At 41.9% G+C, this 442,904-nt stretch carries 397 protein-coding genes, 7 tRNA genes, 6 rRNA genes, 2 pseudogenes and 1 riboswitch (1 of these 413 cut by a window edge); of the genes and pseudogenes, 280 read left to right on the top strand and 132 right to left on the bottom strand.

Translation table 11 applies throughout. The features are described from left to right. The first annotated feature begins 276 nt into the window (after window positions 1–276). The 4 genes from rpmH to yidC all read left to right on the top strand — a co-directional run bounded on the left by rpmH (window position 277) and on the right by yidC (window position 2,873). Window positions 277–411: a 50S ribosomal protein L34 gene (rpmH, locus tag PP2015_RS17335; RefSeq protein ID WP_008488847.1), complete on the top strand. Its 135-nt coding sequence runs from the start codon at window positions 277–279 to the stop codon at window positions 409–411. A 6-nt stretch (window positions 412–417) separates the two neighbouring features. Continuing rightward, entirely contained in the window at window positions 418–846 is a 429-nt protein-coding gene (rnpA, locus tag PP2015_RS17330) for a ribonuclease P protein component (RefSeq protein ID WP_058031496.1), read from the top strand. Between the two features lie 81 nt (window positions 847–927). Then, the gene (yidD, locus tag PP2015_RS17325) at window positions 928–1,221 is read left to right on the top strand and encodes a membrane protein insertion efficiency factor YidD (protein WP_058031495.1); all 294 of its coding nucleotides are present in this window, start codon (window positions 928–930) and stop codon (window positions 1,219–1,221) included. Window positions 1,222–1,229: 8 nt separating this feature from the next. Beyond that, window positions 1,230–2,873, top strand: a complete 1,644-nt coding sequence (yidC, locus tag PP2015_RS17320) for a membrane protein insertase YidC (RefSeq protein WP_058031494.1) — start codon at window positions 1,230–1,232, stop codon at window positions 2,871–2,873. A gap of 175 nt (window positions 2,874–3,048) precedes the next feature. Here yidC and PP2015_RS17315 read toward each other — a convergent pair whose 3' ends face one another. After that, a complete protein-coding gene (locus PP2015_RS17315; RefSeq protein WP_058031493.1) occupies window positions 3,049–3,279 on the bottom strand; it encodes a DUF1496 domain-containing protein in 231 nt (76 codons plus the stop codon). Window positions 3,280–3,552: 273 nt separating this feature from the next. On the opposite strand from PP2015_RS17315, the gene mnmE reads away from it, so the two are divergent. Then, on the top strand, window positions 3,553–4,917 hold the full coding sequence (mnmE, locus tag PP2015_RS17310; protein WP_058031492.1) for a tRNA uridine-5-carboxymethylaminomethyl(34) synthesis GTPase MnmE: 1,365 nt from the start codon (window positions 3,553–3,555) through the stop codon (window positions 4,915–4,917). Window positions 4,918–4,960: 43 nt separating this feature from the next. Here the strand turns inward: mnmE and PP2015_RS17305 are convergent, their stop codons facing one another. Then, window positions 4,961–6,064: a hypothetical protein gene (locus tag PP2015_RS17305; RefSeq protein ID WP_058031491.1), complete on the bottom strand. Its 1,104-nt coding sequence runs from the start codon at window positions 6,062–6,064 to the stop codon at window positions 4,961–4,963. A 439-nt stretch (window positions 6,065–6,503) separates the two neighbouring features. Here PP2015_RS17305 and PP2015_RS17300 point away from each other — a divergent pair, with 439 nt between their 5' ends. From PP2015_RS17300 to PP2015_RS17140, 33 genes are all read left to right on the top strand, one after another. Next, entirely contained in the window at window positions 6,504–6,947 is a 444-nt protein-coding gene (locus tag PP2015_RS17300; RefSeq protein WP_058031490.1) for a flavodoxin domain-containing protein, read from the top strand. 425 nt (window positions 6,948–7,372) lie between these two features. Then, entirely contained in the window at window positions 7,373–9,262 is a 1,890-nt protein-coding gene (gene mnmG / locus PP2015_RS17295) for a tRNA uridine-5-carboxymethylaminomethyl(34) synthesis enzyme MnmG (RefSeq protein WP_058031489.1), read from the top strand. Window positions 9,263–9,278: 16 nt separating this feature from the next. Beyond that, the gene (gene rsmG / locus PP2015_RS17290; protein WP_058031488.1) at window positions 9,279–9,899 is read left to right on the top strand and encodes a 16S rRNA (guanine(527)-N(7))-methyltransferase RsmG; all 621 of its coding nucleotides are present in this window, start codon (window positions 9,279–9,281) and stop codon (window positions 9,897–9,899) included. Window positions 9,900–9,911: 12 nt separating this feature from the next. Then, window positions 9,912–10,697, top strand: coding sequence for a ParA family protein (locus PP2015_RS17285; protein WP_058031487.1), 786 nt, complete (start codon window positions 9,912–9,914; stop codon window positions 10,695–10,697). 14 nt (window positions 10,698–10,711) lie between these two features. Further along, window positions 10,712–11,668 carry a ParB/RepB/Spo0J family partition protein gene (locus PP2015_RS17280; RefSeq protein ID WP_058031486.1) on the top strand — a complete coding sequence of 319 codons (957 nt, stop codon included), beginning with the start codon at window positions 10,712–10,714 and terminating at the stop codon, window positions 11,666–11,668. Between the two features lie 138 nt (window positions 11,669–11,806). Beyond that, the gene (locus PP2015_RS17275; protein WP_058031485.1) at window positions 11,807–12,187 is read left to right on the top strand and encodes an ATP synthase subunit I; all 381 of its coding nucleotides are present in this window, start codon (window positions 11,807–11,809) and stop codon (window positions 12,185–12,187) included. Window positions 12,188–12,202: 15 nt separating this feature from the next. Next, window positions 12,203–13,063, top strand: a complete 861-nt coding sequence (gene atpB, locus PP2015_RS17270) for a F0F1 ATP synthase subunit A (RefSeq protein WP_058031484.1) — start codon at window positions 12,203–12,205, stop codon at window positions 13,061–13,063. A 56-nt stretch (window positions 13,064–13,119) separates the two neighbouring features. Continuing rightward, a complete protein-coding gene (atpE, locus tag PP2015_RS17265; protein ID WP_058031483.1) occupies window positions 13,120–13,353 on the top strand; it encodes a F0F1 ATP synthase subunit C in 234 nt (77 codons plus the stop codon). Between the two features lie 54 nt (window positions 13,354–13,407). Beyond that, window positions 13,408–13,878, top strand: a complete 471-nt coding sequence (gene atpF / locus PP2015_RS17260) for a F0F1 ATP synthase subunit B (RefSeq protein WP_058031482.1) — start codon at window positions 13,408–13,410, stop codon at window positions 13,876–13,878. 15 nt (window positions 13,879–13,893) lie between these two features. Further along, window positions 13,894–14,427 (top strand): F0F1 ATP synthase subunit delta, encoded by a 534-nt coding sequence (atpH, locus tag PP2015_RS17255; RefSeq protein ID WP_058031481.1) that lies wholly within the window; start codon window positions 13,894–13,896, stop codon window positions 14,425–14,427. A 14-nt stretch (window positions 14,428–14,441) separates the two neighbouring features. Then, entirely contained in the window at window positions 14,442–15,983 is a 1,542-nt protein-coding gene (gene atpA / locus PP2015_RS17250; protein WP_058031480.1) for a F0F1 ATP synthase subunit alpha, read from the top strand. Window positions 15,984–16,040: 57 nt separating this feature from the next. Continuing rightward, window positions 16,041–16,901 carry a F0F1 ATP synthase subunit gamma gene (gene atpG / locus PP2015_RS17245; RefSeq protein WP_058031479.1) on the top strand — a complete coding sequence of 287 codons (861 nt, stop codon included), beginning with the start codon at window positions 16,041–16,043 and terminating at the stop codon, window positions 16,899–16,901. Between the two features lie 32 nt (window positions 16,902–16,933). After that, window positions 16,934–18,319, top strand: a complete 1,386-nt coding sequence (atpD, locus tag PP2015_RS17240) for a F0F1 ATP synthase subunit beta (protein WP_058031478.1) — start codon at window positions 16,934–16,936, stop codon at window positions 18,317–18,319. 14 nt (window positions 18,320–18,333) lie between these two features. Then, window positions 18,334–18,750: a F0F1 ATP synthase subunit epsilon gene (locus PP2015_RS17235; RefSeq protein WP_058031477.1), complete on the top strand. Its 417-nt coding sequence runs from the start codon at window positions 18,334–18,336 to the stop codon at window positions 18,748–18,750. A 168-nt stretch (window positions 18,751–18,918) separates the two neighbouring features. Beyond that, complete coding sequence (locus PP2015_RS17230) at window positions 18,919–21,033, top strand: winged helix-turn-helix domain-containing protein (protein ID WP_058031476.1); 2,115 nt, start codon at window positions 18,919–18,921, stop codon at window positions 21,031–21,033. A 365-nt stretch (window positions 21,034–21,398) separates the two neighbouring features. Beyond that, a complete protein-coding gene (locus PP2015_RS17225; protein ID WP_058031475.1) occupies window positions 21,399–24,260 on the top strand; it encodes an insulinase family protein in 2,862 nt (953 codons plus the stop codon). A gap of 194 nt (window positions 24,261–24,454) precedes the next feature. Further along, window positions 24,455–24,832 carry a hypothetical protein gene (locus PP2015_RS17220; RefSeq protein ID WP_058031474.1) on the top strand — a complete coding sequence of 126 codons (378 nt, stop codon included), beginning with the start codon at window positions 24,455–24,457 and terminating at the stop codon, window positions 24,830–24,832. A gap of 84 nt (window positions 24,833–24,916) precedes the next feature. Then, entirely contained in the window at window positions 24,917–26,296 is a 1,380-nt protein-coding gene (locus tag PP2015_RS17215) for a S41 family peptidase (protein WP_058031473.1), read from the top strand. Window positions 26,297–26,944: 648 nt separating this feature from the next. Further along, on the top strand, window positions 26,945–27,172 hold the full coding sequence (locus PP2015_RS17205; protein WP_058031471.1) for a hypothetical protein: 228 nt from the start codon (window positions 26,945–26,947) through the stop codon (window positions 27,170–27,172). Window positions 27,173–27,383: 211 nt separating this feature from the next. Then, the gene (glmU, locus tag PP2015_RS17200; RefSeq protein ID WP_058031691.1) at window positions 27,384–28,745 is read left to right on the top strand and encodes a bifunctional UDP-N-acetylglucosamine diphosphorylase/glucosamine-1-phosphate N-acetyltransferase GlmU; all 1,362 of its coding nucleotides are present in this window, start codon (window positions 27,384–27,386) and stop codon (window positions 28,743–28,745) included. 343 nt (window positions 28,746–29,088) lie between these two features. Further along, entirely contained in the window at window positions 29,089–30,333 is a 1,245-nt protein-coding gene (locus PP2015_RS17195; RefSeq protein ID WP_058031470.1) for a beta-barrel domain-containing protein, read from the top strand. Window positions 30,334–30,379: 46 nt separating this feature from the next. After that, window positions 30,380–32,509 carry a peptidase domain-containing ABC transporter gene (locus tag PP2015_RS17190; RefSeq protein WP_058031469.1) on the top strand — a complete coding sequence of 710 codons (2,130 nt, stop codon included), beginning with the start codon at window positions 30,380–30,382 and terminating at the stop codon, window positions 32,507–32,509. 168 nt (window positions 32,510–32,677) lie between these two features. Next, window positions 32,678–33,862 carry a hypothetical protein gene (locus tag PP2015_RS17185; RefSeq protein WP_227009216.1) on the top strand — a complete coding sequence of 395 codons (1,185 nt, stop codon included), beginning with the start codon at window positions 32,678–32,680 and terminating at the stop codon, window positions 33,860–33,862. Between the two features lie 4 nt (window positions 33,863–33,866). Further along, the gene (locus tag PP2015_RS17180) at window positions 33,867–34,916 is read left to right on the top strand and encodes a sensor histidine kinase (protein ID WP_058031468.1); all 1,050 of its coding nucleotides are present in this window, start codon (window positions 33,867–33,869) and stop codon (window positions 34,914–34,916) included. After that, window positions 34,900–35,688, top strand: coding sequence for a LytR/AlgR family response regulator transcription factor (locus PP2015_RS17175; protein WP_058031467.1), 789 nt, complete (start codon window positions 34,900–34,902; stop codon window positions 35,686–35,688). The genes PP2015_RS17180 and PP2015_RS17175 overlap by 17 nt, the downstream gene beginning before the upstream one ends. Before the next feature lie 237 nt (window positions 35,689–35,925). Continuing rightward, window positions 35,926–36,516: a hypothetical protein gene (locus tag PP2015_RS17170; protein WP_058031466.1), complete on the top strand. Its 591-nt coding sequence runs from the start codon at window positions 35,926–35,928 to the stop codon at window positions 36,514–36,516. 5 nt (window positions 36,517–36,521) lie between these two features. After that, window positions 36,522–37,217, top strand: coding sequence for an ABC transporter ATP-binding protein (locus PP2015_RS17165; RefSeq protein ID WP_058031465.1), 696 nt, complete (start codon window positions 36,522–36,524; stop codon window positions 37,215–37,217). Then, entirely contained in the window at window positions 37,217–38,431 is a 1,215-nt protein-coding gene (locus tag PP2015_RS17160) for an ABC transporter permease (protein ID WP_058031464.1), read from the top strand. The genes PP2015_RS17165 and PP2015_RS17160 overlap by 1 nt, the downstream gene beginning before the upstream one ends. After that, window positions 38,424–39,194: an outer membrane lipoprotein-sorting protein gene (locus PP2015_RS17155; RefSeq protein ID WP_058031463.1), complete on the top strand. Its 771-nt coding sequence runs from the start codon at window positions 38,424–38,426 to the stop codon at window positions 39,192–39,194. The genes PP2015_RS17160 and PP2015_RS17155 overlap by 8 nt, the downstream gene beginning before the upstream one ends. 12 nt (window positions 39,195–39,206) lie before the next feature. After that, a complete protein-coding gene (locus tag PP2015_RS17150) occupies window positions 39,207–39,962 on the top strand; it encodes a 4'-phosphopantetheinyl transferase family protein (protein WP_058031462.1) in 756 nt (251 codons plus the stop codon). A 25-nt stretch (window positions 39,963–39,987) separates the two neighbouring features. Continuing rightward, window positions 39,988–40,143, top strand: coding sequence for a hypothetical protein (locus PP2015_RS21930; RefSeq protein WP_157599100.1), 156 nt, complete (start codon window positions 39,988–39,990; stop codon window positions 40,141–40,143). 39 nt (window positions 40,144–40,182) lie between these two features. After that, on the top strand, window positions 40,183–40,965 hold the full coding sequence (locus tag PP2015_RS17145; RefSeq protein WP_211266319.1) for a class II aldolase/adducin family protein: 783 nt from the start codon (window positions 40,183–40,185) through the stop codon (window positions 40,963–40,965). A 73-nt stretch (window positions 40,966–41,038) separates the two neighbouring features. Continuing rightward, the gene (locus PP2015_RS17140) at window positions 41,039–41,614 is read left to right on the top strand and encodes a DinB family protein (RefSeq protein WP_058031461.1); all 576 of its coding nucleotides are present in this window, start codon (window positions 41,039–41,041) and stop codon (window positions 41,612–41,614) included. A 221-nt stretch (window positions 41,615–41,835) separates the two neighbouring features. Here PP2015_RS17140 and PP2015_RS17135 read toward each other — a convergent pair whose 3' ends face one another. After that, window positions 41,836–42,240, bottom strand: a complete 405-nt coding sequence (locus tag PP2015_RS17135; RefSeq protein ID WP_058031460.1) for a DUF2306 domain-containing protein — start codon at window positions 42,238–42,240, stop codon at window positions 41,836–41,838. Window positions 42,241–43,041: 801 nt separating this feature from the next. Between PP2015_RS17135 and PP2015_RS17130 the strand changes: the two genes are divergently transcribed. From PP2015_RS17130 to PP2015_RS17065, 14 genes are read left to right on the top strand one after another with little or no spacing between them, the layout of a single operon-like run. Next, window positions 43,042–43,317: a hypothetical protein gene (locus PP2015_RS17130; protein ID WP_058031459.1), complete on the top strand. Its 276-nt coding sequence runs from the start codon at window positions 43,042–43,044 to the stop codon at window positions 43,315–43,317. Window positions 43,318–43,339: 22 nt separating this feature from the next. Beyond that, on the top strand, window positions 43,340–44,056 hold the full coding sequence (locus PP2015_RS17125) for an SDR family NAD(P)-dependent oxidoreductase (RefSeq protein WP_058031458.1): 717 nt from the start codon (window positions 43,340–43,342) through the stop codon (window positions 44,054–44,056). A gap of 56 nt (window positions 44,057–44,112) precedes the next feature. Beyond that, the gene (locus PP2015_RS17120) at window positions 44,113–44,478 is read left to right on the top strand and encodes an acyl carrier protein (RefSeq protein WP_058031457.1); all 366 of its coding nucleotides are present in this window, start codon (window positions 44,113–44,115) and stop codon (window positions 44,476–44,478) included. 12 nt (window positions 44,479–44,490) lie between these two features. Further along, window positions 44,491–45,588 (top strand): hypothetical protein, encoded by a 1,098-nt coding sequence (locus PP2015_RS17115; RefSeq protein WP_058031456.1) that lies wholly within the window; start codon window positions 44,491–44,493, stop codon window positions 45,586–45,588. 15 nt (window positions 45,589–45,603) lie between these two features. Then, the gene (locus PP2015_RS17110) at window positions 45,604–46,890 is read left to right on the top strand and encodes a beta-ketoacyl-[acyl-carrier-protein] synthase family protein (RefSeq protein ID WP_058031455.1); all 1,287 of its coding nucleotides are present in this window, start codon (window positions 45,604–45,606) and stop codon (window positions 46,888–46,890) included. Between the two features lie 16 nt (window positions 46,891–46,906). Further along, window positions 46,907–48,322: an AMP-binding protein gene (locus tag PP2015_RS17105; protein ID WP_058031454.1), complete on the top strand. Its 1,416-nt coding sequence runs from the start codon at window positions 46,907–46,909 to the stop codon at window positions 48,320–48,322. Window positions 48,323–48,357: 35 nt separating this feature from the next. Then, a complete protein-coding gene (locus PP2015_RS17100) occupies window positions 48,358–49,596 on the top strand; it encodes an AMP-binding protein (RefSeq protein WP_058031453.1) in 1,239 nt (412 codons plus the stop codon). Between the two features lie 2 nt (window positions 49,597–49,598). Continuing rightward, the gene (locus PP2015_RS17095; protein WP_058031452.1) at window positions 49,599–49,970 is read left to right on the top strand and encodes a hypothetical protein; all 372 of its coding nucleotides are present in this window, start codon (window positions 49,599–49,601) and stop codon (window positions 49,968–49,970) included. Between the two features lie 9 nt (window positions 49,971–49,979). Beyond that, complete coding sequence (locus tag PP2015_RS17090; RefSeq protein ID WP_058031451.1) at window positions 49,980–50,357, top strand: ApeI family dehydratase; 378 nt, start codon at window positions 49,980–49,982, stop codon at window positions 50,355–50,357. After that, window positions 50,347–50,937 (top strand): hypothetical protein, encoded by a 591-nt coding sequence (locus PP2015_RS17085; protein WP_058031450.1) that lies wholly within the window; start codon window positions 50,347–50,349, stop codon window positions 50,935–50,937. Before PP2015_RS17090 ends, PP2015_RS17085 begins: the two co-directional genes overlap by 11 nt. A gap of 14 nt (window positions 50,938–50,951) precedes the next feature. Continuing rightward, window positions 50,952–52,184, top strand: a complete 1,233-nt coding sequence (locus PP2015_RS17080) for an ATP-grasp domain-containing protein (protein ID WP_058031449.1) — start codon at window positions 50,952–50,954, stop codon at window positions 52,182–52,184. Window positions 52,185–52,219: 35 nt separating this feature from the next. Beyond that, a complete protein-coding gene (locus tag PP2015_RS17075) occupies window positions 52,220–52,564 on the top strand; it encodes a pentapeptide repeat-containing protein (protein WP_058031448.1) in 345 nt (114 codons plus the stop codon). 12 nt (window positions 52,565–52,576) lie between these two features. Further along, entirely contained in the window at window positions 52,577–53,494 is a 918-nt protein-coding gene (locus tag PP2015_RS17070) for a ketopantoate reductase family protein (protein ID WP_058031447.1), read from the top strand. A 6-nt stretch (window positions 53,495–53,500) separates the two neighbouring features. After that, entirely contained in the window at window positions 53,501–53,779 is a 279-nt protein-coding gene (locus tag PP2015_RS17065; RefSeq protein WP_058031446.1) for a 2TM domain-containing protein, read from the top strand. A gap of 6 nt (window positions 53,780–53,785) precedes the next feature. Here PP2015_RS17065 and PP2015_RS17060 read toward each other — a convergent pair whose 3' ends face one another. The 4 genes from PP2015_RS17060 to PP2015_RS21925 all read right to left on the bottom strand — a co-directional run bounded on the left by PP2015_RS17060 (window position 53,786) and on the right by PP2015_RS21925 (window position 57,618). Further along, window positions 53,786–55,861 carry a winged helix-turn-helix domain-containing protein gene (locus PP2015_RS17060; protein ID WP_058031445.1) on the bottom strand — a complete coding sequence of 692 codons (2,076 nt, stop codon included), beginning with the start codon at window positions 55,859–55,861 and terminating at the stop codon, window positions 53,786–53,788. A 620-nt stretch (window positions 55,862–56,481) separates the two neighbouring features. Then, a complete protein-coding gene (locus tag PP2015_RS17055) occupies window positions 56,482–56,706 on the bottom strand; it encodes a hypothetical protein (protein ID WP_058031444.1) in 225 nt (74 codons plus the stop codon). 28 nt (window positions 56,707–56,734) lie between these two features. After that, window positions 56,735–56,941, bottom strand: coding sequence for a hypothetical protein (locus PP2015_RS17050; protein WP_058031443.1), 207 nt, complete (start codon window positions 56,939–56,941; stop codon window positions 56,735–56,737). Window positions 56,942–57,441: 500 nt separating this feature from the next. After that, on the bottom strand, window positions 57,442–57,618 hold the full coding sequence (locus tag PP2015_RS21925; protein WP_157599099.1) for a hypothetical protein: 177 nt from the start codon (window positions 57,616–57,618) through the stop codon (window positions 57,442–57,444). Window positions 57,619–57,814: 196 nt separating this feature from the next. Here PP2015_RS21925 and PP2015_RS17045 point away from each other — a divergent pair, with 196 nt between their 5' ends. The 3 genes from PP2015_RS17045 to PP2015_RS17035 all read left to right on the top strand — a co-directional run bounded on the left by PP2015_RS17045 (window position 57,815) and on the right by PP2015_RS17035 (window position 63,040). Next, window positions 57,815–59,023 carry a lanthionine synthetase C family protein gene (locus tag PP2015_RS17045; protein WP_058031442.1) on the top strand — a complete coding sequence of 403 codons (1,209 nt, stop codon included), beginning with the start codon at window positions 57,815–57,817 and terminating at the stop codon, window positions 59,021–59,023. A gap of 9 nt (window positions 59,024–59,032) precedes the next feature. Then, a complete protein-coding gene (locus PP2015_RS17040) occupies window positions 59,033–62,212 on the top strand; it encodes a lantibiotic dehydratase (RefSeq protein WP_319593340.1) in 3,180 nt (1,059 codons plus the stop codon). Window positions 62,213–62,524: 312 nt separating this feature from the next. Next, window positions 62,525–63,040 (top strand): hypothetical protein, encoded by a 516-nt coding sequence (locus PP2015_RS17035; protein WP_058031440.1) that lies wholly within the window; start codon window positions 62,525–62,527, stop codon window positions 63,038–63,040. Window positions 63,041–63,067: 27 nt separating this feature from the next. On the opposite strand, the gene PP2015_RS17030 is transcribed toward PP2015_RS17035, so the two are convergent. Then, window positions 63,068–64,309, bottom strand: coding sequence for a serine hydrolase domain-containing protein (locus tag PP2015_RS17030; protein WP_058031439.1), 1,242 nt, complete (start codon window positions 64,307–64,309; stop codon window positions 63,068–63,070). Window positions 64,310–64,443: 134 nt separating this feature from the next. Between PP2015_RS17030 and thpR the strand changes: the two genes are divergently transcribed. Then, window positions 64,444–64,971, top strand: coding sequence for an RNA 2',3'-cyclic phosphodiesterase (gene thpR, locus PP2015_RS17025; protein WP_058031438.1), 528 nt, complete (start codon window positions 64,444–64,446; stop codon window positions 64,969–64,971). On the opposite strand, the gene PP2015_RS17020 is transcribed toward thpR, so the two are convergent. The 6 genes from PP2015_RS17020 to PP2015_RS16995 form a co-directional block, all read right to left on the bottom strand. Beyond that, window positions 64,963–65,982, bottom strand: a complete 1,020-nt coding sequence (locus tag PP2015_RS17020) for a helix-turn-helix domain-containing protein (protein ID WP_058031437.1) — start codon at window positions 65,980–65,982, stop codon at window positions 64,963–64,965. The two genes, thpR and PP2015_RS17020, sit on opposite strands and share 9 nt — an antisense overlap. Continuing rightward, entirely contained in the window at window positions 65,979–66,629 is a 651-nt protein-coding gene (locus PP2015_RS17015) for a glycoside hydrolase family protein (RefSeq protein WP_058031436.1), read from the bottom strand. The genes PP2015_RS17020 and PP2015_RS17015 overlap by 4 nt, the downstream gene beginning before the upstream one ends. A 28-nt stretch (window positions 66,630–66,657) precedes the next feature. Further along, window positions 66,658–67,449 (bottom strand): hypothetical protein, encoded by a 792-nt coding sequence (locus PP2015_RS17010; RefSeq protein ID WP_193330496.1) that lies wholly within the window; start codon window positions 67,447–67,449, stop codon window positions 66,658–66,660. Window positions 67,450–67,495: 46 nt separating this feature from the next. Beyond that, entirely contained in the window at window positions 67,496–68,776 is a 1,281-nt protein-coding gene (locus tag PP2015_RS17005) for a LysM peptidoglycan-binding domain-containing protein (RefSeq protein ID WP_058031435.1), read from the bottom strand. 146 nt (window positions 68,777–68,922) lie between these two features. Further along, window positions 68,923–69,765, bottom strand: coding sequence for an S-formylglutathione hydrolase (gene fghA / locus PP2015_RS17000; RefSeq protein ID WP_058031434.1), 843 nt, complete (start codon window positions 69,763–69,765; stop codon window positions 68,923–68,925). Window positions 69,766–69,827: 62 nt separating this feature from the next. Continuing rightward, window positions 69,828–70,958, bottom strand: a complete 1,131-nt coding sequence (locus PP2015_RS16995) for an S-(hydroxymethyl)glutathione dehydrogenase/class III alcohol dehydrogenase (protein ID WP_058031687.1) — start codon at window positions 70,956–70,958, stop codon at window positions 69,828–69,830. Between the two features lie 199 nt (window positions 70,959–71,157). Between PP2015_RS16995 and PP2015_RS16990 the strand changes: the two genes are divergently transcribed. The 3 genes from PP2015_RS16990 to PP2015_RS21705 all read left to right on the top strand — a co-directional run bounded on the left by PP2015_RS16990 (window position 71,158) and on the right by PP2015_RS21705 (window position 74,892). After that, window positions 71,158–72,045, top strand: coding sequence for a LysR substrate-binding domain-containing protein (locus PP2015_RS16990; RefSeq protein ID WP_058031433.1), 888 nt, complete (start codon window positions 71,158–71,160; stop codon window positions 72,043–72,045). A gap of 103 nt (window positions 72,046–72,148) precedes the next feature. Beyond that, entirely contained in the window at window positions 72,149–73,999 is a 1,851-nt protein-coding gene (locus tag PP2015_RS16985) for a choice-of-anchor I family protein (protein ID WP_058031432.1), read from the top strand. 446 nt (window positions 74,000–74,445) lie between these two features. After that, on the top strand, window positions 74,446–74,892 hold the full coding sequence (locus PP2015_RS21705) for an REP-associated tyrosine transposase (RefSeq protein ID WP_083496616.1): 447 nt from the start codon (window positions 74,446–74,448) through the stop codon (window positions 74,890–74,892). 264 nt (window positions 74,893–75,156) lie between these two features. Here PP2015_RS21705 and PP2015_RS16970 read toward each other — a convergent pair whose 3' ends face one another. The 6 genes from PP2015_RS16970 to PP2015_RS16945 all read right to left on the bottom strand — a co-directional run bounded on the left by PP2015_RS16970 (window position 75,157) and on the right by PP2015_RS16945 (window position 81,566). Beyond that, window positions 75,157–76,719 carry a PepSY-associated TM helix domain-containing protein gene (locus tag PP2015_RS16970; RefSeq protein ID WP_058031430.1) on the bottom strand — a complete coding sequence of 521 codons (1,563 nt, stop codon included), beginning with the start codon at window positions 76,717–76,719 and terminating at the stop codon, window positions 75,157–75,159. Then, window positions 76,716–76,985 (bottom strand): hypothetical protein, encoded by a 270-nt coding sequence (locus PP2015_RS16965; protein WP_058031429.1) that lies wholly within the window; start codon window positions 76,983–76,985, stop codon window positions 76,716–76,718. Before PP2015_RS16965 ends, PP2015_RS16970 begins: the two co-directional genes overlap by 4 nt. Beyond that, on the bottom strand, window positions 76,985–77,320 hold the full coding sequence (locus PP2015_RS16960; RefSeq protein ID WP_058031428.1) for a hypothetical protein: 336 nt from the start codon (window positions 77,318–77,320) through the stop codon (window positions 76,985–76,987). The genes PP2015_RS16965 and PP2015_RS16960 overlap by 1 nt, the downstream gene beginning before the upstream one ends. 95 nt (window positions 77,321–77,415) lie before the next feature. Continuing rightward, window positions 77,416–79,758 (bottom strand): TonB-dependent receptor, encoded by a 2,343-nt coding sequence (locus PP2015_RS16955; protein WP_058031427.1) that lies wholly within the window; start codon window positions 79,756–79,758, stop codon window positions 77,416–77,418. Between the two features lie 313 nt (window positions 79,759–80,071). Then, window positions 80,072–80,620 (bottom strand): hypothetical protein, encoded by a 549-nt coding sequence (locus PP2015_RS16950; protein ID WP_058031426.1) that lies wholly within the window; start codon window positions 80,618–80,620, stop codon window positions 80,072–80,074. A gap of 88 nt (window positions 80,621–80,708) precedes the next feature. Then, a complete protein-coding gene (locus PP2015_RS16945) occupies window positions 80,709–81,566 on the bottom strand; it encodes a LytR/AlgR family response regulator transcription factor (RefSeq protein ID WP_058031425.1) in 858 nt (285 codons plus the stop codon). A 447-nt stretch (window positions 81,567–82,013) separates the two neighbouring features. Here PP2015_RS16945 and PP2015_RS16940 point away from each other — a divergent pair, with 447 nt between their 5' ends. Continuing rightward, window positions 82,014–83,285: an acyltransferase family protein gene (locus PP2015_RS16940; RefSeq protein WP_058031424.1), complete on the top strand. Its 1,272-nt coding sequence runs from the start codon at window positions 82,014–82,016 to the stop codon at window positions 83,283–83,285. A gap of 306 nt (window positions 83,286–83,591) precedes the next feature. Here PP2015_RS16940 and PP2015_RS16935 read toward each other — a convergent pair whose 3' ends face one another. Next, entirely contained in the window at window positions 83,592–84,719 is a 1,128-nt protein-coding gene (locus tag PP2015_RS16935; RefSeq protein WP_227009217.1) for a sensor histidine kinase, read from the bottom strand. Between the two features lie 204 nt (window positions 84,720–84,923). Then, window positions 84,924–86,354, bottom strand: a complete 1,431-nt coding sequence (locus tag PP2015_RS16930) for a sigma-54-dependent transcriptional regulator (RefSeq protein WP_058031422.1) — start codon at window positions 86,352–86,354, stop codon at window positions 84,924–84,926. A 279-nt stretch (window positions 86,355–86,633) separates the two neighbouring features. On the opposite strand from PP2015_RS16930, the gene PP2015_RS16925 reads away from it, so the two are divergent. The 8 genes from PP2015_RS16925 (at window position 86,634) to PP2015_RS16890 (ending at window position 98,206) form a co-directional block, all read left to right on the top strand. After that, a complete protein-coding gene (locus tag PP2015_RS16925) occupies window positions 86,634–87,884 on the top strand; it encodes an efflux RND transporter periplasmic adaptor subunit (RefSeq protein WP_058031421.1) in 1,251 nt (416 codons plus the stop codon). Window positions 87,885–87,895: 11 nt separating this feature from the next. After that, window positions 87,896–88,603, top strand: a complete 708-nt coding sequence (locus PP2015_RS16920; RefSeq protein ID WP_058031420.1) for an ABC transporter ATP-binding protein — start codon at window positions 87,896–87,898, stop codon at window positions 88,601–88,603. A gap of 2 nt (window positions 88,604–88,605) precedes the next feature. After that, a complete protein-coding gene (locus PP2015_RS16915; protein WP_058031419.1) occupies window positions 88,606–91,002 on the top strand; it encodes an ABC transporter permease in 2,397 nt (798 codons plus the stop codon). Window positions 91,003–91,085: 83 nt separating this feature from the next. Next, window positions 91,086–93,500 carry an ABC transporter permease gene (locus PP2015_RS16910; protein WP_058031418.1) on the top strand — a complete coding sequence of 805 codons (2,415 nt, stop codon included), beginning with the start codon at window positions 91,086–91,088 and terminating at the stop codon, window positions 93,498–93,500. Between the two features lie 86 nt (window positions 93,501–93,586). Next, the gene (locus tag PP2015_RS16905) at window positions 93,587–93,883 is read left to right on the top strand and encodes a DUF6482 family protein (protein WP_058031417.1); all 297 of its coding nucleotides are present in this window, start codon (window positions 93,587–93,589) and stop codon (window positions 93,881–93,883) included. 291 nt (window positions 93,884–94,174) lie between these two features. After that, the gene (locus tag PP2015_RS16900) at window positions 94,175–94,942 is read left to right on the top strand and encodes a DeoR/GlpR family DNA-binding transcription regulator (RefSeq protein ID WP_058031416.1); all 768 of its coding nucleotides are present in this window, start codon (window positions 94,175–94,177) and stop codon (window positions 94,940–94,942) included. A 209-nt stretch (window positions 94,943–95,151) separates the two neighbouring features. Continuing rightward, window positions 95,152–96,972 carry a glutamine--fructose-6-phosphate transaminase (isomerizing) gene (glmS, locus tag PP2015_RS16895; RefSeq protein ID WP_058031415.1) on the top strand — a complete coding sequence of 607 codons (1,821 nt, stop codon included), beginning with the start codon at window positions 95,152–95,154 and terminating at the stop codon, window positions 96,970–96,972. Window positions 96,973–97,309: 337 nt separating this feature from the next. Beyond that, entirely contained in the window at window positions 97,310–98,206 is an 897-nt protein-coding gene (locus PP2015_RS16890; protein ID WP_058031414.1) for a PD40 domain-containing protein, read from the top strand. Between the two features lie 93 nt (window positions 98,207–98,299). Here the strand turns inward: PP2015_RS16890 and PP2015_RS21920 are convergent, their stop codons facing one another. The 3 genes from PP2015_RS21920 to PP2015_RS16880 all read right to left on the bottom strand — a co-directional run bounded on the left by PP2015_RS21920 (window position 98,300) and on the right by PP2015_RS16880 (window position 99,318). Further along, on the bottom strand, window positions 98,300–98,467 hold the full coding sequence (locus PP2015_RS21920) for a hypothetical protein (protein WP_157599098.1): 168 nt from the start codon (window positions 98,465–98,467) through the stop codon (window positions 98,300–98,302). Between the two features lie 216 nt (window positions 98,468–98,683). Continuing rightward, entirely contained in the window at window positions 98,684–98,887 is a 204-nt protein-coding gene (locus PP2015_RS16885; RefSeq protein WP_058031413.1) for a hypothetical protein, read from the bottom strand. A gap of 218 nt (window positions 98,888–99,105) precedes the next feature. Beyond that, window positions 99,106–99,318: a cold-shock protein gene (locus PP2015_RS16880; protein WP_058031412.1), complete on the bottom strand. Its 213-nt coding sequence runs from the start codon at window positions 99,316–99,318 to the stop codon at window positions 99,106–99,108. Between the two features lie 479 nt (window positions 99,319–99,797). Between PP2015_RS16880 and argA the strand changes: the two genes are divergently transcribed. Next, the gene (argA, locus tag PP2015_RS16875; protein WP_058031411.1) at window positions 99,798–101,138 is read left to right on the top strand and encodes an amino-acid N-acetyltransferase; all 1,341 of its coding nucleotides are present in this window, start codon (window positions 99,798–99,800) and stop codon (window positions 101,136–101,138) included. Window positions 101,139–101,675: 537 nt separating this feature from the next. Here argA and PP2015_RS16870 read toward each other — a convergent pair. Both PP2015_RS16870 and PP2015_RS16865 read right to left on the bottom strand, forming a co-directional pair. Next, window positions 101,676–102,200: a hypothetical protein gene (locus PP2015_RS16870; protein ID WP_058031410.1), complete on the bottom strand. Its 525-nt coding sequence runs from the start codon at window positions 102,198–102,200 to the stop codon at window positions 101,676–101,678. After that, window positions 102,201–104,387 carry a YHYH protein gene (locus tag PP2015_RS16865; protein ID WP_058031409.1) on the bottom strand — a complete coding sequence of 729 codons (2,187 nt, stop codon included), beginning with the start codon at window positions 104,385–104,387 and terminating at the stop codon, window positions 102,201–102,203. 452 nt (window positions 104,388–104,839) lie between these two features. Between PP2015_RS16865 and PP2015_RS16860 the strand changes: the two genes are divergently transcribed. Then, the gene (locus PP2015_RS16860) at window positions 104,840–106,165 is read left to right on the top strand and encodes a jacalin-like lectin (RefSeq protein WP_058031408.1); all 1,326 of its coding nucleotides are present in this window, start codon (window positions 104,840–104,842) and stop codon (window positions 106,163–106,165) included. A gap of 219 nt (window positions 106,166–106,384) precedes the next feature. Here PP2015_RS16860 and PP2015_RS16855 read toward each other — a convergent pair whose 3' ends face one another. From PP2015_RS16855 to PP2015_RS16840, 4 genes are all read right to left on the bottom strand, one after another. After that, window positions 106,385–107,461 (bottom strand): L-dopachrome tautomerase-related protein, encoded by a 1,077-nt coding sequence (locus PP2015_RS16855; RefSeq protein WP_058031407.1) that lies wholly within the window; start codon window positions 107,459–107,461, stop codon window positions 106,385–106,387. Between the two features lie 170 nt (window positions 107,462–107,631). Continuing rightward, window positions 107,632–108,024, bottom strand: a complete 393-nt coding sequence (locus tag PP2015_RS16850; protein ID WP_058031406.1) for a ribbon-helix-helix domain-containing protein — start codon at window positions 108,022–108,024, stop codon at window positions 107,632–107,634. A gap of 19 nt (window positions 108,025–108,043) precedes the next feature. Continuing rightward, window positions 108,044–108,607: a DJ-1/PfpI family protein gene (locus tag PP2015_RS16845; RefSeq protein WP_058031405.1), complete on the bottom strand. Its 564-nt coding sequence runs from the start codon at window positions 108,605–108,607 to the stop codon at window positions 108,044–108,046. Window positions 108,608–108,801: 194 nt separating this feature from the next. Further along, a complete protein-coding gene (locus tag PP2015_RS16840) occupies window positions 108,802–109,290 on the bottom strand; it encodes a DUF2938 domain-containing protein (RefSeq protein WP_058031404.1) in 489 nt (162 codons plus the stop codon). Between the two features lie 76 nt (window positions 109,291–109,366). On the opposite strand from PP2015_RS16840, the gene PP2015_RS16835 reads away from it, so the two are divergent. Further along, a complete protein-coding gene (locus PP2015_RS16835; RefSeq protein WP_058031403.1) occupies window positions 109,367–109,768 on the top strand; it encodes a helix-turn-helix domain-containing protein in 402 nt (133 codons plus the stop codon). 105 nt (window positions 109,769–109,873) lie between these two features. Here PP2015_RS16835 and PP2015_RS16830 read toward each other — a convergent pair whose 3' ends face one another. After that, complete coding sequence (locus PP2015_RS16830) at window positions 109,874–110,872, bottom strand: sphingomyelin phosphodiesterase (RefSeq protein WP_058031402.1); 999 nt, start codon at window positions 110,870–110,872, stop codon at window positions 109,874–109,876. A 270-nt stretch (window positions 110,873–111,142) separates the two neighbouring features. Here PP2015_RS16830 and PP2015_RS16825 point away from each other — a divergent pair, with 270 nt between their 5' ends. Together PP2015_RS16825 and PP2015_RS16820 are read left to right on the top strand one after the other, a co-directional pair. Next, entirely contained in the window at window positions 111,143–111,589 is a 447-nt protein-coding gene (locus tag PP2015_RS16825) for a hypothetical protein (protein WP_058031401.1), read from the top strand. Between the two features lie 264 nt (window positions 111,590–111,853). Beyond that, window positions 111,854–112,285 carry a TraR/DksA C4-type zinc finger protein gene (locus PP2015_RS16820; protein WP_083496615.1) on the top strand — a complete coding sequence of 144 codons (432 nt, stop codon included), beginning with the start codon at window positions 111,854–111,856 and terminating at the stop codon, window positions 112,283–112,285. 84 nt (window positions 112,286–112,369) lie between these two features. Here PP2015_RS16820 and PP2015_RS16815 read toward each other — a convergent pair whose 3' ends face one another. Beyond that, window positions 112,370–113,245, bottom strand: a complete 876-nt coding sequence (locus tag PP2015_RS16815) for a TetR/AcrR family transcriptional regulator (protein WP_058031400.1) — start codon at window positions 113,243–113,245, stop codon at window positions 112,370–112,372. 123 nt (window positions 113,246–113,368) lie between these two features. Here PP2015_RS16815 and PP2015_RS16810 point away from each other — a divergent pair, with 123 nt between their 5' ends. The 10 genes from PP2015_RS16810 to PP2015_RS16765 all read left to right on the top strand — a co-directional run bounded on the left by PP2015_RS16810 (window position 113,369) and on the right by PP2015_RS16765 (window position 122,456). Beyond that, window positions 113,369–115,030: an ABC transporter ATP-binding protein gene (locus tag PP2015_RS16810; RefSeq protein WP_058031399.1), complete on the top strand. Its 1,662-nt coding sequence runs from the start codon at window positions 113,369–113,371 to the stop codon at window positions 115,028–115,030. 185 nt (window positions 115,031–115,215) lie between these two features. Further along, the gene (locus PP2015_RS16805) at window positions 115,216–116,412 is read left to right on the top strand and encodes an alpha/beta hydrolase-fold protein (RefSeq protein ID WP_405127333.1); all 1,197 of its coding nucleotides are present in this window, start codon (window positions 115,216–115,218) and stop codon (window positions 116,410–116,412) included. 62 nt (window positions 116,413–116,474) lie between these two features. Continuing rightward, window positions 116,475–117,257 carry a substrate-binding periplasmic protein gene (locus PP2015_RS16800; RefSeq protein WP_169792730.1) on the top strand — a complete coding sequence of 261 codons (783 nt, stop codon included), beginning with the start codon at window positions 116,475–116,477 and terminating at the stop codon, window positions 117,255–117,257. Between the two features lie 80 nt (window positions 117,258–117,337). After that, window positions 117,338–117,556 (top strand): TIGR02450 family Trp-rich protein, encoded by a 219-nt coding sequence (locus PP2015_RS16795; protein WP_058031397.1) that lies wholly within the window; start codon window positions 117,338–117,340, stop codon window positions 117,554–117,556. Window positions 117,557–118,051: 495 nt separating this feature from the next. Next, window positions 118,052–119,218, top strand: a complete 1,167-nt coding sequence (locus tag PP2015_RS16790) for an RNA ligase RtcB family protein (RefSeq protein WP_058031396.1) — start codon at window positions 118,052–118,054, stop codon at window positions 119,216–119,218. Next, window positions 119,215–119,835, top strand: a complete 621-nt coding sequence (gene prfH, locus PP2015_RS16785; RefSeq protein WP_058031395.1) for a peptide chain release factor H — start codon at window positions 119,215–119,217, stop codon at window positions 119,833–119,835. The genes PP2015_RS16790 and prfH overlap by 4 nt, the downstream gene beginning before the upstream one ends. A 69-nt stretch (window positions 119,836–119,904) precedes the next feature. Next, on the top strand, window positions 119,905–120,126 hold the full coding sequence (locus PP2015_RS16780) for a hypothetical protein (RefSeq protein WP_058031394.1): 222 nt from the start codon (window positions 119,905–119,907) through the stop codon (window positions 120,124–120,126). Further along, entirely contained in the window at window positions 120,114–120,449 is a 336-nt protein-coding gene (locus PP2015_RS16775) for a low molecular weight protein tyrosine phosphatase family protein (protein WP_058031393.1), read from the top strand. Before PP2015_RS16780 ends, PP2015_RS16775 begins: the two co-directional genes overlap by 13 nt. Window positions 120,450–120,589: 140 nt before the next feature. Further along, window positions 120,590–121,240 carry an RNA ligase family protein gene (locus PP2015_RS16770; protein WP_058031392.1) on the top strand — a complete coding sequence of 217 codons (651 nt, stop codon included), beginning with the start codon at window positions 120,590–120,592 and terminating at the stop codon, window positions 121,238–121,240. Beyond that, window positions 121,233–122,456 (top strand): AAA family ATPase, encoded by a 1,224-nt coding sequence (locus PP2015_RS16765; RefSeq protein ID WP_058031391.1) that lies wholly within the window; start codon window positions 121,233–121,235, stop codon window positions 122,454–122,456. The genes PP2015_RS16770 and PP2015_RS16765 overlap by 8 nt, the downstream gene beginning before the upstream one ends. A 65-nt stretch (window positions 122,457–122,521) precedes the next feature. Here the strand turns inward: PP2015_RS16765 and PP2015_RS16760 are convergent, their stop codons facing one another. The 7 genes from PP2015_RS16760 to PP2015_RS16730 all read right to left on the bottom strand — a co-directional run bounded on the left by PP2015_RS16760 (window position 122,522) and on the right by PP2015_RS16730 (window position 128,411). Then, a complete protein-coding gene (locus PP2015_RS16760) occupies window positions 122,522–123,349 on the bottom strand; it encodes a nucleotidyltransferase domain-containing protein (protein ID WP_058031390.1) in 828 nt (275 codons plus the stop codon). Further along, window positions 123,346–124,599, bottom strand: coding sequence for a multifunctional CCA addition/repair protein (locus PP2015_RS16755; protein ID WP_058031389.1), 1,254 nt, complete (start codon window positions 124,597–124,599; stop codon window positions 123,346–123,348). The genes PP2015_RS16760 and PP2015_RS16755 overlap by 4 nt, the downstream gene beginning before the upstream one ends. Before the next feature lie 39 nt (window positions 124,600–124,638). Then, a complete protein-coding gene (rtcA, locus tag PP2015_RS16750) occupies window positions 124,639–125,679 on the bottom strand; it encodes an RNA 3'-terminal phosphate cyclase (protein ID WP_058031388.1) in 1,041 nt (346 codons plus the stop codon). A 5-nt stretch (window positions 125,680–125,684) separates the two neighbouring features. Next, the gene (locus PP2015_RS16745) at window positions 125,685–126,911 is read right to left on the bottom strand and encodes an RtcB family protein (RefSeq protein WP_058031683.1); all 1,227 of its coding nucleotides are present in this window, start codon (window positions 126,909–126,911) and stop codon (window positions 125,685–125,687) included. A 26-nt stretch (window positions 126,912–126,937) separates the two neighbouring features. Beyond that, window positions 126,938–128,092, bottom strand: a complete 1,155-nt coding sequence (locus tag PP2015_RS16740; protein WP_058031387.1) for a slipin family protein — start codon at window positions 128,090–128,092, stop codon at window positions 126,938–126,940. 174 nt (window positions 128,093–128,266) lie between these two features. Next, window positions 128,267–128,335, bottom strand: a tRNA-Lys gene (locus tag PP2015_RS16735). A 2-nt stretch (window positions 128,336–128,337) separates the two neighbouring features. Beyond that, window positions 128,338–128,411, bottom strand: a tRNA-Ser gene (locus PP2015_RS16730). 263 nt (window positions 128,412–128,674) lie between these two features. Between PP2015_RS16730 and rtcR the strand changes: the two genes are divergently transcribed. Then, entirely contained in the window at window positions 128,675–130,285 is a 1,611-nt protein-coding gene (rtcR, locus tag PP2015_RS16725) for an RNA repair transcriptional activator RtcR (RefSeq protein ID WP_083496612.1), read from the top strand. Window positions 130,286–130,327: 42 nt separating this feature from the next. On the opposite strand, the gene PP2015_RS16720 is transcribed toward rtcR, so the two are convergent. Further along, window positions 130,328–130,558, bottom strand: coding sequence for a helix-turn-helix domain-containing protein (locus PP2015_RS16720; RefSeq protein WP_058031385.1), 231 nt, complete (start codon window positions 130,556–130,558; stop codon window positions 130,328–130,330). Window positions 130,559–130,991: 433 nt separating this feature from the next. Between PP2015_RS16720 and PP2015_RS16715 the strand changes: the two genes are divergently transcribed. Continuing rightward, window positions 130,992–131,732, top strand: a complete 741-nt coding sequence (locus PP2015_RS16715) for a substrate-binding periplasmic protein (RefSeq protein WP_058031384.1) — start codon at window positions 130,992–130,994, stop codon at window positions 131,730–131,732. A 145-nt stretch (window positions 131,733–131,877) separates the two neighbouring features. Here PP2015_RS16715 and PP2015_RS16710 read toward each other — a convergent pair whose 3' ends face one another. Continuing rightward, window positions 131,878–132,492: a PKD domain-containing protein gene (locus PP2015_RS16710; protein WP_058031383.1), complete on the bottom strand. Its 615-nt coding sequence runs from the start codon at window positions 132,490–132,492 to the stop codon at window positions 131,878–131,880. Between the two features lie 242 nt (window positions 132,493–132,734). On the opposite strand from PP2015_RS16710, the gene PP2015_RS16705 reads away from it, so the two are divergent. The 8 genes from PP2015_RS16705 (at window position 132,735) to PP2015_RS16670 (ending at window position 148,826) form a co-directional block, all read left to right on the top strand. Next, window positions 132,735–133,376, top strand: coding sequence for a hypothetical protein (locus tag PP2015_RS16705; RefSeq protein ID WP_058031382.1), 642 nt, complete (start codon window positions 132,735–132,737; stop codon window positions 133,374–133,376). Window positions 133,377–133,398: 22 nt separating this feature from the next. Next, window positions 133,399–135,117, top strand: coding sequence for a BAR domain-containing protein (locus PP2015_RS16700; RefSeq protein WP_058031381.1), 1,719 nt, complete (start codon window positions 133,399–133,401; stop codon window positions 135,115–135,117). A gap of 51 nt (window positions 135,118–135,168) precedes the next feature. Beyond that, window positions 135,169–137,220, top strand: coding sequence for a hypothetical protein (locus tag PP2015_RS16695; protein ID WP_058031380.1), 2,052 nt, complete (start codon window positions 135,169–135,171; stop codon window positions 137,218–137,220). A gap of 2 nt (window positions 137,221–137,222) precedes the next feature. Further along, window positions 137,223–137,741, top strand: a complete 519-nt coding sequence (locus PP2015_RS16690; protein ID WP_058031379.1) for an Lcl C-terminal domain-containing protein — start codon at window positions 137,223–137,225, stop codon at window positions 137,739–137,741. A 3-nt stretch (window positions 137,742–137,744) separates the two neighbouring features. Next, entirely contained in the window at window positions 137,745–139,634 is a 1,890-nt protein-coding gene (locus tag PP2015_RS16685) for a calcium-binding protein (protein ID WP_058031378.1), read from the top strand. Between the two features lie 50 nt (window positions 139,635–139,684). Further along, on the top strand, window positions 139,685–142,798 hold the full coding sequence (locus PP2015_RS16680) for a M4 family metallopeptidase (RefSeq protein WP_058031377.1): 3,114 nt from the start codon (window positions 139,685–139,687) through the stop codon (window positions 142,796–142,798). 28 nt (window positions 142,799–142,826) lie between these two features. Next, complete coding sequence (locus PP2015_RS16675; RefSeq protein WP_058031376.1) at window positions 142,827–144,932, top strand: Hint domain-containing protein; 2,106 nt, start codon at window positions 142,827–142,829, stop codon at window positions 144,930–144,932. 189 nt (window positions 144,933–145,121) lie between these two features. Continuing rightward, window positions 145,122–148,826, top strand: coding sequence for a M4 family metallopeptidase (locus PP2015_RS16670; RefSeq protein ID WP_058031375.1), 3,705 nt, complete (start codon window positions 145,122–145,124; stop codon window positions 148,824–148,826). 56 nt (window positions 148,827–148,882) lie between these two features. Here the strand turns inward: PP2015_RS16670 and PP2015_RS16665 are convergent, their stop codons facing one another. Both PP2015_RS16665 and PP2015_RS16660 read right to left on the bottom strand, forming a co-directional pair. Next, on the bottom strand, window positions 148,883–151,003 hold the full coding sequence (locus tag PP2015_RS16665) for a methyl-accepting chemotaxis protein (protein ID WP_058031374.1): 2,121 nt from the start codon (window positions 151,001–151,003) through the stop codon (window positions 148,883–148,885). 140 nt (window positions 151,004–151,143) lie between these two features. Beyond that, a complete protein-coding gene (locus PP2015_RS16660; RefSeq protein ID WP_058031373.1) occupies window positions 151,144–152,850 on the bottom strand; it encodes an alkaline phosphatase D family protein in 1,707 nt (568 codons plus the stop codon). Window positions 152,851–153,271: 421 nt separating this feature from the next. On the opposite strand from PP2015_RS16660, the gene PP2015_RS16655 reads away from it, so the two are divergent. After that, window positions 153,272–154,186: a diguanylate cyclase gene (locus PP2015_RS16655; RefSeq protein ID WP_058031372.1), complete on the top strand. Its 915-nt coding sequence runs from the start codon at window positions 153,272–153,274 to the stop codon at window positions 154,184–154,186. Window positions 154,187–154,191: 5 nt separating this feature from the next. Here PP2015_RS16655 and PP2015_RS16650 read toward each other — a convergent pair whose 3' ends face one another. After that, window positions 154,192–154,590, bottom strand: a complete 399-nt coding sequence (locus tag PP2015_RS16650) for a YbaN family protein (RefSeq protein WP_058031371.1) — start codon at window positions 154,588–154,590, stop codon at window positions 154,192–154,194. Window positions 154,591–154,775: 185 nt separating this feature from the next. Here PP2015_RS16650 and PP2015_RS16645 point away from each other — a divergent pair, with 185 nt between their 5' ends. The 3 genes from PP2015_RS16645 (at window position 154,776) to PP2015_RS16635 (ending at window position 159,101) form a co-directional block, all read left to right on the top strand. Next, window positions 154,776–155,627 carry a D-hexose-6-phosphate mutarotase gene (locus PP2015_RS16645; protein ID WP_058031370.1) on the top strand — a complete coding sequence of 284 codons (852 nt, stop codon included), beginning with the start codon at window positions 154,776–154,778 and terminating at the stop codon, window positions 155,625–155,627. A 154-nt stretch (window positions 155,628–155,781) separates the two neighbouring features. Next, entirely contained in the window at window positions 155,782–156,036 is a 255-nt protein-coding gene (locus PP2015_RS16640) for a hypothetical protein (RefSeq protein WP_058031369.1), read from the top strand. A 191-nt stretch (window positions 156,037–156,227) separates the two neighbouring features. Beyond that, a complete protein-coding gene (locus tag PP2015_RS16635) occupies window positions 156,228–159,101 on the top strand; it encodes a TolB family protein (RefSeq protein WP_058031368.1) in 2,874 nt (957 codons plus the stop codon). Between the two features lie 167 nt (window positions 159,102–159,268). On the opposite strand, the gene PP2015_RS16630 is transcribed toward PP2015_RS16635, so the two are convergent. Further along, window positions 159,269–160,432, bottom strand: a complete 1,164-nt coding sequence (locus tag PP2015_RS16630) for a tetratricopeptide repeat protein (protein ID WP_058031367.1) — start codon at window positions 160,430–160,432, stop codon at window positions 159,269–159,271. 199 nt (window positions 160,433–160,631) lie between these two features. Here PP2015_RS16630 and PP2015_RS16625 point away from each other — a divergent pair, with 199 nt between their 5' ends. Further along, a complete protein-coding gene (locus PP2015_RS16625; protein ID WP_058031366.1) occupies window positions 160,632–161,243 on the top strand; it encodes a PQ-loop domain-containing transporter in 612 nt (203 codons plus the stop codon). A gap of 18 nt (window positions 161,244–161,261) precedes the next feature. On the opposite strand, the gene PP2015_RS16620 is transcribed toward PP2015_RS16625, so the two are convergent. The 5 genes from PP2015_RS16620 to PP2015_RS16600 form a co-directional block, all read right to left on the bottom strand. After that, window positions 161,262–162,485 (bottom strand): sensor histidine kinase, encoded by a 1,224-nt coding sequence (locus tag PP2015_RS16620; protein ID WP_058031365.1) that lies wholly within the window; start codon window positions 162,483–162,485, stop codon window positions 161,262–161,264. 3 nt (window positions 162,486–162,488) lie between these two features. Next, the gene (locus PP2015_RS16615; RefSeq protein WP_058031364.1) at window positions 162,489–163,817 is read right to left on the bottom strand and encodes a sigma-54-dependent transcriptional regulator; all 1,329 of its coding nucleotides are present in this window, start codon (window positions 163,815–163,817) and stop codon (window positions 162,489–162,491) included. Between the two features lie 67 nt (window positions 163,818–163,884). Then, a complete protein-coding gene (locus tag PP2015_RS16610) occupies window positions 163,885–166,347 on the bottom strand; it encodes an ABC transporter permease (protein WP_058031363.1) in 2,463 nt (820 codons plus the stop codon). Further along, complete coding sequence (locus PP2015_RS16605; RefSeq protein WP_058031362.1) at window positions 166,344–167,036, bottom strand: ABC transporter ATP-binding protein; 693 nt, start codon at window positions 167,034–167,036, stop codon at window positions 166,344–166,346. The genes PP2015_RS16610 and PP2015_RS16605 overlap by 4 nt, the downstream gene beginning before the upstream one ends. A 9-nt stretch (window positions 167,037–167,045) precedes the next feature. Then, window positions 167,046–168,302: an HlyD family secretion protein gene (locus tag PP2015_RS16600; RefSeq protein ID WP_058031361.1), complete on the bottom strand. Its 1,257-nt coding sequence runs from the start codon at window positions 168,300–168,302 to the stop codon at window positions 167,046–167,048. A 278-nt stretch (window positions 168,303–168,580) separates the two neighbouring features. Between PP2015_RS16600 and PP2015_RS16595 the strand changes: the two genes are divergently transcribed. Continuing rightward, complete coding sequence (locus tag PP2015_RS16595) at window positions 168,581–168,868, top strand: hypothetical protein (protein ID WP_128724142.1); 288 nt, start codon at window positions 168,581–168,583, stop codon at window positions 168,866–168,868. A gap of 91 nt (window positions 168,869–168,959) precedes the next feature. Here the strand turns inward: PP2015_RS16595 and PP2015_RS16590 are convergent, their stop codons facing one another. Next, on the bottom strand, window positions 168,960–171,476 hold the full coding sequence (locus PP2015_RS16590) for a zinc-dependent metalloprotease (RefSeq protein ID WP_058031359.1): 2,517 nt from the start codon (window positions 171,474–171,476) through the stop codon (window positions 168,960–168,962). A gap of 281 nt (window positions 171,477–171,757) precedes the next feature. Here PP2015_RS16590 and PP2015_RS16585 point away from each other — a divergent pair, with 281 nt between their 5' ends. The 5 genes from PP2015_RS16585 (at window position 171,758) to PP2015_RS16565 (ending at window position 179,428) form a co-directional block, all read left to right on the top strand. Beyond that, window positions 171,758–172,918: an efflux RND transporter periplasmic adaptor subunit gene (locus PP2015_RS16585; RefSeq protein WP_058031358.1), complete on the top strand. Its 1,161-nt coding sequence runs from the start codon at window positions 171,758–171,760 to the stop codon at window positions 172,916–172,918. Between the two features lie 10 nt (window positions 172,919–172,928). Then, window positions 172,929–176,078: an efflux RND transporter permease subunit gene (locus tag PP2015_RS16580; RefSeq protein WP_058031357.1), complete on the top strand. Its 3,150-nt coding sequence runs from the start codon at window positions 172,929–172,931 to the stop codon at window positions 176,076–176,078. Between the two features lie 178 nt (window positions 176,079–176,256). Next, window positions 176,257–176,793: a hypothetical protein gene (locus PP2015_RS16575; protein WP_058031356.1), complete on the top strand. Its 537-nt coding sequence runs from the start codon at window positions 176,257–176,259 to the stop codon at window positions 176,791–176,793. A 75-nt stretch (window positions 176,794–176,868) separates the two neighbouring features. After that, a complete protein-coding gene (locus tag PP2015_RS16570) occupies window positions 176,869–178,932 on the top strand; it encodes a S9 family peptidase (RefSeq protein ID WP_058031355.1) in 2,064 nt (687 codons plus the stop codon). Window positions 178,933–178,951: 19 nt separating this feature from the next. Beyond that, complete coding sequence (locus PP2015_RS16565; RefSeq protein ID WP_058031354.1) at window positions 178,952–179,428, top strand: hypothetical protein; 477 nt, start codon at window positions 178,952–178,954, stop codon at window positions 179,426–179,428. Here the strand turns inward: PP2015_RS16565 and PP2015_RS16560 are convergent. Beyond that, window positions 179,396–179,869 carry a Dps family protein gene (locus PP2015_RS16560; RefSeq protein WP_058031353.1) on the bottom strand — a complete coding sequence of 158 codons (474 nt, stop codon included), beginning with the start codon at window positions 179,867–179,869 and terminating at the stop codon, window positions 179,396–179,398. The two genes, PP2015_RS16565 and PP2015_RS16560, sit on opposite strands and share 33 nt — an antisense overlap. A 296-nt stretch (window positions 179,870–180,165) precedes the next feature. Here PP2015_RS16560 and PP2015_RS16555 point away from each other — a divergent pair, with 296 nt between their 5' ends. Continuing rightward, the gene (locus PP2015_RS16555; RefSeq protein ID WP_058031352.1) at window positions 180,166–180,375 is read left to right on the top strand and encodes a hypothetical protein; all 210 of its coding nucleotides are present in this window, start codon (window positions 180,166–180,168) and stop codon (window positions 180,373–180,375) included. A 13-nt stretch (window positions 180,376–180,388) separates the two neighbouring features. On the opposite strand, the gene PP2015_RS16550 is transcribed toward PP2015_RS16555, so the two are convergent. Together PP2015_RS16550 and PP2015_RS16545 are read right to left on the bottom strand one after the other, a co-directional pair. Beyond that, window positions 180,389–180,994, bottom strand: coding sequence for a PGAP1-like alpha/beta domain-containing protein (locus tag PP2015_RS16550; protein WP_058031351.1), 606 nt, complete (start codon window positions 180,992–180,994; stop codon window positions 180,389–180,391). Window positions 180,995–181,114: 120 nt separating this feature from the next. Continuing rightward, window positions 181,115–181,651, bottom strand: coding sequence for a YaeQ family protein (locus PP2015_RS16545; RefSeq protein ID WP_058031350.1), 537 nt, complete (start codon window positions 181,649–181,651; stop codon window positions 181,115–181,117). 151 nt (window positions 181,652–181,802) lie between these two features. Here PP2015_RS16545 and ylqF point away from each other — a divergent pair, with 151 nt between their 5' ends. The 9 genes from ylqF to PP2015_RS16500 all read left to right on the top strand — a co-directional run bounded on the left by ylqF (window position 181,803) and on the right by PP2015_RS16500 (window position 192,487). After that, window positions 181,803–182,747 (top strand): ribosome biogenesis GTPase YlqF, encoded by a 945-nt coding sequence (ylqF, locus tag PP2015_RS16540; RefSeq protein ID WP_058031349.1) that lies wholly within the window; start codon window positions 181,803–181,805, stop codon window positions 182,745–182,747. A 1,233-nt stretch (window positions 182,748–183,980) separates the two neighbouring features. Further along, window positions 183,981–184,616 (top strand): hypothetical protein, encoded by a 636-nt coding sequence (locus PP2015_RS16535; RefSeq protein ID WP_058031348.1) that lies wholly within the window; start codon window positions 183,981–183,983, stop codon window positions 184,614–184,616. A gap of 47 nt (window positions 184,617–184,663) precedes the next feature. After that, window positions 184,664–185,572 (top strand): serine hydrolase domain-containing protein, encoded by a 909-nt coding sequence (locus PP2015_RS16530; protein ID WP_058031347.1) that lies wholly within the window; start codon window positions 184,664–184,666, stop codon window positions 185,570–185,572. Window positions 185,573–185,574: 2 nt separating this feature from the next. Next, window positions 185,575–186,636 carry a sensor histidine kinase gene (locus tag PP2015_RS16525; protein WP_058031346.1) on the top strand — a complete coding sequence of 354 codons (1,062 nt, stop codon included), beginning with the start codon at window positions 185,575–185,577 and terminating at the stop codon, window positions 186,634–186,636. Beyond that, window positions 186,633–187,325: a LytR/AlgR family response regulator transcription factor gene (locus tag PP2015_RS16520; protein WP_058031345.1), complete on the top strand. Its 693-nt coding sequence runs from the start codon at window positions 186,633–186,635 to the stop codon at window positions 187,323–187,325. Before PP2015_RS16525 ends, PP2015_RS16520 begins: the two co-directional genes overlap by 4 nt. A gap of 120 nt (window positions 187,326–187,445) precedes the next feature. After that, window positions 187,446–188,747 carry a GntP family permease gene (locus tag PP2015_RS16515; protein ID WP_058031344.1) on the top strand — a complete coding sequence of 434 codons (1,302 nt, stop codon included), beginning with the start codon at window positions 187,446–187,448 and terminating at the stop codon, window positions 188,745–188,747. 88 nt (window positions 188,748–188,835) lie between these two features. Further along, window positions 188,836–189,624, top strand: coding sequence for a TIGR00266 family protein (locus PP2015_RS16510; protein WP_058031343.1), 789 nt, complete (start codon window positions 188,836–188,838; stop codon window positions 189,622–189,624). A gap of 193 nt (window positions 189,625–189,817) precedes the next feature. After that, complete coding sequence (gene fusA / locus PP2015_RS16505) at window positions 189,818–191,905, top strand: elongation factor G (protein WP_058031342.1); 2,088 nt, start codon at window positions 189,818–189,820, stop codon at window positions 191,903–191,905. A 189-nt stretch (window positions 191,906–192,094) separates the two neighbouring features. Further along, window positions 192,095–192,487: a hypothetical protein gene (locus PP2015_RS16500; RefSeq protein WP_058031341.1), complete on the top strand. Its 393-nt coding sequence runs from the start codon at window positions 192,095–192,097 to the stop codon at window positions 192,485–192,487. A 49-nt stretch (window positions 192,488–192,536) separates the two neighbouring features. Here the strand turns inward: PP2015_RS16500 and PP2015_RS16495 are convergent, their stop codons facing one another. The 12 genes from PP2015_RS16495 to PP2015_RS16440 all read right to left on the bottom strand — a co-directional run bounded on the left by PP2015_RS16495 (window position 192,537) and on the right by PP2015_RS16440 (window position 205,264). Further along, the gene (locus PP2015_RS16495; protein ID WP_058031340.1) at window positions 192,537–195,524 is read right to left on the bottom strand and encodes an ExeM/NucH family extracellular endonuclease; all 2,988 of its coding nucleotides are present in this window, start codon (window positions 195,522–195,524) and stop codon (window positions 192,537–192,539) included. Window positions 195,525–195,670: 146 nt separating this feature from the next. Next, complete coding sequence (gene hemB / locus PP2015_RS16490; protein ID WP_058031339.1) at window positions 195,671–196,681, bottom strand: porphobilinogen synthase; 1,011 nt, start codon at window positions 196,679–196,681, stop codon at window positions 195,671–195,673. A gap of 9 nt (window positions 196,682–196,690) precedes the next feature. Further along, window positions 196,691–198,526 (bottom strand): sensor domain-containing diguanylate cyclase, encoded by a 1,836-nt coding sequence (locus PP2015_RS16485; RefSeq protein ID WP_058031338.1) that lies wholly within the window; start codon window positions 198,524–198,526, stop codon window positions 196,691–196,693. Window position 198,527: 1 nt separating this feature from the next. Further along, window positions 198,528–199,316 (bottom strand): TatD family hydrolase, encoded by a 789-nt coding sequence (locus PP2015_RS16480; RefSeq protein WP_058031337.1) that lies wholly within the window; start codon window positions 199,314–199,316, stop codon window positions 198,528–198,530. Continuing rightward, on the bottom strand, window positions 199,316–199,810 hold the full coding sequence (locus PP2015_RS16475) for a hypothetical protein (RefSeq protein WP_058031336.1): 495 nt from the start codon (window positions 199,808–199,810) through the stop codon (window positions 199,316–199,318). Before PP2015_RS16475 ends, PP2015_RS16480 begins: the two co-directional genes overlap by 1 nt. After that, window positions 199,807–200,553: a twin-arginine translocase subunit TatC gene (tatC, locus tag PP2015_RS16470; RefSeq protein WP_058031335.1), complete on the bottom strand. Its 747-nt coding sequence runs from the start codon at window positions 200,551–200,553 to the stop codon at window positions 199,807–199,809. Before tatC ends, PP2015_RS16475 begins: the two co-directional genes overlap by 4 nt. A gap of 12 nt (window positions 200,554–200,565) precedes the next feature. Further along, window positions 200,566–200,898 carry a Sec-independent protein translocase protein TatB gene (gene tatB / locus PP2015_RS16465; protein WP_058031334.1) on the bottom strand — a complete coding sequence of 111 codons (333 nt, stop codon included), beginning with the start codon at window positions 200,896–200,898 and terminating at the stop codon, window positions 200,566–200,568. A gap of 5 nt (window positions 200,899–200,903) precedes the next feature. After that, entirely contained in the window at window positions 200,904–201,134 is a 231-nt protein-coding gene (gene tatA / locus PP2015_RS16460) for a Sec-independent protein translocase subunit TatA (RefSeq protein ID WP_058031333.1), read from the bottom strand. A gap of 57 nt (window positions 201,135–201,191) precedes the next feature. Continuing rightward, entirely contained in the window at window positions 201,192–202,793 is a 1,602-nt protein-coding gene (gene ubiB / locus PP2015_RS16455) for a ubiquinone biosynthesis regulatory protein kinase UbiB (RefSeq protein WP_058031332.1), read from the bottom strand. Between the two features lie 10 nt (window positions 202,794–202,803). After that, complete coding sequence (locus PP2015_RS16450; RefSeq protein ID WP_058031331.1) at window positions 202,804–203,406, bottom strand: ubiquinone biosynthesis accessory factor UbiJ; 603 nt, start codon at window positions 203,404–203,406, stop codon at window positions 202,804–202,806. An 8-nt stretch (window positions 203,407–203,414) separates the two neighbouring features. Beyond that, the gene (gene ubiE / locus PP2015_RS16445; RefSeq protein ID WP_058031330.1) at window positions 203,415–204,170 is read right to left on the bottom strand and encodes a bifunctional demethylmenaquinone methyltransferase/2-methoxy-6-polyprenyl-1,4-benzoquinol methylase UbiE; all 756 of its coding nucleotides are present in this window, start codon (window positions 204,168–204,170) and stop codon (window positions 203,415–203,417) included. A gap of 110 nt (window positions 204,171–204,280) precedes the next feature. Further along, entirely contained in the window at window positions 204,281–205,264 is a 984-nt protein-coding gene (locus tag PP2015_RS16440; RefSeq protein WP_083496656.1) for a GGDEF domain-containing protein, read from the bottom strand. 320 nt (window positions 205,265–205,584) lie between these two features. On the opposite strand from PP2015_RS16440, the gene PP2015_RS16430 reads away from it, so the two are divergent. The 3 genes from PP2015_RS16430 (at window position 205,585) to PP2015_RS16420 (ending at window position 211,758) form a co-directional block, all read left to right on the top strand. After that, on the top strand, window positions 205,585–207,354 hold the full coding sequence (locus PP2015_RS16430; RefSeq protein WP_058031328.1) for a DUF885 domain-containing protein: 1,770 nt from the start codon (window positions 205,585–205,587) through the stop codon (window positions 207,352–207,354). A 359-nt stretch (window positions 207,355–207,713) separates the two neighbouring features. After that, window positions 207,714–209,663 (top strand): alpha/beta hydrolase family protein, encoded by a 1,950-nt coding sequence (locus PP2015_RS16425; protein ID WP_058031327.1) that lies wholly within the window; start codon window positions 207,714–207,716, stop codon window positions 209,661–209,663. A gap of 145 nt (window positions 209,664–209,808) precedes the next feature. Continuing rightward, a complete protein-coding gene (locus PP2015_RS16420; protein WP_058031326.1) occupies window positions 209,809–211,758 on the top strand; it encodes an alpha/beta hydrolase family protein in 1,950 nt (649 codons plus the stop codon). Between the two features lie 70 nt (window positions 211,759–211,828). Here PP2015_RS16420 and speE read toward each other — a convergent pair whose 3' ends face one another. Beyond that, entirely contained in the window at window positions 211,829–212,689 is an 861-nt protein-coding gene (speE, locus tag PP2015_RS16415; protein ID WP_058031325.1) for a polyamine aminopropyltransferase, read from the bottom strand. Window positions 212,690–213,000: 311 nt separating this feature from the next. On the opposite strand from speE, the gene speA reads away from it, so the two are divergent. The 5 genes from speA to PP2015_RS16390 all read left to right on the top strand — a co-directional run bounded on the left by speA (window position 213,001) and on the right by PP2015_RS16390 (window position 218,944). Then, the gene (gene speA / locus PP2015_RS16410) at window positions 213,001–214,881 is read left to right on the top strand and encodes a biosynthetic arginine decarboxylase (RefSeq protein WP_058031324.1); all 1,881 of its coding nucleotides are present in this window, start codon (window positions 213,001–213,003) and stop codon (window positions 214,879–214,881) included. Window positions 214,882–214,993: 112 nt separating this feature from the next. Continuing rightward, complete coding sequence (locus PP2015_RS16405; protein ID WP_058031323.1) at window positions 214,994–215,860, top strand: acyltransferase; 867 nt, start codon at window positions 214,994–214,996, stop codon at window positions 215,858–215,860. Window positions 215,861–215,890: 30 nt separating this feature from the next. Further along, window positions 215,891–216,790: an acyltransferase gene (locus PP2015_RS16400; RefSeq protein ID WP_058031322.1), complete on the top strand. Its 900-nt coding sequence runs from the start codon at window positions 215,891–215,893 to the stop codon at window positions 216,788–216,790. Beyond that, a complete protein-coding gene (locus PP2015_RS16395; protein ID WP_058031321.1) occupies window positions 216,787–217,962 on the top strand; it encodes a mechanosensitive ion channel family protein in 1,176 nt (391 codons plus the stop codon). Before PP2015_RS16400 ends, PP2015_RS16395 begins: the two co-directional genes overlap by 4 nt. Before the next feature lie 199 nt (window positions 217,963–218,161). Continuing rightward, on the top strand, window positions 218,162–218,944 hold the full coding sequence (locus PP2015_RS16390; RefSeq protein ID WP_227009219.1) for a substrate-binding periplasmic protein: 783 nt from the start codon (window positions 218,162–218,164) through the stop codon (window positions 218,942–218,944). Between the two features lie 22 nt (window positions 218,945–218,966). Here the strand turns inward: PP2015_RS16390 and PP2015_RS16385 are convergent, their stop codons facing one another. The 6 genes from PP2015_RS16385 to PP2015_RS16365 form a co-directional block, all read right to left on the bottom strand. Beyond that, the gene (locus tag PP2015_RS16385; RefSeq protein ID WP_058031320.1) at window positions 218,967–219,332 is read right to left on the bottom strand and encodes a nuclear transport factor 2 family protein; all 366 of its coding nucleotides are present in this window, start codon (window positions 219,330–219,332) and stop codon (window positions 218,967–218,969) included. 30 nt (window positions 219,333–219,362) lie between these two features. Then, window positions 219,363–219,521, bottom strand: a complete 159-nt coding sequence (locus tag PP2015_RS21915) for a hypothetical protein (RefSeq protein WP_157599096.1) — start codon at window positions 219,519–219,521, stop codon at window positions 219,363–219,365. A 49-nt stretch (window positions 219,522–219,570) separates the two neighbouring features. Beyond that, complete coding sequence (locus PP2015_RS16380) at window positions 219,571–219,888, bottom strand: helix-turn-helix domain-containing protein (RefSeq protein WP_058031319.1); 318 nt, start codon at window positions 219,886–219,888, stop codon at window positions 219,571–219,573. 9 nt (window positions 219,889–219,897) lie between these two features. After that, the gene (locus PP2015_RS16375) at window positions 219,898–220,311 is read right to left on the bottom strand and encodes a hypothetical protein (protein ID WP_058031318.1); all 414 of its coding nucleotides are present in this window, start codon (window positions 220,309–220,311) and stop codon (window positions 219,898–219,900) included. A 226-nt stretch (window positions 220,312–220,537) separates the two neighbouring features. Next, a complete protein-coding gene (locus PP2015_RS16370) occupies window positions 220,538–220,882 on the bottom strand; it encodes a rhodanese-like domain-containing protein (RefSeq protein ID WP_058031317.1) in 345 nt (114 codons plus the stop codon). A gap of 4 nt (window positions 220,883–220,886) precedes the next feature. Continuing rightward, complete coding sequence (locus tag PP2015_RS16365; protein ID WP_058031316.1) at window positions 220,887–221,075, bottom strand: YgaP family membrane protein; 189 nt, start codon at window positions 221,073–221,075, stop codon at window positions 220,887–220,889. A gap of 289 nt (window positions 221,076–221,364) precedes the next feature. Here PP2015_RS16365 and PP2015_RS16360 point away from each other — a divergent pair, with 289 nt between their 5' ends. The 3 genes from PP2015_RS16360 to PP2015_RS16350 are packed head-to-tail and all read left to right on the top strand — an operon-like array spanning window position 221,365 to window position 225,999. After that, a complete protein-coding gene (locus PP2015_RS16360; RefSeq protein ID WP_058031315.1) occupies window positions 221,365–221,667 on the top strand; it encodes an ArsR/SmtB family transcription factor in 303 nt (100 codons plus the stop codon). Further along, window positions 221,667–224,957, top strand: coding sequence for an efflux RND transporter permease subunit (locus tag PP2015_RS16355; RefSeq protein WP_058031314.1), 3,291 nt, complete (start codon window positions 221,667–221,669; stop codon window positions 224,955–224,957). Before PP2015_RS16360 ends, PP2015_RS16355 begins: the two co-directional genes overlap by 1 nt. Continuing rightward, window positions 224,941–225,999, top strand: coding sequence for an efflux RND transporter periplasmic adaptor subunit (locus tag PP2015_RS16350; RefSeq protein WP_058031313.1), 1,059 nt, complete (start codon window positions 224,941–224,943; stop codon window positions 225,997–225,999). Before PP2015_RS16355 ends, PP2015_RS16350 begins: the two co-directional genes overlap by 17 nt. Window positions 226,000–226,067: 68 nt before the next feature. Here the strand turns inward: PP2015_RS16350 and PP2015_RS16345 are convergent, their stop codons facing one another. Beyond that, complete coding sequence (locus PP2015_RS16345) at window positions 226,068–226,745, bottom strand: nitroreductase family protein (RefSeq protein ID WP_058031312.1); 678 nt, start codon at window positions 226,743–226,745, stop codon at window positions 226,068–226,070. Window positions 226,746–226,909: 164 nt separating this feature from the next. Between PP2015_RS16345 and PP2015_RS16340 the strand changes: the two genes are divergently transcribed. From PP2015_RS16340 to PP2015_RS16325, 4 genes are all read left to right on the top strand, one after another. Beyond that, window positions 226,910–227,791, top strand: a complete 882-nt coding sequence (locus PP2015_RS16340; protein ID WP_058031311.1) for an ABC transporter ATP-binding protein — start codon at window positions 226,910–226,912, stop codon at window positions 227,789–227,791. Window positions 227,792–227,802: 11 nt separating this feature from the next. Continuing rightward, complete coding sequence (locus PP2015_RS16335) at window positions 227,803–231,372, top strand: ABC transporter permease/M1 family aminopeptidase (RefSeq protein ID WP_058031310.1); 3,570 nt, start codon at window positions 227,803–227,805, stop codon at window positions 231,370–231,372. Window positions 231,373–231,548: 176 nt separating this feature from the next. Beyond that, window positions 231,549–232,211 carry a fumarylacetoacetate hydrolase family protein gene (locus PP2015_RS16330; protein ID WP_058031309.1) on the top strand — a complete coding sequence of 221 codons (663 nt, stop codon included), beginning with the start codon at window positions 231,549–231,551 and terminating at the stop codon, window positions 232,209–232,211. 150 nt (window positions 232,212–232,361) lie between these two features. Then, entirely contained in the window at window positions 232,362–233,435 is a 1,074-nt protein-coding gene (locus tag PP2015_RS16325; protein WP_058031308.1) for a hypothetical protein, read from the top strand. A gap of 29 nt (window positions 233,436–233,464) precedes the next feature. Here PP2015_RS16325 and PP2015_RS16320 read toward each other — a convergent pair whose 3' ends face one another. Both PP2015_RS16320 and PP2015_RS16315 read right to left on the bottom strand, forming a co-directional pair. Further along, window positions 233,465–234,130 carry a TorF family putative porin gene (locus PP2015_RS16320; RefSeq protein ID WP_128724804.1) on the bottom strand — a complete coding sequence of 222 codons (666 nt, stop codon included), beginning with the start codon at window positions 234,128–234,130 and terminating at the stop codon, window positions 233,465–233,467. A 238-nt stretch (window positions 234,131–234,368) separates the two neighbouring features. After that, complete coding sequence (locus tag PP2015_RS16315; protein WP_058031306.1) at window positions 234,369–235,535, bottom strand: hypothetical protein; 1,167 nt, start codon at window positions 235,533–235,535, stop codon at window positions 234,369–234,371. A gap of 242 nt (window positions 235,536–235,777) precedes the next feature. Between PP2015_RS16315 and PP2015_RS16310 the strand changes: the two genes are divergently transcribed. Beyond that, complete coding sequence (locus PP2015_RS16310) at window positions 235,778–237,736, top strand: AsmA family protein (RefSeq protein ID WP_058031305.1); 1,959 nt, start codon at window positions 235,778–235,780, stop codon at window positions 237,734–237,736. A 13-nt stretch (window positions 237,737–237,749) separates the two neighbouring features. Here PP2015_RS16310 and PP2015_RS16305 read toward each other — a convergent pair whose 3' ends face one another. After that, entirely contained in the window at window positions 237,750–237,965 is a 216-nt protein-coding gene (locus PP2015_RS16305; RefSeq protein WP_058031304.1) for a hypothetical protein, read from the bottom strand. Window positions 237,966–238,100: 135 nt separating this feature from the next. Here PP2015_RS16305 and PP2015_RS21910 point away from each other — a divergent pair, with 135 nt between their 5' ends. Together PP2015_RS21910 and PP2015_RS16300 are read left to right on the top strand one after the other, a co-directional pair. Beyond that, complete coding sequence (locus tag PP2015_RS21910) at window positions 238,101–238,256, top strand: hypothetical protein (RefSeq protein ID WP_157599095.1); 156 nt, start codon at window positions 238,101–238,103, stop codon at window positions 238,254–238,256. Window positions 238,257–238,652: 396 nt separating this feature from the next. After that, window positions 238,653–239,147, top strand: coding sequence for a hypothetical protein (locus PP2015_RS16300; protein WP_058031303.1), 495 nt, complete (start codon window positions 238,653–238,655; stop codon window positions 239,145–239,147). Window position 239,148: 1 nt separating this feature from the next. Here the strand turns inward: PP2015_RS16300 and PP2015_RS16295 are convergent, their stop codons facing one another. Beyond that, on the bottom strand, window positions 239,149–241,722 hold the full coding sequence (locus tag PP2015_RS16295; RefSeq protein WP_058031302.1) for a serine/threonine-protein kinase: 2,574 nt from the start codon (window positions 241,720–241,722) through the stop codon (window positions 239,149–239,151). Window positions 241,723–242,116: 394 nt separating this feature from the next. Here PP2015_RS16295 and rplN point away from each other — a divergent pair, with 394 nt between their 5' ends. The 17 genes from rplN to rplQ all read left to right on the top strand — a co-directional run bounded on the left by rplN (window position 242,117) and on the right by rplQ (window position 250,590). Further along, window positions 242,117–242,485, top strand: coding sequence for a 50S ribosomal protein L14 (rplN, locus tag PP2015_RS16290; protein ID WP_058031680.1), 369 nt, complete (start codon window positions 242,117–242,119; stop codon window positions 242,483–242,485). A gap of 10 nt (window positions 242,486–242,495) precedes the next feature. Continuing rightward, entirely contained in the window at window positions 242,496–242,810 is a 315-nt protein-coding gene (gene rplX / locus PP2015_RS16285) for a 50S ribosomal protein L24 (RefSeq protein WP_058031301.1), read from the top strand. Window positions 242,811–242,826: 16 nt separating this feature from the next. Beyond that, window positions 242,827–243,366 (top strand): 50S ribosomal protein L5, encoded by a 540-nt coding sequence (gene rplE, locus PP2015_RS16280; protein WP_058031300.1) that lies wholly within the window; start codon window positions 242,827–242,829, stop codon window positions 243,364–243,366. Window positions 243,367–243,376: 10 nt separating this feature from the next. Further along, a complete protein-coding gene (gene rpsN, locus PP2015_RS16275) occupies window positions 243,377–243,682 on the top strand; it encodes a 30S ribosomal protein S14 (protein WP_058031299.1) in 306 nt (101 codons plus the stop codon). A 20-nt stretch (window positions 243,683–243,702) separates the two neighbouring features. Next, on the top strand, window positions 243,703–244,095 hold the full coding sequence (gene rpsH / locus PP2015_RS16270) for a 30S ribosomal protein S8 (protein ID WP_058031298.1): 393 nt from the start codon (window positions 243,703–243,705) through the stop codon (window positions 244,093–244,095). 13 nt (window positions 244,096–244,108) lie between these two features. Further along, the gene (gene rplF / locus PP2015_RS16265; protein WP_058031297.1) at window positions 244,109–244,639 is read left to right on the top strand and encodes a 50S ribosomal protein L6; all 531 of its coding nucleotides are present in this window, start codon (window positions 244,109–244,111) and stop codon (window positions 244,637–244,639) included. 9 nt (window positions 244,640–244,648) lie between these two features. Next, the gene (gene rplR, locus PP2015_RS16260) at window positions 244,649–244,999 is read left to right on the top strand and encodes a 50S ribosomal protein L18 (RefSeq protein ID WP_058031296.1); all 351 of its coding nucleotides are present in this window, start codon (window positions 244,649–244,651) and stop codon (window positions 244,997–244,999) included. 9 nt (window positions 245,000–245,008) lie between these two features. Continuing rightward, window positions 245,009–245,515, top strand: a complete 507-nt coding sequence (gene rpsE / locus PP2015_RS16255; RefSeq protein WP_058031295.1) for a 30S ribosomal protein S5 — start codon at window positions 245,009–245,011, stop codon at window positions 245,513–245,515. Between the two features lie 6 nt (window positions 245,516–245,521). Next, window positions 245,522–245,701 carry a 50S ribosomal protein L30 gene (gene rpmD, locus PP2015_RS16250; RefSeq protein WP_058031294.1) on the top strand — a complete coding sequence of 60 codons (180 nt, stop codon included), beginning with the start codon at window positions 245,522–245,524 and terminating at the stop codon, window positions 245,699–245,701. A gap of 4 nt (window positions 245,702–245,705) precedes the next feature. Then, window positions 245,706–246,140: a 50S ribosomal protein L15 gene (gene rplO, locus PP2015_RS16245; RefSeq protein ID WP_058031293.1), complete on the top strand. Its 435-nt coding sequence runs from the start codon at window positions 245,706–245,708 to the stop codon at window positions 246,138–246,140. Between the two features lie 11 nt (window positions 246,141–246,151). Further along, on the top strand, window positions 246,152–247,480 hold the full coding sequence (gene secY / locus PP2015_RS16240; RefSeq protein WP_058031292.1) for a preprotein translocase subunit SecY: 1,329 nt from the start codon (window positions 246,152–246,154) through the stop codon (window positions 247,478–247,480). A gap of 22 nt (window positions 247,481–247,502) precedes the next feature. Further along, complete coding sequence (gene rpmJ, locus PP2015_RS16235) at window positions 247,503–247,616, top strand: 50S ribosomal protein L36 (RefSeq protein ID WP_002959476.1); 114 nt, start codon at window positions 247,503–247,505, stop codon at window positions 247,614–247,616. Window positions 247,617–247,743: 127 nt separating this feature from the next. Continuing rightward, the gene (gene rpsM / locus PP2015_RS16230) at window positions 247,744–248,100 is read left to right on the top strand and encodes a 30S ribosomal protein S13 (RefSeq protein ID WP_058031679.1); all 357 of its coding nucleotides are present in this window, start codon (window positions 247,744–247,746) and stop codon (window positions 248,098–248,100) included. 13 nt (window positions 248,101–248,113) lie between these two features. Beyond that, window positions 248,114–248,500, top strand: coding sequence for a 30S ribosomal protein S11 (rpsK, locus tag PP2015_RS16225; RefSeq protein ID WP_010562279.1), 387 nt, complete (start codon window positions 248,114–248,116; stop codon window positions 248,498–248,500). A gap of 21 nt (window positions 248,501–248,521) precedes the next feature. Continuing rightward, window positions 248,522–249,142, top strand: coding sequence for a 30S ribosomal protein S4 (gene rpsD, locus PP2015_RS16220; RefSeq protein ID WP_058031291.1), 621 nt, complete (start codon window positions 248,522–248,524; stop codon window positions 249,140–249,142). Between the two features lie 24 nt (window positions 249,143–249,166). After that, window positions 249,167–250,153 (top strand): DNA-directed RNA polymerase subunit alpha, encoded by a 987-nt coding sequence (locus PP2015_RS16215; protein WP_058031290.1) that lies wholly within the window; start codon window positions 249,167–249,169, stop codon window positions 250,151–250,153. Between the two features lie 38 nt (window positions 250,154–250,191). Beyond that, the gene (rplQ, locus tag PP2015_RS16210; protein ID WP_058031289.1) at window positions 250,192–250,590 is read left to right on the top strand and encodes a 50S ribosomal protein L17; all 399 of its coding nucleotides are present in this window, start codon (window positions 250,192–250,194) and stop codon (window positions 250,588–250,590) included. A 373-nt stretch (window positions 250,591–250,963) separates the two neighbouring features. Here the strand turns inward: rplQ and plsB are convergent, their stop codons facing one another. Continuing rightward, complete coding sequence (gene plsB, locus PP2015_RS16205; protein ID WP_058031678.1) at window positions 250,964–253,390, bottom strand: glycerol-3-phosphate 1-O-acyltransferase PlsB; 2,427 nt, start codon at window positions 253,388–253,390, stop codon at window positions 250,964–250,966. 380 nt (window positions 253,391–253,770) lie between these two features. On the opposite strand from plsB, the gene rpsJ reads away from it, so the two are divergent. From rpsJ to PP2015_RS16140, 14 genes and pseudogenes are all read left to right on the top strand, one after another. Continuing rightward, window positions 253,771–254,082 carry a 30S ribosomal protein S10 gene (rpsJ, locus tag PP2015_RS16200; RefSeq protein ID WP_058031288.1) on the top strand — a complete coding sequence of 104 codons (312 nt, stop codon included), beginning with the start codon at window positions 253,771–253,773 and terminating at the stop codon, window positions 254,080–254,082. 27 nt (window positions 254,083–254,109) lie between these two features. Further along, window positions 254,110–254,745: a 50S ribosomal protein L3 gene (rplC, locus tag PP2015_RS16195; protein WP_058031287.1), complete on the top strand. Its 636-nt coding sequence runs from the start codon at window positions 254,110–254,112 to the stop codon at window positions 254,743–254,745. Window positions 254,746–254,762: 17 nt separating this feature from the next. Then, complete coding sequence (gene rplD, locus PP2015_RS16190; protein ID WP_058031286.1) at window positions 254,763–255,365, top strand: 50S ribosomal protein L4; 603 nt, start codon at window positions 254,763–254,765, stop codon at window positions 255,363–255,365. Beyond that, window positions 255,362–255,664 (top strand): 50S ribosomal protein L23, encoded by a 303-nt coding sequence (rplW, locus tag PP2015_RS16185; protein WP_058031285.1) that lies wholly within the window; start codon window positions 255,362–255,364, stop codon window positions 255,662–255,664. The genes rplD and rplW overlap by 4 nt, the downstream gene beginning before the upstream one ends. A 17-nt stretch (window positions 255,665–255,681) precedes the next feature. After that, a complete protein-coding gene (rplB, locus tag PP2015_RS16180; RefSeq protein WP_058031284.1) occupies window positions 255,682–256,506 on the top strand; it encodes a 50S ribosomal protein L2 in 825 nt (274 codons plus the stop codon). A 16-nt stretch (window positions 256,507–256,522) separates the two neighbouring features. Beyond that, window positions 256,523–256,801, top strand: coding sequence for a 30S ribosomal protein S19 (rpsS, locus tag PP2015_RS16175; protein WP_010367084.1), 279 nt, complete (start codon window positions 256,523–256,525; stop codon window positions 256,799–256,801). A 12-nt stretch (window positions 256,802–256,813) separates the two neighbouring features. After that, a complete protein-coding gene (rplV, locus tag PP2015_RS16170; RefSeq protein ID WP_058031283.1) occupies window positions 256,814–257,146 on the top strand; it encodes a 50S ribosomal protein L22 in 333 nt (110 codons plus the stop codon). Between the two features lie 12 nt (window positions 257,147–257,158). Beyond that, on the top strand, window positions 257,159–257,860 hold the full coding sequence (gene rpsC / locus PP2015_RS16165; protein ID WP_058031282.1) for a 30S ribosomal protein S3: 702 nt from the start codon (window positions 257,159–257,161) through the stop codon (window positions 257,858–257,860). A 13-nt stretch (window positions 257,861–257,873) separates the two neighbouring features. Next, window positions 257,874–258,287, top strand: coding sequence for a 50S ribosomal protein L16 (gene rplP / locus PP2015_RS16160; RefSeq protein ID WP_058031281.1), 414 nt, complete (start codon window positions 257,874–257,876; stop codon window positions 258,285–258,287). Beyond that, entirely contained in the window at window positions 258,287–258,478 is a 192-nt protein-coding gene (rpmC, locus tag PP2015_RS16155; RefSeq protein ID WP_058031280.1) for a 50S ribosomal protein L29, read from the top strand. The genes rplP and rpmC overlap by 1 nt, the downstream gene beginning before the upstream one ends. Then, entirely contained in the window at window positions 258,478–258,735 is a 258-nt protein-coding gene (rpsQ, locus tag PP2015_RS16150; protein ID WP_058031279.1) for a 30S ribosomal protein S17, read from the top strand. Before rpmC ends, rpsQ (PP2015_RS16150) begins: the two co-directional genes overlap by 1 nt. Before the next feature lie 168 nt (window positions 258,736–258,903). After that, window positions 258,904–259,035 (top strand): annotated as a pseudogene (gene rpsQ / locus PP2015_RS21700) (30S ribosomal protein S17); the annotation flags it as partial. Between the two features lie 168 nt (window positions 259,036–259,203). Continuing rightward, window positions 259,204–259,335: pseudogene (gene rpsQ / locus PP2015_RS16145) on the top strand (30S ribosomal protein S17); the annotation flags it as partial. 319 nt (window positions 259,336–259,654) lie between these two features. Next, window positions 259,655–261,679, top strand: coding sequence for a S9 family peptidase (locus PP2015_RS16140; protein ID WP_058031278.1), 2,025 nt, complete (start codon window positions 259,655–259,657; stop codon window positions 261,677–261,679). A gap of 48 nt (window positions 261,680–261,727) precedes the next feature. Here the strand turns inward: PP2015_RS16140 and PP2015_RS16135 are convergent, their stop codons facing one another. Next, on the bottom strand, window positions 261,728–262,375 hold the full coding sequence (locus PP2015_RS16135; protein WP_058031277.1) for a DUF2959 domain-containing protein: 648 nt from the start codon (window positions 262,373–262,375) through the stop codon (window positions 261,728–261,730). An 87-nt stretch (window positions 262,376–262,462) separates the two neighbouring features. Here PP2015_RS16135 and PP2015_RS16130 point away from each other — a divergent pair, with 87 nt between their 5' ends. The 3 genes from PP2015_RS16130 (at window position 262,463) to dtd (ending at window position 264,868) form a co-directional block, all read left to right on the top strand. Beyond that, window positions 262,463–263,362 carry a virulence factor BrkB family protein gene (locus tag PP2015_RS16130; protein ID WP_128724803.1) on the top strand — a complete coding sequence of 300 codons (900 nt, stop codon included), beginning with the start codon at window positions 262,463–262,465 and terminating at the stop codon, window positions 263,360–263,362. A gap of 25 nt (window positions 263,363–263,387) precedes the next feature. After that, window positions 263,388–264,326: an alpha/beta fold hydrolase gene (locus PP2015_RS16125; RefSeq protein WP_058031276.1), complete on the top strand. Its 939-nt coding sequence runs from the start codon at window positions 263,388–263,390 to the stop codon at window positions 264,324–264,326. 104 nt (window positions 264,327–264,430) lie between these two features. Continuing rightward, complete coding sequence (gene dtd / locus PP2015_RS16120) at window positions 264,431–264,868, top strand: D-aminoacyl-tRNA deacylase (RefSeq protein WP_058031275.1); 438 nt, start codon at window positions 264,431–264,433, stop codon at window positions 264,866–264,868. Here the strand turns inward: dtd and PP2015_RS16115 are convergent. After that, window positions 264,865–265,554 carry a spermidine synthase gene (locus tag PP2015_RS16115; RefSeq protein ID WP_058031676.1) on the bottom strand — a complete coding sequence of 230 codons (690 nt, stop codon included), beginning with the start codon at window positions 265,552–265,554 and terminating at the stop codon, window positions 264,865–264,867. The genes dtd and PP2015_RS16115 overlap by 4 nt on opposite strands. 196 nt (window positions 265,555–265,750) lie before the next feature. Between PP2015_RS16115 and PP2015_RS16110 the strand changes: the two genes are divergently transcribed. Next, window positions 265,751–266,644 (top strand): bifunctional GNAT family N-acetyltransferase/hotdog fold thioesterase, encoded by an 894-nt coding sequence (locus PP2015_RS16110; protein WP_058031274.1) that lies wholly within the window; start codon window positions 265,751–265,753, stop codon window positions 266,642–266,644. A 272-nt stretch (window positions 266,645–266,916) separates the two neighbouring features. On the opposite strand, the gene PP2015_RS16105 is transcribed toward PP2015_RS16110, so the two are convergent. The 7 genes from PP2015_RS16105 to PP2015_RS16075 form a co-directional block, all read right to left on the bottom strand. Continuing rightward, complete coding sequence (locus tag PP2015_RS16105) at window positions 266,917–267,942, bottom strand: phospholipase A (RefSeq protein WP_058031273.1); 1,026 nt, start codon at window positions 267,940–267,942, stop codon at window positions 266,917–266,919. A 188-nt stretch (window positions 267,943–268,130) separates the two neighbouring features. Next, a complete protein-coding gene (locus tag PP2015_RS16100) occupies window positions 268,131–269,243 on the bottom strand; it encodes a succinylglutamate desuccinylase/aspartoacylase family protein (protein ID WP_058031272.1) in 1,113 nt (370 codons plus the stop codon). 8 nt (window positions 269,244–269,251) lie between these two features. Further along, window positions 269,252–270,457 carry a PLP-dependent decarboxylase gene (locus tag PP2015_RS16095; protein ID WP_058031271.1) on the bottom strand — a complete coding sequence of 402 codons (1,206 nt, stop codon included), beginning with the start codon at window positions 270,455–270,457 and terminating at the stop codon, window positions 269,252–269,254. After that, window positions 270,457–271,197, bottom strand: a complete 741-nt coding sequence (locus tag PP2015_RS16090) for a 2,3,4,5-tetrahydropyridine-2,6-dicarboxylate N-succinyltransferase (protein ID WP_058031270.1) — start codon at window positions 271,195–271,197, stop codon at window positions 270,457–270,459. Before PP2015_RS16090 ends, PP2015_RS16095 begins: the two co-directional genes overlap by 1 nt. Window positions 271,198–271,208: 11 nt before the next feature. Then, the gene (gene dapA, locus PP2015_RS16085) at window positions 271,209–272,093 is read right to left on the bottom strand and encodes a 4-hydroxy-tetrahydrodipicolinate synthase (RefSeq protein ID WP_058031269.1); all 885 of its coding nucleotides are present in this window, start codon (window positions 272,091–272,093) and stop codon (window positions 271,209–271,211) included. 114 nt (window positions 272,094–272,207) lie between these two features. Next, window positions 272,208–272,400: riboswitch (Lysine riboswitch) on the bottom strand. Window positions 272,401–272,596: 196 nt separating this feature from the next. After that, window positions 272,597–273,217, bottom strand: coding sequence for a hypothetical protein (locus tag PP2015_RS16080; RefSeq protein WP_058031268.1), 621 nt, complete (start codon window positions 273,215–273,217; stop codon window positions 272,597–272,599). Between the two features lie 139 nt (window positions 273,218–273,356). Beyond that, entirely contained in the window at window positions 273,357–274,241 is an 885-nt protein-coding gene (locus tag PP2015_RS16075) for a TraB/GumN family protein (protein ID WP_058031267.1), read from the bottom strand. A gap of 504 nt (window positions 274,242–274,745) precedes the next feature. Between PP2015_RS16075 and ilvG the strand changes: the two genes are divergently transcribed. From ilvG to can, 8 genes are all read left to right on the top strand, one after another. After that, window positions 274,746–276,392: an acetolactate synthase 2 catalytic subunit gene (ilvG, locus tag PP2015_RS16070; protein WP_058031266.1), complete on the top strand. Its 1,647-nt coding sequence runs from the start codon at window positions 274,746–274,748 to the stop codon at window positions 276,390–276,392. Continuing rightward, window positions 276,392–276,637 (top strand): acetolactate synthase 2 small subunit, encoded by a 246-nt coding sequence (gene ilvM / locus PP2015_RS16065; protein ID WP_058031265.1) that lies wholly within the window; start codon window positions 276,392–276,394, stop codon window positions 276,635–276,637. Before ilvG ends, ilvM begins: the two co-directional genes overlap by 1 nt. Window positions 276,638–276,689: 52 nt before the next feature. Beyond that, window positions 276,690–277,610: a branched-chain amino acid transaminase gene (locus tag PP2015_RS16060; RefSeq protein ID WP_058031264.1), complete on the top strand. Its 921-nt coding sequence runs from the start codon at window positions 276,690–276,692 to the stop codon at window positions 277,608–277,610. A gap of 120 nt (window positions 277,611–277,730) precedes the next feature. Next, the gene (ilvD, locus tag PP2015_RS16055) at window positions 277,731–279,587 is read left to right on the top strand and encodes a dihydroxy-acid dehydratase (RefSeq protein ID WP_058031263.1); all 1,857 of its coding nucleotides are present in this window, start codon (window positions 277,731–277,733) and stop codon (window positions 279,585–279,587) included. Between the two features lie 2 nt (window positions 279,588–279,589). After that, window positions 279,590–281,131, top strand: coding sequence for a threonine ammonia-lyase, biosynthetic (gene ilvA / locus PP2015_RS16050; RefSeq protein ID WP_058031262.1), 1,542 nt, complete (start codon window positions 279,590–279,592; stop codon window positions 281,129–281,131). Window positions 281,132–281,209: 78 nt separating this feature from the next. Continuing rightward, window positions 281,210–282,292, top strand: coding sequence for an ABC transporter substrate-binding protein (locus PP2015_RS16045; RefSeq protein WP_058031261.1), 1,083 nt, complete (start codon window positions 281,210–281,212; stop codon window positions 282,290–282,292). A gap of 25 nt (window positions 282,293–282,317) precedes the next feature. Then, window positions 282,318–283,505 (top strand): methyltransferase, encoded by a 1,188-nt coding sequence (locus tag PP2015_RS16040; RefSeq protein ID WP_058031260.1) that lies wholly within the window; start codon window positions 282,318–282,320, stop codon window positions 283,503–283,505. Window positions 283,506–283,514: 9 nt separating this feature from the next. After that, window positions 283,515–284,171, top strand: coding sequence for a carbonate dehydratase (gene can / locus PP2015_RS16035; RefSeq protein ID WP_058031259.1), 657 nt, complete (start codon window positions 283,515–283,517; stop codon window positions 284,169–284,171). A gap of 53 nt (window positions 284,172–284,224) precedes the next feature. On the opposite strand, the gene ubiK is transcribed toward can, so the two are convergent. After that, a complete protein-coding gene (ubiK, locus tag PP2015_RS16030) occupies window positions 284,225–284,497 on the bottom strand; it encodes a ubiquinone biosynthesis accessory factor UbiK (RefSeq protein ID WP_058031258.1) in 273 nt (90 codons plus the stop codon). A 151-nt stretch (window positions 284,498–284,648) separates the two neighbouring features. On the opposite strand from ubiK, the gene rep reads away from it, so the two are divergent. Next, window positions 284,649–286,664 (top strand): DNA helicase Rep, encoded by a 2,016-nt coding sequence (gene rep, locus PP2015_RS16025; protein ID WP_058031257.1) that lies wholly within the window; start codon window positions 284,649–284,651, stop codon window positions 286,662–286,664. On the opposite strand, the gene PP2015_RS16020 is transcribed toward rep, so the two are convergent. The 3 genes from PP2015_RS16020 to elbB all read right to left on the bottom strand — a co-directional run bounded on the left by PP2015_RS16020 (window position 286,653) and on the right by elbB (window position 290,583). After that, window positions 286,653–289,220, bottom strand: coding sequence for a sensor domain-containing diguanylate cyclase (locus PP2015_RS16020; RefSeq protein ID WP_058031256.1), 2,568 nt, complete (start codon window positions 289,218–289,220; stop codon window positions 286,653–286,655). The two genes, rep and PP2015_RS16020, sit on opposite strands and share 12 nt — an antisense overlap. A gap of 153 nt (window positions 289,221–289,373) precedes the next feature. Next, window positions 289,374–289,766, bottom strand: a complete 393-nt coding sequence (locus PP2015_RS16015) for a c-type cytochrome (protein WP_058031255.1) — start codon at window positions 289,764–289,766, stop codon at window positions 289,374–289,376. Window positions 289,767–289,932: 166 nt separating this feature from the next. Continuing rightward, window positions 289,933–290,583, bottom strand: a complete 651-nt coding sequence (elbB, locus tag PP2015_RS16010; protein WP_058031254.1) for an isoprenoid biosynthesis glyoxalase ElbB — start codon at window positions 290,581–290,583, stop codon at window positions 289,933–289,935. Window positions 290,584–291,000: 417 nt separating this feature from the next. Between elbB and polA the strand changes: the two genes are divergently transcribed. The 3 genes from polA to PP2015_RS15995 all read left to right on the top strand — a co-directional run bounded on the left by polA (window position 291,001) and on the right by PP2015_RS15995 (window position 295,391). Then, entirely contained in the window at window positions 291,001–293,748 is a 2,748-nt protein-coding gene (polA, locus tag PP2015_RS16005) for a DNA polymerase I (protein ID WP_058031253.1), read from the top strand. Between the two features lie 548 nt (window positions 293,749–294,296). After that, entirely contained in the window at window positions 294,297–294,866 is a 570-nt protein-coding gene (locus PP2015_RS16000; protein WP_058031252.1) for a YceI family protein, read from the top strand. A 6-nt stretch (window positions 294,867–294,872) separates the two neighbouring features. Beyond that, on the top strand, window positions 294,873–295,391 hold the full coding sequence (locus PP2015_RS15995) for a DUF1285 domain-containing protein (protein ID WP_058031251.1): 519 nt from the start codon (window positions 294,873–294,875) through the stop codon (window positions 295,389–295,391). A gap of 5 nt (window positions 295,392–295,396) precedes the next feature. Here PP2015_RS15995 and yihA read toward each other — a convergent pair whose 3' ends face one another. Beyond that, window positions 295,397–296,059 carry a ribosome biogenesis GTP-binding protein YihA/YsxC gene (gene yihA, locus PP2015_RS15990; RefSeq protein ID WP_058031250.1) on the bottom strand — a complete coding sequence of 221 codons (663 nt, stop codon included), beginning with the start codon at window positions 296,057–296,059 and terminating at the stop codon, window positions 295,397–295,399. A gap of 307 nt (window positions 296,060–296,366) precedes the next feature. On the opposite strand from yihA, the gene PP2015_RS15985 reads away from it, so the two are divergent. From PP2015_RS15985 to PP2015_RS15960, 6 genes are all read left to right on the top strand, one after another. After that, window positions 296,367–296,999: a c-type cytochrome gene (locus PP2015_RS15985; protein WP_058031249.1), complete on the top strand. Its 633-nt coding sequence runs from the start codon at window positions 296,367–296,369 to the stop codon at window positions 296,997–296,999. Window positions 297,000–297,653: 654 nt separating this feature from the next. Further along, window positions 297,654–298,295, top strand: coding sequence for a class I SAM-dependent methyltransferase (locus PP2015_RS15980; RefSeq protein WP_058031248.1), 642 nt, complete (start codon window positions 297,654–297,656; stop codon window positions 298,293–298,295). A 15-nt stretch (window positions 298,296–298,310) separates the two neighbouring features. Further along, window positions 298,311–298,904 (top strand): Der GTPase-activating protein YihI, encoded by a 594-nt coding sequence (gene yihI, locus PP2015_RS15975; protein WP_058031247.1) that lies wholly within the window; start codon window positions 298,311–298,313, stop codon window positions 298,902–298,904. After that, window positions 298,904–299,419, top strand: a complete 516-nt coding sequence (locus tag PP2015_RS15970; RefSeq protein ID WP_058031246.1) for a DUF2489 domain-containing protein — start codon at window positions 298,904–298,906, stop codon at window positions 299,417–299,419. Before yihI ends, PP2015_RS15970 begins: the two co-directional genes overlap by 1 nt. 113 nt (window positions 299,420–299,532) lie before the next feature. Next, complete coding sequence (locus tag PP2015_RS15965; protein WP_058031245.1) at window positions 299,533–300,180, top strand: hypothetical protein; 648 nt, start codon at window positions 299,533–299,535, stop codon at window positions 300,178–300,180. Next, entirely contained in the window at window positions 300,177–300,851 is a 675-nt protein-coding gene (locus PP2015_RS15960) for a hypothetical protein (protein WP_058031244.1), read from the top strand. The genes PP2015_RS15965 and PP2015_RS15960 overlap by 4 nt, the downstream gene beginning before the upstream one ends. Window positions 300,852–301,301: 450 nt before the next feature. On the opposite strand, the gene PP2015_RS15955 is transcribed toward PP2015_RS15960, so the two are convergent. The 3 genes from PP2015_RS15955 to hslR form a co-directional block, all read right to left on the bottom strand. Next, window positions 301,302–302,840 carry a phosphoenolpyruvate carboxykinase gene (locus PP2015_RS15955; RefSeq protein WP_058031243.1) on the bottom strand — a complete coding sequence of 513 codons (1,539 nt, stop codon included), beginning with the start codon at window positions 302,838–302,840 and terminating at the stop codon, window positions 301,302–301,304. A 261-nt stretch (window positions 302,841–303,101) separates the two neighbouring features. Continuing rightward, window positions 303,102–303,947, bottom strand: coding sequence for an Hsp33 family molecular chaperone HslO (gene hslO, locus PP2015_RS15950; RefSeq protein ID WP_058031242.1), 846 nt, complete (start codon window positions 303,945–303,947; stop codon window positions 303,102–303,104). Window positions 303,948–303,957: 10 nt separating this feature from the next. After that, window positions 303,958–304,368, bottom strand: coding sequence for a ribosome-associated heat shock protein Hsp15 (gene hslR / locus PP2015_RS15945; RefSeq protein ID WP_058031241.1), 411 nt, complete (start codon window positions 304,366–304,368; stop codon window positions 303,958–303,960). Between the two features lie 212 nt (window positions 304,369–304,580). On the opposite strand from hslR, the gene gspC reads away from it, so the two are divergent. The 13 genes from gspC to PP2015_RS15880 are packed head-to-tail and all read left to right on the top strand — an operon-like array spanning window position 304,581 to window position 316,499. Further along, window positions 304,581–305,474, top strand: coding sequence for a type II secretion system protein GspC (gspC, locus tag PP2015_RS15940; RefSeq protein WP_058031240.1), 894 nt, complete (start codon window positions 304,581–304,583; stop codon window positions 305,472–305,474). 24 nt (window positions 305,475–305,498) lie between these two features. Beyond that, the gene (gspD, locus tag PP2015_RS15935) at window positions 305,499–307,562 is read left to right on the top strand and encodes a type II secretion system secretin GspD (RefSeq protein ID WP_058031239.1); all 2,064 of its coding nucleotides are present in this window, start codon (window positions 305,499–305,501) and stop codon (window positions 307,560–307,562) included. Beyond that, window positions 307,555–309,105: a type II secretion system ATPase GspE gene (gene gspE, locus PP2015_RS15930; RefSeq protein ID WP_083496608.1), complete on the top strand. Its 1,551-nt coding sequence runs from the start codon at window positions 307,555–307,557 to the stop codon at window positions 309,103–309,105. The genes gspD and gspE overlap by 8 nt, the downstream gene beginning before the upstream one ends. Window positions 309,106–309,107: 2 nt before the next feature. Continuing rightward, entirely contained in the window at window positions 309,108–310,334 is a 1,227-nt protein-coding gene (gspF, locus tag PP2015_RS15925) for a type II secretion system inner membrane protein GspF (protein ID WP_058031238.1), read from the top strand. A 54-nt stretch (window positions 310,335–310,388) separates the two neighbouring features. Further along, window positions 310,389–310,817, top strand: a complete 429-nt coding sequence (gene gspG / locus PP2015_RS15920) for a type II secretion system major pseudopilin GspG (protein WP_058031237.1) — start codon at window positions 310,389–310,391, stop codon at window positions 310,815–310,817. A 5-nt stretch (window positions 310,818–310,822) separates the two neighbouring features. After that, complete coding sequence (locus PP2015_RS15915) at window positions 310,823–311,419, top strand: prepilin-type N-terminal cleavage/methylation domain-containing protein (RefSeq protein ID WP_058031236.1); 597 nt, start codon at window positions 310,823–310,825, stop codon at window positions 311,417–311,419. Then, window positions 311,416–311,790, top strand: a complete 375-nt coding sequence (gene gspI / locus PP2015_RS15910) for a type II secretion system minor pseudopilin GspI (protein WP_058031235.1) — start codon at window positions 311,416–311,418, stop codon at window positions 311,788–311,790. The genes PP2015_RS15915 and gspI overlap by 4 nt, the downstream gene beginning before the upstream one ends. Before the next feature lie 2 nt (window positions 311,791–311,792). After that, window positions 311,793–312,482, top strand: a complete 690-nt coding sequence (gspJ, locus tag PP2015_RS15905) for a type II secretion system minor pseudopilin GspJ (RefSeq protein WP_058031234.1) — start codon at window positions 311,793–311,795, stop codon at window positions 312,480–312,482. Then, entirely contained in the window at window positions 312,479–313,480 is a 1,002-nt protein-coding gene (gene gspK / locus PP2015_RS15900) for a type II secretion system minor pseudopilin GspK (protein WP_058031233.1), read from the top strand. Before gspJ ends, gspK begins: the two co-directional genes overlap by 4 nt. Next, window positions 313,477–314,682, top strand: coding sequence for a type II secretion system protein GspL (gene gspL, locus PP2015_RS15895; RefSeq protein WP_058031232.1), 1,206 nt, complete (start codon window positions 313,477–313,479; stop codon window positions 314,680–314,682). Before gspK ends, gspL begins: the two co-directional genes overlap by 4 nt. Further along, complete coding sequence (gene gspM, locus PP2015_RS15890; protein ID WP_058031231.1) at window positions 314,679–315,152, top strand: type II secretion system protein GspM; 474 nt, start codon at window positions 314,679–314,681, stop codon at window positions 315,150–315,152. The genes gspL and gspM overlap by 4 nt, the downstream gene beginning before the upstream one ends. 1 nt (window position 315,153) lies before the next feature. Further along, entirely contained in the window at window positions 315,154–315,912 is a 759-nt protein-coding gene (locus PP2015_RS15885) for a type II secretion system protein N (protein WP_058031230.1), read from the top strand. Window positions 315,913–315,920: 8 nt separating this feature from the next. Next, window positions 315,921–316,499 carry a UPF0149 family protein gene (locus PP2015_RS15880; protein WP_058031229.1) on the top strand — a complete coding sequence of 193 codons (579 nt, stop codon included), beginning with the start codon at window positions 315,921–315,923 and terminating at the stop codon, window positions 316,497–316,499. Between the two features lie 242 nt (window positions 316,500–316,741). Here PP2015_RS15880 and PP2015_RS15870 read toward each other — a convergent pair whose 3' ends face one another. Next, window positions 316,742–317,101: a hypothetical protein gene (locus PP2015_RS15870; protein WP_058031227.1), complete on the bottom strand. Its 360-nt coding sequence runs from the start codon at window positions 317,099–317,101 to the stop codon at window positions 316,742–316,744. 236 nt (window positions 317,102–317,337) lie between these two features. Here PP2015_RS15870 and ccoG point away from each other — a divergent pair, with 236 nt between their 5' ends. The 5 genes from ccoG to PP2015_RS15845 all read left to right on the top strand — a co-directional run bounded on the left by ccoG (window position 317,338) and on the right by PP2015_RS15845 (window position 321,617). Next, on the top strand, window positions 317,338–318,762 hold the full coding sequence (ccoG, locus tag PP2015_RS15865) for a cytochrome c oxidase accessory protein CcoG (protein ID WP_058031226.1): 1,425 nt from the start codon (window positions 317,338–317,340) through the stop codon (window positions 318,760–318,762). A 68-nt stretch (window positions 318,763–318,830) separates the two neighbouring features. After that, window positions 318,831–319,805: a serine/threonine protein kinase gene (locus PP2015_RS15860; protein ID WP_058031225.1), complete on the top strand. Its 975-nt coding sequence runs from the start codon at window positions 318,831–318,833 to the stop codon at window positions 319,803–319,805. Between the two features lie 17 nt (window positions 319,806–319,822). Further along, on the top strand, window positions 319,823–320,452 hold the full coding sequence (locus PP2015_RS15855; RefSeq protein ID WP_058031224.1) for a thiol:disulfide interchange protein DsbA/DsbL: 630 nt from the start codon (window positions 319,823–319,825) through the stop codon (window positions 320,450–320,452). Between the two features lie 13 nt (window positions 320,453–320,465). Beyond that, the gene (locus PP2015_RS15850; RefSeq protein ID WP_058031223.1) at window positions 320,466–321,095 is read left to right on the top strand and encodes a thiol:disulfide interchange protein DsbA/DsbL; all 630 of its coding nucleotides are present in this window, start codon (window positions 320,466–320,468) and stop codon (window positions 321,093–321,095) included. 57 nt (window positions 321,096–321,152) lie between these two features. Then, window positions 321,153–321,617, top strand: coding sequence for a 2-thiouracil desulfurase family protein (locus PP2015_RS15845; protein ID WP_058031222.1), 465 nt, complete (start codon window positions 321,153–321,155; stop codon window positions 321,615–321,617). A gap of 5 nt (window positions 321,618–321,622) precedes the next feature. Here PP2015_RS15845 and trmA read toward each other — a convergent pair whose 3' ends face one another. Beyond that, window positions 321,623–322,720, bottom strand: a complete 1,098-nt coding sequence (gene trmA / locus PP2015_RS15840) for a tRNA (uridine(54)-C5)-methyltransferase TrmA (RefSeq protein WP_058031221.1) — start codon at window positions 322,718–322,720, stop codon at window positions 321,623–321,625. Between the two features lie 180 nt (window positions 322,721–322,900). Between trmA and PP2015_RS15835 the strand changes: the two genes are divergently transcribed. Together PP2015_RS15835 and murI are read left to right on the top strand one after the other, a co-directional pair. Next, window positions 322,901–324,001, top strand: coding sequence for a DUF5610 domain-containing protein (locus PP2015_RS15835; RefSeq protein ID WP_058031220.1), 1,101 nt, complete (start codon window positions 322,901–322,903; stop codon window positions 323,999–324,001). Window positions 324,002–324,062: 61 nt separating this feature from the next. Then, window positions 324,063–324,833, top strand: a complete 771-nt coding sequence (murI, locus tag PP2015_RS15830) for a glutamate racemase (protein ID WP_058031219.1) — start codon at window positions 324,063–324,065, stop codon at window positions 324,831–324,833. Here murI and PP2015_RS15825 read toward each other — a convergent pair. Then, window positions 324,830–325,303 carry an RNA recognition motif domain-containing protein gene (locus PP2015_RS15825; RefSeq protein ID WP_058031218.1) on the bottom strand — a complete coding sequence of 158 codons (474 nt, stop codon included), beginning with the start codon at window positions 325,301–325,303 and terminating at the stop codon, window positions 324,830–324,832. The two genes, murI and PP2015_RS15825, sit on opposite strands and share 4 nt — an antisense overlap. A gap of 573 nt (window positions 325,304–325,876) precedes the next feature. Here PP2015_RS15825 and PP2015_RS15820 point away from each other — a divergent pair. From PP2015_RS15820 to PP2015_RS15765, 12 genes are all read left to right on the top strand, one after another. Beyond that, window positions 325,877–327,409: ribosomal RNA gene (locus PP2015_RS15820) — 16S ribosomal RNA — on the top strand. Between the two features lie 271 nt (window positions 327,410–327,680). Then, window positions 327,681–330,562: ribosomal RNA gene (locus PP2015_RS15815) — 23S ribosomal RNA — on the top strand. 94 nt (window positions 330,563–330,656) lie between these two features. Beyond that, window positions 330,657–330,770, top strand: a 5S ribosomal RNA gene (gene rrf / locus PP2015_RS15810). Together the 16S, 23S and 5S rRNA genes form the textbook arrangement of a ribosomal RNA operon. A gap of 530 nt (window positions 330,771–331,300) precedes the next feature. After that, a complete protein-coding gene (locus PP2015_RS15805) occupies window positions 331,301–331,999 on the top strand; it encodes a DNA-3-methyladenine glycosylase I (RefSeq protein ID WP_058031674.1) in 699 nt (232 codons plus the stop codon). Continuing rightward, the gene (locus PP2015_RS15800; RefSeq protein WP_058031217.1) at window positions 331,999–333,420 is read left to right on the top strand and encodes a protein adenylyltransferase SelO; all 1,422 of its coding nucleotides are present in this window, start codon (window positions 331,999–332,001) and stop codon (window positions 333,418–333,420) included. The genes PP2015_RS15805 and PP2015_RS15800 overlap by 1 nt, the downstream gene beginning before the upstream one ends. Further along, window positions 333,420–335,210 (top strand): ABC transporter ATP-binding protein, encoded by a 1,791-nt coding sequence (locus PP2015_RS15795; RefSeq protein WP_058031216.1) that lies wholly within the window; start codon window positions 333,420–333,422, stop codon window positions 335,208–335,210. The genes PP2015_RS15800 and PP2015_RS15795 overlap by 1 nt, the downstream gene beginning before the upstream one ends. 125 nt (window positions 335,211–335,335) lie before the next feature. After that, window positions 335,336–336,397, top strand: coding sequence for an OmpA family protein (locus tag PP2015_RS15790; RefSeq protein ID WP_058031215.1), 1,062 nt, complete (start codon window positions 335,336–335,338; stop codon window positions 336,395–336,397). Between the two features lie 303 nt (window positions 336,398–336,700). Then, window positions 336,701–337,504, top strand: coding sequence for a VOC family protein (locus PP2015_RS15785; protein ID WP_058031214.1), 804 nt, complete (start codon window positions 336,701–336,703; stop codon window positions 337,502–337,504). A 56-nt stretch (window positions 337,505–337,560) separates the two neighbouring features. Further along, window positions 337,561–338,226, top strand: coding sequence for an SDR family oxidoreductase (locus PP2015_RS15780; protein ID WP_058031213.1), 666 nt, complete (start codon window positions 337,561–337,563; stop codon window positions 338,224–338,226). A 111-nt stretch (window positions 338,227–338,337) separates the two neighbouring features. Next, window positions 338,338–338,703, top strand: a complete 366-nt coding sequence (locus PP2015_RS15775; protein WP_058031212.1) for a hypothetical protein — start codon at window positions 338,338–338,340, stop codon at window positions 338,701–338,703. Further along, complete coding sequence (locus PP2015_RS15770) at window positions 338,703–341,045, top strand: fatty acid cis/trans isomerase (RefSeq protein ID WP_058031211.1); 2,343 nt, start codon at window positions 338,703–338,705, stop codon at window positions 341,043–341,045. The genes PP2015_RS15775 and PP2015_RS15770 overlap by 1 nt, the downstream gene beginning before the upstream one ends. Before the next feature lie 52 nt (window positions 341,046–341,097). Then, window positions 341,098–341,718, top strand: a complete 621-nt coding sequence (locus tag PP2015_RS15765; protein WP_058031210.1) for a dUTP diphosphatase — start codon at window positions 341,098–341,100, stop codon at window positions 341,716–341,718. A gap of 8 nt (window positions 341,719–341,726) precedes the next feature. Here PP2015_RS15765 and yrfG read toward each other — a convergent pair whose 3' ends face one another. Further along, complete coding sequence (gene yrfG / locus PP2015_RS15760) at window positions 341,727–342,383, bottom strand: GMP/IMP nucleotidase (RefSeq protein WP_058031673.1); 657 nt, start codon at window positions 342,381–342,383, stop codon at window positions 341,727–341,729. A 61-nt stretch (window positions 342,384–342,444) separates the two neighbouring features. Here yrfG and nudE point away from each other — a divergent pair, with 61 nt between their 5' ends. The 7 genes from nudE to PP2015_RS15725 all read left to right on the top strand — a co-directional run bounded on the left by nudE (window position 342,445) and on the right by PP2015_RS15725 (window position 346,909). Beyond that, on the top strand, window positions 342,445–343,008 hold the full coding sequence (gene nudE, locus PP2015_RS15755) for an ADP compounds hydrolase NudE (protein WP_058031209.1): 564 nt from the start codon (window positions 342,445–342,447) through the stop codon (window positions 343,006–343,008). A gap of 3 nt (window positions 343,009–343,011) precedes the next feature. Then, entirely contained in the window at window positions 343,012–343,812 is an 801-nt protein-coding gene (gene cysQ, locus PP2015_RS15750) for a 3'(2'),5'-bisphosphate nucleotidase CysQ (protein ID WP_058031208.1), read from the top strand. 193 nt (window positions 343,813–344,005) lie between these two features. Then, a tRNA-Met gene (locus PP2015_RS15745) sits at window positions 344,006–344,082 on the top strand. A 58-nt stretch (window positions 344,083–344,140) separates the two neighbouring features. Beyond that, window positions 344,141–344,217 (top strand) — tRNA-Met (locus PP2015_RS15740). 57 nt (window positions 344,218–344,274) lie between these two features. Continuing rightward, a tRNA-Met gene (locus PP2015_RS15735) sits at window positions 344,275–344,351 on the top strand. Between the two features lie 677 nt (window positions 344,352–345,028). Continuing rightward, a complete protein-coding gene (locus PP2015_RS15730; RefSeq protein ID WP_058031207.1) occupies window positions 345,029–345,661 on the top strand; it encodes a 2OG-Fe dioxygenase family protein in 633 nt (210 codons plus the stop codon). Between the two features lie 9 nt (window positions 345,662–345,670). Further along, window positions 345,671–346,909, top strand: a complete 1,239-nt coding sequence (locus PP2015_RS15725; RefSeq protein WP_058031206.1) for a cysteine desulfurase-like protein — start codon at window positions 345,671–345,673, stop codon at window positions 346,907–346,909. Between the two features lie 25 nt (window positions 346,910–346,934). Here PP2015_RS15725 and PP2015_RS15720 read toward each other — a convergent pair whose 3' ends face one another. The 5 genes from PP2015_RS15720 to glnA form a co-directional block, all read right to left on the bottom strand. After that, window positions 346,935–347,393, bottom strand: a complete 459-nt coding sequence (locus PP2015_RS15720) for a cyclic nucleotide-binding domain-containing protein (RefSeq protein WP_058031205.1) — start codon at window positions 347,391–347,393, stop codon at window positions 346,935–346,937. A gap of 20 nt (window positions 347,394–347,413) precedes the next feature. Then, complete coding sequence (gene ntrC, locus PP2015_RS15715) at window positions 347,414–348,814, bottom strand: nitrogen regulation protein NR(I) (RefSeq protein ID WP_058031204.1); 1,401 nt, start codon at window positions 348,812–348,814, stop codon at window positions 347,414–347,416. Continuing rightward, complete coding sequence (gene glnL / locus PP2015_RS15710) at window positions 348,811–349,893, bottom strand: nitrogen regulation protein NR(II) (RefSeq protein WP_058031203.1); 1,083 nt, start codon at window positions 349,891–349,893, stop codon at window positions 348,811–348,813. The genes ntrC and glnL overlap by 4 nt, the downstream gene beginning before the upstream one ends. A gap of 68 nt (window positions 349,894–349,961) precedes the next feature. Continuing rightward, entirely contained in the window at window positions 349,962–350,471 is a 510-nt protein-coding gene (locus tag PP2015_RS15705) for a DUF4124 domain-containing protein (protein WP_058031202.1), read from the bottom strand. Between the two features lie 204 nt (window positions 350,472–350,675). Further along, complete coding sequence (gene glnA / locus PP2015_RS15700) at window positions 350,676–352,082, bottom strand: glutamate--ammonia ligase (protein ID WP_058031201.1); 1,407 nt, start codon at window positions 352,080–352,082, stop codon at window positions 350,676–350,678. A gap of 567 nt (window positions 352,083–352,649) precedes the next feature. Between glnA and typA the strand changes: the two genes are divergently transcribed. Further along, window positions 352,650–354,473 (top strand): translational GTPase TypA, encoded by a 1,824-nt coding sequence (typA, locus tag PP2015_RS15695; protein ID WP_058031200.1) that lies wholly within the window; start codon window positions 352,650–352,652, stop codon window positions 354,471–354,473. Window positions 354,474–354,577: 104 nt separating this feature from the next. On the opposite strand, the gene PP2015_RS15690 is transcribed toward typA, so the two are convergent. From PP2015_RS15690 to PP2015_RS15670, 5 genes are all read right to left on the bottom strand, one after another. After that, window positions 354,578–355,426 carry a CZB domain-containing protein gene (locus PP2015_RS15690; protein WP_058031199.1) on the bottom strand — a complete coding sequence of 283 codons (849 nt, stop codon included), beginning with the start codon at window positions 355,424–355,426 and terminating at the stop codon, window positions 354,578–354,580. A gap of 43 nt (window positions 355,427–355,469) precedes the next feature. Continuing rightward, the gene (locus tag PP2015_RS15685; RefSeq protein ID WP_058031198.1) at window positions 355,470–356,570 is read right to left on the bottom strand and encodes an ABC transporter substrate-binding protein; all 1,101 of its coding nucleotides are present in this window, start codon (window positions 356,568–356,570) and stop codon (window positions 355,470–355,472) included. Next, a complete protein-coding gene (locus PP2015_RS15680) occupies window positions 356,557–358,620 on the bottom strand; it encodes a tRNA(Met) cytidine acetyltransferase TmcA domain-containing protein (RefSeq protein WP_169792729.1) in 2,064 nt (687 codons plus the stop codon). Before PP2015_RS15680 ends, PP2015_RS15685 begins: the two co-directional genes overlap by 14 nt. Next, the gene (gene uvrD, locus PP2015_RS15675; RefSeq protein WP_058031196.1) at window positions 358,598–360,763 is read right to left on the bottom strand and encodes a DNA helicase II; all 2,166 of its coding nucleotides are present in this window, start codon (window positions 360,761–360,763) and stop codon (window positions 358,598–358,600) included. The genes PP2015_RS15680 and uvrD overlap by 23 nt, the downstream gene beginning before the upstream one ends. A 149-nt stretch (window positions 360,764–360,912) precedes the next feature. Continuing rightward, window positions 360,913–361,857, bottom strand: coding sequence for a chemotaxis protein CheV (locus tag PP2015_RS15670; protein ID WP_058031195.1), 945 nt, complete (start codon window positions 361,855–361,857; stop codon window positions 360,913–360,915). Window positions 361,858–362,028: 171 nt separating this feature from the next. On the opposite strand from PP2015_RS15670, the gene PP2015_RS15665 reads away from it, so the two are divergent. After that, window positions 362,029–363,093 carry a potassium channel family protein gene (locus PP2015_RS15665; protein WP_058031672.1) on the top strand — a complete coding sequence of 355 codons (1,065 nt, stop codon included), beginning with the start codon at window positions 362,029–362,031 and terminating at the stop codon, window positions 363,091–363,093. A 27-nt stretch (window positions 363,094–363,120) separates the two neighbouring features. Here the strand turns inward: PP2015_RS15665 and PP2015_RS15660 are convergent, their stop codons facing one another. Next, window positions 363,121–363,588 (bottom strand): EVE domain-containing protein, encoded by a 468-nt coding sequence (locus PP2015_RS15660; protein ID WP_058031194.1) that lies wholly within the window; start codon window positions 363,586–363,588, stop codon window positions 363,121–363,123. A 125-nt stretch (window positions 363,589–363,713) separates the two neighbouring features. On the opposite strand from PP2015_RS15660, the gene tesB reads away from it, so the two are divergent. The 24 genes from tesB (at window position 363,714) to PP2015_RS15535 (ending at window position 388,016) form a co-directional block, all read left to right on the top strand. Next, complete coding sequence (gene tesB / locus PP2015_RS15655) at window positions 363,714–364,577, top strand: acyl-CoA thioesterase II (protein WP_058031193.1); 864 nt, start codon at window positions 363,714–363,716, stop codon at window positions 364,575–364,577. A 489-nt stretch (window positions 364,578–365,066) separates the two neighbouring features. Then, window positions 365,067–366,599 (top strand): 16S ribosomal RNA (locus PP2015_RS15650). A 76-nt stretch (window positions 366,600–366,675) separates the two neighbouring features. Next, window positions 366,676–366,752: transfer RNA gene (locus PP2015_RS15645), tRNA-Ile, on the top strand. A gap of 111 nt (window positions 366,753–366,863) precedes the next feature. After that, window positions 366,864–366,939 (top strand) — tRNA-Ala (locus tag PP2015_RS15640). 254 nt (window positions 366,940–367,193) lie between these two features. Further along, a 23S ribosomal RNA gene (locus tag PP2015_RS15635) occupies window positions 367,194–370,075 on the top strand. 94 nt (window positions 370,076–370,169) lie between these two features. Continuing rightward, window positions 370,170–370,283, top strand: a 5S ribosomal RNA gene (gene rrf, locus PP2015_RS15630). 284 nt (window positions 370,284–370,567) lie between these two features. After that, a complete protein-coding gene (gene lexA, locus PP2015_RS15620) occupies window positions 370,568–371,185 on the top strand; it encodes a transcriptional repressor LexA (RefSeq protein WP_058031191.1) in 618 nt (205 codons plus the stop codon). A gap of 251 nt (window positions 371,186–371,436) precedes the next feature. Beyond that, a complete protein-coding gene (coxB, locus tag PP2015_RS15615; protein ID WP_058031190.1) occupies window positions 371,437–372,576 on the top strand; it encodes a cytochrome c oxidase subunit II in 1,140 nt (379 codons plus the stop codon). A 2-nt stretch (window positions 372,577–372,578) separates the two neighbouring features. Further along, window positions 372,579–374,159 carry a cytochrome c oxidase subunit I gene (ctaD, locus tag PP2015_RS15610; protein WP_058031189.1) on the top strand — a complete coding sequence of 527 codons (1,581 nt, stop codon included), beginning with the start codon at window positions 372,579–372,581 and terminating at the stop codon, window positions 374,157–374,159. Between the two features lies 1 nt (window position 374,160). Then, window positions 374,161–374,712: a cytochrome c oxidase assembly protein gene (locus PP2015_RS15605; protein WP_058031188.1), complete on the top strand. Its 552-nt coding sequence runs from the start codon at window positions 374,161–374,163 to the stop codon at window positions 374,710–374,712. 8 nt (window positions 374,713–374,720) lie between these two features. After that, window positions 374,721–375,590, top strand: coding sequence for a cytochrome c oxidase subunit 3 (locus tag PP2015_RS15600; protein ID WP_058031187.1), 870 nt, complete (start codon window positions 374,721–374,723; stop codon window positions 375,588–375,590). 20 nt (window positions 375,591–375,610) lie between these two features. After that, window positions 375,611–376,333, top strand: a complete 723-nt coding sequence (locus PP2015_RS15595; RefSeq protein ID WP_058031186.1) for an SURF1 family protein — start codon at window positions 375,611–375,613, stop codon at window positions 376,331–376,333. Beyond that, window positions 376,323–376,811, top strand: a complete 489-nt coding sequence (locus tag PP2015_RS15590) for a hypothetical protein (protein WP_058031185.1) — start codon at window positions 376,323–376,325, stop codon at window positions 376,809–376,811. The genes PP2015_RS15595 and PP2015_RS15590 overlap by 11 nt, the downstream gene beginning before the upstream one ends. Window positions 376,812–376,819: 8 nt before the next feature. Then, entirely contained in the window at window positions 376,820–377,821 is a 1,002-nt protein-coding gene (locus PP2015_RS15585) for a COX15/CtaA family protein (protein WP_058031184.1), read from the top strand. Beyond that, window positions 377,818–378,717, top strand: a complete 900-nt coding sequence (gene cyoE, locus PP2015_RS15580; protein WP_058031183.1) for a heme o synthase — start codon at window positions 377,818–377,820, stop codon at window positions 378,715–378,717. Before PP2015_RS15585 ends, cyoE begins: the two co-directional genes overlap by 4 nt. Continuing rightward, window positions 378,717–379,307 (top strand): SCO family protein, encoded by a 591-nt coding sequence (locus tag PP2015_RS15575; RefSeq protein ID WP_171041666.1) that lies wholly within the window; start codon window positions 378,717–378,719, stop codon window positions 379,305–379,307. Before cyoE ends, PP2015_RS15575 begins: the two co-directional genes overlap by 1 nt. A 155-nt stretch (window positions 379,308–379,462) precedes the next feature. After that, window positions 379,463–379,729, top strand: coding sequence for an STAS domain-containing protein (locus PP2015_RS15570; RefSeq protein WP_058031181.1), 267 nt, complete (start codon window positions 379,463–379,465; stop codon window positions 379,727–379,729). Window positions 379,730–379,743: 14 nt separating this feature from the next. Beyond that, window positions 379,744–380,106, top strand: a complete 363-nt coding sequence (locus PP2015_RS15565; protein WP_058031180.1) for a response regulator — start codon at window positions 379,744–379,746, stop codon at window positions 380,104–380,106. Window positions 380,107–380,120: 14 nt separating this feature from the next. Then, window positions 380,121–382,223, top strand: coding sequence for a chemotaxis protein CheA (locus PP2015_RS15560; RefSeq protein ID WP_058031179.1), 2,103 nt, complete (start codon window positions 380,121–380,123; stop codon window positions 382,221–382,223). Continuing rightward, entirely contained in the window at window positions 382,224–382,709 is a 486-nt protein-coding gene (locus PP2015_RS15555) for a chemotaxis protein CheW (RefSeq protein WP_058031178.1), read from the top strand. Window positions 382,710–382,733: 24 nt separating this feature from the next. After that, complete coding sequence (locus PP2015_RS15550; RefSeq protein WP_058031177.1) at window positions 382,734–385,445, top strand: methyl-accepting chemotaxis protein; 2,712 nt, start codon at window positions 382,734–382,736, stop codon at window positions 385,443–385,445. A 99-nt stretch (window positions 385,446–385,544) separates the two neighbouring features. Beyond that, on the top strand, window positions 385,545–386,357 hold the full coding sequence (locus tag PP2015_RS15545; protein WP_058031176.1) for a CheR family methyltransferase: 813 nt from the start codon (window positions 385,545–385,547) through the stop codon (window positions 386,355–386,357). Window position 386,358: 1 nt separating this feature from the next. Continuing rightward, window positions 386,359–386,976 (top strand): chemoreceptor glutamine deamidase CheD, encoded by a 618-nt coding sequence (gene cheD / locus PP2015_RS15540; RefSeq protein ID WP_058031175.1) that lies wholly within the window; start codon window positions 386,359–386,361, stop codon window positions 386,974–386,976. 8 nt (window positions 386,977–386,984) lie between these two features. Next, the gene (locus tag PP2015_RS15535; RefSeq protein ID WP_058031174.1) at window positions 386,985–388,016 is read left to right on the top strand and encodes a protein-glutamate methylesterase/protein-glutamine glutaminase; all 1,032 of its coding nucleotides are present in this window, start codon (window positions 386,985–386,987) and stop codon (window positions 388,014–388,016) included. Here the strand turns inward: PP2015_RS15535 and PP2015_RS15530 are convergent. After that, window positions 388,006–389,043 carry a polysaccharide deacetylase family protein gene (locus tag PP2015_RS15530; RefSeq protein ID WP_227009224.1) on the bottom strand — a complete coding sequence of 346 codons (1,038 nt, stop codon included), beginning with the start codon at window positions 389,041–389,043 and terminating at the stop codon, window positions 388,006–388,008. The two genes, PP2015_RS15535 and PP2015_RS15530, sit on opposite strands and share 11 nt — an antisense overlap. On the opposite strand from PP2015_RS15530, the gene PP2015_RS15525 reads away from it, so the two are divergent. After that, window positions 389,020–390,351: an MATE family efflux transporter gene (locus PP2015_RS15525; RefSeq protein WP_171041667.1), complete on the top strand. Its 1,332-nt coding sequence runs from the start codon at window positions 389,020–389,022 to the stop codon at window positions 390,349–390,351. The genes PP2015_RS15530 and PP2015_RS15525 overlap by 24 nt on opposite strands. Here PP2015_RS15525 and PP2015_RS15520 read toward each other — a convergent pair. Further along, window positions 390,296–390,571: a hypothetical protein gene (locus PP2015_RS15520; protein WP_058031171.1), complete on the bottom strand. Its 276-nt coding sequence runs from the start codon at window positions 390,569–390,571 to the stop codon at window positions 390,296–390,298. The genes PP2015_RS15525 and PP2015_RS15520 overlap by 56 nt on opposite strands. Before the next feature lie 2 nt (window positions 390,572–390,573). Beyond that, window positions 390,574–391,149, bottom strand: coding sequence for a Fe-S biogenesis protein NfuA (gene nfuA / locus PP2015_RS15515; protein WP_058031170.1), 576 nt, complete (start codon window positions 391,147–391,149; stop codon window positions 390,574–390,576). Between the two features lie 146 nt (window positions 391,150–391,295). Here nfuA and PP2015_RS15510 point away from each other — a divergent pair, with 146 nt between their 5' ends. Beyond that, window positions 391,296–393,851 (top strand): M14 metallopeptidase family protein, encoded by a 2,556-nt coding sequence (locus PP2015_RS15510; RefSeq protein WP_058031169.1) that lies wholly within the window; start codon window positions 391,296–391,298, stop codon window positions 393,849–393,851. On the opposite strand, the gene PP2015_RS15505 is transcribed toward PP2015_RS15510, so the two are convergent. Then, window positions 393,813–394,517 (bottom strand): ComF family protein, encoded by a 705-nt coding sequence (locus PP2015_RS15505; RefSeq protein WP_169792728.1) that lies wholly within the window; start codon window positions 394,515–394,517, stop codon window positions 393,813–393,815. The genes PP2015_RS15510 and PP2015_RS15505 overlap by 39 nt on opposite strands. A 56-nt stretch (window positions 394,518–394,573) precedes the next feature. On the opposite strand from PP2015_RS15505, the gene bioH reads away from it, so the two are divergent. From bioH to PP2015_RS15485, 3 genes are all read left to right on the top strand, one after another. Then, complete coding sequence (bioH, locus tag PP2015_RS15495) at window positions 394,574–395,311, top strand: pimeloyl-ACP methyl ester esterase BioH (protein ID WP_058031166.1); 738 nt, start codon at window positions 394,574–394,576, stop codon at window positions 395,309–395,311. Window positions 395,312–395,416: 105 nt separating this feature from the next. Beyond that, complete coding sequence (locus PP2015_RS15490; RefSeq protein ID WP_058031165.1) at window positions 395,417–395,725, top strand: hypothetical protein; 309 nt, start codon at window positions 395,417–395,419, stop codon at window positions 395,723–395,725. A gap of 6 nt (window positions 395,726–395,731) precedes the next feature. Next, window positions 395,732–396,637 (top strand): putative metalloprotease CJM1_0395 family protein, encoded by a 906-nt coding sequence (locus PP2015_RS15485; protein ID WP_058031164.1) that lies wholly within the window; start codon window positions 395,732–395,734, stop codon window positions 396,635–396,637. A gap of 88 nt (window positions 396,638–396,725) precedes the next feature. Here the strand turns inward: PP2015_RS15485 and PP2015_RS15480 are convergent, their stop codons facing one another. After that, window positions 396,726–399,050 carry a Tex family protein gene (locus tag PP2015_RS15480; RefSeq protein WP_058031163.1) on the bottom strand — a complete coding sequence of 775 codons (2,325 nt, stop codon included), beginning with the start codon at window positions 399,048–399,050 and terminating at the stop codon, window positions 396,726–396,728. A gap of 88 nt (window positions 399,051–399,138) precedes the next feature. Next, complete coding sequence (gene greB / locus PP2015_RS15475; RefSeq protein WP_058031162.1) at window positions 399,139–399,612, bottom strand: transcription elongation factor GreB; 474 nt, start codon at window positions 399,610–399,612, stop codon at window positions 399,139–399,141. 182 nt (window positions 399,613–399,794) lie between these two features. Between greB and ompR the strand changes: the two genes are divergently transcribed. Both ompR and envZ read left to right on the top strand, forming a co-directional pair. After that, the gene (gene ompR, locus PP2015_RS15470; protein ID WP_058031161.1) at window positions 399,795–400,514 is read left to right on the top strand and encodes an osmolarity response regulator transcription factor OmpR; all 720 of its coding nucleotides are present in this window, start codon (window positions 399,795–399,797) and stop codon (window positions 400,512–400,514) included. Between the two features lie 8 nt (window positions 400,515–400,522). Beyond that, complete coding sequence (gene envZ / locus PP2015_RS15465) at window positions 400,523–401,824, top strand: two-component system sensor histidine kinase EnvZ (protein ID WP_058031160.1); 1,302 nt, start codon at window positions 400,523–400,525, stop codon at window positions 401,822–401,824. 73 nt (window positions 401,825–401,897) lie between these two features. On the opposite strand, the gene hemN is transcribed toward envZ, so the two are convergent. Both hemN and PP2015_RS15455 read right to left on the bottom strand, forming a co-directional pair. Next, window positions 401,898–403,268, bottom strand: a complete 1,371-nt coding sequence (hemN, locus tag PP2015_RS15460; RefSeq protein ID WP_058031159.1) for an oxygen-independent coproporphyrinogen III oxidase — start codon at window positions 403,266–403,268, stop codon at window positions 401,898–401,900. Between the two features lie 107 nt (window positions 403,269–403,375). Next, window positions 403,376–405,406 (bottom strand): methyl-accepting chemotaxis protein, encoded by a 2,031-nt coding sequence (locus PP2015_RS15455; RefSeq protein ID WP_058031158.1) that lies wholly within the window; start codon window positions 405,404–405,406, stop codon window positions 403,376–403,378. 123 nt (window positions 405,407–405,529) lie between these two features. Between PP2015_RS15455 and PP2015_RS15450 the strand changes: the two genes are divergently transcribed. Beyond that, window positions 405,530–406,300, top strand: a complete 771-nt coding sequence (locus PP2015_RS15450; RefSeq protein ID WP_058031157.1) for a Rossmann-fold NAD(P)-binding domain-containing protein — start codon at window positions 405,530–405,532, stop codon at window positions 406,298–406,300. A 7-nt stretch (window positions 406,301–406,307) separates the two neighbouring features. Here the strand turns inward: PP2015_RS15450 and hutC are convergent, their stop codons facing one another. Further along, window positions 406,308–407,027, bottom strand: a complete 720-nt coding sequence (hutC, locus tag PP2015_RS15445; RefSeq protein WP_058031156.1) for a histidine utilization repressor — start codon at window positions 407,025–407,027, stop codon at window positions 406,308–406,310. Window positions 407,028–407,139: 112 nt separating this feature from the next. On the opposite strand from hutC, the gene hutI reads away from it, so the two are divergent. Both hutI and PP2015_RS15435 read left to right on the top strand, forming a co-directional pair. After that, window positions 407,140–408,363: an imidazolonepropionase gene (gene hutI, locus PP2015_RS15440; RefSeq protein ID WP_058031155.1), complete on the top strand. Its 1,224-nt coding sequence runs from the start codon at window positions 407,140–407,142 to the stop codon at window positions 408,361–408,363. Window positions 408,364–408,394: 31 nt separating this feature from the next. Beyond that, the gene (locus tag PP2015_RS15435) at window positions 408,395–410,182 is read left to right on the top strand and encodes a GGDEF domain-containing phosphodiesterase (protein WP_227009242.1); all 1,788 of its coding nucleotides are present in this window, start codon (window positions 408,395–408,397) and stop codon (window positions 410,180–410,182) included. A 7-nt stretch (window positions 410,183–410,189) separates the two neighbouring features. On the opposite strand, the gene PP2015_RS15430 is transcribed toward PP2015_RS15435, so the two are convergent. Continuing rightward, window positions 410,190–411,242, bottom strand: coding sequence for a formimidoylglutamase (locus tag PP2015_RS15430; RefSeq protein WP_058031154.1), 1,053 nt, complete (start codon window positions 411,240–411,242; stop codon window positions 410,190–410,192). After that, entirely contained in the window at window positions 411,242–411,751 is a 510-nt protein-coding gene (gene rraA, locus PP2015_RS15425) for a ribonuclease E activity regulator RraA (protein ID WP_058031153.1), read from the bottom strand. Before rraA ends, PP2015_RS15430 begins: the two co-directional genes overlap by 1 nt. A 255-nt stretch (window positions 411,752–412,006) precedes the next feature. Here rraA and PP2015_RS15420 point away from each other — a divergent pair, with 255 nt between their 5' ends. Both PP2015_RS15420 and PP2015_RS15415 read left to right on the top strand, forming a co-directional pair. Beyond that, the gene (locus PP2015_RS15420; RefSeq protein ID WP_058031152.1) at window positions 412,007–413,032 is read left to right on the top strand and encodes a glycosyltransferase family protein; all 1,026 of its coding nucleotides are present in this window, start codon (window positions 412,007–412,009) and stop codon (window positions 413,030–413,032) included. 128 nt (window positions 413,033–413,160) lie between these two features. After that, window positions 413,161–415,017: a methyl-accepting chemotaxis protein gene (locus tag PP2015_RS15415; protein ID WP_058031151.1), complete on the top strand. Its 1,857-nt coding sequence runs from the start codon at window positions 413,161–413,163 to the stop codon at window positions 415,015–415,017. 122 nt (window positions 415,018–415,139) lie between these two features. Here the strand turns inward: PP2015_RS15415 and PP2015_RS15410 are convergent, their stop codons facing one another. From PP2015_RS15410 to priA, 5 genes are all read right to left on the bottom strand, one after another. Continuing rightward, window positions 415,140–415,523: a gamma-butyrobetaine hydroxylase family protein gene (locus PP2015_RS15410; protein ID WP_058031150.1), complete on the bottom strand. Its 384-nt coding sequence runs from the start codon at window positions 415,521–415,523 to the stop codon at window positions 415,140–415,142. 86 nt (window positions 415,524–415,609) lie between these two features. Beyond that, the gene (hslU, locus tag PP2015_RS15405) at window positions 415,610–416,938 is read right to left on the bottom strand and encodes an HslU--HslV peptidase ATPase subunit (protein ID WP_058031149.1); all 1,329 of its coding nucleotides are present in this window, start codon (window positions 416,936–416,938) and stop codon (window positions 415,610–415,612) included. Between the two features lie 9 nt (window positions 416,939–416,947). Next, on the bottom strand, window positions 416,948–417,466 hold the full coding sequence (gene hslV / locus PP2015_RS15400; protein WP_058031148.1) for an ATP-dependent protease subunit HslV: 519 nt from the start codon (window positions 417,464–417,466) through the stop codon (window positions 416,948–416,950). Window positions 417,467–417,550: 84 nt separating this feature from the next. Then, window positions 417,551–418,084, bottom strand: a complete 534-nt coding sequence (locus PP2015_RS15395; RefSeq protein WP_058031147.1) for an SPOR domain-containing protein — start codon at window positions 418,082–418,084, stop codon at window positions 417,551–417,553. Window positions 418,085–418,091: 7 nt separating this feature from the next. Further along, entirely contained in the window at window positions 418,092–420,263 is a 2,172-nt protein-coding gene (gene priA, locus PP2015_RS15390) for a primosomal protein N' (protein ID WP_058031146.1), read from the bottom strand. A gap of 254 nt (window positions 420,264–420,517) precedes the next feature. On the opposite strand from priA, the gene rpmE reads away from it, so the two are divergent. Both rpmE and PP2015_RS15380 read left to right on the top strand, forming a co-directional pair. Next, on the top strand, window positions 420,518–420,733 hold the full coding sequence (gene rpmE / locus PP2015_RS15385; protein ID WP_058031145.1) for a 50S ribosomal protein L31: 216 nt from the start codon (window positions 420,518–420,520) through the stop codon (window positions 420,731–420,733). 808 nt (window positions 420,734–421,541) lie between these two features. Continuing rightward, window positions 421,542–422,795: a malic enzyme-like NAD(P)-binding protein gene (locus PP2015_RS15380; RefSeq protein WP_058031144.1), complete on the top strand. Its 1,254-nt coding sequence runs from the start codon at window positions 421,542–421,544 to the stop codon at window positions 422,793–422,795. Window positions 422,796–422,880: 85 nt separating this feature from the next. On the opposite strand, the gene metJ is transcribed toward PP2015_RS15380, so the two are convergent. Further along, complete coding sequence (gene metJ, locus PP2015_RS15375; RefSeq protein ID WP_058031143.1) at window positions 422,881–423,204, bottom strand: met regulon transcriptional regulator MetJ; 324 nt, start codon at window positions 423,202–423,204, stop codon at window positions 422,881–422,883. 298 nt (window positions 423,205–423,502) lie between these two features. On the opposite strand from metJ, the gene metB reads away from it, so the two are divergent. Both metB and metL read left to right on the top strand, forming a co-directional pair. Then, window positions 423,503–424,726: a cystathionine gamma-synthase gene (gene metB, locus PP2015_RS15370; RefSeq protein WP_058031142.1), complete on the top strand. Its 1,224-nt coding sequence runs from the start codon at window positions 423,503–423,505 to the stop codon at window positions 424,724–424,726. Window positions 424,727–424,732: 6 nt separating this feature from the next. Then, complete coding sequence (gene metL, locus PP2015_RS15365) at window positions 424,733–427,081, top strand: bifunctional aspartate kinase/homoserine dehydrogenase II (protein WP_058031141.1); 2,349 nt, start codon at window positions 424,733–424,735, stop codon at window positions 427,079–427,081. An 80-nt stretch (window positions 427,082–427,161) separates the two neighbouring features. On the opposite strand, the gene PP2015_RS15360 is transcribed toward metL, so the two are convergent. Further along, on the bottom strand, window positions 427,162–429,612 hold the full coding sequence (locus PP2015_RS15360; RefSeq protein WP_058031140.1) for a penicillin-binding protein 1A: 2,451 nt from the start codon (window positions 429,610–429,612) through the stop codon (window positions 427,162–427,164). A gap of 131 nt (window positions 429,613–429,743) precedes the next feature. Here PP2015_RS15360 and PP2015_RS15355 point away from each other — a divergent pair, with 131 nt between their 5' ends. The 9 genes from PP2015_RS15355 to PP2015_RS15315 all read left to right on the top strand — a co-directional run bounded on the left by PP2015_RS15355 (window position 429,744) and on the right by PP2015_RS15315 (window position 438,879). Continuing rightward, window positions 429,744–430,823, top strand: a complete 1,080-nt coding sequence (locus PP2015_RS15355; protein WP_058031139.1) for a pilus assembly protein PilM — start codon at window positions 429,744–429,746, stop codon at window positions 430,821–430,823. Then, window positions 430,811–431,383: a PilN domain-containing protein gene (locus tag PP2015_RS15350; protein WP_058031138.1), complete on the top strand. Its 573-nt coding sequence runs from the start codon at window positions 430,811–430,813 to the stop codon at window positions 431,381–431,383. Before PP2015_RS15355 ends, PP2015_RS15350 begins: the two co-directional genes overlap by 13 nt. An 11-nt stretch (window positions 431,384–431,394) precedes the next feature. Continuing rightward, window positions 431,395–431,997, top strand: coding sequence for a type IV pilus inner membrane component PilO (locus PP2015_RS15345; protein ID WP_058031137.1), 603 nt, complete (start codon window positions 431,395–431,397; stop codon window positions 431,995–431,997). Next, window positions 431,997–432,539 (top strand): pilus assembly protein PilP, encoded by a 543-nt coding sequence (locus PP2015_RS15340; protein ID WP_058031136.1) that lies wholly within the window; start codon window positions 431,997–431,999, stop codon window positions 432,537–432,539. Before PP2015_RS15345 ends, PP2015_RS15340 begins: the two co-directional genes overlap by 1 nt. Window positions 432,540–432,557: 18 nt before the next feature. Beyond that, window positions 432,558–434,606, top strand: a complete 2,049-nt coding sequence (gene pilQ, locus PP2015_RS15335) for a type IV pilus secretin PilQ (RefSeq protein WP_058031135.1) — start codon at window positions 432,558–432,560, stop codon at window positions 434,604–434,606. A gap of 162 nt (window positions 434,607–434,768) precedes the next feature. Further along, window positions 434,769–435,287 carry a shikimate kinase AroK gene (aroK, locus tag PP2015_RS15330; protein WP_058031134.1) on the top strand — a complete coding sequence of 173 codons (519 nt, stop codon included), beginning with the start codon at window positions 434,769–434,771 and terminating at the stop codon, window positions 435,285–435,287. 19 nt (window positions 435,288–435,306) lie between these two features. Next, a complete protein-coding gene (gene aroB, locus PP2015_RS15325; RefSeq protein ID WP_058031133.1) occupies window positions 435,307–436,377 on the top strand; it encodes a 3-dehydroquinate synthase in 1,071 nt (356 codons plus the stop codon). After that, window positions 436,377–437,849: an AAA family ATPase gene (locus PP2015_RS15320; RefSeq protein WP_058031132.1), complete on the top strand. Its 1,473-nt coding sequence runs from the start codon at window positions 436,377–436,379 to the stop codon at window positions 437,847–437,849. Before aroB ends, PP2015_RS15320 begins: the two co-directional genes overlap by 1 nt. Before the next feature lie 190 nt (window positions 437,850–438,039). Next, the gene (locus PP2015_RS15315) at window positions 438,040–438,879 is read left to right on the top strand and encodes a Dam family site-specific DNA-(adenine-N6)-methyltransferase (protein WP_083496605.1); all 840 of its coding nucleotides are present in this window, start codon (window positions 438,040–438,042) and stop codon (window positions 438,877–438,879) included. A gap of 227 nt (window positions 438,880–439,106) precedes the next feature. Here the strand turns inward: PP2015_RS15315 and PP2015_RS15310 are convergent, their stop codons facing one another. Then, on the bottom strand, window positions 439,107–439,274 hold the full coding sequence (locus PP2015_RS15310) for a DUF2970 domain-containing protein (RefSeq protein WP_237113195.1): 168 nt from the start codon (window positions 439,272–439,274) through the stop codon (window positions 439,107–439,109). Between the two features lie 20 nt (window positions 439,275–439,294). Continuing rightward, entirely contained in the window at window positions 439,295–439,597 is a 303-nt protein-coding gene (locus tag PP2015_RS15305) for a hypothetical protein (RefSeq protein ID WP_058031130.1), read from the bottom strand. A 227-nt stretch (window positions 439,598–439,824) separates the two neighbouring features. Here PP2015_RS15305 and rpe point away from each other — a divergent pair, with 227 nt between their 5' ends. The 5 genes in view from rpe to PP2015_RS15280 are tightly spaced (at most 56 nt apart) and all read left to right on the top strand, a layout consistent with a single transcriptional unit that may run on beyond the window. Then, the gene (gene rpe, locus PP2015_RS15300) at window positions 439,825–440,502 is read left to right on the top strand and encodes a ribulose-phosphate 3-epimerase (RefSeq protein WP_058031129.1); all 678 of its coding nucleotides are present in this window, start codon (window positions 439,825–439,827) and stop codon (window positions 440,500–440,502) included. 2 nt (window positions 440,503–440,504) lie between these two features. Further along, entirely contained in the window at window positions 440,505–441,170 is a 666-nt protein-coding gene (locus PP2015_RS15295; RefSeq protein WP_058031128.1) for an HAD family hydrolase, read from the top strand. A gap of 26 nt (window positions 441,171–441,196) precedes the next feature. Beyond that, entirely contained in the window at window positions 441,197–442,201 is a 1,005-nt protein-coding gene (gene trpS, locus PP2015_RS15290; RefSeq protein ID WP_058031127.1) for a tryptophan--tRNA ligase, read from the top strand. A 56-nt stretch (window positions 442,202–442,257) separates the two neighbouring features. After that, window positions 442,258–442,845 (top strand): anthranilate synthase component II, encoded by a 588-nt coding sequence (locus PP2015_RS15285; protein WP_058031126.1) that lies wholly within the window; start codon window positions 442,258–442,260, stop codon window positions 442,843–442,845. Window positions 442,846–442,879: 34 nt separating this feature from the next. Further along, window positions 442,880–442,904, top strand: partial view of an HDOD domain-containing protein gene (locus PP2015_RS15280; RefSeq protein WP_058031125.1) — the start only. It continues 1,151 nt past the right edge of the window; the window shows 25 of its 1,176 coding nt (coding positions 1–25); it begins with the start codon at window positions 442,880–442,882; its stop codon lies beyond the right edge, outside the window.

Here is a 442,904-nt window from a genome sequence, read left to right as displayed (position 1 = left end):
TTTGTGCAGATTGACCCCAAGACCTGTGGAAAACCCAAATAAGATCAGATCCTTTAAGATCTGCTATCCTTTTTATCTCGATCACGGGTATAATGCAGCCGCTTTTATATAGGGCGAATCAAGTTGATTATTTTTACAACTATTTTGCCCTGTAAATGAGATTATCATTGACTTTCGTCGTCCTCGGCATTAATATCTCGCGCTCGCAATGGCACCTGTGCCAGGATCGCGACCTGCATAGGATGTTTTAACCTTAACCGATCGGATGGAATTGTTATGAAAAGAACTTTTCAACCTAGCGTATTAAAGCGTAAGCGTACTCACGGTTTCCGTGCACGTATGGCTACTGCTAACGGCCGTAAAGTTTTAGCACGTCGTCGTGCTAAAGGTCGTAAAGTACTTTCTGCTTAATCATTAGTGGAAAGCTTTAGCTTTGGCAGGGAGTTACGTCTGTTAACTCCCTCGCACTACTCCCGCATATTCAATGAACCTGCTCGTGCAGCAACACCCTTCTTTACTTTATTAGCTAAACCAAATGAAGCTGGTCAACCAAGACTGGGTCTCACTGTTGCTAAAAAACGTTGTAAACTGGCTGTTCAAAGAAACCGCATTAAACGTCTTGCCCGTGAGAGCTTTCGTTTAAATCAACATAAACTTGATAACATCGATATTGTCTTGATGGTTAAATCAGGTGTTGATGAACAATCAAATGAAGAGCTAACTAAACAGCTTAATAAACTTTGGTTAAAAATAAATGAACGTTGTAAGCCAGGTGCTCCAAAACCGAAACCTTACAAAAAGCGTCCTTATAAAGGTAAGAAACCAGCTAAAACTCAGCAAAAGTAGTGTATTAAACTTCTGCTGAATAGCTTTACCCCCCTATTTAAGGTATCTTTAGCTCACCTTTTAAACATTCAATGCGTGACCATGGCACAAGCTAAAAAAAAGTTGACCCTTGCATGGCTATTAAGCCTGCCGAAACTTGCTTTAATTGTGCTGATTAAAGGCTATCAAAATTTTATTAGTCCGTTACTTGGTCCTCACTGTCGCTTTAATCCAACTTGCTCCAGTTATGCAATTCAGGCAATTAATTGTCATGGATCGATAAAAGGGAGTTGGTTAGCGCTCAAACGCATATTAAAATGTCACCCTTTAAGCGCAGGTGGGGATGACCCCGTACCTGAGAAGTCCAACAAAGTTAAACACCAACACGAGAAATAAGAGCTGTTATGGAATCACAACGCACGTTTTTATTTATCGGTTTATTGCTTGTGTCGTTTTTATTGTTCCAAGAGTGGAATAATGAAAAACTTCAAGCGAATGCCGATACCAGTGCCACTACACAACAAGTCACTGCACCTTCTTCATCAATCGCGCAAGATGATGATGTGCCAGCATCAACTCAAAACGATGTACCAGCCGCAGTTACTAAAGCAGTTCGTTCAGTTATCACAGTTAAAACTGACGTACTAGATGTAAAAATTGACACCAAAGGCGGTGATGTTGTTGAAGCGAAGTTATTACAACACGCAGAAACACATGGCAGCGATACTCCTTTCCTATTATTAGGTGAATTTGAAGGCCGCCAATATATTTCACAAAGCGGTTTAATTGGTTTACATGGTCCGGATGCAAATCCTGAAGGTCGTCCTGTTTATACAGCGCCACAAAAAGCGTATGAACTATCAGGCGATGAATTACGTGTACCACTGACTTTTGTTGACAACAAAGGGGTTCAATACACAAAAACCTATGTATTCAAAGCTGGGAAATATGATGTTGAGCTAGAGTACACTGTTAACAACACCACTTCTGACCCAATTCAAGTTCAGCTTTACACGCAAGTTAAGCGCACTGTGCAACCAAAAGGCAGTATGGTTGACCAAACTTACTTAGGGGCAACGTATGGTACCTCTGAAGAAAAGTATGAAAAGTACAGCTTTGAAGACATGGCTGAAGCGAATTTAAACAAAAACACGCAAGGTGGTTATATCGCTTTCATTCAACACTACTTCGTAAGTGCGTGGGTGCCAGATCAATCAGTAAATAATACTATTTATACATTACTGCGAAATAATCAAGGTATCATTGGTGTTAAAGGTGAAGCGGTTAATGTACAAGCAAACAATGCTTTAAGTTTAACTTCTACTTTCTATATGGGTCCAAAAGATGGTGATGCGTTAGAAGCTATCCATCCTGATTTAGATCTTACTGTAGACTTTGGTTGGTTATTCTTTATCTCTCAACCATTGTTGGTGCTTTTAAAATTAATTTATAGCTTCATTGGTAACTGGGGCTTGGCCATCATCGCTATCACTATTTTAGTTAAAATGGCGCTTTATCCACTGACTAAAGCTCAGTACACGTCTATGGCTAAGATGCGTGCGCTTCAACCTAAGATGATGCAATTAAAAGAGCGCTATGGTGATGACCGTCAAAAGATGGGTCAAGCCACTATGGAGCTTTACCGCAAAGAGAAAGTAAACCCTATGGGTGGTTGTTTGCCGCTATTACTGCAAATGCCTATCTTCTTAGCGCTATTCTATGTATTCCTAGAATCACCTGAATTACGTCATGCTGAATTCATGTTCTGGCTAACAGACCTATCAGCTAAAGACCCATACTACGTATTACCGATTCTATTTGGTGCAAGTATGTTCTTAACGCAGAAACTGCAGCCTATGACAGTAACTGATCCTATGCAACAAAAGATGATGACGTACATGCCAATCGTATTTACGTTCTTCTTCATCTTATTCCCATTCCCATCAGGTCTAGTACTTTACTGGTTAGTATCTAACTTGATCACCATTGCACAGATGCTTTACATCTATCGTGGTATGGAAAAACAAGGGATCAAAGTTCGCGACTAATCGCGAGTACTCATAAAATAAAAAAACGCCAGCTATGAAGCTGGCGTTTTTATTTGGGTGTAATATTGTAGGCATTCAAGCTGTTAATGGAGTCAAGTAGATATAACTAAGCTTCTATCAATACCATCAAACATTAGCTAGATATAGTAAAATCTATTTCTCACTCGCAACTAGATTAAAGTGTTTTCCAGTAAAGGGTGTTGTCTTCTCGCTTAGTACAAAGCTGAACAACATCACCAATATAGTGCCTTGCGCCTTCAGAAAACTCTTTATCTGCGTAATAACAAAACTGCGTAGAATCATAAACCTTCTGTGCTTTGTCACTGCTAGATTCAGAGATATCTTGGTCTGAAGCAAAAGACATTACAGGTATTAAAAATACCATAGCAAAAACGCACTTATTCATTTGATACTCCTTTAATTTATATTAAACCCTAGCTCAATCATAGTATGCATAAGTAGAACTTATTAGGGTAATGAATTACCTAAATTAGGTCAATAAACATACTCAAAGACAATCTTTCCATCAAGTACAACGCGACTCAATATAAGTATTTAAATTTGGGTATGACTTTTAAATTAACCTGAATTGAAAACAGTTATCAATAGCAGCCAATCTAGCTGATACTGATGCTTTAGAGTACAATTGCAGTATTGTTATTGCTCAGCAAAAGAATCCATGATTAATCAAGACACCATAGTCGCACAAGCCACCGCGCCCGGTCGTGGTGGTGTAGGCATCATCCGAGTTTCGGGTAGCTTATCTACTCACGTAGCCGAAAAGATTTTAGGCAAATGTCCTAAGCCTAGATATGCTGAATACCTCTCTTTCAATAGCCTTGCTGGTACGCAACTTGACCAAGGTATTGCCCTGTTCTTCAATAACCCACACTCTTTCACTGGCGAAGACGTATTAGAGCTTCAAGGCCACGGTGGGCCTGTTGTAATAGATATGCTGTTAAAAGAGATCTGTCAAATTGAAGGCGTGCGTTTAGCGCAACCTGGTGAGTTCTCAGAGCGTGCTTTCTTAAACGATAAAATGGATTTAACCCAAGCTGAAGCTATTGCAGACTTGATCAATGCAACCAGCGAGCAAGCAGCAAAAAGTGCCCTACACTCGCTGCAAGGTGATTTCTCAAAACACATTCACACGCTGGTGGAGAAAGTCATTCACCTACGTATGTATGTTGAAGCTGCTATCGACTTCCCAGATGAAGAAATCGATTTTCTATCTGATGGTAAAGTAGCTGGTGACTTAGCAGCCATCATCACGCAACTCGATGAAGTGCGCCAGCAAGCGAAGCAAGGCAGCATTATGCGTGAAGGTATGCGAGTAGTCATTGCTGGTCGCCCTAATGCGGGTAAATCATCACTACTGAATGCCCTCGCAGGACGAGAAGCAGCCATCGTGACAGACATAGCTGGCACCACGCGAGACGTACTGAGAGAGCACATTCACATTGATGGTATGCCACTACATATTATTGATACGGCAGGCCTACGAGAAAGCCCAGACAAAGTTGAGCAAATCGGTATTGAACGTGCATGGGATGAAATTCGCCAAGCCGATCATGTGCTATTTATGGTTGATGGCACTGATACCACAGAGACCGACCCAATGCAGATCTGGCCTGAGTTTATGCAGCAGTTGCCTGATGGCATGAAAGTGACTGTGATACGCAACAAAATCGATCTCTCAAATGAAGCGGTAAATCTTGATAAAGCGGGTCAGTATCCCCTACTTCGTTTAAGTGCTAAAAGCACCGAAGGTGTCGATTTGCTGCGTGAACATCTTAAAGAATGTATTGGTTTTACCGGTGCAACTGAAGGCGGATTTATGGCAAGACGTCGTCATTTAGACGCCTTAGAGCGTGCCGCCGAGCATTTAGATATCGGACAAACGCAGCTAGAAATGCATGTTGCTGGTGAGATCTTGGCTGAAGAATTGCGCCTAACTCAGCAACATTTAAATGAGATCACAGGTGAATTTAGCTCAGATGATCTACTTGGTAAGATCTTCAGCTCATTTTGTATCGGTAAGTAAATAAGTCCCAGTGATATACTCTACTGGGACACTTATTAGTCTATTAACAACTAACTGGAACTGCAAAAACTTGTTTTGAACAAGTAGTCTTACCGTCCCCTGTAGTAGAACAAGTATAAGCTCTTATCGTTTCAGTACAGTAACCACCTCCAGGACCGCCCCCGCCAGGACCACTACTACCTCCTGGTCTACCGCTTCCCCCTGGCGTTCCATTACCAGATACGGGTGTACCTGTATCTTTAATAAAATCTAGCAAACAATTAGAAACAGGGGTTTTAGTTAAGTCAACGACAACATCTGAATCATTTGTAAATAAACGAGAAATTTCGATACCGTCAATAGCTGACGCACCTCTTTGTAAGTCAAATGATAAATTAAGTCTACGCTCACCGCCGTATCGCATATCACCGTGATAATGAACTTTAAAAACTAGAAGGTTACTGGCTGGGTCGCCATAATTTACATGGGTAAATATATCGTTATTACTATGACTAAGAGAAACATTCAGACCCAAATTTCCCTTACCCAATTGAATACCTCCACCAGTATAGTCTGTATGTCTTATGAACTCTCCCCAACTCCTATTCCCCACCTGATCACGTATTCCTTTAGCAAGATCTTCGTGAGTATTTCTCTGACCTCTGGGAGTAAAATAACTAGTTGGATGAGATGAGCATTCAGAACCGCTGGAAGAAGAGTAACTAGCAAAGCTACGTGCGTTATAAGTACCTATAGAACTTAAACTTATTCGTGAAGCTGCAGCCTTGATATTATCATTTATTTCGTAAAAGTCATTCAACGCCCTACGCTCTACAGTAGTGAAGCTAATTTGTTCTATATTTACAACACTAACACCATTCCCTTTAGAAACTCTTTGCACACTAAACTTGAATGCTTGTTTTGTAGCAGTATTAATAAAGGCTATTTTCTTTACAGCACTGTCATAACATTGCTCATCCCATGGCATAGGAAAAGTGCCAGGTTCGTTAGTAAAGATACAATTCATCTCAGGAGCTTGATAGCGAGCAACCCTATAAGCTTCATTAATATCATAATTGGTGCCTGCATAAGTCTTTAAAAGCTCGGCAGATGCCGTGTTAGCACCAAATAAGAGGGCAGAAGATAATAAATATTTCGAGAAGTTCAACTTTTATCCTTAACATTTCAATTAAACTCAAAAGCAAATGTACCCACAATAGAAAAAAAACACAATATTTTAGAACATTTAATTATATAAACCGATTTTTTAGATCTAAAAGTAAGTTAAGAAAAATAAACAAGATCTAGTTATACACAAACAGCCTATCCACATCGTTAAAATATCACGATAAAACCCTTAAAGATGCTCTTTTCTGATCTGTAAACGTATCTAGAAAAAGAAAGTAGATGCAACTTTCTCTCAGCTTATCCACAAATTAAGAACGAAGTAGTAACGAGGAATAATTTATTAACTTATTAATAATCAGTAGATTAAGTTAAAATTGATGGTTTCATAAACATAAAAAGTTATCCCAAGTTTAAATCCCCTCTTTACTTCTTCCACAGGCACATTATGATAGCCGCTCAAAGTAGATAGGATGAGTTAAATGCCGCAAGTCGACATCATTGTAGGTAGCCAGATGGGATCAGCGGAGTATGTCGCTGAGCAACTTCAAGACGCCCTTGAAGATCAAGGTTTCGAAACCGTGTTACATGAACAGCCAAATTTTGATGAATGTCAAAAGGCAAACTGGCTGGTGGTAACCTCGACTTACGGTGCTGGAGATTATCCAGACAATTTACTGTCATTTATTGAGCAAATTACAGCAAAATCTTCTTTGCCAGAACTAAAACATGCCGTGGTTGGCATTGGCGACAGTAGTTACGACACATATAACTATGCTGCAAAGAACTGTGATGCACTATTAAAAAGTAAAGGATCACAGTCTTTATTAGCACCATTAGAGATCAATGTGCTTGATGAAGCCTTGCCAGAAGATACAGCTTTAGCTTGGCTGCCAAACTTGATCGAAAAATTGGCAGATAAATAGAAAGATCTTTTACACAGAAGTTATTCACAAAATCCTCATATATTAGATCGGATTGTGGATAACCTTTGATCTAACTGCTGATCTACGCATACTTATCCCTTGGATAAATATTTTCCGATCTGAGGCTGTGAATAAAACACCGATTTGATCAACGCTTATACCGAGTAAGATCCGATCTAATTCACATCTATTGATCTGATCTAAGTTTATGCTTTTAAAGATGTAGTTAGAGTTACACACAGATCTCACGATCACTAATAGTAAGATCTAATAAAAGATCTTTAAAAAGATCCTTATATATATTAGTGATCACATTTTCGTATTTTCTAGGTTGTTTAATATTTAAGCGTTTCACTTCTGAGTTTTTCTAGGTAGAATACGCATCCTTTCAAAATTCACCGGTTGTTTTAAGTAGGATCCCGTAGATGATTTATCATGAACATTTTGATGTAATAGTTGTTGGTGGCGGTCATGCAGGTACTGAAGCTGCATTAGCGGCTGCACGCATGGGCATGAATACCCTATTGTTAACCCATAATATGGATACATTAGGCCAAATGTCATGTAACCCAGCAATTGGCGGGATCGGAAAAGGACATCTGGTAAAAGAGATCGATGCACTTGGTGGTGCAATGGCCAAAGCGATCGATAAAGGCGGGATCCAATTTAGAACTTTAAATTCGTCTAAAGGTCCAGCTGTTAGAGCAACACGTGCTCAAGCAGATCGCGCACTTTATAAAGCGGCGATCCAAGACATTTTGCAAAACCAAGAAAACTTGAAAATCTTCCAACAGTCTTGTGATGATCTTATTGTTGAACAAGATCAAGTTAAAGGCGTAGTAACTCAAATGGGTTTACGTTTTAGTGCCCAAACGGTTGTATTAACTGTTGGTACATTCTTAGGTGGTCAAATTCACATTGGTTTAGAAAACTTCTCTGGCGGTAGAGCAGGCGATCCACCTTCTATTGCATTAGCAAAACGTTTAAGAGAACTACCATTCAGAGTTGATAGACTTAAGACGGGTACTCCACCACGTATTGATGCCCGTACAGTTGATTTCTCAGTGATGCAAGAACAACCTGGTGACATGCCAACACCGGTATTCTCTTTCATGGGTAAGCAAAGCGATCACCCACAACAGATCCCTTGTTACATTACTTATACCAATGAAAAAACTCATGATGTGATCCGTGATAATTTACATCGCTCACCAATGTATGCGGGTGTCATTGAAGGCATTGGCCCACGTTATTGCCCATCTATTGAAGATAAAGTTGTTCGCTTTGCTGATAAAGAAAAGCATCAAATTTTTGTTGAGCCAGAAGGCCTAACGTCTTATGAACTTTATCCGAATGGTATTTCGACGAGTCTACCGTTTGATATTCAGCTCGATATTGTTCGTTCAATTAAAGGGTTCGAAAACGCGCACATCTGTCGTCCTGGATATGCAATTGAATATGACTTCTTTGATCCGCGTGATTTAAAACAGTCTTTAGAGACTAAATTTATTAATGGCTTATTCTTCGCAGGTCAGATCAATGGCACAACTGGTTATGAAGAAGCCGGTGCACAAGGTTTGATTGCTGGTATGAATGCGGCATTACAAGTACAGGGCAAAGATGCTTGGACACCACGTCGTGACCAAGCTTACACTGGTGTACTGATTGACGACCTTGCAACATTAGGTACAAAAGAACCGTACCGTATGTTTACTAGCCGCGCTGAATACCGTCTTCTTCTTCGTGAAGACAATGCTGATCTTCGCCTAACAGAGAAAGGTCGTGAACTAGGCTTAGTCGATGATGAGCGCTGGGCGGCTTTCAATGAAAAACTCGAAGTGATGGAACAAGAAACACAGCGCATTCGTAGTACTTGGATCCACAAAGATCACCCAGCACTTGATCAAGTTAATGCGCTGATTAAAAAACCATTAACGCGCGAAGCAAGTTTAGAAGATCTGATCCGTCGCCCTGAAGTAGCTCAAGCTGATCTATATAACATCGAAGGACTTGGTTCTGAATCTGACAACTGGCAAGCATTAGAGCAAGTTGAGATCCAAACGAAATACGCAGGTTATATTGCACGTCAACAAGATGAAATCGAAAAATTGATGCGTCATGAAGAAACGCAAATTCCTGCTGATTACGACTATAGCCAAGTAAGTGGCTTATCGAATGAAGTCGTTGCCAAGCTTTCTGACGCCAGACCGCAAACTATTGGTCAAGCATCTCGTATTTCTGGTATCACCCCAGCAGCGATTTCGCTATTATTAGTCTATTTGAAAAAGCAGGGCTTACTTCGTAAGTCAGCATAAGCCGCAAGGGTAGACTGTGTTACAACCATTACTGACTTCTTTATTAGCACAAACGGATATTGTGCTAAGCGACAAACAACAGCAACAACTGGTTGCTTATGTCGAATTGCTTGATAAATGGAATAAAGCCTACAACTTAACTTCTGTGCGTGATCCTAAAGAAATGATGGTGAAACATATCATGGATAGTTTAGTGGTAGCGCCTCACTTAACAGGCAAGCATTATATTGATGTAGGTACAGGCCCTGGCTTACCGGGCATTGTACTTGCTATTGCTTTACCTGATACCCAATTTGTATTACTGGATAGTTTAGGCAAACGTGTGCGCTTCTTAATGCAGGTGAAACATGCATTAGGGTTAGATAATGTCACGCCAGTACAGTCTCGAGTTGAAGAATATCAACCAAGTGTTAAATTAGACGGGGTACTAAGCCGTGCATTTGCATCATTACAAGATATGGTGCAGTGGTGTTCGCATTTAATTGATGACTCAGGTCGATTTGTCGCTTTAAAAGGACAGTTCCCTGATGAGGAACTTGAAAATCTGCCTGCAGGTACCAAGTTCGAACAAGATATTAGTTTAGATGTGCCTAAATTAGATGCTGAGCGACATTTAATTATTCTGTCAAAAGACTAAGTTGAGGGTAAAGTGGCAAAAGTTATTGCAATCGCAAACCAAAAAGGGGGCGTGGGTAAAACAACCACCGCCGTAAACCTTGCCGCATCAATGGCCGCAACCAAACGCAAAGTACTACTTATCGATTTAGACCCACAAGGTAATGCCACTATGGGTAGCGGGGTTGATAAGTATGGCGAGGTTGCCACCATCTACGATTTGTTAATCGAAGAAACACCAATCAATGACGTGGTTTGCAAAGAAACGTCTGGCGAATATCATTTAATTGCTGCAAACGGTGATGTTACCGCAGCAGAAGTTAAATTAATGGAATTATTCGCTCGAGAAGTACGATTAAGAAATGCCTTAGAGGCAGTTCAAGATCAGTATGAATTTATTTTTATTGATTGTCCGCCTTCATTGAATATGCTGACAGTCAATGCCATGGCGGCAGCGGATTCTGTTTTAGTGCCTATGCAATGTGAATATTATGCATTGGAAGGTTTGACGGCATTAATGGATACCATCACTCAGCTAGCGAAGTTGGTAAACCCTAACTTACAGATTGAGGGTATTCTTCGCACTATGTACGATCCACGTAATCGACTTGCCAATGATGTGTCTGAACAATTAAAACAGCATTTTGGTGAGAAAGTATACCGTACCGTGATCCCAAGAAATGTACGTTTAGCCGAAGCGCCAAGTTTCGGTGCGCCAGCCATGTATTACGATAGAGCATCAAGCGGTGCAAAAGCATATTTAGCATTAGCCGGTGAAATGTTAAGACGTAAAGAGCAGCAAACGGCTGCTGTTGCGTGAGAGGATAATAATCAATGTCAGTAAAAAAACGTGGTTTAGGTCGAGGCTTGGATGCCTTATTGAGTTCAGCAAAACCAGCTCCGGCTGTGCCTGTTGAAGTAGCAGCACCAGAACCTGAATTACCGGCCACTGCACCTGAGCAAGAAGTTGCATCGACAATCAGTACTTCACAAACCGATAATGAACTTCGTCGTTTACCAATCGAGTGGCTTCAGCGTGGCAAATACCAACCACGTAAAGACATGTCTGAAGAAGCGCTAGAAGAACTTGCCAGTTCAATTCGTGCACAGGGCGTACTGCAACCGGTTGTCGTGCGTGAAATTGCCCATGAAAAGTTCGAAATTATTGCTGGTGAACGCCGTTGGCGTGCTGCACAGTTAGCGCAACTCGATGTTATTCCATGTTTAGTTAAAGATGTTGCCGATGAAGCAGCGGTTGCCATTGCATTGATAGAGAACATTCAGCGTGAAGATCTAAATGCCATGGAAGAAGCGGTTGCACTCGAACGTTTACTGAATGAATTTGAATTAACGCATCAACAAGTTGCAGAAGCGGTTGGCAAATCTCGCACTACGGTCACCAATTTACTGCGTTTAAATAATCTCAACGATGATGTAAAAAAATTGTTAGAGCATGGTGACATCGAAATGGGTCATGCCCGTTGCTTACTTGCACTCACTGGTGAAGTGCAATCAGAAGCAGCACGAACAGCAGTTGCAAAAGCGCTTACAGTTCGTGAAACAGAAAAATTAGTACGCTCAATCCTTGAACCTGTGGATAAAAAACAGACAAAAGAAAAAGACCCAGATGTCAAATTGTTAGAACAACAGTTGGCAGAAAATTTAGGGGCGAAAGTTGAGATTAATTACAACCAAAAAGGCAAAGGAAAGCTGGTTATCTCCTATGCAAATCTCGATGAATTAGACGGCATTCTTGGTCGTATCCAGCCAGATCTACAACAACCTTCCTAATGTTTGATTATTAGACGAAAGTGGCGCCGAAAAAGCGTCACATTTCGTCGCTGCAAGTTGCAAAATCACCAAAAATAAGTATAATTTCGCCAGTTTTCATACCCTGATAAATTTTTGCGTCATTAAGGTAAATTTAAAGTGACAAATTCGTTAGCAGGCCCTTACAGGCGTGCCGCATTAAAAGGTGTTTTACTTCAGGGTATCGTAGCAACAATCGCTGCAGTAATAGTTTTAGTTGGTTGGGGAGTACAAGCGGGCGTTTCAGCATTGGCTGGCGGCCTTGTTTTGGTACTTCCTAATTTTGTGTTTGCTTTATATGCGTTCAGATATATGGGCGCCAGTAGAGCAGAACAAGCGTTTGACTCGCTTAAGCGAGGCAACGGATTAAAATTTTTGATTACCTTGTGTTTGTTTGCACTAATATTTAAGCATTTTACTGTCATGGCTTTGCCATTTTTCTGCTGTTATATATTAGTGATGTTTGCACAGTGGTTTTCACCGATTTTTTTTAATCATTAACTTTTGGGATAAAACATGGCTGCAGAAGAACTGACTCTATCGAGCCATATTCAGCACCACTTGACCAATGCTAAGATGTGTTCAACCGATGCCGGTTTAGCCTTCAATAAAGCATGTGCGGATAGTGGGTTCTGGACATGGCACGTAGATACCCTCGCATGGTCAATCGGTTTAGGTCTTATTTTCTTATGGATCTTCCGTAGCGCCGCTAAAAAATCAACCACAGGTGTACCTGGTAAATTTCAGTGTTTCATCGAGATGATCGTTGAGTTCGTTGGCGACAACGTACGCGACACTTATCACGGAAACAGCAAACTGATTGCACCATTAGCCCTTACAATCTTTGTTTGGGTGTTCTTAATGAACCTGATGGACCTTATTCCTGTTGACTTCTTACCTGCATTTGCTGGTTTCGTTGGTGAAACTGCATTCGGTATGGATTCACACGATGTGTACATGAAAATTGTACCGACAACTGACATCAACATGACTGCTGCACTGGCTATCGGTGTACTTATTCTGATGATCGGTTACTCAATTCGAATCAAAGGTATCGGTGGTTTCATTGCTGAGTTAACACTTCACCCGTTTAGCTCAAACAATAAAGTTGCAATGATTTTCTTGATCCCTTGTAACTTATTACTTGAAACAATTGCATTAGTTGCTAAGCCATTCTCGTTAGCACTGCGTTTGTTCGGTAACTTATACGCAGGTGAGATGATCTTCATCCTAATCGGCGCAATTGGTTTAATGCAGTTACCACTGCACTTTATTTGGGCTGTATTCCATATCTTAGTAATCGTACTTCAAGCATTCGTATTCATGATGCTGACGATCGTTTACCTAAGCATGGCAAGTGCAAAAGATAGCCACTAATAATTTATAGATTTTTTTAACTTTAACTTTAACTTTAAGAAACTTTGGAGAAAAAAATGGAACTAGTAGAAGGTTTAAAACTTATCGCTGTAGCTTTACTAATCGGTTTTGGTGCTATCGGTACTGCAATCGGCTTCGGTAACATGGGTGGTAAATTCCTAGAAGCATGTGCTCGTCAACCAGAACTTGCACCTTCACTACAAGTTAAAATGTTCATCCTAGCTGGTCTAATCGATGCGGTAGCAATGATCGGTGTAGGTATCGCTATGTTCATGTTGTTCGCACTTTAATTTTTGATAATCACTTACGTAAGTCGAACAAATGTCATGTAAGGAGGAGCGGTTGTGAACTTAAACGCCACTCTAATAGGTGAATTAATTGCATTTACGGTTTTCGTACTTTTCTGTATGAAATACGTATGGCCACCGTTAAATGGTGCAATTGAAGCTCGCCAGAAAAAGATTGAAGATGGCTTAGCTGCCACTGATAAAGCTGAACAAGAACTTGAAGTTGCGCGTAAACAAGCTGCTGAGCAGCTTAAAGAAGCGAAAGCTCAAGCAGCTGATATCGTTGAACAAGCTAAGAAGCGTGCTGCGCTTATCGTTGACGAAGAGACAACGCGTGGTCAGCAAGAACGTGAAAAAATCATCGCTCAAGGTCACTCTGAAATTGAATCAGAGCGCAGCCGAGTTTCAGAAGAGCTACGCAAGCAAGTTGCTACGCTTTCTGTAGTTGGTGCTGAGCGTATTTTAGAGCGTGAGATTAACCAAGCTGCACACAGTGACATCGTTGAAAAACTTGTCGCTGAGCTTTAAGTAGGGGGTCTGAGCATGTCTGAATTGACTACTATCGCTCGCCCATACGCTAAAGCAGCTTTTGAACTTGCCGTTGAAAAAGGCAATGTTGAAGCATGGAATGAAATGCTGTTCTTCGCTGGTCAAGTGGCCAGCGATGAGCAAGCAAGTTCATTACTAGCTAGCATTCCAACAGCTGCAGAGCAAGCTGATGTTTTCATCAAAGTTTGTGCTGAACAGCTCAACGAACAAGGTCAAAATCTTATCAAGCTGATGGCCGAAAATGAACGTTTAGCCGCCATCCCAGCAGTTGCTGAAATCTTTGCTGAATTTAAAGCAGAGTTTGATAAAGAAATCGACGTTGACGTGGTTTCTGCAACTGAACTTGCTGCTGAGCAGCAAGACAAACTGGTCGCGGCGCTTGAAAAACGTTTCGCACGCAAAGTTAAGCTGAATTGTAGCATCGACGAAACCGTTGTTGGCGGTTTAGTTATCAAAGCTGGTGACACCGTGATTGACGGGTCTGTCCGAGGCAAGTTGGACCGCCTAGCGGTATCGCTACAATCGTAATTGGGAAAAAGAGCATGCAACTTAATTCCACTGAAATTTCTGCACTGATCAAACAACGTATTGAACAGTTTGAAGTTGTTAGTGAAGCACGTAACGAAGGTACTATCGTATCTGTTACTGACGGTATCATCCGCATCCACGGTCTAGCTGACTGTATGCAAGGTGAGATGATCGAGCTTCCTGGCAACCGTTATGCTATCGCACTAAACCTTGAGCGTGACTCAGTAGGTGCAGTAGTAATGGGTCCTTACGCTGACCTTAAAGAAGGCGTAAAAGTACAATCTACAGGTCGTATCTTAGAAGTACCAGTTGGTCGTGGTCTACTTGGTCGTGTTGTTAACACACTAGGTCAGCCTATCGATGGTAAAGGTGCACTAGACAACGACGGTTTCGAGCCAGTTGAAAAAATCGCACCAGGCGTAATCGAGCGTCAATCAGTAGATGAGCCAGTACAAACTGGTTATAAGTCTATCGATGCGATGATCCCAGTTGGTCGTGGTCAGCGTGAGCTAGTAATCGGTGACCGTCAGACTGGTAAAACTGCTCTAGCAATCGATGCTATCATCAACCAAAAAGACACAGGCGTTAAGTGTGTGTACGTAGCGGTTGGTCAGAAAGCGTCTACTATTGCTAACGTAGTACGTAAATTAGAAGAGCACGGTGCACTTGAAAACACGATCGTTGTTGTTGCATCAGCTTCTGAATCAGCAGCGCTACAATTCCTAGCGCCATTTGCTGGTTGTACTATGGGTGAATACTTCCGTGACCGCGGTGAAGACGCACTAATCGTATATGATGATCTTTCTAAGCAAGCTGTTGCTTACCGTCAGATCTCACTACTACTTAAGCGTCCACCAGGCCGTGAAGCATACCCAGGTGACGTATTCTACCTTCACTCACGTCTTCTAGAGCGTGCATCACGTGTAAACGCTGATTACGTTGAGAAGTTCACTAACGGTGAAGTGAAAGGTAAAACAGGTTCATTGACGGCATTGCCAATCATTGAAACTCAAGGTGGTGACGTTTCTGCATTCGTACCTACCAACGTTATCTCAATCACCGATGGTCAGATCTTCCTAGAAACTGACTTATTCAACGCAGGTATCCGTCCAGCTGTTAACGCTGGTATCTCGGTATCTCGTGTAGGTGGTGCGGCGCAAACTAAAATCGTTAAGAAACTAGGTGGTGGTATCCGTCTAGCGCTAGCTCAGTACCGTGAACTAGCGGCGTTCTCTCAGTTCGCTTCTGACCTTGACGATGCAACGCGTGCACAGCTTGAGCACGGTGAGCGTGTAACAGAGCTAATGAAGCAGAAACAATACGCACCAATGTCTGTTGCTGAAATGTCTCTGTCTCTATTTGCTGCTGAGAAAGGTTTCCTACAAGACATCGAAATCAACAAGATTGGTGATTTCGAAGAAGGCCTAATCGGTTTCGCAAACAGCACTTACGCAGAGCTAATGGCTCAAATCAATGAAACAGGTAACTACAACGCTGAGATCGAAGCGCAGCTTAAAGAACTTCTAGAGAAGTTCAAAGCAACGCAAACTTGGTAATTTAGTTATGGATGGTGAGTGTTCTTAGAATGCTCACCTTGATTCGGAGAGAGAGTCATGGCCAGCGGAAAAGAGATTAAAAGCAAGATCGGGAGTATCAAGAATACTCAGAAGATCACCAGCGCAATGGAAATGGTTGCTGCTTCTAAAATGAAGAAAGCACAAGACCGTGTGGCTTCAAGCCGTCCATACGCTGAGAACTTACGCAAAGTGATCGGTCGTGTTGCTCAAGCAAATCTTGACTTCCATCACCCGTTCTTAGAAGAGCGCGATGTGAAGCGAGTTGGTTATATTGTTATCTCTACAGACCGTGGTCTATGTGGTGGCTTAAACTCAAACGAGTTTAAGAAAATCACACAAGACGTACAGGCGTGGAAAGAAAAAGGCGTTGAAGCTGAATTCGCTACTTTAGGTAGCAAAGCTGCTGGTTTCTTCCAACGTTTCGGCGGTGATTTACTCGCTAAGAAAGCGGGTCTTGGAGATGCACCTTCAATTCAGGACGTAATTGGTCCTGTAAAAGTAATGCTAGACGCATTCGCTGAAGGCAAAATTGACCGTTTATTCGTGGTATACAACAAATTCGTAAATACCATGAAGCAAGAGCCAACGATCGAACAGTTATTACCTTTGCCAAAAGCTGAAGAAGAAGTATCAGCTCACGCTTGGGATTACCTATATGAGCCGGGCCCAGAAGCGATCCTAGAGACGCTATTGGTTCGTTTCATTGAATCACAGGTTTACCAAGGTGTAGTTGAGAATGCTGCCTCTGAACAGGCTGCCCGTATGGTTGCGATGAAAGCCGCAACTGATAACGCAGGCGACCTAATGGATGAGCTGCAACTTGTTTATAACAAAGCCCGTCAGGCTGCAATCACACAAGAAATCAGTGAGATTGTAGGCGGTTCGGCAGCTGTATAACGCTTCGGCAAAGTTTAACGAGAGGAATAGACATGAGTTTAGGTAAGGTCGTCCAAATTATCGGCGCCGTTGTGGACATCGAGTTTCCACAAGACAACGTGCCAGCCGTATATGACGCACTAAAAGTTACAGATGGCGACTTAGCTGGTTTGACTTTAGAAGTTCAACAGCAGCTAGGTGGCGGTGTGGTACGTGGTATCGCACTTGGTACTACTGACGGTTTACGTCGTGGTACTTCAGTAGAAGGCACAGGCGAGCCAATCAAGGTTCCAGTTGGTACTAAGACCCTAGGTCGTATCATGGACGTACTTGGTCAGCCAATCGATGAAGCAGGTCCAATTGGTGAAGACGAGCGTATGTCAATTCACCGTGCTGCGCCTTCATACGAAGATCAATCAAGTTCAGTAGAACTTTTAGAGACTGGTATCAAGGTAATCGACCTTGTATGTCCATTCGCTAAAGGTGGTAAAGTTGGTCTATTCGGTGGTGCCGGTGTAGGTAAAACCGTAAACATGATGGAACTTATCCGTAACATCGCAATCGAGCACAGCGGTTACTCAGTATTCGCAGGTGTTGGTGAGCGTACTCGTGAGGGTAACGATTTCTACCATGAGATGAACGATTCAAACGTACTAGACAAAGTATCTCTAGTATACGGTCAGATGAACGAGCCACCGGGTAACCGTCTACGTGTTGCACTAACGGGTCTAACTATGGCTGAGAAGTTCCGTGACGAAGGTCGTGACGTACTTTTCTTCGTAGATAACATCTACCGTTACACACTAGCGGGTACTGAGGTATCAGCACTTCTAGGTCGTATGCCTTCAGCGGTAGGTTACCAGCCTACACTAGCTGAAGAAATGGGTGTACTTCAGGAGCGTATCGCGTCTACTAAGACTGGTTCAATCACGTCTATCCAAGCGGTATACGTACCTGCGGATGACTTAACTGACCCATCACCAGCTACGACGTTCGCGCACTTAGATGCAACAGTTGTACTTTCTCGTGACATCGCATCACTTGGTATCTACCCTGCGGTAGACCCACTTGATTCAACTTCACGTCAGCTTGACCCTCAAGTAATCGGTAACGAGCACTACGACACAGCACGTGGCGTTCAGACTGTACTTCAGCGTTATAAAGAACTGAAAGACATCATCGCGATCCTAGGTATGGACGAGCTATCTGACGAAGATAAGCAAGTTGTATCTCGTGCACGTAAAATCCAGCGTTTCCTATCTCAGCCGTTCTTCGTTGCAGAGGTATTCACAGGTGCACCTGGTAAATACGTTTCACTGAAAGACACTATCTCTGGCTTCAAAGGCATCTTAAACGGTGAATACGATGACATGCCAGAGCAAGCTTTCTACATGGTTGGCTCAATCGACGAAGCGATCGAAAAAGCCAAAAACATGTAATTTAGGAGGGTGTTATGGCAATGACAGTACATCTTGACGTAGTAAGTGCAGAGCAGAGTGTATTCTCTGGTGATGTAACCACTATTCAAGTGACAGGTAGTGAAGGTGAGCTAGGTATTCATCCTGGTCACGCGCCACTATTGACTGGCCTAAAACCTGGTATGGTACGTTTAGTTAAACAAGATGGTTCTGAAGACATCATCTATGTTGCTGGCGGTACGCTTGAAGTTCAACCTAAGACAGTAACCGTTCTTGCGGACGTTGCTATCCGTGGTGAAGAGCTTGACGAGCAGGCTGCTGAAGAAGCTAAGCGTGAAGCGCAAGCACAAATGGCTTCAGGCACGACGTCTGAGCTTGATACGCATGCTGCAGCTGTACAGTTAGCAGAAGCAATCGCTCAGCTACGTGTTATTCGCCAGCTACGCAAATAATACATCCTATCTGGTTTAAAAAGCCCGCACTGCAAAGTGCGGGCTTTTTTATTGCAATGAAAAAATCTATATATTGATGTTATTAATACATTTTTTTAAAATCAGCAACAAAGCATAAAATGGTACAAAGAGTTAAGTAGGACATTAGCTTGGCTGTAAACGAGATGTATGATGAAGGAATTCAATTTTAGCAGTGCCATTGTGCAGGTTAAGTTCGCACAGTGGGAACTTGATCCGAAACGACAAGTCATTAGCGATGGCGACATAAGTCGAGAGCTCGAGCCCCTACTTTATAAATTATTATGTTATTTTCTCCTTAATAATGAAGAAATCATCACTCGAGAAGACTTAATTGAGCATGTATGGCGACAACATTATGTTGACGATAATGCCATAAATCGCGCGGTGTCAGAGCTGAGAAAACTGCTCAAATCAGATAAGTTTAAAGGGACAATCATCAAAACGCACTATCGCAAAGGCTATAGCCTTGCTGTCGATAGAGAGCTCGTCGGTTTCGATGGAAAGCAGAGCAATGCTGGTGTAATTAATACCCTAGCGGCTAGCACACCGAGTCAACCAAAGCACCCACCCTATAATTTCTCATTGCGCATTTTACTGGCATCCTGTGTGGTGTTCGTTTTGACTATATTTGGTTATTGGTTTACCCACCAGCAAGGTTTAGCCCAGCCAAATGAGGTCACCCCTCGTAAGTTCAGTGACGCATCAACACAAATATTAAGCTGGCAAAACGCGAGTTTTAGCCAACTTAAAGTGCACCCCAATAACAACGTTTACGCTTATGTAACTGAATCAGACAGTGAACAAGGTATCACAGTACAAGCACTAACAGGTGAGGTCTCAAAACAAATTTCTTTTGCTGGTAGTAAACTGACTTTGTTGGGCTTTTCAGCCATATATGCTGATGTTTTTTACAGAAAGGAGAACACTGAGAACGAATGTGGTATTTGGCGTGTTAATTATTTAAAAGACACGCTGGCTGAAAGAGTTATGGAATGCGGCGGCGATATTCGCTCATTGATAGAATATGATGATCGTTATCTGGTATTCGACCGTTTGGGCTATCGTGACCAGCAAAATATTCGCGCCATTTATACCTATGATAAAGTTCGCAAGCAAACCTCAAGAATTTCAGCGCCAGGAGAGGGGTCTTATGGAGATTATTTACAAACCATAGATGTAGCCAGTAATAGAGTCTATTTTTTCAGAGTTTTACCCGAGAATTTAGATGTTTTTTACACTGACATTGAAGGTAGCTATGTATCAAAATTGTTTAGCAGTAAATTTCTGAGTGACAACTTAAATCTTGTTAATAATGATATATATTTCTTTGGTCGATCTTCTCAGTCACTCTATAAGTACGATGAGATAAATAAGCAAACTATTGAAATATATAAAAATGATTCTAAGCAGGTATTCCAAAACGTATTTAAAATATCAGAATCTCAAAGTATTGCTCAAACTTTGCCTTTTGAAGTGGTAATTGACTTACATTCTTTTAGCGAAACAAAAAAATTTAACCTGGATTATAAGGGTAATATAAACAGCGCAATTCGCTTAAAACAATCACAACAGCTTGTAGTTTTGGCTTTATTCTCCGCAAGCAACTCGAGCATATTGAGCTTTTATGACGATGCAGGCACAAAGCAGCAAGAGATCTCTTTTGATGAACTTAGCTTAAAGATTAAGCCCTCTCTTGATGAAAGGTATCTTTTTGTAAGACATAATAAAGCTGTATCTGTGTTAGACCTAGATGGAAAGCTAATAAAAAGGCTGGAATTTGAAGGGAAAGTGTTAACGATAGAAGTCATGTCTGGTGGGCGTTTGGCGGCCGTAGAGCAAGTTGCGGGCGAAAATAATGCCATCGTTATTGATGTGCTATCAGGTACGCGTAAACGCTTACCGATAAAAGATATCATGTGGTTTAGCTGTTTTGAGGAATATCGTTGCCTAACGCAAAACTTCTATGGTGAATTACGCGTGTATGACCTAAGAAAATTGGGATTTGAATCTCAGATAGCAAAAACGGATACTTTATTTCCTACCTTTACTCGTTTAAAAACGGGGTTTTATTTTACAGATAGGGAAGGTATGAAACAGTTTGATCTAAAAACATTTGCTATAAAAGAACACCTATTGCTACCTAAAGAAGTACGTGAAAATGATCGTTTTGCTACGATTTTGCTAGATGAAACGAGTCAACTTCATATCAGAGTTGAACCTCGCAGCAATGAGGTTGTTTTACACAGCTTTAGCCAGCAATAAGTTAATGCGATTAACTTTTTATTGAGGGCGCCAAATTTTTAATTAAAACCATGGCGCTTTCCTTCCTTTTATTCACGTCGTTTGTTCTTAGACGCATGTGAGTGTTAAAAATGTAGTTTCTTCTTATGCTTGTATCAATTCATTAGTCATTTTAAATATGATGGATTTACCGTTATTAGCCATTTTTTATTCTCACCACAGGTTTGTTAGCTAATATACTTATAAACAGTTTCTTATGACTTCCTAACAATTAAGCTTAACTTTATGAAATTATGAGTTAAGTTCATTTCTTTCCTAATTTGAGCAAGCGTATTTTTCAACGCAATATGTGTCCACTCTTTGATTATGAATACGGACATACAGATATGATGTTAAGAAACAAACTTGCTTTAATCACGCTAGCACTGATGTCGTATTATGCTGCTGCACAAAGCACTCACGACCGCGCATATACAACATTGGCTACGCCTACACAGCTTTCACAAGCCGGTTTTGTAAAAAGCCAGCATGACGATCGTAGCTACAGTGAAATGCGTTTAGATAATGGGTTGCGCGTCGCTGTTGTGTCAGACCCTTCAGTTGCTGAGTCAGCGCTGAGTTTAAGTGTTGGAGTGGGGCAATTTCATGACCCTGAAAACTACCAAGGCTTAGCGCATTTTCTTGAGCATATGATTTTCCAAGGTTCTCGGTCTTTCCCGACCCCTTATACTTTGAAAGACTTCATTGCCAAGCACAATGGCCACTACAATGCGATGACAGAAGCACAACTGACTACGTATTTCTTTACTATTTCAAGTGCACAATTTGACACGGCTTTGACAATGTTGTCAGACGCCATTGCTGCGCCTTTATTTAAAAAAGAAAACATAGATAAAGAACTCACGGCAATAGAGCAAGAGTGGCAACGTCTGAGACAGCAAGATATGTTTGTGGTCAATCGTACATTAGCGAATACGGTGAACCCAGAACACCCAATTAAGCAATTAGGGGTGGGTAATAAAGAAACCTTACAAAATAAAACTGGGCACGGGCAGCTTAGTCTTTACAAAGCGATGCAAGACTTTTATCAAAAGTACTATTCATCGAATATCATGACTTTAACTTTGGTTGGTGATCAATCGGTTGACGAGTTAAAAAAGCTGGCAAAAAAGCACTTTGCTCAGTTACCAAACCGAGAGGTTGCTGATCCGCGAATTACCTTACCAGTATTCACACAAGACACGCTAAATAAAGAAATTAAGCTAAAAACAAAAGTGGCAGCTGATTTATTAATGTTGCAATTCCCACTGCAGAATAATTTTGCGACTTGGCAATACAAGCCCAATGCATATCTAAATATGTTGTTGTCTTCACACGAGCCAGGTTCTTTGGCAGCTAAACTGATTGAGCAAGAGTTAGTCCATATGGTGTTGCCTATGTTATCTCCTAATGCTTATGGCAGCGAAGGAACTGCACTAATACAATTTCAACTAACTGAAAAGGGCAAAAAGAACAAAGATAAAATTATCACTGCCTTTTTTGATTATGTTGCTTTATTGAAGCAAGAAGGCATAAACGAGGGCTACAGTGCAGAGCTAAAACAGCAATTACAAGGTTTGTTCAATGACTATCAAAAACCCTCAGCATTGCATTTAGCAAGACAGTTTAGCCGTATGATGCATAGCGTGCCGGCAAAAGATATTCTGCATTTTGATACGTATTTCTCAGGCTTTAATGCAAAAGCAATTGAGCAGGTGCTCAATAACCTTACCCTTGATAAGGCGCGCATTTGGCATGTTAGCGGCAATGAAAAAGTTGATACTCCATTAAGTTATGCCGATGGCGGGTATCAGGTCGCACCATTATCGAAAAAAGACAAAACCATTTACGCCGCAGGCTCTGGTTTGAAGTTTAATCTTCATGAACCTGAGTTAGATGCTGCACAACATGATGCGCAAATCATCACGCAATCAGATAAGCCGAAGCAGTTACTCGATGGCAAAGGGGTAAGGGCATGGTTAAAAACAAGTAAGCACTTTACTCAGAAACAAGGCGTCATTGCGATTTCACTTGAAAGCCCAAGACTGAACCAAGACCTTAAAAGTCACACGCTGACTAACTTATTAAGTCTCATGATGCTGAAAGACTTACAGCGACTTGGCGTACGTGCTCAGCAGCGTCATCAAACAAATTTGATGTTATTGCAAACATCAAACGGTAATTTAGCCATAAACATTGCCGGGAAAACGGCAAAACATGGCTATTATGCTCAAAAACTGTTTCAAGCAATGGCTGATATGGAGTTTAAAGAATCTCGCTTTAACAGTGCTAAAAAACTCTATAGTAAAAATTTAAGCAATCTTGATAAGTTGCCTTTGATCCAACAATCAGAGCTTTATTTTGGGCAATTAGTCAAAACTGAGGCCATGCATTGGTCACCGCAAGAAATAATTGCTCAACTTGAGACCGTGACATTGTCAGATGTTAAAGCAATGCATAAACAGTTATTAACCGCAACGTATATCGACTTATTCGCGTTTGGCCAATACGGTGAAGATGAAATTAAAACCATTACGCACTCAGTACGTTCAGTGTTAGGAGACACAAGCCAAGTCAATAAGCCGGTATATCTTGATGAATATAAACCTGTTACAGGCTCAGCACTCAACAAGAAAGTTACCACGCCGTTTGATAATACTTACCTTAGAGAGAGCTATATCTATCCGCAAGAATCTTTACCGGTACTATCAGCTCTGAAAGTGATTAATCAGTTGTTTAATAACGCCATATTTAAGACTTTAAGAACTGAAAAGCAAATGGCTTATGCTGTTGGCAGTCGGGCGTTCAGAGTTCACGAGTTTCCGGCATTTAGTATATTTATGGAAAGCGCTGATGCTTCACTTAACGAGATTAAAACCGAGTTTGACAACTTTATAGTCGGTTTTTACAGCGGTTTAGAACAAGTGTCAGAACAAGACATTACAACAGTAAAGCAAGGCTTGATAAAAGAGCTTAAGAAAAAGCCTGAGAATATTTTTGTTGAATCTCAGCCGTATTTCTCTGATTGGCAGAAAGGTAACTACCAGTTTGATTCAAGAGCGCGTTACGAGCAAGCACTTGAAAAGTTAAATAAACAGCAAGTACTCGATGTCTATAAACAAGTTTTACTCGAGTACCAAGCAGAAACTGTCTTACTACAACTAAAAGGGGATGACTCTAAGGGCGGGTATTTCGAGTTTAGTAAGTAACCTGCAATCTGGATAGACAATCTATCTTCAGCTGTTACTTATTCAATATCAATACGCTAGTAAATCTCTTAATCAAAGTTCAGGTTAAGTAGAGCTTGCTGATTAAATTGTACAAGTAGGTTAAGGGGGGTCTTCAGTCTACTTATTTTTCAGTATGGATTTTTCAGTGGTTGTTTGGGAGTTCAGGTTAGAAAATGAAGCAATTAGTTTTTCTTATTTCTCTATTCTGTTTCTTTGGCAGAAGTAGTGAAGTAGTAAACGATGAGGTTGAGTTTGACCGTGTCAGTTGGTTTGTATATTCAGACCATTTGAGCTTAAAGCATCATACTTATCGAAAGAGAGCTGCTTACTCTTTTCATTCTGCAGGTTCTCTAATAGGTATGACGCTCAGTGAGTTGAACAATATGCTTGGAGAGGGAAAACGCTGTGAGGAGACCAGGCAACTCGCGTGCAGCTTATACTATAAAGTCGCTATTTCTGAACAAGAACAGACGGTATTAAATGTCTACTTAGATGATAAATCTCGAGTGTATAGAACAGAAATAGAGCACTTAGGCGAGCCAGCAAATTAGAGTGGGCTTGTGTCATCATCAGCTGAAAGTCCATGCGTTTAATCAAGGTTACTACTGTAACTATTTCAAGGAAGGTTTTGTTTAATGCTTAGAAAGAAACTGACTATTTTCTGTTACCTAATATTAATTGGTTTAATTTATTTAATCGCGACAGGGAGAAGCATCAGCATTAGTTTATACGACGCTGAAGCGGCCAACGATAACAAGGTGCTGACTAGAGAAGAGATTGACGCTGATATTAGCCAGTTTCTTTCAAATTTAAGGGCGTTACATCCGTATTCCGACAACTTTGTCTCTACTGAACAAATCGAACGTAAGTCTCAACAATTGAAGAATGAAGTGTGCCCAGATACTTGCACGATACGAGATCTGAAAATGATTACCCTAAAGCTCATTCATTTTATTGGTACCGATCACTTATTCTTGAGTGGCTTTAAAAAGTCGCTGCCATTTGAGCTGCATAAAGTGTCGCATAACGAGTTCAAATTATTGTTAGATTCGGGAGAGATACTTAGAAATATAAAATACTTAAATGGTATGTCTGTAGAGAAAGTTTGGTTTGACTTAGAGGAGTTAACCCCGCGGCTTAATGCCAATTTAGAAGATAGCTACATCAGTGCTCATTCTAAACATATGCTGCCGTTGTTATTAGATAATAATGCCATAGAGGTAACAGCGACATCTGCAAAGCATACTTTTCTAGCCTCAAAAGCAAATTCATCTTCATCAATATTAATGAGTGAAAATGATGACTCTTTGTATGTAAAAATCTCGTTGATGTCAAAGCTCGATCCCCAAATGTTATTCAATGAATTTAACAAGCTTTCAAAACAACATTTGGTTTTAGATCTGAGAGGAAACAGAGGAGGAAGTGTTGCAAAAACAGCCAAACTATTCGAGTTTTTAACTACGAAACATGGTTTTAAACATATATCGCCATACGAAAATCGATTAATAAAATTAAGTAAAGAACTGACTGAGCTGAATAGAAGTAGCTCGCCATTTTGGTTCTTAAGTAGTGCTTTCTTAGAATGTGGCTTTAAAGACGCTTATTTTTATAAAGAAGTTAAGCCAAAATTGAGCGCTATTTGTGAAAATGTAGAAACGCGAACGCGGGTTAATAAGATTCAAACTTCGCCGCAAATATATATTGTGATTGATGGTGGTACAGCGTCGTCGGCTGCCATTTTTGCAGGGCAAATGAAGCGGACAGGAAAGGCGAGAATATTTGGCTCTGTTGCATATGGTAATGCCCTCAGAAACTATGGTAACTCTAAACTTATTACGCTTAATTATTCTCAACTAGTAGTTGGCATACCAACCACCTATACATACAGAGACCTAAGCCCGGATATTTGGCCTACTAGTCAGTATCATGGGGTCTCACCGCATACTTATTGCCTCAAATCAGCTTGCCTTGATTTGGTTAATGAAGAAATTTATAAAAGTTCGGTGGATTTATAATGATGAAAGAATTACATCAAGTTTAAAGTGTTAATGGTGCAGCTATGAAACAGCTTAAATCTAAGAGTTAAAAGTCTTTGAAGGCCATAGAAGCGACTAATAACCTCTATTAAATATCCCTCGCATGGCGCCACAAAATTTGTGGCCAGTGAATAAGCCCTTTGCAAAGTGGATCTGAGATCAGGCGAAGGGGCTGTAGTTAAGTTTGCGGTATGGTAATGACTACATCCTTTCTAAGGTGGAACAATGGAAAAGATAAACATAAAGGCAGGAAGGTTCACATTAAACCTGTGTTTTACCTTTCTAATTTTTCAAACTTTTTCTGGCTTTTTTAGCTCATTTTCGTTTAGTTACTTAAATGCTCTCTTATTATTATTAATAGGTTCGTTAGTAGTTAAATTTTTATACGCTGAAAATAACCAGCAAACTCGTTTTTATCTCTTTTTGTCTAGTTTTTTAGGCTTTTGTTTGTGGTTAGTAAGTTACTCAGTTTTATGGAGATAGATTCGCTTCAAAAATATTAAATTGCGCTGAATCGTCCAGATTCTTTGACTATCAAAGTTTAAGTGTATTCAATTTTTCATCACTTCCGAAACTTGTCGAGGTGGATAATAGGTCTTTGAGAATTAAAATTTGTTAAGGAATAATATGTGCAAATTTAATTTTATATCAGTATTGAGAGAGTCACTTTTCTATTTTGGTATGTTTACCATGTACAACACTTTGCTCGACTGGTATCAGACCCACAGTTTTGATGTGGCATTTAAAATCGAGGTGTTGCCTTTCTTTTTTATACTCGCCATGGTGAATATTTATTGTTTTTATCGGTATTGGGAACAGGGCGTCAAAAAGAAAGACGAGTTAATTCAGAAATAAAAAATTTAACTGTTTTCAGCTGAGTTTAAAGCCGTTCTACACTTATCAATCGGTTTGTAAGGCGTTACAATAGCGCAAACTTCATACGTATTATTTGTTCTGCTGCTGCAACTTGCAGTATACATTTGCACAAGACGTGATTTGTTTAAAGTAAGCGCAAACTAATATGTATGAAACTGAAACACAAGCAAAGAATAAGGACTCTGTGTTAATGGCACTTACATCTATCATCCTAGCTGCGGGTAAAGGCACTCGTATGCGCTCTAAACTTCCAAAAGTTCTTCACCCGGTTGCAGGTAAACCTATGGTGCAGCACGTAATCGACAATGCAGTATCACTCGGTGCGCGTGAAACAAACTTAGTATACGGCCATGGTCGTGAACAGCTACAAGCGGCGCTTGCGCACAATGAAGTAAACTGGGTTTTACAAGAAGAGCAGCTAGGCACTGGTCATGCTGTTGCTGTCGCAAAAGAGCATATTGCAGATGATGACACGGTTTTAATCTTATACGGTGATGTGCCACTGACGAAAAAGTCGACATTAGAAAAGCTACTCGCCGCGACGCCTGAAAAAGGTCTAGCAGTATTAACCGTGAACCTTGACGACCCAACAGGTTATGGACGTATGCTGCGTGAAAACGACAAACTTGTGGGTATTGTAGAGCAAAAAGATGCAACACCTGAGCAGTTAGCTATTCAAGAGATCAACACAGGTATCATGGCGGCAAATGGTGAGTTGTTAAAGCGTTGGTTAAGTAATCTTTCAAATAACAATGCACAAGGTGAATACTACCTGACAGACATTGTTGCTATGGCGCACAGTGAAGGCGTTGAAATTACTTCGGCTCAGCCAGACCATCCAATGGAAGTTGAAGGCGCGAACAACCGTGTGCAACTTGCGGCCCTTGAGCGCGCTTACCAAGCATGGCAAGCAGAAGAGCTAATGATCAACGGTGCCAGCCTTGCAGATCCAGCACGCATCGACGTGCGTGGTATGGTAAAAACAGGTCAAGACGTACAAATCGATGTGAATGTTATCTTTGAAGGTGATGTTGTGCTCGGCGACGACGTGGTTATTGGCCCAAATTGCGTACTTAAAAACTGTACCATCGGTGATGGTGTCGTGGTAAAAGCCAATACCATGATTGAAGATGCGCAAGTTGCGGCTAAGTGTACGCTTGGCCCATTCGCGCGTTTACGACCTGGTGCGGTGATGGAAGAAGACTCTCACATTGGTAACTTTGTAGAGATGAAAAAATCACGCTTAGGTAAAGGCTCAAAAGCCAATCACTTAACTTATTTAGGTGATGCTGAAGTCGGTGAAAAAGTAAATATTGGTGCAGGTACCATTACTTGTAACTATGATGGCGTGAATAAATCAAAAACCATCATTGGTGACAACGCGTTTATTGGCTCTAATTCTTCTTTAGTAGCGCCTGTGCAAATTGGTGCGACTGCGACAATCGGCGCTGGCTCTGTGATCACTTCAACGGTAGAAGATGAGCAACTGGCTGTTGCGCGTGGTAAGCAACGCAACCTTGATGGCTGGCAACGTCCAGTTAAGAAAAGCTAATAACAAGGCTAAGACAGAGTGAAAAAAGAGCGGCAACGGCCGCTCTTTTACTTTCCTTAACTCTACATAACCTGAGCTTTGGTTAAGAGATTTACTAGCATACTGATATTGAAGTAATAAGTTGTTTTCAAGTCTGCAGCCGGAGACTTTTAGCGATAACAAGGCGAATTTACGCGTCAATAGCTGGCCTATTGCAAGTAAGTTCAACGCAGTTAACGTTGAAAGTAGCCGCTGGAGATAGATTTATTATCCAGAGCTCAGGTTACAAATATTCCTTTATAGTAGGCAAAGTGGTACATTGAATTTCAAAGTTAATTTAACGTTAACATATAAGAAGTAACCTATGGACAGTCTATTCCGCAAAGAAGTGCTGGAGCATAAACGACATCGATTAGAAGGAGCTGTGTCGCTTATTCAGCCACCCATTTTTAGAAGACTCACAGTGTTGATCTTAACGGTCGTCGTTGTCAGTCTGGTATTTTTGAGCCTTGGGCAATACACCCGAAAAGAGCGTGTGAGTGGGGTAATTGAGCCCGATGCCGGTCTTTTACGTGTCGAGGCCTCGCAAGCAGGTTTAATATCAGAAGTGCTCGTTTCAGAAGGCCAATTTGTTGAAGCTGGTGAGCCGTTGTTGAGGATCGCCTCGGCGAAGCATAGTAGCCAAGAGTTAGAACTCAACCAGGCTTTACTTAACCAATATCAATTTCAGCTTAATTCACTCGAGCGACAGATCACCCAGCAAATCGCGCAGGATAACTTAGATCTTGAGCAGTTGAATTTGCAGAAAATCTCTCTCGAGCAGCGTTTATCTGAATTAGATAGCCAAGCCGCTACGTTTAAACAGCGACTCACATTAAATCAGAAGATGGTTGAACAAGTCGGTAGCTTAAAGGGCACTGGCTATATTTCAGAGTTAGAGCTACAAAGACAAAAAGATACCTTATTGTCATTGCAACAGCAGGCGTCGAGTATCAAGTCAGAGCGGGTGTCGCTGGTTAGTCAATTACAGCAACTAGAAAAGCAAATTGAGCAGCGACCTTTGCAACAGCAAACACGTATTGCACAATTGGAGTCACAGCGCGCCGATCTTAAAATGCAGTTGTCGTCGATTGAGCAGCAGCGCCTAGGTGAGTTAAGAGCACCTAAATCAGGTATTGTCAGTGGTCTCACTGCAAAAGTAGGTAAAACAGTGACAACAGGGCAAAGCTTACTCTCAGTGCTACCTGAAAACAGTGAAATGCAAGCAATCGTCTATGTGCCTACTTCGGCTTTCGGCTTCGTTGATGTTGGCCAAAATGCGCGTTTGCGTTACCACGCCTTCCCTTATGAAAAATTTGGGGTGTACGATGGCACCATCAAAGAAATCAGTAATTCAGTGATATTACCTGAAGAGGCCTCAACCCCAGGCGTACTGACAGAACCCGCTTATCGTGTGGTTGTGGCACTCTCTGAACAAGATATTCAAGCTTATGGAAAAGCAACACCACTTAGAGCGGGTATGAGACTCGACGCAGATATCGTGATCGAAGAACGTTCACTTCTACGTTGGTTATTTGATCCGGTATTTAGTATTAAAGGTCAGTTGTAGACTTTCAGCATTAGACAAATATATAACAATAATAAGGCAGTAAAAGATGCATGAAGAAGATGAAGGTGTGGTAAATAAACTACAGTTTTGGTCAAGGAACTCATTGCCCATTATTTTACAGTCGGAAGCCGCAGAATGTGGCTTAGCAAGTTTAGCAATGGTGGCGTGCTATCATGGCTATCAAACCGACTTGGTATCTATTCGACAAAAATTTAGCATTTCTCTTGAGGGCGCAACGCTGCTCGATATCATGGGATTTGCTGAGCAACTCAAGTTAAGCACAAGACCACTGCGTATTGAGCTTGAAGACCTCGACGCATTGCAAACGCCCTGTATTTTACATTGGGATCTCAATCACTTTGTGGTGCTAAAGAAAGCCAATGAAAAGCGCATTGTCATTCACGACCCTGCTAAAGGTGAGAAAACACTGACCCTTGAAGAAGCGTCAAAACATTTCACTGGTGTTGCACTCGAACTCACACCGACTAAAGACTTTGAAAAACAAGAAAGTAAACCCACGCTAAGATTCTCTGACTTTTGGAGCCGAATCTCGGGTCTTAAACGTTCTTTATTACTAATCTTCTTACTGTCTTTACTGTTGCAAGTATTCACCCTGGCTGCACCTTATTACATACAGTTGGTCATTGATGATGTTGTACTCACAGGCGACACCTCCTTATTGACTGTACTCGCAGTGGGTTTCTTCTTGGTATTAGTGTTTGAGATAGCCACCAATGCACTGCGGGGTTTTACCTTGCTGCATTTTGGTAATCAAATGAATATTCAGCTCGGTGCCAATTTATTCCATCACCTTGTACGCTTGCCGATTTCTTACTTTGAAAAGCGCCATATGGGTGATGTAGTCTCGCGTTTTGGTTCACTACAGCAAGTTAAACAACTACTCACCACTGGGGTTATTGAGGCCATTATTGATGGTCTAATGGCGATAATCACCTTGGCGATGATATTCTTCTATAGCCCAACCCTTTCTGCGGTGGTGCTGGTGGCGGTATTTGCCTATGCCGGCGTGCGAATTGCTATGTATAAGCCATATCGTGCGATCAGCGAGCAAGAGATCATGGCAAGAGCTGAAGAAAACTCTAACTTCATGGAAACAGTGCGAGGCATTCAAACCATCAAGTTATTTGGTTCTGAGGTAAAGCGTGAAGGGCAATGGCAAAACCGGTATGCCAATGCCATTAATCAGAATATTCGCATTGGTAACTTTAATATTGGTTACGAAGCCATAAACCGTGCTTTATTTGGTATTGAAAACATTGTGGTGGTCTACTTGGCCGCGCACTTAGTGATCCAAGGCGGATTCAGTACCGGTATGTTATTTGCGTTTATGTCTTACAAACGCCAGTTTATGGAAAAAACCGCCAACCTCATTGAGAAGTTTATCGAGTTCAAGATGTTAGGTTTACACTTTGAGCGTATAGCAGATATTGCACTGACCGAAAAAGAAGATTTACAGCCAGCGAATATCAAACGTCATAGCATTGAAGGTGATATTGAAATCAAAGGCGTGAGCTTTGCTTATTCAGATGCAACACCGAATGTACTTGATAACTTGAGTTTGAAGATAAAAGCTGGCGAGTCGGTGGCAATCACGGGTCCTTCTGGTTGTGGTAAATCTACGCTACTAAAACTCTTATTGGGGTTAAATAAAGCCAAATCTGGCGAAGTGCTGATTGATGGCGTACCGCTTGAGCAAATAGGTGCACGACAATATCGACAGCAAATCGCGGCGGTCATGCAAGACGACGAGCTTTTATCTGGGTCGGTATCAGATAATATCGCTTTCTTTGATTCACCTGTTGATATGGAACGCGTTGTCTATTGCGCGCAGCTTGCAGCCATTCACGATGATATTGCCCAAATGCCAATGGGCTATGACAGCTTAATTGGCGATATGGGCTCAAGCTTATCAGGGGGTCAAAAGCAGCGTATTATTCTTGCCAGAGCTTTGTACAAACAACCTAAGATCTTGTTTATGGATGAAGCCACCAGCCACTTAGATACTAATTTAGAAGCTGATATTAATGAGGCGGTTTCCCGTTTAGATATCACCCGAGTGATCATTGCCCACCGGAAAGAAACCATTGCGTCCGCTGATAGAGAAATTAAGTTAGTGAAACCTTTAACAGCAGATCAAAAAGAGGCTACCTCGTAAATCAGGCAAAGAGAATAAACATGCTGGACAATCAACTGGCATGTTTATCTTTCATTTCATCTACAATTACGCCCGTTCATCTCTAAATATACCCAATTATCACTTGAGCTACGCTAGCCAGTAGATCCTTATAAACTGGTTTCAAAATACTTGATTGGGATAGGTATTGTGTTTGGTGTATATAACAAAACTTTTCTTTTAATTGTCTTAATTCTAGCCGCAGAGGTAAGTGCTGAGACATTTTTAGAAAATGTAGAATTAGATAGTCGAGTTCGTTTTCATGGTCAGAGTTTAAAAGCGACGTCTCAACCTATTTTTGCAACTCAAGATACTTCATCACTTTTCTCGGCTTTAGACATGAGTGCTGAAAGTGAGGGGCTACGCCTAGCTGCAACAGCAAGTATCAATAAAATGGGCGGCAGTAGCGAAACTAAGCTAACAATATCTGAAGCATATTATGACTTTAGCATAAAAAACTGGTACTTATCTGCTGGAAAGAAGAAACTAGACTGGGATGTTGGTTATGGTTTTAGGCCTTTAGACATGTTCTCACCAACAGACTCTTTAGCCATTTATACAGCGGTCCCTCCAGGTACATTAATGGTTACAGGGGACTATTTTACAGAGTCAGGAAATGTCACTTTTATCTGTAATGAAACACGTGTTGAGTATCTAGAAAGAGGTGAAAAAGTTAAGTCAGGGCATGGTTGTGGTGGTCGTTATTATCAATTCTTTGATGGCTATGAAGCCCAAGCGGTTGCTCACTATGATAATGAGTTAGGGTTTAGAGTGGGAGGCAGTGCACAGACGGTCATAGGAAATAGTCTAGAGCTACATGGGTCGTTTATTTGGCAGCAACGACATCGAACGCCAATTGTAACTGCGCATCATGGGTTTAATAATGTTGAAACGGTGTGGCAAAAAGGGAGCATACAGGCATTACTTGGACTGAATTATAGTTTTTCGGTTGGTATTACCGCGATTGTTGAGTATTGGCATGATGGTCGAGCTCCTAGTAATCAGCAATGGCGAGAAGTGGTTGCTGGTGCCAATGAAGGCGCTTCAGAACATCAGTTAAGCCTCTATCGCGCTCACTTTGCGACCCAAAATTTATTCAGAGACAATCTAATGGTGCATTTAAGATCGTCAAATCCAACATGGCAACCAGAGGTAACATGGTTAATGAATCCCAGTGATAACAGTATGTTAATAGATACAGGCCTATGTTACTCTAAATATGAGAGCACCCGACTTTGCTTAGGGTATAGATCTTATGCTGGTGGGAATAAATCAATATATGAGCAACTAAGTTATCAAAAAACAGGGTACCTTAGTGTAGAAATAAAGTTGTAAATTCATGTCTCTAATCAACTCTTTCTCAGGATCAGAAAGTTGGATGAGTAATCTTAAGCTAGCAGTGGTTTGTATTGCACTTGGTCTACTTATTCATTTTATTGGATGGGCAAAATACCCAATTATTTCGATATTAATTTCATTAGGGATAGGATTTAGTATCCGTTTATGCCGAAAATGGTTAAAGCGGCACTATCCTCAAATGAACCTATCTTTACAGTTTCTGTTAGCGGTTACCTTCTCTTTTGTCGTTTGGGGGCTTACTCCTTTGCTGCTTGGTGTCGTAAAAAGCACAGGGGGCTATGTAGATGATTGGCAGCAATATGTTGGTATGTTGCTAATCGGAAGTTTTATTATGGTTGTCGTGAGCTTTACTTATTACCAAAGTATTCAAGCGCAAGATTTAAAGCAATCATTGGCGCAAGTTGAATTAGATCAGATTAAAAAAGACAAAGTCCTGCTCGAAACTGAATTAAGACTTCTGCAGTCACAAATTGAACCTCACTTTTTGTTTAATACGTTAGCCAATATTCAGGCATTAATCGCGGTTGATACCAAGCAGGCGAATAAAATGTTAATCGCATTAACGGCTTTATTGCGACAGAGTTTAGATAGAACCCGATCTGAATGGCTAACATTAGGTCATGAGCTTCGTTTTAACAAAGCTTATCTCGCTATACAGAAAATTCGCTTAGGTGATAGGTTGGTAATTAACTATGACGTTACCGATAAAATTACCGATGATATTTTGTTTCCTCCAATGCTATTGCAACCACTGATTGAAAATGCTGTGACGCATGGCATTGAGCAATTAACTTCCGGTGGAGAGTTGACACTATCGGTTGAAAAAGAAGAAAGTAACTTAGTAATCAGCATTACAAATAGTGTACCCGTTGATGGAAGTAACCGTAAGGGAACTCAAGTAGGTATGAATAATGTGAAAACGAGGTTGCAACAGTTATACGAGGGCCAGGCTAGCTTGAAATACGACAACAGCCAAGTGGGGAAAGTGGTTGTGACTATGGAGGTGCCATTAAATGTCTCACAAAGTTAAAGTAGTGATCGCAGATGATGAGCCAATTTTACGTGCACATCTAAAAATGATGTTAGAAGATATTTGGCCTGAAATTGATATTGTAGGTCAGGCTGCGAATGGAGAAGAAGCGCTAGAGCTAACTGAAGCATTCAGCCCTAGAGTATTGTTTTTAGATATAAATATGCCAGGGATCGATGGCTTAGAAGTGTCTAGAATTTTATCTGAGTCAGAACAGGCCCCTGTTATCGTATTTGTGACAGCTTATAATGAACATGCTGTTACTGCCTTTGAAAACCAAGCTATTGACTATTTATTAAAACCACTAGAAGAATCGAGGCTCATAAAAACAGTCCAGCGAATTCAAAAGCTTTTATCGAATGAACACTCCGAAAGCGAACAGCATGCTCAGTTACAGGTGATGCTTTCTCAATTAATGCAAGAGAGTAGTGATACTTCATCACAAACGTACCTAAAGTGGATTAGAGCGAGTAAGAACAATGATGTCTACATGGTTGATGTAGATGATGTAGACTATTTTATTGCAGATAATAAATACACAGAGGTAACCGTAGGTCTTAATAAGCATTTAATTAAAACTGCGATTACAGTTTTAGAAAATCAGTTAGATCCCGACGTTTTTTGGCGTATTCATCGGAACTGTATTGTACGAGTAGATACCATTGCGCATATATCAAAAGATGAATTAGGGCATGTTTATGTGAACTTAAAAGGTAGTGATGAAAAATTATCAGTAAGCAGGAAGTACCATCACTTATTTAAACAGATGTAAAAGTAGTATATTTATTTAGGTTCGCACAGGTGTATAGAAAGAGGCAGTAAAAGCTGCCTCTTTTTTTGTGCCTATCTTTCATTACACGACCCCTTCACTCTGTTGGCACCTAGTTGTCGTTCATCGTTATTTTTTACCTTTTATCATTCTATGTTGCCGATTATCACTTGGGCAACACCAAGCCTGAATTGTTTCATAAGATAGCTACATCAACAGGAACAACGAAGGATTATGACGATGAAGCCACTTTCTATTTTTAAAAAAGCTATTTTTGGCGCTTCGATAGTTAGCACAGTAACGATGGCAGCTGAAATACCATCTCACGTTATTAAAGCTTATCAAGAGGGACTTGCTGGCTCACAAGCGCAAAATCAACATGCAATCAATGCATTGAAAGAATTAAATGAACAAACGCCTTCGCCAATCACCTTGGCTATGCTAGGTAGTGCAGAAACGACTCAGGCAAGGTATACCAATCAACCTTGGCAAAAAATGAAATTTGCAGAGTTGGGTATTTCTAAGCTCAATAAAGCTGTGAAGCAAGTCAAGAAGGCCCCTTATCCGCAGCAAGCCAGAGTTTATATCACTGCTGGATGTACATTTTCGCAAGTACCAAAAATGATGAACAGAGCGGAGCATGGTGATCACTTATTAAAACAGGTCATCGCAGAGCGCAGTGAGTTTGATAAGTTAAATAATCAACTTAAAAAAATGACCTATCGTTGTGCGGCAATGGCTGCAGATAAATTAGAGGATCAGCCAAGAGCTAAATCAATGTTAGAGAAATCAGAGACATTTGCCCAACTCTTAAAATCAGAAAAGGAATAGGGATCATGCTTAAATTCTCTAACATTGTTAAATCTTATCGTACTGGAGAGGTTGTTGTAGATGCGCTTAAAGGTGTTTCTGCAGACATAGAAAAAGGTGAGACAGTTGCACTATGTGGTCCATCAGGGAGTGGAAAGTCAACACTTCTTAATATATGTGGGTTACTTGATGATGACTATACCGGTGACATTTGGCTTGCAGGCAAAGCAGTGCCTAAAGATAAGAAATCAATGACGCAAATCCGTCGTGAAAAGTTGGGATTTATCTTTCAGAGATACAACTTAATTCCTGTGATGTCAGTGTATGAAAATATTGAATATCCACTGCTTATGTTGAATATGAGCAAAAGAGAAAGGATGAATAAGGTTGTTGAGATTATTAGTAAAGTAGGCTTGAAAGATCATATATCAAAGCGTCCAGATCAGCTATCAGGCGGCCAACAACAGCGTGTGGCAATTGCTCGAGCCTTAGTTAAAAGACCTGAAATTGTCATTGCGGATGAACCCACCGCAAATCTTGATACTCCCACTGCAAATATGGTGATTGATTTGATGCGTGATCTAGGCAATGACCTTGGTAGCACATTTATCGTTGCAACGCACGATCATCGAATGACAGAGCGTTGTCATCGAGTTTTAAATCTTGCTGACGGCAACTTATCAACATTCAACCCATACGAAACTCAAAGGAGGGCGGGATAATGCGTTGGATTTCATTTGCATTCTTTAATGTATGGCGCAACGGGCGACGCTCATTGTTCACGATATTAGTGGCAGCTGTTGCAGTTGCGGCGATTTTGACAACAAGTGGTTTTGCTTTATTTACATATCAATCACTTGCAGAAAAGGCGGCGAGAGATGAAGGCAACTTTATCATTACACACCAACAATTCCTTAAAGAAGAGGAAGACATGCCTTTACAGTATGGTTTAGAAGATACAGAAACGCTTATCGAGCAGTTATCATCTGATGAAGATATTAAAAGTGTTCTTCCGAGAATAAATTTTAATGGTTTGGTATCTAATGGGGAAAAGAGTTCTATCTTCATTGGTTTAGGTGTTGAGCCTGACGAGTTTATGGTGAAAGGGCCTTTCTTAACTATGTTAGAAGGTAAAGCATTATCAAACTTCGGTAATGAAGATGAAGCTGAAGTGGTATTAGGGAAAGAGCTTGCTCGTAACTTGAAAGTGCAAGTGGGTGATTACATTACACTAATGTCTACAACTACAGACGGGGCATTGAATGCTTTTGATTTCACTGTTCGCGGCATCTACACCACAGGAGTGCCTGACTTAGATAAACGCCAGCTATACGTCAAATTATCTGATGCTCAATCTCTACTCTATACCGAAAAAGTCAGTTCTCTATCTGTTTATTTGTTCGACATTAATAAGACCGAACAAAAGGTATCTGACTATCAAAAACGTGATCAGTCTTTGCAATTTACACCTTGGTGGGAACGTGCATTTTACTATCAATCAGTAAAAGACTTGTATAACCGAATCTTCGGCTTACTTGGAGGGATCATGGTGCTATTAGTCTTTTTCTCAATTTCTAACACCATGGCAATGACTGTCACAGAGAGAACTAGAGAGATTGGCACGGTATCCGCGATGGGTTCTTATCAGTGGGAAATCATTCGTAATTTTGTACTTGAATCCAGCATCATTGGGTTCATAGGCGCAAGTTTAGGCATCATCGCATCAGCATTTATTGCTTGGGGTTTGGTGTATGTAGGGCTAGAAATGCCACCGCCTCCAGGCAGTAACAAAGGTTATCCTTTGACGATAACGTTCTCATGGGAAATCGCAGGTATCGTTTTATTCACCATGGTGTTGGTATGTGTGTTAGCTGCTTTAAAAGCGGCACACAAAGGAAGTTCTAAATCAATTACGGAGGCATTAAGCCATGTTTAAATTTATTAGCAAAATATCTTTCTGCGTAATTTCTATGGTCTCCTTATCAACGATGGCACAGACCGTTTATCAAGAGGATAGTGAGGCATTTGACCCCCAACTTTCATTAATTAGCGTTGATGCTTTTCGTAGTGAATCTGATTCCGTCAAGATTTCAGCAACCGTTCGCGCTTATGACAATGACGCATTAAAGAATGAGAAACAATACGACGTCTACTCATCTACCAATAAGAAATCGCTGGTTGTGTTTAAATCAGCCTCTGAGCAAGGCCAGAAAGTATTGATGAAAGAAAGTGATTTCTGGATGTTTATGCCAAGAAGCCGCAGACCAATTCGCATTACCCCTTTGCAAAAGCTATTAGGCGAAGCTTCTTTGGGGGATATTGCGACTTTGAGTTGGAGTAAGGATTACCAGGTGAGTTCGTTTTCATCTGATAAGAGTGAAATTGTCTTTAACTTGTCGGCTAATTCCAGCAAAGCCAGTTATCAAAAGATTCAATTAACGGTTGATAAAAGCGATTTATTTCCTTTAAAAGCTGAATTATACCTTCGCTCTGGTAAGCATGCGAAAACGGCCACTTTTGATCGAGGACAAAGAAATGGCAAGTCAAAGGTTGTTGCTATGTCTCTGCAAGACCAGATGCAGCCAGGTAAAAGAACTGTGATTGCTTATGATGAAATTAAGCCAATCAAAGTGCCATCTAAGTTATTTAATCCACAAATTTTAATTCGCAGCGACTTGGATAAGCTCTTAACACAATAAGAGGTTGTAATTTTGGAACTACATTTAACAAACAATCAAATAGACGTATGGCAGACCTCGCTAAGTTTGTTTGAACAAAATAATGCGCTGAGCGAGCTTGAAGTGTTGCTTACTGCATCTGATAAGCAGCAAATTAGTATGCTTAAAAGGGCAACAGAGCGGAAAGTTAAAACTGTATCAAGGGCTTTTCTAAGAGCTGTTTTAGCCAAGTATACAGGTTTACTGCCAAGTGAAATTGAATTCCGACAAGGCTTGCATGGCAAGCCTGAGATTGCCAATGAGGGGTATCAGTTAGAGTTTAACTTATCACACAGTGACAATGTTCTTGCTTGTGTCATTTGTAAAGACAAGCCAGTCGGCATTGATATTGAAAGGATCCGTTTTAAACGCAACTTAAAAGCATTGGTTAAATCTCTGTTCTCGGAAAGTGAGTATGATGAATTCGAGGCATTATCAGAGCTTAAACAAGAGCAATACTTTTATGATAGATGGACATTGAAAGAGTCACTCATAAAGGCAACGGGAAAAGGGCTAACCACAAAGCTTAGCAATGTCTCTTTTTCGCAAAACGACCCTGTTTCTAGTTTCTGTATTGATGGCTTGAAACTAACAAAGGTATCGGGTCACTTCTTTAGTTGGCTTTGGCCTATATCTAAGCAGCACAGATTGGCTGTTACTTTATTAGATGACAAAAACGTAAAAAATACCGCGATTAAGTTTCGCTGTTTCCACTATTTACCAAATGTGCCTGAAGCCCAGGCAGCATAAAAATAAACCGACAGGAAAAAAGATAATGAAAACTAAACTGAATAAAAAAGTACTTAAGAATCTGAATGTAAAAGACTTTAATATAGATAAATTAACCGCAAAAGTTGCTGGTGGTTCACTTGACTTACCATCTCCGACAGATACGGGTTGTGGTAGCTTTGTGCTATGCAAGAAAAAGTAACATGAGCATAAATTTAAGGAGCTTTTAAGGAAAAGAGTCATGACGAATCAACTTGTAATGAACGCTCAAAACCAAGGCTACCCGACCCAATTAAGCACATCCATTGAAGGGATCAGGCAAGATAGAAAAAATAAACTTGCCGCCGCATTTAGATTATTTGGTCAGTATGGTTTTGATGAAGGTGTAGCTGGTCACATTACTGCCAGAGATCCAAAGTACCAAGACCACTTTTGGGTTAACCCATTAGGTAAAAGCTTTTCAAACATCACAGTTTCAGATTTACTCTTGGTAAATCACAAAGGTGATGTGGTAGAAGGAGAAGGATTGCTAAATGGTGCTGCTTTTACTATCCATTCGCATATCCATATGCATAGAAAAGATGTTGTTGCAGCAGCACATGCTCATTCTACATATGGAAAAGCATTTTCTACCTTGAATAAAGAGTTACTGCCGATTACTCAGGATTCATGTGCTTTCTACAATGATTGTGTGAACTTCAAACAGTTTGGCGGCGTTGTATTAGATAAATCGGAAGGTGAATTAATTGTTGAAGCCTTACAACGAAAAAAAGCCATGATATTACAAAATCATGGCTTGTTGACAGTTGGTAGAAGTATTGAATCTGCTTGCTGGTGGTATATTTCTCTGGAAAGAGCATGTCAGGTCCAGCTACTTGCTGAAACTGCTGGCAAACCACAATTAATAGAGGATTCGGTCGCAAAAGAGACTCAGAAATTAATTGGTCGAGAGCGTACGGGTTGGTTCAACTTCATGTCACTCTACGAATCTATCTCGAAACAACAGCCAGATTTATTCCATTAAAAAGATAAAACTGGCTGTATTGACATACTTTATAGCTAGTTTTCTGATTTACTTATATATTTTAAGGATTGAAATGCCAGAACATAAAGCCTTTCAGAACACAGTCTTTAGAGTTAAATTTCATATGCATAATGAATATTTTCTTCGTACATTGAGCGCATTTAATGATGAAGACTCTAGCTTTAGGCCGCAGCAAAACATGCTTTCTGTAAAAGATCAGGTTTTGCATACGGTTGGAGCGATTGAGTTGTTTGTAAGTGCATACTTATCAACAATAGACTCTACCTCAAAGATTACTCACACTTCATTCAGGCCAGGAGAAGCATGGTCTGGATCTAGTACTGCTGTGACAGATATGAGGTGGACGCAAAATGCAGACAAGAAGCACTATGATGAACAAGTTGATATGAAAGAAATCAAGGAGATTTTCTCTAAGACAATGGCATATGCAAGTGACGTCTTTTCTATCCCATCGGAAGCCGAATTACAGCAGCCGATCGGTAAAAATTCGTTAGTGCCGGACTTTTTTCGTGCAGAAGACATTATAGAAATTATGTTAGATCATACGGCTCATCATAGAGGTGCTTTGGCCCAGTATGCTAGATTATTAGGACATTCTCCGAAAATACCTTATTTCGACATGCCGTAAATCTCCATCATATTTAGCAACCTTATCTCAAAGCTATTTATTAGGTGATAAGCATAATATATGAATGTCACCTATAACTTATCTTTATGTTTCAAAGAATTAATTCTATTTTTACGTCTAGCTTGGTGTTAGAAACTACTTTGATGACAGCCTTCTTCAAAAGTTAGTGTGTTTAAACATCGTAATACGTGAAAATATTCAATTAATCATAGAGATACTCTCTAAGTACCCACAAAGACTTTATACATGATTCTACCAGGATAAAAAGTAAAGAAACCTGCAATGACGAGAGATAGAAAATAGGTGTTTCTTGACCATGTTTTATGCTGAGGGATTTGCTTTTTTCTAGCATGATAAATCATCAAATAAAGAGAAATTAATGTCCAAATACTTAGAAAGTGAATTGGACTAAAGCCAAACAACAAGTCAAATTGCAAGGTTTTGATAAAGAAGCTAGATAAGCATACGACGACCATAGATGTTATCCATAAATACCCAAATGTTCTATGAGTTAGTGTGCCTTTTTTGCTAGCGAATTGAATTGCACCAAAAATGATTGCAGCTATGGCAAAAAAAGAGTGAAGGGGTATGGGGTGAGAGGCATTCAATAAGATACCAATATTCATTAACTATTCCTTAGAGTTTATTTTTATCTATTTATAGTATCGACTTGAAGTGTGCTTTAAAAGTAAAGAAAGGAGTTGGCTATGAAAGCAAATGATTTGAAGTAATTTCTTATACAAAATATAAAAACGCCTATTCAAACACTTTCTTCTTATTTGCTGTTTTTAAGATATTTAATTAAGGCCATCTTAACAAAAAATGAAAGGGGTGATATTAACGATAATAAAAGCATTCCTTGTCTATATTCTTAATAACAGCAGATAGCAAATCAAATTTCTGTTTAGCCCTTGGTTCACGTCATCACCTCAAGCAGACAAAACATATTTGGTCAAAGAAAGCTTGTATTCAATACTTTTCTTTGCCGACCCTCGAACAAAATACGTAATTCTGCTTTTGGTAGTTATTTTGCTCTTTTATCTACCCTATAACTTTTGCATTTAAAGTAAGTTCAGGAAATTGAATTTAATAATGCTCGATTTCAAGCTTAAAAAGTAAAAGTACACACCCAAATCACATTTGATCGGCCGTTTATTGCCAGGAAATATTGACTCAGATTTTTCAAGCGAGCTAATAAAACGGTACTACGCATTTTTACCATTAAAAAAGCTTTTAAATTTCTGAGCTTAAAAGCTCATATCACTGATTTTAATGCTTATTTTTTTTAGAAGATTTATAGAATCTTTCCCAAAAGACTTTTTTCGTCAGATTGACAAAATGGCACTCATCAACAGCGAGGGAGCACTAAGCACTCTCACTACACAAAATAAAAAACATACATATTGAGTATTAAAGGAGTGCATAACATGGTTTCTAAAAAGTTTACATCAGCTTTAAAGGGTTTAATTGCAGCTAGCCTAATTACAGCATCATTTACTTCTCTAGCAGATAGTGAAGTGAATCATGTAAGCAAAGTTAAAGCGCCAATCGAATTAGAAATCATGAAGTGGTTAAGTCTAGATGGGCTAATTGACGGTGAAAAAGAAGAGCAGCAACCAATGAAGTGCAACCCTTACCCTCGCTGCAAAATAAATCCAATAGATGGCACTTCAAGTGCTTCTAACAGTAATCAAAAAAGCTAACTAAAAACAAAGGTTAAAAGTGATGAAGGCATTAATCATTGGCGGAACATCAGAAATTGGTAAAGCCATAGTCAATAAATTAGTCGATGGTGGCTATGATGTGATGTTTACCTATAACAGCAATATAAATAAAGCAGAAGAAGTTGCTAGCTATAAGCCAAAAAATATTCAATTTGCGAAGCTAAATCTAGCAAATACACAAGAAGTTGTAGCATTTACAAAAATGCTCAAATCAGATTTTTCACCAGATGTTTTAGTGAATGTCGCTGGTATTACAAATGACGCGCTTTCATTCGGTGAAATTTCAGAGAATTTGGAAAAGGTGCATACCGTAAATTTCTTGTCACCTTCGATTATTTCAGCAAAAGCAGCAGAGTTGATGATGGCTAATCGTAAAGGTCACATTATAAACATCAGCTCTGTTGCTGCAAAGAGCCCTAAAACAGGTAACGGTGCATATGGCAGCGCAAAAATTGCGCTTGAGCGCTTCACTGCATCACTGAGTCTTGAGGTAGCGCGATTCAAGGTTCGAACAATCAACATAGCACCTGCATTTGTAAACACGCCTATGTTTACGCAGTTTGCAAACGGAAAAGAAAAAGAAGTTATTCGCACTCTTCCTTTGAGAGAGATCCTAGAGGTGGAGGACGTTGCAAATGCTGCAATGGCATTTGTCACCGGCAATATTAAATCTACTGGTATTACGTTGTCATTAACCAATGGCGCACCAGTGCTTTAAGCAATTTTAATTATTAATAGCAACAACTACTAACACAATAAATAAAGGTAAACAAAATGAACCAAACAGAAATCGCAACAATTGCAGCAAATATCTTATATCTAGATGACGTAAGCGAAATTGAATTTAACCGCTCTCTATTCGGTGATTATTCAATGTCTTCTCTAGATTACGTTGACTTTGCTTTCGAGCTAAAAGGTGAGTCTGGTAAAGAGTTCGATCCAGATGAACTTTGGCCAATCAACACCATGATGGATAACCCTGATTTTTATGAAAATGGTCAGTGGACAGATGCAGGTCGCGAAGCATTAAAGAAAGTATTCAATGGCTTTACGGATTTAAGCGAAGAAAATCCAAGCCCTGAGTCTCTTTACAACTTATTTAGTGTGGACTTTATCCAGCACCGAATTGGCACACTATAAAGAGGTTTCGTTATGTCTGCAGTTTATGTAAGAGCAGCAGGTATTCAAACTGAGTATTTCGATGAGCTAGCAGCCTTGGATGCGGTGTTAAACCGCGGACAGGCTCGAGCTGAAAGTGCAGAAAAGAATATCTATAAGCCTCTGAATCGGAAGTTAACTAAATCAGAGGTTGCAGCAATTGCCAGAGAAGATCGCTCTATTTTAAATGATCTATCAACCATGATTTTAAACTCTATTGGAGATTTGTTAGCTAATAGTCCTGATGGAGAAGTAAATGATTCTGAAAATACGCCGCTTTATGCCGGCACGGATGGGGTTTCTGAATATAACTTTTCGGGATTGCATAAAGTCATTGAAAAGCACGGTGGTGTAGAAGGTGCACTAAAGAATTTAGGTGAGCTTAGTAAAATGAGTAACCCTATCAATATGATGCGATATCTATCTACTAACCCTTTATATCATGCTTCAAAGCGTTTAACTCTGCGAGGTGGTGGTTATCCAATACGTGGTATGTCTCTATCTGGTATGCAGGCTTTAGAAGATGCGTTTACTGATATTAAGCAAGGTCGAGAGTCACAAGGGGTTGTTGTGGGTGCAGGTAGTATGCGCAACTTTGACACTTTACTGGTATTCGACAAGTTGGGTCTTTTAAGCAAAGACGAAAAAGAAAGTGAAATAGACCCGTCGTTTGGTGCCGGCACACTTCACCTGAGTAAAGAAAAGCATGATGCGCTTGCAGAAGTGCTAGCAGTGGAAAGTCGTTATAGTCCATCGCCATTTCCGTCTGCAAGAGATTGGTATGACTTACTTGAATCAGTGAAATCTAAAGGTCTTGATATTGATTTAATAGTTTCATATTGCAACGGCGTAAAAACAAATAATGAAAACGAGTTAGCCGCAATAAGAGATGTATACCCAAACATTGAACAGAAAAACTATAAATCATCGTTTGGTTACACCAGCAAGGCAAACAATATTTTAGACCTTACAGCTGCATTAGTAGATGAAAGTGTGCCAGTTGGCTCGACGATTCTAATCAATGGTGCAGGGTTCAGTGTTGGTATTGGCTTTATTGTCATTAAAAAATTAAAAAACATAAAAATATCATAGCCATAGGTGAATAAAATGAATCAGCAGGATAGTGTTTGCATTAGCGCGTATGGTGCAATGACCCCACTGGGTCAAACATTAGATGAAATTAGTCATAATTTACAAAATGGGATCACAGGGATCCGCGAAGTAAAGAAATTTGATACTTCGACATTTAAAACAAAGTGGGCAGGTTTACCTGAGTACGGCAATGAAAATATTCGTTGGCCGAAAAGACCTGGTCAACCAAACAGACCTGGCGAGCTAATTTACGCAGAAAAAGCAGTTAAACAGTTAGTTGCACAGTTCAACCCCTTAGAAAAATACAGCCCAGACCGAATTGGCTGTGTCATCGGCATTGATGAACCAGGTGTTGATCCAGAAAGGACAACACAATTCACGGCAAAGATTGGTGCTGATAAATGCAAGAAGCGTGATGAGTTTATCCCTGAAGGAACGGAGTTTTACCGCATTTCAGAGATGATGGACTTAGATGTTACATCTGCATTAAAGGTCATACACAAGCATATTCCTTTTAGTGGTTACACGCGCTGTCATGTCGGCTTATGTTCGGCTTCTTTACAAGCTCTTGGCATGGCAAGACAGGCCATCTTAGATGGAAAAGCGGATGCGATGATCGTCGGTGGTGTATCAGCAAAAGTAACACCATTCAATCTAGCCCAGCTTGAAGCTGTCGGTGCTGTAAGTACAGATCCGCTTTTAGAAGGGCCTGCACGCTGTCGCCCATTTGATATTCGTCGTTCAGGTTTTATGCCTGCTGAGGGCTCAATTCTTTTCATTCTTGAAAAAGAAAGCGCCATTGAAGCTCGAGAAGGACAAAAATATTGTCGTTTGAAAGGTTATGGCGCAAGTCTAGCTGCTCAACATGTGGTTGCGCCTCATACTGAAGGTAGAGAAATGCAGCTATGCATGGAAAGAGCCATTGAGGAGGCATCGTTACCGTTAGCGTCTTATAGCTTTGTAAATGCGCATGGCACATCAACGAAATTGAACGATTACCATGAAACTCAGGTTCTAGAGGGCATTTTCGGTGAAGATAATGTACCACCGGTTACGTCGACGAAATCGCTTCATGGACATTTGATTGCATCTGCAGGTGCGATGGAAGTATTGGGTGTCATGGCTTCTTTTCGTGATGGTTTCATTCCAGCAGTAGCGAATCTTGAGCAACAAGACCCAGCCATTAAGGTTCCGGTCGTAAAAGAAACTCAATATAAGCCTATTACTAACGTACTTAAAAACTCTTTTGGTATGGGTGGTTTAGCTGCATCAATGGTGCTGCAGAACCCGTCTGTAGCTTAGTTGTAAGGAGCCTAGAATGCGTTTTATCGATTTTTTAGGAGCAAAGCAAACTTGGGTTGCGAAATACGGGAAAAATTCTATCAATGCAGAGTTTGTTTCTAATTTATTGAGCACAGTGAATGCCGGTCCTCTTGGCGAGCTAGATAAACAGAAATTACATGTGTTTTGTGTTTATAGTCCTTTGCAAGCACTGTTGTCCTATTTTATTGGCTCATATCTAGGCCTGACTTGCGCTGTGGTTTCACCGCGAAGTCTTAATAAATTACTTGATGGATATGATGTATCTAAATTAGGGGTAATCATTACACCTATTGGTAGAAAAACACCAGTCCTTCCGCAAAAGGTAAAGTCGCTAGAATTAAACTACTCACCGACTTTAGTCGCGACAACAGAGTCGCTTCAGCCGAGTGATAGTAAAGCGCAATTTGTTTTTTGTACTTCAGGTTCTACAGGTAAAGCAAAGCGTGTGGTGCATTGCGAAACGCGGTTAGTGAACAATGCAAAAGTCGTTTCTAGTTATTTAGGCTTAACGCAAACAGATAGTTCTTACTGCGTGTTTCCTATGCAGTATATGTATGGCCTATCGACAACGTTATGTGCATTACATAGTGGCAGTGAAATCTCATATGGAGAGTTTGTTAGTCCTTCATTAGTTGCAAGTTATGCCATGAAGAATCATGTCACGGTGTTACCTATCTTAGGTGAATGGAGTTATGAATTGAGTCAAGTGTGGCTATCAGGTTTTGAGCCTAACAGACTGATTCTACTGAACGCATCAGATAGGTTATTGCAGTCACAGGCGCTAGAAGTAATGCCATGGGCCACAGCGTTTTGGAACAACCTAGGGCAAACTGAATCTGGTCCAAGGATCTTCGCTTTAGAGCTGAAACAGTTCACAGATTTAAATGAAGTGTGCCACAACAACACAGTATCAGTGGGCTACCCAGTTGATGAATCTATTAAGGTTAAGTTGGTTAATAAAAGTGTAGATACAGGTATCGGTAACCTTTATTACAAAACGCCTTTTAAGATGGTTGGGTACCTACTTGATTGTGGAGATGTTCAAAGTGTTGAAGCATTTTCAGACAGTGGAGACTTGTTCAAACAAGACGAGCAGGGGCGCTGGCATTGGGTCACTCGTAGTAGTCACACTATCAAAGTAAATGGTGAGCTAGTACCATTAACGTCGCTCACTAACAAAATTCTGAACTTTGAAGCGGTATCAGGTGTGGGTTATGTCACTAATAAAAAGGGTGAGCTTTGTACATTTGTTGAATCTTCAGATGTGAACGAAGCATTGCACACTGAGCTGACTTCATTGATGACGCATACACTGCGCGGTAAGCGCTCCAGAGTGTCATTAGTCCCTAAATTACCAAGAACAGAAAACGGCAAATTAGATTTATCAGAATTACGCCAAAGAAGCCTATAAAAATAATTTAACAATATAAATCAACAGGATAAAAGATGAACAATGAAAGAGATACACTTTCATTACGCCATAGTGCGTTTGATAGGAAAAGAATTCAGGCAATTGTGAACAAGTTTTGGGCATTAAGTTTTCCATCTGAAAAAGCGCCTAAGATTAGTGATTATGAGTCTTTTGTAAACCTAGTCCCAGAAATGGGTAAGGAACAATACATCGCGTTGTCTGAGAAGGTGTTTGCAAACCATAAAGACGTGCCATTAATCATTGGTGGTTCAAGTGGTACTTCAGGGCAAAGCAAGTTAGTCATTGAAAAAACGAATACACCGGGCTCAAAACCAAGCGAAGACGATGTTCAATTGATCACTGAACTAAGAATGGCTGGTGTATTGGGTCCTGGAGACATAGCTGCAAACCTGTTTATGGTAGGTATGTATTCTATTTTGCATCATGGTTTTAATCGAATTATTGAAGCATGTTATGCCTCAGTATTGCCTTTAGGCATGCTAAACCCAGAGCAAACGGATACGCAGTTAGCATTTATGAAGAAGCATAAAGTCAATGTATTAACGGGCACGCCAGGCACGCTAATTCAAGTGGCACATGCTGTTCAAGCAAGTGGTGTAGATCTAAAAATAGAGCGGATCTTATACACAGGTGAGCGCCTTGGTGAAGCAAAGGCGAAGGTGCTTAGAGCGGTGTTCCCTGGCGTACGCATTATTGGTTTTTATGGTTTGTCAGAATGTGGATTTATGGCAATCGAGGAGCAGGGTGAAAAGTATAAAGTTAGACAAAATGCTTATTTCCTAGAAATCAATGATGCAGGTCGATTACTCGTTACTTGTTTAAACGACGAATTACCAATGCCATTTTTACGCTTTGATACCGGAGATGCCGTATCGCTGACAGCACGGGGTGATCAAGTGATTATGGCTGGTATTGATAGATCTGATACGAGTTTCAACTTCGTCGGAAACTTAGTGGATGTTCGCGAGTTACGCCAAATTGCAGCTGCAGCCATTGGTGAGTCAGACATTATTATCGAAGCACTTCTCGATACTAATCAGCAAGGACAAGACTTACTGACGATTCGAGTGCTGAGCCACATGTTGTCTAAAGAAGATGAAGTGGTGATCGCTGATGCTTTGCTTAGCTATGAAGAAGTTAAAGAGGCTTTAGACAAAAATACGGGAATTGTGACAGTCGAATTCGATACACCACAGAGTGCGACTTTAACTGGCCGTAATAAGCACCGACAGATTCTAGATAAGCGAGCTTAAATATGGATAGTCAATTTTTAAATATTTGCCAGTTAGGCACTGTTGAAGAAGGCAAGGGTTCTGGACTCTTAAAGCTCAACAATTATCAAGGTGGCATGTCAGTTAAGCCACTATTCCTCGCACTGGAAGGGATTCATCAAGTCGCTGTGAGAGCGGGTAAAAAAGTAATTGAAGGTGCAAGTAGCCGTGATGTTCGAGTGCTACCTGTAAATATTAACCAATTTACTGAGCTCGCAGATGTTGAGCTAAAAGAATATGAATTTGCTTGTGAAGCGGCTGCTTTTGGACCGTCTGCTCGAGTGACTATCTCAGTAAATGATGCAGTGTCTGCTGAGCAGGTAATAGACGCTCAAATAACAGTGGCAAGAGTCTAAGGAATGGCAATGAAATTTCTCCAACAAGCTAATTCAATTTTTAAAGATATTGATGCGCACCAAGATGGTCAAGTCAGTTTTGTTCTTGATAGTGAGCACTTTTTATTTGATGAGCACTTTCCAGGGTTTCCAGTCGTGCCAGCATCTTTAATTATGGAGTTTATTAACCTCTGTGTCGCTGAGCGATATACGCAAGAGGGAGTTAAGTTCTCAATTTCAAATGCCAAGTTTTTAAACCCTATGGTACCGGGTAATACTTACACATGTAAGTTTAAAGTCAGGTCAAGCGAGGCCTTGTTCTTTTCTATTTCGGATGATGCAGGAAAAGATTACAACAAAGGCATAGTTTCTTTCATGAGTGAGAGTGAGGTTGAACATGCTGCGTAAAATACTTCTTGGTGTAGGGCCGTGGATCCTATTCAGTTTAGTTTTGAGGTTTGGTACTGCTGATTTAATCACAGCGTCTTGGATTGCATTTTTCGTACTACATACGTATTTCGGTAGAAACTACTTAAAGGCTGGCAATCCATTGTCATGGGTATCATCCATACTATTTTTGTCATTATTTATTAACAGTATTGTCGGTTGGTCATATTGGGCTATGCAATATGGCGCGCAAATTTGTTATGGCGTCTTTGCATTTACGGCAATTACATCTGTGTTAGTAAATAAGCCATTCACTATCACACATTCAAAATTAGTGACGCCACAAGAGTTTTGGGGTCATCCAATATTCTTAAAAACGAACAAAGTGGTTTCAGCTTTTTGGGCATCATGCTTTGCAATAAATGGCCTAGTCATGATGTTTGAAATGTACTTCCCATGGGCAACCTTAATCACAACTTACTTTGTGCTGACTGCAGCAATCGTATTCAGTGACAAGTACCCACTGTATGTAAGAGAAAAAGCTTTAAAAATGCGTGAACAAGCTCAAAAAGAAGCAGAACTAAAAGCGCAAACAGCATAAAAAAGGAAATAGGTATGAGTAAAAAATTATTAATTTTGGCGCGTGGCGAATACGAAAGTTTTTTGAAGTTAGATGGTTCTAGCATTTTTGAAAACTTGCCTTGCGAAGGCGTTATTTTAGCAGATAGAGGCAATGCGAAGATTTTTGCAAAGCTGACAGACAAATTTACGGTAGAAGTGGTTCGTTGGTCTGATGAAACTAAAGTGCTTGAAACTGCCCAAATGTTACATCAAGCGCATCAGTTTGAAGCGATAGCAACATTAGATGAATCAAACGTAGGGCTGGCTGCAAATTTAAGAGAGTTACTTAATATCGAAGGTTTGCAAAGTGCTCAAGGTCAGCTCTTCAGAGATAAAGTAGCGATGAAGCAGCGTCTTCAAGGTTCTCCTGTAAAGTACCCGCAGTTTGCATGTTGTAGTGAAGAGTCGCTTGTTAAAGAGATGCTTCAAAAATTCAATAAACTGGTAATCAAGCCAAAAGATGGCTTTGGCAGTAAAGAAGTTGAGTTTGTATCAAGCCAGCAAGAATTAGCAACATGGTTAGAAAAAAATCAAGCCAATTTAGGTCAATTTGAAGCTGAAGAGTTTATTGAAGGACAGCTTTACCATGTAAATGCACTCATTATTGACGGTGAAACCAAATTAACTGCTCCGGCAGCTTACTTACCGGGAATGAGTAATATTGATTTCTCGGCGGGTACGCCATTTATCAGTGTTATTGAAGAAGATGAATCATTAAAAAGTAAACTTGTCGCGTTTTCTGATGAGGTAAATAAAGCATTCAACATTAAGAATGGTGTGACTCATTTAGAGTGTTTTGTATCTCCAAATGGTGAGTTAACTTTCTGTGAAGTAGGTCTAAGACCTGGTGGCGGCGGTATTGTCTGGATGATCGAATCACAATATGGCGTCAATTATAGTGAAGCTGTATTAGCGATTGAAGCTGGCTGCTCAGAGATTCTGCCCGCTATCAACCATGCAAAGCGTGATATATCGGGGTTAATTGGCATTCGTTCAAATATGTCAGGCTTTGTGCAATCTTGCCTGCCATTAGAGTCAGTCACAGATGGGTGTATCAAGTTAAAGCAAGCATTTATTCAACCTGGGTCATTTAAAGCGGCTTCAGCACATTGTACGGATTTCTTAAGCTTATTTGTTTTTGACTCAACTAATACTGAGTCATTCCATAGCAAATGGCGTGAACTTCAAGATAAATATCAAGAAAAGCTAATATTAACAACAGTTTAAATTTTAAATATCAACAGAGAATATAAGGAAAAATCATGAACACAATTAAACTACACAACTGCGAACACATTTTTGACTTACTAAATGTAGATATGACGGAGAGTACATTTGAAGAAGTTGATGCGACCGGTTCTTCACTTAACCAGGTTAACTTAACTGAGTCAAAGCTAGAAAAAGTGAAGTTAGAAAATGCCGAGTTAGACAGTGTGTCATTTACAAATGCAAATATGATCTCAATTAACCTGCAAAATGCGACTTTATCTAGAAGCAACTTACATAATCTTAAAATTTCTAGTTGTAACTATGAGGGAATGACCATTGAAGGCATAGAAGTCTTCAAGTTGTTACAAGCTTATCAAATGCAGCAATCTGCAGCATAACAAGGGCTGGTAATGAATGTTCTCATCGTAGGTTGTGGTGGGATTGGTGGTTACTTTGGTGCTCGGCTTATTGAAGCTGGCACCAAGGTGACTTTTCTAACCCGAGAAAAAACACAACAGCGTCTTCAGGGTGAAGGTTTAAAGTTGTTTAGTGTAAGAGGCGACGTATTTGTCTCAGTTGACGCCATTACAAAAGCATCACTTAAACAACCCTATGATTTGATTTTGTTGACTTGTAAAACTTATGACTTGCCACAGTGTTTAAAAGATTGTGAGGCAGCAGTTAATGATAAAACTTACATACTGCCAATGCTAAATGGTTTTGGTCATTATCAACAAATTCAAGATGCTTATCCCAAAGCTCGGCTATTGCACGGGTACTGCAACGTAAGTGCTGCTCGTGAATCAAACGGGCATATTAGACATTATAATTCGATCCATGAAATGACGATTGGGATACCTTCAGCTTACAGTGAAGATGAGCGAGTTAATGCGCTTATCGAGCAGTTAAAATTGGCTAATTTTAATTTAAGAGTGAGTAAGGCTATTCAGCAAGAGTTATGGGAGAAGTTTGTATTCATTAATGCATTGGCTGGTGTGACGACTTTGCTTAGGGGCACTGTTGGAGATGTTGTGGAAACACAGTATGGAGCACAAACAGCAAGTGCGATAATTGATGAATGCCAAACAGTTGCAAAAGCGCATGGTTATGCAATAAGGCCCAGATCAAACAAGATAACTAGAGATGCATGTAAGCAGAAAAACTCTCCGCTTTCGGCATCAATGCTGAAGGATATTCAAAATAATCATGAAATTGAGCTTAATTTAATTTCAGAACTGTGTAATTTCGCTGAGCAGAAAAGTATTAAGCTGCCACTTATGAACGCAGTACATAGCCAGTTAGAAGTTTATCAAAACCAATTAAGGTAAAAATTTATGAAAACTGATATTGAATCATATCAAGATGCAATGACACATGTTGCGCGTATAAAATCATTCTACAAATTTGTGTTAAAAGGACTAATGCTCAGCGTTATGTTGATTTTACTTAATGCTGTGACAAACAGTGATTATATGTGGAGCCTTTGGGTTTTAGCTGGATGGGCTGTAATTGCTGCCGTGAAGTGGGTAAGCACATTTGGATTTGCCTCCTTATTTGACAAGCGGTGGGAGGAAAAGCAAATAGCAAAGAGCTTATCTCAAACGGGTAAATAAAAAAGACTAATCAGATTCGACTAATGAAACAATACCTGTACTACCGAGTGCATATTGATCGAATATGCACTCATTATCACCACAGCTAATACGCTTTGGCGCATCGGTTAATTGAATATTCTTAACTAACTTATAGTCTTCTTGTCTATTCCAGACTTTCAAACTCTCTTTATCTAAAAGAAATATGTATTCTTGTGTGACAGCCCATTTGTCAGTAAAAAAACTATTGAAGTCAGCTATTAATAATTGCTTCTCTCTAGTATTTGGGTTGTATTGCCACAGACCTGGTTCCCTAAACTCCGTAAGATAGATCATGTCATCAAAAAAATGACCTGTGTAACCAGAAACGCCTAATAGTTCTTTATTTTGGGTTTTTAAATTATATGACTCTAAATACCAACTTTCGCCGACTTCTTTACTATAGAGAATCTTTCCACTTTGTTCGGAGTATGAATAATTTTCGATATTAGGAATATCGCTCTTAAGGACAGAAATACTTCCAGTTGTTTTATCGATCTGAATTAACTTGCTTGGCGTTGTCGTTAAAAGCATATCACCAGCATCTCTTAGCGTGGTCACGTCTTTTAAATCATCACTATCAATGATGAGTTGACTAGAAGAGCCTTGACTCTTCCAAATCCCCATTTTATGAGAACGGTTGCTTAAAAAATAATAACTTTGATCGTCTAAAATACGAGTGGGTGTATGTTCTAAATAGTCACTTTGCTCTTTTTTAACAACATCTAACGTATCTAACTTTATCTTTGACAAGTATGAGCTAAATAATGAGCCTGCGCTCAAGTATATTGTTCCATCAACTGAGTTAGGCATATAGAGTGGAGATTCAGCTTCATAAATATTTTCAATTTCATCATCAACGGTTGAGTAAGAAAGTAACTTATTCGAATGAGTGAAAATAATCATCTCATCGTTGTGCCAACTAATTTTGTCAATGACGTTTGGGAATTCAAAGAGTTTGAGTGTTTCTCCAGATACTAAGTCTAATGTCCAAATGCTTGAACGTTCCCAAAATATATCACGAACAAAGGCAACCTTACGGCCATCAGGAGATAGGGTGGGAGCATAATCACCCCTACCTGTGGTTGGTGGTGAAGTTAGGTTTCTCTCCAAGCCTGTCGTTAAATCATGTTTAGAGATCGTGTAAGGATCTGAGATGTTTTTTCCTTTTGCATAGAAAATTGCATCAGCGGAATGAGAAAATTCAAGAGAAAATAAAAAACTATTTTTGTCACATGTCGTGATTAACTTTTTGTCTTGAAGTTGAATCTTACTATCTGACACTCTCGCTATATACAGACAGGAGCTATCATCTTTTTGTTCTATAAAAGCAAGTTGATTACCATCCATCGAAAGAGCAAATGAAGAAATTACAAGGCCTGGCTCCAGCTTAATTACTTGCTTCTCACCTGTTGTTATATTTTTTGAAATTAAATAGGAGTTTTCTTTTTGCTCGTTAGTATAAATAAGGGTTTGTTTATCTCTAGAAACTTCAAAATCATATTCAATACCTTTTTCATAGCTCAAGGCTGAGAGAGAAAGCTTTTTAGATGATAAAAATGAGTAAACATCCGTGATGAAAAAAGCTGAAATGAGAAGGGAGCCTAAGATTGGAAGTGTCGTATTTTTTAAACTAAAAATTGTATTCAAAGGCTTTTTCAACTTAGGTGTTGTTGAAGCTTTGATTTGAAAATCAAGGTTATTTTCGGTTTGAATTTTTTTAGGATGAGAAATGCTCTCTTGAAGAGTTTCTACTTCTTCAAAGTTATTAAAGCGATAGCCTTTTTTGGGGATTGTTACTATGTATTTTAAAGAAGGGTCGCCACAATTAATTTGTTTTCTCAGCTCAGATATCACAGAGGCTATGGTATTTGTATCGCGAAACTGAGTTCCCCACACTTTCAATAACATAGTATCGTAGTCAACGGCTTCACCTTTAGCTTCTAAAAGCGCTAATAGGCAAGCATTATGCCTTGCTGCTAATTGGATTGATTTACCATCTGAATAAATAAGTTCATTATTAGCTGAATAAAACGTCCAGTGTGGTGTTTTATAGGTTTGCATAACTTCTCTAATATACAATAGTTTTGAATTGATAATGCGGTTGCTCAGAGGGGGGAGTAGCTGCAAAGCTAGTGTTTACATTCCCAATACGCTGAACTTAGGCAATAAAATTTGTAAATTAAGTAAGCTTAAATATTAGGCTGTTAATTTTGCTCTTTAATTACAAAGTAAAAACTAAAATTGTATCGAGACAGTGTTTCATTTTTGTTTAATTTCATTTTTCATATCCTTGTGTTAAACAAAAGCCTAAACTAAGGCTATTCTAGGTTGAGTTAATTATTTCAATTTGTTTAATATCTTATTTATATCCTTGAATTAAACAAACACCTAAACTAAGGGTTAAAGTAGGTTAAGTTAATTTATTTTGCTTTTCAAGCTTAGGTAGAGCCTTGATTTGTTACATTTATTGTATTGTTCTCAGGAAGTCTTTGTTCTTATGCATAATTCATTATCTATATTTTTAGTTAACACCTTGTTGCTAATATGAAAATTAAAAACAGTTTCTTTCTCAATCCTGTATGCGCAGAAGCTTCTTGTATTATTTTTTTAGGTGGACTTTCAAACACTCAATTAAAAAACGCCTCAAAAGAGGCGTTTACATTTATTAATCTAAGCCTTGATTAATAAATGTCACCACACGTATAGGCGCCACATGTGTTCGCTACACAGTGTGTAACACCATCAGCACTTGGCCCATCGATTGGCGGTGGTGGTGGACAGCGGTAAGTAGCATAACTACTGTTGATTTGTGTACCACCTGCAACCTGTGGAGTCATTTCTGCAGGAATATTGCTGCTATCAGCAGATAACGTCTTCATTTTCTTTTTATTTAACTTTAATTTCATTGTTATGTCCTTATTGATATTTTATGAATTAATATACATCTGGGCAGGTGTAACCTATGCCACAAGTGTTTGCATAGTCCATTGTCAAACGACCACCACCACCGCCACAACGGTATGTTACAAAGCTGCTATTTACATCTTGACCACCAGCAACTTGTGGCGTCATTTCAGCTGGAATAGCTTTATTATCGCTAGATAATGACTTCATTTTCTTTTTATTCAATTTTAATTTCATTTTCATATCCTTGTTAAAAAATTAGCGCCTAAAAAAGATGCAAATTCAAATTAATTCATCTTAAATAAATTATCAAGCTATTAAACTTAATTTAACAAAATCAAATTGCTGTTGGTATTCTTTTTGTTATTTACTTTATTGCGGAAAATGTAATTAATAGAATGTTTGAATATATGTTTATTATGAAAAAAGTTACAAGTATATGAATTAGGGTAAGGCAGAGGAGTGTATTTTTATAGTCTTAAAGTTTTCATTATGAAAAATCTGAAGGTGAATAAAGGGCGATATTTTTAAGAAAAACATGATCCCTGTTCTTTTTGTTTTTGCAACCAATTGAATTTTATATAAAATGTGAATTTTTTCATTAGTGTGCGTGTGGATGAATATAGCCAATTCCACATGTACAGAATGGGATTAGTGTAAGGCGGCCACAATCAATATCAAAAATTGATAAACCAAAATACGCCTCATTTGAGGCGTTTTAGTTGAGTATGACTTTACTACACTTCTTTGCAAGCAACAGCATAGCTGGTCACATCACAATAATCTTTATAGCATGTTAAGCCAGCACTTACGCCAACAACACCACCAGCCACTTGTGGCGTCATCGCCGCAGGAATTGCTTTGTTGTCGTTAGAAAGAGATTTCATTTTCTTTTTATTTAATTTTAATTTCATAATCATATCCTTGTTTGAAATAAACCCTCTAACTTAGAGAGCATTATTAACATAATTCAATTAAATGTAACTTTCAAGTTTTTAACTCTGAGTTAACAAATTTAAATGTGTTGAGGTTTTGGTGACGCTTCAGTAAGGTATCGATAAGTTGTTGCAGGAATAATAATTAGAACGGTGTCTTCACCTAAGGATAGATATGCCAACACATGCTATTGCGTCTGTAGAGCAAGCAGATCAGGTGCGCGAAATAATCAAAAGCTTGGCCGACAAAGTGAGCCAAGATCTTCATAATGTTGAAACCAATGGTTTGTTAAGTGGCTTAGCTGGTCATTTATTATTTTTATATAATGCCTATCGTATTGATCCGAGCTTTGTCGATGAAACGTTATTCTCAGAAAAATTAGAAAAGTTACAAGAAGAGTTAGAGCAACAAGGGTTTGAGCTCAGCAATGGCCTTGCTGGGCAAGCTTGGGTATTAGAGTATTTAAACCAAGCCGACATGGAAGATTATGATCCAGACTTACTCAGCGATATGGATCAAATCTTTTATGATGCATTGAACTTTCAACCGTGGCCGGGTGAGATAGAGTCCGTACTTGGGCTTGCGGGTTACGCCCCTTATACCGCTAGGCGTAGCAAGCAATCAGATCAGGCTGCATTATACGGTGTAATAGTCGATAACTTTGCCAGTGTGGCACAACAAGTTGATGATAAATTAATAAGCTGGTCTCAGCCTGAGTATTCGGTTTATCGCTTCGAAAAAGAAGATCGTAAAAAGCCTGAGTACAATCTGGGTTTAGCCCATGGTGTGCCGGGGATTATCGCTGCGCTTATCCCTGCACTGAGCATAGATGCCATTAAAGATAAGACCGCTCAGTTGGTCACGCAGTCTTGTGACTGGTTACTTACCCAGCAAAACCCAAATCAAGAAGAACACTGCTATGGTTCATGTTCTGGCGGTGAGCACAAATCGAGACTTGGTTGGTGTTATGGCGATTTAACAATCGCATTAACCCTTGCTCGTGCAGGTCACGCACTAGATAGACCAAGTTATGTTGATGAAGCGCGCCGAATGGCGTTAAAAGCGGCAAAACGTGATGCCGAAAGTGGCTTTATTAATGATGCTGGCTTATGTCATGGTTTTGTTGGCCTTGTCAGTATTTATCAAATCTTAAATCAACTTATGCCCCACCCTGAGCTTGAGCAAGCCGCAAAATACTGGCTTAACTACAGTCTTGAGCAATATCAAGAAAAAGGCCTTGAAGCATTTTATGCATACAATGGTGAAACCACTCAGCACTATGAGAATTTTGGTTTCTTAATGGGTTATGCAGGGGTTGGCGTTGGCTTTATCTCAGTTTTAAACGATGACCTAGATTGGGCTGAATGCTTATTGATGGCATAAGGAGTGATGATGTCAAACAACAATAATCAAAAACAAGTTAATCAACCGATTAAGCATGCGCCATTTTTTGTTATGCGTACGCCGCGTTTATCACTAGAGCACTTAACAGAATTTAGCTCAGAGTCAGCCGATACCAATGCCATTTTAGAAAAGTGGTTAGCAATTGAGGGGGTTGAAGAAGCCATTTATCTTGCTAGCCCTTCTCTATTAGAGCGTATTGAGCAGTGGCGTGTAAAACCAGAATCAAAACAAGGTAAAAAGGTTGCGCAAGCGCTACTTAAGTACATGTTACGTATGTGCGCAAGGCCGACGCCTTTTGGTTTATTCTCAGGGATCCACAAAGGTGAAGTGAGCGATACCACCGAGTTTGTGAGTGCCTCACACACTCAAGATAGTCGTAAAACACGACTTGATATGTTTTATCTGTCGGCATTAAAAGAGCACTTTGTGAAAGAGGCACAACGTGCCGACAATTTGATGTACCGCCCGAACCCCTCTCATTATTTCGTTGCTGAGCAATGTCGTTATATCGAGAACTATCTTTCGGAAGACAGCATGCAATATCGTTTAAGTGCGGTAGACAGTGATGAATATTTTCAGTGTGTACTTAAGCTTGCAAAAGGTGGCTTGAATTTTAATGGTCTAGTCGATGCTTTTTGCGCACAGTATGCAGAAGCCGATAAAGAAGACGTTGAAGCATACATTCAAGATCTGATTGATGAAAAAATACTCCAGGCCGACATTCCTCTGCCGCTGACGGGCGACTCACCTGATTACGCTCTTTTAAAGTCATTACAAGATATGGAAGAGCAGGCAACCGCAGATCAACTTGCAACGGCTCTGGCCATGATTGAAAAGCTTGATAATGAGAAAAGTGGTGAAATTAAACCTTACAAGCAATTGCTTGAACACTTTCAGAACATGCCAGTTAAAGCGCAAGAAAATAAGCTTTTTCAAACCGACGTTTATCGCGCCTTTGAACAGTGTCAATTAAGCGCTCAAGAAGTGCAACGGGTGCAAAAGCAACTCGAATTATTGGCTGAATTAGGTGATACCGATAAATCTAACCCATTGAGTAACTTTATCACTAAGTTTAATGCTCGTTTTGAAGGTCAGTTTGTACCGCTTGATGTGATCTTAGATGACGAGTCAGGTATTGGCGTTTCAAATGAAACTGGATACGAAGCCCCGCTGGTGGCAGGTTTAAACCTAGTTAAGGGTAATCAAGGCGCGGGTGAAGCGCCAAGACCGACTTTGCTCAACCAAATCATTGAAGAAGCCCTGAGCTTACCGGCGAATCGCAGCAAAGACAGCATAGTCTTAAAAAGCAAAGAGCTAAGAAGCAAAGTAAACAGCAAAGAACCTGTTAGCAAAAACTTCCCAGCCTCTTTTTCTGTGATGCTCAGTGCTTATCAAGACGACAGGGCAAACCCTGTATTCAAGCTGGGCGGCTGTGCTGGCCCATCATCAGCTAACTTGTTGGGTCGCTTTTGTCACTTAGATGATGGCCTAAAGCAGTCTGTGATTGATGAATTGCAAAAAGAGCAAGCGCACTCAGACAATGTGATTTTTGCCGAAATTGCGCATATGCCAGAAGGTCGTCCTGGCAACGTGATTGCACGCCCACACCTACGCGAGTACGAAATCGTCTTTATGGCCGACAGTAGCTTAGACAGTGAATATCAAATTCCACTCAGTGACTTATTTGTTTGGGTTGAAGGGCAAAAAGTTAAACTGTGGAGCAAGCGTTTAAATAAGCAGATCATCCCTCGTTTATCATGTGCACATAACTACTCAGCGCGCAGTCTTAGTGCTTATAAGTTCTTATGCATGCTGCAACACCTAGAAGGTCGCGCACCGAATTTCGGTATGCCAAGTAGCACCGCCAATGACGCTTTTGTGCCAAGAGTGATGCTTGATAACCTGATCTTAAATGAAAAAACGTGGCGTATTGAACGTAAAGAGCTCGAAGCCATCAGTAAAAACGGCAAATTCTCATCTGAAAAGCTAGAGGCATTATTGGCCAAGTATCAGCTTGATCCACAAGTGTGTTATGCCATGGCCGATAACGTACTTCAGCTAGATCTGCGTCATCCAGACATGCTGGCGGTATTACTATCAGAAACCAAGGGGCAACCTCGCGTTGAGTTAAAAGAAGTGCTAACAGCGCAATATGCTTCGCGTGTTGTCGACACTCAAGGTCAGCACTACAACAACGAAATGGTGATCCCATTATTCAATGGTAATGCGCCAATACACCATCATTTCTCTGACGATCCACTTGCAAATATCACAGCCAAGCCGATTAAACGTCGCTTTAGTGCTGGCTCAGAATGGTTAAGCTTGAAGATTTACTCTGGTAATTCAATCGTCGAGCAGCTATTAACTGAAAAGTTATTGCCATTTATTGCCGAGCAGCAAGGTGATTTTGAAAAATGGTTCTTTATTCGCTATGGCGATCCCGACTGGCATTTGCGTCTGCGTTTCTATGGCGAGCCAAGCAAGTTATGTGGTCAGTTGTTACCTAAGTTGAATCAGTTACTCGATCCTATGGTTGAGTCGGGCGAGCTACACAAGGTCGAGCTAATGACTTATGAGCGTGAAGTAGAGCGCTACGGTGGTCCTGAGTCTATGGCACTGATTGAGTCATTATTCATGCTAGACAGTGAATTAATTGCCCGTACTTGTGGCTTAATTGACGAGTATGGTGAAGATATTCGCTGGCGTGTGGCACTGCAGTGCACCGATAAGTTGCTTAATTTGTTTAATTACAATGATGAGGGAAAATTTAACTTAATCAGTGGTTTGAGAGCCGGTTTTGGTAATGAATTTAACGAAACCAGTCATTTGCGCAAGCAGCTAGGTAATCGTTACCGCGACTACCAAACTCAGTTAGAAGATGACTTTGTTAAACTAGCAGATTTAACTCAGTTACCTGATGACGAGGCCCAAAATGCGATTGCCCAACTGCTTAACTTATGGCAACAGCAAGCACAACCTGTGGTTGCGCAGCTCAATGAGATGCTAGAAGAAGACAAGCTCAACTGTAGTCGAGACTCACTGCTCAGTTCTTTGCTACACATGCATAACAACCGTATGTTTAAAGCCTATGGTCGTGAGCAAGAGTTGGTGATCCATGACTTGATGCGCCGTAAATATTTTTCGGCAGACAAAGGCCAAAGCCACTAACAGGCTATCGCAATTCAATATTTAAAAAGCACTGTTTTTACAGTGCTTTTTTATGCTTAACAGCCATGTTTCAAACTGTTTGAACTCACCCTAAACCTCGGTATTACCGACTTTAAGTCGGGCTTATTCAACTTTCTCACTTAGTCTTAGTCTAGCTTTTTGAGTTATTCTAAACCTCGGTAGCACCGACTTTATGTCGTGTCTGTCTTTATCTCCACCTTAACCGAACAGCTTCCATCTCTTGCTTATTGTCTATTCATCAAATGCTGACTAACATTACTATTTCAAACTGCTTAAAAAAGACATAACAACATGAAAAAAGCATTTATATTAATTATCTCTCTGTTACTCAGCATACCCACATTTGCAGGCTCACTGGCAAAAGAATTGCAGGTATTTGAACTTTACCTTGGCACTTGGCAGGCAGACTTTGCCGTGCCAAAAGGTCAACCTGCCATGCAAGATGTCAGTAAGTGGGAGCGCGCGCTAAATGGCACGGCTATTCGCACCCTGCATTCAATTAATGAGGGTATGTATGGTGGTGAGTCATTAATATTTTGGGATAAAACAAAACAAAGCTTAGTGTTTTACTATTTCACAACCGCAGGCTTTTATACTCAAGGCACCATGGAGGTATTACCCAATGGTGCCTTTGTGGCCTATGAAGACGTAACAGGAAACAAAGATGGCATCACCAAAGTGAAATCCACCAGCCAGTTCGTTGATGGAGTGTTTATAGTCTCGACCCAATATTTAAAAAATGGCGAATGGACTACGCCTGAGTCTCGCAGCTATCAGCGAAGTGACAAGCTGGTGAAGTTTAAATAGTGCGGTATTAATTTAGTTTTTTATCTTTTACAGGGCAGGTGTTATGCCCTGTAAGATGATTTCTTCTGCAAGTGCAGTTACAACTTCACCAAAGTCCCAAAAAACTTCAGTATTGACGTTTATATTAGCGGCTATGCTCAGAGATAACTCAGGGATGACAATAAGCATAGACTGCGACCCTCTTGATACCCCGCCATGGTGATAAACCGTATATTTATCGAGTAGTAAGTTTTTTGCATCTCGCCAACCCAGCGCATAGTTTTGTGGGTTTATTTCACCATTGTTGAGTTGTTGCGGTGTCCACATAGTATCGACAGTCGTTTGACTTAAAAAATGCCTATCTAGGTAGCCACTGCCGAGTTTGACCAGATCGCTAGGCGTACTGATAAATCCTCCACCCGCTAAACGATGACTCAAATCGACATTGCGCCATGGTATATAGCTTTTTTGCTGCCCTTTGTTATTAAAATAAAAATCAACAAGGTGTTCGGCCTCAGCTTCTAACCCTGTCTGGGTCATATCAAGGGGTTGCCAGATACGATCTCGCATAGCGTCGATAAAGTCTTGCCCTGATACGGCAGCAAGCACTGCGCTCAGCAACACGGTGCCGTAACTTGAGTAATAAAACTGTTCACCTGGAGCGTAGAGTAATTCACTGTCGTCAAAGCCTTTTAGCGCCTCTAGCGGTGTTTCAAAGTGACTGGTTAGGGCCATCGCATAATACAGTCCCATCAAGTCAGTATTGCGTTTGTAATGCGGTAAACCAGCGCTGTGTGAGGCAAGCTGCCTAGGTGTCATTGCCGGCCATAGTGGGTTTGGGTTGAATCCTAAATAGTCTTGGATCGGGGTATCTAAATTGAAGTTATGCTTATCAATCAATTGTGCCAATAGTGTTGCTGTCATAGCCTTTGATGTGCTGCCAATTCGAAATTGATGTTCAGTCGTCAATGGTGTGTTGTTCTCTAAAGACGCGTAGCCAACAGTACCCGACCAAAGCGGTTTGCCTTGGTAGGCAATGGCTGCTGATAGCCCTGGTGCAAGGCTTTGTTCTCTGTACTTCTTAAGAATATTAATGAGCTTTGCTTCATCGAGTTTAGTCTCACTATGCGTATGACTTGTTTCTGGATGAGGGGAGTTTGGCAGCGCATAATGGCTTGCAAATAAAATTGGGGCTTTACCGCGATAGGCAGCCCAATCGTAAACGGGTTTGAATAACCAGATCAGTAAGGCAATAATCAGGCATATAAGGGTGATAATTTTGTATTTCATAACAAGCTCTCATTGAATGTGATAGAGCTAATATATTGAAAGTATTGATATTAAATCTTGCCGATAAATAAAAATGCTGGCCGATAGTTAAAAGAGTAAGTTTATTTATTAAAAATCATAAGAAAGAGGAAGCTATGAGTGAAGCAAAGCGCTTGTTCTTTGGAATAGGATTAGATCAGAGGATGACTGAGCACCTTGAGGCTTGGCTTACACGTTCTGTCACCGCAAAAAAGCCACATACCAAGCCCAGTAATTGGCATCTTACTTTGGCTTTTTTACCGAATGTGTCTGCTGAGCAGCAAGCGCAATTAATTGAATTTGCTCGCGCACTTCAAGTGGCTCGCTTTTCTTTAACGTTTAGCGAAACTGGCTATTGGGCGCACAATGGTATTTTTTATTTGAAACCCGACTTCATTGCGCCACAACTTAAAGCTTTAGCTGAGCCATTAAGGAGCAAAGGCACTGAACTGGGTATTTATGATAACCCTTATGAGTTTTCGCCTCACATCACCTTATACCGAAGTCATAAGCCATGTCCTGAAACAAATCAGGCTATCGTGCCATGTTCACTTCAGGTCAACCAGTTTCATCTTTATCACTCGTATCGCACAGAAGCCGACGGGCTCATTTACGAGCCGATAGAGACCTTTGATTTAATCTAAAAATAACTGCTTTCGATATTGGCTAGGTGTGGTGTTGAATCTCGCCTTGAACGCGCGATTGAATGGCCCGATAGAGTTAAACCCGGCATTAAGTGCGAGCGTTAATATTGGTGTATTTACCTGATCAGCTTGCTTAAATTGCATAACCACATGATCTAACCGATGGTGGTTTAAAAACTGACTAAAGTGATTAAAGCCAAGTTGCTCATTAATATATTTTCTTAACTGATGAGGTGGCACTGTCATGGTTTCAGCAAGTTGCGCAATGGTGAGCGTTGGTTGAAGATAGATTTGAGCTGCCAACTGCGCATTAAGTTTATCGCTTAAAGCACTCGAGGGCTTAATTTTAGGTTGTCCAAGCTGAGTTACTGAAGTGAACAACCAGTCTTTAATCGCCAGTAGGCTGGCAAATAAGGCTATAAACACGACTACGGCATTGCTCAACATAAACCAAGATTGACGACGCCATGGCGAGTCAGTGAGTTCAAACACCAACAGTAATAAACAATAAACGACTGATAACGTTGCCAATACAATACGTAGCCTTCTTCGGGCATCGACTAAGTCATCTTGAAAGCCCCACATACTTAAGCCTATCGCGGTAAGTAAAGCGATGGCCTCTAATAAGTGCATCACTTGGTGAAATGGTGCCGATATATCGGTGAGGACAAATTGCCAAAACAAAATCAGCACAAGTATGAAGATACCGGCTTGACTGGCTTTGTGTGAAAGCCAATGCGGGAAGCGAGCATGGAAGGTGCGCCAAAAGGTCAGTGCGAGTACAAAAGGAAACAGCTCAGTTAAAAAGAGAAACACGCCTCTGGCTGGGTTAAACCTTAACTCATGAATGGGCTGAGTCAGCAATAGAAAGCCCGTTAAAGACAGCGAAAGTGCCAACGCTAAAAGCCGCTCGCCTCGGCCAAGCTTGTGCCAAAGTAAGGTGCTCAATGTCAGCATGATGCCAACACTCGAAAAACGCAGTAATAGGTCGACGAGTGTTAGGCTTGTCATGGCTGTAATTTACTCTTAATGCGGCTCGTTATCCAACTCAATACCGAAGGCTTGGTAGTAGGAGATGAAGTCTTCGAGGCCTGTTTAAAAAGCTGCTCTGTTGCTGCATTGCGCTCACTTTGAATATGTCTGCGGCTGCATTCTTGGGCGGCACAGTGCCAGTCTTGTTGCTTGATGGCGTGATGTAGTTTCGGCCAGTTTTTCGCTAAATGCGGAGTGCCTAAATTAAAAGCCATATCGAGCAAAGCATATTGGGCACTCAGTGGCATTTGTTCAAATTGGCAGTTAAAGCCGCTTTGTTTGCTAAAGACCCTGTTCAATTCTTGTTTAAACTGTGCGAGGTGTGTGTGAAGGAGCTTATCGGTTTCATGGCTGGGTAGTGTCAGTTCACAAAACTGCGCATACCAACTGGCCTTATAGCCTGACTTTTGTTTGCTTATCTTTTTGTATTCGGCTTGTTTTTCGCTATTACTGGCGGGCTTTCCTGATTGTTTATGGACTAGATTAAGCGCACAAAACTGGTTTGCGTTGGCCATTAAGAATCCAACCCCTATGGTGGGATTGCCTCGGCTATCTAAATAGAGATGGGCGATTTCGCCCTCAAAGCGTTTTAGTTGCTGTATAAACTGGGTGTCGTTACTCGGCATAACTACTCATACTGTCGAAAAATACGGACTACTCGGTCAATTCTTGTGTTTCTTCCTGCTCAGGAAGGTCACAACTTTGTACCTCTTCAATATTAGACTTTTCATCAACAATATAGCAATGCTTTAAGATGGAGCAGTAGCAAGCGTTCACTTTTACATCAAATATACTTTGATCAATTTGCTGCCAAAGTCCTGAGTTAAAGTTGGTTTTTTGCATCATAAAAACATTAAATTCTTCACCGTCGGCAAGTAAAAAGTTAGTGGTATCGCTTGACGCAAACCAGCCGAAGGCGTTGCGGTAATTAATGTCTCTTTGGTCTTGCTCTATCTCAGCGAGGGCTTCTTTATACGCATTTAACGAACAGCAAGTGTCGAGTAACTCTTCAATGTGAAAATGGTTCTCATCGTTATAAATGTACTCGATGTAATGGACCATGGCAGGGCCTGTGCCAGAGTTAGAAATATTGATATTAATATATTGTTTTTCTTGGTTAATATCGAAATTAGAGTAGCCCATTTTGAGCCAAGGTAGGGTTTCGGCTTTAAGCTGGCGTTTGGCTGCGGCGACTTGCTCTTGCGAGGCTTTTGCTTGTAGATACGTTGCATAAAACGAGGCTGCAGAAATCACAATGGCACACACTGCGAGCATAGAGTTTATCTTTGAGCGGGTAAGGCCTTTTCTCGGTGGGCGCTTTGCTCTGAGCTTATGCTTTTTATCATCGTGATGATCTAGCACGGCTTGCTCAGAGAGCGCATGGAGTGTCTCTTTATTTGAGTCTGAGGCCTGCTGCGTTTGTTCTTGTTTGGGTTGTTCGCTCATGTCCTTGCCTTAACGTGTTATTTTTATTGTTTTATTTAAATCGTATTTAAGGTGCGGCTAAGAAAATCGTTAACTTATCGCCAATCCGTAAAACGTCTTTCGATAAGCTATTCCACTGCTTAATTTTACTGACCGTAACATCAAAGTGTCTGGCGATACGCCATAGGCTGTCACCTGACTTAACTTTATACTCTATTTGCTTATCTGCCAAAATTGGCAGCATTAAGGTGTCGCCTGCGCGAATACGGCTCGATTTTAATTGATTAAAGCTTTTTAATTGCGAAACCGTAATCGAGTGACGCTGGGCGATAACACTCAAACTGTCACCGCGGCGAATGGTGTACTTTTGCCATTGTTCACTTGGCATTTCGGGTAAGTTCGCGACATAATCTTGCCAGTTCTGACTTTCGCCTTTTCTTAAAACTAAGTGTTTAGGGCCGTCTAATAACGCTGGGAAACGGGTATAACCCGGGTTTAATACTTCAAGCTGCGCCCACTTCTTTTTGTCATCTAAAATTACCCCATGACGCATATCAATCACATCTATGGTTGGCTGGTTAGCGATTTTTGGAAAGGCCATTTGCTCTTCACGAAGTAGTTGTGCGGCAGCTAAAAGCTTTGGCACATAGTGACGGGTTTGTCTAGGTAGCTTTAAATGGAAGAAGTCAGTCGATTTACCCTGCTTCTTATTATTGCGAATGGCACGTACAACACGGCCTTCACCTGTGTTGTAGGCGGCAATAGCATGGTACCAGTTGCCATCGAAGCGTTTGTGTAAATAGGTTAAAAAATCGAGTGCGGCATTAGTGGCATCAATCACGTCTTGGCGACCGTCATACCAAGGACCAATTTTTACACCATAATGCTTGGCGATGAGTGGTGTCAGTTGCCAAAGGCCAGAAGCATGTTTGTGCGAGTAAGCGCTGGTATCAAAATCACTCTCAATTAAGGGCATTAAAGCCAATTCAATTGGCAGACCTCTGCGCTCAACCTCATTGACAATGTAGTATAAAAACGGCTCGGCGCGCTTTGTAATAGTTTCCATGTAGTTCGGGTGTTTTAAATACCAATCAACACGGTTTTGTACACGTTCGTGATTAGATGGCGCAAATTGCAATTGAATTCTAATACGGTGCCAAACATCTTCAGCTTCACTCGGTAAGATATTTTCAACGAATACCGGTGCCACCGGCTCACTTGGTTCTGTGAGTGCGTTGTCTTCTACTGGAGGCGTATGAACAATGGCTTCTTCAACTTCAGTGGGTGAGTTGGTTAGGCTGGCACAGCCAGATAAAAGCAGAAAAAGTGAGATAAATACAATGCGCATGAAGATTCTTTTTAGTTAGAGTTATTTTTGAATATCACAACAATTGTATAGAAGTTAGTTACAGGGGTTAAGTGAAAATTTTTACGGGGAAGCGTGCGACATGGTAGGCGCGACTTTACGTCGCGCACTCTGTGAAAGCCGTTTATTTACTTGGCGTTTAAATGCTGATGGTGAAAGCGCAGGTGGTCTTCAATGAAACTGGCAATAAAGTAATAGCTGTGGTCGTAGCCAGCTTGCATTCTCAGCTCACACTCTGCATCGACTGACTTAGCTGCGGCAATTAAGTTTTCAGGCTTTAATTGCTCTGCTAAAAAGCCATCTTCGCTGCCTTGGTCAACCAAGATAGGTAAACTCGGTTTACCTGCTTTTAAAAGCTCAACACTGTCATATTCAGCCCAAGCTTGCTTGTTGTCGCCTAAGTACGCAGTGAAGGCTTTTTCACCCCACGGGCACTGCGTTGGGTTAGTGATAGGGCTAAATGCTGAAATTGAACTAAAACGAGATTGGTTTTTAAGGCCGATCATCAATGCACCGTGTCCACCCATAGAGTGACCACTGATCGCTCGCTGTGAAGTGACCGGAAAGTTCGCTTCAATTAAGTTTGGCAACTCATCAAGGATATAATCGTACATCTTAAAATGCGCCGCCCAAGGGGCTTGGGTTGCATTCACGTAAAACCCTGCACCTTGACCTAAATCATACCCCTCATCATTTGCCACATCCTCGCCACGCGGGCTGGTATCAGGCGCCACTATGGCTATACCTAATTCTGCGGCAATACGTTGAGCGCCGGCTTTTTGCATAAAGTTTTCGTCTGTGCAGGTTAGGCCAGAAAGCCAGTAAAGCACAGGCACTTTATGGCCTTCGTTCACCTTTGGCGGTAGAAAAATGGCAAAGCGCATGGCGCAGTTAAGCACCTCAGATTGATGAGTGTATTGCTTATGCCAACCACCAAAGCTTTTGTTATTACTGATATTCTCTAAGTTCATTTTTGATATCCATAAAGAACAAAGAGCTTGTTTATACAAGCTCTTTTGGGGTGTTGAACTGTTTACTTGTTGTAATGGATCACTGAGCGAATGCTCTTACCTTCATGCATCAAATCAAAGGCTTCATTGATATCTTCAAGGCCCATGGTGTGCGTAATAAAGTCTTGTAAGCCAAACTCACCCGCCATGTAACGCTCAACGATTTCAGGTAACTCTGAACGGCCTTTTACGCCGCCAAATGCGCTACCACGCCATACACGGCCAGTAACCAGTTGGAATGGGCGCGTTGAGATCTCTTGGCCTGCGCCAGCTACACCAATGATCACAGACTCACCCCAGCCTTTGTGACAACACTCTAGGGCTGAACGCATCACGTCAACATTACCAATACACTCAAATGAGAAGTCGACGCCGCCGTCAGTCATTTCAACGATCACTTCTTGAATTGGCTTATCGAAATGTTTCGGGTTGATACAGTCGGTTGCACCTAGCTTTTTCGCTAAATCGAATTTACTTTCATTGATATCCACACCAATGATGCGACTTGCACCCGCCATGGTTGCACCAATGATCGCTGAAAGACCAATGCCACCAAGACCAAAAATCGCTACGGTGTCGCCTTTTTGTACTTTTGCTGTGTTCAGTACCGCACCCATGCCGGTTGTCACACCACAACCTAATAAACACACTTCTTCAAGCGGTGCTTCTTTGTTTACTTTGGCTAAAGAAATTTCAGGTAATACGGTGTACTCAGAGAAGGTTGAGCAACCCATGTAGTGATAGATTGGCTGACCGTCTTTGTAAAAGCGCGTTGTGCCATCTGGCATTAGGCCTTTGCCTTGCGTTTCACGTACCGCTTGGCACAGGTTGGTTTTACCAGACGTACAGAACTTACATTCGCCACATTCTGCGGTGTAAAGTGGAATAACATGGTCACCTACTTCTAGACCGGTTACACCTTCACCTACTTGCTCAACGATACCACCGCCTTCGTGGCCTAAAATTGACGGGAAAATACCTTCTGGATCATCACCCGATAATGTAAATGCGTCGGTATGACAGACACCCGTCGCAACGATGCGCACCAATACTTCGCCTTTACGCGGCAGCATTACATCGACTTCTTCGATTTTTAGTGGCTCATTTGGGCCCCATGCGACGGCCGCCTTAGATTTAATAAATTGATCTGCCATGTTGTCCTCAGCTTTTAAGTGAATTGTTTTAAGTGTTTTGTGCAAATAAGAGCGTAGGCACTCAAAGCCGTTTTCGCGACGTGCTTTACGCGTATTTGCCATATTATTTTTGACGAGAGAAAGTGTAGTTTGTTTACTCCTGTTCGATAATCCCTTATTTTTGTAAATTACTTTTACTCAATGGTAATAATAGGGCGGTATGAATAGTTGGCAGGGCATTAATGAATTTGTCGCGGTGGCGCAATCGGGTAGTTTTACACAAGCGGCGAAGCGATTAGGCGTATCGACTGCACATATCAGTCGCCAAGTCACGGCATTAGAAGAGAAGCACAGTACTAAGCTATTTTATCGTTCAACGCGCAAGGTTGCCTTGACTGAAGAGGGCCAAGTGTTTTTTCACCATTGCCAGCATGCGCTAACAGGTCTTGAAGAGGCTGAACGCGCCATTAGTAATTTGCGAGACACGCCGCAGGGTTTAATTAAAATGACTGCCCCAGTTGCCTATGGCGAGCAGTTTATCATGCCGCTAGTACATGACTTTATGCGCCAATACCCGGAAGTAGAAGTGCAAATGTTTTTAAGCAACCAAACTTTTGACTTGGTGGCAGAAGGGTTTGATCTAGCCATCCGTCTTGGCAAATTGAATGACTCAACCATGATGGCAAAGCGTTTAACCAGCCGAATTCAATATGTTTGCGCCTCGCCCGATTATTTACGTCAATATGGCGCACCTCATACATTAGACGAGTTGAAACAACACCACTGTTTAACAGGGAACAGCGAGTACTGGCGTTTTCTCGTTGAAGGTAAAGAGCGCACATTAAAAATGAAAAGTCGCCTTAATTGTAATAGTGGCTTTGCACTTAGAGATGCGGCACTTAAAGGTTTGGGGATAATCAAGTTACCCGACTACTACATTGCAGATGACTTAAAGCAAGGCAACTTGGTTGAGGTGTTACCGCAATACTTAGAAGCTGAAGAGGGAATCTGGGCGCTGTATCCGCATAATCGTCATTTATCACCTAAAGTCAGATTGCTGGTGGATTATCTGAATGCGCATTTAGATTCCGACAATAATGCGCAATAAAACTGCAATCAATCCTTAAGATCGCAGAAACTTAAACGTCATAAACCTGCTGTTTAATTGTTCGCTATTAAATATTACACAATAAACAACAATAGGTTTAGTCATGCTTAAACGCTCTCTGATCGCGCTCTCTTTATTAACAGCTCTCACAGGTTGTGCCCTTGATGGCGATGATGGTCAACAAGGTCCTCAAGGTGAACAAGGCCCAGCAGGTGTTGCTGGTACGAATGGTTCAAACGGCACAAATGGTAGTGATGGTTCAAATGGCACCGACGGCAGCAATGGGGTTGATGGTAAAGATGCCAACCGTCTGTTAGATATTCAAATGGTTGGTCGTGCAGTGTTAAATGCACAAAGTCCTGAGGGTGCAGCCGAAATCGTGGCTTACCAAGCATCTAAAAAATGGATTTACGCAATTAACAGCTCAGGTGATAGCGCTGTGGTAAACATCATTGCAGCAGACAGCTTTGATGCCGCTGGTTTAGTGAAAAATAACGAAGGTGTGATCACGACGACGAACCTGAGCAGTGCTATCACGTTAACGTTAAACGACAACACTCCGGGTGATGCGAATAGCATAGCAATCGACGAAAACAATCAATTGTTAGCGGTTGCGATGGCAGCAAAAACCACTGGCGAGAATGGTCAAATTGCGTTTTATGATATTTCAGATGATGCGCCGGTATTTATCAAAAATGTCACAGTGGGTGCATTACCAGACATGGTGACGTTCAGCCCAGATGGCAGCAAAGTCGTTGTGGCTAACGAAGGTGAGCCAGAGGGTGATTACAGTGTTGATCCTGAGGGCAGCATCAGTGTGATTGCGGTTACCAACGGTGCAGTGGCAGATACCGCAACACAAATTACCTTCACAGATTACAACGGTAAACAGGCTGAATTAGAAGCCATGGGTATGGTGTTTGCAAACCCAACGGGACGCACAATCAACGGCAAGCTAATTAATACTACGGTTGCGATGGACCTTGAGCCCGAGTATGTCAGTATTTCTAAAGACAACCGTTATGCTTATGTATCTATTCAAGAAAACAATGGTTTAGCTGTGGTTGATTTAAGCGACAACAGCGTTAAGTTGATGGGTTTAGGCTACAAAGATTGGTCTAATTTAGTCATGGATGCGTCAGACAAAGACGGCAAAATCAACTTTAAGAAATACCCGGGTTTGTACGGTATGTACCAGCCAGATACCATCGCAAGCTTTAGCTGGAAAGGTGCAAACTTTGTCGTGTCTGCCAATGAAGGTGACGGTCGTGAATACTTCTTTGATGCCACAGATGCTGCAGATTGTACTGCAAAAGGCGGTCTAGATTTTGATGAAGACGACGGCTGTTTATCGTATATCGATGAATCTCGTGTTGAAGACCTAACGCTTGCCAGTAACTTTTCTTACTTAAACAACGATGATGACGATATTGGTCGCCTAAAAGTGACAACAGTGAAAGGTGACACTGATAACGATGGTCAATACGAAGCACTTTACACTTACGGTGCGCGTTCTTTCACGATTTGGGACAGCAATGGATTAGTTGTCTTTGATTCAGGTGATGAAATTGCTCGTATCACAGCATCTGTTCATGGCGCTGCATTTAACAACGATGAAGATGAAAATGAAGGCGACACGCGTTCTGATGCAAAAGGCGCTGAACCTGAAGCATTGGCACTGGGCCAAATTGGCGAGCGTATGTTTGCGTTTATCGGTCTAGAGCGCATGGGTGGTATCATGGTGTACGACATCACTAACCCTTATGATGTGAAGTTTGCTGATTACTTCTTTAACCGCGGCGTGGTTGAAGGCGCAGATATTACCGGTGACTTAGCGCCAGAAGGCATGTCATTCGTGCCTGCTGAACAAAGTGCTACAGGCAAGCCATTGCTTATTATTGGTAATGAAATATCAGGCTCAATCGCCGTTTGGCAGGTTGCATTAAAAGACTAGATGCAAAATACACCTGCGGAGCAGGTTACTTTTTACGCAAGAGTGAAGAGAGTAAGTTTAGATGGACTTAAACTGAGGCATTTACGAAACCATTTTTGTCGCCGTAAACGACCCACAGGCAAAGGTTTGGCTCCTGTAGGTCGTGCTTCAGCGCGACAATTTATAAAAGTTGCACAACTTACCCATACCAAAAAGCGCATTTGTGAGAAGTGCGCTTTTTTATTTAGTGCAAAATACACCTGCGTAGCAAATTTTGTCGCCGTAAACGACGACCTACATGTAAAAGTTTGACTTCTGTAGGGCGTGCTTCAGCACGGTATAGAGTAATTAAAGATCTTTATGGTCGTAAACGACGCCTCATAGGGGAAGGTTTTATTCTTGTAGGTCGTGCTTTAGCGCGACAAAGAGCTAAGCTTAGTAACTAAGTTAACTAAGAGGCGCAATAAATGAGCTGGCAGAAGTTGAAAAAAGGACGTTATTCAAAAACATTCGGCGAGTACTTTATTACTTTCACATGCCACAAACGCCATGCCACTTTCATCGAACATCATTTAGCTAAGCGTTTTTGTCAGTCTATTTCATATAACGAGCAGCATCACGATTGCAGTTGGTTGGCTTGGGTACTTATGCCAGATCATTTTCATGGTCTAGTAAGGTTAGGAAATACCGAATTAGGTAAAGTAGTAGGGCATTTAAAAGGTTACTCATCCCACATGATAAACCAGTGTGTCCAAGGCAATAGCAAAGTTTGGCAGGGTGCCTATTATGATCGTGCCCTGAGAGCCGAAGAACAGCGAATAGCGATTGCTAGATATATCGTTGCTAACCCTTTGCGAGCAGGGTTAGTGACGAATATTGGCAGTTATCCATATTGGAATAGTGTTTATCTTTAAATCGACTTCTGTTGATTTTGTCGCCGTAAACGACGACCTACAAGTGCAGGTTAAACTCCTGTAGGTCGTGCTTCAGCGCGACAAAAAGTAATTAAAGTTAGTTGTCGCCGTAAACGACGACCTACAAGTGCAGGTTAAACTCCTGTAGGTCGTGCTTTAGCGCGACAAAGAGTAATTAAAGATATTTGTCGCCGTAAACGACGACCTACAGGCAAAGGTTTGAGTCTGGTAGGTCGTGCTTTAGCGCGACAGTATTTTCGCTAATTAACTGACCGCAGGCGCTAGATTAAACGCTTTTGCTCTTGGTCTGTGATGTCTCACCAATAATAAACAAAATCCAGCGACTAACATTTGAGCTATGGTCACCAGCCAAACATCCACAATGAGATAACTCGGTGGCGTGTGGCCAAGCAGCATCTGGACCAAGTCGTAAAGTGGGCAAATTAGCGCTAACATCGCAGCAATATAAAGCTGTTGGATCATGCCGCCTCTGACGTTTTTACTAAACCAGCCATGTACTAAACAGACTAAGATCATCACGCCAAACAAAGGCGGGAGCAGACTGACTTGTGACCATGACTCTGGTGCGAAGCGTGCCGCAATGAAGGTGCAGGCAACGGCGATCAAGGTACCGCTTGATAGCGCTAAGGTCATGGCTTTCACGAATTGCAGGCCGCGTTTACTTTGTTTACGATTATTCTCGCGCTTTTCTAGCCAGATTAAATTACCTGTTAAGATCATATAACAGCATGCTAAACCGAGTAAGAAATAGATAAACTTCAGCGTATTGCCGCCATATTCACCGAAATGCAGAGAGCTGAGTACACTATATGTGCCTGCGGTGGCTGATTGGCTTGGCTTGTATTCTTTAATTAAACGGCCATCTGCTAACGAATATGTCAGGCGCGTCAGTTGGTCGAGAGTATGGTGCGCTGTCATTGCAACTTCAACTTGGCCTGCTTGATCGTTAGGCGCAAATATATTCAAAAAGTACACGCTTTGTTCTAGGTAGCGACGCTGTGCATCTTCCACCATATCATCTAGCAAAGTTAAGTCTGCAGGCTGACCCGAGAGCTCTGTAATTCTTGGTGGCGCGTAAAAGTCTGCGGTTGCCATTAAAGCAGGAATATTGCCCTTAAATACCGCAAAGCCAAACCCAGCTTGCAGTAAAATACTCAAGTTGAACATCACACCTGTGAGGGCAAATAAAAACGTATAAGGCAAGGTGCTTATACCTATGATGCTATGTCCATCAAGGTAGGTGTCTTTGCGACGGTCTACTCGGTATTGGTAATAATGACTGATGATTTTCTTCAGTAAGATCAGCGTGCCGGTAAACACCATAACAAAGAAGATCAACGATACAATGCCCACCAACTCGGTACCACCGGGTAGCATCAAATTAATATGCATACGATACAGCATGTTACCAAGATAAAAGTCTTCTTGATCTAAGTCGTAACGTTGACCTGTTTCTGGATCAAAGCTCTGATTGACATCAACATGTTCGCCTTCAGGTGTCTCGATCTCAAAATAACTGACATAAAAAGGCTGAGCTTGGGTTGGCAGTTCGATAAACACACCATGATCCGCCGGCATGGTATGCCCTTGGTCGCTGATCTGTTTGGCAATCGTCGACACCGGTACGTGTTGTTTTTGACTGGCTAAGTCTGTTTTTGGTGCATCATATTGCATATCCCACAATACAATGTTTTCTCTGAAAAACGACATTGAGCCACAGACAAAGACGATCATCAAAACCCCTGAGATGATCAAACCAAGCCATGCATGTGCATGGGTAAAATTCTTTAACGTAGACTGTTTCATCCTGTTGGTCCTGCTGCAGTAAAGAAGGTGATCACAAAAATTATGATGGTTGGAATAGCTAGCATGCCGGCTCGTTGCCAAGCTTGTTTGCCACTTTCAGCGCCATAGCACCAAGTCATGACGCCTGCCCATGCTGCTAATGCCAGTACCAGTGAAGTGGCTAAGATCACATTAATGTGAGCGACTAACCACAGGCTTAAAATACTGGGAACTAAAATCATCACGACGACGCCAGATAAGAACCCAGCAAAGGTTTTATGCCACATTATTGGCCTCCCGAAATCAGCTGCAGTCCAGCACTAAGCAAACAGATAGCAATAATGCTAGCGATGGCCCACTGAGGTTTATGATTGAGTAAGAATACGGGGGCGGGAATAAACAGCATTAAACCAAGCAGCGCAAAAATACCGGCGACCACAGGGCTGAAATGCGCACCAATCAGCAATGACAGAGTAATTACACTGAGTATGGCAATGGTGACTAATGCCAACCAGCGAGGGGGTTTAAATTGTTGTGTCTTTAAAAATTGCTGCCGAGGGCTTGAGGCATAAAGCAACATGCCACTTAACCAATAGGCAGGAAGGAGGTAAAAAAAACTCATATTTAAATCCTTGCTACTGAGTTATATTTCCTAAAACCGCGAAAAGATGTCGCATTGCTACGACATCTTTTTATAGGGGTTAAATGTTGACTGTCTTACCAGTCGAATACGCCACGGAACGAAATCGCATATTCCGCTGGCGCACCTAAGCGTGCATTACGGGCACGGTGTGCGACGTAATATTCTTCATCAGTGATGTTTTTACCAATGAAGTAAATACCGTAGTTATCCCATTCGTAACCAAGTTGAACGTTAACTAACGTGCGCGCATCATTGTGTAAGTCAAAGAATGCATCACCAGGCTGCAAACCATCACGATATGGATTTGGTCTATTAGGTGCATCGCTGGCATAGTTAATATTGATGTTCGCGAATAAACCTTCAGGTCCTTGATAAGTTAAGCCTGCGCTTTGTGTACGCTCAGGTGCAGAGAACTGGCGGCCAGTTAAGTCATACTCAGTTTCTGGTGTTGTGATCTTAAAGTCAGTGAACTCAGTGCCTGCATAGCCAATCGCTGCATAGGCTTTAAGGTAATCTGTTACGTTGTAATTTACTTCAAACTCGAAGCCTTTCACTTCAGAGCTACCCGCATTGACTGTTTCAAGGTCAAAATTGTTTGAAGAAAGTTGTACAGAAACTTGTTGATCAGTCCAATCTGTATAGAAGAAGTTAGCATTTGCAGTTAATGCACCCTCTAACCACGTAGAGCGAATTGCTAATTCATAGTTGTCTGTATACTCAGGCTCATACTCGAATGTCACAGATTTCGCTTGGTTGATACCGACACCGCCTGAACGATACCCTTTCTGGAAAGTAAAGGTTGAGGTGATGTCGTCATTCAGATGATAACTCACGCCAATTTTAGGCAAGAAAGTATTGAAGCTGGTATCTGATAGAGCTGCCGGCTTTGAAGCGTCAGCTGCAAGACCTAGTAATAAGCTGTTGATACCAGTGATAAGCGGCACAATACCTTCATAAGGTGTACCCACATAATTAGCAGGGTTTGGCATTTTATCTTGGTTTAAAATGGTGTATTTCGCATCATTGCCATTCTTTTGCTCTTCACGGTCGAAACGTACGCCCGCTAAAATATCCCACTGATCATTGAGATGCCAAACGCCATCAGCGAAGAGTGCATAGCTCGTCACTTCTGTTTCAGTAAGAGAGTAAATTTGCGTTCTGGCAGGGTCAAAATCTGCATATTGTGCAATTACTAAGTCGGCAATTTGTGGGCTTAGTTTATATCTTGCTTGTAGCACGCTACTCGATAAACCAAGGCGAGATAAGTTATAGTTGTTTAAACCATTGCTCAGTGCTTCTCTGTCGCCATTAAAATAGTAAGCACCTGCTACGCCGCTAAAGCTCTCATAGTCAAATGTAAGCCTAAATTCTTGAGTCAATGTCTTTTCAGTATTGTCGTAGAGTGTGCTACTGCCTGTGTCGACGATTGGTGTATTCCCTAGACCCTGAGGGTAGTCCGAATCCCAGTCAAACGCTTCAAGTACATCTGAGTAAGTTGTATAAGATGAAAATGATAGCTCGCTATCAATGTCATAGCTCAAAGTTAAAGAAACAAGTTCAGTTTCGGCTTTGCGCTCTCGAGTGTCGTTATAAATTGTTGTACGGTTATCAAAGTCAACTTCACCGGCATTGGTTGTTAGGTTTGCATCACCGTAAACACGTTCTGCATTCATGTAGCTGAGCATTGCCGAGAAGTCTTCAAACCCTGCCGGCTCATATAAAAATTTTAATCGGTAGGTATGTTCTTCATTAAAATCAGAGTCAGAGTTGTCATGAAGGTTAATAACGTTACCATCGTAGCGCTTTTCTTCACCACTGAACCTAAATGACAATTCATCTTCAATCAGGCCTCCGCCAATGGCAATACCCGCTTCTTGCTGGCCATTCTGACCAATCAGTAATTTGTATTTACCTTCGTTTTCATGGCTAGGCATTTGAGTATTTAAAATAACTGCACCAGCGAGAGCATTGCGCCCCTGCAAAGTAGACTGTGGCCCACGCAATATTTCAACTTGCTGCGCATCCCATGTTGAGAACCCACCATTACGTACTAAGCCCTGTGGTAGCGGCGCGCCATCAATATATACACTTGCTAGGTAGCTATTACCACCGCCAGATACATTAAAGCCATCAATGCCTCGAATACTGAAACCATAGCTATCGCCATGGGTATTGGCGGTGTTCACCATCACATCGGTGAAGGTGTTGATCTGTTGTTGTTCGATCATCTCAGGAGTCAGTACAGCAACACTGGTGGTGGTTTCTTGCAGACTACGCGCAACTTTTTGACCTGTGACCATGATGGTTTCGATTTCTTTTTCATCACCTTGATCATCGGCAAAAACAAGTTGGCTAGATAGTGCCATAGGGATTGCAAGAGACGCACGTAGTGCAAATGAGAGCGCAGAGAGTTTCATTATTCGTCCGTATAAAGTATTTGCTCAAAAAATAGGTTGCAAATACTAACATGATCAAAATTGCAAATCATTATCATTACTGTAATTGTTGTGGGTATTTTAATCTGTTTTTTATGCTGTTCTAAGTAAGATGAGGCAATAGAATTATACTGGAGCTTTTTTAAGGTTTTGATTTATAAGGTTAAAAAATAGTTTTAAATACTTTGTATTAGCGGTTTTTGATATTAAATGTAATTATAGGTTTTGATAAAAAGAATGCATATATTCATAACTGTACCAATATATGCATTAATAAATCAGTAAAAACAGCTGTTTAGAAACTAAAGGAAAGCTGCAAACCAGTGAAATGGTTATCTTGTGCTTCCCAACCATTACCATCAATTTGCCGATAGCGTGTGTAGGCTTCGAGTTTAAGGTATTTTATGTGCACACCAATGCCTGCGCCTAGGTAAGCATCTATATCGTTGTTTGGTGCGTTATATACTGTGATACTTGAATGATTGCTGTAGCCATCTGTATCTCGTTGGTCGTGAAACATAAGCTCAAATGCATCAAACCCCAACTCACCATACGCGTAAATATCAGAGAAATAACCAAATTTAAGCCCAGTATCTAATGTGAGAAAGTCTTCGCGATAGCCTTGCTCGGTAGTCACACTGGCATTGCCTAAAGCACTGGTAAAGCCAATTCCAAAAGGGGTATGGTTGAAATAGCCAATCATTTCAAATCCAGCTGAAATGATATGATCGTCAAGTGCATTGAATTCTGATTTTGCAAATACTGAAAAATCGAAATCATCATTGGCTGCACAGGGTAAAGAGGTTAAGCCGAGTAAGAAAAGAGAAACAATGTAGCGCGTCATGCGGGGGTCCTTGCAAGTAAAACTCGTGAAATTGTAAGTTGAGTAAAAGGCACTAACTGTAAGAAAGTGTTTAAACTTTGTAAGTGTCTTAAGGCTTGTTAGGAAGTAATAGACCCTTAAATTGTTCTTTATAGCGTCTCGAAAGATTGAGTTTTTTGCCACTAATGAGTGTGATCTCGCTGTCGCCGCTTTGAATAGGGGTGATGGAACTAATGGCATCAAGTCGAACCGCGTGACTACGATGAATGCGACAAAACCCATACGGTTCAAGTTGCTCACTGAGTTTGGTAAGCGTGGCACGAAGTGGATAAACACGCCCATCAATGTGTAAATTGACATAGTTACCAGCAGATTCTAACCATTCAATATCACTGACTTTGATAATAAATTCTTTGCCGAGTTTTCTAACCAGCAGGCGTTCAAACTGCGGTTGTACAGACTCTTCGGTTTGTTGCAGTAGATGGGCCTCGCCCTTTAATTGACCGATAAGATAGTGATAGCTTTTGATCACCACAATTAAAAACACAAACCCCCATACATCTTTGCGGTATTCATACAAAAACTCATACCAGAGCAAACCAAAATCGTAGCTAGCTGCTTGGCTCCAATAAACGAGTTTGCGAAGCGCCACCATAATGCTGACGTGTAACACACTAAACACGACTGACGCGAAAAAATACAAGCCGAGAGAACGTGCTATGGCTTGAAAACTAAAAGGTTGGTATTTAAGAAGAAAAATTACACCAGGGACTAACATTAGCGTGCTTAAGGCGCTGCTATATTCCCAAACAAATGGCTCCCACAACTGAAAAGGCAGTGCGCCATCACGTTTCGCTTCCATAATGTCAGAGGTGGCATTAATGGTGTTATTGATAAAAATATAAGCCATTAATAACAGCGCACCATATTGATTTGAATAGTGTAGAAAGTGAGGTGAGCGCGCCATGTGTGATTCTCTAACTGTGAAACTAAAACCAGCTTAACAACTAACCTTGTCAGTCCCAAGTGGTTTATCCCACAATCCCACCGCTTATCCCTAGTTACTGTTTTTTAAGCACATATTAATTTTATTTCGACAATTCCTCAGAAACTATACCCAAACTACCTCAAGATGCATGATTCAGAGCGCTGCCTTCTGTTCTAGTTCAAGGAAAAGGACGCAGCGTAATGACGCGTCCTTTCCAAGTTCTTTGACGATGAAATAGGACTGAAAGCACGCTCCCTTGGGCGAGTTTGATTGGCTTTCATACTGCGTTATCAATTTTCGATTTAGAACCACTAGATCTTCAAATTGATGCCTTGTCTGACAGCCAATCAATTCTCGCTGAACCTCGTATCTTGAGGTGGTTTGGGTATATAAGACAACCAAGTTTGAGAAACTGACGGAAAAGGTATGTTCAAATCTATCGCTAAATGGTGGCAACCTGCTGCCTTTGTAAGCCACCCAACAGAACGTTTTGTTGAGTTAGACTGGCTAAGAGTGCTCGCGTTTGGTCTGTTGGTGTTCTATCACACAGGCATGTTGTATACGCAAAACTGGGGCTTTCATTTTAAAAGTAATTATTTAAGTACAGAAATAGAAAATCTGATGTTGTTTCTCTCACCTTGGCGTATGGGACTGATTTGGTTTATTTCAGGAGCCGCATTGAGTTGCCTATTACAGAAGTCGCCATTGCCTCAGTTTTTAATGATTCGAACCGTGAAAATCTTATTGCCCCTGCTGGTGGGCGTATGGTTTGTCGTGCCTATTCAATTGTATGCGCAAATGCAGCAAGAAGTTGGTTTAACGCTTAGCTATGTTGAGTTTTACATCGCATTTTTTGACCTATCTCACCCGCTATTTGCACAGTATCAGGCGGGCATTTGGCCTCATGTCGATGTGAATCACCTTTGGTACTTACGTTCATTATGGCAATTCACCTTGTTGCTGGTACTGATGTTACCTGTACTGCAAAGCTGCTGGTTACATAAGGGAATCGAGCGTTTTTTACAGTGCCCTGTACTTTGGGTGTATTTAGGTTTACTGGTGCCGCTTTGCGTTTTGAAACTCTCATGGCCGAGTGATACGTTTCGCTACCCTATGGGCTTCATTTTTTTACTCTATGGCTTTTTATTGGTTCATCACAGAGCGTTTTTTGCATCGTTGGTTCAGCACTGGCATATTCTGCTCGGTTTTTTTGTTTTAGGTTATCTAGGTGTAGTTTGGGGGTATCAGAGTATTTGGCTAGACAGTCAAAGCGTGCAATGGCAGATCACCAGTATGGATATGTTCTATACCGCACAAAGGTTATTAGGCGTGATGACCATGCTGGCATTGGCTATGCGTTTTTTAACTCGTTCTCACCCTATTTTAAATAAGCTCAATGGTTGGGTGTTTCCATTTTATATTTTTCATCAAAGTGTGATCATCGGCTTAGCTTATTACTTTAGTCCATTACAGTTAGGCCCTTGGTTAGAGCCTACCCTTATTATTCTGCTGACGTTTGGACTGTGTGCGCTAGCTTGTTGGGGGTTGAGTTATATCGCTTTGCTTAGACCGCTATTTGGCATGAAAGTAATTGGTAATTACGACAAAGCGTCGCTGTACACAGGCTATACCTTAGCTTTGTTTTTGCTTATGCCTTTGCTCTTTAACTTACTTTTTAGTTGGCGGTATATGTTATGAGAAGGCTCATCCAAATACGCACCTAAAACAAGCGCCTTGCTCCCGTTGGATGTAAATTAAATCTCCACATGGTTCAACATAATTTGTCTTGAAAGGCTTAAACCGATGCCTGAACCTTTTTGCTTGGTGGTAAAGTCTCAGGCATAGACACGAACATCATCCAAATACGCATCTAAAGCAAGTGCCTTGCTCCCGTTGGATGTAAATTAAATCTCCACATGGTTCAACATAATTTGTCTTGAAAGGCTTAAACCGATGCCTGAACCTTTTTGCTTGGTGGTAAAGTCTCAGGCATAGACACGAACATCATCCAAATACGCATCTAAAACAGGCGCCTTGTTCTCGTTGAATATAAATTAAATCTCCACCATGGTTTAACATGATTTGTCGAGATAAACTCAAGCCAATGCCTGAGCCTTTTTGCTTGGTAGTAAAAAACGGTACGAACATCATATCGACCACATGCTCTGCTACGCCCGGGCCGTTATCACTGACTTCAACATAGTGCTGGCCTGCTTCATTACAGCCTGTTTTTAATTGCACGCTTGCTGAAGTGTCGCTGCTGTTTTGTTGCACGGCTTCAATGGCATTCTTGGTTAAGTTAATAAGTACTTGCTCTACTTGTGCGCTATCTAACATAGTTAATTGAGAATGCGACACGTCCAGTTGTAAATCAATCTTGGCTGCGCTACAAGTTTGTTGATGAAGCTGAAATACGCCTTCAACTAATGGCGCGAGTTGCTCAGGATTAAGCGTGGGTGCAGGTAAATTACTGACTTCTCTAAAGCGACCGATAAAGTCACCTAAATATTCGGTGCGTTTTGCCAGCGTTTTTAACGCCATAGCCAAATCGTCTTTGTCTTCTTCATCATCAAAGGAGAGTGTTTCTGGTAAAAGGCTTTCACAGCTTTGTGCAATGGAAGCGAGTGGCGTGATGGAGTTGGCAACTTCATGGGTGAGCACTTTGGTAAGCCGCTTATAGGCTTGTTGCTCTTTGTTTTGTAAGGCATCACGAATTGAGTGCAGGGTAATAATTTTGCGGATCTTGCCTTGAATATGGGCGACACTTACTTGTATAGACAAGGTGTCTTGCTGTTCACCATATTGCCAATTAGCAATGGTTTTGAGGCTGCGGTCACAACTTTCGACTAAAGGCGCGATATGCGCCAAATCATTACAGTGGCGAACTGCTTTGCCGAGTAATTTAGCAACGGCAGGGTTTGATTCGATCACGTCACCTGTGTCATCACACACCACGACGGCTAAATCAATATGGACTAATAAGGCCTGTAAAAAGTGCGCCTGTTGCTCGGCATTAAAGCGTGCACTCTGAATGTTTTCTTTGATCTCTTCAAGGTGGCTATGCATAGGGTGGTGTTTACTTAACCCCAGAGAGCTATCGCCATTCGCCAAAGACTTTAAAACAAAACTCATGTGTTTGTTTTGTTTGTTAAATTGAGAAATAAGCGAAAACAAAGTCGCACACGAAAATAAGCTTAAAAGCAGTAAACTCGCTGAAAATCCAACTTGTATATACAGGTATGCACTGGTGGTGATCAGCACGCAAAGTAACAAGATGGTGGCAAAAAATATCGTTGTAGGGTGCTTCGTAAAATAACTCAAAATACTCAGCTCCGGCTATAAGTCGTACTTTTCGAGGCGGCGATACATGGCGCCACGGGTTAACCCAAGCGCTTTGGCCGCCTGCGAGACATTGCCCTGATAGTGCTTTAATGCCGCGCGCACAGTGCGGTGTTCGAGCTCTTCAAGGTTAAAGGTGTCTGCATTGACCAATTGATCGCTCTCGCTTTGTGCACTATCAGCTTGGCTTGGTTGTGCGGTGGTCGTTACTTGGCCAACCACAGTGCTGATATCGAGTAGCTCACCTTCACTTAAGATCACAGCGCGCTCTATGGCATGGGCCAGCTCTCGCACGTTACCCGGCCAAGCGTAGGCACTCAAGGTTTGCAAATCGGTGTCACTGACACTTAATGTGCGTTTGTATTTGTGGCAGAAGTGCTCGAGGTAATAATTCACTAATAAGGGAATATCTTCACTGCGCTCACGTAGCGGTGGTAAACGGATCTCAATGGTGTTGATACGGTAAAGTAAATCTTGTCTAAAACGCCCTTCGTCTACGGCTTGTTGTAAATTATCGTTGGTGGCACAAATGAGGCGAATGTTCACATCTATGGCTTTATTGCCGCCAACAGGGGTGACTTGGCGGTTTTGTAGCGCGGCTAATAAGGTGGTTTGCTGGCTCAGTGGCAAGTTGCCAAGTTCATCTAAAAATAGGCTGCCTTCGTTGGCGAGCTCAAAGCGGCCTACCTTATCTGCTTTGGCATCGGTGAATGCGCCTTTCTTATGACCGAACAGTTCACTTTCAAATAAGTTGTCAGCAATTGCGCCCATATCTAAGCTAATTAGTGCATTTTCGCGACGTAAGCTGGCTTGATGAATGGCATGTGCAGCGAGTTCTTTACCTGTACCACTCTCGCCTGTGATTAAAATATTGGCATCGGTTAACGCCGCTTTTTCTATGGTGCTAAATACTTGCTGCATGGCTGCACTTTGACCTAAAAAGTCGAAATTTTTACCACCTGCGCCTTGGTTCAGCGCTTGGTTTAGCCCTTGTGTTTGGCGAGTCAGTTGACCCACTTTCTGTTTGTCCTGAGCGTGTGCATAGGCAGCAGCGACCGCACCTAAGAGTTGGTCGTTTTGCCATGGCTTGGCAACAAAATCTGCAGCGCCAGCCTTAATGGCATCAACGGCTAATTGAATATCGCCATACGCAGTCATCAGCAGCACTGCAATGCTGGGGTCTTGCTCAACGACTTTCTTTAACCAGTAAAACCCTTCTTTACCGCTTATGGCGTCTTGGCTGAAGTTCATATCGAGTAAGATCACATCAATAGGCTGCGTTTTTACGATTTCTTCAATATCAAAGGGGTTATCTGTGGTGTGTACTTTTTGATAGTACTTTTTTAGTAGCAGTTTAGCTGCGATTAAAATATCGGTGTTGTCGTCGACAATTAAAATGTGTCCAGCTTGTTTGGCTGTTTGCGTCATGGTCCTTGCCTTTGCCTATTTTTGGCTTCTTTTTATTCTTTTTAGCCTACCTCATTTAGTGACAGTGCGTCTATTAATGTGTTCATAAATGGACACATCGCGGTTTTCGATGTGTTCTGTTTCCGGACACTCTAATTATTTCTGAAAATACAAATCTTTGTAAGTTCCTGATTTTTAATTATTTAAAAGTTGGCATAGTGTTTGATTTATCTCTGCCATATTCGGACTTAGTTGTCGAAACGAACATCGACCAAACTCTCAACGATTTAGAGGTGTGCTATGGATAAGAAAATTGAACGTTCAGGATTACAAAAACATCTTAAGAAAGCGGTTGCCGCGGGTGTGCTGCTGAGCATTGCTGCTGCAGCGTTTGCATTTACAGACTCGTCATCGGGTCGCAGTCAAAACTTATCTCTAAGCAGTGTCACCATTAATGCGGTTGAGCAGGGCGCGTTTGTCGATGCGTTAAGCCTTCGAGGTCAGGTTGTGCCAAAAACCACTATTTACTTAGACACGATTGCGGGTGGACAAGTTGAAGAACGTTTGGTTGAACAGGGTACTTATGTGACTAAAGGTCAGCCTTTAGTGCGTTTGAGTAACACCAGCTTACAGTTAGACGTAATGAGCCGCGAAGCGCAGGTCACTGAGCAGCTTAACTTCTTACGCAATACACAAATGAACATGGAAACCAGTCGTTTGAATCTGCGTCGTGATTTATTAGAAATCGATCTACAAATTACCCATTTAGAACGTCGTTATAAGCAATCTAAGCCACTGGTTGAGCGTGGGGTATTAGCCCAAGATAGACTTTCTGAAATTTCAGAAGATTTAGCTTACTACAAAGCGAGAAAAGAGCTGACCTTAGAGCGTCAAAAGCAAGAAAACTCAATTCGTAAGGTGCAAGTCGAGCAGCTAGAAGATAGCGCCGAAATGCTACAGAAAAACTTACAGTTTGCCCGTGCAAACTTAGATAACTTATTAATAAAAGCGCCTGTGTCGGGTTACTTAAGTGAACTTGATGTAGAAATGGGTGAATCAAAAAATCGCGGCGCACGCCTAGGCCAAATCGATATTCCAAATGAATACAAATTAGTCGTGCGCTTAGATGAATTCTACTTAAACCAAGTTCAAAAGGGTATGGACGTCAACGTGCACTTAGATGGCGGCAGCGTGATGGCAAAAGTGAGCAAAATCGACAGCCGAGTGACCCAGTCACAGTTTCAGGTTGAAGTAGCGTTACCAAGTGGCCAACAAGATATTAAACGTGGCCAAAGCATTGATGTTGAATTGATGTTAGGTGGCAACAAAGACAACGCATTATTACTAAAACGTGGCGCATTCTTTACCAGTTCAGGCGGTAATTGGGTGTACGTACTATCAAGCGATGGCACAACCGCAGAGCGTCGCACCATTCGTTTAGGCAAGAAAAATCAAAATTATTACGAAGTGCTCGATGGTTTAAATGTGGGTGAGCAAGTGATCACCTCAGGCTACAGCAACTTTGATAAAGCACAGACATTAAAATTTTAAGGACCAGACCCATGATCAAATTAACTAACTTAAATCGCGTATTCCGTACTCAAGACGTTGAAACAACCGCTTTAAACGACATTAATTTAACTGTAGAGCAAGGCGAGTTCGTTGCCATCATGGGCCCTTCAGGCTGTGGTAAGTCAACGCTGCTGTCTATTTTAGGTATGTTGGACTCACCGAGCTCAGGCAATTTTGATTTCGATGGCACCGACATCGCGGGTTACAGCGAAAAGCAGCTATCACAATTACGTAAAGCCTCAATTGGCTTTGTATTCCAAAGCTTTAATCTGATTGATGAACTTACGGTTTTCGAAAATGTTGAGCTGCCACTGCAATATCAAAACATCTCAAAAAGTGAGCGTAAACAGCGTGTTGAAGCCATTTTAAAGCGTGTTTCTATCGATCACCGTGCCGATCATTTACCGCAGCAACTATCAGGCGGTCAGCAACAGCGTGTGGCAGTTGCCCGTGCTTTAGTTATCAATCCAAAGCTGGTTTTAGCCGATGAACCAACCGGTAACCTAGATTCTAAAAACGGTGAAGAAGTGATGGCCATGCTGCGCGAACTAAACCGCGAAGGCACAACGGTGATCATGGTAACTCACTCAGAAAAAGAAGGCGCGTATGCTGACCGTTTAGTACGTCTATTAGACGGTCAGATTATGTTAGACAAAGCCAATAGTGTATCTCAAGGACTTGAAAGCGAGGTTGCATAGTTATGATAGTTAATTACTTAATCACGGCACTTCGTGCCTTTAAGCAACAAAAACAGCATTTTTTATTAAATGTGATTGGCTTGAGTGTGGGTCTTGCTGCCGCAATTTTAGTGGCACTGTTTGCGAAAAATGAGCTGTCGTTCGATCAGCACCAGCCTAATGCAGATCGTGTTTATCGTGTGGCTCAAGATTACTCAAGACTGGGTTTGAGTACCATCCCTATTTATAATTATACACGGGGCACACAAGCATTAGATTTTAGCCAAGTAGAAGATGTATTTGCGCTAAAAATGGTGGAGTTTACTCGTGAAGCTGAAGTAGATGTGAAGCACAATAATCAAGGGTTTAAGCTTAATAATCTCTATGCTGCAACCGCGAATATTGAAGACTTTATTGCCATGGATGTGCTTGCTGGAAACATCAAAGAAGCCATGAGTACACCTAATAGCTTAGCGTTGAGCGAATCTGAAGCGCTTCGCATTTTCGGTACTGTGAATGTCGTTGGTGAGACCTTAAACCATGCAAAAGGCAGTTATACAGTGAAAGCGGTTTTTGCCGACTTACCAGATAACACACATTTTGGTTTTCAAGCTTTAGTGTATGCAGAGCATATTTCTGAAAACCTATTTCAATCGTCTCATTATGTTTATTTAAAATTGACAGCTGGCACTGATATTTCAGCGCTAGAAAAGCAATTGACTGAGCAGGCATTTACCGGTGATTTTAAAGGTAAGATGTTTGTTGAGCTACACCCTTTACTCGATTTACATTTAACCGCTAAATCTCCATTTGAGATGAAAGCGGGTGGTACTAAGCAAGTGGTAACCATCTGTGTTGGCTTAAGTATTTTACTTGTTTTGATTGCGAGTTTTAACTTTATCAATATGACTGTTGCGCAATCGACGAAGCGTGCGAAAGAAGTGGGCGTTCGTAAAGCACTAGGCGCGAGCAAAACCCAGTTAGTAAGCCAGTTTTTGTCTGAATCTGTGTTAGTTGCAGTGTTGTCTATGGTGTTAGCTTGTGTGTTAGTTGAATTGGTTATGCCAAGCTTTAATAGTCTAGTCGATCGTGAATTAGTGCTTAACTATGTATCAAGCTTTGGTGCGGGTATTGCAATTGTCGCGATTGCGGTTGGTGTATTGGCAGGCTTATACCCAGCGTTCTTCATTTCATCATTCAGTGCCAAACGCGTATTAAGTGGTGATCTACAGCGCGGCAGTACTGCGATTTGGGTTCGTAAAAGCTTACTTACCTTTCAAGCCTCTTTGGCAATAGGGTTGATTATTGGCTCTGCTACATTACTTCAGCAATTATCGCATTTACAAAACCTACCACTAGGCTACCAAACTGCACAGCGTCTGGTTATTTCTGAAGTGCCAGTTGGAGAGGTGTTTACTCAACAGCCTAGTGCGGTCGTCAATAAGTTACTTGCGATTGAAGGAGTGCAACATCTGGGCGTTATCGACACGCAATTGACTCGCTCAATCAATAATACGCTTAGACCAACATGGCCAAACGGCGAAGAGTCTGGCGGCATAACTCCAGTGGTTGGTACTAGTTTTGAAGTTGTTAAAAGCCTAGGCTTAGAATTACTTGCTGGGCGTGACTTTAGTCGTGAATTTGCTGGTGATTGGGCGAACAGAGTTGATGGCATCACATATGTTGGCACAATTGTAACTGAAACGGTGGCAAAGCAAGCAGGCTTTACCAATGTTGCCGATATTTTAGGTAAATCAATCAAAGATATAGGTCGTAATGTTGATATGCGCGTGATTGGAGTCGTTGCTGATGTAAAAATCGGTAATGCACAAAATGCCAATACAGACATCATGTTCCTGCTTGGCTTCAATTACTTAAATCCTACCTCAGAAGTGGTGTTAACGGTAAACCCACAAAATGTATTGAGTATTCGACAGCAAGCCGCTGAGATTTTAGCGCAGCACGCTAACGTGTTTGAACCGAAGATCAACTTACTATCTGACAGTTATAAAGCGGTGTTAAAAGGCGATGAGCGTATCTCTCAAGTGGTGCTTATTTTTACAGGTCTTGCGGTGTTCTTAACTTGTTTAGGCACGTTTGGTTTGGCGTCATTCTCTGCGGCGCGTCGTCAAAAAGAAGTGGCGGTGCGCAAAGTGCTAGGCGCATCACGTATCAGTATTGTGAACATCTTAGCGAAAGAGTTCTTAGTGTTAGTCGGTGTGAGTATCGCCATTGCCTACCCAGTAACTTATTTACTGGTTGGTGACTGGTTAGCCAACTTTAACGACCGCATCGACCAAGCTGTTTGGGTATATGGTATTGCTGCTGTAGTGGTTGCAGGTATCACTTGGGTCACTGTGGCAAGCTTAGCATTCAAAGCCGCCAGTACGCGTCCTTCGTTAATTCTACGATATGAATAAATTGAGTTTCTAGCCAAAGCTATGGTCTATCGGTGTAACTGATAGGCCATTTTTGGGTGAGAGCAAGATCTAATGGGTGAGATATGTTGATATCACATGTAACAACAGCATTTCGAGTATTTAAGCAACATAAGTTGTACTCGTTATTGAATGTTTTTGGGTTAAGTATTGGCTTGGCGGCTGCACTTCTGGTGGCATTATTTGCTGAGTATGAATTGTCGTTTGATGAGATGCAGCCCGATCATCAGCAAGTATATCGTTTGCATGTTGATGTGAATGTACCAGGGTTAGAAGAAATTCCACTGACTATGGTGAACATAGCGCAAACTTTAACAACACGAAGTGATGTTGCCGATCTTTTTATACTCGCCGATGTGGTTGATAGTGACTTGTTATCTGAGCATATCAAAATTGCTGATCAGGCATTTAAGCTAAACAACCTGTACGGTACAGCCAAGAATATTCGTGATTTTGTAAATATCTCTGTGATTTTAGGCGACCTTGAAGCGGCTCTTTCAGCACCTCAGCAGATTGCTTTGAGTCGCAGTGAAGCAGAGCGACTATTTGGCAGTGCAGAAGGTGCACTCGAGCAAACGATACTGATCGAGGCAAAACGCTTTACCGTTAAAGCTATTTTTGAAGACTTACCTGATAATAGTCACTTTTTGTTTCACGCTTTAGTGCCCATCGATTTCACAGAACATAGCGACATTTCTAGCTATATCTACCTCAAAACTCAACAACATGCTGACTTAAAATCGATAGAAAAGCAGTTAGCTGATCGACTCATTGAAAAATACCAACTCAAAAACAGTCAGCTTGAATATCGTTTAGTGCCTATGCGAGAGGTTTACTTTAAAGCCCATTCGCCATTTGAGTTAAAAACGGGCGGTTCTGCTTTTTTAGTCACGTTGAGTGTGGCACTGAGTGTTTTATTACTCGCCATTGCCGCAGCCAATTACATCAATATAGCGGTGTCGCAATTGCTGTATCGCAGCAAAGAGATCGCCATGCGTAAGACTTTGGGGGCGAGCAAGCGTCAGCTCATAGCCCAATTCTTGTTAGAAGCCTTATTGATGGTGATGTGTGCCGCATTACTTGCGGTGTGTTGGGTTGAACTGCTTTTGCCAAGCTTTAGTGACTTTGCAAATCGACCGCTTGACTTAGTGTGGGGAGTTTCAGAGTTTGCGGTGATCATGGCTATAACCATTTTATTAGCAATTATTTCAGGTGCTTACCCTGCACATTGTGTCGCACGCGCGCCGCTAAACACCCTGCTTGCTGGGCAATTAAAAGCAGGCCAACTGGTGCGAAAAGGACTATTGGTCTTTCAGTCTGCGATGGCAATGGCCTTGATTGTTTGTACTTTGGTGAGTTTACAGCAGCTGTCGTTCTTACAAAGCTTGTCGGTAGGCTATGACACTACTGATCGCATCGTGATACACGATTTAAGCAGCAAGCAATTGATGGCAAAAGAGCATGCAATACTCAATGAAATCCGTGCGCTGCCAGGCGTTACTCAAGTGACAACAACCGATACTGACTTAACCGACAGCATTTTAGAAAGCTTTTACTTCCGTTGGCCAAACGGTTATGAAGAAAGTGAACTGCCACCGACCATAGGCACAGGCTTTCATGCCGTCGAAACCTTGGGTTTAACACTACTCGCTGGCCGAGACTTTTTACCAGAATTTCAGAGCGATTGGCTGCACTATGTCAATGAAGCCGCAGGTGAGCAATCAGATGAAGAAGCACCTCAGGCAATGGCTATTTTGGTGACCGAACAAATGGCCAAACGCGCAGGCTATGACAATGTGAGTGAAGTGGTGGGACTGCAAGTTCAGGGTCTTTATCGCAATATTAATGCAACTATTGTCGGTGTGGTAAAAGACATCAAAGTGGGGTCGGCAAAAGATGATTGGCTGCCTGTGTCATTTTCAGCAGGATATAGCTCGCAATCAACGGTTAGATTAGTTGTGCGTACCGAGCAAGCAAACTTTCCTAAGTTACTTAATCAGTTACGCCAGCTTCTAAGACAGTTTAATTTAACCGCCGATCCGCAATTTAGCTTAATGCAGCAAGACTTGGCTAAGGTTTATCGCGTCGAGCAAGACTTATTTGTGCTTATTCGAAACTTCTCTGTGCTGGCTATGCTTTTAAGTTGTTTAGGCTTATTTGGACTCGCGGCATTTGCTGCAAAACGTCAGCAAAAACAATTAGCAATACGAAAGGTGCTTGGTGCAACACGCATCAGTTTAGTGAATCTGATCGCTCGCGAGTTTTTAAGCATAGTGCTTGCAGCAGCGGTAATCGCCTTACCATTTGCTTATTGGCTCATGAACAACTGGCTGCAAGACTTTAACGACCGTATTGAGCAAACCATGTGGGTATATGGCTTGGCTGGTCTATTAGTGGCTGTGTTCACTTGGCTTACTGTTGCAGCGTTGGCATTGAAAGCGGCCAGTGCACGCCCATCAGAAATCTTACGTTATGAATAACAAGGTTGAGTAAAAAGTGAACAAAAGCTGCGTTTGCTTCGTTTAATAACTACACTCAAATAATACTTGTTGGTCAGAGGTGAGTCATGCAAGCAACCGAATTGAAAATGCAGTTTGAAGAGCAAAACCTAGTCGCCGTTATTTTAAGTTATGCCGACTCTAATCATTACCTTGCGGGTGGCGTTGATACGCAAGGTAATTATTACTTACTAGAGGATAGAAAGGGTGGCACTGAAACCTTTAACTCAATGCGCGAAGCCGAAGTGACTTTGGCAGAACTTGGCGCTGAAAGTGCGATTTTTGAAATGGAAACTGCCTATGACGAGATGATTGGTAACGCTAAAAGTGAGCGTTGCAAAATGATGGTGCATTTAACCCATTAACTGGGATCCATTAATTGGAACCCATTAACAGGGATCCATTAATTGGGATCTAATAACCGAATTAAACAGTATAAACATTACTTTGTACCTATTTCCTACTCGATGGCTTACTGATTTTTATGCCCAAGTAAGCCATTTTTCCCTAAAACACATCATTTTTTACTTCATATTGAATTTTTTATTACTAGAATAAAAATCGATCAATTAAAACTTGCTCAATAGTAAAGGTTTCGTTTAAACTTTCGTAAAAGTTACGAAACGAAACTTATCAACCTGCAAAGATCACGGATTATGACCAAACGCAACACGCAACAACGTCGCCATACCATTCTTGCTCGTGTGAATCAGCACGGTGAAGTGAGTGTCGAAGCACTTGCTTTAGAATTTGAAACTTCAGAAGTTACGATCCGAAAGGATTTAACCGCTCTTGAAAAGAGTGGCTTATTATTGCGTCGCTATGGTGGTGCGATTGCATTACCAAAAGAAATCGTGACAAAAGGCGATGAAAAACGCGATACGCTTCGCAAAATGGCAATTGCAAAAGCCGCTTCAGCGTTGATAAAGGATCATAACCGCATCATTATCGATAGCGGCCGTACAACGGCAGCGATGATCCCAGAGTTGTCTAAGAAGCGCGGTTTGGTGGTCATGACCAATGCGATGAATATCGCTAATCGTTTGTTATCTTTAGAAAATGAGCCAACTCTTTTGATGACCGGAGGAACGTGGGATCCACATTCGGAGTCATTTCAAGGGCAGGTGGCAGAGCAAGTTTTACGTTCGTACGATTTTGACCAGTTATTTATCGGTGCTGATGGCATCGATGTTGAAAGAGGTACGACTACATTCAACGAATTAGTGGGCTTGAGCCAAGTGATGGCCGAGTCAGCACGAGAAGTGATCGTGCTGGTGGAGTCAGAAAAAATTGGCCGCAAGATCCCAAATTTAGAACTGCCATGGCAGCAAGTAACCACCTTGATCACCGACAACCTCCTTGCAGATGATACACGCAAGGCGATCGAGGCAAAAGGCGTACAGCTGATCTGTGCAGAGGCTTAGTAAATTCAGACGACAACACCTGAATTTACTAATCATTATGACAACAACCCAATTAGTCTGATGACGTGCAAATAATTCAACTACTTATCAGTGGCTGAATTATGTACATCAACTAAATTTATACTCAAGCTACTTGGAATTACAGCCAATTTTGCTGTTCTTTAAAGTATGAGAGTAACGGGTAAACAACATGCAAAAATGGAGCAACTATGTGTGGCATTGTTGGGGCGGTAGCAGAACGTCCAGTAAATAAAATCCTAATCGAAGGCCTTAAGCGTCTTGAGTACCGTGGCTATGACTCAGCGGGTGTAGCACTGAGCTTAAGCGGCGAATTAAACACAGTTAAAGCTGTGGGCAAAGTTGCCAACCTAGATACAGCATTAACAGATGCGGGTGTTAAAGGTACAACAGGTATTGCACATACACGCTGGGCAACACACGGTGGTGTTACAGAGGCAAACGCGCACCCGCACATCTCAAGTGACGAAATTGCGTTAGTGCATAACGGCATTATCGAAAACCATTCACAGCTTCGTGACGCACTAAAAGGTGACGGCTACGAATTTTTATCTGAAACCGACACAGAAGTGATGGTGCACTTAATCCATCAGCTTCGTCAGCAGCATTCAACGCTATTAGAGGCTGTACAGGCTGCGGTTAAACAGCTTGAAGGTGCGTACGGTACAGTCGTGTTCGACAAAGCAAACGACAACGAAATCATTGTTGCGCGTTCTGGTAGCCCACTGGTAATTGGTTTAGGTCTTGGCGAAAACTTTATTGCCTCTGACCAACTAGCACTTCTTCCTGTAACACGTAGTTTTATCTTCCTAGAAGAAGGCGACGTAGCGCGCATTACCCGTGAAACGGTTGAAATCTTCGATAAAGATGGCAACCCAGTTGAGCGTGAAGTGGTTGAATCAAACATCACGCAAGATGCATCGGGCAAAGGTGAATACCGTCACTACATGCTAAAAGAAATTTACGAGCAGCCAATGGCGGTTCGTAATACCCTTGAAGGTCGTCTGGTAGATGACACAGTTGCCATTGACGCGTTTGGCGACAGCGCGCAACAAATATTTAAAGATGTGAAGCATGTTCAGATCATCGCATGTGGTACGTCTTACCATTCAGGTATGGTTGCCCGCTACTGGTTAGAACAATTTGCTGGCGTAAGCTGTAACGTTGAGATTGCTTCTGAGTTCCGTTACCGCGAGTCTTTCGTTCACGAAAACAGCCTACTTGTGACGATTTCACAATCAGGTGAAACGGCTGATACATTAGCAGCACTTCGTCTTGCTAAAGAGCAAGGCTACATGGCTTCAATGACTATCTGTAACGTGCCGGGTTCTTCGCTAGTGCGTGAATCAGACTTAGCATTCATGACTAAAGCGGGCGCTGAAATTGGCGTTGCTTCAACTAAAGCTTTCACCACTCAGCTAGTTGGTTTGTTAATGCTTACAGCCTCTATCGCGCAAGAGAAAGGTCGTGATCAGAGCGTGATAGTGAATGCGATTAAGACGCTACCAAGTAAGCTTGAAGAAGCGCTTAGCATGGCTGAAGGCATCGAAGGCTTAGCGGAAGAGTTTGCCGATAAACACCACTCACTATTCTTAGGTCGTGGTTCACAATATCCTATCGCGATGGAAGGTGCCCTAAAACTGAAAGAAATCTCATACATTCACGCTGAAGCTTACGCGGCAGGTGAACTTAAGCACGGTCCTTTAGCGCTTATCGACGCAGACATGCCAATCATTGTGGTTGCACCAAACAACGAATTACTTGAAAAGCTTAAGTCGAATGTTGAAGAAGTGCGCGCACGCGGCGGTATCATTTACGTATTCGCAGACAAAGACACCGCGTTTGAGTCTGACGACACGATGCGTGTAATGAACGTAAACCACGTAGAAGACGTGATTGCGCCAGTGGTTTACACAATTCCACTACAATTACTTTCTTACTACGTCGCGGTTATCAAGGGTACTGACGTTGACCAACCTCGTAACCTTGCAAAATCGGTAACGGTTGAGTAATTAAAGAATTTTAGGGGGACATGTGTCCCCTCGAAATCAAGACACTAAAGGTGCGTTAAGCGCCTTTTTTATGCTTATTCAAAATCAAAACAGCTTATAACCTACTTCCTTTCATTGGCTTCTTAACTGTGTATCCTTAAAACACAAAGAAAAACTTATTCAATAAATACAATACTCTATAAGTAACCCCTCTATTAATTCGAATCGTAAGTTTGTGGTGGTGCGCACTTAATAAGACAGTATTAGCAACAATCAGGCACAATTCATCAAAACGTCAGGCTTTTTGTATTTGAGCTGCTAGTTTTGGTGGTTCTTAAATTACCATTAAGGACAAATCATGAAGCCGAATTTAACTTTACTTACAATATTATTTTTAAGCCTAAGCGGTAGTGTTTTTAGCCATACACAAGACACACCCCATGTAAAAGAAAATGCGTATTTTGGTGAGTGTCCGCCGGGTTTAGTACCTAAAGTCTTTGAGCCCAAAATTGTTTCACCAAATGGGGAGTTTGAAAGCGGTACATTCACGCCCGATATGAAATCGTATTACTTCACTAGAGCGATTGGCGAAGACAAAAAGCGAGGCTTCTTTGTTATCCATAAAGAAAATAATCAGTGGGGAAAGGTGTCAGAAACCGATCTACGTTGGCCTCAGTTTTCTTACGATGGCAGCAAAATGTTCATCGGTAAAATGTATAGAGAACGCGATGGCAATGGCTGGTCTGAGCTTAAAAGCCCTGGCGCGTTCATAAAACATATGGCCCATGGCAGATCGGTTTCTGCGAGTGGCACTTATTACTTTACCGGATATAAAAAGCGAGGTGTTGTTGGCGCTTTGTATTACTCTCGACTTATCAACGGGGAGTATGAAGAGCCTATCAAGTTAAGAGACGATATGAATCAAGGAGAATACATAGCGGGTTCCATGATAGCGCCCGATGAGTCTTATTTGATTTGGAGTGTGCAACGAGCTGAGGGTTTTGGGCAATCTGATCTCTATATTAGTTTTAAAGAACAAAATGGCACTTGGTCGAAAGTTATAAACATGGGAGCAACAATTAATACAGAAAAACAGGAAAGCTCCCCTCAATTATCACCTGATGGAAAATATTTTTTCTTTATTCGAGGCGATTGGCATGTGAATGGAAGCGGCAAACGTGTTTATGAAGGAAAACAACATTGGGTAGATATCCAGGTGATTAAAAACTTAAGACTAAAAAGTGAGTTTACTTAATTATCTTGTGTCAACAAACAAAGGCGCATTTGGCGTCTTTTGATTAATATCTATAGGGCACGTGGCCGCTCAACGAGTATGCTTACTCACGAGTTACATGGTAAGTAACCAAGTGACAAACTGCTTAGCTTCTAATGTATTGCTAAGGCTTACTTTTCTGAAATTTGAATGATCTTTATAAACAACATTTTGTTTGTTTACAGAGATCGATGAAATCGGTGGTGTGGCTTCAATATTTGAGCCATTAAATCTATGTGTCATATTTTTCTTAAATGGTATTAATGGTTTTCTTTGAAAGTAGATAGTATCGAGTCTTGATTTAACTAATTTAAAAATACTATTACTTAACAGGCATGCTAGGTTATAAGCTAGCTGGTTTTTCAGGGTATTTCTGATGCGCTTTAATTTAAGCTTCCATGTTGATATTTAATTATATAAATCAAAATGGAACATAAATATAAAGGCGAAAACGAGGCGTTACTTCTGTCTCTCCACAAAGCGTTTAACATTAGCGCTAAGCTTATCGCATTTACTTTTCTGAGCGTTATATTCAGTTGAGCCTTCTTCAAGCGCTTCAAGTATCTCTTGCTCTTGGCGGTATTCGCCAACTAACTGAGCCAGCTTATCTTCGAAACTCACTCTTTTCGTTTTTTTACTATTACTTCGGTTTGTCTTACGCATGGTACATGTAACCCGTGGTTCTGATTATTTACTTACTACTTAGTTTTGATGTCTTTAATCGTATTGCTAAAAATTATTTTATTCTTTATTAAATCAATGGTTTGATTTAAAAATAATCGCAGTCAGTTCGTTGCAAGAGGTGATTTTAGAAGTGCTTTAAAGCTAAGTACTTAAAATGTGAGGTGCTTTTAATGTAAAAGCACCTTAGCAAATAAAGCTTACGCGAGTGTAACGCTATTTGCTTGAGGGCCTTTAGCGCCCTTTTCGATATTGAAAGCAACACTTTGACCTTCAGTCAGAGTTTTAAAACCTTCAATTTCGATTGATTTGAAATGAACAAAAACATCTTGGCTACCATTATCAGGTGCGATAAAACCAAAACCTTTTAATTCATTAAACCATTTTACTTTACCAGTTGTCTTATTTGACATATATGCCTCTATCTACGAGTGAATATTTTGAAAAGCTACTAATTCTGTAATGTAGGAAAAAAATCGCAGGGTATATATGACGAACTGAATCGAAAAGAAACTGAGAAGAATTTGAACTAAATATATTTAATTAATAGCTCGCTGTTTGAGCTAAGGTCACTATACAGTAAAAGAAACTAATAGATAGCTATTTATTTTTTATTTTTATATGTTCATTAAAAACAATAACTAAAAGTTATATCTCTAACAGGCTGATTGCGAGTATGTCGTGCTCAGTGGCTGATGGCCTTGTTTAGCCTTATTTTTGCTCTGTTGCCAGATTCATTTCTCTTCCTCATTAATATTTATTTCAAATGATTGATGTAGCCTCAAAATCTAAAAAATGCACAAATAAAGAATATTAATTCTTTATTTGTGCATAATAATTCTTTAAAGTTGTAGCCAATATCCATTTATGGTTGAACAAAGGTAAGCAGCAAGTGCGTACAACTGAACTCGTAGACGGTTTTCGTCAATCAACGCCTTATGTAAATGCGCATAGAGGTAAAACATTCGTAATTATGCTGGGTGGAGAAGCGATCGATCAGCCTGGTTGCCGTAGTATTATTAATGATATTGCGTTACTGACGAGTCTCGGTATCAAGATTGTATTGGTATTTGGCGCGCGGCCTCAAATTAATGATGCTCTGTGTGATGCTGGCATAATTACCCAGTTTCATAATGATGTACGGGTAACCAACAATGAGTCACTCAAGGTTATTAAGCAAGTTGCAGGCGCTATGCAGCTCGATATCACTGCGCGTTTGTCTAAATCATTAAGCAGCACCCCTATGTCGGGTTCTAACCTTAATGTGGTCAGTGGTAACTTTGTTATCTCTCAACCGTTGGGCATTGATAATGGTGTCGACTATCACCATTCAGGTAAAGTTCGTCGTATTGACGTAGATGGAATTCGCCATCAGTTGAACAATAACAGTATTGTATTACTTGGCCCGATCACCGCATCAGTCACCGGCGAAAGTTTTAATCTAACAGCAGAAGAAATTGCCACCCAAGTCGCACTCAAACTAAATGCAGACAAAATGCTGGGTTTCTGTAAAGAAGCGGGGATCTTAGACGAAAATGGCGAAGCTTTAGCTGAGTTGATGCCAAATGAAGCGGAGCAGGTATTAGCCCATCATCGTGAGCAAAGCTCCACTTGTATGAGTGCCTCGGTATTTTTGCAAGCGGCCATTGATGCATGCCGTGGTGGTGTACACCGCTGTCACTTAGTTAGCTATGAAGAAGATGGCGCTTTGCTTCAAGAGCTATTCTCTCTCGATGGCATAGGTACGCAAATCGCGCCACAAAGCTCTGAACAATTACGCAGTGCGACGATTAGCGACATTAATGGCATTATCAACTTAATTCGACCACTCGAAGAGCAAGGTTACTTGGTTCGCCGTTCTCGTGAGCAACTAGAAATAGAGATTGAGCAGTTTACCGTGATTGACCGCGACGGCGTGATCATCGCCTGTGCCGCACTTTATCCATTTGATGAAGATAAAATGGGTGAGTTTGCGAGTCTCGCGGTGCATCCGCAATATCGCGATGCAGATCGTGGTAGCATTCTACTTCGATCGGTCATCAATAAAGCCAAACGCATCGGCTATAAGAGCTTGTTTGCTCTGACAACGCGCAGTATTCATTGGTTTTTAGAGCAAGGCTTTGATTGTGTGGGTGTTGAGGACTTACCTGATAAAAAGCGTTCGCTTTATAACTATCAAAGGCGTTCTAAAGTGTTAAAACTAGACCTAACAGGATTACCGAAGAATAGGTAATCCGCTCGGTTTTTTAGGTATTTGTAGGCACGGTTTTATGCCGTGCTTGTTTTTGCCTTCTATCAAATTACGTGGGGTAAACCCACGCCTACAATGTTTATTTCAGTTGATGGTTTAAATATGGCAAGTGCTTAGTGTAGGCGCGAACTTTATGTCGCGCTTGATATTGCAGTTATTTGCGTAGGATAAACTCATGCCTACGTTGCTTATTTCAGTTGATAGTTGAAATGCATAAGGGCTTAGTGTCGGAACGGCTTTATGTCGCACTTGTTTTTGCTTGTTTTATTATTCGGGCAAAAAGCATCCGATTGATATGCTTTAAACGGAGCTATGCTGCAATCTTTTATTTTTAAAAGCTTCCAGTAGAAGATCTAGAAAAATACTTCTACTTTACAGATAGTTATTAGTACGCTTCTTAACCCGAGACCAGATTAACTATTAGTGCACAAATATAAGCACCTGATCTGAATATCAAATGGGTGAAATGTTTCAATGACCTTAGTTGGCTACGAGATGAGAAAAGATGAGGAAGTATGCTTAATGCACACTTCCTTTAACAGTGTTATTGAATAGGCGTGCGGTTTCTCCGCCTGATAAGGTTGTGAAAATCGCTATGCCATTCTCTACTTGCGCTACTCTGAGAGTTTTAGTTGATTTTGGTGATACAAAGAAAACCGGTTGAGTACTGTTTAGCTTAATGCTTAATATAACTCGCTCATAGCCCTTTTTACTAAGTTGACCGCTACTCTTTAATATTGGAAAGTCGACATCTACTGACAAAGCTTCAGCGCCTTGAAAAAAAAGAAAGTCTTTTTGTAATTGTCTGGATGCTTCAATAACAATCTGATCAACTTCTTTTTTATTCACACTAAAATTACCGTTTATTTTCATCCATAAGGATCCTGTTATAGTCGCAGGGTTGTCTTTAGACAAATAAAGTGTTGTCTCATGTGACTGTTTAGGATCATAATATTTGACCTCAGAAGGGGTATGCACATGCCACTGATGAGCTAGTACATCAGTGGCGGCTATAAATATAAATAGTGATAAAAGAGCTCTCATTTATTCACAAAACTCCGTGGTTTGTCCTCCGCCAAAAACTAGATAATGGCATAGTCCACCATCTGTTTGGGTTTCAGTATAATAGTTAGTAATTGCACCACTCGTTGTACTTGTATCAGATGAAGCTCCTTGAGTTGTCACTGGTGAACTAGCGTCGAATTCTCCAATCATGCAGTTAGTAATGTATGGAAAGTCGTCAGTCGCTGCATAGTAAGGCGTTCCATCTGATGATATATATCCACCACAGCTATCAGTTAAACTTATTTTATCGGTATATATATATAGTAAATCACTATTAACACTGCCATCTAGAGCATCTTGATATGTATAGTCATACTGACTTGAACCGTCGAGTACTCTGGGATAAATCAAGTAGCCATCGTACATAATCCCAACAGGTGTATTCGCACCAAATTCACTCTCTACAATATCAATTAAACAGCCATTTGTATTTGTAAGTTGGTGATAGTGGTAATCGTTTCCCCTGCCTGAATGGCCTCCACAGTTGTCCATTTCACCATCTTCAATTGCATCACGTAGACAGCCTTCGCTTCCAGTTTCAAGTACACAACTAGCACCACCAGTTGCACCAGGTGTTTGCGGAAAGAAAATCGGTATCCCATTTACCGCCATACCCACGGCATTTTTGATTTGGATTGTTGGCTCGTCTGCTAGTGTTGGTGATAGTGGTAAAATAAAGGCATTGTTGCCAGTGTAAGGTTGGGCAGCTGGGTATTGACCATTCCAGCCCCCCTCTTTAATCCCTACCATCATTGGGTAATAGCTTTCATCAACTCGGCCTTTAGACTCTACAACTAATGAATCTCCTGAACAACTTAAAACAGTTGCACTGTCTACCATTTCGACATCACATAAAGAACTTGATACGTTTGTAGTATCACCAATAGTTTTACGCACGAGCACTTCGTTGTCTAAGACAATATTATTTGACCAAATAAACTGTGCGTCAGCACTGGTATCGTCGAATATATTTGTAAAATTAGTGTAGGAAGGTTTGTTATCAACTCCAACGGTGTCGTTTGTGAAAGTTGAAGCCAACGGCCAGTCACTATCATCAAAACTTTCTGTAAACCAATTGGCATCTTGCGCCCAGTGTAGTCCCATAATGTTGGTGAGTTCTGTGGGGGCTTCAGTTGAGCAAAGGCTTGAATCTCTCTCATTATTTGAGTTTTGCAGGCAGCTAGTATCAGAGATAGGAGCTATATAAGTTGCTTTAGCTTTCCAGGTTCCGTCAGTTACACCAATAATATTACCATCTTCATTTTTGAAAACCGCAACCATACCGCCATCACCAGGATGATATTGAGAGCTACCATTTAGCTCTGTGCCTGTTCCTAGATTCTCTTCCCAGTCCACAAGCAACATGGCTACTTGAAATGGTACATCGACTCTGAATTGAACAATGTTTGAATTAAACTGTGTAAAAGGGACCGGGTCTTTTCCTGTAGGTATGCCATTTATATACATCTCAAAGTAGTTATCGGCAAAAATATATGCCGTAATTAGCTCGCCACTTTCATCAATTTCCACGATATTTGAGCTAGACAGTGCAGATACAGCTTCCGAGTCTGTTGAGAAACTATTACCAGAGTTATAAGGGTTATATAGATCAGAGGCAAGAGGAAAGCTAATGTCAGAGAAGTTTACATCAGCTGGAACAGCCCAAAGCACTCCGTCATTATCAGTGATTTCACCAGTTGCTGCGACACGACTTCCTTGAGAAAACAAGTTACTTACGACGGTATTTCCTTCACCTATCGTAACTGCTGGTGTTTCAATTGTATCAGGTGATACTGACACAACAGATACTTGTACAGTATCTGTTGCCGTTTCAGAACCGTCAGAGACACTAAGAGTGAAAATATAAGTTCCAATGATATCGGGTGTAAAACTGATAGTGGCTGAATCGTAATTAGATAGTGTACTAGTACTGTTTGTGGGCTGAGTAGTTAGTGACCATGAAAATGTTAATGTGTCTCCATCGGCATCATTACTGTTACTGGCATCTAACGAGATAGTGTTACCTAAGGCAATAGATTGATCACTACCAGCATCGGCATTCGGTGCTGTATTGTTCAACTCATCACTTGTGGAAGTATCATCATTAGAACTCCCCCCGCAAGCAAGTAGTAAAAAACTTAAAAATATAATTGAAACAGTCTTCATTATTTTCCCCATTGTCTGCTACTCAAGTTTCACACCTAATAACCGAAACGTATTAGGTCTTGAATAAATAATCCAAAAATAAGCGAAGAACAGGAACAAAGGGAAGTTATTACTTTTGTTCACATTATCGCAATTATACTAGTCTAGTAAGGATTTTTTTCCTATCAACTGTAGTTGTGTAAATTTTGTGTAAATTTCTTGGTGTGCAATTCTATAAATAACTTCTAAGGCATAGGATAGAGGGTGGTGTTGAATTAAGTTGTTATTTTTATTGAGTTTTGAAAGTGTTTATTATTAATTTTATGGGTTGAGAACTATGTATGGAAAGCTTTAGGTATACCCGGAAACACTTCATTTTTAGAAATAAAATATTAACTTTCTTGATATCAGAAATTGATGGCGCTTATGAATTAAATATTCATTTTTCAAATTTATAATCAGGAGAATTAAAAATGGTAAAAAGTGTATTTACTTTTTTGATATGTGTGTTTTTTGTAGGGGGAGTGCAAGCAAATAGTGTGACCGATTATTTGGCAACTAAGGACTACTGGTCAAGCTTGGGGGGTATTGGGGGTAATGGCTTTGATCTAACTGAGGGTCTTTCAAAGAGTATTCCTGGAGATAAAATATCGGTAATTACGGTTTCGTACAGGGATAAATATATTTCGGGAATTAAGCTAGATTACTTATATGGTGGAAGTTCAAAAACGGGTCAATTCCACAACGATGAGGATGTTGTTGAATTAGATTATGATGAGTATATCTATGGTACGTCTGTTTATTGGCACCCAAACCCTTACGATGTTTACACTGAGGTTGTAAGTGTTCTCCAGTTAATGACCAATAAAAGAAATATATGGCTCGGTAAGGAGAATGGTTATTCCGGTGGAGCTGGGAACATGTTTACTTATAACAATTCTTTAGCTCTTGCGGGATTAAAAGGCAAGTCAGGACTGCTGATAGATAGTTTACAGCCTGTTGTCTATAAACCGCTAGAATTAGAGTTTTATGACCTTAATTGGGGTGATGAATCAATCAGCTGGTCTGAGAGTAGTGCTTATATTTCTGAAACGATTGCTGCGAACAGTACGAGTAGAGAGCAATCCAGTTCATTCACTATTACATACTCTGAAACAAATGGCATAACAGACAGTTGGTCAAATACAAATGGCATTACTACATCTATGGGAGTGTCACTAGAAAAAGAAGTCAGTTTTTGGAAATTTGCTGGTGTTAAATTTGGTTGGGAGTTTTCTCTTGCTCATGAATTTTCTAGAACGGTTGGAGAGGAGGTTTCAACGGAAACAACGGTTGAGGGTAGCTCAACGGACAGTTTAGTTGTCCCTTCTGGTTCTGTCTATGCCTTAAAATCAGTTGTTTATCATAACAAAGGAATGATCCCTTACACCGCAAGATATATTAATAAATATGATGGAGAGTTATTTGAGGTTAGTGGCTCAATTGAAGCAACTGAGTATGCCACAAAGTTCACTCAATGGCTTGAAATTGGGTATGTAAGTGATGAGGGGCAAGTGATCCTTTATGACCAGTACCAAGATGAGTTTTCGCCTTTCTTACCTCAATCACGCTCAATTTCATCAAGTTATAATTTGAACTCTTTATCACCAATTCCACAAGGAACAGCTTCATTTGAAATTAAGTCAACTAATGGAGACTCATTGGGGGTTATTGACAATGTGTCTATTAGTTTGGATGACTCGAACTGGGTGATGTCTGAAGAAGAATACCTATTTAGGCGGATAAATGGTATTGACTAAATGAAGCTTACTTCGAGCATTAACGTTTAACCCATTATAATTTATTAATATTTTATTAAAGGGTTGAGTCGGATTACTGCTAAGGCTCATTACAATGTTAATGAGCCTCTTAATTTTATATCGATTGAAATGTAATATTTGTAGGCGCGACTTTATGTCACGCATGCTTTGCAGTTGTTTACGTGTCTAAACCTGCGCCAGAACTGGTTATTTCAATTGCTATCGTCCTACCGTTGCTTCGGCGATGGCGTCAAAACGATAAATCGCGAACTTTCCGCTACTTTCGTCTTTGCCCTTGTTTAAAACGGGTGATTTATGCAATTCATTAACTGTGAAATAGATTTGATTATTAGGACCAACTGCAAATCCGTCTGGCCAGCTTAAAGGCTCACCCTGATATAACGTAGAGTACTTACCGTCAGGTTTTACTACGCCAATACTATTGTCGGTAATTGATGTTACATAGACATTACCGGCATTATCGGCGGTGATACCATCTGAAATTGGCTTGTTACCATAGCGAACGACATGGCTTTCAAGTTCAGAATTAGTCAATGTGTTATCTGCAAGATACTTTGTCTCAATGCGATAAAGACTTAAGCCACTCATCGCGCCAAAATATACCCAGCGATTATCAGGGCTGATGGTAATCGGATTTGCGCCAATGCGTGCTGGCTGATCGCCAAGCGTGATAACACGGCCATCAATAACCATATTAAGATTTTCAGGAGTGGTATATTTGCTGCCTTCAAGTACTCTGCGAGCTTGGCCTGTCGTGAGATCGACTACGATAAGCGCCGACGTTTTTGCTGAGCCTACATCGGTGATATAAATGGCGTTGTTGCTGTAATCAATGGCTAAGTCGTTAACGAAACTCGTATTATTGGTGACCGGAAAACCTAGATAAATAATTTTATGTAAAGTCTCAGTGTGGGTGTTCCAAGCGACTAAGCGCGCGTTACTCGTTGGCGTGGCGCCATCAAGCAGCCATAAAATGCCTCTGCGATCGACATTTAAGCCCAGTACATCGTTAAGGCCCTGACCAAGTTCGTTTGGTTTGTGTGCCCAAGCCTCATTTGGGTATGGCACTGCTTGGCCATTTTCTTCTAATTCCATGACTTTTACTGAATGACCGTAAAAACCGTGCACACTAAAAAACACTCGGTCTTCGGGGCTGATTGCTATGTTGCCTGGGGGCGTGGAATTTGGCAGAGAAGCGACTTTGATGAGTGTTGCTTGAGCATCGAATAGGCTCAAGCTGGTAATGAGTAACATCAAGATTTTGATGATTTTCATAGGGTTTCCTCTGTGTGTTTGTCTTGGCTATGCTGGGTGCCACAGCCGTGCCTACATATTGACCTGTTTATGCTAGCTTATCTTTCAGGAATGAGCGCTGTACTTGAAGGGGGAGCTACATTAAGTTAGCGCTAGTCAAATTGTTTGTATGGGGTATACCCAAGTCAACTTTAATGCGGGTTGGAATCACTTTTGGCAAAACGGGCTTTGCGTTTTTCAGCCGCTGTTTTTTCGCGTTCAAGTAACTTTTCAGCATTTACCTCAACCAATGGGTCGAGTGCATCTCGGGTTATTTCGCCATCAGCCGCCAGTGATAAATAACGGCCACAACACACTCGCAAAAACGACGTGAAGTTACCTATATCATGATCGGCATCGAGTGACTCGTGATACAAACGAGTAATAAGTTGCCCAACACTCAGGTCGTCTCTAAAGGCGATTTCTTCTAATACACGCCAAAAAAAATGCTCAAGACGAATTGAAGTGGTGACGCCATCAATACGTAGCGAACGTGTGATGTTCTTCCAACAATCTTGGTTGGCTCCGATAAAAAGTTGGCACATAGTGATGGCTCCTCGTTGGTTATGCTTTATTTAATAGAGCGATAAACTGTTTTAAAAATTCAGGATGTGCAGGCCATGCTGGGGCTGTGACTAAGTTACCGTCGGTGACGGCCTGATCCATTTCTACTGACACATATTCAGCGCCTGCAAGTATAATCTCTGGTTTGCAAGCCGGGTAAGCAGAAATACGCTTGCCTGTAATGATATTAGCAGCCGACAACAATTGCGGGCCATGGCAGATAGAAGCAATTGGCTTGTTAGTGTCAGCGAATGCTTTGATAAGACCGATCACATTCTCATCCAATCGCAAATACTCAGGTGCACGACCACCAGGTAAGTAAAGCCCATCGTAATCGTCGGCACTTGCTGCAGAAAAATCAGCATTTAACGTAAAGTTGTGACCGGGTTTTTCGGTATAAGTTTGATGTCCTTCAAAATCATGAATAGCCGTGGCAATCACATCGCCCGCTTTTTTATTTGGGCAAACAGCATCAACTTGATAGCCCACGGCTTGCAGTGCTTGAAACGGCACCATGTTTTCATAGTCTTCTACAAAATCACCGGTGATCATTAAGATTTTCATTGTTCTTCGCCTTCTGCTTGTTGAGTATTGAATACTTATTTTCAAAAGTTCAGGTTATTTAAACAAAGAATGGAAGGCGGCGGGTAACAGCCAATTACTACACCCACCCCCTCGCTTATTACTTCTTGTTGTATTGCGGCAAGAGATTGATTTAAGGGTATTTATAGCCCTAAAAGATGTCGGTTAAGTGAGTTTTAAAATAAATTAACTAGCAGGGCACTCGCATAGACCCCCAACCCGAACACCAAATGGGTGCAAATACTTTTTAGCCTTGCTCGATTTGCTGAAGGTAACCTTGATGCAGCGAAGCCCATACCAAAACAAGGTTGCATGATAAAAAAGGGAAGTGACACGCTCAAAAACGAAAACAGCAAAATTGGTAGCAATTCGGGTGCGCTTAACCAACTTAGCCCTGTGATATTGATAAATATAAAAGCAAAGATAACACCGATTGCATAATGTGCTGACCACCCTACGAATACTTCACCTTTTACGTAATGTGTTGCGGCAATATTTTGATGGACGAGCTGTCCGCGAGGCATGAGTAAAAGCCACCGACCGAGCAGTGCGTAATTAAGAGAGGGGACCGCAAATAGCTTTTTGATCAGAATTGCGTATAAGTCCATGGCGACCGTGGCACCGATACCTATAAGTAAAATATAAAAGAAAATTTCTTGGTTCATATAGTGTGTCTCTGTTGAAAAATTAATCTTACTTTCATAGCATGCCACTTAAAGTTAACTTTAAGTCAAGGCCACAATGAAAGAGAAAACATTGGATATTGGTGAGGTTGCAAAATTGTCAGGGTTCAGTGCTGCAACACTTAGATACTATGAACAAAGAGGGCTGATAAAAGCCGTTGCACGCAAGGGTTTGCGTCGCCAATTTGATGGTGCAGTTTTAGAAAAGTTAACTTTGATCTCACTGGGTCGCTTGGCTAATTTATCATTAGATGAAATAGCAGGCATGTTTGGCGAGAAATCACAGCTAGAAATAAATAGGGCAAAACTGCGACTCAAAGCACAAGAGGTAGATGAGCAAATTACACGTTTAAAAGCCACACGAGATAGCTTGCTGCATGTTGCAGAATGCCCTGCAGAGCATCATTTACAGTGTCCTAAATTTCAAAAATTAATGCGTGTTGCGAATAAACTTAAATAAAAGAGAGTAGATAAGCTCAAGAATGATATGTCTTATCACTTCCCAAGATGCTAACAGCATTAAAAGCGAACAAAAAAGGAAGCCATTTAGGGCTTCCTTTTATTATTAAAATTCAAAGTTAACTTGCACTGGGTAGTGATCAGACAGCTCGTTATAGTATCCATCATGATAAAAACGGCCAGAGGGTAAGTTCCAATTTCCGCGTAGGTAACGCCAGTAAAAGTCACGCTCTGCTTTTGGGTAACGTACTAACATTTCTGGGGCATTGGTCGGCTGCTTATGCTCTGTATGCCAAAGTACATAATCGAGCGTGTCGTTATACTCTAAGCTGTAGTCGAAATAGTAGGCGTTAGCTTTGGTAAACCAGTTGTGTTTTGCAGAGAAAGAGCCAACTTCAGGTGTGTTGAAAATTAGACGGCTGCGAACCACTTCGAGCATATCTGTAATTTCAGATTGCTTGCTCCACTCTACGTTCATATCGCCACCGATAATGACCGGCTCAGAAGTGGGAATTTGCTCGCTTTGAATGAAGTCTTGTATCTCTTGTAATTGACCCATTCTCACAATATGTTCAGCTTCTGTGTCGCCATCATGCGTTGCTTGTAAATGTGTACCAATAAGGTGGTAACGTTTGCCATGTTTTTCTATTTCAACATAAGCGAAACCTTTGTTTGCTAAATAATCCCAACTATCAGTCAGGCTGTGATTAAACACATGAGCTCTTTGCGTAATGATGGGGTACTTAGATAAAATCACCACCCCACCGCGGATCACAAAGGGGCTATTCGAGCAGTTACCCGTTAAGCTTTGCCAGCCAGCACCACTACAGTCTTCGCCAACATTGGGAGTTTGATAAGGATAAAGTTGAGCGAGTTGTGCTAATGCAGCTTCTGATTGGCTGCTAAAGGCTTCACTGATAAGAATAACATCAGGACTGTCACTTAATTGAGATATGACGTTTGGTAAGCGCTGTGCACGATTTGCTTGATCCCAATCTTGCACGTTTAATTGCATAATATTATAAGCCATCACTTTAAGTGTATCGGCTTTGCTGTGTGCGCTGAGTAAAGCTAAAACACACACAAAGACACGCAGTAATTTCATTTTGTTCTCCGACAATTTCGGTTGTTTAAGCCCTCCCTGACGTCAGCACAGTCCAATTGCTAAAGTGAATACTCAAATAGAGCAAAAACTTCAGCGCTAAAGTAGTGTTAAAGAATGTCGGTTTAATTGCGTGAAAGTGCCTTTTTTATGAAGCTTTTTTTGTGGTTATGTTGCTGGTTTAAAAATGCTTACATGAAAGCACTGTTTGGTTTATGAAATCGTCTGCGCGGCCGATAAATAGAAACAACTCTCTCTGATTAAGGAAAACCCATGCGTATCGGCAATGGCAGCGCAATGCCAATTCATCTAAATGCGCCAACCAGTGCAAAGGACGAGGGCGTTCAAACTGAACGAGCTGAAAAAACGGAAGAGGCAGCAGATAGCCAAGATGAGTCGATTCATATTTCAATGGAAGGTCAAAAAAAACTGCAAGAAGAATCGGAAGATCCTAAAGATAAGCTCCCGCCACACATTAAAGAAATGATAAAAGCCATTGAGCGGCTCATAGAAATGATCGAAGCTGCTGAAGAGGCGTTGGCTGAGGCAAAAGAAGCCAGTTACCCAGATGATGACACAAAACGAGACGTGCTAGATATGCATCAGAACCAGATTAATAGCCTCGAGTTTGCGCGTCACGATGCCATTAAAGGGCTACAAGAAGCCATGAAAGAGGCCGGAATTTCTGAACCGGGCATTATTGCTGAGTTAATGCGTTAAGGGTTCAAGGGTCTGCATCGGATAACTAATATGTCGTGTTATTTTTTAATGTCTCCGGTTTTTGGTGGACATTCAAAGTTGCTGTTGAGGTTTGAATAGCTTGTTTGTAGTTGGGAATTACAACCTAAGTCATCTGAGTACTATTTTCTCTCAATTTTTGAATATTAGCGTTGAATTTATATCTCAAAAACTAAAATCTGCTACATTTGTTATGTTATAACAATTTCAAGTTGTTGTGTTGATTTAACAGTCGTGGTGAAGTTTATGGAAACAATGAGTGCAGAGTCTCTTGCTGAGATGGAACAAAAAATTATTAATGCGCCAGAAGAGGAGTATATGAATGACGAGCAGCTGGCGTTTTTTAGACTGAAGTTAGTAGAGCTTCACGATACGACGCGTGAGCGTATTCGAGAAGCGAAAGAGCAAATGCTGAATAAACCTGATACTACAGATCCGTTAGATAAAGCGGCTTGGGAAGAGCAATCTAGTTTATTAATTCGTATTGTCGAGCGTGAGCAGCGCTTGTTGCCTAAGATCCAACAGTCGCTTGAGCGTATTCGTCATGAAACTTATGGTTTTTGCCTAGAATCGGGTGAGCCAATTGGCATTCCTCGTTTATTGGCGAGACCGACTGCTGAGTACAGCATTGATGTTAAATCAGTGATGGAAATGAAAGAGCACTTACAAAAAGATTAAATTATCAAAATACTCGCGAGTAAGTGTACGAAGTTAGCTGCAAGTAAGCAGCTAACTCAGGCACTTTTTATGAGTTTTGCTTGCTTAACCAAGTTGTAGGTCAAGCAATGGCGCGAGTGCATCAAGTTGTTTATTGAGTGCATTAAACTGGCGTAGGTTTGCAAGGAGTGCGCGTTGTAGAGTTTTGTTTGCTGAGCTTTGATCTAGTTCTTGCTCTAATAAACCGAGCGTGTTGTAAATTTCTTCCTCAATTGCATTGTCTTGGCTTTGTGCAAACTGTTTGATCTCTTCGAGCAAATCTTTAATTGCCTGTTGCTGCATAAACTTACTATGCGATGGCAATGGCATCGGAAAGTTCTCTTTAGTCAAAAAAGGAGTGACCGACTGGTCAATTAGATTATTGGCGATGCTTTTGATATTAAATTGAATGTATTTTGCACAATGGTCTAGTGAAAACTTGGCTTCGTCGAGTGCTAAAAAGATGGTGTATTCTTGTAATAACGCATTCAACATGGTTGTTACATCAAGCAAATGCGGCTCAATGGGTTGGCCAAAGCTTTGCAAAATAATTTTTTGCTGCGTCATGTGATAGTTCACACGTAATTGCTGCAGCATGTCAATGAGCTCTTCATTTAGCGTCATTTCATCGCTGTTTAAAATCGCTTTTAAAAAATCGCGTTCTTTTACGACTTCCCCTAGCTCTAGTTCAATATAGCGCTTGATCAGGTTGTCATTGTCTTTATGTGTCGAGTTGAGTAACGCATCTATGATGTTTTGACGCGTTTCGTCTGTTTGCAGCAATAATGCTTTAACAATATCGTTTTTGCTTGAAAAGTAAGAATAAATAGAGCCTTTCGCAATATTTGCATGCTCTGCAATCTTGGCAATGGTGGTTGCTCTAAAACCATTTTCAATAAATAAGGTTTTAGCTGTCGATAAAATTAAATCGCGTTTTGACACTGTAATTTCCTCAAAGAACTCACCGTATTCTCACACATGATTAAAAATATAACAATTAGTCACTTGAAAATGACCAATTGGTCAATTATATTTTGACCGTGATTTTGTTTCAGGAGAGAAGTAATGAGTCAAAGTGGTGGGGAGTTAAAAAACTTATGGCAGATTTTAAAGCCGCATAGGCCAAGCAAGATGCAATTTACAGTGTTGTCAGTGTTGGTTGTCGTTACAACGGTGCTCGAGTTATTGATCCCATGGTTTTCGAAAAACTTAGTCGACTCTATTTCAGTCGATGGCGTTGCGATGTCGGTATTAATGACACTTCTGAGCATTGTGCTAATTAGTGCCGTGTTTGAAGGGATTTTGACTTGGTATGGCGCCAAAACAGGTGAACGTATATGCACCAGCTTACGCTATAGCCTTATTGGTAAGTTATTGTTTAGTAAAGTTGAAGCAGCGTCAGATAAACACAGTGCTGAATACGCAACACGCGTTGTTAACGATACCTTAGAAGTTAAAACGGTGCTGGCGACTGATTTTATTAGTTTATTTGCGGGTGCTGTATCACTTGTGGCGGTTGTCGCTATGATGTTCTATCTCGACTGGCGTTTAACTCTGGTTTTATTGGCGTGTGTGTTAGTCGGCTTTTTAATTATTTTGCCTTTATCTCTGATGATGAGTGGTATTGGTAAAGCCATTCAAGCTGCTCAAGCAAAGCTCCTGAGTACGTTAACTGAGTGGATGCGCCATCACACTCTGATCAAATCTCATAATGCGCAAAGCCCTTTGCATCAAGAATCAAAAGCATTACTAGAAACCTGCATGGAGCACGAAGTTCGAGGGGCTAAAATCATGGCGATGATCAGCCCGACCATTAACTTGGTGCTGATGATGAGTATGGTCGCGATTTTAGGCTTTTCGAGCTATTGGATGCAGCAAGGTAGCATGACTTTAGGCACAGTTACCGCATTTTTAATGTACTTATTTGGTTTAACTTTTCCGCTTGTGGCACTGGGTGCATTCTTCAGTAATTTATTCAAAGCTGCGGGTACGGCAACTCGATTGCAAGACATCGAACAGTTAGCACAGGAGCAGCTTCAGCAAGGTGAAAGCGTCGTCAATGCGAGTGAAATTCAAATACAAGCACTGAATTTTGAGCGCGATGAGAAAGTGATTCTAAATAATGTTAGCTATCAATTTGATGGGCCAGGTTTATCAATAGTAACCGGTGAAAGTGGCTCAGGAAAAAGCACCTTGATGTCGCAATTACTTGGTTTTTATGATGATACAAAGTCAGCGATATTCATTGATGGCAAACGTTTAGATGACGTTGATTTATATTCTTTGAGACAAGCAATTGCGTGGGTCGATCAAGAGCCGAAATTATTAAATACTAGTATTAAAGAAAACCTGCTATTAGGTTTGTCTGAGCAACCGAGTGATGATGCAATTGAACAAGCGCTTGAGCAAGTGGGGTTGTCGCAATGGTATGAAAAGATTGGTAAAGATCTCGAGCAGGCCGTGAGTGAGCGTGCGCAGATTTTCTCTGGAGGTGAAAAGCAGCGATTTGCTATCGCCCGTGCGCTATTGCGCAATGCCAAAGTGTTATTGATGGATGAACCAACATCGGCCTTAGACAAACACAATAGTACAGAAATGATGACTTTGATCAGAGCTATCGCAAAGGAACGACGTGTCATTATGATCAGTCATAACAGTGCTTTTTTACAACAAGACGACGATCATGTACATATTGCAGAGGGCGAGATTGTTAAATCTGCAGCTTAAGTTCATATACAGGTTAATTTAGATGTGAAAAGCGGTGTGGATAGTGTTATTCAGGCCGCTTTTTGTTTGGTTTTTACCTAAAATTATTTCGGTTATTTTTATGAAATGGTTACTTTTTACTTTCTTTTGTACCTGATGTGTTGATATGTTGAACGAGTAACCACTTTATTTTTAAAGGATTTGTCGTGCATTTACTTAAACCTTTGGCGCTTTCTCTTAGTTTAGCTTTGTCTTCAATTGTCGTTTCTCCGCTGGCGCTTTCTCAAACTTCAGCAACCGAAGAACGAGCTGATTACACTCAGTTTATTCATGTATTTAAATCGAAAATTTTAAACGAAGAACGCACAGTCGTTGTTCAACTACCAAAGAGTTATAAAGCTGAGCCTGATAAAGTCTATCCGGTCATTTACCGTTTAGATGGGGCGGGTAACCTGCCATTGATCACCTCAGTGCTTGAGCGTTTACAAAACGACAATGCCGCTCCAGAAGCCATCATAGTGGCAATTGAAAATACCGAGCGATTGAGAGATTTATATCCAACCGTAAATGAAGAGCCGCAAGGTCCAGTTGGGTTAGGGGGTGGAGGTAAAAAATTTTTAGACTTTTTTGAAAAGGAGCTGATCCCACTTATCGATGAAAAATATCGCACCCATGATTATAAAGTCATTGGTGGCGCATCGGCTGCGGGGGTATTTGCACTTTATGCGATGACCGAAAAACCGACCCTGTTCCAAGCGCATTTAGCTTATAGCCCTGCGGTTTGGTGGAACTATGGCGCTGCCGTTAATCGCACAAAAGAGTTTTTAAAGAAAAATAAAACCCTTGATACCTACCTTTATATGAATATTGGTGAGGAAGCGGGTGTTATGCGTGAGCGTTATGACGATTTGCAGCAGTTTATTCAAAATAATAAGCCGTTCAAATTGTCTTACGTGAGTGATGCGCTCGATGGTGTCTCTCACAACCTAACGTCTGCGGCAGGCGCTTTTAATGCTTACCATAATCTATTTATGGCCAAACAAATGCCGTTGAAAAAGCTAACGTACGACATGGCCTCGATAGATGCATATTATAAAAAGCTCTCCGAGCAATGGGGTGAGCAGGTAACACCACCAGATAATGCAGTTAGGCAGTTGGGCTATCAGCTAATTGGTATGCGCAATTTCGATAAAGCTATTAAAGTATTCGCCCATAATACTAAGCTGCACCCTAACTCTGTCGATGCTTGGTGGGGGTTGTCTTATGGGTATGAACAAAAAGAAGATAATAAAAAAGCGTTCGAGTTTTTAGAGAAGGCCGTGAAGCTTGCTGATAAGTCATATCCTTATTATGACATGCTTATGAATACACAAACTCGGCTTAAAGCTGCTGCTAACCTTTAACATTCAAGGCGGTCGTCACAAGCAAAATGATGATTGCTGGTTATACTCAAAGGATGAGAAGTGTGAGCAAGCAAATAATGAAATTGTGTCTGTTTTTTTGTTGCTGTTTAATTGCTTGCTCGGCATTGGCTGAGCGTCCTCGCTTATCGGTGGTATTTGAACATAACCCACCGTTTCAAATCATTGATGCAAAAGATAAAGGTCAGGGACCAATTATTGAGTTTGCAAAGTTATTAATTGCTGTCGCAAAAGAAAATGCAGACTTCAGAGCTGAATTTAATGGTAAGCCATGGGCTCGTATCATGGAAAGGGATGCTTACCACCCAAACATTCTTATTCTCTCTATTTCTAAAACACCACAGCGAGTACCAAACTTTATCTGGTTAACGCAGGTTTATACCGGGCAACAGTATATTTGGAAAGTTAAAGGACGGCCTGATCCTGAAGACCAGCCATTAAAGGTCGCTGTTGAACGTAATGCACATAAGATGATGAGTATTAGGCACCACTTCGGTGAAGAAAATGTATACAAATCCCTCAACTCTGCTCAAGCATTGCATGCATTATTGAAAGGACGTGTCGATCGCTTTGTCGGTACTGTATTTGCTGTATCAGGTAAGTTGAAGTCACTTGGTCATGATATGAATGAACTACAGCGTTTGAATAAATTTGATGACACCGGATTTGCAAGCCAAGGTTTGGCATTTGCACTCACGCTTGATTCAGATGAATTTATAGAAGAGGCACTACGCAAAGCGCTGAAAGATCCTAGAGTTGAGCAAGCAAGAGCCAAGTTGCAAAAGCAGTTTGAAGCGTCAGAGCATAAGCTTATGTCTGAGTTTTAAAAGTCTGATAGTTACTGTTGATCATTTCGGCGCTTTAAAACGTAAACACATTCATATTCAAGAGAACTAATCTCAACCTTATGCAACATACACTTACCCCACGCAAACTGTTGAACAGTAAATGGACCGCCGTTCACCCGCAATCAAAAGAAAAACACTTTATGGTTACCAGTATCGAATTTGATGAAGAGGGTCGCGTGATTGAATGCCTCATCGAAGCTGTGATGACGAAACGCGAAATCGAGATTAATTGGCGCGATCTGAAGAATCCAAAAGTGTGGAAAATGGGCTGGAAATAGTAGTTAAAATCTTTAAAAATCTCTTAAAATTCTAAATTTTTATTTTTATCTTCTCTGATTATTTACATCAAACAAATAACTATAGTGAAAAATTTTTGCAAATTGTCTTGCAAAAAGGGCCAGTCAAATTTAGACTGCGCCCGCTCACTCATCGAGCGTTTATTATTTCATCAACTTAACTGTAAAGGAGAAAAACATGTCACATAAAAATTTATCCTTTGCAGGTCTTGTCCGCTAAAAAGCGATTAATTAGAAACTAAAAAGTTAGTTTCTACCATGCTTTCTCATCGGTCACTTCCAAGTATAAATAGACCTGCCAATACGACCCAATAAGGTTTAATAATCAGTATTATTCTGATCGCTTTGGCACGGCTTTAATTTTCATATTACGCTTAAAATAATTGTTTTCGCTTAATATTTTTTCGAATAAAGCAGTCAGTCTGATTAACCTTTTGGATCCACCATCTTTTTCTTAGTAAGAAAGGTATTGGTACTATGGGCAAATCAGTCCAAAAATTAACAGATTCGGTCAACCTAATTGCATCCAAAGATACTTGGATTGAAGGGTTGGCTACACAACAACTCATTAAAACATCAGAGCTGGCAGGCATGCATCGAGTTGCAGGCATGCCAGATTTACATCCAGGCCGAGGCTATCCAATTGGTGCGGCATTTTTTACAAAAAATAAAATCTATCCTGCGTTAGTGGGCAACGACATAGGGTGTGGAATGGCTTTGTGGCAATCGTCGTTGAAGGTGTCAAAGGTAAACCTAGATAAAATCGTTAAAAAGCTCAAAGACATTGAGTTGCCGCTGGATGACAGCTGGAGCAACATCATCCAAATGCGAAGAAATGAGAAAAACCTACGTGTACAAGGTTTTGATCATGCGCTTGGCACCATAGGTGGAGGCAATCACTTTGCTGAATTTCAAGCGGTTGATGAAGTGTATAACGAGCGAGCCTTTTCAGCTTTAGGTTTGTCTAAGCAGCAATTGCAATTGCTCGTGCACTCTGGTTCTCGTGGGTTAGGCCAGTCAATTCTGGTCAAACATATCACTGAACACAACCATGATGGCTTACAAAGCTCAGAGCAAAGCTTTACGCATTATTTTGAACAGCATGATGAAGCGGTGCGCTGGGCTGAGCTTAATCGAGAGATGATAGCAAAGCGCTTTTTAGACGCCATTCGCGCAGATGGTAATGTCATTTTAGATGTAAATCACAATTTAGTGACTGCAAAAGAAATTGGTGGCATTCAAGGCTTTTTACATCGTAAAGGCGCGACACCGAGTGATTGTGGCGCGGTTGTTATTCCGGGTTCTCGTGGTGATTATAGCTATTTGGTTAAGCCCAGAGACGATGCTGACGAAGCAATGCACATGAGTTTGTATTCGTTAGCACATGGCGCTGGTAGAAAGTGGAAGCGTGGTGAGTGCCAAGGTCGCTTAAGTCATAAATATAAACGCGATGACTTATATAAAACTGAGCTTGGCAGTCGGGTGATTTGTGCAAACAAAGAGCTGCTATATGACGAAGCACCTCAAGCGTATAAAAAGGCTCAAACCATTATTGCCGACTTAGAAGAAGCGGGGTTAATCGATGTTATTGCAAGGCTTCGCCCGATATTGACCTTTAAAACCAATGGAGGGTGTAGCGCATGATGTTATTGCAATTAACTTCAGGACAAGGGCCAATTGAATGCTATAAGGCTGTAGGACTGGCACTGAAAACCATTGAGCGCGAGTGCCAAGCTCAAAACATTGATTACTCGATTGTGGAAGCCGTGGGTGCTCAGCAAAAAGGCTGCTTTAAATCTATATTGATTGAGCTTGAGGCTACACAAAAGGCCAAACAGTTTACGCATCATTGGCAAGGTACACTGTTATGGGTTTGCCAAAGCCCATTTCGTACTAAGCATAAACGTAAAAATTGGTTTTTCAGTGGCAATCTTTATGAAGTGAATACTCAGCAGTTTGATAAGGCGATTGATTATCAAACTTGCCGAGCGTCAGGAGCAGGCGGTCAGCATGTCAATAAAACTGACTCTGCAGTGCAAGCCACGCACAGAGAAACAGGCTTAATGGTTAGGGTTGAGAGTGAACGAAGTCAGCATGCGAACAAGCGTCTAGCAACAGCGTTACTGTTACAAAAACTAGAAATGCTGAAGCAAACTGAGATCTCTGAGCAAGATAAGTCTCGGTGGCAGCAGCACTGGGAAGTACAGCGTGGCAACCCGAGTAGAACGTTTAAAGGTGAGCGGTTTACTCCTCAAGATTAATTAGGAAATCGATGTTAATAAAAACAAAATTAGGCGCGCTCTTTTAGCTAATTGCTAAAGGAGCACGATATGAATAGAGAGCAAAAATTAATTGGGGCATTTAATCAAAATGATCAAGGTTTTGCTGAGGTGCCTCAAAAAAAGTCGGGAGTGTTTATTTCGAGACTATTGAACGGGGATGCGTCAGGTTGTGCGCATTGTTTTCCTCATGGCTATGAGACTATTAACTGCCATCAAAAAAATTATCAAAGAAGCTGGAAGCGATATAGAAAACATCAATGGAAAACATAAATATTTTATTTATTTGTAGTCGTAATCAATGGCGCAGCCCAACCGGTGAGCAAATTTGGAGACGACAGACGGGTGTGAATGCACGCTCAGCAGGCACTAGCCCTAAAGCAAAACGCACGGTCAACATGAAAGATATTCAGTGGGCCGACATCATTTTTGTGATGGAAAATAAACATAAACAACGCTTAATGGCCGAGTTTACTCGGCTATTAACGCATAAAACCGTTCATATCCTCGATATTCCAGATGAATATCAATATATGGACAGCGAGCTTGTCGACATCTTAACGCACAGCGTGAGCGCGTATTTAAAAACCGCTTAACGAGAATAAAGAGGGTACAGTCATGTAATGCCATCTAAGCACAGTCATATTGTTTTTTAGTTCTGCAAATGAACAGTCTTGCTGTGCCTCAATTTTATTGTAATCAAACATATAAATTTAGAAATTGATGGATTTAAAACATGAAATTTAAATACCCTCGCACCCCTCACTTACCTTGGTCCCCGGGTGCGTCTAGTGATGACATTCATCACAAACATAGTGACCATTTTGTTGGTAAACAGGTCATCATCACAGAAAAGATGGATGGTGAAAATACGACGCTATATCGCAATGCAATTCACGCCCGCTCGTTAGATAGCCGTTATCACTCTTCGAGAGCTTGGGTAAAAGCACTGCAAGCGCGTATTGGTTATCAAATTCCTGAAAATTGGCGTATTTGCGGTGAGAATTTGTTTGCTCAACACTCAATTGCGTATCAAGCATTAGAAAGTTACTTTCTAGCGTTTTCAATATGGAATGCGCAGAACATATGTTTAGCTTGGGATGAAACGATTGAGATATGCAACCAACTCGGTTTATCAACCCCAGCTTTACTATATCAAGGCATTTGGTGTGAGAAGAGCATTCGAACACTTGTTATAAACACCCAACAGCAAGAGGGTTATGTCGTTCGAATTGCTGATAGGTTTCATTTCGATGACTTCTCAACTCGTGTTGCTAAGTGGGTACGTACCAATCATGTGATGACAAATCAGCATTGGATGCACAGTGAGGTTGTGCCAAATCAATTAGCCTCTCAAAGCGGAAAGAAGGAAGAGCCTAATGGATAAATTAACAGCTTGGTTAAATAGCTTGGCAAGTGCCCATACACCCAGTTTCGCAGAGTGTGTGCAAATATTAGGGGCAAAGTTTCCTTTATTACATGACCTTGCTCGCACAGAGCAAGATGCAATTTGGCACGCTGAAGGAAATGTGGCGATACATACTGAAATGGTGCTACAAAGCCTTTATACATTACTAGGCTCAATGGAACCAACAATAGTAGGACGCCAGCGGCAAACGCTAATTTTAGCAGCTTTACTGCATGATATTGCAAAACCAATGGTCACTAAGCGTAAACACATTGGCAATAAGGCGCGAGTTGTGGCGCCTAAGCATGAAAAATTAGGTGCTGACTATTTGGCTGTAAGGCTAATGGCATTGCCCTTAGCGCATACAGTGGTTAAAGACGTGTTATCTCTGGTGGCCTATCATAATATTCCTAAATTGCTCGTGATCCGAAACGCAGGCTTTGATGCTTACTTTAAGTTATCTTTAGAAATCGAATTGTCTATGCTCTACTGGTTGGAGATGGCGGATATGCAGGGCAGGGTTTGTCAGGATCAAAACGAACAGTTAGATATTCTGGAACAGTTTAAAATGTTTGCTGAAGAGTATGCGTTATGGTCGGTTGACGATCCCCGCTCAGAGCAGTTAAAGCGAATTCAAGTGAAGCAAAGCCCGCGAGAGCAGGATTATCTCAATGCCATCGCTGTTTCTCAATTGGCAAATGGTGAGATCTCAGTCATTGAGGAAGCAATTGCTAAAAACTTTCAAGCTGCTCAGAACTATGCTCATTTATACATTATGTGTGGGGTCAGTGGCAGTGGTAAGTCGACTTGGATATCTCAACATTTAACAGATTTTGAACTTGTTTCACTTGATGAAATTCGTAAAGAGCTCAACGGCAAGAGAGCATGTCAGAAAAATAGAGGACAAGTATTACAATTAGCCAAAAGCCGACTGAAATCTGCGTTGGCAAATAAACGTAACGTCGTATGGGATGCCACCAATATTCGGAAAGACTTCCGTAAACTTGTTTGTGATTTCGGTGTAAATTATGGCGCGTTAACAACACTGGTTATTTTTCATAAGAGTGAACAGCAGATCCGTGCAGGCAACCGTAATCGGGAGTACATCGTTGATGAAGAGATAATTTCTAAACAAATTAGTCGATTCGAATGGCCTTCAGCTACAGAGGCCCATCGAGTAATGTATGTGACTTAACATTGAAAGAAAACTGGTTGGCATAAGTTTTTAGGTTTATGCCAACTGGTTTGAAATTGTGTTACTTATAGATTAACAGCGTTGTTTAAAGTATCCCGAAACAAAGTATTCAAAGCGTCATACTTGATGTCTCGCTGTTCATACTGACCAGAGAATTCTGCGTGTCTGGCTAACTCAGATTCGATAAATGCATTTATTTCTGGTACTGCAGGTGTATACTCTTTCTCTTTACTGACTTTTTTACGCGCGAGTAGCTCAGAGATTGCGTTGTCTAATGCTGTATTATCTGTCACTAATTGACGTAGAGTTTCAAACTCAATCGGTGCGGGCTGCTGATAGGTTTCTAACCATTTAATAGCCAACAACGGTCGTAATACATAAAAGTACTTCTTTAGTGGTACCAAGTCCTTTTTTAAGTATTCACGAAAGTTACCCTGTGCCATATGTAAATAGTGATATTTACTTTTTGTGGTTGAAGCAATTTCAGGCATTAGTGCACGGGCTTGCTTGGCAAAGAAGCCATCGTCAACATAGACAATAGGTGATTGTAACCACTCTATAAACGCAGGGTTTGATTTCCAATACAACTGCAGCGCTTTACGAATATCCCAGCCGTTGATATCAATTTCATCGATAATCGGGTATTCGATCACATCTCTTTTCTGCTCTAAATCGACCGATAAATACCACTGCTCTTTATGCATATAAATAAAACGTACGTCATAATCGCTATTGGGACTAGCAAAGCCCCATGCGCGACTACCAGACTCCACGGCAAACAACACTTTTACATTGTGTTCTTGTTCGGCAGCAGCAATACGACGCAATATTTCTGTGTGAACAGACTCTTCGATCTGTCGGTGACAGGTGTTATTTATTGTTTCAACTTTCATGGTAGTTTTACTTCTTCTTTTTCTAATAAGGTTTGTTTAACGCATGCCAATTCAGCTTGTCGAATAAACTGTCCGATCTCTGACCCTTGTTTCTGCAAAGATAAAGCATGCTGCACGATCGCTTTTGTATCGAGCTCAGAGAGGTTTTTAAGCAACAATAATGCTAAGCGATATTGTGGGTAGTCTTTTTGCTCGAATGTTTGACCTCGACCTTGCGCATCACACAAACAGGCTTGCAAGAATTGCTGGAACCGTTCAGGTTTCTTAACTGCATCCATAGTTTCAACAATTAATTTATGTACTTTGTTCGCTTTCATCTCAAACAGCTTGTGACAACGGGTATGATTGTCGCTAGTGAGTATTGCTAATGTTCTGAAGCGCCCTGGTACGTTAAGACGCTGACAAAACTTGTTTATTACTTCTATACCAGCTTGTTCATGACCAAAAAAATTACTCTTCTTCTGAAAGCTTGCTGCCTTGCCAAAGTCATGGGTTAATGCTGCAAAGCGCGTTTCAAGGTCAAAGTTTAAATCTGCAGCGCGTTTTAGAACTAACATGGTATGTGTAAAAACATCACCTTCTGGGTGATATTTGGCAGGCTGTGCTAACCCAACCATTGCTTCTATCTCAGGAAAAATACCCAGACCATTTAGTGTTTGAAAGTACAGGTGAGGGTGCGGCTCAGAGAGCGCTTTTGCAGTTTCTGCCCAGATACGCTCTGGTACAAGATATTTTAATTCTCCATGATTTTTCAAAGTCTGCATTAAGTTTTGTGTTTCCGGAGCAATTGACCATTGCTCGCCAAAACGGGCCATAAAACGTGCTACACGCAGAACTCTAACTGGGTCTTCTACGAAGGCGTCAGTTGTGTGGCGCAGAACCTTGTTTTGTAAATCAGTAAAGCCATTAAAAGGGTCTACCAAGCTATTCCCCTTGCCAAGTGCCATAGCATTAATTGTTAAATCTCGACGAGCTAAATCCTCTTCTAATGTCACTTTGCTGCAAGCATCGATTGAGAAACCTTTATAGCCATAACCCTTTTTTCTTTCGGTACGCGCTAATGCATATTCTTCTTTAGTTTTTGGATGAATGAAAACAGGGAAATCTTTACCAACTTGTATAAAGCCAAGTGATAACATGTCACTAGTTGTGGTGCCTACAACCACATAGTCTCGGTCATTAGGTGTTTTACCAAGTAAGGCATCTCGTACCGCGCCGCCGACTAAGTAGGTATGGTCTAATATTTTCATGATTCCCTCTGGGCTTGTCCTGTCACAAATTCAGTTGCTCTAAGTTGAGGTTAAAGAAATACGCCAAATATGTTCACTTTCTTGTTCTATATTTATCTTTTTCTTGGTTATTTGCTGTATTACTTGAGCGTTAGTAAGAGTATGTAAACTGGGTTTGGGGGTTGTGAAATTCCCACTGCCTGCCAGTGCCATGAGCACCAATAACTGGTCTGCTAAATAGTGTTCTACCTGTGAGTTTGACTTTAAAAAGGCCTTCACTCTCCCAGCGCAGCGTTTTGCTATATTTTCTGCAGAAGTACCAAGCTCTCCTACGACTTCAAATAAGTGTGTATGGCTTTGACTCTGTATTTTAATTTGTAAGCTGTTGCCTGGCCCTGGAGACTGCACATGATTGATTTGGCAATCAGCATTGGGCCAATTAAGCGCTTTCTTCGCTGCGTTCATTTCACGCATTGCGATGCTGTCAGGTAACTGACTCACAAACCCTGTAAGCTTAGTATTGTCTGTGTTTAATAGATCAACGTCCGGCGCTTTGCCTATTTTAAAGGGCTTTAATTGTTTTGTTGGGTTGATCTTGATCTGCCACTTCCCTCCACTGGCAGGGTAAAACCCTAATTGTGATACTTCAATGTCATTTTGAACGCCCATTGCATTCAAGATGGGTAAATAGCTTTCTTTAAAAAAACATAATGAAGGTGACATGCCATTGTGCGTGCCTCCTTCGAATGTCACTGTCGATAGCCCGTTGGCAAGTGCAAGTACAGGCATAATGGTTTGGCACACTAAAACAGTACTGCCAGCTGTGCCAATTGCAAACTTATATTGACCCGCTTTAACCTGTTTAGGTTGAAAGCGAATGTGAGATGACCCCAATTCAGCGCCTTCTACAACAGCATCACAAATGGCTTGTGCCGCCAATACTGAAGTTAAATGTTGGCGCATGAGTCCCGGCTTTTGTCGATTAGCTCTGATGTTGATTAACTCAATTGGCTGTTGAGTGAGCATCGATAATGTCAATGCGGTTCTTAATACCTGCCCACCACCTTCACCCTGTGCGCCATCTATGGTTATATATTTCATAATTCTTATCCTTTTACACATACAATTTGCTTTAGCGTGTATACCACTTCTACGAGGTCTTTTTGTGCTGCCATGACTTTTTCTATGTCTTTATATGCATGAGGTATCTCATCGATCACGGCTTCATCTTTGCGGCATTCAACCCCTTGTGTCGCGTCAATTTGATCTTGTATGTTGAATACCTTCTTGGCTTTTGTTCGGGACATCACACGGCCAGCACCATGACTGCAACTATTGAAACTGTCTGGGTTCCCTAATCCTCTGACAATGAATGACCGAGCGCCCATGCTACCTGGAATGATCCCCATCTCGCCTTTTTGTGCACGCACCGCGCCTTTACGTGTTACAAAACAGTCTTTACCAAAGTGGTGCTCGCGAGAGATATAGTTGTGGTGGCAATTCACCGCAAGGTCCGCTGTCTCAAATGAGACAGGTAATACCTTTCTGAGTGCGTTAATTGCATTGAACATCATAATTTCTCTATTTTTGGCTGCGAAATCTTGTGCCCACTCTACCGCTTCGACATAGTCATTAAAGTACTCGCTCCCTTCTGACAGATAAGCGAGGTCCATATCGGGTAAATGCATTTGGTGGCGTTGCATTTCTTTCTTAGCGAGTTCAATAAAGTAATTACCTATCCTATTGCCCACGCCACGGCTGCCAGAGTGAAGCATTATCCAGACTGCGTCATGCTCATCTAAGCATAACTCTAAGAAGTGATTACCTGTCCCCATGGTACCTAAGTGATTTACATGATTACTTTTCTTTATTGCCGGGTGCTTTTGGCAGATCCGCTCAAAGCGTACCTCAAGTTTCTGCCATTCATCAGCGACTAGCTCTGGAATGTTGTGCCAAGCACCGCGATCACGCTTGCCTTTTCTACCTCCTGTTCTCCCATGGGGGACTGCAGCCTCAAAGGCATGGCGGATCCCAGCTAAATTATCGGGTAGTTGGCTCGCTGTAAGTGTGGTTTTTGTTGCCACCATCCCGCAGCCAATATCTACACCTACCGCAGCCGGGATCACAGCATCAACAGATGGAATAACACTGCCTATGGTGGCACCTTTACCCATATGCACATCAGGCATCACTGCGATATGCGAATGCACAATTGGCATTGCAGCTATGTTTTTTAACTGAGCTTGCGCTTGTTCTTCAAAAGGGACACCTTTCGTCCAAGCTTTGATTGGAGCATGGCCTGTGGTTTTTATAGTATTAAAATTTTTACACATGTTTTTCTCGTTATTTTCTTTATGCATTAAGTGAGTTTAACGACACCATTCATTAGTCCATCCAGCCCACCATAAACGGTTAAGCTATCAATGCGATCTGCTACCTTCTCTAATGCTTCTAGTTCTTTAAGTCGCATTAGTGTTGGGTTGTTTTCCATAACTTTTGCCGTGTTATGTAAACTTCGGGTAGCGGATGTTTCTTCTCGGCGTTTAATGACATTAGCCTCCGCTGCTTTTTGCGCTTCCACGACCTGATTTAAAATGGCCTTCATTTCGCCCGGTAAAATGATGTCTTTTACCCCTACGCTTTTGAGTTCAATGCCGATACTTGATAGTTGCGTCGTCACAAGTTCTTTTACAGTTTCATTGATATAAAGCTTGTCTATTAGAATGTCGTCGAGTGATTTAGTACCGACGGCTTCTCGAAGCGCTAATTGCAGCGTCTTGTATATATATTCATCTAGTTTATCTACACTGCTTGCTGCGATCTGAGCATCTTTAATTTGAATACTGGCGCTCAAGTTGATACGCAAACTCACCCTGTCTTTACTTAAAATCTCTTGCCCAGATACTTCGAGTATCTGAGTGCGACAATCGAAGTTTTTTAGTTCAACTTTGTTACTCAACTGCCAAAAGCCATAGTTACCAGGTGGAAGCTGTTCTGCCAATTTGCCATCTATATACAAAAGGCCAACATGATCTTTGGGTACCGACAGGTCAGCGATTGGTTTGGTTGCAACAGTGTTTTCACTTCTTATTAAACGTGAGGCACTATTGGCGCCAGCTCGCATAATTAGGTTAAACACTCTGTTTTCTATAGCTATTTGGTTTTTTATAGAAACTTTATCAAGGCGAATTTCACCTGTGTCTTTCCATAGATACAGATGCTCACTTGGGGCCACTATGCCTTTGAGTTGATCATTCACATATAAAATACCAACTTGGTCATTATCTAATTTCCAGTGCTCAATTTGTGTTTTTAACACTTCACTATTACGGTAAAGTCGTTCTACATTTGGCAGTGAAACGAACAATTCATTGATATCGAAAGTGGTAAAATTAAGTTCATTTTTAATATCCCAAAGGGTGTGTTTACCCGCGTTTAGTATTTTGATTAACTCTTGGTTTTTAAAGACTAGAAGTCTTTGATTTTCATTTACAGTTTGTGTTTTTCTTAACATGTTTAATACCTTTTAATGTCGCTTTTTAAGCGTGTTGATAAGAGTGAATTACTTGATTAAAAAGGCATTTGCAGCTTTACATGTTAGGGAGCGTCCCGCTTGCTAACAGGTTTTAATACAATGCGTTTTTTAAACATGGGTAACCACGACTTATCAACTTATTCATTTTCCAAATGGTTTAGGGTGGGACTTGAACCCACAACAATCGAAGTAAAAGTTCGAGGCTCTACCAATTGAGCTACCTGAATTTAAGGAAGGATTTGAACCTTCGACGCACGAAACTCTATTTCGCTGCTCTACCTGACTGAGCTACTTAAATTGTGTTTGATTAGGAATACGCATTCACATTGTTCAGCGCACCGGAGTGACTTTTTGAATCACGACCACTTAACCAGACGAATAATACATATCAAGTGATGTGCCAAACGATAAGAAAACAAAAAACAAAATTCTTAATTTATTGATTTTAAATAGTTAAATAGTTAAATTTTTATTTTTACTCATTTTTTGCAAGCGGTATAGACAATCAAAAAAGCACAAATATAATATTTTGGATATGCATGTATCTTAATGGATAGGTTGATGAAGAAGACAATTGCGGTAACATTGATCGGGACACAGTTGGATTTTGTTGGCAAGCGTATTGATAGATGGTCACGGTGGCGACCGAATATTAGCTTGTGTAGTCAAGAAGATTTAATCGTCGATAAACTGCATATGCTCCATGATAACCACAGTTGGAAACTCGCGAATAATGTTGCTGTGGACATTGAAAGTGTGTCACCTGAAACACAGGTGCAATTACATAATATAAACTTCTCTAACCCTTGGGACTTTGAAGAGGTATATGCCAAGCTTTATGATTGGTGTGCCCAACAAGAATTTGATACTGAGAAAAATGATTACCTGTTTCATATTACTACAGGGACGCATGTTGTTCAGATTTGTAGTTACCTGCTTACTGAAAGTCGGCATTTTCCGGGTCGACTCATTCAAACCTCTCCAGACAAGTACAATAAAAACAAATCGGTCGGTAAAGCACAAATAATCGATCTTGACTTGTCTAAATATGATCAAATAGCAACGCGTTTTGACCGTGAACATCTCGAGGGTAAAGCATTTCTAAAAGGCGGTATTCATACTAAAAATAAGGCCTTCAACCAACTTATAACGCAAGTTGAAAAAGTCGCTATCCGTTCACAAGATCCGATGTTACTGACGGGTCCAACTGGAGCAGGAAAAAGCCAACTTGCTACTCGTATCTTTCAACTCAAAAAGAAACGAGCCATGTTAGAGGGTGAACTTGTTTCAGTAAATTGTGCGACATTGAAAGGCGAAAATGCCATGGCTGCTTTATTTGGTCATACAAAAGGTGCATTTACAGGAGCCTTAAAGTCTCGAGATGGCTATTTGCTCACAGCTGATAAGGGCGTATTGTTTTTGGATGAGATTGGTGAGCTTGGCTTAGAAGAGCAGGCGATGCTTCTTCATGCCATAGAAAATAAAGAGTTTCATCCCGTTGGTAGTGATAGAACGCTAAAAAGTAACTTTCAACTTATTGCCGGAACGAACCGTGATTTGAAACAGCAAGTTGCGAAAGGAATGTTTAGAGAAGACTTACTTGCGCGCATTAATTTGTGGTCTTACAAACTACCAGCATTAAAAGATCGACGTGAGGACATCCCCGGCAATATTGACTATGAAATGGACTTATTTGCACAGAAAACAGGGGAAAGAGTCAGGTTTAACAAAGAAGCTAAGCGATTATTTGAAGAGTTTGCAATGTCAAACCAAGCGCCTTGGTCCGGTAACTTCAGAGATTTAAGTTCGGCAATTACACGATTAGGCACTCTTGCAGATTCATCGCGCATTGCTATAGCTGATGTGACAGAAGAAATAGCTAGACTAAAAGAGTCATGGCATTTACCTGACTCAGAACCGCAACGTAAAGCTATCGAAAGGTATTTAACTAGCGAAGCAATATCTAAACTCGATAAATTCGATGCTATTCAACTTAATAATGTACTTGTGATATGCGAAAAACATACGAGTATGGCAGCTGCTGGAAGAGAGTTATTCAACGTTAGTCGAACATTAAAGGCACAAGTAAACGATTCTACAAGATTGCAGAAGTACCTCGCTAAGTTTGGTTTGAAATGGTCAGATTTGAGCGAGCAAAAAAATAGCGAGTAATCGTCGACTCGCTATTTTACCTAACGTTTGGAGGAGTTAGGGTTAGGCAGTTTGCTGGGCGAGCCGAGAATCTATGTTGGCAATATTTGCCATTAACTGTTCTCTGACTCGCTGCAGGTGTTGTTGTCGCTGTTCGGGGGCTTGCTTGGCAAAGCGTAGTGCACTGTAAAGGCTGCGTTTAGAAACTTGATATTTTGCCGCTGCTTGAGAGAGGCTTGATTCGCCGATCATCACGCTTAACATGGCTTCGTGTAAATCAATTTGCTTACTCATTATACTTGCTCCTTGGTGTTTCTATTTACTTGCTTCTCTTCATGGATAGGCCAAATACTCATATTTGCATACCAATCTAGGTGCCAAATTAACTGCATGGTTTGAATCAAGTTGTGCATATGAAAACCCCTGTAATAACTGCTTTGCTCCTAATGTATAGAAAGAGTTATGCCATAATTTCAAGTTGCTGATTTTTATTGTTTTATTGTTTTCTTGTGTAGAGTAGATGCACTATTTTTGTGAGGGCTAAGGTAAGTTTGCACTATTTTGAACGTCCCTATTAAGTGCTGAATGGGTTCTTGTAATGCATACAAATTAGCGGATAAAGTGCTCAGTATGCGCTTATCTAGGACATATTGTCTTTAAGATAGAGATTATAAATAAAGCTGACTATGCTCTTAATATGGTTGGCTTGTTATGTAGAGCCTAAATTTTGATTTCAAAAATAATTAATGTGTTTTTAGTACTTATTGTTATGTTGTCGCACACTTCTTTTGCATGCGAACAAACATTTCGCGTGAGTGCTGCCGATGCTTGGCCTCCTTTCTCTTTTAAGAAGGGGAATGATTATCAAGGTATAGATATTGAGATCGTCGAAGCTGTTTTTTCTACAGCGGGTTATTGTTGGCAATATGTGAGTTACCCTTCTTCAAAGCGAGCTTTAAAAGAGTTGGAACTTGGCAATGTAGATATGCTATTTGCAGCAACAAAAACGGACGAACGCTCTAAATATGCGCATTTTTCTGTTTCTTATAGAGATGAAGAAATGATGGTGTTTTCTTTAGTAGGAGCTAAAAACGTTGACTACTTTTCGATTAAACATCTATTCGGAGTGAGTCGGGGTAGCGTATATGGCCGAGACTTTGAAGTGTTTAGAACATTTTGCCCTGACTGTGTAGTGAATACCAATAATGTATCAGAGCGTTTTGGTATGCTCAGATCAAAGCGAGTAGATTATGTTATTGAAGAAAGAATAACAGGCATGAATTACATAAAAACTCTCGGGCTAGATGGGATAAAACTTTTGCCTCAACCGGTTCACTCTGAGGGCTTAAAGTTCATGTTTAGTAAGGCTCATATTAAACCTGAGCAGCTTCATAAAATTGATCAAGCAATACGCTCAAATAAAGAATTAATACAGTCAAAAATCAACTCGACTTACCTGAAAAAGTAAGTTTAGAGTAGTTTGGTAGTACAAAAAACAAACATTTCAAGTAATGAGCATGTCATATTCGGCAAATTTGAATTTTTTTCACTTAGGTTTTTTTCACTAAAAAAGGGCTTTTTAGCCCTTTTAATTATTTTGATATTTAGAATTTTTAGCTTTTTAGCTTACGCCTTAACCCTGTAATGAATAGTGCTGGAAGCACCCAGAAAAGCGATCCTCCCCCTTCATCTGACTGCTTAGTTTTATCTGTGGGTGTGGTTGGCGTTGGGGTTGTATCTGCGACTGAAACTGTATAAGAAAGCGTATCAGTTGTGACCTTTCTACCGTTAAAAAAGCCACTTACAGAGAGTTCAAATGTCCCTGTTTTTTCAGCTGTAAATGAGTAGCGACTACCACTGTGTTCGTTACCTTCCTGGGTGGTCCAAATATAGTTCAGTTGTAACGGTTGTGTTGTTTCTAGCTCTGTTGTAAATGACAGATTTTCACCTACTTTGGCTGTATTTTCGCCTAAAATTATGAATTTTTTAATAGTGGGTGATACGGCATCAACGAGGTGTTGTTTGCTATAACTCAGCTTGTCATTAACAAAAGCTTTCAGTGTGACTTGATAAAAACCAGGTTGTTGATATTCATGATTAGGGTTGGCTTCTGAGCTCGTTGTACCATCACCGAAATCCCATTGGTAAGCCGTAATTTCGTTACTTAAAACTGAGGGGGTGCTGAGTAATAAAATGAGCCCTAAAGCAGTACTTGAAAGCGCGCGCATAATTTCTCCTTTTTCCTTAGAGATTTAATTTTCATAACTGAATTTATAATTTGATCTTATATCAAAGTTTTCAATAAAGCACCAAATTCGTACTCGTATATACAAATGTTAAAGTTTAATTAAATGTTAAAATTTTTGTTTTTTGAGTGTTGCGAATACCGATTAAAACCGATAATAATATTTATAGAGCGTCTACTCAGTTACCTGTCAGATGCTCACTTTTGATTCAAGGAATGGTGATTATGAAAGTTATTTTAGGAACGTCAGCGGCGCTTATTGGAGCTGTTGCGCTAGCTATGCTTTTGCCTGAAAAAGCACAGCCACAACTCAATAAAAAGTCTACTGAAGTTATTCAAGATACAGCTATGACTGATATTCTTGATGATTCTTCATTGTTGATCAAACCTGACTCTAAGGCCAGTGAAGCGATTGTGAGATCACAACCTTCTGAGCCAGAAAGTATTTTCTCATGGCCGATAAGGCCACTCGAACAACTCCATGATAAACGTGAGTTGGAAAACGAGTATGCGTTCTTAAAGGAGCGTTTGGAAAGTGCCGAGGCGGTCGATTTGGTTAATAACAATAAATTAACAAGTGAAGATATCGAAGCACTTCGAAACACCTTTTCACACTTAAATCTGATTACGGAACGTTTGATCGAAATTGAGTCTCAAGAGGCTCACCAAGAGTTCGAGCAACGTTACGGACCTGACGCATTTGCAGATGATATGGCTTTCGTAAAAGAGACTGTAAAACAAGCAATTGCAGAGCGGAAAAATCGTACAGCCAGAGAACGTGAGCTGGCTGAACCAATGGTTGAAGCAGTAAACGTAGAACAAGATGTTCTACACGTCATAAACCGAGTGGAAAACACTCAAAAATAAAACTTATCTAAGGATGAAAACAGTGAAAAAGACGCTTTTAACTTTGGCGGTACTTTCTGTGCCTGTCACCGCAATGGCGATGCCTAGCCTACGTGATGATTGTCAGTTTAGTAGCCCAATTCAATCAGGTGGTGCTGATATTTTATTCAGCCAAAACTGTAAAACAGCTTACGTTGCGCCGCCAAATACAGGCAAAGTAACTTTATCTGGTTATCATGAAACTCAAGGTACCGAGTTTTGTGGCAATTTAGATAACGCGAAAGCAACCTACGATCAGTCACAAGCGCGTTCAAAAACGTGGCGTGACAAGTCTGAAGCATTGTTGCTTCAGGTTGACCCACTTATCGATGAAAAAATTCAAGCAAACGCGGATTTGTTAGAACTGAAAGGCAACATCGACTATTGGGTGTTTGAAGAGCTTAAAAACAGCTATGAAATGACGCTACTAGCGTATAACGGTCGTTATGATGACTATAAGTTCTGTTTACAAGATGGTTTGCTAACACGTGAAGAGTGTCAGCAAAACCTTCGCGATACTGTACAGGCTTACTCAGATGCAAGAACTGAGTACAATCGCTACCGCAGCGATAACCGTGTTGCATTGGCAAAAATCGATGAGTTGAAAGCCGATATTGTACGTTTAGACGAGCAAATCGTTGCGCTTGAAGAGCGTGTCATCAAGTATGACGACTATGCGATGAACATTGAAAGCCGTGCAACGTACAACTACATTGATCTAGCAAGCATTTATGGCGCAAACGCTAAGATGCTTTATACCCTTGATTACGACAGTTATGTAGATGGTATTCGCGCTCAGAATGCACATATTCCACAGATCACGTCTTGGAAGCAAATGCCATTGGTGGGTGCTGAGTTCTTCACCAATATGAATCCTGACTTCATTAATACAGCTGATCCAAATATGGGTTCGCTTAAAGATTTAACGCCTATTCATACTATGAATACAGCACAGAAGCTAATTAGCTTCCGCCCAAAAGGCTTCTCTAGCTTATATGAGTCAATGGATGGTGAAGATAAGTCAACAGAGCCAGGTGCATACATGAATAACATCGACCCTAACGATGTTGATGCATTGGTTTATGGTAGCTTTGGTTCAGCTAGTTCAAACCTTGCAATGAACCTGTTTGGTGCTTGTCCTCTTAAGAAAGAAGGTGTTACAGGCACACAACTAGCGGCTTCGTTTGATTCATATGTGCAAACAGGTTTGCGTTTACAGTGGTTAATCGAAGTACCATTCGGTTATAAAGCACAATACAAAGCGCACAACATCTTAAGTCAGTTCTCGTCTAACAAGTCTAGCGGTTTCCTATTCTGGAAAAAGCGCAAGTCTAGCTTCTACGAGTGGGCTAAAAACACACAAGATCTGAAGATTGAATTCATCGATCCACCTCTATCTCGCTACTGGACTGAAGAAATGGAAGAAACAGTACGTGAGTCAATCATGCGTCGTATCGCATTTGGCGTACTAGATAGTGTTTATCCACGTATTTCAGCAGCACCGCTTAACGATGCAGAGCACCAAGCTTGGTCTAAAGGCGCGCAACAAATCGGTTGTAGCTTCGGCCCTTACGGCTGTGCAATTGGTTGGGTTGTGGGTTCTTTAGATAACCGTAAGAACTACTCACGTTTTTATAGTGATAAGAGCCGTTACTACACAGAAGAGTCAACCAAAGTTACTTATCTTCCTAAAGAGAAGTACCTGACTTTCTCTGCTCAGTAAGCACCATCGCAAGGCCAACTTAGGTTGGCCTTTCCAATAAGGATTAGATATATGTTGCGTTCTATTTCGGCAGCACTGGTTTGTGCAGCCTCAATTTCAGTGCAGGCATTTGAAGTTCAGTTGCCTCAATACATTTCTCCGGGAGAGCAAGTGGTGTTGAGTGCAAGCCCAATTGCCCAATACGACGAGTTTGCATGGCAGTCTTCTAGCTTTCATGCGCAATTGCAAAGTTATGGCGAAAAACAACAGTTTGCTGTGTTAAAACTGCCGAAATATGCCAGCGATACCCAAATCAATATTTATACATACGCCCTACAAGGGTGGAGTTACGAAACAAAGCAGAACTTGATAGAAGTGCGAGCAAACAAACCAAAGCTTCCTAGTTCAATCGCCATTTCAGGTCCAAATACCTTGTTGTTAGACCAACCCAATGTGCTTTCTTTGCAAGGTGTTGAGCCAAATACCAGCATTAGTTGGCAAGCCGTTGATGACGATGGTACCAATCAAGGTATAGCGCTTCAAAATATCGCAGATAATCAGGTTGAATTGAGTTTAGATTCAGCTGTATTTCAAAGTGAAAGCATCAATGTGCTAGCGACTTTGAATGTATCTGGGTGGCAATATCAGGTGACTAAGTCATTTAATTTTGATGGGCAGGTCACCCAACCAAACTTAGTCATTAATACACAAAATACTTATCAAGAACACAAAAGCGGGTCTTTATCAGCGTTGGTTGAACATACTTCACCCGATGATGAAGTGACATACCAATGGCGAGTGATTAATAAAGGGCTTGCCGAAGCAGTAACGCTTAGTGCTAGTAATCAAGCGCAAACAGATGTGTTAGTTGAAGGCATTGAAAAGATAAGTAAAGTTACGCTTGCTGTGACAGCTGAAATTAATTCGCTCGATAAAACGGCGTCTCTAACCAAAGAGTTCGATATTACAGTGACGGCAAATAAATCGCCTAGTCTGAACTTGACGGCTTCTAAGCCACAACTGTGGGATGGTGAGTCTATGACGGTGGTGGTTGAAGCGAGCGACCCTGAGCAAGATACAACCACGGTGACAGTCGAGAACTTAACGCCTGATTTCATCTCTATTAGCAAGAAAAATACGAACTACTTAGTTAAGGCAAACGCAGTTACAGCTGATGCAATGGGCAGAATTAAACTAACGGTTGAAGATCTATGGGGTAATCGTAGTTCACAAATATTAGACGTTAAAGTTCGCCGCTTACCTAACATTCACTTTTCTCATAAGCACCGTTTATATGCGAACAGCCCTGGTTTATTAAAGGCAGAGATAGATATTCCTGTAAACCAAGTACAGGCCGTTGAATGGCAGCAAGTGTTGGGTGAGCCTGTTCAATTAAACAAAACTGCTGAATTTGAAGCGAACTATGTCGCCAATGAAGGGGGGGCAGATTTGAGTTTCACTCTTAATTTGACCCTTTCACCAGATGTGGTGGTATCAGCACAAACCGAGATCAACGTTTTAAGCTCCCTGCGATTAAATGACACAGGGGATGTGTCTTACATAGATAAAAATGCACGCTGGACACAAGATAGCCTGCAAAGTTTGGCAGGACTTGATGCGTTAAAAGGTAGGGATGCTTCAGAGGTTTTACTTAAGCAAGGGGCTGGACCACAAGGCTTTGACTTTGATTTTCTATCGGATAGTGGCGCAGTTTTACCGGCCTTTTCAAGTCAAGCAGCTTGTCTTCGAGATAATCACACAGGGTCAGTTTGGTTATTAAAAAATCAGCAAAACGGTGACCTGCAAACGAAGAAAACCTTAGTCGAAATAGCCGCTGATATTACTGCGTTAAATCAAAAGCAGCGTTGTGGTAAGCAGACTTGGCTGTTACCCAGTGCACCACAGTTACTCTCTGTGCTTAGTACAAACCAAAGTGAACATACTTTTTATTGGCTAACAGGATCTGAGCCAGCACTTGGACGCGTGTTTTCACGTCTGCAGCTTTTAAGTTCAACTGAAGACGCGGGTCAAAACTATATCGTTAACTGGCATCCAAGCACTTTAACTTCTTCATGGGCAAGCAATCAAAATGCCTACCAATTCTTACTGATGGCGGGAGAGTGAAAATGAATAAAGTAATTCTTATGGCGACCCTGCTGGGTACTATGAGCTACTTACCCAATTCTATAGCACAGTGTAATGATGCTTCAGAGGTGGCCAGATATAGCCCTGTTTTGGAACAAACCATTACAGATTATAAGTTTGGTTTGATGTGGAGTGCTTGCGCAATTAGTCCGACGACAGGGGAATGTATGTCTGACAGTGAAGTGCGTTCGAGAATGACAGGGCTCAAGGCGGTTCAGTTTGCTGATGAATCCGTCATTGGGGGTCACACCGATTGGCGTTTACCGAACTTGAAAGAGGCGATGACTCTATTTGGTGGGTGCCAGGATTTTACCTATGCTGCGCCATTACAAATGGGTAAATATCAGCGCCGTATTTGGACTGCAACAACTGACTCAGGTCAGTCTGAGCCCGCATTAAAAACCATCGCGATGGTTAATGGGCAAATAGTGCCATGGCGAGTCTCAAGTAGTGCTGCATCGGTGTTTTTAGTGCGAGATATTAGCCAAGGAGCTCAGTGAACTATGTTTATTACGACTTTATTGAGTCTTGGGCTCACAGTTGATCCCGTGCAGCTCAACTCTCGACATTTTAGTATGCCAACCAGTTTGCCGGCTTACTTGGCATATAAGGCGACGCTTAATGCGGTCACCGGCACCGACGATGATGATATTTTACGCGGTACGAATGGCGATGATGACATATCAGGTTTAGCCGGAGACGATAGGTTATTTGGTGGTCAGGGTTTTGATTCCTTGTTTGGTGACGAAGGTAATGACTCTCTTTATGGTGGCAGTGGTGAAGACTACTTACTTGGAGGAAGTGGAGATGACTTACTGCAAGGCGGACAAGACAATGACAACCTTCGAGGCGGGCAAGGTGCTGATAACCTGCTAGGTGAAGAAGGTGATGATGAACTTTATGGCCAAAGTGGAAACGATACCCTATCTGGTGGACAAGGACGAGATCAACTCTTTGGTGATGAAGGTGAGGACGAATTACGAGGCGGCTCTGAAGATGACACATTAAATGGTGGAGATGCCAATGACCGACTATTTGGTGAAAGCGGCAATGATACTTTAATAGGTGATGGCAGTAGTCATCTCGGGCATGATTACTTAGATGGTGGTGTCGGCAATGATACGCTCAGCGGTGGGGCTGGGAATGACGAGCTATTTGGTCAATCTGGCAATGACACCTTATTTGGTGATGAAGGTGACGACACCTTAAAAGGTGGAGATAACAATGATGCGCTAAATGGCGGCCGTGGCACAGATTTGCTGTACGGCGAGTTAGGCGATGATGAGCTCTACGGTGAAGATGGCGATGACCAACTCTTTGGCGGAGATGGTGCCGATACACTAGATGGCGGCGATGGAAACGATTTGTTGCAAGCAGGCGATCAAGATGACTGGCTGTTTGGACAAACAGGCCATGACAGACTATATGGTGGCAAAGGCAATGATATGCTTTTTGGCTATGATGGTGATGATCATTTATACGGTGAAGAAGGTGATGACATCATTGATGGGGGCTGGGGGAATGATACCTTTTACGGCTCTTTAGGCATCGATCAGCTCGAGGGAGCTGAAGGTGACGATTTATTTCTCATTACTAATCTAGGTTATGGTCGTCACACCATTATTGGTGGTTCGGGTCAAGATACCATTCGACTCGCTGATGGTGAGCAGCATTTCACCCAATTACATACCAATATTCAAAGTGTCGAAATCTTACAGGGCAATGCGTTAGATAACCAACTGATCCCTGCACAGGGCATTGAGAAAGTGGAAGGTTTAGCCGGTAATGACACGTTAAGTGACAGCGCTGGTAATGAAGCTCTTTATGGCGGTTTAGGCAATGATGTTTTGCATAGCACAGCTGGGAGTGACGATTTATTTGGTGAACAAGGGAATGACACCTTTTTTATTTCTTCTAGTTTGACGAGTGCATATGGTGGTGAAGGCAATGATATTTTTTATCTTTCATCTTCGGTCAATGTAATTGATGGCGGGACAGGACAGAACCGCATCGAATTACAGAATGTCGCATTTGCTGATCTTAAAGCGAGCATCAATATACAGTCTATTGTTGGTAATGCACTGCCAAATACCCTAAAACATGGTTTATCTGCTACTGAAAAGTTATCGAGTGACACAGAAATCGCTATTTCATTAGGCGCAGGAATAGACAGGTTTTTACCTGGGGTGATTGCTGATGATAGGCAAGATCTTACCTACACCCTAAGTTACCAAACTGACAAAACCTTACTCTACACAGGACAAGTTACTTATCAACTAGACAGTGATGTTGAGTTCATTTTGTTTGAGCAAATCAAACAGGGGTACATCGCCAAATTCTTACTGAATTTGAAAACTAAAAAAATGGCCGTTATCTCTGAGCAACCAATTTAACCCGCATCATTTCTAAAAATTTAGTCAAAACTAACTAAAAGGATATTTTTGTGAAGTACTTAACGACAGTCGTGCTAGGCATACTGGGGGTTAATGCCCCCAGTTTCGCGACACAATATTATGCTGTACCGGCTTTGACCGGCAATGCCAACATGGGTGTTAATTGTATTCATGCACCGCAAACGATAAACAGTTCAGGTATTGCAACAAAGTGTAAGCAGTTGACCGTACCTAATAACCCTCGTATCGCAGCACAATTTCCGGTGCCGCCAAAACATTACACGGTTGAATTTAATAACCCTGATTCGCCTGTATTTAGCGAGTTCAATGGTTATCCAATGATCATTGAGCACAGCTCAGGAAAGTGCTTCTTGCGAAATGAGTTGGTTAATACGGTTGAGCCGCAGCGTAACGTATTACCTAGTGAATTCACAAGCTTTGAATATGATTGTCCGACAGGACCTGAAGAAAGCTTTGATACCAGTCGTTTGCTTTATCAGTATACGGTAAGTGGTGCATTTCAGCCGCAAAATGACGCACATTTATTTGCTTCAGTGACGATGCAAATGGCAGCTCATTATTTTGCTGAGCTATATCCTCAGCAAGGTGAGCTATGCCCTGAGTGGGGTGGCCAATACTGCTTGAAGCAACTCCAACAACGTGTCGGTTATAGCGTTGAAGGGCAAAAATATTCCAGCGATTGGGATGGTGAGTTTGTAAACCTTGCGGAAGGTGGCAGTGTTGTAGGCCAATTTTCTCATGCCAGCTCCCTCGATATTGTGGCTCATGAGATAGGGCATGCACTACTTTCTTGGAATAGTGAATTGCTTTACCAAGGTGAAGAGCCATCAGCTGTTCAAGAAGCGTTTTCGGATATGACGGCACTTGCTGCGAGAGATTACTATATTCGCCATATTGATGGGGGAGCTGCAAACTCATTCTTGCAAAGCCCTATGGCGCTCGCTTGGCAAAATAGTGCTCAGAAAATGTGGTGGATGGGTACCGGCTTTAATTTTAGTGGAAATCCACTCAGATATATTGCTCAGCCTAGATTTGATTTAATCAGTATTGATGATACTCGTGACTTAGCCGAGGCGAATGGTCCGCACCAAAAAGCAGGGGCTTTAAATAAGTTCTTTTATTTACTCGCAACTTCAGAACAATGGAGTGTTGAGCGGGCTTATAAATTGGCGCTAAAAGCTGCAAATAACTGCTTCAGAAGAGACAGTGGCATTAATGAGGCTGGTATGTGTTTTCAATCTCAAGCTGACTATGAAGATAAAGCACTCATTGGTGAACTGTTAAGACAAGTAGGTATTGTATCTTGGCAGTCTCAAAGCGAACATCTTGCATTTGATATTGAGCGCCAACTAGATGAGCTTCGCTTTTCTGTAACAGATAACCGATTCAGCAATAACCAAGTTAAGCGCTTCAATGTGTCAATTGATGGCGTGCCTTATCTCGCTTGGCAAAAAAATAGTGGGCAAGGGAGCTTTAACAAAGTAAAAGCTGGTCGATTATCTGTGCCGTTGGGGGCCGCGCTCGTTGAGTTAGAAATACAATTGTCTAATGGCCAAACCTTATCTGCAGCTCGTCATGTTTACAGCGCTGATCAAGCTCGTTGCCAGCCGATGATAATTGGTGATGCAATGACAAGCTTACGCGTGAACGACGAGCCGTTGAATGTAACAAAAGCGTTCGAGCAATTAGCCGTAAATACAGCGTTATATAGCCAAGATTTACTGACGCTTAGTTTTAATACGCACTTAAACAATAAAGTGGTTACTGTCTTTGCTGATTTAGATAGAGACCGTGTATTTGAAGATGATAACAATAGTAATGAGTTGATTTTTACCCAAGCTGATAGTTCAGAAGGGGCTTCATTTAAGCTTTTAGGTGCAGAGCAAATTAATGAAGGGCCTATGCTGCTCAGGGTGCGTATAGATGACAAGCAAAAAGGCGCATGCGAAGTTGATAATGGCTCACAAGTTGTTGATTTAAAAGTTAACCTTAAATCAGGTAGCAATCTTCAAAGCGTTGATTTTTCTTCGCAGCAAGTGAACGACCAAATAACTTTAACTGCACAAGCAACAGGACAAGGCAGCCATACATTTAATTGGTACTTTAACGGTAACCTAGAAGCCGAGAATACAGATACGTTGATCCGCGCTTTTACAGCTGAAACGCTAGTACAGGTAGACTCTCTCCGTGATGGGCAGGTAGTTGCAACGCAACAGAAAAAAGTACAGCCAGTTGCGTCTCTGGACTTAAAAATTCAGTGTGCTGTTGAAGGAACGCAATGTCTGTTTTCAACGCAACACTTACCATTGCCAAACTCAGTCTCAGCAAGGTATTTTTGGCAATTTGGCGATCAGGTCGATACAAAAGATACAAGAACGGATACAAGTAATTTCATCTTTGATTATCAATCCAGTGGTCAATACAACGCAAATCTAACGGTATATCTAGATAGCCTGAATGCACAGTTTACGACTAGCACAGTCGTGAACATTGAGAATGCAAAACCAGAGATTGTGTTTAACACCACTGCAGACCCTCAAGATCCGATGCGAATTCTGTTTAGTGTGGAAAACATCGACCTTTATAAAAAGGTATTTTGGTCTGTTGAACAAAAGCGGTATGAACAGAGTGACCTAACGAGAGAGTGGGATTACACCTTTAATGAAGCTGGCACTTACCCTGTGCTACTAACAGTTATATACCCTGATGACACCCCAAAAACAATTCGCAAAGAAATCATAGTTGAGCCAGCAGCACCCGTTACTCAGCCTAATTTACAAATTCTATCGATACATACAGATGTGATGAGTTCATGGTACCTCTGGAGTTGTGATACGAACTATGCGCGAAACGTTTTACCTGATTCAGAAATCAAGTCGGATTGTAACAATGCACAAATTAACTCTGTGCTCGTCAATACCAACCTTGAAGACATAACGTTACTGAGATCTGATTATTGGGTTGACCGAAATAAAGATGGAATCTTTAGCCAAGATGAAAAGAACACGAATCTCTCTTTTAAGTTTGATGGCAGTCGTGTTCCTGTATGTGTAACTGCATACACCCTCGAACAAGCTGGATCTTCTTCAGCCTGTATTGCCCCTGAAGGGGGTGCAACATTTAACTTTTATATAAATAAATAAGATAACTTTTAAATTTTAAGGAAAAAAGATGAAATTCAATCTACTGGCTTTGGCCGTTAGCTCGACATTGGCGCTGGGTAGTATCACTGCACATGCGCAACCAATCGCTCAAGATGCCGTTAAGGTATCACTTGCTTCAAATATGCAACAAGATGGCGTTCAGTATCTTGATCCAGATAGTGCAGAAGCGCGCGCTGAGCTTGCAGAAATGTTTGCTGATGCAGGTTGGACACCACAAAATAGTCCTCAATTATATAAAGAGTTGCACACCCCTCAAAAGTTAGTGAGCAATGACTTGTTCGCAACAGCAAGAACCATGAATACAGCATTCTCTACTCAGAGTGATAAAGAGCTAGAGTCACTGTTTAGCCATTTAGGTTTTAATATCGTACAAGAAGGGAGCACAAAACTCTTTAAGGTGCGTCTGCTTAACTCAGAGCCTAAGTCGACAAAAATGACAGTCATGACAATCCGTCTCGTGAATGAGAAAGGCGAGCAGATCACGACTAAGCAAACTTCTCGCTTCTTCGGCGATGCGTCAGCTTCGGCATCTAGAAAGCTGATTGGCGGTGAAGCAACATTGGAAAGTGCATATGATTATGTCAAGAAAGCAAAAGCTGTATACGGTGAAGGCACAGCTTACGTGTTGTTCAATGATGGTACTAAGGTCCTGAAAAAGGGCAAAGTGAAGTACGATAGAAATGCTATCTTAGGTATGTTGAGCAAAGAGCTTGGTCGTCCGATGACTAATAAGAATACGCTGGTCAGCGTTAAGCCTTTACCTCCGGTTAAGCCAATCATTATTGGTCCCGTTGAGCCAGATCCTATCTTCTTACGTACAGAGCAAGCGCATGAGTTTAAATATGCAGAAAAGGAATCATTTCAAGTCGCAAGCTTTGCGGCAAATAATTTTTTTGATCATGTTGTAAATCATCCAAAAGATTGGAAGAAGGCTGACGGAAGCAATAAGAATGTGTCAGGGCAAGATGGAAAGATCATGGTATGTTTGAACCGTGATTATGGTGATTGTGATTACCCTATGATCCAAGCGGGTGGTGACTATAATAATATTCCTCATGTCACAATTCCGTTCCAAGGTCAGATCACGTTACCAACTTATATTTCTAAGGTACTATTTAAAGAAGACGGTGTTTTAGAAAATAACAATGTGCAGCCAACAGATGTCATGATCCAAGGCAAAGATAGCTTTGTTGATAAGCTGTCTAATCATACTAACCATGTTAGAAATAGTTTTAGTCAGTACTTCAACATCAATTACACCTTCGATGCTGATACTTGGATGCCAATGTCAGTGCTGTCATGGAATATCCCTAGAGATAAAGGTGTATTTGCAAAACCAGGCATCTTTGAACGTCGTCAAGATGCTTATTGGATCTTAAATATCGCAATAGAAGAAAACTGGATGGGTAGCCCAAATGATGCTGAATTATACTTTGGTATTTCGGGTGATGATTACAACGCAGAAACAGGCTATAGCTCTTATATTATCGCTTCTACCGAAGCGCCAGCATTACCACAAAGTGGTGCCGTATATGAACAAGCCCCTCTTCAGTTTTCTTATAGCTGTTTAGCTGAAGGTTCATTAATTTTAATGGCGGATGGCACTTCTGTTGCGATAGAAACTTTAAATATTGGTGACTTAGTCACAGGCGCAAGTGAGTTCTCTCCAAAGACAAAAGAAACCTTACGCATTGCTGATATTTCTGTGGGCGTTGAGCACTTACCTATGATCCAGCTTACGACTGATGAAGGGCAAGTTTTAACTTTAACAGAGTCGCACCCAGTACTGCGCGAAGGGGGACATCCTGTTTGGGCGCTCAATGTAAAAGAAGGCGATAAAATTCAAGTTAATGGTGGCTTAGCGACTGTTACGGGTTATGAACAAGTAGACTATAAAGACAATGTATATAACTTGAAGCTTGAGCGAGTAAATGGCGATTCTGAGCAAGGTGAAAGCTTTGTGATGTTTGCTAACGGCATCTCTGTCGGTGACTTAGCGATGCAATCAGAAAATGAATTTGATACGCATAAAGAGTCTGTTGAAGATGTCTTAAAGCGTTTACCAGTAGAGTGGCACACCGATTACTTAAATAGTTTGAATACTGATAAGTAAATAAGCCCAGAAGAGCAAAGCCGACTTATGTCGGCTTTTTTTCACAGAGCGCAATTGGACAAGCTCTCTGCAAATTACATGTTTTATCATGAATTTTCACATTATATCGTTCATTTTAATCAAAATACGTTGGTTATTAAGGTACATAGTATGTAAACTGGGTGTTATCACTTATAAGGAGATTAATTAGTGAAACGTCATGCTTTGATGGCATTGCTTATGCCGTTGATTTCATCTGCTTCAACCTTTTCTTTTGCAGCAGAAAATACGCACTTCGCCGTACCCGCCATGATGGGTAATGCAAAAATGGGCTTGCTATGTGCTCAGGCTCCTGAGTTCACAAGCCAAGATTGTCAAACCGCTGTGATACCCGATACACCCTTAACAAGAGCGCGGTTTCCTTATATCCCTGAGCAATACAACTTATTTTATCGAGATGAGAATAGTCAGTTGTTTTCTCAATACAGCGGTTATCCGTTTGTTGTAAAACACGAAAGTGGCATGTGTTCTTTAGAAAACCCAGCCGTGGTTACACGTCAAAACGCTGTGAATTTTCCTGTTTACAGTTACAGTTGTGACGGAATGGCACTAGAAAGTGCGAACCTCTCTCGTCTTAATTTTAATTACTTTGGACAAGGTGATTTTCAAACCGAGAATGATGTTCATTTTTACGCTGGTATTACCATGGACATATTGCATCAGCAGCTTGCCCTTATGTACCCAGATTCAGCAGAAGCATGTACAGCAGGAGCTGATTATTGTTTAGAGCAACTCAGTGTAATCGTGGATGGAGACACGACTTTTCGTACCAGTAGCTGGGATGGTGAGCATGTTTTGCTAGATAGGGGCATGGCGACAGGTGGCTATTTTTCTCATGGTTCTTCATTAGACATTATTGCTCATGAAACAGGCCATGCAGTACTGACTTGGAACTCCGATATTTCATTTGAGTTCAAGGGAACCGCTGCTATTCAAGAAGCATTCGCTGATTTAACCGCAGTCCTCGTACGGAGCGAGTTCTATAAAAGACTTCAGACCGGCGGTGAACAAAATTTTATAGAGTCTGATGCACATCAACAGTTATCGATTGATGGTACTTTTTACTATGCCATGGCTTGGGATAGTTATATCGGCAACAAAGCGCTGCGTTATCTTTTTTCGCCGATGACAGATGGCGCAAGTATTGATGATTGGCGTGATATAGAAACTGAAACGCCTGGTCCGCATTATCAAGCGGGCATTTTAAATCGCTTCTTCTACCGCCTGTCAATTTCGGATGGCTGGGATATCGCAAAGACATTCCGTTTAACGATGAAGGCTGCGCAGTCATGTTTTGTTGAAGATACCAGTTTTGAGCATGCCGCATTCTGCTTGATTGATGTAGCTGATGAGCAAGACAAAGCGAGAGTGTCGGCTAAGTTGCAAGAGGTTGGTTTAATCCCAACAAATAGCTTAGCTAACAACCTCGACTTTTCTATTGAGCGCTTATATACGTCAATTAACTATGCCTTATCAGAATCCGAGCAAGCCGAGTTAAGTGCCGTGAATATTAGCCTTAATGAGCAGCCTGTGCATCAATGGCAAGCGAACTTAAATACACCATCACAATTCAATGCAATAAAACAAGCGCAACTTAATTTAGAGTCAGGCGAGCATTTACTCTCGATTGAAACGACGAACACGCAAGGTCAGACTAAAACAGGTCATAGACTTTTGAGTATTTTTTCAGATCCTCTGTGTAAGCCAGACACCGAGAATGTGCTATCAAATCAGTTAAGCATGAATGGAGAAGACTTTGTTTTGGAGCAAGGCTATACGTTCTTGGTGCCACAGAACGCATGGTATCAGCAGGCATTAGGAGAATTTCAATTCCACAACATGCCCACAGATAAAGTAGTATCAGTATTTTATGATTTGAATAGAGATCGTCAGTTTTCAGACGATGAAAATGTACTTAGTGCCACGGAGTTTGATACTGCTATTTCTTTACCGAGTGTTGATACTGTGCCCAGCGACATGCTGGTGAGGTTACGTATTGATGATGCAGCAGTAAGCTCATGTACTGCGAATGAGTTAAGTCAGTCTGTTGACTTGAAAGTACACATTGAAGCGGGTGTCCCCAGTACACCGATAGATTTTAGTTACAAGCAAGTGGAACAAACATTACATCTTACTGTCTTGTCAAGCTATGGCGAGCAAGCTATGTTTCGTTGGATTTTACCTGAGCAAGTCATTGAGCAAACTGACAGTAAGTTAGAGCAAGCAGTGAATACACAAGGAGCATATGTTGTATCGCTTGAGCATGTTGAGAATGACCGCGTGCTTAGCAGAGCTGAAAAGCAGATTGAACTGATTGCCGATCCTAATTTGGCTATAGCTTGCGAAGCACAAGGTACACAATGTGAGTTTACCGTGAGTCATACTGTATTGCCTGAGGCTGTTGAGTATCAATGGACATTGGCAGGAGAGCAAGTTATTAGGCAAGATGCTCAACCATTCAGCTATGATTTTGAAGCATATGGCGTGTTTAATGTGGCACTCTCTATGATGACAATAGATGGCAGAGCAGAGTTTTCAACCGAATCGCAAATAACCTTGGAAGAGGTATTGCCAGAATTAGATCTGCTTGTTGGAAAGCAAGTAAATAATACCATTTCTCTGATAGCAGACAGTGAATTAGGAGAAGGCTTTACTTTAAATTGGCTTATCGATGGTCAGTTGCAATCAAGCCATGAAAAAGAAATAACGCATAACTTTACAACGGCGCAAACAGTTACCTTACAGCTACTAAAATCAGGTGAAGTTGTGAAAGAGGTGTCTAAGTTAGTTACGCCAATGACAATACCGAACCTGACGATCCAGTGTGTGCTAACAGGCACCCAATGTGAATTGTCAGCATCTCATGATTTGCCAGATAATAATCTTATTTATCAGTGGCAATTAAATAATGAAACGATTACCAAAACGTCAAAAGACGCGTTTCAATATGACTTTGCCGGTTATGGTGAGTTTGCAGTTTCTCTTACACTTCAGGTGACTGACTCAAATGCGGAGTTTACCTCAAGTGAGGTAGTTCATATTCAGGAACCAGAGCCAATTCCTGAAGTGAGTTTTGATGTTTCTCAAGTTAATGACACTTTTTTCTTCTCATTGAATTCTCCACTGCCTACTTTATATGAAGTGACACTTGTGATTGCAGGGCAGGAGTATGTTCTAAACGAGGGCAAATTAGACCTTGAGTTACCGAATGAGATATCTAGCTATACTTTTATCCTTAGGAAGCATGGGCAAATTATTGATCAGCAAACAGTGAGCTTTATTAGAGAAGCAAACCCTAATTTGGACTTTGTATGTGTTGCCGAAGGTCTAACTTGTCAATTAACAGCGACGCACAATGCCAACACATCAGTCAAAGCATATGTGTGGTCCTTAGTTTCGCAGGCAGAGTCAATCAGCACTTCTGACCCTTATTATGAAATGCAATTTACTGAGGCTGGAACATACGATGTAATGTTAACTTTGGTAACTGTAACCGGTGCACAGTTTACACATCAGCGCGCTGTCACTGTTGAAGAGTTACCTCATGAAAAGATCGCTATTTTGTTTTCTCAGCATAATTCGATATTAAAGCTAGAAGTGAGCAATGAAGATAACTTGGGTGATCAGTATCAACTTGTTTGGTTGTTAAATGGAGAGCAAGTTACTTCAAAGCAACTTGAAAAAGAGTTAACAACTCTGGCGACTGATTACATGGTGAAGTTACAGGTATTTATGGCAGGAGAGCTTGTAAAAGAGGTCTCGCAATCTATATATGTGTATGCTGATATAGGCCTTGATTTTACTTGGCAAAATAACACAGAGAAGCCGCTAGAGTTCTCTTTCTCGAGTCTTTAGAAAATAAAAGGGTCACAATTGAGTGACCCTTTTTAATGAGCGTATGTTGAGAATATTTAAGTTCTAAGTAGCCCTAATTGACTGTTCTTGTGCTCGACCAATTTCATCAAATCTTGCGCGGCATCTTCAATGGTGTCGGCCAGTTGCGCAAGTTCTGCTGCCGCATCTGAAATCCCCGTCATGTTTGCACTTAAGTCTTCTGTCACCGCACTTTGCTGCTCAGCAGCAGTAGCTATCTGCGTAACTTCATTTGAGATATCATCAAGCGCTTGCACCATTTCACTCATTTGTGCCGCGGCGCTGCCACAATGGGTCATGGCATCACTGGCTTGCACAACTGAGCGTTCAATGATGTCCTCAGATGTTTTAACCTCATTTTGTAGATTATCAATAAGCTGGCTGATCTCATTAGTTGAATCTTGAGTTTTTGAAGCCAGAGACCTAACCTCATCGGCAACGACCGCAAAGCCTCGACCTTGTTCACCTGCACGTGCAGCTTCGATAGCAGCATTCAGAGCCAATAGGTTAGTCTGTTCAGCGATTGAACGAATAACATCAAGAATTTGTGTAATGTCGTTACTGCGAATAGCTACTGCGTTAATAGACTCTTTAGCACTGGCCACTTGATCAGACATAACTTGCACTGAGTCGGATGCTGCTGAAATACCGCGTTCACTTTCTTTTACTTTTTCGTTGGTTGCATTGGTTGAAGCAGCTGCATTCTCCGATGAGCGAGCAACTTCGCTAGCGGTGGCGCTGAGCTCGTTTATAGCAGTCACTACACTGTCTATTTCCATATGCTGCATGTTGACTTTGGCTTTAATATCTTCAGCTGCCTGCGAGGTTTTGGTCGACTGTTGATAAGAGTTGTTTGCCAGTCCTTTTAAATCATTCACCATATTTCGCAGTTTCTGTGTGAATAGGTTAAAGCCTGTGGCAATGGCAATGAGCTCTTCATGTTGTGTCACGTCGAGCTGCACTGTCAAATCGCCATCATTACTTGCAAGATTCTCGACTCTGTCTTTGATCTCTGTGAGTGGATCAATAATGGTTTTTAAAATAGCCACAGAGAGAGCCAGTGCGATAACCGATGCGATCACCCCAGTTAAAATCATACTAGAGCCTACAGATGCATTATCTTCAGCTTGCTGTTTTGCTAATCCTTGCGCGCGGGCGAGGGCTAGATCTTTTGGTAACTCAATCACCAAGCTCCATGTGGTATTGGCGACTTTAATTTCGATAGGCATAGTAAATACTAGATTGCTGCCAATTTCGAGTTGAGTTTGCTGTTTGCGGTTGTCCATGATGGTTTTGCCCGCATTACCTGAGAGTGATTCTGTTAATGGGCGCGCAAGCTTATCATAGTGGCTTGAGCCTACTAACAAGCCGATGTCACTTAAAATACTGACTTTGGCTTGGCCGTTGTAAAGTGATTCAGATACCTCTTCTGTGAGGGTTTGAAAGCGTGGCAGGTTAATGTCAACGCCGACTAAACCAATAAAGCGACCATTGGCAATCACAGGAACTGTCAGAGAGGTCATTAACTCCGAATTACCGGGTGTGATTTCATACAGATACGGTTCCATAATACAGGGCTTAAGGTTATCTTTGGCGCACAAATACCACTCACTCTCTCTAAAGCCAAATTCATTGCGGGCATTGAGGTATTTTTCACCTGGATCTTCAATCTGATGTTGAGTGAATTTACCCGGTGCATCGCGGGTGATATAAACTTCTAAAGAGCCTGCACCTGGGACTGAATGAGTTTGGCCTGAATTGCTAAATTGACTATCTTTACCATCGTAGCCGTTGGCTTCGAATTGAGCATAGATTGACGACACCCCTTGGTTTTTTTCAAGTGCACCCAATACCATTAAATACAGGCTTTGTCTTGAAATGGGGTTTTGTTCTGCTGTTTTAGCAATACCGCCAGATAGGCTATAAGGAATTTGATACTCCTTGTTGATATATCCACTGACTTGCTCGGCATAAAGCTTAGCTTTAGCAGTTAATCGGCTATTAATTTCATTTAATACAACGCTTTGTACACGCTCACTTTGCACCTGATTATTATTGTTGAGCTGTACCCAACTTATTGTGACCAATGAGGCGATTAGCAATACAAGTGTGATTGAAATAAAAGCGATTAGCTTAATCTTGATAGAGAGCTGATTCATATTCCTACCGTTTAATTATGAGATGTTCGTTTCCATTAGAAGACATTATTAAATATAGACAATTTATGACTTTTTGCTGGTTGCGCTCGATTTTTGGTGGGAAGGAAGATTAGCTAGGTTCTAATCTTCCTTATAGACGTCTAAAGTGTTTTCTGTGCTAGGGTTTTACTATTTATACCAAATGCTTGGCTGTGCACGTCGCTAATAAAGTACCATTGGCTATCGACAGTGTCAGGCGTAAATGTGAGGGTCATGAAACCACGCTGGTGGATGTTGGCAAACTCTAAATCGTCAACCAATAGTTCAAGTCCCTTGGCCAGTTCGTCAGCTTGTGACATTGACAGTTGTAAATAGTGCTCAAGACCTGGAGAACTTACTGAAGGCGTAGCAAACTCATAACCGCACACATCGCCTTGTGCTGTGCATAGTTTGCCTGACCAAGCATTATGCGTATCGCCAGCAATGGTAATAAGATTCTTATTAGCTGCTTTGGCGGTTTTAAGTAACACTTCGCGTTCAACTGGGTACCCATCCCATGCATCTAAGTTATATGGTGCGGTAAACCCGATGCGCATTTTATCTTGCTCGGTTAACGTTGGATCAGATGCTTGAGTGCGTGCTTTTAATTGCGCCAGTTCTGTCATTTGTGAAGCAATGTTTGGACTCGGATTAGCCATGGCAACCAGTAACTCTGCTGGTAGCATCATCTTTGTCATCAGTACTTGTTGGCCAAGTACTTGCCATTTGGCATCTGAGGTTTTGATATTGTCAGTTAGCCAAGTTAGTTGCTGAGTACCAATCAATTGTTGATCATGGGAAACCAGATCTGCTTGGAAACTTGCAGTATCTAGCTGACCGGATGCTGGGTCAAAATAGTTCTGATAATCAAGCGGTTTTACACGGGCTTCATGACGTGTGTCGAGCATGTAAAGGGACACCAAAGAGCCAAAGTCAAATTTGCGATACAGGCTTTCGGTTTGATCCGTAACGTATGGTCGAATAGGCATCCATTCATAATAGGCCTTAAGCGCGGCCATTTTTCTGTCGGCAAACATGCCCTCATTGTCATTATGGTTTTCAGCCCCATCTATATAGGCGTCGTTACAGACTTCGTGGTCGTCCCATACTGCAATGAAAGGTGCTTTTGCATGTAAGGCTTGCAGGCCAGTATCTGTTCTGTAAAGCGCATAACGTTTGCGGTAATCTGTCAAAGAGATGAGCTCGCCTTGGTTATCTTCAGGCAACATTCGACCAAGCTCTGCAGCTTTGTCTGTGGCGTATCCACCAATACCATATTCATAGATATAATCGCCCAAATGAAGCACGGCATCTAGGTCTTGCATTTTTGCCGCTTCAGCATAGGCGTGAAAATAACCTGCTGGATAATTTGCACATGACATAACAGCAAACTTTACTTGTGAGACATCTGTTTCAGGTAAAGTTTTAGTTTCGCCCATTGGCGATGGGCTCTCATTGGCTTTGAAGCGGTAGTAATAACGGGTATTGGCTTTCAACCCTGTTAGATCTACTTTTACAGTGTAATCATTTTTGGCTAAAGCATTCAGAGGTTCGTCAAACTCAAGATTTTCAAATGTTTTATCTAACGATACTTCTAAGCTGACATTTACACTAATCGGCGTGCCTTCTGGTGTAACGCGTGTCCATAAAATTACACTGTCAGTCAATGGGTCGCCACTGGCTACGCCGTGATTAAACGCTACTGCAAAGTCGTTATAAGATGGGCTTGAGTTATTGTCACTGCACCCTGCTAATGATAAAGATACTGAAGCGACACTGACCCCTGCTAATGTACTTTTAATAAAATCGCGACGTGAAAGCCCTTTCATGAGTTGTACCTCTTTATTGTTATAACTTAGAAAAGAGGCGATGTTAGACAACAGTTATGACATTTTTACGACTGGTCTTACCTTGTCATAAGTTATTCATGCTAGTGTCATACGGTCTCAGTTTTTAATGATTAATATGTTGATTTACAAAGCCTTACTTCATAATTTTGAGGGCTTAGTGCGCTTATAAAAAGTTCAAAAATTAAATATTGATAAAGGTGTGCTGGCTAAAAAGTAACTTATTAGGCTAGTATTAGTCAGTTAAATACTTGTTTTTATGTATTTAAGTAGTTGTAACTTCGGTCGATAAAGCGAGTAAGATAACCTGCTTTTAGGTGTTAGCATCAGCATTTGTTCAGATCGGTTAAGTTAAAAAGCTGCAAGGTGTACTCCTAGAATTATTAAATGGAAAAGTTAAGTTATGTTTAAAGATGTCAGTGACCTTGCCAGTTGTGAAGTGCTAATTGTTGATGACTCGGAGTTAATGCGCCGATTACTAGTTGGCTGTTTAAAAGACACGTGCAAAGTGGTTACAGTTGAATCAGCTGAAGAAGCGATTGCATATTGTCAGGAAGAAACACCTGATTTAGTGTTGATGGACTGGGTGTTAGAGGGGATGTCAGGTCTTGAGGCATGTAAAAGAATGCAGGCGACACCGACTCTATCTGAAATACCAATCATTTTTGTGACATCGAATGCGAATGAAGAGAGTCAGTTGCAGTGCTGGGAAGCGGGTGCAGTAGACTTTGTACCAAAACCGATAGTCCCTAAAACATTACAAAATCGTGTCAAAACTCATCTCAAATATAAGCTTCAGGCTGATGTGCTAAGAAACTATTCTTTTATTGATGGCTTAACTGGTATTTATAATCGTCGTTTCTTTGATACGGAAGTAGAAAGGCTACTGAAGCAACGTCATCGTGTTGCTCACTCGCTATCGATGGTGATGATCGACATCGACTTTTTCAAAAAGTATAACGATTATTATGGGCATTTATCGGGGGATGATGTACTTAAGCAAGTTGCAAGTAAACTGAAAGAAATTGTTAGGCGACCGCTTGATTCAGTGTGCCGTTATGGTGGTGAAGAATTTGTAGTATTACTACCAGACACCCCTTTACAAGGTGCGAAGATTATTGCTAAGACATTGGTGCGTGCAATTGCAGGAATGGAGTTGGAGCATAATCAATCTGAGCATCATGTTGTAACTATTAGTGCGGGCGTGTCGTCTGCCACAAAAACATGTGCCTCGGTCGAGTCCTTAATGAAAAATGCTGATGATGCGCTTTACGAAGCCAAAGCAGCAGGTCGTAATACATATAAGTATGCAGAGTAGTCATTTTAAATACTTACTGGCGGTATAGAAGGTTTAGAGAGAATATAGATCATCACCGCCACTTCAATACTTGCTACAAGCGCTAATACCCAAAAAGCAGGTTGGCTGTAAATTAAGATCAAATACCCAAGTAACATGCCCAAGCCTGCACCCCATTTACCCTTAGCAGGGATCACCTGATGATCTTGCCACAGCCTTAATGGCTCGCCGAATTTAGGATGTGTAAGTAACCAGTTAGCGAACTTGGGTGATGAGCGAGTAAAGCAGGCTAACGCGAGAATAAAAAAGATGGTTGTTGGCATTACAGGTAAGGCCATACCTACAAAACCAAGACCCACAAAAAAGATCCCTGCAGCATGTAACCAAAAGCATTTATTAAAGAGTTTAGGAGTGCTTTTGTTCATTAACTAACCCCGCCAACATGTAATATTTTAAGCTTATCACAGAGTAATTAGTTTGCGAGTTTTTCTCAAACATTGTCGTATGACGTTTGCGTGAAGATGCTTCATTTGGACGTTTATATGTTTACTCCAAGTAGGTTTATTCGGTAATGTAGTCGGGTTATCAAAATTTTGAAGTTAGGTGAATTATGGAACTTTCAGCATCAGTTTCTATCCAGCGCACGGAATCTGGACTCGAGTATTTAAATGTCGACGGTCCGCGTTGTAGTGCCAAAATTTTTCTACAAGGTGCACAACTGACAGAGTTCACTCCAGTTGGCAAAGGCAATGTGATCTGGGTGTCAGAAGATGAAGACTATCTAGAGGGTAAAGCCGTTCGTGGTGGTATTCCTATTTGCTGGCCATGGTTTGGTGTGCATAGTGACCCAGATTGGCCAATCCATGGTGTGGCACGCAAGTTAATGTGGCGTGCTGAAGAAGTACATGAAAGCGATGAAGCCATTGTGATTAAGCTTTCATTACCTATGACTTTGGTTGATGAGACCTACTGGCCGCATAAATCTAAGCTTGAAGTTGAATTTCATTTAACAGAACAGTTAAAAGTGAGCCTTACCAATACAAACTTGGGTGATGCCGCATTTACTTTAACTCAAGCACTACATACTTACTTCCCGACGCCGAATATTGAAGCGACCACAGTGGATGGTTTACAAGGCTCGAAGTTTATTGAGTTTGGAGAAGGGCCATTTGATCAAAATGAAGTCGTTGGTTTCGCTCGTGAAACAGACATGGTTTATACGCAAGCTGCACCAGTACAAATCATTCGAACACCAGACGGTAACATTGAAGTGGGTCGCGAAAACTCAACGTCTTGCGTGCTTTGGAATCCGTGGATTGAAAAGTCTAAACGCTTAAGTAACTTTAGAGATGATGAATATAAAACGATGCTGTGTTTAGAAGCGGCAAATGTTATGGATGATGCTGCCGTAGTTGAGCCTGGTCAAAGTCATACTCTGACAACCACGCTGCGCTGGGTATAATGATATAAATTATATCTGAGCCATTTCTGTTTCAATTATAAAAAGCTGCATTGTATGATGTGGCTTTTTTTACAAATCAAACTTGATAATGATTCTTATTTGCATATAATCTGGTTTTAAGGATGGTGTCTGACAATACAAATAAGGAAGAGTGATGATCTTTGTTTTAAGTTTAGCTGTCGTTGTATTAATGATAATGGCTTTAGTCAATATCAGAGCGTATACACCGCTGTTTAAATATCTGCATCATATTGCGACTTGGTTAGCGGCGGCAATTATAGCCAGTGCTATGTTTTATATGGGATTAAGTATGTTATTAGCGGTCACTATGTTTGTGGTGGCTGGTGGTATTTTGGCGTTATTTATCACCTTAGCGAAACCTGCACAGGGCGAGAATAGTTTTTTCTGAATTATCTGAATTTAGAGTCTATTGAAAGTGAATTCAACATCGTGAACGTGGATACTAATCGCTGAGGATAGGTTTACTATCCAGAACTCAGGTTGCATAACACCATGTTACAATTTCATACGGCTTGCCTACATTCTTAAAAATGTGATTCCCTTATGCTTATACGCATATTTGAGAAAGGATCACGGAACATGTATTCAGTTATGAAAAAAGTCGCCTTTGGCTCACTCATGTCTTTGTCGAGCTTGAGTTATGCTGAGTCTATATGGCAAACCATAGAAACCGAACACTTCAATGTGCATTACACGCAAGGACATAAGCGCTGGGCGGAGTCTGCTGCACACGAACTTGAGTTAGTTCGCGATAAAGTACTTGAGCAGCAAAATCGCAGTCTAGAAGCCAAAGCCGATGTGGTGGTCTTCGATCCTTACCATGGTGCAAATGGCTTCGCGATACCAAGCACCGATCAACCTCTAATGGCGTTATTTACCACGCCACCGCAATCAGACACCGTGATCTCTAACAGCAGTGGCTGGCAACAGCTATTGATACTACATGAGTACATTCATTTGGTGCATTTATCTCAACCTAATCGCAGTACATGGCGACAAACACTCCGTGATGTATGGGATCCATATGATATCGCGCTAGCGATCATGCCGCGCTGGGTAGCAGAAGGCTATGCGACCTTGATGGAGTCGAAAATGACAGGTCGAGGCCGTTTATTTGATAACTACACTGAAGCTTTACTCACAGAGTTTGCTCGTCAAGGCGCATTATTACCTTATTCAGCGCTCAACAATGGTAATGACAGTTATTTGAGCGGCTCAATGGCTTACTTGATCGGTGTGCGTTATTTAGCATGGTTAGAAAAAAATTATGGAGAGCAAACTTTAGATGCCGTTTGGACGCGTATGCAGGCAGTGGAGTCTCGTGATTTTGACGAGGCCTTTAAGGGCGTTTTTGGCGATCATCCTGCAAAATTATATAAACGATTTGTAGCAGAATATACCTACTTGAGTATGGCTTCAGCGCAAGACTTACCTGAGTTGGATGCTAAGTTATGGCATGATTTTAAGTTTGACGCTAAAAACCTACGCTTATCGCCAAGTGGTGAATTTATTGCCGTGACTGAACGTGATAGTAAGGGTCGCACTGAGCTAAATATTTATGCGACCAAAGACAATGAAAAAGCTGAAAAAGACTTCAATGAAAAGCAAAAGGCGCTGCTCATTGAAGATCCCAAAGATGTGGCAGACAATGCACCTGACACCTTTGGCAGAATAAAAAAGCACACCCTCACACCAAGTAATTTATCAGGTATCCGCTATGCGCGTTGGAAAGACGAGAATACTCTGTATTTCGTGGCATCAGTGCAAAAACCAAATAATCAGCATGCAGTGCAAGGTGAATTATTTCAGTGGGAACTCGATGACAACCAAGTCACACAATTAACGACTGATGCTGGTATTCGTCGTTTTGCGATAGATACAAAGAACAATGCTATCCTGGCTGAAAAAGTGCGCTACGGTTATTCACATTTAGTGAATTTGGAGCTCAACAATGGCTCTGAAACCATACTCTCCAACAATCATCTTGGTGATACATACGATTACCCTGAGATCTCTGAAAATGGCAATAAACTGGCTTATTTAAAATCAGGGCTAAATCAAAACTGGCAGCTGTATGTACGAGATATGCAAACTCAAAACAGCTTTCAAGTACCTACCCCTAAAGGTTATCAATTCTTAACTCAGCCGAGCTGGTCAAAAGATGGTAATACCTTGTTTTACGTGGCGGGTGTAGAGGGGGCGATTAATCTATATGCTTACGACTTCAGCAAGCAGCAGTTGTTGCAATTAAGCCAAGGTCAGCATGTAGTGAGTTTTCCACAGCAGTTAAACGACAATGAATTGCTGTATCTAGGTGTTTCGTCAGAAGGTCCCGATGCTTACACACTGGAAATTAATAACACTGTCAGCTCGGTCACTGAGTTGAGTAACACTAAGCAAGCCCCTAAACTTTCAAATGCAGCCGTGCAACTTGATGATGCCCAGATTTACCAACAGCCATTGCAAAGTAAACCCTATGATAAGTGGGATCACAGTGCATCCATGACCTTGGGCTCACAGTATTATAGCGCCAGTACTGAAGTGCTACACCTAGGAATAAAAGGGTCTGACTTTTTAGAAGAAGTAAGCTGGCATGTTGGGCTGAGTAAAAGCTTGGGCGACAGCACTTTAGTTGGCGGTTTTGCCGATGTAAAAATGCAACAAGGGAATACCGAGTGGCAGGCAAAGGCTTTTTCGCTTGAACTAGATACCGCAGCGCAAAATCGTGGGGCAGAGGTTGCTGCAATGGCACCGCATATACTGCAAAAAACGGGGTTTAGCGCACAGGTTAGCCATAGTTACCGCCAAAATATGCTGTCATTGACTGGTCATGCTGCCGTTCATGCGAGTGAACTAGACACAGGGGAAGGAAAGCAAGATGAACGCTGGCTCCGTTTAGGGCTTGAACAAAGCTGGCAATATGACAAGCAGTCATTTGCGATTGGTCAGCAAATTAAAGCCCAGTGGCTAGATGGCAAATCAGGCGAGTCAGATTGGCAAGGCTATAATCTTGCTGCGACAGTATTCGGTAAAGCATTTCATATGCCTTTGTATATTCAAGTAGAGCAAGCAAAGCGCGAAGATTCACAGTTGAATTTAGGAGGTTTTAGATCGAGTCTGATTGACCAAAACGTCATGGCAAATACTATCTATAAGCCTGACTTACCTTTCTTTGCTGGCGTTGCCGAGCGGTATCAAGGTTATGGCGGTGGTATGGCAATGTCAGAAGGTGCACCTTGGCTTTACTACCAGCAGCACCAGTTAGACAACCAAGTGTTTGGGCAGAGCTATGGCGTTAAATGGACCACTTGGTTTAATGGCCGTGATTGGAGCGCAAAATTCGCCCCTGCGGGGATCAGTGATCTGCGTATCGATATAGGCTTAAGTCGCGTTGAAAGCGAGCGTTTTGAAAATGAAAACCGCGCCTGGCTAGGGCTTTGGTTTGATTTGTAAAAGCTAATTCGGGTCTACTAATGCTTTAAAGTATCAGTAGACCCTTTGTCTAGTAACTGACTAAAAGTGATTGTTAGTCACTCCTGAATCTACTTTAATGATAAAGGAGAGTATAAAAACCCGAGACTCGTTCTTATATGCCTTCATTTTAGACTACTAACACTCATTTAAAGGGTTAACTCTAAAGACTTTAGCTTCGCTTCGTACATGCCCGTTTTCTCTTGAGAGTCAGACATTTTTATGGCTTCTTCTAAAGCCACTTTGGCTAAGTCATGATGGTTTTGTAAGTAGTAAATTTTAGCTAATTCAAAATGTGGTTCTGGCAGATAAGGATAGTGTTTAATGACAGCGTTGAGGAGCCGTTTCGCCTTGCTAAATTGCGCCTTATTAGTTGCTTTTATCGCGATTTGTAAAAAATCAAATGGGGTTTTTGCGGTTTTTTCTAGCTCAACTTCAAGCTTATCTACCAATACAGTATCGCCAAGCTGGTTAGCTAAAAAGCGATAAGAAGCGATAAGGTTACTGCTTACCAGTTTATGTTCTGTTGCAAATTCAAATAGTTTCTTCGCCGTATCAGTGTCTCCGACACGGCGATGCTGAATGGCTAACAGATTAATAAGTTCTGGGTTGTGAGGCGTAAATTTAAAAGCTTCGTTAGCAAGAGAGTAACTTAAATCAAAATTTCCTTTTATTAGCGCTTCAGAAGCTAAGTTTGCATAAAACTTTGCAACTAGACTTGGATAATGTGCATTGCCAACGTAAAAAGTATTTTGTTGAGGAAAGTAGTCAACTACGGTGCCCTTTCTTATGATTTCGATCCAGTCTTTTTCTTCAGCGTCATCTTTGGGGGCAAATAATTTGGTGTTGAAGTGAGAGGAAACAAGCAATAAATCTTGTTCTTTTTTAAAAATAGGATAAGTCGAAACCTCACGGAAGCTTGTCTCTATACCCGCTAAATTAGCATAGGCTTGAGTTAAAATTGCGAGACTAACACAGTTACCTGCTTGCTTACTTAAAGCATCAGTCGCGGTAAGCGTTTCTCCGTCGTAAGTGAATCCATCAATAGAGCTTTCTAAATACTGAGAAATGGCAGTATCTGCTCTGACCCCTTTGAGTATTAGCTGATTATATTTTTCTAAAAACTTCGCTTGCTCAGCTTTTGGTAAAGAGAAGATTTCTTTCTCATTGGGAACGGGCTCTAACTTAAATAAGGCGTGATTTGCTAATGAAATAGGTGAAGGAATGGCGACTTTTTCTTCTGATTTAGACTGTGTTGAATTACAACCTGTCAGTAAAAAAGTAATAAAAAGAAACACAAATAAATAACGCAAAATACAGCTCCTTGTTATCTGTCAATCTAGCTTTGCACTGCTCAATTTCTATTCTTACCTTGTATGCTTGTATTTGTAAAGTTATTCACTACAATGCGCGCCTTCTTTTAATTATCAATAAAAATCAGTGTTTTACATCGTGTTTTATTGATAGTTACGCCTTATTCACTTGTTCACAATATCGTTACAGGAGCCCGCGTTGTTCGACTACTTGCCGATCGTCTCATCCCTCATTCTTGTCTTTAGTTTTTGGCCTTTAATTAATAAAGTGCGCCTTAATCGCAGCGTGTCAGGACTATCATTGTTGATGATGAGCTTTGGTGTGGCACAAAGTAGTTACTTTATTGCTTACAATTTGTTTTTTGACCGCTTGTTTATGGTTTTGCCATTCGTGGTGACCGGTGCTTTGAGTGCGCTGATCTTATATTACTTTGTGCGCTATAACTCAGATGAAAAGCAACGTAGACAGCTGGCGATAATGCTGCTGTGCTCGGTACTGCCTTTTGGGCTGTTATTATTACCAAATACCGATGCGGCAAGTTTGTTAAATGGCCTAACCTATGTGGGTTTAGTGATGAGCTCTGTCAGAGTTATGCCACAAACTTATAAAACGATTAAAAGTGGGGATGTGTCGAACTTGAGTGCCCGTTACTTTTCGCTGCAATTTATTGCGGGGTTAACCGGGTTGAGTGCAGAGTTACATATGGCGCAAGTGAGTGTGGCGCACGTACTCACGTTTGTGATGATCTTACTGACCAATGCTGCGCAGCTGGCGTGTATTCATTACTATCGCCGCCCTGCGCTGGCTTAAATTTGCGCACAATAAGGGTTAAAGTGGCAAGCGTATTGTCACTTTTGCTCCGCCTTGGTGGTTACTCAAAGAGAGCTCACCCCCATGTCTCTCTATGATGTCTTGGCAGATAGCCAGACCAAGCCCATGTCCTGATGGCTTTGTGGTGTAAAGCGGTGTGAGTGCATTGCTTAAATTGGCAAAGCCTGGGCCGTTATCGCAGACTGTGATCTGTTGCCAACTGCCTATGACTTGATTTTGTATGGTGACTTTTGCGTCTGACTCGGCCGCTTCTTTGGCATTCTTAATTAAGTTAATCAGCACTTGTTCTATTTGTATTGCATCAGCAATTAAATTACTGGCGCCAGAATAGTACAGCTCAACATTTTGCTCATCTGCGCAAGCTTGAACGACACCTTGTAAATCAAAATGCTGAGCATGGGGTTCTGGTAACCGGCTCAGGGTGGCGTAACTTTTTATAAAACTCAGTAGTGATTCGCTGCGGCTTTTGACTCGAGTCAGAGCTTGGCGAGTTTGCGACTCAGGCAGTGGATCGTACTCTAATAAAGTCTCTGCCATCGAACTCATGGGAGTCAGAGAATTAGTGAGTTCATGAGACAAAATACGAATTAAATCAGCTTGACTCTGGCGCTTGGCTTTTTGTAATTGCTCACCAATAAACAAGGCGCTTACCAGCGTGTAACCTTGCTCTTTAAGCTTAAATAATTGTAACTGCCATTGTTGATTGAAATCATCATGACAGACATTATTCTGCGAGATTTTAAACCCAGTCTCAGCTTGTGACATGCCGGTGAGCAATGGCAGATTTACAGTCTGATGCATGCTGTGGTTAAAAAAGCATAGCTTTTGTTGTTCATCGAATACTGCAATCGGTGTAGGCCAGCTCTGCAGCAGTGAAAAAAACAGCGGCTGTTGCTGTGCTTCATCTTGATGAAATAGATTGCTCAGTTGCATACCGAGTTGCGCAATGGGGGCGCTGTGATCGGTAAAGTTTAAACTGAGATTAGTTTGCCCTTGTTGTTTAGCATCCACAAAGGCTTGTAGTTGTTTTATGGGCTCAAACCAAGCTAAATATATGCGGTAGGCCATGTAACTAAACAAGTAAGCTAAGACAGAAAATACGCTGGCAGTGAGTAAAGCATCGCTGCTCCATGTATAAAGTAAAGCGCTGCTCAAAGTGAGTAATAGCAGTACACTAGCAGTTAAGAGTGCTTTTACTTTGAAAGTTTGAGTATGTCTCATGGCTTACTCTGGCAGGTCAATTTGATATTTTTCTAAGCGACGATAAAGCGCATTACGTGAAATACCCAATACCTTGGCAGAGGCACTGATCTGCGATTCATTCGCTGCTAGTACATCCAGAATACGTTGTTTTTCGAGTGCTTCTAAGGTCATTTCTGGCACTTCAGAAGTTTGCTCTGAATGCGTCGCTTCAATCAACAAGTGTGTATCAGCAATGGACTCGTTTTGACAGATAAGCACTGCGCGTTCAAGGGTGTGGCTTAACTCTCTGACGTTGCCCGGCCAGTCATGCGAAAGTAGTCGCTGGCTGGCAGTTTGGTCGAGAGTCGGTCTAGTCTTGTTATATTTTTGACTGTATTTATCAATAAAGTACTCGGCAAGAGGTAAAATATCCGCTTGTCTGGCTCGCAGTGGTGGCAAGGTGATAACAAAGGTATTGAGTCGATAATATAAGTCTTGACGAAATTGCTGTTTAGCAATGGCTTGCGGAATATCCTGATTGGTTGCTGCAATTAAGCGCACATCAACTTTGCTTGGCGCACTCGCGCCCAGTGACGTAAATTGTCCAGTTTCTAATACTTGCAATAATTTAGGCTGTAAATGAATGGGCAGTGCCCCTATTTCATCCATAAATAAGCTACCCGACTGGGCTTGGCTAAATGCCCCTAAACGGTCTGCCTTGGCATCGGTAAAGGCACCTTTTTGATGACCGAATAGCTCGCTTTCGAACAAGTTATCAGTGATGGCCGCCATATTTAAGTTTATCAGGGGGGCTTGGCGACGGTGGCTGAGTTGGTGAATACGCTGCGCTAGTTGTGATTTTCCTGTGCCATTTTCACCCAAAATCAGTAAATTTGCGTCTGTTTGTGCAAGTTGGAGCACCAATTGCTCAATTTGCTGCATTTTCTCAGAGTGTGCGACCCAAGCTGTAGCGCTATCACTTTGCACTTTGACAGGCTCAATATGTCTAGCGATCTGCGCCAATAAGGCGTTCTTGCGCCATGGCTTTTCAACAAAATCTTTTGCGCCGAGTTGCATACCTTTTACTGCAAGTTCAATGTTTGCCCACGCGGTCATTAAGATGACGGGAATATTCAGTGCGGTAAGCTTAGGCAGTAAGGCGAGGCCCTCTTGGCCTGAAGTGGTATCGCGAGAGAAATTCATATCAAGCAAAATTAAGTCGGGTGTCAGACGCGTTAATACTTGTTGGCAGGCAAATGGGTTTTCGGCTTCAACAACACGGAAACCGGCTTGCTCGAGTAATAAACTGAGCGCGAAACGTATGTCGTCATGATCATCGACAATTAAAATGCAGGGCTTTGATATGGGCATGAATATATGTACTTCTTTCTAGGGCGGCTACCATAGCCGCCCGGTCCTTGATTCAGAGAGTTAGGTATTATAACTCTCTTAGTGCGCGCATCGGGTCGGCATTGATAATACGCCAAACAACCCAAGTAATGGCTGAGAGTACGATAGCAAGCAAGGCAAAACCAAACAAGCCCAGTGCCGTCCAAGAAAGTGCTGGCAGACTACTGTGGTTTTGTTGAAGCACGCCGTAGCCAATACTTGATAGCGCAATGGCAATGCCTGCGGCAATCAGTAATAAAGGCGTGATGTTTTGCAAAGTGCGCTTCAGTAATGATACTCGGGTTGCCCCCGTTGCCATTCTGATGGCCAGTTCAAAACGCTTTAATTCACTAAAACCAACCGCCATGGCATTTGAGCCAACAAAAGCCAGTAACAAGGTTAATACACATAAACCTGAAATAAAGTAAAAGCGAATGCGATCTTGCTCGATATGCTTGTCCCAAATTGAGGCCAGTGAATCAAACTGTAACTGTTTTACCTTTGGATGTGCACTTAACATGGCTGTTTCAAGCTCTGATTGCTTGAACGTTTGTCCCTCAGGCAGTTGCATCATGATGTAAAGCCCTGCTTCTGCTGTATTCATGATAGGCGCGAGTAAGATTGGGTAGCCTCGACCTTTGCTGACAAGGCTGTAATGATCAGCAATCACACCAATGATTTGTAAAGTACCTATTTGTTTACCTATGGCTGATTCAATCGTGCCATCCTGAGATAGTTGCAATGCCAAAGGTTCATTAATAATCGCGACTTGTGCCAAGGAAGTTTGCTCTTCTGCTGTTATGTTACGGCCAGCAAGTAGCTTCAGTCCAAACGCGTCGATATAATCAGCGCCAATATTTTTGTACATATAAGTGATTTGCTGATTAGTGTCGGCATCGAAGTTCATAGAAATCATCATGTTTTCACCAAATGGTTCACCTTGAGAATCGAGTATATTCAGCTGCGGCTGAATGCTTAATGCAGCAGATGATAACTGTGCTTTGATATCAAGGATTTCTAAGTTACGACGCTCTTGCTCCTCGCTTCTTTGTTGCTCTTCTGTCGGTAGTGGAGTATCTAACCCCTCAAGGTCAACTTTCACCATCATGGTATTGCCTGGTGTGAAGCCTAAATCGACATTTACCTTGTTGTAAGTTGCTTCGGCTAAGAGGGCTGTACCTGTCATGATCAATGCGGCCGAGCTTAATTGTGCGATAAATAATGCTTTAGTCAGCGGGCTCATTTTGCCAGCATTCACCCCTTTGTTAGAGGTATTGATGTGTTGATTTAGTGCCGTCGAATCACACTGGAATATGGCTGACAGAGAGAAAACAGCATTGATGATCAAGACAATGAATATGGCCATACTCACAGTCACGAGATCTAAATTTACCAGTGAAAGCATTTCAATATTGCCACCGCTGATAATAGGCAGAGCACGAATAAGCCAAGCACAGGCAAACAGGCCAACGAGTGCAGAGAGTAAAAAGAGTGGAAGGTTTTCTAAAAAGGCGATGATAAATAAACGCTTTCTCGGAGAACCTAGGCATAGGTGGGTGGCAAACTCTTGCTCGCGCTGTTGATAGTGAGACAAGAACAAGTTGAATAAGTTTAAGCTCGCCATGAACAGTAATGCAGACACTGAGATAAATAGAAAAACAATCAGTGTGTTTTGATCTTTCATTAAATGTGCGCGATAAAGTTCAACTTTGCTAGATGTACCCATTTGCTCGAGCATATCTACATAGGTTGCTAGTTCAGCCTCATACTTTGTGAATAATTGCTGCCAAAATTGGGTGAGCATTTCTTCGGTAAATACTTGATTTTGCGTTTTGATAAACAGTTTATTTGAACCGCCAAAGCGATTTGAGGGAGTATCGGCTAAGTGACTCGCTAAATCAAAGAACTGCCACGTTTGCTGCGAAACGATATCATCCATACTATAAAACGAGCGAAAATCAGCGAATACTCCACGAATAAGCAACTGGTTTCCTTCGAGTTCTAATTGTCGACCGACCACATTTGAGCTGCTGGCAAAAGCGTTACGCCATAGGCTCTCAGATATCCACACAGCCCCCTCTTGATTACTCAAGTTTGGCATCTCACCAACTAATAGTGGCGTATTGGCAATAACTGTTTGAAAGTTATTTGAAGCAGTTAGCTTAGTAATGGCCAGGTTTTGATCGTTGACCTGTACAGAATTGGCGCGGGCATGCAAGGTGGCAACCTCACCAATCTGCTTATAATAATCGGCAAATTCAGCGGCGCCGTGGCGGTTAAATATCGAGATTTTAAAGTCTTCAGAGACCTGTACCTGCCTATCAACATAATAAATATTCTGCTCGCCTTTAATGTCTGGCAAAGGCTTAAAAATTAGATTGCTACTCATAGCAACGACGGTGAGTACGGCGGCTAAGGTTAAGCTTAATGTGATCAGTACAGGCAGGGCTAACCTTGGTTTTGTGATCAGCCTTTGCACCCCATGTTTCAGCGCGCGTTGGTAAATACTCATGCTACCGCCTCCTGCTGCTCTACTAAGACTTTGCCATCAAATAAACGAATTTGGCGTTTCGCCATACGGCTATAACGTTCGTCGTGTGTCACCATGACAATGGTGGTACCTTGACGGTTGAGCTCTAATAACAGCTGCATCACGGCATCACCATTTTGACTGTCTAGGTTACCGGTTGGCTCATCCACGAGTAGCAGATCAGGTTCACCCACTAAAGCACGAGCAATCGCAACTCGCTGTTGTTGCCCGCCAGAAAGCTGGCTTGGTGTGTGATCTAAGCGACCTGTCATATTAACGGCGGCAAGTTGTTTTTCTACGGCGGATTTAATGTCTTTTTTGCTCGCGCCACGATGTTCAAGAGGTAATGCCACGTTTTCGAATACAGTTAAGCTATCGATCAAATTAAATGACTGGAATACATAGCCAATATGTTTGTTTCTGACTTGCGAACGCTGATCGACATTGAGGGTTTTTGTGTCTATGTCTGCCAATACATATTGACCGTCAGATGCGGTATCAAGTAACCCTAAAATACTGAGTAATGTCGATTTACCACAGCCTGAAGGGCCAGAAATAGCTATGAACTCGCCTTCTTGAATTTGTAACGACACATCTTGCAACGCATGCGTGTTTACTTGTCCTTGCTGATAGATTTTGTTGATGTTGTTAATGGTCACTAAAGTTTTCATGTGCGTTCCTTATAGTTTGTCGTTATCAAGCGCAAGCTGACTGAAATTATGCCACTGACTGAGATCAGATGTGATAACTATGTCACCGACTTTTAGGCCGGAGTGAATGAGAAGGTATTGTTCGCTCAGCTCACCAAAGCGAACTTGTGTTTGTGTAAGCTGTGCTTGCTGAGCTGTTTTTTTGTAAAGCGGTTGCGTGCCTAAAGGTGAGAGACCTGGACGCTGTGCGATATAGAGCGCATTTTCAAGGTGTTCTAAAAACACTAAGGCATTAACTGGCTGTGCAGGACGTAAGTTAGCCGGTGCGCCTTCATTAAAGTGCACTTCGGCAATGATAAAACCGTTTTCAACCACTGAGCCGAGTTGTTGCACAGTGCCCGAAAATGCCCCTTGTGGGTGTTTTAAGTTAACTTGCGCGCCCAATTGAACGCGTTCAGCAAGACGCTGAGGAATATTAATGCGCGCCATTAACTGAGACTTAGAGCCAACACGTGCCATGGCCTGACCTTGAGATACGCGCTGCCCAAGTTCAATGTCGAGCTGCTGTAATGTGCCTTCGATGCCTGCTGTGACGGTGAGGTTCGCCACTTTATCGGCGATGAGTGTCACTTGTTTTTGCTGTTGATTAAGCTGTATTTGTTGTTGTTCAAGTTCAAGTTTGTGCATTTCTTGCTGCTTTTCGAAACGATATTGCGCAAACTGCAATCGTTTTTGCAGTTGCGACAAACGTAGCTCGGCACGTTCTAATTCTATCTTGGCGGCGATCCCTTGTTGCGCGAGTCGCTGGTTTACATCTACATCGAGTTGTGCAGCCTGAATTTGGCTTTGCATATCGGCCAGCTCAGCTTGAAAGTTGAGTTGTTCGTTTTGCTTTTGTAATTTAAATGCCGCGAATTCTGAGTGCATACGTTCTAGCTGTGATTGGCTTTCAAAGAGTTGCTGGTCAAGATCTGGGTTACTTAACTTCGCGATGATGCTAGTGGGTGTGACCTCCGCACCTGCGCGTAAAAAGATTTCTGAGACCTGTGCGGTTTCGGGCGCACTGATCAAACGCTCGTAGCGTGAGGCGTATTCTCCGAGCACAGGAATTTTAATATCGAGCGGACCTTGCTGAACCGTAGCTGTTTCGAGCTCAGCGATCTTTAAAGTCGGTATTGACGGGTTATTTAGCCAGAAAACGAGTAATGCAAAAGCCATTAACCCCGCGGTTAGCCAAATATATTTATGTTGTTTAGGTTTGTGCTGAGTGGTGGTCGAAATATCCATGTAAAACCTGCATATAAGTAACTATGCTAATGATTAAGGAAGTCTTGTGCCAAAATTGAAAGTTATTAATTATCAGTTTCTTACGGTTTTTTATGAGTGGTTTCTAGATGACGTGTGTGCGGTAACGAACAAGGGGTGTTCGATTTCGGGCAACTCTTACTCAATCGGTAGATATTTACACCTTGTTGCATTTTAAATTGATTATGATTTTCTAATATTGGGACTAACCGCTATATTAGGATGAGTTAAATTATTACCAAGGTTGGGGTGAGATGTTCGTGTTGATTAAGACCTTACTTTTTAAATTGTTTAAACAGCAGGCCAGCAAAAAAGTAGCGGGTATCGTGGTTGAAAAAGCGATGCAACAAGGCATGGCATATATGGCGAAACGCGGCGAGCAGAAAGAAGATGACACCATGTTGCTAGCTGCGGCGTTAAACAGCTTAGCCAACAAAGGGCTAAAGGATGGCGTTTATCCACTGGAATGTGGGCAAAAGCGTTTTAATGTGACCATTCGAAATCAAGGTATTGTGGCTATCCAGCCGATCGAAGTCAGTAAAATGTAGCTGATCAAGTTTCATCTTAATTAGAACAGATAAATAAAAAGGCCAGCATAAACTTCGCTGGCCTTTTAACATCACAATGCAAACTGAGTGATTAAGCGTCTAATGCTTTCTCGATTAGGCGCTTAATATAGGCATGATGTGCTTTAGTGGCTGTATCAGCGCCCCAAGGTGCACTCATGTCATTGATTTGTTGTAACTGATATAACGCTGCTGCTTTCGCTAGATTGTCATATTTACTTGGCTTACCAAGACCTGCGGCTTTGATTAAGCGGTTAACATATTCAACCTGTAGGTTTTGGCTGAATGTGCTTACTTCTTTGCTCTTCACAAAAATGCCAGCGGTTAAATCAGTCATAAAGTCGTTTAACGCGTACTCATTACCGTATAGCGCCGTATCAGATAAACGCTGTAACACATTTGGGTGTAACAGTTGGTTTAGCACTGATTTCTGCATGCCTAAAACCATTTTGTGCGCTTTTGGATCTTCGTTCTTACCATAGTGGTTGAAGCCACGACGCTGTTGCTGCATGAAGTTATACAGAGGCTGCATGTTTGCCAATACGTTTGGTGCAAATACTTTGTCAGCTAGTGCTTGCATCGCTTCTTTTTGGCGCGCTAGAGGTACAGGTGTGAATGGTTTTACATCATCAGCTGTGCCTACTACGTTACGTTCAACATATACGCCACCAATTTGACGAGAGATCACGTCAGCTTGGCGCTTATATTGGCCGAATAGGACATTTGCAGAGGTTAGTAGCTGTTGATGTGATTCGCCTTGTACACGTGCAGTGTCAGTTAGCTTGCCAAGTAGGTTGTCGATAAGTTCCATACGGCCAACACCGTAGGCCACAGGGTTAGACGATAAATCACCGATCATCACGCGTGGGTCAATATGGCGACCAGGTGCACGCATATCGTCTGCGTCATTACCGAATGTTAGCTTTGGATCGTTTGAACGAGATAGAATTGCTTCAAGGCGTTTATCTTCTGCATCAGCCGTGCTTGCTGCAACGCTGTAGCCGTATTCAATTGCCCAATCATCGTAAGGACCCGGACGAGTTTGGAAGATATCGCCTTGCTTTTTACCAAGTGGCGCAATGTTCGCTGGTGCATAATCCATCACTGAACCGGTCACGATACCTTGTGTTAGGTTCTTATCGTGTACTTCGTTTTCATCCCAGATGATAGACGATTTCATGTTGTGGTTAAGACCTAGTGTGTGACCCACTTCGTGCAAGATAAGTTGTACAAGGGCTTGGCGAAGCATTTCTTTACGTTCAATGTCGCTGCCTGTTGACAGGCTGGCTGTCATCATTTCGCCTTGTAGCTCATGACCTAATGAACAGTTCATCGCATCATGTTCGCCTAAATCGGCATTGCTGTGGCTCATTGCACCTTGGCTGTAAAGTGTGTCGTAGATCCAACGGTTCTTCATAAACACATACTCAAGCATGATGTCTGAACCTAAGATTTCGCCCGTTAATGGGTGCGCAAGTGCAGGACCGTAACCGCCGAAAGGAGGGCGAGGTGAAGATGTCCAACGTAGCACGTTGTAGTTAATGTCACCCGCATCCCACTCTGCATCATCAGGTTGTACTTTAACCACTAATGCGTTTTTGAAACCGATTTTCTCGAATGCACTGTTCCAAGCCAATACGCCGTCACGCACTGTGTCACGCCATTCAACAGGCGTGGTGTTTTCTATCCACCACACAATTGGCTCTACAGGCTCAGATAATTCAGCGCTAGGATCTTTTTTCACTAAGTCCCAACGTTTGATTACGTCATTGTAAGGTGTCCAATCAGGTGAAGTCATCACGTCGAATTGGTTAGTGAAATAACCGATGCGCGCGTCGTCTTTACGAGGCTGGTAATCGTTTTTAGGTAGTGCCACAAAACTGTGCTGAACTTTGACTGACACAGAGCGTGGATCTGTTACTGCAGCAGAACCACGCACACTTGGGTTCGGGTTACTAAATACATAATCAACAACAATGTCTAAGTTATTTGAATATGGGCGCTGTTTGATGATACGAGATTTCTTGCTATCCAGCTTGCCCACGTTGAAGCGTTTGCTGGCATTTTTATCACCAGCACGTTTCCAAGGTGATACCTTGTGTAGTGATTCACTTAAGAAGATTTTGTCGGCTTTAAATGCAATTTTACCATCTTCTTGTTTTTCAATTTTTACACTCGCAAGTACCGCTTCACTGATGTTTGCTTCGCTTGCACGTGCTAGTGCAGTGTTTTCTTCAAACTGGTAGCGTGGTGTTTTGCTGATGATATCGATGCGGTTGAAATGCTGTCTAAATTCAATCAGTTTAGTTTCACGGTAGCTGCCACGCACGTGGCCTGCGTCTGTTACACCGTCAACAGTATGTGCAAAATAAACAAAAGGAGTATTTAATTGGCTTTCTTCTAAAACAAGTAAGTGCTCGCCCGTTTTCTTATCTTGATAAAGCTCAAATACACCTTTGAATGCGGTTTTGTTTTCAATCAGACTAGCAATGGTTTTTTCTTTTTTATCTTCTTTTTTCTTATCAGCAGCAATGGCTGCTTGGCTAGCAAATGTTAGTGCTAGCGCAAGAGATAGGGCAGTTTTTTTCATAAGTACGCTTGTTAATTTTTCTTTGGATTTTTTAGTGTACCGAATATGACTTATAAAGCCATATTGATGCGATTGATGACATAATTGGGACAGTGTAAATCTTGTTAAGTGATTGATTTAATATGTTTTTGATTTTGTAACATAGTATGTAAAACCAAAAACCTGTCACTCATCGTATTAGCTGTAACAGATTCTTACAAATGTCACATTTTTCTTGGTATTAATCTTGTTAGTATAAAAAGTAGAAAAGGCTAGCAAATTTTTTAATAGGTGAAATCGTTATGCAAACGAAGGTACTAAAATGGATATTCCCTGTCGCAGCTATCGTTGTTGGGATGATGGGCGCTCAAGGCATCAAAGTTCTGGCCAATGAGCCGGATGCAAAGGAGCAGGTAGATACTAGACCTGTTGTTGCTGTTGAGGCGGTTTCAGCACTTGACCATCAAGTTGTTATTAACAGTTATGGTGAAGTTCAACCTTTTGAAAGTACTAGGCTTTCAGCTCAGGTATCTGGCGAAGTAGTGGCTTGGCACGAAAACTTTGTAACTGGTGGCATTGTCGCCAAAGGCGAAGTGTTACTGAGTATTGAAAAAGACAACTATGAAGCGGCTGTCTTGCAAGCCGAAGCAGAAGTAACGCGCGCAGAAGCGAAGCTTATAGAAGAGCAAGCACTTGCCGATGTTGCAGCTGATGAAGCAAAGCGCTTCCCAAACAAAAAGCACACAGATTTATTTCTTCGTAAACCACAACTTTTGAGTGCCCAAGCAGCTTTAAAATCAGCGAAAGCGGCTCTGAAACGTGCACAGCGTGATTTAGATAACTGTGATGTGGTTGCACCTTACGATGCGTTAATTGTTTCTCGAGATATTGGTTTAGGCCAGTTTGTGAGTATGGGTAGCAGTATCGCGCAGCTTAATAACATTGAGCATGCTGAAGTGATTATTCCGGTTGCAGGATTTGATAGTGCCTTTTTACCAGAGCGCATCGAGGGCTTAGACGCGACTATTACACAAACGGGCTTAAACGGTTTTACTCGTTCTGCAAAAATTCACCGTGATTTAGGCGTGGTTGATAAAGCAACGCGCATGGTTAACCTGGTTGTCAGAATCGCAGATCCATACGGGTTACAGACACAGCAACCACAAGTGAAATTTGGCTCATACGTTCAAGTTAACTTCTCTGGTAAAACGTTAAATAGTATCTATCGTTTGCCGCAAGATTTAGTAAATAACAACACAGTTTGGCTGTTAAATAGCGAAGGCCAGCTTGAATCTCGCAAAGTACAAGTGATCCGCGAAGAAGGTCAGTATTTCTATGTGAGTACAGGCCTAAAAGATAACGAGAAATTGGTAACTACTTTACCTGAATACCCGCAAACAGGGATGTCGGTAAAAGTTGCTGGTTCGGATTCATCTAAAGCTGAAACCACTGACAAGCTTTAAGGAGTAGCAGATGAGTCAAGCTGAACTTGAAAAGCAAACCGGTTTAATTGCTTGGTTTGCAAAGAACTCGGTTGCGGCCAACTTATTGATGTTTTTCATCATCATTATTGGTTTATATACCTACAACACCATTCAAAGGCAGATGTTTCCGAATGTAGAAATTAACTATATTACGGTATCTGCGAACTATCCAGGTGCTTCACCACAAGAAATTGAAGAAAGTATTCTGATGAAGATTGAAGAGGCATTGAAAGATGTCACTGAGATCAAAGAAGGGGTTTACCGTGCAAACCGTAATGGTGGTAGCGCGACGTTAGAAATCGATCCAGATGTTGAGTTAACTGATGTACTCGACAAGGTAAAGCTGCGTGTCGATGGCATTGCGACTTTCCCAGCAGCGATGGAACCGGTCACCATTAGTCAGATTGAATTCCAGCAACAAGTCATAGAAATGACTTTGTCGGCTGATTTGCCGTTAACTGAATTAAAACCGATGGCAAAGCGCATTGAAGACGAGCTTTTGCAACTCAACAATGTATCTCTGGTTGATGTGAGTGTGCCTTTAGACGAAATCGCCATTGAGATTAAACCGGATATGCTGCGCCAATATGGTTTGACCATTAACGACGTGGCAAGCACTATTCGTAATTACTCTGCAAACTTCTCTGCAGGTCAGCTACGTACTGACTCAGGCATCATCTCGGTGCGTATTGAAAACCAGTCTTATAATGGCGACGAGTTCCGTCAACTGCCGGTAAAGGTAGGCGCACATGGCGGTAAAGTACTACTGCGAGATATTGCAGAAATCAAAGACGAATTCACTGAAGGTGAACGCTACTTCAAGCTTAATGGTAAGAACGCAGTATTTATTTCTGTAAAGGCAACCAAAGAGCAAAATATGGTGCCGGTTGCTGAGTCAGTTAAGAAATTCATTGAGTTGAAGAGTGAAGAGCTGCCAGCTGGGGTTGAACTGAAATCTCTGGTTGATATGACCTATTACTTAAATGGTCGTTTAACTATGATGAAGAGCAACTTATTACAAGGTATGTTCCTTGTAGCCTTAATGCTGTTTTTGTTTTTACGATTCAAGCTAGCAATGTGGGTAACCATCGGTATTCCAGTATGTTTCTTGGGTGCGGTAATGTTAATGCCAGTTATAGGTATCACCATTAATGTTACATCTTTATTCGCCTTCATTATGGTGCTAGGTATTGTCGTTGACGATGCGATTGTGATCGGTGAGAGCGCTTACACAGAAGTAGAGAAAAAAGGCCCTGGTGTGCATAACGTGATTGTGGGTGCAAAACGCGTTGCTACGCCAGCAACCTTTGGTGTACTGACAACGATGGCTGTATTTGCGCCACTCATGTTCTCGACAGGTCCTGAAAGTGCCAACTTCATTAATATCGCCGGTGTAGTACTGCTGTGTCTGTTCTTCAGTTTGATTGAATCTAAACTGATCTTGCCTGCGCATATTGCCGCGATTAAATTCAAACCGTTAAAAGAAGATAGCTGGCGTCATAAATTTAATACTAAGTTCTTTGGTTTTGTGAATGGGCCTTATCGTCGCTTTGTGAAACTGTGTGTAGAGTGGCGTTGGACTGTATTGTGTGCCTTTATTGGCATGTTCATCGCAAGTATTGCTTTGAGTAGCAGTGGTATGTTGCGTACCTTGTTCTTACCGAAGATCCCACATGACTTCCCAAGTATTAATATCACCATGAATGACAATGTGTCTGATGAACAGACGATTGAGGCGATTAGAAAGCTTGAGGCTGTGGTGCTGAATGTAGATAAACAAATTCAGCAAGAGTATGGCACAACTATGTTACGTGATGTCATGGTATTTAACGAAGGTCGTACAGAAGGTCGTCTATTAGCGCCACTCGTTGATGAAGAAGACCGTCCATTTAATACCTTTGAATTAACGCGTCGTTGGCGTGAACAACTACCTGAAATTGCAGGTATGAAGTCAATTCAAATTGACGATGAAGTGATAAACATGGGTAGTAACGGTGATTTCGGTTACCTATTATTTGGTTCTGACATAGATACGCTGAATGCGGCGGGTCGCCAGTTGATCAGTATGCTACAAACTGAAAAAGGCATCTTTGATGTGAGTTCAACCATTGACCCTGCAAGTAAAGAGATCCAGCTAGCACTTAAACCTGTTGCTTATGAGCTGGGGTTAACTTTGCGAGATATTGGTTCTCAAGTAGGTGCGAGCTTCTACGGTGGTGAAGCGCAGCGTGTGATCCGTAATGGTGAAGAAGTACGCGTTATGGTGCGTTACCCGAAATTGACTCGTGAAGCATATTCTTCATTAAAGCATACCGTGATCAAAACGCCGCAAGGTCGTGAAGTGATGCTAGGTGATGTGGTTGAGATCTCTGAAAAGCCGGGTATCAGCTACATCCGCCGTGAAGACGGTTATCGTACTGTGTATGTATACGGTAATATCGATGAAGAGGTCGTAGAACCCAATGCTGTGACTAAACGCATTGATGATGAAATATTACCTGAGCTGATTAAGGCATTCCCGTCTGTTAAAACTAAGCTAGGTGGTGCGATTGAAGAGCAGCAAGCACAAACGAATGAGCAAATCGTATTCTTCATTATTGGTATGTTATTAGTGTATATCTTATTGGCAATTCCGCTTAAGAGTTACTCTCAGCCATTGATTGTTATGTCTGTTATTCCGTTTAGCTTGGTTGGTGCATTATGGGGTCACCTAGCATTTGGCTTAGATTTAAGTCTGATGTCACTTTACGGGATCATTGCTGCAGCTGGGGTTGTTATCAATGACTCGCTAGTAATGACGGATTTTGTAAACCAATCTCGTAAAGCGGGTCACTCATTAAAAGAAGCGGTGATTGAAGCCGGTTGTGCAAGATTCCGTGCAATAACGCTTACATCGATTACAACTTTTGTAGGCGTACTACCGATCATGTTCGAAACCAGCTTACAGGCAATGTTTGTCATTCCAATGGCCGTGTCTCTTGGCTTTGCCGTTGTGTTTGCGACATTAATTACACTATTACTGGTGCCGTGTTTGTACATCATACTGACTGATATTCGTAATATATTTGGTAAGGGGTTAAGCTTGATTAAACGTGCAGGTAATGCACTTAACCCTAAAGGTAAAGTGCAAAATATCTAAGACTTTATTTTAGGAATACCAAGGCCAGCATATGCTGGCCTTTTTTGTGTAGAATATGAGGGTGTGTACAAAAGTAGTAGTTATTTTCTATTTTGTAGTAAAAAGGTTGAGTTTGGGATGTTGCTAGCTATAATTTAGATACGTTCTTTATTTTGAGATAGTTATGTTTAGGCGCCCATTGATACTTGATGAATGGCAACAGATATCAGTATTAAAACAAAACCGTCATTTATATGTTGGCGATAATGTTACTGCGCATTTTTTTACTCAAGAAGGTGAAGTTGAAGCTTTGCAGCTCACTCTGAACATCGCTTATAACGCAATGCAAACATCTCAGTATTGGACGCGAGAACTGGCAAACCTCATTAATTTTCATCTCCCCCTCGTTAAAGTGGGTAAAAAAGCTTTATTGGGCTGGGAAGTGGGCTACGGAGAGTTACCTGTTTTTAGCCACCCAAGTAGTGGTATAACCCAGTTTGAACTCAGCTATCAATGTACTGCTAAAGCAAAGGCGCGAAGTAGTGAAGCGCACACGTCAAATATCTATCCTCAGCAATCACAAAATTATCAGCCAGGCACAAAAGTGTGGCATCAAGGCACTGGCCGTTATTATAAATGTAAAGCTTGGCCATTTAGTGAGTATTGTCGTGATATCAGCGGTGATTTTGAGCCTGGGATAGGTGCCTTATGGGAAATGGCGTGGGAAGTATGCTGAGCGATATCGCATTCCCTTTATAGGTATGTTGACTATGATACACTGCTGCTAATTAACTTATTTAAGGAAAGGCAAGTGAGTCAGTCTATTTCAGCTCCAATCGCAAAAAAAGTCCCCCACATTTTAGAAACGCATTCAGAGCAACGCGTCGACAATTATTATTGGATGCGTGACGATAATCGTAAAGATCCCGAAATACTGGCACACCTAGAGGCCGAAAACGAATACCTAAAAGCGGTAATGGCCCCTCACGATGCTTTAAAAGATCAATTGTTTGAAGAAATGAAAGGGCGCATCGTGAAAGATGATAGCTCGGTTCCAGTGAAAGATGGTAAATACTGGTATATGAGTGAAGTGGCAGGTGACAATGAATATGCCTTTCACTATCGAGCAGACAATGCCGAGATGCAAAATAAGCAGTTGCTGCTGGATGTAAATGAACTTGCAGCGTCCTATGAGTATTATGACATTGGCGACATGGCGGTGAGCCAAAATGATGAGCTGATGGCTTATAGCGAAGATACAGATGGCCGACGTATTTACAAAGTTAAGTTTATCAACTTGGAAAACGGCGAATACCTGTCTGATGAGTTAGAAAATACTGAAGGGCAAGTGGTATGGGCCAATGACAATCGCACGGTTTTTTATGTAAAAAAAGACCTACAAACTCTACTTGGCTTTCAAGTGTTCAGACATGTATTGGGTACGCCGCAATCAGATGACATACTCGTTTATGAAGAGCAAGATCGTCAGTTTTATATGGGCTTAGGTAAAAGTCGTGACGATAGCCAGATCTATATTTATCTAGCAGCGACCGAAACATCTGAACAGTGGGCGCTAGATGCTAATAATCCTGAGCAGGCATTTGAGTTATTGTGTGCGCGTTTAGAAGGCCATGAATTTGGTATTGATAAGTTTGCAGATCAGTACTTTATTGTCTCAAATCACCAAGCGAAAAACTTTAAACTCTGCACTGCAAAGCTAGAAGGCATCGCTGACATGGCGAATTGGCAGACACAGATTGCACACAGAGATGACGTACTGATTGAAGGGTTAGAGCTATTCAATAGTCATTATATAGTGACTGAGCGTTGTTTAGGACAAACGCGTTTTGTCGTCCATGACTATCAGGGTAGTAGCCATACCCTTGCATTTAATGATGTGTGTTATAGCGCGCAAATGGGCAATAACCCTGAGCCTGAATCAAATTCTGTCCGCATTCATTATTCAAGTCTAACAACGCCGAGTAGTGTGTATGAATGCGACCTAGCCACAGGTGAAAAGCAGTGCTTAAAACAACAACAAGTACTCGGTGCTTTTTCAGCGGATGATTATGCTTCTGAGCGCTTACATATTACGGTGCGAGATGGCGTTAAAGTGCCAGTCTCTTTGGTATATAAAAAGTCATTATTCAAAAAAGATGGCACAAACCCTATGCTGCAGTATGGCTATGGCGCTTATGGTATCACCATAGATCCAAACTTCTCGAGTAATACCCTGAGTTTATTAGACAGAGGGTTTGTTTATGCCATTGCACATATTCGCGGCTCTGAAATGTTAGGTCGACAATGGTATGAGCAAGGCAAAAAAGCCCACAAACAGAATTCATTTAATGACTTTGAAGATGTAACCCGTAGTCTTGTTGAACAAGGTTATGCTGATGCGCATAAAATCTTTGCTTCAGGTGGCAGTGCAGGTGGTTTATTAATGGGGGCGGTGGTAAACCAAGCGCCAGAGCTTTATTTGGGAGTTGGTTGTCATGTGCCGTTTTTAGATGTACTTACAACTATGCTTGATGAGTCAATTCCGCTTACTACGAATGAATATGACGAATGGGGTAATCCAAATAACGAAGCTGATTATCAAACCATCAAGGCGTATTCACCGTACGACAATTTAAAGCCACAAGCTTACCCACATATTTTAGTTACGACTGGTCTGCATGATTCCCAAGTACAATATTGGGAGCCGATGAAATGGGTGGCTAAATTACGAGAAACCAAAACAACAGACTCTTTGTTGTTATTTAGAACGGATATGGGGGCAGGTCATGGTGGTGCAAGCGGTCGTTTTAAAAGATTAGAAGAAATTGCACTTGAGCAAGCATTTTTTATCAGCTTGCTAAAACAGGCGTTATGATAAGGCGCTATACTTTTAAATGTCTAATGCGAACTGTGTTGAACACAGTTCTATTCTAAATGAGGTATCAATGAAGTTTAAAGCGCACGGATTTTGGCGAGTACATATGGAGAGCCCAACGATTTATATTGCGCTTAAAGGTGCATTTAATCGAGAGGGTGTCATTGACTTTGAAAGTGATATGTTAAAACGGGTGGTTGCACAGCCTGCTCAATATGACAGTGCTGTACTTGATTTAACTGAATTTGAAATGAGCACCCCAGATAGTTTAGAAGCCACCAGAGAATATTTTGAAGGTGTTAAACAACGAAATTATGCTTGGGTTGATTATATAGGTGTAAACTCAATTGCTGAAAAGCTATTAAAGCAGATGTGGCAAGGGGCAAAAACAGAGATTTGTTTTTACCCCAATGAGGCCATGTATATTGCTGCTAAGCCAAAACAAAAAAAGCCGCTTTTAGAATTATCCCAAATAAGCTTTGAGCATCCACACTAGCTTTTCTTGTTCTTTTATATAGTCGCTCATGAGAGCGGCTGTACCTTCATCTTCTGCATCACTTGCAACACCTAGTATTTCTCTTTGCTGTTTTAGTAATAAAGTAAAACCATTAAGTAATGTTGTTACCGCTTCATTACCATCAGTGATGTTCTTGGCTTCTTGAATTTGAGCACGCTCTAAATAATCGCTAAATGCATGCAATGGCTGACCACCTATGGTTAAGATACGCTCTGCTAATTCATCTACTTTTAGCAGTAACTGGTCATAAATTTCTTCAAACTTTAAATGTAGCTCAAAGAAGTTTTTACCTTTGATATTCCAATGAAAGCCACGTGCATTCATGTATTGAATTTGGTAGTTGCTCAGTAAGTTATTTAATTGCGCAGCTAAATCTTCGCTAGCTTGTTTTGATAAACCAATATCTGTGAACTGTGTCATGTTATTTACTCCTGTTGTTTGCATGGGTTAAGTATGGGGTATGCGCTTTAATTGGTCTAACGGGATAAAACAATAACTGTAATTCAAAAAAACGATTGAAAATCATTTTTTAATCTGTGGAATAAAGCTTGCCAATCTTAGCTGGGTTGTTTGCTTTTTGACCTGAAAATTGATCTATCACAAGTTGGTGATAGGGGTTATAAATACCAGAAATAGAACTTGATTTAGGTCAATAATCACACAGGCATGACGCGCATAATGACTCTGTAAACAGACAAAAATCAATGGGTGTCATCATGGAACTAAAAACACAATCTCAACATAAAGCAGAAATCACCGTTGTCATAATTGCGTTACTGGCATTTGTTGTCGGTCTAGTGGGGCATTTAGCTGGCGCAAGCTTCGCGAACTCAGATGCGTTTGGTTACATTGCTGCACCAATACCGCTCATCACCGGGATTATCGCATTTGTGGCTTATAAAATTGCAGAGAAAGGCGACCACTAAATAAGTATTTAAGTCATTCAGGATCGGTTAGAAGTGACAATACATAATCGGTGACTTTGCGTGAATAAATCATACTGGTATGGCTAACATGAAATACTTTGTGCTCTGCCATACCTTGTAGTTTTGTCTCTTCTAATAATACTGTGCCATCAGAGCTACTGCCTTTTTGTAAAATAGGCATCAGCCCCAAAGGTAAATCACCGGCAATGCTGTAAAGCCTTGCTTTGTAAGGCCAATCTTGGTTGTCTGAGACTAAAAACTCCACACTGTTTTTTAAAAAAACATCGAACCCTTTTTCATGCATTTGTTTGGCAAACATGCTGCCTTTGTGCGGTGTGCCCAAGGTAATGACCTTTTCAACTTGCTCACTGGTTGCAGAGTGGTTATCTAAGTAGGCGCGCGCAATTAATCCGCCCATTGAGTGGCAAACTAGTGCTGCGCTGTCATTGCCAATAAAGTCATCTATTTGAGAGAAGATCTCTGATTTATCTGGGCTGAGGGTATTGTAAGTAAGGTTTAAAATCTCAAACTGATGTTTTTTAAGTTTGTTGCACAATGGCTGCATCACGAAGCCAGACATATAAAGTCCATGCAAAACGATGATTTTATTTATTGCCATTGTGCCTCCAATTTAAGCTTTTCCCTGTTTCGTTGAGCATACTTTAACAAGCGTAACTGAGCCGAAGCTTAATTAGTCTTTGAAAACCAATTACAGTTTAAATTTTACCAATGGTTATCACTATTTCCAGATGGCTGGGATAATGTGTACACTTTGTTCTTCGTCGCTTACCCAAATTTCACCATCTTGCACTGTCACGGTTAAATTCATGCCGCGTTTTGCCATCGTAGCAAGTTGTGATGTTGCTTCATACGGTAAACTGATAACCGATAGATTCTCGTGGCTATAAAGCTTAGGCTGATTCTTTTGCCACCAAATCTCTTGGTTGTTTTCGCCATAACAATACAGCACCACATCTTTAGCACGATTACAGGCTTTCTTAACGCGCTTTTCATCAGGCAGACCCAGCTCGATCCAAAGCTCAATCTCTTCATTATAGTTTTTTAACCAAACTTCAGGTTCATCATCAGCACACAGGCCTTTTGTGAATTCCAAACGTTCTTGGTAATGAAGTGCAAAGGCTAAAATGCGGATCATCAAGCGTTGTTCATTTTCAGATGGGTGCTGCGCTACGGTCAAAGACAGTGTTTCGTATACGTGTTTATCCATGTCACTCAAAGCGAGCTGTGCTTTGATGATGGTCGATTTTAAGGCCATTATTTTGATTCATGCTAATAAAAGTAGAACGATTATACATGAGCCAAGGTGTTTAAATATGATTTTATCAACGAGGTTATTTAGTGTTTTGCAGATTTTTGCGTAAAATAGCGCAATCAATTTTTGTCGAATAGAATTTAGGAGCGCAAGTATGGCAATTCAGTGGTTTCCTGGGCATATGAACAAGGCTCGCAATGAGATTAAAGAGATCATGCCCCAGATGGATGTGATTATCGAAGTTTTAGATGCGAGGATCCCGTATAGCAGTGAAAACCCAATGGTGTCTGCGCTTCGTGGTGATAAACCGGTCATCAAAATAATGAACAAAGCAGACTTGGCCGATCCTGAGCTAACTAAGCAATGGATGGATTATTTTGAACAAGAAAGTGGTGTAAAAGCCATTGCGTTTGGTCATGATAAAGGCGCTGAAGTTGCTAAGGTAAACGAGTTATGTAAAAAACTTGCCCCACATAAAGTGGGTGCAGATAAACAGCTAAAAGCCATGATCATGGGTATCCCTAACGTAGGAAAGTCGACTTTAATTAACCACCTTGCAGGTCGTATCGTTGCGAAAACAGGTAATGAACCTGCAGTGACCAAGTCTCAGCAGCGTATTCGTCTTGAAGATGGCATCATGCTGTATGACACACCAGGCATGCTATGGCCAAAAGTTGAAAATGAAAACTCGGGTTATCGTCTAGCGGCAACCGGTGCTGTAAAAGATACGGCGATGAACTACGAGGAAGTCGCCAGTTTTACCGCTGAATACTTGCTGACTGCCTACCCAGAGTTATTAAAGTCACGTTATAAAATTGATGAGTTGCCAGAGCAAGATTGGGAGTTTGTCGAAATGGCGGGCCGTAAGCGTGGTTGTATCCGTGGTGGCAACCAAGTTGATACCCATAAGATGTCTGAAATCTTAATCAATGAGTTGCGAGATGCCATTATTGGTCGCATCACCATGGAAACACCAGCGATGCGTGATGAAGAAGAAATTATGGTTGCTGAGCTACGTGCCGCAGCTGAAGCTAAAAAAGCCGCAAAAGAAGAAGAGAAAAAACTACGTAGAGCAAGAGCGCGTAAGAACCGTCGCTAAAATTCTCATATATTACAGACATAAAAAAAGCCCGTTTAGGGCTTTTTGTGTTTCATATCTACCGTCACCGATATGAGCAATGTAGCAAGTAAAATGTGTTTGGAGAAAAGTGAAGATATCGCGAGGGGCGTTGCGATATCTCACTCCCTACCATGGCTTTAACGTGGCAACACGTGTTTCGGGTCGAGAAACAAATTAGAGTAAAGTTCACCAATCTTAATAAATGCTCGACCATTCTTGCGAGCTAAATACTGTACTAACTTCGTCGAAAACTTTTTATATAGAATAACTATATTGCAAATTTTTCTTCTTGTTATTGCAGCATTACCCAAATATTGGTTAGCAAGCGCAATAACCGCTCTGGCATTTATGCGATTGGTTTAACAAAGTAAGCCGTCAATCTTGCTTTGTTGAGATTGATTATCAATTAGATTATCAGATGTGTCAACAGTCTTTTTGAAAATAATTCTCATTTATTTTTAAGGGGCTGAATTAGGTAATTTCAGGCATAAAAAAAGCCCTGTTAAGGGCTTTTTGACTTTTCATATCTACCGTCACCGATATGAGCAATGTAGCAAGTAAAATGGTCTGGCCGCCAACATCGAATAACAAGGGGCGCGTTACAGAATGTTATTGGCCAATGCTGTTAACGTGTGTGCATCACGAATTCTGGGTCGAGAAACAAGATTCAGTAGCATGTCTTGTTGAGATTGATTATCAGTTAGATTTATGGGTATGTCAATCTATATTTGAAAATAATTCTCATTTAGATTTTTAGAATGGAAATACAAACTTCAGACATAAAAAAAGCCCAATTAAGGGCTTTTTGACTTTTCATATCTACCGTCACCGATATGAGCAATGTAGCAAGTAAAATAAGTTTGGCCGCCAGCTCAAGCAATAACAGGGGCGTGTCAATATGAGCTCTTGGCCTGCACTGTTAGCGTGTTTGCATCACGTATTCTGGGTCGAGAAACAAGATTGTGTATCGTGCTGTCGTCTTGTTGAGATTGATTATTAGTTAGATTTAACTTTCTGTCAACACTTGTTTGAAAATAATTCTCATTTAGTTTTGCTGGTGGTTAATTTTGTTTGTTCACATCGTTTTTCTACCTTTAGGCCATAAAATAAACAGTGGGCGTTGCCTTTGGGATATGGTGAATAAAAGTCAGATGTTTAAATAAACAATGTGAATTGACGATCGAGCAAGTGTTCGATTTAAGGAGCAAAAAAATGAAATGGTTAATAGTAGGATTAAGCATGTTAATGAGCACCTCATCTATGGCTGTGGATAAATGGCGCGGCTTATTAGAATTACAATCGGGTGTATATTTAACGTTAGGCTTTAATGTTGATGTGCAAAAAAATACTGTGACGCTCGATAGTCCCAACCAAGGTATGTTTGGTAAAGTGCCAACAGAATTTACAATATCTAAGAAGCAAGTGTCATTTAAAGATAAACAGCTTCAAGCTGAGTTTAATGGCAAAGTTGAAGGTGATACTTTGGTTGGTACCTTCACTCAAGGTCGTGCAATGGCAATTACATTGTATCGTTTAAATGAGCAAGATTTGTCACAGCTAAAATATGAAGGTGCTTATAAAGGCGAGCTAGATGTAAATGGCAAGCCTCTACCTTTAGTAGTGCAAGTTGCAGTGGTTAATGGTGGTTTTTACTCCTCTTTAGATAGCCCAGCACAGCAGAGCTATGGCATTCCTATTACAGAGTTTGCCATTGATGAGAAAACTATGACATTTAGCTCAAAAATGATAAGTGCTAGTTTTTCTGGTCAGCTTGACGGTGCAGGGTATAGTGGCAAGTTTGTGCAAGGCTTTGAGATACCGCTCACATTGAAAAAAAAACAGCTTTAGATAGACCACTAAAGCCATCAGTTCAACTGAGTCAACTTCAGGCTCAGTTGCCTGAGTTATTTTCTGATATAGCAGCGGCAGTTATTGTCCTCAAGGGTGAAAAGCAGGAGTTTTACTTCAATGGTGCAAAAGTGAATAAATCTAGCTTGTTTGAAATTGGTTCTGTCTCGAAGCCCTTATTTGCACTTTTAACCAGTCAGCTTGTGAACGAAGAAGTATGGTCAATAAACATGCCAGTTGCTAACTTGTTAGATAAGCAATATGCGCATCACAGTTATTCTCTAAAACAATTATTAACTCACCGTTCTGGCTTGCCTAGGCTTCCTTCTAACTTGAAACCAATAAGTATAGATGACCCTTATGCAAACTTTGACTCTTCATCTTTACTTCATGCACTTGTGGCGCCTAATAACTCACCCGGTCAATATGAGTATTCCAACTATGGCTATGGTTTGTTAGGTTGGCTTATGTCCCAAGAGCTAAATATGACTCAAGCTAACATGGTTCAAGATTATTTGTTTAAAACGTTAAACATGACAGATGCTAAATTGGCTTTGAGCGGGACTCAGCATACTAAATTGAAAGGACGGGATTATTATGGTGATGAAGTCCCAAATTGGCATTTTAATAGTTTAGTCGGTGCTGGTGGAGTATTAGCTTCTCCACAAGATATGGCAAGTTGGGTTAGCTTTTATTGGTTGAAGTCAGAACAAAATATAAAACTAACCGAAGCAATAGCATTGAGTTTATCACCGCTTAATAATGACATGGCGTATGCCTGGAGTTTAGGCCAAAACGGAAGCTATTTTCATGGTGGAAAAACAGCTGGATTCAACACTATGGTGGTATTTGACCCTAAAAAACAGATTGCCGTGATCACTATGGTTGCGGGAGAGCGAGATGCAGGAAGTATCGCAATGACTTTATTTGAGCAGTTGCAAGAAAAAGATAATTAATTATGCAGTTTTTACAGTTTCAGAGTTTTTTTAGGCAGCGATATATTTTCGCTGCTTGCCACTTAACAAGCTGGTTAGTGGCTTATTTATTTATCACTTCAATTGTTATGCAAAACCCATATGCAAGTTGGATAGAAGCTGTATATGGAGGCATATTTTTATCCGCAGGAGCATTATTTACATACACTTTGAGGTGCTTGTATAAACGTTTTATGCAGCAAAAAAGCAATTTTCAGCAATTCATAAGTTTATTTATTGGCGCTCTCATATCAACTTTACTCGCCACGATTGCATTATTAGTTGGTGTTTTTTTCTTAGCGTATATTGGAGTGTCGCACCCAATTCCATCGTCTCAGACTCGTTTTGTTATTGAGCATGTGGGGCTGAGCAATGGTATTAACATGTTGGGCATGACGCTGTTATGGTCATTGGGGTATTTGGCTGTCAGCAAAATTAAATTATTAACTGAGGCGCATTCACTGCTTACAGTGAGCCAATTACAGGTGTTGAACAGTCAGTTGAATCCCCACTTTTTATTTAATGCCATTAACGATATTCGCGCTTTGATTTTAGCTCAGCCCGCTCAAGCCCGTGATAGTTTGGCTGAGCTGGCAGATATGCTGCGTTATTCATTACAGCCGAACCACAAGGATAAAGTGCCAGTATCAGAAGAGTTGGCAAATGCAGAACATTACTTAAATTTATGCAAAATCGGTTTAGCAGAACGATTGCAGACACAAATTGAGGTTTCACCTGAGGCGCTTCAATTAACTATGCCTAAAATGATCTTACAACTATGTTTAGAAAACGCAATTAAGCACGGGATAGCAAATAGTCGCATAGGTGGTACTGTTTATTTATCGATTAGTTGTGAAGAAAAGCTCATGATTGAAGTTATTAACCCATTACTTACAAACAAACAGCCTTCAGATGGCTTGGGTTTAGCGACAAAAAATATAGAGAAACGTTTGGCGTTACTTTATAAAGGCCAGTCTAAGCTGAATCGTTTTGAGCAAGGTGAGCAAGTAATAACACGTATTCAATTACCAAAGGAAACAATATGACTCGGGTTGTGATTGTTGATGATAGCCATTTAGCAAGGCTCGAATTAAAAGCGCAAATTGAAGAGTTAGGTGGGCTTGATGTGGTTGGCGAGGCGCCAGATATCATTGAAGCCAAGGTTATTATAGAACAGGAACAGCCTGATTTACTATTGCTTGATATCAATATGCCAAGCGGTAGCGGGTTTGATTTGCTGGCACAGTTAACTTATGTACCCCATGTTATTTTTGTCACCGCACATGATGATTTTGCTGTAAAGTCATTTGAAGTCAACGCCCTCGATTACCTACTTAAGCCAGTTACGCAAGCCCGTTTAGCTGTTGCAATTGAAAAGTATAAGAAGTTGCAAGCACCGCTCGAAATAGATAGTCGTTTTTTTATCAAAGATGGGCAGCGTTGCTTTTTTATTGCGTTAGAAGAGGTGCAGGCATTTGAAGCTATGGGAAATTATACGCGCTTGCATACAGAAAATGGGGCTGTTAGCGTGTATCGAACATTGGCAAATATCGCTGAGCGTTTACCTAAAGAACCTTTTTTTAGGGCTAATAGAAGCTGGCTATTTAATATCAATAATATCGCAGAGCTTGAACAAGAAAGTGGCGGTACGCTTGAAGTGAGGTTGCAAAATAATCTGCAAATCGCCTTGTCTCGGAACCAAACAACCGCGTTTAAACAACGTTATAAATTATAGGCTGTGTACTTTTTCAACAAAATCTCCTAACGTGTAGTTATCTGTAATACCAATCTTCAAAATAAACCGTTTTATTACAGGGTTGGTTTAAAACAAAAATAAAAACAAACAGGTGATTCTATGTTGAGTTCAATCGGTCTCGCATTTGCGTTAGTCGCATTGATAGTATTGACGCTCAGGGGCGTTAATTTATTTATTTCAGCCCCTTTGTGTGCTGTCGTTGTCGCACTATCGAGCGGCATACCTTTATTTCAAATAAGTGAGCAAGCAAGTTTTGTATCTGGCTACATGAGCGGCTTTGCAGGCTTTGTACAAGCTTGGTTTTTGATGTTCTTGTTGGGATCACTGTTTGGTAAATTGATGGAAGACAGTGGCGCGGCAGATGCAGTTGCTCGCTATATTGTGAATAAACTCGGTATGAAGTATGCGGTGTTAGCTGTTGTACTTGCTTGTGCTTTGCTCACGTATGGTGGCGTGAGTGTTTTCATCGTGGCATTTTCTGTTTACCCCATGGCACTGAGTTTGTTCAAAGATGCGAACTTGCCTCGTCGTTTTATTCCAGCAGCATTGGCATTTGGTTCGGTTACTTTCACCATGACATCAGCAGGCTCTCCTGAGATTCAAAACTGGATCCCGATTAAATACCTAGGCACTTCACCTTATGCAGCGTGGCAAGAGAGTTTGGTTATTGCCATATTCATGGCGGGGCTCGGGTATGTATTGCTGCAATATATGATTAAATGCGCGGTGGCAAATGGCGAGCAATTTGAAGCGCGAGATAATGACCCTGAAGCAACACGAAACAGGCTGCCAAGTGCTATTACGGGCGTGATCCCTTTGTTGGTCGTGCTGGCGTTGTCTTTTACCTTGCATGAAACACTGCAGCAAAATGCCTTAATTGTGGCTTTGCTCGGTGGGGTGATCAGCCTGTTTATTATTAACTTTAAATACTTTATTAATGTTGAAGCTGCGGTGAATCAAGCAACAACGGGTGCTTTAGTTGCAATTGGCAATACTGCCGCTGTTGTTGGTTTCGGTGCAGTGGCTAAGTTGACTCCAGCATTTCAAGATGCCGTGGTTATGATGACGCAGATCCCTGGGCATGAACTGATAGGTGCTGCGATTGCAGTGAGTGTGATTGCCGGTTTAACAGGCTCTGCATCGGGAGGACAGGCCATCGCCTTACCTTTGGTGGCGCCACATTATATGGACTTGGGTGTTGAGGCTGATGAATTGCACCGTGTAGTAGCAATAAGCTCAGGCGCCATAGACACCTTGCCACACAATGGCTATGTAGTGACAACCATACGTGCGATTTGTGGTGAGAAGCATCAAGATGCCTACTGGCCTTTAGCTATGCTCACTGTGGTTGTGCCGTTAATTGGCTTGGCGTTGATATTAGGGTTATTTATTGTTTTTTAACTTTGCTTACAATTTATGGCTGTTAAAAGCGGTGTTTTTAAGCGCAAGATAACAGTTACAATCATGTTCAATCTAGAAGGATTACACAATGCGATGTCATGAAATTGATTATGAAATAATCGGCGAGTCAATGCAGATGGTTGAAGTCGAATTAGATCCACGAGAAACCGTTATCGCGGAAGCTGGTGCAATGAACTATATGGAAAGCGGCATTGAGTTTGAAGCCAAAATGGGTGATGGTTCAGAGCCTGAACAGGGTTTCATGAGTAAGCTATTCAGTGCAGGTAAGCGGATGATCAGTGGTGAGTCACTATTTATGACACACTTTACGAATAGTGGGCATGGCAAAAAGCGTGTCGCATTTGCCGCGCCTTTCCCAGGTTCCATCATACCTTTGGATATGGCTGAGCTTGGCGGTTCTGTTTATCTTCAAAAAGACTCCTTTTTGTGTGCCGCTCTAGGCACCAAAGTCGACATCGCATTCCAACGCAAATTAGGCGCGGGCTTTTTTGGCGGCGAAGGCTTTATTCTTGAACACTTGCAAGGTGATGGCATGGCCTTTGCGCATGCAGGCGGTACGGTCATCAAAAAGCAACTCAACAATGATACATTGAAATTAGATACAGGTTGTGTGGTGGGCTTCAGTGAAGGCATTGAGTTTGATATTGAACGTGTCAGTGGTCTAAAAAGTATGTTCTTTGGCGGCGAAGGACTATTTCTAGCGACTTTGTCGGGCACCGGCACTGTGTGGATCCAGAGTTTGCCTTTCTCAAGGTTGGCCGACAGGGTGATTCAACATGCGCCAAGTCAAGGAGGTAGCCGTCAAGGTGAGGGCTCAGTGCTAGGTTCAATTGGTGACATAATTGATGGCGATTAACCTGAGAAACCCTTTTATTTAAGCGCTTTTCGGCCTCATTCGATTTAAATTTATCGAGTGAGGCGTAATTCTTTTCAAGAAAAATCACTTTTTAGCAAATTGTCTGCATTTTAGACGATATCTAGGATGATGTTCACCGAAAGAGGTGATATACTCCCGCCGAATAATTTTCTACTTTAAATAGAGTAAAACAATGGCAGATTTATCGAAATACAGAAACATTGGTATTTTCGCGCACGTTGATGCGGGTAAAACTACCACCACTGAGCGTATCCTTAAGCTTACTGGTAAAATTCACAAAACTGGTGAGGTTCACGACGGTGAGTCAACTACTGACTTCATGGAACAGGAAGCTGAGCGTGGTATTACTATCCAATCAGCAGCTGTAACTTGTGAGTGGAAAGGCCACCGTTTAAACGTTATCGATACTCCTGGACACGTTGACTTCACAGTTGAAGTATACCGTTCACTTAAAGTACTTGATGGCGGTATCGGTGTATTCTGTGGTTCTGGTGGTGTTGAGCCACAGTCAGAAACTAACTGGCGTTATGCGAACGAATCAGAAGTTGCACGTTGTATCTTCGTAAACAAACTAGACCGTATGGGTGCTGACTTCTATCGCGTAGTTGGTCAGGTTGAGAAAGTACTTGGTGCTAACCCACTAGTTATGACTCTTCCAATCGGTATCGAAGACCAGTTCACTGGTGTTGTAGACGTACTAGAGAAAAAAGCATACATCTGGGACGAGACAGGCCTTCCTGAAAACTACGAAATCACTGACGTTCCAGCTGATATGGTAGACAAGGTTGAAGAATACCATGAGATGCTAGTTGAGTCTGCAGTTGAGCAAGACGACGACCTAATGGAAGCGTACATGGAAGGTGAAGAGCCTTCACTAGAGCAAATCAAAGCTTGTATCCGTAAAGGTACACGTGACCTTGCTTTCTTCCCAACTTTCTGTGGTTCTGCATTCAAAAACAAAGGTATGCAGCTAGTACTAGACGCAGTTGTTGACTACTTACCGTCTCCAACTGAAGTTGATCCACAGCCTTTAACTGACAAAGACACAGGTGAGCCTACTGGTGAAGTAGCAACTGTTTCTGCTGATGAGCCACTTAAAGCGCTTGCGTTCAAAATCATGGACGACCGTTTCGGTGCACTTACGTTTATCCGTATCTACTCTGGTCGCATGAAGAAAGGTGACACAGTGCTTAACTCTGCAACTGGTAAAACAGAGCGTATCGGCCGTATGGTTGAGATGCAAGCAGACGAGCGTAACGAACTGACTGAAGCACAAGCGGGTGACATCATCGCGGTTGTTGGCATGAAGAACGTTCAAACAGGTCACACGCTTTGTGATCCTAAGCACGAATGTACACTAGAAGCGATGATCTTCCCAGATCCAGTAATCTCTATCGCTGTTGCACCTAAAGATAAAGGTGGTAACGAGAAGATGGGTATCGCGATCGGTAAGATGGTTGCAGAAGATCCGTCATTCCAGGTTGAGACTGACGAAGATTCAGGTGAAACTATCCTTAAAGGTATGGGTGAATTACACCTAGACATCAAGGTAGACATCCTTAAGCGTACTTACGGCGTTGAGCTAGTTGTTGGTCAGCCTCAGGTTGCTTACCGTGAAACTATCACGCAAGAAATCGAAGACAGCTACACGCACAAGAAGCAGTCTGGTGGTTCTGGTCAGTTCGGTAAGATCGATTACCGCATCAAGCCAGGTGAGCCTAACTCAGGCTTCCAGTTCTCTTCATCAGTTGTTGGTGGTAACGTTCCTAAAGAATTCTGGCCTGCAGTTGAAAAAGGCTTTGCATCAATGATGCAAGAAGGTGTTCTAGCGGGCTTCCCTGTACTAGACGTTGAAGTTGAGCTATTCGACGGTGCTTTCCACGCAGTTGACTCATCAGCAATCGCGTTCGAAATCGCAGCTAAAGGCGCTTTCCGTCAGTCTATCCCTAAAGCGGGTGCACAACTTCTTGAGCCAATCATGAAAGTTGACGTATTCACGCCAGAAGACAACGTAGGTGACGTAATTGGTGACCTTAACCGTCGTCGTGGTATGATCAAAGACCAAGAAGCTGGCGCAATGGGCGTTCGTATCAAGGGTGAAGTACCTCTATCTGAAATGTTCGGATACATTGGTCACCTACGTACTATCACGTCTGGTCGTGGTCAGTTCTCAATGGAATTCTCTCACTATGCACCATGTCCGCAAAACGTTGCTGACACTGTAATCGCAGCTGAGAAAGAGAAAAAAGCAGCTAAGTAATTAGCCCTTTTTATCTGATTTTAAAAAACCGCTTGTTTTACAAGCGGTTTTTTTATGCTCGCAAAAACTCATTCTATTTTCGTATAGAATAGGGTTGAAAAAGGCACATTGACTTCGTATTATGCCGCTGTTTTGGACCTGTGCTCTTTTTAGGGTCTGAATTGTGATACGAATAAAGGAGTCGTTGTTGTGCACACTGTGGATTTAAATTCAAATAAAACATTGCTATTTATTAGCTTTTCTTTTGGCATTTTCAGCCTAGCTTTAGTTAGTTTTGAGCTTGTATCATTTCAGCTGTTTAAGTGGCTCGGTTTTACGCTAGTGTTTAGTACCGTTGTCATTGCTACCTTACAGCAAAAAAATAAGATGTTTGTACATATTAATAGAGCGGGTATTAGTTACGGTATAGGTTTTACTGTGCGATATATCCATCAAGAATCAGTACAATCAATTTCGTCTCATTCAAGCTGGTTCGGTGATGTCTTGATTGTGAAAACGCGAGATAATAACTCAATTCGCTTTTATGCTTGGCAAGTCAGTGAAACAGATTTATCTAAAGCAGAGCGTTTGCTGGCTTTATAGCACAAAAAATGCGCCGTTAGGCGCATTTTTATTGTTTGTAAATATAGGCTTATTTACGGCGACGGCGCAAGAAAGCGAATGGTGTGGCAAGTAAGCTTAACCAAGCTAAACTACCGCTATCGTCTTCATTAACATCAATGATATTAAGCGTTACTTCAACAGCTTCTGACGAGTTACCAGCAGCATCTTCAGCTTGTACTGTGAATGTGATTACGCTATTCATTTCGTAATCTAGCTCACCCGCGACCATCAATTTACCTTGCTCGTTGATCTTTACAAGTTCAGTACCTTCAACTGTCAACTTAGTGACAGCTGTGTTATCACTGAATTCTAATGTGCCAATCTCTGTATCCATCTCAGCGTTTTCTTCGATTTGGAAAGTTTGATTCGCAGCAATGACTGGGCTGGTATCATCAATATCAAGGATATTCAGGGTCACCTCAACCTTTTCAGATACGTTACCCGCTGAGTCTTCAGCTTGTACTGTAAATTTGATTACACTATTTACTTCGTAATCCAGTTCACCAGCGACCATTAATTTACCTTGCTCGTTGATCTTTACAAGCTCAGTTCCTTCAATCATAAACTTGGTAACTGGTGATAGGTCAGCATCGGCATCAGTAAATATTAATGTGCCAATTTCCTTATCCATTGCAGCATTTTCTTCGATTTGGAAAGTTTGACCTGTGGTGATGACAGGGCGAGCATCAACCGTCTTGATTTCAATAACAACTGGGTCATGATCTGAAGAACGGTATGCATGATCAGCATAGTAATTTGCCAGTTGGGTGTCAGACTTATATTCAGTGTTATAGTCAAATACTGCTGGCTCATCAGCATTAATATGCCAATCGGTCGCATCTGTGACTTTCTGAAGTAGGCTCGAAGATGCCACTGCATGGTCTAAGCTACCTAAACGGCCAGAGAAAGTGTAAGAGTATCCGAAGTTATCGCCTTCAACGTGGTTCATTACATTTGCGAGTCCTTTGTCTGCAAATGCTTTAATTGGATCTTCCATGGCATACGCATTCATGTCGCCTACGAGAATAATATCAGCGTCTTCATTGCCTGTAGGGTATGTCATTAACCAATCAGCAAATTTATTTGCGCCTTCAGTACGAATAGCATTCCAACAGCCTTGTCCATCACCAAGATCAGCATTGTCGCCTTCAGCGCTGCTACAACCACCTTTTGATTTCAAGTGCGCTACAGCTACTGTGAACTCTTCATTCGTATCCAGTTTTCTGAAGCTCTGTGCAATTGGGGGACGGTTGCTGTAATCGAATGGTGCTTCAGTCGTAAAGCTAGCTGTACCAGCTTCTTCAACAACATCCTTACGGTAAATGATCGCCGTTGTGATGTCGTCTGTGCCAATCTTTTCAGCATTGAAGTTTACAAACGCATAGTCACTGTCTGATTCTGCGTTTATTGCTGCAACGAGATCGTCAATTGCGCTCAGTTCACCAAACCCATCGTTTTCTACTTCCATCAAACCGATAACGTCAGCGTTTAATGCTGTAATAGCAGAAACAAGTTTAGCTTGTTGACGAATTAATTCTTCTTCGTTATCTGCGCCACGTGGAGTAGGGAAGCCACCGCCTTCACCGTCACCATTGAAGTAGTTTAATACGTTGAAGCTTGCAATGCGCAGATCACCTTCACCTTTTAGTTCAGGTGCTTCGGTACGCTCGTTGCTATTTACAAACTCAAGATCAACCGTTGGGTGCAGACGATATTTACTAAAGCTGTATCCTAATACACCGGTAACGTTATTTACAGTATCACCTAGACGTAAGCTGTTATAAGCACTTAAACCACTTTGTGGGTATTTAGGGTCAAGGTTTTGCTTTGTAGAGCCATCATCTAGAAGAATTTCTTTTAACTTGTTTTGTGCTTCTAACGCATTGGCAGCATCGCCCGGAAGTGCAACTTGTGTGCCTTGGTAAAGACGTTCTGTGCCGAGTGCAACTTCACCATAACGGCCCAAGCCATAGGTATTATTTACAAACAGTTGTTGGTCAATTTTTACCAGCATGCCTTCAAAGGCTTCTAAGTCATCTAGCGCTGAAACAGGCAGACTAAGCTCAGCTACAGTGATATCAGCAGTGCCACAGGCCATAGCGCGGGTTACATTGCCAATTTGCGTTGCGCTATAATACTCTTGCACTGTTCCTTCTAAACGCACAATGTCACCGACTTTTACATCTAACTCTGAATAGTAAACAAAAATACCTTCAGAGGTCATTGCGTCTTTATCAACATCTTTTTCTAATGACTGAACAAAGAAGCCTTTTAATTGGTCATCAGTTTGTAAGTCTGCGGTTACGACAGCTTCAATGATTACGACTTGGTCCTTCATTGGACTTTCATCTGCGCTGCCTTGGATCGCGTTAATTGCGGTATATGCGTCATTACAAACAAGCGGCTCCACTGGATCTGGGGTATCACTACCATCATCGCCACCATCAGTTGCGCCATGGCTACCTATACCAGAAAAATCATTTTGGTCGAATTGCTCCCACTGTTCACTTGGGTTAAATGCAGATGTTGCATCAGTGCGGCCTGATGTGATGCTTGTTTTACGACGCAGTGTTTTATTTGCAGTTGTTACACCGCCTTCATCCCACGCAGAGCCTGGGTCAACACCTAATTGACCAAAGCTATCAACAATTGCACCGTCTTTAGTTAGCACTAATGCATCATCACCGTTGAAATAAGTAATGGTCGAATCGGTGTCTGCTTTTGTTTTTAATTCATCAACAGAGCCTGCATTAACAATGACGTAGGTTGCATTTGCCGCAAGAGTACCTGTTAAAGCTAAGGTATTATTCGGTGAGTCTAAGTTGCCGTTACCGTTTGAATAAAGAGAGATGCTATATCCGTCAAGTGATAGCGCAGCACCAGAGGTGTTGTATAACTCTACGGCTTTATTGTTAGAACTACCTTCTACATATTCAGAGATAATAAGGTTTGCTTGCGCAGGAGCAGCAGTTGCCGCCACTAATAGAGCAAGGGGTTTTAAGCGTGTTTTAATCATTTTGTTCCCGTGTATATTTTGATTATTAGCTAAATGGGGACATTAGCCTACGCGGGGTATGTTACATAAAAATGACAAAATGTTAATATGCCGGCTAAATAAAGAGCGAAAACTCTATGTGTTCACTCTTTATCAGATGTTGTATTTTACGTTTCTTTTAACCAAACAGCGGCTTGTTTAGCAAAGTAAGTTAGGATGCCATCAGCACCAGCACGCTTGAATGCTAATAGTGATTCCATGATGCATGGCTTTTCAGCAAGCCAGCCATTATCAATGGCTGCTTTATGCATAGCATACTCGCCACTTACTTGATAAGCGAAAGTTGGTACACCAAATTCGTCTTTAACGCGACGAACTACATCTAAGTAAGGCATACCAGGCTTAACCATCACCATGTCTGCACCTTCTTGCAGGTCTAAAGCGACTTCACGGATCGCTTCGTCTGAGTTAGCAGGGTCCATTTGGTAGTTCTTTTTATCAGCACCTTTTAAGTTACCTGCAGAGCCTACCGCATCACGGAACGGACCATAGTAGCTAGAAGCGTACTTCGCAGAATAAGCCATAATACGTGTATGTATGTGACCTTCGGCTTCAAGTGCTTCACGAATTGCTCCAATGCGGCCATCCATCATATCAGAAGGTGCAACAACATCAGCTCCGGCTTCTGCATGTGATATCGCTTGTTTTACTAAGATCTCGGTCGTGATGTCATTCATCACATAGCCCGTTTCATCAATAATGCCGTCTTGACCATGCGTCGTAAACGGGTCAAGGGCAACATCAGTGATTACGCCAAGCGACGGGCACGCAGCTTTTAAAGCGCGAACTGTTCGCTGAGCTAACCCTTCTGGGTTATAAGCCTCTTCAGCATGGAGAGATTTTTTATCTGCAGGCGTTACGGGAAAAATCGCGATTGCAGGTACGCCCAATTCAACGAGCTCTTTCGCTTCCTCTACTAACAAATCAATAGACAGTCTTTCGATGCCAGGCATAGATTCAATGGCTTCGCGACGGTTTTTACCTTCAAGCACAAATACTGGATAAATCAGGTCATTCACGGTTAATTGGTTTTCACTCATCAGACGACGAGAGAAGTCATCACGGCGCATGCGACGCATACGAGTATAAGGAAATAAATCTAATCCTGATTGAGCCATTCTATTCTCCTAAGGCTGATAGATTTTAACTTGATTGCGGCCTTGCTGTTTTGCTTCATAGAGCGCTCTATCAGCAAGATCTGTATAAATATGAGGTGACTTTGGATCGATAGCAATGGCGCTATGAACGCCTGCACTAAGCGTCAAGTTGACGGTATCTTTATCGAGTTTTAATTGGAAACTATTTACGGCAACACGTATTTGCTCTGCAATTTGTTGCGCACCTTCTAATTCAGTATTTGGTAGTAACATCACAAACTCTTCGCCGCCATAGCGGAATACTTCATCAGAAGGGCGCTGTAAGTGAGACTTTATGATATCCGCAACAGCACAAATGGCCTTATCACCACTCAAATGGCCATAGGTATCATTGATGTTTTTAAAGTGGTCGATGTCTAACATAACAACACTGAGAGTGCTTTGTTCTCGCCTTGAGCGCCTTACTTCCATTTGGAGGCGTTTATCGAAATAACGACGGTTTTTAATTTTAGTGAGTGGATCTTCAATATTGATTTTTTCAAGCTCACGGTTTTTATCTTCAAGCTCACGCAAAGTGACCTGTAATTCAAAAGTGCGCTCGTCTACAAGTGCCTCTAAGTCAGCTTGTGTTTGTTCTTGTAATTTAAGCTTTTCATTAAGTAACACATCCTGCGCCTGACTATGCGCTAATTTTGCTTGCTGCGCCTCAACTTCAAGGTCTCGCTCTGAGATAAACTGCCTTACTAAGGCAAAACTGAGAATTAAACTGACGATAAAATAGCAAAAGTAACTGACGGGTGTACTTAGCTGTGGTCCAGATAGATAACCTAATTCAAAACTCACTTGATGCACTAATGCAAATAACATGAAGACACATATCGCAATAAAATACATCGTTTGTTGCTTATTGAACTGCCATTGGCTTATAAACACAGTCAGTAGCGCCATGATAATGGCAAAACCGAGGACATAACTTGATGCTAATGATATATCAATGGGTAGTAAGCTAAGAACAAGCGAAAGTGAGCCAATAGCAGCACAAGCGTAACGCTTTGGTACAGAGAGCAGTGTAAATAACCTTTTACCCTTAATATAAGGCTTAAGCAAAGGTAATAGGGTGCAGCTCGATAATAAAATCAATAAAGGTTGTGCGTATTGTTGAAGCCACTGCCAATTGCCATATAAGTAGCGATAGCTAAAGCCATATAGATGAGTGTTGAGTAACCAAATCAAAACGGTAAATGCGGTAGCATAAAGAAAATAAGGCTTTTTAGTAAAAGAAAACAATACTAAATGCATAAGAGCTAAAGCGATAATAAAGCCGGCAAAAATGCCATAAATTAGGTTAAATTTACTTTTATACTTGATGTATTCGATTGGATGCCAAAGACTGAGCGGTACATTAATTGCGCCAGAATGTTCAATATTCAAGTATAAGGCTACATGTTGCTGGGCAAGTAATTTAACAGGCACAAGTTGTGCTTCATGCTTGATGGGCCTTTTAACAAGAGGCAGTGCATCGCCTAAGGCAAGCGTAATAATTGGATCATCTTGAGCGGCAATATAAGCGGTGACTTTATCAAGTAAGATATTATCAATGCTTAGTAATAAGTCGACATCACTGGCGGAAAGGTTCTTAAGCGAGATTTTAAGCCAAAGAGGGTTTTGTACTTTACCTAAGTTAAGTGGCTCACTTGTTTCAGTCACCCAGTTAACATTTTTTTCGATAAGTTGTTTTAGATTTTTACTGTCATCAAGAGTGTAGGCATATGGCAATTGCTTTTGAAAACGAAAGTCATTGCCTATCTCAAATGCCGAAGTCAAAAAAGAGATAAAAAGTAATAAAAATGACAGCAAGATACGCATACTACTCCCCCATATCAGACAAAAATAGACGGTTGAAGTTATTGCGTGTGATCTCTGAAATATGTTCGATTGTTTGACTCCTAAGCTCAGCAGCTACTTTCGCAACTTCTTGCAAAAAAGCAGGTTCGTTACGACGAGATTTTGGCTTAGGCTTTAAACTACGTGGCAAAAGGTAAGGTGCGTCGGTTTCAAGTAATAATCTATCATCTGGGATCAGAGGTAATAATTTTTGCAACTGCTCACCACGGCGCTCATCGCACAACCAGCCAGTAATGCCAATCATTAAGCCATAGTCTAGATAGTACTCGAGTGCGTCCTGTGTCCCAGTAAAGCAATGAAGCACGCCTTTAACTGGAGTGTGCTCTAACTGCACACGCATACTATCAAAGGCATCTCTTTCGTGAAGGTATACAGGCATATCAAGTTGCTGGGCTAGCAGTAAATGCTGTTCTAAAATTGCATTTTGGCTATCTCGAGGAGAAAAATCACGATTAAAATCAAGACCACACTCACCAATTGCGACCACTTTTTTATGTTCGGCCAAGGCACGAAGTTGCGAGACAAAATCAGTAGGCGCGTCTTTAGCATCATGAGGGTGTATTCCTGCAGTGCTTACATAACCGTGCTTTTTAGCAAGTGATAGGCTTTCTTGGCTAGATTGAAGACAGCAACCAATGAGGAGCATATTATCTACACCAGCAGCTTCAGCACGAGCAAGTATGTCTGTTCTGTCTTTATCAAACTGACTGCTGGTTAAATTGACACCCGCATCGATGAGAAGGTTATGCATTACTGGACACGTTTAACTTGTATGAGACGGTTAGTACCTGCTTTTTTCATTCTGAAAGAATCAAAAACACCACGTATGATAATGACTTCATCACCTTCTTTAGCAGTAAAGCGGTCTGCATCTTTTTGTTTCCATAATTGGTCATTACTCAAAGTGAAAGTACGTTGTCCTCTCGGGTTCTTTGTTATTTTTACAACCGTAGAGCGTATCTCATCTAGCTTCTTAGCCGCGGCTTGTTTGCTTTTCTCTAGCCCAAATTCATTGGCTTTACTCTGAGGTTTTTTAGTCACCTTCTGTGCTTTAACGGGTTTATTCTCTTCAGCTTTCATTACTGATTGAGAAATTTTTTTGCCGGCGATAACTTTGTCATAACACATCAAGCGCTTTAAGTCGTTTTCTACTAGGCTGCAGGCCTCTAGGGCTTGCACATTAATCTGAGAGGCATAACTCGACGCAGAGAGTAACAGAAGCGTTGTAATTAGTATGTTTTTCATAGCTCTTCTTCCTGTTGTTCAGTTGTTTTTTTTGTATAAAAAGCGGCTAATACAAGACCTAGTTCGAATAACAATAGCATAGGTAATGCGAGTAAAGTTTGTGATAGAACATCTGGGGGGGTTAAAAACATCGCAATAACAAAAGCCCCAACCACAATATACGGACGTTTCTCTCGCAAGCTCTGTGTCGTCGTTGCACCGCTCCAGCATAACAGCATAATGGCAACCGGGATCTCAAAAGCGACACCAAAGGCAAAAAATAATTTTAAGATAAAACTTAAATAGCTGCTGATATCAGGAGATAGCGTCATCATCTCAGGACCAACACTGGTAAAGAAGCCCAGAATGATTGGCATGACAACGAAATAACAAAATGCAATACCAGAATAGAACAGCACAATACTCGATACCAATATAGGGACCAGCATGCGTTTCTCATGTTGATAAAGCCCAGGAGCAATAAAACTCCACACCTGATGCAAGATGAATGGAATAGCTGCAAATAACGATATAAATAGGGTTAACTTAAATGGAGCAAAAAATGGTGCCGTTACATCTGTTGCAATCATGGTGCTGTTTTCAGGCAAGCTATTTACTAGGGGAGCTGCGACAAAGGCATAAATGTCGTTAGCAAAGTAAACTAAGGCAATAAAAATCAATAAAATGCTGAGTAGCGCTTTCATTAAGCGATTACGCAATTCAATTAAATGGCCAATAAACCCGCTTTGAAGCGATTCGGACATAGTGGATGCTCGTTATTTCTGATTATTGTTTTTCTGCTCAACCTGAGACTGTTGAACGGGTTGTTTATAGCTGTGTTGAACAGACTCAGCGGCTTTTTTAAGCTCTTCTACGGACTCTTTGAGCGCAGGTGCTAAGTCTTCCATATTTTGTTGCTCGGCCTTTCTCAAGTTACTATGTAACTCATGAATTCGCAGCTCTTCATTTACTTCGGCCTTAACAGAATTTGCCACGGACTTAATACTTTTAATCCATCGACTAACTGTGCGAATTGCCACAGGTAAGCGCTCAGGCCCCAGCACAACAAGGCCGACAATCAAGACGACCACTAATTCCCACATACCCATAAGGGTTAAACCTTATCTTTTTGCTTTTCTTCAGCTGTTTGGGTTTGCTGTTGGCTGTTGTCTTTGAGTTGTTCTGGTTTGCTAGTTTGATCTTCATCAGCAACAGCTTTTTTGAAGCCTTTAACTGCATTACCTAAATCGCCACCAATGCCGCGTAGTTTTTTAGTACCAAATAAAAGCACAATGATTGCTAAAACAATCAAAAGTTGCCAAATACTAATTCCACCTACACCCATAATGACTCCATATGAAAGATTAAATAAAAATTGATTATACGCTCAGTGAGCAAAATATCACCCTGTTTTACGCCATGCAGCGAGAAATGCTGTAATTGATGCGCTAAAACTAATCGCGCTCAGGGTTGTTTGTTCTGCCAAAAAGCTTAAGCCAGACACAATCAGCAAGCTCGAGGCTAACATACCTAATAAAATAGGCTTCTGTGAGCTGGTTACAGGCTGCACGGTATGCTGCTTTTGTTGTTTCAGATTTTGATAGATTAAATCTGGTAGTTCAGGCATCTTTTCTGCCCAAAATGGTAAGTTAGCATACATTTGTTTCAGTACTGAGACAGGACCCACTTGTTGTTTGACCCAGTTTTCTAAGAAAGGTTTCGCCGTTTGCCACAGGTCGAGCTGCGGATAGAGCTGTCGACCTAACCCTTCGACATAGAGCAAGGTTTTTTGAAGCAATACCAGCTGTGGCTGTACTTCCATATTAAAACGGCGTGCCGTGTTAAATAGGTTAACTAACACATGACCAAATGAAATCTCAGCAAGGGGTTTGTTGAAAATGGGTTCGCAAACAGTACGAATAGCAAATTCAAATTCTTCAACACAGGTATCGGCAGGTACCCAGCCAGAATCAACGTGAAGCTGTGCGACTTGGCGATAGTCGCGATTAAAGAAGGCAATAAAGTTTTCTGCAAGATAGCGTTTATCTTCTTTATTTAGCGTACCAACAATACCACAATCGATACCTATATATTTCGGGTTATCAGGGTGTTCACGCGAGACAAAGATATTGCCAGGGTGCATATCAGCATGGAAAAAGCTGTCTCTGAAGACTTGAGTAAAGAAAACTTCAACGCCACGTTCAGCGAGTAACTTAAGATTGGTATCTTGTGCTTCAAGGGCATCAATATCTGATACCGGAATACCGTAAATACGCTCCATTACCAGAATATTCTTGCGCGAATAGTCACTAAACACTTCAGGAATATATAACGCATCAGACTCTAAGAAGTTACGTCTTAGTTGAAGGGCATTTGCCCCTTCACGTTGCAGGTCGAGTTCATCTAATAAGGTTTTCTTGTATTCTTTTACGACTTCGACAGGACGAAGACGGCGTGATTCACCGATAAACTTAACGATGACTTTTGCAACTTGCCCCATTAAAGATAAATCGGCATGAATTTGCTTTTCGATATCAGGGCGAATGACTTTAATGACAACGTCCTGAGTGCCAGATTCAAGTTCTAGGGTTGCGGTGTGTACTTGGGCAATAGACGCAGACGCCAGCGGGGTTTGCTCAAAGTTAGCAAAAAGTTCATCGATGCTATTAATCTCTAGCGCTTGCTCAATGAGCTCTTGTGCCTTATTACCTTCAAATGGCTCCACTTTGTCTTGCAGTAGGGCAAGCTCACGGGCGATATCATCAGGCAGCAAGTCGCGACGGGTAGACAGCATTTGCCCGAACTTGATCCACACAGGCCCAAGTGATTGCAAAGCAAGGCGAAGACGGTACCCTAGAGGTTTGTCTTTATGTTGATTTTGTAACCAAAATAAACTGTTTCTAGCGACTTTGGCAAGCCAAGGGAATTTGTCTTTCGGTATGAGGTCATCAAGGCCGTATTGCAGAAGGGTTTTTGTAATATGATACAAACGCGATGCAGACAAAATAGCTCCCTTAGCGATTTAAAAGTTGTTCAATACGTTGTTCGAGTTGCGCTGCATGTTGTTTTATAGCGCGTGTATGTTGTTTAAACTGTTGCAATTCTAATGGATGAATCGCAACTTTCAGTTCATCTTGCATAAGTTGCGTGAAAGTGCCGGCAAAGGTTGTGGCACTGTGGCTTAAACACGCTTTGGTTTGTTGACCTTTTTCGACGATGAGTTGTGCTGGAGCATCACCGATGTAAGCAGATAGGTGTTCAGCCCAATCAATGTCTAATTTGGCAAAAGCGCCGCTATAGGCTTGTGCTAAATGCAAGTCACCTTCTAAGTCCAGTTTGTCCTGACGAATAAGTTGTGTCATGACACTGGGATCTTTGAGCTCTGGTAGAGTCTCTAAATGTGCGCTGATCTTACACTCTGCTTGCTCTTGGTAGTTGTTGAACAGCATAAACTGTCTGCCAGTGAAAGTGAGTGCATAAGTTGTATTCCAGTCCCTAATCTCAACGGCCAAAGTTTTATGCTTAACCTGATCAAGCGCTAGCTTTAAGCTAGGCTCTTTATCTAAAAGCAGATTGAGCGCATTTTCAATGGCTGCGCAGGCTAGCGTCGTCAACATAGTCGATCCTAGTACTTAAAGCCTCGGTGTAATGCGACGATGCCGCCTGTCATATTTTGATATGTTGTTTGTTCGAAGCCCGCGTTTTCCATCATGCCTTTAAGTGTTTCTTGATCTGGATGCATGCGGATGGACTCAGCAAGGTAGCGGTAAGATTCACTGTCATTCGCAACCAATTTGCCCATGTTCGGCAAAATATTGAAAGAATAAAAATCATAAAGCTTTGATAGCGCTTCATTGTCTGTTTTTGAAAACTCTAATACCAGTAAACGGCCGCCCGGCTTAAGAATGCGATACATAGAGCGTAGAGCAGCGTCTTTGTCTGTGACGTTACGTAAGCCAAATGCAATAGTAATCACATCGACACTGTTATCAGGGAATGGCAACGCCTCAGCATTCATTTGTACATATTCAATATTGCTGACTAAACCTAAATCGCGCAATTTATCACGGCCGACTTTCAGCATAGAGTCATTGATGTCGCCTAAAATAACTTGGCCGGTGTCACCGACGAGTTGGCTGAATTTTGCTGTTAAGTCACCGGTACCGCCAGCAAGATCTAATACGCGATGGCCTTTACGAACACCAGCACAAGCAATCGCTTGGCGTTTCCAAAGGCGGTGGATACCAAACGACATAAGATCATTCATGATGTCATACTTGGCCGCAACGGAATGGAATACATCGGCAACCATAGAGGCTTTTGCTTCGCGATCGACGGTTTTGTAACCAAAATCAGTGGTGTTGTGTTGCGACTCTTTCATCTTTGCTTCTCTAATTGTTTGGCATTGAATTTTCAAGCCATAGTGTACTTTATTGCGGCTAAGAGGTGCAATTTATAACAGATGAATTTGGGAAATTTAGACTTTGTTTGTTACAGCGCAATAAAGGCTGATTGTTGTAATGAGTGTGCTTTATGTGCTGCGTGAGTGGCTTTACGGGCTAAAGCGTTAAAGTTCTCTTCGTCATTGCGTTTTGCAATACCAAAAGATAAATCGACTTTTGGTAAATTTTTATCGCTTTTTGAACTGACAAATTTGAGTTTTTCTACACCAACACGGATCTTCTCTGCGATAATATTTGCAGTGTCTGGTTCAATGTCTGACATTAATACCACAAACTCATCTTTGGCAGTACGACCAGGCAAGCCGCTCTCAAAGACATACTTTTGAATTTTCTTAGCCACTCTGTTTAGCACGACTTCACTAACTAAATCACCAAAGTCTTCTGAAAACTCATGTAAATTATTAATTTGGATGGAAATGGCACACATAGGTTTGTCTTGCGTGATCCACAGTTGCGCCTGTTGATTTAAGTAATGACGCTTATACAACCCCGTCTGAACATCGATAAGTTGTTCTTTACGTAATTTGGTAAGTTGTTGCCTAGCCTCGCGATGCATTAAACGGGTTTTCTGAAGTGTTTCTTTGAACTTTTTATGTTGTTGAAGGATAACTTCAGTGTGTTTGGCAAGTTGAGTCAGAGCATGCTTCGTTTTTGCAATATTGTGTTCGTCTAAACTATTAACACAAATACTTACTTGTTCTGCAAAGTTGGTAATACTACGCTGAGATTGCTGTGCAGAATTAGCGAGGTTGGTCACGACACCATCAACATTTTTCAGCATACTCGCTTCCATTTCATGGCTGCGGTTTAAGTGCTCAAAGTAAAGTTGTTCGATAAAAATACTATCGATGTTATGGCCTTGCCTGATGGCATAGTCCAAAGTTTGGTTGAGTTCGTTGTGTGACTTACTGATGTAAGTGTAAGCGACCTGATAATTTAGTGGCGTGGGAGGTAGGTGATGTTGCTCTAAGAACATACAGACCTTAGTCATTTTTTCTTGAGCTATTACCATTGGATCATGAAACATGATGTTACTACCGCATACTAAATCAAACAAAATACAAGCAACCTCCCTCTAAAATACTGTGATCCATCACAACTGCCCCAGACTACTTTTTTTCTGGTTTTTTGCAAAGCAAAAATTGCTTCAAAGCTGCAAATATAAAGAGAAGAGGGGCTTTTTGATTGAAATGCGAGCAAAAAGTATGAGTTTCTATGTAACAAATAAATATGGTTTTATATTTAGTGCCTACTATAAGCTGGTCGCAATTTATTGCATCGTTGCTTTTAAAGTCGATAAGGTAGCGATAAATCAGTTACAGGATAATAAAAGTGAAAAATGTTCGACCTAGTCGCCTGTTCAGTGCTTGTGTCTTTTCGGTCACACTTGCGCTGTCGGGCTGTCAACTTACTAGCCATTCTTTAGATTCTCAGTTTACCCAACTAACGAATCAAATTGAAACTTATCGCGGCGAGATCAGCCCATATTCACGAAAAGATTTAAATGCTGATTACTTGTTACCAAATTTATCTGCGACCGTGTTAGCAGAGCAAAATAAACAACGAGTTAATTTTTTAGCACAGTTAGACAGTATTGATGTGTCAGGATTAAGCAGTGAAAATCAGATTAATCACACGATTATTCGTGCTCAAGTACAGAATAAAGTAGACGAATACCGGTTTAACGCACATTACATGCCCCTGACCTCTGAGTATGGTTTTCATTCAAGTTTATCTTTTATGGTCCGAGGCCATGACTTTACAAAAAAAGCAGGCTTTGAGTTATATTTAAAGCGCCTTTCACAAGTCCCTCGATTTTTTCAGCAAAATATTGCTTGGATGAAAGAAGGAATGAAAGCGGGCTTAACTCAGCCACAGGCCGTGCTTGTAGGCTACGAAGAGTCGATCTCTGCATATATTCTTGAAAATATCGAAGAATCTGAGTTTTTTGCACCATTTAAAGCAAATACTGCGAAATTAAATGATGCTGAATGGCAGGCTTTGCAGGCGCAAGCAAAACAAGTGTTGTCAGAATCGGTTATTCCTGCGTACCAAGACTATTTCACATTCTTCACAACAGAATATCGTCCTGCTGCACGTGAAGAGATTGGTATAAGCACTACACCGAATGGCAAAGCCTTCTATGCTAATCGCGCTCAGCATTACACCACTACGGATATGACCCCAGAAGCAATCCATGAGCTAGGCTTACAAGAGGTTGCTAGAATCCGCGCGGAAATGGAGCAAATCATCAAGCAAGTAGGCTTTGAAGGTAGCTTCGCTGAGTTTGTGCACTTCTTACGTACCGATCCGCAGTTTTATGCCACAACGCCCGAACAACTGTTAAAAGAAGCGTCTTTCATTGCTAAAAAAATGGATGCACAACTGCCTAAGTTGTTCCACACATTGCCACGTCGTCCATACGGTGTTGCCCCAGTACCAGCGAGCATTGCGCCTAAATACACAACGGGCCGTTATTCAGGTGCACGTAAAGACGATGAAGCAGGCTTTTATTGGGTAAATACTTATGCACTTGATAAGCGCCCACTCTATGTTTTAGAAGCGTTAACACTGCATGAAGCAGTACCAGGCCATCACTTACAAATCGCTTTAAACGCAGAACTAGATTACTTACCAAGTTATCGCCGAAATGCGTACATCTCTGCATTTGGTGAAGGTTGGGGTTTATATTCTGAATATTTAGGGCTAGAAGCGGGCTTCTATCAAGACCCATACAGCAACTTTGGCCGCTTAACTTACGAAATGTGGCGTGCAGCGCGCTTAGTGGTTGATACCGGTATGCATATGTTTGGTTGGAGCCGAGATAGAGCAATGAAGTTTATGCAAGACAATACGGCTTTATCGTTACATAACGTAAAAACCGAGACTGATCGCTACATATCATGGCCAGGACAGGCATTGTCGTACAAAATTGGTGAGTTGACGATTAAGCGTCTGCGCAAAGAAGCTGAAACACGTTTAGGTGATAAGTTTGATATTCGTGAGTTCCACCACCAGATTTTACGCCACGGTTCAGTGCCACTGTTTGTCTTAGAAGAGCAAGTGAACCAATATATAAACGATACATTGGCACAGTCTTAGTTATTCACCTGCATTATGAAGGCCCTATATTACTACTAGGGCCTTTTTAATGATGACTTTGCTGTCACTCAGTTAGAGTACTTACCTTAATGACTAGCCAGTCCAAAACCCAGTAATTCAAAAAGCTATATAATTTCTTCTAACACCACTAAATTTGAGTTTTAATCCCTCAAAATGATTGAGATTGATACTAACCATGGGGGCCTTTCACATTCAGGCTATTTGAAGTTTGCTGATGGTTAAGAATAAGCTGGGTGATTAACTTCGAAAAAATGAAATTAATAATGACAAATTTGTTTACAATTTGAAGACAAAAACTTTAATGGTAAACTGATATTTTTAAAAGGAATGAATATCAAATGAAAAAAATAATTTATGGGGCATTGGTATTATTATTGTTATTTGGGCAGACAATCGCCGCAAAGCAAATACCAATAGAGGCGTTTAGTGCTGGCTCAAAGTACTCCCAAGTTAGGCTCTCACCTACTGGAGAGTACTTAAGCTTTACCTCTGATGTAGAAGGCCGAGATAGCCTTGTTGTTTTAGAGTTGGCAACGAATAAAATCGTTAACGTGGTCAGGTTTAGTGGCAACTCTGAAGTCGGCTACTATGAATGGGTTAATGATGAGCGTTTAGCGCTCCAGAAGTTATATCTAAAAGGTTGGACTGATCATCCATTATATTATGGCGAGATTTTTGGCATTGATGCTGATGGCTCGGGTGGTAAATACTTGGTTGGTTATCAAGGCGAGATGCAAACAGGCTCTCGTTTGAAAAAAGCGACACCTTTATACGGTACTTCATACATTTTAGACCCATTAGTTAATGATGAAAAACATATGTTGGTGTATACGATTCCGTGGAGTGCCAGCAAGGAGCCAACAACTGTCGTATACCGAGTTAACGTGAAAACGGGTGTGCGAAAAAGAATTACCCGCTCTCCTTCAAGAATGGCCGCCTTCCTAACTGACAATCAAGGACATGTGAGAGTGTCGTTGTCGACAGATGATTATATAAACCAAACCATCCACATTAGAGATAACGATAAAGATGACTGGAGAGAGTTTAAACTCAATGCAAATCTTACTGATATTAGTCTGCATGCATTTGATGGTAGTGGTAAAAAGATCTACATCACAGCGTCTGAATCGGGAGAAGCAGAGGGCGTTTTTGAATTAAACCTAGGATCTGGCAAGGTAAAAAAATTACTTCAAGACGAAGAAGTTTCACCTAAAAAGTTATGGGTTGATAATGTTAATCATGAGCTTTTTGCTGTAGAGCTAGAGCCAGGTTACCCAACTTATGCCTTTGTTGATAATACTGCAAAAATGACTCAACGTTTAAAAGACTTAATACAGTCTTTGCCAGGCGAGCAAATTCATCTGGTCAGTACAACGGTTGATGCGACTAAGTCTATTGTTCTTGCTCGTAGTGATATTAATCCGGGTACTTACTATTTGTATCATGCTGATAAAAATCAGTTACAATTTTTATTTAATACAAAGGAAGGTATTGACCATCGTTTGATGGCAGAAACCAAGCCTGTTTCATTTAAAGCGAGAGACGGCCTTGAAATTCATGGTTATCTTACTTTGCCTTTCAATAAAGAAGCTAAAAATCTACCACTAGTAGTAATGCCTCATGGTGGTCCACATGGTCCGAGAGATTGGTGGGGCTTTGACTCAGATGCACAGTTGCTTGCCAATCGTGGCATCGCCGTTTTAAAAGTGAACTTCAGAGGTTCAGGTGGATATGGTCGTGCATTTGAACATGCAGGTCACCAAAAGTGGGGGTCAGCAATTCAGCATGACATCATAGATGCGACTAAGTATGTGATTGAACAAGGCTACGCAGATCCTAAAAATATGTGCATCATGGGCGCCAGTTTTGGTGGCTACTCAGCACTACAAAGTTCGATTATTGAGCCAGATATGTTTAAGTGCGCGATTGGTGTTGTAGGTGTTTATGACCTGCCATTGATGTTTGAAGAAGGTGACGTGGCAGCACGTAGTACTGGTCAAAGGTACTTAACACAAGTATTGGGTACAGATGAAGCAAAGCTTAAAGCTTATTCGCCTTCTTATAATATTGATAAGCTCAAAGCGCCAGTGCTTATTGTCCATGGTGGTGATGATGAACGAGCGCCAATCGAGCAGGCAGAATCTTTGGTTGATGCCTTGAAAAAAGCAAAGCATCCTTATGAATATATGCTGTTAGAAAATGAAGGACATGGTTTTTATAAGCCGGAGCATAGAGCCGATTACTACAAGCGAGTTTTAGCGTTTCTTGATGAGCACTTAGTGCTTTAATTTCGAATTAGTAAAACACATAAAAAGGCCCGAGTTAATCGGGCTTTTTTCTATGCTTATAAAATTAAGAATGATATTTTTGTTTACAAATTCAATACAAGAACTTTAGTGTTAAGCCGAAATTTTTAATCAGAATGGACATAAAATGAAAATAATAACATATGGGATTTTAGTATTGTCGTTGCTATTTGGACAAACAATAGCTGCGAAGCAAATACCAATTGAAGCGTTTAGTTCTGGTGAAAAATACTCACGAGTCAAAATTTCACCGACTGGAAAGTATCTCAGCTTTACCTCTGAAGTAGAAGGCCGTAAGAGACTATTTGTACTAAACCTAGAAGAAAATAAAATCGAGAATGTTGTCAGGTTCTCAGGTAATTCAGAAGTAGGTTCTTATCAGTGGGTTAATAGTGAGCGTTTGGTAATGCAAAAGCTTTATGTTAAAGGCTGGACAGATCATCCTGTTTATCATGGCGAACTTTTTGGTGTTGATGCTGATGGCTCTAGTGATAAATACTTGGTCGGTTATCAAGGAGCAATGGAAACTGGCTCTCTTTTAAAAAGAGCGTCAGCAGTATATGGCACTTCTTACATATTAGACCCGTTGATAAATGATGATAAACATATGTTGGTTTACACTATTCCATGGAATGCAAGTAAAGAGCCAACAACTATCGTATACCGAGTGAACGTAAAAACGGGTGTGCGAAAAAGAATTACCCGCTCTCCTTCAAGAATGGCAGCTTTTTTAACTGACAATCAAGGACATGTGAGAGTATCGTTGTCGACAGATGATTACATAAATCAAACCATCCACATTAGAGATAACGATAAAGATGATTGGAGAGAGTTTAAACTCAATGCAAATCTCACAGATATTAATCTGCATGCATTTGATGGTAGTGGCAAAAATATCTACATCACAGCGTCTGAATCGGGTGAGGCAGAGGGCGTTTTTGAATTAAATCTAGAGTCTGGCAAGGTGAAAAAACTACTTCAAGATCAAGTGGTCTCACCTAAAAAGTTATGGGTTGATAATGTCAATCATGAGCTTTTTGCCATAGAACTAGAGCCTGGTTACCCCACTTATGCCTTTGTTGATAACACAGCAAAAATGACTCAACGTTTAAAAGATTTAATACAGTCTTTGCCTGGTGAACAGATTCAGCTAGTTAGTTCAACATTAGATGCGAATAAGTCGATAGTGTATGCTCACAGTGATATTAATCCGGGCACATATTATTTGTTCCATGCCGATAAGAATAAGTTACAGTTTCTGTTTAACACAAAGGAAGGTATTGACTACCGTTTGATGGCAGAAACCAAGCCTGTTTCATTTAAAGCGAGAGATGGCCTTGAAGTTCATGGTTACCTTACTTTACCTTTCAACAAAGAAGCTAAAAACCTACCACTAGTGGTAATGCCTCATGGCGGTCCACATGGCCCGAGAGATTGGTGGGGATTTGACTCAGATGCACAATTGCTTGCCAGCCGCGGTATTGCTGTTTTAAAAGTGAATTTTAGAGGCTCAGGTGGATATGGTCGTGCATTTGAACATGCAGGTCACCAAAAGTGGGGCTCTGCAATTCAGCATGACATCATAGATGCGACTAAGTATGTCATTGAACAAGGATACGCAGATCCTAAAAATATGTGCATCATGGGCGCCAGCTTTGGTGGTTACTCAGCACTGCAAAGCTCAATTATTGAACCAGATATGTTTAAATGCGCAATTGGTGTTGTAGGTGTTTATGACCTACAGCTTATGTTTGAAGAGGGTGATGTTGCAGAGCGCAGTTCTGGTCAAAGATACCTAACTCAAGTGTTGGGTACAGATGAAGCAAAGCTTAAAGCTTACTCGCCTTCTTATAATATTGATAAGCTCAAAGCGCCAGTGCTTATTGTGCATGGTGGTGATGATGAACGCGCGCCGATAGAACAGGCTGAATCTCTCATTGATGCCTTGGAAAAAGCGAAGCACCCATATGAATACATGTTGTTAAAAAATGAAGGGCATGGATTCTATAAACCAGAACATAGAGCAAAATATTACAAGCGAGTGCTAGCCTTTCTTGATGAGCACTTAGTGCTTTAATCTCAAACCAAAAACATAAACAAAAAAGCCCGATGCAAATCGGGCTTTTTTATTGCTGCAATGCAGACTATTACTTATCAAACGCGCGCTTCATAAAGTTAGGTGTAGCTAATGCGCCATGATGAATACCGACATTGTAATATTCAGTATCGAAATTCGCAGTTTCTACATCCTGCTCACGGAAACCATCGAACTGTTCACCTTTACGTGCCATCGTTGCCGACCATAAACCGCTTGGGTAGATTGGTTGCGGGAAGGGCAGTGTTTGTAAATCAGCAAAACCGACGTCTTTCATTGCATCGCGCATTTCTAGAAGCAATGGCATGTGCATTAATGGTGATTCACTTTGCTGGATCATGATTCCGCCTGGGCGCAGCGCATTTAGACAGCTTGTATAGAAAGCGTGGTTAAATAAACCTTCACCTGGACCTACTGGGTCTGTGCCATCAACAATGATCACATCAATTGATTCTGGTGCTGCTTCGCGCATGTACTTGATGCCATCATCAAACATCACAGTTGCACGAGGGTCGTTGTTTGACTCACATAATTCAGGGAAATACTTCAGTGACATTTGCGTCACTACTTCGTCTATGTCGATTTGCGTTACTGTTTCAACATCAGGGTGTTTAAGTACTTCACGTAATGTACCGCAGTCACCACCACCAATGATCACGACATTTTTAGGTGCAGGGTGTGAGAATAGCGCAGGGTGGCTCATCATCTCGTGATAAAAGAAGTTTTCACGAGTACTTACCATAGTACAACCATCAATGATCATCAGGTTGCCAAAATCAGTTGTTTCAAACATCTCAACTTTTTGGAAAGGAGACTGAATTTCATCAAGCTTTTTATTGATGCGTAAAGAAAACGCACTGCCATCACGATCACTGATCTCGGTAAACCAACGGTTTGCTTCTAAATTCGACATAAGAATTAAATCACACTGTAAATTGTTAACGGCGCATTTTGCCAGCGCCTGAGTTTATGCTCAATCTTTATTTAATGATGTTGGGGCAATTTTTTATACTTCAATCTTCCCCAGTGTTTTCCATTTTTAATTTGTGCCGTCTTACTCTGAACTGCAACTAAAAACACTTATTTCAATACGTGGTAGCGTTAAAAGTAGAGTGTTAATTTATAGCTTAGCTGCAACTGAGCAAAATGAGTAAAAATACAGTCGCAAATGCGCAAACTGCATATTAAAATGCATGCTTTGTTAGTTTGTTTTAAGAGGCCGAGATGACTTGGGGTTTAGATACCGCGCGAGCAACATATAATGTAGCCCATTGGAGCGATGGCTATTTTGATATTAATGAACAGGGTGAGTTGGTTGCATTTCCTGATAAATGTCAAAACAAGGCGCCGATCTCTTTCACACAATTAACTGAAGAATTCAAAGCACAGGGTTTGACTTTACCTGTGCTAGTTCGTTTCACCGACATACTGCAAGACAGAGTCGATACCATGACTAATGCGTTTGCAAAAGCGTGCGAACATAAAGGGTATCAGGGCGACTACACGTGTGTTTATCCAATTAAAGTAAACCAGCAGCGCTCAGTCGTTAGCAAGTTACTTGCTCACCCAAGTGGCAAAGTTGGTCTAGAGGCAGGTTCTAAACCTGAGCTGATGGCCATTTTGGGCTTGGCAAAACAACCGATTAAAATTGTCTGTAACGGCTACAAAGATAGTGAGTTTTTACGTTTGGCATGTATTGGTCAAGCGTTGGGTCATCACGTTAATATCGTGGTCGAAAAACTGTCTGAATTAATAACGTTACTGAAAGAAATCGATGACTTAGGCATTGAACCCGCCATTGGCATTCGCATTCGCCTCAACTCGGTTGGTAAAGGTAAGTGGCAAAATACCGGTGGTGAAAAAGGTAAGTTCGGTCTTACTGCAGGTCAAGTGCTTGAAGCGGTTGAGATGCTAAAAGCCGCGGGCAAGCTGCACTTAATGCAGTTGGTGCATTTTCATATCGGCTCGCAAATCGCCAATATCCGTGACATCCAACGTGCGCTAATAGAATGTGCGCGTCACTTTGCTGAGCTTTCTAAAATAGGCGTCCCACTTTGCACCGTTGATGTAGGCGGTGGTTTAGGTGTTGACTATGAAGGCTCGGGTTCACGCAGTGCTTGCTCTATGAACTATACGGTTGAAGAGTATGCGAAAAATGTGGTGTCGGCGTTTGCGGATGTGTGCGAGCAACATGGTTTAACTCAACCTGCAATTATCACAGAATCAGGCCGTGCACTGACAGCGCATCACGCGGTGTTGATCACTGATGTGATTGATGTTGAAACAGCCCCTAATCAGGTCGAAGTGAATCAACCTGAACCCGATGCGCACGCTATTCTACAAGAGCTATATGGCGTATATCAGCAAGTGTCGCCGCGTATGGCACTTGAAAGCTATCACGATGCGATGCATTTATTCAGCGAAGCGCATGGCCAATATGTGCACGGCTTAGTGAGTATGTTGCAATGGGCACAAATCGAGCAGCTCTACTTTACTATTTTGCATAAAGTGCGCAGCGCGCTAGATAGTAAATCGCGTGCACATCGTGAAGTGTTAGACGACTTAAATGAAAAGCTTGCCGATAAGTTATTTGTTAACTTCTCTTTATTCCAATCACTGCCTGATGTGTGGGGGATTCAGCAGTTGTTCCCTGTGATGCCAATAGAAAACTTGCATACTCCATTGACTCAACGTGCGATCATTCAAGATATTACCTGTGACTCTGACGGTCAGATCAGAGAATATGTTGAAGGGACAGGTATAGAAGCGAGTTTGCCAATTCCGCAATATAATACGGGTGACCAATATCATATTGCGATGTTTATGGTCGGCGCATATCAAGAAATCTTAGGTGACTTACATAATTTATTTGGTGACACCGACTCAGTACATGTTGAAATGACAGAAGACGGATATCAGCTAACAAACGCCATCAAAGGTGATAGTGTGACAGATGTACTAAAATTCGTGCATTATGAGCCAAGTTCTCTTGCAAAAAACTTCCAGCAATTAGTGTCTGGATTAGCTATTTCTGAATCGCAGAAACAGCAGTATTTGGCTGAATTGCAAGCGGGTCTAGAGGGCTATACCTACTTCGAAGACTAGTTCGAGTTTTAGCCTCGGCTTTAGTGTTTGCGCAAAAAACGGTATTATTCATAAGATATATGGTGATATAAGGTGTATCGCCATACTTATGTTGTGGTAAAGGAAGTCATTCATGTCGTTTTTGCGCAGTATTTTTAGTCTTATTTTTTATTGTTTGAACACATTATTCTGGTTTGTTCCTATCTTCCTCTTCGGGTTGATCAAACTTATTCCTTTCAAGCCATTACAAACTTTATTTGGTGTATTAGCTAAAGGTTGTGCCAGTAATTGGGTAGCGACTAACAGCGTAATTCAAAATATTTTTGCCCCCTACAAGATTGAATTAACTGGACTAGACACGTTAAAGCGTAAAGATTGGTACTTAGTTATTGCGAATCACCAGAGTTGGGTAGATATTTTGGTGCTACAGCGTGTGCTGCATAATCAAATTCCCTTTTTAAACTTCTTTCTAAAGAAAGAACTTCTGTACGTGCCTTTCTTAGGCTTAGCTTGGTGGGCGCTTGATTTTCCATTCATGACGCGTAGCAGCAAAAGCCAGCTAAAGAAAAACCCTAAGCTTAAAGGTAAAGACATCGAGACCACGCGTAAAGCCTGTGAAAAATTTAAAACCATGCCAGTAAGCGTAGTTAACTTTGTTGAGGGCACACGCTTTACACCTGAAAAACACTCACGTCAGAAAAGTCCATTTAAGAACTTACTCAAACCAAAAGCGGGTGGTATCGCGTTTGTAATGCAGGCAATGGGTGAACAAATAAATCAGATCGTGAATGTCACTATTCATTACCCAGATGGCATTCCAACCTTCATGGACTTTGCTTCAGGCAAAGTAAAACGTGTACAAGTTCATGTAGAAACGCAAGGCGTCGATGACAAACTCATTGGCGATTATAGTGCTGATAATCAGTTTAGAGTGCAGTTTCAAGCAGAACTTAATACACTTTGGGAACAAAAAGATGCTCAACTTGAAAAACTGAAATAGGCTCTGGAGGTGCGCGTGCTAATAAATGTCATGCAATTAATTAGAGGGGCAGTCGCGACAGCTGTTTTAGTTCTTAATACCGCATTGTGGGGCACGCTGATCTTTTTGCTGGGTTTGGTGAAGGTACTGGTGCCCTTAGCATTGGTATCTCATGTTCTCCATCGCTTTTATAAATGTTGGTGTCGTGGCAATTACTTTGCGCTCAAACTTAGTGGCGTGCAGTTTTCGACAGACATCGCGCCGCAGGTCAATGGGAAGGGGTGGTATTTACTCGTTGCAAATCATATTAGCTGGTTAGATATTATTGTTCTCACAGCAATCGATGCTTTACCTGCGCCAAAATTCTTCTTAAAAGATGAATTAAAATATGTACCGCTCATTGGTTCTGGTGCTTGGGCCTTAGGTATGCCATTTATGAAGCGAGCAAGCAAAGCGCAAATTGCGAAAAATCCAAAGTTAAAAGGCATGGACGTGGCGCGTACACAAAAAAGCTGTAAAAATTTTAAGCATCATCCCACAACGGTGATTAACTTTGCCGAAGGGACGCGTTTTACGACTAAAAAGCATCGTAGACAGAGCTCACCGTTTAAGAATCTCTTGAAGCCAAAAGCGGGTGGTACGGCCTTCGCACTTCAAGTATTAGCTGAGCAATTAGATGGCTTAATCAGCACCACCCTTGTATACCATTCTGACAGCCAGAAAATTTTTCAAAGTTTTATGTTAGGCAAATTATCAGCCATTGATGTTAAGCTAGATTTTGTGCCATTAGCGCAAGTGCCGCAGGGGGATTATCAACAAGATAAAGCTTATCGCGTCACTTTTCAGCAGTATTTAAACGCACAATGGCAGAAAAAAGACACGCAGATAGATATATTATCAGCTCAGCAAACCAGTAGTAGCGCGACAGAGAAGGAAGCTTCGCAACTATGACAGACATACATTTGACGCAACTAATTGAACCTTGGTTTGAGAACTCAGTGGCATCTCAGTGGTTAACTCACACTGTGGCAAATCTAATTGGTTTATGTGCACTTTGCTTGTTGTATTTGGTGACTCGTCGATTGGTTTTACCTAGCCTCCAGAATTTGATTACCCGCTTTTCTCCGAGTCGTATTGGACTGTTAAGTACTCAGCTTAACAAGTTATCAGGGCGTCTTTCAGCGCTAATTTGTTGTGTGTTGTTTTTAGGCTTTTTTGAGCGGGTATTTGTTGCACCAGAGTGGCTATTTGCCATTGGCAAAGTGGTGGGGCAAATTCTCTTAGTGATTATTTCGGGTTTGCTGTTTAGTGCCTTTATTAATCTAGGACATGGCATTTATCAGCAATTGAAATTTGCCAAAGAAGTACCAATCCAAGGGCTAGTACAAGTTGCCAAATTAATCACCTTTATTGTTTGTGGTATTTTATCTATTAGCTTGTTAATCGATAAATCGCCAACTTATATTTTATCGGGTTTTGGTGCCATTGCGGCGGTTACACTGTTGGTGTTTAAAGACACCATTTTAGGCCTAGTAGCGAGCATTCAAATCGCTGCCAATCGTTTAGTGAGCATTGGTGACTGGATCCAAGTTGATGCCTTTGGCGCAGACGGTGAAGTGCTCGATTTAGGATTAAATACTGTCCGAGTGCGGAACTGGGATAACACGATAACAACTATCCCGACCTACCAGCTTATTTCTGATTCATTTAAAAACTGGCGCGCTATGCAGCAATCATCTGGCAGACGTATTAAGCGCCCAATCTATATTGATATGCACAGTTTACAAACTTGGTCAGGAGAACAGGTTGCCAGTAAAGCCACAGAGTTGGACTTTGAAATAGATGCATCACAACCTCTGAGTAATGTGTCTGTATTTCGTAAATATGCTGAGCATTATTTAAGATCTCACCCTAAAATCAGTAAAGAATGCGTGCTGATGGTTCGCTCTTTAGCGCCCAGTGAAAAAGGTCTGGGGTTAGAGGTGTATTGCTTTAGTAGTAATACGCAATGGGTGCCTTACGAGCAGTTACAGGCTGAAGTCATCGAGTATCTGGTGGCTAAATTATCTGATTTTGAGTTACGCCCATTCCAAGCTGTTACTGGTCAACTGAAACTTGACTAGTGTCAAAACAAGCCAATACTTAAGATAACCATGCTTCATATCGAACAGTAAATAAATTGTCATAAAGTGCATAATTTAAACTGAGCATATGTTACAGTGCGCCTGTTGCGCTACGTGAAGTTGTGTAGTTTTTTGTGGCATTTGATATGGAGTTAGAAATCACGCAAAGCAATAGGGAGGTGAGTAGAGGTAATTTGATTTGACGAAATATACAGCTATCACATTTTTTATCTTGTTGTTTGCCCGAACGGTTTGGGCTGAGCAAACCGTACATGTGGCTGTTGATCACGCGCCCCCATTCAGTGAAATTGACCATCATGGTGAAAGCCAAGGGTTGATCATAGATATACTTTCTGAGTTACTAAAAGAAACTCACCCAAATTACAAAATTAAACCTGTACCATGCCCATTTTCTCGTTGTGTACGCATGCTTGCCCAAGGTCAGGTTGACGTCATGGGTGGTCTGATTAAAACCAATCGCCGTGAACAAACCATGGCATTTGTGCAGCCGCCATACATGGTGTTGTCTTCTTCTTTCGTCTTTTATGCAAACAAAAACAGTGATATTGAAGTTAATAATTTTGATGAACTAACTGGTAAGCGCATTGCGGTTATGCGCGGGGCTGCATACTACAAAGCATTCGATGAAGATAAAACACTTAATCGAGTACCTGTTAACTCTGAGCATGTGGCGTTTGACTTGCTGTTAAAAGGTCGTGTTGATTTGGTGTTGTCAGTTGAAGAAACCGCCGAGGTGGCCATGAGAACACTCAATCAGCCATTTGAGCAATTAAAGAAAGTGAACTATCGTCATACCAATAACATCTATGGTCATATGGCATTTAGTCAACGATTTGCTAAAACTAAGCTAGCGATAAAGTTGCAAAGAACGATGATAAAACTGGCTAAATCAGGACAACTTAATAAATTGGTTGCCCCATATCAGCTACCCGCTATACCACCTGCTCTTATCTCAGAGTGATTAACAAGATAAAAGGTAACTATCAGCGGCCCATAAACGTCACGCGTTTAATAAGACCGTCAATCACCTCATAAGCGGCAATAACTGTCACGCTATTATCGATTACATTTACATCCTCAGTGGCAGATTCAGCCAGCTCGTGATCCACCAAAATATTGCCCTCGACCATGCGTTTTAGGGAACTGGCATTGAGATATTTCAAAGAGGCGAACTTCTGACCATATCGTTCAATCAGCTTATCTTTACCTTGATATTGTAAGCCACCAGGGAAGGCATGAATTTCAACATCATCATGATATGTCGCAGCAAAAGCGTCGATATCACGGTTGTTATAGGCGTCGAGTTGTTTATCAACGATGGCAATGGTAGTCAGTTCTAACTCTGTCATACTTTCCTCGGTATTTTTTGAAGTTATTGTTTATTCGCGGCTCTGTTTATGGCCAAGTATTGCGCACATTAGCGCGATAGATAACATAATGATGTCAGCATAAAAAGGTGGCGTCCGGATGCTTATCAAAGTCCCAACCGTCGTCAATAATAAGCTGCTTGTGTAATAGCTCATGATGATTCTGTCCATGATCTACTCCTTTATCCTTTATATGGTGATGGTTACTGTACCGGTCTGTTTATGCAATGAATACATACATCATGCCTGCACCTGCAAGTCCACCTAATAGCGCAGTACCGAACGTCATTAAATATTGCTTCATGTTAGTAGTCGTTTGGCTGCTATTGTTAGCCTCAGCTTCATCTAGGTTAATTAGGGATGACTGCTTTACTTCAAAAACGGCACACAAGCTCATCATGGTTTCTCGGCTGGCAACCCCTTCTTTTTCAACACGTTGAATAGTGCGAAGACTGAGGCCACACGCATCTGCCAATGATTGCTGTGTCCAATTTTTGTTATCTCTTAACTGTTTTACGGTTTTTGGGTTTAGTTGCATGGCAGTCTCCTAAAGCGTGCTGCCGTATAAACCACCAAGGAAGTATCCTAGAGTGGCAAATAGAACACCAAAAATAACTCCGTATATAAAGAATTTAAATAGTGCTTTCCAAGAAAATGGGTCGAGAATTTTTCGACCAATAATCTTTTTATTTTTAATGACAACACACTCTGTTCTACAGGTTATTAGGTTCATTACATCGAATGTGACTTGCCATGGTTTATCTTCAAATTCGAATTCATGCACCGTTTTAAAACCAATATTTCTTTTTTCAGAAACGAGTTCATCATTGATGTACACATATTCCTTTCCAGTGAACATATTTGCTTTACAGGCGATTTGGTTATCCCCATCTTGAAAATACAATTCAAAAGACTGCTTCTTAGGTAGTACTTTTTCTTCGTTGTTGATGCTATGAGTCATAGTGCGTATTCCCTTAGTTGTTTTGATTAAGTTGGGATAAGCATATTCGGTACGTCAGTATAAAGCGCCGACAGTAATATGTCAGTGCCTTTTTTGTCATAAGACAGTGCGTGTCACATGTTCTAACTTATTAATTTATAAGCTAATAAAAATAATATTAAAGAGTGATATGACAGTGTGGTGGCAGAGTGAAAAAGCGCTTTGCACAGGGGCAAAGCGCAAAAGGTTAGAAAATATTGCAAATATCGTCAGCTTTACAGGTGATCACCGTCACATTTTGATAGCCAATACGAGTCAGTTGCTCTGCGGCAAATACCGCACGGCCGCCTGTAGCGCAATGCACATAAATGGGTTTTGCGGCATCTTTCACGATTTCAGGTAATTTAAATTCTAGTAAACCGCGTGGCACATTGACTGCACCGGTTGCTGCTTTTTGCGCGTGCTCTTGAGGTTCTCGTACATCAATAAGTACACCTTCATTGCCTTGAATTTCTTGCTTTGCTTGTTCTGCGCTAATGCAGCGCTGATTAGGACGAACTGTTTTTAATACATCTTGAACAGGAGTCAACATTGAACTATTCCTTAATACCGAGTCGTTTTAAAAAAGTGATCATCGGACACCAAAGCGTGAAAGATGACTGAATTAAATTTATAGCAATAAATACCGTAAACCACACAAAGTTTTCGTGTACAAAATAGGTTAACAGTAAAGAAATTAACACCATAGTGCCGGCAATTAAGCGCAGTATTGGATGCATTGTCATAGATCACCTCAAAAATTCAGAAGACGTCAAATACCAACCCTCAATAATACTTAATCATTTTTAGGGATTAAAACTGACGCTAGCTACGTTGAAAATTTCTTATTTAGAACAACTAAATAGCAAAATATTCGCCTTGCTATCGACAAGTTTTTCTTGCCTAAAAATAGCTCACTTAATTAAGAGGATTGGTATAATTAGTTTATTAGTAAATTCTAAATTAGCAAGATCTAATATTAGACTTTTCTAATGTATGATTTATACTTGTTGAAAATCGACATTGGGGACATGTATGCAAATTGAAGATATGGCGCATAACGCAGAGCAAGCAGAGCAGTTATTAAAAATGATGGCGAATAAAAATCGCCTGATGATCTTATGCAGCTTGTTGCAAGGTGAAATGAGTGTGACGCAGTTAAATGAGTCAATACCGTTAGCGCAGTCTGCACTTTCCCAGCATCTTGCAGCTTTAAGAAAGGCTGAATGTGTTGCCACCCGTCGAGATGCGCAAACAATTTACTACCGCCTTACCGATCCAAAGGTTGAGGCGATTTTGCAGCAGCTTTATCAACTCTTTTGCCAACCGGGTGAATAATGATGGGATTAGACAAAGCTATTTCGGCCAGTTTGCAAGGTCGTATTCCCATAGTGATCTTGTTCTTATCGCTGGTAATGGGGGCTATGGCCTTACAGTTTACGCCGCGTGAAGAAGAGCCTCAAATTGTGGTGCCAATGCTCGACATTCATGTGCAGGCGCCAAACATAGGTGCGCCTGAAGTGGTGCGTTTGGTCACTGAGCCACTCGAAAAGTTATTGCGACAAATCCCCGGTGTTGAGCACGTTTACTCTACGACACAAACCGGTCAAGCGGTTGTGACGCTACGCTTTCATGTTGGTGAAGACAGAGAAAACGCCATTCTCAATACCTACAGCAAGCTTTATGCACATCAAGAGCAAATGGCGCCGGTGATCAGCAATTGGCAGATCAAACCCATAGAAGTCGATGATGTGCCCATTTTAATGTTGGGCTTGTACTCACAAGACCCCCGTTTATATGGCGACTATGAACTCACGCGCTTTGCTCAAGAGCTATCCAATCACCTGCAACAAATCCCAAATACCAGTGCCATTGAAGTGCTCGCAGGACGCACCCGTCAAGTTCAAGTGAATTTAGATATCAGTGCGCTGTCAGCACACCAAACCACGCCTTTAGATGTATTACGCGCGCTGCAAGTGTCGAATCAATTGCAGCAAGTCGGTCATCTGGTGACGGGCAAGCAACAGATCCAACTTCAAGCGGGCGATGTGCTTCGCGATGTAATACAAGTGGCGAGCCTGCCGGTGAATGTCGTAAACGGTCAGCAAGTATTATTAAAAGATGTCGCAACGGTCATCGATGGTCCAAGCGAGCCAAATCAATATCAGTGGTTGGTCATTGATGATACTCAGCAAGATTTGCCCCTTGTCACTATTAGCGTTGCCAAGCAAAAAGGCAGTAATGCCGTGGCGGTAGCCGAGCAAACACTGGCAAAAATGGCACAGCTTAAAACTGAGTTATTGCCTCATGAAGTGGATTTCAAAGTACTGCGCAATTACGGCGAAACGGCCAATGAAAAAGTAAATAACCTGACTGCGAGTTTGGCCTTTGCGGTCTTTACAGTGGTAGTCTTTGTTGGGATCTTTCTAGGCTGGCGTCCAGCGATTGTGGTTGGCCTCGCTGTGCCTATTTGTTATGGCATTACACTGGCGCTAGATTTTGCCTTTGGTTATACCATTAACCGCGTCACCTTATTCGCGCTTATCTTGTCTTTAGGTTTATTAGTTGATGATCCAATCACGGGCGTCGATAACATCAGCCGTTTCTTAAAGTATGGCAAGCAATCGGACTCGTCAAGCAAGCGCATTCTTGGTGCGATGAGTGAGATTAAAGTGGCGTTGTTAATGTCGACGTTAACCATTGCGGTGGCATTTGTGCCGATGGCATTTATCACTGGCATGATGGGCCCTTACATGGCGCCGATGGCGTTTAATGTGCCAGTGAGTGTGGTGGTTTCAACCGTTGTGGCTTTCTTTGTCACACCTTGGCTTGCCAAAAAGCTGCTTAAAGGCCATGAAATCGAAGAGCCAGAAATTGGTGAAGGCAAGAGTCTTTATCGCAAGTTAGTGATGCCGCTATTAGACTCGAGTAAGAAAGCGAAATGGTTGCTGTGGTCGGTATTGGTGCTGTTTATGCTGAGCGCCAGTTTACCGGTATTTAGGGCGGTGCCACTTAAGTTGCTGCCGTTTGATAATAAGAATGAAGTGCAAATATTGGTTGAGCTACCAGAGGGGAGTTCGCTGGAGCAAACCAGCTTAGTGGCACGACAAGTACAACAAGCCGCGTGGCAGCTTAACGAAATCACCGCGGTTGCCGCTTATGTCGGCCAACCTTCGAGTATGGACTTCAATGGTATGGTGCGCGGTTATTACCGCCGTCATGCTCCGCATCTTGCTGATTTGCGCGTATTACTGAACGATAAAACCGAGCGCGACCACCAATCTCATGGGGTGGTATTGCGTTTACGTCAGGCGCTGGCTGGGTTCAATCAAAATGGCATCAAGGTGAAAGTGGTCGAAGTGCCACCTGGTCCGCCAGTGCTAAACACCTTAGTGGCCGAAGTCACCGCCGACCCATTTGTAGATACGCAAGTGCATCATGAGGCGGCAAATGTGCTGGCTAAACGTTTAGCAAAAGAGCCTCATGTGGTTGAAGTCGACACCTCTATTGCTGAGCTCGCCCCTTTAGCGCGTTTTGTGACAAACAAAGAAAAAGCGGCGTTATCTGGCATTAGCACCCAAGATATCAGCCAAACCCTACAGATAGCGAGCCAAGGTATGCCAGCGGGAGTGCTATATACCCCGCATGAAGCCATGCCAGTACCGGTGCAACTGCAAGTACCGTATGAAGTACGCAATCAATGGCAGTCTTTGGCAGCCGTGCAGTTAACGGGTCAACAGGCATTAAGTAAAGTCGCCAATGATTATGGCCTAGATAGTGCTGCTCGACCTTTGGTTGCACTATCTGAACTTGGTCAGTGGCAACAACATCATGTTGAGCAACCTATTATGCGCAAAGACCTACAAACCGTGGTGTATGTCATGGCGGAGTTAAATGGTCGCACGCCTGCTGAAGTCATCGCTGATGTGGTTGCAGATGAAAATCGTACTGAAGAAGACTACCAACCTTGGCAAACGCGCACTTTCTTAAACTCAGGCGGCACACAAGGGTGGCAAATGCCTGAAGGCACGAGTTATAGCTTTGGTGGCGAAGGCGAGTGGCGCATTACCGTTGATGTATTTAGAGATATGGGCATTGCCTTTGCTTTTGCCCTCACGGCGATATTTATCATATTGCGTATACAAACGGGCTCGAACCGCTTAGCGCTGATTATTATGTCAGCCATTCCGTTAACCATGATTGGCATTATGCCGGGCTTTTGGGCATTGAATCAGTTTGGCGAACGCGTAATTGCGGGCGCACCTGAGCCTATTTTATTCACCGCCACGGCCATGATAGGCATGATAGCGCTCGCAGGCATTGTAATTCGTAATTCACTTATTTTGGTTGAGTTTATCAATCAGGCTCGAGCAGATGGTATGGCATTAAAAGCAGCCTTGGTGCGCGCAGGTGAAGTGCGTATGAGACCTGTGTTACTCACCGCTGGCACGACTTTATTGGGTAATGCGGTGATCATCCTCGACCCCGTATTTAGTGGGCTGGCTTTGGCCATTATGTTTGGCATTATCGCTTCAACAATTTTCTCGTTGTTAGTGGTGCCAGTGGTGTATTTCTTAGTTTTCAAATCAACCGAGCAACAGGGGCAGCAAGATGCAACAAGTAACTAAAATTGCAGGGATCAGTGCGGCGATGGGCGTGTTAGCAATTGCGATTGCGGCCATGGCTGGGGTGTTTAACGAAAAAATGCCCGCGGGCACAAAAAATCTCGCCGAAGAATATAACGGCCAAACTCATACTGTGAGTTTACAAGCAGTCAAAAGCGCCGAGGTTGTCAGCGGCAGTGTCGATGCCAAGTTTAATACGCGCGTGTCGAGCCGTGTGCTGGCGCAGTTAAAAACCTTACATGTACGTGCGGGCGATACTGTATCGGCGGGGCAGTTAATCGCAACCCTTGAAGATGCTGACTTAAAAGCACAAGTACAGCAAGTTAAAGCTAAGCAAAGCGCCAATGACGCTCAGCTTGCACAAGCTAAAAAGCAATTAGAGCGCGTGGTTGTGTTAAAAACTCAAGGGCTTGTGGCACAAAATCAGGTCGATGAATGGCAAACCAAAGTGAATGAGCTAGAAGCGCAATCAGCCGCTTTGGTTCAGCAGCTTGAAGGCACGCAAGTTACCTTGGGATACACCAAAATTCATGCGCCAATCGATGGCAAAGTGGTAGAGCGCTTACAAGAGCCTGGCACTATGCTGAGCCCAGGTATGGCGATTGTGTCTTTGTATAACCCGACTAAGTTACAAGTTCATACGCCGGTGCGCGAGCAACAAGCTGCTTTTTTACGAGTCGGCGATAAATTAAAAGTGTTTGTGCCTGCCGTTGGCTTAACCGAGTATGCGCAAATTAGCGAAATTGTACCGGTTGCCGATAAACAAGCGCGCCGTTTTGCCATCAAGCTCGATATCGGTTTTGCCAAAGAAGTCAAACCGGGTATGTATGCGCAAGTTTTTCTACCGGGCGAAGAACAAGTCACCATTGTGATCCCTCGTAAACTCGTGAAACGCTACGGACAATTGACCATGGTTGAAGTGGTTGAGCAGGGGCAATTGCAAAAGCGCTATGTGCGCTTAGGTGAAGCAGTTAATAACAATGAAGTACAAGTACTGGCTGGGCTAGAAGCGGGTGAAAAAATCGCAATAAAGCCTGCGATTTAATTGACGGAGCGGTTGCATAACAAAAAGGCCACATATCTTAATGTGGCCTTTTTCTTAGCGCGCGTTTTTTATAAAAACGTCGCAATCTCTTCGATTGGTTTCTTCACTAAAGCGTGCTCTGGCACGGTCGCATCTTCACTCGGGTAACCCGCAATCAACAACATATAAGGGCGTTCATTATCGCGGTCACGGCCACAAATATCGGTTAAGAAGCTCATCGGTTTTGGTGTGTGTGTCAGTGTTGCTAAGCCCGCATTATGTAATGCTTGAATTAAGAACCCAGTCGCTAAACCCACAGACTCATGCACATAGTAGTTGGTGTTCTTATCTTCAGTGTGAATACCACCTTTCTTCTGACTGAATACGGCAATTAACCAAGGTGCGTGCTCAAGGTACGGTTTTTGTGCGTCTGTGCCTAATGGCTTTAGGGCATCTAGCCATTCTTCACCTGCACGACCTTCATAAAAAGAGCGCTCTAGATCTTCCGCTGCTTGGCGAATTTGCTTTTTTACATCGGCTGAGTGGATCGCAACAAAATGCCAAGGCTGGTGATTGGCACCACTTGGCGCTGTGCCAGCGGTTTTTATACAGGCTTCGATGATTTCTTTGGGCACAGGACGGTCACTAAAACTGCGAATTGAGTGGCGACGCTTACAGTTGTCTAAAAAGCTTTCAGCGCGGCTCAGCATCTCGTCTTGTGGGTATTCAATAAAGTCGCTTAGCGGTCGGTTTGCATGGTCTTGCATGTCTCATCCCTAGGGTAATTTTTATATTTATTGATATATAGTTTAGGTTATTTAGTGTTCCAGTGTTTACAAACTATTGCAATTGTTAGCAGGGTATTAATTGTACCTGTAATGTAAAGCTGTTATAACAGCGTTGCTTATTTGTTCAATAAAAGGGAATGTAAATGCTTAAAATAACTGAGCTTTCAAAAACATATGACAATGGCGTTCACGCGTTACGCGGGGTGAATTTAGACATTCCAAAAGGTATGTTTGGATTACTGGGGCCAAATGGCGCAGGTAAGTCTTCACTAATGCGTACAATAGCAACATTACAATCTGCTGACTCGGGCAGTGTTGAGTTTGATGGGATAAACGTTCTCGAACAGCCAAAAGCGCTGCGTGAGCGCTTAGGGTACTTACCGCAAGACTTCGGTGTATACCCACGTGTCAGTGCCTATGACTTACTTGATCATATGGCAGTGTTAAAAGGCTTAAATAATAAAGCAGAACGTAAAGAAGCGGTTGAAGGCTTATTGGCCCAAACAAATTTATATGATCACCGTAAAAATGCGGTAAGTGGCTTCTCTGGTGGTATGCGCCAGCGATTTGGCATTGCCCAAGCACTACTTGGCGACCCTGACTTACTGATTGTCGATGAACCAACTGCGGGTCTTGACCCTGAAGAGCGAAATCGATTTCACAACTTATTAGTGGGCTTAGGTGAGAGTAAGGTCATTATCTTATCGACGCACATAGTAGAAGATGTGTCTGAGCTTTGCCCAAATATGGCGGTATTAGCAAGTGGCCAAATCTTACTTGAAGGTAATCCGATTGATTTAACCGAGCAGCTACAAGGTAAGATTTGGCGTAAGTCGGTAAGTCTTGCTGAAGCAAAAGAATTAGAAGCAGTCTTACCGGTTATTTCTAAACGCTTATTTGCGGGTAATACTTTGCTTAATGTATTTGCTGATGAAGCACCAGAAGGTTTTAATGCCGTACCAGCTGATTTAGAAGATGTGTATTTCTCGACATTGCATCAACACCGCAATAGCCAAGCTGCATAAGGAGTAAGCGAATGCTATTTAAAATGATGCAATTTGAGCTGCGCTATTTTATGCGCCAGCCCTCTTTTTATGTCACGTCTTTGATTATATTTTTACTTACCTTTTTTGCTTCGGTATCAGATTCGGTGCAAATTGGAGGAAGTAGTAATGTCAACGTGAACTCGCCATTTGCGATTTTGCAAATCGTTGCCAACATGGCGATTTTTTCTATCTTTTTGGTGGTGAATTTTGTCGGCAGCGCCGCCATTAGAGATGACCAAAGTAAGCTAAATGAACTGGTTTTGAGTAAGCCACTTAGTTTAATGCAATATCGTTTAGGCCGATTTCTAGGTGCTTATCTTGTCACCATGATGGTGTTCTCAACGTGTTTATTGGGTATTTGGATTGGCTCAGGTTTAGGTAGTTTAATGGGCTGGTTAGATGCAGAAATGTTGGGTCCGAATAAACTCGAGTACTATTTATCTCCGCTGTTCTATATTGCCGTGCCTTCACTATTCTTCGTATCTAGCTTGTTTGTATTAGTCGCGCAAAAATTTAGAAGTATGGTGGCCATGTACTTAGTCGCTGTTGCACTCGTGGTTGGGTATATTGTTGCTAACAGTATTTTCTCTGATATTGAATACCGTGCCGTTGCAGCTTATGTAGATATGTTTGGTTTATCTGCTATTTCAGTACAAGCTGAGTATTGGACTATCGCAGATAGAAACACCATGACCATAGGGTTATATGATGAACTACTCTATAACCGTTTGATCTGGTTAGGTGTAGCTGTATTGAGTCTAGCGACATTGGCGCTCAATAATTCACACTTTTTACCACAGAAGCAAAAAGTGAAAAGCAAAGCCAAAGGTGAAGGTCAACAAGCTGAGGCTCTGGGGCATCGCATTGACTATAAATCAGGCGTGGGCAGCGCTTGGTCACATTTCTTAATGCGTACTGTTTTTGAAGTGAAGCAAGTAGTGCGCAGCTACTCATTCCTCGTTTTACTTATTTTATCCGTGTCTATGTTAGTGCCAGGCTTGATTGGCTCATTTGGTATGTATGGAACAGATACTTGGCCTGTGACATTCAGAATGGTTGAGCAAATCCAAGGCAGCTTTGGTCTATTGATGATCATTGTCTTGGTTTACTACTGTGCTGAACTTGTATGGCATGACCGCGATGCAAAAGTGAGTGAAATCGTTGACTCTTATCCGGTGGCGAACTGGGTGTTTTGGGGCTCTAAATATATTGCGCTTGTCTCAGTGTTGATATTGCTGTGTGTATTTGGGTCTGTGCTAACAATTCTGTACCAACTGATATCAGGCATGGCGACCATTGAGTTGTCGCAATACGTTATTCGTTTGGGTTACTTATTTGTTCTAGGCTTTGCTCTGCAAGGCACTTTGGCATTTTTACTACAAGTCGTCAGCCCGAGTAAATATATTGGTATGGGACTATTTTTACTCTACTACATTGGCTCAATTGTGATGGCAAGCTTTGGCTTTGAGCATAATATGTGGCGATTTGGTGATACGCCAAGTGCCCCTTATTCAGATATTAATGGTTATGGCCATTTCTTAACTGCAATCCATTGGTACAACTTATATTGGTTAGGCTTAAGTATGATCTTCGCTGCATTGAGTTTTGCGCTTTGGCCGCGCGGTGCAGGACAAACACTAAAAGCACGATTTGCTCAGTTGAACTATCAGTTAGGTAATGCAGGTAGGGTTGCGATAGCAGCAGGTGCGCTATTATTTGTGGGTAGTGGTAGCTATATTTATTACAACACACAAGTCATAAATCAGTTTATCACGCAAGATGATAGAGAAGACCTTTCTGAACAGTATGAACGTGAGTTTGTACAATTCAAAGATGCGCCTGTACCAACGACACTTGATGTAAAGCTTGATGCAGAGATTTTCCCTAAAACACGTCGTATTGAAGCAACGGTTGTTTTAGAAGTCGAAAACAAGAGTAAGGAAGTCATAGAGCGCTTCTTGGTGAACAAGCCTGCACATACGCTTGAGTGGTCTGTTGAAATGTCAGGTGCAACACTTGGCGAGTTAAACACAGATTATTCGCATGCTTGGATGAATTTATCAGAACCTATGCTGCCGGGTGAACGCCGTACTTTAACCATGTCTGTGGCGCGTCAAACTCTAGGCTTTGTTGATAGAGGCAGTGATACCACTTTGGTTCACAATGGTACCTTCATTAACAATAGTGAGCTATTCCCAACCTTTGGTTATGCTCAAACTAAGCAAATTTTTGATAAAAATGAGCGCCGTAAACGCGGACTTGAGCCTGTAAAGCGTGGCAATAAAATCGAAGAAACGCAGTACCATACCCAGCCTTTGTTTGCTGAAAACTTTGTAACCTTCGCAGCCCGTGTCACGACCGATGAGTCGCAAGTGGCTATGGTACCGGGCTATCTACAGTCGAAAGAAACCAAAGATGGTCGTACAACTTATGTGTATGAAATGGATGCGCCTATGCTGCACTTCTACACCATGCTGTCGATGGAGTTAGAGGTGAAACGTGAAGAGTATAAGGGCATTGCGCTTGAAGTTTACTATCACAAAGATCATGCGTGGAATGTAGATACTATGCTTGAATCAACCAAAGACTCAATCGATTACTTCTCAAGAGAGTTTGGTCCTTATCAGCATAAGCAAATGCGTATTATCGAGTTCCCTCGTTACCGCTCGTTTGCGCAGAGTTTTGCCAATACTGTACCTTACTCAGAAGAAATGGGTTTCTTAACCGATACCCGTAATCCTGAGAATATTAATGTCCCTTACTATGTCACTGCTCATGAACTGGCACACCAATGGTGGGCGCATCAGGTGATTGGTGCAAATGTAGAGGGCTCAAATATTCTGTCTGAAATGTTGTCTCAGTATGCGGCCATTATGGTGATGAAAGAGAAGTATGGCGAGCACAACCTTCGTAAATTCTTGAAGTATGAGCTAGACAGATACCTGCGTGGTCGTACGACAGAATCTCACGAAGAACTGACGTTAGCTAGAACGGCGGGTCAGCAGCATATTCATTACAACAAAGGTTCTGTTGTTATGTTGGCATTGCATGATTTGCTTGGTGAAGCGCGCTTGAATAAAGCACTGCGCAGCTTTATTGATGACTATCGTTTCAGAAGTGATGTTTTCCCGACCACACTCGATTTCATTGCTTACTTGAAGTCAGATGCAACGACACAAGAGCAAGCCTTCATCGAGGACCAATTTAACTCGATTACTTTATACGAGTTAAAGCTGACTGACGTTGAAATTGAAGAGGCAACATCAGAGGGTGAGCTTCATACTGTTACGCTTACAGTAAAAGCGGCGAAAAAGCATGCAGATGGTGAAGGTAATGAAGAGGATGTACCACTTGAACAAATGATAGATATTGCCTTGTTCAAAGCAGATCCTGATGACATCAATGAAGGTGATAATGTGATGTATCTGCAAAAGCACAATATTACAACGGGTGATAATGTGATCAAACTTAAAGTTAAGGATTTACCTAAGTTTGCGGGTATCGACCCATTTGTAAAACTGATTGATAAAGAAAGCGGCGATAATATTAAATCGCTGTAAATTGTATGAGCTAACTCATTTATAGTTCAGCAAATCATTAAAGGCCTCTCTCATAGAGGCCTTTTTTTAATATATAAACTTGGTGAATACTTAAGGTTCAATAAATAAACCTTGAGAATAATCCGTTTATGTTAATCTCTCCGCGTAGATAAAAAGGTATCAAATAAGGAGCATGTATGTATCAACATCAATGGCACACAGGCGAAGCAATTAACCTACCGACGGGTAAGATAGTATGTATAGGGCGCAACTATGCGGCACATGCACAAGAGTTGAATAACCCTATTCCGAGTCAACCTATTCTATTTATTAAACCCAGCATCTGTTTGCAACCTTTCAAAGAGATTACGCTTGCTAAACGCTTAGGTGAGCACCATTACGAAGCCGAATTGGCCTTGTTAATTGGCGAAACGATTTCATACGGCGATGAAGATGTGCTAACAAAAATTGCCGGAGTTGGGCTCGCCCTCGATTTAACCTTACGTGATGTGCAGAGTGAGCTTAAAAGCAAAGGTCATCCTTGGGAGCGCGCCAAAGCTTATGATGGCAGCTGCCCTGTTACATCATTTTACCCACTAAAATCACCAACTGAACTCGCTAGCGCTGAATATAAGTATTGGCAGAATGGGGCATTAAAACAGCATGGTAAAACTGAACTCATGCTATTTAACATCGAGCGCTTACTCACCGAAATCAGCGAAAGCTTTACCCTGGTGCCCGGTGACATTGTGTTAACAGGGACACCAGAAGGAGTAGGGGTGTTAAATCATGGTGATGAGCTGCAATTGCAGTATCAGAAGCAGGCGCCTTTAAATGCTAGGGTTGTTCTTAAACCTTGAGCATATGCAAAGACTGATTTCAGAGACATAGAGTATCTTTAAAGTGTTTAGGTCGCATTAGTTATTTTGTTTTCAAATTGGTAACATGGCTGGTGTTTTTCAGTAAAATCAGTTATAGGCTAATAGTTAAAAAATATATAAGGAATATATATGAAACTTCAAATCTTTGCAGGTTTGTCATTGTTAGTTTCTAGTTTCATGGCGATAGGTCAAGATAACGATACAAAATTAATATTGTGTAAAGACTGTTCATACTCAGAGTCTAAGAAGTTAGCTAAAAAATACGCGCCTCCATCTCAGTGTTACAACAGTAATCTAAATGGCTCTTTGACATCTGGTACTCAGACATGTCACTCATCATCTAGGAAGGTGATTATTGCTGATGTGAACGGCAATAATCATCATGCTTTTACAGTTCGTCACTATAATCAGGGCACGGCATGGCTTGAATTAGCCATTGAAAGTGCTCGACTCAACACAACAGATTATGAGGCAATTCGTAGAGTCAACATAACCGCAGACAATTTAGAAAAGCTGGCGTCTGAACTTGAGAATGAATTAAAAGGAGCGCCCTTAACAGGTAGAGGCTTCGTTATTCACTCTTCCCAACATCAAGGCTTTAGCTCTGATAGTCAAAATGCAGGTAGCTGCCCTGCATATATTTCTGATGCATTCGATGCTGTTTATGATGGTAAAACAGCGACTCGCTTATCTGAAGCGGTTAATAAAAAAATCAACCGAGAGAGCAAAGCTCCAACTAAAGCATTCATGGTAAAAAGCATGAATGGTGATGGCTTTTCAGTTGAAGTGTCAGGGGTTAGTTACTCCGGCTCTTGGAAAGATGTTGTCCGTGTTTTTAATACTGAAATTGATTGGGAGCGAAGAAACCCAGATGCTCCTGCCTCAGACATACCTGATTATAAAGTGGTGTATGGCTTAACTTGGAATGATAGGTGGGGGGTAATCGAGGTTGACGTTAATCCGTTTTTAACGGTTCTTGGTGGAGTGTCATTAAGTGGTTATGGTAAAGCAGGCAAAATTCAAAGCTTAGCTCCCTGTGTAGAAAGAGAGTTTGATAAGTACCTAAGAAATAAAGTAACACAATCTAATAATACTTCGTCTGGTGGTGATGGTTGGGATAACCAAGAATGTGAAAAGCTTTACTACTGGAAAGACGGCACATTGGCCTTTACGACCGTTGTACCTTGCCAAGCAAATAATTAAGGGAGCTACTAGCTCCCTTTTTCTTAATATTACAAAGAAAAATCCATTGCATAGCTGACGTATGCTTTCATATCGTCATCGGCGTCTAAATCAGTTTTGATCACGCCAAAAGTAAAGCCATCTTTGCTTAGGCTAAAACCATAATCCATATAATTATCTTCTGAGTACCACTCGGTCACTGTGTCACCGCTTGAGCGACCTAGATGTAAACCAAGTTCCGTGTCATTGAATACGCTAAATGCAGCGTTCAGTTCAATATACAGCATGTCTTCTTCAGTGGTAGAGCCACTTTGTGCATTGCTTAAGTAGCTAATTTTCGCACTTAACACGTCATAGCTTACTTCGCCATAAAGTTCGCCAAAGTCGATGCTGCCCTCGGCATCTGGGTAAGCGTAATAGACATAACCCACATCGTAGCCAATATCACCTGCTGAGCCACTGAAACCCGCGTAAAAATCCATCTCATAGCTTTCTTTACCACCAAAATCGATGTTTGATACCCAAGTACCAGCGTAAAAACCAGAGTCGTTACCATAATCAATGCCACCCGATACAGCTGCACCATCAGCGGTTTGCGTAATGCCGCGCCAGAAGTAGTTTGAGCTTGCGGCAATGTTTGCGGTGACTTCAGCATAACTTGCGCTAGAAGTTGCGAGTAATAGTGAGCTAAGTAAGAGAGAGGTTGTCTTTTTCATCTTCATTCCTATGTGCGCTAAATTTTCCTAAACTTAAAAGCAATGCGTGCACCACTTTTCATGTGTCTATATTAATATAGTTTACTATCTGATTATTAATGTTTTTTTATAAGTAATAGTTTTGAGTTGAAAAAAATATGCACGAAATTGGTGCGAAAGGCGTAAAGTGTTGCACGATATTTGCGCATATCGTGCAATAGGGAATATTTATTTCTTTGAGCTTAACCCTGTCTACAGGTTAGCCAAAGATAGCGCGCATTAGGCCGATGGTCTCGTCAACACTGCGACCCTTTTCAACTTCTGCAATGATGGAGTCACGTTTATCGCGAATATGATCAGGAATGCTTTCATCAGCAAGTGCGCGGTCAACCAATACCTCAGCTGATTCTTTACCGCGGCGAACGGTTTTAGTGCCACCGCTGCGGCTACTACGTACAGGCTTATTTAATAACTTAATATAGTTAGAGTTATCAGCCGTGTCTTTGTCAGCATAATAGAAGAAGCAAGGTAACAGTGCTTTGATACTGGCGAGTTGCTCTTCTAATTCGCCGTTTTCAGTCGTCATTGCAAACCAAGGCATAGTGCGGATGCTCATCACAACATCTGACCAATAGCGCTCGAAGTCACGGTTATTTAAACGGCTAATACCCAATGCTTGGCAAAGTGCATCTAATCGATTGTTGCTAATAGGTGTGAACACATCCGGGCGACGCATCGCTAATAGGCGTGTAGCAGGCGCAAGGGTTGGCTTTTCATCCGTGCCCGCAAATGCACTTAAGTAACCAATCATAAATGCTTGATAGTCTTGCTCGCTTACGTCACCTTCAGCAGGAATGTTCGCAAGGGCGTCATCAAATGCACCTGGTAAGTCTGCTAATAGCTGGTGGAACCCTTTTGCGCTCTTCGTTGAAGCAAACCACTCAACATCGAAGTTGTACACGCTGGTATCTAAGCTTGCAGCATGCTTACCAGTAAACGCTAGACGGTCTTCGGCGATCATCTCTTTTAATGGCGTGCTGCGCATCGGTGCCAAGTAGCTGGTTAGCTTTAACTGTTCTTCAAGGGCCAATACGTCTTTATGTTGCTCGATAAAGCCACAGATCACCGGCCAAGGTGCAATACGCAGCGTTTTAAGTTGTAAAAAGCTGATAGCAGAAATTAACAAATCTTGTAGCTTCTTAACTGTCGGAAGCTGGTGGTCGTCGAGCAAGTCGAAGTTGATGCGATTCTTTGCTACATCTAATAACTCATAGCACCAACCCAAAAAGTCTTCTGGGTGGTTTTCTACTTTGACTGCCATCAGATTCAAACTTATCTCGGTAGATTGCTTAAGAATGTTCTGGTAAATCTGACTTTCTTGTTCACCCAATGCCATTTTTGACGGGGAAATGAGCAGCTTTTTCATAGGGGTTGGTGTCTCCACGGGTTAAGTTATTACGGGTTAATTAGCTAACCAAATAAGTGTAGCAGAACTTGCGCTACACAAATGAGGGCGTGGATCATACCTAAGTGAGACGCGGATGCAATGATTGAAATGCGTTTTAATTTGAACGGCATAATTCTGTAGTTTAAATGAGTGAAGAGGCAGATTTTTTTCGTCTCAGCCGTTATGATTAGTAACATCAATTGCAAATGTAAGGAAAAGCAATGAATCGCTTTGTAAAAGTCATTGGTGGTGTGGTTGTTGTGGCCGTTGGTGCTGTGGTTGCGGCGCCATTTTTGATCCCAACCGACACCATTATTCAGCAGGTTTCAGAACAAGTCGAAAATACCACAGGTCGTAAACTCAGCATTGCCGGCGAAAGCCAGCTAACGGTGTTTCCAAGCCTGAGTATAGAACTGAACGACGTTGCTTTTGCCAATATGGCCTCGGGTAGTGCTGAAAATATGGTAAGTATGGAACAGCTTGCCGTACATATTCCTTGGTTGTCATTATTAAGTGGTGAAGCCAAGTTGGAGCGTTTTGTGATCCGCAATCCAAACATCTTGCTAGAAACAGACAATCAAGGCAAAGCGAACTGGCAGATCATGCCAACAACTGCCGCTGCGCCAACAGCCCAAACGAATGAAGCCGCCGCTGGCCCAGTAAAATTACCCCAAGGGTTTGATGTTAGCTTAGGTGAAGTGGCGATTTACGGGGGTCAACTGACTTATCTTGATGGCGTGACTGGCGCAAAACAGCAGGTGAGTGACTTTGAATTAATTGTAGCGCTGCCTTCTTTATTCAAGCCGCTAGATGTGAAAGGGGGGTTAACCTACCAACAACAGCGTTTTGAATTAAATACCCAAGTCGACACACCAGCAAAAGCCATTGAAGGGCAAACCTTTAATGTCACGCAAACTTTAGCGTCGGCGTTATTAGATCTTGAATTTAATGGTGCCATTGCTCAGCAGGGTAAAGACATTAAAGGTAGCTTGAAACTGGCAGGTGACTCAGTAAAAGCCATCACTCAGTGGCAGGGCATTGACCTCAAAGCCAAAGACAATGCCTTTAACCAGTTTAGTGTCAGTGGTGAGATGCACCTCGCGGGAGAGACTTTTAAACTGAGCGCATTCGAAGCCAAGCTCGATGCGCTGGCAATTAAAGGGCAAAGCCAAATTGATTTAGGCGCGCGTTTAAATGTCATGGCCGACATTGATCTGGGTATGTTAGATCTCAACCCATATCTACCTGAGAGCCCAGAAAAACCAGCCGAACCTGCACAGCCTGCAGAACCGGGTGAGCCACAGCCAATTGTATGGGATGACACTCCAATTGATTTATCGGGTCTTAATGCTTTAGACGCCGACATTAAAGTGCGCTCAACGGGCCTCATTGCCAAAGAGATCAAACTGGGTGAAAACCAATTCTCAGTTAAGCTAAAAGACGGCAAAGCACGCTTAGGCTTAGATAAATTTAACGCTTACGAAGGTAAAGGGCAGGGTAAAGTGGTGGTGAATGCCAAGCGTGCCCCTTATCAGATCAATACCGATTTCAGTTTAACCGACATCAACGCTGAACCATTACTGACTGACGCGGTCGGCTTTGACAAGGTATTAGGAAAAGGCAGCATCAGCTGGGCGCTGAACACCCAAGGTCAAAGTCAGAAGCAGTTTGTGTCGGCTTTAGCAGGTAATCTGGCGTTTAGCTTTGTAGATGGTGGCGTGAAAGGGGCCAATATTGCAGAGATGATGCGTAAAGGCAGCGAGATGCTTAAAGGTGACTTCTCATCATTAAAAGAAGGCTTAAACGCTGATTTCGATCCAAATCAGAAAACCGACTTCTCGGCACTGACAGGCACCTTTACCTTTAAAAATGGTGTCGGCACCAATACCGATCTAAACCTTGCCAGCCCACTGTTACGTATTACGGGCAGCGGTGAAGTCGATTTACCTAAGACTTATGTGAATTACCGCCTAGTGACGGGTTTGGTTGATACCATTGAAGGCCAAGCTAGCAGTGATGACAGCACCGGCTTTAAAGTACCGCTGCGTATTAAAGGCCCATTCCACAAGGTCGATTACAAACTCGACTTTGGCAGTGCGGCAAAAGACAAAGCCAAAGAAGAAGCGAAAGAGAAAGTAAAAGATAAGCTGAAAGACAAATTAAAAGGCTTCTTCGGTTAAAACCTAAGCGTTTCTAAACAAGCAAAAGCCAGTGCCACAATGCACTGGCTTTTTTGTGCTTGGAATAAAGAGTTACTCGTCTTGGTAGCAGCGAATTTACTTCGCGACTTGTTTTGGTATAGGTGAGATGTGCAGGGGTCAATAAACCCGACATAAAGTCGGTGCTACCGAATGTGCCTTTTAAATTGTCGTCATAAATGACGTAAAAACGATAGATTGAGTACTCCATTGCAGCCGTTAATATTGCTCATTTCACCTTGCGCAAAAATAACCTTGCTTCGCAACGTGTATTTTGCACTTAATGCATTGATTTTTTTTGGAATACATTTAACTTGGTATGGCATTCAGCATAAGGAAGCATGATATGAAACAAAAAATCAACAACAAGCAGCCGTTAACCACGGCACAGCTGCGCCAAGTAACAGGTGGTCAGGTTGAAACCGTTATTATTGAAGAAGAGCAAGAGCCAAGATGGAAGCCTTTTCCAAAAGTTGTAATTGGTAGAGTTCCTCCACCATAGCGTTTCATTTATTAAATTAAAATTAATCTTTATAAATATAAAAGCCAGTGTCTAGGTGCTCTGGCTTTTTTGTGTTTAAGTTTAGGCAATATAAATTAGGTGTTTCAGATTCTCCCAAATCTCGATAGCAGCGAATTTACCTCGGGTTCGTTTTTGAAAAGAGTGTGCTTTAGCGCAACACTGTTTTTAAATTGTCGTCATAAATGACGTAAAAACGATAGATTGTGTACCCCATTGCAGCCGTTAATATTGCTCATTTCACCTTGCGCAAAAATAACCTTGCTTCGCAACGTGTATTTTGCACGGTAAGCCCGTGTAATCGTGTGTAATCTCAAGTAGTTGTTTTCAATAATTGTCTGTGTTCTTATGGGCTTAGTACTTCTAAAGGACATTACTATGACGCAACAACTAACGTATACCGTTAAACCAAGCCGTGACGGCACGCCTTGGGTAATTTTAGACACAGACGGCAACCCTGCCGATAACGTATCGGTCGATCTTGCACAATTCCCAGAAGATGAGCCAGTAAACCTTGTGTATGTGCTAACACAATCAAGCATAGACAAAGGCTTCCGCTTTGCTGGCAACGGCACCTTATTCACTGATGCCCGTGATAACTTTAACTATCAGCTAAGCAGCGAAGTATTCAACGGCGGCACTTCTTTGGTCGTGACGGTATTGAATATTGAACCTGATGCCAGCATTCCAGCTGATGTGATCAAAGAGTTAGTGAAGTCTAAGAACAAAGACAAGGTGTTCTCTAAAATTGAACTTGAAGCCAATACCAATTACGAGATTGACTTTAGATTACTTGCGGAGAAAGAAGGTAAAAAAGGTAAACTTTATATTTCTCAAGATCCTAAAGTGATAATTCAGGGAACTCCTCCTTAAACTATTCAATACTATTGGAGCAAAGTGAATTGAAATCATTTGCTCCAATAGTCTGCATGAATTTTAATCGATATTGGCATAAGTCTTTAAACCAAGGTAATCCATAAAAGCTCTTGTTCCAACCATCTTTAATGCTTGATTCAATTAACAATAAAGCTGATTGATGCTCCCCTAATTTGGTTAAAATCATGGCTTTGCTAAACATTAGATCATGAATATTTGAGGTTTCATTTTCAATTTTTGTAATCAGTTGGAGTGCTTCAACCTTATTCCCCGTGTGCAATAAGGCTTGAGCTCTGATGATTAACTCGTCAATATCGTTTGTTTCAGCTGTTAGATCTATAATTTGTGTGTATAGTTTATAGGCTTCTGAAGAATGTTTAAGGTAAGAGTAGCTATCGGCAAAATTAAGAACAATGCTTAGATTTGAAGGGTTAATATTATAAGCTTTTCTCGCATACTCATGTGAATTTTTAAAGTTGCCAATCAGCGAATATGCAATAGCAATATTTGATAAGGCATTTGCATTTCTTGGATTATTGATAAGTAGTTTTAGATATGCATCAATAGCGGACTGTGAATTGCCATTAAGTAATGAAATATCGGCGTAAGTCCTCAATGCCCAAAAGTCAAATTGAGCAGTATCAATAAGCTTTTTAAGGTGTTCATTTGCTTTTTCATAATTGCCATTTAAAAGATAAATTATTGCCGTATTACGAACAACCTGAACAGTTGGTTTGAGTTTGTATGCTAAAGTAATGCTCTTTAGAGCTTTTGGGTAATCAAATTTTTCTCTATAAAAATTAGCTTTAACACTATAAAGCTCAAACTTTTCTATATCTAAGATTGAAAGCTCTGAAATTAACATCTCAGCTTTTTGCCAATCTTTAATAGTCTGATACGCCTGAATACGATCAATGATATAGTTATGACTATTTTTATAGGTTTCAGGGGCTTGTTCTAAAGCATCTAAGAAATCCCAAATGACATTATTGTTTTGTTGAATACGGTGCTCTTCAACAACCACCTTCCTATAAAACCGATACAGCGGCACAAAATTCGGTTCTTGGCGGATCAGTGACTTCACTTCAGCCAGTGTCACCGCAATGTCTTGCGAGCCACTTTGAAATGCTTCAACCTGCGCTACATATTTGTCGTAAAACGCATCGCTATAAGTTTGGCTGGTAAAGCGCTTGTCAAATAGTGCCTCAATATTCACCAAACTGTTGTGATAGGCCTCCGAAAAGCTTTCGGTGTCGACACTATAGCGGGTGGTATCGAGCAAGGTCGCTGTGTGTGCATCAATGGCGTTGAGTGTGACTTCACACAATGAATTACGGCAGTTAAATACCGATTCGAGCAGCACGTCGGCGCCAAGGGCTTTGCCGATGTCAGTTTGCGATGCTTGTTCACCCATGAGTCTAAGGGTGCTGGTTACTTCTGAGTTCGATACCTGCAAGCTTGAGGTGTCTTGTAAAATAAAGTTACTGATGGCGTCTTCAAGCCCTAAGGTGGCGATGCGCTGTTGGGTATCGGTTAATTCAGTTTGTCCGTCGAAGGTAATGGGTAGGGCGGCAATATAACTCTTTGGTTGGTTAGTTTGCCAATACCAATAACCCGCGCTGACAAGGCAAACAGCAAACAAAAACGACATGGCAGCGCCATATTTTTGCCAGAAGCTTGGTTTTGCGTTAGTTATAGACTCTGAAGGTGTGGGTACTTGAAGGTCAACTGCATCAATATCTTGAGTGTCATCGCATTGTGCATAACCAATATTTTGCTGTAATTGCTTTAATTGGCTAATGACTTGGTGAAAGCTATTTGGACGCGCTGCCTTGTCAAATGCCAATAGCGAATTGATTAGGGCACCAAGCTGCGCAGGCATGTCGAGTAATTTGCTTGCATCACTTTGACAAGGAACATGCTTGATTTGTTCTGCAATGGCATCGGGCGCGGCGTTTTTGGCTTGAGCTAAATAAGGGTGCTCATTTGCAAACAGCTGATAGGCCAGTAAGCCAAACGCAAATAAATCGGCACGCTGATCTAATGGCTGCTTATTTAACTGCTCAGGTGACATTGCCGTTAAGCTACCAAAGCTAGAGTGATGACTGCGCTGCTCATCACCGAGTTGGGCAATGCCAAAGTCAGCGATTTTCGCCACACCTTGGGCGTTGATTAAAATGTTATCGGCTTTTAAATCAAGGTGCAGAATGTCGTTTTTGTGCGCTTCTGATAAGCCTTGGGCTATATCAATTAATAGCTGTAACTTTTGCTCAGACTCGAGATGACGGGTTTTTAAAAAGTGTTTAAGGGTAGCACCTTGTACATATTCCATTTCGATGGCGAGCTGGCTGTCACTCTCGTGCACTTTATACACTTGCACAATATTTGGGTGATTAACACGGGCCAGTATTTTGGCTTCGTTCAAAGCCTGCTGTTTATCAACTTTATTTACGTCGAGTACTTTTACCGCAACATGACGCTCTAACTTTGCATCCACGGCCAAAAAAACTCGGCTCATGCCGCCTTGTCCTAATGGGGTGATTTGTTGGTAAAATTGCTCGAGTTGTATCACGATAAAATGCTTTATTATTAGTTCTAGAGTTAGTGTATCGGTTCGAGTTTGAGAATTCGAACTATTTACGATAGAAAAACATGAAATAGATTAAATAAACGACGATTTCATTTTATCACCGCTATTTTTACTTGTTTGTTATTTAATCAGTTGAAGTTGTTTTAGTTTTTGCGCTTGAAAAACTAACTGCTTGTCTCCATATCAGAAATGCAATCTAGAAAACTTGGTGGAATAGCACAATTAATTAAAAATTGAACTATCCATCCCTCATGTTTATTGCTACAATTGCCCGCCCTTGAAAGACGAACTCCACGTTTTTTGAGTGATTAATAATCTAACTGCTTCATATTTATACAAATTTGAAGCGAAGTTTAACTACACCGGAGCATCAAAAATGATCCAAATGCAAACTCAGCTGGACGTTGCTGATAACAGCGGCGCTCGCAAAGTGCAGTGTATTAAAGTCCTTGGTGGTTCGCACCGTCGCTACGCGGCAGTTGGTGACATCATTAAAGTTTCTGTTAAAGAAGCAATTCCTCGCGGTAAAGTGAAGAAAGGTGATGTTAAAAACGCAGTAGTTGTGCGTACTAAAAAAGGCGTTCGTCGTCCAGACGGCTCTTTAATCCGTTTCGATAGCAATGCGGCTGTTATCTTAAATGATAACCTACAGCCAATTGGTACTCGTATCTTCGGCCCTGTGACTCGTGAACTACGTAACGACAAGTTCATGAAGATCGTTTCACTAGCACCAGAAGTACTATAAGGAGTCGATCATGGCAGCAAAAATCCGTCGTGATGACGAAGTAATCGTACTAGCCGGTAAAGACAAAGGTAAGCGCGGTAAAGTGCTTTCAGTTGTTACTGAAACTGGTCGTGTTTTCGTTGAAGGTGTAAACCTTATCAAGAAGCACCAAAAACCAGTTCCTCAGCTTCAACAAGCTGGCGGTATCATTGAAAAAGAAGCATCAATCGACGCTTCTAACGTAGCGATCTTCAATGCCGAAACTGGCAAGGCTGATCGTGTAGGTTTTAGATTTGAAGACGGCAAAAAAGTTCGTTTCTTTAAGTCTAACGGAAAAGCTATTTAATTAGTTGGAGTAGACGATGGCGAAACTGCATGAAGTTTACAAAGACAAAGTAGTAAAAGAACTTTTTGAAAAGTTCGGTTACAGCTCTGTCATGCAAGTCCCTCAGATCGAAAAGATCACACTTAACATGGGTGTGGGCGAAGCCCTAGCTGACAAGAAGATCCTTGAGAACGCTGTACGCGACCTTGAGTCAATCTCTGGTCAGAAGCCTCTAGTGACTAAAGCTCGTAAATCAGTTGCTGGCTTTAAGATCCGTGAAGGTTACCCAATCGGCTGTAAAGTAACCCTACGCGGCGAGCGTATGTGGGATTTCCTAGAGCGTTTAGTCTCTATCGCGATGCCACGTATTCGTGACTTCCGCGGTGTTAGCGCAAAGTCTTTTGACGGTCGCGGTAACTACTCTATGGGCGTACGTGAGCAAATCATCTTCCCAGAAATTGATTATGATAAAGTAGACCGCGTTCGCGGTATGGATATCACGATCACTACTTCTGCGAAAACAGATGATGAAGGCCGTGCGTTATTAGAAGCGTTCAACTTCCCATTCAAAAAGTAAGGGTAGGGTTATGGCAAAGAATTCAATGAAAGCGCGCGAAGCAAAGCGCACTAAATTAGTTGCACAGTACGCTGAAAAGCGCGCTGCACTAAAAGCTATCATCAGCGATGTTAACGCATCTGAAGATGATCGTTGGGACGCGGTATTAAAGCTTCAGTCTTTACCGCGTGATTCAAGCCCTGCACGTCAACGTAATCGTTGTAACATCACGGGCCGCCCACATGGTTTCCTTCGCAAGTTCGGCATGAGCCGTATCAAAGTTCGCGAAGCTGCTATGCGCGGTGAAATTCCTGGCCTTAAAAAGGCTTCTTGGTAATAGAATCACGGGAGTAAGACATGAGCTTGCAAGATCCTATTGCGGATTTATTCACACGTATCCGTAACGGTCAGTCTGCGAAGAAGGTATCAGTTTCAATGCCAACTTCAAAGCTGAAAGTAGCAGTTGCTAAAGTACTAAAAGAAGAAGGTTATATCACTGACTTCGCAGTAGCTGGCGACGCAAAACCAGAATTGACTATCGAACTTAAGTACTTCGAAGGCAAAGCTGTAATCGAAAATATCCAGCGTGTTAGCCGCCCTGGTCTACGTATCTATAAGAAACGTGACGACTTACCAAAGGTAATGGGTGGTTTAGGTATCGCTATCGTATCAACTTCTAAAGGCTTAATGACTGACCGTGCTGCACGTAGTGCTGGTATTGGCGGTGAGATCATTGGCTTTGTAGCTTAATCGGAGGGGAACTATGTCTCGTATAGCGAAGGCTCCTATTGCAGTTCCTGCCGGTGTTGAAGTTACACTAGCTGGCCAGGAAATCAAAGTTAAAGGCAAAAACGGCGAATTAACTCGTGTAGTTAACGATGCTGTTGAAGTTGCTTTAAACGACAACGTTATCACTACTGCTCCACGTGACGTAGCAAATGCTTGGGCTCAAGCTGGTACTGCACGTGCACTGATCAATAACATGATCCAGGGTGTTAACGAAGGTTTCGAGAAAAAGCTTCAATTAGTAGGTGTTGGTTACCGTGCTGCAGTTAAGGGTAAAGTATTAGACTTAACTCTTGGCTTCTCACACCCAGTGAACTTCGAGATCCCTGAGGGCATCACAATCGAAGCTCCAAGCCAAACTGAACTAGTAGTTAAAGGCGCTGACAAACAATTAGTTGGTCAAACTGCTGCTAACATCCGTTCATACCGTGAGCCAGAGCCTTATAAAGGTAAAGGTGTACGTTATGCTGATGAGCACGTGCGTCGTAAAGAAGCTAAGAAGAAGTAAGGTAAGACGATGGATAAGAAAACAGCTCGTCTACGTCGTGCTAAGCGCACTCGTAGAAATTTTATTGAACAAGGCACAACGCGTCTTGTTATCCACCGCACGCCACGTCACATCTACGCTCAGCTAGTAAACGCTGAAGGTACTGTGCTGGCTGCTGCTTCTACTGTTGAGAAAGCAATTGCAGAAGCCCTAACAGGCACTAGCAACATCGCTGCAGCACAAGCTGTAGGTAAAGCAATTGCTGAGCGCGCTGCAGACAAAGGCATTGAAAAACTTGCTTTTGACCGTAGTGGCTTTAAATATCACGGCCGTGTGAAGGCGCTTGCTGATGCAGCGCGTGAAGCTGGCTTGCAATTCTAGGAGTAGACAATGGCTAACGTAGAAGCAAAAGCACAACAGCCAGAATTAGCTGAAAAGCTAATCGCGGTAAACCGTGTGTCTAAGGTAGTTAAAGGTGGTCGTATCTTTAGCTTCACTGCACTAACAGTAGTTGGTGATGGCGCAGGTAAAGTAGGTTTTGGTTACGGTAAAGCACGTGAAGTTCCAGCTGCTATTCAAAAAGCAATGGAAAAAGCACGTCGTAACATGATCACTGTTGACCTAAATGGCAACACGCTACAGCACCCAATCAAGGGTCGCCACGCGGGTTCTAAAGTATACATGCAGCCAGCATCTGAAGGTACAGGTATCATCGCAGGTGGTGCGATGCGTGCAGTACTAGAAGTAACTGGTGTACAGAACGTACTTTCGAAAGCATACGGTTCAACTAACCCAATCAACATCGTTCGCGCTACAGTAGCTGCTCTTGAGAACATGAACTCTCCAGAGAAGATCGCTGCTAAGCGTGGTCTAACTGTTGACCAAATTCAGGGGTAATTAACCATGGCAAATACTGTAAAAGTTACTCAAGTAAAGAGCTCTATCGGTCGTTTACCGAAGCATAAAGCAACTTTACGTGGCCTTGGTTTACGTCGTATCAACCACACTGTTGAATTAGAAGATACAGCATGTGTACGTGGTATGATCAACCAAGTTTCTTACATGGTTAAGGTAGAGGGCTAATTCGATGCGTTTGAATACTCTTTCTCCTGCTGCAGGTTCTAAGTCTGCTGGTAAACGTGTTGGTCGTGGTATCGGTTCTGGTCTAGGTAAAACTGGCGGCCGTGGTCACAAAGGTCAAAAATCACGTTCTGGCGGTAAAGTTCGCGTTGGTTTCGAAGGCGGTCAAATGCCTATGCAACGTCGTCTACCTAAGTTCGGTTTCACTTCACGTAAATCTCTAGTATCTACTGAAGTTAACCTATACGAAATCGCTAAAGTTGAAGGCGATGTGGTAGATCTGAACGCGTTACAAGCAGCTGGTCTAGTTAAAAAGAACATCCAGTTCGTTAAAGTAGTTAAATCTGGCGAAGTTTCACGCGCTGTTACTGTTAAAGGCATGAAAGTGTCTAAAGGTGCACGCGAAGCTATTGAAGCTGCCGGAGGCAAGGTAGAAGACTAAGGAAGTACACAATGGCTAAACCAGGTCAAGATATGCAAAGTGCACAAAGTGGCTTAGCGGAATTAAAGCGCCGTTTACTATTTGTATTAGGTGCAATTATTATTTACCGTTTAGGTTCTTTCGTGCCGATCCCTGGGATTGACGCCGCTGTACTTGCCGAGTTCTTCGAGCAACAAAAGGGCACCATTGTTGAAATGTTCAACATGTTCAGTGGTGGTGCGCTTGAGCGTGCTTCGGTATTAGCGCTGGGTATTATGCCTTACATCTCAGCTTCGATTATTATGCAGCTATTAACGCACATACATCCTGCGATGATAGAGCTTAAGAAAGAAGGTGAGCAAGGTCGTAAGAAAATCAGCCAGTATACTCGATACGGTACGCTCGTGCTTGCTACATTCCAGTCGATTGGTATCGCCACTGGCTTACCAAGCATGATGGACGGGTTAGTTGTTAACCCTGGTTTCGGTTTCTATTTCACCGCTGTGGTGAGCTTAGTAACAGGTACTATGTTCCTTATGTGGCTGGGTGAACAAATTACAGAGCGTGGTATCGGTAACGGTATCTCAGTTCTAATATTTGTTGGTATCGTAGCTAACCTGCCGTCTGCTGTTGGCTCGACAGCCGAAATGGCGCGCCAAGGCGATTTGAATGTTTTTGTACTGCTAATGATTGCGGTAATCGTATTCGCTGTAACTTATCTTGTTGTGTTCTTTGAGCGTGGTCAACGTCGTATCGTTGTTAACTATGCAAAGCGTCAACAAGGTCGTCAGGTATTTGCTGCTCAAAGCACGCACTTACCATTAAAAGTTAATATGGCGGGTGTTATTCCACCAATCTTTGCTAGCAGTATCATTTTGTTCCCTGGTACAATTGCAAGCTGGTTCGGCCAAGGTGAAGGTCCGGTCGCTGATGTGCTACAAGCTATCTCTGCAGTTTTGACTCCTGGTCAGCCTCTGTATGCGATGGTATTAGCTGCGGCTATTATCTTCTTCTGCTTCTTCTACACTGCGTTGGTATTTAACCCGCGTGAGACAGCAGATAACCTTAAAAAGTCTGGCGCTTTTATTCCAGGCATTCGTCCGGGTGAACAGACATCAAAATACATTGATAAAGTGATGACACGCTTAACCCTTGCGGGCGCGTTGTATATAACCTTTATCTGTCTAGTGCCCGAGTTTATGACTATGGCGTGGCAAACGCCATTCTACTTCGGCGGTACATCAATCTTGATTATCGTTGTAGTAATCATGGACTTTATGGCACAAGTACAGACTCATATGATGTCGCATCAGTATGATTCTGTGCTGAAAAAAGCAAACCTTAAGGGCTACGGTCGTTAAGGCTAGTTTACGGAGTTGAGCAATGAAAGTACGTGCTTCCGTTAAGAAAATTTGCCGTAACTGTAAAGTAATCAAGCGTGCAGGCGTTGTACGTGTGATTTGCAGTGAGCCAAAGCACAAGCAAAGGCAAGGCTAATAAAAGTCATGCAGGCTAAGTATCTTTACTTAGCCTGTTTCATTGGTAAAACTTGAATATCGGCTGGGTATCCTATACGGGCTTTCCAGCAAGATGATGATCAAGTTTATTTATAGGAGATATGTTAGTGGCCCGTATCGCAGGCATTAACGTTCCTGATCATAAGCATGCTGTTATCGGTTTAACAAGCATCTATGGTGTAGGTAAAACTCGCGCTAAGGCGATCTTAGCAGCGACTGGTATCGCCGAAACTACAAAAATCGGTGATCTTTCTGACGAAACACTTGACGTACTTCGTGAAGAAGTAGGTAAGTACACTGTTGAAGGTGACCTTCGTCGTGAAGTTACACTAAACATCAAGCGCCTAATGGACCTTGGTTGTTTCCGTGGCTTACGTCATCGTCGTTCGCTACCACTACGTGGTCAGCGTACTAAGACTAACGCGCGTACTCGTAAGGGTCCACGCAAGCCTATCAAGAAATAAGGTGGGGTAAGTTATGGCTAAAGCACCAATTCGTCGTAAAAAGGTCAAAAAGCAAGTTGCTGATGGTATGGCACACGTTCATGCATCATTCAACAACACTATTGTGACCATCACTGACCGTCAAGGTAATGCTCTTTCTTGGGCGACTGCAGGTGGTTCTGGTTTCCGTGGTTCTCGTAAGTCTACTCCGTTCGCTGCACAGGTTGCTGCTGAGCGCGCAGGTACTGCTGCACAAGAGTACGGTCTTAAGAACCTAGAAGTATTCATCAAGGGCCCAGGTCCAGGTCGTGAATCTTCAGTTCGTGCATTAAATGCACTAGGTTACCGTATCACAAACATCACTGACGTGACGCCAATCCCTCATAATGGTTGTCGTCCACCGAAGAAACGTCGCGTATAACAATAGGTTAGGAGAAAGAACATGGCAAGATATTTGGGCCCTAAGCTCAAGCTAAGTCGTCGTGAAGGTACTGACCTGTTCCTTAAGAGCGGCGTTAGAGCAATCGACTCTAAGTGTAAGCTTGAAACAGCACCTGGTCAGCACGGTGCTCGTAAAGGTCGTCTATCTGATTACGGTCTACAATTACGTGAAAAGCAAAAAGTTCGTCGTATTTACGGTGTACTAGAAAAGCAATTCCGTAACTACTATAAAGAAGCTGCTCGCCTTAAAGGTAACACAGGTGAAAACCTATTACAGCTTCTAGAGCAACGTTTAGACAATGTTGTATATCGCATGGGTTTTGCAAGCACACGTGCTGAAGCACGTCAGCTAGTTAGCCACAAAGCGATTATGGTTAATGGTACTGTTGTTAATATCCCTTCTTTCGTAGTTACTCCTGAAGATGTAGTGGTAATTCGTGAGAAGTCTAAAAAGCAAGCGCGTATCATCGCTGCTCTAGAGTTGGCTGAGCAACGTGAAAAGCCAACTTGGATTGAAGTTGACGGTAAGAAAATGGAAGGTAGCTTCAAGCGCCTACCAGAGCGTTCTGATCTGTCTGCGGACATTAACGAACAACTAATCGTCGAACTTTACTCGAAGTAAAGTTAAGAGTTAAGAGAGGATAAAATGCAGGGTTCTGTAACCGAATTCCTAAAGCCAAGGTTAGTCGATATCGACGCTATCAACCCATCACGTTCTAAAGTTGTTTTAGAACCACTTGAGCGTGGTTTTGGTCACACTTTGGGTAATGCTTTACGTCGTATTCTTCTGTCATCTATGCCAGGTTGCGCGGTGACTGAAGTTGAAATTGACGGTGTATTACACGAGTACAGCGCGAAAGAAGGCGTTCAAGAAGACATCATTGAAATTTTGTTAAACCTAAAAGGCTTAGCAGTATCTCTAGAAGGTAAAGATGAAGTTTTCCTTACCCTGACTAAATCTGGTGTAGGCCCTGTGACTGCGGCAGATATTCAACATGATGGCGATGTAACAATTGCTAATCCTGAGCACGTGATTTGTCACCTAACGGCTGACAATAGCGAGATCAGCATGCGTATTCGTGTTGAGCGTGGTCGTGGTTATGTACCGGCGTCAAGTCGTTTATCCTCTGATGACGATGAGCGTCCAATCGGTCGTTTGCTGCTTGATGCATCATTCAGCCCGGTTGAGCGTATTGCGTACTCGGTTGAGTCAGCACGTGTTGAACAGCGTACAGACTTAGATAAACTAATCATCGATATGGAAACGAACGGCACACTAGATCCTGAAGAAGCGATCCGTCGTGCGTCGACTATCCTAGCTGAACAGCTTGAAGCATTCGTAGATTTACGTGATGTTTCTGAGCCAGAAGCGAAGGAAGAGAAGCCGGAGTTTGATCCGATTCTACTTCGTCCTGTTGATGACTTAGAGCTAACTGTACGTTCAGCGAACTGTCTGAAAGCCGAGCAAATTCAATATATCGGTGATCTGGTACAGCGTACTGAGGTTGAGCTTCTTAAGACGCCTAACCTTGGTAAGAAGTCTCTAACAGAGATCAAAGACGTGCTAGCTTCACGTGGTCTTTCTCTAGGCATGCGCTTAGAAAACTGGCCACCTGCAAGTCTAGCTGAATAATCAGATTACTATATTAGTTTAGTTAGAAGGATAGGGTCATGCGCCATCGTAAGAGTGGTCGTCAATTAAACCGTAACAGCAGCCATCGCAAAGCGATGTTCAGCAACATGGCTGGTTCTTTGGTGAAGCACGAAATCATCAAAACAACTTTGCCTAAAGCGAAAGAGTTGCGCCGTGTAATTGAACCTTTAATCACACTGGCTAAGACTGACAGCGTAGCAAACCGTCGTTTAGCGTTTGCTCGCACGCGTGATAAAGAAGTTGTTGGTAAGTTATTCAGCGAACTAGGTCCTCGTTTTTCAGAGCGTCCTGGTGGCTACACTCGTATTCTTAAGTGTGGTTTCCGTGCTGGTGATAACGCACCAATGGCTTACATTGAGCTTCTAGACCGTCCAGTTGCGGAAGAAACTCAAGAAGACGCACAGTCTGCAGAGTAAGTCTTTATAAGACATGAAAAGGCCGAGCATTAGCTCGGCCTTTTTGTTTTTAAAGTACACCTATTTCGTTCTCGGTTTCAGTCGAAGCATCAAAAACCACCCCCCTAAGCTAACGTTATTCTTTTTAATCGCTCCGATATCTATTAATTGAATCTGCCTTTGATTTACAAATTGCCCGATTATTAAAAACTCAGTTTGATTAACTGATTAACTGATTAACTGATTAACTGATTAACTCGGTCAAAAAATGTTGGTGCTTAAAATAAGTATGCTGATAAAAGTAGTATCACTGGTAGGTTATAGACTATTAAATTGGTCGTGATGTGAGTCAAAGAAAAGCCGCATTTTGAAATGCGGCTTTGAAATGTTGTAATTAGCTGCTGTGCTCATGGATAGATTGCCAAATACTGGCTGGCAATAATTCGGTGAGCTGCGACTGTAGATTAGCAATTGCCTCTTCGGCATGAATGGTGTTTTGCTCACAAATACTGATATAGTTTTGCTCCTTTAACCCAGATATCAGATTGGTAAGCACCTTCTTATCAAAGAACTCTGGGCTTTTTATGCCATGTAAAGTACCTAAGCGTTTGGCTAACACTTCACAATCTGCTTCAAGTTGCTGGCGCTTAATCGCATCTGAATTGATGATCTGCGTCGTCGTAATTGCATAACGTTCAAGGGTTAGATGCATCACGTTACCAAGCATTTCCAATTGAGCTTGCGCTTGCTTGTCGGCAGTGATCTTGATGATGCCATTATCCATGCTGATCAGCTTCTGTTGTTCAAAGCTGTTTAAGATATTCGCGATGTAGTCCTCAGACAGTGTTGTTAAAAACCATTCTTTCGCAAACAGTGGATACAATGCATTCACGGTCTTATTTGCAGACTCAAAAGAGATTTCTGTTTTTTGATAAATTAACTGTGCAAGTATGCTTGGTACAGCAAAAAGGTGAATGATGTTATTTCTGTAGTAATTAAATAGTGTGCGCTCTTTCTCTCTAATCGAGATAATTTCGCCCATCTCATCTGTTAACACATCAAACTTATTTAACTTTAATGCATGGTCGAGTAATGATTGTGCACTATCTGAAGGAAGCGTAACTTGATCGTTATATTTTGCTTGCTGCTGCAGTGCTAAATAGAAGTCAAGTTGCTTAAGTAGCTTTGGTTTACTTAAAGCAAATTGGTCGCGACTCAGTAAAATTGTGGCAAGTAAGTTAACAGCATTCAGTGCAGCTGCGCTGTTTATATTGGTCATAATGTCTTGCGCCACGTTTGCAACTTGGGTATTCAGCCACTGTGGTTTCACACTATCATCGCCAATATGCGCACGCCAATCCGGTTGGTGTTCATTTAGATATTGTTGAAGTGCGATTGGTTCACCGAAGTTCAGATAACCACGGCCATAGTTTTTGAGATTTTTAATCGCTTTAAAAACTGCGAAAATGGATTCGTTCTTTTTGTCATTACCCGCTAGCTCTTTCAGATACGTATTAATCTCCATTACATACTCATAACCAATATAAACAGGCACAATAGAGATTGGACGTTCAATACCACGAAGCATAGCTTGCATGGTCATAGCTAACATACCTGTTTTAGGCGGTAATAGACGGCCTGTTCTGCTACGACCACCTTCAGTATAAAATTTAACCGAATAACCTTTCATAAAGAGTTGGCTTAAGTACTCTTTGAAAATAGCTGAGTAAAGTTTATTTCCGGCAAATGAGCGACGAATAAAGAAAGCACCAGAGCGACGGAAAATCCCCCCTGCAGGAAAGAAGTTTAAGTTTACACCCGCTGCGATATGAGGAGGAACTAACCCTTGGTGGTAGATAACATAGGTTAGTAACAGGTAGTCCATGTGACTGCGGTGGCAAGGTACATAAATAACTTCGTGCCCTTTATTGGTTAGCTCATGAACACGCTCTGCGTATTTAACTTCAATGCCATTGTAAAGCTTGTTCCACAGCCAAGTTAAAATACGATCTCCTACGCGGATCATGGCGTCGGAGTAGTTGGCAGCGATCTCTTCAAGTAATTCTTTCGCTTTTAACTTGGCTTCTTCATGACTTAACCCTTTCGCTTTAGCTTCGTCTGCAATTGCCTTCTTAATGCTTGGCGATGCAAGTAAGCCTGAGAAAAGAGCTTCTCTTGATGGTAACTTGGGACCTGTTGCAGCCAACTTTTGACGTTTGAAGTGCACCCGTGCAACACGGAGTAATTTGTGGGGTAGTTCGTCAACATCAGATTTATCCGTCATCAATTGATTGAGTTCAATAGGCTGACTAAAACGCACAAGATTATCTCGGCCCGAGAACAGCAAAACAAAAAACTTTCTTAACCAGCTCGGGGTCATTGAATGAGAGAATAGTGTGCCGATACCTGGTTTTTCTTTACCTGGGTTTCTGCCCCAAAGAATAGTAACAGGTACAACCTGTGCGCGTTGCTCTGGAGAGAGGCTAAATGCATCGAAGATTTGTTTACCTAGTTCAAGAGCGTCACTGGGTTTTGCCTTATCACCAAACAGCGGGGTTGGGTTAGAAAGTGGGATAAAACGATCAATCTGTTTTCCTGAGAGAGTTTGTTGCTCTCTTGGGTCTGGCAAGCCAAGCTGTTTACATACTGCTGCCAATGCAGCTAAATCTGCTTTTGAATTTAGACGCGTTACGTAAAACGTAGGCAAAGATGGGTCGAGTTCAAATTGTGCAACAGGAGATTCCGGCAGCAGTTTTGTCCTAACCAAAATACGGTTTACGGCAGCTGCAATTACGTTCGCGCTGCGAGTCAAAATGTTCATATCATAACCAGCTAAAAAATTTGCTATAGAATACCAAGGAAATACTGGACTGACCATTTACAAAAAAGCATCAATCTCAGAAGCTTCTCTTAAGTGTAGATGTTTTCAGAAAGAACTCGACTCATTCGCTGTAATGCTAGATAAGATATTTATTAAGATAAACTGTTGCATTTATCGCCAGTCTCTATATAATACGCAAACTTTCCGCTCATTATTAGCTGGAAAGTTAGAAACAAGGCTTGGATCTCAAGCCACTAAATAGGAGCTCCGATTTGGAGCTCAATGGTAGAAATAGAAGAACACCCGACTTCCTAATATTTAGGTGGTTTCGGAGGTTTTTTTATGCTCTTTTTAAATGCTCTTTTTATTGAGGTTAAAGAATGTCAAATCAACGCATTCGTATTCGCCTAAAAGCTTTTGACCACCGTTTGATTGACCAATCAACGGCGGAAATCGTGGAAACTGCGAAACGCACAGGTGCACAGGTACGTGGTCCAATCCCACTTCCTACACGTTTTGAGCGCTTCACTGTATTGGTTTCACCGCACGTAAACAAAGATGCGCGTGATCAGTATGAAATCCGCACCCACAAACGTCTGATCGACATCGTAGAACCAACAGACAAGACTGTAGACGCTCTAATGCGCCTAGACCTTGCTGCTGGTGTTGATGTTCAAATCAGCCTGGGTTAATCGGAAGATTAGAGAGGTTTTAGGAAAATGGCATTAGGTCTAGTCGGTCGTAAAGTGGGTATGACACGTGTCTTCACTGAAGATGGTGTATCTATCCCTGTGACAGTTATCGAAGCGACGCCTAACCGTGTAACGCAGATCAAATCTGACGCTACAGACGGTTATAACGCGCTTCAAGTTACTGCAGGCGAGAAAAAAGCAAGCCGTGTAAACAAACCAGAAGCGGGTCACTTCGCTAAAGCTGGTGTTGAAGCGGGTCGTGGCCTGTGGGAATTCCGTCTTAACGGCGGAGAAGGTGAATTTGAAGTTGGTGCTGAACTAACAGTTGAGCTATTCAATGACGTAAACAAAGTTGACGTTACTGGCACTTCAAAAGGTAAAGGTTTCCAAGGTGGTGTTAAGCGCTGGAATTTCAGCATGCAAGACGCTACTCACGGTAACTCTATCTCTCACCGTGCTCCTGGTTCAATCGGTCAAAACCAATCACCTGGTAAGGTGTTTAAAGGTAAGAAAATGGCCGGTCACATGGGTGCTGAGCGTTCAACGACTCAGAATCTTGAACTAGTTCGTGTTGACGCAGAGCGTAACCTGCTTTTAGTTAAAGGTGCAGTACCTGGCGCTATCGGCGGTGACGTTATCGTTAAACCAGCTGTTAAAGCATAAGTCCTGGAGATTTAGTGATGGAATTAGCAATTAAAGGCGCTGGTGCGCTTGAAGTTTCCGAAGCTACTTTTGGACGTGAGTTTAACGAAGCATTAGTACACCAAGTAGTTGTTGCATACGCAGCAGGTGCTCGTCAAGGTACTCGTGCTCAGAAGACACGTTCTGAAGTTCGTGGTGGTGGTAAGAAACCATTCAGCCAAAAAGGTACTGGCCGTGCACGTGCTGGTACAATCCGCAGCCCAATCTGGCGCAGCGGTGGTGTGAGCTTTGCAGCTAAGCCGCAAGATCACAGCCAAAAAGTTAACCGTAAGATGTATCGCGGTGCGATCAAAAGCATCTTATCTGAGCTTGTACGCCAAGAGCGTTTAGTTGTTGTTGAAAACTTCGGTTTAGAAGCACCAAAAACTAAAGAGCTTGTTGGTAAGCTTAAAGAGCTTGAGCTTAAAGACGTGTTAATCGTGACTGAAGAAGTAGATGAGAATCTATTCCTTTCTGCACGTAACCTATACAAGGTTGATACACGTGATGTAGCTGGCATTGACCCAGTAAGCCTAATCGCTTTCGATAAGGTATTAATTACTGCAGGTGCTGTTAAGCAACTTGAGGAGGCGCTAGCATGATCCGTGAAGAACGTCTTTTAAAAGTAATCCTTGCTCCACACATCTCTGAAAAGAGCACTATTGCAGCTGAAGAAAACAACACAATCGTTTTCAAAGTAGCAACAGACGCAACTAAAGCTGAAGTTAAAGCTGCAGTTGAGAAGCTTTTTGAAGTAGAAGTAACTGGTGTTCGTACACTTAACGTTAAGGGTAAAACAAAGCGTACTGGCATGCGTTTCGGTCGTCGTTCAGACTGGAAAAAAGCCTACGTTACTCTTAAAGAAGGTAGCGAGCTAGACTTTGTCGGCGGCGCCGAGTAATAAGGGGAGTTAGAATTATGGCACTTCAAAAGTGTAAACCAACTTCTGCGGGTCGTCGTCACGTCGTTAAAGTGGTTAACCCTGATCTACACAAGGGTAAGCCATACGCTCCGCTATTAGAGAAGAACTCTAAATCAGGTGGTCGTAACAACAACGGTCGTATCACGGTTCGTCACATCGGTGGTGGTCACAAGCAACACTACCGTGTAATCGATTTTAAACGTACTAAAGACGGTATTCCGGCTAAAGTTGAGCGTTTAGAATATGATCCAAACCGTAGCGCAAACATCGCTCTTGTATTATATGCAGACGGTGAGCGTCGTTACATCATCGCACCTAAAGGCTTAAAAGCTGGTGATACTATTCAGTCTGGTGTTGATGCACCAATCAAGGCTGGTAACACATTACCAATGCGCAACATGCCTGTAGGTTCTACTGTTCACAACGTTGAGCTTAAGCCTGGTAAAGGTGCTCAAATCGCTCGTTCAGCGGGTGCATACGTTCAGATCCTTGCTCGTGAAGGTCAGTACGTAACACTTCGTCTACGTTCAGGCGAGATGCGTAAAGTTGAAGCGGATTGTCGCGCAACTTTAGGTGAAGTAGGTAACGCAGAACACATGCTACGTTCACTAGGTAAAGCTGGTGCAAATCGTTGGCGTGGTATCCGTCCTACAGTTCGTGGTGTTGCCATGAACCCAGTAGACCACCCACACGGTGGTGGTGAAGGTCGTACTTCTGGTGGTCGTCATCCTGTATCTCCATGGGGTGTACCTACTAAAGGTAAGAAGACACGTAAAAACAAGCGTACTGATAAATTAATCGTACGTCGTCGTACTAAGTAATAGTTGAGGAATTGCCATGCCACGTTCTCTCAAGAAGGGTCCATTCATTGACCTACACTTGCTGAAGAAGGTAGAGAAGGCGTTGGAAAGCGGTGACAAGAAGCCTATCAAGACTTGGAGCCGTCGTTCAATGATCATCCCTAACATGATCGGATTGACCATCGCTGTCCATAATGGTCGTCAGCACGTACCTGTATTCGTTACAGACGAAATGATCGGTCACAAACTAGGTGAGTTTGCACCTACACGCACTTACCGCGGCCACGCTGCGGATAAGAAAGCGAAGAAGCGTTAATCGGAGGATATGATGGAAGCATTAGCTAAACACAAATTCGCCTCTGGTTCGGCGCAAAAAGCACGTCTAGTTGCTGATCAGATCCGCGGACTACCGGTTGATCGCGCACTAGAAATCCTGGCGTACAGCCCTAAGAAAGCGGCTGTATTAGTTAAAAAAGTACTAGAGTCTGCTATCGCGAACGCGGAGCATAACGAAGGTGCTGACATTGATGAGCTACGTGTAGCTACGATCTTTGTGGACGATGGTCCTACAATGAAGCGTATTATGCCACGTGCTAAAGGACGCGCAGACCGCATCCTTAAGCGTACAAGCCACATCACTGTTGTGGTTTCGGATAGCTAGGAGATATAAGTAATGGGACAAAAAGTTCATCCTACTGGTATTCGCCTAGGTATCTCAAAGCCTTGGGTATCTACTTGGTACGCGAATACTAAAGATTTCTCTGAACAGCTTTTTGGCGATCACAAAGTACGTCAATACCTTACTAAGGAATTGAAGTCTGCTTCTGTGTCTAAAATCGTTATCGAGCGTCCAGCTAAATCAATCCGTGTAACAATTCACACAGCTCGTCCTGGTGTTGTTATCGGTAAAAAAGGTGAAGACGTTGAAAAGCTTCGCCAAGCTGTAACTAAGCTTGCTGGTGTACCTGCACAAATCAACATTGCAGAAGTACGTAAGCCAGAGCTAGATGCACAGTTAGTTGCTGACGGTATCTCTTCTCAGCTAGAGCGTCGTGTTATGTTCCGTCGTGCTATGAAGCGCGCAGTACAGAACGCAATGCGTCTAGGTGCTAAGGGTATCAAAGTTGAAGTTAGCGGTCGTCTAGGCGGTGCTGAAATCGCACGTTCTGAGTGGTATCGTGAAGGTCGTGTACCTCTACATACACTTCGTGCTGATATCGATTACGCAACTTCTGAAGCTTTAACCACTTACGGTATCATCGGTGTTAAAGTTTGGATCTTCAAAGGCGAAGTTATCGGTGGTCTTCCACTGAAACAAGAGCAAGAGAAGCCAGCTAAACGTGCTCCGAAGAAAGCCAAAAAAAGTGCTAAGTAAGAGGTAGCGATTAATGTTACAGCCAAAACGTACAAAATTCCGTAAGGTTCATAAAGGCCGCAACCGTGGTCTTGCGAACAACGGTAACAAAGTTAGCTTCGGTTCATTCGGCTTGAAAGCAACTGGTCGTGGTCGTATGACTGCTCGTCAAATCGAAGCAGCTCGTCGTGCTATGACTCGTCACATCAAGCGTCAAGGTAAAATCTGGATCCGTGTGTTCCCAGACAAGCCAATCACAAACAAGCCGCTTGAAGTTCGTATGGGTAAAGGTAAAGGTTCTGTTGAATACTGGGTTGCTGAAATTCAGCCTGGTAAAGTGCTTTACGAAATGGAAGGTGTTTCTGAAGAGCTTGCTCGTGAAGCATTCAACCTTGCTTCTCGTAAACTACCATTCAAGACAACTTTCGTAACTCGGACGGTAATGTAATGAAAGCTAGCGAATTAAAAGACAAAAGCGTAGAAGAGCTAAATGCTGAACTTCTAGAGCTACTTCGTGAGCAGTTTAACCTGCGCATGCAAGCGAGCACTGGTCAGCTAGCTCAAACTCACGAACTGAGAAAAGTACGTCGCAACATTGCGCGTGTTAAAACGGTTATTAACCAGAAGGCAGGTGCATAATGAGCGATAAGATCCGTACTCTTCAAGGTCGTGTAGTAAGCGATAAAATGGACAAATCAATTGTTGTTGCTATCGAGCGTCAGGTTAAGCACCCGATCTACGGTAAATTCATCAAGCGTACTACTAAATTGTCAGTACACGATGAGAGCAACACTGCTAAAGCAGGTGACGTAGTTACTATTCGTGAGTGCGCGCCAATTTCTAAGAATAAGTCTTGGACTTTAGTAGAAGTTGTTTCTAGTCCTAAGCAAGCTTAATTTTAGTCTCAGACTAATATTATAATTGCTTAAAAGCCTCGGCGTTTGCTGGGGCTTTTGTCGTTTAGGGGTAAGTAAATTAGAGTTTGTCGTGTTTTCCAAATCAGGCTAAATCTTATTTAACTCAAACGGCAAATTCATCAAGCGTACTACCGGTAACCGGGTATTAAATTGTCAGTACACGATGAGAGCAACACTGCTAAAGCAGGTGACGTAGTTACTATTCGTGAGTGCGCGCCAATTTCTAAGAATAAGTCTTGGACTTTAGTAGAAGTTGTTTCTAGTCCTAAGCAAGCTTAATTTTAGTCTCAGACTAATATTATAATTGCTTAAAAGCCTCGGCGTTTGCTGGGGCTTTTGTCGTTTAGGGGTAAGTAAATTAGAGTTTGTCGTGTTTTCCAAATCAGGCTAAATCTTATTTAACTCAAACGGCAAATTCATCAAGCGTACTACCGGTAACCGGGTATTAAATTGTCAGTACACGATGAGAGCAACACTGCTAAAGCAGGTGACGTAGTTACTATTCGTGAGTGCGCGCCAATTTCTAAGAATAAGTCTTGGACTTTAGTAGAAGTTGTTTCTAGTCCTAAGCAAGCTTAATTTTAGTCTTAGACTAATTTTATAATTGCTTAAAAGCCCCGGCGTTTGCTGGGGCTTTTGTCGTTTAGATGCTTGGTATTTTTTATGTTTAGTTCTGCCCGGATTTCTTAAACCTGCTTCAATTCATCAAGTCATAACAAAAATGAAACGCCTTTTATATTTCAATAATGTTCTTTTATCGATTTATTAAGACTTATACTGGTTGCTCACGTATTCTACAATTTGAAACTACTTTCGGGACATGCATTAACAATGACTTTCCTCATTGTGTTGATGCCATTGTTTCTGATCTTTGACTTTGAGTTTTGGAATGAAGGATATGAATGAAAAGCGCCATTTGAGTGGCTTACTAACTTGGGCATTATTATTTTCCCTATTTACCACCACACATGCACACGCATCTGCAGTAAAGAAAGAGTCAAAAGGCTTGGTGCCTGAAGACTATTTCGATTTTGTTTTTTTAAATTCACCTCAGGTATCTCCTAATAACGAAGACATTTTATTTGTTAAACGAACAGTCAATGACGATGCCAGCGGAAGAAATAGTCAGATTTTCAAAATAGACAAATCAGGTATTGTTTCTGAATTTACTCAAGGCACAGGCGATCGCGCGCCTCAATGGTCACCAGATGGCTCTCGTGTTGCCTTTGTCCGTTCTGTGGATGGTAAATCACAGGTATTTGTTATGCCAGCCAATGGCGGTGAAGCAAAGCAAATGACTTTCCTAGAGCAAAGTCTATCGAGTTTTCAATGGTTGCCATCTGGTGAGCAGTTGCTGCTGACATTAACTGTGAGTCCCGAAAAAGCTAATGAAGCATTAAACAGCGAGTCTGAAAGTAAGCGTGCTAAACCAGATATTGTGGTAGTCAAAAACGCGAGGTACATCGGAGATGGTGCAGGTTATTTAAGTGGCAAGCGTCGCCATCTATTTACTTATGATTTAGAAAGCCAAGCATTGACTCAACTGACAGAAGGAGTTGACTGGAATGTGAATGGTCCAACTTTGTCTAAAGATGGTCAATATGTTTATTTTCATGCCAATAAAACAGGGCTCGAGTATGAGGGTAATGATAATAGCGATATCTATCGCTTAAACATTAAGACAAAGCAGCAAGTCGCATTGACTCAACATCATGGCAGTCAATATAGTGTTAGCGTTTCGCACGACGGGAAGTCTTTCGTGTACAGCCATCAAGAAGGCACCTATGAGCAAGCAGATCTATTTTTACATCGTGGAAATAGTGAGCCAAAAAATTTAACTGCAGCATTCGATAGACGCGCTTCAGGGGCTTTATGGTCACCGACAAATAAGTCGCTTTATTTTACAACGAGCGATCATGGTGCCCACCGTTTATTCGCAGTTGATACCGATGCTGCATCGGTTAAAAAGTTACTAGATATGGATAAAACGGTTAGAAATTTAGCGATTGCACCCAGTGGCAAGTTTCTAGTCTTTACCTTAGAAAGTTCAACAGCACTCCCTGAACTATATCGATATGAAATTCAATCGAAAAAACTGCAAAAGCTCACACAATTTAATGATGCATTGATGGCGAGCAAAGCCCTTTCACCAGCAGAATCATTTTGGTTTGAGAATGAGCAGGGAATGAAAGTACAGGGTTTCGTTCATAAGCCAATTAATTTCGACAAGAATAAATCATATCCACTGGTATTGAATATTAAAGGCGGCCCAGGTGGTATGTGGGGACACCAGTGGTTCCATGAAAACCAAATGTATGCTGCCAAAGGCTATGGTGTCGTTTATGTGAATTACCGTGGTAGTAGCGGCTATGGTATTGCACATAGTAAAGCTGTTCGAAAGGATTATGGTGGCGCAGATTACAGAGATAATATGCAGTTTTTAGATAAGGTTATCGCACAGAATAGCTGGATTAATAAAGATGCGCTGTATATCACAGGGGGCAGTCATGGTGGCTTTTTAACTAATTGGATCACGACCAAAACTAATCGCTTTAAAGCTGCAGTCACGCAACGCAGTGTCAGTTCATGGATCTCTGAGGCGGGTACGCAAGAGTATACGCCAGCGCAAATGACGAAAGAGTTTGGTGGTACGCTTTGGACCAACTTTGCCGGATACTGGGATCGCTCACCATTGAAGTATGCTGATCAGGTTTCGACACCGACTCTGATCATCCACAGTGATCAAGATATGGTGACACCCATAGGGCAGGGCCAAGAGTGGTTTTATGCGCTAAAAGCGAATGATGTTCCTGTAGAAATGGTGATCTTTAAAGGTGAGACACATGGTCTGTCTCGCACTGGTACGCCAACAAATTTAGTTGAGCGCTTAGATCGTATTTTGGATTGGTTTTCGCGTTATTAAGTTAAAGAAATTAAGAGGGAGTCAGTGCTCCCTTTTGAACTCATATTTTTAGCCTTTATTCTGATTCATTTGCTCAATAAAGGCATTCGAATCGGCAATCGAACGATTCATATCATTGATTAGGTTTTGAATATCGACTTTCAATGAGTCAAATTCACCTCGGATCGCCGCGACAGCTTGGGCATTCAGGTTATGTTTTAAATACAGTACATTGTCTTTCAATGAGTCTAAAACAGGCTGCATTTTAGCTTCACTACGACGCATCGATTTAAGCAGCTTAGAAAACTGCCTTTGTGTTTGTTTTAATTTTTTCTCACTTTCACGTTTTAAATTAGCATTTGAATATTGGCCAAGTTCATCCTGCCATTCATCAAATAACGCTTCGGCAACATCTTCTACTTTGTCGATATTATTAGAGACATCGCTCGCGGCCGAAAGACTTGACTCATAATCATCATTCAATTGTTCATAGGCGGTTTGCAGTTCACCACCATCAAAATTAACGAGTGTGGTTAATCTTTCTAGTGCTGATTGAAACTCTTGCTGCGAGTTTTGTTGTGACTCTTTAGTCGCTTCGACTCTATCAACTAAGATCTCACGCTTGTGGACACCGACTTTTTCCATGGCAGAGTAGTAAACGGTTTGGCATGCGCTAAGGCCTACGCACAGCACCGCTGCTAGGGTTAAATGTTTCATAATCAACCTATTTTATTAACTATCTTGGTGTAAATTATGGGGCGGATTGCTATGATGTGCAAAACGTTTCCTGTTTATTTTATTTCTATGCAACTGCACTATCAGCAAATACAGTCCAAAGCGAAAGAGTTTTTAGCGCGTCAGCCTAGTTGGTGGCAGCATTATTTTAAACGCTGCTTAGAAGACCAAATTACCATCAATGCGGGCTATTTGGCTTATGTGACGCTTTTGTCTTTGGTGCCATTGATTGCGGTTGGTGTCGCAATATTTTCAGCCTTTCCTGGGTTTGAAGATACCCGCGTTGCCATAGAAAACTTCATTTTCACTAACTTTGTCCCGACTTCAACAGATTCTATTAAGTCTCATATCAGCGCCTTTACGGGTAATGCAAATCAAATGACCGCCGTGGGTATTAGCTTCTTAGCTGCTGTGGCGCTGTTGCTGATCAGAAATGTAGATACTGCCTTAAATCGCATTTGGCGGGTAAAAGAGAAGCGACCGTTTATGATCTCTTTTGCGATTTATTGGATGGTATTGACTCTGGGCCCAGTTTTACTTGGTGCAAGTATTGGTGTGACATCTTATATAGTGTCTTTGGTATCGTTTGCCGATCAGGGTATTCCCGGGTTTAGTGGCTTTTTATTAAAACTTTTACCCTACGCAATTTCTATGGCCGGCTTCATTATGCTCTATACTTTAGTTCCGAATAAGAGAGTTGCTTTTCGAGCTGCGATCCCTGGTGCACTGTTTGCAGCATTGTTGTTCGAGCTAACCAAGAAAGGCTTTGCTATGTATATCAGTCACTTCCCTTCATATGAAGTGATTTATGGTGCATTAGCAACTGTGCCGATCCTATTTGTTTGGGTCTATTTATCTTGGATTGTGGTGCTACTCGGCGCTGAATTTACTGTGTGCTTAAGCGAAAGGCTAGAGCAACAACAAGCGCCTGAACAACACACAGAGGATAGCCAGCATATAGCGCAGTGAGAAAAGTGATAACCTTGGAGGTCTTATGTCTCTTGGTTACGAGTTTAAAGCGGCGCGTCAAAGCTTTCACCTTGCGGTAGGGCAGGGTGCACAAATACATGTAGAAGAATATGGATGCGAGCAAGGTGTGCCTGTGGTCGTTTGTCATGGCGGTCCAGGAGCGGGTCTTGTGCCTTCGATGAGTTGCCTGTTTAATCCGCGAAAATATCGCATTATTTTATTTAGTCAGCGAGGCTGCGGCCTCTCTTCCCCTGATTCATTAGTGCATAATAGCCCAACTCATTTAGTGGACGACATACATTTGCTGCTAAATCACCTTGGCATTGAAAAAAGTGTGATTGCAGGCGGGTCTTGGGGGGCGACATTGGCGTTACTTTTTTATCAATCTCATCCTGAAAGAGTGTCTGGGTTAATACTCTGGGCAAGCTTCCTAGCCGAAACCTCCGATCTCGCTTGGTTGTATGGACCGCATGGGGCCGGTGCGCAATTTTATCCTGAGCTGTATTTAGACTTCAGCCATGGCCTCAATAGTGAATCTGAGATCTTACAATATTATTATCAATCTTTGACAGGCGCTGATGAGCTGGAGCAACACAAAGCAGCTCAGTTGTGGATGGCTTGGGAGTCAAAATTAGCTTTGGGCACAAGAACGAGACTTGCCCACATTGAACAAGCGCACAGTGATGTTCAGCAAGCAAAAATCATGTGTCACTTCTTTCAAAAAGATAATTTTTCTCAGCTTTGTGGTATTGCTCAATTTAAAGAACTGCTATGCCATCTACCATGCTGGCTTATTCATAGTCGAGATGATTTAGTGTGTCGCTATGCGCCCGTACAGCGCTTTGCTAAAGAGCATAAAGCACAATTTTATGTTTTAGAAAATGCTGGGCATGCGCAGCGAGAAGGCGATTATATGGATGCCATAATTCGTGCATCAGACTTAATGCTCTGTCGGTTACACTAGCTTATTGGCAAATACTCAGCGACAAAAATCACCGTCACTGCCATTTAAGACAGCGCTTAAGTTCGGTATATTTAGCGCATTCTAAATAAAGTTTTAAGAGTATTATGCAGGGATTAATTCAAAGAGTTACTCACGCAAAAGTAGAAGTGGCTGGTGAGAGCGTTGGTGCGATAAACAAAGGTATTCTATTGTTGTTGGGCGTCGAAAAGCTTGATGATGAGTCTACAGCAGATAAATTACTCCATAAGGTGAGTAATTATCGCATATTCACGGATGACGCTGGCAAAATGAACCTCAGCCTCAAAGATATTGAGGGAGAACTTTTGGTGGTATCGCAGTTTACCTTGGCTGCTGATACTAAAAAAGGTATGCGTCCAAGCTTTTCAAGTGCGGGGACACCGGCACAAGCTGAAGCGCTGTATAACTATTTTGTGGCACAGGCAAAGGCTGCGGGTATTAAAGTTCAAACAGGACAATTTGCGGCAGATATGCAAGTTAGCTTATGTAACGACGGGCCGGTTACCTTTAATCTTTCAGTTTAGCGGCTTACTGCTATGATATGGTTCAAGTAATCAGGTATAGCAACTTCATTAGGCTTCTTACCGAAATTAGTGATGAGGCGATGGTGAAGTTGCTCTAGTTGTGAGGGGTGACTTGAGAGGAAGTTAATAAACAACCATCCGCCACGATTTAAGCGATTACGAATGTTTTGATAAAATTTATGATCGAACAAAAAATTCGGTGCATCTTCTTGGCTAAATAAATCTAAAATAATCCAATCATATAGCGCATTTTTCTGTACAACTCTCTCAGCATCATCACAGATCAACGCACTGAGCGCATCACCGTCGAAATACTTCTTATAACAACGGATAACTTCGGGGTCTTTTTCTATTGAAGTAACGTGCACACCTGGGTATTGAGATTCTAAATAGTTACGGATAGCCCCAGCACCCAGCCCTAACTCTAATACGGTTTTTGGCGCTGGTAGTGGTTGCCAAAGCGCTGCAAGCTGCTGTAAATGTGGGAGTAACAGGCGTGACGCATCGTCTCTATCAATCACAGATTGTAAAGTGTCGTTAATTAAGAGCCATCGATATTGTTTTTCTTGGCGAACTTGAATACTGATTTGGCCATGTTTCTGCCAATAAATTAGATGTCCAAAATCATGGCAATGAAAAACAAAGTCGGTACTTAAAGTGTCAGAGCTTGTGAAAAATTTCTCCATAATTACATCATCATAGCTGAGCATTTCTGTATTGCCAGTGTGTCCACCAAGTTTTACATTGATTGTTGTAGAAGCAGCGCGAAACTATGTTTTATTTTGTTTTTTTCTAGTATGGTGAGTTTATAAAAACGACACCAAGTTGCCGTTGTTTTGAGAGTAAATCGACGGCCAGAGATGCATTTCAACAGGAGTAACTATGTTTCAGGTAAGTGCGCCACAAAGCAGCGAAGACTGGCAAGCCTATTATCAATTACGCTGGCAAGTTTTACGTGCCCCGTGGGATCAGCCTAGAGGCTCAGAGCAAGACGACTTAGAGCAAGAGGCTGAGCACCGTTATATTAAGAATAACGACGGTGACGTATTAGCCGTTGCGCGTTTGCATTTTAATAATCAGCAGCAAGCTCAAGTGCGTTACATGGCGGTAGATGAAAGGCACCGTGGTCAACATTTAGGTAGCCGTTTATTGCATGAGCTTGAAAAGGTAGCGTGGCAACAGAATGCGGATGAGCTGGTTTTATTTGCTCGTGAACGAGCTTTGTCTTTCTATGAAAAGCACGGTTATACCGTGTTAGAAAAAGCGCATTTGGCATATGGTGATGTGCAGCACTGGAAGATGGTGAAGCAAAAACCATGTGAGCCTGGCTGGTTCCGTCATCCTGACTGGACACAGGTATTACAAAATACATGGCGTGAGTCTATTCCAATCAGTGATGCGATGGGCATTAAAGTTGAAAGCTACACTGACTGGCAATTTTCAACTAAAGCAGATTTAAAAGCGAATTTAAATTTACACAACTCGATGTTCGCAGGTTCGGTGTACAGCATGGCGACCTTGACAGGTTGGGGGGCGACTTATTTGGCCCTGAAAGAGCTTAATCTTGAAGGTAACATTGTGTTGGCTGATGCTGAAATTAAATATCTTAAGCCACTAACAACGGCGCCAAGTGCGACTGTGACCATCGCAGATTGCTCGGGTAAATTGCTTGAGTTAGAAACGGAAGGAAAAGCGAAATATTATGTACCTGTGAATGTGTACGATGGCGATAAACTGGTTGCTAAGTTTGAAGGCTGCTTTGTTGTTCTTCGCTAAAATTAAGCGCTAGATTTTAAAAGCCAAGCAATTTGCTTGGCTTTTTATTATTGAATAGAAGTTATACCAATCCTCAATAATACTTAATCATTTTGAGGGACTAAAACTGACGCTAACTTCGTTGAAAATTTCTTATTTAGAATAACTAAATAGCAAAATTTCCGCCTTGCCTACATGGATGTAGGTACCTCGGCGATAGCAGGACGCGTGAGCGGCGTTATCGACTAGTTTTTCTTGCCTCAAAATAGACCGCTTAATTAAGAGGATTGGTATTACAAAATATCGGTGAGCAATATACCAATACCAAAGCGCTGTATGTCTGCATTGTAATCAATCATGCTTTCGCCATAGCCGTTAAAGTATTGCGCATAGCCTCGCAATCGGCCCCACATAGGAAAAGACCAATCAAGCTGTAAAGCCCCGCGGTTATCACTGTTGAGATTATTTCTTACCATAAAGCCAAATTCATGATCACCTTGGCGATACACGCCACTAAACTCAAAGTAGCCCATATATTTGTATATGTCCGGGTTGTCGTCGCCTTTTGCTTCTAAAGCATCTGATTTGTCGTCTTCAGGCAGTCGATACCAAGGTTTAAAACTGAAAACAAAGCCACGGTTTTCCCATATGAAGTTGGCATACAGTCTGTTCCAAGAGCGAGAATTAGGTTGGCTGCGACCATTTGATTGATGCGATAAACCGACTACCACAGCCATTTCATCGCCCCACAGCACATTCTCATCGTCTAAAAAGTTAATCCAAAATACTTCGGGCTCGTAATTGGTTTCCCGAAAAGGTGAAGAAATATCTTTGTTATAAAACTGCCAATAGGATTGCAGGGTGAAAGCGGTGTAAATTGCTTGGTCTGGGTCTGAAAAGCCAGTGTAAATGGGCACTTTTAAAGATAGCTGGTATTTGACCTCAAAGTTATCAAGCGGCTCACCTTGCTCATCACTAATTGCTTTTATGCCATCAAATGGGCGGTTATTCGGCTGACTAATATAAGAAACTGGCAAAATGTAATTACGGTGATGTGGCGTTAGAACATTACGGTTCTTTTGCGTCACACGTTCGCGGGCCATGCGCTGATCGAGTAGGCTAAATTTTTTTGCGGCCTCTAGCTTAGAGCACTTTTCTTTAATATCTGCAACTAAGGCTTTGTCATCCGCATTCATCAGTTCATTGATGACGCATTGTTTGACGAGATCGATTTCATCTTCTTCCATAGGCGTTTCTGTGGCAAAAGCCAATAATGGAAGAGTAAATAAAATACTCAAAGATGTGAGTAAATAGCGCATGATTGCCTCTTTGTATGCTCCTTTAACAAAATGAGTATACATGAGATGCATGAAGTTAGCGTGAATAAACAGCGCAATGTGTTTTATGAAATAAAGAGGTATTGAAAAAGGCTGGCGGCAAAAGCCGCCATACCTTAGTAAGCGACACTCAATAAAAGGTGCTTACTCTCACGCAATAAGGTGAAGCCTTACAGCTCAAAATAGTTTGTGAAGAACTTATAGAGTTCTGTGCCTTGGTTCACACTGGCCGAAGCAAAATGCAAAATGGTAATGGCATCTGTGTCTAACGTGATTTCATGCAATGGCTTTTCTGATAAGTATTGTTCCATGCGTAAAATCTTCGCAATGGTGTCACCTGCTTTAATATGACTGCCCAATACTGCGTTGTACTCGACCATGCCACCCATAGGCGCGTAAAACGCCAAATAGTCATCAAGCATACAGGCGTAACGAGTAATAGGCTTAGGTTCAAATTCAGCACCGATAAACGCTTGCTTGTGATTTAAGTAACTCAGGATACTTTCGGCATCGAGCTTGGCTTCGGTTAAGTCGATTTTCTCTTGCGAGCCCAGTTCAACGGTGAAAGCTTCAACCCACACTGGAATATTGCGGCCCTGCGCTTTGTAGGCTTCGCTTAATTGCCACCAAGGGCAAAAAGTCGCTTCGTCCATCGCGCCATCAAATTCATTGGGGATCAACAGCACGTGTTCAATGTCAAAGTAGCTTGCACTCGCCTTCGCATATTCAGGACAGTACAAATGTTTTGCCGAGATCGGACCGGTATGAAGATCTAACACTATGTCAGCTTCATGCGCTAAACGCTGCAAGGTAACCGCGATCCGTTTACCGGTATTCACGCGATAAGCGGGTTGATCTAGAAACGCTTGGGTCTGATCAACAAGCAGCGCGCGGAATTTACTTTTGATCTCATCTTCTGGCGCGTCTATATGTTCGTGAACAAATGACTCGATCAGTTTGCTGTGATCGTGATACATGCGGTTCCAGTTGGTGCCGGTGATCGGATCAAAACGACCTAAAGTAAACTCCCCCGACTTTTGATTACAGCCGATCGGATTCGCATAAGGCACTAAGGTGATGTCTGAAGCCAGTGTTTGTGTTTTTAGCTGCTCAAGTAATTGGTAAATAACTGCATTACCTTGTACTTCTGCGCCATGCATATTGGCTTGAATATACACTTTAGGACCGCTGCCATTGCCTTGTAAACGATACACAGGAATGGTTAAAGGTAAGCCATTGGCAATTTCGCCAACTTGAATATGTTCTTGGGTAATTGTATTCATGGGATCACCTACACTAAATAACTTGCGGCGTTTTGGCTCTTACGCACGCAGACAACTTGGCCTTGCTCAATCACGTATTCAGCAGGCAATTCATGACATAAAAAGAACGGCATACTTTCGGTATACCCGTAAGCACCACATTGACTGAATACCACCCAGTCGTGCTCATTAATATCTTCAGGTAGTGAGTGCTTACCTAAACTGTCTAGCGCAGTACAAAGCGGGCCATGTACTAGGAAATCTTGTGACGGTGCACTAGATTGGCGTAATAATTCACCCGGAAAAGCTTGGTTTGTCACAGCAGGGCGTAATACGTGATTAATACCACCTGCGACAATCAGTTGGTGCTCACCATAGTTAAGTTTTTGCTCAACAACAGGATTTACATAATGGCCGATTTCACCTACCGCATAACGGCCAAGCTCCATCCACAGTTCTTCGACCCCTGCCGCGGCTTTAATGGTTGCCAGTGCATCGACTAATTTAGGCCAAGCGAGGCGATCAGCATCGGTTGTGTAAGGAATACCTAACCCGCCGCCTAAATCTAAGATTTGGCATGTAAAGCCAAGTTGCTCAGCTAAATTGGTCAGTGGCGTGATCATTTGTGACCATAGCTCAGCCAATTTTTCGGTGCTGAGCATATTGCCCCATTGGAAAATATGCAGGCCAACAAAATTAAGCGCAGGGTAGTCTTGAATTCTCAGCTGTTGCCACTCTTCAAGCCCTAAACCAAATGGCGTTAAGCTGTCACCACCAAGTGGGTTCTTTTCGCCATCGGGCCAGCGCAATTGTACACGCAGTAGAATGCGCAACTGCACTTGATGTTCTGTCGCAGCTTGGTTTAACCAAGCCACTTGATTTAAGCTTTCTGCCACAAAGGTGCGTACACCTTGTGACAAAAAGTGTTGGATCTGCTTTTTAGATTTAGCAGGTCCGGTGTTGAGCACACGGTTAGCAGCCACGCCTTGACGCAATACTTGGTCAAGTTCGCCACTGCTTGCTACGTCAAAGTCAAAGCCCGCTTTATCTAAAGTTTGGATCACCTTAGAAAGTGGATTGGCTTTAACGGCATACCATAACTTCACCACAAATTGCTCTGTCAGTGGTTTTAAATGCGCGTATAACGCATCTAGGTCATAGACAAAAAACGGTGTGTCGTTCTGCTCACTGATCGCAGTGATATGCTGACGTAGCGGTGTGCTCAAAAAGCTCATTAGCGTAATACCTCTTCAAGGATTAAAGATGCATCGCTTTGCTCATCGCGGTATTTAACAATTAAAGCACATGACATACTTAAGCCCTGCTCGCGGCCCCATGCACTTGAAGATGGACGAGAACCCGGAATAACAATCGCATTCTCAGGAATTGGTTCGCCTTTATCTAATATGCGCTCGTTCACACAGTCATAGACAGGAATGGTTGCAGATAAACGGACACCTGGTGCAAGTACAGCCCCTTTCTTAACAACTACACCTTCAACGATCACACAGCCAGCACCGATGAACGCATCGTCTTCGATTACAACTGGGCTTGCGCCAACAGGCTCTAATACACCGCCTAGTTGCACAGCAGCACTTAGGTGCACGTTTTTACCTACTTGTGCACATGAGCCAACTAGCGCATGGCTGTCTACCATAGTACCTTCATCGATGAATGCACCGATGTTTACATAGGCTGGTGGCATAATGATTGTGCCAGATGCCACATAGGCGCCGCGACGCACACTTGAGCCACCTGGAACCATACGTACGTTTTGCTCTGCATTGAAACCTTGTGGTGCTAGGTTGTCTTTATCAACAAAACCACCTGGGAACTCAACGTTTGTGCCGTTTCTAAATGCTTCTAAAATGCCTTGTTTTACTTCTACGTTTGCGTGCCAGTTGCCTTGCTCGTCTTGAGTTGCCGCACGTACGCTACCGTTTTCTAAATTGTTTAATAGTTCTAACCAGCTCATGTTTTACTGCCTTAATTCCAAGATAAAATTGTGTCGTTTGCACGCTCAATCGCTGCATTACATTGCAGTTCTAGGTGCGTAAGAGGAGGACGAAGATTCGGTGTGGCCAAAGTTCCCTGCTGGTGCATGAGCACTTTGACAGGAATTGGGTTGGCGACACTAAACAAGCTATTCACGGCTTGCGTCCAGGTGGTGAATAAGTTCGGATAAGTACCCGCTAAAGCGCGACGCACAAACTCAGCGGTTTGCTCTGGCCACGCATTGGCTGCAACAGAGACTAAGCCTTTAGCGCCTGCTTGTGCAAAGTAGGGGATCAACCCATCGTCGCCGCTATAAATAGCCAGCTCAGGCGCGGCTTCACGGAATTGCTCAAATTTACTGATGTCACCGCTGGCTTCTTTTAGCGCCCATAAGTTATCGTGATGTGATAGGTTTTTTAGCACTTGTGGTGACACTTCGACGGCACTGCGACCCGGTACGTTGTAAAGCATACAAGGCAAGTCTGTGGCGCTTAGCAGTGCATCAAACCACTGAGTCTGACCAATTACGCCCGGTTTGGCGTAAAGCGGTGAACCTAGTAGATAAGCGTGAATCGGGTGCTGATTACAAAACTCAACCCAAGCTAATTGTTCTTGCAAATTGATACCACCTACCGCGACCATAAGGGGGACGTTAGGGGCCAAGTTACAAACAAATTCAACAATCGCTTGTTGTTCAGGCAGGGTAAGGGCTAAGCCTTCACCTGTGCTACCAAGCAATAATATGCCATTGCCAGCTTGTTCTTGCTGACGAACGAGTGTTGTGAGTGTGTCAAAGTCAACTTGGTCTTGCGCGTCAAAAGGCGTCACCAAAGCTGTCCATAAAGGATAGTTGGATAAATCGTATTGTGATTTCATCTCTACCGAACTTATAGCATGTTCGGAGTAAGGAGGGTGTCCATACTTCGAACAATTAAAATTCGAAGAGCAATGGACTTAAAAAAGATAAGGCAAACTGGCCTTATTTATTCTAAGACCAGAAGCTCTCCACCAAAATTCTTGCGCCTTGCGCAATTGGTGACAGTCGCTGGGATTCAGCCCAGTCGCCCGAAGTAAACGTCTAGCAAATACGCTTGCTTCTCGGCGTTAATTCCCCTCGCTACGGCATCAATGGAGTTTGCTCTCCTCAACCGCGCTACCTGAATAACGCACCTCTTCCAGCCCTGGCAGCCGAGACAATGCTCCACTGCGCTCAAATAGGGTGAGGCGGCATTGAAACATTTTAGCCGTCTAGGTGTCAAGCAAAGGGGATTAAAAAATCATCTCTTTAAAACCTGAGGTTATAAACAAGGATGTAAAAGAGATCAAAAAGCCCGGTGCAAGACCGGGCAAAGGGAGTTTGTTAATTTAAGAGTCGTGGCTTAGTGGCGCACTTTGATATTGCCTACACCCACTTCAACTTCTAAGCTGTATTGGCCAGAGCCGAAGTATTCAGTCTGTGAACTGACCATTTTCTTATGAGACTGAGCTTTGCCCGCAAAACCAGATAAACTCGTTTTGCCAACACCGGATTCAAGGTTAACTTGTTTGAAGTCATCAATGGCAGTGTCGATACGCACTTTACCCACGCCTACTTCAACATCCGCTGTATTTTCAAGTGCTTGTATTTCAATTTTACCGACTCCCACCTCAACATCTAGACGCATACTTTTAGGCACTTTGACCTCCCAAGTTTGCTCTAAATTATCATCATCAATAGACAGTGATAACTCTTGGCGTTGACGTGAAGATTTTAGTTGGACTGCGCTTAAATCGACTTTATCAGTAAACCAGCCATCATTATCTTTTGGCTCTAAACGAATGGTGACTTGAATTTGGTCTCCATCGTAGCTCGTCAATTCTAGGCTGCCGACTGGAAAATCAATTTCTAATTCTGTGCTGTTTTCAAGATTAAATGATTGCTCAATGGTTCTAGTATCTTCGGCCCAAACTGGCGCAGAAATAACAGCAGTGGTTAAAGCAGCTAATAATAATTTTTTCATCGTCGTCACCCTGATTGATGTTGTTTAATAAGTTAGACGACAGGTGGGTTGAAAAAGGTTTAAAAGAATTAAAAAAAACTTTAAGGCAATAGCGAGAAGAAGCGCCGTTGCCTTAGCTGTAGCTTTTTAACTAGCTGATTTATAAACGAGTTACATTAAAGCCTTGTGCTTTTAATTGAGTGATTAAGCCATGCTGTTCAGGTAAGTGTAGGGCACCCACGGCAATAAATAATGACTCTTTTGTTAATCTTGGTGCTAATTGTTCAACCCAATTATTATTACGCTGAGTCAGCATTACTTCTTCACTGAACTTACCATAGTCAGAATCATCAAAGCTAAGTTGGTAATACTTGTTTAAGGTGTCCATATCGCCTTTTTTCCAGGCATTAACCAAATCTAGAAAGTACTGCTCAACGTCTTTTAATTGCTCAAGCGTAGTGCTTATCATCAAGTCGCTTTTTACGCCTAGCGAACTCAGCATTTCAAGTTGTTGCTCTAAAGTTTCTAACTCGCCGATAGGCTTATTATGCTTTTTAGCATGGGCAATAACTTGTTTGTCGATACCATAGTTTTCCACATATCCAAGATTTTGATATTCAATCTGCATCATAGTGACCATCACAGCCCAAGGTGCTAGGTTGTCAAACAACGCGATATTGATCTGTTTTGCTGCAAAGTATTGCTTTAATGCTTCGAAATGCTCGGCGCTTATTTCATCTTTTAACGTTCTACCTTGCGGTAAAGTCATAAAAGGAATGGAGCGTTTCTGTATTTCAAATGCATTGAGAGCCTCAATGTTTACTTCGACGATGACTTCATCAGTTTGCTCAATCGCTTGAGTGATTTTCTTTGGTAAACCATCCATGCTTTCATCGCCAACATGAACCGTACCAAATAAGTAAGATGTGACACCTGATTTTTCGACCTTGAACAGGGCCGGAGAAAGTGCGGCGGAGTGACTAGAAAAGCCAATTAAAAAAGCTAAAAGCAGCGTAAGAAAAACGCGGTTTACAGTGCTGAACATAGTATTCCCTTGTAAAAAAATTCCCCAACATAATAACAAGTTTGTATAAAAAAGGGAGATTTGGTGATTTTTTGAATAAACAAAAAATGTGTTGTTAATTATTGTAAGCACTAGATAAAAAGAGATTATTACAAAATTATTGGATATTTATTTCTTAATTTGTCATTTGTTGAATTTTAATTTCTTTTTATGGTTTTTTTATTATGAAAATAACATAGGGTTTGCTGTTGACTTAATAGGCTACACGCGGTACTAATAGAAAAAGAACGCAACGTGATGAATATTGTATACCGTTGCGGTAAATAATTCAGGTGATTTTTAAATGCTCAAAACAGCACATTCTCTACTAGTCGTGATTATCAACGTGGTGATTATTATTACCGCGGGGGCTGGTTAGTGCTGAAAGAAAAGTATTAAGCAAAAAGCCCCCCGCACTGAAAAGTTCGGGGGGCTTTTTCGTTTTAGGGTCGAATAAAGCAGTCAGATTGGGAATGAGGAACGAAGATGACAGGCGCAGAGTTACTAATAGATTTACTAGCCAAACATGGCGTTAAAGAGGTATTTGGTTACCCTGGTGGGGCAATCATGCCAATCTACGATGCGTTGTATGGCGCGCCTGTCAAACATTACCTAACTCGTCATGAGCAAGGTGCGGGATTTGCGGCAGTAGGGTATGCCCGCAGTACAGGCAAACTAGGTGTGTGTTTTGCTACGTCTGGCCCAGGTGCAACTAACTTAATCACCTCACTTGCTGATGCCATGATGGACTCAGTGCCTGTTTTGGCCATTACAGGGCAAGTACCTACGGCGGCTATTGGCTCTGACGCATTTCAAGAGGTAGACGTATTAGGCATGTCGCTCTCGTGCACTAAGCACAGTTACATGGTTGAGCGCGCTGAAGACTTAGCTGAGGTATTGCAAGAAGCCATGCATTTAGCATTATCAGGTCGTCCTGGCCCTGTTTTGGTTGATATTCCAAAAGACATTCAGCTGGCACAGGTACCATTTCACCCTTGGCTTGCACTTGAAGAAGAAGCGCCCGAGCTCGACATGGGCGAAGTTGTCAAAGCGGAGCAACTGCTAGCACAAGCGAAAAAGCCGGTGGCTTATGTGGGGGGGGGTGTGCACAACGCGAACGCGCAAGCTGAGCTGATGCAATTTTTAAATAAAACGCACATGCCGGCTGTTTCAACATTAAAAGCGCTAGGCAGTGTTTTACCTGACTATGAATATGATTTAGGCATGTTAGGTATGCATGGTGGTCAAGCTGCCAACCTAGCAGTACAAGAATGTGATGTTTTAGTCTGTATCGGTGCGCGTTTTGACGACCGCGTAACAGGTAACTTGGCTAAGTTTGCCTCGAAGGCGAAAGTGATTCATCTTGATATCGACCCTGCAGAAGTTGGTAAGCGTAAGCCTGCTGCGGCATCTATGATTGGCGACCTTAAAGCCACCATTCCTCATCTAGCGTGCTTTGTGACAGATGCACACTGGTTAGCACATACTTTGGAAATGAAAAAAACGCATGCTTGGCGTTATGACTACCCTGGCGAAAAAGTCTTTGCGCCTTATCTATTAAATGAACTCAGTAAGCGTATGCCGAATACTGGCGTGGTGTGTTGTGATGTGGGCCAGCACCAAATGTGGGTAGCGCAGCATATGAAATTCACCAGCCCACACAACCATTTAAGTAGTGGCGGTGCAGGTACCATGGGCTTTGGTTTGCCCGCGGCAATCGGTGCACAAATCGCACGTCCTGATGACATGGTGATCACCGTCTCTGGTGATGGGTCAATCATGATGAACATCCAAGAATTGGCCACCATTCGCAGAAATAATCTTCCTGTAAAGATCTTAATATTAGATAACCAAAGACTCGGTATGGTAAGGCAGTGGCAACAGTTGTTTTTTGAAGGGCGTTACAGTGAAACGAACTTATCGGATAACCCTGACTTTGTGCAGCTCGCTGCTGTTTTTGGTATTCCGGGACAAACTATTACTCATGCAAGCGAAGTAGATGCGGCTGTCGATGCGCTAGTTGCATCTGAAGGGCCTTATATCTTACACGCTTGTATCGATGATAAAGAAAACGTATGGCCGCTGGTTCCACCGGGTGCCGCAAATGATGAAATGATGACGGAGAATGCATAATGAAACACCAACTTAATATTGCTGTTAAACAACAAAGTGTCGCAATTGAACGTTTCTTGCGTGTAGTCCGTCACCGTGGATTCCAATTGTTAGATCTCGCTCTGGAAGGACAGGATGAATTGTTTCAAGTCAAAATGACCGTGGACAGTGACAAACCCATCTATCTATTAACCTCGCAACTGAGTAAGCTGGTTGAGGTAAAACAGGTTGAGCTGCAACCAATGCAGCAACAGGCTATTGGATAATCGTTCTATATTAAGAGCGAAAGAAAAGAATAATTAATACAAGGTAATAAACATGAGTAATAAATCTGACCTGATCTGGTTCAATGGTGAAATGGTGCCGTCTGAGCAAGCGACGACACACGTATTAAGCCATGCGCTTCACTATGGTAGTTCAGTATTTGAGGGTGTGCGTGCCTATGACACACCAAAAGGTCCGGCGATTTTCCGTTTACAAGATCATACTAAGCGCTTATTTGACTCTGCAAAAATTTATCGTATGCAAGTGCCTTTTACTGCAGATGAAATTAATGAAGCGTGTAAAGCGGCGGTACGTGAGAATGGTTTAAAGAATGCCTACTTACGTCCATTCGCATTCTTAGGCAATGTGGGTTTGGGTGTAAATCCTAAATCACACAAAGCCGATGTTGCCGTTGCCGCGATGGAATGGGGCACTTACTTAGGCGATGGTGCATTAGAGGCAGGTGTTGATGCTTGTATTTCTTCTTGGAATCGTTTAGCACCAAACACCATGCCGACCGCGGCTAAAGCTGGTGGTAACTATTTATCTTCACAACTTATCTCAGGTGAAGCAAAGCGTAATGGTTATGTTGAAGGTATTGCACTAGATGTGAACGGTTACCTAAGTGAAGGTGCTGGTGAGAACTTATTCGTGATTAAAAACGGTGTGTTATTCACGCCTCCTACTACCGCAGCAATTCTACCGGGTCTAACTCGTGACACTATGATGTACCTCGCTCGCAAAGCCGGTTTAGAAGTTCGAGAAGAACCTATTGCACGTGAAGCACTTTATCTAGCTGACGAATTCTTCATGACAGGGACTGCTGCAGAAGTGACACCGGTTCGCAGTGTAGACCAGATTGAAATTGGCACAGGTAAACGTGGCGAGATCACTGAGCTATTACAAACTGCTTACTTTGATTTAGTGAAAGGTCAAAGTGAAGACGAAAACGGTTGGTTAACTTATATCGACTAAGACGCTGTTAAGCGTTTGAGGTGTGGCTGCGGCCTTAATTGCAGCCATCGTATTGAATTTTGGGAATGAGGAAAGTCGGCAAACAACCAGAAGCTGCCGCATATTATTGAGGGCTAAACCATGGCTAAACTACGTAGTAAGACCACCACTGAAGGTAGACAACGTGCAGGTGCTCGCGCACTTTGGCGCGCAACGGGTATGACTGACAGTGATTTTGAAAAACCAATTATTGCGGTTGTGAACTCTTATACGCAGTTTGTACCAGGCCATGTGCATCTCAATCAGCTTAGTGAATTAATGGCAGATGCCATTCGCGAAGCAGGCGGTGTACCAAGAGAGTTTAATACCATTGCGATCGACGATGGTATCGCTATGGGTCACGGTGGTATGTTGTACTCACTACCATCACGTGATCTGATTGCAGATTCAGTTGAGTACATGGTGAATGCCCACTGTGCCGATGCCATGGTATGTATTTCCAATTGTGACAAGATCACCCCGGGGATGTTACTCGCGGCACTGCGTTTAAATATTCCGGTGATCTTTGTTTCTGGTGGCCCAATGGAAGCAGGTAAAACCCGTTTAGCCGACATTGATATCAAGCTCGATTTGGTTGATGCGATGGTTAAAGGTGCTGATCCATCGGTGAGCGATGAGGACTCAGAAAAAGTCGAGCGCTCGGCTTGTCCTACATGTGGTTCGTGCTCAGGCATGTTCACTGCGAATTCGATGAACTGTTTAATGGAAGCGCTAGGGTTAGCATTGCCGGGCAATGGCACGACCTTGGCAACCCATAAAGACCGTCATCAACTTTATATGGGCGCAGCTAAACGCATTGTTGCCTTATGTGACGAGTACTATCGCAACGACAACGATGCGGTATTACCTCGCAATATTGCTAACCAAGCGGCGTTTACCAATGCCATGACCTTAGATATCGCTATGGGTGGCTCTTCGAATACGGTTTTACACCTGATAGCAGCGGCGCGAGAAGGTGAGGTTGATTTTGATATGAGTGATATTGACCGTCTATCACGTACTACGCCTTTCTTATGTAAAGTTGCGCCTGCGACTCAGCAATATCATATTGAAGATGTGCACCGTGCTGGTGGCATCATGGGTATCCTGAATGAGCTCGCCAAAGCTGAAAAGTTAGACTTGTCAGTAGGCCATGTAGCGGGCGGGTCATTGGGCGACGTGATTAAGCGTTGGGACGCAACGGATAGCAATAACGAACGTGCGCAAACCTTCTATCGTGCAGGTCCTGCGGGTATTCGTACTACACAGGCAATGAGCCAGGAGTATCGTTGGGATACTCTTGATATTGACCGTGAAAATGGCTGTGTGCGCAGTGTTGAACATGCTTTCCGTCAAGATGGCGGGTTAGCGGTACTTTCAGGTAACCTGACCCCAGATGGTTGTATTGTAAAAAGTGCCGGTGTAGTTGACGAAATGCTTGATTTCACGGGTCCTGCCGTGGTGTTTGAATCACAAGACGACGCAGTTGATGGCATCTTAAATGGTAAAGTGAAAAAAGGCGATGTGGTTATCATTCGCTACGAAGGGCCAAAAGGTGGCCCGGGCATGCAAGAGATGCTTTATCCGACCAGTTATTTAAAGTCGATGGGCCTAGATAAAGATTGTGCACTGCTAACGGACGGCCGTTTCTCGGGTGGTACTTCTGGTTTATCTATCGGTCACGCTTCGCCAGAAGCGGCCAGTGGGGGGGCACTCGCGCTGGTTGAGAATGGTGACCGCATTCACATCGATATTCCGAATCGGGGCATCCATCTATTAATTGACGATGCTGAAATGGCTGCGCGTCGTGAAAAGCAAGATGCCCGTGGCAAAGACGCTTATAAGCCATTAGATAGACAGCGCGTAGTGTCGCCAGCATTGAAAGCCTATGCTTTATTAGCAACCAGTGCCGATAAAGGTGCGGTGCGTGATTTAGCGAAACTCGAGGAGTTAAGTTAGTCATGGTGGCACAAGAGCTCGATTACTTTCGGGCCATCATCCAAGCGGATATGGCTCCGCTTGCGAAAGTCACAGAGGTCAGCGAGCTGACCTCGCTTAGCAAGCAACTTAACCAGCAGGTGTTTTTAAAACGCGAAGATCAACAACCTGTTTATTCATTTAAGTTACGTGGTGCTTACAATAAGCTTCGCCAATTGCCTAAGGGCAGTAAAGTGGTCACCGCATCAGCAGGAAATCACGCCCAAGGTGTGGCATTGAGCGCGGCGCATTTAGGTCACCAAGCGACCATAGTGATGCCCGTCACAACGCCTGATATCAAGGTAAACTCAGTACGTAACCTTGGCGGCGAAGTAGTATTACATGGTCATAATTTTGATGCCGCACAAGCACACGCCTATGCACTGACTGAGCAGCAAGGCGCGGTATTTGTGCCGCCGTTTGACGACCCAGATGTGATCATCGGACAAGGCACAGTTGCTCGTGAATTAATGCAACAATTACACAACCTCGATGCAGTATTTATCCCTGTTGGCGGTGGTGGTTTGCTTGCGGGAATGGCGATTTATATTAAGTCTCTTCGACTAGACATTAAAGTCATTGGTGTTGAGTCAGCAGAAAGTGCCTGTTTAGATGCGGCGCTGAAAGCGGGTGAGCCAGTTGAGCTTGATCAAGTTGGCAGCTTTGCAGACGGTGTTGCGGTAAAGATCATAGGCAAAGAAACCTTTCGTTTAGCGCAAAAGTTCTGTGATGAAGTCGTGACAGTGAGCTCAGACGAAATCTGTGCTGCGGTGCAAGATATCTTTGTTGCCACACGCGCTATCGCCGAGCCGTCAGGTGCATTGGCGACTGCGGGCTTAACTAAGTGGAGCAAACAATGTGGTCAGACTGGGCTAAAACTCGCTGCAGTACTGTCGGGTGCTAACTTAAATTTCGATCGCTTACGCTATATTGCTGAGCGTACCGCGTTGGGTGCAAAAAGTGAGGCACTTTTTGGTGTCACGATTAAAGAAGAAAAAGGCAGCTTCAAGCGCTTTTGTCATGCTTTAGGGGGCAGAGCCATCACTGAGTTCAATTACCGTTATGCTGGTGAAGGGGACGCACAAATCTTTGTAGGTGTTGGCTTGCGTGGTGGGCAGCCAGAGTTAGATGAGGTTAAGTCAGTACTGCAAACCAATGGTTATGGCTTTGAAGACCTTTCAGATAACGAACTAGCAAAATTGCATATTCGTTATATGGTGGGGGGCAAACCGCCAGTGCCATTGAATGAGCACCTTTTCCGATTTGAGTTCCCTGAATATCCAGGAGCATTGGCACGTTTCTTAGAAACGCTGGGTAGTGAGTGGAATATCACTTTATTCCATTATCGCAACCACGGTGCGGCAGAGGGGAATGTGCTTGCTGCGTTTGATATTGCGCCAGAGCAACGTAGTTTATTTAACCTGCATCTTGCTAAGTTAGGGTATAAGTATTGGGACGAGACTAACAACCCGTGTTTTGCTCAGTATTTACGGAACCAAGAGCTTGAAAAGCAGCAAGCAAGTTAAGCGCTTAGTGCTTGCAAATCACCCTTGTTTTTCTATAGTTTAGTCATGCCTAATTAATTAGAAGAACAAGGGACTTTCATGCTCAAACGGTTTAGCTTGATAAGCTTACTGTTATTTTTTCTCCCCTCAGCCATTGCTTTAGAGTCGGTGGTGCTGCAATTAAAGTGGACTCATCAATTTCAGTTTGCTGGTTACTATATGGCGGTGGAAAAAGGCTTTTATGAGCGTGCTGGATTAGATGTCACGATAATTCCGGCCGATATTGAAGATCCCGACACTCACTTTAAAGTGCTTTCAGGTCAGGCGCATTTTGGTGTGACTCACTCAGGCATTTTAGCGGAACGTCTTCAAGGTAAGCCACTGGTGGCAATCGCAGCGATGCTACAATCTTCTCCTTACTGTTGGATGGTCAAAGCCGACAGTGATATATATAACCCCGCCGATTTCAGAGGCAAGCGTGTTAGTCATTTGGGTGTGGCAGAGCTGATGCTGATGTTAGAGCAGGCAGGGGTCAGTAAAGATGATATTTCTTTATACGCAGGCTTTGAGCCAATCGCTGATTTTAAGGCAGGTAAGTTCGATGCCCTGCAAGTTTATACCTCTAATGAACCCTTTGAGATGAAGCAACAAGGTGTTGCTATTCGACAAATTTGTCCAAAAAAGTATGGGCTTAATTTGTATGCTGATATTTTGTTTACCAGCGAAAACGTCCTACAGCATCGCCCAGAGTTAGTTGAAAAATTTAAGCAGGCAAGCCTACAAGGCTGGCGTTATGCCATGCTGCATTTACAAGAGAGTATCGACATAACTCATCAAAAATATGCGACGCATAAAATTAAAGAACAAATTTCTTATGAAGCTGAGAAGCTCCGCCCTTATATCTCTCCTCCTGGTGTGACCATAGGTAATATGTCAGACCTTCACTGGCGATGGATTGGGCAGATTTATGGCTTAGATATGGCGCAATATGATGCTGTTAGAGAGCGCTTTATTTATGAGTTAAAACAGTCTGAGCCACTTTTTCCTTGGTCGTGGATGTTGATCGCGGCTTGTGCGGTCACCTTGTTCAGTATTCCTCTCTACTTACACCTTATATTCACTAAAAAGCGCCGTTACAAGCTGAATGAGTCAGCACAAGAAAATGAAAACGAGGTAGAATAGCCATTTTTCGTATCGGGGAAATGCTGTGCCGTTATCGTCATTATTTATTCAGTTAGATCATTGCTTGCAGCAAACACGCGCCTATTGGCAGTGCGTTGCTTTTGATTACGGTGAATTTCCTTGGAGCGACGAACAGTTAACACGCTTTCTAAATGAGCTCGGTGACGAGCAGGTACGAGAGCTAGACGCAGATCAAACCCGTCTATATGAAGTGTTTGCTGATTTTATTCCTGCTGTCGAAGAGTTATCACAGTTGACTTCCCTACCTTATAGCGAACAGCAAAGAGCCGATTTGCCTTTTTGGCTCAGCAACGGCATTAAAGGTCGTAAATTACTACAGCTACAAGATTTCGTCTCACACCTCGATAATGGCGAGCAGCCAGTATTAGAGTGGTGTGCAGGTAAAGGGCACTTAGGTCGTATCTTGGCACACCAAGGTGCACAATATGTGCAAAGTGTCGAATTACAAGCCAATTTGTGTGAGCAAGGGCAGCATAGTGCAAAACAGCAGGGCTTAAACATGCACTTTCGCTGTGCGGATGTGTTACAAGATAACACCGATGATTGTTTTACTCAGCAACAACATGCTGTGGCTCTCCATGCCTGTGGTCGTTTGCATCAAGTCTTTATGCAGCAGGCCATCAAAGCAGAGTGCGATAAAATCAGTTTATCGCCTTGCTGTTATCACTTGTTTACCGAGCCGACTTATGAGGCCATGAGTAAAGAGGGTAAACAAAGCGCACTGCAATTAACCCACAGTGATATGAAATTAGCGCTGCAAGAAACCGTTACGGCGCCGAGCAGAGTGACTAAGGTTAGGCAAACAGAGGTTACTTGGCGCTTAGGCTTTGATGCGTTGCGTCGAGAAGTGACGGGCGTAGAACGTTATGTCAGTGTGCCTTCTATCAATAAACAAATATTTTCTGGTGAATTTGCTGATTTCTGTCAATGGGCGGCGAAGCAAAAGCAGGTAGAGTTACCTGAGTCATGTGACTATCAGCATTATCTGCGCTTAGGTGAGCAAAGAAAGAGAATCACCGACCGCATTGAATTAGTCAGGCATATATTCAGGCGAGCCATTGAATTGTGGTTGGTACTAGATAGAGCATTGTATTTGCAACAGGCGGGCTATGATGTGCAACTCAGTGAGTTTTGTGAAAAGTCTCTAACGCCGCGCAATATACTCATTCAGGCAAATAAAATAACAAACTAAGGCTAAATTATGTGTGAACTCGACCATTTATTGCAAAATAACCAAGCTTGGGCAGAGCGCACACAAGCAAAGCACCCTGAATTTTTTAGCAAACTCGCTGCGCAGCAAAAACCTGAATATCTGTGGATTGGCTGCTCTGATTCTCGGGTGCCAGCGAACGAAATTGTTGATTTAATGCCGGGTGAGCTATTTGTGCATCGCAACGTCGCGAACGTGGTGGTTCATACCGATCATAATTGTTTGTCGGTGATGCAATACGCTGTTGAAGTGTTAAAAGTGAAGCACATTATGGTCGTTGGTCACTATGGATGTGGTGGCGTTCAAGCTGTATTAGATGAAGCGCGATTAGGCTTGATTGATAATTGGTTAAGGCACGTTGCCGATGTAAAAGAAAAGCATCAAGGGTTGTTGTCGAGTGTTGCTGAGCAACAACGTTGTTCGGCCCTGTGTGAGCTAAATGTTATTGAGCAAGTGCGCAATGTGTGTTTAACCAATGTGGTGCAAGACGCTTGGTATAGACAGCAAGAACTCACTGTACACGGGTGGGTATATGGTTTAGAAGATGGCTTGCTGAAAGCGCTCAACTCGCAAACTTGCCATGGCAGTGAAGTGGACCAAATGCATCGCCAGGCGGTAGAACATATCGCCGAGCGTTATCTCAAGTAAGTATATGAAAGTAAAAAGGAGCCGCTTGGCTCCTTTTTACTAATAGAATTAGCTTATTCCGCCTTATCAGCTGGATCTTGCTCAGCAAGTCTCGCCTCAAGTTGGGCAACTTTTTCTTCTAATTGCATCAGCTTTTCGCGAGTTCTGATCAGCACTTGTGATTGAATATCAAACTCTTCACGGCTAACAAAATCCATCTCAGTTAACTTATTCTGGATAGCTTGTTTGGTTTTTGACTCGAAAGTCTCTGCCAGAGTTTTTACACCCTGTGGCATGTTGCTAGAAATCTGCTTGGCGATCTCTTCAATTTTAGCTGGGTTGATCATGATTGATTACCTGATATGGAGGCCATTAATTAAGTTACGACATAGTAGCAAATTCGGTTTAGTTTCGGCACCTTTCTAGATCAAATGAGTTCTAGAGACTCACTAGGCTTTGCGATAGAATTACTGCCTCAGAATTTCGGACCTGCCAAACATGAAACTCAATCCAAAACAAGATGAAGCGGTTAAGTATATAAGCGGCCCATGCCTAGTGTTAGCGGGCGCAGGCTCAGGTAAGACGCGCGTAATTACCAATAAAATTGCTTACCTTGTGCAACATTGTGAATACCAAGCAAAAAACATTGCTGCGGTAACCTTCACCAATAAAGCAGCAAAAGAAATGCGTGAGCGTGTAGGGCAAACGCTTGGCAAGCAAGAAGCAAAAGGCTTATGGGTGTCTACGTTTCACACCTTGGGTTTAGAGGTCATTAAAAAAGAGCTTAAAACACTGGGTTTCAAACCAGGCTTTTCGTTATTTGACGATCAAGATACTCACCAACTTTTGGCAGAATTAACCGAAAAAGAATTAGACAGAGACAAAGATCTACTGAATTTGCTGAAGATGCAAATTGGCAGCTGGAAGAACGAACTAATTTTACCTGAACGTGCTATTAGTGAAGCCCGCGAACCACAAAAAGCCTTGTTCGCACAACTATACGCCCGTTATGCGTTACAGTTACGCGCATATAACGCGTTAGATTTTGATGACTTAATCATGATCCCCACTTTGTTGTTGGCGCAAAACCCAGATGTGAGAGAGCGCTGGCAGGCGCGTTTCCGTTATTTACTAGTGGATGAATATCAAGATACCAATACCAGCCAGTATCAGTTGGTTAAGCTGCTGGTGGGTGAGCGCGCGCGTTTTACCGTGGTAGGCGATGATGACCAATCGATTTATTCCTGGCGTGGAGCAAAACCACAAAATCTAGTATTGCTATCAAAGGACTTTCCTGGTTTACGCTTGATTAAATTGGAGCAAAATTACCGAAGTGCAGGTCGAATTCTAAAAGCTGCGAATATTTTGATTGCCAATAACCCTCATGAATTTGATAAAAAGTTGTTTAGTGAACTCGGTTATGGTGACCCAATTCGAGTGATAGCGACCAAAGACGAAGAGCACGAAGCAGAGCGCGTAGTCGCTGAAATCATCTCCCATAAGTTTATGAAGCGTACTAGCTACAAAGATTACGCGATTTTATATCGAGGTAATCACCAAGCTCGGGTATTTGAAAAAGCGCTGATGAGTAACCGCATTCCTTACAAAATCAGTGGCGGCATGTCGTTCTTTGCGCGAAGCGAAATTAAAGACATTATGGCTTACTTACGCCTACTGGTGAATCAGGACGATGACAACGCATTTTTACGTATTGTGAATACACCAAGACGTGAAATTGGCCCGGTTACGCTTGAGAAGTTAGGTAGCTTAGCTAACGAAAAACACATCAGTTTATTCGAAGCATGCTTTCAGCCTGAACTGGCAAGTCGACTTGCAGGGCGCGGTTTTAATGCACTGATGGGGTTTGCTCGCTGGGTCGTTGAGCTATCAGATAGAGCAACGCGTGGAGACACATTGGAAGCTGTAAAAGACATGGTACGTGAAATTAATTATGAAGCCTATTTATATGAGTCATCGCCTAGTGCAAAAGCGGCTGAAATGCGTATGAAAAATGTCTCTGAGCTATATCGTTGGATCACCGATATGATAACGGGTGATGCAGATAATCCGCCAATGACTTTACCTGAGGTGGTGAGTAAACTGACACTTAGGGATATGCTAGAGCGTAACGAAGAAGAAGATGATAGCGATGCAGTGCAGTTGCTAACATTACATGCCTCTAAAGGTTTGGAATATCCGCATGTCTTTATGGTGGGGATGGAAGAGGGATTCTTACCACACCAAACCAGCATTGACGAAGATAATGTTGAAGAAGAGCGCCGTCTTGCCTACGTTGGGATCACTCGTGCACAGCAAACATTGACCATGACATATGCGAAAAATCGTCGTCAGTTTGGCGAGGTATCAACACCTGAACTGAGTCGCTTTGTGCAAGAATTACCACAAGATGATCTACAAATAGAAGGTCAAAAGAAAACCGTACAATCGCAACAAGAGCGTATGCAATCAGGTCAGGCACGCGTTGCAAACTTGCGTGCCATGTTAAAGAGATAGAGGCTCAGAAGTGCGCTCGAAGAGTGTATTGCCTCGAGTGTCTTTATCGTAGTTAACTTGCTTGCCAAAGAACAATTGCAAACCATGGTTTTCTAGTAAGGTTCTGAAATTTAAAATTGCAGGACCTTTGGCAATGACTTTACATTGACGCATCTTAGTGACTGCCAAAACACCTTGCAACTGCACTTCGAAACAAGGTTGTTGCAAGACACGTTTACTAAAAGTTGAGCTGAGCAGTAAGTATTGAAACTTAATTTTACTGATCAAGCTTAAATCACAACGGTCTTTACCAAAGTCATTGAGACCTACAGCAAACTCCATCTGTGTCAGGGTTTCGAGGTTTTGTAATTGTGTGCTTGACGCAAATCTTAGCTCCTCTTCGCTAAATAACAGACACACATTATGGTTATGTTGTTTTAGTAAATGGCATAGATGCGTAAAGTTATCGCTTTCAAGCACCACAGCGGCACAGCTAAATAAAAGCTCTTGATGATGTGTTTCGCTGAGGATTAAGGCCTTTTTTAACAAAGAAAACTCGAGATCAAGCAATTCGCTTTTTTCGGCCGTAAACTTCTTTAAAACATCAAAACTGGTACTGCCTAAAATAGGATGATTACCAAAAATTTCTAGTAACTGAAGTTGCACTTGGTTATTAGAAAAATCGATGACATCGGTCGATCTAAAGTGGGTCGTTAAGCTACTTAAGTTATGTTGCTCAGCGTCAACCTTGTTTGATGAGGTACCTGCGGTTAGCAGTGGATGATAGAATTCATAGCGACCTTTGCCCGCATTCTTAGCATAATACATAGCTGCGTCAGCATCTCGAATAATTTCGTCAATATGTTGGTACCGTTTATTCGAGTAGGTAATACCAATACTGGCACCGCTGAAGACAGTTTGCCCTTTCATCACAAAAGGTTGCTGCATAACTTTAATAATACGTTTAGCGACGTCTTCAGCTTGTTGTTTATCGCTGAGGTGATCTAATAGAATCACAAATTCATCACCGGCAAGGCGGGCTAATAAATCATGGTCTCTAATACATTCAGCAAACGCTTTACTGACCCAAATTAAGAATTGATCTCCGGCTTGGTGACCTAACTCATCGTTGATATCTTTGAACTTATCTAAATCAATAAAGAGTACTGAAAAATTGTAATCAGGGTGCCTTTGATATTTGTGTAGTGTCTTTTCTAACTGGGTTAAAAATAAACTACGATTAGGTAAGCCTGTTAATGGGTCATGATGAGCGTCGTGATAGAGTTGTTTTTCAATTTTTTTACGCTCTTCAATTTGCATTTGAAGGTGCAAATTACTCTGTTGTAACGCTTTAGTTTTGTCTGCTACGCGTTGCTCTAGCTGTTGGTGGCTTTGTTTCAGAGCTTGATTCGCAAGGTGCGTTTGTAAAACAGACGCGATTTGGTTAGATATGAACGAGATTAACTCAAGGTCTTCATATGTAAACTCATATTTATCATCATAAGCTTGGCAAGCAATTAAACCGATAACGCCATTGGCGGTTTTGAGCGGTGCGCCCATCCAACTACTTGCAGGTTTAATCACATCATCATCGCTACGAATGACGATTTTTTGCTTGATTAGCTTTTCGGCACGCTCACGATTAATCAGCTGACTACGTTCAGTACTAATAACGAGCTCGCTATACCCATTAGCAAAAGGGCGAGGGCAGTAATCACCAACTTCATCAATACAGTACGGAAAGCTGAGCCAATTTGAGGTTTTATCGTATAAGGCGATATAAAGGTTGTCAGCGAACGTAATCGAACGAATAATACGGTGCACTTGTTTATACACATCGTCTATATCCGTAAATTGTGTGGCCAATTCAGAAATTTTAAAGAGAATTTGTTGGCGCTCTAAAGCACGTTTGCGACTTTCTATTTCTTTGTTCAAGGCCTCATTACTTTGCATTACCGCGCGAGTACGAATTTTTACTTCTGACTCAAGTAACTCACGCTTCTTTACACGCTCAATGGCTGTACCTAAATAAAGTGAGATAAATTCAAGTAGTTCGACTTGCTGTTCGTTATAATTGAGCGCAACTTCGTAGCTTTGAGTCACCATAACACCAATGATTTGTCTATTTTGGCGAATGGGTACACCTAACCAATGCTCAGCGGGTGTGCCAAGTAATTTAAACTGACCTTCTTTACTTAGGCGGCTCATTTCTTGTTTATTGATATGAACGGTTTCACCTTTCTTAAAAGTAAAACCAGTTACGCCTTCAGAGAAGTGGTGCGACTCTTGAATTGGGACTGAGATACCATCTTTTTCGTCGATGAAGTAAGACAGCTCTAAAGATTGTGTATATTGGTTTTGCAGCACAACGTAAAAGCTGTTGCTGGGCAAGTATTGCTTGAGAATATCGTGAATAGCAGGGTATAGCAGAGTTAGCTCGGCCACAGTATTTGCCAGCTCAGACAATTGTATGAGCGCATTCTGTAATTGATCTCGCTGTTTGTATTTTTTTAAGAGCTTGTTTAGCTTCTTATTTTTATACTTTAGGCGATTAGCTAAAAGTGCGGGATCTTCCAATGATTTTACCCAATTATTATTAGTTTTGCTTATTTATTAAGCTTATGATTCCACTTTTGTCATGGGGGGTCAAGGGGAAAATCGGGGACAAAAAAGAGAGTTGAGAAAAATTGAATTAAATGAGAGGTGATAGTCACCTCTCATCAAAAAGCATTACTTTTTAGTCATGAAATCAACTGCTGCCGCAATCTCTTCATCAGAACAATCCATACAGGTACCGCGAGGAGGCATTGCATTAAAACCATTGATTGCATGCTCTACTAATAACTCTCGGCCTTTTGTTAAACGAGCAGCCCAGTCATCAGCTGTTTTTGGCGCGCCAAGAGCACCTGTGCCATGACAAGCAGCACAAGAAACTTGATAAACTTGCTCACCTGAACGAGGGCCGGTAGGCGCTGCTGGAGCGGCAGCTGCTGCACCTGCTAAGTATACTGAACCTACTGGTGCTAAGCGTTTTTTAATCGCTTCGTCAGTTAAAGCGTTATCAAAAGGTTGTGCGTAAACAGTTGTTGATAGCAATAATAAAGCTGCTGAAAGTTTTTTCATTTGTCTTGCTCACTTCGTTGGTGATGTGCTCAATCACGATAGATGACGGAATTATCACGCGATTATAACGCCACCTATTGATTTATAAAACGTTAACTTGGCAAATTAGACCAAAAACTGATTATTTTTTGCGTTAACGCAATTTTAGCCATGAACTTAAAGCAGATTAAGCCAATGCTACAAGCTTAGTCATGGCTTTTTGAATACCTGCTGATGCCTCTGAAATAGACTGAGCAAGCATATAAGCAGGTGTACTGATTACCTTTTGCGCTTCATCAACAACAATGTCATCAACATGACAGTTAACATGCTCAGCACCAAGTGCAGACATAGCTGCCGCAGTATCTGCATCATTACCTATGGTTGCCTTAATACCTTTATTATGGATATGACCTACTAGTGCTGGTGCAATGCAGACATATGCGATTGGTTTATTTTGTTGATTGAATGCTTCACAAGTCGTTTTTAATGCAGTAAGAATAGTCGAATCACCACCTTTAAACGCAAAGTCACTTAAGTTTTTTGCCACGCCAAAGCCACCAGGAATAGCAAGTGCATCGAAGTCATTTACATTTAGTGTGTCAAGGTCATGTATTTCACCGCGTGCAATACGTGCAGCTTCAACCAGTACATTGCGCGTTTGATTCATCTCTTCACCATTTAGGTGGTTAACCACATGGTGTTGATCAATGTTAGGAGCGAAGCATTGATAGCTTGCTCCGGCTGCTTCCAAATGCAACATTGTTAATACTGATTCATGGATCTCGGCGCCATCAAATACACCGCAACCACTCAAAATTATCGCGACTTTCTTCATGGTTTTTCCTTCTTAAAAGTTGATAACCTTATTTATATCGAAAGTAGTGTATGTTCAGATCAAAAAATTATAAAGGATCTTGTTTGATCTCTGATCAAATCTTGGTAGTATGACCGCCCGCTTTGGAAGAGTGGTAGAAAATAACAGTTGCACACCGTGCTAAAAAATAGCTTTTCCACATTTCGCTTTATAAATCAGTTTAAGCGCAAAATGTTAAACACCCTTAAAATCAAGGTTTTAGGGTCGATTTCTCGATCTTAAAATTTAAAGTCTGAATATTTACATCTTTATCTACAAAGTTATCCACAGATTATCCTGCTTCGAATAGGTTTTATCTGGACATAATTACTCGAGTTATCCGCTTGCTTATGGCATCCTTACTGGGTTTTTAAAAGTTCATTTAGGATCCACTAAATTATGTCTCAGATCCCCGAAAATCCTTTGATCTTGGTCGATGGTTCTTCTTATTTATTCCGTGCGTATCATGCTCCACCGCATTTAACCAATTCAAAAGGTGAGGCGACGGGTGCCATCTATGGTGTGATCAATATGTTGAAGAGCCTCGTTAGGCAATTTAACCCAAGCCATATGGTTGTGGTATTTGACGCCAAGGGTCCGACATTTAGAAATGAAATGTACAGCGAATATAAAGCGCACCGCCCGCCAATGCCTGATGATCTGCGTACGCAAATTGAACCGATCCATGAGATCATCAAAGCGATGGGTTTACCTTTAGTCAGCATCACAGGTGTTGAGGCCGATGATGTGATTGGTACTTTTGCGCGCATTGCGTCTGAGCAGCAGCGTCATGTGTTGATCAGCACGGGCGATAAAGATATGGCTCAACTCGTGAATGAGCATGTCACCTTAATTAATACCATGACTGACACCGTACTCGATCCACAAGGGGTGGTTGATAAATTTGGTATTGGTCCTGAGCTTATCATTGATTATCTCGCGCTGATGGGTGATAAAGTCGATAACATCCCAGGCGTGCCTGGTGTGGGTGAAAAAACTGCACTGGCTATGCTACAAGGCATTGGTTCTATTAAGTCACTTTATGACAGATTAGATGACATTGCAGGTCTTGGTTTCCGTGGTTCTAAAACCATGGCTAAAAAGCTAGAAGAACATAAAGCGCAGCTAGATCTGTCTTATGAATTAGCGACCATTAAACTAGACGTTGAAGTTGAGCAAAACCTAGAGACTTTCGCGATTGCTGACATGAATAAAGATCGTTTGATCGAACTTTATGGGCAATGTGAATTTAAGCGTTGGCTTAGTGAATTACTCGACGGTAAAGAAGCGCCTAAAACTGCAGCAGAGCAAGCACAGCCTGAAGCTAAAAAAATCGAAGCACATTACGAAACCATTTTAACTGAAGCACAGTTAACTACATGGGCCGAAAAGCTTAAAAGTGCTGAGCTTATGGCATTTGATACAGAAACGACGAGCTTAGACTACATGCAAGCTGATTTAGTCGGTATGAGCTTTGCCGTGAAAGAAGGTGAAGCCGCTTATTTACCGATTGCGCATGATTACATGGGCGCGCCGGAGCAACTTTCGAAAGAGTTCGTATTCGAGGTGCTAGGCCCAGTTTTGGCTGACGACAGTGTGAAAAAAGTGGGCCAGAACCTTAAATACGATAAGAGTGTGTTAGCCCGAGCCGGCTTAGAACTCAATGGTATCGCTTTTGATACTATGCTCGAGTCTTATGTCTTTAATAGTGTGGGCACACGTCATGATATGGATTCACTGGCACTAAAATATTTAGGTCATAAGAATATCAGCTTTGAAGAAATTGCCGGTAAAGGTAAATCGCAATTGACCTTCAATCAAATTGAGTTAGAGAAAGCCGCACCTTATGCGGCAGAAGACGCGGACATTACATTACGCTTGCATAACCAACTTTGGCCTATGCTGAAAGAGCAATCAGAGCTGCTACCTGTATTTAACGAGATAGAGCTGCCGTTATTATCTGTGTTATCAGATATCGAACGTACCGGTGTGAAAATCGATAGCCAAATGTTGGCTGAGCAAAGTGTCGAAATCGCCGCTCGCCTGACTGAACTTGAAAAAGAAGCGTACGAGATCGCAGGCGAAGAATTTAACTTAAGTTCGACTAAGCAATTACAAGCGATCCTATTTGACAAGCTTGGCTTGCCGGTATTGAAGAAAACCCCTAAAGGTGCCCCTTCAACGGCTGAAGAAGTACTGCAAGAATTAGCACATGATTATCCGTTGCCGAAACTTATCATTGAGCACCGTGGTTTAGCTAAGCTTAAATCTACTTATACTGAGAAGCTGCCTAAGCTTGTGAACCCTGAAACGGGTCGTGTACATACCTCTTATCATCAGGCTGTGACCGCAACAGGTCGATTAAGCTCAAGCGATCCAAACTTACAGAATATTCCAATCCGAAATGAAGCGGGTCGTCGTATTCGTCAGGCATTTATTGCCGATGAAGGGCACGTGATCTTGGCGGCGGACTACAGCCAGATTGAATTGCGTATTATGGCGCACTTGTCACAAGATGCAGGTTTACTGAAAGCATTTGCTGAAGGCAAAGACGTACACAGCGCAACGGCTTCTGAAGTATTCGGTGTTCCGCTTGAAGAGGTCACATCGGATATGCGCCGTAAAGCGAAAGCGGTTAACTTCGGTTTGATCTACGGCATGAGTGCGTTTGGTTTGGCCCGTCAGCTAGACATTCCGCGTAATGAAGCACAACATTATATGGATAAGTATTTTGAGCGCTTCCCAGGTGTACTTGAATATATGGAACGTACGCGCGAAGAAGCAGCTGAAAAAGGTTATGTTGAAACGCTATTTGGTCGTCGCTTGCACCTGCCTGATATTAAGGCAAGAAATGGCGCGCGTCGCAAAGCGGCTGAACGTGCAGCGATCAACGCACCAATGCAAGGTACAGCGGCTGATATTATCAAAAAAGCCATGCTGAAAGTGGCACAATGGCTTGCTACACAAACGACCAATGACATCAAATTACTTATGCAAGTACACGATGAATTAGTATTTGAAATTGCGAAAGATAAAGTTGAAGCGTTTAGCGAACATATTTGTTCTTTAATGAGCGAAGCGGCCAGTTTAGATGTGCCATTTTTAGTTGAAGCTGATTACGGCGAAAACTGGGAACAAGCACACTAATTAGCTTATTCGAACTTAAAAAAGAGGCTTTATGCCTCTTTTTTTAATGTCTGCAGAAAATAGAGTAATTAAGTTAATACACAGGAGTAGCAAGGCTCACAAAGCAAATAAAGTAAAAAAAGCGTAAACTTAAACAACAGAATGTTTAAAAAATATCAAATTGGCCTAAGTTTTGCTTTTTAGCATTTATTTTTTTGTATCCATTTGTTACAGTGCGCGCGTCCTCATCCTGTAGGACATCCTGTTGATGATGTATCTCTCGCAAGAAGATACAGAGTATTGATAGCTTCTCCCCAGAATTGCTATAGCGGCCCTCCTAGTTTTCGAGGGCCGTTTTTTTCTCCAAAACTTTTATTCTTTTTAATTCCTTCATAATTCATCGACAGTTACACTGTACCTTTTTGAGATTAGTACCAATCCGCACTAACACTTAACCCCTCAAAATAGACCACTTAGTTAAGCGGATTGGTATAATTCAATTTTTGCGAAATCGGTTTTCAAATTCGTACCGTAGTAGTTTTAATACATAATTTTAGATAGGACTCGTCATGTTTAAACCTTTACTTCTTTCTCTGTCTTTACTGTCGACCCAAGCATTTGCCGCCTGGCAACTAGATAATGATGCAAGCCAACTGAGCTTTACTTCGATTAAGAAAAACAGCATTGCTGAAAACCATCATTTTGAGCAACTTGCAGCGCAGATAGATGACAATCAATTAAGCATGGTGATTGAGTTGGCTAGTATTGAGTCGCTGATCCCTATTCGTAATGAGCGCATGCAAAAGATGTTGTTTAATGTTGCGCAATTTCCTAAAGCTGTGATTGAAGCCGATTTAGCGCCGTATTTAGGCAGCTTAAAACTAGGCCATCAGGTACTAAAATCAGTACCGGTGACACTTAATCTGCATGGCCAAAAGCAACAGCTCATGTTAGATCTTGCGGTTGTGCAAACGGCAAGGCAATTAATCGTTAGCCCGACTAAAGCAGTTTTAGTGAATGCTGCTGATTATAAACTTGAACAGGGTATTGAAGCGCTGCGTAAAATTGCAGGGCTAGACAGCATTGCGCAATCTGTGCCTGTGACCTTTAATTTGGTATTTAACCAGCAAGATTTCTAATCAGAAATGCAAAGTCTGAATGAATTACAAGCGGCGTTACTGACGCCGCACGCTCCAACCGAAAAGTGGCCACAACAAACTTGCAGTAGCGGTGATATTCGCATTGATAAAGAAGGGCGTTGGCACTACCAAGACTCCGAAATTAAAAGGCAGGCACTTTGCCGGTTATTTGCCAGTGTATTGCAGTGTCAGGACGGGGTTTATACCGTTACAACACCTGCAGAACAATGTGAGGTTGATGTAGAAGATGTGCCATTTGTTATTGTTGGTTGGCGAGTAATAAGTTCAGAGCAAGGTAATGTGATCGTTTGCCAAGATAATCTTGACCGAGAATGGCCAATATTGGGTGAGTTTGAAATCGAAACTCGTTTATATCAAGGACAAGAGGTGCCTTATTTAAAGCTGAACTATGGCTTGGCGGCAAGAGTAAACAGGGCGGTTTATTATCAGTGGGCAGAAATCGCTGAGCAAGATGACAAAGGCCTCTATCTTAACTCAGCGGGACAGGCATATTATCTGACTTAACGTGCTTATTCAGAGTCTGGCTGTTCAGACTCTGACTCTGTTTCAACCTCATCTTCAGGCTTATAAGGGCCTAAGTACCAGTCATCAAGTTTCCAAGCTAGCTCTTTTAAGCCAATGCCTTTTAAAGAAGAGAAAGCACACACGGTAATGTCTGCGTCGAGTTCAGCTAATTTCTTTTTAACCTGAAGCACTTCAGCTTTACGTTTACCTTGCTTTAATTTATCTGCTTTAGTTAATAGTGCCAATACTGGGATTTCTGAATCGACTGCCCAGTTAATTAAATCCATATCCAGATCTTTAAGTGGATGGCGAATATCCATGAGTACAACGATGCCTTTTAGACTCTTACGCTTTTGTAAGTATTCGCCCAGCGCGCGTTGCCACTTTTTCTTCATTTCAAGAGGGACTTTTGCAAAGCCATAACCCGGTAAATCGATTAAACGTTTATCTTCATCTAGTTCGAAGGTATTGATAAGTTGCGTACGACCCGGTGTCTTACTGGTTCTTGCTAGCTTTTGATCGGTCAATGCATTTAATGCACTTGATTTACCCGCGTTCGAACGGCCAGCAAATGCGACCTCAATACCAGAATCAATTGGTAGACGGCTGATATCTGGTGCACTGGTAATAAACGTGGCTGTTTGGTATTTCATACGTGACTTGATCACGGGCTCTCCTGACAGATTGAAGATATTAATTAGGCTATTTTATACCAGTTAGTTATTTGGCAAAAGCAAGCATTTACAGATGATTTCAGTGTGAAATGACTTTTTTATTGATTTTTAAAATTAATCTAGGTCAAAACCCTATAATTTATAAGTCTAATATGAGTAGAAAACGTGCCAGAAAAATTTAAATCGTGTAGAATAGCCAACTAGCAAAGTAAAAATAGCATTGATTTTTCCCTAGCAACCCTGAAAATAGGTGTTTCAATCGCTAGGTATTAATTACAGGGTCGGAAACAGAGAATTTACCATGAAAAAAATAGCATTAACTTTAACGATGTTGCTTGGTAGCTTGTCAGCGAGCAACGCACTAGCATTTGATGGCGATGCCGAAGCAGGCAAAGCGAAGGCTGCTACTTGTGCCGCGTGTCATGGTCCAGATGGCAACGCACCTGTAAACATTTATCCAAAAATTGCAGGTCAGCACGCTGACTATATTTATAAGCAGTTAAAAGAGTTTAAGCTAGGTATGACGTCTGGTGGTAAAGAAGGTCGTATGGATCCTGTAATGAGTGGTATGGCTATGCCGCTTTCAGATCAAGATATGAAAGACCTATCTGCTTATTTCGCTTCTCTAACTATGAGTGCAGGTACAACGCCTGAAGACGTAGTTGAAGTAGGTAAAAAGTTATACATGGCTGGTGATGCTGAGCGCGGTATTCCTTCATGTGCAGCGTGTCACGGTCCACGTGGTAACGGTACATCACTTGCTAAGTTCCCGAAAATTTCTTTCCAACATCCTGAATATATCAAAGCACAGCTTGAGAAATTCCGTGATGGCTCACGTAACAATGACATGAATGGCATGATGCGTGATATCGCGAAGAAATTAACAGATAAAGATATTGAAGTACTTTCTAAGTACTTAGGTGGCTTACACTAATCGCTAAGCTACTAAAGTAGTATAGTTTAGTTATCTTTCTGATAATAAACTATATATTAGTCAAAAGGCAGCCTTGGCTGCCTTTTTTGATCCCCGAATACTTGTTAGATAATTCCCATTCCATTTGTAAGACATTTGCCATAGATACGTGTAAGTTATTGCTTAAATTTATCTATTAAATAAGTGTAAGTTATTGTTTTTATTTTGATCACATAAAGCTGATTCAGATCTTTTCAAAAAAAAGGTTATTAACCAGTTGTAACGAAATCATTAAGGAGTAGATTACTACGTGTTGCCAAGACAACAAAACAAAATGGAAACACCGCAACTGGAAGCGTAGGCAGCAATAGTTAGTACTAACTTGGTACTCTATGGATGAATAAGAAAGCGTTAGGAAGACCGAAAATAAAAAAATAGTCTCATGGAAGTATAAAATAAAAACAATATGGACTATGTATGGAAGCACTAATAAAAATATGGATAGTAGATAAAAATAATAATAAGACTTAAAAAAGTCGAAGGGAGAAGTGTCCAAATTTGTGACGCTCAGATTAGATAGGCGGTAGAGAGAAATCTCTGCCGCCTTTTTATTTGTGCCTCGATGCTTTGCTGGTACAATAGCCGACCAATTCCAAAGTCGGTATCTTATTTATCATGTCAGTATGTGGTTTATGTGGCTCAGAGGAGTTACAGCCTTATCACCAAGATAAACGTCGCCGTTATTTACAATGTACGCAGTGTGCACTTGTGATTGTTGATGAGCGAGATCGTTTATCATCTGAAGATGAAAAAGCCATCTACGATACTCACGAAAATAGCTTACATGATGAAGGTTATCGCCGCTTTTTATCTCGTGCTTTTGAGCCGACGATAGAAAGAGTACCTTCACACTGCAAGGGCTTAGACTTTGGTTGTGGACCAGGGCCTTTGTTGGCAGAAATGTTCAAAGAAGTAGGCTTTGAAATGGCTTGTTTTGATTTGTTTTATGCAAACGAGCCTGAAGTGCTGAATAAAACGTATGACTTCATAACGTGCACTGAAGTGATTGAGCACCTATCTCAACCGGGCGAGGTGTTAGAAAAATTATTATCACTACTCGAATCTGGCGGTCCTTTGGTATTGATGACTAAACTGATTATTGATCAAAATCGGTTTGCTCAGTGGCATTATAAAAATGATTTAACCCATATCGCATTCTTTAGCCGTGAAACATTTGACTATGTCGCGGCGCACTTTGACTGTCAGGTTGAATTTATCGGCAATGACGTCATTGTATTAACTAAGTCGAAAAAGTAACGACAGAGAAGATTTATGACTAGAAAGAAAAAATCACGTAAGGTAGCTCAAACGGGCACCCCGCGTTTAAGTAAAGAAAAGCTATTAGAGCTTCGCGCTCTAAAAGACCAGCGCAAGAAAAAGTCTAAGGGCGCCAAAGCTGGGTCGCGTAATGCACCAGAGGCGCTTAAAGAAGACAAGCAAGTAACTGCTAGCTCGGGCAACAAAGATAAGCGTTTAGGTAGTAAAAAGCCAATTAGCTTGAAACCAGAAGTGGTAAAGCCTGAATCAGCTGAGCCTAAGATGATGCGTCATTTAAAACCTCAGGTTGAGTTAAAAGAAGTGAAGCCATCACTCACACCTGAGCAAGAGTTAGAGCAGCTAGAGAATGATCCTCGTCTAATGAAGCTATTGGAGCAGCATGAACGTGGTGAGTTGATCACAGGTAAAGATGCTAAGTTCTTCAATCGTTCAGTTGCACGCCACCAAGCGCTTTGTGAGCTACTCGGTATTGATGATGAGTTTGAAGAAGACGACATCATTGAAGATGATCCATTAGAGAACTTCATGTCAGACGATTTGGCTAATGAATGGTTTGATGACGACGATGAAGAGGAAGAGTATAAATAATGGCAACTGAGTGGATCATTGCACTGGTTATTGGTGCACTTATTATTGCTGGTTTATCTTTTTATGCAGGTAAGCTGATTTGGCAAGTGAAAGCTCAAAATGAACTCATTGCCAAAAAGCGTGCAGAACATGAAGCTGAGCAAAAGAAAAAGCGTCAAGAGCGTAATGCCAAGCTTGCTGACAGTATTAATCTTATTGCTAAAGCCATGAATCAAAAGCAATGTGAGTATTCTGAAGGGTGTTTGCGTATTTGGGTTCTTATTTCTCAATATGGCTTTGAGAAAGAAGTTAACCTAGAAGAAACTTACCCGGGCATTCATCAAATGTATGAAGTGGTAAAAGACATGCCGACGCACGATGCTCGTAAGAAGTACTCTAAAAAAGAAATCTTCAAAATGGACACTGAGCGCTGGCGTGCTGAAGAACGTCTTGAGAAAGACATTCTTAAAGATTGTGAGCAACTGGTTAGCGAGTTCCAAGCCTTGCCTGGCAGTGAGAACGTGGTATTCCAGTAATCACTTTTAAAAAGTAAAAGAAACGCGACCAAGGTCGCGTTTTTTGTGCTTGTTCCATTAATGACATAAAGCAGCGATAACGTTAAAATCAAAGAAAAAATAAAAACATAAATATGGATCATTTAACCCGCGTTTATCATTTTCGTTATCTTCGACAGTTGCTTGAAGTGAAGCGCTTTTTAAAAGTTAACCCCAGTCTTTTGCCAGCTGTAATTTACTTGGTTTCAAGTGGTGCGGGTCTGTACTATCTGACGTGTTTGTTGTCTCACTTTGGTTTTGATGGGCTAAAACACATTGGGCTCGGTGATTTTCTTACGATTATTTTTTCAAGTTTTTGGTTACTCGGAGCATTCGTTGCCTTTCTGCTGATATTGGTCTTCTTTATCCCCATAGATCGTGCTTCTTCAAGTATTCAATTTTTATCTATTGGCAAATTTATGAGTGCCATGAACCGGCCATTTTTAAAGATCCCCGTTTTATATGGCTTCAGTTCTTCAGTCATCGCGATTTTTTTTAGTGCAAATATTTTGGCTGAGAGCCAAGCTAGCGCCATCAAACACACAAAGTCTGAATTAGTCGAAGTCAGTTTTAACTATCCAGTGAATTGGCTAGGTAACACGATAACAAAATTAAATGCAGTAAAAGTGGTGGCCAGTACAAGTCGGTATGTGTTTATTTACCATCCAGATACAAAAAAATCGGTAGTGGTACCTCTGGGAAATATCGCCACTATTTTTAATGTAAAGCAGGGGGATGAATGAATCGGATCACAACTGATGAAGCCTACTTCGCTTGGTTTAAATCTTCGTTAGAAAAAAGCAAAGCTTTTTTTTACGAGCATCCCAGTGTGTTGTTGTCCACAACTTATCTGGCGCTCAGTTTCTCAGGTTTGATTTATCTCTATGTACTTGGTCGTGGCGTTGGCGTGGACATTATTAAATACCTAGAGCTTGTGGACTTTATTATGGCTTTTCTAGCGACACCAACCATTTTATATTCAAGCGTTGTGGCAATAATCACCTCGCTCATTACGGCGTTGCTGATAAAGCGTCATAACAAAAAGCAAGTTAAGTCAAAAGTTCAGACTGAGGGTTGGAAGAGTTGGATAGAAACTTACCGCATGTACTACAAGATAAACCCTCTTTACTTGATTTCATGTATGATTTTACTCTTACCAAGTGCTTATTCAATCGTAGTCGCTGATTTGGATGCAGAGCGAATTCTTTTGGGTGAAGGAAAAACATATCAGGTTGATTTGGTCAATCCAGTATCAATTTATGAGCAGCCCAAGCTTCGTTTTGACCATTTAAAGCTAGTCACAGAAACCGAGCGGTTTAGCTTTTTTTACTCTGTAGAGTTAAAGCAAGTTTTGTTGATTACTCGCGATAATATCGCCAGTGTGCAGCTTGCTAGCCAGGGCTATGATAACTAGTCATGGCTTCTTGTCGCTGTCTCTTTGTAGTGGTACCTTGAATTGGGTTTGTTGTCAGTATGGAGTTTATCTAAAGTAGATAGTGTCAGTTGTGTCGAGGGTTAAAAAAGGAAATATAAACCCGACATAAAGTCGGTGCTACCGAGGATAAAGAGTCTTTTTCTGGGGTAGGCTTAACCAAACGTTTAAGCTAGCAGTTATATCGACGCAATCAATACCCACTCAGCTATATCTATGAAGCTAATATGTTCATCTTGGTTGGTATGGGCAGAGGCTCATATGAGTCAACGAGTGCTCATTAGACACTTCTTCAGCAAGGCGCGTTTCTTAACAGTATGCTCATCTATTAATTTTAATCTTACCTAAATTAAACAGGTTAACATGCTGTATTTCAGGCACAAAAAAACGCCCAACGAGGGGCGCTTTTGATAAAGGAATTGGTTGTGCTAATTAGCCGCGAGGACCAGCTTGCTTAATCGCTTCTGATACATCGTACTTCTCAAAGTTAGCTTGGAAGTCAGTTGCTAATTTAGCAGCGTACTCAGCGTACTTCTCTTTGTCTTCCCAAGTATTGATTGGGTTAAGAAGTTCAGTTGCAACACCAGGTACTGCTACTGGTACGTCTAGGTTTAGTGACTCGATGTGTTGAGTTTCAACATCAGCAAGGTTACCAGATACGATTGCATCAACAACAGCACGTGTTGTAGGGATGTCAAAACGCTTACCAATGCCGTAAGGACCACCAGTCCAACCTGTGTTAACTAGGTATACTTTCGCGCCAAACTCACGAACACGCTTCATTAGAAGCTCTGCGTAAACGCCAGCTGGACGTGGGAAGAATGGTGCGCCGAAACAAGTTGAGAACGTTGACTCGATGTCAGACGTTGAACCGATTTCAGTTGAACCAACTTTCGCTGTGTAACCACTTAAGAAGTGGTAAGCCGCTGCTTCTTCAGAAAGTACAGATACAGGTGGTAATACACCACTTACGTCACATGTTAAGAACACAACTGCTTTTGGCTCACCTGCACGGTTTTCAACTTTACGCTTTTCAACGTGCTCTAGTGGGTAAGCTGCACGTGTGTTTTGCGTTAGGCTTGTGTCGTTGAAGTCTGGTACACGGTTTTCATCTAGTACTACGTTTTCTAGAATTGTACCGAACTTGATTGCGTTCCAGATAACTGGCTCGTTCTTTTGCGAAAGATCGATACATTTAGCATAACAGCCGCCTTCGATATTAAATACGCTGCCTGGTGCCCAACCGTGCTCGTCATCACCGATAAGGAAACGCGTTGGATCTGCTGATAAAGTAGTTTTACCAGTACCCGAAAGGCCGAAGAATAGTGCTGTGTCGCCAGCTTCACCAACGTTTGCACTACAGTGCATTGGTAAAACACCTTTTGCAGGAAGTAGGAAGTTCTGAACAGAGAACATCGATTTCTTCATTTCACCAGCGTAATGCATACCTGCCAGTAGTACTTTGCGCTGTGCAAAGTTGATAATAACTGTACCATCGCTGTTTGTGCCATCACGCTCTGGGTCACATACAAATGAAGGTACATTTAAGATCTGCCACTGAGGTAAATCTGATGCATTGTATGATTTAGGTTCAATAAACATGTTTTTAGCGAAGATGTGGTGCCACGCTGTTTCAGTTGTTACAACAACTGGAAGGTAGTGTTCAGGATCTGCGCCAACTTCTAGGTGAGAGACGAAGTGGTCATTTTCTTGAACGTGCGCTTCTACACGTGCCCATAGCGCATCAAACTTTTCAGCATCGAAAGGACGGTTAACATTGCCCCATTGGATTTCAGTTTCGGTGCTTGGCTCTTTAACGATAAAACGGTCACTTGGTGAACGACCTGTACGACGGCCAGTTTTAGCTACGAAAGCTCCATTTGCGGCTAAAGTCCCTTCGCCACGGCTAATTGCGTGTTCGACAAGTTCAGCTGCAGTTAAATCGACAAAACGAGTAGCGCTTGATGTCATGTTATTACCTAAATGTGAGAATTGAACGGGATAGCTCTGAGTTCTTAATACTCTTAAGCTGAAATTATAGTAACAGATGAAATTGAGATATTCGAGCCTTTGGAAGGGTTAAAAAGGCATAAATTTGGTAAAAAACTTGAATAATTTCAATGATACCGGTGTCATAAAAAAGCCATTTAAAATGACACCGGTATCATTTTTTAGACATTAAAAAGCCGTCGTTTTGACGGCTTTTTAGCTGATGCTGAGTCAATACTACTTTTAGTTAAAAATAGCCTTGATATCTTGTTCATCAAATCGGTAATTTTTCAGGCAGTAATGACAACTGATATTTATTTCACCGTCTTCTGCAACTTGAGCCAGTAATTCATCTTGGCCTACATTCACAAGCGCATTGATGGTCTTGTCTCGACTACAGCCACAAACAAAGTTTAGCTCTTGGGGCTCGAACAATTGTGGATTGTCTTCGTGATATAGACGTGTCAGTACCGTTTGAGCATCTAGATCGAGTAATTCTTCATCTTTGATGGTGTTACTAAGTGCTTCTAGGTGAGTGAAATCTTGTTGTGATTTTTCTTTATTAACAGGTAAAACCTGTAAAAACAGGCCTGCTGCCTTGAGTTGCTCACCCGAAGTGCGTGTTGCAAACCATAAACGCGTCTTTAACTGCTCAGACTGTTCAAAGTAACCTTCTAGACATTCTGCTAAATTATCAGAGGTTAAAGGTACAATACCTTGGTAGCGTTCACCTTTAGTTGGGGTAATAGTGATAACCATATATCCCTGACCCATTAGGTCCTGAATACTGTTACCCGTAACCTCGCCTTGTAAGCGTGCAATGCCGCGCATATTTTGATTGTGGTCACCGTTTATTACCGCATATTTAACTGGGCCATCACCTTGCAGTTGCACCGCGATATCGCCTTCAAATTTTAAAGTGGCGGTCAGTAGGCTGGTTGCGACTAGCAACTCACCTAATAATTGCTTTACAGGTTCTGGGTAGTCGTGTTCACCGATAATGTCTTTAAACGTTTGTTCGATTTGTACTAGCTCACCACGAACGTCTAACTGATCGAAAATGTAACGGTGTAATAAATCTGATTGCATTTATAAAATCCTAGCTTGATTTTAACTTTAGTAATTCGCGACGTTGTTTTTTATCCGGTTTGGTTTCCGGGCGCGGCGCAAAAAAGCTGTTGTTCTTTCTAGCGATGGCATTTTGCTCTCGCTTTTCTATACTGTGCTCAGCTTCTTCATATAACAGCTGAGCAAGTGGCGCGGCCTGACGCTTGTCATAGACCTTCAAAATCGTCACTTCCTTTTCCTCATAACCCTGAGCAAGGTTGACAGTCGCACCAATTTCAACCGTTTTACTGGGTTTACAGCGCTGACCGTTATAGTGTACTTTACCACCTTGGATCATTTCTCGAGCAATACTGCGGGTTTTATAAAAACGCGCTGCCCAAAGCCACTTATCTAAGCGAACCGCTTCTATTTGGCTGTTTTGTTCAGAGGATTGTTTTTTCACAACGAGAATACCATCAAGGATTGAGGGATTTGTGAGGTGAAATTTATCATATATTCAGGCCCAACAAAAGCGGGCGCTGTTCACCCTTCCTTCAACATAATGTGGGTAATCTCACGTAATACAAGTGTCACAAAGTTTCACATTTGTACGCTTGTTGAATTAATTTCGTCGCGGTACACTTGGCCGTTCAACAGAATAAGAAAAAGTCTCATATGGAATTACAATTACAACAGTTAACGAGCATATTTCAGAAGTTGCCGCATGCCAAACTTAGTCGTTTGGTGGTAGTACTGACTGTTGTTTATATTGCTTATTTGTGTGCACAGTTGGTTTGGTTGTTCTGGCCACAACCGCAAAGCGCGAGCTTGGCACCATTGCCGAGTTCAGTAAGCAGTAAAACTAATACCGTTAACACGCAATCAATTATTCAGCAAAACCTATTTGGTGTTGCGAATGAGAAACCAAAAGCCCCACCCAAACCCGTCGCGCGTGTGTCAGATGCACCTAAAACAACGTTGAATGTGAAACTTACCGGTATTGTTGCGGTCAGTTTAAATGATACTGCAGGTTTGGCGATTATCGAATCGCAGGGTCGTCAAGAAACGTATGAAGTGAAAGATGCAATCACAGGTACGCGCGCCAAATTAGCGCAAGTTTTACCAGATCGTGTGTTATTAGATGTAAATGGCCGATTTGAAACCCTCATGCTTGATGGTCTTGCCTACACAAAACAAGTGGCAATGCCAGTGTCAGGACCTCGAGAGGTGCGTGAGGCAGCTAAAAAACCAAGCATTGATCGTTCAGAACTAGCACAACGCCGCCAAGAGCTACTTAAAGAGCCTGGTAAGTTACTCGATTACATTAGAATATCTCAGGCACGAAGAAACGGTGAGTTAATAGGTTACCGCTTAAGCCCAGGTAAAGACCCTGAGCTATTTAAAAAAATGGGTTTAAAGAATAATGATTTGGCTATTGCAATCAATGGCTATCAATTAACAGATATGAGACAGGCTATGACTGCAATGCAAGAGCTCAGAGAAACCACTGATGCAACGATTAGCATTGAACGTGACGGTCGCGTGATCGACGTACAATTCAGCCTGTAAGCACAATTTTTGGAGTTAATAATAATGAGAAATAAGCTAGACCTCAGAAAAATCAAAAAAGGGTTAGCTAAGTATGCGGCTCTGATGTTTGCAGCTGGGTTATCGTTATCTGTTTCTGCTGTTGAATATGCAGCAAACTTTAAAGGTACTGACATTAATGAATTTATTAATATCGTCGGTAAAAACCTGAATAAGACCATCATCATCGACCCTAATGTGCGCGGCAATATTAATGTGCGTAGCTATGAGTTAATGGATGAAGCGCTTTACTATCAATTCTTTTTAAATGTTCTAGAAGTTTATGGTTATGCTGTTATTGAAATGGACAGCGGCATTTTAAAAATCTTACGTAGCTCTGATGGTAAAAAGAGCAATGTGCCATTAGTGTCAGACAATACCGCGACGGACGGTGACACCTTAGTTACTCGTGTGATCCGTGTTAAAAATGTCTCTGTTCAAGAGCTCGGCCCACTCATTCGTCAGTTCAGTGACCAAAAAGATGGTGGTCATGTTACTAACTTCAGTTCTGCTAACGTGATGATGCTGACAGGCCATGCAGCGTCGGTAAATCGACTTGTCGATATTATCAAGTCAGTTGACCAAGCAGGTGACACACTCGTTGAAATTATCGAGCTTGAACATGCAACAGCTGATGATGTGGTAAAAGTAGTTGAGAGCATTTATAAGTCATCTGGTAAAAATAGCATCCCTGACTTTCTAATACCAAAAGTCGTGGCTGATAACCGTACTAACAGTGTGATTGTCAGCGGAGAAGGGCAAGCACGCTCTAGAGCAGTAGATTTAGTTAAGCGCTTAGACGGTGAGCTAAAAAGCCAAGGTAATACGCAAGTTTTTTATCTTGATTATGCAAAAGCTGAAGATTTAGTAAAAGTCCTGCAGGGTGTAAGTAAAACATTGCAAGAGGAAGCGCAGGGTGGCAATACCAAAGGCCGCAGTCGCAGTAATAATAACGAAACAAGTATTGAAGCTCATCCAGATTCGAACTCCTTAGTGATCACAGCACAACCTGACACCATGCGCTCTTTGGCATCAGTAATCAAAAAACTCGACATTCGTCGTGCACAAGTTTTAGTAGAAGCAATCGTTGTTGAAGTACTAGAAGGCGATGGCATCAACCTAGGCTTGCAGTGGATTTCAGAACAAGGTGGTATGTTGCAATTCAATAATGGTAGCAATGTGCCTGTGGGTTCATTAGCCGTGGCAGCAGAGCAGGCTCGTGATAAAACAATCACGAAAACGATAACAGGCGATAATACAGAGCTTAAAGAGTACGATGAAACACAAGAAGGCGATTTAGGTCCATTGGCTGCATTACTTGGTGGCGTAAATGGTCTTGCTGCTGGCATTATTAAAAATGACTGGGGTGCGATCATTCAGGCAATTTCGACAGATACGAAGTCAAACATCCTCGCGACGCCGTCTGTAACTACGATGGACAATGAAGAAGCCTCGATGATTGTGGGTCAAGAAGTGCCAATCATTACCGGTTCGACAACCAGTGGTAATAATACTAACCCATTCCAAACGGTTGATCGTCAAGAAGTGGGTATTAAGTTAAAAGTTACACCGCAGATTAATGATGGAACAGCAGTTCAGTTAACCATTGAGCAAGAAGTATCGAGTGTTAGTGGCGCAACCGCTGTTGATATTGCAGTAAACAAGCGTGCTATTAACACGACTGTGATTGCTGACGATGGCGGTATGGTGATTCTCGGTGGTCTAATTGATGAAGACGTACAAGAAAGTGTGTCTAAAGTACCATTGCTAGGTGATATTCCTATCCTAGGTCATTTATTCAAGTCGACCAGTACAACTAAACGTAAGCGTAACTTATTGGTATTTATTCGTCCGACGATTCTGCGTGATAGCCGCAGCATGAACGAATTAAGTCATTCTAAGTATAACTTTATTCGCGGTGAGCAAAGTAAGCAGCGTGAAGACGGTATTGACCTTATGCCGTTTGAAGATTCGCCTGTGTTACCAGAGTGGAATGATGCACTGACATTACCACCAACATATGAGCAGTATTTAAAAGAGCAAAATAAGAAAGAGCGTAAAGATGATTGATACTCACAATCAATTTGAAAGCGAGCATACAGAATTGCTTGCCGACGCACCAATTGAGGAGATGGCTCGTGAGCTATCTCTTAAGTTGCCATTTTCTTATGCGCGTCGTGTCAATATGCTGTTGGCCGAAGAAGAAGCAGGCTTAAAGGTTTTTTATACGGGTGACTTAAATGTTGCGCACCTGCTTGAGATTCGTCGTGTTGCGAATGCTGAGTTTAAGCTTGAGCAATTAGAAGCTGAAAAATTTGAGTTTATGCTTGAAGAGGCTTATCAGCGGGATAGCTCTGAAACTCAACAAATGATGGAAGATATTGGCAACGAGGTCGATCTATTTTCATTGGCTGAAGAACTGCCGCAAACTGAAGACCTGTTAGCGGCTGATGACGATGCGCCGATCATTAAGTTGATCAACGCCATGCTCAGTGAAGCAATTAAAGATGGCGCCTCAGATATTCACATCGAAACCTTTGAACAAGATCTAGTTATTCGTTTTAGGGTAGATGGTGTTTTAAAAGAAGTTTTAAAGCCGAACCGAAAACTGGCGTCACTACTGGTATCGCGTATTAAAGTTATGGCAAAGCTCGATATTGCCGAAAAGCGTATTCCTCAAGATGGCCGTATTTCATTACGTATCGCAGGTCGTGCTGTTGATGTGCGTGTATCGACTATGCCATCTAGTTTTGGTGAGCGTGTTGTACTGCGTCTTTTAGATAAAAATAATGCCCGTTTAAACCTTGAAGATTTGGGTATGACAGAGCGTAACCGTGAGTTATTCAGCGAATTAATAGCAAAACCGCACGGTATTATTTTGGTGACCGGCCCAACAGGTTCAGGTAAGAGTACCACTCTGTATGCTGGTATGAGCCAAATAAACTCAAAAGACCGCAATATTCTGACAGTTGAAGACCCAATTGAATATGAAATCCCAGGTATTGGTCAAACTCAGGTTAACCCGAAAGTCGATATGACATTTGCACGAGGTTTGCGTGCAATTCTGCGTCAAGACCCTGACGTAGTAATGGTTGGTGAAATCCGAGATTTAGAAACGGGCCAAATTGCGGTTCAGGCATCACTGACGGGTCACTTAGTAATGTCGACCCTGCATACCAATACGGCTTCAGGCGCAATTACGCGTATGGAAGATATGGGTGTAGAACCATTCTTACTGTCTTCTTCTTTGTTAGGTGTGTTGTCTCAACGTCTAGTCCGTACCTTGTGTAATGACTGTAAAGAGCCGCATCAAGCCGATGAGCGTGAATGTGAGCTATTAGGTGTAGAAAAAGACAGTAATACAATTATTTATCGCCCAGTTGGTTGTGAATCATGTAATTACAACGGTTATAAAGGCCGTACAGGTATTCACGAGCTACTGGTGGTTGATGAAGCGGTGCGTGAGCTTATCCATAATGGTAAAGGTGAGCAGGCCGTAGAAAAATATATTCGTACTTTCAGTCCGAGTATTCGTCAAGATGGTTGCTCACGAGTTCTGAAAGGACAAACTTCTTTAGAAGAAGTGTTACGTGTTACTCGTGAGGAAGGTTAATCATGGCAGCGTTTGAGTATCGAGCGCTCGATGGAAAGGGCAAAGAAAAGAAAGGTATCTTAGAAGGCGATACAGCGAAACAGATCCGCCAACAACTTCGAGAAAAAGGCATGATGCCTTTAGAAGTTGCGCCTGCTGCAGAAAAAGAAAAGCAGCAATCCGGTGGTGGGTTTAAGCTGTTTACAGGTTATAAGCCTTCAGTCTCTGATATCGCTTTAATCACTCGTCAATTGGCAACGCTTATCCAGTCTTCATTACCAGTAGAAGCGGCTGTGATGGCAGTGGCAGAGCAATGTGAGAAACCTCGTCTTAAACGTATGCTGATGTCGGTGCGCTCTAAGGTTGTAGAGGGCTACACATTGGCTGATGGTATGTCTGAGTTTCCTCATGTGTTCGATAATTTATATCGCGCTATGGTGGCGGCTGGTGAAAAGTCAGGCCATTTAGATGAAGTACTGAATCGTCTGGCTGATTATACCGAACAGCGTCAGCATATGCGCAGCCAAATCACTCAAGCTATGGTATATCCAAGTATTCTTGTCGTCTTTGCTATTGGTATTGTGGCGGTATTGCTTGGTACTGTGGTACCAGAGATTTTGAAAACCTTTGAGAAGTCCAAACAAGCATTGCCTTGGACCACCGAGTGGGTAATGGCTGCAAGTAACTTCGTTCAAGCTTATTGGATGCCAAGTTTTATCGGTATTGTTGCCCTTACAATTGGTATTAAACAAGCACTACTGAAGCCCAAGATCCGTTTTTGGTATGACACGCAATTATTGCGTCTACCTGGTTTAGGCAAAATTAGCCGTAGTATCAATACGGCACGTTTTGCACGTACCCTCAGTATTTTGTCTTCCAGTGCAGTACCGCTTCTTGAAGGTATGAAAATAGCCGGTCAGGTACTTGAAAACGAGAAGATTAAATCCGCGGTATCAGAAGCTGCGGTCAGAGTCAGTGAAGGTGCAAGCTTAAGAGCATCACTTCAGCAAACTAAGTTATTCCCACCTATGATGCTGCATATGATCGCCAGTGGTGAGAAGTCGGGTGAGCTAGAGCAGATGTTAGAGCGAGCGGCTAACAATCAAGACAGAGAGTTTGAAACTATGGTCAGCGTCTCATTAAAGCTATTAGAGCCAGCAATGATCGCAACCATGGCCATTATTGTGTTGTTTATTGTCATGGCAATTTTGCAACCAATTATGGAAATGAACAAAGCCATCGGCTTATAGTCAAATAAAGAGTTTTAAAAAATAACAGCTATTAGAGCGAATGAGGTATTCATTGTGAAAAAGCAATCAGGTTTCTCCCTACTAGAAGTAATGGTGGTACTGGTTATCATCGGTATGATTTTATCAATCGTTGCGCCAAACATTATGGGCCAACAAGAAGAGGCTGCTTTAGATAAAGCGGGTTTAGATATTCAACAGCTTGAAGATGCAATGAACATGTACAAGCTAAAAAACAAGAAATACCCAACCACAGAGCAAGGCTTAGAGGCACTTGTGACTAAGACGACAATTGATCCTATACCACGTCGTTTCCCTGAAGGTGGCTTTATTTCAAAATTACCTGAAGATCCATGGGGCAATCCTTACCAGTTAGTTAGCCCAGGTGAAATGGGCAAAATCGATATCTTTTCAATGGGCCCTGACGGTGAAGTGGGCACTGACGACGATATCGGTAACTGGACTGATGAAGACCAAGCGCGTTAATACGTATGCGTTTAGGCTTAAGGCAAAATATTAACAAGGCAAAGGGCTTCAGTTTACTTGAAGTCCTTGTCGTACTTGTGATCATCGCCATGTCAGTGAAAATGGTGAGTTACACCTTTGATGATGCTGAAGCCGAAGAGTTAGAAAAACAAGCGCTCAGAGTGTACAGAGTAATTAATCTTGCCTCTGAGTTTGCAGTATTAAACCAAATTGAGCTTGGCTTTCACCTTGATAAAAATGTTTTAGAATTTTTAGTCTTTGACGGTGAGAAGTGGGCAGTATTTGATGCTGAAGAGTTATACGAGCCTATTACCTTCGGTAAAGAATACAAAGTTAATTTGAATATCGAAGATTTATCTTGGTCGCAAGACAATTTGCTTGAGCAAGCCAATTGGCGTGAACTTATGGGCACCAGTGATGATGAAAGCTTGCTTGAGTTAAAAAAGCTAAAAGTGCCACAAGTATTAATTTTATCTTCGGGCGAAGTGAGCGCGTTTCAGTTTAGTGTCGAGTTATCAGACCGAGATGCAGAACAAGCACGTTATTTTATCGAAGGTGAATTTATCGCCCCTGTTAATTTACGAGTGGAGCCTGAAGTATGAAAAAGCAATCAGCTGGCTTTACTCTGCTAGAAGTGATGGTGGCCTTAGGCATTTGTGCCATGGCTGGTATTGCAGCCATGCAGGTAACAGGTGAGCATGTCTCCCATATCGCTTCACTAGAAGAACAAACCTACGCATCTTGGGTAGCAGAGAATCGTTTGGTTATGATCCGCGCACAAGGTGATAAGTGGAATGGTAAGAATAACAATAAAGGTGAAGAAGAGTTAGCTGGTATGACTTGGTACTGGCAAGAGAAAGTCACCAAAACCAATGACCCAAGTTTTGTTAAAGTGCAAGTTGAAGTATTCAGCGATGCTGAATACAAAAATTCTTTATATGACTTAAGCACATTCATTTTAAAGGGTAAGTAGCGATGCGATTTACTTACCCTCCAAAAAGCCGTCAGCTTGGTTTCACCTTACTTGAAGTCATGATTGCCTTGGGTATTCTCGGCTTTGTGGTGTTGGCGACTCACCAGATATTAAATTCAACGATTCAGGCGAAACAAGGCTCTGAAGAAGTGATTGCTGAATTAGACGCGCTCAATACGACTTTTCGCTTGATGGATCAAGATTTTAACCAAATGACCAAACGTGAAACGCGTAACGAGGCGGGCGACTTTACGCCGAGTTATATTCTTCATGGCCGTTACGATCTAGATAGTCAGTATGATGGTATCGCGTTTGTACGCGATGGCTGGACAAATCCAATTAGTCTATTACCTCGCTCTGAGTTACAAGCCGTAGGTTATCGTGTGGTTGATGATAAATTAGAGCGCCTTTACCGTGTTTACGTAGATCAACTTGATGGTACCGAGCCTCGCAGCCAAGTCTTATTAGAGAACATTGAAGATTTAAAATTTGAATTCTTAGACGACAAACAAAAGTGGCAAGAAAATTGGGAAAAGAAGGCGCTGCCTTTAGCTGTTTCTGTGACCATCAAAATGCAAGAAATGGAGCCTATCACGCGCTTTTTCCTTACGCCGGGTGATGGCAAAGTAGCAAGTAGTACATCAAATACAAATAATGGCAATAATACTGGTGGTGGGAGAACAGGCCCATGAGTCAGTTAGCTTATAAACATGGTCAGCAACAGGGGGCTGCACTGATCATTGTTTTATTTATTGTTGCCTTAGCAGCTGTAATTGCCGCTGAAATGGCGACGAATTTAATGATTCAGGTACAGCGAGCTCAAAATATTCAAACTCATCAGCAAGCAAAATGGTATAGCTATGGTGCTGAAGAATTAGTGAAAAAAGTTCTGATTGAAAGTAAGAAGAAAGACCCTGATAAAGTGCATTTAGGGCAGCCATGGGCGTTAGAAGAAACCCCATTTCCAGTAGATCATGGTACTTTGAGTGGGCAAGTGACCGATTTGCAAGCATGTTTAAATTTAAACGCGCTGCGCGCACCAAAAGCACAAAATGCCAGTATTAATGATACGAACCCCGCGCATAAAGCCTTTTTAGAGCTGTTGAAAAACATAGAAGATCTGCCGTCAGATGAAAGTGAAGAAACCTTGGCTGATAGTGTATATGATTGGCTTGACGCCGATAGCATCACGTTTCGTTCGGGCGCAGAAGAAGATGAATATATGTCGTTACGAACGCCATATTTAACAGCAAATAACGCATTTGCGTCAGTGTCTGAACTGCGCGTTATCAGAGGTTTTAATCCATTAGTGATGGAAAAGTTACTCCCATATGTGTGTGTTATTCCTGGTAATGAAGAACTCAAAATTAACGTTAATACTATTTTGCCAGATCAAGCATTATTGCTGAGTGCATTAATCGACGGATTAAGTGAATCCGATGCGCAAAGTATTATCTCTGCTCGCCCAGATCAGGGATATGACAAAGTGGAAGATTTTCTTTCTGAAGCCACCGCTCAAGGGGCTCAGAATATCAAACAAGTAACCGATCTATTTACCGTAAATAGTGACTATTTCAAGTTGCGCGCAAAAGCCATGTTCGATGAACGGCTTTTCACAATGACCTCAATTATTCAAATAAAAGAAGGTCAAGCGAGCATACTGGCGCGAAAATTTGGAGGCGTACAGTGACAGAAAAATTATTGATCCGCATTGATCAGTCCGCTAAGCAGGCAATTCATTGGTTGGTGTATTCAACCGATCAGCAGATTATTGCCAGTGGTGAGTACAAACAATTATCAGATTTGGCTGAGTTGACAGAGAAAGCACAGGGTAGAGAAACCAGTATATTGCTTTCAGCATCAATGGTGCAATTAAAAACCATTGAGTTACCAACAAAGTGGAATAGAAAATTAGAACAAGCATTGCCATTTATGTTGGAAGAACAGCTGGCCTGCGATGTTGATGAGGTATTCATTGCAATTGGTGAGCCGGGCACTAAAGATGATAAACCGACTATTAATATAGCTCTGTGTGATCGAGTTTTACTCGCTGAGTTATTTGCCGTTTTAGAGGAGCATCAGATTTTTGCGAAGCATGTAGTGCCAGATGCGCTATTGTTGCCAGAGCTAGCTGAAAATGAGTTAGCTGTAGTTGAGCTCGATGGCCAATGGCTATGTCGCTTAGGAGCATGGCATGCGTGTGTGATTGAGCCGAGTTGGGGGGCTGACTATTTGCATGCGCTAGCAGTGGAGAGAATTTCTCATTATAGCCCAGCTGACGCCTTGCCAGAGGTGGCGCCTAAGGTGGCAAAAGAGGCAGAATATGAACTGCCGCTTGCATTACTGGCTAAAAATTTAACTAATACAGCATTTAATTTACGCCAAGGTATTTTTGCCGCGAAGAAGAGTACGCCACAATGGTGGAAAGATTGGCAGTCAGGCTTAATTGCAGCATCAGTGGCTTTATTTGGCTTTGTGGCTGTGCAGGGTATTCAGGTTGTAAAACTTAAAGGGCAGGCTGAAGAGGTGCGAGCCGAAGCCATAGCTACTTACCAACAAGCATTCCCAAATAAACGAGTACGCGAAGCACTGCTTAGACGTCAAATTGAAGGTGAGTTAAAAGCCATTTCGGCGACCAAACAAGGTGGCTTCTTAGATTTGGCGGACAAGTTTGTGTCAGTTTATAGCCAAGTCAAAGATTTCCAGCCTGAGACTTTACGCTATGACCATAAACGTAATGAATTGCGTATTCGTGTAAAAGCCAAAGATTTCCAAGTGTTTGGTCAAGTTAAAACGATTCTTGAGCAAAAAGGTTTAACAGTGCAGCAAGGTTCATTAAATAACGATGGTGATGCCGTTATTGGTGAAATTAGATTGCGAGGTGATGTATGAAACAACAAGCAATCAACTACTGGGGCTCGTTAAAAGAGCAAGAACAGCGTTTACTGATCATCGCGGGTGTTGTCTTCATTGTTTTCGTTTTAGTGATGGGAATATTAAAGCCACTTAATAAGGCAGTTGCTGATGCTGAGCAAAAACTAAAGCGTGAGCAAAACTTCCAAGTGTTTGTTGAGCAAAGTATTGGTAAGTTAAAAGCGGCTGGTAACTCAGCACGTACTTCTTCAGGCAATTTATCGCAATTAGTGAATCGTAGTAGAGGCCGTTATGGCATAGTCATCAGTCAGATGCAGCCAAATAATGACAGTCTTCGTGTGAATATTGAAAACGTCGAGTTTAATAAGTTGGTTGGTTGGCTTGATGAGCTCGTGCATCAACATGGTGTCACAGTGGCAAATTTAGATATCTCGCAAGGTGAAGACACAGGTTTTGTTCGCGTTAGTCGATTGGTGTTAGAGAAGTAGTATGAAGCAAAAAATTTACTTAGTTCTGTTATTTATTTTTTCATTTCTAGCTTTTGCTCTATTTCAACTGCCGGCATCGGTTGGGGTGCAAGTCGCGCAAGGTTACTTGCCTAAAAACGTGGCGTTTGGCAAGTTGAGCGGCTCAATTTGGCAGGGACAAATCAGTGAAATACGCGTCGATAAGGTTCAGGTTTTCAACGTACGTTGGCAGCTAGAGCCGATGGCTTTATTTGCGGGCAATCTTGCTGGTGATTTGATCTGGGGTAATCCACGCTCTAGCGAGGAAATGTCGGGTAAAAGTAACTTTAGCCTTTCATTGTTAAACCAACAAGCCATTTTGAGTGATGCAGTACTGAGGTTTGAAGTTGAGCAGTTGATGGGTCAGTTAAATTTACCATTACCTGTAAATGCAACGGGTCGAGTAATTTTTAATATTGATGAGTTTGAAAGTGGTAAACCTTACTGTCAGCAAATAAAAGGCGATGTATTTAGCCCTAATATTCGTGTAGAGGGCTTAACTGGATGGTTTTCAATCGGTGAGCTAGGGGCTGATCTAAATTGTAAATCAGGTGATTTAGCAGCGGTGGTTCAGCCAGATAATCTATTAGGCTTGCAAGCCGATGTACATTTGGGCAATAACTTTCAGTTTAAAGTCGCAGGCAATGTGAAGCCTGATGTGTCATTACCAAAAGAAGTACATGATGCGGTTAAATTCTTAGGTCGTCCTGATTCCCAGGGTCGTTACCCAGTTAACTTATAAGGCTCTTTATGTTGGAGTTCTCATTTACAGAGCAACATAAAGCGTTGCTAACCGACTATTTATCTAGCACAGAGCAGGCTCTGCCTTACGCTGTTTGTGAAGGCTATCTTTTTGCAATCATTTGCAGCCCTGCAGGTATTGAAATGGAGCAATGGCTAACAATTGTTAGTGGTGGTGATGAGCAAATTGCAGAAGAACATGTTTTTGCTTTAATGGCACTTCATCACGACATAAGCGAGCGTGTCTTTTCGGGCCAGTTCCAGTTGCCTTATACGTCAATGGCTGTTGCTGAGTTGCAGCAATGGAGCCAAGGTTTCTTGGCGGGTATCGAACACTTTTATGCAGGCCTTGTGAATAGCGAAGTATTAAATGATGAGCTTAAACAAGCATTGATCAGTAGCACAGAGCAACTAGGATTTTTCTCTCTAGATCAGTCACAAATAGCAGCTTACTGTGATGCCAATAATGTTGAGCTAAATAGCTTTTGTCAGCAGCAACATGAGATAGCGAATGAATTTGCTGTTGCTTATGTGCAATTAGTAGAAAATGCAGCTGTTGAGAGTGGTTTATATGAGGAAGAGGGTTAAAACCTGAAAGCCTTTTACAGGGTAAGCGAGCGCTTACCCAAGCTCTAATTCTATGCTCGTGCAGCCCTTCACACAACTTACCAAACCTTTATTTTTATCTTTTCCATTTAGGTCTAATTGCAGAGGCTTGTTGCATTGCTCGCATAACAAGGTTTGACCTTTGCTTAGTTTTTTAAGTATATTTTTGTGCTGGTTAAATGCTGCAGCTCGCTTTTTATTAAATGCGTCTATGTCCAACTTCATTACAAAGACTTTCCTTCAAAAATAGATTCGCCAGCAATTCTACAGATCTCATTTAGCTTGTTGCCGTAAAAATAGAGGTTCAAATCGTTTTCTTTACAGTAACGTAGGTGGAATGCTTTTAACTTGTCATCAGTCCCTAGAGCTTCATTTAGATACTCTAATTCAGTGTCGTCTAATTCTAACTTTTGCATAATTTGCGTTCTGGCGATTTTAGCTGAAGTACTTCTCGTCACTTTGCTTTGCTCACTGAGTAAACTTACGCCTTCACCCAGTAGCGCTTCTCTTGGTTCTTTGATAACAGGGTGGTCGATGGTGAAAAGTGCCAAAATGACCACCACGAGCAATAAAAACTTTTTCATTGGATACCGTATTATTGATCTAAATAGGAAGAAACAATTTAGAGTGTAATAAAATGGGGCTTTCAAAAGCAAGTGATTAAGTTATAAACACTATACAAGCTCGTGCCTAGTTAAGGGAAATTTCAATAATTTCTGAACCAATTGTACCCAGCTTGAATTTGCTTGCATATAATATCCTTATAGATAAAAAGGTCACTGTAGCAAGTACCTGTCGATCACAGCCATAAGGAGCCGAGATGGACAAACAGATAAAAGTAAAAAATATTCCGAGCGATGTAAAAATACAGAAGCCGGAACTCCAACCTGATAGGTTTAACCCTCGCAGTCGAATTTATGTCCGTGCAGTTAAAGGACTACACCAGCAACTGCGCAAGCGCTTAGGTTTTATTGGTATGTTGGCGTTTATGCTTATGCCATGGATTAATTTTGAGGGTCACCAAGCCGTTTATTTTGATCTCTACGAGCAAAAGTTTAATATTTTTGGATTAACGCTGATGCCACAAGATTTAACGGTGCTGGCGTTTTTCCTCATGATTGCTGCATTTGCATTGTTTGTGGTAACCACGTTTTATGGTCGTGTGTGGTGCGGTTACACCTGCCCACAAACTGTTTGGACTTTTATCTTTTTGTGGTTTGAAGAGAAATTTGAAGGCAGTGCTAATCAGCGTAAAAAGCTTGATAGCCGTAAAATGGATTTTGATAAATTCTGGCGAAAAACAGCAAAGCACAGTAGCTGGATTTTATTCTCTTTGTGGACCGCCATTAGCTTTGTTGGTTTTTTCACTCCAATACGTGAACTAGTGCCTGATTTACTGACTTGGAGTGCAGGTAATTATGCGGTTATAAGCATCGTAGTATTTACCGCATGTACCTATGGTAATGCAGGTTGGATGAGAGAAATTATGTGCTTACATATGTGTCCTTATTCACGTTTTCAATCTGCTATGTTCGATAAAGACACCTTTACTGTAAGCTATGATGCGAAACGCGGCGAGTCACGTGGTCCTCGTTCTCGTAAACAAGATCCTAAAGAAATGGGTTTGGGCGATTGTATCGACTGCAACCTGTGTGTTCAGGTATGTCCTACAGGTATCGATATTCGTAACGGCTTGCAATATGAGTGTATCAACTGTGGTGCATGTATTGACGCGTGTGATGGGGTGATGGATAAAATGAATTACCCACGTGGTTTAATTTCATATACCACCGAGCGTAACCTGGAAACACCAGATAACAAAACCAAAGCATTCCGTGGTAAGTTGGCAGGTTATTTATTAATCATGACAGTGTTAATTGCTGCACTGGTGGTGAATATTGCGATGCGTAAGCCTATGGAGCTCGATATTATTCGTGATAGAAATCAGCTTTATCGAGTCAATTTCGATGGTTTAGTTGAAAATACTTATACCTTAAAAGTCATCAATAAAACACAGCAATCACAACAATACGACATTGCGGTTGAGGGGTTAAAGAACTTTAATGTGTTGGGTAAATTAGCGATTGAAGTTCAGGCGGGTGAATCGATGAATGTGCCACTTTCTGTGATTATTGACCCTTATGACCTTAAAAAGCCAGTGACTGAATTCCACTTTAGAGTTCAAGTGAAAGGCGACCCGACAGTGTCATTATCACAGCCTACCAACTTCTTTAAAGGCAAATAATTAGATACACTTATTAAACCAAGCAAAAGCGGGTATTCCCCGCTTTTTTTATGCCAAATGAGGAATACATGAGCGAGTTTAGTTTTGCGAATTTAAATCCAGATCGTATCTTGGATGCCATAGAAAGCATTGGGGTTTACCCTGAAACAGGCTTGCTACCTTTGAACAGTTATGAAAATCGCGTTTATCAGTTCAAGGCGGAAGATGGTAAACGGTATGTCACTAAGTTTTATCGTCCCGAGCGCTGGAGTGAGGCGCAAATAAAAGAAGAGCATGCTTTTGCATTTGAACTTGCTAATGAAGAAGTGCCTATCGTCGCGCCAGTCGAAATAGCCGGCGAAAGCTTATTCGAGCATGCTGGTTACAAATTTGCGCTTTTTCCAAGTGTCGGTGGGCGTCAGTTTGAAATTGACAATTTAGACCAGCTTGAAATGCTTGGCCGTTATATCGGACGACTACACCTAGTTGGTAAGAGTAAACCATTTCAACATAGACTGAGTATTAATACCCAGAGCTACTTACTCGATGCCAAGGAAGTTATTCAAAATAGTAAACTTGTGCCTATACATCTAGAAACCGCGTTTTACACTATTTTAGAACAGGTTATATCGCAAACAGCGCAAATGTATCATGTTGATAAGCCTATTCGTTTGCATGGCGATGCACATGCTGGCAATATTCTGTGCACAGGCGATTCTCTGACCTTAGTGGATTTAGATGATTGTCGCTCAGGCCCTGCAATCCAAGATTTATGGATGATGCTTAATGGTGATAAAAACGAGCAATTAATGCAGCTCGATACACTATTAATGGGGTATGAAGAATTCAACTCTTTTGATGCAAAAGAGCTGCAACTGATAGAGCCGCTACGTGCGATGCGAATGGTGCATTACATGGGGTGGTTAGCTGCCAGATGGGAAGATCCTGCATTTACGCGGAACTTTTCTTGGTTTGCAACAGACAAATACTGGGAGCAGCAGATCTTAGCATTGAAAGAACAGCTTGCAGCGTTACAAGAGCCTGCATTACAACTGTTTCCATAAAAAATTGAGAAATAACTATGTTAAAAGCGTTAAAACTATCCATTCTATTTTTCTGCTTGCCGTTGTTAGCCATGGCTGCAGAATTTGATTTTAAAGAAGGTGTGCACTACCAAACTTTAACCACTCAAAAAAGTGAGCAAGCAAAAGTAACTGAGTTCTTCTCATTTTACTGCCCGCATTGTTTCCGTTTTGAACCGGTTGCTAAAGCATTAGAGCAAAGCTTGCCAGAAGGTGCTGTATTTGAAAAAAGCCATGTGAACTTTTTAGGTGGTTTGCCTGCACAAGTACAAAGCAATTTAAGCTATGCCTATATCGTGGCAAAGCAAATGGGCAAAGGTGATGAAATTGCAGCTAAAATTTTCGACAGTATTCATGTAAAAAAAGCGCCATTAAATGACATTAAAGATGTGAAAAAACTTCTAGATATTAATGGTATTAGTGAAAAGCAGTTTGATGCTGCACTAGCAAGTATGCCAGTGATTGCGGCTGAAAAACTGATGCAAGACGATCAAACTCGCTTTTCAAAAGCGGGCGCACTATCTGGCGTACCTACATTTATCGTGAGTGATAAATACAAAGTAAATACCAACAGTTTAAAAAGCCAAGAGCAATTCAACGCATTGGTTAAACATTTATTAGCAAAATAATACGGAGAATAAAATGTTAAAGCTAATTAAAGCCGCTGCGCTGGCACTCATGCTGCCTGTAGTTGCAAACGCAGCTCAGTTTGAAGAAGGCGTTCATTACGAAGTGATTGCAGAGCGCGGTACTAAGAAACCTGAAGTGACAGAGTACTTTTCATTTTTCTGCCCTGCATGTAATGCGTTTGAGCCATTGATTGCTCAGGTAAAACCTAAATTGAATGAAGGCGTAAAGTTTAAAAAGAGCCATGTAGACTTCACAGGACCTCGTGATCCAGAAGTACAAAAAATTATGGCTCAAGGTTTAGCGCTTGCTGAAGTGCTACCTCAAAAAGACAAAATCATTGCAGCAATTTTCACACATATCCATGCTAAGCGTAATAAGATTAATGAGCTTGCAGATATGAAAGACATTTTTGTTGCACAAGGTGTAGACGGTACTAAGTTTGACAAAATGTACAAGAGCTTTGCTGTACGTACTAAGACTTCAAGAATGGCGCGTATGCAACAAAAGTGGTCTGAAAAACGTGCGCTTACAGGTGTACCTACGTTTATCGTAAATGGTAAATATAAACTGCGTCTTCGTGAGTCAAAAACAACGACTCCTGAGCAGATCAGTGCATTAATTAATTATTTGGCTGCTAAATAATTAATTATGAGTTAGATCAGAGCCTCGCACTTGCGAGGCTTTTTTATTGGAAAAGACATGCATAAAATTTTGGTTTCAAGTTGCTTACTCGGACAACCCGTCCGTTATGATGGGCAATCTAAAGGGCTAACAAATGATATTCTGACTCAATGGCTGAAAGAAAAGCGAGTTGTTGCATTTTGTCCTGAGGTCTCGGGCGGTTTACCAACCCCAAGGCCGCCAGCAGAAATCAGTGTTGAAAAGGTGATGACTGCAAATGGTGAAGATGTCACGAGTGAATTTCAGTTAGGAGCCCAAAAAGCCCTCGCATTATGTAAAGCGCAGCAAATCAAGTTTGCTTTATTAAAAGAATCAAGCCCTTCGTGTGGTCGTAATACTATTTACGATGGGTCGCATAAGGGAGTTAAAGTGGCAGGAATGGGCTTAACAGCTGAAAAGCTTGTTAAAGCAGGTATACAGGTTTTTAGTGAAGACCAATTACCAGAGCTAGTCAGTGCTCTGGCAATTGCTGAAAAGAATTAGCGGGATTATTTACGCTGTAAAAATACACCAGACTCCACATGATGTGTATATGGGAACTGGTCGAAGATCGCAATGCGAGATACAGAGTGTGTTTCACATAGCATGTCTAAATCACGCTCTAGTGTGTCTGGGTTACATGAGATATAAATGATGTTGTCGTAATTAGACACTAAACGACAAGTCAGTTCGTCCATGCCTGCACGTGGTGGATCTACCAAAATAGTTTGGCAGTTGTAGTCTTGAAGGGTAATGCCATTTAATCTAGAAAATTGGCGTTCGCCTTTCATTGCCTGCGTAAACTCTTCACTCGACATACGAATAATATCTAAGTTCTCAACCTTATTCGCTGCGATATTAATTTGTGCCGAATTGACCGACGACTTTGAGATTTCAGTTGCTAATACTTTATTAAAGCTACCCGCTAAAGCAATTGAGAAGTTACCGTTACCACAATATAGCTCAAGTAAATCATTCTCCAGTGGCGCACAAAGGTCTTGCGCCCATTCCAGCATTTTCTCATTTACTTTCGCATTTGGCTGAGTAAAGCTATTTTCAACTTGCTGGTACTGATAAGTTTGACCATTTACAGTCAATTGCTCTGTGACAAAATCGTTGCCTAACACGATCTTTTGTTTACGAGCGCGACCGATAAAGTCAATTTTATAGGTTTTCTGAAGCTCAGAACGTAATGCATTAATTGCCGCTAACCATTCATCATCAAGCTGTTTGTGATAAAGCAGACTTACTAGGATCTCTCCACTTAGCGTAGATAAGTAATCGATTTGGAAAAGCTTACGGCGAAGTATCTCGTTATGACGTAACTTTTCCATCATAACTTGCATGATTTCACTAATAAGCGGCGCGGCAGGATCAAATGTTTCCACTCGAATTTTTTGCTTACTCTCTTGATCAAACATAATGTGGTAGAGATCGTCACCATCGTGCCATACTCTAAATTCAGCACGTTGACGGTATTGCGTTTTTGCTGATTCAAAGACTTCAAGCTGTGGTGCGTTAAAGCGAGCAAATTGAGCACTAATACGCGTTTGCTTCTCAGCAAGCTGCTGTTCATATGTGGCGGTATCAATAGTGATGACTGGCATAGTTAAACTGACCTTACAAATTCGAGAGCGGGTATTGTAGGGGGCATAGGTGATTTGTCCAGTTTCTCGCTAAATTTTGTTGTTTTTTTATACTAACGCCTCAAGTGTTATTAATATTTGCCGATAAGCAGAAAATAACCGAGCACATGCTTGGTGACCATTATTTCTGGGAGACAGAACATGAAAATTGGACAACTTAACCAGCTTCTTAATCCTGCTATGGCAAATAAGGCGAACAATAAAGCTGCCTTTAAGCCGACCATGCATTTAAACCCAGATAGCTATCATGGTGATAAGAGTAAAATAGCAGCTAAATTACTAGATGATAAATTGGCAGAAGCTTTAGGCATTGAAAAGCCAGAGAAAGAGAAAAAGCCATTATTTGATTTTGAAGCCATCGTTAAAAATGTGCTCGACTTTGTTAAAGGGGCAGTGAACAAAGCGAAAGCAGATGGTAAAGATGACGACACTTTAAAAGATATGTTGGGGGCTGCACGAAAAGGTGTCCAAATGGGCATTGATGAAGCCACTTCGGAGTTAAAAGAAAGTGCGCTTTTTAATGATGACATTGAAGAGGGTATAGAAAAGTCTCGAGAAGGCATTTTCAAAGGACTCGATGATTTTGAAGAAGAGTTATTTAACCCTAAACCTGCTTATATGCAGGTCAGTGCAGCACAGTATGCAAGTTTGTCGAATCAAGCAGAATATAGTTTTACAACTGCAGAGGGTGATGAAGTGACTATTTCACTGAGTGATGCTCGTTCAAAAGGTCAAGCAGCCAGCTATACTCAAAACGGTGATAATTATGGCTTGGCTGTGTCAGAGCAATCAAGTGAGGATGTAAGCTTTTCGATCAGTGTGAATGGTGAGCTTAATGCCGATGAGCAAAAAGCCATAAATGAAATGATGAAAGACATTCGCAATGTCAGTGATTCATTTTTCTCAGGTGAATATGACGATGCGTTTGAAAAAGCATCGGCATTGAATATAGAGAGTGATCAAATTACCAATTTCACGATGGATTTACGTCAGACAAAAACAACCGCTGCAATTGCTCAATACCAACAAGCGAACCCAATAAAAGAGTTAGAGCAAGCGTTTCAGCCTCTTGATAAACAACTAGAGAATATTCATTCAGAAGGTAAGGCATTAGGCATTGAACAGCAGTTACCTGATATTATGGCGTGGATGAATGATGGACAAGCAAGAATGGCTCAGCTTTTAGATTATGCGCAAGGCTTCTTCAATCAACTTGATAATAAGTCAGAGAAATCAGCTTAAGTGACTTGGCAAGCCATATAAGCTCGGGCAAACTTGCACCTCAGTATAGAGGAGCCATAGTTTGCCGCATATTTTAGTTTTTGATTCAGGTATTGGTGGGACAAGTGTCTTAACACATATCCAAAGTGCACTGCCAGAGGCAGACTATACCTATATTATGGATAATGCATTACTGCCCTACGGGCTTCAGACAGAAGAAACAATTCAAAATAGACTGGCAAATCTCGTCAATAAAATAAGCTCAAACTTTTTTGGTGAAGTTGACTTAATTGTTATTGCTTGCAATACAGCCTCTACTTACGCACTGGCACATATTCGACAGTTTACTCAAATTCCGATTGTTGGTGTGGTGCCTGCTATAAAGCCTGCAGCACAAATTAGTATTAGAAAGCATATTGCTTTATTAGCAACGCCTGCTACTTCAAAGAACCAGTATACGCAATCTTTAGTGAGCGAGTTTGCTCAAGATTGCCAAGTAAGCTTCTACCATTCAACAGAGTTGGTAAGGCTGGCAGAGCGCAAGTTTTGGTTAAATGAAGATGTACGAGAAGGAGTTAACAAGGAGCTATCATCTATTAAGGTTGATAATCAAGCTGATGTTTTGATATTGGGGTGTACACATTTTCCAATATTGAAATATGAAATAGCAGAGTTTTATAAAACGCAATGCGTATTAATAGACTCCGGAACTGCAATTGCAAAAAGAGTAAAGCATTTGTTGGGTGGCAGTATAGATGAAGCAGAAATAAAAAAGCCGCTACAGTTTTATGCAACGGCTTTAAATGATGTCCCTGCTATTGCAGGATACGATGTGAAAAGTTTATATCTTTAACTTGCTACAGCTTCTTCCGATGCCTCAGGTTTTTGTTTTGCAGCTCTAACCTTCAGTGTACGTTGTTGGAACTCTTTTTCATTCAATGCTGCAATGGCTTTATCAGCATCAGCTTCTGCCATCTCCACAAAGCCGAAACCACGACGTTTACCTGTATTTTTATCTTTTAATAAACGAACGTTGAATACACGGCCCTGTTCAGAGAAAAGCTCTCGAACGACACTTTCATTTGCTTTATAAGGTAAGTTACCTACATAAAGTGTTTTTGTTTTTACTTCAGCATTGTCAGATTGCGGGGGTACATTACTTGCCGACATAACAGTTGCAATGAAACCACCGATGAGTGTGCCAATAGAAAAAGTAGCACCAAGATTAAGAGAAGAGTCTGCAAGAAGAGCATTAGCAGCAAAATAGCCGATTATCGCAATTGCTAAAACAATAAAAAGAGACTTTTGTTGAGTTGGGTTCATAAGGATCTACCAATATACAATGGGTATACAATAATTTAACAAACGAGCTGCTATCTTAGCGTCTTAAAATGTTTAAGCAATAATTAAAAAGAGAAATTAGCTATTCGAAGTGGGTAAATAGAACATTTTTTATTCTAACAAGCCTTTTTTGTTCTCTTTTTGAGCGGTTGAACACATTTCTCAAAATTAATTGAAAAAAGGGGTTGCGCGCTTTTAAATTCTCCCTATAATGCGCACCCACTGACACGGGGCGAGACGCTGAAAAGCAAATCAAAACGATGTCGAGTCAAATAAAACTTAATCTTAAATAACTTTTTAAAATTAAGTGTTGACATAAAAAGTGAAGTCGTTATTATGGCGCTCCACTTCGCAGCGAGGCTGCGGTAACTCATCGAGTTACACTGTTCTTTAAAAATATGAAGCAATCATCTGTGTGGGCACTCGTACAGATTGAGTTCTAACAGCTCTTGATTCAGGAGCAAAAAAATTTAGAGTCTCAATTTCTTATGAGTGACTATATAGTCAATTTATACAGAATTCATTGAGCACGAATCTTCGGATTCAAAAAACTTTTAATTGAAGAGTTTGATCATGGCTCAGATTGAACGCTGGCGGCAGGCCTAACACATGCAAGTCGAGCGGTAACATTTCTAGCTTGCTAGAAGATGACGAGCGGCGGACGGGTGAGTAATGCTTGGGAATATGCCTTAGGGTGGGGGACAACAGTTGGAAACGACTGCTAATACCGCATAACGTCTACGGACCAAAGGGGGCTTCGGCTCTCGCCCTTAGATTAGCCCAAGTGGGATTAGCTAGTTGGTGAGGTAATGGCTCACCAAGGCGACGATCCCTAGCTGGTTTGAGAGGATGATCAGCCACACTGGAACTGAGACACGGTCCAGACTCCTACGGGAGGCAGCAGTGGGGAATATTGCACAATGGGCGCAAGCCTGATGCAGCCATGCCGCGTGTGTGAAGAAGGCCTTAGGGTTGTAAAGCACTTTCAGTAAGGAGGAAAGGTTAGTAGTTAATACCTGCTAGCTGTGACGTTACTTACAGAAGAAGCACCGGCTAACTCCGTGCCAGCAGCCGCGGTAATACGGAGGGTGCGAGCGTTAATCGGAATTACTGGGCGTAAAGCGTACGCAGGCGGTTTGTTAAGCGAGATGTGAAAGCCCCGGGCTCAACCTGGGAACTGCATTTCGAACTGGCAAACTAGAGTATGATAGAGGGTGGTAGAATTTCAGGTGTAGCGGTGAAATGCGTAGAGATCTGAAGGAATACCGATGGCGAAGGCAGCCACCTGGGTCAATACTGACGCTCATGTACGAAAGCGTGGGGAGCAAACGGGATTAGATACCCCGGTAGTCCACGCCGTAAACGATGTCTACTAGGAGCTGGGGTCTTCGGACAACTTTTCCAAAGCTAACGCATTAAGTAGACCGCCTGGGGAGTACGGCCGCAAGGTTAAAACTCAAATGAATTGACGGGGGCCCGCACAAGCGGTGGAGCATGTGGTTTAATTCGATGCAACGCGAAGAACCTTACCTACACTTGACATACAGAGAACTTACTAGAGATAGTTTGGTGCCTTCGGGAACTCTGATACAGGTGCTGCATGGCTGTCGTCAGCTCGTGTTGTGAGATGTTGGGTTAAGTCCCGCAACGAGCGCAACCCCTATCCTTAGTTGCCAGCGATTCGGTCGGGAACTCTAAGGAGACTGCCGGTGATAAACCGGAGGAAGGTGGGGACGACGTCAAGTCATCATGGCCCTTACGTGTAGGGCTACACACGTGCTACAATGGCGCATACAGAGTGCTGCAAGCTCGCGAGAGTTAGCGAATCACTTAAAATGCGTCGTAGTCCGGATTGGAGTCTGCAACTCGACTCCATGAAGTCGGAATCGCTAGTAATCGCGGATCAGAATGCCGCGGTGAATACGTTCCCGGGCCTTGTACACACCGCCCGTCACACCATGGGAGTGGGTTGCTCCAGAAGTAGGTAGCTTAACCTTAGGGAGGGCGCTTACCACGGAGTGATTCATGACTGGGGTGAAGTCGTAACAAGGTAGCCCTAGGGGAACCTGGGGCTGGATCACCTCCTTAACGATTTAGAACAGATTTGTTCGTAGTGTCCACACAGATGATTGTTAGTTAGCACAAGTTGCTAATTAATATTGCTCTTTAAAAATTTGGAAAAGCTGATAATTAATTCTTTTAGAAGAAATTCTAAAAAGAGTTTTCAAAAGTAAAACAATGCCGATAAACATTCATTTGTTTATTAGCGTCTACTTTAGTATTCAATATTAACTTCTGGCGAAGTTAAAACTGTCTTTGACACATACACCTCAAAGTAATAAACCATTTTGGGTTGTATGGTTAAGTGACTAAGCGTACACGGTGGATGCCTTGGCAGTTGGAGGCGATGAAGGACGTACTAACTTGCGATAAGCCTAGTCAAGCCAGTAAGAGGCGCTTGAGACTAGGATTTCCGAATGGGGAAACCCACCTGCTTGCAGGTATCGTTAACTGAATACATAGGTTAACGAGGCGAACGCGGAGAACTGAAACATCTAAGTACCCGTAGGAAAAGAAATCAACCGAGATTCCGAAAGTAGCGGCGAGCGAAATCGGACTAGCCCTTAAGCTTTAGTGTAGTTAGTGGAACATTCTGGAAAGTTTGACGATACAGGGTGACAGTCCCGTACACAAAAACTTATCTAAAGTGAAATCGAGTAGGTCGGAGCACGTGAAACTTTGACTGAATATAGGTGGACCATCATCTAAGGCTAAATACTCCCAACTGACCGATAGTGAACCAGTACCGTGAGGGAAAGGCGAAAAGAACCCCTGTGAGGGGAGTGAAATAGAACCTGAAACCGTGTACGTACAAGCAGTAGGAGCCCCTCGAGGGTGACTGCGTACCTTTTGTATAATGGGTCAGCGACTTATATTTTGTAGCGAGGTTAACCGTTTAGGGTAGCCGTAGCGAAAGCGAGTCTTAACTGGGCGTTGAGTTGCAAGGTATAGACCCGAAACCCGGTGATCTAGCCATGGGCAGGTTGAAGGTTGAGTAACATCAACTGGAGGACCGAACCCACTAACGTTGAAAAGTTAGGGGATGACCTGTGGCTTGGAGTGAAAGGCTAATCAAACCGGGAGATAGCTGGTTCTCCCCGAAATCTATTTAGGTAGAGCCTCGGACGAATACTTACGGGGGTAGAGCACTGTTAAGGCTAGGGGGTCATCCCGACTTACCAACCCTTTGCAAACTCCGAATACCGTAAAGTAATATCCGGGAGACACACGGTGGGTGCTAACGTCCATCGTGGAGAGGGAAACAACCCAGACCGTCAGCTAAGGTCCCAAAGTGTATGTTAAGTGGGAAACGATGTGGGAAGGCTAAAACAGCTAGGAGGTTGGCTTAGAAGCAGCCATCCTTTAAAGAAAGCGTAATAGCTCACTAGTCGAGTCGGCCTGCGCGGAAGATGTAACGGGGCTAAACATACCACCGAAGCTACGGCTGCATACATTAGTATGCGGGGTAGGGGAGCGTTCTGTAAGTGGCTGAAGGTGTGCCGGGAGGCATGCTGGACATATCAGAAGTGCGAATGCTGACATGAGTAACGATAATGCGGGTGAAAAACCCGCACGCCGGAAGACCAAGGGTTCCTATCCCATGTTAATCAGGGTAGGGTAAGTCGACCCCTAAGGCGAGGCTGAAGAGCGTAGTCGATGGGAAACGGGTTAATATTCCCGTACTTGGAATAATTGCGATGGGGGGACGGAGCAGGCTAATCAAGCATGGCGTTGGTTGTCCATGTGAAAGGCTGTAGGCTGGTGACTTAGGAAAATCCGGGTCGCTAAGGCTGAGAGTCGAGACGAGCTACCACGGTAGTGAAGTTGATGATGCCCTACTTCCAGGAAAAGCCTCTAAGCTTCAGATTATTTCGAATCGTACCCCAAACCGACACAGGTGGTCAGGTAGAGAATACTAAGGCGCTTGAGAGAACTCGGGTGAAGGAACTAGGCAAAATTGTACCGTAACTTCGGGAGAAGGTACGCTCCTATCTGTGATGAGATTTACTCTCTAAGCGGACGGGAGCCGCAGTGACCAGGTGGCTGGGACTGTTTATTAAAAACACAGCACTGTGCAAAATCGTAAGATGACGTATACGGTGTGACACCTGCCCGGTGCCGGAAGGTTAATTGATGGGGTTAGCTTAGGCGAAGCTCTTGATCGAAGCCCCGGTAAACGGCGGCCGTAACTATAACGGTCCTAAGGTAGCGAAATTCCTTGTCGGGTAAGTTCCGACCTGCACGAATGGTGTAACCATGGCCACGCTGTCTCCACCCGAGACTCAGTGAAATTGAAATCGCAGTGAAGATGCTGTGTACCCGCGGCTAGACGGAAAGACCCCGTGAACCTTTACTACAGCTTGGCACTGAACATTGAGCCTACATGTGTAGGATAGGTGGGAGGCTTTGAAGCAGCGTCGCTAGATGTTGTGGAGCCATCCTTGAAATACCACCCTTGTATGTTTGATGTTCTAACATAGGCCCCTAATCGGGGTTGTGGACAGTGCCTGGTGGGTAGTTTGACTGGGGCGGTCTCCTCCCAAAGAGTAACGGAGGAGCACGAAGGTTGGCTAAGTACGGTCGGACATCGTACGGTTAGTGTAATGGTAGAAGCCAGCTTAACTGCGAGACAGACACGTCGAGCAGGTACGAAAGTAGGTCATAGTGATCCGGTGGTTCTGAATGGAAGGGCCATCGCTCAACGGATAAAAGGTACTCCGGGGATAACAGGCTGATACCGCCCAAGAGTTCATATCGACGGCGGTGTTTGGCACCTCGATGTCGGCTCATCACATCCTGGGGCTGAAGTCGGTCCCAAGGGTATGGCTGTTCGCCATTTAAAGTGGTACGCGAGCTGGGTTTAGAACGTCGTGAGACAGTTCGGTCCCTATCTGCCGTGGGCGTTTGAGAATTGAGAGGGGCTGCTCCTAGTACGAGAGGACCGGAGTGGACGAACCGCTGGTGTTCGGGTTGTGATGCCAATTGCATTGCCCGGTAGCTACGTTCGGAATCGATAACCGCTGAAAGCATCTAAGCGGGAAGCGAGCCTCGAGATGAGTTCTCACTTTAACTTTAAGTTAACTGAAGGGCCGTTGGAGACTACAACGTTGATAGGCTGGGTGTGGAAGTGTAGTGATACATTAAGCTAACCAGTACTAATTACCCGTGAGGCTTAACCATACAACGCCAAAGTGGTTTTAGCTCAGAAGCTAATATGAACTAAAGTAGAAAGTTTTAGAATTATCAGATTTTTTCCAGATTTTAACCAAATTTGCTTGGTGACCATAGCGTTTTGGAACCACCTGATTCCATGCCGAACTCAGAAGTGAAACGAAACAGCGTCGATGATAGTGTGGGTCTCCCATGTGAAAGTAGAACATTGCCAAGCACCTATTTAGAGAAAGCCCGATTCGAAAGAGTCGGGCTTTTTTGCGTTTATGGTGCTAAATCGTCCTGCACAGTGATGAGATTGTACACAGTGATAAAAAGACGAATTAGCGCAAGGTGAAATGAGTAGCCTTCACCGTGCTTAATCTTGACGGCCTCAACATCAGCTAAACTAGTTTATCTCACCTTGCGCAAAGCAAATGTGCTCGCCTTGCTCGTTGTCATTAACTTTGCACTATTTCACTGCGTTTGCAGTCGCTAATTTTGCACCATAAGCGCAAGGTGAAGTAAGCAGTCTTCACATTAGCCACTCTGTTCATTTTGAAACACTTTTCATAATAGTTAGTAAATAAGGCCTCAACTCCAGCTAAACTAGCTCATTTCACCTTGCACGAAAAGAATGTAAGCGCTACGCGCTTGTCATAAACCTTTCGCACTTAACTGCACCTATTTGCACTTAATTCCTTTATCATTAAACACATTAGAGATCCTTAGCGTATTAAATGTTTTAATTAATTGACAGGTATTGGTTTGGAATCCTTCAAAGAGATTTATCAAAGAGCATGTGAAAGAAAATTAGGTGAGCAAAATTTGAGGTTGTTGATATCAACCCCTCTGACGAAGCAAGAGTTGTTGTCACACTCTGATTCGCTTTGGCTCGAGGCGTTTACCAAGAAAGTATTCCAAAGTGGCTTTTATTGGTCAGTGATCAACGCAAAGTGGCCCGGTTTTAAAGAGGTGTTTTGGCAGTTTAATATTGATGCGTTATTGATGATGTCGCCTGAGCAACTAGAAGAAAAGTCACAGGATGAGCGTATTATCCGCAATTTTAAAAAAGTACAGACGATTCCACATAATTGCTACATGATCTATGAAATAGCACAAAAACACGGCTCATTTGCTAAGTTTATCGCTGACTGGCCTGAAGATAACATTATTAGCCTTTGGGCAGAACTAAAGAAACAGGGTGCACGGTTAGGCGGCAATACAGGACCTTACGCATTACGAGCTATGGGCAAAGATACTTTCATTTTGTCACGAGATGTAGAGTCTTACCTCAGAGCACATAAAATCATTGATGGTGGTTTGCAAACAAAAAAATCTCTTACTGCAATCCAGTCTTTTTTTAATAAACTAGTAGAAGAAAGTGGTTGGTCTTTAACTGCACTGAGCCAGCTTATTGCTTATAGTGTTGGTGATAATTACGTGAATGTAGAAGGTAATGAATAATGCAAAATGATTATGCTGAAATTACAGAAGGCTTTGCTGTTGATTATCCTATGGCTCAACCAAGTTCACCTCAACTTGTTTTATTTAATGAAGATCTATTTGAAAGGCTAGAGCTAAATTGGACAGAAGAAGAAGTGCTTTCTTATCTCTCTGGCTCAAGAAGCATTGAGGGCATTCCTGCATCTGCATTAGCCTATTCAGGTCATCAGTTTGGTCATTTCAATCCAACACTTGGTGATGGTAGAGCGCATTACCTAGGAACTACTCAGAGTAATAGCCCTTTTGACTTACAGTTAAAAGGCTCTGGGGCAACACCATTTTCTCGTGGTGGTGATGGTCTTTGTGCGCTTGGTCCGGCAGTTCGAGAGTTTGTGATGAGCCAAGCTATTAAGTCATTAAGGGTTAAAACAACAGAATGTTTGTCTGTAATCACAACAGGTAACGATGTTTATAGGCAAGGCTATGTGCCAGGTGCGGTAGTTTGTCGGGTAGCATCTAGCCATATTCGAGTGGGTTCTTTTCAGTATTTAGCATTACAGCAAGATAAAGCGGGTATGGAGCGCTTATTAGAACTTGCGATTAAGCGGCATTACCCACAAATTAAATCAGAAGGTGATGATAGAGTATGTGATTTCTTAAAGCATGTTTGTAACAACCAAATCTCATTGATTACTGATTGGTTAAGAGTGGGCTTTATCCACGGTGTAATGAATACCGATAATTGCTTGGTGTCTGGCGAGACCATCGATTTTGGGCCGTGCGCTATGCTTGAGGCTTTCGACTTCAATGCTGTATTCAGCTCTATAGATAAGCAAGGCCGCTATGCATTTGGTCAGCAACCAAATATTGCCCATTGGAATTGCGCACGTTTAGCAGAGTCTCTGATGTTAATTATGGCGGTTGATGAAGAACAAGCGCTCGAAAAGCTGACTGGTGTGCTCAGTGATTTTTCAAATTCTTTTAACGAAGCTTATCATACGATGTGGGCACAGAAATTAGGGTTACCAGATTGGCGTGATTCAGATAGCGAACTACTCTCGGAATTGTTGGTGTTAATGAAGAATCATCAACTAGACTACACCAATACTTTTGCTGCTTTGACTTCATTGGTAATAAACAAAGAAGCACTGTTTACGCTCCCTGCTGAATTGAATGAATGGTTAGCTAAGTGGAAAAAACGGATATCAGTGTTTGATGCAGTCGAGGTGGGAGCTTTAATGTCCAAGGCAAACCCAGCTATTGTTCCTCGTAATGAATTAGTCGAAAAAGTAATAGAAGAGTTTTATGATATTGGACACAGCCCTCTGCTTGAAAAGTGGCTGCCACTATTAAATAACCCATATAACTATCAAGAATATGATCAAGCATTTACAGCGTGTCATACAAAACCTGAAACCTACCAAACTTTCTGTGGTACATAATGCAAATACATTCCGGCGAGCCGCTAACTTGGCAAACAATCAAACAGAGTGTCCTTGCACACCGTAAGTCGCTTACTTATGCTCATATCATCGCACTGCTGGCTGCATTGGTTAGTGTGCCTATACCTTTAATGATGCCCTTATTAGTAGATGAAGTACTACTTGAAAAGCCAGGGGCAGCCATTGAGTTTATGAATACACTTTTGCCCGATTCTGCTCACAATGCAGTTGGTTATATTCTCTTTGTCTTACTGAGTGTTGTGCTGATGCGATTATCGGCATTGGTATTAGGCGTTTTACAATCTCGACAGTTTACGATTATTGGAAAAGACATCAGCTTTCAAGTTCGCAGCTTGTTGTTAAATCATTTGCCATTAGTACAACTCAAGGAATATGAAACGCAAGGTGGTGGCGCGATCAGTTCTCGCTGTATTACTGATGTCGAAACTCTCGATAATTTTATTAGTCAAACCTTGTCACGGTTTCTAATTAGCTTGTTAACTATCATAGGCACTGCAGTGATTTTGCTTTGGATAGACCTAACATTAGGAGCCATTATTCTACTCTTGAACCCAGCTGTTATTTATTTCTCAAGACAGTTTGGAAAGCGGGTAAAAGATCTTAAGAAAAAAGAAAATGGCGCATTTGAGGCCTTTCAATCTTCACTGGTAGAAACTTTAGATGCGATTGCCCAGTTAAAAGCAATCCGTCGTGAAGGTAAATATTTTGAGCAAGTTAAAGCGACAGCAAAAGATCTAAAGCATTATTCTGTTCAATCTCAATGGAAAACAGATGCGGTTAGTCGTCTCAGTTTTACTATTTTCTTATTGGGTTTTGAGGTATTTAGAGCCATCGCGATGCTCATGGTGGTGTTCGCTGATTTGACTGTTGGGCAAATTTTCGCGGTGTTTGGTTACCTTTGGTTTATGATGGGGCCAGTGCAAGAGCTATTGGGTATGCAATATGCCTACTATGGAGCATCCGCTGCATTACAGCGACTGAACCAAGTCTTTGCCTTTGAAACGGAGAGACCGGCAACTACCTCAAGTGTTCAAGCATTTAAAAATCCGCAAGTAGATATTCGTTTTGAGCAGGTTAACTTTGGTTATCACAGCGAGCAGCCGGTGCTCAAAAATGTTTCCATGCACATTCCAGCAGGTAAGAAAGTTGCGGTTGTCGCTGTTTCAGGTGGTGGTAAATCAACGTTAGTGCAACTGTTACTCGGTTTATATGAGAAGCAATCTGGTAGCATTTTTATTGATGATAAACAAATTGAGCAGGTTGGCTACCCGCAAGTCAGAGAGCATGTCGCGACTGTATTACAACAGCCGGTTATGCTTAATGCGTCAGTGAGAGAAAACTTATCAATGGGCGGTCAGTTTACTGATGAGCAATTATGGCAAGCTCTGGCTATTGCTGAGTTAACTGCAACCATCGAAAAACTAGATGAGCAACTAGATGCTTTAATTGGTCGAAATGGCGTTCGCCTGTCTGGTGGTCAAAAACAGCGCCTAGCAATTGCTAGAATGGTGTTAGCAGATCCAAAAGTGGTAATTCTTGATGAAGCAACATCAGCATTAGATATAGAAACTGAAGCAAAAATTCATCACAATTTAGCTCAGTTTTTAGAAAATAGGACCACTTTAATTATTGCACATAGACTGAGTGCTATTTCTCAAGCCGATTTGATCTATGTATTAGATGATGGAGAGGTTTCAGCATTTGGTGAGCATAAAGCACTGATAAGTAAAGAAGGTTTATATCAAACCTTATTTTCTCATCAATTATAATGTGAATGTTAAATGAACAATTTAATATTAAAGTATTAAGTGAAGATTAAGTTTCGTTCTTCTACTATAATCACACACAAGTGACAGATTCAGTTACTTATTTTGATTATAAATGGGGAATGACAATGAAATTAAAAGTGCTAAGCCTTGCAGTAGCTATTCTAGCTACATCAGCAGTAAATGCTAAAGAGCAAAAGGAAGGTGTATACCTTGGTGTATTTGGCGACTATTACAAAGCTAAGTGGCAACAAATGCGTGATGTACCTGGTGTGAATGTTGACGACTCAATGTCATGGGGTGCTGAGCTGGGATATCGTTTTAACGACTATTGGAGTGCACGTTTAGAGTATGCTGATATGGATTTTGATTTGTCAGGCTCAAGAACAGGTTCTTTAAGCGGCGATCGTTTTGGTGTTGATGGACTTTATCACTTTGATGGTGGCCCTTTCTATGCGTTGTTTGGTCTTAAATCAATCGATGCTTTCACATCAAATACATTTGCTAATGTGGGTGCAGGCTATCGCCACGATTTAACAGACAATTTATTTGTAAATGCTGAAACAGCACTTTATCAAGGCCTTGATCGTGGCTACACCGATGTAGGTGCAAAGTTGGGTATTAACTATGCGTTTGGTGCTACAGCATCTAAACCTGTTAAGGCTGCACCGGCTCCAGCTCCTATTTCAAAACCAGAGCCTAAGCCTGTTGTGCAAGCACCTAAAGATGCCGACAAAGATGGCATCATTGATGCTGAAGACCGCTGTGCTAATACGCCAATGACAGATGCAGTAGATGCAAGTGGTTGTACGCTTTATAAAGATGAAGAAGTGACAGTGAGTTTATTAGTTCGTTTCCCAAATAATAATTCAGCTGTCTCTCAGCAGTATTTGCGTGATATTGATGCTGTAGTGAAATTCTTAAATGAATTCCCTGAGACAACAGTTCGTCTAGAAGGGCATACTTCTTCAGTAGGAAAGGCGAAATATAACAAATGGCTTTCGCAAAAGCGTGCTGACGCAGTTGCAAAGCAATTAATTGAAGAAGGTATCGATGCAAGTCGAGTGAGTGCGATAGGCTATGGTGAAGAGCGTTTAAAAAATGCAGCAAACACTGAAGAAGCTCATGCACAAAACCGACGCGTTGAAGCAAAACTTATTTCGGTTAAGCGTGTAAAAGTAAAACGCTAGATAACAACTAAATTCATAGATACTAAAAGCCAGCGATTGCTGGCTTTTTTCTTTCCTGTATTTTAAGTTCCAAAATTGTCATACCAACCTGCTTATCTAAGTGGTCTACTTTAACGCAGCTATCATCAGGTTTTATCCCTCAAAATGATTGAATGTTGTTGCGGATTGGTAAGATTGGCGCACCATACTCACCTCTAAGTGAAGTATTTACAAGGCTAAATACGGGCTTTTTTATTGCTTCCACTTGCTAATTAAGCTTTATTCAACTAACTAATTAATGCAAACAACAACAAGGAACTAACTATGGCCAAAGTCACTTCATCACCAATTTCAGCTTTTTGTTGGGCAGAACTATGTTCATCAGATTGGGCGGGTGGAAAACAATTCTATACGCAACTCTTTGATTGGCAGTTTGACGATCAGCCAATCGGAGAAGATTGTTATTACACTATGCTAAAGAAGCAAGCAGATGATATCGCGGCCATGTATCAAATGATGCCTGAGCAAAAAGAGGCGAATATTCCCAGTCATTGGTTAGGTTATATTGCCGTAAATGATGTTGATGCTATCGCCGATAAAGCAAAGGGATTAGGTGCTACTGTTATTCATGGTCCTTGTGATGTGATGAGTGCAGGTCGTATGGTGATGATCAGCGACCCTGACGGCGCGTTTGTGGCATTTTGGCAAGCTAATGAACATATTGGTACACAGAGAGTCTTAGAGAAAAACACGCCTTATTGGCATGAACTTGCTTGTCGAGGCAATGAGAAAATTGGACAGTTTTATAGTGAGTTATTAGGTTGGCACATCCAAGTCGAAAAAATGGAGCAAATGGATTATACCTTGTTTTGTAATGAACAAGGGCCTGTTGCTGGCATGCTCGAAATGACCGAAGAGTGGGAGGGCATACCACCCCATTGGATGATCTATTTTGCGGTGGCTGATTGTGATGCGATGTCTGAAAAAGCGGCGTCTTTAGGCGGGCAAGTTTGCGTTCCACCTACTGATATTCCAAATATCGGGCGTTTTGCCGTTATCACAGATCCGCAAGGTGCAGTATTCTCAATTATGCAGTCTTGTAATGACGATATTGATTTGGATGCTTGATATTAAAGGTATTTGCCCCAAGTTCAGTAAGCATTAGAAGATGCTAGGAGAATACAATGACAAAACATGTGGTGATTACTGGGGCAAATCGCGGTATCGGCCTTGAGTTCGCAAAGCAGTATTTAGCGCAAGGTTTTGAAGTAACCGCAGTTGTTCGTAAGCCATCAGCTGAACTAGAAGAATTATCGGTTAACGTCATCGAAGGTATTGACGTAAGCCAAGGTGATGATGTTGCTCGATTAGCATCAGCGCTTAGCGGTACAGCTATTGATGTGTTGATTAACAACGCGGGTATTTTTGAAAACGAAAGCCTCGCCAATATGGACTTTGAGGCCATCAATGCCCAACTTCAGATCAATGCGGTAGCGCCAGTACGAGTCACACACGCTTTGCAAACTAACTTAAGCAATGGCAGTAAAGTAGCGATGATCACCAGTCGTATGGGCTCAATCGCTGATAATGGCTCAGGTGCTTACATTGGTTACCGTATGTCAAAGGCAGCACTCAATGCAGCCGGTGTCAGTTTAGCGCACGAACTAAAACCTAAAGGTGTGGCAGTTGCTTTATTACATCCGGGCTTTGTACAAACTCAGATGGTTAACTTCGCCGGTGATATCTCACCTCAAGTTGCTGCAGAGCGATTAATACAACGCATCGAAGAGCTGAACTTAGGCAATACAGGTAGTTTCTGGCACTCAAACGGTGACATTTTACCTTGGTAAAACGAAGCATATAGATTACGAACAGATAGCAGGCTTTGCTCTCTGTTCGTCGCGTGTTCAGGTTAGGTTTGCTAAACTTGTGGCAATGATCACTTATCCTGAACAATTATCATGGAATTAGAACAAAACACACCACTTACACTGCCGCTTTTTTTACTCGATGAGTACATTGAGCAGCGCGACTTAGAAGCCTCTGACCTAACTTTGAGTGTGATCTTAGACGAAATCTTACTTGCCAATCTGTGCCAAAACCCAGCAGAAGATCAAAGCATTAGTATTAATTTAGAAACCTACCAGCTATTTGCAGATAATTCTGATTTTAAACCTGTAATTAGCGAAGCACATCAAGCTCAGTTACTACTTAACCGAGGCCCTGTCTTAAGTGCCGTCGTCAGTAGTGGTGAGCAAGTCTTTATTTCTCCCCCAGTTGAGATGATGCCGACATTTGACCTAGGCGATGAAGACGAGGAGGCCTAATGCCTTTTAAAAAAGGATTTGTACTTACTTGCCTACTTTTTCTAAGTGGTTGTGTTGCACTTGCTGCCAACCACTACGAAACCTTGTTTGGACCAGCACAAACACAGCAGCGCGAAGTTGTTGCAAACACGCCTCATGCGACACAATATCTGAATGACGTAAAGCCGATTATTGAGCAGCGCTGTGTGGTATGCCATGGTTGTTATGATGCACCATGTCAGCTGAAGCTCTCCTCTCCAGAAGGCATTGACCGAGGCTTGAGTAAAGAGCCTGTTTATGACGGTACTCGTTTGTTGGCGCAAACGCCGTCACGTTTACTGATAGATGCCACATCTACACAACAATGGCGCGACAAAGGTTTTACCGCGGTGCTTAACGAGCATCAGCAAAGTGCAGATGCAAATTTAGCAGCCTCTGTGATGTATCGTTCATTATTATTAAAACAAAATGCTGAATTACCTGCACAGCAAGTGCTTGGTGATGAATTTGATTTTAGCCTAGACAGAACGGCCACTTGCCCGAGCATCGAAGAGTTTGACAGTTATGCCCAAAAGCAGCCTCATGCGGGCATGCCTTATGGTTTACCAGCGTTAGAGCAAAGTGAATTTGCTGTATTACACGATTGGTTAAAAAGCGGTGCTAAAATGGCTCAGATTGCGCCGCCGACCTTAACGGAGCTTGCACAAATTGAAATCTGGGAAGCGTTTCTAAACCAAGATAATCTCAAGACGCGTTTGTCAGCGCGTTATATATACGAGCATTGGTATTTGGCGAATATTTACTTTAATGAAGCCAATAAATCAGACTCGCCGAGCTTTTTTAAATTAGTACGCTCTAAAACACCACCGGGGCAGGCAATTGAAATTATCGCGACACGCCGACCTTTTGATGAGCCAAACGTTGAGCGCGTATATTACCGTTTTCAACATCAGCGCGGCACAGTTTTGTCGAAAACCCATATGCCGTTGGCAATCAACCCGCAAAAGTTAGCGCGTTTAAAAGCACAGTTTATTGATGCGGATTATGTGGTTTCGAGTTTACCAGGTTATGCGCCTGAGGTAGCTTCGAATCCCTTTAAGAGTTTTGCGCAGTTACCTGTTAAGTCTAAATATCAGTTTATGTTAGATGAAGCGCATTTGATTATTAGTGGCTTTATCAAAGGGCCGGTTTGCCGCGGGCAAATTGCATTGAATGTGATTAACGATCATTTTTGGGTCGCCTTTGTGGATCCTGACAAAAACAGTTCACCGAAAATCAGTGAGTTTTTGTTAAATCATAATGATGAATTAGCATTACCCGCAGCCGAACAAAGCAATGCTTTACCACTTTCGAGTTGGGCAAAATATGCAACTCGCCAACATGAGTACTTAAATGCCAAAACTAAATTAGCGAATCAAGTATTTGCCGATGGCAGTAATTTAACCACAGATTTAATTTGGCAAGGTGATGGACATAACCGTAATGCAGCACTCACTGTATTTCGCCACTTCGACAGTGCAACAGTGGTAAAGGGCTTTGTTGGCCAACCACCAAAAACGATGTGGTTATTAGATTATGCTCTGTTTGAACGTATTCATTATTTGCTGGTGGCAGGGTTTGATGTGTATGGCAATGTCGGACATCAGTTGATTACTCGTTTATATATGGACTTTTTACGTCTTGAGGGCGAACAGAACTTTATTAATTTGCTGCCGCAAGATGAAAGGCAAAAAGTCAAAAATCACTGGTACCGTAAATCGCATTTAAGTTTAAGTGAGTTTATTAATCGTAAAACCACCCTAGCTGCCCCGACGGGGATGCAATTTACCACCGCTGAGCCTAAGCTCGAGCTATACACTAAGTTTAAACAGCATTTGCAGCCTATCTTAAGTGAGCGCTATGCCTATAACTTGGTATCTAAGCCATTGGCAAAACTCAATGCGTTACCGAGCAAAGCCATTAACTTACTGCCTCAAGTGTCATTTATTTTAGTCAAGCACGGCGAGCAGCATAAAGCGTATACGCTTATTCATCATAACGCGCACTACAATATTTCGAGTTTATTGAATGAAGAAGGTCAGCGTGCTTACGATGAAGATACTGCGACCCTAGTTCCTGGGTTTATAGGAGATTACCCTGCTGCCATATGGTATTTACCTAATTCGGAGCATGTTCATAGCTTTGTTGAAAATATGCATAGCATGCAAAGTGAGGCCGACTACAGAGCTCTAAAACAGCAATTCGCAATACGTCGAAGTCATCCGCAATTTTGGCAATATAGTGATCTGTTGCATGAGGTGGCTAAGCAGTACAAGGGCATCGAATATGGGGTGTTCGATTACAATCGACTTGAGAACAGATAACTCTGTTGGGTATTATAGTCATTAATTAAAAAACGAAATTAGGAAGCGCACCATGTCTGCGAACACAACAAAACTAGTCGTTATGCTAGAAATGCAAAACGCCATGAACACTAAGGTTCATGAGCAATGGTTTAACCAGGGGTTTGAATGGTATCGCGCTATTTGGGTTGAGTGTGCTGAAATGCTAGATCACTACGGTTGGAAGTGGTGGAAAAAGCAAACACCAGATACTGAGCAAGTGATTTTAGAGCTGGTGGATATTTTCCACTTCGGCTTATCGCTACGAATTGATGGCGTTAAAAGCTATGAGCAGCTAGCAACTGAGCTTGAAAAAGAATTAAGCGAGCCGCAACTTGCTGAAGACTTTAAACAAACACTTGAGCAACTAGCTGCGAGCGCAGTGGCTGATAAGTCTTTCAACGCGCAAGCATTTGCTGGTTGTATGCAGCAAATCGGCATGAGCATTGATGATTTATATCGTGGTTATGTGGGCAAGAATACGCTGAACTTCTTCCGTCAAGATCACGGTTATAAAGATGGCTCTTATATCAAAGTATGGAATGGTCAAGAAGACAATGAGCATCTGGTTGAAGTTGTGAAAAGCCTAGACACTGAGCATGCTGATTTTGCTAAGCAAGTTTATGCAGGGCTTCAAGCACGCTACCCTGCATGATATTTGAGTTAAGCTATCGGCAATAAAGTGCGATAGTCAGTAATTGATAAATAGCCAGTGATGTCTTTCACTGGCTGTTTGCTATCTGGGTTAGCAACAGCTAATAAGTGCTCAATGCCAAATTGTTTAGCTGAAGCTAATACGCTTAAACTGTCATCGACGAATAAAGTTTTACTTTTATCAAAACCTAAATCAGCTTGAACTTGCTGCCATAAACTTTGACATTCTTTACTCACACCATACTCATGGGTTGAAATCAGCTTATCGAGGTATTGATCAAACTGAGTGCGCTCTACTTTTAAGCTTAAGCTATCAGGGTGTGCATTGGTGAGTAGAATTAACTCTTTTCCTGCTGCTTTTAACGCTTTTAAAAACTCTGGTACATCATCACGTACAGTGATCAGGTGCTGTATCTCTCGTTTAAGTTCCATAATGGGGAGATCGAGTTCTTTTTGCCAATAATCTAAGCAGTACCACTGTATTTTTCCTTCTACAGCTTGGTAGCGCTTTTCTATATCAGCAAAAGCTTTTGCGACACTGATATTGTGTTTTTTTGCGAGCTGTTCGGGGATCACATTTAACCAAAAATGGTTATCAAAATGCAGATCGAGCAGGGTGCCGTCCATATCTAATAAAACGGTATCGATTTTTGACCAATTTAACATAGGCATTTGTCGTTAAAGGCTTTATGATTAAGTTAACTGCCATATTAGCAAATAAACGCCTATGTCACAGAAAAAGCATCCAAACCCACCTGAAATTATCCACTGCGATGTAGTGGCCAAAAGTAAACTCTTTACCGTTGAATCCCTAGATTTGACCTTTTCAAATGGTGAGCAGCGCCAATATGAACGAATTCGAGGCGGTGGTCGAGGTGCTGTGATGGTGGTGCCAATCACTGCTGACAACGAACTTTTATTAGTCAGAGAATATTGCGCGGGCACGCATAACTACCAGCTTGGCTTTCCTAAAGGCTTAATTGACCCTGGGGAAACCGCAAAGCAAGCAGGCAACCGCGAGCTAAAAGAAGAAGTAGGTATGGGCGCTGAGCAGTTTGATGAGTTAAAAACATTGTCACTGGCACCAAGTTATTTTAATGCTCGCATGCACATTTTGGTTGCGCAAAATCTCTACCAAGAAAGTTTAGAAGGTGATGAACCTGAGCCGCTGGTGGTTGTAAAATGGCCATTAGAGGAATGGCAGTCTTTGCTTGAGCAAGAAGACTTTACTGAAGCTCGAAGTGTAGCAGCGCTTATGCTGTTACAAACCTTTCTAGCAGAAAAGGAGTAGCATATGCAGTCATTATTAGAGCCGTGTATTGCGCTTGCCCAAAAAGCAGGGCAAGCGATTATGGATATCTATAAACAAGATGACATAGGTCAGCAAGAAAAGTCTGACCACACACCGGTCACCAAAGCTGACTTAGCCTCAAACGAGGTACTGGTGGCAGGTTTACAAGCTATAGCGCCTGATATTCCTATTATGTCTGAAGAAACGCCTATTCCTGCCCTTGAAAAACGCCGTGAGTGGCAGCGTTATTGGTTACTTGATCCTATGGATGGCACTGGCGAGTTTATTCTGCAAAGTGGTGATTTTGCGGTAAATATTGCATTAATAGAAAACAACAAACCTGTGCTTGGGGTGATTTTCTGGCCTGCTAAAAATACTACATACTTTGCTTATGCAGGCTTCGGTGCATTTAAGCGAGTAGGTGAAGCACAGCAGCAAATTAGCGTTGCCTCACCAGATAACTTAACTTTGGCGGTGAGCCGCAGGCAAAAACTCGAAGCAGTTAGCCAGTATTTGAATAGTCAATTTGATACCGTTGCGCTTGGCTCATGCTCACTCAAGGCGTGCATTATCGCTGAAGGCAAAGCCGATTGTTTTTTAAGAATTGGCCCAACAGGCGAGTGGGATACAGGCGCTTCACAAGTAATTGTAGAAGAAGCCGGTGGCTGTATCACTGATTCTGAGTTTAACCCTTTAACTTATAATCAGCGCGAAACCACAGAAAATCCAGATTTTATCGTTATGGGTCACCCAGATTGGCAATTCCAAAAGCTGATCACGCCTCACCAGCGTATTGTTGAGTAAATGTTAAAAAGCTAGCTGGTAATGCTAGCTTTTTCGGTACTTTGCTAGACTTTTGTTTTATTTTTATCCATTTGAACGCGATTTCGTGTTTTATGCCTTGCAATAAAAATTTAATCCATTATTATAGCGACCTCTTGAAAGGGAGACCTTTCAAAACTCATTAAAATAATTCAATTTATTTTAATGTTACAGGCGCGGGATGGAGCAGCCTGGTAGCTCGTCGGGCTCATAACCCGAAGGTCGTCGGTTCAAATCCGGCTCCCGCAACCAATTCTTTTAGAGAGAATTAAAACCTCTAAGGCTTGTTTGCTTATGCAAACCATTCGGACGCGGGATGGAGCAGCCTGGTAGCTCGTCGGGCTCATAACCCGAAGGTCGTCGGTTCAAATCCGGCTCCCGCAACCAATTCTTCTAGAGTGAATTCAAAATTCTAGGGCTCGTTTGCTTATGCAAACCATCTGACGCGGGATGGAGCAGCCTGGTAGCTCGTCGGGCTCATAACCCGAAGGTCGTCGGTTCAAATCCGGCTCCCGCAACCAACTTTCTTACCTTAAAAATCTTTTTATCAAATCCCCTTATTAGATTAGTTTTTAACTCAAAAATAATTTTTAACTTTCGTCTGTTTCGTCGGACTCTCTCTTATTATTCACAAAGGTCGTCGGTTCAAATCCGGCTCCCGCAACCAATTTCCTTACCTTAAAAATATTTTTACCAACCCCCTTATTAGATTAGTTTTTAACTCAAATATAATTTTTAACTTTCGTCTGTTTTGTCGGGATCTTCTATATTAATTCTTAATTGCCTTATAAGGTGATTAATTATTAATTTCGCTTATCGCTTATCGCTTATCGCTTATCGCTTATCGCTTATCGCTTATCGCTTATCGCTTATCGCTTATCGCTTATCGCTTATCGCTTATCGCTTATCGCTTATCGCTTATCGCTTATCGCTTATCGCTTATCGCTTATCGCTTATCGCTTATCGCTTATCGCTTATCGCTTATCGCTTATCGCTTTAACTGAGCTATTTTTATTCTGGACCGACCAGTTTAATTGCAAAATTTTCAGCCTTTTTAAAATTAGAAAATTTAGCCTTATAAATTCCTAAAATGCATTATCAATGTAATTATTGATGTTTGTGTGTGTAATTTAAATCAATTAACTGCTCGAAATAGATTAAGATCTGCGCCAATTCTATAATCATAAACGAGAGCAACATGACAGCAGTAAACAACCAGAATTTGCTTCAATTACGTTTTATTCAACAGCCTCATATTGAAGGTGTAAAACCATTCTTTGATCATCTACCTGATAACCCATATGCAGACGGTGCTTTCCGTAAACGTCGTTATTCGGTATTGAAGTTTGTTGATAATGAAGTAAGCCTTCAGCCAACTAAAGCGTTTGTTCAAGACGACTCAATTAACAACTTTCAGGGTAATATTGAGCGCGTTTATGAGAATTTAGAAACCGATTTAATTAACAGCGATGCATTTAAACATTTACTGACTGAATTCAGAGCGATGACAGGCATTGAAGAGAGCCGTGACATCGAAGTTCATCAGTTCAGAATGTTAGCGATTGAAAGCGACACACCACCGGCACCAGAAGGTGTTCACCAAGATGGTTTTGATCATGTATGTGTATGTGGCGTCTCTCATGAAAATATCGCAGGCGGTGAGCTGCTGGTATACGAGCACAAAGAAGCTGAGCCTTGCTTCAAGATGGAAATCAAAGACGGTTTGTTTGCACTTGTGAATGACCGTGAAGTTTGGCACAACGCCACACCGATGAATAAACTAAATGCCGATGAAGTTGGTTATTTAGATTGCTTCGTGTTTACAGCGTAAGAGGCTAGGATGGAACTACAAAAATTGCGTCGTCAGTTCCCTGCACTTATGCAGCAGGTGAGTGGTCAATCTCCTATTTTCCTTGATGGTCCGGGTGGCTCGCAAGTACCTCAGTCAGTGTTGAGTGCGATGTCGGCTTATTTGGGTTACTACAACTCAAATTTAGGTGGTGCATTCTTCTCAAGCGATAAAACTGTCAGTTTAATGGACAATGCGCGTCAAGCAGTTGCTGATTTATTAAATGCGCCTAGCAAAGAGCAAATCGTGTTTGGCGCGAACATGACGAGTCTAACATTTAGCTTTAGCCGTGCGATATCACGTGACTGGCAAGCGGGTGATGAGGTGATTGTGACCAATGCCGATCACTTCTCAAATGTGTCTTCTTGGCGTCAGGCTGCTGAAGATAAAGGCGCACTTGTACATGCTGTAAAAATCAATGAAGCGGATTGCACTCTAGATTTAGCACACTACAAGTCATTGTTAAATGACAAGACTAAGCTAGTTGCAGTGACTTATGCGTCGAACACCACGGGTTCTATTAACGATATTAAACAGATCGTTGAACTTGCGCACCAAGTTGGTGCATTGGTGTATGTAGATGCGGTTCACTACGCGCCTCATGAGCTTATCGATGTACAAGCTCTTAATTGTGATTTCTTAGCTTGCTCGGCTTACAAGTTCTTTGGCCCACACGTAGGGATTGTTTATGGTAAGCGTGAACATTTAGAAAGTTTTACGCCATACAAAGTAGAACCAGCAAAAGACGTGATCCCAGGTCGTTGGGAAACTGGTACTCAGAGCTTTGAAGGTTTGGCGGGTTTGATTGCCGCGATTGACTACATAGCTAGTCTAAGTGACCTACCAGAAAGCACGCCACGTCGTGAGCGTTTAGCACAGGCGTTTGCTCATACTAAAGAACATGAAATGGCATTAAGTGCGTACTTCTTAAAGCGTCTTGCTGATTTTCCTCAGATCCGTTTATACGGTATCGAAGATGAATCTCGTCTTGCTGAGCGTACACCAACTTTTGCTTTAACATTTGAAGGCTTAGCACCGCGTGAAGTGTCTGCGTTCTTAGGTAAGCAACATATGTGCGTGTGGGATGGTAACTTCTATGCGCAAGGCTTATGTGAGCAGCTTGGTGTAATGGATAAAGGGGGTGTTGTTCGTATTGGTTGTATGCACTACAACACCATTGAAGAGCTAGAAAAATTATTCAGTGTGTTTGAAGCGCTGTTAGCAAACTAACTTGTTCTATGTAGGCGTTATACGCCTACATACTTTCCTCAATATAACTATTTAGCTTTGCAATTCGCTGACCCATTCCTTCAATTATTTTATCTTTAATTTTTTCTCTGATCACACTTGGTAAGCGAGTTAATGCTTCTGGTGTTATAGTCAGTAAAATACTGTCACTTAGCGCTTTGGCATTGGTACTGTGTTCACGTTTACAAATAAATGCGCCTTCGCCAATAAATTCACCCGGACCGACCTTGCCGAGCTGACTGAGTTCTTCTTTTTTAAATATAGCGAGCTCACCACTTAGAATAATAAACAAACGGTTATCTTTTTCGAAACGTCTGAACGCATGTTTGTCTTTTTGAACGAGATATAAATGACTGAAGGATTCAAGTAATACTTGTCTTTCAGCTAAGGTGAAGTCACTAAAAAAAGGCAGGCGATTGATTATTTCTAGCTGTTTAATCAGCGGTACATGTTCTAGTAACTTCATAGATAATATTCAGAATAGTTTTAACTATCCTGAATATTGCGCTCTTTTAGTTTTCGGGTCAATGTATTGCGGCCCCAACCTATACGAAGTGCAGCATCTTGTTTATGACCGTGGCAGGCATTTAAAGCGGTTTTGATCAGGCGGGTTTCAAGTTGCGCTTGTACTGCTGGCCAAATATTCTCTTTGCCATTTTTAAGCTCTTGGTTTAGCCAAACTTGAAAGGCATCGAGCCAATCGCCTTGCGCTTCGGGTTGTACTTGCGTGTGCTGTAACTCGTCGGGTAAGTCGATATCACCAACTAGTTCGCCAGGTGCCATGACAGTTAACCAGCGGCAGGTATTTTCTAATTGACGCACATTTCCCGGCCAATGATACAACTGCATGGTTTTAATCGCTTCAGCGGAAAGTGTTTTACTTTCGACTTGCAATTCTTTCGCGCTTTTTGCTAAAAAGTGTACGGCTAAACGTTCGATATCTTCAGGACGTTCTCGCAGGGCGGGTATCTTTAAACGCACTACATTTAGGCGGTGGAATAAATCTTCACGGAATTTACCTTTTTGTACTAAGGTTTCAAGATCTTGGTGTGTCGCCGCGATAATTCGCACATCAACTTTAATGCTTTGATGTCCACCGACTCGGTAAAACTCACCATCAGCCAGTACACGTAGCAAGCGGGTTTGTACATCGAGTGGCATATCACCGATTTCATCTAGGAATAGGGTGCCTCCATCGGCTTGCTCAAAGCGACCGCGGCGTATGCTATCAGCGCCGGTGAATGCCCCTTTTTCATGGCCAAACAATTCTGATTCGACGAGATCTTTTGGGATAGCGGCCATGTTTAATGCAATGAATGTGTTGTCTTTACGGGGGCTATGGTTGTGTAATGCGCCAGCGACGAGCTCTTTACCTGTGCCTGATTCCCCATTGATCAATACACTCATGCTTGATGCTGAAAGCTTACCAATTGCACGAAACACTTCCTGCATTGCTGGTGCTTCACCAATAATATCAGGGCTGTTTTGAGGTGTGTTGGGTTGCGCTTTTGTTTTGCGGTTTTGTTGCTGAGTTTCATAAGCACGCTCAACCAATTTAGTCGCTTCATTCAAATCGAAGGGCTTGGCAAGATACTCAAATGCACCTTTTTGAAACGCATTCACTGCCGAATCTAAGTCTGAATGTGCAGTCATAATGATCACAGGCAGGTTCGGGTGTTGGCTATGAATTTGCTCAAGTAGGGCCATACCATCGATACCTGGCATACGAACATCTGACACGAGTACTGCCGGCTGACTATATTCCAGCGCAGTCAATACATCTTGGCCATTAGTAAAGCTCTCTGCTGCAAAACCTGCTCGAGATAAGGCTTTGTCTAAAACGAATCGAATTGATGCATCATCGTCAACTAACCAGACTGATTTCATTCGTTATTCCCCGATGGTTGTGATGTAAATGGCAAATATATATTGAACTCGGTATGACCCGGCCAACTATCACATTCAATACTGCCACCATGTTGTTCAATCAGTGTTTGTGCTATGGAGAGCCCCAGACCTGAACCACCTTCCTTATTCGTGACCATTGGGTAGAATAGGGTGTCTTTAAGTTGCTCGTCTATACCCGGGCCATTGTCGCTAATTTGGATAAGCAGTGCTTTTTTTACGACATGATCCCCTTGACGAACACGGTGTCTAAACCGGGTTTTTAAGGTTATCTCTCCACCTTGTTTAAGCGCTTGCTGTGCATTGCGAACAATATTTAAAATGACCTGTTGTATCTTCGATTGGTCAATGACCACATCAGGAATACTTGGATCATAATCTTTCTTTAAACCAATGTGATGACCATTTTCAAAGCTACATAGTTTAACTACTGATTCTAAAAGTTGGTGGATATTACACGATGTTTTATTAGGGAGTTGATTAGGTCCTAATAGCTTATCTACCAATTCAGTTAATCTATCAGCTTGTTCGATTATAAGCTGTGCACATTGCTCACGCTCTTGCTGGCAAGTCTCATACTGCAATAATTGCGCCGCTCCACGAATTCCGCCGAGTGGATTTTTTATTTCATGAGCAAGACCTCGAATCAGAGTGCGGGCTGCATGGTATTGATGCATTTGTTTTGAGGCTTGATCAAATTTTACTTCATCATCAATTTTACGACATTCGAGTAAAATATAAGCTTGGCCTTGGTGTACTATTTTACGGCTATAAATGTTCAGTGTGGCAGAACGGTTGTCTATGAAGACCACGTCTACTCTATGTTGTTGGCAATCAACGCCCTCTTCTAGAACATATTGAGAAAGTTTTTCGAGGTCTATATTGTGATGATTAAAAATACTTAGAAGTGGTTGTTTTAGTAATCGCTTTAACCCTAAACCAAATAACTCACTGCATGAATTATTGGCAAATTGTATGGTGTAAGCATCGTCAATGACTAAGATGCAGGTTGATAGATTTTGCCAAACATCATCGGCAAAAGATGTTAAAGAGTGTGCCATAGTGGATCAGCTTTCATTGTTATGCACCAATTTGGTGCGTTTTATCATACGCCCACTTAAAGTTGGTATCAACGGTTGCCAACTCGAGCTTTATGTAGAAAAAATATGCTCTCTTGGCTCGTCGCCACTTTTTTACCTTGGGGGTTAAAAACTGCCATTTGTATTTTATGCTCGCCACGAGAAAGTGCTTTTAGAACAAATGAGGTTGAAGATTGTCTTTCTCCAGTCGCGGTACCGTTATGGAAAAGCTGAACAGTGAAGCCTCTTTGAAAACTGGGCATGACTTGACCAGTTACGTACACGGTTCCCGTATTTTCACGGATAGTTTGCTCGTGACTCGGTGAGGTGATATTGGCTTGATATGAAATTGTTTTTTTAGTGTTATTGGCGTTTAAATGTTCGGTGTTGATACTGGGCATAACCAAAGGCTTGTTCAACTTGACTTGCTGTGCCCCTTTTTTTGGCGTATCGGAATATACCCAATTACCATTTTTGTCTTTCCAGCGATAGATCTTTGCCTCATTAGGTAATGCCGTTAGCATTAATAGGAAACATAAACTTTTTATTGTCCATTTCATTTCATTGCCCTAATTATTATCACACATCGCAATTAATACTTTAGTTGTTTATGAACCGCTTTACCATAAAAAAGCCCGCTTTCGCGGGCTTGAGAACACATATGATTTAGGTGCGTGTCAGTTACACGCTGAAGCACATTTCGAACTCGTCACTTATAGTATGAGTCGTCATGTCTTTTAGAATTTAACTGCTTAAATTAGCAATTAAACGCTGTAGTACATTTCGAACTCAACCGGGTGAGTCGTCATGTTCAGTTTTTCCACTTCTTGTGACTTAAGCTTGATGTAAGCATCGATTAAGTCATCAGTGAATACACCACCTTGAATAAGGAATTCACGGTCAGCATCAAGTGCTGAAAGCGCTTCTTCTAGTGAAGCTGCAACTGTTGGAATTTCAGCCGCCTCTTCAGCAGGTAGGTCATATAAATCTTTGTCCATTGCATCGCCAGGGTGGATCTTGTTCTTGATACCGTCAAGACCAGCCATAAGCATTGCCGAGAACGCTAGGTAAGGGTTTGCTGTTGGATCTGGGAAGCGTACTTCGATACGACGTGCTTTCTCAGAAGGAACAACTGGAATACGGATTGATGCAGAGCGGTTACGTGCAGAGTATGCAAGCATTACCGGTGCTTCGAAGCCAGGTACTAAACGCTTGTAAGAGTTAGTTGACGCGTTAGCGAATGCGTTGATTGCTTTAGCGTGCTTGATGATACCACCGATGTAGTATAGTGCTTCTTCAGAAAGACCGCCGTACTTGTCACCAGCGAAGATGTTCTGGCCATCTTTACCAAGTGATTGGTGACAGTGCATGCCTGAACCGTTATCGCCTACAATTGGCTTAGGCATGAATGTTGCCGTTTTACCATATAGGTGCGCCATGTTGTGAATAACGTATTTCATTTCTTGAATTTCGTCAGCCTTCAATACCATTGTATTGAAGCGAGTCGCGATTTCGTTTTGACCCGCTGTAGCTACTTCGTGGTGGTGTGCTTCAACAACTTGGCCTAGCTCTTCTAGAACTAAACATGTTGCAGAACGCCAATCTTGTGAAGAATCAACAGGTGCTACTGGGAAGTAACCGCCTTTAACGCCTGGACGGTGACCCGTGTTACCACCTTCGTAATCTTTGTCAGAGTTCCAACATGCTTCTTGAGCATCAATTTTGTACATAGAACCAGACATGTCAGTTTTGTACTTAACATCGTCAAATAGGAAGAACTCTGGCTCAGGACCGAATAGCACAGTGTCTGCAATACCAGTTGAACGCATGTACTCTTCTGCGCGTTTAGCAACAGAACGTGGGTCACGCTCGTAACCTTGAAGTGTTGATGGCTCAACAACATCACAACGTACGATGAGTGTTGTTTCTTCTGCAAATGGGTCTAACTTTGCAGAGTCAGCATCTGGCATTAGCACCATGTCTGATTCGTTGATGCCTTTCCAACCAGCGATTGAAGAACCATCAAACATTTTACCATCTTCAAAGAAATCTTCGTCAGCTTGGTGATGAGGAATAGAAACGTGTTGTTCTTTACCTTTAGTGTCAGTGAAACGTAGGTCAACAAACTTAACGTCGTTTTCCTTGATAAATTGTAAAACTGTATGAGACATGTGTGTCCTCCAAAACTCGTTGGGTTAGTTATTTTGCTATAACTTTCGTTATTACTGCGCAGCTATAAGCGGGTATTGTGCCATTTTTTTATCTAAATGAATTTAAAGGTTTTTTGTATATTTTGATTTGCAATGCACCTTTCTGGTGCACCAATATGATCCGCAAATGCACGGTAATGGTGCGTCAACAGTATAGTGCATGATGATTTTTTGCCCAGTTTTTATTTGCAAAATGCTTAGCTCAACAACTTATCACTTTATGCGATTCACACAGAGTGAGTGGTTTGTCATGTAAATAACATTTATTACGGGTATTTTGATGAGATTACAGTATTAGAGCAGTTGCTTTGATGGCGTACTTAATTTGATCTCCTATACTGAATTGACCTTTTATTCGTCGAATAGTGACGTCAGTTGAAAAAATAATGCTGCATAAACTTTCATCTATGGCGTTATTAGGGGATAATACGCCCCTTTTAAATTCTAGCGGTCACTTTTGCGGCTGTTTTACACAATTTTGTGTATAGGATTAACCCACTCTTTCGAGTAATTATCTGAGTTATAGACATGAGCATTGAAAAACTACGTAATATTGCGATTATCGCGCACGTTGACCACGGTAAAACAACCCTAGTTGATAAACTACTTGAGCAATCAGGTACGTTAGAAACACGCGGCGGTAATGAAGAACGTGTAATGGATTCAAATGATATCGAGAAAGAACGCGGTATTACAATCCTAGCTAAAAACACAGCGATTGAATGGAATGATTACCACATCAACATCGTAGATACTCCGGGACACGCTGACTTCGGTGGTGAAGTAGAACGTGTTCTTTCAATGGTTGACTCAGTATTACTACTTGTTGATGCGCAAGAAGGTCCAATGCCGCAAACGCGTTTCGTAACGCAAAAAGCATTCGCACTAGGTCTTAAGCCAATCGTTGTTATCAACAAAATCGACAAGCCAGGCGCACGTCCTGATTGGGTAATGGACCAAGTATTCGACCTATTCGATAATTTAGGTGCAACTGACGAACAACTTGATTTCCAAGTTATCTACGCTTCAGCAATTAACGGTTGGGCAACGCTTGACCTAGACGAGCCTTCAGACAACATGCAACCAATGTTTGAAGCGATCGTTGAGCAAGTAGAAAAGCCAGATGCAGATCCTGCAGGCGCATTCCAAATGCAGATTTCACAGCTAGACTACAACTCATACATCGGTGTAATCGGTGTTGGTCGTATCAAGCGTGGTACTGTTAAAGTAAACCAACAAGTAACAATTGTTGGTGCTGACGGTTCTACTCGCAACGGTAAAGTTGGCCAAGTACTGACTTACTTAGGTCTTGACCGTCACGAAGCGCAAGAAGCGCAAGCAGGCGACATCATTGCAATTACTGGTCTAGGCGAACTTAAGATCTCTGATACTGTATGTGATGTAAACGCTGTTGAAGCACTTCCTGCGCTTTCTGTTGATGAGCCGACAGTAACAATGACGTTCTCTGTAAATACGTCTCCGTTCTCTGGCCAAGAAGGTAAATTCGTAACTTCACGTAATATCCTTGAGCGTCTTCAAGCTGAGCTTGTTCACAACGTAGCACTACGTGTTGAAGAGACAGACAACCCAGATAGCTTCCGTGTTTCAGGTCGTGGTGAACTTCACTTAGGTATCTTAATTGAAAACATGCGTCGTGAAGGTTACGAGCTTGCAGTATCTCGTCCAGAAGTAATCCTTCGTGAAGTAGATGGTCAATTAGAAGAACCGTACGAAACAGTAACAGTTGACGTTGAAGAAGAGCACCAAGGTTCTATCATGGAACAACTTGGTCTTCGTAAAGCAGAAATGACTGACATGGCACCAGATGGCAAAGGTCGTATCCGTATGGACTTCATGATGCCTTCACGTGGTCTAATCGGTTTCCAAACTGATTTCATGACACTAACATCTGGTTCTGGTCTTATGTACCATACGTTCGATCACTACGGCCCACATAAAGGCGGTAACATTGGTCAACGTAAGAACGGTGTACTTATCGCAAACGCGGCAGGTAAAGCACTGACTAACGCACTATTCAACCTTCAAGACCGTGGTAAGCTATTCATCGGTCATGGTGTTGAAGTATACGAAGGTATGATCATCGGTATTCACGCGCGTGATAACGACCTAACTGTAAACGCGCTTAAAGGCAAGCAGCTTACAAACGTACGTGCATCTGGTACTGACGAAGCGCAAAACCTTGTGCCACCAATCGTTATGACACTAGAGCAAGCTCTTGAGTTCATCGATGATGACGAGCTAGTAGAAGTTACACCTGAAAGCATCCGTATCCGTAAGAAGCTACTTACTGAAAGCGAGCGTAAGCGCGCGAGCCGTGAAGCTAAGAAGTAATCTTTTACGAGATGTAAAAAAACCGCTCAACTGAGCGGTTTTTTTGTCGCTATCAAAAACAAATTTGAATAAGTATGGCCTTGTGAGCCTGAACGGTTAGGTGCTTAGAATAAGCCATAGCTTTCTGTTTCTTCTGGCTCATAATTTTGTAGGTGTTCAGGTCTGAAAATTGCGCTAGGGTCAATCAACACACTATGCGTATCATCACGTTTGATTAAGCCCTTCATCATTTGCTTAGTTTGTGGGTCGATATCAAAACCAATATTAGTGATCTCGTTGAGCGGTTTGATTTCACTTTCATCACAGTGAATATTGTCTTGTACTTGATCTACCAGCAAACCAATATGTGGCTTTTGTCCATCTAGTGTTGTGAAAACAATGATAGGTTTATGATCCAGTGTTATTTGATCTCTGGCTGATTCAAATAATCGGATCAGTTTTTGATATGTTGTTGTTCGCTCTTTTTCGAGCATTTTTACTGCTTGCTCTTTTTCGCCTTTTGCACACATATCTAGTAACGTACTAGAAAGGTTGTGTAACTTCGTATGTGGTTCTTCAAATCTAGCTAGCAGAGCTTTTAAGTCTTCATTGTCAGTCTTGAAGCTGTAAAACCACTTACCAAATTCACATTGCCGAGGATCTCTTGCTTTTGTGAATGCAACGCCCTCATGAATGCTATGTTCGAGTGCGGATAACCATGATTTGTGATCTTGTTCACGGTCATGAAGTAATTGCACTAGAGCTTGGTTAACCTCTGAGGAAGATTGGTTGTTCAAGATTAAACCAAGGTCAAAGATTGGCGTTGGTGAACCCATGTAATCTTTAACCCCTAAAAAACTAGGATTACCATTTGGCAGTGAGGTTAGGTTTCCTTCATAGCGCTCGGTCAGCAATATATCTAATATCTTTAAAGAAATTGTTTTTTGCCCAACACGAAAGTTGATTAAATCCATGTCTGCCTCATTAAACTTATAAGTATGCCTAATGATAGATCAATTATGTGTGATATGAACGGAAAATTGGTAATTTCTTTTGAGTGGGTGAAATCTTAAATAAGTGGCGTAATTCAAGATCTTGGTTTATGACATTCTGCAGTGCTTTCAGTACACAATTATTATTAAAGGGTAATGGACACATTTTAGCTGCGCGACTGAATACTAAAGCATTTAGGTAGCCCTCAAAAATAGCATGAGTTAATGGTTGTGATTGGGCATTCAATAGGGCTCTAAAGTTATCGCAAATATTACCTTTGCATGAAGCAGGGTTGGGTACAACTTCAGTGATCATTAGCTGGCTGGGATGTGAAAGCTTGCTTAATAAGCCTTCACTTGAAGCAAAAGACACAGTGGTAAATGCTAACTGCTTTTTGTGTTGTTGAGAAAGGCGAATAAATTCAGCTAGTGGCTCGTATGTGCCCACCATCGCAACAGCTGTCGCTTCACTTTGAAGAATTTGATTAAGTGCTTTTTCAACCTCATTCGTATTTCTTCTAAAACGACCAATAGCTTGTGGTGCTAGACCTTTCATTCTTAATGCAGTCGTGAGGCTTTTTTGTAACGTGATACCAAATTCATCGGCTTGAATGAGTAATGCTATTTTTGAGTGCCCTAATTCATCGACCAAGTGATTGATTTGTTCTTTGGCCTCATCAAGATAACTGGCTCTTAAATTAAAGACTTTAAATTTTGGTTTTTTTCTTAAGAATTCTGCACCTGTGTATGGCATGAGCAAAGGGGTTTGGGCATGCTCTAGCATGGACTTAACGGCAGAAGTCGTTGGGGTGCCCATATATCCAAATAAAGCATGTACTTTTTTTTCGTAGATAAAATATCGTGTGTTATTAACGGTATGACTGGGCTCATAGCGATCATCTTTTACATCTAGCTCAACCAGGGCACCATGAACTCCGCCGTTTTTATTGAGTTGTTCAAAATATATTTGAGAACCCAGAGCAAGTTGTCTTCCTATCTCACTGGCAGGTCCACTTAGCGCAACAGACATGCCCAGCTTTATATTAAATTGTGTGGGGGCAGCAAGCAGTTTATCTGCCCAAAATAGACAAAAGATAAGCAATATTGATGGCTTAAATTTGGGCATAAATTTCTGCAACTAAACTAAGTAATTTTTGATTTAAATGTTTTTTTGATTGTAGACCCAGTTCATCTCGAACTAGGTCTTTTTCATTACCTTGTAATATTAGCCTAATTAATAGCCGTTGGGAAATAGTCGAAAGGTGGCATAACAACCATGGGTGTTCCAATGCAATGTGCCATATATGAGCGAGTCCATGTTCAATGTGGGCAGGCTGCTCGAGAAGATTACTTAATCGCTTTTTTTGTGAGGCATTGATTTGTGCTTTATTGCTTGAATATAAAATGCGAGCAACTAGCTGATCAGGAAGCGCTTTGAAATGTGTCAGTAATTGATAAGTCAATTGCTGAGAAAAGTGCACTCGCAACTGATGCATCTCTTCAGACAGACTTTTATTACTTTTTAATACAATCGCTGAATACTCGCCGCTGGCTTTGTCTTGTTTAAAGCCTAACTTAACAATTTGATAATTGTTGTCTTGCCAAAACTTCAATAGCTGTGCGTTGCAGCCAAAGCTACTGCCAAAGTAGTCGACCTCATCTTGGAGTTGCAACTCGGAGTAATTCAATAACTGCTGACCCAGCTTTTGGCTTTGAAAATCAGGTGCGATTGCTATTCTGACAACTCTAGCGGCTCTATGATTCAAAAATGTATCTTGCTGCAGTAAGTGATAAAGCTGCTGAGGTAGCAAGTGCCCTTTTGGTCGCCTATTTTGTTGAGCAATCATTGCGACACTATCTTTATTTAAGCCGCCTTCAATGCTTACCAGACAAATGCCAAGCAAATGATTTTGCTGTTTGATTGCGAACAATTTGTTATTAGGTTGGTCAAGCAGTTGTCTTAAGTCGTTGACACTCGTTTGGTAGTGAGCAAGTACCAATAATGAAAACGCTTGTTTTAGTAGGTGTTCATCTTGGAGTAAATCTTCGGGCGAAATATGAGTAAACTCAAATTGTTCTAGCTGTTTTGGTGCTTTAAATTCAGCATCGAGCGCGAATAGTTTGTTTATACTGTTTTCTAACGGGTCTCCCAGCTCATATCTAATAGGCGCATTGAGTGCTAATTGCTGATAGGTGGGGGAGTACTGTGCTAAATAACGTTTAAACCTTAATGTGTAACCTCTACCGTTACCTTCATAACCGACTAAGGTTGATGTAAATACACAGCGTTTGTACTTCTCAGCTATTTTAATGAGGGTTGGTACAGGTAAAGCTGCCGCTTCATCAACAAGAACTATTTCATCGCTGATACTTTCTTGAAGTAGTTTATCAGGTGGACAAAAGCGTAAGTTAGACAATGTTTTTTCATTACCTGAATACTCAATATCGAGCGCTTTTGCCAAATGCTTAAAGCTACTTTTTACCGCTTGATATTGCCGTGCACATATCACGAATGATTGTCTAGGCATTTTGCTCGCTAATAACCCTAAAGCAGATGATTTTCCTCTGCCTCTATCAGCTGTAAGCAAAACATATTGCTGAGAGTCTGTAAGCAAAGTTACAAGCTGGTCGACAGTATTGCTTTGCTCTGTGAGTCGATGACTCAGTTCATCTGCAGCTTTTATATTTGGCAAGGTGAACTTTGAGTCATGAGTTTCAGAGACAATGGAGATATCGAGTTGAGAAAAAAGTGTCTGCCAGCGTTTTAAAAATAGACTTGTTGTGAGTATTTGACCATGATTTTGCCAGGTCTCTACTCCTTGGTCGCACCAAGCACTTAGTTGCTCCAGCTCAGGTAAGACTAACGCAAGGATGCCACCCGCCTTCACTGTACCGCTGAGTGCTGCGAGTTTATTAGGAATTATGCCGGAATAACCATCGTAGACAGCGATTTCAAACTCTTGCCCAAGTATTTGATGAAGATGCTCTGGCCATTGTGCTTGGGTAAAAGCCGATTCCTTTGACAGTGTTAAAAAAGAAGTTGTCTTGCTGGTGAGTTTATTCAACTCAGTGGCAGCCCATTTCTGAGAGCCGCAAAACAACACTAATTGACGGTGCTGATTATAAGTAAGGCGCTCAAATAGCGCCTCTATATTATATACTTTCGAGTCTTGCATAAGCGGTGACAAGCCATTTAGTACCCACATCGTCAAAGTTGACTTGAATACGTGATTGCGCGCCATTACCTTCATAATTTAATACGGTGCCAGCGCCAAATTTAGCGTGTAATACCCGTTGCCCAAGGTTGTAGCCACTCTCTTCAAAGGTCGCTAAAGTAATAGTGTTACTAAATCTGCCAGTACTCGTCGGGCGCGAAACTTGTGTTTTAATGCGAATTTCTTCTACACAATCTTCTGGGATTTCACGTAAGAAGCGCGAAGGACTATGGTGCTTTTCTTGTCCATACAAGCGACGACTTTCAGCATGACTAATATAAAGTTTATCCATTGCTCGGGTCATACCGACATAACATAAGCGGCGCTCTTCTTCTAAGCGACCCGACTCTTCATGGCTTTGCTGTGAAGGGAACATGCCTTCTTCTACACCAACCATAAATACAAGTGGGAATTCTAGACCTTTTGCCGAGTGCAAGGTCATCATTTGCACCGCATCTTCATGTTCATCAGCTTGGCCTTCACCAGCTTCGAGTGATGTGTAGGCTAAAAAGCCTTGTAGTGGTGAACTAAAGTCTTCATCAATAGGCGGCTCGTATTGACCACAGGCACTGATCAATTCTTCTAAGTTTTCTACTCGAGCACGACCTTTTTCGCCTTTTTCGGCTTGGTACATTGCCATTAGGCCAGATACTTCAATGGTTTGTTTGGCTTGTTCGCTCAATTCTAGCTCATCAATTTTATCGCTGAGATGCTCGATAAGTTCAACAAACTTAGTGACTGCAGTTGAAGCTCTACCAGCTAAATGCTTTTGTTCTAGAATCGCTTTTGCGGCGTACCACAATGGCATTGATTCATTTCGTGCACAGTCACGGATATGGCTCAAGGTTTTGTCACCAATACCACGGGCTGGGGTATTAATAACTCGCTCAAATGCGGCATCATCCTGACGGTTGCAGATCAGGCGTAAGTAACATAAAGCATCTTTGATCTCTTGGCGCTCGAAGAAGCGCATACCGCCGTAAATACGGTATTTCAAGCCTTCTTGTAACATGGCCTCTTCAAGAATACGTGACTGGGCGTTGTTACGATAAAGAATGGCGCAATCTTGTAGCGCATTACCTCCATTCAGCCAAGTTTTGATTTTACCTACTACAAAACGGGCTTCATCTAATTCATTAAAGGCGGCATAAATCGAAATTGGTTCGCCTTGGTTGCCATCGGTCCAAAGACTTTTACCCATTCGTTCGGCGTTGTTTTCAATCAGTGCGTTAGATGCTTTTAGAATGGTTGCTGTTGAACGATAATTTTGCTCTAGGCGGATTGTCTCTGCATCGAAGTCATCTAAAAAGCGTTTGATGTTTTCAATTTTAGCACCACGCCAGCCGTAAATACTTTGGTCATCATCGCCTACGATCATGATATTGCTGCCACCGCCAGCCAGCAGTTTTAGCCAACGATATTGAATGTTGTTGGTATCTTGGAATTCATCTACTAGCATATGGCGGAAACGTTGCTGATAGTGACGTAGTAATGTTGGCTGTTGTTGTAACAACTCAAAGCAGCGCAATAAGATTTCAGCAAAGTCGACCAAACCTGCTCTGTCACAGGCTTCTTGATAAGCCGTATAAACGCGCAACATGAGTTGTTCGTTCACATCATAAGCCTGAATATCTTTTGGACGTTGACCTTCATCTTTACGGGCGCTGATATACCAGGCGATTTGCTTTGGTGGCCATTTCTTTTCATCAATATTCATGGCTTTCAACAGACGGCGGATCATACGAACTTGGTCGTCAGTGTCTAAGATCTGAAATGCTTCAGGTAAGTTTGCTTCGCGGTGATGAGCGCGTAAAATTCGGTGAGATAAACCATGGAAAGTGCCGATCCACATGCCGCCGACAGGCGACTTAAGTGTTTCTTCAACACGGGTACGCATTTCTTTGGCAGCTTTATTGGTAAAGGTTACAGCAAAAATACTATAAGGAGAGGCGTGCTCTACCTGCATTAACCACGCAATACGATGAACAAGTACTCGCGTTTTACCTGAGCCTGCGCCAGCCAGCACCAGCATATTCTGCAAAGGAGCAGCTACAGCTTCGCGTTGTTTATCGTTTAAGCCGTCAATTAAATCAGAAACGTCCATTAGGTTACCTTGCCAAATCAGAATGGAGCAAAGTATACCTAGGCTAGCGCTTATTTCCCAGCTAGAGACTGGAAATTACAAACCCTTATAGTTTAAGTTTCTGATATTATTAATAAAAAAACGAGATGAAAACTGTATAAATAAACAGTTTATTGAGTAATATACTCTTTTAAACGGTTCTGAACTTCTTCAACTAATAAGTCAGGTTGGAATTTAGATAGAAACGCATTACAACCTACTTTTTCAACCATAGCTTGGTTAAAGCTGCCACTAAGCGACGTATTCAAAATGACATAAAGATCTTTTAGGCGGGTGTCATTTCTGATCTCATAGGTAAGTCGATAGCCATCCATCACAGGCATCTCAGCATCGGTGATCACCGCAAGGATTTCTTTTGTGACATCTCTACCTTCGTCAGCCCAGCGCTTAAGAATATCAAGTGCAGCTTGACCATCGGTTGCAGGTATAATTTCAATCCCCAGCTGGGCTAGTGTGTCCGACACTTGGCGACGTGCAGTTGGAGAATCATCGGCATGAAGAATTTTCTTACCTTGGAATTCAGGCAGCATTGACTCATCCAAGACATCTTCAGAAATTTGTATGTCATAGCTGATAATCTCAGCTAGTACTTTTTCAACGTCAATTATTTCAACTAGATGTTCTTGGCCATCGCGCTTTAATTTTGTAAAGGCAGTAAGATAATGGTTCTTACCCACAGAACTAGGTGGTGGCATTATGTCTGACCAAGTGGTATTGACGATTTGATCGACTTTACCAACTAGGAAAGCTTGAACTGTTCGGTTGTATTCTGTGATGACTAGATTGCAGTCATCATCACGCTGACATTCAGGTAAATTGATTGCTCTTCGAAGGTCAATAACTGGAATGGATTCTCCCCTAATATTAGTCACACCACACACTTTAGGATGTGCATTTGGCATGATATTGAGATGGGGTAACTTAACGACCTCTTTAACCTTAAAAACATTTAAAGCGAATAGGTGTCGGCTATGTAAATGAAATAACAGCAGTTCTAGTCGGTTTTCACCCACTAACTGAGTTCTTTGATCTACAGAAGCTAAAACACCAGCCATGTCGTTATCCTTTTATAGAAGATAAATTTAGTATACCTGACAAAAGAGAGAAATCTAATAAACCTGATTATGTATTGGTACAAGTCTATCTTAGATTTATTGAAAGTGGTATTTGCAAGCACATGGATATCGCGTATTGTGACAATATCATTGAATTCAATTATTTTAGCTATGCCTTTGTATTTTAAAAAACTAGCTATGCTCTTGAGAGCACATATAGACAGAGCTAGTTGGCAGTTATTAATGACAGTAACAGTGTTGCATATAGCTGTGACTTGGCTACTTCTTCTTGCTGCAAACGAAACTGAGCTATTAGGGCTCAATACCTATTTTTATTATTATGTTGTGACCACCTCAACAGTAGGGTACGGCGACATGAGTGCAGTAACCCCTATGGGTCGTTGGGTAGTGGCACTATTTCAAATTCCATTTGGATTAGCACTGTTTGGCGTCTTGCTCGGCAAAGTCGGGCAGTTAGTTACATTTTGGGTAAAAAGAGCAATGACAGGAAATAAAAACTTAGCACACTTAGCTGATCACATCGTTATCTTTGGCTGGCATGAGCAGAGAACAAAAAAGATTGTTGATTACATACTTGCCGATAGTAAAAGAAAAGATCGACAAATCGTACTTGCCGTCAATGATCTCGAAGAGCATCCACTTGCCAACTATTCTGAAGTCGAATTTGCGCATTTAACAAGCTTTACGGAAGAAAAAGAGCTAGAGCGAATTGCTATTTCCCAAGCTGATAAAATCATCATTGATGGCAAAGACGATGATCAGACCTTCACCACTGCACTAATGATAAGTCCATTGATAAAAGAATCGGCACATATTAGCGCGCACTTCATTGATGAGAGTAAAGTGAATTTGCTTCGTACTCATTGTAAAAACGTAGAGTGTTCGAGCACTAAATCAGCGGAGATCTTAGTCCGCGCTATGCAAGATCCTGGTTCCAGTAGAGTGCAAGAGGAATTACTCTCAACTTTACATGGTGATACTCAGTTCAGTGTGCGGTTACCTGAAAATATTGCAGCACTGCCTTTCTCTGCTTTTTTCCATTATTTCAAAGAAAAACACGATGCAATTATTTTGGGGGTTGCCCATGATCTGAACGCGTTTAATATGGATTTGAATCCACCTTTACATTATCAGATTAAAGGCGGTGATATTCTTCACTATATTTCACCTGAGCGCATTCTACCTGCAGAAGTGAAATGGTCAGAAATCAAATAGGCTTTCTGAAGTGAAAATAGCGAGCAATTAAAGCTGCTCGCTATTATGATAATGTTTCAATAATAAAAACTCTTCCTCTGTAACAGGCATGATAGACAATCGGCCTGCTTTTTTGAGGGGTAAGTCGATAATTCTAGGATCTGCCTTAATCTGTTTCAGAGAGATAGGCCTTAACTTTTCTCTAAACTGAACAGTGACACCAAACCATTTTGGGGAGTCTGGCTTAGATTTTTCATCAAAGTAATCACTACTTGGATCGAATTGGTGGGGATCTGGGTGTGCTTCTTCTGTTACTTCTGCGATCCCGACAATTGCAGGCACTTTACAGCTGGAGTGGTAAATAAAGATCTGATCACCTAATTTGACATCATCTCTTAAAAAGTTTCGTGCCTGATAGTTTCTTACACCTTCCCAAAAAGTACTTTGCTCCTGTGCATTCTTTAAATCATCAATAGAAAATGCATCAGGCTCTGTTTTGAATAACCAATAAGCCATAAAAACCTTCAGATTAATATTTTTTAATATTGTTGATGAAATGACAAAGCTGAGCAAGGTAAATACACAATAATCAGATACGTGTAGTATGATTAAATCGTTATGTTGTTTGAGGATGATGAGTTATGAGTCAGGTATTAGAGAATTTACTGTCACTTCTTTCATTAGAAGAAATTGAACAAGGGATTTATAGGGGCCAAAGCCAAGATTTAGGTTTCCCTCAGGTATTTGGTGGTCAGGTAATGGGACAAGCCCTATCAGCAGCCAAATATACGTTGCCAGCAGATCGCTATGTTAATTCTTTGCATTCATACTTTTTACGTCCGGGCGATGCCAGCAAACCAATTGTTTATGATGTTGAAACTATCAGAGATGGGAGAAGCTTCAGTACACGACGTGTTTGTGCAATCCAATATGGTAAACCTATCTTTTATATGACAGCTTCTTTTCAGGGGGATGAAGAGGGGTTATCTCATCAAACAGAGATGCCTGATGTCCCAGCACCAGAAACCCTTAAGTCATCACTTGAGTTTTACCAAGAACATGCAGATCTAATTCCTGAGCAACTTAGAAATAAATTTACCTGCGAAATGCCTATCGAGATGCGTCCGGTAAACTTTCAAAACCCTTTTAAGCCAAAAAGTACTGAAGCTAAAAGGCATGTTTGGTTTAGGGCAAATGGCACAATGCCTGATGACAGACGTATACATAACTACTTATTAGCATATGCGTCAGACTTTGAGTTCTTACCTACGGCGTTGCAGCCGCACGGACTTTCTTTTTTACAACCTAATATGCAAGTTGCAACGATAGATCATGCTATGTGGTTCCATCGTCCATTCAGAATGGATGAATGGTTGCTATATAGTGTCGATAGTCCAAGTGCGAGTGGTGGTCGTGGTTTAGTAAGGGGACAATTCTTTAATAGAAAAGGTGAATTAGTTGCTTCCACCATACAAGAAGGCGTGATGAGACTAAGATCTAACTAGATCTTAGTCTTCAAATGCAAATAACCTGTATTAAATGTTAGCAAAAAGCGACTAAAAACAGGGTTTTGATTTCTTTTTGAGCGGTTGAACACATTTCTTAAAATTAATTGCAAAAAGGGGTTGATCAAAAAAATGATCTCCCTATAATGCGACCCCACTGACACGGGGCGAGACGCTGAAAAGCAAATCAAAACGATGTCGAGTCAAATAAAACTTAATCTTAAATAACTTTTTAAAATTAAGTGTTGACATAAAAAGTGAAGTCGTTATTATGGCGCTCCACTTCGCAGCGAGTCTGCGGTAACTCATCGAGTTACACTGTTCTTTAAAAATATGAAGCAATCATCTGTGTGGGCACTCGTACAGATTGGGTTCTAACAGCTCTTGATTCAGGAGCAAAAAATTTAGAGTCTCAATTTCTTATGAGTGACTATATAGTCAATTTATACAGAATTCATTGAGCACGAATCTTCGGATTCAAAAAACTTTTAATTGAAGAGTTTGATCATGGCTCAGATTGAACGCTGGCGGCAGGCCTAACACATGCAAGTCGAGCGGTAACATTTCTAGCTTGCTAGAAGATGACGAGCGGCGGACGGGTGAGTAATGCTTGGGAATATGCCTTAGGGTGGGGGACAACAGTTGGAAACGACTGCTAATACCGCATAACGTCTACGGACCAAAGGGGGCTTCGGCTCTCGCCCTTAGATTAGCCCAAGTGGGATTAGCTAGTTGGTGAGGTAATGGCTCACCAAGGCGACGATCCCTAGCTGGTTTGAGAGGATGATCAGCCACACTGGAACTGAGACACGGTCCAGACTCCTACGGGAGGCAGCAGTGGGGAATATTGCACAATGGGCGCAAGCCTGATGCAGCCATGCCGCGTGTGTGAAGAAGGCCTTAGGGTTGTAAAGCACTTTCAGTAAGGAGGAAAGGTTAGTAGTTAATACCTGCTAGCTGTGACGTTACTTACAGAAGAAGCACCGGCTAACTCCGTGCCAGCAGCCGCGGTAATACGGAGGGTGCGAGCGTTAATCGGAATTACTGGGCGTAAAGCGTACGCAGGCGGTTTGTTAAGCGAGATGTGAAAGCCCCGGGCTCAACCTGGGAACTGCATTTCGAACTGGCAAACTAGAGTATGATAGAGGGTGGTAGAATTTCAGGTGTAGCGGTGAAATGCGTAGAGATCTGAAGGAATACCGATGGCGAAGGCAGCCACCTGGGTCAATACTGACGCTCATGTACGAAAGCGTGGGGAGCAAACGGGATTAGATACCCCGGTAGTCCACGCCGTAAACGATGTCTACTAGGAGCTGGGGTCTTCGGACAACTTTTCCAAAGCTAACGCATTAAGTAGACCGCCTGGGGAGTACGGCCGCAAGGTTAAAACTCAAATGAATTGACGGGGGCCCGCACAAGCGGTGGAGCATGTGGTTTAATTCGATGCAACGCGAAGAACCTTACCTACACTTGACATACAGAGAACTTACTAGAGATAGTTTGGTGCCTTCGGGAACTCTGATACAGGTGCTGCATGGCTGTCGTCAGCTCGTGTTGTGAGATGTTGGGTTAAGTCCCGCAACGAGCGCAACCCCTATCCTTAGTTGCCAGCGATTCGGTCGGGAACTCTAAGGAGACTGCCGGTGATAAACCGGAGGAAGGTGGGGACGACGTCAAGTCATCATGGCCCTTACGTGTAGGGCTACACACGTGCTACAATGGCGCATACAGAGTGCTGCAAGCTCGCGAGAGTTAGCGAATCACTTAAAGTGCGTCGTAGTCCGGATTGGAGTCTGCAACTCGACTCCATGAAGTCGGAATCGCTAGTAATCGCGGATCAGAATGCCGCGGTGAATACGTTCCCGGGCCTTGTACACACCGCCCGTCACACCATGGGAGTGGGTTGCTCCAGAAGTAGGTAGCTTAACCTTAGGGAGGGCGCTTACCACGGAGTGATTCATGACTGGGGTGAAGTCGTAACAAGGTAGCCCTAGGGGAACCTGGGGCTGGATCACCTCCTTAACGATTTAGAACAGATTTGTTCGTAGTGTCCACACAGATGATTGTTGAATAGAATTAGAGAACACAAACATTGTTTGGGTCTGTAGCTCAGCTGGTTAGAGCGCACGCCTGATAAGCGTGAGGTCGGTAGTTCAAGTCTACTCAGACCCACCACTTCTTCTCGATGCTGCGTTATAAAGCTCGTCGTTTAGTCGAACTAAACTTCCTCGCTTTATGCCTTGCCTCAAAAAGAAGCTCGGTCAAACAATGTATTCCTAGTAATGTGGGGCTATAGCTCAGCTGGGAGAGCGCCTGCCTTGCACGCAGGAGGTCAGCAGTTCGATCCTGCTTAGCTCCACCACTTTACTACTTACTCCTCATAGATAAATGCTTTGACTTCAGAGTCTTTAACTCTGAGAAGTAATTCTCTTGCTCTTTAAAAATTTGGAAAAGCTGATAATTAATTCTTTTAGAAGAAATTCTAAAAAGAGTTTTCAAAAGTAAAACAATGCCGATAAACATTTAATTGTTTATTAGCGTCTACTTTAGTATTCAATATTAACTTCTGGCGAAGTTAAAACTGTCTTTGACGATACAAACCATTTTGGGTTGTATGGTTAAGTGACTAAGCGTACACGGTGGATGCCTTGGCAGTTGGAGGCGATGAAGGACGTACTAACTTGCGATAAGCCTAGTCAAGCCAGTAAGAGGCGCTTGAGACTAGGATTTCCGAATGGGGAAACCCACCTGCTTGCAGGTATCGTTAACTGAATACATAGGTTAACGAGGCGAACGCGGAGAACTGAAACATCTAAGTACCCGTAGGAAAAGAAATCAACCGAGATTCCGAAAGTAGCGGCGAGCGAAATCGGACTAGCCCTTAAGCTTTAGTGTAGTTAGTGGAACATTCTGGAAAGTTTGACGATACAGGGTGACAGTCCCGTACACAAAAACTTATCTAAAGTGAAATCGAGTAGGTCGGAGCACGTGAAACTTTGACTGAATATAGGTGGACCATCATCTAAGGCTAAATACTCCCAACTGACCGATAGTGAACCAGTACCGTGAGGGAAAGGCGAAAAGAACCCCTGTGAGGGGAGTGAAATAGAACCTGAAACCGTGTACGTACAAGCAGTAGGAGCCCCTCGAGGGTGACTGCGTACCTTTTGTATAATGGGTCAGCGACTTATATTTTGTAGCGAGGTTAACCGTTTAGGGTAGCCGTAGCGAAAGCGAGTCTTAACTGGGCGTTGAGTTGCAAGGTATAGACCCGAAACCCGGTGATCTAGCCATGGGCAGGTTGAAGGTTGAGTAACATCAACTGGAGGACCGAACCCACTAACGTTGAAAAGTTAGGGGATGACCTGTGGCTTGGAGTGAAAGGCTAATCAAACCGGGAGATAGCTGGTTCTCCCCGAAATCTATTTAGGTAGAGCCTCGGACGAATACTTACGGGGGTAGAGCACTGTTAAGGCTAGGGGGTCATCCCGACTTACCAACCCTTTGCAAACTCCGAATACCGTAAAGTAATATCCGGGAGACACACGGTGGGTGCTAACGTCCATCGTGGAGAGGGAAACAACCCAGACCGTCAGCTAAGGTCCCAAAGTGTATGTTAAGTGGGAAACGATGTGGGAAGGCTAAAACAGCTAGGAGGTTGGCTTAGAAGCAGCCATCCTTTAAAGAAAGCGTAATAGCTCACTAGTCGAGTCGGCCTGCGCGGAAGATGTAACGGGGCTAAACATACCACCGAAGCTACGGCTGCATACATTAGTATGCGGGGTAGGGGAGCGTTCTGTAAGTGGCTGAAGGTGTGCCGGGAGGCATGCTGGACATATCAGAAGTGCGAATGCTGACATGAGTAACGATAATGCGGGTGAAAAACCCGCACGCCGGAAGACCAAGGGTTCCTATCCCATGTTAATCAGGGTAGGGTAAGTCGACCCCTAAGGCGAGGCTGAAGAGCGTAGTCGATGGGAAACGGGTTAATATTCCCGTACTTGGTATAATTGCGATGGGGGGACGGAGCAGGCTAAGCAAGCATGGCGTTGGTTGTCCATGTGAAAGTGAGTAGGCTGAGAACTTAGGCAAATCCGGGTTCTTAAGGCTGAGACACGAGACGAGTTTCTACGGAAATGAAGTTGCTGATGCCCTACTTCCAGGAAAAGCCTCTAAGCTTCAGATTATACCGAATCGTACCCCAAACCGACACAGGTGGTCAGGTAGAGAATACTAAGGCGCTTGAGAGAACTCGGGTGAAGGAACTAGGCAAAATTGTACCGTAACTTCGGGAGAAGGTACGCTCCTATCTGTGATGAGATTTACTCTCTAAGCGGACGGGAGCCGCAGTGACCAGGTGGCTGGGACTGTTTATTAAAAACACAGCACTGTGCAAAATCGTAAGATGACGTATACGGTGTGACACCTGCCCGGTGCCGGAAGGTTAATTGATGGGGTTAGCTTAGGCGAAGCTCTTGATCGAAGCCCCGGTAAACGGCGGCCGTAACTATAACGGTCCTAAGGTAGCGAAATTCCTTGTCGGGTAAGTTCCGACCTGCACGAATGGTGTAACCATGGCCACGCTGTCTCCACCCGAGACTCAGTGAAATTGAAATCGCAGTGAAGATGCTGTGTACCCGCGGCTAGACGGAAAGACCCCGTGAACCTTTACTACAGCTTGGCACTGAACATTGAGCCTACATGTGTAGGATAGGTGGGAGGCTTTGAAGCAGCGTCGCTAGATGTTGTGGAGCCATCCTTGAAATACCACCCTTGTATGTTTGATGTTCTAACATAGGCCCCTAATCGGGGTTGTGGACAGTGCCTGGTGGGTAGTTTGACTGGGGCGGTCTCCTCCCAAAGAGTAACGGAGGAGCACGAAGGTTGGCTAAGTACGGTCGGACATCGTACGGTTAGTGTAATGGTAGAAGCCAGCTTAACTGCGAGACAGACACGTCGAGCAGGTACGAAAGTAGGTCATAGTGATCCGGTGGTTCTGAATGGAAGGGCCATCGCTCAACGGATAAAAGGTACTCCGGGGATAACAGGCTGATACCGCCCAAGAGTTCATATCGACGGCGGTGTTTGGCACCTCGATGTCGGCTCATCACATCCTGGGGCTGAAGTCGGTCCCAAGGGTATGGCTGTTCGCCATTTAAAGTGGTACGCGAGCTGGGTTTAGAACGTCGTGAGACAGTTCGGTCCCTATCTGCCGTGGGCGTTTGAGAATTGAGAGGGGCTGCTCCTAGTACGAGAGGACCGGAGTGGACGAACCGCTGGTGTTCGGGTTGTGATGCCAATTGCATTGCCCGGTAGCTACGTTCGGAATCGATAACCGCTGAAAGCATCTAAGCGGGAAGCGAGCCTCGAGATGAGTTCTCACTTTAACTTTAAGTTAACTGAAGGGCCGTTGGAGACTACAACGTTGATAGGCTGGGTGTGGAAGTGTAGTGATACATTAAGCTAACCAGTACTAATTACCCGTGAGGCTTAACCATACAACGCCAAAGTGGTTTTAGCTCAGAAGCTAATATGAACTAAAGTAGAAAGTTTTAGAATTATCAGATTTTTTCCAGATTTTAACCAAATTTGCTTGGTGACCATAGCGTTTTGGAACCACCTGATTCCATGCCGAACTCAGAAGTGAAACGAAACAGCGTCGATGATAGTGTGGGTCTCCCATGTGAAAGTAGAACATTGCCAAGCACCTATTTAAAGAAAGCCCGATTCGAAAGAGTCGGGCTTTTTTGCTTTAAGTCCCTCTGCAATTGCTAAAATAGCTAACTGCACCTTGCTCAAAAGAAGCGCTCTCACTGCGTTCGCTGTCGCTAGCCTTTTACACCTTTCTTGCGCAAAGCAAACGTATTCGCTTCGCTCATTGTCGTTAACACTTTGCACTTAATTGCATTAAATCTATCCAGATTTAGTTTGCCATTTTTAGATAACTGTATATACTCACAGTATCTTTACCTGTATGGAAAACCAGTTGTATGCGACCACTAACGAAACGACAAGAACAAGTATTTGAACTCATCAAAGTCTTCATCAAAGATACAGGTATGCCTCCTACTCGTGTTGAAATAGCAGATGCGCTTGGTTTTAAAAGTGCAAATGCGGCCGAAGAACATTTGAAAGCCTTAGCTAAGAAAGGGGTAATAGAAATGGTGCCAGGGGCTAGCCGTGGTATACGTTTAGTTGATGATGGCTCTTCTGAAGATGCTGGCCTCCCTTTGATTGGTAAAGTTGCTGCTGGTGAGCCTATTCTGGCTCAAGAGCATATCGAAAGTCATTACGAGGTTGATCCAAGTTTATTTAAGCCAGCTGCTGATTACCTATTACGTGTTGACGGAATGAGTATGAAAGATATCGGCATTCTTGATGGCGATCTTTTGGCAGTGCATAAAGCTCAAGTGGCTCAAAACGGTCAAGTTGTTGTTGCGAGAGTCGATAACGATGTAACCGTTAAGAGGTTAGAGCAAAAAGGACGTAAAGTGCTATTGCACGCTGAAAATGAAGAGTTTCCTCCAATTGAAGTTGATCTTGAGCATGAATCTTTTGCCATTGAAGGCCTTGCTGTCGGCGTCATAAGAAATTCGAATTGGATGTAACATCAATCATGTTATTACAATAGGTTAGCTGATCTTTTCTTACTTTTTCTCCAATCAGCTAACCAGATCTCTTCTTGTTTTCCATTTTTATATACCAAATTCTTCTATTTACCTTTCTTGCTAATTGTTTATTTATTGACTAATTGTTAATAGGTCATGTATTGCCTTCGACTTTAGTCGGATCCTATGACGGTCATCCAATAATTCTAACTGCGGACTTCTTTGCTGAAGTCGATAAATGGGGGCGTCGTATGAGAATAAGTAAATTTGCTTATTTGCTTACTTTTTTGTTGCTAAGTCCACTTACACTAGCCAGTAGTGACTACAACATGAGAAAAGGGGTCACTGATGTAAGTCATAGTGTGTATGAACTACATATGACCATCTTTCTTATCTGTTGTGTCATTGGTCTTATTGTATTTTCTGTGATGTTTTGGGCGCTAATAAAACACAGAAAGTCTAAGGGAGCTGTTGCTGCACAGTTTCATGAAAGTACCAAAGTAGAAATTGTTTGGACGGCAATTCCTTTTCTCATTCTTGTTATTATGGCAATTCCAGCAACGAAGACTTTGATTGCTATGGAAGATACCAGCAAGGCTGACATAACAATCAAGGTCACTGGGTCGCAGTGGAAATGGCATTATGAATACCTTGGACATGACGTCGATTTCTTTTCTGTTTTATCTACTCCTTTATCTCAGGTTAACAATGAGGAAGAAAAAACTGAGACCTACCTATTGGATGTAGATAAACCGCTGGTAATACCTACAAATAAAAAAGTGAGATTTCTCATGACGTCAGATGACGTTATCCATTCATGGTGGGTACCAGATTTTGCAGTTAAGAAAGATGCTAACCCAGGCTTTATCAATGAAGCATGGACAAAAGTAAATGAAGAAGGTATTTACCGCGGTCAATGCGCTGAGTTGTGTGGTAAAGACCATGGCTTTATGCCTGTTGTAGTAGAAGCTGTCTCACCTGATAAATTCGAACAATGGTTAACTGAACAACAGTTAGCTAAGACCGAAGCTGCCAAAGAAGCAGAAGCACTGCTGTCACAAACTCTAAGTAAAGAAGAACTGATGACGGAAGGTCAAGCTGTGTACATGGGTTATTGTGCTGCATGTCATCAACCTACAGGGTTGGGGCTTCCCGGTGTTTTTCCTGGCCTTAAAGATAATGCCGTTGTTAAAGGGGACTTAGATGAGCACATAGATGTGCTTTTAAATGGTCGTCCGGGCACTGCAATGCAGGCGTTTGCAAAGCAACTTTCAGTAAAACAGATTGCGGCTGTTATTACATATAAACGTAATAGCTGGGGTAATGATACAGGTGAAGTTATTCAGCCTAGTCAAGTTCAAGCATTTATCGATAAAACGTCAGGAGAGTAATCATGAGTACTCAGGTTCAAAGTTCAGAACATGCTCATGAAGAGCATCTTACAGGCATAAAGCGCTGGCTCTTTACGACTAACCATAAAGAAATCGGCTCTCTGTATTTAATCTTTTCTTTAGTGATGTTTTTGATTGGTGGGGCCATGGCCATGGTGATACGGGCTGAACTCTTTCAGCCTGGTTTACAGCTAGTTGATCCGCACTTTTTTAATCAAATGACGACAGTACATGGTTTGATCATGGTGTTTGGTGCTGTTATGCCAGCCTTTACAGGCTTAGCTAATTGGATGATCCCTATGATGATAGGCGCACCAGATATGGCACTGCCAAGAATGAATAACTGGAGTTTTTGGATCTTACCTTTTGCATTTGCAATCTTGCTTGCCTCACTATTTATGGAAGGTGGAGGCCCTGCGTTTGGCTGGACTTTCTATGCGCCGTTATCCACAACATATAGTAACGATAATACGGCACTGTTTGTGTTTGCCGTTCATATCATGGGTATTAGTTCCATTATGGGCGCAATTAATGTCATTGTGACTATAGTCAATTTACGCGCCCCAGGTATGACATGGATGAAGTTACCCCTCTTTGTATGGACTTGGCTAATAACGGCTTTTTTATTGATTGCTGTAATGCCTGTATTGGCTGGCGCTGTCACTATGGTTCTTACCGATAAGTATTTTGGAACTAGTTTCTTTGATGCCGCGGGGGGCGGGGATCCGGTTATGTTCCAGCATATTTTCTGGTTCTTTGGTCATCCTGAAGTTTACATCATGATACTGCCAGCATTTGGCATTATCTCGACCATAGTGCCGACTTTTTCACGGAAAAAGCTATTTGGTTACTCTTCTATGGTATACGCAACCTCTTCTATTGCATTTTTATCTTTTATTGTATGGGCACACCATATGTTTACTACAGGTATGCCATTGGCTGGAGAGCTCTTCTTTATGTATGCGACCATGCTGATATCTGTACCTACGGGAGTCAAGGTCTTTAATTGGGTGGCGACTATGTGGCGTGGCTCGATTAGTTTCGAAATTCCTATGATGTTCTCGATTGCATTCATTGTACTCTTTACTTTAGGTGGCTTCTCAGGGTTGATGCTAGCTATAACCCCTGCTGATTTCCAATACCATGATACTTATTTTGTTGTGGCGCATTTCCATTATGTACTGGTAACAGGGGCTGTATTTTCCATTATGGCTGCAGTTTATTATTGGTTACCTAAATGGACTGGCCACATGTACTGTATTACCACCGCGAAATGGCATTTTTGGATGTCATTAATCAGCGTCAATATTTTATTCTTCCCTATGCACTTTGTAGGCCTTGCTGGCATGCCAAGACGTATACCTGATTATGCTCTTCAGTTTGCGGATTTCAATGCCATCATTAGCATTGGTGGCTTTGCCTTTGGCCTTTCTCAACTCATTTTTGTTTGGTGTGTGTTCAAGTGTGTACGAGGTGGTGAATCGGTGCCAGCTAAAGTGTGGGATGGGGCAGATGGGCTTGAGTGGGAGGTACCTTCTCCAGCACCTTTACATACATTTAGTACCCCTCCAGAGGTGAAATAGTATGCATGCGGCACTTGTTAAGAAACTCATTATTGCTGTTGTAGGCATGTTTGCTTTTGCTTTTGCGCTGGTGCCGCTTTACGACGTCTTTTGTGAAGTAACAGGTTTAAACGGAAAGCCAGATATGGAAGCGGCGCAGGCCAGTAATTTAGTGGATGAATCAAGAATGGTTGATGTGAGTTTTATTACTCAAACCAAGCAAGGCGTGCCGTTTAGCGTAAAAGCAAAACAGTTTTCTGTCGCTGTAAAGCCAGGGGAAATGTCAGAGCTTGTTTTTGTCGCTAAAAACTTAAGTGAATATCAGAGAGTGATGCAGGCAGTACCGTCTGTTTCACCGGGAAAAGCAGCCAAATACTTACATAAAGTAGCTTGCTTTTGCTTTGATAGACAGCCATTCGAACCTAATCAAGAAGTTGAGTTCAAGCTCGTATTTTATGTTGATACAGAGTTACCTCAAGACGTTCAAGAGCTAACCTTATCTTACGCCATTTTTGATATCAGCGATGTCGCGTTAGCGCGTGATGACGCGACAACCGAACCTTACGCAGGTTAGGAGGAATTATGCAATCTCAAAGTTATTATGTGCCCGCCCAAAGCCCTTGGCCAATTATTGGTGCTGTGGCTATGTTCTTTATTGCTGTTGGGGCGGGCCTGACGGTCATGCAATTAGGAAGTGAAGATTTAAGTGGTGTTATCGTATTAGGTTTAGGTGTATTGATACTACTTTATATGCTTTTTGGGTGGTTTAAGCATGTTATCCAAGAGTCAGATAAAGGCTTGTATTCAGCACAAATGGATCGTTCATTCAAGCAAGGTATGAGTTGGTTTATTTTTTCTGAGGTGATGTTCTTTTTTGCATTTTTTGGTGCTTTGCTTTACGCAAGGGTGTTTTCTGTACCTTGGTTAGGGGGAGCGAGTAATAACCAGATGACGAATGAAGTCTTGTGGCCTAATTTTGAAGCAATGTGGCCGCTACTTACAACACCTGCCGGTGATGTAACACAGAGTATGCCATGGTATGGTTTGCCACTTATTAATACTGTTATTCTATTAACTTCTTCAGTTACTCTACATTTTTCACACAAAGCAATGGAGTCTAATAAACGCCAACCGCTTACGATCTTCTTGTTTGTTACTGTAGTACTTGGATTTATATTCTTAGCACTACAAGCTCAAGAGTACGTTCATGCATATGAAGCGCTCAACTTGACGCTGCAGTCAGGTATCTATGGCAATACCTTTTATCTTTTAACTGGGTTTCATGGCATGCATGTCACCATAGGCGCAATTTTATTAACGATTGTATTAATAAGAGTGGCAAAAGGACATTTCTCTGAAGATAAACATTTCGCTTTTCAAGCCGCAGCTTGGTATTGGCATTTTGTCGATGTTGTGTGGGTGTGTTTATTTGTTTTCGTTTACGTTTTATAGGTGCGAAATGAGGGACTTATATGGCTTTAATCAAAGCGCTGCCATGGCAAGCTATAATCATTTGGCTAGTATGCATCACGGTTGTGACAACGTGTCTAGGTTTGTCTTACTGGCAGTTTTCTAGAGCAAAAGAAAAGCAGCTTCAACTTGATGAGTTTAGTCAAGTTGAGTTGACATCGTTTGAGTTTATTCGGGCATTGCAAAACCAGCCTATTGAAAGGCTGCATGGGCAAGCAGTTTCTTTAATGGGAAGAATAGAACAACAATACACCTGGTTTTTAGACAATAGAGTTGTAGATGGACGTGTTGGTGTTGATGTTATTTCTCTTTTTAAAGTTGCGGGTTTAGAGAAGTATCTATTGGTTAATTTAGGGTTTATACCGCTTCAAGGCCGGGGGCAGCCTGAAACACTCTCCTTTGACGAAATTCAAAACTTAAATTTAGTAATAAAAAGCCGCCATTTAGATCACTTTACTTTGGCAAAGTCAGCGCTTGAAGTTCACTCAAAGCGGTTACAGTTTATAGACCATTTGTACTTATCAAATTTAACAGGTAAAGATATTTACCCTGCTATTTTGTATCAATTACCTGACTCAGCAGTCATTGCTGAACCCCACTATCAGCCGGTCGTAATGAGTCCCGAAAAACATCATGCCTATGCATTGCAGTGGTTTTTAATTGCAGTCGCAGCGGCTTTCATCGCATTCAAAGCAACAAGAACAGAGGTGCCAAATGAAGCTTAAACCTATGTGGATGTTTGTTATCTGCTGTATTACGCCATTTATTTTAGCTTATGCAGCAATTCAGACAAACTGGCTTCCTGATAACACAACGAATAAAGGACACCTGCTTAGCAATGATATACAAGTCCCTAATTGGCAGGTAAATGATAATACGCTTTGGAGTATCGGACTATCAGCGCCGGTTGACTGTGGATTGATTTGTACTCAACAAAATCAACGTTTACAAAATGTGTATCAAGCTCTGGGCAAAAAACAGCACAAAGTAAGTCTCGTGATTTTTGGTGAGGCGGAAAGTAATAACATGACTCAGTATCCTGCACTACCAGAGTTGCAAGCTGGATGGCTTTATCTTGTTGATCATCATGGTTTAGTTGTACTTGCTTATCCATACGAAGAAAGCGATCAAAAAAGTAGAGTGTTACATAAAGGATTGTTATCGGATCTAAAAAAACTACTCAATTATGCGCGCAGTAGCTAGGAGGAATAATGAATAAGAAATATATATACCTCACAGTAATTAGTACGTTTGTTACTTTTTGTGTTGTCGCATTAGGCGCCTATACACGATTAAGTAATGCAGGGCTAGGTTGTCCAGACTGGCCAGGATGTTATGGCTTTTTAACAGTGCCAAACTCTGCTGATGAATTACAAGCGGCAGCCAATGCCTTTCCAGGCAGTACAGTTGAACCTTTTAAAGCTTGGATTGAAATGATCCATCGTTACTTTGCAACTTCTCTAGGTTTGCTTGTAATTGCGCTTTTATATTTTGCGCTCAGAAAGCGAGTTGAGAAAGTACCCAAAGAGTTAACTATTGCCTTGTTTGTGTTAATTCTGCTGCAAGGTAAATTAGGCATGCTGACAGTAACAATGAACCTGCAGCCCTTTATAGTGATGGGACACTTACTCGGTGGGTTTACTATTCTGGCACTGCTTTCAATGCATTGTTTCTATTTATTTACACCTGAAAAGCGTTTTCTAGTTTCTTCTCCAAAGATCCCGGCTAAATTGTCAGAAGTTAGCTTGATTGTCTTGGTGTTACAAATCGCATTAGGCGGCTGGGTCGCTGCTAATTATGCGGCACCACACTGCGTTGGGTTGCCTATTTGTGAGAATATTCATTTATTTTCTGTGGAAAGTTTATTTCATCTACCGATAGGGGAACTGAACTATGAATACGGTGTATTGCCATTTGAAACTCGTCTATCCATACATATGATTCATCGAGTGTGGGCGATCATAACTGTGCTGACACTAGGCTACTGGGCATGGTATGTGTTGACTAACAGTAAGGAAAAACTCTTAAAGAATACGGCAAGTTTACTTATTGTCGGCTTAATCCTACAGTTATTTTTAGGGGCATTGATTGTCCATTTGCAATTTCCTATCTTAATCACGCTTTTTCACAACCTTATGGCTGCATGCTTACTCATTATTAGCTTGTTTATGTGGTTTTTACTGACGTTTAAAAGTATTGAGGAGGCAGTATGAAAAGTCTTACCTTAAAGCCAGAAGCACTGATCCAGTCAGTTAATTTATCTGCATACTTTGGGATTTGTAAGCTAAAAGTGGTTGTGATGCTAGTTATTACCGCTTGGGTTGGTTTAATGCTCGCGCCGGACATGAATAGAACGCTTTTTGAGCAAAGTATGAGCTTGTTAGGTATAGGGTTATTGTCAGCATCGGCTGCGGCGATAAATCATGTTGTAGATCGTGAAATCGATAAAAAGATGGCAAGAACACGTCATAGACCGCTTGCGCAAACGCAGCTAAGTGTGAAACAAGCGTTAGGATTTGCTGCACTTATCGGTTTCGCTGGTAGTTTAGCGCTATTTTATTGGAGCAATACCTTAACCCTATTTATGACTTTAGGCGCTTTAGTTGGCTATGCGGTGGTGTACACTATGTTCTTAAAAAGAGCGACGCCACAAAACATAGTAATAGGAGGATTGGCAGGGGCAATGCCTCCTCTGCTGGGATGGATCAGCGAGACAGGTCAGTTAGACGTGCAAGCTTGGCTGTTGGTTATGATCATATTTATCTGGACGCCTCCGCACTTTTGGGCTTTAGCAATTGCTAGAAGAAATGACTACAAACGGGCTGACATTCCTATGTTGCCTGTGACACATGGCAATGAATTTACGCGCTTCTTCATTGTCATTTATTCTGTACTTTTATTTGTGGTTTGTTTGTTACCTTACTTAGTCACTATGTCAGGCAGTTTTTACTTGCTTTGTGTACTTATACTTAACAGTATTTTTTTATATAAAAGCTTTGTTCTGTATAGAAAACGTTCAGATGAAGCTGCTATGGCACTTTTTCATTTTTCAATTACTTATTTACTGCTACTCTTTATGTCGCTATTTATTGATAGGTGGATCCTTTGATGCGCTACATATTGTTTTTGCTAGCTTTATTATTGTTAGGGTGTGATAGAAATGTGCCAGTTTCAGAGCATGCTATTCACTATAAACAAGCAAAAGAAATCAATGATTTCAGCTTGCAAGACCAATATGGCAATGCAGTCACAAAGCAGGATTTGCAGGAACAATGGACATTGATTTTTTTGGGATACACAAGTTGTCCTGACATTTGTCCTATGACCCTAGCAAAGCTTACCGAGGTACATGCCGAGTTAGCAGAACAACATAATGTTAAAGTTTGGTTTGTTTCGGTCGATCCTAATAGAGATATTAAGCAAAAGCGCAAAGCATACATAGACTATTTCAATTCTGACTTTAAGGCAGTATCAGCAGAGCATGCGGAGTTATTTCCTTTCGTTAGAAATATTGGTTTGATATATGCGATCAATAACAGTAAGGAAGATGAGTATTATGTGGACCACAGTGCCTCTGTTGCACTGATAAATCCGCAGGGAAATTTAAGTGGTATTTTCAAGGCCAAGTTTGCCGCAAATGAAGTGCCATTAATTGATACAGCGCAAGTAATAAAAGATTTTAATGCTATCGTGCATTAGAGTGCTTGGATAAACTGGGATGGCTTTGTGTTTACTTTATAAACCGAGCTAACATCCTAATTATTTTTAGCTTTTACTTAATAACTTTTATGGCATTTCTGCTAACTGGGTCTAAGCTAAAAATATAAAATTTACACAAGGAGAGCGCATAGCGCATGTTAAAGCTTCCCTCAGAACTCACAATAAGTCATGTTGAAGAGTTTCATCAACAGGTATTGCAAGTACTTCATGCTGAGCATGATGTCAGTATTGATGTGTCGGATGTGACACGTGTAGATACAGCATCCATTCAAGTTTTATGTGCTTTGCAAAAACATCTCCTTGATATTAACAATGGAATTCGTTGGCATGGTGAAAGTCAGTCGCTTAGTAAAGCGGTTGATGAGCTTGGTTTAACAGAATTACTCGCCCTACCGGCGTGAAATAAGAGGTCATTATGAAAAAGATTTTGGCAGTGGATGATTCAGCATCTATGCGACAAATGGTTGGCTTTACTTTAAAGAAAGCAGGTTTTGAAGTGGTTGAAGCAAAGGATGGCAGTGAGGCTTTAGGTATTGCTAAGCAACAAAGCTTTGATGCTGTGATCTCCGATGTCAACATGCCTGTTATGGATGGTATTACGCTCATAAAAGAATTAAGAACACTACCTAGCTATAAGTTCACGCCGTTACTTATGCTTACAACAGAGTCAGGTTTAGATAAAAAAACAGAGGGCAAAGCTGCTGGGGCAACAGGTTGGATCGTCAAACCTTTTAATCCAGATCAGTTACTAGCTGTTCTAAAAAAAGTAATTCGTTAAGCTAGGATGTCACTATGAGTATTGATTTAAGTCAGTTTTTCGAAGTCTTTTTTGAAGAGAGTCTCGAAGGGTTAGATGCCATGGAAGCAGAGCTCTTAAATTTGGAGCCCGGCAATGAGGACATGGAAACCATCAATACTATTTTTCGTGCTGCACATTCGATAAAGGGGGGGAGTGGTACTTTCGGCTTCACCTCGGTATCTGATTTCACGCATGTTTTAGAAACTTTATTGGATCAAATTAGGGATGGTCAACGTGCTTTAACTTCTGAGCATGTTAACTTGTTACTAAAATCTGTTGATTGTCTGAGAGGAATGTTGGCCGCTTTGCAAGCAGAACAAGAACCTGACTTAGCAGAAGCGGATGAAATTAGAAAGCGCTTTGAAGTTATTTTGGGACTATCCGAAGATACTGATTCAGACAACCCTGAGATTTCTGAAGCGCTTAGTGAAAATACATACCAGATAGACTTTAAGCCACACCCGCATTTATTTAAAACAGGTAATGAACCTCTTTATATGATTTCAGAGCTTGCCGAGTTAGGTGAGTTAGAAACTCAAGTTTTCTATGATGCAATACCTGACATTGACTCTCTCATTGCCGAAGAGTGCTTCTTAGCATGGCGTTTCTTCTTAACGACATCAAAGTCAGAGTCTGCAATTTCTGAAATATTTGAATGGGTTGAAGATGATGCTGATATAGATATTGTTTTATGCGGTGGGTTATTTGAAACTGAGGCGGCAGAAGATGAGGGCATGATGAACCCCGCACCTTCAGCTACAGTAAGTAACATCGAAAGCCCGGCAGCTGAAACAAATACTTCTACTTCTACCCCTACCACACCAAATCCAACGGTTGCAAAAAAAGCTGAACCCAAGAAGTCTTCTGAATCATCAGCAACATCTATCCGAGTTGGCATAGATAAGGTTGATTCCTTAATCAATATGGTGGGTGAGCTTGTGATTACACAGGCAATGTTAAGCCAGATTGGCGAGCAAGACATAACCGAGTCAACGATCACAGCTTTACAAGAGGGGTTAGCGCAACTTGCGCATAATACTAGAGATCTACAAGAAAATGTCATGCGGATCCGCATGCTGCCGATTAGCTTCGTGTTTAGTCGATTCCCACGATTAGTAAGAGACACATCACAAAAGCTTAATAAGCAAGTTGAACTGAAATTATTAGGTGAACAAACCGAGCTTGATAAAACTGTAATGGAGAAGATTTCTGATCCTATGGTTCACCTTGTAAGAAACTCTTTAGATCATGGGTTAGAAACCCCTGAGCAGCGTGTAGCGGCGGGTAAAGGCCCTGTTGGTACTGTTACTCTGAATGCTTTCCATCAAGGCGGCAACATTGTTATAGAGATAATGGATGATGGGCAGGGCTTGAATACAGAAAAGATCAGAAGTAAAGCTATTGCAAATGGCCTAATTCAAGAAACTGATGAACTTTCGCCAGATGAAATTAATGAACTCATTTTTATGCCAGGCTTCTCCACTGCTGATGAAGTGAGTGATATTTCAGGCCGAGGTGTAGGCATGGATGTTGTTAGGAGAAATATTCAAGCCTTGAATGGTTCTGTTGAAGTATCGTCTGCCCCAGGCGTTGGTTCAACTTTCACTATCCGTTTACCTCTCACCTTGGCTATTTTAGATGGGCAGTTAGTTAAAGTAGCTCAGCATACCTACATTATACCTCTCATTTCGATTGTTGAGTCATTACAGATAGACATCAGCAAAGTCAGTCGAGTAGGTAAAGATCTCGATGTACTCAGACTGCGTGATGAGTATATTCCCATTCTCCGTCTGTACGATATTTTTAATCACGATGGCGCCATCGAAGAACTAGATAAAACACTGCTTGTTGTTGTTGAGAGTGACAACCACAAAGTTGGCTTGCTGGTTGATGATTTACTTGCTCAACAGCAAGTAGTAATAAAAAGCCTTGAGGCGAATTACCAGAAAGTGGATGGTATCTCAGGCGCGACCATCTTGGGTGATGGCAGAGTGTCTTTGATTATTGATATCAGTGGCCTAATTAAATTGAGTGGCTTAAAAAGGCCGGGTTCTCAAGATCTGATAGTCGAACAAAAAGCAGTAGGAGCAGCATAAATGTCTGAGCAGGCAGAGCATAATCAACAATTGATTCTAGAAGGCCAACATGATGAGAATCAATACCTGACATTTATGATGGCAGATGAAGAGTACGGCATGAATATTTTGGCCGTGCAGGAGATCCGAGGTTGGGAAGATGTCACTGCGATCCCAAACTCACCAAGTTTTGTAAAAGGTGCTATTAATTTACGTGGCACTATAGTTCCAATTATTGATCTAAGATTAAGGTTTGGAATTGAAGATAATGAGTATGGTCCACTTACTGTCGTTATTGTTGTTGCAGTAGAAATAAATGACCAGAATAAAGTGATGGGGATCGTGGTTGATGCAGTTTCAGATGTATACAGCATTTCGGAGGAGCAGGCGAAAGATGTGCCTGATTTTCAAGATTCAGACAATGCAGAGTTTGTTCACGGATTGGTTAATGTTGGGGAGAAAATGGTCGTTCTTCTTAATTTGGAAAGCGTTTTAAACTTAGAGTAAAAAATAAGCACGGGTAGAGTCAACATGAGTGGTAGAAACGTTCAAAGTGAAATAACCAATAAGCTTCTAATAGCTGCAGTGGTCATTGTGGCGTCAATTGCAATAGCACTGCGAATTTTAGGTGTACCATTGAGTGGAGAAAATGCGATAGGGATGGCTTTACCTTTTGTCATCACCCTCGCAGTCATCTTTTATTTAAAGCAAAGTTTTAGTGCTTATGCAGAGCAGTTAGATACAGTGGATAATGCGCTGAGCTTCTTAAAATTTAAAGATGAAGAGGCTACACAAAGATTAGATTTAGATACCTATCCACAATTACGTGATTTGTTGGCTTCAGGCGATACTGATGCAAAACAGGCTGAGGATGCTCAGCACATTGAAAGCATGATTAGCGCACTTCAGGTATGCCAGGCAAATATTATGATTGCTGATGCAGACTTGAATATAAGTTACTTAAATGACTCTGTAACACTAATGCTTAAAGCCAATGAACACAAGTTACAAAGAGATCTACCCAACTTCAATGTAGCCTCTTTAATTGGTCAAAATATAGATGTTTTTCACAAAGACCCAAGCCATCAACGAGGTTTACTTGCGGGCTTAAGAACTGTTTATAAAACACAGATCACTGTTGCTGGTCTAACATTTGATTTGATAGCTACTCCTGTTTTTGATTCTGAACAACAGCGCATCGCAACACTCGTTGAATGGAAAGACCTTACGGAGCAAATTGCCTTCGAAAAAGAAAAGCAAATATCTGCTGCACATAATGCTAGAATTACCAGTGCTTTGGATGTTTGCCAAGCAAATGTTATGTTGGCTGATACAGACCTCAATATTGTCTTTGCAAACCACTCAGTACTTGAAATGTTAAGCAATAACCAAGAGCAGTTACGAACCGCTTTACCTAACTTTGATGCACATAATTTAATTGGTGAAAACATTGATGTTTTCCATGCTAACCCAGCGCACCAAAGAAACATGTTGAATGCATTAACGGAAACCTATAAAACAGATATTAATGTTGCAGGTTTTACTTTTGGGTTAATCGCAACTCCTGTTTACGACGAGCAAGGTAATAAGGTTGGTACAGTGGTTGAATGGGATGATAAAACCCAACGACTAGCCGCTGAAGAAGCTGCGACTAAGCTTGCTAATGATAACTCTCGTGTTAAAAGTGCGCTCGATAACGTCACCACAAATGCCATGATTGCTGATGCTGAATTCAATATCGTATATATGAATGATGCTGTTGTAAGCATGATGCGAAATGCAGAAAATGATTTAAAGAAAGACTTGCCTAATTTCGATTCATCCAAATTAATGGGTGCTAATATCGATGTTTTCCATAAAAACCCTGCACATCAGAGGGCAATGCTTGAAAAGCTAAGTTCTACTTACAAAACAGAAATTAATGTTGGGGGAAGAACCTTTGGCCTGGTGGCGAATCCAGTTTTCAACGATGATAATGAAAGAATAGGTACTATCGTTGAGTGGAATGATAGAACAAATGAAGTTGTGATTGAGAAAGAGGTTGCAGATTTGGTCAGTGCAGCGTCTGAAGGTAATTTGACTCAAAGAATAGATGAAACAGATAAAAAAGGTTTTTACCTTAGATTATCTCAAGGATTAAATCAGCTGGTTAGTATCGTCGATGATGCCGTGACAGACACAGCACAAATGCTTGATGCATTAGCAAATGGTGATCTCACGCAAAGAATCACGCAGGAATACCATGGTTCGTTTGATAAGTTAAAGCGTGATGCGAATGTTACGGCGGATAAATTAACAGAAGTGATTAACCGCATAAGTTCTTCAGCCACTCTTGTGGCAAGTGGTGCGGAAGAAATCTCGCAAGGTAATGCTGACTTAAGTCAACGAACAGAAGAGCAAGCTTCGTCGCTTGAAGAAACGGCTTCTAGTATGGAGCAAATGACCAGTACAGTTCGCCAGAATGCAGATAACGCCAAAGTGGCAAATGAACTTGCCGAAGAAACAAGTTCAAAAGCAATGCAAGGTGGTGAAGTTGTTAACCGTGCTGTTTTAAGTATGTCGGGGATTAACGAGTCTAGTAAAAAGATCGCGGATATTATTGGTGTGATCGACGAGATTGCTTTCCAGACAAATCTATTAGCACTTAATGCTGCCGTTGAGGCTGCTAGAGCGGGAGAGCAAGGTCGAGGCTTTGCTGTCGTTGCGGGTGAAGTAAGAAACCTAGCCCAGCGCTCTGCTGGTGCTGCAAAAGAAATTAAAGACTTGATCCGAGACAGTGTAAGCAAAGTTGAAGATGGTACATTACTTGTGAATGAATCAGGTGAAACACTGAAAGATATTGTTGCTTCAGTGAAGCGAGTAACAGATATGATTTCAGATATTGCTGAAGCATCGGTCGAGCAAAGCTCTGGCATTGAGCAGGTTAATAAAGCCGTTACTCAAATGGATGAAATGACGCAACAGAATGCAGCACTAGTTGAAGAAGCTTCAGCTGCAGGTGAGTCAATGGCGGAACAAGCCAATGACATGCGCCGTTTACTTAACTTCTTTACGATCGATGACTCAGCTTCTGTAGCGAATATACTCACTGAAGCCAAGCCGAATAAGGCTCCGGCTAGAATCGCTTCAACTCCTGTGGTTGCGCAAGACACTAACCCTGCGACTCCGCCACCTGTAAAGTCACCGGTAAACCCTGTAGCTAACCAGTTTGCGGATAGCTCTGATGAATGGGAAGAGTTTTAATTAGGCGTCTTGAAGGTGCTCTATGAGCACTTTCAAACACTGAGGGTAGCTTTCTAGAAAAATAACTCGGTTAAGTGTGACCTGTTTATAGGATTAATAATGAGAGAATTTGCACTTTCTGAACAGGATTTTCAGACCATTGCACAAAAAGTGTATAGATCATGTGGAATTGTCTTAGGTCCACATAAGAGGGAAATGGTTTATTCTAGGTTGGCTAGGCGGATTAGAGCAAACCAGTTGGATTCATTCTCTGCATATTTAAACTTTTTAGAAGAGAATGAAGAGCATGAGTTCAGCCAGTTTATCAATGCGATTACCACAAATCTCACCTCATTCTTTAGAGAAAACCATCATTTTGAGTTCTTATCAAATACACTCATCCCGAGGCTAATTGAGAGAAACAAGGCGTCTAAAAGAATTCGAATCTGGTCTGCTGGCTGCTCTACAGGTGAAGAGCCATATAGTATTGCTATGACAATAGCGAATCGCTTCCCTTCTGACTGGGATGTGAAAATTCTTGCTACAGACTTAGACTCAAACGTTCTAGCAAAAGCTCAAAGTGGTGTTTACGATGCTGGCAATGTAACCGGGCTTGATGATGATATTTTGAAAAAATGGTTTTTAAAAAGCCCAGATAATCATGCTTATAAGGTTAAGCAGAATCTGCAGTCGTTGATATTCTTCAAAAGATTAAACTTACTTGAAAAGTGGCCAATGAAAGGGCCTTTTGATGTGATCTTTTGCCGTAATGTGCTGATTTATTTTGATAAGGAAACAAAAGATAAGTTGTTTAAAGGGTATCACCAAATGCTAGGCGCAGATGGGCATTTATTTATTGGTCATTCGGAAACTATGGGTAAAGAGCACCATGAGTTTAAGAATTTAGGCCGTACCATGTATCAAAAGGTATAGTATGGATAATCGATTTAAGCCGGTTATCAGAGGGTTTGAACATGTCAAACGGTTTTGGGATTCGGGCCGAGGATGTGTGATCGCCAAAGTGCTACCTGGCGAGTTTTATGTGTCTAAAAATGATGAGCTTATCTCGACTGTTTTAGGCTCATGTATCGCTGCTTGTGTGTACGATGATAAGTTGGGTGTCGGTGGTATGAATCACTTTATGCTACCAGCTGCAAAAGGAATTAAAGAAATTCATGCTGATGACTTAACTTGCCGTTATGGTAACTGGGCAATGGAATACCTAATCAATGAGGTGCTCAAAAATGGCGCATCAAAAGCCAACTTAAAAGTTAAACTGTTTGGCGGTGGTAAAATCATTCGTTCCATGACAGATATTGGTGTCGGCAACATTCGTTTCGCAAATGCTTATATACAAGAGGAAAGGCTCGAGCTCGTTTCTCATGATGTTGGTGGTCCGTGGCCACGCAAAGTTGTTTTTCATCCACAAACTGGTCGTGCGCAGGTTAAGAAGTTAAGAGAAATGCATAACGATACGATCGAAAGACGGGAAGTACGTTATTTGCATGATATTGAATCACAAGATGCGCAAACAGATATTGAGCTGTTTTAGGAGTTGGCATGATAAAAGTTTTAATTGTTGATGACTCACCTTTAATTCGAGGGATACTGACAGAGGTGATCCAGCAGGCGAAGGATCTAACAGTGGTAGGTAGCGCTGAAGATCCTTACCAAGCAAGAGAAATGATAAAGTCTCTTAACCCTGATGTGATCACGCTAGATATTGAAATGCCAAAAATGGATGGTATTAGCTTTTTAAGAAATCTCATGCGCCTTCGTCCAATGCCTGTGGTGATGATTTCCACTTTAACGCAACAAGGGTCTCCTATTACGTTAGAGGCACTCGAAATAGGTGCGGTTGACTTTATTGCTAAACCAAAAGTTAATGTGGCAGAACAGTTACAGCATTATGCCGAATCAGTACAAGAAAAGGTTCGCACAGCTGCTACTGCCCGTTTAAGACCTTACCGTACATCTGAGGCCGCGGCTCAAAAAGCGCAGTTGCCATCAGGGCAAGCATTTGAACGAAACTCTATAATCGCAATTGGTGCTTCGACAGGTGGCACTGAGGCGATTAAAGAGGTGTTAGTTCAGATGCCAAAAGATGCGCCGCCTATTGTTATCACTCAGCATATCCCTCCGGTTTTTAGCTCCTCTTTTGCAATGAGAATGGATAAAACCTGTGCGATGCATGTAAAGGAGGCTGAAGATGGGGACATTCTGGAGTTTGGCCGAGTTTATATTGCGCCTGGTGATAAACATTTAAAAGTGGTTAGCAAAGGATTAAATAAAGTCTGTGTTTTAGACGATGGCGAACTTGTTAACAGGCATAAACCAGCAGTGGATGTGTTATTTGATTCATTAAAACCTTTTGCAAAAAGTGTAACGGCGGTCCTATTAACGGGGATGGGCAGTGATGGTGCAAGAGGCATGCTTGGGTTATTAGAGGCTGGTGCTAAAACTGCGGCGCAAGATGAGCAAACTTCAGTTGTGTGGGGGATGCCTAAAGCGGCTGTGGAGATGAACGCTGCACAAAAAGTACTGCCACTGCAAAGTGTGGCAGCACATTTAATTAAATCTACTAGTCGTTAGTTTGCAGTACCCAAGGTTGTGAAAACCAATAAAATTGACCTGAATGCTTAATAGAAGGGGCTGTACAATTATAACGTGTACGGCCTTTTTTGATCTTCTCTGGAGATTTCACCACAACTCTTTTATCGTTTTTCCAGACAATATCAGCCCGCCCAATACCTGACACAAAACATGCAAATTGAGATTGATAAAAGTCTTTATTGGCAAACTCTATCTCAATAGTGGGTGTTGGGTTGGTTGTCACTGAGTCAGTATAACTAAGTTCCGAGATAGCAAATGGCAGTGAATACAATTTGGTTTTTAAGGTATCTAACTTACTGTAAAAGCCCGATGCAGGGTATCGAGGAACACGTGTATAGTCGGTAAATTTTGACACCGCACCAGAGTGCTGTCCGATACCAATAAAGCCGAGTTCTTTAACAAGATTTTGTAGCGGTCTATTGAACTCACCATAGGGGTAGGCGAGCAACTTTACATTATGACCGACTTCTTCTTTGATGCGCTTTTCTGAGAATAGGATATCTTCACGAATGCGTTTCAACCATTGCGCTTGGGATTCACCGTCTTGTTTTAAATGCAGATAATCATGTTTCGCGCTGTGATTCGCAATTAATGCACCGCGTTTTGCCAAGGCTCTAAGCTCGTCCCAAGTCATCACATATGATTTGTTTTCATCGATAAGCTGAGGGTTTACAAAAATAGTATATGGGTAGCCAAATGCTTCAAGAATAGGCGCTGCTTGCTCGATGTTATTGTCGTAACCATCATCAAAAGTGATTGCGACGGTTTTTTCAGGCAGTGTCTTACCTTGCTGTGTATGCTTGAGCAACTTATCCAAGTGAATAACATTAAAGTTATTGTCTTTAAGATAGGTTAAGTGAATTTTAAAGGTTTCTTCACTCACTGATGTTACCGCTGGTAACTTCTCGCTGACGTGGTGATACTGTAAAATCACCGCTGATAGTGATGGGTTTGAAAACAATAACAAAGCGAAAACAAAACAATGAAAGAGATATTTAAAAATCATAAAACGTACCATATAAGTCTGCTATTGCTAGCGGGTCCGATGATTTTATCAAATATATCTGTGCCATTGTTAGGGTTAGTTGATACGGCTGTGATCGGCCATCTTTCTGAAGCTCATTTTCTGGCTGGCATTGCATTAGGATCTGGCAGTATTTCTTTGCTATTTTGGCTTGCGAGCTTTCTAAGAATGAGCGCCACGGGTGTGCTTGCGCAGTCTTATGGAGCAAAAAATTGGTCTAGATTACAACAGCAGTTATTAGCCAGTTTATTGATTGCTTGGACTTTTTCAATTTTATTAATCCTTCTATCTCCTTGCTTATTAGATGGCATAAAAGCCTTATCAAATGCTTCCCCTGATGTTTTTGCCCAGGCGAAAAGCTATTTTGAAATTCGAATATTTAGTGCACCTGCTGCGATGACGAACTTGGTGCTTTTGGGTCTTATGCTGGGTATGCAATACGGAAAAGGACCATTCTACTTACTGCTATTTACAAATATCACTAACATTATTTTAGATGTGCTGTTTGTGATTGGTTTTGGTTGGCAAGTGGCAGGCGCTGCTTGGGCATCTGTGATTGCAGATTACACGGCACTGCTAGTCGCGATTGTATTAATTAAAAAGCAACTGGCACAGCACCAAGTTCATTGGCGTTGGTTACTACCAAACAAAGCGCAGTTTTTGGCATTGCTATCACTGAATCGAGATATTTTTATTCGCTCACTGTTATTGCAGCTCTGCTTTAGCTTTATGACTTTCTATGGTGCACGATTGGGCGAAACAACACTGGCAGTCAATGCCGTTTTATTAAATTTTTTAATGTTGGTGAGTTTTGCGTTAGATGGTATTGCTTATGCTGCAGAAGCAAAAGTAGGACAAGCCAAGGGGGAAGGCTCAGAAGCAAAGGTGAAAATTTGGGTCAACTTAAGTTTGTTTTGGGGGGCGTTGTTTGCGTTGCTTTACAGCTTAGTCTTTGCGGTGTTTGGTTTGAGCATCGTTAAGCTTTTAACAAACATTCCAGAGGTCATCAGTGCCTCAAAAGTTTATCTATTCTGGCTCATTCTTTTACCGCTATTGGCAATGTGGTGCTTTATATTCGATGGCATTTTTGTCGGCTTAACCCGAGCTCAAGATATGCGAAATAGCATGTTCTTTTCTGCTATTTTTGGGTTTATGGTGCCTATTTGGCTTACATTGGAGTATGAAAACCATGGTCTTTGGTTTGCCATGAGCTGCTTTATGTTATTGAGAGGCGTTACTTTGGCTTATCGTTATCGTCAAATTCAACGGCAGGGTTTATTGTTGCAATAACTTGTGAGAAGCGGTTAGCAAAGATACCTAAATAGCCCCAACCCGCAAAGAATAGTGCTGGTGCGAGAAATATTAGACCAATTATTTGCACCCAGGGTTGGTGATAATAACCCCAAGCAATAAAAGCAACCGCAATAGCAAACAGCCCCAAACCGATAAAAAAGCGTTTGAGGCTGAGTTTAGGTTGTTGCCCTAGACGGTAAATTATGGGCTTCAACATAATTAATAGTAAGAGTGCTCACCAGCTTGGTGCTCTGTGATATCACGTACCCCAGTGATTTCTTCGAACTTAGCAACCATCTCTTTTTCGATGCCTTCTTTTAACGTTACATCGATCATTGAACAACCATTACAGCCACCACCAAATTGCACCACAGCGATACCTTCAGCTGTAATTTCAACTAGGCTTACTTGGCCGCCATGATTGGCAAGTTGTGGGTTTACCTCAGTCGTTAGCATATGCTCAACACGCTCAGCTAAAGAAGCATCATCTTTAAGACGTTTAGCTTTAGCGTTAGGCGCTTTAAGTGTTAACTGAGTGCCCATTTTGTCAGTTACGAAATCGATTTCAGCTTCATCTAAATATGGTGCGCTTTCTTCATCAACAACCGCGTCGAAACCATTAAATGGTAGGCGAATATCAGTTTCTTCAACAGCATCAGGTGGACAGTAAGACACACCACATTCAGCTTGAGAAGTACCAGGGTTTACAACGAAAACACGAATGTTTGTGCCTTCAGTTTGATCAGCCAATAGCTTGGCAAAGTGACTTTGTGCAGTTTCAGAAATTGTGATCATAATCGAACTATACTTGACTAAATTACTCGGTTAATGGCTATGATACTCCGCTGGTGGCATTGTCGCCAGTGTTGAACGTAAAAATTTGGCTTATCTGATTTTGCTTGTTAGCTTATTTGCTAAAATTTTAAGCAAAAGGTTTTAGTATGCGCACGCTCCTCGCACTCACATTGTTTTGCTGCACTTACTTATTCTCAAGTAGTGTAATAGCAAAACCGGTTTCCTATTACTTCCAACAGAATGTCCAGTTTGATCCTACTATTCCAAAGCCTGAAGAGGTATTAGGTTATCAAGTCGGCCAGTGGCATGTGCGTCATGACCAATTGGTTCAGTATATGCGGGTGTTAGCTGAAAAAAGCCCTAGAGTGAGTATTGAAACCATAGGTTTTAGTCATGAACAGAGACCGCTACTGCTACTTAAGTTTAGTCAACCAGAGAATATTGCCCAGTTAGATCAACTTCGTGAGCAGCATCGCGCACAAATATTTAAAAAGCAGCCAGCGAAAAATTTACCTGCTTTCATTTGGATGGGGTACAGCGTGCATGGCAACGAATCATCTGGCAGTAATGCTGCTTTATTAGTTGCTTATTATTTAGCCGCAGCACAAGGAGAAGCAGTAGAGAAACTGCTAAATAACTCTGTGGTGTTACTAGACCCAGCCTTAAACCCTGATGGTTTGGCTCGTTTCGCTCAATGGGCAAATAGTAATCGAGGGCAAACTTTATCTGCAGATCCGCAGCATAGAGAGCATGTTGAGCAATGGCCTTCAGGCCGAACAAACCATTATATGTTCGATTTGAACCGAGACTGGCTGTTATTACAACATCCTGAATCACGTGCTCGAATCGCCGCATTTCATAAATGGCAGCCACATGTCTTAACAGACTTTCATGAAATGGGCCCTAACAGCACGTATTTCTTCCAGCCGGGGATCCCGACGCGAACTCACCCACTTACGCCTAAGAAAAATACCCAGTTAACAACAGCGCTTGCAGATTTTCATGCGCAAGCTTTAGATGCGCAAAATCAGCTTTATTTTACACAAGAAAGCTTTGATGACTTTTACTACGGAAAAGGCTCAACATACCCTGATATAAATGGCTCGGTGGGTATTCTCTTTGAACAAGCAAGTAGTCGAGGCCATGTCCAAGAGACCATTAATGGTCAGCTGACGTTTGCACAAAGCATTAAAAACCAAGTTACAACTAGCTTGTCTACTTTTGCTGGTGCGATGGCAAACAAGCAGCAATTAATTGACTACAAGAATAACTTCTACCATCAAGCCGAAACTTTGGCTGATAAAGAGAAGTTTATGGGCTATGTCGTTGCCAAGGGTCAAGATCCACAACGTTTCAATGAGTTTATGTCTGTGTTGTCACAGCATCAAATTAAAGCGTATGGCTTAAATAAAGCCATCAAAGCTTCTGATAAAAGCTTCATGCAGGGTGATGTGTATATTCCACTGAAACAAGCTCAATTCCGTTTAATTAAAGCCATTTTTTCTGAGCAAACAAACTTTCAAGACAATACGTTTTATGATGTATCTGGTTGGACATTACCACATGCTTACAACTTAAAGTTTGGTCAAGTATCTAGCCGCTGGGGGCTAGATGTATCTAAGCAAACTTGGCAGTCAGAAGATGTAAGTTTTCCGGCAGTAAAAGAGAGTTATGCTTATGCATTTGATTGGCAGCCAAGCGCTGCCCCTAAGCTATTAAATGCACTTTTACAGCAAGGGGTTGATGCACGTGTAGCACTTAAAGGTTTTAAAGCAAAAACGGCACTAGGAAATCGAGAATTCAAAGCGGGTAGTATTGTTGTTGCTTCAGGTGTGCAAAAGCAATCTGACATTGTAGCCATCATGCAACGAGCACAAGCTGACTATGGCGTACAAATTCATGCAATTCAAAGTGGCTTAACCAGCGAAGGCGTTGATCTAGGCTCTCGTCAGTTAAGGCCAATTAAAGCACCGAAAGTCTTGCTACTAGGGGGAGCGGGCAGCAGTCAGTATGAAGTGGGCGAAGTTTGGTATCATTTAGATACACAGTTAGGTATTGCGCCGACTCTCATTGAGCAAGATAGATTGCACCGTACGGATCTTTCTAAATACACACATATTATCTTAGCCCATGGCAGTTATCGTCATATGTCAGAGAAAGCCAAAACTAAAATTGCTGCATGGGTGAGTAAAGGTGGAGTGATCTGGGGCCACAAAGGTGGCGCGAAATGGTTAGTTGATAACCAACTATTGAGCGCACAATTGATTTCGCCTAATCAAGTGGCAGAGCAGTTTGATACTTCAGGCTTAAGCTATGGCGATAGAGAAGTTTTATCAGGTAAGCAGCGTATTGCGGGTGCCATTTTTGCGTCAAAACTTGATTTAACACACCCACTCAGTTTTGGTTATGAGCGTGAATTACTGCCGTTATTTAAAAACAGTACACAGCTGTTTGAGATGCCCGACAAACCATTTCTAACGGTTAGCCAATATCAGCCAAAACCTTTATTGGCAGGATATGCTGCGACAGAGAATGTTACTCAAATTGCAAACACGGCAGCATTGATAGGCCACCGTTATGGCCAAGGCAGTGTTGTTGGTATGATCGATAACCCCTTGTTTAGAGGTTTCTGGAAAGGCAGTAGCCGCTTACTAACAAACACATTATTTTTTGGTCACACTTTGGCTGTGCAAGGGCGTTAATGCTGTGGCATAAGCCCATATTTCTTCAGCGCCTGCTGTATAACATGCTTTTGCAGCAGCGTTGATAGTCGACCCTGTGGTGATCACATCATCGATGATCGCCACTTTCTTTCCTTGTAAATTTTGCTTCACTTCAAATGCACGTTTTACATTTTGCTTTCGCTGTTTAAGATTTAAATCACTTTGCGCTTTAGTGGCATTGATGCGAATTAAAGTATTGGTGCTTACTTTGGTGTGAGGCAAATGGCTCAACCAGGTCTGTGCGACTTGGTTAAACCCCCGGTAAATAAAGCGGTTTTTATGAAGCGGTAAAATGATGTATATGTCGGGTGAGAAGGTAGATGTACTTTTAAAGTGAGCAAGTTGAGTTGCAATAACAGCATTGATAGCCGTTTGATAATGGCTCTGCTTGGTGAACTTAAATTCACTCAGCCATCGTTTTAGATCGCCTTGATACCAAGCACATGCCATTAATCCATGGCAATGTGGTAAATTAAATAAACGAGCTATGTCTGGTTGGAATAGTAAGTTTGGTTGTTCCAGCGATATAAAAGGAAAGTCTGAGAGACAAAACTGGCAGATCCCTTTGTCATGTGAAAGATGGCTTTGGCACAGATGGCAATGGCTTGGAAATAAAGCATCCGCTAAATACCTTAATAGTGACATTGTGTTCATCCTTGGTATCAGTATCATACGACTAAGTTTGGTTGAGAGTAAAAATAATGCAAAATGAAATCGTGTTGCTTCATGGTTGGGGTATGAACCGACAGGTTTGGCAGTTATTAGAGAAAGAGTTAAAAGTTGCAGTTGAAGGGCAGGTAAAAAGTTTGGATTTACCGGGCTTTGGGCATGCTCCAATGCCTGAAAAACCGTATTCTCTTGCCTCCGTTGCAGAGCAAGTTGCTGAACAACTTGCTGATAACACTACATTAGTAGGTTGGTCACTTGGAGGGCTGGTTGCGTTACACATTGCAAAGTATTATCCACAAAAGGTAAATAAAGTGGTGTTGATTGCCTCAACGCCGTTCTTTGCAGAATCCGATGATTGGTTAGGGATCAAGGTTGAGGTATTAGAAAACTTCAAGGCACAATTGCTTGAAAATAGTGCAAAGACCATAGAGCGATTTTTAGCGATACAAGCTATGGGTTCGGAGCATGCCAAGCAAGATGTTAAACAATTAAGAGCTTGGTTGTTAGATGCGCCAGAGGCCAACCCAGAAGCTTTGAGCTTAGGGCTCGACATTCTTTTAAATGATGATTATCGAGAAGTTTTTGGCACACTAAACCAGCCAGTTTACGGCTTATTTGGTAAATTGGACTCTTTGGTTCCTAGGCGTAGCGTTACTAAAATGAAGGCTTTAAATAGTAACTTCGAAGTTGAAATCTTACCTAAAGCGTCACACGCCCCTTTTATATCGCATAGGGAAGAAAGTTTAAATTTCCTAAAATCAGTACTTTAATAAAAAGCGGCAAAAAATTGCCGCTTTTTACTGTTAAAAACTTTATTTTGCATCATGTTTGCGCAATAATTAAACATATTTTATATTTTTGCAAAGGTGTCTGTTATGCCAATAGGTGACGTGCTTAATAACGGTATTGAAGGTTATAACCGTGCTAGTCAAGGTATTGAGCGTGCTACTGCAGAGATAAACCGTGCTACGATCTCTGAGCAGGATGAGTCTCAGCTTGCTCAACAGCGACAATTACAAGCCGCTAGTCCCGACGAAGCAGTGACCGCGCCCGTTTCTCAGCCAGCAAAAATTGATGAAGCTTTGGTTAATCTTAAAGTTGAAGAGTTCAATGCCAAAGCAAATACTCAGTCTATTCGTACCGCCGATGAAGTGTTAGGCACTCTGGTAGATATATCTGTTTAAAATGTTATGAATATTGCAACGCCGCAGCCGGCGATTAACTTGAATACCTCCAACGTCTACACTGAAACGGCTAGGCGTGATAATCAGCTGCGCGAAGTAATACCCAAACCAGCACCGTCTAATGCCAGCCATACTGAAAATAAAGCATTAAATGATGGTGACAAGTCTCGTCCCCACCTTTCTGATGACAGCGGCACTTACGACAGTACTGGGCAGCTACAGCAAAATAAGGTCATTGCTGAAGATGAAGAGCAACGTGAGCAACAGAGCAAAGGTGGCTCTCAAGAAGAAACTTCAGAGCAAGAACAGCAGAATCAAGAGGCTGAGCAGCAGCAAATAGAAGAGCTGAAAGCTCGAGATAGAGAGGTGCGTTTGCATGAGCAGGCGCATGCTCGTGTTGGTGGGCAATATGCTGGCTCTCCAACGTATGAGTACCAACGAGGACCCGACGGTAATAACTATGCCGTTGGAGGTCAGGTAATGATTGATGTTGCTGAGGTACCCAACGATCCTAAAGCAACCATAGATAAAATGCAGACAGTGCGTGCTGCGGCGCTAGCACCGGCAGAACCGTCAGGTGCTGACAGAGCCATAGCTGCTGATGCAACTCAAAAAATGGCGTCTGCGCAAGCCGATTTAGCTCAGCAAGTTATAAGTGGCGACGAGGAAGCTGAGTCTGAAAGTGGATCAGTCGGCACATACGAAACACGAAGATTAAGTGAAGAAGAAAACTCCGACAATGAAATACAAACGTTAGAGCGTGCCTCATTACAAAGCGAAGCTGACCCTTATTCGGTTGCTTTACCTATAGAGCCTGATCCTGAAATTCAGGCTAGAGCATTGCGGATCAGTGATTTTTATCAGCACGTTGCTGTGCCTAATACCAATAGCAATTTATCCGTGTCAGTTTAATATATTTAGAAATTAAAAAAGCCGCATAAAGCGGCTTTTTTATTGGTTCAATACCAACCATTTTGATTAAGTATGACTGGTACTGATATTATTTTTTCAGTTTAGCAAAAGCTTCTGCAAAGGCATTACCCATTGCAGCATTACCAGCCTCTTTTTTAGGGCGCTGTCCTTTAGTTTGCTTGTTAGTTGATTTACTTTGCGAAGGTTTGCTTGAAGTAGACTTACCTTGTGGCGCTGCTTGTTGTACTTCATCATCTAGGCGCATAGTAAAACTAATGCGCTTTCTAGCCACATCGACCTCCAACACTTTCACTTTTACGATATCGCCCGCTTTTACGACTTCGCGCGGATCTGAAATAAATTTATTAGTGATCGCAGAAATATGAACAAGACCATCTTGGTGTACGCCGACATCAACAAAGGCGCCAAAGTTAGCCACATTCGACACCACGCCTTCTAGAATCATGCCGACTTTAAGGTCTTGAATGGTTTCGACACCGGCTTTGAAGACCGCCGTTTTAAATTCAGGGCGAGGGTCACGGCCCGGCTTGTCTAGTTCAGCAATGATGTCGGTAACCGTTGGTAAACCGAATTTGTCATTCGTGAATTGAGCAGGCTCGAGCTGTTTTAAAACTTCGCTATTACCGATCAGGTCGCTCACTTCGATATTTTTTTCAGTACAGATCTGTTTAACCACAGGGTACGCTTCAGGGTGAACCGCTGAGCTATCAAGTGGATCAGCACCATTCACGATACGTAAGAAACCGGCTGCTTGTTCGAAGGCTTTTGGCCCTAAGCGCGCGACCTTTTTCAATTGCGTGCGGTTATTGAAAGAACCGTTTTCATCTCTGAACTGCACAATATTGCTTGCCAGCGTTTTGTTTAAACCCGAAACGCGTGTAAGCAATGGCACTGACGCGGTATTTACATCAACACCCACCGAGTTTACACAGTCTTCAACCACAGAGATCAGTGACTGACCTAGCTGACTTTGAGAAACATCGTGTTGGTATTGGCCCACACCAATTGATTTAGGCTCAATTTTTACCAGCTCTGCAAGCGGGTCTTGTAATCGGCGAGCAATTGAAACTGCACCACGTAACGACACATCTAAATTTGGGAATTCATTCGCGGCAAACTCAGAGGCAGAATAAACCGATGCTCCGGCTTCACTGACCATGATTTTGCTCATGTTGAGCTCTTTGTTGTTAGCCAGTAGTTCAGCTGCAAGTTTGTCTGTTTCTCTAGAAGCTGTCCCGTTGCCTATGGCAATTAACTCAACTTTATGCTGTCGACATAATTGTTCTAAGGTGCGTACAGACTTGTCCCAATGATTTTGTGGTGCATGTGGGAAAATAGTATTTGTCGTTAAGAGCTTACCTGTTGCATCAACCACAGCCACTTTACAGCCCGTACGCAAGCCAGGATCAATACCCATAGTCACGCGAGGGCCAGCAGGTGCTGCCATCAATAGATCTTTTAAGTTCTTGGCAAATACATCAATGGCTTGTGTCTCTGCTTTTTCACGCATGGTCCCTAAAAATTCATTTTCTAGGTGCAGAGATAGTTTTACTTTCCAAGCCCATTGTACCACTGACATTAACCAAGCACTTGCTGTTGCTGAACTTACATTTAACTGATAATGATCTGCGATGATTTGTGCACAATACTGCGCTGGGTTTTCACTGCTCGGCTCAGGGTTTATGGTTAATTGTAATATGCCTTCGTTGCGGGCGCGCAGCATAGCTAATGCACGATGTGAAGGCACTTTCGTTAGCTTCTCAGAATGCTCAAAGTAGTCGCGGTATTTAGCGCCAGCATCTTCCTGACCTTTAATCACGAGAGCTTCGATCACACCTTGTGTGTCAATTTGTTTTCTAAGTTTTGCTAGTAATTTAGCATCTTCGGCGAAACGTTCAATTAAAATAAATTTAGCGCCATCTAGTGCTGCTTTTACATCATCAATACCTTTTTCGGTATTAACAAACTGAGCAGCTTCGCTTTCAGGGTCTAAACCAGCATCGCTATAAAGAGCATCTGCAAGTGGTTCTAAGCCCGCTTCAATGGCGATTTGACCTTTCGTACGGCGCTTAGGCTTATAGGGTAGATATAAATCTTCTAACTCGGTTTTACTCTGCGCGCTGTTGATATCGCCAGCAAGGGCGTCACTTAATTTTCCTTGCTCTGAAATAGTATCAAGAATGAAGCGTCTTCTATCTTCTAGTTCTCTTAAATAACCAAGTCGTTGCTCTAGAAGACGTAATTGTGTGTCGTCTAAGCCGCCAGTTACTTCTTTACGGTAACGAGCAATAAATGGAACTGTGGCACCCTCATCAAGAAGTGCAGTGGCAGCAATGACTTGCTGTTCTTTTGCATTTAGCTCTTGTGCCAAACGTGCAGAGATGTTGCTCATGCAAAATCCTTATAAATTCAGATGTATACGTGCTGTCTAAGCGTATTTTATGTGGGCGATCATAGCATAGCGTCTATGAATAAGAAGCTTATTTAAGGTATTCGATAGTATTTACATACCAGAGCTTTTCTCCCTCTGGTGTGCGCACGACAAACTCGTCGTCGACTTCCTTACCTAATAGTGCTCGTGCCATTGGTGCGTCAATAGAAATATAGTCTTTTCGGTCATAAATTTCATCTGGACCGACAATTCTGAAACGTTTTATTTCTTCTTGTTCATTTTCAATTTCAACCCAAGCACCAAAGTATACTTTGCCGGCTTGTTGGGGATCATATTGAACAATCTTTAAATCGGGCAAACGTTTTCTTAAATAGCGTACCCTGCGGTCTATTTGCCGCAATAAGCGCTTATTAAAGGTGTAATCTGCATTTTCAGAGCGATCACCTAAGCTGGCTGCCCAATTCACAATTTTTGTGATTTCAGGGCGTTTTTCATACCAGAGATGGTCATGCTCTTTTTGCAGTTGGTTATAACCCTCAGGGGTAATTAAGTTAGTTTTCATACGCTAATTAGGGTCATCTTTACTCACCTGACACGGTAATAAAAAATCATCTGGGTGTCGAGCTAGCAAAATATTAAAAAATTGTAATGTTCGGTAACAAAACTCTTCATAGTAATGGTGTCTAGAAATCACATTTTCAATTATATTAAGCAAAGATATTGGATAAAAAGAAGAAATCAATCATGGGAAATGAAACTACCAAGGTATTAGTTGTCGACGATGATATGCGTTTACGCAGTTTGTTAGAGCGCTATCTCGTCGAGCAAGGTTTTATTGTTCGTGCTGCGGCTAACAGTGAGCAAATGGACCGCTTACTGGAGCGCGAAAACTTCCATTTAATGGTGTTAGATTTAATGCTTCCTGGCGAAGACGGTCTGTCTATTTGCCGCCGCCTGCGTCAAAAGGAAAACGAAATCCCAATCGTCATGCTAACAGCTAAGGGTGATGAAGTTGACCGTATCATAGGGTTAGAGTTAGGGGCTGATGATTACATCCCGAAACCATTTAACCCAAGAGAGTTATTAGCGCGTATTAAGGCAATTTTACGTCGTCGTGCCAAAGAAGTGCCGGGTGCACCAGCTGCCGAAGAAAACGAAGTAGAGTTTGGTATTTTTAAACTGAACCTGGCGACCCGTGAAATGCAAAAGGGCGATGAAGTTATCTCGCTTACCAGTGGTGAATTTGCGGTATTGAAGGCTTTAGTGAGCCATCCAAGAGAGCCATTGAGCCGTGACAAATTAATGAACCTTGCACGTGGCCGTGATTACAGTGCCCTTGAGCGTAGTATTGACGTCCAAGTTTCGCGTTTACGCCGAATGATCGAAGAAGATGCAGCGAATCCTAGATACATTCAAACTGTTTGGGGTTTGGGTTATGTGTTTGTGCCAGACGGTGAAAAGTAGTTTCGTTTATGAGCTTTTTTCCGCGTAGCGCTTTTGGGCAAACGGTTTTCTTTGTTGGTGCTTTATTGCTGATAAACCAAATCGTTTCTTATATCACAGTGACATTGTATGTGTTCAAGCCAACCTTCGAGCAAGTTAATTTGATGTTGGCTAAGCAAGTCAAAACCGTTTTCATTGATTGGGAGAAAGGGGTTGAAATAAACAAAGCAACTTCAGATAAATTCTTTGAAATAACGGGCATTGAAGTCATGACTCAAAGACAAGCTTATATGAATGGTTTAGACAAAGCCAAAGAATATAGCTTGTTATCAAAGAGTATGTCTGAGCAGCTAAATGGCTCTGCAAGAGTGCGGATCAGCCAAGGCGACCCTGTTGTTTATTGGGTAGAAGCACCGCAAGCGCCCGGTTATTGGGTGAGGGTGCCACTGACTGGGTTTAGTGAAACAAAGTTGGAGTTTTTGATTTTCTACCTATCGAGTATAGGTTTCTTAAGTGTTTTAGGAGGCTGGTGGTTTGCTCGGCATCTTAACCGGCCGTTAAAAGCGTTACAAACTGCGGCAGGTCGAGTGGGCGTGGGAGATTTTTCTACCCGACTCGTCGAGCGAGGGTCAACAGAAGTCGTTGAAGTAACGCAAGCGTTCAACAAAATGTCGAAAGGTATTGCAGAGCTAGAGAATGACCGACGACTGTTAATGGCTGGTGTGTCTCATGACTTACGCACACCACTGACGCGTATTCGTTTAGCCACAGAAATGATGTCAGACGAAGAAGATTATTTAAAAGAAGGGATCATTGATGACATTGAAGATATGAATGCCATTATTGATCAGTTCATCGAGTATCTTCGTCATCACAATAGTGGTGAAATGCACCCTGATGATGTGAATAACTTGGTATCTGAGGTTGTGCATGCTGAGCAGCAACATCAGCGAGAAATCAACTTATCAGCTGCTGAGAGTTTACCAAAGGTCATCATGAATACGGTTGCGTTAAAACGCGTTGTCACCAATATGATAGAAAACGCCATTCGCTATTCTGATGAGGCCATTGATGTCAGTACTGCATACAACCCACGTAAGAAAGTGGTGATTGTCACAGTGAAAGACCGTGGACCGGGTATTCCTGAGGCTGAGCTTGAGAGTGTCTTTGAGCCTTTTAAACAAGGTGACCAAGCACGGGGCAGTGAAGGCAGTGGTTTAGGTTTGGCGATTATTAAACGCATTGTTGCGACTCATGGTGGCACGGTGAAGCTTCGTAATCGTCAAGAAGGTGGTTTAAGTGCTGAAGTCTATTTACCGGCTTTGGCCTAAAATCTGATTTAGAAAGCAAAAAGGATGGCTCAGCCATCCTTTTTTACATGTGTTTATTAGATGCTAGAGATGCTTAAATAACGCGTGAGAATCGCGTATTTTTAATTTGTTGCTGTAAATACGCATCAAAGCACATACAGATGATACGAATGAATAAGTTACCTTTGCTGGTGACTTCGATACGCTGCGCAGACAATGTCACAAGCTCATCTTCTGCCAGTGGTTTGAGTGCGTCTAGGGCTTCACTAAAGTAATCGTTAAAGTCGATATTATATTTAGTCTCAATCGCCTTTATGTCTAATTCAAAATGACAAATCAGTTGTTTGATAACATCGGCTCTGAGCTCATCATCGTTATTCAGGCGCATCCCTTTATGAGTAGCACAGCCAATCTCGTTAATGTCTGAGTAATAAGCTTTGAGTTCTTTTTGGTTTTGCAAAATTGCATTACCAATTTGTGAAATTGATGAAACTCCTAAGCCTAACAAATCGCAGTTTCCATGGGTTGTATAGCCTTGGAAGTTACGGTGAAGTTCATTATTTCTTTGCGCAACCGCAAGCTCGTCGTCTTTTTTAGCAAAATGGTCCATACCGATAAACTGATAACCAGCCTCAGTCATTTGCTGTAGCGTATTTTTGAAGATCTCAAGCTTTTGCTGCGGACTTGGCATGTCCGCTTCTTTTAGTTTGCGTTGCGCGGCAAATCTATCTGGGAGGTGAGCGTAGTTGAACACAGACACTCTGTCTGGGCTCAGCGCTATTAGTTGTTCAATGCTTTGCTTAAAACTTTCTGGGGTTTGGTGAGGTAAGCCGTAGATCATATCGGTATTGATTGACTTAAACCCGAGTGCTCTTGCTTGCTTTACAAGTGCTAAGACTTCTTCAACACATTGCGGTCGATTGACCGCAGCTTGTACTTCATCATTGAAATCTTGAATACCAAACGAGACCCGGTTGAAGCCTAAGTCTTTCAAAGTGACTAACATGTCGTCAGCAATAGAGCGTGGATCAATTTCAATACCACGTTGCGCGTCTTCGGTGAAGTTAAAGTGTGCTTCTACAATATTAATCAGGCGTGTCATTTGCTTGGCAGTTAAAAACGTTGGCGTGCCGCCACCTAAATGCAATTGCTCAACACGGTAATGCGCAAACACAGAAGACTGCGACTGTACTTCTTTTTCTAGATGATCTAAATAGACGTCAGCTTTTGACTGATGGCGTGTCACGATTTTATTGCAACCACAGTAATAACAAAGCTGGTGGCAAAATGGGATATGAATATAGAGCGATAATGCTTGGTTTTTTGACTGCTTCACTGCGGTATGTAAATCAGCTTGTTGATAACCGCTTTCTAATGATAATGCAGTTGGATAAGAGGTATATCTTGGTCCAGACACATTATATTTTTTGATTAGGGATTCATCCCAAGTTGGTAAATTAATCACGATACGCACTCATCTATTAGATTAGAGTGTGTAGTGTATGACGAGAAGTGAAAGTGGGTTTTGATCTGTAGCAAAGCAGGGCATTAATCATGCCCTGCTCAGTATCGTTAAAGCTTGAATTGGTTTACTGTGCCATTGAGAGATTTGGCTAACCCATTTAGATCATGCGCCTCATCAGCCAATGTATGCGCGTGATTAGCAGTACTGTTAACAAGATCATTTATCGCATTTAAGCTGGTGTTAATGTCTTCAGCCACAATAGTTTGTTGTTCGGTCGCGGTTGCAATCTGGTGGCTTTGGTCTTGAACTGTTGCCACTGAGCTGGCGATTTCTTGCAATGAATCGAGCACTTCTTGTGTCTGTGATACAGAGCCTTCAGCTTGATCTTGACCTTGTTGCATCATGGTTGATGCTTGCTGTGCAATTTGTTGTAGTCGCGTGATCATATTACGAATATCGTCAGTTGATTCTTGCGTCCTACTTGCCAGTGAGCGCACTTCATCAGCGACTACTGCGAACCCTCGACCTTGTTCACCGGCACGAGCTGCTTCAATCGCTGCGTTTAGTGCCAGTAAATTGGTTTGTTCGGCAATGCCATTGATCACGTCAATTACTGCGCCAATGTTAGTGGTTTCTTTTTCAAGACCCGCAACAACTTTTGCAGCTTCACCGATGTGGCTAGCCAATTCAGTCATGACAGTTTGTGCTTGGCTTGAGCGCGTCGCACCGTCATTTGTCATGTGCTGTACTTGCTCAGCAGCGTGACTTGCTTCTTGTGCATTGCGTGAGATTTCAGTCACAGTTGCAGCCATTTCTGTTACCGCAGCACTGACGCTGTCAACTTGCTCTTTTTCTTGTTGGATCTCGCTATTGGTGTTTGCTGATACCGAGCTTAACTGTTCAGAGGCATGACCTAGTTGAGAGGCTTGTTGCGCCGTGGTTTGCATCATGGCACGCAGCTTTTCGATAAAGGTATTCATGTGAGAGGCAAGTTGACCAACCTCGTCGTTACTTTCAATACTGATCCTACGTGTTAAATCACCTTCGCCTGAGGCAATGTCACGCATAGTATCTGCAAGTGACACAATCGGTTTGGTGATCATCTGTGTTGCCCATAAAATCATAAGTACAACAATACTGATGATCACTAAGAAGGCGATGACGGTACTCATGACGGCTTCGTTTACTGGTTCTTCAATAAACGATACCGGGATCATGACGCCCACATGCCAGTCGAGTAATGGCTCATCGAGTTTTACGCTGTTATATACCACGTAATAGTCTTGGCCTTTGAAAGTAACAACTGATGTGCCTGAATCATTATTTTTAATTTCGGAGTTTAATGCTCGGAAGCCATGAGTATCTGAGAACTGTTTTTCTAGCCCATCTAGGCCTTCTTTTCCATTCGGGCCCTCATCGGTAATAGACAGCTTGTGGCCAGTTTGCTTTGATAAATGAACAACGTTTAAGTTGTTATCTAGTAAGAAGCCGTAACCTTGGCCTTGGAAGCGGATCTGCTCAACCAATTGGTTGATTTGTTCCATCTGCAAATCAATACCTGCGATACCTAATAATTTACGTGATGAGTTATAGACGGGTAGCTTGATCACTGCAGACACATCGCCGGTGTTTGCATCGACTGAAACTGGGCTCACATGCAACTTACCAATCGCCATGGCTTCAGGCCACCATCCTCGTTTATAAGCAAAATATGGGCGACCATCAGAGAAGTGAGAAGTGCGTTCGTTTTCTTTGAAGTATTCACCTGTGATAGCAGAAGCAAAAAAAGTTGATAGTACATTGTCGTTATTTGCCGTTAGTCTATCAAAATCTCGATTTACTAAGTCATAACCTGGTTGAGTTGATAGGTCTGCTTCGCGCTCGGTGTATTGTTCGAAAAAATCTACCACATGTGCGCTTTGTGCAAAGGTGCTGACTAGTTCACCGTATTGGGCGAAAAATGATTCCATCGATAGTTTTTCAGCATAAATATAGCTTTGAGCTTCACGCTCCACGCTGTTGCGTGAAATAGTTGCTAAATGATTTACAAAGTAGCTGGAGGCAATAATAAGTAGTACTGAAATTGTACCACCGATAAGTAGGAGTATTTTTCTCCTGAGGGATAAGTTGTTAAGCATGATATATTCTTTTTATTGGTAACCGCACTACACAATCAAATCATATCTGAGTCGCTTTGACCACAGTTAACATTAGATTGACGTTATTTTGTTCCTATAATAATACTTTGCGGTTTAAAATTAATACAGAGGTATGAGATGAAGCTAGTTGTTTTGGGTGCTGGTTGGCTGGGTAGCGCATTAATTGAGAAAACCAAACAGGCAAATTGGCAAGTGCAGGGCACCAGTCGAAGCCCAAATTCTGGTAGTGCAATTATTCGACAATTTACATTGCAAGCAGGAGAGCTAACTCATTCTGTAGATTTACAAGATGCCTATTGGGTGTGCGCTATTCCTCCGAGAGCACGTCATGCTGACAGCAATTATCTTGAAACTTTATCTGCTGCGTTAAGGCTTTCTGATGAATTAGCGTGTAAAGGGTTCTTGTTATGCTCGAGTACAGGTGTGTATTCAGAGCTAGATGGTACTTATACCGAAAGTGGTGAATTAGACAGTGAAACAGCTCGTAAAAAGATATTATTGCAAGCTGAACAAATGGTATTTGGTGCCAAGGGGAAGGTTTTACGCTTGGCGGGATTGGTTGGACCTAACCGAGAGCCAGGACAGTTTGTTGCTGGTAAAACTCTAAAAAGTAGCAGTCAAGCAGTTGTTAATATGGTGCATCAAGCCGATGTTGTTGCTGCGATTGAGGCGGTAATACTGAATTGGGAGAAAGCTAATACGGTTTATAATGTTTGTCACCCTAATCACCCAACTCGTCTAGATTATTACCAGCAGAGATGCGCTAAGTTAGGCACACAGCCCCCTTCATTTGCAAGTGATATCGCCGGTGCAAGAGTGATTGATGGTTCAGCCATTGAAGCCTTGGGTTTTGGCTATCAAGCAGAGATTTGAATGTGCGCTATCTCACCCTTTTCTTAAAGGTGAGATGACCGCCTAGGCGGTATTTACTACCCGGTGAAATGAGCCGAGTAAAGCTGACAATACCATTCGCACTCCAGGTTCTTCTGATCATTTGTAAGCAAGGCTCTTCGTTATATAAGCCGAGCCACTGGCAAACATCTTGATTTGGCATAATGGCTTCAATGGTGTGTTTTGCTTCAGTCAGTGGCGCGACTGCTGAAAGGTATTCATGTGGTGTGATTTGTGTAAAATCTTGCACTAGGTAGTCAGGCGCAAGAGCTGGGGCGACAAAACGCTCTTCAGCTTGCAGTGCTAGCCCATTTTCGTGATGTATGATGACACTTCGATAAACTTTACTGTCTATATCAACACCGAGCGCAATAGCAATGGGTGCCATGGCGGCAATTTCTTCTAGAGCAATTATTTCTGCACTGTACTCACCATTTCGTTCTTTTACTTCATCGGCGATATTTTTTATCTCAAGCATTGAAGATTGTGACTTTAAGCTGGCTACAAATGTGCCCAGACCTTGACTCCTTGTTAGCACACCATTGTCGGTCAGTTCACTTAGGGCGCGTCTGGCGGTCATACGGCTCACACTAAATTGCTCAGCAAGTTCGTTTTCAGAAGGAACGCGTTGGTCCTCTTTCCAAATACCGGCACTAATTTGGTCGGTGATATGCTTTTTTATTAATGCAAATTTAGGTTCGTTGGCCATACTTGATCACTAAATGGAGAGTATATGCTATTAAAAATGGCACAGATTTCTTGTATATACAAGTTTGCATGATAGGCTTATAGGCAATTAAACAAACTCAAATGAGGCAGTGATGTTTGAAGCAGATTTAGTGATCACCGATGTCAATTTGGCAACCATGGATAGTAATGTAGATGCCCCTTACGGTGCTATTGAGCAAGGCGCATTAATGATTAAAGACGATAAAATTGCTTGGTTAGGTAAGTTAAATGATTTGCCTGAGTTTGATGCCTTATCGACACCAGTTATTAACGCAAAAGGACAGTGGTTAACGCCGGGTTTGATAGATTGCCATACGCATATTCTGTTTGCAGGTAATCGTGCTGGCGAATTTGAACAGCGTTTAAATGGCGTATCTTATCAAGAGATTGCGCAGCAGGGCGGTGGTATAGCGAGCACAGTACGAGCGACCCGAGAAGCTGATGCAGAAACTCTGTTTGTAGCTGGGAAAAACCGCTTAAATAGCTTATTGAGTGAAGGTGTAACTACGGTCGAAAGTAAGTCGGGATATGGCTTAGATCTAGATACTGAAATCAAATTACTCGAAGTCAATAAAGTGTTAAATGACAATCACCCAGTAGACATCCAAAGCACATTCTTAGGTGCGCATGCTCTACCGCCTGAGTTTAAAAATGATCCTGATGCTTACATTGATTTAGTATGCGATGTCATGTTGCCAAAAGTGGCTGAGCTGAACTTGGCAGATGCGGTTGATGTATTCTGTGAAAATGTAGGGTTTAGTTACGCTCAGACTAAGCGGGTATTTGAGAAGTCTCGCCAATTAGGCTTGCCAGTAAAATGTCATGCTGAACAATTATCCAATCAACATGGCACAGAGCTAGTCGCAGAGTTTAAAGGTTTATCGGCAGATCATATCGAGTATCTTGATGAAGCGGGTGTAAAAGCGATGGCTGATGCCGGAACGGTTGCAGTGTTATTACCTGGTGCTTTTTATTTCTTGCGAGAAACTCAGATGCCGCCGCTTGAACTACTTCGCCAATATAACGTACCAATGGCGATAGCCAGTGATTTTAATCCTGGCACTGCACCACTTTGTTCATTACGTTTGATGCTGAATATGGGCTGCACCTTATTTAGATTAACACCTGAAGAGACTCTGCAAGGTGTAACAGTTAATGCGGCGAAAGCACTTGGTTTGTCGGATAGAGGTATACTTAAAGTGGGTATGCGGGCTGACTTAGCTATGTGGGATATTGCTACACCAGCGCAATTAAGTTATCAATTTGGTGTAAATGAGCTATCAAATTTGTGGATCTCAGGTAAACTGATCCAATAAGAAGTATTTAATTTATAGGTAAAAGTTGGTGATGACCTTGCTAGGCACATTGACCAGCTTTCCTGTATTCAATGGATTGCAACAGGGGGAGCTGGCGCTACTAACCGCGTTTTTAGGTGGGTTAGTGTTAATGGGCAGTATCGCTTTAATTATTCTCAGCCATGCGCAATCTATTCGTGCACTTCATGTTGCCACTATGCTGGTGGCTTTTACCGCATTACTCCCCAATATGTGGGCAACTTATGCAATCTCTCTGGTGTTATTCGGCCATCTCTACCTAGCGCTAAAACTAGGTTCTAAACCTCTACTTATGGTGTCGTTTGTTGCGGCTTCAGGGTACTTAGCATTATTGGGAGGGAACATAGTCGGGTATTGGCCAATTCAGCTGACATTACTCCCTCTGCTTTTGGTTTATATTGCACAGCTTTTTGAGTTTTCTTTGAAGCCTAGTCAAAATAATCTCTCAGTATTACCTGAACACAATGCTTTAAGAAAGCAAGACGTCTTAGGCTTACCTCCTAGAAATGCACTGAGAGATGCTTACTATGCTCATACTGAGCAGGATACTTCTCCTATGGTGTTAGTAATGATCCGTCTTGAAGGATTTGAACAGGTTAATTTCCACTTAGGTAGAGAGTATGGGGATTTATTGCTCGCGCAATCAGCAAATCGAATTAAGCAGCAACTGCAAAGTGACGATATTTTAAACATAGAGGAAGAGGACGAGCTTTCAAAGCTTGCGCATTTAGGGGGGTTGCACTTTGTTTTCTTGTGTTCTTTAGCCCATCAACAACATCTTCATGAGCAAGTAATAGGTGCCATAGTACAAACCACGTTAAAACCGTTTAATGTAGGTCATTGCACGATCGAAATAAAAGCTCGGGCAAGTTATGTTTCTTTCGCTGATAAAGTCAGTGACTTTGATAATGCCATTACTTGCGCATTTTTAGCCCTTGATTCTGAGCCTAAAAAGGTGGTGACAGAATATCAGAATAGCATGCAAACGGTGAAACAAGAGCAGCAAGCACGTTTAGCAGAGTTGACCCATCATGACTTTAGAGAGCAGCTTGAGCTTTACTTTCAACCAGTCATCCGTCACAGCGATAATGGTATTGAGTTTTTAGAGCTACTTTTGCGTTGGCAACATCCAAAGCAGGGTATTTTAGCTGCAGGTAAGTTTATTGATGATATTCGTATTGCGGGGTTAGCCCTACCTGTAGCGCAATTCGTGATTGAACGAGCAGCTGAAATTGCAATGGCATTGAAAATGGAAGGAATAAAAATGGCGCTGAGCGTCAATGTATTTGGTCCTGAAATGCTACATGAAGAATTTATTGAGTTTTTAGACGATGTACTGCTTACTCACCATCTCGAAGCCGGCGACTTAATTATAGAGTGTCCATCTGCGTTGTTTATGTCTTTGGACGCGCAAGGGGTCGCCATGATTGCTCGCCTTCGCAGTATAGGCGTTCGTCTGTGTGTAGACGGGTTTGGAGAAGCGCCTCTGGTTTTGGCTAAGCTACCCAAGCTGACCGTAGATTACGTCAAAGTAGGGCATTCATTGACTCGAGATCATCAACATCAAGGTGCTCTTAGGGGAATAGTTAGAGGGCTCGTGGATATGCAGCACCAGTTAGATTGTGCGGTTATCTGTGAAGGAGTCGAAAGCTTAGAACAGCTGAATTTTGCGCAAAGCTTAAATACTTTCGCTGCACAAGGCTATTACTTCGAAAGGCCTTTAAGTAGTGTGGGTATGTTGACATGGGTAAAGCAATACCAGATAGAACATCATCATTTCGCTGATCATAAAAAAGGGTAGCAATTCGCTACCCTTGTTGTTTTCCTAGTAAATAGCTACAGACTAGACCACTCAATACTTGCCCTGCTTCAGTTATTCCTTGCTCCAAGCCGTTCGGGTGTGTCGCAGGTGCAGCCTCACAAAGGTGTAAATAGCGGCTCGCACTATGAGTGGCACCCAGATAGACAAAATGTTCAGCATCGCTGACAGAAAAACCGCAATTCGTGAAAGCGCTGACAGGCATACCACTAATGGCGTCTACATCTACTTCGATACCTAATGGTTTATCAATTTTAAAGCGGGCTAAACTGTGTGTGCAGTCTGAAGTTAAACTGCGACTACGCATAACTTGCAAGGTTTGGTAAGTGGTGTAAGTAAACCCAGCATTAGTCAGTGAGCTGATAATAGTCTGGTTATTTTTTTGCTCATGCATACCCACTACATGATAATCATGTAAATATCCGTCTTGATATGCATAGTGGAAACCGTTGCCACTATGACGACCTTCAATGGCTCTGAAATCAGCATGTGGGTCAAAGTTAATGGCATTACATGGTTTAGCTTCACTGGTGCTTAAGGCTTTTAAAATTGGGTAACAATTATTATGCCCACCACCGATGACTATTGCTTCTAGGCCAGCGTCAAATACCGACTTTAAAACCTCGGCTACTCGCTCATCTAATTCACCGCATAAACTTCTTAATTGCGCTAAATCTTTGGGTCTTGTGTTATCTAATGTATTGCCTAGCGTTTGTAAGTCGTCGCAATTCACTTCACCCAATAGCAGCACAGATTTTGGATCGAGAAACTCATTGCAGGGTAAGTTTAAGAAGCGTTTTAAAAAAGCTTGCCAGCCTTGTGTTGCTCCACCGCGACCACAATTTGCCCTTGGACCAATGTCTTCATTTATACCGAGTAACACATAACGTATACCAAATTCTGCGGCATCTTTTAGCGCACTGTTTAATGGCGCAGATTGGTCTAAGTAAGAAATTGATTGCCAGAAACGAGTTTCGTTTGATCTGCTGGTAGTGAAACTCTGCACGTCTGCTTCACTATATCGTATTAACCAATTACTCATTACGCTTCGACTTCTTCGAGCACATCTTCTAAGACAAGCTCTTCGGCAGAGATAATAATGCCTGTGCTGTCAGCATATAAATAGTCATCTTCATAAAACGAGACTCCAGCAAAGTTGACGGGGACACCTTGCTCGCCACTGCCTTGGCTATCAGCTGCGACAGGAATAGACGCAATAGCTTGTATACCTAATTCACACTCTTCGAGTTCATCAACATGTCTAACTGCACCATAAACAACAATTCCTTGCCAATGATTCTCTACAGCCAGTTCGGCCAATTCGATATCAATCAGTGCACGGCGAGTAGAACCGCCACCATCGATTAATAAAATTTTGCCAGTACCGTCTTGTTCTAGAATCTCTTGAATCAGTTCATTGTTTTCAAAGCATTTAACTGTGACGATGCGACCGCAAAATGCAGAATGTCCAGCAAAGTTAATGAACATGGGTTCAAGTACATCAATTGAATCTGCGAAATGGTCGCATAGGTCAGATGTGCTGTAGTCCATATTGAGTTCTCCAGAGAGTATGTGTTTGTTTCAGTATACTCTGATGCATGCTCATAGCAATGGCAAAATTGCTGTAAAAGCAGGCACTTTGTGCGCTCTATCAAACTTCTTTCAATTCAATAATAGTGTCTTAAAAAGTTCACCTAGCTGTTATTTTTAAAGTCTAAAGTTTAATCAGTAGACAATGACTTTATGCAATAGTACCAATTATGACAACGCAATGGTGCCGATTGCTACATAGGAAGAATAAGGTGAATGGCTTTGAAAGTTTTATATGCAGCAAAAATCATCGATCTTGCGCAACTACAGCAGACACTTTTATTGATTAAGTGTTTTAAGGCGCATCAGGTTGACACGGATGTGATTTTATCTGGTAACAGTTTATCCAAACCAACAAGTAAGCTCGTGATTGAAGAAATTGAAGCACTTAAAGCGGGAAGCTGCCTAGTTAAACATAAACCCATTCGTTTCACTAAGACATTTAGACAAAAAATGGCTGATATCTTCACTAACCGAGCTCATTTTAAACTTGCGAATTATGACCTTGTAATAACAGATAATGAGTCAATTGTTGCCTGGTCGGCAAAGTTATCAGGGATCCCTGTTATGGCTTTAGGACACCATGAAGCGGTAAACCATTATCAACTCCCTTTTGAAGGTGCGAATTTATCGAGGATCTGGCAACAATGGTTAATACCTGCAGATTATCGTTTGGGCTTTCATTGGATCCCTTTTGCACAGAATATATTACCGCCTATTGTGCCCAGATATCATACTACTTGCATCAAAAATAAAGTCGTTGTTTATTTGCCTTCGGAGAAAATTGAAGCCATTGAGTCGTTGTTCACGAGCTTTCCTAATACTGAGTTTTACTGCTATCACCCCGCTGCAGAGATGAAATCTGTGGGCAATATTCATTACCGGTCTGATGACCATGAGCAATTACTTAATGACATGAAAAGTTGTAAAGGCGTTATTACACATGCGCAATTTGAAGTGATCAATGCAGCTCTAAATATGGGGAAAAGCTTATTAATCAAACCGCTTGAACAAGAGCTTGTGCAAGTCATTGATGCCAGTTTGTTGATAAAGCTTGGGTGGGCTAAACAAATGCACTATTTGAACCCTAATGCAGTCGAAGATTTCTTAGAAACGGATGCTAAAAAAACAGTAGATTTTTCAGCTGATCCTTGTGTATTGGTTGAATGGATAAAAGCTGAGCAGTGGCATGATGTTACAGAATTACATGATTCTGCATGGAAAACTTTGAAAGTTGGATAGTTCCAAAATAAATTTAGTCTAATTATTGCGCATATTGGCACTTTTTTACTGTTTTATATCAAATCTAAAGGCCTATTTTTCAACCTTAGTCTATACTAGGCATATGTTTTATAAACTTAGGTAACAGTATGGCCTTATTAGAAAATTTAACCATCAAAAGGCGTTTGCAGCTTAATGCGATAGTTGTCGGTATTGCAATGCTGGTAATGCTTGCGGTGATTATCTTTGAAGCTCGCACGATGCTGAAACTCAACGAAGCTATTCAGTACGCTGAAGAGCTTGAAATTCATGAGTTATCGATGCGCAAGTATGAAAAGAATTTTCTATTCTATAAGGACACGGAAGCGCTTAGTCAATTTGATAAAGAATATCAGGAATTATTCACAAAAATAGATCTGTTAAATGCTTTATTGAGCGATTTATCTATTGATCGAGGTGAGCTAGACAAGTTTCGCGGCTTAAGTCGATCTTACAAAGAAACCTTTGAACATGTAGTCGATCTGCAAAAGAAAATAGGTTTGCACCCCAAAGATGCACTATATGGTGCATTACGTTCTGCTGTGCACGAAGTTGAAACAGGATTGAAACAGCATAATAATTTCGAATTACTGAGCTTGATGTTGCAACTAAGACGTGCGGAAAAAGATTTTATGCTTCGCCTAGATACCAAATATCTAGGTAAGTTTAATAAAACATATGATGTACTTTATCCTAAACTACAGCCTTATGGTCTAGCACCTTTACTCCTAGAGTATAAAAATAAGTTTACCAACCTTGTTGATGCGCAAGTTGAATTAGGTGTTTCTCTTGAAAGTGGTGCATTGGGCGAGATGGTAAAAATCGTTAAGCAGGGTGATGTAACGGTTGAAAATATCGTACTTCAGACTAAGCAAGCGATAGAAGATAATGCTAGAACCACACAAACTGCTGCGATTGGTATTTTTATTGTTGCAGCGATTATTGTGATGATTCTTGTTCTTTCTACTAGTCGTTCGATTATCACGCCTGTAGAAAGAGTTTACCAAACCATTGAACGCATCCGCCGAGAAAACAATTTAGCAATTAAAATTGAGTCAACAGGTAACGATGAGATTACCACGATGACAGAAGATTTTAACAGCCTAATAGATGACTTTAAGATACTGATTTCAGAGGTGAACTCGGCGTTAGGTACAATTAATGAAGCGACTCATCACCTGAGTGAAACAACAGCGCAAACCAGTGCGGGTATGCATGAGCAGTTGCATGAAGCTGATATGGTGGCAACAGCTGCAACTGAAATGCAGGCGACGATTCAAGATATTTCGCACAACACAGAAGCAGCTGCAAATAAAGCTGAATCAACCAATGGCAATGCGCAACAAGGCCGAGTAGAAGTTGATGCGACAATTCAGCGAATTATGGCATTGTCTGATTCATTAGGTGGCGCATCAGATGTGGTTTCTCAATTAGAGCGCGATGCAGAGACGATTGGTTCGGTACTTGACGTTATTCGTGGTATCGCGGAGCAGACGAACTTACTTGCTTTAAATGCGGCAATTGAGGCTGCGCGTGCAGGTGAACAAGGTCGAGGTTTTGCAGTCGTTGCCGATGAGGTTCGCTCATTAGCGCAACGTACGCAAGATTCGACACAAGAAATTGAAAGTATCATTTCTACCCTGCAAGAGCGCACTCAGTCTGTGGTAAGTATTATGCAGCAGTGTCGTACTCAAGGTAGTGAGAGCATGTCACAAGCTGAAAAAGCTGGTGAGCTGTTAAGTTCAATTACGGCTGATGTACAAACTATTATGGAAATGAGCACGCACATTGCTACTGCAATAGATGAGCAGAACCAAGTAGCTTCTGAGGTAAATAAGAACGTGGTTCGTATTCGTGATATTGCTCAAGTTGCATCTGAGCATGCACAGAGTAACGCTCAAAGTAGTGAAGAGGTTTCAGAGCAAGCCAAAGTACTGCATGAGGCGGTTGCTAAGTATAGATATTAATAAAAGTACCGTTACTAATTTAGTATCGATACTGAATCTAGTAGCACTGCTAGAATACTAGTTAGAACTGAAAAACGCAGCGTTAGCTGCGTTTTTTTATATTCAAGCTTTAGTACTCTAGGCTAGGGCGTGAACTTGATTGGAATACGATCTTGATTGGCGTGATACTCCTCAATCCTTGCTTGGTACCTCTGCCATCGTTCTGCTTTTTCTTCTGAAAGTGCACGAAGGTATTGCCAGCTATATAGCCCTGAGTCATGGCCGTCATCAAAAATAAGTCTCACAGCATAATGTCCAACAGGCTCAAGTTTTTTGATGGCTACCTCTTGCTTATTTAACACCAAGTTCAGCGGATCTTTAGACTGATTACCGTGACCTTGTACTTCTGCTGAAGGTGAGTGAGTTCGCAAATACTCACAGCTTAAGGTAAACACTTGATCATCATCAAAGTAAATGTCGAGTGCTTTTGAAACGGTATGATAGTGAAGTTTATTGACAATATACATGACTGTTCTCAAAGAGTATTTTATCTATATCTTACAAAAAAGCGGGGTATAAACCCCGCTTAATAATGCATATTTATTCTTTAAGCTTAAAGAATAAAGCGACTTAAGTCTTCGTCTTGTACCAGCATATCTAAATGCTGTTCAACATAGCTAGCATCGATAGTCAGCGTTGAACCTGTTTTTTCAGAGGCATCGAAAGAGATTTCTTCCATTAGCTTTTCCATCACAGTGTGAAGGCGACGGGCACCGATGTTTTCAGTTTTCTCGTTGACCTGCCATGCAGCTTCAGCAATCTTAGTAAGAGCATCATCAGTAAAATCAATTGCCACTTGCTCAGTGCCGAGTAGCGCTTGTTGCTGCTCAGTTAGTGACGCATGAGGTTCAGTTAGAATGCGTTTGAAGTCAGCTGCAGATAGAGCTTCAAGTTCTACACGAATAGGTAAGCGGCCTTGTAACTCAGGAATTAAGTCTGAAGGTTTAGCCATTTGGAACGCACCAGAGGCTATGAAAAGAATGTGGTCAGTTTTAACCATACCGTGTTTCGTGCTGACTGTTGAACCTTCAATTAGAGGCAGTAAATCACGCTGTACACCTTCACGACTCACGTCTGGACCTTGTGCTTCACCGCGTTTACAGATCTTGTCGATTTCATCGATGAACACAATACCGTTTTGCTCTACGGCAAAAATAGCTTGTTCTTTGAGCTCTTCTTGATTCACCATTTTAGCGGCTTCTTCTTCAACAAGCAGCTTGAAAGCATCTTTGATTTTCAGCTTACGGCTCTTACGCTTGTCGCCACCCATGTTTTGGAATAGACCTTGTAATTGGTTGGTCATTTCTTCCATACCTGGGGGCGCCATGATCTCAACTTGAGGTGCAACTTCAGCAACATCAATGTCAATTTCTTTGTCGTCTAGTTGGCCTTCACGTAATTTCTTACGGAATACCTGACGTGTGCTGTTATTTTCAGCAGGCTGAGCTTCACCCCATGCATCTTTCGCTGGTGGTAGTAGTGCATCAAGAATACGTTCTTCTGCGGCTTCTTCAGCGCGATGTTGGTGTTTTTTCGCTTGTTGCTCACGCGTCATCTTGATTGAGATATCGACTAAATCTCGAATGATAGTCTCAACTTCTTTACCTACATAGCCTACTTCAGTGAACTTAGTCGCTTCAACTTTCAGGAAAGGTGCATTGGCAAGTTTTGCTAAACGGCGTGCAATCTCAGTTTTACCGACACCTGTTGGGCCGATCATCAGAATATTCTTTGGTGTAACTTCGGCGCGTAAATCATCGTTAAGTTGCATACGACGCCAGCGGTTACGAAGTGCAATTGCCACGGCTTTTTTGGCTTTATCTTGACCGATAATGTGCTGATCTAACTCGTGCACGATCTCTCTTGGGGTCATCGCAGTCATGGCAATCCTCTATAGTTCTTCGATGGTTTGGAAATTATTAGTGAATACGCAGATATCGCCAGCAATTTTCAGGCTTTTTTCTACGATTTCACGTGCACTTAAATCTGTATTCTCTAATAGTGCAGTTGCAGCAGATTGTGCAAAGTTACCACCACTACCAATGGCGATAAGGTCATGCTCTGGTTGCACTACGTCACCGTTACCTGTGATGATCAATGAAGCGGTTTCATCGGCAACTGCCAGCAGGGCTTCTAGTTTACGAAGCGCACGGTCGCTGCGCCAATCTTTCGCCATTTCCACTGCAGCTTTGGTTAAATGGCCTTGGTGCATTTCTAGTTTGCTTTCAAAGCGCTCAAATAAAGTAAATGCATCTGCAGTACCGCCGGCAAACCCCGCTAATACTTTACCGTTATAAAGACGGCGTACTTTTTTGGCATTACCTTTCATTACTGTATTGCCAAGTGACACTTGACCGTCGCCGCCGATAACAACTTTGTCGTCACGACGCACGCTTACGATAGTAGTCATAAAATTCCTTACTGTGCGTTAACTCACACTTGTCTTACTTAAATATCTTAGATTGCTGTAGGTATATGGGCTATTAGTGAGAAATCAAGTCCAGCCCCAAATTCCACAGCTTACGATGTTGATACGCTTGAGCTTATTTTTATCGCTTTCCGCTTGTCGTTTACTTTCATAAGGACCTAGACGTACTCTAAACCAGACACCATTTGACCCTTCGGTTCTGCGGATTTCAGCAACTAGGCCGACAAAAGCAATTTGTGCTTTCATGCTCTCTGCGTCTTCGTGTTTTCTAAATGAACCGCATTGCATCTGGTATGGGCCGCGCTTTTTGATTTCTTTAATTTCGACTTTGATTTCTGCGTCTTTAATCTCTTGAATAAAATCAGGATCTTTAGGTTTTGGTTTCACCACCGGTTGCTCTTTTTTGGCAATGGGTTTGACGGTTTCTTCTACTTTTTTGGGGTCGGCATTTTGTGTGATATACCAAAGGCCATATGCAAAACCGCCAACCAGCAATAAGGCCAGCAAGATAAGCAATTTTGAGACGGGTTTTGGGCTAGGCGCCGCTTTTTTGGTATTTCTGCCTTTGGGCTTTTTATTTATAAAGTCGTGTTGTGCCATAAGTTACTTAATAAGTATCCATAGGATCTATGTCTATACTCCAGCGCAGTCGGTTTGCTAAAGGGTGCTTATCTACATAAGCCAATAACTGAGTTAAGTAACTATGTAAAATTGCACGATCCTGCGCTTGAATATGTAGTTGATATCGATATTTTCCAGCCACGCGCTCCATCGGCGCGGGAATTGGTCCGAGCAATTGTATACCAGAGAATGGGCTTGCAGGAACCAGATCCGATAAAAAGTCGATGACTAATTTTGCATTGTTAGCTTCGGCGCGGATCAAAGCCAAAAAGCTAAATGGTGGCAGGGCAACTTCTTCTCGTTCTTTGAGCGCATAACGGGCAAAGTCACCATATCCATTATTGACTAAATCTTGTAAAAGCGGGTGTTCGCAATAATGTGTTTGTAGTAAAACAGTGCCAGGTTCTCCACTTCGCCCAGCACGACCAGCAACTTGAGTGATTAATTGAGCCATATGCTCCGTAGCTCTAAAGTCACTGCTATATAAACCACTGTCTACATCTAAAATGATGACTAGACTGACGTCAGCAAAGTGATGGCCTTTAGCCAGCATTTGAGTGCCAACTAGAATACGTGCACCACCTTCATTAATTTCATTGAGGGCTTCTTCGAGTGCGCCTTTACGGCGAGTTGAATCTCGATCAATGCGGCTTAAAGGCGTGTCGGGAAATTGCAATTCTAAAAACTGCTCAACTTGTTCAGTACCCAAGCCCACAGGTAAAATATTGGTACTACCACAATCAACACACTGGGGTGGCACATAGCTTTGCTCACCGCAATGATGGCAGACTAAACGAGACATACTTTTGTGATAAGTGGCACTTGCGCTACATCGATGACATTCGCTGAGCCAGCCACACTCGTGACACATTAAAGTAGGTGCATAACCTCGGCGGTTTAAGAACACCATGACTTGTTTTCCACGTGCGAGCGTTCGTTCAATATGCTGTAAAGTAGTTGGTGCAAAACCATTTTGATGCGGTTGGCCCTTCATATCAATCAACAAGTAAGCGTTATCTACTTTGGTTTGCGCACGTTTGGTCAGCGACACTAATTGATATTTGTTATTGAGTGCGTTGTGTAGGGTTTCGAGTGCAGGGGTTGCAGTGCCTAATAAAAGGGGGATTTGTTGTGTTGCACAGCGGTAAACAGCCAAGTCTCGAGCGTGATAACGTAGTCCATCTTGTTGCTTGAAAGACCCATCATGCTCTTCATCTACCACGACCATGCCTAAGCTCTTAAAAGGTAAAAAAATCCCTGAGCGAGTTGCGATAACCAAAGCACTACTGCCTTGTTCAGCGCGTCGCCAAGTGTGTAAGCGCTCATTGTCGGTTAAATTTGAATGCCATAAATCAATCGGAGTATTTGGAAAGCGGCGCCTGAAGCGGTTCACTGTTTGCGGCGTCAGGCCAATTTCAGGCACTAGAATCAGTGCTTGTTTACCAGCATTAAGTATTTTTTCTAAACACTGTAAATACACCTCAGTTTTGCCACTGCCCGTGACGCCTTCAATTAAGAAAGTACGATATCCTGTTTGTTGGTTCACGGCGGCACAAATGGCAGCCTGCTCTTCATTTAGGCGCGGTTTGTTTGCAATCTCAAGAGTGTGCGACGACCAAGCTTCACAGTGATTGATGGCTTCTGCAATAAAGCCTTTCTCTTTGAGCGGCTTGATTTGTTGTGTTGTGAACCCTAATGCTTTTAACTCAGTGAGGCTCGTTACGCCAGAGCCTTTTAAATGCTCAATCAGTGCTAATTGCTTTTTAGCGCGAAGCTTGGGAGATGCTTTTCCTTCCTCAGTGAGTGTGTAATTGGGCACTTGGGTTTTATCTGGGTGCTCACCTTGACGTAGAGATGCTGGTAGCGCAGTAAAAATAGTTTCGCCTAGCGAATGGCAATAATAACGTGCTGTAAATTTCAAAAAGGTAAGATATGCATCACTGACAATAGGACGCTCATCAATAACAGAGGTAATGGCTTTGATTTTATTTTCAGGCACATCTGTCTTCGCTTTGATGTCAACGACCATGGCGACCAGTTTTCGATTGGCAAAAGTTACCCACACACGACAGCCTTTATGAACTGTTATATTCGGGTCGATCTTATAATCAAAGGTTCTATGTAGTGGGACTTTTAGAGCAACTTCAACAAATAGCATGAATGTTCGAGCATGGCTGTAGATAGTTATAATGTACTAAAGCAGACCTTGAAATCCCAGAGAAAAACGCGCGGTAAATGACTGTTCAATGGATTAGGCGTAATTAACGGCCTGTTTATTTACTTTTTGTGCAATTATTGCTTGTAGATCTCAGACGACTCCAATAAAATACGCGTCCACTAATTTGAATATAACTACGTATGGTGCCAAACTTCGGGTTTGGAGAGCGATACGGCCTAACCTAGAGGTTTACTATGAAAGAAGGTATCCACCCTAAGTACGAGTCAATCACAGCAACTTGTTCATGTGGTAACAAATTCGAAACTCGTTCAACACTATGTAAAGACATCCACCTAGACGTATGTTCTGCATGTCACCCGTTTTACACTGGTAAGCAGAAGATCCTTGATACAGGTGGTCGTGTTGATCGCTTCAACAAGCGTTTCGGTGCTCTTAGCAGCAAGAAATAAGCAGCGCTTGTTTGAGAAAGGCACCCATTTGGGTGCTTTTTTTATGTCTAATACCAATCCTCTTAATTAAGCGCTCTATTTTGAGGCAAGGAAAACCGGTCGATAGCACCGCTCACGCGTCCTGCTATCGCTGAGGTACCTACTTCCATGTAGGCAAGGTTAAAATTTTGCTTTTTAGTTGTTCTAAATAAGAAATTTTTAACGAAGCTAGCGTCAGTTTTAGTCCCTCAAAATGGTTGAGTATTATTGAGGATTGGTATAAAACTTATTAATCCTCTGAATATTCATTATTTCCTGCTGACTTAGTATCGTTTCTCTGGCTCTTTTTCTGCAAAATTATTTCTTTTACACCAAACTTTTTTCATAGCAAAGCCGTAGAAAATGGCGCAACAACTAAATGCATAACTTTGCACTTTTCATCGAGATTGACTTTAGCTTTCTCAAAAATACGGCTGCTTAAACTGTTTTTTTTAAGAGTTAAAGTTGTCTAAATGTATTTAAAAGAGTCTAAAATCTAATAAAATTCGATAAGTTCAGCGTTCTTTTTGTGATTGATAGGGTGGCATTTTTAGTCGTATAAATTGCTGGTTTATTAAGCGTACTGACCCTTTTTTAGGTCAATAAAATGTCAAAAAAGCTAAAAGAATGTTTCATAAAATCTGCAAAATTGCGGCATCTTGCAGATAAATTTCGCTAAAAAGTGGATAGACCTGAAATTGCTTGAATATATCTAGAAAGCGAGTATCTTTTAGTTATTGCGAATTATTTCACTCTCACTTTTAACTTCTTTGCAGGAAAAAATCGCGTCATGTCAGACTTTCGTGAACAAGCTTTACATTACCACGCTCATCCCGTTCCAGGTAAAATCAGTGTTGAATTAACTAAACCAGCCGAAACAGTTAAAGATCTTGCGTTGGCCTACAGCCCAGGTGTGGCTGAGCCAGTTCGAGAAATTGCTGCAGATCCTGCTAATGCATACCGATATACAGGTAAAGGCAATATGGTTGCGGTGATCAGTAATGGTACTGCAATTTTAGGTTTAGGTAACTTAGGCCCACTTGCTTCTAAACCAGTAATGGAAGGTAAAGCGCTACTATTCAAACGTTTTGCAGGCTTAGATTCAATCGACATTGAAGTAAAGCACCGCACCACTGAAGACTTTATCAATACGGTTGCGAATATTGCAGATACTTTTGGTGGTATCAACCTTGAAGATATTAAAGCACCAGAGTGTTTTGAGATTGAAAAAGCACTTATAGAGCGTTGTGATATACCTGTATTCCACGACGACCAGCATGGTACTGCGATTGTAACTGCTGCGGGTATGTTGAATGCATTGGAAGTACAAGGTAAAGACATCCACGACGCTATCATTGTGTGTTTAGGTGCAGGCGCTGCAGCAATCGCATGTATGGAGCTGCTGATAAAATGTGGTGCACAGCGTGAGCATATTTACATGCTAGACCGTAAAGGTGTTATCCATACGCGTCGCGATGACTTAAACGAATATAAAAAGCTATTTGCTAACAACACTGATAAGCGTACGCTGCAAGACGTTATCGCTGAAGCAGATGTATTTGTGGGTGTATCTGGCCCTGACTTACTTTCTCCAGAAGACCTAAAGCTTATGGCGGACAAGCCGGTTGTCTTTGCCTGTTCAAACCCAGACCCTGAAATTAATCCAGAAGTTGCACATGGTGCACGTAACGATTTAATTATGGCGACAGGTCGTTCGGATTATCCTAACCAAGTGAACAACGTTTTATGTTTCCCATTTATCTTCCGCGGTGCACTTGATGTGCGTGCAACAGCGATTAATGATGAAATGAAGATCGCAGCCGTAGAAGCTATTCGTGGTATTGCGAAAGAGCCTGTGCCTGAGCAAGTGCTTAAAGCAGCCGATGTTGAGTCGCTAGAGTTTGGCGCTGAGTATATTATTCCTAAGCCAATGGATCCGCGTTTATTACCTCGCATTGCTAAAGCTGTAGCACAAGCTGCGATTGATTCTGGCGTTGCGCAAATCGATCTACCAGAAAACTACATGGCACAATTTGAATCTTAATCCTAAGCAAGATTAAATTAATAAAAAACCTCGCAATGGCGAGGTTTTTTATTTCTATGTTTTTCTTCGAGAGAAACTAAGGCGATTAACCTTCTTCGTTAATCTCTGGGATCTCTAAGCCCATCTCTTTCATGATGTTACGCACTTCAACAGGGATTTTCTCAGGATTGTCTTTACGTAAGTCCTCATCGCTTGGAAGTGGTTGACCCGTAAAGGCATGCAGAAATGCTTCACATAGCAACTCACTGTTTGTTGCATGGCGTAGGTTGTTAACCTGACGTCGTGTACGTTCGTCAGTTAATACTTTTAATACATTCAAAGGGATCGACACGGTGATCTTCTTCACTTGCTCTGATTTCTTGCCATGCTCTGCATAAGGGTGAATATACTCACCATTCCATTTAGCCATAATATTTTTCTGATGCCTTTAGAGTAATTACTGCCAATAAGACTACGCTCGTTTGCGACGGCTTTAATTGACTTAGTTTGACTAACGCCCAACTCAAACTAAGGTTAATGTACCGATTTATGGTCAAAAACCCAGTCTTATTAACAATATTAGTTAACGAAGTGGCGAAATTTTATCGGTTTAAAAAAGATAGTCAAATTCTAGTTAAATAGCCATTTAGCAGTATAAATGTTTTGACTTCTCTAATTTGATCATCTAACCTTTTAGACGTCTAAACATCCATATACTAGGTGGTGATATGAGCCAACGCAATAAGTCAACAGTCGCAGTCAGACATGGTATCGAAGCCGATAAGCATCATGGTGCGGTTGTGCCTCCTCTTTATCTTTCTACAACGTATTCGTTCGCTGATTTCGATACTAAGCGTGATTACGATTACGGCCGTAGCGGTAATCCAAATCGCGATATTCTAGCTGAAGCATTAGCGCAGCTTGAAGGCGGAGAAAAAGGCATCATCACCGCGACCGGTATGGCAGCTGTACACCTAGTAACACAACTTTTAAATCACGACGATACCTTAGTTATTCCACATGATTGTTATGGTGGTAGTTATCGTTTATTCACATCACTTGAAAAGCGTGGCTTGTTAAAACTAAAAGTTTTAGATTTAACTCGCGCTGACAGCCTTGCACAAATTGCAGAGATCAAACCTAAACTGGTTTGGATTGAAACGCCAAGTAACCCAATTCTTCGTCTTACAGACATCGATGCGGTTGTGAATGCAGCCCATGCAGTGGGCGCTTTAGTGGGGGCTGACAATACGTTTTTATCTCCAGCGCTACAGAACCCAATTTCATTTGGTGTTGATATTGTGGTGCATTCGACAACCAAATACATTAATGGTCATTCAGATGTTGTTGGCGGTGCGGTAATTGCGAAAACCCAAGAGTTAGGCGACGAGCTGGCTTGGTGGGCAAATAACATAGGCATTACTGGTGCACCATTCGATAGCTATTTGACATTACGTGGTTTAAGAACCCTTAAAGTGCGCCTTAAACAACATGAAGAAAATGCCCTCGCTATCGCCAAATACTTAGAGCAGTCGGAGTACGTTCGCAAAGTGTATTATCCAGGTCTTGAATCACACCCGCAACACGAACTGGCGAAAAAGCAGCAGTTAGGATTTGGTGGCATGGTGAGTTTTGATATCGCAGGCGGTCTTGAAGATGCTGCCGCTTTCTTAACAACAGTGAAAGAGTTCTCGTTGGCTGAGTCTTTAGGTGGTGTTGAGAGTTTAATTTGTCACCCTGCGACCATGACACATGCAGGCATGGAGCCTAAAGCACGTTTAGAAGCGGGTGTCGGCGATACTTTGATCCGTATTTCTGTCGGTATTGAGGAAGTAGCAGACCTACTTGCAGACCTCGAAGTGGCTTTTGCTAAAACACAGCCTGGCAAGGCACCTGCGTCAGCTGATAGCAAAGCTTGTAAATTAACACCTGCCCATCCGGCACTTTGGTAAAAGAAAATGACAAGAGTAGTACATAAATTTGGCGGGTCGAGCTTAAGCTCGGCCTCGCGTTATCAGGCTGTCGCACAAATCGTGGTTGGCCAATGTCAGTTGGGCGATTGTGTTGTGGTTTCTGCTGCAGGCAAAACCACTAATACCCTAGTTAAACTATGGCAAAGCTATCAGCAGCAAGAGCAGCAAAGTTTTAACGATATTTTGTTGCAGGTTGAGAACCATCAAATCGAGCTGATTAATGCATTATTCCAGGGTGAAAAGCAGCGCCAACTAGCCGATATACTACTGACTGAATTACAAGTGATCACCCAAGCCGCGAACACAAAAACTCTAAATGAAGCTGAGCTATTAGCACACGGTGAATTATGGTCTGCACGCATTTTGGCGAACTACTTATCAGAAAGCGGTTTACAAGCCCAAGCGATTGATGCCAGAACGTTATTTACTGTGCATAACGGTCAGTTGGTGCATCAACAAAATAAGCAAGCGTGCTTAGCGACCTTAGATAACGATCACATCTTTGTGGTCACAGGTTTTATTGCAGCAGATGACCAAGGTAATACTGTGACGCTGGGACGCAATGGCAGTGACTACAGTGCAACATTGTTAGCAAATTATAGCGACGCAGAAGCAGTCTCAATCTGGACCGATACGCAAGGTGTATTCAGCACCGATCCACGTAAAGTCAGCAATGCAATTAAATATCCTAAAGTATGTCGTGAACAGGCCAATCTATTGGCGCGTTTAGGTAACCCAGTTTTGCATGCTAAAACCTTATCGCCTTTGAAAAATACCAGTATCAAGTTACAGGTTCGTAGCAGTTTTGATCCTGAAGCACCAGGTACTGAAATCGTCAAAGCGGGTTACAGTAAAGCGAAACGTTTTATTACGTCATTTGATAACTTAGATCTTGTGCGTGTAGACCGTTTAGGTGTTAATGAAGTGCGTGAAGTGAGTCAGCTTATTCAGCATAGCATTCATCACTTCGTACAAAATGGTGAAGAGTTCTTATTGCTACCAGGCGCTTTTACACATCAAGTTAGCCAATATTTTGCTGGCCGCCTCACCTTGGTTGAAAGCCACTTGCAGGGCTTTGCGCTGGTTGCACCAAAAGCTGATATCTCTGCATTAGAGCTACAGGCTAAATCAGTGTTAACAGAACAAGATGTAGTACTTAGGTTTGCGCACAGTGACGAAGACTATGCATTGTTCTTAACTGACCAAGCAATTGACAGCGATGTTTTGGCGATTCTACATGACAAACTAGTGAATAAAGGCCGAGAGCTGGCCGTTATCATAGCGGGCTTAGGTAATGTCGGAGAAGTTTTCCTTGAACAATGCCAAACTCAGGTTGCTCGTTTACAAGCGCAATTTGATTTAAAAGTCGTTGGCCTATTACGTTCGCAGCAAATGCTATTTGCAGCCAGTGGTTTGAATTTAGATAACTGGCAAACTCAGTGGCAAAATGAAGCGCAAGCATATGAGCAAAATGAAGTGCTAGAGCGTATTGAAGAGCTAGATTATGAGCATAAAGTGGTGGTTGATATCACTGCGAGTGAGTCATTTAGCTTGTTATACCCAGAGTTCGTTAAGCGTGATTGCCACCTTATCAGTGCTAATAAGTATGCAGGTACAGCGCAACAAGACTGGTATTTGTCTTTGCGTCAACAGCTTGAAGAGCGCAACTTACTATGGCGTTATAATACCAGTGTCGGTGCTGGTTTACCGGTTAACTTTGCACTTGCTGACTTGCAAAATAGTGGTGATAAAATCACCCAAGTTGAAGGTGTGTTCTCGGGCACTTTATCTTGGCTGTGCAGTGAGTATGACGGCAGTAAAGCCTTCTCAGATTTAGTGCTAGAAGCACAAGCTATGGGCTACACAGAGCCAGATCCTCGCGAAGACTTATCAGGTCGAGATATGCAGCGTAAGTTGTTAATTCTCGCTCGAGAGCTTGGTCTTTCTCTCGATGTTGATGATATTGACCTTGAGCCATTAATGCCCGAACATTTAGCAACTGGTAGCTGGCAAGATTTTCTAGCTAAAAAAGACGAGTTAGATGCGTTTTATGAAACTAAGTTTGCACAGGCGAAAGCCAATCATTGTGAGCTGCGTTACACTGGTTTATTAAGTATCGCTGAAGGTGGCAAAGTGGATGCAAAAGTGGGTATTGCTTTTGCTGAGCAAGGCTCTGCGATTGCCAATTTAACACCAGGCGATAATATCTTTGTAGTTAAAACGCTGTGGTATGACGCAAACCCATTGGTTATCCAGGGGCCTGGAGCTGGTAAAGAAGTGACTGCAGCGGGTATTCACTCTGACTTATTCTGGTTATGTCAGAATCTTAAATAGTTAATAGCTGCGATGGCTTAGAGCAAAAAGCGAAGTGTTGCGACACTTCGCTTTTTTGTTAGAGCTATTTTTTACATTAACTAAAACAGCTCATCTTGTTCAGGCAATGAGTCTGTTGAGAAAGGGGTTTTTGACTTGTCTTGCTGAACATATTTAGTTGGTACAGTGTCAGACTCAAAGTATTCGAAACGGCTGGTATAGTCGTTTTTAGAGCTTAGTAAGCCTGTTTTCAAGTCTATTCGAACTGATGTTAAGCCTGGCGCAGGGTCAATCGGTGCAAGCGGTTCATTTTGTAGTGCCGTTTTCATAAAACGAACCCATCCTGGTTGTGCAGTGATCGCACCTGCTTCAGCGCCTACAGTTTGGCCTTTACCTAGGTTGTTATTATAAGCAGCTCGGCCAAGAGATTTACTAGCATCATCAAAACCAACCCACACAGTGGTTAAAACATTACGATTGTAGCCAGTGAACCAGGTATCAACCGAGTTATTAGTTGTACCTGTTTTACCAGATAAGTCCCTTCGTTTTAGAGCTTGAGCCCGCCAACCTGTACCAACCCAACCAGTTTTGTGTTTCCAGCTACCGCCGCCCCAAACAGCACTATGTAAGGCACTAGAGATAAGAAACGCATTTTGTTCACTGATGATTTGTGGTGCGCATTGCATAGTATTCTCGAGGCGCTGCTCTTCATCACATGCGATTAATGGCTGAGCTTTACCCAGAGAGTTGCCATACGCGTCTGTTATCTCACTGATAAAGTAAGGTTCGATTAGATGACCGCCATTTGCAAAAGTACTCATGCCGCGAGCCATTTCAAGTGGAGTAATTGCAGCGCTACCTAATGCTAAAGATTCACTGCGGTTAATGTCTTCATCAGCAAAGCCAAATTTAAGTAAATGATCGGCAGATCGTTGCAAGCCGACGCCTCTTAGCAATCTAACTGAGACGACATTCTTTGATTGTGCTAGTGCACGACGAATTCTAATCGGGCCACTATAAACTTCAGGACTATTTTTAGGTCGCCATGCAACACCTAAGCTTTTATCCCAGTGGTTGATAGGAGCATCGTTAATAATTGAAGCAAGCGTATAACCGTCTTCTAATGCCGCTGAATAAATAAAAGGTTTAATGTTTGAGCCAACCTGACGTTTCGCTTGCACAGCGCGGTTATATTGACTTTGTGCGAAGCTATAACCACCGACCAAGGCTTTAATGCGGCCATCTTTTGGATCTAAAGATACAATGGCACTTGATGGTTGTGGATACTGACTTAATTGCCAGCCATTATTTTCTCGCAACCAAATCTGCATACCAGGCGAAAGTACATCGGCAGCTGCTTTAGGGGCATTACCTTGTCGTTTTTCGTTGATGTATGCGCGTGCCCATTTCAGACCATCCCACTCAATGACCACAGATTGACCTGACTTTAATAGCACCTCAGCGCTTTGTTCGTAAACATGCGTGACAATACCGGCGACTAGCGGGGCAATTTCATTAACGCTTTTGAGTGTTTTAAGTAGTTCTGCACGGGCAGGGATAGGATCTGCCTCGTGTTGCCATAGCACAGCTTCAGGCCCTCGATAGCCGTGACGCATATCGTAATCGTGTAGGTTATCAATAAGTGCTTGTTGTGCGGCAAGTTGAATTTCAGATTCAACACTCGTATAAACTCTAAAGCCAGTGTTATAAGCTTTTTCAGCACCATAGCGCTCGACCATATATGCACGAACCATTTCAGAAATATAAGGTGCATATAACTCTATCTCAGCACCGTGGCGCTTGGCAGTGATAGGCGCTTGAGTTGCCTCATTATATTCACTGCGAGTGATGTATTTTTCTGTTAGCATTCGACCTAAAACCACATTCCTGCGAGATTTAGCGCGAGTCGGGTTACTGATAGGGTTTAGCGCTGAAGGGGCTTTTGGCAAACCTGCGATCATGGCCATTTGGGCTAATGTGAGTTCGTGTAACTCTTTACCGTAATAAACCTGTGCTGCGGCACCAATGCCAAACGAGCGGTGGCCTAATTCAATCTTATTTAAATACAGCTCTAAGATTTCATCTTTTGAAAGTAATTGCTCTATGTGCAGTGCAATGAAAATTTCTTTTACCTTACGAATGTAAGCCTTTTCACGGGTTAAAAAGAAGTTTCGTGCAAGCTGCATGGTAATAGTACTGGCGCCTTGTTTTTTTTGACCAGTACTGATCAATACAATTGCAGAACGTACTATACCTATTGGGTCTATACCAAAATGATCATAAAAACGATTATCTTCTGTTGCTAAAAATGCATTGAGCAGAGGTTTGGGAATGTCGTTAATTTTGACTGGGATCCGACGCTTTTCACCAAATTGATTGATTAATTTTCCATCTTTGGTAAAAACTTGCATAGGTGTTTGAAGTTGAACTTCTTTAAGTACCTCTACGCTAGGGATATCTGATTTTACGTAGTAATATAGTGCTAGTAACGTGAGTACGCCTAAAAGCCCGCAGACGATAATAAACTGTAATAATCTTTTTAATAAAGTCACGTAATAATCCCTAGTTAGACTCCCAATTGTGGGTAGAGGCTGCTAGTATAGCTTGAACAAAATTCGATTAGTATTTTTTGTTCATAAATAATAACCTGTTTAAATTAAAATAAAGGATAAAAACACAGGGTATGTTAAGTAAATTGTTCAAAGCACACGCCCCATTAATGGTTGGCATCGATATTGGCTCTCACTGTGTCAAAGCTGTTTTGCTTTCGCAAACTCACAGCGGTTATCGCGTTGAGGCCGTTGCTATTGAACCAATACCCAAAGGCGCTATCACTGAGCGAGCCGTTCAGGATATTGAAGCGGTTGGCCGTGCTATTAGTAAACTAAAAAAGCGCTTTCCAAAACATGCCCCTTTCGCCGCGGTCGCCGTATCAGGTCAAACGGTTATCACTAAAGTGATCTTTATGGACGTCTCATTAACCGATGCTGAATTAGAGTCGCAAATCGCCATAGAGGCAGACAGTTTAATTCCATACCCACTTGATGAGGTTAGTCTAGATTTCGAGAAAATCTCGGTCAATGAAGCCGATCCATCGAAAATGAATGTGTTACTTTCAGCTGCTAGAACAGAGAGCGTGCTAGCACGCGTGAGTGCTTTAGAAGAAGCTGGCTATAAAGCAAAAGTAGTCGATGTTGAAAGCTATGCGTTGAGCCGTTCGCTTGATACCTTATACGGTCAGTTGCCCTCTGATGCATTTGATAAAATTGTTGCAATTGTTGATATTGGTGCAGTGATTTCATTAATGAGTGTAGTGCAGTCTGGAAAAACAATTTACACCCGCGATCAGGTATTTGGTGGAGAGCAATACACAAATAGTATTGTTGCTTACTATAATAAGACGTTCGATGAAGCTGAATTAGCTAAAACAACTGGAGACTTGCCGCCAAATTATACTTTCGAAGTACTTGCGCCATTCCAAACTGCTTTGTTACAACAAATTCGTCGAGCGGTACAAATGTTTATGACAACCAGTGGTAAAGACCATGTAGATTATTTGGTGTTATCAGGTGGTACAGCTTTGGTTGAAGGTCTTGATAGACTATTGGTTGATGAACTTGGGATCCATACAATCATTTCTGATCCATTTTCAGATATGGAAATTGGGCCCAAAGTAGACAGAAATGTGTTGTTGAGGCACAAACCTCAGTTTACGCTCGCAACAGGTCTGGCGCTTAGGAGTTTTACTACATGCCACATATAAACCTCCTGCCTTGGCGCGAACAGCAAAGACAAGCATCACAGCAAAAGTTTTTGATTTTGATCGGTAGTATTGTAGGCATATCCTTGTTTGTCATGTACTTGATTGGGAGCTTTTACGATAGCCTGCGTACAGGACAAGAAATAAAAAATAGCTACCTACAATCTGAGATCCGTAAACTAGATACACGCATTAGAGAGATTAACGACTTAAATGCACAAAAAGGAAATTTACAACGTCGTATTCGTTTAATTGAAGAGCTACAAGGCAACCGAAATTTAGGTACGCAAATCATTGACGAAGTGGCGCGTGTTGTTCCCTCAGGTGTTTATCTTACGAGTTTAGAGCGTGATGGCAATATGATAAAAGTCATTGGTCGCAGTGAATCCAATAATCGCCTCTCACAAATGTTAAGACAGGTTGAATCTTCTTACCTTTTAGAAAGACCTACAATTCAAGGTATTATTGCGGGCGAACAGACTAATCGATTACTCAGTGATTTCACAATGCACTTTTACGTCAAGTCTTATCAAGACCTTGAAGCTGCAAAAGAGAAAGAGTGAGGGATTGCGAAATGAACTTTGATCTTAAAGCGTTACAAGACATTGATTGGAATGAGATAGAGTTAGACAATATCGGCGAATGGCCTAAACCTGTTAAAATCATGTGTACGGTATTGGTTACAATCATCATGTTATTTGTGGGCTATTCTATGCTTGTATCTTCTGCAATAGATGAGTATGACTTTGCCGTAAATAAAGAACAGGAGCTGCGAAATTCATACCGCTTTAAATATGCAAGGGCGAACAATTTAGATTTATACAAGCAGCAAATGCAAGATATGGAAGCGCAATTTTCTCAACTCTTGCAGCGACTACCCACATCAAACGAAACACCTGGTTTATTAGATGACTTGACCTATGTAGGTACTTCAAGTGGTCTAACATTTTTAAAAATTGGTTGGATGCCAGAGGTAAAAAAAGAGTTTTATACTGAATTGCCGATTAACTTAGAAGTTGTAGGCACTTATCATGAGTTTGGTGAATTTGTTGGTAAAGTAGCTCAATTACCGCGTATTGTGAGTTTACATGACTTTAGAATAGAGCGTGCAAACGAGCGTGACTTAGTTTTTAGTGTTGTTGCGAAAACGTATCGCTACGAACAAGGAGCTAAATAATGCGCTTTAAGAGTATCGCTATCAGTATAAGTGTTATGTTTTTATCTGCTTGCAATGATAATACCGCGCAACAAAAAGAATTTATTGACCAAGTGCAAGCGAGTGCTACGCCAAAAGTAGATCCAATCCCGAGTATGAAGGAGTTTGAATACTTCCCGTACAGTGCAGGTTCACTGCGTAGCCCATTTGATGCACCACAGCCTGAAGTAATTGAAAGTAGATTAGTTCAGGTTAAAAACTGTTTACAACCTGATCAAAACCGTGCCCGAGATCCACTAGAGAAGTATCCTATTGATAATCTTGTTATGAAAGGCACAATAGCCTTATCGGGTGTTACTTGGGCATTAATTCGAGCTGCAGATCAAGGCCTTTTTCGAGTGAAGCAGGGTGAGTATATGGGCCTATATCATGGTGAAGTGGTCGGTATATATGATGATCATGTCGAATTACTAGAACTGATCCCCGATGGAACAGGGTGTTGGAAAGAACGATTAACTAAAGTTGAGATAATTGAAGCTTCTCAATTTACAGTAAGCGAATAACAATAAAGGTACACAATTATGACTCGCATGGTTGCGAACTTGCTTAAAATTACTATTTTCTCAAGCATTTTACTTGTGCTATCTGGCCCAGTTAATGCCTTACCCATGTTATACGATGTGCGCTATAACCCGATTTCTAATTCTGAGACAGAATTGCAGTTGGTGTTTGATGAACAGTTAAATTTAGAACCTAAAATATCGGTTTTAAATGACCCTGCGCGTTTGGAATTATTTTTTTCTGATGCGGAGTTCGAAGAAAGCCTTCAACAGTTAAAGGTCAATAAAGCCGGGATTAAACAGATTCAAAGCAACATGGTGCAAGGTGGTTTTATTGTTACTATTGAGATGGATCAGTTGAAGCTTTATAAGACTGAAGTTAAAAATAATTTAGTGTATTTGCAAATATCTGAAAACCCAATTTATGAGGCTTCAGACACCAAAGAGCAAATCGAGGGACAACTGACCCATCACATTAACCGTATTCAATCGATTGATTTTCGTCGTGGTGAAAAAGGCGAAGCCAAAGTTTTAGTATTTTTAGAGAGCTCTCAAGCTGCGATTGATGTACAAGAGCGTGGTGGAAAGATCATTGCAGATTTTCATCATATTGATATTTTGGATGACCTACTTTACGAATTAGATGTGGTTGATTTTGGTACGGTAGTCAGCAAAATTGAAACATTTTCAGAGGGCAATAAAAGCCGTTTAGTGATTGAACCCAATAGTGCGTTTGTTTTTAAATATGAGCAATTAGATAATATCTTCACACTCACAATAGAAAAAGATAATAAGACGAAAAAGTTTGGTGAAGAGAAGGTCTACCAAGGTGAGCCAATTACCTTGAACTTCCAAGACATTCCAATACGTTCTGTATTACAGATCATTGCTGACACAAATAATTTCAACTTGGTAACCAGTGATTCAGTGTCAGGTAACATTACACTGCGCTTAGAAGGCACGCCTTGGGACCAAGCCCTTGATGTGGTGCTGAGGGTAAAAGGTTTGGATAAGCGCACTGAAGGTTCGATCTTAATGGTTGCTCCAGCAGAGGAAATTGCGGCTAGAGAAGCAAAAGAATTACAAGCTATGCGACAAGTCGAAGAGCTCGAACCACTTTACAATGAATACATGCAATTAAATTACGCCAAGGCAGAAGAGTTCTCTGATTTACTGAAAACCGAGATCAACAGTATTATTAGCCCGAGAGGGAATGTTTCTGTTGATATAAGAACAAACACCTTAATTATAAAAGATACGGCAAAGAGTATTGAAAATGTCCGCCGTATGGTAGAAACACTCGATGTTCCTGTAAAACAAGTGCGAATTGAATCTCGTATGGTAACGGTAAGTGATAATGTGTCAGACGATTTAGGTATTCGCTGGGGATTCAGTGATCAACAGGGGTCGGACGCAATCTCAGGTAAACTATCTAGTGCTGATCAATTGTCTGGTGGCGTTATACCTTCTTTCACTGACCGTTTGAATGTGAACTTACCTGTGACCAATCCAGCAGGTAGCATTGGGGTGCACCTAGCTAAGCTATCTGACGGTACACTCATAGATTTAGAGCTGTCAGCTTTAGAGCAAGAAAACAAGGGTGAGATAATCGCAACGCCTAGTATTACAACGGCTAACCAGAAAAAAGCGCGGATCGAGCAAGGTACAGAGATCCCTTATGTTGAAGCCGCATCAAGTGGCGCGACCTCTGTCAGCTTTAAAAAAGCGGTATTAAGTCTAGAGGTAACTCCACAGATAACTCCTGACAATAAAATTATACTAGATTTAGTTATCACCCAAGATACGCGAGGTGATAATGTACAAACACCAAATGGTCCAGCTGTTGCGATTAACACACAAGAAATTGAAACTCAGGTATTGGTCGAAAATGGGCAAACTATCGTACTGGGTGGTATCTATCAGCAAGAAATTACCAGTGCAGTGACAAAAGTCCCTCTATTGGGTGATGTGCCTTACCTTGGTGTGTTGTTTAGGAATACGCGTCACATTAATGAAAAAAGAGAATTGCTGATATTCGTGACCCCGAAAATCATGCTAGACGGCCAGTAATCACGTATTAATCATTATATTCTACGTGGTTTACTGTAATTTAAATGATTTGACTTGAAATTGCGCACGAATTACTGAGATAATCCCCTCCTTAATTTTTGGGGCCAGGTCGTGAGGCGGGGTTTATTTTCAAATTTTAGAGTTCGTTAGTACTAAATAGATATGGCTGAGAAACGTAATATATTTCTAGTAGGCCCAATGGGGGCTGGTAAAAGCACAATAGGTCGTCATTTGGCGGACCAATTACACCTTGAATTCTTCGACTCAGATCAAGAAATCGAACGTCGTACAGGCGCAGATATTGCGTGGGTGTTTGATCTTGAAGGTGAAGAGGGTTTCCGTCGTCGTGAAGAGGGCGTGATCTCTGACCTAACTGAAATGCAAGGTATTGTATTAGCTACTGGTGGTGGTTCAGTTGTGAGCAAAGAAGTTCGTAACAAACTGTCAGCGCGTGGCATTGTTGTTTATCTAGAAACACCAATTGAAAAACAAGTTGCTCGCACTCAAAGAGATAAGCGTCGTCCTCTTCTACAAACAGAAGAAGCGCCGCGAGATGTACTAGAGCGCTTAGCTGAAGAGCGTGAGCCTTTATACCAAGACGTTGCTGACTTTGTTGTTCGCACTGATGAACAGAGCGCAAAGGTAGTAGCAAATCAAATTATTGAGAAGTTAGATTTCTAAATTATAAAAGGAGTAGCAAATGCTTGAACTGAATGTCGATTTAAACGAGCGTAGCTACCCCATTTATATTGGTGAAAACCTTCTCTGCGACAGCGGGCGATTATTATCACACATTGGTAAGTGTCGCCCAGTGATCATTAGCAACGAAACAGTTGCTCCTCTTTATCTAGATCCACTTTTAACTCAACTTAATGAGTTAGAGCCTCTACATTTTACTATTCCTGATGGTGAGCAATTCAAGACCTTAGAATGGTTTGAAAAAGTGTCTGCATTTTTGCTTGAGCATAACTGTGGCCGTGACACTTGTTTGATCGCACTGGGTGGCGGTGTAATTGGAGATCTAACCGGTTTTGTTGCAGCATGCTACCAACGCGGCGTGCCATTTATTCAAATTCCAACAACCCTACTTTCTCAAGTTGATTCTTCAGTTGGCGGAAAAACGGCGGTTAACCATCCTTTGGGTAAGAACATGATAGGGGCTTTTTATCAGCCTAAAGCCGTTTTTATCGATATTAATAGTTTGCAAACCTTACCTAGTAGAGAGTTCGCTGCAGGTATGGCTGAAGTTATAAAGTATGGTTTAATTTATGATCTAGCACTTCTTCGTTTTCTAGAAGAGCAACATGAGGCGCTAAGCAATTTACAAAACGATGTATTGCAAAAAGTTATTTATCGCTGCTGTGAAATTAAAGCCGAAATCGTTTCTAAAGATGAGAAAGAAGCAGGCTTGAGAGCGCTACTGAATTTGGGTCATACGTTTGGTCATGCTATTGAAGCACAAATGGGCTATGGTAACTGGTTGCATGGTGAAGCAGTTGCAGCAGGCATGATGTTAGCAATGAAGTTAGCACATATGCGTGGTGCAGTTGACGGATCTGAAGTTGCTAGGGTTAAAGCTCTCATCGCGAGTTACAACTTACCAGTAGCGTTTCCAGAGTCTATGACCAGTGAGCAGTTTATTGGTCATATGCGCAAAGACAAAAAGAACCAACAAGGCAAAATCAGATTTATTGTCCCTACGCAATTAGGGCAATGTGCACTCGTTGATGATGTATCTGATGAAGCCGTGAGACAGCTAATAGGGCGCTAATGCAATCGCAAATATTGCCGAGTCGAGCTGCCTTGGTTGATAGAATTGCGATGCAATTCGAATATGGGCAAAATCTGATCGCTTTAGTTGGCCCTTCAGGGTTAGGGAAAAGCTATTTAGCTGAAACTTTAATCACTGAAAAATATCCCGAATTTAATAAAGCTTACATTCAAGTAACGGCACAAATGACAGATGCTGAGTTGATGACTCAGTTACTACAAAACAGCTTTAGAGCGCCTTTAGTTGACCAAACGCACTCTTTATCTGAAAATTTTTTTCAACTTTTTCAATCGCAACCCTGTGGCCCATGTTTTTGGGTGCTAGATGGAGCGCGACATCTTTCAGATGAAACTATAGAACAGCTGAGAATATTGTCAGCAAAAAGCCCTGTTGAGTTATTTATCTTGGTCACTGCCCAAGCACCTAGAATGTTGCCAAATGCACTAGATATTCATTTAGAGCGGTTGTCACTGTCTGAGTCAAAGCAACTCATGGCGATGTTTTTTAAAGATTTACCAATGGAAGAAGACCCAATCTTCCAAGCTTTCTTACAAGAGTCACATGGCAATCCTGCGGTATTGCTTGATTGGCAGGCGTCGCAACAGAGCCCGTTGAGAACTCAGCAACCTAAAAAGCGCTATCGTTGGCATTTAATTGCTTTGACAGTGCTTTTGGCTTTGTTGCTTGTGGCATTTATGTATCAAAAGCAGATTCAGTTTTATTTTAGTGAACAAGTAGAAGATGCAGAGCCTCTCACAACGGTTCTCCCAGCCAAGCAGGTGTTAAATCTAGATAATACTGATACACAAACGACAAAGACCTTGTCACAACACACCGTTTCTGAAGTTCAGTCTTTGGCGAAAGCTACCGAAGAAAATGATGAAGTGCCAAGAGAGGCTTTAGTTAAATCGCCAAATGATTCAACTACAGATACAGTTTCAGCCGTTTTAACTGCGCTTGAAACTCCAAGGCCAAATGAAGGTGTTGGGGTTGTTAGTCCACAAGATAATTCACTGTCAGTTAAAGGTGGAGAAGGTAATAATGTTACTGAGACAATAACTTCAGCAAACCATGACCTTGAACAAAATGAAGCAGTCTCTGAATCTAAAGAGTTACCACTTATGTCAGAGCCTGCAGAGCAAACAGCGGAAACAAAAAAACACGAATTGGATTTATCACCAACACAATGGTTACTGACGCAAAATGACAGCGTATGGGCTATACAGTTACTTGCTGTGAAAGATAAAGCGATAGCAAATAGTTTTGTTTTAACAAATGAATTGAAAGACGTTTATGTCTATGAAACGGTGAGAAACGGTACGCCTTGGTGGGTTGTTATCCAAGCGCCGTTTGCAAATATTGATGAAGCAAGAAATGCGCGTCAACAACTACCTAAAAATGTATTAGCAGGGCAGCCTTTTTATAAAAAATTCGAGCGTATCAAGCAGGAAATTCAGCTTGTTGCTCGGTAATTAGCGTGAATTAGTGTAGAATCGCCCAACTTTAAATGCATCACAACGAGAATGTTTTTTATGTCACTATCTGTGGTTAAATATGACGTCAATTTATTTACAGCATCGCATCGCTGTAAAAGCTTGAATATGTCATGTCTTAATGGTGGCAATGTGAATGCGAAGAATAAAAAGAATGTAAGGGTCTAAAGTGGCAAACGGCTCATCGGTCATCAATCGCCGTTCCCCATTAAAATGGGCAGGCGGCAAAAAGCGGATAATAGAAGAAATTAAAGCAAACTTACCTTTAAAGGGAAAACAGCGTTTAATTGAACCTTTTGTCGGTGGTGGCTCAGTATTTTTAAATATTGAGTTTGATGAGTACTTGCTACTTGATGTAAACAAAGACCTCATCAATTTATTTAATATTTTAAAAGACTCGTCAAAAGAGTTTATTCGTGAAGCCGAGTTTTTGTTTATTGGCGACCACAATGAAGAAGCCCGTTATTATCAGCTTCGAGAAGAGTTTAATGAAACTTTAGACCCCTATAGACGTTCATTACTTTTTATCTATCTTAACCGCCATGGTTACAACGGTTTATGTCGATATAATCAAAAGGGTGGCTTCAATGTACCATTCGGTCGTTATAAGCATCCTTATTATCCGCGAGAAGAGTTACTTCAGTTTGCCCATGTCGCTAAACGCGCGACTTTTGTGTGTAATGATTTTGAATATGCTTTTAGTAAAGCAAATAAGCATGATGTTGTTTACTGTGATCCACCGTATTCTCCGATAAATCGCACTTCAAGCTTTACGGCTTATGCGGGCAATAAATTTACGGATGAAGATCAATCTCGTTTAGTTGAATGTGCCATTACAGCCAAACAGCGAGGAGTATCGACTCTGATATCAAACCATTATGTTGATTTCACAAAACAGCTTTACCGAAGTGCTGATAAAATCACTACCTTGCAAGTCCAGCGTAACATAAGTTGTAAAGGTAGTGTTCGAAGTAAGATCGAAGAAGTCATGGCCTTGTATAAAGCTTGATTTTTATACAAGGTTTGAAAGAGCAATCCTAATTGATTACTCATTCGAAGTAAGCAAAGTCCAAACCTCTATACTTTTATGGGTTTTCGAGAATTTTCCACGATTGCATTATCTTATGCACCGACACTGTTTTAAAAGTGCAATGTGTGAACTATTGATCGGTGGCTTTATCCCCTAAAGGCGTACACTTTCATAGTGGGGTTTTCTTTCAAAAGAGAAATGATCGCTTAGCTGATAATAACGCTAACCAACCAAATAAGAATAAGCACTAAAAGAAATACAAATACGATTGATATTAAGGTAAATGAGATAAATAGATGTTTGTTTGAAAAGTCTTGGTGACGCTTGTCTTGGCTTTGAACACCAAACATAGCTGCTAAAACACTTTGAATCATGTTTAGCAGCTGCATATTAATTAAAAGCGTGAAGTGAAGTTTTCGGTGCTACTTTCGGCCTCATCAGACCCTAAAAGTAACTCAAGTAAATCTAAGTAATGAAACTGAGCACTGCTACTCTCACCTGTTAACCAAGCATACCAACTGGTATGTGCTTCAAGTTTGCACTGTTCAAGCATCTGACTATCAACTTGAACTGTATTTGTACTACATGAACATGTGCTACTGGCAACTTCTTCACTGTGATCAACAGAGTAAACTCCTGCTGATAATGTAACAACAGCTGTCACCGCAAGCATCCGTGTTTTAAGCCGACTAAACATGTGTAACTCCACCCAACAGTTATCTTTATATAATACACCGGCATTGTTCAGAAAACAAACATAGATAACGTAAAAAATTGTGCGTTAATCGCCATTGAGATAAAAAATTGATTGGTGCTTTTATTCTATTTTCTATGCTCTTTCTAGGATAATAAAACTTGGGTACAAGGTATTAATTGCGGTAAAGTAATGCCGACAACTGAAGTATCATTTAAAGAGAGTTTACCGTGCAAAAACAACCTCAATACCTTATTGCTCCTTCTATTTTATCTGCTGATTTCGCAAGACTCGGTGAAGACGTTGAGCGTGTTATTAAATCTGGCGCTGATGTCGTGCATTTCGATGTCATGGATAATCACTATGTACCTAACCTTACTTTTGGCCCTATGGTGTGTAAGGCACTGCGTGAATATGGTATTGAGGCGCCAATAGATGTGCACTTAATGGTTAAGCCTGTTGACGCCCTCATTCCAGAGTTTGCCAAAGCAGGTGCGAGTATTATCACTTTTCACCCTGAAGCCAGTGAACATATTGATAGAACCATTTCTTTAATTAAAGAGCATGGGTGCAAGGCTGGCTTAGTATTCAATCCGGCAACGCCATTACATTATCTAGATTATGTTATGGATAAACTCGATGTAATTTTACTCATGTCAGTTAATCCAGGTTTTGGTGGTCAAAGCTTTATTCCACAAACGTTAGACAAACTAAAACAAGTCCGTGAGCGTATTGACGCGTCAGGTCATGATATTCGTTTAGAAATAGATGGCGGTGTGAAAGTTGATAACATCGCTGAAATTGCTGCTGCAGGCGCTGATATGTTTGTTGCAGGTTCGGCTGTTTTTAATCAACCTGATTATGCAGAAGTTATCACGCAAATGCGTGAAGAGTTAGCGAAGGTTTAATCATGAAATATCAGGGTGTGCTATTTGATTTAGACGGTACTTTAATAGACAGTGCGCAAGATATGTACATAGCGCTGAACCTGACTTTAACTGAAGTAGCGTTTCCGGTGGTCAGTTATACGCAAGTAACGACTTGGGTTGGTAATGGTATTGAAATGCTTGTAAAACGCGCATTGAGTGGTGATATGGCAGTAAACCCAGAGTTACCTTCGAGTTTGGTTATCGATGCAGTTGCGAGATTTAAAAACCATTACAAGCAACTTGCGGGAGACTATGTTGCCTTATATCAACATGTCGAAACAGGCTTAGCAGCGACAGCGCATTTGCCAAAAGCCATTGTGACTAATAAAGATCGTATTTTTACCGAGCAACTTTTAGAAAAGTTAAACTTAACGTCTCATTTTAGAGTAATGGTGTGTGGTGATGATGGCGAGAAAAAGCCTTCGCCGGCGCCGCTTTTGAAAGCCTGTGAGGCACTTAATATTTCGCCAGAAAAGGCAATCATGATTGGTGACTCAAAGAGCGATATTATCGCCGCTAAAAGCGCAGAAATTGATGTACTCGCGCTTACTTATGGTTACAATCAAGGATTCGACTTAAAAGAGCTTGAACCTGAGTACCTATGCGACGGGTTCTTAGATATAATCCCAATCATTAATCAGCAATAAATCAGTAAATTTAATAAAGGAACAACATGACTAAACCAGTAGTGTTAAGTGGCATTCAGCCAACCGGTGGTATGACGATAGGCAATTATGTAGGCGCCATTAACCAGTGGCTAAAGTTACAACAAGATCATGATTGTTTCTTTATGCTAGTAGATTTACACGCGATCACTGTTCGCCAAGATCCTAAAATGCTACGCGAGCGCGTGTTAGATGGCGTTGCATTGTACGCTGCTTGTGGTATTGACCCTGAAAAATCAGCACTGTTTGTTCAGTCTCAAGTGCCTGAGCATGCGCAGTTGTCATGGGTACTTAACTGCTATGCACAAATGGGCGAACTGAACCGCATGACGCAGTTTAAAGATAAGTCTTCAAAGCATTCGAACAATGTAAATGTAGGCCTATTCTCATACCCAGTTTTACAAGCTGCAGATATCTTATTGTATCAAGCAGACCAAGTACCAGTCGGTGAAGATCAAAAGCAACACCTTGAATTAACTCGTGATATCGCTACGCGTTTTAATAATTTATACGGTGATGTATTCAAAGTACCAGAACCTTATATCCCTGAACTTGGTGCGCGCGTGATGAGCTTGCAAGATCCACTGAAGAAAATGTCTAAGTCGGATGAAAATCCAAATGCTTATATCATGTTGTTAGACGAGCCTAAGAAAATCGAGAAGAAGCTGAAAAAAGCGGTTACTGATTCAGACGAACAAGCACGTATTTACTTCGACCGCGATGAAAAGCCGGGTGTATCAAACCTTCTTACTTTATTGTCAGTGGCGACTAAGCGTTCAGTAGAAGATTTAGTGCCAGAGTATGCTGATAAAATGTATGGTCATTTGAAGAAAGATACCGCTGCGGCAGTGGTGAATATGATCGAACCAATTCAGGCGCGTTTTAAAGAAATTCGTGAAGATCAAACGCTTTTAGATAACATCATGCGTAATGGTGCTGAAAAAGCAGGTGCTCGCGCTGAGAAAACGCTAAAAGCGGTTTACGATGCGGTAGGCTTCATACCTCGTCCATAATTTGGTTTTATAATTCAGGCCAGGCTTAAACGCCTGGCTTTTTTATGGAAATTTCTATGTTATTAATGATCGATAATTATGACTCGTTTACCTATAACCTAGTGCAGTATTTCCAACGCTTAGATCAAGACGTTGTTGTAAAACGCAACGATGAGTTAAGTATTGCTGATATACAAGCGCTTAACCCTGAGCACATTGTGATTTCACCTGGGCCTTGTAGCCCAAATGAGGCTGGCATTTCTTTGTCTGTTGTTGAGCAATTAAAAGGTCAGTTTCCAATACTAGGAATTTGCTTGGGTCATCAAACGATTGCGCAAGCTTTGGGTGCAAAAGTGGTGAGAGCTAGGGCGGTAATGCATGGTAAAACTTCACAAATACGCCATATTAACAAAGGCATGTTTCAAGGCTTACCAGATCCACTCACCGTATGTCGCTACCATTCATTAGTCGTTGACAAAGAGAGTATACCGGCAGAGTTAGAGCTCACAGCATGGACAGAGAATGAAGCGCAACAAGTGGATGAAATAATGGGCTTATGCCATACTGAAATGGCCTTAGAAGGTGTGCAATTTCATCCTGAAGCGATACTTACAGAACAAGGTTTAGCTTTACTCAACAATTTTATTCGCCGCTTTTCTAAGTAAAAGCAACGCTTTAATAGGAATATAAGAACGTTAAATGACTGACTTATCTCGGCAATTAA

It is taken from the genome of Pseudoalteromonas phenolica, from assembly GCF_001444405.1.
Lineage (GTDB): Bacteria > Pseudomonadota > Gammaproteobacteria > Enterobacterales > Alteromonadaceae > Pseudoalteromonas > Pseudoalteromonas phenolica.
The sequence above is the reverse complement of the archived record's forward strand: the minus strand, read 5'-3'. Positions and strand labels throughout refer to the sequence as shown.

Coding starts and splice junctions, on each gene's coding strand:
- rpmH (WP_008488847.1), top strand. CDS start 277: ATGAAAAGAACTTTTCAACCTAGCGTATTAAAGCGTAAGCGTACTCAC.
- yidD (WP_058031495.1), top strand. CDS start 928: ATGGCACAAGCTAAAAAAAAGTTGACCCTTGCATGGCTATTAAGCCTG.
- yidC (WP_058031494.1), top strand. CDS start 1,230: ATGGAATCACAACGCACGTTTTTATTTATCGGTTTATTGCTTGTGTCG.
- PP2015_RS17315 (WP_058031493.1), bottom strand. CDS start 3,279: ATGAATAAGTGCGTTTTTGCTATGGTATTTTTAATACCTGTAATGTCT.
- mnmE (WP_058031492.1), top strand. CDS start 3,553: ATGATTAATCAAGACACCATAGTCGCACAAGCCACCGCGCCCGGTCGT.
- PP2015_RS17300 (WP_058031490.1), top strand. CDS start 6,504: ATGCCGCAAGTCGACATCATTGTAGGTAGCCAGATGGGATCAGCGGAG.
- mnmG (WP_058031489.1), top strand. CDS start 7,373: ATGATTTATCATGAACATTTTGATGTAATAGTTGTTGGTGGCGGTCAT.
- PP2015_RS17280 (WP_058031486.1), top strand. CDS start 10,712: ATGTCAGTAAAAAAACGTGGTTTAGGTCGAGGCTTGGATGCCTTATTG.
- atpB (WP_058031484.1), top strand. CDS start 12,203: ATGGCTGCAGAAGAACTGACTCTATCGAGCCATATTCAGCACCACTTG.
- atpE (WP_058031483.1), top strand. CDS start 13,120: ATGGAACTAGTAGAAGGTTTAAAACTTATCGCTGTAGCTTTACTAATC.
- atpH (WP_058031481.1), top strand. CDS start 13,894: ATGTCTGAATTGACTACTATCGCTCGCCCATACGCTAAAGCAGCTTTT.
- atpA (WP_058031480.1), top strand. CDS start 14,442: ATGCAACTTAATTCCACTGAAATTTCTGCACTGATCAAACAACGTATT.
- atpG (WP_058031479.1), top strand. CDS start 16,041: ATGGCCAGCGGAAAAGAGATTAAAAGCAAGATCGGGAGTATCAAGAAT.
- atpD (WP_058031478.1), top strand. CDS start 16,934: ATGAGTTTAGGTAAGGTCGTCCAAATTATCGGCGCCGTTGTGGACATC.
- PP2015_RS17235 (WP_058031477.1), top strand. CDS start 18,334: ATGGCAATGACAGTACATCTTGACGTAGTAAGTGCAGAGCAGAGTGTA.
- PP2015_RS17230 (WP_058031476.1), top strand. CDS start 18,919: ATGATGAAGGAATTCAATTTTAGCAGTGCCATTGTGCAGGTTAAGTTC.
- PP2015_RS17225 (WP_058031475.1), top strand. CDS start 21,399: ATGATGTTAAGAAACAAACTTGCTTTAATCACGCTAGCACTGATGTCG.
- PP2015_RS17220 (WP_058031474.1), top strand. CDS start 24,455: ATGAAGCAATTAGTTTTTCTTATTTCTCTATTCTGTTTCTTTGGCAGA.
- PP2015_RS17215 (WP_058031473.1), top strand. CDS start 24,917: ATGCTTAGAAAGAAACTGACTATTTTCTGTTACCTAATATTAATTGGT.
- PP2015_RS17205 (WP_058031471.1), top strand. CDS start 26,945: ATGTGCAAATTTAATTTTATATCAGTATTGAGAGAGTCACTTTTCTAT.
- glmU (WP_058031691.1), top strand. CDS start 27,384: ATGGCACTTACATCTATCATCCTAGCTGCGGGTAAAGGCACTCGTATG.
- PP2015_RS17195 (WP_058031470.1), top strand. CDS start 29,089: ATGGACAGTCTATTCCGCAAAGAAGTGCTGGAGCATAAACGACATCGA.
- PP2015_RS17190 (WP_058031469.1), top strand. CDS start 30,380: ATGCATGAAGAAGATGAAGGTGTGGTAAATAAACTACAGTTTTGGTCA.
- PP2015_RS17180 (WP_058031468.1), top strand. CDS start 33,867: ATGTCTCTAATCAACTCTTTCTCAGGATCAGAAAGTTGGATGAGTAAT.
- PP2015_RS17175 (WP_058031467.1), top strand. CDS start 34,900: ATGTCTCACAAAGTTAAAGTAGTGATCGCAGATGATGAGCCAATTTTA.
- PP2015_RS17170 (WP_058031466.1), top strand. CDS start 35,926: ATGAAGCCACTTTCTATTTTTAAAAAAGCTATTTTTGGCGCTTCGATA.
- PP2015_RS17165 (WP_058031465.1), top strand. CDS start 36,522: ATGCTTAAATTCTCTAACATTGTTAAATCTTATCGTACTGGAGAGGTT.
- PP2015_RS17160 (WP_058031464.1), top strand. CDS start 37,217: ATGCGTTGGATTTCATTTGCATTCTTTAATGTATGGCGCAACGGGCGA.
- PP2015_RS17155 (WP_058031463.1), top strand. CDS start 38,424: ATGTTTAAATTTATTAGCAAAATATCTTTCTGCGTAATTTCTATGGTC.
- PP2015_RS21930 (WP_157599100.1), top strand. CDS start 39,988: ATGAAAACTAAACTGAATAAAAAAGTACTTAAGAATCTGAATGTAAAA.
- PP2015_RS17145 (WP_211266319.1), top strand. CDS start 40,183: ATGACGAATCAACTTGTAATGAACGCTCAAAACCAAGGCTACCCGACC.
- PP2015_RS17140 (WP_058031461.1), top strand. CDS start 41,039: ATGCCAGAACATAAAGCCTTTCAGAACACAGTCTTTAGAGTTAAATTT.
- PP2015_RS17135 (WP_058031460.1), bottom strand. CDS start 42,240: ATGAATATTGGTATCTTATTGAATGCCTCTCACCCCATACCCCTTCAC.
- PP2015_RS17130 (WP_058031459.1), top strand. CDS start 43,042: ATGGTTTCTAAAAAGTTTACATCAGCTTTAAAGGGTTTAATTGCAGCT.
- PP2015_RS17125 (WP_058031458.1), top strand. CDS start 43,340: ATGAAGGCATTAATCATTGGCGGAACATCAGAAATTGGTAAAGCCATA.
- PP2015_RS17120 (WP_058031457.1), top strand. CDS start 44,113: ATGAACCAAACAGAAATCGCAACAATTGCAGCAAATATCTTATATCTA.
- PP2015_RS17115 (WP_058031456.1), top strand. CDS start 44,491: ATGTCTGCAGTTTATGTAAGAGCAGCAGGTATTCAAACTGAGTATTTC.
- PP2015_RS17110 (WP_058031455.1), top strand. CDS start 45,604: ATGAATCAGCAGGATAGTGTTTGCATTAGCGCGTATGGTGCAATGACC.
- PP2015_RS17105 (WP_058031454.1), top strand. CDS start 46,907: ATGCGTTTTATCGATTTTTTAGGAGCAAAGCAAACTTGGGTTGCGAAA.
- PP2015_RS17100 (WP_058031453.1), top strand. CDS start 48,358: ATGAACAATGAAAGAGATACACTTTCATTACGCCATAGTGCGTTTGAT.
- PP2015_RS17095 (WP_058031452.1), top strand. CDS start 49,599: ATGGATAGTCAATTTTTAAATATTTGCCAGTTAGGCACTGTTGAAGAA.
- PP2015_RS17090 (WP_058031451.1), top strand. CDS start 49,980: ATGAAATTTCTCCAACAAGCTAATTCAATTTTTAAAGATATTGATGCG.
- PP2015_RS17085 (WP_058031450.1), top strand. CDS start 50,347: ATGCTGCGTAAAATACTTCTTGGTGTAGGGCCGTGGATCCTATTCAGT.
- PP2015_RS17080 (WP_058031449.1), top strand. CDS start 50,952: ATGAGTAAAAAATTATTAATTTTGGCGCGTGGCGAATACGAAAGTTTT.
- PP2015_RS17075 (WP_058031448.1), top strand. CDS start 52,220: ATGAACACAATTAAACTACACAACTGCGAACACATTTTTGACTTACTA.
- PP2015_RS17070 (WP_058031447.1), top strand. CDS start 52,577: ATGAATGTTCTCATCGTAGGTTGTGGTGGGATTGGTGGTTACTTTGGT.
- PP2015_RS17065 (WP_058031446.1), top strand. CDS start 53,501: ATGAAAACTGATATTGAATCATATCAAGATGCAATGACACATGTTGCG.
- PP2015_RS17060 (WP_058031445.1), bottom strand. CDS start 55,861: ATGCAAACCTATAAAACACCACACTGGACGTTTTATTCAGCTAATAAT.
- PP2015_RS17055 (WP_058031444.1), bottom strand. CDS start 56,706: ATGAAATTAAAGTTAAATAAAAAGAAAATGAAGACGTTATCTGCTGAT.
- PP2015_RS17050 (WP_058031443.1), bottom strand. CDS start 56,941: ATGAAATTAAAATTGAATAAAAAGAAAATGAAGTCATTATCTAGCGAT.
- PP2015_RS21925 (WP_157599099.1), bottom strand. CDS start 57,618: ATGAAATTAAAATTAAATAAAAAGAAAATGAAATCTCTTTCTAACGAC.
- PP2015_RS17045 (WP_058031442.1), top strand. CDS start 57,815: ATGCCAACACATGCTATTGCGTCTGTAGAGCAAGCAGATCAGGTGCGC.
- PP2015_RS17040 (WP_319593340.1), top strand. CDS start 59,033: ATGTCAAACAACAATAATCAAAAACAAGTTAATCAACCGATTAAGCAT.
- PP2015_RS17035 (WP_058031440.1), top strand. CDS start 62,525: ATGAAAAAAGCATTTATATTAATTATCTCTCTGTTACTCAGCATACCC.
- PP2015_RS17030 (WP_058031439.1), bottom strand. CDS start 64,309: ATGAAATACAAAATTATCACCCTTATATGCCTGATTATTGCCTTACTG.
- thpR (WP_058031438.1), top strand. CDS start 64,444: ATGAGTGAAGCAAAGCGCTTGTTCTTTGGAATAGGATTAGATCAGAGG.
- PP2015_RS17020 (WP_058031437.1), bottom strand. CDS start 65,982: ATGACAAGCCTAACACTCGTCGACCTATTACTGCGTTTTTCGAGTGTT.
- PP2015_RS17015 (WP_058031436.1), bottom strand. CDS start 66,629: ATGCCGAGTAACGACACCCAGTTTATACAGCAACTAAAACGCTTTGAG.
- PP2015_RS17010 (WP_193330496.1), bottom strand. CDS start 67,449: ATGAGCGAACAACCCAAACAAGAACAAACGCAGCAGGCCTCAGACTCA.
- PP2015_RS17005 (WP_058031435.1), bottom strand. CDS start 68,776: ATGCGCATTGTATTTATCTCACTTTTTCTGCTTTTATCTGGCTGTGCC.
- fghA (WP_058031434.1), bottom strand. CDS start 69,765: ATGAACTTAGAGAATATCAGTAATAACAAAAGCTTTGGTGGTTGGCAT.
- PP2015_RS16995 (WP_058031687.1), bottom strand. CDS start 70,958: ATGGCAGATCAATTTATTAAATCTAAGGCGGCCGTCGCATGGGGCCCA.
- PP2015_RS16990 (WP_058031433.1), top strand. CDS start 71,158: ATGAATAGTTGGCAGGGCATTAATGAATTTGTCGCGGTGGCGCAATCG.
- PP2015_RS16985 (WP_058031432.1), top strand. CDS start 72,149: ATGCTTAAACGCTCTCTGATCGCGCTCTCTTTATTAACAGCTCTCACA.
- PP2015_RS21705 (WP_083496616.1), top strand. CDS start 74,446: ATGAGCTGGCAGAAGTTGAAAAAAGGACGTTATTCAAAAACATTCGGC.
- PP2015_RS16970 (WP_058031430.1), bottom strand. CDS start 76,719: ATGAAACAGTCTACGTTAAAGAATTTTACCCATGCACATGCATGGCTT.
- PP2015_RS16965 (WP_058031429.1), bottom strand. CDS start 76,985: ATGTGGCATAAAACCTTTGCTGGGTTCTTATCTGGCGTCGTCGTGATG.
- PP2015_RS16960 (WP_058031428.1), bottom strand. CDS start 77,320: ATGAGTTTTTTTTACCTCCTTCCTGCCTATTGGTTAAGTGGCATGTTG.
- PP2015_RS16955 (WP_058031427.1), bottom strand. CDS start 79,758: ATGAAACTCTCTGCGCTCTCATTTGCACTACGTGCGTCTCTTGCAATC.
- PP2015_RS16950 (WP_058031426.1), bottom strand. CDS start 80,620: ATGACGCGCTACATTGTTTCTCTTTTCTTACTCGGCTTAACCTCTTTA.
- PP2015_RS16945 (WP_058031425.1), bottom strand. CDS start 81,566: ATGGCGCGCTCACCTCACTTTCTACACTATTCAAATCAATATGGTGCG.
- PP2015_RS16940 (WP_058031424.1), top strand. CDS start 82,014: ATGTTCAAATCTATCGCTAAATGGTGGCAACCTGCTGCCTTTGTAAGC.
- PP2015_RS16935 (WP_227009217.1), bottom strand. CDS start 84,719: ATGAGTTTTGTTTTAAAGTCTTTGGCGAATGGCGATAGCTCTCTGGGG.
- PP2015_RS16930 (WP_058031422.1), bottom strand. CDS start 86,354: ATGACGCAAACAGCCAAACAAGCTGGACACATTTTAATTGTCGACGAC.
- PP2015_RS16925 (WP_058031421.1), top strand. CDS start 86,634: ATGGATAAGAAAATTGAACGTTCAGGATTACAAAAACATCTTAAGAAA.
- PP2015_RS16920 (WP_058031420.1), top strand. CDS start 87,896: ATGATCAAATTAACTAACTTAAATCGCGTATTCCGTACTCAAGACGTT.
- PP2015_RS16915 (WP_058031419.1), top strand. CDS start 88,606: ATGATAGTTAATTACTTAATCACGGCACTTCGTGCCTTTAAGCAACAA.
- PP2015_RS16910 (WP_058031418.1), top strand. CDS start 91,086: ATGTTGATATCACATGTAACAACAGCATTTCGAGTATTTAAGCAACAT.
- PP2015_RS16905 (WP_058031417.1), top strand. CDS start 93,587: ATGCAAGCAACCGAATTGAAAATGCAGTTTGAAGAGCAAAACCTAGTC.
- PP2015_RS16900 (WP_058031416.1), top strand. CDS start 94,175: ATGACCAAACGCAACACGCAACAACGTCGCCATACCATTCTTGCTCGT.
- glmS (WP_058031415.1), top strand. CDS start 95,152: ATGTGTGGCATTGTTGGGGCGGTAGCAGAACGTCCAGTAAATAAAATC.
- PP2015_RS16890 (WP_058031414.1), top strand. CDS start 97,310: ATGAAGCCGAATTTAACTTTACTTACAATATTATTTTTAAGCCTAAGC.
- PP2015_RS21920 (WP_157599098.1), bottom strand. CDS start 98,467: ATGACACATAGATTTAATGGCTCAAATATTGAAGCCACACCACCGATT.
- PP2015_RS16885 (WP_058031413.1), bottom strand. CDS start 98,887: ATGCGTAAGACAAACCGAAGTAATAGTAAAAAAACGAAAAGAGTGAGT.
- PP2015_RS16880 (WP_058031412.1), bottom strand. CDS start 99,318: ATGTCAAATAAGACAACTGGTAAAGTAAAATGGTTTAATGAATTAAAA.
- PP2015_RS16870 (WP_058031410.1), bottom strand. CDS start 102,200: ATGAGAGCTCTTTTATCACTATTTATATTTATAGCCGCCACTGATGTA.
- PP2015_RS16865 (WP_058031409.1), bottom strand. CDS start 104,387: ATGAAGACTGTTTCAATTATATTTTTAAGTTTTTTACTACTTGCTTGC.
- PP2015_RS16860 (WP_058031408.1), top strand. CDS start 104,840: ATGGTAAAAAGTGTATTTACTTTTTTGATATGTGTGTTTTTTGTAGGG.
- PP2015_RS16855 (WP_058031407.1), bottom strand. CDS start 107,461: ATGAAAATCATCAAAATCTTGATGTTACTCATTACCAGCTTGAGCCTA.
- PP2015_RS16850 (WP_058031406.1), bottom strand. CDS start 108,024: ATGTGCCAACTTTTTATCGGAGCCAACCAAGATTGTTGGAAGAACATC.
- PP2015_RS16845 (WP_058031405.1), bottom strand. CDS start 108,607: ATGAAAATCTTAATGATCACCGGTGATTTTGTAGAAGACTATGAAAAC.
- PP2015_RS16840 (WP_058031404.1), bottom strand. CDS start 109,290: ATGAACCAAGAAATTTTCTTTTATATTTTACTTATAGGTATCGGTGCC.
- PP2015_RS16835 (WP_058031403.1), top strand. CDS start 109,367: ATGAAAGAGAAAACATTGGATATTGGTGAGGTTGCAAAATTGTCAGGG.
- PP2015_RS16830 (WP_058031402.1), bottom strand. CDS start 110,872: ATGAAATTACTGCGTGTCTTTGTGTGTGTTTTAGCTTTACTCAGCGCA.
- PP2015_RS16825 (WP_058031401.1), top strand. CDS start 111,143: ATGCGTATCGGCAATGGCAGCGCAATGCCAATTCATCTAAATGCGCCA.
- PP2015_RS16820 (WP_083496615.1), top strand. CDS start 111,854: ATGGAAACAATGAGTGCAGAGTCTCTTGCTGAGATGGAACAAAAAATT.
- PP2015_RS16810 (WP_058031399.1), top strand. CDS start 113,369: ATGAGTCAAAGTGGTGGGGAGTTAAAAAACTTATGGCAGATTTTAAAG.
- PP2015_RS16795 (WP_058031397.1), top strand. CDS start 117,338: ATGCAACATACACTTACCCCACGCAAACTGTTGAACAGTAAATGGACC.
- PP2015_RS16790 (WP_058031396.1), top strand. CDS start 118,052: ATGGGCAAATCAGTCCAAAAATTAACAGATTCGGTCAACCTAATTGCA.
- prfH (WP_058031395.1), top strand. CDS start 119,215: ATGATGTTATTGCAATTAACTTCAGGACAAGGGCCAATTGAATGCTAT.
- PP2015_RS16780 (WP_058031394.1), top strand. CDS start 119,905: ATGAATAGAGAGCAAAAATTAATTGGGGCATTTAATCAAAATGATCAA.
- PP2015_RS16775 (WP_058031393.1), top strand. CDS start 120,114: ATGGAAAACATAAATATTTTATTTATTTGTAGTCGTAATCAATGGCGC.
- PP2015_RS16770 (WP_058031392.1), top strand. CDS start 120,590: ATGAAATTTAAATACCCTCGCACCCCTCACTTACCTTGGTCCCCGGGT.
- PP2015_RS16765 (WP_058031391.1), top strand. CDS start 121,233: ATGGATAAATTAACAGCTTGGTTAAATAGCTTGGCAAGTGCCCATACA.
- PP2015_RS16760 (WP_058031390.1), bottom strand. CDS start 123,349: ATGAAAGTTGAAACAATAAATAACACCTGTCACCGACAGATCGAAGAG.
- PP2015_RS16755 (WP_058031389.1), bottom strand. CDS start 124,599: ATGAAAATATTAGACCATACCTACTTAGTCGGCGGCGCGGTACGAGAT.
- rtcA (WP_058031388.1), bottom strand. CDS start 125,679: ATGAAATATATAACCATAGATGGCGCACAGGGTGAAGGTGGTGGGCAG.
- PP2015_RS16745 (WP_058031683.1), bottom strand. CDS start 126,911: ATGTGTAAAAATTTTAATACTATAAAAACCACAGGCCATGCTCCAATC.
- PP2015_RS16740 (WP_058031387.1), bottom strand. CDS start 128,092: ATGTTAAGAAAAACACAAACTGTAAATGAAAATCAAAGACTTCTAGTC.
- rtcR (WP_083496612.1), top strand. CDS start 128,675: ATGAAGAAGACAATTGCGGTAACATTGATCGGGACACAGTTGGATTTT.
- PP2015_RS16720 (WP_058031385.1), bottom strand. CDS start 130,558: ATGAGTAAGCAAATTGATTTACACGAAGCCATGTTAAGCGTGATGATC.
- PP2015_RS16710 (WP_058031383.1), bottom strand. CDS start 132,492: ATGCGCGCGCTTTCAAGTACTGCTTTAGGGCTCATTTTATTACTCAGC.
- PP2015_RS16705 (WP_058031382.1), top strand. CDS start 132,735: ATGAAAGTTATTTTAGGAACGTCAGCGGCGCTTATTGGAGCTGTTGCG.
- PP2015_RS16695 (WP_058031380.1), top strand. CDS start 135,169: ATGTTGCGTTCTATTTCGGCAGCACTGGTTTGTGCAGCCTCAATTTCA.
- PP2015_RS16690 (WP_058031379.1), top strand. CDS start 137,223: ATGAATAAAGTAATTCTTATGGCGACCCTGCTGGGTACTATGAGCTAC.
- PP2015_RS16685 (WP_058031378.1), top strand. CDS start 137,745: ATGTTTATTACGACTTTATTGAGTCTTGGGCTCACAGTTGATCCCGTG.
- PP2015_RS16675 (WP_058031376.1), top strand. CDS start 142,827: ATGAAATTCAATCTACTGGCTTTGGCCGTTAGCTCGACATTGGCGCTG.
- PP2015_RS16665 (WP_058031374.1), bottom strand. CDS start 151,003: ATGAATCAGCTCTCTATCAAGATTAAGCTAATCGCTTTTATTTCAATC.
- PP2015_RS16660 (WP_058031373.1), bottom strand. CDS start 152,850: ATGAAAGGGCTTTCACGTCGCGATTTTATTAAAAGTACATTAGCAGGG.
- PP2015_RS16655 (WP_058031372.1), top strand. CDS start 153,272: ATGTTTAAAGATGTCAGTGACCTTGCCAGTTGTGAAGTGCTAATTGTT.
- PP2015_RS16650 (WP_058031371.1), bottom strand. CDS start 154,590: ATGAACAAAAGCACTCCTAAACTCTTTAATAAATGCTTTTGGTTACAT.
- PP2015_RS16645 (WP_058031370.1), top strand. CDS start 154,776: ATGGAACTTTCAGCATCAGTTTCTATCCAGCGCACGGAATCTGGACTC.
- PP2015_RS16640 (WP_058031369.1), top strand. CDS start 155,782: ATGATCTTTGTTTTAAGTTTAGCTGTCGTTGTATTAATGATAATGGCT.
- PP2015_RS16635 (WP_058031368.1), top strand. CDS start 156,228: ATGTATTCAGTTATGAAAAAAGTCGCCTTTGGCTCACTCATGTCTTTG.
- PP2015_RS16620 (WP_058031365.1), bottom strand. CDS start 162,485: ATGAGACATACTCAAACTTTCAAAGTAAAAGCACTCTTAACTGCTAGT.
- PP2015_RS16615 (WP_058031364.1), bottom strand. CDS start 163,817: ATGCCCATATCAAAGCCCTGCATTTTAATTGTCGATGATCATGACGAC.
- PP2015_RS16610 (WP_058031363.1), bottom strand. CDS start 166,347: ATGAGTATTTACCAACGCGCGCTGAAACATGGGGTGCAAAGGCTGATC.
- PP2015_RS16605 (WP_058031362.1), bottom strand. CDS start 167,036: ATGAAAACTTTAGTGACCATTAACAACATCAACAAAATCTATCAGCAA.
- PP2015_RS16600 (WP_058031361.1), bottom strand. CDS start 168,302: ATGGATATTTCGACCACCACTCAGCACAAACCTAAACAACATAAATAT.
- PP2015_RS16590 (WP_058031359.1), bottom strand. CDS start 171,476: ATGAAAAAAACTGCCCTATCTCTTGCGCTAGCACTAACATTTGCTAGC.
- PP2015_RS16585 (WP_058031358.1), top strand. CDS start 171,758: ATGCAAACGAAGGTACTAAAATGGATATTCCCTGTCGCAGCTATCGTT.
- PP2015_RS16580 (WP_058031357.1), top strand. CDS start 172,929: ATGAGTCAAGCTGAACTTGAAAAGCAAACCGGTTTAATTGCTTGGTTT.
- PP2015_RS16565 (WP_058031354.1), top strand. CDS start 178,952: ATGTCTAATGCGAACTGTGTTGAACACAGTTCTATTCTAAATGAGGTA.
- PP2015_RS16560 (WP_058031353.1), bottom strand. CDS start 179,869: ATGACACAGTTCACAGATATTGGTTTATCAAAACAAGCTAGCGAAGAT.
- PP2015_RS16555 (WP_058031352.1), top strand. CDS start 180,166: ATGGAACTAAAAACACAATCTCAACATAAAGCAGAAATCACCGTTGTC.
- PP2015_RS16550 (WP_058031351.1), bottom strand. CDS start 180,994: ATGGCAATAAATAAAATCATCGTTTTGCATGGACTTTATATGTCTGGC.
- PP2015_RS16545 (WP_058031350.1), bottom strand. CDS start 181,651: ATGGCCTTAAAATCGACCATCATCAAAGCACAGCTCGCTTTGAGTGAC.
- ylqF (WP_058031349.1), top strand. CDS start 181,803: ATGGCAATTCAGTGGTTTCCTGGGCATATGAACAAGGCTCGCAATGAG.
- PP2015_RS16535 (WP_058031348.1), top strand. CDS start 183,981: ATGAAATGGTTAATAGTAGGATTAAGCATGTTAATGAGCACCTCATCT.
- PP2015_RS16525 (WP_058031346.1), top strand. CDS start 185,575: ATGCAGTTTTTACAGTTTCAGAGTTTTTTTAGGCAGCGATATATTTTC.
- PP2015_RS16520 (WP_058031345.1), top strand. CDS start 186,633: ATGACTCGGGTTGTGATTGTTGATGATAGCCATTTAGCAAGGCTCGAA.
- PP2015_RS16515 (WP_058031344.1), top strand. CDS start 187,446: ATGTTGAGTTCAATCGGTCTCGCATTTGCGTTAGTCGCATTGATAGTA.
- PP2015_RS16510 (WP_058031343.1), top strand. CDS start 188,836: ATGCGATGTCATGAAATTGATTATGAAATAATCGGCGAGTCAATGCAG.
- fusA (WP_058031342.1), top strand. CDS start 189,818: ATGGCAGATTTATCGAAATACAGAAACATTGGTATTTTCGCGCACGTT.
- PP2015_RS16495 (WP_058031340.1), bottom strand. CDS start 195,524: ATGATTAAAACACGCTTAAAACCCCTTGCTCTATTAGTGGCGGCAACT.
- hemB (WP_058031339.1), bottom strand. CDS start 196,681: ATGGCTCAATCAGGATTAGATTTATTTCCTTATACTCGTATGCGTCGC.
- PP2015_RS16485 (WP_058031338.1), bottom strand. CDS start 198,526: ATGCGTATCTTGCTGTCATTTTTATTACTTTTTATCTCTTTTTTGACT.
- PP2015_RS16480 (WP_058031337.1), bottom strand. CDS start 199,316: ATGCATAACCTTCTCATCGATGCGGGTGTCAATTTAACCAGCAGTCAG.
- PP2015_RS16475 (WP_058031336.1), bottom strand. CDS start 199,810: ATGAAAAACATACTAATTACAACGCTTCTGTTACTCTCTGCGTCGAGT.
- tatC (WP_058031335.1), bottom strand. CDS start 200,553: ATGTCCGAATCGCTTCAAAGCGGGTTTATTGGCCATTTAATTGAATTG.
- tatB (WP_058031334.1), bottom strand. CDS start 200,898: ATGGGTATGTGGGAATTAGTGGTCGTCTTGATTGTCGGCCTTGTTGTG.
- tatA (WP_058031333.1), bottom strand. CDS start 201,134: ATGGGTGTAGGTGGAATTAGTATTTGGCAACTTTTGATTGTTTTAGCA.
- PP2015_RS16450 (WP_058031331.1), bottom strand. CDS start 203,406: ATGTTGACGACGCTAGCCTGCGCAGCCATTGAAAATGCGCTCAATCTG.
- ubiE (WP_058031330.1), bottom strand. CDS start 204,170: ATGAAAGAGTCGCAACACAACACCACTGATTTTGGTTACAAAACCGTC.
- PP2015_RS16440 (WP_083496656.1), bottom strand. CDS start 205,264: ATGGTAATAGCTCAAGAAAAAATGACTAAGGTCTGTATGTTCTTAGAG.
- PP2015_RS16425 (WP_058031327.1), top strand. CDS start 207,714: ATGAAAAAAATAATTTATGGGGCATTGGTATTATTATTGTTATTTGGG.
- PP2015_RS16420 (WP_058031326.1), top strand. CDS start 209,809: ATGAAAATAATAACATATGGGATTTTAGTATTGTCGTTGCTATTTGGA.
- speE (WP_058031325.1), bottom strand. CDS start 212,689: ATGTCGAATTTAGAAGCAAACCGTTGGTTTACCGAGATCAGTGATCGT.
- speA (WP_058031324.1), top strand. CDS start 213,001: ATGACTTGGGGTTTAGATACCGCGCGAGCAACATATAATGTAGCCCAT.
- PP2015_RS16405 (WP_058031323.1), top strand. CDS start 214,994: ATGTCGTTTTTGCGCAGTATTTTTAGTCTTATTTTTTATTGTTTGAAC.
- PP2015_RS16400 (WP_058031322.1), top strand. CDS start 215,891: ATGCAATTAATTAGAGGGGCAGTCGCGACAGCTGTTTTAGTTCTTAAT.
- PP2015_RS16395 (WP_058031321.1), top strand. CDS start 216,787: ATGACAGACATACATTTGACGCAACTAATTGAACCTTGGTTTGAGAAC.
- PP2015_RS16385 (WP_058031320.1), bottom strand. CDS start 219,332: ATGACAGAGTTAGAACTGACTACCATTGCCATCGTTGATAAACAACTC.
- PP2015_RS21915 (WP_157599096.1), bottom strand. CDS start 219,521: ATGGACAGAATCATCATGAGCTATTACACAAGCAGCTTATTATTGACG.
- PP2015_RS16380 (WP_058031319.1), bottom strand. CDS start 219,888: ATGCAACTAAACCCAAAAACCGTAAAACAGTTAAGAGATAACAAAAAT.
- PP2015_RS16375 (WP_058031318.1), bottom strand. CDS start 220,311: ATGACTCATAGCATCAACAACGAAGAAAAAGTACTACCTAAGAAGCAG.
- PP2015_RS16370 (WP_058031317.1), bottom strand. CDS start 220,882: ATGTTGACTCCTGTTCAAGATGTATTAAAAACAGTTCGTCCTAATCAG.
- PP2015_RS16365 (WP_058031316.1), bottom strand. CDS start 221,075: ATGACAATGCATCCAATACTGCGCTTAATTGCCGGCACTATGGTGTTA.
- PP2015_RS16360 (WP_058031315.1), top strand. CDS start 221,365: ATGCAAATTGAAGATATGGCGCATAACGCAGAGCAAGCAGAGCAGTTA.
- PP2015_RS16355 (WP_058031314.1), top strand. CDS start 221,667: ATGATGGGATTAGACAAAGCTATTTCGGCCAGTTTGCAAGGTCGTATT.
- PP2015_RS16350 (WP_058031313.1), top strand. CDS start 224,941: ATGCAACAAGTAACTAAAATTGCAGGGATCAGTGCGGCGATGGGCGTG.
- PP2015_RS16345 (WP_058031312.1), bottom strand. CDS start 226,745: ATGCAAGACCATGCAAACCGACCGCTAAGCGACTTTATTGAATACCCA.
- PP2015_RS16340 (WP_058031311.1), top strand. CDS start 226,910: ATGCTTAAAATAACTGAGCTTTCAAAAACATATGACAATGGCGTTCAC.
- PP2015_RS16335 (WP_058031310.1), top strand. CDS start 227,803: ATGCTATTTAAAATGATGCAATTTGAGCTGCGCTATTTTATGCGCCAG.
- PP2015_RS16330 (WP_058031309.1), top strand. CDS start 231,549: ATGTATCAACATCAATGGCACACAGGCGAAGCAATTAACCTACCGACG.
- PP2015_RS16325 (WP_058031308.1), top strand. CDS start 232,362: ATGAAACTTCAAATCTTTGCAGGTTTGTCATTGTTAGTTTCTAGTTTC.
- PP2015_RS16320 (WP_128724804.1), bottom strand. CDS start 234,130: ATGAAAAAGACAACCTCTCTCTTACTTAGCTCACTATTACTCGCAACT.
- PP2015_RS16315 (WP_058031306.1), bottom strand. CDS start 235,535: ATGAAAAAGCTGCTCATTTCCCCGTCAAAAATGGCATTGGGTGAACAA.
- PP2015_RS16310 (WP_058031305.1), top strand. CDS start 235,778: ATGAATCGCTTTGTAAAAGTCATTGGTGGTGTGGTTGTTGTGGCCGTT.
- PP2015_RS16305 (WP_058031304.1), bottom strand. CDS start 237,965: ATGGAGTACTCAATCTATCGTTTTTACGTCATTTATGACGACAATTTA.
- PP2015_RS21910 (WP_157599095.1), top strand. CDS start 238,101: ATGAAACAAAAAATCAACAACAAGCAGCCGTTAACCACGGCACAGCTG.
- PP2015_RS16300 (WP_058031303.1), top strand. CDS start 238,653: ATGACGCAACAACTAACGTATACCGTTAAACCAAGCCGTGACGGCACG.
- rplN (WP_058031680.1), top strand. CDS start 242,117: ATGATCCAAATGCAAACTCAGCTGGACGTTGCTGATAACAGCGGCGCT.
- rplX (WP_058031301.1), top strand. CDS start 242,496: ATGGCAGCAAAAATCCGTCGTGATGACGAAGTAATCGTACTAGCCGGT.
- rplE (WP_058031300.1), top strand. CDS start 242,827: ATGGCGAAACTGCATGAAGTTTACAAAGACAAAGTAGTAAAAGAACTT.
- rpsN (WP_058031299.1), top strand. CDS start 243,377: ATGGCAAAGAATTCAATGAAAGCGCGCGAAGCAAAGCGCACTAAATTA.
- rpsH (WP_058031298.1), top strand. CDS start 243,703: ATGAGCTTGCAAGATCCTATTGCGGATTTATTCACACGTATCCGTAAC.
- rplF (WP_058031297.1), top strand. CDS start 244,109: ATGTCTCGTATAGCGAAGGCTCCTATTGCAGTTCCTGCCGGTGTTGAA.
- rplR (WP_058031296.1), top strand. CDS start 244,649: ATGGATAAGAAAACAGCTCGTCTACGTCGTGCTAAGCGCACTCGTAGA.
- rpsE (WP_058031295.1), top strand. CDS start 245,009: ATGGCTAACGTAGAAGCAAAAGCACAACAGCCAGAATTAGCTGAAAAG.
- rpmD (WP_058031294.1), top strand. CDS start 245,522: ATGGCAAATACTGTAAAAGTTACTCAAGTAAAGAGCTCTATCGGTCGT.
- rplO (WP_058031293.1), top strand. CDS start 245,706: ATGCGTTTGAATACTCTTTCTCCTGCTGCAGGTTCTAAGTCTGCTGGT.
- secY (WP_058031292.1), top strand. CDS start 246,152: ATGGCTAAACCAGGTCAAGATATGCAAAGTGCACAAAGTGGCTTAGCG.
- rpmJ (WP_002959476.1), top strand. CDS start 247,503: ATGAAAGTACGTGCTTCCGTTAAGAAAATTTGCCGTAACTGTAAAGTA.
- rpsK (WP_010562279.1), top strand. CDS start 248,114: ATGGCTAAAGCACCAATTCGTCGTAAAAAGGTCAAAAAGCAAGTTGCT.
- rpsD (WP_058031291.1), top strand. CDS start 248,522: ATGGCAAGATATTTGGGCCCTAAGCTCAAGCTAAGTCGTCGTGAAGGT.
- PP2015_RS16215 (WP_058031290.1), top strand. CDS start 249,167: ATGCAGGGTTCTGTAACCGAATTCCTAAAGCCAAGGTTAGTCGATATC.
- rplQ (WP_058031289.1), top strand. CDS start 250,192: ATGCGCCATCGTAAGAGTGGTCGTCAATTAAACCGTAACAGCAGCCAT.
- plsB (WP_058031678.1), bottom strand. CDS start 253,390: ATGAACATTTTGACTCGCAGCGCGAACGTAATTGCAGCTGCCGTAAAC.
- rpsJ (WP_058031288.1), top strand. CDS start 253,771: ATGTCAAATCAACGCATTCGTATTCGCCTAAAAGCTTTTGACCACCGT.
- rplC (WP_058031287.1), top strand. CDS start 254,110: ATGGCATTAGGTCTAGTCGGTCGTAAAGTGGGTATGACACGTGTCTTC.
- rplD (WP_058031286.1), top strand. CDS start 254,763: ATGGAATTAGCAATTAAAGGCGCTGGTGCGCTTGAAGTTTCCGAAGCT.
- rplW (WP_058031285.1), top strand. CDS start 255,362: ATGATCCGTGAAGAACGTCTTTTAAAAGTAATCCTTGCTCCACACATC.
- rplB (WP_058031284.1), top strand. CDS start 255,682: ATGGCACTTCAAAAGTGTAAACCAACTTCTGCGGGTCGTCGTCACGTC.
- rpsS (WP_010367084.1), top strand. CDS start 256,523: ATGCCACGTTCTCTCAAGAAGGGTCCATTCATTGACCTACACTTGCTG.
- rplV (WP_058031283.1), top strand. CDS start 256,814: ATGGAAGCATTAGCTAAACACAAATTCGCCTCTGGTTCGGCGCAAAAA.
- rpsC (WP_058031282.1), top strand. CDS start 257,159: ATGGGACAAAAAGTTCATCCTACTGGTATTCGCCTAGGTATCTCAAAG.
- rplP (WP_058031281.1), top strand. CDS start 257,874: ATGTTACAGCCAAAACGTACAAAATTCCGTAAGGTTCATAAAGGCCGC.
- rpmC (WP_058031280.1), top strand. CDS start 258,287: ATGAAAGCTAGCGAATTAAAAGACAAAAGCGTAGAAGAGCTAAATGCT.
- rpsQ (WP_058031279.1), top strand. CDS start 258,478: ATGAGCGATAAGATCCGTACTCTTCAAGGTCGTGTAGTAAGCGATAAA.
- PP2015_RS16140 (WP_058031278.1), top strand. CDS start 259,655: ATGAATGAAAAGCGCCATTTGAGTGGCTTACTAACTTGGGCATTATTA.
- PP2015_RS16135 (WP_058031277.1), bottom strand. CDS start 262,375: ATGAAACATTTAACCCTAGCAGCGGTGCTGTGCGTAGGCCTTAGCGCA.
- PP2015_RS16130 (WP_128724803.1), top strand. CDS start 262,463: ATGCAACTGCACTATCAGCAAATACAGTCCAAAGCGAAAGAGTTTTTA.
- PP2015_RS16125 (WP_058031276.1), top strand. CDS start 263,388: ATGTCTCTTGGTTACGAGTTTAAAGCGGCGCGTCAAAGCTTTCACCTT.
- dtd (WP_058031275.1), top strand. CDS start 264,431: ATGCAGGGATTAATTCAAAGAGTTACTCACGCAAAAGTAGAAGTGGCT.
- PP2015_RS16115 (WP_058031676.1), bottom strand. CDS start 265,554: ATGGAGAAATTTTTCACAAGCTCTGACACTTTAAGTACCGACTTTGTT.
- PP2015_RS16110 (WP_058031274.1), top strand. CDS start 265,751: ATGTTTCAGGTAAGTGCGCCACAAAGCAGCGAAGACTGGCAAGCCTAT.
- PP2015_RS16105 (WP_058031273.1), bottom strand. CDS start 267,942: ATGCGCTATTTACTCACATCTTTGAGTATTTTATTTACTCTTCCATTA.
- PP2015_RS16100 (WP_058031272.1), bottom strand. CDS start 269,243: ATGAATACAATTACCCAAGAACATATTCAAGTTGGCGAAATTGCCAAT.
- PP2015_RS16095 (WP_058031271.1), bottom strand. CDS start 270,457: ATGAGCTTTTTGAGCACACCGCTACGTCAGCATATCACTGCGATCAGT.
- PP2015_RS16090 (WP_058031270.1), bottom strand. CDS start 271,197: ATGAGCTGGTTAGAACTATTAAACAATTTAGAAAACGGTAGCGTACGT.
- dapA (WP_058031269.1), bottom strand. CDS start 272,093: ATGAAATCACAATACGATTTATCCAACTATCCTTTATGGACAGCTTTG.
- PP2015_RS16080 (WP_058031268.1), bottom strand. CDS start 273,217: ATGAAAAAATTATTATTAGCTGCTTTAACCACTGCTGTTATTTCTGCG.
- PP2015_RS16075 (WP_058031267.1), bottom strand. CDS start 274,241: ATGTTCAGCACTGTAAACCGCGTTTTTCTTACGCTGCTTTTAGCTTTT.
- ilvG (WP_058031266.1), top strand. CDS start 274,746: ATGACAGGCGCAGAGTTACTAATAGATTTACTAGCCAAACATGGCGTT.
- ilvM (WP_058031265.1), top strand. CDS start 276,392: ATGAAACACCAACTTAATATTGCTGTTAAACAACAAAGTGTCGCAATT.
- PP2015_RS16060 (WP_058031264.1), top strand. CDS start 276,690: ATGAGTAATAAATCTGACCTGATCTGGTTCAATGGTGAAATGGTGCCG.
- ilvD (WP_058031263.1), top strand. CDS start 277,731: ATGGCTAAACTACGTAGTAAGACCACCACTGAAGGTAGACAACGTGCA.
- ilvA (WP_058031262.1), top strand. CDS start 279,590: ATGGTGGCACAAGAGCTCGATTACTTTCGGGCCATCATCCAAGCGGAT.
- PP2015_RS16045 (WP_058031261.1), top strand. CDS start 281,210: ATGCTCAAACGGTTTAGCTTGATAAGCTTACTGTTATTTTTTCTCCCC.
- can (WP_058031259.1), top strand. CDS start 283,515: ATGTGTGAACTCGACCATTTATTGCAAAATAACCAAGCTTGGGCAGAG.
- ubiK (WP_058031258.1), bottom strand. CDS start 284,497: ATGATCAACCCAGCTAAAATTGAAGAGATCGCCAAGCAGATTTCTAGC.
- rep (WP_058031257.1), top strand. CDS start 284,649: ATGAAACTCAATCCAAAACAAGATGAAGCGGTTAAGTATATAAGCGGC.
- PP2015_RS16015 (WP_058031255.1), bottom strand. CDS start 289,766: ATGAAAAAACTTTCAGCAGCTTTATTATTGCTATCAACAACTGTTTAC.
- elbB (WP_058031254.1), bottom strand. CDS start 290,583: ATGAAGAAAGTCGCGATAATTTTGAGTGGTTGCGGTGTATTTGATGGC.
- polA (WP_058031253.1), top strand. CDS start 291,001: ATGTCTCAGATCCCCGAAAATCCTTTGATCTTGGTCGATGGTTCTTCT.
- PP2015_RS16000 (WP_058031252.1), top strand. CDS start 294,297: ATGTTTAAACCTTTACTTCTTTCTCTGTCTTTACTGTCGACCCAAGCA.
- PP2015_RS15995 (WP_058031251.1), top strand. CDS start 294,873: ATGCAAAGTCTGAATGAATTACAAGCGGCGTTACTGACGCCGCACGCT.
- PP2015_RS15985 (WP_058031249.1), top strand. CDS start 296,367: ATGAAAAAAATAGCATTAACTTTAACGATGTTGCTTGGTAGCTTGTCA.
- PP2015_RS15980 (WP_058031248.1), top strand. CDS start 297,654: ATGTCAGTATGTGGTTTATGTGGCTCAGAGGAGTTACAGCCTTATCAC.
- yihI (WP_058031247.1), top strand. CDS start 298,311: ATGACTAGAAAGAAAAAATCACGTAAGGTAGCTCAAACGGGCACCCCG.
- PP2015_RS15970 (WP_058031246.1), top strand. CDS start 298,904: ATGGCAACTGAGTGGATCATTGCACTGGTTATTGGTGCACTTATTATT.
- PP2015_RS15965 (WP_058031245.1), top strand. CDS start 299,533: ATGGATCATTTAACCCGCGTTTATCATTTTCGTTATCTTCGACAGTTG.
- PP2015_RS15960 (WP_058031244.1), top strand. CDS start 300,177: ATGAATCGGATCACAACTGATGAAGCCTACTTCGCTTGGTTTAAATCT.
- PP2015_RS15955 (WP_058031243.1), bottom strand. CDS start 302,840: ATGACATCAAGCGCTACTCGTTTTGTCGATTTAACTGCAGCTGAACTT.
- hslO (WP_058031242.1), bottom strand. CDS start 303,947: ATGCAATCAGATTTATTACACCGTTACATTTTCGATCAGTTAGACGTT.
- gspC (WP_058031240.1), top strand. CDS start 304,581: ATGGAATTACAATTACAACAGTTAACGAGCATATTTCAGAAGTTGCCG.
- gspD (WP_058031239.1), top strand. CDS start 305,499: ATGAGAAATAAGCTAGACCTCAGAAAAATCAAAAAAGGGTTAGCTAAG.
- gspE (WP_083496608.1), top strand. CDS start 307,555: ATGATTGATACTCACAATCAATTTGAAAGCGAGCATACAGAATTGCTT.
- gspF (WP_058031238.1), top strand. CDS start 309,108: ATGGCAGCGTTTGAGTATCGAGCGCTCGATGGAAAGGGCAAAGAAAAG.
- PP2015_RS15915 (WP_058031236.1), top strand. CDS start 310,823: ATGCGTTTAGGCTTAAGGCAAAATATTAACAAGGCAAAGGGCTTCAGT.
- gspI (WP_058031235.1), top strand. CDS start 311,416: ATGAAAAAGCAATCAGCTGGCTTTACTCTGCTAGAAGTGATGGTGGCC.
- gspJ (WP_058031234.1), top strand. CDS start 311,793: ATGCGATTTACTTACCCTCCAAAAAGCCGTCAGCTTGGTTTCACCTTA.
- gspK (WP_058031233.1), top strand. CDS start 312,479: ATGAGTCAGTTAGCTTATAAACATGGTCAGCAACAGGGGGCTGCACTG.
- gspM (WP_058031231.1), top strand. CDS start 314,679: ATGAAACAACAAGCAATCAACTACTGGGGCTCGTTAAAAGAGCAAGAA.
- PP2015_RS15885 (WP_058031230.1), top strand. CDS start 315,154: ATGAAGCAAAAAATTTACTTAGTTCTGTTATTTATTTTTTCATTTCTA.
- PP2015_RS15880 (WP_058031229.1), top strand. CDS start 315,921: ATGTTGGAGTTCTCATTTACAGAGCAACATAAAGCGTTGCTAACCGAC.
- PP2015_RS15870 (WP_058031227.1), bottom strand. CDS start 317,101: ATGAAAAAGTTTTTATTGCTCGTGGTGGTCATTTTGGCACTTTTCACC.
- ccoG (WP_058031226.1), top strand. CDS start 317,338: ATGGACAAACAGATAAAAGTAAAAAATATTCCGAGCGATGTAAAAATA.
- PP2015_RS15860 (WP_058031225.1), top strand. CDS start 318,831: ATGAGCGAGTTTAGTTTTGCGAATTTAAATCCAGATCGTATCTTGGAT.
- PP2015_RS15855 (WP_058031224.1), top strand. CDS start 319,823: ATGTTAAAAGCGTTAAAACTATCCATTCTATTTTTCTGCTTGCCGTTG.
- PP2015_RS15850 (WP_058031223.1), top strand. CDS start 320,466: ATGTTAAAGCTAATTAAAGCCGCTGCGCTGGCACTCATGCTGCCTGTA.
- PP2015_RS15845 (WP_058031222.1), top strand. CDS start 321,153: ATGCATAAAATTTTGGTTTCAAGTTGCTTACTCGGACAACCCGTCCGT.
- trmA (WP_058031221.1), bottom strand. CDS start 322,720: ATGCCAGTCATCACTATTGATACCGCCACATATGAACAGCAGCTTGCT.
- PP2015_RS15835 (WP_058031220.1), top strand. CDS start 322,901: ATGAAAATTGGACAACTTAACCAGCTTCTTAATCCTGCTATGGCAAAT.
- PP2015_RS15825 (WP_058031218.1), bottom strand. CDS start 325,303: ATGAACCCAACTCAACAAAAGTCTCTTTTTATTGTTTTAGCAATTGCG.
- PP2015_RS15800 (WP_058031217.1), top strand. CDS start 331,999: ATGCAAAATGATTATGCTGAAATTACAGAAGGCTTTGCTGTTGATTAT.
- PP2015_RS15795 (WP_058031216.1), top strand. CDS start 333,420: ATGCAAATACATTCCGGCGAGCCGCTAACTTGGCAAACAATCAAACAG.
- PP2015_RS15790 (WP_058031215.1), top strand. CDS start 335,336: ATGAAATTAAAAGTGCTAAGCCTTGCAGTAGCTATTCTAGCTACATCA.
- PP2015_RS15785 (WP_058031214.1), top strand. CDS start 336,701: ATGGCCAAAGTCACTTCATCACCAATTTCAGCTTTTTGTTGGGCAGAA.
- PP2015_RS15780 (WP_058031213.1), top strand. CDS start 337,561: ATGACAAAACATGTGGTGATTACTGGGGCAAATCGCGGTATCGGCCTT.
- PP2015_RS15775 (WP_058031212.1), top strand. CDS start 338,338: ATGGAATTAGAACAAAACACACCACTTACACTGCCGCTTTTTTTACTC.
- PP2015_RS15770 (WP_058031211.1), top strand. CDS start 338,703: ATGCCTTTTAAAAAAGGATTTGTACTTACTTGCCTACTTTTTCTAAGT.
- PP2015_RS15765 (WP_058031210.1), top strand. CDS start 341,098: ATGTCTGCGAACACAACAAAACTAGTCGTTATGCTAGAAATGCAAAAC.
- yrfG (WP_058031673.1), bottom strand. CDS start 342,383: ATGTTAAATTGGTCAAAAATCGATACCGTTTTATTAGATATGGACGGC.
- nudE (WP_058031209.1), top strand. CDS start 342,445: ATGTCACAGAAAAAGCATCCAAACCCACCTGAAATTATCCACTGCGAT.
- cysQ (WP_058031208.1), top strand. CDS start 343,012: ATGCAGTCATTATTAGAGCCGTGTATTGCGCTTGCCCAAAAAGCAGGG.
- PP2015_RS15730 (WP_058031207.1), top strand. CDS start 345,029: ATGACAGCAGTAAACAACCAGAATTTGCTTCAATTACGTTTTATTCAA.
- PP2015_RS15725 (WP_058031206.1), top strand. CDS start 345,671: ATGGAACTACAAAAATTGCGTCGTCAGTTCCCTGCACTTATGCAGCAG.
- PP2015_RS15720 (WP_058031205.1), bottom strand. CDS start 347,393: ATGAAGTTACTAGAACATGTACCGCTGATTAAACAGCTAGAAATAATC.
- ntrC (WP_058031204.1), bottom strand. CDS start 348,814: ATGAAATCAGTCTGGTTAGTTGACGATGATGCATCAATTCGATTCGTT.
- glnL (WP_058031203.1), bottom strand. CDS start 349,893: ATGGCACACTCTTTAACATCTTTTGCCGATGATGTTTGGCAAAATCTA.
- PP2015_RS15705 (WP_058031202.1), bottom strand. CDS start 350,471: ATGAAATGGACAATAAAAAGTTTATGTTTCCTATTAATGCTAACGGCA.
- glnA (WP_058031201.1), bottom strand. CDS start 352,082: ATGTCTCATACAGTTTTACAATTTATCAAGGAAAACGACGTTAAGTTT.
- typA (WP_058031200.1), top strand. CDS start 352,650: ATGAGCATTGAAAAACTACGTAATATTGCGATTATCGCGCACGTTGAC.
- PP2015_RS15690 (WP_058031199.1), bottom strand. CDS start 355,426: ATGGATTTAATCAACTTTCGTGTTGGGCAAAAAACAATTTCTTTAAAG.
- PP2015_RS15685 (WP_058031198.1), bottom strand. CDS start 356,570: ATGCCCAAATTTAAGCCATCAATATTGCTTATCTTTTGTCTATTTTGG.
- PP2015_RS15680 (WP_169792729.1), bottom strand. CDS start 358,620: ATGCAAGACTCGAAAGTATATAATATAGAGGCGCTATTTGAGCGCCTT.
- uvrD (WP_058031196.1), bottom strand. CDS start 360,763: ATGGACGTTTCTGATTTAATTGACGGCTTAAACGATAAACAACGCGAA.
- PP2015_RS15670 (WP_058031195.1), bottom strand. CDS start 361,857: ATGGCTGGTGTTTTAGCTTCTGTAGATCAAAGAACTCAGTTAGTGGGT.
- PP2015_RS15665 (WP_058031672.1), top strand. CDS start 362,029: ATGCCTTTGTATTTTAAAAAACTAGCTATGCTCTTGAGAGCACATATA.
- PP2015_RS15660 (WP_058031194.1), bottom strand. CDS start 363,588: ATGGCTTATTGGTTATTCAAAACAGAGCCTGATGCATTTTCTATTGAT.
- tesB (WP_058031193.1), top strand. CDS start 363,714: ATGAGTCAGGTATTAGAGAATTTACTGTCACTTCTTTCATTAGAAGAA.
- lexA (WP_058031191.1), top strand. CDS start 370,568: ATGCGACCACTAACGAAACGACAAGAACAAGTATTTGAACTCATCAAA.
- coxB (WP_058031190.1), top strand. CDS start 371,437: ATGAGAATAAGTAAATTTGCTTATTTGCTTACTTTTTTGTTGCTAAGT.
- ctaD (WP_058031189.1), top strand. CDS start 372,579: ATGAGTACTCAGGTTCAAAGTTCAGAACATGCTCATGAAGAGCATCTT.
- PP2015_RS15605 (WP_058031188.1), top strand. CDS start 374,161: ATGCATGCGGCACTTGTTAAGAAACTCATTATTGCTGTTGTAGGCATG.
- PP2015_RS15600 (WP_058031187.1), top strand. CDS start 374,721: ATGCAATCTCAAAGTTATTATGTGCCCGCCCAAAGCCCTTGGCCAATT.
- PP2015_RS15595 (WP_058031186.1), top strand. CDS start 375,611: ATGGCTTTAATCAAAGCGCTGCCATGGCAAGCTATAATCATTTGGCTA.
- PP2015_RS15590 (WP_058031185.1), top strand. CDS start 376,323: ATGAAGCTTAAACCTATGTGGATGTTTGTTATCTGCTGTATTACGCCA.
- PP2015_RS15585 (WP_058031184.1), top strand. CDS start 376,820: ATGAATAAGAAATATATATACCTCACAGTAATTAGTACGTTTGTTACT.
- cyoE (WP_058031183.1), top strand. CDS start 377,818: ATGAAAAGTCTTACCTTAAAGCCAGAAGCACTGATCCAGTCAGTTAAT.
- PP2015_RS15575 (WP_171041666.1), top strand. CDS start 378,717: ATGCGCTACATATTGTTTTTGCTAGCTTTATTATTGTTAGGGTGTGAT.
- PP2015_RS15570 (WP_058031181.1), top strand. CDS start 379,463: ATGTTAAAGCTTCCCTCAGAACTCACAATAAGTCATGTTGAAGAGTTT.
- PP2015_RS15565 (WP_058031180.1), top strand. CDS start 379,744: ATGAAAAAGATTTTGGCAGTGGATGATTCAGCATCTATGCGACAAATG.
- PP2015_RS15560 (WP_058031179.1), top strand. CDS start 380,121: ATGAGTATTGATTTAAGTCAGTTTTTCGAAGTCTTTTTTGAAGAGAGT.
- PP2015_RS15555 (WP_058031178.1), top strand. CDS start 382,224: ATGTCTGAGCAGGCAGAGCATAATCAACAATTGATTCTAGAAGGCCAA.
- PP2015_RS15550 (WP_058031177.1), top strand. CDS start 382,734: ATGAGTGGTAGAAACGTTCAAAGTGAAATAACCAATAAGCTTCTAATA.
- PP2015_RS15545 (WP_058031176.1), top strand. CDS start 385,545: ATGAGAGAATTTGCACTTTCTGAACAGGATTTTCAGACCATTGCACAA.
- cheD (WP_058031175.1), top strand. CDS start 386,359: ATGGATAATCGATTTAAGCCGGTTATCAGAGGGTTTGAACATGTCAAA.
- PP2015_RS15535 (WP_058031174.1), top strand. CDS start 386,985: ATGATAAAAGTTTTAATTGTTGATGACTCACCTTTAATTCGAGGGATA.
- PP2015_RS15525 (WP_171041667.1), top strand. CDS start 389,020: ATGAAAGAGATATTTAAAAATCATAAAACGTACCATATAAGTCTGCTA.
- PP2015_RS15530 (WP_227009224.1), bottom strand. CDS start 389,043: ATGATTTTTAAATATCTCTTTCATTGTTTTGTTTTCGCTTTGTTATTG.
- PP2015_RS15520 (WP_058031171.1), bottom strand. CDS start 390,571: ATGTTGAAGCCCATAATTTACCGTCTAGGGCAACAACCTAAACTCAGC.
- nfuA (WP_058031170.1), bottom strand. CDS start 391,149: ATGATCACAATTTCTGAAACTGCACAAAGTCACTTTGCCAAGCTATTG.
- PP2015_RS15510 (WP_058031169.1), top strand. CDS start 391,296: ATGCGCACGCTCCTCGCACTCACATTGTTTTGCTGCACTTACTTATTC.
- PP2015_RS15505 (WP_169792728.1), bottom strand. CDS start 394,517: ATGTCACTATTAAGGTATTTAGCGGATGCTTTATTTCCAAGCCATTGC.
- bioH (WP_058031166.1), top strand. CDS start 394,574: ATGCAAAATGAAATCGTGTTGCTTCATGGTTGGGGTATGAACCGACAG.
- PP2015_RS15490 (WP_058031165.1), top strand. CDS start 395,417: ATGCCAATAGGTGACGTGCTTAATAACGGTATTGAAGGTTATAACCGT.
- PP2015_RS15485 (WP_058031164.1), top strand. CDS start 395,732: ATGAATATTGCAACGCCGCAGCCGGCGATTAACTTGAATACCTCCAAC.
- PP2015_RS15480 (WP_058031163.1), bottom strand. CDS start 399,050: ATGAGCAACATCTCTGCACGTTTGGCACAAGAGCTAAATGCAAAAGAA.
- greB (WP_058031162.1), bottom strand. CDS start 399,612: ATGAAAACTAACTTAATTACCCCTGAGGGTTATAACCAACTGCAAAAA.
- ompR (WP_058031161.1), top strand. CDS start 399,795: ATGGGAAATGAAACTACCAAGGTATTAGTTGTCGACGATGATATGCGT.
- envZ (WP_058031160.1), top strand. CDS start 400,523: ATGAGCTTTTTTCCGCGTAGCGCTTTTGGGCAAACGGTTTTCTTTGTT.
- PP2015_RS15455 (WP_058031158.1), bottom strand. CDS start 405,406: ATGCTTAACAACTTATCCCTCAGGAGAAAAATACTCCTACTTATCGGT.
- hutC (WP_058031156.1), bottom strand. CDS start 407,027: ATGGCCAACGAACCTAAATTTGCATTAATAAAAAAGCATATCACCGAC.
- hutI (WP_058031155.1), top strand. CDS start 407,140: ATGTTTGAAGCAGATTTAGTGATCACCGATGTCAATTTGGCAACCATG.
- PP2015_RS15435 (WP_227009242.1), top strand. CDS start 408,395: ATGACCTTGCTAGGCACATTGACCAGCTTTCCTGTATTCAATGGATTG.
- PP2015_RS15430 (WP_058031154.1), bottom strand. CDS start 411,242: ATGAGTAATTGGTTAATACGATATAGTGAAGCAGACGTGCAGAGTTTC.
- rraA (WP_058031153.1), bottom strand. CDS start 411,751: ATGGACTACAGCACATCTGACCTATGCGACCATTTCGCAGATTCAATT.
- PP2015_RS15420 (WP_058031152.1), top strand. CDS start 412,007: ATGGCTTTGAAAGTTTTATATGCAGCAAAAATCATCGATCTTGCGCAA.
- PP2015_RS15415 (WP_058031151.1), top strand. CDS start 413,161: ATGGCCTTATTAGAAAATTTAACCATCAAAAGGCGTTTGCAGCTTAAT.
- PP2015_RS15410 (WP_058031150.1), bottom strand. CDS start 415,523: ATGTATATTGTCAATAAACTTCACTATCATACCGTTTCAAAAGCACTC.
- hslU (WP_058031149.1), bottom strand. CDS start 416,938: ATGACTGCGATGACCCCAAGAGAGATCGTGCACGAGTTAGATCAGCAC.
- hslV (WP_058031148.1), bottom strand. CDS start 417,466: ATGACTACTATCGTAAGCGTGCGTCGTGACGACAAAGTTGTTATCGGC.
- PP2015_RS15395 (WP_058031147.1), bottom strand. CDS start 418,084: ATGGCACAACACGACTTTATAAATAAAAAGCCCAAAGGCAGAAATACC.
- priA (WP_058031146.1), bottom strand. CDS start 420,263: ATGCTATTTGTTGAAGTTGCTCTAAAAGTCCCACTACATAGAACCTTT.
- rpmE (WP_058031145.1), top strand. CDS start 420,518: ATGAAAGAAGGTATCCACCCTAAGTACGAGTCAATCACAGCAACTTGT.
- PP2015_RS15380 (WP_058031144.1), top strand. CDS start 421,542: ATGTCAGACTTTCGTGAACAAGCTTTACATTACCACGCTCATCCCGTT.
- metJ (WP_058031143.1), bottom strand. CDS start 423,204: ATGGCTAAATGGAATGGTGAGTATATTCACCCTTATGCAGAGCATGGC.
- metB (WP_058031142.1), top strand. CDS start 423,503: ATGAGCCAACGCAATAAGTCAACAGTCGCAGTCAGACATGGTATCGAA.
- metL (WP_058031141.1), top strand. CDS start 424,733: ATGACAAGAGTAGTACATAAATTTGGCGGGTCGAGCTTAAGCTCGGCC.
- PP2015_RS15355 (WP_058031139.1), top strand. CDS start 429,744: ATGTTAAGTAAATTGTTCAAAGCACACGCCCCATTAATGGTTGGCATC.
- PP2015_RS15350 (WP_058031138.1), top strand. CDS start 430,811: ATGCCACATATAAACCTCCTGCCTTGGCGCGAACAGCAAAGACAAGCA.
- PP2015_RS15345 (WP_058031137.1), top strand. CDS start 431,395: ATGAACTTTGATCTTAAAGCGTTACAAGACATTGATTGGAATGAGATA.
- PP2015_RS15340 (WP_058031136.1), top strand. CDS start 431,997: ATGCGCTTTAAGAGTATCGCTATCAGTATAAGTGTTATGTTTTTATCT.
- pilQ (WP_058031135.1), top strand. CDS start 432,558: ATGACTCGCATGGTTGCGAACTTGCTTAAAATTACTATTTTCTCAAGC.
- aroK (WP_058031134.1), top strand. CDS start 434,769: ATGGCTGAGAAACGTAATATATTTCTAGTAGGCCCAATGGGGGCTGGT.
- aroB (WP_058031133.1), top strand. CDS start 435,307: ATGCTTGAACTGAATGTCGATTTAAACGAGCGTAGCTACCCCATTTAT.
- PP2015_RS15320 (WP_058031132.1), top strand. CDS start 436,377: ATGCAATCGCAAATATTGCCGAGTCGAGCTGCCTTGGTTGATAGAATT.
- PP2015_RS15310 (WP_237113195.1), bottom strand. CDS start 439,274: ATGATTCAAAGTGTTTTAGCAGCTATGTTTGGTGTTCAAAGCCAAGAC.
- PP2015_RS15305 (WP_058031130.1), bottom strand. CDS start 439,597: ATGTTTAGTCGGCTTAAAACACGGATGCTTGCGGTGACAGCTGTTGTT.
- PP2015_RS15295 (WP_058031128.1), top strand. CDS start 440,505: ATGAAATATCAGGGTGTGCTATTTGATTTAGACGGTACTTTAATAGAC.
- trpS (WP_058031127.1), top strand. CDS start 441,197: ATGACTAAACCAGTAGTGTTAAGTGGCATTCAGCCAACCGGTGGTATG.
- PP2015_RS15285 (WP_058031126.1), top strand. CDS start 442,258: ATGTTATTAATGATCGATAATTATGACTCGTTTACCTATAACCTAGTG.